437 protein-coding genes, 12 pseudogenes and 1 other annotated feature (2 of these 450 cut by a window edge) are annotated in these 456371 nt (G+C 55.3%); of the genes and pseudogenes, 207 read left to right on the forward strand and 242 right to left on the reverse strand.

Annotated elements, in window-relative coordinates:
- The 3 genes from ACEPLT_RS10645 to ACEPLT_RS10655 form a co-directional block, all read left to right on the forward strand.
- On the forward strand, positions 1-10884 hold the 3' portion of the coding sequence (locus ACEPLT_RS10645; RefSeq protein WP_447088379.1) for an Ig-like domain-containing protein. It extends 4593 nt beyond the left edge of the window; 10884 of the gene's 15477 nt are visible here — the last part of the coding sequence; its start codon lies off the left edge, out of view; its stop codon occupies positions 10882-10884.
- Positions 10885-10956: 72 nt separating this feature from the next.
- Positions 10957-13137, forward strand: a complete 2181-nt coding sequence (locus tag ACEPLT_RS10650; protein WP_232928942.1) for a type I secretion system permease/ATPase — start codon at positions 10957-10959, stop codon at positions 13135-13137.
- A complete protein-coding gene (locus ACEPLT_RS10655; protein WP_032674751.1) occupies positions 13134-14309 on the forward strand; it encodes an HlyD family type I secretion periplasmic adaptor subunit in 1176 nt (391 codons plus the stop codon). Before ACEPLT_RS10650 ends, ACEPLT_RS10655 begins: the two co-directional genes overlap by 4 nt.
- A gap of 35 nt (positions 14310-14344) precedes the next feature.
- On the opposite strand, the gene ACEPLT_RS10660 is transcribed toward ACEPLT_RS10655, so the two are convergent.
- Positions 14345-15229, reverse strand: a complete 885-nt coding sequence (locus tag ACEPLT_RS10660; protein ID WP_032663545.1) for a hypothetical protein — start codon at positions 15227-15229, stop codon at positions 14345-14347.
- 276 nt (positions 15230-15505) lie between these two features.
- On the opposite strand from ACEPLT_RS10660, the gene ACEPLT_RS10665 reads away from it, so the two are divergent.
- Positions 15506-16969, forward strand: a complete 1464-nt coding sequence (locus ACEPLT_RS10665) for an EAL domain-containing protein (RefSeq protein ID WP_032663544.1) — start codon at positions 15506-15508, stop codon at positions 16967-16969.
- 29 nt (positions 16970-16998) lie between these two features.
- Here ACEPLT_RS10665 and ACEPLT_RS10670 read toward each other — a convergent pair whose 3' ends face one another.
- The 3 genes from ACEPLT_RS10670 to ACEPLT_RS10680 form a co-directional block, all read right to left on the reverse strand.
- Positions 16999-17271, reverse strand: a complete 273-nt coding sequence (locus tag ACEPLT_RS10670; RefSeq protein ID WP_008502294.1) for a DUF883 family protein — start codon at positions 17269-17271, stop codon at positions 16999-17001.
- Positions 17272-17390: 119 nt separating this feature from the next.
- Positions 17391-18059 (reverse strand): epoxyqueuosine reductase QueH, encoded by a 669-nt coding sequence (locus ACEPLT_RS10675; protein WP_008502293.1) that lies wholly within the window; start codon positions 18057-18059, stop codon positions 17391-17393.
- Positions 18060-18183: 124 nt separating this feature from the next.
- Positions 18184-18660 (reverse strand): GNAT family N-acetyltransferase, encoded by a 477-nt coding sequence (locus ACEPLT_RS10680; RefSeq protein WP_008502292.1) that lies wholly within the window; start codon positions 18658-18660, stop codon positions 18184-18186.
- Positions 18661-18750: 90 nt separating this feature from the next.
- On the opposite strand from ACEPLT_RS10680, the gene ACEPLT_RS10685 reads away from it, so the two are divergent.
- Positions 18751-19680, forward strand: a complete 930-nt coding sequence (locus ACEPLT_RS10685) for a LysR family transcriptional regulator (protein ID WP_032674756.1) — start codon at positions 18751-18753, stop codon at positions 19678-19680.
- A gap of 83 nt (positions 19681-19763) precedes the next feature.
- Here the strand turns inward: ACEPLT_RS10685 and ACEPLT_RS10690 are convergent, their stop codons facing one another.
- Positions 19764-20261: a surface-adhesin E family protein gene (locus ACEPLT_RS10690; protein WP_240515166.1), complete on the reverse strand. Its 498-nt coding sequence runs from the start codon at positions 20259-20261 to the stop codon at positions 19764-19766.
- On the reverse strand, positions 20258-20881 hold the full coding sequence (locus tag ACEPLT_RS10695) for a hypothetical protein (RefSeq protein WP_232928949.1): 624 nt from the start codon (positions 20879-20881) through the stop codon (positions 20258-20260). Before ACEPLT_RS10695 ends, ACEPLT_RS10690 begins: the two co-directional genes overlap by 4 nt.
- A gap of 199 nt (positions 20882-21080) precedes the next feature.
- On the opposite strand from ACEPLT_RS10695, the gene ACEPLT_RS10700 reads away from it, so the two are divergent.
- The 3 genes from ACEPLT_RS10700 to ACEPLT_RS10710 all read left to right on the forward strand — a co-directional run bounded on the left by ACEPLT_RS10700 (position 21081) and on the right by ACEPLT_RS10710 (position 24357).
- A complete protein-coding gene (locus ACEPLT_RS10700; protein WP_008502288.1) occupies positions 21081-21356 on the forward strand; it encodes a metal/formaldehyde-sensitive transcriptional repressor in 276 nt (91 codons plus the stop codon).
- A 30-nt stretch (positions 21357-21386) separates the two neighbouring features.
- Positions 21387-22505, forward strand: a complete 1119-nt coding sequence (locus tag ACEPLT_RS10705; protein ID WP_039266376.1) for an S-(hydroxymethyl)glutathione dehydrogenase/class III alcohol dehydrogenase — start codon at positions 21387-21389, stop codon at positions 22503-22505.
- 160 nt (positions 22506-22665) lie between these two features.
- Positions 22666-24357, forward strand: coding sequence for a methyl-accepting chemotaxis protein (locus ACEPLT_RS10710; protein WP_232928951.1), 1692 nt, complete (start codon positions 22666-22668; stop codon positions 24355-24357).
- A 119-nt stretch (positions 24358-24476) separates the two neighbouring features.
- On the opposite strand, the gene ACEPLT_RS10715 is transcribed toward ACEPLT_RS10710, so the two are convergent.
- The 4 genes from ACEPLT_RS10715 to ACEPLT_RS10730 form a co-directional block, all read right to left on the reverse strand.
- A complete protein-coding gene (locus ACEPLT_RS10715) occupies positions 24477-26858 on the reverse strand; it encodes a glucose/quinate/shikimate family membrane-bound PQQ-dependent dehydrogenase (RefSeq protein ID WP_248213849.1) in 2382 nt (793 codons plus the stop codon).
- A 250-nt stretch (positions 26859-27108) separates the two neighbouring features.
- On the reverse strand, positions 27109-28032 hold the full coding sequence (locus tag ACEPLT_RS10720; RefSeq protein ID WP_021242540.1) for a LysR substrate-binding domain-containing protein: 924 nt from the start codon (positions 28030-28032) through the stop codon (positions 27109-27111).
- 180 nt (positions 28033-28212) lie between these two features.
- Entirely contained in the window at positions 28213-29097 is an 885-nt protein-coding gene (locus ACEPLT_RS10725; protein ID WP_021242539.1) for an SDR family oxidoreductase, read from the reverse strand.
- 64 nt (positions 29098-29161) lie between these two features.
- On the reverse strand, positions 29162-29551 hold the full coding sequence (locus ACEPLT_RS10730; RefSeq protein WP_008502282.1) for a YdeI family stress tolerance OB fold protein: 390 nt from the start codon (positions 29549-29551) through the stop codon (positions 29162-29164).
- Positions 29552-29689: 138 nt separating this feature from the next.
- On the opposite strand from ACEPLT_RS10730, the gene ACEPLT_RS10735 reads away from it, so the two are divergent.
- The 4 genes from ACEPLT_RS10735 to ACEPLT_RS10750 are packed head-to-tail and all read left to right on the forward strand — an operon-like array spanning position 29690 to position 32183.
- Complete coding sequence (locus tag ACEPLT_RS10735; protein ID WP_032664116.1) at positions 29690-30193, forward strand: hypothetical protein; 504 nt, start codon at positions 29690-29692, stop codon at positions 30191-30193.
- A 9-nt stretch (positions 30194-30202) separates the two neighbouring features.
- Positions 30203-30649, forward strand: coding sequence for a DUF421 domain-containing protein (locus tag ACEPLT_RS10740; protein ID WP_008502280.1), 447 nt, complete (start codon positions 30203-30205; stop codon positions 30647-30649).
- 11 nt (positions 30650-30660) lie between these two features.
- Complete coding sequence (locus tag ACEPLT_RS10745; protein ID WP_008502279.1) at positions 30661-31179, forward strand: 2-oxo-tetronate isomerase; 519 nt, start codon at positions 30661-30663, stop codon at positions 31177-31179.
- 17 nt (positions 31180-31196) lie between these two features.
- Positions 31197-32183: an SDR family oxidoreductase gene (locus ACEPLT_RS10750; protein ID WP_447088377.1), complete on the forward strand. Its 987-nt coding sequence runs from the start codon at positions 31197-31199 to the stop codon at positions 32181-32183.
- On the opposite strand, the gene ACEPLT_RS10755 is transcribed toward ACEPLT_RS10750, so the two are convergent.
- From ACEPLT_RS10755 to ACEPLT_RS10790, 8 genes are all read right to left on the reverse strand, one after another.
- Complete coding sequence (locus ACEPLT_RS10755) at positions 32184-33809, reverse strand: alpha-amylase family protein (protein WP_232928960.1); 1626 nt, start codon at positions 33807-33809, stop codon at positions 32184-32186.
- Positions 33810-33817: 8 nt separating this feature from the next.
- The gene (gene cydB / locus ACEPLT_RS10760) at positions 33818-34828 is read right to left on the reverse strand and encodes a cytochrome d ubiquinol oxidase subunit II (RefSeq protein ID WP_008502276.1); all 1011 of its coding nucleotides are present in this window, start codon (positions 34826-34828) and stop codon (positions 33818-33820) included.
- Complete coding sequence (locus ACEPLT_RS10765; protein WP_232928962.1) at positions 34828-36231, reverse strand: cytochrome ubiquinol oxidase subunit I; 1404 nt, start codon at positions 36229-36231, stop codon at positions 34828-34830. Before ACEPLT_RS10765 ends, cydB (ACEPLT_RS10760) begins: the two co-directional genes overlap by 1 nt.
- Positions 36232-36298: 67 nt before the next feature.
- A complete protein-coding gene (locus tag ACEPLT_RS10770) occupies positions 36299-37171 on the reverse strand; it encodes a manganese catalase family protein (protein ID WP_008502274.1) in 873 nt (290 codons plus the stop codon).
- A gap of 17 nt (positions 37172-37188) precedes the next feature.
- Positions 37189-37695: a ferritin-like domain-containing protein gene (locus tag ACEPLT_RS10775; RefSeq protein ID WP_014883791.1), complete on the reverse strand. Its 507-nt coding sequence runs from the start codon at positions 37693-37695 to the stop codon at positions 37189-37191.
- 25 nt (positions 37696-37720) lie between these two features.
- Entirely contained in the window at positions 37721-37924 is a 204-nt protein-coding gene (locus ACEPLT_RS10780; protein ID WP_008502273.1) for a hypothetical protein, read from the reverse strand.
- A gap of 23 nt (positions 37925-37947) precedes the next feature.
- Positions 37948-38442, reverse strand: coding sequence for a YciE/YciF ferroxidase family protein (locus ACEPLT_RS10785; protein ID WP_008502272.1), 495 nt, complete (start codon positions 38440-38442; stop codon positions 37948-37950).
- A 94-nt stretch (positions 38443-38536) separates the two neighbouring features.
- The gene (locus ACEPLT_RS10790; protein ID WP_004150795.1) at positions 38537-38722 is read right to left on the reverse strand and encodes a con-10 family general stress protein; all 186 of its coding nucleotides are present in this window, start codon (positions 38720-38722) and stop codon (positions 38537-38539) included.
- Positions 38723-39250: 528 nt separating this feature from the next.
- Here ACEPLT_RS10790 and hglS point away from each other — a divergent pair.
- Together hglS and ACEPLT_RS10800 are read left to right on the forward strand one after the other, a co-directional pair.
- Positions 39251-40594, forward strand: coding sequence for a 2-oxoadipate dioxygenase/decarboxylase HglS (gene hglS, locus ACEPLT_RS10795; protein ID WP_008502270.1), 1344 nt, complete (start codon positions 39251-39253; stop codon positions 40592-40594).
- Positions 40595-40637: 43 nt separating this feature from the next.
- A complete protein-coding gene (locus ACEPLT_RS10800) occupies positions 40638-42143 on the forward strand; it encodes a carboxylesterase/lipase family protein (RefSeq protein WP_063435480.1) in 1506 nt (501 codons plus the stop codon).
- Here the strand turns inward: ACEPLT_RS10800 and ACEPLT_RS10805 are convergent.
- Complete coding sequence (locus ACEPLT_RS10805) at positions 42130-42972, reverse strand: LysR family transcriptional regulator (protein WP_023327445.1); 843 nt, start codon at positions 42970-42972, stop codon at positions 42130-42132. The two genes, ACEPLT_RS10800 and ACEPLT_RS10805, sit on opposite strands and share 14 nt — an antisense overlap.
- A gap of 114 nt (positions 42973-43086) precedes the next feature.
- Between ACEPLT_RS10805 and ACEPLT_RS10810 the strand changes: the two genes are divergently transcribed.
- The 4 genes from ACEPLT_RS10810 (at position 43087) to rimL (ending at position 47581) form a co-directional block, all read left to right on the forward strand.
- Complete coding sequence (locus ACEPLT_RS10810) at positions 43087-44256, forward strand: pyridoxal phosphate-dependent aminotransferase (protein ID WP_023327446.1); 1170 nt, start codon at positions 43087-43089, stop codon at positions 44254-44256.
- Between the two features lie 10 nt (positions 44257-44266).
- Positions 44267-45040 carry a transporter substrate-binding domain-containing protein gene (locus ACEPLT_RS10815; RefSeq protein ID WP_021242531.1) on the forward strand — a complete coding sequence of 258 codons (774 nt, stop codon included), beginning with the start codon at positions 44267-44269 and terminating at the stop codon, positions 45038-45040.
- A gap of 242 nt (positions 45041-45282) precedes the next feature.
- Positions 45283-46938 (forward strand): glucan biosynthesis protein D, encoded by a 1656-nt coding sequence (locus ACEPLT_RS10820; RefSeq protein WP_023292446.1) that lies wholly within the window; start codon positions 45283-45285, stop codon positions 46936-46938.
- Between the two features lie 103 nt (positions 46939-47041).
- Positions 47042-47581 carry a 50S ribosomal protein L7/L12-serine acetyltransferase gene (gene rimL / locus ACEPLT_RS10825; protein ID WP_023327447.1) on the forward strand — a complete coding sequence of 180 codons (540 nt, stop codon included), beginning with the start codon at positions 47042-47044 and terminating at the stop codon, positions 47579-47581.
- Here rimL and ydcK read toward each other — a convergent pair.
- Entirely contained in the window at positions 47576-48556 is a 981-nt protein-coding gene (ydcK, locus tag ACEPLT_RS10830; RefSeq protein WP_232928964.1) for a YdcK family protein, read from the reverse strand. The two genes, rimL and ydcK, sit on opposite strands and share 6 nt — an antisense overlap.
- Before the next feature lie 135 nt (positions 48557-48691).
- On the opposite strand from ydcK, the gene tehB reads away from it, so the two are divergent.
- Positions 48692-49285 (forward strand): tellurite resistance methyltransferase TehB, encoded by a 594-nt coding sequence (gene tehB / locus ACEPLT_RS10835; RefSeq protein ID WP_032674766.1) that lies wholly within the window; start codon positions 48692-48694, stop codon positions 49283-49285.
- Here the strand turns inward: tehB and pepT are convergent.
- Positions 49282-50511, reverse strand: coding sequence for a peptidase T (gene pepT, locus ACEPLT_RS10840; RefSeq protein WP_232928966.1), 1230 nt, complete (start codon positions 50509-50511; stop codon positions 49282-49284). The genes tehB and pepT overlap by 4 nt on opposite strands.
- A 111-nt stretch (positions 50512-50622) precedes the next feature.
- Between pepT and ACEPLT_RS10845 the strand changes: the two genes are divergently transcribed.
- From ACEPLT_RS10845 to tnpA, 3 genes are all read left to right on the forward strand, one after another.
- On the forward strand, positions 50623-52218 hold the full coding sequence (locus ACEPLT_RS10845; protein ID WP_106105917.1) for an ABC transporter substrate-binding protein: 1596 nt from the start codon (positions 50623-50625) through the stop codon (positions 52216-52218).
- A 135-nt stretch (positions 52219-52353) separates the two neighbouring features.
- Positions 52354-53028 (forward strand): DUF3313 domain-containing protein, encoded by a 675-nt coding sequence (locus tag ACEPLT_RS10850; protein ID WP_008502258.1) that lies wholly within the window; start codon positions 52354-52356, stop codon positions 53026-53028.
- Between the two features lie 154 nt (positions 53029-53182).
- Positions 53183-53617, forward strand: coding sequence for an IS200/IS605 family transposase (gene tnpA, locus ACEPLT_RS10855; protein ID WP_032651224.1), 435 nt, complete (start codon positions 53183-53185; stop codon positions 53615-53617).
- A gap of 75 nt (positions 53618-53692) precedes the next feature.
- Here the strand turns inward: tnpA and ACEPLT_RS10860 are convergent, their stop codons facing one another.
- On the reverse strand, positions 53693-54589 hold the full coding sequence (locus ACEPLT_RS10860) for a DMT family transporter (RefSeq protein WP_008502257.1): 897 nt from the start codon (positions 54587-54589) through the stop codon (positions 53693-53695).
- 173 nt (positions 54590-54762) lie between these two features.
- Here ACEPLT_RS10860 and ACEPLT_RS10865 point away from each other — a divergent pair, with 173 nt between their 5' ends.
- On the forward strand, positions 54763-55635 hold the full coding sequence (locus ACEPLT_RS10865; protein WP_023292442.1) for a helix-turn-helix transcriptional regulator: 873 nt from the start codon (positions 54763-54765) through the stop codon (positions 55633-55635).
- Here the strand turns inward: ACEPLT_RS10865 and ACEPLT_RS10870 are convergent.
- A complete protein-coding gene (locus ACEPLT_RS10870; RefSeq protein WP_447088378.1) occupies positions 55615-56781 on the reverse strand; it encodes a benzoate/H(+) symporter BenE family transporter in 1167 nt (388 codons plus the stop codon). The two genes, ACEPLT_RS10865 and ACEPLT_RS10870, sit on opposite strands and share 21 nt — an antisense overlap.
- A gap of 89 nt (positions 56782-56870) precedes the next feature.
- On the opposite strand from ACEPLT_RS10870, the gene ACEPLT_RS10875 reads away from it, so the two are divergent.
- Together ACEPLT_RS10875 and ACEPLT_RS10880 are read left to right on the forward strand one after the other, a co-directional pair.
- The gene (locus tag ACEPLT_RS10875; RefSeq protein WP_008502254.1) at positions 56871-57398 is read left to right on the forward strand and encodes a helix-turn-helix domain-containing protein; all 528 of its coding nucleotides are present in this window, start codon (positions 56871-56873) and stop codon (positions 57396-57398) included.
- An 80-nt stretch (positions 57399-57478) separates the two neighbouring features.
- A complete protein-coding gene (locus ACEPLT_RS10880; protein ID WP_021242519.1) occupies positions 57479-59443 on the forward strand; it encodes a peptidase U32 family protein in 1965 nt (654 codons plus the stop codon).
- Here the strand turns inward: ACEPLT_RS10880 and ACEPLT_RS10885 are convergent, their stop codons facing one another.
- Positions 59444-59674, reverse strand: coding sequence for a DUF2554 family protein (locus tag ACEPLT_RS10885; RefSeq protein ID WP_008502251.1), 231 nt, complete (start codon positions 59672-59674; stop codon positions 59444-59446).
- Positions 59675-59919: 245 nt separating this feature from the next.
- On the opposite strand from ACEPLT_RS10885, the gene ACEPLT_RS10890 reads away from it, so the two are divergent.
- Positions 59920-60282, forward strand: a complete 363-nt coding sequence (locus ACEPLT_RS10890; protein WP_039025083.1) for a hypothetical protein — start codon at positions 59920-59922, stop codon at positions 60280-60282.
- A gap of 172 nt (positions 60283-60454) precedes the next feature.
- Here ACEPLT_RS10890 and ACEPLT_RS10895 read toward each other — a convergent pair whose 3' ends face one another.
- Positions 60455-60991 carry a dihydrofolate reductase family protein gene (locus ACEPLT_RS10895; RefSeq protein ID WP_023344127.1) on the reverse strand — a complete coding sequence of 179 codons (537 nt, stop codon included), beginning with the start codon at positions 60989-60991 and terminating at the stop codon, positions 60455-60457.
- Between the two features lie 40 nt (positions 60992-61031).
- On the reverse strand, positions 61032-62039 hold the full coding sequence (gene ftrA / locus ACEPLT_RS10900) for a transcriptional regulator FtrA (protein WP_023292437.1): 1008 nt from the start codon (positions 62037-62039) through the stop codon (positions 61032-61034).
- Positions 62040-62112: 73 nt separating this feature from the next.
- On the opposite strand from ftrA, the gene ACEPLT_RS10905 reads away from it, so the two are divergent.
- The 8 genes from ACEPLT_RS10905 (at position 62113) to zinT (ending at position 70129) form a co-directional block, all read left to right on the forward strand.
- Entirely contained in the window at positions 62113-62526 is a 414-nt protein-coding gene (locus tag ACEPLT_RS10905; RefSeq protein WP_008502248.1) for a rhodanese-like domain-containing protein, read from the forward strand.
- Positions 62527-62682: 156 nt separating this feature from the next.
- Entirely contained in the window at positions 62683-63786 is a 1104-nt protein-coding gene (locus tag ACEPLT_RS10910; protein ID WP_032663532.1) for a cobalamin-independent methionine synthase II family protein, read from the forward strand.
- Between the two features lie 200 nt (positions 63787-63986).
- Positions 63987-65258: an urea ABC transporter substrate-binding protein gene (urtA, locus tag ACEPLT_RS10915; RefSeq protein WP_008502246.1), complete on the forward strand. Its 1272-nt coding sequence runs from the start codon at positions 63987-63989 to the stop codon at positions 65256-65258.
- Between the two features lie 24 nt (positions 65259-65282).
- Positions 65283-66857 carry an urea ABC transporter permease subunit UrtB gene (gene urtB, locus ACEPLT_RS10920; RefSeq protein ID WP_059364014.1) on the forward strand — a complete coding sequence of 525 codons (1575 nt, stop codon included), beginning with the start codon at positions 65283-65285 and terminating at the stop codon, positions 66855-66857.
- Positions 66857-67930, forward strand: a complete 1074-nt coding sequence (urtC, locus tag ACEPLT_RS10925; protein ID WP_032674774.1) for an urea ABC transporter permease subunit UrtC — start codon at positions 66857-66859, stop codon at positions 67928-67930. Before urtB ends, urtC begins: the two co-directional genes overlap by 1 nt.
- A complete protein-coding gene (urtD, locus tag ACEPLT_RS10930; RefSeq protein ID WP_032676016.1) occupies positions 67930-68727 on the forward strand; it encodes an urea ABC transporter ATP-binding protein UrtD in 798 nt (265 codons plus the stop codon). The genes urtC and urtD overlap by 1 nt, the downstream gene beginning before the upstream one ends.
- A gap of 9 nt (positions 68728-68736) precedes the next feature.
- Positions 68737-69435: an urea ABC transporter ATP-binding subunit UrtE gene (gene urtE, locus ACEPLT_RS10935; protein WP_023327459.1), complete on the forward strand. Its 699-nt coding sequence runs from the start codon at positions 68737-68739 to the stop codon at positions 69433-69435.
- A gap of 52 nt (positions 69436-69487) precedes the next feature.
- Positions 69488-70129 carry a metal-binding protein ZinT gene (gene zinT / locus ACEPLT_RS10940; RefSeq protein WP_008502241.1) on the forward strand — a complete coding sequence of 214 codons (642 nt, stop codon included), beginning with the start codon at positions 69488-69490 and terminating at the stop codon, positions 70127-70129.
- A 48-nt stretch (positions 70130-70177) separates the two neighbouring features.
- Here zinT and ydeE read toward each other — a convergent pair whose 3' ends face one another.
- Entirely contained in the window at positions 70178-71371 is a 1194-nt protein-coding gene (gene ydeE, locus ACEPLT_RS10945; RefSeq protein WP_021242509.1) for an efflux MFS transporter YdeE, read from the reverse strand.
- Between the two features lie 194 nt (positions 71372-71565).
- Here ydeE and eamA point away from each other — a divergent pair, with 194 nt between their 5' ends.
- On the forward strand, positions 71566-72471 hold the full coding sequence (gene eamA / locus ACEPLT_RS10950) for an O-acetylserine/cysteine exporter (RefSeq protein WP_023327461.1): 906 nt from the start codon (positions 71566-71568) through the stop codon (positions 72469-72471).
- Positions 72472-72502: 31 nt separating this feature from the next.
- Here eamA and marB read toward each other — a convergent pair whose 3' ends face one another.
- Genes marB through marR form a run of 3 tightly spaced genes read right to left on the reverse strand, consistent with a single transcriptional unit; the run spans position 72503 to position 73591 of the window.
- Positions 72503-72721, reverse strand: a complete 219-nt coding sequence (gene marB / locus ACEPLT_RS10955; RefSeq protein ID WP_008502238.1) for a multiple antibiotic resistance protein MarB — start codon at positions 72719-72721, stop codon at positions 72503-72505.
- Positions 72722-72754: 33 nt separating this feature from the next.
- On the reverse strand, positions 72755-73135 hold the full coding sequence (gene marA, locus ACEPLT_RS10960; RefSeq protein ID WP_008502237.1) for an MDR efflux pump AcrAB transcriptional activator MarA: 381 nt from the start codon (positions 73133-73135) through the stop codon (positions 72755-72757).
- Between the two features lie 21 nt (positions 73136-73156).
- Positions 73157-73591: a multiple antibiotic resistance transcriptional regulator MarR gene (gene marR, locus ACEPLT_RS10965; protein WP_008502236.1), complete on the reverse strand. Its 435-nt coding sequence runs from the start codon at positions 73589-73591 to the stop codon at positions 73157-73159.
- A gap of 255 nt (positions 73592-73846) precedes the next feature.
- On the opposite strand from marR, the gene ACEPLT_RS10970 reads away from it, so the two are divergent.
- On the forward strand, positions 73847-74512 hold the full coding sequence (locus ACEPLT_RS10970) for a MarC family NAAT transporter (protein ID WP_008502235.1): 666 nt from the start codon (positions 73847-73849) through the stop codon (positions 74510-74512).
- 93 nt (positions 74513-74605) lie between these two features.
- Here ACEPLT_RS10970 and ACEPLT_RS10975 read toward each other — a convergent pair whose 3' ends face one another.
- The gene (locus ACEPLT_RS10975; protein ID WP_032674775.1) at positions 74606-75802 is read right to left on the reverse strand and encodes a sugar transporter; all 1197 of its coding nucleotides are present in this window, start codon (positions 75800-75802) and stop codon (positions 74606-74608) included.
- Positions 75803-75979: 177 nt separating this feature from the next.
- Between ACEPLT_RS10975 and ACEPLT_RS10980 the strand changes: the two genes are divergently transcribed.
- The 3 genes from ACEPLT_RS10980 to ACEPLT_RS10990 all read left to right on the forward strand — a co-directional run bounded on the left by ACEPLT_RS10980 (position 75980) and on the right by ACEPLT_RS10990 (position 78162).
- The gene (locus ACEPLT_RS10980; RefSeq protein ID WP_032663529.1) at positions 75980-76768 is read left to right on the forward strand and encodes a PhzF family phenazine biosynthesis protein; all 789 of its coding nucleotides are present in this window, start codon (positions 75980-75982) and stop codon (positions 76766-76768) included.
- Positions 76769-76795: 27 nt separating this feature from the next.
- Entirely contained in the window at positions 76796-77587 is a 792-nt protein-coding gene (locus ACEPLT_RS10985; RefSeq protein WP_021242504.1) for a PhzF family phenazine biosynthesis protein, read from the forward strand.
- Between the two features lie 92 nt (positions 77588-77679).
- A complete protein-coding gene (locus ACEPLT_RS10990) occupies positions 77680-78162 on the forward strand; it encodes a GNAT family N-acetyltransferase (RefSeq protein WP_023292427.1) in 483 nt (160 codons plus the stop codon).
- Here the strand turns inward: ACEPLT_RS10990 and ptrR are convergent.
- The gene (ptrR, locus tag ACEPLT_RS10995; protein WP_021242502.1) at positions 78116-78994 is read right to left on the reverse strand and encodes a putrescine utilization regulator PtrR; all 879 of its coding nucleotides are present in this window, start codon (positions 78992-78994) and stop codon (positions 78116-78118) included. The genes ACEPLT_RS10990 and ptrR overlap by 47 nt on opposite strands.
- A 98-nt stretch (positions 78995-79092) precedes the next feature.
- Between ptrR and sad the strand changes: the two genes are divergently transcribed.
- The 9 genes from sad to ACEPLT_RS11040 all read left to right on the forward strand — a co-directional run bounded on the left by sad (position 79093) and on the right by ACEPLT_RS11040 (position 89462).
- Complete coding sequence (gene sad / locus ACEPLT_RS11000) at positions 79093-80481, forward strand: succinate-semialdehyde dehydrogenase (RefSeq protein ID WP_232927803.1); 1389 nt, start codon at positions 79093-79095, stop codon at positions 80479-80481.
- A 112-nt stretch (positions 80482-80593) separates the two neighbouring features.
- A complete protein-coding gene (locus tag ACEPLT_RS11005) occupies positions 80594-82183 on the forward strand; it encodes a methyl-accepting chemotaxis protein (RefSeq protein ID WP_232927800.1) in 1590 nt (529 codons plus the stop codon).
- Between the two features lie 86 nt (positions 82184-82269).
- A complete protein-coding gene (gene glsB / locus ACEPLT_RS11010) occupies positions 82270-83172 on the forward strand; it encodes a glutaminase B (RefSeq protein ID WP_039266920.1) in 903 nt (300 codons plus the stop codon).
- Positions 83172-83528 carry a DUF4186 domain-containing protein gene (locus tag ACEPLT_RS11015; protein ID WP_021242499.1) on the forward strand — a complete coding sequence of 119 codons (357 nt, stop codon included), beginning with the start codon at positions 83172-83174 and terminating at the stop codon, positions 83526-83528. The genes glsB and ACEPLT_RS11015 overlap by 1 nt, the downstream gene beginning before the upstream one ends.
- 113 nt (positions 83529-83641) lie before the next feature.
- Positions 83642-85090, forward strand: a complete 1449-nt coding sequence (locus tag ACEPLT_RS11020; RefSeq protein ID WP_021242498.1) for a GGDEF domain-containing protein — start codon at positions 83642-83644, stop codon at positions 85088-85090.
- 110 nt (positions 85091-85200) lie between these two features.
- Complete coding sequence (locus ACEPLT_RS11025; protein WP_023344142.1) at positions 85201-86166, forward strand: sensor domain-containing diguanylate cyclase; 966 nt, start codon at positions 85201-85203, stop codon at positions 86164-86166.
- Positions 86167-86248: 82 nt separating this feature from the next.
- Positions 86249-86776, forward strand: a complete 528-nt coding sequence (locus ACEPLT_RS11030) for a GNAT family N-acetyltransferase (protein ID WP_023327468.1) — start codon at positions 86249-86251, stop codon at positions 86774-86776.
- Positions 86777-86894: 118 nt separating this feature from the next.
- On the forward strand, positions 86895-88346 hold the full coding sequence (locus ACEPLT_RS11035) for a tagaturonate reductase (protein WP_032674781.1): 1452 nt from the start codon (positions 86895-86897) through the stop codon (positions 88344-88346).
- A 201-nt stretch (positions 88347-88547) separates the two neighbouring features.
- Positions 88548-89462 (forward strand): bestrophin family protein, encoded by a 915-nt coding sequence (locus tag ACEPLT_RS11040; RefSeq protein ID WP_023292420.1) that lies wholly within the window; start codon positions 88548-88550, stop codon positions 89460-89462.
- Here the strand turns inward: ACEPLT_RS11040 and ACEPLT_RS11045 are convergent.
- Positions 89450-89998, reverse strand: a complete 549-nt coding sequence (locus tag ACEPLT_RS11045) for a GNAT family N-acetyltransferase (protein ID WP_232927797.1) — start codon at positions 89996-89998, stop codon at positions 89450-89452. The two genes, ACEPLT_RS11040 and ACEPLT_RS11045, sit on opposite strands and share 13 nt — an antisense overlap.
- Before the next feature lie 165 nt (positions 89999-90163).
- Between ACEPLT_RS11045 and ACEPLT_RS11050 the strand changes: the two genes are divergently transcribed.
- From ACEPLT_RS11050 to ACEPLT_RS11085, 8 genes are all read left to right on the forward strand, one after another.
- Positions 90164-91126: a hypothetical protein gene (locus ACEPLT_RS11050; RefSeq protein ID WP_032674783.1), complete on the forward strand. Its 963-nt coding sequence runs from the start codon at positions 90164-90166 to the stop codon at positions 91124-91126.
- Complete coding sequence (locus ACEPLT_RS11055) at positions 91126-91713, forward strand: hypothetical protein (RefSeq protein WP_032651787.1); 588 nt, start codon at positions 91126-91128, stop codon at positions 91711-91713. The genes ACEPLT_RS11050 and ACEPLT_RS11055 overlap by 1 nt, the downstream gene beginning before the upstream one ends.
- An 11-nt stretch (positions 91714-91724) precedes the next feature.
- Positions 91725-92195, forward strand: a complete 471-nt coding sequence (locus ACEPLT_RS11060; RefSeq protein ID WP_032651786.1) for a GNAT family N-acetyltransferase — start codon at positions 91725-91727, stop codon at positions 92193-92195.
- A 12-nt stretch (positions 92196-92207) separates the two neighbouring features.
- Positions 92208-92648 (forward strand): GNAT family N-acetyltransferase, encoded by a 441-nt coding sequence (locus ACEPLT_RS11065; protein ID WP_232927794.1) that lies wholly within the window; start codon positions 92208-92210, stop codon positions 92646-92648.
- 145 nt (positions 92649-92793) lie between these two features.
- A complete protein-coding gene (locus ACEPLT_RS11070; RefSeq protein ID WP_023344146.1) occupies positions 92794-93789 on the forward strand; it encodes an alpha/beta fold hydrolase in 996 nt (331 codons plus the stop codon).
- 44 nt (positions 93790-93833) lie between these two features.
- Entirely contained in the window at positions 93834-94574 is a 741-nt protein-coding gene (locus tag ACEPLT_RS11075) for a response regulator (protein WP_045415927.1), read from the forward strand.
- On the forward strand, positions 94571-95872 hold the full coding sequence (locus ACEPLT_RS11080) for an ATP-binding protein (protein WP_126325344.1): 1302 nt from the start codon (positions 94571-94573) through the stop codon (positions 95870-95872). The genes ACEPLT_RS11075 and ACEPLT_RS11080 overlap by 4 nt, the downstream gene beginning before the upstream one ends.
- Positions 95873-96009: 137 nt before the next feature.
- Positions 96010-97200, forward strand: a complete 1191-nt coding sequence (locus ACEPLT_RS11085) for a cytochrome c biogenesis protein/redoxin (RefSeq protein ID WP_232927792.1) — start codon at positions 96010-96012, stop codon at positions 97198-97200.
- A 5-nt stretch (positions 97201-97205) separates the two neighbouring features.
- Here the strand turns inward: ACEPLT_RS11085 and tam are convergent, their stop codons facing one another.
- Positions 97206-97964: a trans-aconitate 2-methyltransferase gene (gene tam / locus ACEPLT_RS11090; protein WP_047748916.1), complete on the reverse strand. Its 759-nt coding sequence runs from the start codon at positions 97962-97964 to the stop codon at positions 97206-97208.
- A gap of 439 nt (positions 97965-98403) precedes the next feature.
- Here tam and ACEPLT_RS11095 point away from each other — a divergent pair, with 439 nt between their 5' ends.
- Positions 98404-99042: an acyl-homoserine-lactone synthase gene (locus ACEPLT_RS11095; RefSeq protein WP_232927790.1), complete on the forward strand. Its 639-nt coding sequence runs from the start codon at positions 98404-98406 to the stop codon at positions 99040-99042.
- 14 nt (positions 99043-99056) lie between these two features.
- On the opposite strand, the gene ACEPLT_RS11100 is transcribed toward ACEPLT_RS11095, so the two are convergent.
- On the reverse strand, positions 99057-99749 hold the full coding sequence (locus ACEPLT_RS11100) for a helix-turn-helix transcriptional regulator (protein ID WP_008503218.1): 693 nt from the start codon (positions 99747-99749) through the stop codon (positions 99057-99059).
- Between the two features lie 286 nt (positions 99750-100035).
- Positions 100036-100620 carry an NUDIX domain-containing protein gene (locus ACEPLT_RS11105; protein ID WP_232927788.1) on the reverse strand — a complete coding sequence of 195 codons (585 nt, stop codon included), beginning with the start codon at positions 100618-100620 and terminating at the stop codon, positions 100036-100038.
- An 86-nt stretch (positions 100621-100706) separates the two neighbouring features.
- Between ACEPLT_RS11105 and ACEPLT_RS11110 the strand changes: the two genes are divergently transcribed.
- On the forward strand, positions 100707-101480 hold the full coding sequence (locus ACEPLT_RS11110) for a DeoR/GlpR family DNA-binding transcription regulator (RefSeq protein ID WP_046092203.1): 774 nt from the start codon (positions 100707-100709) through the stop codon (positions 101478-101480).
- A 60-nt stretch (positions 101481-101540) separates the two neighbouring features.
- Here ACEPLT_RS11110 and ACEPLT_RS11115 read toward each other — a convergent pair whose 3' ends face one another.
- Both ACEPLT_RS11115 and ACEPLT_RS11120 read right to left on the reverse strand, forming a co-directional pair.
- Entirely contained in the window at positions 101541-101912 is a 372-nt protein-coding gene (locus tag ACEPLT_RS11115) for a VOC family protein (RefSeq protein ID WP_023344151.1), read from the reverse strand.
- Positions 101913-102006: 94 nt separating this feature from the next.
- Positions 102007-102450, reverse strand: a complete 444-nt coding sequence (locus tag ACEPLT_RS11120) for a PACE efflux transporter (RefSeq protein ID WP_008503221.1) — start codon at positions 102448-102450, stop codon at positions 102007-102009.
- Between the two features lie 414 nt (positions 102451-102864).
- On the opposite strand from ACEPLT_RS11120, the pseudogene ACEPLT_RS11125 reads away from it, so the two are divergent.
- Positions 102865-103425: pseudogene (locus ACEPLT_RS11125) on the forward strand (aldo/keto reductase); the annotation flags it as partial.
- On the opposite strand, the pseudogene ACEPLT_RS11130 reads toward ACEPLT_RS11125, so the two are convergent.
- A pseudogene (locus ACEPLT_RS11130) lies at positions 103390-104199 on the reverse strand (aldo/keto reductase); the annotation flags it as partial. The pseudogenes ACEPLT_RS11125 and ACEPLT_RS11130 sit on opposite strands and share 36 nt — an antisense overlap.
- 212 nt (positions 104200-104411) lie before the next feature.
- On the opposite strand from ACEPLT_RS11130, the gene ACEPLT_RS11135 reads away from it, so the two are divergent.
- Both ACEPLT_RS11135 and ACEPLT_RS11140 read left to right on the forward strand, forming a co-directional pair.
- A complete protein-coding gene (locus tag ACEPLT_RS11135) occupies positions 104412-105320 on the forward strand; it encodes a LysR family transcriptional regulator (RefSeq protein WP_232927785.1) in 909 nt (302 codons plus the stop codon).
- 104 nt (positions 105321-105424) lie between these two features.
- Positions 105425-106009: a hypothetical protein gene (locus ACEPLT_RS11140; RefSeq protein ID WP_232927782.1), complete on the forward strand. Its 585-nt coding sequence runs from the start codon at positions 105425-105427 to the stop codon at positions 106007-106009.
- Here the strand turns inward: ACEPLT_RS11140 and yjjJ are convergent.
- From yjjJ to ACEPLT_RS11165, 5 genes are read right to left on the reverse strand one after another with little or no spacing between them, the layout of a single operon-like run.
- The gene (gene yjjJ / locus ACEPLT_RS11145) at positions 105898-107202 is read right to left on the reverse strand and encodes a type II toxin-antitoxin system HipA family toxin YjjJ (protein WP_232927779.1); all 1305 of its coding nucleotides are present in this window, start codon (positions 107200-107202) and stop codon (positions 105898-105900) included. The genes ACEPLT_RS11140 and yjjJ overlap by 112 nt on opposite strands.
- A 44-nt stretch (positions 107203-107246) precedes the next feature.
- Positions 107247-110423, reverse strand: a complete 3177-nt coding sequence (silA, locus tag ACEPLT_RS11150; protein ID WP_232927776.1) for a Cu(+)/Ag(+) efflux RND transporter permease subunit SilA — start codon at positions 110421-110423, stop codon at positions 107247-107249.
- A 10-nt stretch (positions 110424-110433) separates the two neighbouring features.
- Positions 110434-111681 (reverse strand): efflux RND transporter periplasmic adaptor subunit, encoded by a 1248-nt coding sequence (locus ACEPLT_RS11155; RefSeq protein WP_232927774.1) that lies wholly within the window; start codon positions 111679-111681, stop codon positions 110434-110436.
- Positions 111682-111692: 11 nt separating this feature from the next.
- Positions 111693-112031: a cation efflux system protein CusF gene (gene cusF, locus ACEPLT_RS11160; protein ID WP_008503519.1), complete on the reverse strand. Its 339-nt coding sequence runs from the start codon at positions 112029-112031 to the stop codon at positions 111693-111695.
- A gap of 28 nt (positions 112032-112059) precedes the next feature.
- Complete coding sequence (locus ACEPLT_RS11165) at positions 112060-113445, reverse strand: efflux transporter outer membrane subunit (protein ID WP_232927772.1); 1386 nt, start codon at positions 113443-113445, stop codon at positions 112060-112062.
- Between the two features lie 162 nt (positions 113446-113607).
- On the opposite strand from ACEPLT_RS11165, the gene ACEPLT_RS11170 reads away from it, so the two are divergent.
- Entirely contained in the window at positions 113608-114291 is a 684-nt protein-coding gene (locus ACEPLT_RS11170) for a copper/silver response regulator transcription factor (RefSeq protein ID WP_008503517.1), read from the forward strand.
- Positions 114281-115735 carry a Cu(+)/Ag(+) sensor histidine kinase gene (locus ACEPLT_RS11175; protein WP_232927770.1) on the forward strand — a complete coding sequence of 485 codons (1455 nt, stop codon included), beginning with the start codon at positions 114281-114283 and terminating at the stop codon, positions 115733-115735. The genes ACEPLT_RS11170 and ACEPLT_RS11175 overlap by 11 nt, the downstream gene beginning before the upstream one ends.
- Positions 115736-115738: 3 nt before the next feature.
- Here ACEPLT_RS11175 and ACEPLT_RS11180 read toward each other — a convergent pair whose 3' ends face one another.
- Positions 115739-116644 (reverse strand): LysR family transcriptional regulator, encoded by a 906-nt coding sequence (locus ACEPLT_RS11180; protein WP_232927768.1) that lies wholly within the window; start codon positions 116642-116644, stop codon positions 115739-115741.
- Positions 116645-116761: 117 nt separating this feature from the next.
- On the opposite strand from ACEPLT_RS11180, the gene ACEPLT_RS11185 reads away from it, so the two are divergent.
- Entirely contained in the window at positions 116762-118165 is a 1404-nt protein-coding gene (locus ACEPLT_RS11185; RefSeq protein ID WP_232927767.1) for an MFS transporter, read from the forward strand.
- Between the two features lie 38 nt (positions 118166-118203).
- Here ACEPLT_RS11185 and ACEPLT_RS11190 read toward each other — a convergent pair whose 3' ends face one another.
- The 6 genes from ACEPLT_RS11190 to ACEPLT_RS11215 all read right to left on the reverse strand — a co-directional run bounded on the left by ACEPLT_RS11190 (position 118204) and on the right by ACEPLT_RS11215 (position 122454).
- Entirely contained in the window at positions 118204-118689 is a 486-nt protein-coding gene (locus ACEPLT_RS11190) for an Hcp family type VI secretion system effector (RefSeq protein WP_045354100.1), read from the reverse strand.
- A gap of 21 nt (positions 118690-118710) precedes the next feature.
- Positions 118711-119145, reverse strand: a complete 435-nt coding sequence (locus ACEPLT_RS11195) for a hypothetical protein (protein WP_032623151.1) — start codon at positions 119143-119145, stop codon at positions 118711-118713.
- Complete coding sequence (locus tag ACEPLT_RS11200) at positions 119123-119668, reverse strand: polymorphic toxin type 44 domain-containing protein (RefSeq protein ID WP_232927765.1); 546 nt, start codon at positions 119666-119668, stop codon at positions 119123-119125. Before ACEPLT_RS11200 ends, ACEPLT_RS11195 begins: the two co-directional genes overlap by 23 nt.
- A 75-nt stretch (positions 119669-119743) precedes the next feature.
- Positions 119744-120739, reverse strand: coding sequence for a DUF2891 domain-containing protein (locus ACEPLT_RS11205; protein WP_248214472.1), 996 nt, complete (start codon positions 120737-120739; stop codon positions 119744-119746).
- 9 nt (positions 120740-120748) lie between these two features.
- Positions 120749-121735, reverse strand: a complete 987-nt coding sequence (locus tag ACEPLT_RS11210) for a DUF979 domain-containing protein (protein WP_021240144.1) — start codon at positions 121733-121735, stop codon at positions 120749-120751.
- On the reverse strand, positions 121732-122454 hold the full coding sequence (locus tag ACEPLT_RS11215) for a DUF969 domain-containing protein (RefSeq protein ID WP_032674813.1): 723 nt from the start codon (positions 122452-122454) through the stop codon (positions 121732-121734). The genes ACEPLT_RS11210 and ACEPLT_RS11215 overlap by 4 nt, the downstream gene beginning before the upstream one ends.
- A 200-nt stretch (positions 122455-122654) precedes the next feature.
- On the opposite strand from ACEPLT_RS11215, the gene ACEPLT_RS11220 reads away from it, so the two are divergent.
- Positions 122655-123200: a winged helix DNA-binding protein gene (locus ACEPLT_RS11220; RefSeq protein ID WP_021240146.1), complete on the forward strand. Its 546-nt coding sequence runs from the start codon at positions 122655-122657 to the stop codon at positions 123198-123200.
- Here the strand turns inward: ACEPLT_RS11220 and glgX are convergent, their stop codons facing one another.
- The 3 genes from glgX to treZ are packed head-to-tail and all read right to left on the reverse strand — an operon-like array spanning position 123201 to position 129544.
- Entirely contained in the window at positions 123201-125276 is a 2076-nt protein-coding gene (glgX, locus tag ACEPLT_RS11225; RefSeq protein ID WP_025911082.1) for a glycogen debranching protein GlgX, read from the reverse strand. It lies immediately after the preceding gene.
- 15 nt (positions 125277-125291) lie between these two features.
- The gene (gene treY / locus ACEPLT_RS11230) at positions 125292-127760 is read right to left on the reverse strand and encodes a malto-oligosyltrehalose synthase (protein ID WP_232927761.1); all 2469 of its coding nucleotides are present in this window, start codon (positions 127758-127760) and stop codon (positions 125292-125294) included.
- A complete protein-coding gene (gene treZ, locus ACEPLT_RS11235; protein WP_032674815.1) occupies positions 127757-129544 on the reverse strand; it encodes a malto-oligosyltrehalose trehalohydrolase in 1788 nt (595 codons plus the stop codon). Before treZ ends, treY begins: the two co-directional genes overlap by 4 nt.
- Positions 129545-129676: 132 nt before the next feature.
- Between treZ and ACEPLT_RS11240 the strand changes: the two genes are divergently transcribed.
- The 4 genes from ACEPLT_RS11240 (at position 129677) to ACEPLT_RS11255 (ending at position 133094) form a co-directional block, all read left to right on the forward strand.
- Positions 129677-130204 (forward strand): GNAT family N-acetyltransferase, encoded by a 528-nt coding sequence (locus tag ACEPLT_RS11240; RefSeq protein ID WP_008501660.1) that lies wholly within the window; start codon positions 129677-129679, stop codon positions 130202-130204.
- 99 nt (positions 130205-130303) lie between these two features.
- Positions 130304-131053, forward strand: a complete 750-nt coding sequence (locus ACEPLT_RS11245; RefSeq protein ID WP_249429293.1) for a 5'-nucleotidase, lipoprotein e(P4) family — start codon at positions 130304-130306, stop codon at positions 131051-131053.
- A 141-nt stretch (positions 131054-131194) separates the two neighbouring features.
- Positions 131195-132181 (forward strand): MBL fold metallo-hydrolase, encoded by a 987-nt coding sequence (locus ACEPLT_RS11250; RefSeq protein ID WP_008501663.1) that lies wholly within the window; start codon positions 131195-131197, stop codon positions 132179-132181.
- A gap of 1 nt (position 132182) precedes the next feature.
- Positions 132183-133094 (forward strand): LysR family transcriptional regulator, encoded by a 912-nt coding sequence (locus tag ACEPLT_RS11255; RefSeq protein WP_032674817.1) that lies wholly within the window; start codon positions 132183-132185, stop codon positions 133092-133094.
- Here ACEPLT_RS11255 and ACEPLT_RS11260 read toward each other — a convergent pair.
- Positions 133085-133969: a LysR substrate-binding domain-containing protein gene (locus ACEPLT_RS11260; RefSeq protein ID WP_008501665.1), complete on the reverse strand. Its 885-nt coding sequence runs from the start codon at positions 133967-133969 to the stop codon at positions 133085-133087. The two genes, ACEPLT_RS11255 and ACEPLT_RS11260, sit on opposite strands and share 10 nt — an antisense overlap.
- Positions 133970-134082: 113 nt before the next feature.
- Here ACEPLT_RS11260 and ACEPLT_RS11265 point away from each other — a divergent pair, with 113 nt between their 5' ends.
- A complete protein-coding gene (locus ACEPLT_RS11265) occupies positions 134083-135573 on the forward strand; it encodes a UbiD family decarboxylase (RefSeq protein ID WP_032674818.1) in 1491 nt (496 codons plus the stop codon).
- 25 nt (positions 135574-135598) lie between these two features.
- Here ACEPLT_RS11265 and ACEPLT_RS11270 read toward each other — a convergent pair whose 3' ends face one another.
- The 5 genes from ACEPLT_RS11270 to opgC are packed head-to-tail and all read right to left on the reverse strand — an operon-like array spanning position 135599 to position 139705.
- Positions 135599-136024 (reverse strand): ATP-binding protein, encoded by a 426-nt coding sequence (locus tag ACEPLT_RS11270; protein WP_021240154.1) that lies wholly within the window; start codon positions 136022-136024, stop codon positions 135599-135601.
- Positions 136025-136363 (reverse strand): STAS domain-containing protein, encoded by a 339-nt coding sequence (locus ACEPLT_RS11275; protein WP_023292380.1) that lies wholly within the window; start codon positions 136361-136363, stop codon positions 136025-136027.
- On the reverse strand, positions 136353-137567 hold the full coding sequence (locus ACEPLT_RS11280; RefSeq protein WP_032651873.1) for a PP2C family protein-serine/threonine phosphatase: 1215 nt from the start codon (positions 137565-137567) through the stop codon (positions 136353-136355). The genes ACEPLT_RS11275 and ACEPLT_RS11280 overlap by 11 nt, the downstream gene beginning before the upstream one ends.
- Positions 137568-137576: 9 nt before the next feature.
- A complete protein-coding gene (locus ACEPLT_RS11285) occupies positions 137577-138476 on the reverse strand; it encodes a hypothetical protein (protein ID WP_008501670.1) in 900 nt (299 codons plus the stop codon).
- A gap of 11 nt (positions 138477-138487) precedes the next feature.
- Entirely contained in the window at positions 138488-139705 is a 1218-nt protein-coding gene (gene opgC / locus ACEPLT_RS11290; RefSeq protein ID WP_023327506.1) for an OpgC domain-containing protein, read from the reverse strand.
- A gap of 281 nt (positions 139706-139986) precedes the next feature.
- On the opposite strand from opgC, the gene ACEPLT_RS11295 reads away from it, so the two are divergent.
- The 9 genes from ACEPLT_RS11295 (at position 139987) to ACEPLT_RS11335 (ending at position 152996) form a co-directional block, all read left to right on the forward strand.
- Positions 139987-141804, forward strand: coding sequence for a glycosyltransferase family 2 protein (locus tag ACEPLT_RS11295; RefSeq protein WP_021240158.1), 1818 nt, complete (start codon positions 139987-139989; stop codon positions 141802-141804).
- Entirely contained in the window at positions 141801-143120 is a 1320-nt protein-coding gene (locus ACEPLT_RS11300) for a DUF3131 domain-containing protein (protein WP_032674820.1), read from the forward strand. The genes ACEPLT_RS11295 and ACEPLT_RS11300 overlap by 4 nt, the downstream gene beginning before the upstream one ends.
- Positions 143117-144664: a DUF3131 domain-containing protein gene (locus tag ACEPLT_RS11305; protein ID WP_023292376.1), complete on the forward strand. Its 1548-nt coding sequence runs from the start codon at positions 143117-143119 to the stop codon at positions 144662-144664. Before ACEPLT_RS11300 ends, ACEPLT_RS11305 begins: the two co-directional genes overlap by 4 nt.
- Positions 144649-146043, forward strand: coding sequence for a DUF3131 domain-containing protein (locus ACEPLT_RS11310; RefSeq protein WP_032674822.1), 1395 nt, complete (start codon positions 144649-144651; stop codon positions 146041-146043). The genes ACEPLT_RS11305 and ACEPLT_RS11310 overlap by 16 nt, the downstream gene beginning before the upstream one ends.
- Complete coding sequence (locus ACEPLT_RS11315) at positions 146040-146465, forward strand: globin (RefSeq protein WP_032674823.1); 426 nt, start codon at positions 146040-146042, stop codon at positions 146463-146465. Before ACEPLT_RS11310 ends, ACEPLT_RS11315 begins: the two co-directional genes overlap by 4 nt.
- Positions 146466-146476: 11 nt before the next feature.
- A complete protein-coding gene (locus ACEPLT_RS11320; protein WP_032674824.1) occupies positions 146477-149143 on the forward strand; it encodes a hybrid sensor histidine kinase/response regulator in 2667 nt (888 codons plus the stop codon).
- Complete coding sequence (locus ACEPLT_RS11325; RefSeq protein ID WP_032674825.1) at positions 149140-151314, forward strand: glycoside hydrolase family 2 protein; 2175 nt, start codon at positions 149140-149142, stop codon at positions 151312-151314. The genes ACEPLT_RS11320 and ACEPLT_RS11325 overlap by 4 nt, the downstream gene beginning before the upstream one ends.
- A 94-nt stretch (positions 151315-151408) precedes the next feature.
- Positions 151409-151696, forward strand: coding sequence for a VF530 family protein (locus ACEPLT_RS11330; protein WP_008501679.1), 288 nt, complete (start codon positions 151409-151411; stop codon positions 151694-151696).
- Between the two features lie 7 nt (positions 151697-151703).
- Complete coding sequence (locus tag ACEPLT_RS11335) at positions 151704-152996, forward strand: glycoside hydrolase family 10 protein (RefSeq protein ID WP_032674826.1); 1293 nt, start codon at positions 151704-151706, stop codon at positions 152994-152996.
- A 38-nt stretch (positions 152997-153034) separates the two neighbouring features.
- Here the strand turns inward: ACEPLT_RS11335 and dsbG are convergent, their stop codons facing one another.
- The 16 genes from dsbG to ACEPLT_RS11415 all read right to left on the reverse strand — a co-directional run bounded on the left by dsbG (position 153035) and on the right by ACEPLT_RS11415 (position 170715).
- Complete coding sequence (dsbG, locus tag ACEPLT_RS11340; protein WP_032674827.1) at positions 153035-153793, reverse strand: thiol:disulfide interchange protein DsbG; 759 nt, start codon at positions 153791-153793, stop codon at positions 153035-153037.
- Positions 153794-153834: 41 nt separating this feature from the next.
- Positions 153835-154446, reverse strand: a complete 612-nt coding sequence (locus ACEPLT_RS11345) for a DsbA family protein (protein ID WP_023292370.1) — start codon at positions 154444-154446, stop codon at positions 153835-153837.
- Positions 154447-154453: 7 nt separating this feature from the next.
- Positions 154454-156478: a protein-disulfide reductase DsbD family protein gene (locus tag ACEPLT_RS11350; RefSeq protein ID WP_232927753.1), complete on the reverse strand. Its 2025-nt coding sequence runs from the start codon at positions 156476-156478 to the stop codon at positions 154454-154456.
- A gap of 48 nt (positions 156479-156526) precedes the next feature.
- Entirely contained in the window at positions 156527-156898 is a 372-nt protein-coding gene (locus ACEPLT_RS11355) for a hypothetical protein (protein WP_045354138.1), read from the reverse strand.
- Between the two features lie 87 nt (positions 156899-156985).
- Complete coding sequence (locus ACEPLT_RS11360) at positions 156986-157546, reverse strand: RNA polymerase sigma factor (protein WP_045354144.1); 561 nt, start codon at positions 157544-157546, stop codon at positions 156986-156988.
- Positions 157547-157551: 5 nt separating this feature from the next.
- The gene (locus ACEPLT_RS11365; RefSeq protein ID WP_021240169.1) at positions 157552-157971 is read right to left on the reverse strand and encodes a hypothetical protein; all 420 of its coding nucleotides are present in this window, start codon (positions 157969-157971) and stop codon (positions 157552-157554) included.
- A gap of 158 nt (positions 157972-158129) precedes the next feature.
- The gene (locus tag ACEPLT_RS11370) at positions 158130-158369 is read right to left on the reverse strand and encodes a hypothetical protein (protein WP_063615778.1); all 240 of its coding nucleotides are present in this window, start codon (positions 158367-158369) and stop codon (positions 158130-158132) included.
- Positions 158370-158797: 428 nt separating this feature from the next.
- Entirely contained in the window at positions 158798-159532 is a 735-nt protein-coding gene (locus ACEPLT_RS11375; protein WP_227157089.1) for a hypothetical protein, read from the reverse strand.
- Positions 159533-159729: 197 nt separating this feature from the next.
- Entirely contained in the window at positions 159730-161280 is a 1551-nt protein-coding gene (locus tag ACEPLT_RS11380) for a methyl-accepting chemotaxis protein (RefSeq protein WP_063615776.1), read from the reverse strand.
- Between the two features lie 98 nt (positions 161281-161378).
- Entirely contained in the window at positions 161379-162386 is a 1008-nt protein-coding gene (locus ACEPLT_RS11385; RefSeq protein WP_063417819.1) for a LacI family DNA-binding transcriptional regulator, read from the reverse strand.
- Positions 162387-162414: 28 nt separating this feature from the next.
- Positions 162415-163821 (reverse strand): sucrose-6-phosphate hydrolase, encoded by a 1407-nt coding sequence (locus tag ACEPLT_RS11390; protein WP_163342016.1) that lies wholly within the window; start codon positions 163819-163821, stop codon positions 162415-162417.
- Positions 163821-165191: a sucrose-specific PTS transporter subunit IIBC gene (locus ACEPLT_RS11395; protein WP_008501693.1), complete on the reverse strand. Its 1371-nt coding sequence runs from the start codon at positions 165189-165191 to the stop codon at positions 163821-163823. The genes ACEPLT_RS11390 and ACEPLT_RS11395 overlap by 1 nt, the downstream gene beginning before the upstream one ends.
- 66 nt (positions 165192-165257) lie before the next feature.
- Positions 165258-166775, reverse strand: coding sequence for a carbohydrate porin (locus ACEPLT_RS11400; protein WP_447088247.1), 1518 nt, complete (start codon positions 166773-166775; stop codon positions 165258-165260).
- A gap of 172 nt (positions 166776-166947) precedes the next feature.
- Positions 166948-167838 carry an aminoimidazole riboside kinase gene (locus ACEPLT_RS11405; RefSeq protein ID WP_021240176.1) on the reverse strand — a complete coding sequence of 297 codons (891 nt, stop codon included), beginning with the start codon at positions 167836-167838 and terminating at the stop codon, positions 166948-166950.
- 88 nt (positions 167839-167926) lie between these two features.
- The gene (locus tag ACEPLT_RS11410) at positions 167927-169138 is read right to left on the reverse strand and encodes a diguanylate phosphodiesterase (protein ID WP_163342015.1); all 1212 of its coding nucleotides are present in this window, start codon (positions 169136-169138) and stop codon (positions 167927-167929) included.
- Positions 169139-169233: 95 nt separating this feature from the next.
- A complete protein-coding gene (locus ACEPLT_RS11415) occupies positions 169234-170715 on the reverse strand; it encodes an alpha/beta hydrolase (RefSeq protein WP_047748885.1) in 1482 nt (493 codons plus the stop codon).
- A gap of 266 nt (positions 170716-170981) precedes the next feature.
- Between ACEPLT_RS11415 and ACEPLT_RS11420 the strand changes: the two genes are divergently transcribed.
- From ACEPLT_RS11420 to ACEPLT_RS11450, 7 genes are read left to right on the forward strand one after another with little or no spacing between them, the layout of a single operon-like run.
- Complete coding sequence (locus ACEPLT_RS11420; protein ID WP_023327526.1) at positions 170982-171836, forward strand: MurR/RpiR family transcriptional regulator; 855 nt, start codon at positions 170982-170984, stop codon at positions 171834-171836.
- A 12-nt stretch (positions 171837-171848) separates the two neighbouring features.
- Complete coding sequence (ddpX, locus tag ACEPLT_RS11425) at positions 171849-172424, forward strand: D-alanyl-D-alanine dipeptidase (RefSeq protein WP_032674840.1); 576 nt, start codon at positions 171849-171851, stop codon at positions 172422-172424.
- Between the two features lie 15 nt (positions 172425-172439).
- Positions 172440-173972, forward strand: coding sequence for an ABC transporter substrate-binding protein (locus tag ACEPLT_RS11430; RefSeq protein ID WP_032674842.1), 1533 nt, complete (start codon positions 172440-172442; stop codon positions 173970-173972).
- Positions 173973-173994: 22 nt separating this feature from the next.
- Positions 173995-175017, forward strand: coding sequence for an ABC transporter permease (locus tag ACEPLT_RS11435; RefSeq protein WP_032651902.1), 1023 nt, complete (start codon positions 173995-173997; stop codon positions 175015-175017).
- On the forward strand, positions 175014-175907 hold the full coding sequence (ddpC, locus tag ACEPLT_RS11440) for a D,D-dipeptide ABC transporter permease (RefSeq protein WP_025911018.1): 894 nt from the start codon (positions 175014-175016) through the stop codon (positions 175905-175907). The genes ACEPLT_RS11435 and ddpC overlap by 4 nt, the downstream gene beginning before the upstream one ends.
- Positions 175907-176893 (forward strand): ABC transporter ATP-binding protein, encoded by a 987-nt coding sequence (locus ACEPLT_RS11445; protein WP_032674843.1) that lies wholly within the window; start codon positions 175907-175909, stop codon positions 176891-176893. The genes ddpC and ACEPLT_RS11445 overlap by 1 nt, the downstream gene beginning before the upstream one ends.
- Positions 176886-177815, forward strand: a complete 930-nt coding sequence (locus ACEPLT_RS11450) for an oligopeptide/dipeptide ABC transporter ATP-binding protein (protein ID WP_032674844.1) — start codon at positions 176886-176888, stop codon at positions 177813-177815. Before ACEPLT_RS11445 ends, ACEPLT_RS11450 begins: the two co-directional genes overlap by 8 nt.
- Here the strand turns inward: ACEPLT_RS11450 and ACEPLT_RS11455 are convergent.
- Positions 177812-178548 (reverse strand): annotated as a pseudogene (locus ACEPLT_RS11455) (SDR family NAD(P)-dependent oxidoreductase). The gene ACEPLT_RS11450 and the pseudogene ACEPLT_RS11455 overlap by 4 nt on opposite strands.
- Positions 178549-178664: 116 nt before the next feature.
- Between ACEPLT_RS11455 and ACEPLT_RS11460 the strand changes: the two are divergent.
- Complete coding sequence (locus ACEPLT_RS11460) at positions 178665-179570, forward strand: LysR family transcriptional regulator (RefSeq protein WP_032674845.1); 906 nt, start codon at positions 178665-178667, stop codon at positions 179568-179570.
- A gap of 23 nt (positions 179571-179593) precedes the next feature.
- On the opposite strand, the gene ACEPLT_RS11465 is transcribed toward ACEPLT_RS11460, so the two are convergent.
- Positions 179594-180022 (reverse strand): OsmC family protein, encoded by a 429-nt coding sequence (locus ACEPLT_RS11465; RefSeq protein ID WP_008501708.1) that lies wholly within the window; start codon positions 180020-180022, stop codon positions 179594-179596.
- A 115-nt stretch (positions 180023-180137) separates the two neighbouring features.
- Between ACEPLT_RS11465 and ACEPLT_RS11470 the strand changes: the two genes are divergently transcribed.
- Complete coding sequence (locus tag ACEPLT_RS11470) at positions 180138-181097, forward strand: hypothetical protein (RefSeq protein ID WP_032674846.1); 960 nt, start codon at positions 180138-180140, stop codon at positions 181095-181097.
- A 19-nt stretch (positions 181098-181116) separates the two neighbouring features.
- On the opposite strand, the gene ACEPLT_RS11475 is transcribed toward ACEPLT_RS11470, so the two are convergent.
- Positions 181117-181992, reverse strand: a complete 876-nt coding sequence (locus tag ACEPLT_RS11475) for a LysR family transcriptional regulator (protein ID WP_032674847.1) — start codon at positions 181990-181992, stop codon at positions 181117-181119.
- A gap of 110 nt (positions 181993-182102) precedes the next feature.
- Between ACEPLT_RS11475 and ACEPLT_RS11480 the strand changes: the two genes are divergently transcribed.
- From ACEPLT_RS11480 to ACEPLT_RS11495, 4 genes are all read left to right on the forward strand, one after another.
- A complete protein-coding gene (locus tag ACEPLT_RS11480; RefSeq protein ID WP_025911005.1) occupies positions 182103-182954 on the forward strand; it encodes a Vmh family MBL fold metallo-hydrolase in 852 nt (283 codons plus the stop codon).
- Positions 182955-183186: 232 nt separating this feature from the next.
- Positions 183187-183402 (forward strand): biofilm-dependent modulation protein, encoded by a 216-nt coding sequence (gene bdm / locus ACEPLT_RS11485; RefSeq protein WP_013096534.1) that lies wholly within the window; start codon positions 183187-183189, stop codon positions 183400-183402.
- 95 nt (positions 183403-183497) lie between these two features.
- Entirely contained in the window at positions 183498-183635 is a 138-nt protein-coding gene (sra, locus tag ACEPLT_RS11490; protein ID WP_008501714.1) for a stationary-phase-induced ribosome-associated protein, read from the forward strand.
- Positions 183636-183811: 176 nt separating this feature from the next.
- Positions 183812-185509, forward strand: a complete 1698-nt coding sequence (locus tag ACEPLT_RS11495) for an NAD-dependent malic enzyme (protein ID WP_032674848.1) — start codon at positions 183812-183814, stop codon at positions 185507-185509.
- Positions 185510-185533: 24 nt separating this feature from the next.
- Here the strand turns inward: ACEPLT_RS11495 and ACEPLT_RS11500 are convergent, their stop codons facing one another.
- Entirely contained in the window at positions 185534-186361 is an 828-nt protein-coding gene (locus ACEPLT_RS11500) for an HNH endonuclease (RefSeq protein WP_050595298.1), read from the reverse strand.
- Positions 186362-186691: 330 nt separating this feature from the next.
- Between ACEPLT_RS11500 and ACEPLT_RS11505 the strand changes: the two genes are divergently transcribed.
- The 8 genes from ACEPLT_RS11505 (at position 186692) to ACEPLT_RS11540 (ending at position 196872) form a co-directional block, all read left to right on the forward strand.
- A complete protein-coding gene (locus ACEPLT_RS11505; protein ID WP_032674849.1) occupies positions 186692-188401 on the forward strand; it encodes an ABC-F family ATP-binding cassette domain-containing protein in 1710 nt (569 codons plus the stop codon).
- 196 nt (positions 188402-188597) lie between these two features.
- The gene (gene adhP, locus ACEPLT_RS11510) at positions 188598-189608 is read left to right on the forward strand and encodes an alcohol dehydrogenase AdhP (protein WP_008501719.1); all 1011 of its coding nucleotides are present in this window, start codon (positions 188598-188600) and stop codon (positions 189606-189608) included.
- A gap of 149 nt (positions 189609-189757) precedes the next feature.
- Positions 189758-191377 carry a TIGR04028 family ABC transporter substrate-binding protein gene (locus ACEPLT_RS11515; RefSeq protein ID WP_232927749.1) on the forward strand — a complete coding sequence of 540 codons (1620 nt, stop codon included), beginning with the start codon at positions 189758-189760 and terminating at the stop codon, positions 191375-191377.
- 10 nt (positions 191378-191387) lie between these two features.
- Positions 191388-192332 carry an ABC transporter permease gene (locus ACEPLT_RS11520; protein WP_023327539.1) on the forward strand — a complete coding sequence of 315 codons (945 nt, stop codon included), beginning with the start codon at positions 191388-191390 and terminating at the stop codon, positions 192330-192332.
- Entirely contained in the window at positions 192329-193180 is an 852-nt protein-coding gene (locus ACEPLT_RS11525; protein ID WP_023327540.1) for an ABC transporter permease, read from the forward strand. Before ACEPLT_RS11520 ends, ACEPLT_RS11525 begins: the two co-directional genes overlap by 4 nt.
- On the forward strand, positions 193177-194784 hold the full coding sequence (locus ACEPLT_RS11530) for a dipeptide ABC transporter ATP-binding protein (protein WP_032674853.1): 1608 nt from the start codon (positions 193177-193179) through the stop codon (positions 194782-194784). Before ACEPLT_RS11525 ends, ACEPLT_RS11530 begins: the two co-directional genes overlap by 4 nt.
- A complete protein-coding gene (locus ACEPLT_RS11535) occupies positions 194781-195770 on the forward strand; it encodes a putative FMN-dependent luciferase-like monooxygenase (RefSeq protein ID WP_032674854.1) in 990 nt (329 codons plus the stop codon). Before ACEPLT_RS11530 ends, ACEPLT_RS11535 begins: the two co-directional genes overlap by 4 nt.
- Positions 195771-195780: 10 nt before the next feature.
- Positions 195781-196872, forward strand: a complete 1092-nt coding sequence (locus tag ACEPLT_RS11540; RefSeq protein ID WP_032674855.1) for an alkylhydroperoxidase domain protein — start codon at positions 195781-195783, stop codon at positions 196870-196872.
- A 6-nt stretch (positions 196873-196878) separates the two neighbouring features.
- On the opposite strand, the gene araJ is transcribed toward ACEPLT_RS11540, so the two are convergent.
- Positions 196879-198054, reverse strand: coding sequence for an MFS transporter AraJ (araJ, locus tag ACEPLT_RS11545; RefSeq protein ID WP_023344205.1), 1176 nt, complete (start codon positions 198052-198054; stop codon positions 196879-196881).
- A 165-nt stretch (positions 198055-198219) separates the two neighbouring features.
- Between araJ and ppk2 the strand changes: the two genes are divergently transcribed.
- Entirely contained in the window at positions 198220-199038 is an 819-nt protein-coding gene (ppk2, locus tag ACEPLT_RS11550; protein WP_008501727.1) for a polyphosphate kinase 2, read from the forward strand.
- Positions 199039-199096: 58 nt separating this feature from the next.
- Here ppk2 and fdnI read toward each other — a convergent pair whose 3' ends face one another.
- The 3 genes from fdnI to fdnG are packed head-to-tail and all read right to left on the reverse strand — an operon-like array spanning position 199097 to position 203689.
- Positions 199097-199753 carry a formate dehydrogenase-N subunit gamma gene (gene fdnI, locus ACEPLT_RS11555; RefSeq protein ID WP_023292338.1) on the reverse strand — a complete coding sequence of 219 codons (657 nt, stop codon included), beginning with the start codon at positions 199751-199753 and terminating at the stop codon, positions 199097-199099.
- A complete protein-coding gene (gene fdxH, locus ACEPLT_RS11560) occupies positions 199746-200630 on the reverse strand; it encodes a formate dehydrogenase subunit beta (RefSeq protein WP_232927745.1) in 885 nt (294 codons plus the stop codon). Before fdxH ends, fdnI begins: the two co-directional genes overlap by 8 nt.
- An 11-nt stretch (positions 200631-200641) precedes the next feature.
- Positions 200642-203689: a formate dehydrogenase-N subunit alpha gene (gene fdnG / locus ACEPLT_RS11565; protein ID WP_232927743.1), complete on the reverse strand. Its 3048-nt coding sequence runs from the start codon at positions 203687-203689 to the stop codon at positions 200642-200644.
- 220 nt (positions 203690-203909) lie between these two features.
- Here fdnG and yddG point away from each other — a divergent pair, with 220 nt between their 5' ends.
- The gene (gene yddG, locus ACEPLT_RS11570) at positions 203910-204788 is read left to right on the forward strand and encodes an aromatic amino acid DMT transporter YddG (RefSeq protein WP_023292335.1); all 879 of its coding nucleotides are present in this window, start codon (positions 203910-203912) and stop codon (positions 204786-204788) included.
- Positions 204789-205418: 630 nt separating this feature from the next.
- Positions 205419-206492 carry a porin OmpC gene (ompC, locus tag ACEPLT_RS11575; protein WP_032651939.1) on the forward strand — a complete coding sequence of 358 codons (1074 nt, stop codon included), beginning with the start codon at positions 205419-205421 and terminating at the stop codon, positions 206490-206492.
- Positions 206493-206548: 56 nt separating this feature from the next.
- On the opposite strand, the gene ACEPLT_RS11580 is transcribed toward ompC (ACEPLT_RS11575), so the two are convergent.
- Positions 206549-207481, reverse strand: coding sequence for a LysR substrate-binding domain-containing protein (locus ACEPLT_RS11580; protein ID WP_032651941.1), 933 nt, complete (start codon positions 207479-207481; stop codon positions 206549-206551).
- A 170-nt stretch (positions 207482-207651) separates the two neighbouring features.
- On the opposite strand from ACEPLT_RS11580, the gene ACEPLT_RS11585 reads away from it, so the two are divergent.
- Genes ACEPLT_RS11585 through ACEPLT_RS11615 form a run of 7 tightly spaced genes read left to right on the forward strand, consistent with a single transcriptional unit; the run spans position 207652 to position 214102 of the window.
- Entirely contained in the window at positions 207652-208602 is a 951-nt protein-coding gene (locus ACEPLT_RS11585) for a branched-chain amino acid ABC transporter permease (protein ID WP_232927741.1), read from the forward strand.
- Between the two features lie 8 nt (positions 208603-208610).
- Positions 208611-209717 (forward strand): branched-chain amino acid ABC transporter permease, encoded by a 1107-nt coding sequence (locus tag ACEPLT_RS11590; protein ID WP_232927739.1) that lies wholly within the window; start codon positions 208611-208613, stop codon positions 209715-209717.
- Complete coding sequence (locus tag ACEPLT_RS11595) at positions 209714-210481, forward strand: ABC transporter ATP-binding protein (protein ID WP_232927738.1); 768 nt, start codon at positions 209714-209716, stop codon at positions 210479-210481. Before ACEPLT_RS11590 ends, ACEPLT_RS11595 begins: the two co-directional genes overlap by 4 nt.
- On the forward strand, positions 210474-211193 hold the full coding sequence (locus tag ACEPLT_RS11600) for an ABC transporter ATP-binding protein (protein ID WP_232927735.1): 720 nt from the start codon (positions 210474-210476) through the stop codon (positions 211191-211193). The genes ACEPLT_RS11595 and ACEPLT_RS11600 overlap by 8 nt, the downstream gene beginning before the upstream one ends.
- 28 nt (positions 211194-211221) lie before the next feature.
- Positions 211222-212379 carry a branched-chain amino acid ABC transporter substrate-binding protein gene (locus ACEPLT_RS11605; RefSeq protein WP_039025279.1) on the forward strand — a complete coding sequence of 386 codons (1158 nt, stop codon included), beginning with the start codon at positions 211222-211224 and terminating at the stop codon, positions 212377-212379.
- Positions 212380-212396: 17 nt separating this feature from the next.
- Positions 212397-212879 (forward strand): L-2-amino-thiazoline-4-carboxylic acid hydrolase, encoded by a 483-nt coding sequence (locus tag ACEPLT_RS11610; RefSeq protein WP_023344216.1) that lies wholly within the window; start codon positions 212397-212399, stop codon positions 212877-212879.
- The gene (locus tag ACEPLT_RS11615) at positions 212876-214102 is read left to right on the forward strand and encodes a Zn-dependent hydrolase (RefSeq protein WP_232927732.1); all 1227 of its coding nucleotides are present in this window, start codon (positions 212876-212878) and stop codon (positions 214100-214102) included. The genes ACEPLT_RS11610 and ACEPLT_RS11615 overlap by 4 nt, the downstream gene beginning before the upstream one ends.
- A 66-nt stretch (positions 214103-214168) precedes the next feature.
- Here ACEPLT_RS11615 and ACEPLT_RS11620 read toward each other — a convergent pair whose 3' ends face one another.
- The gene (locus ACEPLT_RS11620) at positions 214169-215656 is read right to left on the reverse strand and encodes an MFS transporter (RefSeq protein WP_021240210.1); all 1488 of its coding nucleotides are present in this window, start codon (positions 215654-215656) and stop codon (positions 214169-214171) included.
- 117 nt (positions 215657-215773) lie between these two features.
- On the opposite strand from ACEPLT_RS11620, the gene ACEPLT_RS11625 reads away from it, so the two are divergent.
- The 6 genes from ACEPLT_RS11625 (at position 215774) to narI (ending at position 224626) form a co-directional block, all read left to right on the forward strand.
- Entirely contained in the window at positions 215774-216349 is a 576-nt protein-coding gene (locus ACEPLT_RS11625; protein WP_021240211.1) for a TetR family transcriptional regulator, read from the forward strand.
- A 207-nt stretch (positions 216350-216556) separates the two neighbouring features.
- Positions 216557-217945, forward strand: coding sequence for a NarK family nitrate/nitrite MFS transporter (locus tag ACEPLT_RS11630; RefSeq protein WP_032651958.1), 1389 nt, complete (start codon positions 216557-216559; stop codon positions 217943-217945).
- 27 nt (positions 217946-217972) lie between these two features.
- A complete protein-coding gene (locus ACEPLT_RS11635) occupies positions 217973-221713 on the forward strand; it encodes a nitrate reductase subunit alpha (RefSeq protein ID WP_447088248.1) in 3741 nt (1246 codons plus the stop codon).
- A complete protein-coding gene (narH, locus tag ACEPLT_RS11640) occupies positions 221710-223254 on the forward strand; it encodes a nitrate reductase subunit beta (RefSeq protein ID WP_447088249.1) in 1545 nt (514 codons plus the stop codon). The genes ACEPLT_RS11635 and narH overlap by 4 nt, the downstream gene beginning before the upstream one ends.
- Positions 223254-223949 carry a nitrate reductase molybdenum cofactor assembly chaperone gene (narW, locus tag ACEPLT_RS11645; protein WP_032674866.1) on the forward strand — a complete coding sequence of 232 codons (696 nt, stop codon included), beginning with the start codon at positions 223254-223256 and terminating at the stop codon, positions 223947-223949. The genes narH and narW overlap by 1 nt, the downstream gene beginning before the upstream one ends.
- Positions 223946-224626, forward strand: coding sequence for a respiratory nitrate reductase subunit gamma (narI, locus tag ACEPLT_RS11650; protein ID WP_023292322.1), 681 nt, complete (start codon positions 223946-223948; stop codon positions 224624-224626). The genes narW and narI overlap by 4 nt, the downstream gene beginning before the upstream one ends.
- A gap of 78 nt (positions 224627-224704) precedes the next feature.
- Here the strand turns inward: narI and nhoA are convergent, their stop codons facing one another.
- Positions 224705-225550 carry an N-hydroxyarylamine O-acetyltransferase gene (nhoA, locus tag ACEPLT_RS11655; protein ID WP_232927728.1) on the reverse strand — a complete coding sequence of 282 codons (846 nt, stop codon included), beginning with the start codon at positions 225548-225550 and terminating at the stop codon, positions 224705-224707.
- A 108-nt stretch (positions 225551-225658) separates the two neighbouring features.
- On the opposite strand from nhoA, the gene ACEPLT_RS11660 reads away from it, so the two are divergent.
- Positions 225659-226231 carry a flavin reductase family protein gene (locus tag ACEPLT_RS11660; RefSeq protein WP_032674869.1) on the forward strand — a complete coding sequence of 191 codons (573 nt, stop codon included), beginning with the start codon at positions 225659-225661 and terminating at the stop codon, positions 226229-226231.
- Positions 226232-226266: 35 nt separating this feature from the next.
- On the opposite strand, the gene fusA is transcribed toward ACEPLT_RS11660, so the two are convergent.
- Positions 226267-228366, reverse strand: coding sequence for an elongation factor G (gene fusA / locus ACEPLT_RS11665; protein WP_023327565.1), 2100 nt, complete (start codon positions 228364-228366; stop codon positions 226267-226269).
- A gap of 160 nt (positions 228367-228526) precedes the next feature.
- Between fusA and ACEPLT_RS11670 the strand changes: the two genes are divergently transcribed.
- Positions 228527-228826 (forward strand): ArsR/SmtB family transcription factor, encoded by a 300-nt coding sequence (locus ACEPLT_RS11670; protein ID WP_008501755.1) that lies wholly within the window; start codon positions 228527-228529, stop codon positions 228824-228826.
- Here ACEPLT_RS11670 and ACEPLT_RS11675 read toward each other — a convergent pair.
- Both ACEPLT_RS11675 and ACEPLT_RS11680 read right to left on the reverse strand, forming a co-directional pair.
- Complete coding sequence (locus tag ACEPLT_RS11675) at positions 228819-229460, reverse strand: helix-turn-helix domain-containing protein (protein ID WP_021240222.1); 642 nt, start codon at positions 229458-229460, stop codon at positions 228819-228821. The two genes, ACEPLT_RS11670 and ACEPLT_RS11675, sit on opposite strands and share 8 nt — an antisense overlap.
- 121 nt (positions 229461-229581) lie before the next feature.
- Positions 229582-230913, reverse strand: coding sequence for a 2-hydroxycarboxylate transporter family protein (locus ACEPLT_RS11680; RefSeq protein WP_023344225.1), 1332 nt, complete (start codon positions 230911-230913; stop codon positions 229582-229584).
- A 415-nt stretch (positions 230914-231328) separates the two neighbouring features.
- Here ACEPLT_RS11680 and ACEPLT_RS11685 point away from each other — a divergent pair, with 415 nt between their 5' ends.
- Positions 231329-233014 carry an NAD-dependent malic enzyme gene (locus tag ACEPLT_RS11685; RefSeq protein ID WP_023327568.1) on the forward strand — a complete coding sequence of 562 codons (1686 nt, stop codon included), beginning with the start codon at positions 231329-231331 and terminating at the stop codon, positions 233012-233014.
- A 44-nt stretch (positions 233015-233058) separates the two neighbouring features.
- On the opposite strand, the gene ACEPLT_RS11690 is transcribed toward ACEPLT_RS11685, so the two are convergent.
- The 11 genes and pseudogenes from ACEPLT_RS11690 to ACEPLT_RS11740 form a co-directional block, all read right to left on the reverse strand.
- Positions 233059-234060: a Kdo(2)-lipid IV(A) acyltransferase gene (locus tag ACEPLT_RS11690; protein WP_023344227.1), complete on the reverse strand. Its 1002-nt coding sequence runs from the start codon at positions 234058-234060 to the stop codon at positions 233059-233061.
- A gap of 184 nt (positions 234061-234244) precedes the next feature.
- Positions 234245-234475 (reverse strand): tautomerase PptA, encoded by a 231-nt coding sequence (gene pptA, locus ACEPLT_RS11695; RefSeq protein WP_008501760.1) that lies wholly within the window; start codon positions 234473-234475, stop codon positions 234245-234247.
- 37 nt (positions 234476-234512) lie between these two features.
- Positions 234513-235130, reverse strand: a complete 618-nt coding sequence (locus ACEPLT_RS11700) for a glutathione S-transferase family protein (protein ID WP_232927726.1) — start codon at positions 235128-235130, stop codon at positions 234513-234515.
- 41 nt (positions 235131-235171) lie between these two features.
- Positions 235172-236059 (reverse strand): ABC transporter substrate-binding protein, encoded by an 888-nt coding sequence (locus tag ACEPLT_RS11705; RefSeq protein ID WP_232927724.1) that lies wholly within the window; start codon positions 236057-236059, stop codon positions 235172-235174.
- Positions 236060-236068: 9 nt separating this feature from the next.
- Positions 236069-236842 (reverse strand): amino acid ABC transporter ATP-binding protein, encoded by a 774-nt coding sequence (locus ACEPLT_RS11710; protein WP_008501763.1) that lies wholly within the window; start codon positions 236840-236842, stop codon positions 236069-236071.
- Positions 236826-237752, reverse strand: coding sequence for an amino acid ABC transporter permease (locus ACEPLT_RS11715; RefSeq protein WP_008501764.1), 927 nt, complete (start codon positions 237750-237752; stop codon positions 236826-236828). Before ACEPLT_RS11715 ends, ACEPLT_RS11710 begins: the two co-directional genes overlap by 17 nt.
- Before the next feature lie 9 nt (positions 237753-237761).
- A complete protein-coding gene (locus ACEPLT_RS11720; protein WP_008501765.1) occupies positions 237762-238271 on the reverse strand; it encodes a GNAT family N-acetyltransferase in 510 nt (169 codons plus the stop codon).
- 9 nt (positions 238272-238280) lie between these two features.
- Positions 238281-240544, reverse strand: a pseudogene (locus ACEPLT_RS11725) (NtaA/DmoA family FMN-dependent monooxygenase).
- A 16-nt stretch (positions 240545-240560) separates the two neighbouring features.
- Positions 240561-241682, reverse strand: a complete 1122-nt coding sequence (locus ACEPLT_RS11730) for an amidohydrolase (protein ID WP_032674874.1) — start codon at positions 241680-241682, stop codon at positions 240561-240563.
- Positions 241679-242680, reverse strand: coding sequence for an LLM class flavin-dependent oxidoreductase (locus ACEPLT_RS11735; protein ID WP_023344233.1), 1002 nt, complete (start codon positions 242678-242680; stop codon positions 241679-241681). The genes ACEPLT_RS11730 and ACEPLT_RS11735 overlap by 4 nt, the downstream gene beginning before the upstream one ends.
- A 110-nt stretch (positions 242681-242790) precedes the next feature.
- The gene (locus ACEPLT_RS11740; protein WP_232927723.1) at positions 242791-243330 is read right to left on the reverse strand and encodes an AAA family ATPase; all 540 of its coding nucleotides are present in this window, start codon (positions 243328-243330) and stop codon (positions 242791-242793) included.
- A 340-nt stretch (positions 243331-243670) separates the two neighbouring features.
- Here ACEPLT_RS11740 and ACEPLT_RS11745 point away from each other — a divergent pair, with 340 nt between their 5' ends.
- Complete coding sequence (locus tag ACEPLT_RS11745; RefSeq protein WP_232927720.1) at positions 243671-245206, forward strand: methyl-accepting chemotaxis protein; 1536 nt, start codon at positions 243671-243673, stop codon at positions 245204-245206.
- Here the strand turns inward: ACEPLT_RS11745 and ACEPLT_RS11750 are convergent.
- A complete protein-coding gene (locus ACEPLT_RS11750; protein WP_021240234.1) occupies positions 245203-245601 on the reverse strand; it encodes a (R)-mandelonitrile lyase in 399 nt (132 codons plus the stop codon). The two genes, ACEPLT_RS11745 and ACEPLT_RS11750, sit on opposite strands and share 4 nt — an antisense overlap.
- A gap of 108 nt (positions 245602-245709) precedes the next feature.
- Between ACEPLT_RS11750 and ACEPLT_RS11755 the strand changes: the two genes are divergently transcribed.
- Both ACEPLT_RS11755 and ansP read left to right on the forward strand, forming a co-directional pair.
- Positions 245710-246624, forward strand: coding sequence for a LysR family transcriptional regulator (locus ACEPLT_RS11755; protein ID WP_232927718.1), 915 nt, complete (start codon positions 245710-245712; stop codon positions 246622-246624).
- A gap of 304 nt (positions 246625-246928) precedes the next feature.
- Positions 246929-248425 (forward strand): L-asparagine permease, encoded by a 1497-nt coding sequence (gene ansP, locus ACEPLT_RS11760; protein ID WP_008501774.1) that lies wholly within the window; start codon positions 246929-246931, stop codon positions 248423-248425.
- A gap of 92 nt (positions 248426-248517) precedes the next feature.
- Here ansP and yncE read toward each other — a convergent pair whose 3' ends face one another.
- Positions 248518-249579, reverse strand: coding sequence for a 7-bladed beta-propeller protein YncE (gene yncE / locus ACEPLT_RS11765; protein WP_232927715.1), 1062 nt, complete (start codon positions 249577-249579; stop codon positions 248518-248520).
- Between the two features lie 241 nt (positions 249580-249820).
- On the opposite strand from yncE, the gene pqqU reads away from it, so the two are divergent.
- Positions 249821-251935 (forward strand): TonB-dependent receptor PqqU, encoded by a 2115-nt coding sequence (gene pqqU, locus ACEPLT_RS11770; protein WP_232927712.1) that lies wholly within the window; start codon positions 249821-249823, stop codon positions 251933-251935.
- A 119-nt stretch (positions 251936-252054) separates the two neighbouring features.
- Here the strand turns inward: pqqU and ACEPLT_RS11775 are convergent, their stop codons facing one another.
- From ACEPLT_RS11775 to ACEPLT_RS11785, 3 genes are all read right to left on the reverse strand, one after another.
- On the reverse strand, positions 252055-252723 hold the full coding sequence (locus ACEPLT_RS11775; protein WP_021240238.1) for a GntR family transcriptional regulator: 669 nt from the start codon (positions 252721-252723) through the stop codon (positions 252055-252057).
- 255 nt (positions 252724-252978) lie between these two features.
- Positions 252979-254019, reverse strand: coding sequence for an NADP-dependent oxidoreductase (locus tag ACEPLT_RS11780; RefSeq protein WP_232927710.1), 1041 nt, complete (start codon positions 254017-254019; stop codon positions 252979-252981).
- A gap of 65 nt (positions 254020-254084) precedes the next feature.
- Positions 254085-254660, reverse strand: coding sequence for a helix-turn-helix domain-containing protein (locus tag ACEPLT_RS11785; protein ID WP_008501301.1), 576 nt, complete (start codon positions 254658-254660; stop codon positions 254085-254087).
- Between the two features lie 148 nt (positions 254661-254808).
- Between ACEPLT_RS11785 and ACEPLT_RS11790 the strand changes: the two genes are divergently transcribed.
- Both ACEPLT_RS11790 and ACEPLT_RS11795 read left to right on the forward strand, forming a co-directional pair.
- Positions 254809-255327: a GNAT family N-acetyltransferase gene (locus ACEPLT_RS11790; RefSeq protein WP_032652038.1), complete on the forward strand. Its 519-nt coding sequence runs from the start codon at positions 254809-254811 to the stop codon at positions 255325-255327.
- A complete protein-coding gene (locus ACEPLT_RS11795; protein WP_032652040.1) occupies positions 255324-255773 on the forward strand; it encodes a DMT family transporter in 450 nt (149 codons plus the stop codon). Before ACEPLT_RS11790 ends, ACEPLT_RS11795 begins: the two co-directional genes overlap by 4 nt.
- Positions 255774-255776: 3 nt before the next feature.
- Here the strand turns inward: ACEPLT_RS11795 and ACEPLT_RS11800 are convergent, their stop codons facing one another.
- Positions 255777-256010: a YdcY family protein gene (locus ACEPLT_RS11800; RefSeq protein WP_023292296.1), complete on the reverse strand. Its 234-nt coding sequence runs from the start codon at positions 256008-256010 to the stop codon at positions 255777-255779.
- Positions 256011-256110: 100 nt separating this feature from the next.
- Complete coding sequence (locus tag ACEPLT_RS11805) at positions 256111-257709, reverse strand: ABC transporter substrate-binding protein (protein WP_023327585.1); 1599 nt, start codon at positions 257707-257709, stop codon at positions 256111-256113.
- A gap of 283 nt (positions 257710-257992) precedes the next feature.
- Between ACEPLT_RS11805 and ACEPLT_RS11810 the strand changes: the two genes are divergently transcribed.
- The 3 genes from ACEPLT_RS11810 to ACEPLT_RS11820 are packed head-to-tail and all read left to right on the forward strand — an operon-like array spanning position 257993 to position 264502.
- Complete coding sequence (locus ACEPLT_RS11810; protein WP_046092123.1) at positions 257993-259342, forward strand: SrfA family protein; 1350 nt, start codon at positions 257993-257995, stop codon at positions 259340-259342.
- Between the two features lie 4 nt (positions 259343-259346).
- The gene (locus ACEPLT_RS11815) at positions 259347-262328 is read left to right on the forward strand and encodes a virulence factor SrfB (RefSeq protein ID WP_232927705.1); all 2982 of its coding nucleotides are present in this window, start codon (positions 259347-259349) and stop codon (positions 262326-262328) included.
- Positions 262325-264502 carry a virulence factor SrfC family protein gene (locus tag ACEPLT_RS11820; RefSeq protein ID WP_055321423.1) on the forward strand — a complete coding sequence of 726 codons (2178 nt, stop codon included), beginning with the start codon at positions 262325-262327 and terminating at the stop codon, positions 264500-264502. The genes ACEPLT_RS11815 and ACEPLT_RS11820 overlap by 4 nt, the downstream gene beginning before the upstream one ends.
- A 70-nt stretch (positions 264503-264572) precedes the next feature.
- Here the strand turns inward: ACEPLT_RS11820 and ACEPLT_RS11825 are convergent, their stop codons facing one another.
- The 9 genes from ACEPLT_RS11825 to ymcF all read right to left on the reverse strand — a co-directional run bounded on the left by ACEPLT_RS11825 (position 264573) and on the right by ymcF (position 273091).
- Positions 264573-265328 carry an alpha/beta fold hydrolase gene (locus tag ACEPLT_RS11825; protein ID WP_023327589.1) on the reverse strand — a complete coding sequence of 252 codons (756 nt, stop codon included), beginning with the start codon at positions 265326-265328 and terminating at the stop codon, positions 264573-264575.
- An 86-nt stretch (positions 265329-265414) separates the two neighbouring features.
- A complete protein-coding gene (locus ACEPLT_RS11830; RefSeq protein ID WP_013096478.1) occupies positions 265415-265588 on the reverse strand; it encodes a GhoT/OrtT family toxin in 174 nt (57 codons plus the stop codon).
- Between the two features lie 183 nt (positions 265589-265771).
- Entirely contained in the window at positions 265772-267196 is a 1425-nt protein-coding gene (gene patD / locus ACEPLT_RS11835; protein ID WP_126287815.1) for an aminobutyraldehyde dehydrogenase, read from the reverse strand.
- Between the two features lie 24 nt (positions 267197-267220).
- Positions 267221-268027 (reverse strand): ABC transporter permease, encoded by an 807-nt coding sequence (locus ACEPLT_RS11840; protein ID WP_023292290.1) that lies wholly within the window; start codon positions 268025-268027, stop codon positions 267221-267223.
- On the reverse strand, positions 268017-268961 hold the full coding sequence (locus ACEPLT_RS11845; RefSeq protein WP_008501290.1) for an ABC transporter permease: 945 nt from the start codon (positions 268959-268961) through the stop codon (positions 268017-268019). The genes ACEPLT_RS11840 and ACEPLT_RS11845 overlap by 11 nt, the downstream gene beginning before the upstream one ends.
- A 1-nt stretch (position 268962) precedes the next feature.
- Positions 268963-269976, reverse strand: coding sequence for an ABC transporter ATP-binding protein (locus ACEPLT_RS11850; protein WP_023344245.1), 1014 nt, complete (start codon positions 269974-269976; stop codon positions 268963-268965).
- Positions 269977-269993: 17 nt separating this feature from the next.
- Positions 269994-271139 (reverse strand): putative ABC transporter substrate-binding protein YdcS, encoded by a 1146-nt coding sequence (gene ydcS, locus ACEPLT_RS11855; RefSeq protein WP_047748831.1) that lies wholly within the window; start codon positions 271137-271139, stop codon positions 269994-269996.
- A gap of 271 nt (positions 271140-271410) precedes the next feature.
- Positions 271411-272820: an aminotransferase-like domain-containing protein gene (locus tag ACEPLT_RS11860; protein ID WP_021240253.1), complete on the reverse strand. Its 1410-nt coding sequence runs from the start codon at positions 272818-272820 to the stop codon at positions 271411-271413.
- An 82-nt stretch (positions 272821-272902) separates the two neighbouring features.
- Positions 272903-273091, reverse strand: a complete 189-nt coding sequence (gene ymcF / locus ACEPLT_RS11865) for a cold shock small protein YmcF (protein ID WP_032645155.1) — start codon at positions 273089-273091, stop codon at positions 272903-272905.
- A 459-nt stretch (positions 273092-273550) separates the two neighbouring features.
- On the opposite strand from ymcF, the gene ACEPLT_RS11870 reads away from it, so the two are divergent.
- The 6 genes from ACEPLT_RS11870 (at position 273551) to hslJ (ending at position 277637) form a co-directional block, all read left to right on the forward strand.
- The gene (locus ACEPLT_RS11870; protein ID WP_023292286.1) at positions 273551-273922 is read left to right on the forward strand and encodes a hypothetical protein; all 372 of its coding nucleotides are present in this window, start codon (positions 273551-273553) and stop codon (positions 273920-273922) included.
- Positions 273919-274413, forward strand: a complete 495-nt coding sequence (locus tag ACEPLT_RS11875; RefSeq protein ID WP_232927699.1) for a DUF3828 domain-containing protein — start codon at positions 273919-273921, stop codon at positions 274411-274413. Before ACEPLT_RS11870 ends, ACEPLT_RS11875 begins: the two co-directional genes overlap by 4 nt.
- A gap of 121 nt (positions 274414-274534) precedes the next feature.
- Positions 274535-275935: a cytochrome ubiquinol oxidase subunit I gene (locus ACEPLT_RS11880; protein WP_021240254.1), complete on the forward strand. Its 1401-nt coding sequence runs from the start codon at positions 274535-274537 to the stop codon at positions 275933-275935.
- Positions 275935-276945, forward strand: a complete 1011-nt coding sequence (gene cydB, locus ACEPLT_RS11885; RefSeq protein ID WP_232927696.1) for a cytochrome d ubiquinol oxidase subunit II — start codon at positions 275935-275937, stop codon at positions 276943-276945. Before ACEPLT_RS11880 ends, cydB (ACEPLT_RS11885) begins: the two co-directional genes overlap by 1 nt.
- Complete coding sequence (locus tag ACEPLT_RS11890; protein WP_008501283.1) at positions 276945-277073, forward strand: DUF2474 domain-containing protein; 129 nt, start codon at positions 276945-276947, stop codon at positions 277071-277073. Before cydB (ACEPLT_RS11885) ends, ACEPLT_RS11890 begins: the two co-directional genes overlap by 1 nt.
- A 126-nt stretch (positions 277074-277199) precedes the next feature.
- Positions 277200-277637: a heat shock protein HslJ gene (hslJ, locus tag ACEPLT_RS11895; RefSeq protein ID WP_055321427.1), complete on the forward strand. Its 438-nt coding sequence runs from the start codon at positions 277200-277202 to the stop codon at positions 277635-277637.
- Here the strand turns inward: hslJ and ACEPLT_RS11900 are convergent, their stop codons facing one another.
- Complete coding sequence (locus ACEPLT_RS11900) at positions 277638-277904, reverse strand: putative hemolysin (RefSeq protein ID WP_447088250.1); 267 nt, start codon at positions 277902-277904, stop codon at positions 277638-277640.
- Positions 277905-278176: 272 nt separating this feature from the next.
- Between ACEPLT_RS11900 and nifJ the strand changes: the two genes are divergently transcribed.
- Positions 278177-281701, forward strand: a complete 3525-nt coding sequence (gene nifJ / locus ACEPLT_RS11905; RefSeq protein ID WP_232927694.1) for a pyruvate:ferredoxin (flavodoxin) oxidoreductase — start codon at positions 278177-278179, stop codon at positions 281699-281701.
- Positions 281702-282089: 388 nt separating this feature from the next.
- Positions 282090-283250, forward strand: coding sequence for a porin OmpC (gene ompC / locus ACEPLT_RS11910; RefSeq protein ID WP_008501279.1), 1161 nt, complete (start codon positions 282090-282092; stop codon positions 283248-283250).
- A 338-nt stretch (positions 283251-283588) separates the two neighbouring features.
- Here the strand turns inward: ompC (ACEPLT_RS11910) and ACEPLT_RS11915 are convergent, their stop codons facing one another.
- The 7 genes from ACEPLT_RS11915 to ACEPLT_RS11945 form a co-directional block, all read right to left on the reverse strand.
- Complete coding sequence (locus tag ACEPLT_RS11915; protein WP_223239581.1) at positions 283589-283666, reverse strand: hypothetical protein; 78 nt, start codon at positions 283664-283666, stop codon at positions 283589-283591.
- A gap of 68 nt (positions 283667-283734) precedes the next feature.
- The gene (locus tag ACEPLT_RS11920; protein ID WP_008501278.1) at positions 283735-284157 is read right to left on the reverse strand and encodes a GFA family protein; all 423 of its coding nucleotides are present in this window, start codon (positions 284155-284157) and stop codon (positions 283735-283737) included.
- A gap of 2 nt (positions 284158-284159) precedes the next feature.
- Positions 284160-284357, reverse strand: coding sequence for a hypothetical protein (locus ACEPLT_RS11925; protein WP_008501277.1), 198 nt, complete (start codon positions 284355-284357; stop codon positions 284160-284162).
- 39 nt (positions 284358-284396) lie between these two features.
- Positions 284397-284846: a hypothetical protein gene (locus ACEPLT_RS11930; protein WP_021240258.1), complete on the reverse strand. Its 450-nt coding sequence runs from the start codon at positions 284844-284846 to the stop codon at positions 284397-284399.
- Between the two features lie 178 nt (positions 284847-285024).
- A complete protein-coding gene (locus tag ACEPLT_RS11935) occupies positions 285025-285378 on the reverse strand; it encodes a DUF1294 domain-containing protein (protein ID WP_032667215.1) in 354 nt (117 codons plus the stop codon).
- 94 nt (positions 285379-285472) lie between these two features.
- A complete protein-coding gene (locus tag ACEPLT_RS11940; RefSeq protein WP_248248836.1) occupies positions 285473-286996 on the reverse strand; it encodes an EAL domain-containing protein in 1524 nt (507 codons plus the stop codon).
- 202 nt (positions 286997-287198) lie between these two features.
- Entirely contained in the window at positions 287199-287408 is a 210-nt protein-coding gene (locus ACEPLT_RS11945) for a hypothetical protein (RefSeq protein WP_131797652.1), read from the reverse strand.
- Positions 287409-287696: 288 nt separating this feature from the next.
- Between ACEPLT_RS11945 and ACEPLT_RS11950 the strand changes: the two genes are divergently transcribed.
- Positions 287697-288107 carry an ASCH domain-containing protein gene (locus ACEPLT_RS11950; protein ID WP_232927690.1) on the forward strand — a complete coding sequence of 137 codons (411 nt, stop codon included), beginning with the start codon at positions 287697-287699 and terminating at the stop codon, positions 288105-288107.
- Positions 288108-288140: 33 nt separating this feature from the next.
- Here the strand turns inward: ACEPLT_RS11950 and ACEPLT_RS11955 are convergent, their stop codons facing one another.
- On the reverse strand, positions 288141-288656 hold the full coding sequence (locus ACEPLT_RS11955) for a GNAT family N-acetyltransferase (RefSeq protein ID WP_023344256.1): 516 nt from the start codon (positions 288654-288656) through the stop codon (positions 288141-288143).
- 286 nt (positions 288657-288942) lie between these two features.
- Between ACEPLT_RS11955 and ACEPLT_RS11960 the strand changes: the two genes are divergently transcribed.
- Positions 288943-289311, forward strand: a complete 369-nt coding sequence (locus tag ACEPLT_RS11960) for a hypothetical protein (RefSeq protein ID WP_008501270.1) — start codon at positions 288943-288945, stop codon at positions 289309-289311.
- A gap of 54 nt (positions 289312-289365) precedes the next feature.
- Positions 289366-289608, forward strand: a pseudogene (locus tag ACEPLT_RS11965) (integrase core domain-containing protein); the annotation flags it as partial.
- Here ACEPLT_RS11965 and ACEPLT_RS11970 read toward each other — a convergent pair.
- Positions 289573-290289: a YnfC family lipoprotein gene (locus ACEPLT_RS11970; protein WP_074168394.1), complete on the reverse strand. Its 717-nt coding sequence runs from the start codon at positions 290287-290289 to the stop codon at positions 289573-289575. The pseudogene ACEPLT_RS11965 and the gene ACEPLT_RS11970 sit on opposite strands and share 36 nt — an antisense overlap.
- Before the next feature lie 151 nt (positions 290290-290440).
- Here ACEPLT_RS11970 and ACEPLT_RS11975 point away from each other — a divergent pair.
- Both ACEPLT_RS11975 and ACEPLT_RS11980 read left to right on the forward strand, forming a co-directional pair.
- Positions 290441-290530: pseudogene (locus ACEPLT_RS11975) on the forward strand (hypothetical protein); the annotation flags it as partial.
- A gap of 313 nt (positions 290531-290843) precedes the next feature.
- Positions 290844-291518 (forward strand): SOS response-associated peptidase, encoded by a 675-nt coding sequence (locus tag ACEPLT_RS11980; RefSeq protein ID WP_023344259.1) that lies wholly within the window; start codon positions 290844-290846, stop codon positions 291516-291518.
- A gap of 51 nt (positions 291519-291569) precedes the next feature.
- On the opposite strand, the gene cspF is transcribed toward ACEPLT_RS11980, so the two are convergent.
- Positions 291570-291782, reverse strand: coding sequence for a cold shock-like protein CspF (gene cspF / locus ACEPLT_RS11985; protein ID WP_071787680.1), 213 nt, complete (start codon positions 291780-291782; stop codon positions 291570-291572).
- A 287-nt stretch (positions 291783-292069) separates the two neighbouring features.
- Between cspF and ACEPLT_RS11990 the strand changes: the two genes are divergently transcribed.
- Complete coding sequence (locus tag ACEPLT_RS11990) at positions 292070-292288, forward strand: cold shock domain-containing protein (RefSeq protein ID WP_045370991.1); 219 nt, start codon at positions 292070-292072, stop codon at positions 292286-292288.
- Between the two features lie 248 nt (positions 292289-292536).
- Here the strand turns inward: ACEPLT_RS11990 and ACEPLT_RS11995 are convergent, their stop codons facing one another.
- Complete coding sequence (locus tag ACEPLT_RS11995) at positions 292537-292701, reverse strand: YnfU family zinc-binding protein (protein WP_214581253.1); 165 nt, start codon at positions 292699-292701, stop codon at positions 292537-292539.
- A 148-nt stretch (positions 292702-292849) separates the two neighbouring features.
- On the opposite strand from ACEPLT_RS11995, the gene ACEPLT_RS12000 reads away from it, so the two are divergent.
- Both ACEPLT_RS12000 and ACEPLT_RS12005 read left to right on the forward strand, forming a co-directional pair.
- A complete protein-coding gene (locus ACEPLT_RS12000) occupies positions 292850-293077 on the forward strand; it encodes a hypothetical protein (RefSeq protein ID WP_025910815.1) in 228 nt (75 codons plus the stop codon).
- A 173-nt stretch (positions 293078-293250) separates the two neighbouring features.
- Positions 293251-293589, forward strand: a complete 339-nt coding sequence (locus ACEPLT_RS12005) for a hypothetical protein (protein WP_126296580.1) — start codon at positions 293251-293253, stop codon at positions 293587-293589.
- 376 nt (positions 293590-293965) lie between these two features.
- On the opposite strand, the gene ACEPLT_RS12010 is transcribed toward ACEPLT_RS12005, so the two are convergent.
- From ACEPLT_RS12010 to ACEPLT_RS12165, 32 genes and pseudogenes are all read right to left on the reverse strand, one after another.
- On the reverse strand, positions 293966-295234 hold the full coding sequence (locus ACEPLT_RS12010; protein WP_248248838.1) for a Y-family DNA polymerase: 1269 nt from the start codon (positions 295232-295234) through the stop codon (positions 293966-293968).
- Positions 295235-295236: 2 nt separating this feature from the next.
- Positions 295237-295656: a translesion error-prone DNA polymerase V autoproteolytic subunit gene (locus ACEPLT_RS12015; protein ID WP_020884462.1), complete on the reverse strand. Its 420-nt coding sequence runs from the start codon at positions 295654-295656 to the stop codon at positions 295237-295239.
- Between the two features lie 215 nt (positions 295657-295871).
- Entirely contained in the window at positions 295872-297089 is a 1218-nt protein-coding gene (locus tag ACEPLT_RS12020) for a tail fiber domain-containing protein (protein WP_248248839.1), read from the reverse strand.
- 63 nt (positions 297090-297152) lie between these two features.
- The gene (gene cor / locus ACEPLT_RS12025) at positions 297153-297386 is read right to left on the reverse strand and encodes a phage exclusion lipoprotein Cor (RefSeq protein ID WP_248248840.1); all 234 of its coding nucleotides are present in this window, start codon (positions 297384-297386) and stop codon (positions 297153-297155) included.
- A gap of 107 nt (positions 297387-297493) precedes the next feature.
- Positions 297494-298165: a hypothetical protein gene (locus ACEPLT_RS12030; RefSeq protein WP_248248841.1), complete on the reverse strand. Its 672-nt coding sequence runs from the start codon at positions 298163-298165 to the stop codon at positions 297494-297496.
- Positions 298166-298480: a hypothetical protein gene (locus ACEPLT_RS12035; protein ID WP_232927679.1), complete on the reverse strand. Its 315-nt coding sequence runs from the start codon at positions 298478-298480 to the stop codon at positions 298166-298168.
- Between the two features lie 41 nt (positions 298481-298521).
- Positions 298522-301710: a host specificity protein J gene (locus ACEPLT_RS12040; protein WP_447088251.1), complete on the reverse strand. Its 3189-nt coding sequence runs from the start codon at positions 301708-301710 to the stop codon at positions 298522-298524.
- A 53-nt stretch (positions 301711-301763) separates the two neighbouring features.
- Positions 301764-302498 carry a YnfC family lipoprotein gene (locus ACEPLT_RS12045; protein ID WP_227879205.1) on the reverse strand — a complete coding sequence of 245 codons (735 nt, stop codon included), beginning with the start codon at positions 302496-302498 and terminating at the stop codon, positions 301764-301766.
- Between the two features lie 35 nt (positions 302499-302533).
- Positions 302534-303124 carry a tail assembly protein gene (locus tag ACEPLT_RS12050; protein ID WP_046092069.1) on the reverse strand — a complete coding sequence of 197 codons (591 nt, stop codon included), beginning with the start codon at positions 303122-303124 and terminating at the stop codon, positions 302534-302536.
- Positions 303124-303846 carry a C40 family peptidase gene (locus ACEPLT_RS12055; RefSeq protein ID WP_447088252.1) on the reverse strand — a complete coding sequence of 241 codons (723 nt, stop codon included), beginning with the start codon at positions 303844-303846 and terminating at the stop codon, positions 303124-303126. Before ACEPLT_RS12055 ends, ACEPLT_RS12050 begins: the two co-directional genes overlap by 1 nt.
- 1 nt (position 303847) lies before the next feature.
- Complete coding sequence (locus ACEPLT_RS12060; protein ID WP_063617055.1) at positions 303848-304603, reverse strand: phage minor tail protein L; 756 nt, start codon at positions 304601-304603, stop codon at positions 303848-303850.
- The gene (locus ACEPLT_RS12065; RefSeq protein WP_063617056.1) at positions 304600-304947 is read right to left on the reverse strand and encodes a phage tail protein; all 348 of its coding nucleotides are present in this window, start codon (positions 304945-304947) and stop codon (positions 304600-304602) included. The genes ACEPLT_RS12060 and ACEPLT_RS12065 overlap by 4 nt, the downstream gene beginning before the upstream one ends.
- 98 nt (positions 304948-305045) lie before the next feature.
- Positions 305046-305432 (reverse strand): hypothetical protein, encoded by a 387-nt coding sequence (locus tag ACEPLT_RS12070; RefSeq protein ID WP_063617057.1) that lies wholly within the window; start codon positions 305430-305432, stop codon positions 305046-305048.
- A complete protein-coding gene (locus ACEPLT_RS12075; protein ID WP_063617058.1) occupies positions 305425-306027 on the reverse strand; it encodes a DUF6036 family nucleotidyltransferase in 603 nt (200 codons plus the stop codon). The genes ACEPLT_RS12070 and ACEPLT_RS12075 overlap by 8 nt, the downstream gene beginning before the upstream one ends.
- A gap of 84 nt (positions 306028-306111) precedes the next feature.
- Positions 306112-309024, reverse strand: coding sequence for a phage tail tape measure protein (locus ACEPLT_RS12080; protein WP_248214207.1), 2913 nt, complete (start codon positions 309022-309024; stop codon positions 306112-306114).
- The gene (locus ACEPLT_RS12085) at positions 309021-309335 is read right to left on the reverse strand and encodes a DUF1799 domain-containing protein (RefSeq protein ID WP_084832933.1); all 315 of its coding nucleotides are present in this window, start codon (positions 309333-309335) and stop codon (positions 309021-309023) included. The genes ACEPLT_RS12080 and ACEPLT_RS12085 overlap by 4 nt, the downstream gene beginning before the upstream one ends.
- On the reverse strand, positions 309332-309643 hold the full coding sequence (locus ACEPLT_RS12090; RefSeq protein ID WP_063617061.1) for a phage tail assembly chaperone: 312 nt from the start codon (positions 309641-309643) through the stop codon (positions 309332-309334). Before ACEPLT_RS12090 ends, ACEPLT_RS12085 begins: the two co-directional genes overlap by 4 nt.
- Positions 309644-309708: 65 nt before the next feature.
- Entirely contained in the window at positions 309709-310380 is a 672-nt protein-coding gene (locus tag ACEPLT_RS12095; RefSeq protein WP_063617062.1) for a phage tail protein, read from the reverse strand.
- A 66-nt stretch (positions 310381-310446) separates the two neighbouring features.
- A complete protein-coding gene (locus ACEPLT_RS12100) occupies positions 310447-310857 on the reverse strand; it encodes a DUF4128 domain-containing protein (protein WP_063617063.1) in 411 nt (136 codons plus the stop codon).
- Complete coding sequence (locus tag ACEPLT_RS12105) at positions 310854-311438, reverse strand: hypothetical protein (protein ID WP_063617064.1); 585 nt, start codon at positions 311436-311438, stop codon at positions 310854-310856. Before ACEPLT_RS12105 ends, ACEPLT_RS12100 begins: the two co-directional genes overlap by 4 nt.
- Before the next feature lies 1 nt (position 311439).
- Positions 311440-311790, reverse strand: coding sequence for a hypothetical protein (locus ACEPLT_RS12110; protein ID WP_063617065.1), 351 nt, complete (start codon positions 311788-311790; stop codon positions 311440-311442).
- On the reverse strand, positions 311790-312272 hold the full coding sequence (locus tag ACEPLT_RS12115) for a DnaT-like ssDNA-binding protein (protein WP_248214212.1): 483 nt from the start codon (positions 312270-312272) through the stop codon (positions 311790-311792). The genes ACEPLT_RS12110 and ACEPLT_RS12115 overlap by 1 nt, the downstream gene beginning before the upstream one ends.
- Before the next feature lie 36 nt (positions 312273-312308).
- Positions 312309-312608 carry an Ig-like domain-containing protein gene (locus ACEPLT_RS12120; protein ID WP_183269160.1) on the reverse strand — a complete coding sequence of 100 codons (300 nt, stop codon included), beginning with the start codon at positions 312606-312608 and terminating at the stop codon, positions 312309-312311.
- Positions 312590-313543, reverse strand: a complete 954-nt coding sequence (locus tag ACEPLT_RS12125; RefSeq protein WP_248214214.1) for a major capsid protein — start codon at positions 313541-313543, stop codon at positions 312590-312592. Before ACEPLT_RS12125 ends, ACEPLT_RS12120 begins: the two co-directional genes overlap by 19 nt.
- 11 nt (positions 313544-313554) lie before the next feature.
- The gene (locus tag ACEPLT_RS12130; protein ID WP_022651278.1) at positions 313555-314325 is read right to left on the reverse strand and encodes a hypothetical protein; all 771 of its coding nucleotides are present in this window, start codon (positions 314323-314325) and stop codon (positions 313555-313557) included.
- An 80-nt stretch (positions 314326-314405) separates the two neighbouring features.
- Positions 314406-315503 (reverse strand): phage minor head protein, encoded by a 1098-nt coding sequence (locus tag ACEPLT_RS12135; protein ID WP_248214215.1) that lies wholly within the window; start codon positions 315501-315503, stop codon positions 314406-314408.
- Between the two features lies 1 nt (position 315504).
- Positions 315505-316893 carry a DUF4055 domain-containing protein gene (locus tag ACEPLT_RS12140; RefSeq protein WP_447088253.1) on the reverse strand — a complete coding sequence of 463 codons (1389 nt, stop codon included), beginning with the start codon at positions 316891-316893 and terminating at the stop codon, positions 315505-315507.
- A gap of 1 nt (position 316894) precedes the next feature.
- A complete protein-coding gene (locus tag ACEPLT_RS12145) occupies positions 316895-318202 on the reverse strand; it encodes a terminase large subunit domain-containing protein (RefSeq protein ID WP_248248848.1) in 1308 nt (435 codons plus the stop codon).
- The gene (locus ACEPLT_RS12150; RefSeq protein ID WP_248248849.1) at positions 318180-319169 is read right to left on the reverse strand and encodes a terminase small subunit; all 990 of its coding nucleotides are present in this window, start codon (positions 319167-319169) and stop codon (positions 318180-318182) included. Before ACEPLT_RS12150 ends, ACEPLT_RS12145 begins: the two co-directional genes overlap by 23 nt.
- A gap of 68 nt (positions 319170-319237) precedes the next feature.
- On the reverse strand, positions 319238-319441 hold the full coding sequence (locus tag ACEPLT_RS12155; protein WP_248248850.1) for a hypothetical protein: 204 nt from the start codon (positions 319439-319441) through the stop codon (positions 319238-319240).
- 58 nt (positions 319442-319499) lie between these two features.
- A complete protein-coding gene (locus ACEPLT_RS12160) occupies positions 319500-319745 on the reverse strand; it encodes a hypothetical protein (RefSeq protein ID WP_248248851.1) in 246 nt (81 codons plus the stop codon).
- A 317-nt stretch (positions 319746-320062) separates the two neighbouring features.
- Positions 320063-320296, reverse strand: a pseudogene (locus ACEPLT_RS12165) (terminase small subunit); the annotation flags it as partial.
- 30 nt (positions 320297-320326) lie between these two features.
- Here ACEPLT_RS12165 and ACEPLT_RS12170 point away from each other — a divergent pair.
- Complete coding sequence (locus ACEPLT_RS12170; protein ID WP_014070806.1) at positions 320327-320533, forward strand: hypothetical protein; 207 nt, start codon at positions 320327-320329, stop codon at positions 320531-320533.
- 158 nt (positions 320534-320691) lie between these two features.
- Here ACEPLT_RS12170 and ACEPLT_RS12175 read toward each other — a convergent pair whose 3' ends face one another.
- The 16 genes and pseudogenes from ACEPLT_RS12175 to ACEPLT_RS12250 form a co-directional block, all read right to left on the reverse strand.
- Entirely contained in the window at positions 320692-320910 is a 219-nt protein-coding gene (locus ACEPLT_RS12175) for a hypothetical protein (RefSeq protein WP_447088254.1), read from the reverse strand.
- 80 nt (positions 320911-320990) lie between these two features.
- On the reverse strand, positions 320991-321569 hold the full coding sequence (locus tag ACEPLT_RS12180) for a hypothetical protein (RefSeq protein ID WP_248248854.1): 579 nt from the start codon (positions 321567-321569) through the stop codon (positions 320991-320993).
- Positions 321570-321637: 68 nt separating this feature from the next.
- Positions 321638-322045 (reverse strand): lysis protein, encoded by a 408-nt coding sequence (locus ACEPLT_RS12185; RefSeq protein ID WP_341275631.1) that lies wholly within the window; start codon positions 322043-322045, stop codon positions 321638-321640.
- Positions 322046-322146: 101 nt separating this feature from the next.
- Positions 322147-322218 (reverse strand): annotated as a pseudogene (locus ACEPLT_RS12190) (lysozyme); the annotation flags it as partial.
- A gap of 2 nt (positions 322219-322220) precedes the next feature.
- Positions 322221-322434: pseudogene (locus tag ACEPLT_RS12195) on the reverse strand (terminase small subunit); the annotation flags it as partial.
- Positions 322435-322885: 451 nt separating this feature from the next.
- Positions 322886-323299: an Ivy family c-type lysozyme inhibitor gene (locus tag ACEPLT_RS12200; RefSeq protein WP_252073205.1), complete on the reverse strand. Its 414-nt coding sequence runs from the start codon at positions 323297-323299 to the stop codon at positions 322886-322888.
- A gap of 388 nt (positions 323300-323687) precedes the next feature.
- Positions 323688-324206, reverse strand: a complete 519-nt coding sequence (locus ACEPLT_RS12205) for a hypothetical protein (RefSeq protein WP_202771293.1) — start codon at positions 324204-324206, stop codon at positions 323688-323690.
- The gene (locus ACEPLT_RS12210; protein ID WP_248248859.1) at positions 324203-324739 is read right to left on the reverse strand and encodes a lysozyme; all 537 of its coding nucleotides are present in this window, start codon (positions 324737-324739) and stop codon (positions 324203-324205) included. The genes ACEPLT_RS12205 and ACEPLT_RS12210 overlap by 4 nt, the downstream gene beginning before the upstream one ends.
- Positions 324739-325041: a hypothetical protein gene (locus ACEPLT_RS12215; protein WP_048223534.1), complete on the reverse strand. Its 303-nt coding sequence runs from the start codon at positions 325039-325041 to the stop codon at positions 324739-324741. The genes ACEPLT_RS12210 and ACEPLT_RS12215 overlap by 1 nt, the downstream gene beginning before the upstream one ends.
- A gap of 1009 nt (positions 325042-326050) precedes the next feature.
- Positions 326051-326242, reverse strand: coding sequence for a hypothetical protein (locus tag ACEPLT_RS12220; RefSeq protein ID WP_126328676.1), 192 nt, complete (start codon positions 326240-326242; stop codon positions 326051-326053).
- Between the two features lie 192 nt (positions 326243-326434).
- Entirely contained in the window at positions 326435-327250 is an 816-nt protein-coding gene (locus tag ACEPLT_RS12225; RefSeq protein ID WP_248248860.1) for an antitermination protein, read from the reverse strand.
- The gene (gene rusA / locus ACEPLT_RS12230) at positions 327247-327609 is read right to left on the reverse strand and encodes a crossover junction endodeoxyribonuclease RusA (RefSeq protein WP_045336422.1); all 363 of its coding nucleotides are present in this window, start codon (positions 327607-327609) and stop codon (positions 327247-327249) included. Before rusA ends, ACEPLT_RS12225 begins: the two co-directional genes overlap by 4 nt.
- Before the next feature lie 2 nt (positions 327610-327611).
- Complete coding sequence (locus ACEPLT_RS12235; RefSeq protein ID WP_248212272.1) at positions 327612-327812, reverse strand: hypothetical protein; 201 nt, start codon at positions 327810-327812, stop codon at positions 327612-327614.
- 4 nt (positions 327813-327816) lie between these two features.
- Entirely contained in the window at positions 327817-328419 is a 603-nt protein-coding gene (locus ACEPLT_RS12240; protein ID WP_248212274.1) for a DUF1367 family protein, read from the reverse strand.
- Positions 328420-328807: 388 nt separating this feature from the next.
- On the reverse strand, positions 328808-329032 hold the full coding sequence (locus ACEPLT_RS12245; protein WP_248212276.1) for a DinI family protein: 225 nt from the start codon (positions 329030-329032) through the stop codon (positions 328808-328810).
- Positions 329033-329400: 368 nt separating this feature from the next.
- Positions 329401-329850 carry a VOC family protein gene (locus tag ACEPLT_RS12250; RefSeq protein WP_248212278.1) on the reverse strand — a complete coding sequence of 150 codons (450 nt, stop codon included), beginning with the start codon at positions 329848-329850 and terminating at the stop codon, positions 329401-329403.
- A gap of 487 nt (positions 329851-330337) precedes the next feature.
- Here ACEPLT_RS12250 and ACEPLT_RS12255 point away from each other — a divergent pair, with 487 nt between their 5' ends.
- Positions 330338-331519, forward strand: a complete 1182-nt coding sequence (locus ACEPLT_RS12255) for a diguanylate phosphodiesterase (RefSeq protein ID WP_248212280.1) — start codon at positions 330338-330340, stop codon at positions 331517-331519.
- 341 nt (positions 331520-331860) lie between these two features.
- Here the strand turns inward: ACEPLT_RS12255 and ACEPLT_RS12260 are convergent, their stop codons facing one another.
- The 6 genes from ACEPLT_RS12260 to ACEPLT_RS12285 all read right to left on the reverse strand — a co-directional run bounded on the left by ACEPLT_RS12260 (position 331861) and on the right by ACEPLT_RS12285 (position 335577).
- Positions 331861-332079, reverse strand: a complete 219-nt coding sequence (locus ACEPLT_RS12260) for a hypothetical protein (protein ID WP_014832178.1) — start codon at positions 332077-332079, stop codon at positions 331861-331863.
- 303 nt (positions 332080-332382) lie between these two features.
- A complete protein-coding gene (locus ACEPLT_RS12265; protein WP_014832179.1) occupies positions 332383-332832 on the reverse strand; it encodes a carboxymuconolactone decarboxylase family protein in 450 nt (149 codons plus the stop codon).
- 276 nt (positions 332833-333108) lie between these two features.
- On the reverse strand, positions 333109-333795 hold the full coding sequence (locus ACEPLT_RS12270; RefSeq protein ID WP_447088255.1) for a replication protein P: 687 nt from the start codon (positions 333793-333795) through the stop codon (positions 333109-333111).
- Entirely contained in the window at positions 333792-334709 is a 918-nt protein-coding gene (locus ACEPLT_RS12275) for a replication protein (RefSeq protein ID WP_181368153.1), read from the reverse strand. Before ACEPLT_RS12275 ends, ACEPLT_RS12270 begins: the two co-directional genes overlap by 4 nt.
- 84 nt (positions 334710-334793) lie before the next feature.
- Positions 334794-335345, reverse strand: a complete 552-nt coding sequence (locus ACEPLT_RS12280) for a toxin YdaT family protein (protein WP_045903090.1) — start codon at positions 335343-335345, stop codon at positions 334794-334796.
- Between the two features lie 4 nt (positions 335346-335349).
- The gene (locus ACEPLT_RS12285) at positions 335350-335577 is read right to left on the reverse strand and encodes a transcriptional regulator (protein ID WP_022651300.1); all 228 of its coding nucleotides are present in this window, start codon (positions 335575-335577) and stop codon (positions 335350-335352) included.
- Between the two features lie 99 nt (positions 335578-335676).
- Here ACEPLT_RS12285 and ACEPLT_RS12290 point away from each other — a divergent pair, with 99 nt between their 5' ends.
- The 9 genes and pseudogenes from ACEPLT_RS12290 to ttcA all read left to right on the forward strand — a co-directional run bounded on the left by ACEPLT_RS12290 (position 335677) and on the right by ttcA (position 343903).
- Positions 335677-336069 (forward strand): helix-turn-helix domain-containing protein, encoded by a 393-nt coding sequence (locus ACEPLT_RS12290; protein ID WP_022651301.1) that lies wholly within the window; start codon positions 335677-335679, stop codon positions 336067-336069.
- A 365-nt stretch (positions 336070-336434) separates the two neighbouring features.
- Positions 336435-336590 (forward strand): annotated as a pseudogene (locus ACEPLT_RS12295) (hypothetical protein); the annotation flags it as partial.
- Complete coding sequence (locus ACEPLT_RS12300; RefSeq protein WP_014832193.1) at positions 336583-336747, forward strand: YdaE family protein; 165 nt, start codon at positions 336583-336585, stop codon at positions 336745-336747. The pseudogene ACEPLT_RS12295 and the gene ACEPLT_RS12300, both read left to right, overlap by 8 nt.
- 140 nt (positions 336748-336887) lie before the next feature.
- Complete coding sequence (locus tag ACEPLT_RS12305) at positions 336888-340025, forward strand: RecE family exodeoxyribonuclease (RefSeq protein WP_447088256.1); 3138 nt, start codon at positions 336888-336890, stop codon at positions 340023-340025.
- A gap of 9 nt (positions 340026-340034) precedes the next feature.
- Positions 340035-341120: a RecT family recombinase gene (locus ACEPLT_RS12310; RefSeq protein ID WP_234098967.1), complete on the forward strand. Its 1086-nt coding sequence runs from the start codon at positions 340035-340037 to the stop codon at positions 341118-341120.
- 38 nt (positions 341121-341158) lie between these two features.
- Positions 341159-341401 carry a DUF4060 family protein gene (locus ACEPLT_RS12315; RefSeq protein WP_020882485.1) on the forward strand — a complete coding sequence of 81 codons (243 nt, stop codon included), beginning with the start codon at positions 341159-341161 and terminating at the stop codon, positions 341399-341401.
- Positions 341402-341465: 64 nt separating this feature from the next.
- Complete coding sequence (gene xisR, locus ACEPLT_RS12320) at positions 341466-341678, forward strand: excisionase family protein (protein WP_014884030.1); 213 nt, start codon at positions 341466-341468, stop codon at positions 341676-341678.
- Between the two features lies 1 nt (position 341679).
- The gene (locus ACEPLT_RS12325) at positions 341680-342918 is read left to right on the forward strand and encodes a site-specific integrase (RefSeq protein WP_136431216.1); all 1239 of its coding nucleotides are present in this window, start codon (positions 341680-341682) and stop codon (positions 342916-342918) included.
- A gap of 49 nt (positions 342919-342967) precedes the next feature.
- Positions 342968-343903 (forward strand): tRNA 2-thiocytidine(32) synthetase TtcA, encoded by a 936-nt coding sequence (gene ttcA, locus ACEPLT_RS12330; RefSeq protein WP_248248870.1) that lies wholly within the window; start codon positions 342968-342970, stop codon positions 343901-343903.
- A gap of 42 nt (positions 343904-343945) precedes the next feature.
- Here the strand turns inward: ttcA and dbpA are convergent, their stop codons facing one another.
- The 4 genes from dbpA to ACEPLT_RS12350 all read right to left on the reverse strand — a co-directional run bounded on the left by dbpA (position 343946) and on the right by ACEPLT_RS12350 (position 348084).
- Positions 343946-345319, reverse strand: a complete 1374-nt coding sequence (gene dbpA / locus ACEPLT_RS12335) for an ATP-dependent RNA helicase DbpA (protein ID WP_447088257.1) — start codon at positions 345317-345319, stop codon at positions 343946-343948.
- Positions 345320-345346: 27 nt separating this feature from the next.
- Positions 345347-345529, reverse strand: coding sequence for a proline-rich small protein YnaL (gene ynaL, locus ACEPLT_RS12340; RefSeq protein WP_071530964.1), 183 nt, complete (start codon positions 345527-345529; stop codon positions 345347-345349).
- A gap of 273 nt (positions 345530-345802) precedes the next feature.
- A complete protein-coding gene (zntB, locus tag ACEPLT_RS12345) occupies positions 345803-346786 on the reverse strand; it encodes a zinc transporter ZntB (RefSeq protein WP_046092028.1) in 984 nt (327 codons plus the stop codon).
- 155 nt (positions 346787-346941) lie between these two features.
- Entirely contained in the window at positions 346942-348084 is a 1143-nt protein-coding gene (locus ACEPLT_RS12350) for a methyl-accepting chemotaxis protein (RefSeq protein WP_023292274.1), read from the reverse strand.
- 457 nt (positions 348085-348541) lie between these two features.
- On the opposite strand from ACEPLT_RS12350, the gene ACEPLT_RS12355 reads away from it, so the two are divergent.
- The 4 genes from ACEPLT_RS12355 to ACEPLT_RS12370 all read left to right on the forward strand — a co-directional run bounded on the left by ACEPLT_RS12355 (position 348542) and on the right by ACEPLT_RS12370 (position 352989).
- Positions 348542-350665 (forward strand): putative bifunctional diguanylate cyclase/phosphodiesterase, encoded by a 2124-nt coding sequence (locus ACEPLT_RS12355; RefSeq protein ID WP_008501262.1) that lies wholly within the window; start codon positions 348542-348544, stop codon positions 350663-350665.
- Positions 350666-350757: 92 nt separating this feature from the next.
- On the forward strand, positions 350758-351993 hold the full coding sequence (locus ACEPLT_RS12360; protein WP_008501261.1) for a sensor domain-containing diguanylate cyclase: 1236 nt from the start codon (positions 350758-350760) through the stop codon (positions 351991-351993).
- A 74-nt stretch (positions 351994-352067) separates the two neighbouring features.
- Positions 352068-352208 carry an Ecr family regulatory small membrane protein gene (locus ACEPLT_RS12365; RefSeq protein WP_021240268.1) on the forward strand — a complete coding sequence of 47 codons (141 nt, stop codon included), beginning with the start codon at positions 352068-352070 and terminating at the stop codon, positions 352206-352208.
- Between the two features lie 217 nt (positions 352209-352425).
- Complete coding sequence (locus ACEPLT_RS12370; protein WP_008501260.1) at positions 352426-352989, forward strand: DJ-1/PfpI family protein; 564 nt, start codon at positions 352426-352428, stop codon at positions 352987-352989.
- A gap of 89 nt (positions 352990-353078) precedes the next feature.
- Here ACEPLT_RS12370 and ACEPLT_RS12375 read toward each other — a convergent pair whose 3' ends face one another.
- Complete coding sequence (locus ACEPLT_RS12375; RefSeq protein ID WP_222664480.1) at positions 353079-354695, reverse strand: peptide ABC transporter substrate-binding protein; 1617 nt, start codon at positions 354693-354695, stop codon at positions 353079-353081.
- 185 nt (positions 354696-354880) lie between these two features.
- Here ACEPLT_RS12375 and mpaA point away from each other — a divergent pair, with 185 nt between their 5' ends.
- Entirely contained in the window at positions 354881-355594 is a 714-nt protein-coding gene (mpaA, locus tag ACEPLT_RS12380) for a murein tripeptide amidase MpaA (RefSeq protein ID WP_227879176.1), read from the forward strand.
- On the opposite strand, the gene ycjG is transcribed toward mpaA, so the two are convergent.
- Positions 355585-356550: an L-Ala-D/L-Glu epimerase gene (gene ycjG, locus ACEPLT_RS12385; protein ID WP_232927607.1), complete on the reverse strand. Its 966-nt coding sequence runs from the start codon at positions 356548-356550 to the stop codon at positions 355585-355587. The genes mpaA and ycjG overlap by 10 nt on opposite strands.
- 107 nt (positions 356551-356657) lie before the next feature.
- Here ycjG and tpx point away from each other — a divergent pair, with 107 nt between their 5' ends.
- Positions 356658-357164, forward strand: coding sequence for a thiol peroxidase (gene tpx, locus ACEPLT_RS12390; RefSeq protein ID WP_008501256.1), 507 nt, complete (start codon positions 356658-356660; stop codon positions 357162-357164).
- 275 nt (positions 357165-357439) lie between these two features.
- Positions 357440-358648 carry an aldose 1-epimerase family protein gene (locus tag ACEPLT_RS12395; RefSeq protein WP_232927605.1) on the forward strand — a complete coding sequence of 403 codons (1209 nt, stop codon included), beginning with the start codon at positions 357440-357442 and terminating at the stop codon, positions 358646-358648.
- Positions 358649-358692: 44 nt separating this feature from the next.
- On the opposite strand, the gene tyrR is transcribed toward ACEPLT_RS12395, so the two are convergent.
- From tyrR to ACEPLT_RS12410, 3 genes are all read right to left on the reverse strand, one after another.
- A complete protein-coding gene (gene tyrR / locus ACEPLT_RS12400; RefSeq protein WP_008501254.1) occupies positions 358693-360234 on the reverse strand; it encodes a transcriptional regulator TyrR in 1542 nt (513 codons plus the stop codon).
- A 112-nt stretch (positions 360235-360346) separates the two neighbouring features.
- Positions 360347-361399: a YcjF family protein gene (locus tag ACEPLT_RS12405; protein ID WP_232927604.1), complete on the reverse strand. Its 1053-nt coding sequence runs from the start codon at positions 361397-361399 to the stop codon at positions 360347-360349.
- Positions 361396-362793 carry a YcjX family GTP-binding protein gene (locus tag ACEPLT_RS12410; RefSeq protein ID WP_045415711.1) on the reverse strand — a complete coding sequence of 466 codons (1398 nt, stop codon included), beginning with the start codon at positions 362791-362793 and terminating at the stop codon, positions 361396-361398. The genes ACEPLT_RS12405 and ACEPLT_RS12410 overlap by 4 nt, the downstream gene beginning before the upstream one ends.
- Before the next feature lie 155 nt (positions 362794-362948).
- On the opposite strand from ACEPLT_RS12410, the gene ACEPLT_RS12415 reads away from it, so the two are divergent.
- Positions 362949-363959, forward strand: a complete 1011-nt coding sequence (locus ACEPLT_RS12415; protein ID WP_232927603.1) for a LacI family DNA-binding transcriptional regulator — start codon at positions 362949-362951, stop codon at positions 363957-363959.
- A 34-nt stretch (positions 363960-363993) separates the two neighbouring features.
- On the opposite strand, the gene ACEPLT_RS12420 is transcribed toward ACEPLT_RS12415, so the two are convergent.
- From ACEPLT_RS12420 to pspA, 15 genes are all read right to left on the reverse strand, one after another.
- On the reverse strand, positions 363994-364908 hold the full coding sequence (locus ACEPLT_RS12420) for an OmpG family monomeric porin (RefSeq protein WP_008501250.1): 915 nt from the start codon (positions 364906-364908) through the stop codon (positions 363994-363996).
- A 65-nt stretch (positions 364909-364973) separates the two neighbouring features.
- On the reverse strand, positions 364974-366056 hold the full coding sequence (locus tag ACEPLT_RS12425) for an ABC transporter ATP-binding protein (protein WP_232927602.1): 1083 nt from the start codon (positions 366054-366056) through the stop codon (positions 364974-364976).
- A gap of 13 nt (positions 366057-366069) precedes the next feature.
- Positions 366070-366735 (reverse strand): beta-phosphoglucomutase, encoded by a 666-nt coding sequence (pgmB, locus tag ACEPLT_RS12430; protein ID WP_232927601.1) that lies wholly within the window; start codon positions 366733-366735, stop codon positions 366070-366072.
- The gene (locus tag ACEPLT_RS12435) at positions 366725-369004 is read right to left on the reverse strand and encodes a glycoside hydrolase family 65 protein (RefSeq protein ID WP_232927599.1); all 2280 of its coding nucleotides are present in this window, start codon (positions 369002-369004) and stop codon (positions 366725-366727) included. Before ACEPLT_RS12435 ends, pgmB begins: the two co-directional genes overlap by 11 nt.
- The gene (locus ACEPLT_RS12440; protein WP_110973704.1) at positions 368998-370056 is read right to left on the reverse strand and encodes a Gfo/Idh/MocA family protein; all 1059 of its coding nucleotides are present in this window, start codon (positions 370054-370056) and stop codon (positions 368998-369000) included. The genes ACEPLT_RS12435 and ACEPLT_RS12440 overlap by 7 nt, the downstream gene beginning before the upstream one ends.
- 11 nt (positions 370057-370067) lie before the next feature.
- Entirely contained in the window at positions 370068-370856 is a 789-nt protein-coding gene (locus ACEPLT_RS12445) for a sugar phosphate isomerase/epimerase family protein (protein ID WP_232927598.1), read from the reverse strand.
- A gap of 17 nt (positions 370857-370873) precedes the next feature.
- Entirely contained in the window at positions 370874-371926 is a 1053-nt protein-coding gene (locus tag ACEPLT_RS12450; RefSeq protein ID WP_023327617.1) for a zinc-dependent alcohol dehydrogenase, read from the reverse strand.
- 28 nt (positions 371927-371954) lie between these two features.
- On the reverse strand, positions 371955-372797 hold the full coding sequence (locus tag ACEPLT_RS12455; protein ID WP_232927596.1) for a carbohydrate ABC transporter permease: 843 nt from the start codon (positions 372795-372797) through the stop codon (positions 371955-371957).
- Positions 372784-373665: a carbohydrate ABC transporter permease gene (locus ACEPLT_RS12460; protein ID WP_008501242.1), complete on the reverse strand. Its 882-nt coding sequence runs from the start codon at positions 373663-373665 to the stop codon at positions 372784-372786. The genes ACEPLT_RS12455 and ACEPLT_RS12460 overlap by 14 nt, the downstream gene beginning before the upstream one ends.
- A 22-nt stretch (positions 373666-373687) precedes the next feature.
- Positions 373688-374980, reverse strand: coding sequence for an ABC transporter substrate-binding protein (locus ACEPLT_RS12465; protein ID WP_232927594.1), 1293 nt, complete (start codon positions 374978-374980; stop codon positions 373688-373690).
- A 14-nt stretch (positions 374981-374994) separates the two neighbouring features.
- Positions 374995-376692 carry a sugar phosphorylase gene (locus tag ACEPLT_RS12470; protein WP_447088258.1) on the reverse strand — a complete coding sequence of 566 codons (1698 nt, stop codon included), beginning with the start codon at positions 376690-376692 and terminating at the stop codon, positions 374995-374997.
- Positions 376693-376888: 196 nt separating this feature from the next.
- A complete protein-coding gene (gene pspD, locus ACEPLT_RS12475; RefSeq protein ID WP_219984098.1) occupies positions 376889-377113 on the reverse strand; it encodes a phage shock protein PspD in 225 nt (74 codons plus the stop codon).
- Positions 377114-377125: 12 nt separating this feature from the next.
- Positions 377126-377485: an envelope stress response membrane protein PspC gene (pspC, locus tag ACEPLT_RS12480; protein WP_008501237.1), complete on the reverse strand. Its 360-nt coding sequence runs from the start codon at positions 377483-377485 to the stop codon at positions 377126-377128.
- Complete coding sequence (gene pspB, locus ACEPLT_RS12485) at positions 377485-377709, reverse strand: envelope stress response membrane protein PspB (protein WP_008501236.1); 225 nt, start codon at positions 377707-377709, stop codon at positions 377485-377487. Before pspB ends, pspC begins: the two co-directional genes overlap by 1 nt.
- Before the next feature lie 49 nt (positions 377710-377758).
- On the reverse strand, positions 377759-378427 hold the full coding sequence (pspA, locus tag ACEPLT_RS12490; protein ID WP_023292259.1) for a phage shock protein PspA: 669 nt from the start codon (positions 378425-378427) through the stop codon (positions 377759-377761).
- A gap of 150 nt (positions 378428-378577) precedes the next feature.
- Here pspA and pspF point away from each other — a divergent pair, with 150 nt between their 5' ends.
- The 9 genes from pspF to ACEPLT_RS12535 all read left to right on the forward strand — a co-directional run bounded on the left by pspF (position 378578) and on the right by ACEPLT_RS12535 (position 387664).
- Complete coding sequence (gene pspF / locus ACEPLT_RS12495) at positions 378578-379570, forward strand: phage shock protein operon transcriptional activator (protein ID WP_232927593.1); 993 nt, start codon at positions 378578-378580, stop codon at positions 379568-379570.
- A 76-nt stretch (positions 379571-379646) separates the two neighbouring features.
- Complete coding sequence (locus tag ACEPLT_RS12500; protein ID WP_232927591.1) at positions 379647-380528, forward strand: hypothetical protein; 882 nt, start codon at positions 379647-379649, stop codon at positions 380526-380528.
- Between the two features lie 91 nt (positions 380529-380619).
- Positions 380620-380835, forward strand: a complete 216-nt coding sequence (locus ACEPLT_RS12505) for a hypothetical protein (protein ID WP_021240286.1) — start codon at positions 380620-380622, stop codon at positions 380833-380835.
- A gap of 459 nt (positions 380836-381294) precedes the next feature.
- On the forward strand, positions 381295-382935 hold the full coding sequence (gene sapA / locus ACEPLT_RS12510) for an ABC transporter substrate-binding protein SapA (RefSeq protein WP_008501231.1): 1641 nt from the start codon (positions 381295-381297) through the stop codon (positions 382933-382935).
- Complete coding sequence (gene sapB / locus ACEPLT_RS12515; protein ID WP_008501230.1) at positions 382932-383897, forward strand: putrescine export ABC transporter permease SapB; 966 nt, start codon at positions 382932-382934, stop codon at positions 383895-383897. The genes sapA and sapB overlap by 4 nt, the downstream gene beginning before the upstream one ends.
- A complete protein-coding gene (sapC, locus tag ACEPLT_RS12520) occupies positions 383884-384774 on the forward strand; it encodes a putrescine export ABC transporter permease SapC (protein ID WP_447088259.1) in 891 nt (296 codons plus the stop codon). The genes sapB and sapC overlap by 14 nt, the downstream gene beginning before the upstream one ends.
- Complete coding sequence (gene sapD, locus ACEPLT_RS12525; protein WP_232927586.1) at positions 384774-385766, forward strand: putrescine export ABC transporter ATP-binding protein SapD; 993 nt, start codon at positions 384774-384776, stop codon at positions 385764-385766. The genes sapC and sapD overlap by 1 nt, the downstream gene beginning before the upstream one ends.
- A 1-nt stretch (position 385767) precedes the next feature.
- Positions 385768-386574, forward strand: coding sequence for a putrescine export ABC transporter ATP-binding protein SapF (gene sapF / locus ACEPLT_RS12530; RefSeq protein ID WP_008501227.1), 807 nt, complete (start codon positions 385768-385770; stop codon positions 386572-386574).
- Between the two features lie 148 nt (positions 386575-386722).
- Positions 386723-387664 (forward strand): ATP-grasp fold amidoligase family protein, encoded by a 942-nt coding sequence (locus ACEPLT_RS12535; protein WP_232927584.1) that lies wholly within the window; start codon positions 386723-386725, stop codon positions 387662-387664.
- On the opposite strand, the gene ACEPLT_RS12540 is transcribed toward ACEPLT_RS12535, so the two are convergent.
- Together ACEPLT_RS12540 and ACEPLT_RS12545 are read right to left on the reverse strand one after the other, a co-directional pair.
- Positions 387645-388709: an ATP-binding protein gene (locus tag ACEPLT_RS12540; RefSeq protein ID WP_232927583.1), complete on the reverse strand. Its 1065-nt coding sequence runs from the start codon at positions 388707-388709 to the stop codon at positions 387645-387647. The genes ACEPLT_RS12535 and ACEPLT_RS12540 overlap by 20 nt on opposite strands.
- Positions 388706-389410: a response regulator gene (locus tag ACEPLT_RS12545; protein WP_008501224.1), complete on the reverse strand. Its 705-nt coding sequence runs from the start codon at positions 389408-389410 to the stop codon at positions 388706-388708. Before ACEPLT_RS12545 ends, ACEPLT_RS12540 begins: the two co-directional genes overlap by 4 nt.
- A 247-nt stretch (positions 389411-389657) precedes the next feature.
- Here ACEPLT_RS12545 and crrC point away from each other — a divergent pair, with 247 nt between their 5' ends.
- From crrC to pdeR, 6 genes are all read left to right on the forward strand, one after another.
- Positions 389658-390068 (forward strand): colistin resistant protein CrrC, encoded by a 411-nt coding sequence (gene crrC / locus ACEPLT_RS12550; RefSeq protein WP_128301725.1) that lies wholly within the window; start codon positions 389658-389660, stop codon positions 390066-390068.
- 93 nt (positions 390069-390161) lie between these two features.
- Entirely contained in the window at positions 390162-393257 is a 3096-nt protein-coding gene (locus ACEPLT_RS12555; RefSeq protein ID WP_447088260.1) for a multidrug efflux RND transporter permease subunit, read from the forward strand.
- A gap of 270 nt (positions 393258-393527) precedes the next feature.
- The gene (gene fabI / locus ACEPLT_RS12560) at positions 393528-394316 is read left to right on the forward strand and encodes an enoyl-ACP reductase FabI (RefSeq protein WP_003856831.1); all 789 of its coding nucleotides are present in this window, start codon (positions 393528-393530) and stop codon (positions 394314-394316) included.
- Between the two features lie 155 nt (positions 394317-394471).
- Positions 394472-395458: a CMD domain-containing protein gene (locus ACEPLT_RS12565; RefSeq protein WP_232927579.1), complete on the forward strand. Its 987-nt coding sequence runs from the start codon at positions 394472-394474 to the stop codon at positions 395456-395458.
- Between the two features lie 88 nt (positions 395459-395546).
- Positions 395547-397481, forward strand: coding sequence for an exoribonuclease II (locus ACEPLT_RS12570; RefSeq protein WP_232927577.1), 1935 nt, complete (start codon positions 395547-395549; stop codon positions 397479-397481).
- 323 nt (positions 397482-397804) lie between these two features.
- Entirely contained in the window at positions 397805-399796 is a 1992-nt protein-coding gene (gene pdeR / locus ACEPLT_RS12575) for a cyclic di-GMP phosphodiesterase (protein WP_232927575.1), read from the forward strand.
- Here the strand turns inward: pdeR and ACEPLT_RS12580 are convergent.
- Positions 399793-400662, reverse strand: coding sequence for a crotonase/enoyl-CoA hydratase family protein (locus ACEPLT_RS12580; protein WP_447088261.1), 870 nt, complete (start codon positions 400660-400662; stop codon positions 399793-399795). The two genes, pdeR and ACEPLT_RS12580, sit on opposite strands and share 4 nt — an antisense overlap.
- Before the next feature lie 193 nt (positions 400663-400855).
- Here ACEPLT_RS12580 and ACEPLT_RS12585 point away from each other — a divergent pair, with 193 nt between their 5' ends.
- The 3 genes from ACEPLT_RS12585 to osmB all read left to right on the forward strand — a co-directional run bounded on the left by ACEPLT_RS12585 (position 400856) and on the right by osmB (position 402313).
- Positions 400856-401038: a YciZ family protein gene (locus tag ACEPLT_RS12585; RefSeq protein WP_021240294.1), complete on the forward strand. Its 183-nt coding sequence runs from the start codon at positions 400856-400858 to the stop codon at positions 401036-401038.
- A 44-nt stretch (positions 401039-401082) separates the two neighbouring features.
- The gene (gene yciT / locus ACEPLT_RS12590; RefSeq protein WP_021240295.1) at positions 401083-401835 is read left to right on the forward strand and encodes a DNA-binding transcriptional regulator YciT; all 753 of its coding nucleotides are present in this window, start codon (positions 401083-401085) and stop codon (positions 401833-401835) included.
- Between the two features lie 259 nt (positions 401836-402094).
- Entirely contained in the window at positions 402095-402313 is a 219-nt protein-coding gene (osmB, locus tag ACEPLT_RS12595) for an osmotically-inducible lipoprotein OsmB (RefSeq protein ID WP_008501216.1), read from the forward strand.
- 105 nt (positions 402314-402418) lie between these two features.
- Here the strand turns inward: osmB and yciH are convergent, their stop codons facing one another.
- The 5 genes from yciH to pgpB form a co-directional block, all read right to left on the reverse strand.
- The gene (gene yciH / locus ACEPLT_RS12600) at positions 402419-402745 is read right to left on the reverse strand and encodes a stress response translation initiation inhibitor YciH (protein WP_232927573.1); all 327 of its coding nucleotides are present in this window, start codon (positions 402743-402745) and stop codon (positions 402419-402421) included.
- A complete protein-coding gene (pyrF, locus tag ACEPLT_RS12605; RefSeq protein WP_232927572.1) occupies positions 402745-403482 on the reverse strand; it encodes an orotidine-5'-phosphate decarboxylase in 738 nt (245 codons plus the stop codon). The genes yciH and pyrF overlap by 1 nt, the downstream gene beginning before the upstream one ends.
- A 186-nt stretch (positions 403483-403668) precedes the next feature.
- Positions 403669-404838, reverse strand: a complete 1170-nt coding sequence (gene lapB / locus ACEPLT_RS12610; protein WP_021240297.1) for a lipopolysaccharide assembly protein LapB — start codon at positions 404836-404838, stop codon at positions 403669-403671.
- 6 nt (positions 404839-404844) lie between these two features.
- Positions 404845-405153, reverse strand: coding sequence for a LapA family protein (locus ACEPLT_RS12615; RefSeq protein ID WP_008501212.1), 309 nt, complete (start codon positions 405151-405153; stop codon positions 404845-404847).
- 148 nt (positions 405154-405301) lie between these two features.
- The gene (gene pgpB / locus ACEPLT_RS12620) at positions 405302-406069 is read right to left on the reverse strand and encodes a phosphatidylglycerophosphatase B (RefSeq protein WP_232927571.1); all 768 of its coding nucleotides are present in this window, start codon (positions 406067-406069) and stop codon (positions 405302-405304) included.
- A gap of 196 nt (positions 406070-406265) precedes the next feature.
- Between pgpB and ribA the strand changes: the two genes are divergently transcribed.
- A complete protein-coding gene (gene ribA / locus ACEPLT_RS12625) occupies positions 406266-406856 on the forward strand; it encodes a GTP cyclohydrolase II (protein WP_008501210.1) in 591 nt (196 codons plus the stop codon).
- Between the two features lie 36 nt (positions 406857-406892).
- Here the strand turns inward: ribA and acnA are convergent, their stop codons facing one another.
- The 6 genes from acnA to topA form a co-directional block, all read right to left on the reverse strand.
- Positions 406893-409568: an aconitate hydratase AcnA gene (gene acnA, locus ACEPLT_RS12630; protein ID WP_232927569.1), complete on the reverse strand. Its 2676-nt coding sequence runs from the start codon at positions 409566-409568 to the stop codon at positions 406893-406895.
- 161 nt (positions 409569-409729) lie between these two features.
- Entirely contained in the window at positions 409730-409828 is a 99-nt protein-coding gene (gene ymiC / locus ACEPLT_RS12635; protein ID WP_032623144.1) for a small membrane protein YmiC, read from the reverse strand.
- A gap of 137 nt (positions 409829-409965) precedes the next feature.
- A complete protein-coding gene (locus ACEPLT_RS12640; protein ID WP_021240301.1) occupies positions 409966-410136 on the reverse strand; it encodes a hypothetical protein in 171 nt (56 codons plus the stop codon).
- A gap of 2 nt (positions 410137-410138) precedes the next feature.
- Positions 410139-410279, reverse strand: a complete 141-nt coding sequence (locus tag ACEPLT_RS12645) for a YmiA family putative membrane protein (protein WP_213374860.1) — start codon at positions 410277-410279, stop codon at positions 410139-410141.
- Between the two features lie 336 nt (positions 410280-410615).
- On the reverse strand, positions 410616-411590 hold the full coding sequence (cysB, locus tag ACEPLT_RS12650; RefSeq protein WP_008502814.1) for an HTH-type transcriptional regulator CysB: 975 nt from the start codon (positions 411588-411590) through the stop codon (positions 410616-410618).
- Between the two features lie 187 nt (positions 411591-411777).
- Entirely contained in the window at positions 411778-414375 is a 2598-nt protein-coding gene (topA, locus tag ACEPLT_RS12655) for a type I DNA topoisomerase (protein WP_023292242.1), read from the reverse strand.
- 399 nt (positions 414376-414774) lie between these two features.
- Between topA and ACEPLT_RS12660 the strand changes: the two genes are divergently transcribed.
- Positions 414775-415026, forward strand: a complete 252-nt coding sequence (locus ACEPLT_RS12660) for a YciN family protein (protein WP_003856804.1) — start codon at positions 414775-414777, stop codon at positions 415024-415026.
- Between the two features lie 34 nt (positions 415027-415060).
- On the opposite strand, the gene sohB is transcribed toward ACEPLT_RS12660, so the two are convergent.
- Positions 415061-416107 (reverse strand): protease SohB, encoded by a 1047-nt coding sequence (sohB, locus tag ACEPLT_RS12665; protein ID WP_008502812.1) that lies wholly within the window; start codon positions 416105-416107, stop codon positions 415061-415063.
- A 252-nt stretch (positions 416108-416359) separates the two neighbouring features.
- On the opposite strand from sohB, the gene ACEPLT_RS12670 reads away from it, so the two are divergent.
- On the forward strand, positions 416360-417121 hold the full coding sequence (locus ACEPLT_RS12670) for a YciK family oxidoreductase (RefSeq protein ID WP_008502811.1): 762 nt from the start codon (positions 416360-416362) through the stop codon (positions 417119-417121).
- On the forward strand, positions 417118-417708 hold the full coding sequence (gene cobO / locus ACEPLT_RS12675; RefSeq protein ID WP_044596561.1) for a cob(I)yrinic acid a,c-diamide adenosyltransferase: 591 nt from the start codon (positions 417118-417120) through the stop codon (positions 417706-417708). The genes ACEPLT_RS12670 and cobO overlap by 4 nt, the downstream gene beginning before the upstream one ends.
- A gap of 35 nt (positions 417709-417743) precedes the next feature.
- On the opposite strand, the gene rluB is transcribed toward cobO, so the two are convergent.
- The 3 genes from rluB to rnm form a co-directional block, all read right to left on the reverse strand.
- On the reverse strand, positions 417744-418619 hold the full coding sequence (gene rluB, locus ACEPLT_RS12680) for a 23S rRNA pseudouridine(2605) synthase RluB (RefSeq protein ID WP_008502809.1): 876 nt from the start codon (positions 418617-418619) through the stop codon (positions 417744-417746).
- 96 nt (positions 418620-418715) lie between these two features.
- A complete protein-coding gene (locus tag ACEPLT_RS12685) occupies positions 418716-419336 on the reverse strand; it encodes an L-threonylcarbamoyladenylate synthase (RefSeq protein WP_003856793.1) in 621 nt (206 codons plus the stop codon).
- Positions 419333-420214: an RNase RNM gene (rnm, locus tag ACEPLT_RS12690; protein ID WP_039266532.1), complete on the reverse strand. Its 882-nt coding sequence runs from the start codon at positions 420212-420214 to the stop codon at positions 419333-419335. Before rnm ends, ACEPLT_RS12685 begins: the two co-directional genes overlap by 4 nt.
- Positions 420215-420353: 139 nt before the next feature.
- Here rnm and trpL point away from each other — a divergent pair, with 139 nt between their 5' ends.
- The 12 genes from trpL (at position 420354) to ACEPLT_RS12750 (ending at position 434777) form a co-directional block, all read left to right on the forward strand.
- Positions 420354-420398 (forward strand): trp operon leader peptide, encoded by a 45-nt coding sequence (trpL, locus tag ACEPLT_RS12695; protein ID WP_106993556.1) that lies wholly within the window; start codon positions 420354-420356, stop codon positions 420396-420398.
- Positions 420375-420468 (forward strand) — a sequence feature (Trp leader region). It overlaps the preceding gene by 24 nt.
- A gap of 25 nt (positions 420469-420493) precedes the next feature.
- A complete protein-coding gene (locus ACEPLT_RS12700; protein ID WP_063616110.1) occupies positions 420494-422056 on the forward strand; it encodes an anthranilate synthase component 1 in 1563 nt (520 codons plus the stop codon).
- Positions 422056-423651 carry a bifunctional anthranilate synthase glutamate amidotransferase component TrpG/anthranilate phosphoribosyltransferase TrpD gene (trpD, locus tag ACEPLT_RS12705; protein ID WP_232927566.1) on the forward strand — a complete coding sequence of 532 codons (1596 nt, stop codon included), beginning with the start codon at positions 422056-422058 and terminating at the stop codon, positions 423649-423651. Before ACEPLT_RS12700 ends, trpD begins: the two co-directional genes overlap by 1 nt.
- 3 nt (positions 423652-423654) lie before the next feature.
- Positions 423655-425013 (forward strand): bifunctional indole-3-glycerol-phosphate synthase TrpC/phosphoribosylanthranilate isomerase TrpF, encoded by a 1359-nt coding sequence (trpCF, locus tag ACEPLT_RS12710; protein ID WP_008502805.1) that lies wholly within the window; start codon positions 423655-423657, stop codon positions 425011-425013.
- Between the two features lie 10 nt (positions 425014-425023).
- Positions 425024-426217, forward strand: coding sequence for a tryptophan synthase subunit beta (gene trpB / locus ACEPLT_RS12715; protein WP_008502804.1), 1194 nt, complete (start codon positions 425024-425026; stop codon positions 426215-426217).
- Positions 426217-427026, forward strand: a complete 810-nt coding sequence (gene trpA / locus ACEPLT_RS12720; RefSeq protein ID WP_045352391.1) for a tryptophan synthase subunit alpha — start codon at positions 426217-426219, stop codon at positions 427024-427026. Before trpB ends, trpA begins: the two co-directional genes overlap by 1 nt.
- A 449-nt stretch (positions 427027-427475) precedes the next feature.
- Positions 427476-428303 (forward strand): winged helix-turn-helix domain-containing protein, encoded by an 828-nt coding sequence (locus ACEPLT_RS12725; protein WP_232927807.1) that lies wholly within the window; start codon positions 427476-427478, stop codon positions 428301-428303.
- Entirely contained in the window at positions 428300-428794 is a 495-nt protein-coding gene (locus tag ACEPLT_RS12730) for a hypothetical protein (protein ID WP_146751431.1), read from the forward strand. Before ACEPLT_RS12725 ends, ACEPLT_RS12730 begins: the two co-directional genes overlap by 4 nt.
- A gap of 453 nt (positions 428795-429247) precedes the next feature.
- Complete coding sequence (locus tag ACEPLT_RS12735) at positions 429248-432289, forward strand: autotransporter outer membrane beta-barrel domain-containing protein (protein WP_232927565.1); 3042 nt, start codon at positions 429248-429250, stop codon at positions 432287-432289.
- Positions 432290-432870: 581 nt separating this feature from the next.
- Positions 432871-434082: a selenium metabolism membrane protein YedE/FdhT gene (gene yedE, locus ACEPLT_RS12740; RefSeq protein WP_232927564.1), complete on the forward strand. Its 1212-nt coding sequence runs from the start codon at positions 432871-432873 to the stop codon at positions 434080-434082.
- Positions 434079-434312: a sulfurtransferase-like selenium metabolism protein YedF gene (gene yedF / locus ACEPLT_RS12745; RefSeq protein WP_003856774.1), complete on the forward strand. Its 234-nt coding sequence runs from the start codon at positions 434079-434081 to the stop codon at positions 434310-434312. Before yedE ends, yedF begins: the two co-directional genes overlap by 4 nt.
- Positions 434313-434438: 126 nt before the next feature.
- Complete coding sequence (locus ACEPLT_RS12750; RefSeq protein WP_071530987.1) at positions 434439-434777, forward strand: hypothetical protein; 339 nt, start codon at positions 434439-434441, stop codon at positions 434775-434777.
- A 46-nt stretch (positions 434778-434823) separates the two neighbouring features.
- Here ACEPLT_RS12750 and ompW read toward each other — a convergent pair whose 3' ends face one another.
- Together ompW and ACEPLT_RS12760 are read right to left on the reverse strand one after the other, a co-directional pair.
- Complete coding sequence (ompW, locus tag ACEPLT_RS12755) at positions 434824-435456, reverse strand: outer membrane protein OmpW (RefSeq protein WP_008502800.1); 633 nt, start codon at positions 435454-435456, stop codon at positions 434824-434826.
- Positions 435457-435570: 114 nt separating this feature from the next.
- A complete protein-coding gene (locus ACEPLT_RS12760) occupies positions 435571-435846 on the reverse strand; it encodes a hypothetical protein (protein WP_447088383.1) in 276 nt (91 codons plus the stop codon).
- On the opposite strand from ACEPLT_RS12760, the gene ACEPLT_RS12765 reads away from it, so the two are divergent.
- From ACEPLT_RS12765 to yciA, 4 genes are all read left to right on the forward strand, one after another.
- Complete coding sequence (locus ACEPLT_RS12765) at positions 435739-436143, forward strand: YkgJ family cysteine cluster protein (protein ID WP_447088262.1); 405 nt, start codon at positions 435739-435741, stop codon at positions 436141-436143. The genes ACEPLT_RS12760 and ACEPLT_RS12765 overlap by 108 nt on opposite strands.
- Positions 436144-436168: 25 nt before the next feature.
- Positions 436169-436912: a YciC family protein gene (locus ACEPLT_RS12770; protein ID WP_023292236.1), complete on the forward strand. Its 744-nt coding sequence runs from the start codon at positions 436169-436171 to the stop codon at positions 436910-436912.
- 56 nt (positions 436913-436968) lie between these two features.
- Positions 436969-437508, forward strand: a complete 540-nt coding sequence (locus ACEPLT_RS12775; RefSeq protein WP_008502797.1) for a septation protein A — start codon at positions 436969-436971, stop codon at positions 437506-437508.
- Between the two features lie 104 nt (positions 437509-437612).
- On the forward strand, positions 437613-438008 hold the full coding sequence (gene yciA, locus ACEPLT_RS12780; RefSeq protein ID WP_232927563.1) for an acyl-CoA thioester hydrolase YciA: 396 nt from the start codon (positions 437613-437615) through the stop codon (positions 438006-438008).
- Between the two features lie 38 nt (positions 438009-438046).
- On the opposite strand, the gene tonB is transcribed toward yciA, so the two are convergent.
- Positions 438047-438769, reverse strand: a complete 723-nt coding sequence (gene tonB, locus ACEPLT_RS12785) for a TonB system transport protein TonB (RefSeq protein WP_232927805.1) — start codon at positions 438767-438769, stop codon at positions 438047-438049.
- A 220-nt stretch (positions 438770-438989) separates the two neighbouring features.
- Between tonB and ACEPLT_RS12790 the strand changes: the two genes are divergently transcribed.
- The gene (locus ACEPLT_RS12790) at positions 438990-439286 is read left to right on the forward strand and encodes a YciI family protein (protein WP_008502794.1); all 297 of its coding nucleotides are present in this window, start codon (positions 438990-438992) and stop codon (positions 439284-439286) included.
- Positions 439287-439327: 41 nt separating this feature from the next.
- Here the strand turns inward: ACEPLT_RS12790 and ACEPLT_RS12795 are convergent, their stop codons facing one another.
- From ACEPLT_RS12795 to ACEPLT_RS12815, 5 genes and pseudogenes are all read right to left on the reverse strand, one after another.
- Positions 439328-440281: a bifunctional helix-turn-helix transcriptional regulator/GNAT family N-acetyltransferase gene (locus ACEPLT_RS12795; RefSeq protein ID WP_039266537.1), complete on the reverse strand. Its 954-nt coding sequence runs from the start codon at positions 440279-440281 to the stop codon at positions 439328-439330.
- A 228-nt stretch (positions 440282-440509) separates the two neighbouring features.
- The gene (locus ACEPLT_RS12800; RefSeq protein ID WP_139154404.1) at positions 440510-441217 is read right to left on the reverse strand and encodes a hypothetical protein; all 708 of its coding nucleotides are present in this window, start codon (positions 441215-441217) and stop codon (positions 440510-440512) included.
- A gap of 192 nt (positions 441218-441409) precedes the next feature.
- Complete coding sequence (locus ACEPLT_RS12805) at positions 441410-441631, reverse strand: DNA-binding transcriptional regulator (RefSeq protein WP_074168328.1); 222 nt, start codon at positions 441629-441631, stop codon at positions 441410-441412.
- Between the two features lie 77 nt (positions 441632-441708).
- A complete protein-coding gene (locus tag ACEPLT_RS12810) occupies positions 441709-442878 on the reverse strand; it encodes a phage late control D family protein (RefSeq protein WP_447088263.1) in 1170 nt (389 codons plus the stop codon).
- Positions 442875-442985 (reverse strand): annotated as a pseudogene (locus ACEPLT_RS12815) (phage tail protein); the annotation flags it as partial. The pseudogene ACEPLT_RS12815 and the gene ACEPLT_RS12810, both read right to left, overlap by 4 nt.
- Before the next feature lie 375 nt (positions 442986-443360).
- Here ACEPLT_RS12815 and ACEPLT_RS12820 point away from each other — a divergent pair.
- Positions 443361-444092 carry a hypothetical protein gene (locus tag ACEPLT_RS12820; RefSeq protein ID WP_447088264.1) on the forward strand — a complete coding sequence of 244 codons (732 nt, stop codon included), beginning with the start codon at positions 443361-443363 and terminating at the stop codon, positions 444090-444092.
- Positions 444093-444526: 434 nt separating this feature from the next.
- Positions 444527-444810: pseudogene (locus tag ACEPLT_RS12825) on the forward strand (tyrosine-type recombinase/integrase); the annotation flags it as partial.
- A gap of 109 nt (positions 444811-444919) precedes the next feature.
- Here ACEPLT_RS12825 and leuE read toward each other — a convergent pair.
- Positions 444920-445555 (reverse strand): leucine efflux protein LeuE, encoded by a 636-nt coding sequence (gene leuE, locus ACEPLT_RS12830; protein ID WP_232927531.1) that lies wholly within the window; start codon positions 445553-445555, stop codon positions 444920-444922.
- A gap of 111 nt (positions 445556-445666) precedes the next feature.
- Positions 445667-445840 (reverse strand): YciY family protein, encoded by a 174-nt coding sequence (locus ACEPLT_RS12835; protein ID WP_021240326.1) that lies wholly within the window; start codon positions 445838-445840, stop codon positions 445667-445669.
- A gap of 144 nt (positions 445841-445984) precedes the next feature.
- On the opposite strand from ACEPLT_RS12835, the gene cls reads away from it, so the two are divergent.
- Together cls and ACEPLT_RS12845 are read left to right on the forward strand one after the other, a co-directional pair.
- Positions 445985-447445 (forward strand): cardiolipin synthase, encoded by a 1461-nt coding sequence (gene cls, locus ACEPLT_RS12840; RefSeq protein ID WP_008502791.1) that lies wholly within the window; start codon positions 445985-445987, stop codon positions 447443-447445.
- Positions 447446-447478: 33 nt separating this feature from the next.
- Complete coding sequence (locus ACEPLT_RS12845; RefSeq protein WP_006810881.1) at positions 447479-447808, forward strand: HI1450 family dsDNA-mimic protein; 330 nt, start codon at positions 447479-447481, stop codon at positions 447806-447808.
- 31 nt (positions 447809-447839) lie between these two features.
- Here the strand turns inward: ACEPLT_RS12845 and ACEPLT_RS12850 are convergent, their stop codons facing one another.
- From ACEPLT_RS12850 to ACEPLT_RS12880, 7 genes are all read right to left on the reverse strand, one after another.
- A complete protein-coding gene (locus ACEPLT_RS12850; protein ID WP_008502790.1) occupies positions 447840-448709 on the reverse strand; it encodes an ion transporter in 870 nt (289 codons plus the stop codon).
- Positions 448710-448723: 14 nt separating this feature from the next.
- The gene (gene oppF / locus ACEPLT_RS12855) at positions 448724-449728 is read right to left on the reverse strand and encodes a murein tripeptide/oligopeptide ABC transporter ATP-binding protein OppF (protein WP_008502789.1); all 1005 of its coding nucleotides are present in this window, start codon (positions 449726-449728) and stop codon (positions 448724-448726) included.
- Positions 449725-450738 (reverse strand): ABC transporter ATP-binding protein, encoded by a 1014-nt coding sequence (oppD, locus tag ACEPLT_RS12860; RefSeq protein WP_232927530.1) that lies wholly within the window; start codon positions 450736-450738, stop codon positions 449725-449727. Before oppD ends, oppF begins: the two co-directional genes overlap by 4 nt.
- Before the next feature lie 11 nt (positions 450739-450749).
- Positions 450750-451658 (reverse strand): oligopeptide ABC transporter permease OppC, encoded by a 909-nt coding sequence (gene oppC / locus ACEPLT_RS12865; protein ID WP_008502787.1) that lies wholly within the window; start codon positions 451656-451658, stop codon positions 450750-450752.
- 12 nt (positions 451659-451670) lie between these two features.
- Complete coding sequence (gene oppB, locus ACEPLT_RS12870) at positions 451671-452591, reverse strand: oligopeptide ABC transporter permease OppB (protein WP_008502786.1); 921 nt, start codon at positions 452589-452591, stop codon at positions 451671-451673.
- A gap of 84 nt (positions 452592-452675) precedes the next feature.
- Positions 452676-454307: an oligopeptide ABC transporter substrate-binding protein OppA gene (gene oppA, locus ACEPLT_RS12875; protein ID WP_008502785.1), complete on the reverse strand. Its 1632-nt coding sequence runs from the start codon at positions 454305-454307 to the stop codon at positions 452676-452678.
- A gap of 771 nt (positions 454308-455078) precedes the next feature.
- Entirely contained in the window at positions 455079-455726 is a 648-nt protein-coding gene (locus tag ACEPLT_RS12880) for a YchE family NAAT transporter (protein WP_021240330.1), read from the reverse strand.
- A gap of 478 nt (positions 455727-456204) precedes the next feature.
- On the opposite strand from ACEPLT_RS12880, the gene adhE reads away from it, so the two are divergent.
- Positions 456205-456371 carry the 5' end (the start) of a bifunctional acetaldehyde-CoA/alcohol dehydrogenase gene (gene adhE / locus ACEPLT_RS12885; protein WP_021240331.1) on the forward strand. Its footprint extends 2512 nt past the window's final position, so only the first 167 of its 2679 coding nucleotides appear in the window; it begins with the start codon at positions 456205-456207; the stop codon falls past the right edge of the window.

Genomic DNA, 456371 nt, shown 5'->3' on the forward strand with positions numbered 1-456371 from the left:
TCCGGTGACGATGTGATCAACAGCACCGAGAAAACCCAGGATCTGACCCTCTCCGGTACGGCGTCCGGCCTGGCGGCAGGCGCGGTAGTGACCGTGATGCTCAACGGCAAAGCGTACAGTGCGCAGGTGGACGATAACGGAAAATGGACCACCACCGTTCCGGCGAGCGAGGTCGGTCAGCTGGGCGAGGCGCTTTATACCGTCACCGCGTCAGCCACGGACAGCGTCGGCAACAGCACCAGCGCGTCGCACACGGTAAACGTGGAGTCCGTTCTGCCGGGCGTGATTATCAACACCATTGCGGGCGACGACGTGATTAACGCCGCCGAGCTGGCTGCCGGCCAGACCATCAGCGGTAAGGTGGTGAATGCCGAGGCGGGCAACACCGTGACCGTGACCATTGGCGGCAACCGCTACACCGCAACGGTGCAGAGCGATCTGACCTGGTCCGTTAACGTGCCGGAATCCGTTCTGACCGCGCTGGGCAACGGCGATTTGACGGTGACCGCCAGCGTGACCAACGGTGTCGGCAACAGCGGATCCGCTGAGCGCGATATCACGATCGACGCTAACCTGCCGGGCCTGCGCGTGGATACCGTGGCGGGCGACGACGTGATCAACAGCATCGAGCACGGGCAGAATCTGATTGTGACCGGATCCAGCGATGGCCTGGCCGCAGGTACCAACTTGACCGTCACCGTAAACGGCAAAACCTACCCGGCCACCGTGCTGGCCGACGGCACCTGGCGTGCGGCCATCCCGGCTGCGGATGTGGGTGCCCTGGCAGCAGGTACGGTCACCGTGACCGTTGCAGGCCAGAGCAGCGCCGGTAACCCGGTTTCCATCAGCCACGATGTGACGGTAGATCTGGCGACCGTTGCCATCAGCATCGATGCGATTGCTTCAGACGACGTGATTAACGCCGCCGAGAAGGGCGCGGATCTGGTGCTCTCCGGGGCGACCTCGAACGTTGAGGAAAACCAGACCGTTACCATCACCTTCGGCGGCAAGAGCTACACCGCGACCGTCGGCGCCGACGGCAAATGGACGGCCACGGTGCCAGCCGCCGACCTGGCGGGTCTGAAAGACGGCAACGCCAGCGTGCAGGTGAGCGTCACCAACGTGAACGGCAACAGCGCCTCGGCGGGACGTGAGTACAGCGTGGATGCCACCGCGCCGACCGTCACGATTAACACCCTGGCGACGGATGATATTCTGAACGCCGCCGAAGCGAAGAGCGATCTGACGGTTTCCGGTACCAGCACCGCCGAAGCGGGCCAGACGGTCACCGTGTCGCTGAACGGCAAAGACTACACCACCACCGTCAGCGCAGACGGCAGCTGGACGCTGAACGTTCCGGCGGCCGATCTGGCAGGATTAACCGACGGCAGCGTCACCGTGACCGCATCGGTCAGCGACAAGGCGGGTAACCCGGCGTCCGTGGACCACAACCTGACGGTGGATGTGACCGTTCCTGCGGTCACTATCAACACCATCGCGGGTGATGATGTGATTAACGTGGCTGAACACAGTCAGGCACACGTTATCAGCGGCACCGCCACCGGCGCGGCCGCGGGCGATAAGGTGACCGTCACCATCGGCGGTCAGACCTACACCACCGTGCTGGACGCGGCGGGGAACTGGAGCGTGGGCGTACCGGCCAGCGTCATTTCCGGCCTCAGCGACGGCACCGTGACCGTCACGGCGTCCGTCACCGACGCGGCGGGCAACACCGGCACCGGCAGCCATAACGTGACCGTCGATACCGGTCTGCCATCGGTCAGCTTCAACGCCATCAGCGACGATAACGTGCTGAACGCGGTGGAAAAAGGTCAGGATCTGCGCGTGAGCGGCACCAGCGCCAACCTGGCGGAAGGCACCGTGGTGACCGTGACCCTGAACGGCAAAAACTACACGGCGACGACCGCGGCAGACGGCACCTGGAGCCTGACGGTTCCGGCGGCGGATCTGGCCGGTCTGGGTCAGGCCAACTACACCCTGAACGCGACCGCCACCAACGGCGTGGGCAACAGCGTGAGCAACACCGCGAACCTGCTGGTGGACACCGCGCTGCCAACGGTCATCATCAACACCGTGGCGGGCGATAACGTCATTAACGCGGCGGAAGTAGCCGCAGGCCAGACCCTGAGCGGCACCGTGGCGAATGCCGAAGCGGGCAATACCGTGACTGTGACCATTGGCGGCAACCGCTACACCGCAACGGTGCAGAACGATCTGACCTGGTCCGTCAACGTGCCGTCTGACGTGCTGACGGCGCTGGGTAACGGCAGCCTGAGCGTGACGGCGACCGTTACCAACGGCCACGGTAACACCGGGACCGGCGAGCGCGAGATCGCTATCGACGCTAACCTGCCGGGGCTGCGCGTCGATACCGTGGCGGGCGACAACGTGGTCAACAGCATTGAGCATGCGCAGAACCTCATTGTCACCGGCTCCAGCGACGGGCTGGCACCGGGTACGGCCCTGACCGTCACCGTAAACGGTAAAGACTATGCGGCCACGGTGCTGGCGGACGGCAGCTGGAGCGCGGCTGTTCCGTCTGCGGACGTGAGCGCGTGGCCGGAAGGTACCGTCAAAATCAGCGTTACCGGCGACAGCTCTTCGGGCAATCCGATTACCATCAGCCACGATGTGACGGTAGATCTGGCGACCGTTGCCATCAGCATCAATCCGATTGCGACCGACGACGTGATTAACGCGGCGGAGAAGGGCGCGGATCTGGTGCTGTCCGGTGCGACCTTCAACGTGGAAGCCGGGCAGACCGTGACCATCAGCCTGAACGGCAAAATCTATAGTGCGACAGTAGACGACAGCGGCAACTGGACCTGGACCGTACCGTCTGCGGATCTGGCTGGCCTGAAAGACGGCGACGCCAGCGTGCAGGTGAGCGTCACCAACGTGAACGGCAACAGCGCCTCGGCGGGACGTGAGTACAGCGTGGATGCCACCGCGCCGACCGTCACGATTAACACCCTGGCGACGGACGACATTCTGAATGCCGCCGAAGCGAAGAGCGAACTGACCGTGTCCGGTACCAGCACCGCCGAAGCGGGCCAGACGGTCACCGTGTCGCTGAACGGCAAAGACTACACCACCACCGTCAGCGCGGACGGCAGCTGGACGCTGAACGTTCCGGCGTCCGATGTTGCGGCCCTGACGGACGGCAGCGTGACCGTTACCGCATCGGTCAGCGACAAGGCGGGCAACCCGGCGTCGGTTGATCACACTCTGACGGTGGATGTGACCGTTCCGGCGGTGACCATCAATACCGTGGCGGGCGACGATGTCATTAACCTCGCAGAACACAGCCAGGCGCACATCATCAGCGGCACCGCCACCGGCGCGGCAGCGGGCGATAAGGTGACCGTCACCATCGGCGGTCAGACGTACACCACCGTGCTGGACGCGGCGGGCAACTGGAGCGTGGGCGTCCCGGCGAGCGTGATTTCCGGCCTCAGCGACGGCAGCGTGACCGTTACGGCATCGGTTACCGACGCGGCGGGCAATACCGGCACCGGCACGCATAGCGTGACCGTCGATACCGGCCTGCCGTCCGTAGCCTTCAACGCCATCAGCGGTGACAACGTGCTGAATGCGGTGGAGAAAGGTCAGGATCTGCGCGTGAGCGGCACCAGCGCCAACCTGGCGGAAGGCACAGTGGTGACCGTGACCCTGAACGGCAAAAACTACACGGCGACGACCGCGGCAGACGGCACCTGGAGCATGACGGTCCCGGCGGCGGATCTGGCGAGCCTGGGCGAAGCCAACTACACCCTGAGCGCGGCCGCGACCAACGGCGTGGGCAACAGCGTGAGCAACACCGCGAACCTGCTGGTGGATACCGCGCTGCCAACCGTCACCATCAACACCGTGGCGGGCGATAACGTCATCAACGCGGCGGAAGTGGCCGCGGGCCAGACCCTCAGCGGCAAGGTCGCGAACGCGGAGGCGGGCAATACCGTCACTGTGACCATTGGCGGCAACACGTACACCGCAACAGTGCAGAGCGATCTGACCTGGTCCGTGAACGTACCGGAATCCGTCCTGACGGCGCTGGGCAACGGCGACCTGACGGTGTCTGCGACTGTGACCAACGGCCACGGCAACACGGGAACGGGCGAGCGTGAAATCGTTATAGACGCCAGCCTGCCGGGCCTGCGCGTCGATACGGTAGCGGGCGACGATGTGATCAACAGCATCGAACATACTCAAAACCTGATCGTCTCCGGCACCAGCGACGGGCTGGCGGCAGGCACAACGCTCACCGTGATCGTCAATGGCAAAACCTATGCGGCCTCCGTGCTGGCAGACGGTTCCTGGAGCGCGGCGATCCCGGCGGCAGACGTCGCGGCCTTCGCAGCAGGTACGGTCACCGTGACCGTTGCAGGCCAGAGCGCGGCGGGCAACCCGGTGACCATCAGCCATGACGTGACCGTCGATCTGGCGGCGGTGGCTATCAGCATCGATGCGATTGCCACCGACGACGTGATTAACGCGGCGGAGAAGGGCGCGGATCTGGTGCTCTCCGGCAGCACCTCGAACGTGGAGGAAAACCAGACCGTTACCGTTACCTTTGGCGGCAAGACGTACACCGCGAAGGTGGATGCCGACGGTAACTGGACGGCCACCGTGCCTTCCGCCGATCTCGCGGGCCTGAAGGACGGTGACGCCAGCGTGCAGGTGAGCGTCACCAACGCGCACGGCAACAGCGCCTCGGCGGGCCGCGAATACAGCGTGGACGCGACTGCGCCAACCGTGACCATTGATACGGTCGCAGGCGATAACGTGATTAACGCCAGCGAAGCGGCTGCGGGCGTGGCTATCTCCGGCACCACCACGGCGGAAGCCGGGCAGACGGTCACCGTGACGCTGGGCGGTAAGAGCTATACCGCGCAGGTGCAGCAGGGCGGCGTCTGGAGCGTGAACGTGCCGGGCAGCGATCTGACCGCACTGGCGGATAGCGGCTACACCGTGCAGGTGAGCGTGAGCGACGCCGCGGGTAACCCGGGCAGCGCGGGTAAGACGATTACGCTTGATACCACGCCGCCGACCGTCAGCTTTAACGTGGTGGCGGGCGATGACGTGATTAACAGCGTGGAGCACGGCCAGGCGCAGATCGTCAGCGGGTCGGCAACCGGCGCGAACGTCGGTGATAAAGTGGTTATCACCCTCGGTTCGCACCAGTACACCACCACCGTTGACGCCAGCGGCAACTGGAGCGTGGGCGTTCCGGCCAGCGTGATTTCCGCGCTGACCGACGGCACCGTGACCCTCAGCGCGACCATTACCGACAGCGCGGGTAACAGCAGCACCCAGACCCATGACGTGGTGGTCAACACCGCCTCCGTGGCGCTGACGGTGAACACCGTTAGCGGTGACGACGTCATCAACGCGGCTGAAGCCGGTTCGTCACTGGTGATTAACGGTTCCAGCGCGCAGTTCGCCAGCGGGACCCAGGTCACCGTGACCCTGAACGGCAAGACCTATACGGCTACGATCCAGAGCGACGGCACCTGGACGACCACCGTACCGGCCGCTGACGTGGGCGCTCTGGCCGATGGCGCACGCTATCAGGTGTCGGTGTCGGCACAGGACAGCGCGGGCAACAGCGCGTCTGCAACGCACGGCATCAGCGTGGATACCACTGCGCCGGTGGTGAGCATTGGGACGCTGTCGGTTGACGACATGCTGAACGCCGCGGAAGCGCAGCAGCCGCTGATCGTGCACGGATCTTCCAGCGCGGAGGCGGGTCAGACCGTTACCGTGACGCTGGGAGGAAAAACCTACACTGCGCTTGTCGGCAGCGACGGCACCTGGACGCTCGACGTGCCGGCAGCCGACCTGGCCACCCTGAGCCAGGGCGCGCTGACGGTCACCGCCTCGGTCAACGACAAAGCCGGTAACAGCGGCCAGACCACGCACACCTTAACGGTGGATACCGTCGCGCCAACCGTGACCATCAGCACCGTGGCCGATGACGATATCGTCAACAACGCGGAGCAGCTGGCGGGCCAGACCATCCGCGGCACCACCACGGCGGAACAGGGCCAGACGGTGACCGTCTCCTTCAACGGGCACAGCTATCAGGCGACCGTCGGGGCGGACGGATCGTGGTCGGTCTTCGTACCGGGCCGTGATTTCCTCGGCCTGAGCGACGGGGAGTACACCATCACCGCGTCGGTAAGCGACAGGGCGGGCAACCCGGGCAGCGCAACGCACGACGTGACGCTGAACGGCGATGTTCCAACCATCACCATTAACACCTTTGCGCAGGACGACATCGTCAACGCCGCCGAGCACGGCACGCCGCTGGTCGTCAGCGGTACCACCAACGCGCCTGCAGGCCAGACGGTGACCCTCACGCTGAACGGCAAAACCTATGCGGCAACCGTCCAGAAGGACGGCACCTGGAGCTACACGGTCAGCAGCGCTGACGTGGCCGCGCTGGCAGACGGCGGCTCGTACGTGATTAACGCGCAGGTCAGCAATACCATCGGCAACAGCGCCAGCGATAACCATACCGTCACGGTGGACCTCACCGCGCCGTCGATGGGGATCAGCATTGATTCGCTGCAAAACGATACCGGCCTGAGCGCAACGGATTTCATCACTAACGACAGCCAGGTCGTCGTCAACGGCTCGCTGACCGCGCAGCTCGGCAATAACGAGAAGGCGCAGATCAGCCTCGACGGCGGCGTCACCTGGATCGACCTGACCGTGACCGGCACCACCTGGCGCTACGCCGATGGCCGCACCCTGACGGACGGGACGTATCAGTACCAGGTCCGCGTGATTGATAACGCGGGCAACGTGGGGGCCACGGACAGCCAGGACGTGGTGATTGACCTGACGAAGCCTGCGGCAACCACCATTACCGTGGATTCCATTACGCAGGATACCGGCCTGTCCGGCAGCGACTTTATCACCAGCGACAACCAGATCAGCCTTAAAGGCACGCTCGGCGCGGCGCTGGGCAGCGGCGACCACGCGCAGATCAGCCTGGACGGCGGCGTCACCTGGATCGACGTCAGCGTCAGCGGCCTGAGCTGGACGTATGTCGATGGGCGCACGCTGGCCGACGGGGATTACAACTACCAGCTGCGCGTGATTGACGATGCGGGCAACATCAGCGCCACCGCCTCTCAGGTGGTGACCATTGATACGGTTGCACCGGACGCCAGCAAAACGATCGCCATCGACAGCATCAGCGACGATACCGGCCTGAGCAGCAGCGACTTTATCACTCGCGACACGTCCCTGACGCTGCACGGCTCGCTCGGCGCGACGCTGGCCGACGGCGAATATGCCCAGATCAGCATCGACGGCGGCGTCACCTGGCAGAACGTGATTGTCACCGGCAACAGCTGGTACTACGTCGATAGCCGCACGCTGGGTAACCAGACCTATGACTATTACGTCCGCGTGGTGGATGCCGCCGGTAACGTGGGAGCCAGCGCCCATCAGCAGGTGACCGTCGATACGATTGCTCCGGATGCGGCGATCACGGTGTCGGTGGATAACATCACCGTGGATACCGGCTTCGACAATAACGACTTCCTGACCAGTTCGACCTCGTACACCCTGCACGGAACGCTCGGCGCTGAACTCGGCGCGGGCGAGTACGTGCAGGTGAGCATGGACGGCGGCACGACCTGGGTGTACGCCACCGTCAGCGGCACCCAGTGGAGCTACAGCGATACGCGTACCCTGACCGACGGCAGCCATAACTATCAGGTGCGGGTTGTCGACCAGGCGGGGAACGTCGGGGCCACCACCTCGCAGGCGGTGACGGTGGATACCCAGGCGCCGCAGTACGGCATCACCATCGACAGCATCAGCGACGATACCGGCCAGTCCGGGAGTGATTTCATCACCATGGACACCACGCTGACCATCAACGGTTCGCTGGGCAGCGCGCTGGCAAGCGACGAGCGCGTACAGATCAGCCTCGACGGCGGGAATACCTGGCTTGATACCACGGTCACCAACCAGCGCTGGAGCTACACCGATACCCGCGATCTGCCTGACGGAGACTACACCTACCAGGTGCGGATTATCGACCAGGCGGGCAACGTGGGTTCCACCGCGTCTCAGGTCGTCACGGTAGACACCACGCCGCCGACCACGGTCGGTACGGTCGTGAGCTATACCGACGGCGAAGGCGAGCGTCAGGGCACCTTTGGCAGCGCGGTGGCAACGGACGATAACTCGCCGCTGATCAACGGGACGCTGAACCGCGCCCCGGACGACGGCGAGATCGTGCAGCTTTACCGTGACGGGGTTCTGCTCGGCCAGGTGACCATGAACGGCAGCGCAAGCTGGTCCTTCCAGGACAACGGCCTGAGCGACGGGAATCACACCTACATCGTGCGCGTCACCGACAGGGCCGGAAACTACACGGAATCCGACGGCTTTGTGCTGAACGTCGATACCAGCATCCCGACCACCACGGCGGCGATTACCGCGCAGACCACGTCGGATACCACGCCGATCGTCACCGGTACCGTCTCCGCTGACCTGGTGAACGGTGAATACCTGGTGGTGACGGTGAACGGCAAAACTTACACCTCCCAGACGGGCGGTGCGGTGGTGGTCGACCCGGATCACAACACCTGGTATCTGCAGATCCCGGACGGCGATGCGCTGAGCGTGGCGAGCTACAGCGTGACCGCGCAGGTGAAGAGCAGCGCGGGTAACGGCAATACCACCGGTACGGCGACCGGCAGCCTGGTGATTGATACCACCTCGGTGAACACCGACTGGGCAACCACGACGGGGAACAGCAACAACTCCACCATGACCCTCGGCATGAACAGCAGCGGTCTGTGGAATATCATCGCTAACGGCCAGTCATACTCCAGCAGCGATAGCTCGACCTATGCCGGCAATACGCTGACTAACACCCGTAACTACTACGTGGTGAGCCAGACCGCCGCCGACTTTGACCGTAACGGCACGCAGGACATTTTCGCGACGGAAAATACCTACGCCGGGTCAACGCAGGTGATGTGGACCTACGATGGCAGCACCTATAACGCCAGCCAGTTGGCAATGGGCACCACCATCTGGTACGGCGGCGTGATTGCCTACGATAAAACCGGGGATGGGTATCTGGATCTGGCGTACGGTGACTCCGGCGCGGACTCCATTACCTATCTGATCAACAACAACGGGGTACTCTCGCCTGACGGCACCTACGGCGGCGCGGGATTCTGGGGACAGTTCACCACCATGCGTGAAATCTCCGGCGTCGATATTAACAATGACGGCACCGTGGATGTGGTTCAGCACACCAACCGCAGCGGCGCGTACTCGTTAACCGTGATCAACAACAACGGCAACGGCACGCTCTCCATCGGTCAGAACCTGACGAACGTGTTTGTGCCCAACGCCTCGAATACCACCACGGCGGCGTCCATGACGTGGGCAGACTTCAACGGCGATGGCTACATGGATCTGTACCTGGGCAGCAGCTACAACAACAACGGCGGGGTGATCTACTACAACGACGGTACCGGGAAGCTCTCGGCCACCAAGAGCGCGGTCGAGGCCTCTAACGCAGCGGCGGGCTATCTGTCGGTGGCGGTGGACTGGAACGGCGACGGGCAGATGGACATCGTCAAGCTCAGCACCTACGGCGGCTCGCAGACGGCGACGCTGTTCACCAACAACGGCTACGGCTCCACCTGGACCGCCAGCCAGCTGGCGTCCGGCATTGCTTACGCCACCGGCGTGGCGGCAGTGGACTACAACTGGGACGGCGCGCAGGATCTGCTGGTCTCTCAGCAGAACGGCAAGGTGGTGCTGGTGCAAAACAGCAAAACCATTGCTGACGGCACCGCGATGCATCTGCACATTGTCGACAGCGAGGGCATCAACGCCTACTACGGCAATACGGTCAACCTGTACAACGCCGCGGGCGTGCTGGTGGCCTCGCAGATCATTAACGCCCAGTCCGGTATCGGGTCGAACGACACCTCCGCGCTGGTGAGCTTCTACGGGCTGGATCCGAATGAAACCTATTCGGCCGAGATCCTGAAGATCACCAACGGCGTGTCGGATAACGTCACCTGGAGCGGCCTGGAGGCGGGCAACGGCAAAGAGGGCTACGTCCTGACGGCCGAAGCGGCCACCGGCGGCCACAGCGGAACCATTACCGGAACCGGGTATAACGACACCTTTATCGCCGAAAATGGCACGTATACCTACAACGGTTCCGGCGGCTGGACTACCCATTCCGACCATGACACCTGGAGCAACACCGGCGGGATGGACGTGGTGGATTACCGCAATGCGACCTCTGGCGTGACCGTTGACCTGCGCCTCTCAACCGCGCAGGACACCGGCTTCGGCACCACGCGTCTGCTGAACATTGAAGGGATTAACGGCTCGGATTACGACGACGTCATCACCGGCAACAGCGGTGATAACCGGTTCGAAGGCCGTGGCGGAAACGACACCTTCAACATCGGCAGCGGCGGTCACGATACGCTGCTCTACAAGCTGATCAACGCCTCGGATGCCACGGGCGGTAACGGTCACGACGTGGTGAACGGCTTTACGGTCGGCACCTGGGAAGGGACGGCGGACACGGATCGTATTGACCTGCGCGATCTGCTCTCCGGCAGCGGCTATACCGGCACGGGCTCGGCGAGCTATGTGAACGGCGTGGCCACGCTGGACAGCGGCGCGGGCAATATCAGCGATTACATCCGCGTGGTGCAGAACGGCAGCAATACCGAGATCCAGGTTGACCTGGACGGTACCGGCGGTCAGTTCTCGCCAACCACCCTGGTGACGCTGAACGGCGTGCAGACGGATCTGGCAACGCTGCTGGCGAACCATCAACTGTTAATTGCGTAAAACAACGCCGCGGGGAGCAATCCCCGCGGCCTTTTGGCGTTTCTTTAGACGAATTGCGTTACCCCGGAGATTATGAAGACACATCCACAGTACGAACCCTGGCTACAGGGCATGCTCATCATCGCGAAGCACTACCGCCTGGACTTTTCGGTGGAGCACGTTCGGGTCACGATTAATCATGAAAGCCAGTCGCCGCGCCAGCTGGTGCTGGAGGAGATGGCGCGCCAGCTTGGGCTGGGGATGCGCGTGGTGGTGGCAGAAGCGGCATCCCTCGATCCGTGGCGCCTGCCGCTGCTGGCAGAATTCACCGGCGGGCAGATTGCGGCGATCAACCGCATGGACAACGAAGGCAACGTCAGCCTGCAGTTCAGCGGCGACGGCGGCCTGGAGACGACGCTGACGCGCGAGGCGCTCGGGTCGCGATTAAAGGGCCTGATGGTGCTGCGCCCGCTCGAGTCCACGCCGGATGCCCGCGTGGATGACTACATCAAACCGTATGAAAAAAACTGGTTCTGGCAGCTGGCGCTGAAGGACTGGCGACGCTACGGCGACATTATGCTGGTGGCGCTGGTCGCCAACGTGCTGGCGCTTTCCGGCATGGTCTTCTCCATGCAGGTCTACGACAGGGTGGTACCGTCGCAGTCAGAAGCCACGCTGTGGGTGCTGTTCGGCGGCGTGATGATTGCCATCGTGTTCGAATTCATCATGCGCATGCTGCGCGTGCACATTTCTGACGTGGTGGGGAAGCGCGCCGATCTGCGCATCTCTGAACGCGTCTTTGCCCACGCGCTACGGATTAAAAACGGCGCACGCTCGAAATCAACCGGATCGTTTATCGCGCAGATCCGCGAGCTGGAGTCGGTGCGCGAGCTGATCACCTCGACGACCATTGCGGCCCTCTCCGATCTGCCGTTCTTCCTGCTGTTCGTCTTCATTCTGTGGATGATTGGCGGTCCGCTGGTGCTGGTGGTCCTGCTCGCCGTGCCGCTGTTGCTTATTCCGGGCCTGCTGGTGCAGCGCCCGCTGGGGAAACTCTCCAGCGAAGGGATGCGTGAATCCGCCATTCGTAACGCCACGCTGGTGGAAGCGGTGCAGGGCATTGAAGACATCAAGCTGATGCGCGCCGAGCAGCGTTTCCAGAACCAGTGGAATAACACCAACGACGTCGCCGCCAGCGTCGGCATGAAGCAGCGCTGGTTGACGGGCCTGCTGCTCACCTGGACCCAGGAGGTGCAGTCCATTGTTTACGCGGTGGTGCTGCTGGTGGGCTGCTATCTGGTCATCAGCGGCGACATGACCACCGGTGCGCTGGTGGGCACCTCGATTCTGGCGTCGCGGACCATTGCGCCGCTGTCGCAGATCTCAGGCGTGCTCTCGCGCTGGCAGTCGGCAAAAGTGGCCCGCAAGGGGCTGGACGACCTGATGCAGCGGCCGATTGACGATCCGCAGCACGGCAAGAAGGTGCACAAAGCCCACCTGCGCGGCGACTATGCGCTTGAGGACGTCGGGTTTTATTACGACGAGGAAGAGAAACTCACCGTGCTCAACATCAGCAAGCTGCAGATCCGCGCCGGAGAACGCGTGGCGGTGCTCGGGCGCAATGGCTCCGGCAAAAGCACGCTCCTACAGCTTCTGGCGGGCATGCAGGAGCCGCAGCAGGGCAGCATTCTGCTGGACGATATTGCCCTTAATCATCTCGACCCGGCCGACGTGCGTCGCGACATGCAGCTGCTGAGCCAGCAGGCCCGTCTGTTCTTTGGCTCCGTGCGGGACAACATCCTGATGGGCAACCCGCTGGCGACCGACGATGAGATTCACCAGGCGCTGGTCAACAGCGGCGCGCTGGAGTTTGTGCGCAAACAGAAAATGGGGTTGAACACCATCATCAACGAGGGCGGAACGGGCCTCTCCGGCGGTCAGCGACAGGCGCTTTTGCTGGCGCGCGCCCTGATTACCTCGCCGACTATCCTGCTGCTGGACGAGCCTACCGCCTGGCTGGACGAAATGAGCGAGAAGCAGTTTATTCAGCATCTTCACACATGGTTGGGTAAACGCCGGACGCTGGTGGTGGCCACGCATCGCCTGCCGATTCTGGACCTGGTCGACCGCATCATCGTGCTGGAAAACGGCAAGGTGGTGATGGACGGCCCGCGCGACGCCATCCTTCACCAGCACGGTATGGCGCCGCAAAAGACACCACAGCGCACCGTGACCATGAAACCGGCGGCGGTTGCAGAGGAGGGCGCGGCATGAATGATTTCTCCCGTTTTAATAGCCGACTGAAAGAGCCGCGCCTTCCGCGCACCACGCTGGTGGCATGGTCGCTGTTCGCCCTGCTGGCGGCGTTTATCGCCTGGGCGAGCCTGTTCCATCTTGATGAGGTGACGACCGGCAGCGGTAAGGTGATACCGTCTTCTCATGAGCAGGTCATCCAGTCACTGGAAGGCGGCATTATCCACAGCCTGATGGTGCGCGAAGGCGACATCGTCGAGCGCGGCCAGCAGCTCGCGCAGCTTGATCGGACAAAAACCGAGTCGAGCGTGCTGGAGAGCGAGTCGCGTCTGAATGCGGCGCTGGCCACGGCGGCACGCCTGAAGGCCGAAGTTAACGACACGGAGCTGACGTTTCCCGAGGAGCTGGATGACGACGTTGAGCTGGTTAAGCAGGAAACGGCGCTCTATCAGTCCCGTCGCGAGAGCCTTGAAAAGGGGCTGGCTGGTTTACGTCAGGGTGCCGAGCTGGTGCAACGCGAGCTGTCGTTGACCCGTCCGCTGGTGACCCAGGGGGCGGCCAGCAAGGTGGAGGTGCTGCGTCTTGAGCGTCAAAAAAATGAGCTTGAGAATAAAATCACCGAGATGAAAAATCAGTATTACGTTCGCGCCCGTGAAGAGCTGGCGAAAGCCAATGCGGAGATTGAAGCCCAGCGTTCGGTGATGAAGGGTCGGGAAGACTCCCTGACCCGACTGACCTTCAATGCGCCGGTTCGCGGGATCGTAAAGGATATTGACGTCACGACCGTGGGCGGCGTCATCCCGCCGAACGGCAAGCTGATGAGTCTGGTTCCGCTTGACGATCAGATGGTGATTGAGGCGAAAATTTCGCCGCGCGATGTGGCGTTTATCCATCCTGGCCAGAAGGCGCTGGTGAAAGTGACGGCCTATGACTACTCCATTTACGGCGGGCTGGAAGGGGAAGTGACCATGATTTCGCCGGACACCCTGCAGGATGAGGTGAAAAGAGATGTTTATTACTATCGCGTCTATATTCGTACCGACAGTAACCATCTGACCAATAAGCAGGGTCAGGAATTCCCGGTCTTTCCGGGCATGATTGCCACCGTTGATATTAAAACCGGCAGCAAAACCATTCTGGATTATCTGTTGAAACCGCTGAATAAGGCAAAAGAGGCGCTGCGGGAACGATAGGTGAAGGGCGTTCGGAACACCGAACGCCTGGTGAATTATACGGTTGACGTCACGTTGTGAGCGTGGCGTCGCTCTTTAGGAACCACGTTGATGTAATGCGTGACATACGCAAAATATAATCCGGCATAATTTTCGACGAGTTCGATAAACGCCGGATAGACCGATAGCCGACCATCACCCCGATCTTTCAGATAGCCCGCCTCCTGAGCTGATTTGATAATCCGGTTGACGTGGATGCGCGATACAAAAAATTCTTTTGCGAGCGTGCTGGCTGAATAGTCAATAACGGCACCATGGGCGGATTTGTTTTTCATAGCCTGCAGGTAAAGATAAAGCATAATCATACGGCCACCATCTTTATCAATAAATAATCCTACTTCAGGCAAAACCTTTCTGAACGTTAATCCCCGAAAAAGATATTCTGCCGCGCGGCGGAAGAAGTTACTTCTCAAAATGTCATTGTCCAGCAGGTTTACATTAATATTAAATGTCGGATAAAGAATGCTGACGGGCAAAAAAGCGCCGGACATATAACGCTTTAGTTCATTCAGGCCTTTTTCGGTTGGCGCGATTCTCGTCTTTCGTCTGTCTTCTGTACAGCGCCAGGTCCTGATGCGCCCGGTGGTTCTGAGTATCGTAATGATCGCAATAACGCTGTTGGGGCTGGCTATCTTATAGCGAGAACATAACTCTTTAATTTCAGAAACTGACTCGGCCTGATTGCCAAAAATAAAACAACACATGGAGAGGATGATGTTGAACCGGGATTCCTGTAGCATTGTCTTGTAGAACAAAGGTTGTTTTTTGTAGATGGTGTCATTAATTGTGTAGTGCTCTAATATTGCCTCACCGAATCGTGGATTGCTCTTTATGACATCCCTTCGATGTAGCAAGGCCCTGGATGAGATATGATTATCCATAGCATTTTTCTCGTATTTGAATGAGCCGATAGATGAAGTGTCCAGTCTTCTTTTTCGGAATTTTCATTATACCCTGAGAATAAAACATTTGCCGTGGTTATTTGAAAAGAAAAGTATAGTTAAACGTTTGTGATTAACGCAAAGATGTTCCGGTGAATTAGACTGATAACAGTTTCTTAACCCTGGGTGCTACTGTAAAATTATACTACGCAACAGATGCAATAGATTTTACGCATACTCAAACAGAAATGGCGCTTTGGTGCCCAGGAGCAGGTTATGACCCAAAAAATGTCTCTCAAAAATGGGGTTTGCGATGAACATAAATTTGTCATCTCAGCCTGCGGCTTCACATTTCAGGGGTATTGTTCGATCCTCAATAAGTACGGGATCCACGCTTCCCAAATTCACTTTAACGGAGATGAGGCATCCCAACAGGATGTTGAAAATATCCTTAAAAATCAGGATGCCCATATCGTGGTGTTCCTCGGGAAAGGTGTCGTCAATCTCCTGGAAAGCCTGAAGCGACTGGCCTCGGTACTCAATGCACTCCCCGTTATTCGGCATGTCACCCTGTATGGTGATATTCCTGACGGCTGGCTGTACCGCACGCTGGGCAGTCTTTTAAATAACAGTTATCAATTATCATTGATTCGCGTTGCCAGTGTTTCGGATGTAGTAGGCTGTTTTAATACCCATTACAAAAGCTTTAAGGATCGTTCCCGTGTATTACGCGAACGCTACATGGATATTGGCTCGGAAGAAAATCTAAAGTGGTTAACAAGAAGAGAGATTGACGTTTTATTAAATTTCTATCGTGGTATGTCCGTAAAGGAAATGTGCGATAGAATGGGGTTGTCGAATAAAACGGTTTATACCCACCGAAAGGAAGGAGTGCTTAAATTACGTTTAATTAAGCGCTGGTTACACGATCCGCACAATTTTAAAGCAGATAAACCTGATAAACACCCGCGTCAAAAAGTGGGGTTCACGGAAAAAGAAGCCGAAATTTTTAATGCGTTACGTAATCGGGAAATATTTCCGGCATATCAGATTATTACCGATCGAGATAAAAAAGGGGTTGGGTTTGAAATCCTGATTCGCTGGAATAAAAACGGTAAAATTGTCAAGCCTGCCAGTTTTTTAACGGATGTTTCCAATCATGAAATCTGGCTGAAAATTACGGCGTTGGTCATCCATGCCGCCGTTTCAGGTATTAATAAGTATAACGGGAAATACTATTTTTCAGTGAATATTCCGCCTCGTCTGGCGTCCGGGAATGCTTTGCCTGATATGGCACGGAAAGCCATCGGCATGCTGCTCAAACCGCAGTGGGCCGAAAAGCTGGTTTTTGAATTTGCAGAAGATATTGACGTTACGAAGGACAAAAGGATCCCTGAAACCATGCGGCATTTACGCAATACGGGGTGTCGATTGTTCCTGGATGACTGCTTCTCTAACCATCAAACCATGTTCCCGGTGCGCCAGGTGCATTTCGATGGGCTTAAGCTGGATCGGGACATCGTTGAGCATTTTGTGGCAAACGACAATGACTATAATTTGATTAAAGCGATACAGGTTTACAGCGACATGACCGGAACGGACTGTATTGCAGAGGGGGTTGATAGTGAAGAAAAGTTTGAGAAATTAGTCGAGCTGGGCATCAAGAACTTTCAGGGATATTATTTATCGCGCGCCGTGAAAGAGGAGGAGTTAGACCGCATGGTCAGGTTGTTTAGTTAAGAAAAAATAAAGCCCCGAAGGGCCCTGGGTTATTTCCGGCCCAGCAACAAGCCGAGAACTATACCGATTGCACCCGCGGCAACGAGGCCGGTGAGCGGATTATTTCTGACGGCTTCAGTGACATCGGAAACGGCATCGCTGGCCTGAGCGGCATATTTTTTAGCAGCACCTTTAACCTGATGTTTTGGTGAATCAACGAATTCACCAAACTGCTGCTGCGCTGAACCTGCAAGTTCATCAAATTTATTTTTTGCTTTATCTTCAGCAAACTGGGTGTTTTTATCAGTACCGAAATCAGACATTTTTGCCTCCTTTTGTTGATAATTAAAGGATAGCCGCTCTTTGTGGATACGGCAGGCGAAAGGCTAAATTCGGCACCTGAAAGGGCGGTTTTCGGATATATCTCTATACCCGGAACCCGTTATTTCTCATTGTCATCCTGACCGTAAAACAGTTTCCCAATGCGGATCAGCGGGCGGCCCTGTGACTTACGGTGCAGGTTACTGTCCCTGAGCGAATAAACGCAGCCGCAGTATTCCTGCTGGTAAAACTGTTCCCGCTTGCTGATCTCAATCATGCGTGAGGATCCGCCCTGTTTGCGCCAGTTATAGTCCCAGTACACCATACCCGGATAGCGCGCCGCCGCACGCTGGCCGCAGTCATTTATCTGCTGCATGTTCTTCCAGCGGGAGATCCCCAGCGAGCTGCTGATGACGCTGAATCCATTTTCTGCCGCATAGAGCGCCGTACGCTCGAAACGCATATCGAAGCACATGGTGCAGCGGACGCCGCGCTCGGGTTCCCATTCCATACCTTTTGCGCGCTCAAACCAGTTATCGGTGTCGTAATCGGCATCAACAAACGGCACGCCGTGCTTTTCCGCAAAGCGAATATTCTCCTCCTTACGAATGAGGTATTCCTTTTGCGGATGGATATTGGGGTTATAGAAGAAAATGGTGTACTCAATGCCCGACGCCTGGATAGCCTCCATCACTTCACCGGAGCAGGGGGCGCAGCAGGAGTGCAGCAGCAGTTTGTCAGCGCCGTTTGGCAGGGTGAGTTGAGGGCGGATAAAAGGGGCTGTCGTCATGGCGTTCTGCACTATGTTTATGAAATTTATGGAAGGGTAGCATAAATTCATAATCTGTTGAGACGGGATCGACGCAGGAAAGCGCGATCCCGCGGGGCGGGATCTTCTCGGGTATGACGTGCCGCTATTCGGCAAATTTGAGCAACGCTTCTCCGTCAAGACGGTAGCGCACCCATTCGGACTGCGGCAGCGCGCCAATGCTCAGATAAAAATCGATGGCGGGCTGGTTCCAGTCCAGCACGCTCCATTCAAGGCGACCGCACTGCCGTTGTACGGCGAGCTGGGCGATATGTTTCAGCAGTGCTTTTCCCGCCCCCAGGCCGCGATAAGCTGGGGAAACATACAGATCTTCCATATAAATCCCGTTGCGGCCAAGCCAGGTTGAATAGCTAGTGAAGAACACGGCATAGCCGGCGATCTTGCCTTCACACTCCGCGATCAGCGCTTCGGTTTTTGTGCCTGCGCCAAAGAGCGTTTCCCGGATCTCCTCCGGCGTGGTAACCACTTCTTCCGGGGCTTTTTCATACACCGCCAGCTCATAAATCATGGCGTAAATGGCTGCCGCATCTTCGGGGCGTGCCTGACGAAGGGTGATGCTCATTGTTTTTCCTGCTTTTTAGCGTGCGTCTTGATTGAGGGCGTTAAGCATACGGCGTATTGTCTGAAGAATTAAGTGCAATGAAATCAACAAATGATGAATATTATGCATCCGGCCCTGAGACGTCTTGATTTAAACCTGCTGCCCGTTTTCGACGCGATTTACCGCCACCGCTCCGTTCGCCTGGCCGCTGACGAGCTGGCGATGAGCACATCCGCGCTCAGCCATGCGCTGTCGCGTCTGCGTGCCACCCTGAATGACCCGCTGTTTTTCCGCGAAGGGCACCGCATGTCCCCCAGCGTGTATGCCTCTCAGCTTGCGCCTTCCATTGCTTCCGCACTGTCGTTCCTGAATCATGAGCTGACTCCGCAGCCCGAGTTTGATGCAGCCAGCAGTTCGGAGTGCTTACAAATTGCGATAACGGACTTTACCGCGCTGTGCATTTTCCCGGCGCTGATGCACAGGCTGCAGCTTACTGCCCCGGGTTTACGCTTTGAATTGCGCTATCTGCCTCACAGCCCGGCGCTGACGGAACTGCTGGCGGGCGAGGTGGATCTGGCGCTGGGCTTCAGCACTCAGGATGATATCCGGCACCCGGAGCTGGAAGAGATCGACTGGTTTGAAGATGAGTATGTGGCCATTAGCAACGCGCGCCGGACGCGGCTGACGCTGGAGGATTATCTCGCTGCCCGACACCTGGTGGTGACGCCATGGAATGAGAAGCAGGGCGTTCTTGACGTACGGCTTGAGCAGCTGGGCTATACCCGACAAATCGCGATCAAAACGCCGTCGATGCTCAGCGCACCGTTTATCGTAGCGGAAAGTGACCTGCTGATGGCGATCCCCCGCTATGCCGCGGAGAAGCTGATTAAGACAGCGGATCTCAGGATTTTTGCGTTACCGTTTCCGATACGCACGTTTGAAGTGAAAATTTACTCGCATAAACGCAGCGGCCAGCGGGGCGCGACCCGCTGGCTGAAGGAGGAACTGCAGATGCTGGCGCAGGCTGTCAGGGGACGGTAGGCTATTTGTTAGCGGACAGCCCAGCCCGCGCTTTAATATAGAGCAGAGTGAGTCTGTCCATAGAAGCTTAGCTCCTGAAGATTTTATTCATCCAGTAACGGTTTTCGATTATCTTTCGCTGGCTCTGGCTTGAGTTTTTCAACGGGAATACTGCACATGCTTTCCGCTATTATCCCAAAAAGAGAGTCTTTCGGGTAACTTTCCCATTGTCCCACATCCTGTGTCACATGTACGACATCACCTTCCGCGAACGGTTTGGAAAAATAGGTTCGCGCCATAATAGCACGCTGGTTTTTGTCGCAATTAATCACGTCGATTGCCCGGGAACTCGCTATGTAGACGGGAGGATTTTTTATAATGAGTGTCTTCTCGGCGTAGTTATTGATGAAATAAAAGCGGCGTAAGCGGTCGTTACCCTGATAAGTTGAAATCACCCGAAGATCGATATACGAAGCAATTTTCTTATCTTCAAGGATTTTTATGACGCCTGCCGGTGGCTTGGGGGTAGACTGGGGCTGGGGTTTACTTGTCCCGGTACAACCTGTCAGCATAACTAATACCAGCCATGTTAGCTTTTTCATTTCGCATCCCCTGCGGATAAATCAGGTCGTAATGTCGTCAGCATGTCAGGCGTTACATTTCCCTGAACGGTACAGAGCAATAATGTCCCGTCTTTGCTTTTGCTGAGCATTAACAGCTTTTCGGTACTTTCTTTTGCCGGAGCAATACCTGACACCGCCTGCGCGTTGTCTTCCCACTCACTCGTTGGATTGATTTTAATCATCGTCTGAGAAACATAATCATCTCCCGCCTTTTTCCAGGACAAATGATCAAGTCTGGACATCACTTCTTCTTGTGACTCTTTGAAAATGAGTCCCCAGTAATAGTACTTACCGTAATTGATTTCATCGAGATTGCTGGTTTGCAGGTAATATCCCGATACCGTCAGATTTAATTCATGCAGCGGTTGAGCAAACCAGATGGTGCGATTGCCGTCTTCAGGGGCTTTGAACCAGGCCTGCGAATGCTTGTTGAGCGTTAAGGGGGCTACGCGGCTGAGTTTGGCTCGCTGATGATAAATCTCGTTGAAAAAGGTTGAGTCGCAGCGGGTCAACGTTTGTGTCAACGTGCTGGCGTGAACCGTGGGTGTGGTTACAGCCATACCTGCTATGAGCCCAATGGAGGAGATGAGTTTACGCATGTAATATCCCTATATTAAAAAAAGACCCTATTTTTATCGGCTTATCAGAATGAGACTTTACGCTTTTTATTTTGCTTTGTTATCTGGCGTATTCAATGCCTCCCCCGAGTTTTGTACAAAACCTCAACCCTCTCATCTTTAGGTTTACACAGCGGTAACAAAATAGGTACCATACCCCCCTATAGTATCAGGAGGGCGTATGCCACATTCACCCGAAGATAAAAAACGTATTCTTACCCGCGTCCGCCGCATTCGGGGCCAGGTTGATGCCCTGGAACGCGCGCTGGAGTCGGGCGACCCCTGTCTGGCCATCCTGCAGCAAATTGCCGCCGTGCGCGGGGCTGCCAATGGCCTGATGGGCGAAATGGTTGAAATTCACCTCAAAGATGAGCTGGTAGCGGGGGACACCACGCCGGATCAGCGTGCCGTTCGCATGGCGGAAGTCGGCCATTTACTGCGCTCTTATCTAAAATAAATCCACATACCTGACAAGAAGGGAAGACATATGAAATCTCGCGCTGCAGTTGCATTTGCCCCCGGCCAGCCGCTCAAAATCGTTGAAATTGACGTGGCACCGCCGAAGAAAGGCGAAGTGCTGATCAAAATCACCCATACCGGCGTATGTCATACCGATGCGTTTACGCTCTCGGGCGACGACCCGGAAGGCGTCTTCCCGGCGGTGCTCGGCCATGAAGGCGGCGGGATTGTAGTAGAAGTGGGCGAGGGCGTGACCAGCCTGAAGCCGGGCGATCACGTGATCCCGTTGTACACCGCGGAATGCGGCGAGTGTAAGTTCTGTAAATCCGGCAAAACTAACCTCTGCCAGGCCGTTCGCGCCACCCAGGGGAAAGGGCTGATGCCCGACGGGACGACCCGTTTCTCCTACAACGGCGAGCCGGTTTATCACTACATGGGCACCAGCACCTTCAGCGAATACACCGTTTGCGCGGAGATCTCGCTGGCGAAGGTGAACCCTCAGGCGCCGCTGGATAAAGTCTGTCTGCTGGGCTGCGGCGTGACCACCGGTATTGGCGCGGTGCATAACACCGCAAAAGTCAAAGAGGGCGATACCGTGGCGGTGTTCGGTCTCGGCGGCATTGGTCTGGCGGTGATTCAGGGCGCGGTGCAGGCGAAGGCCGGTCGTATCATTGCGGTCGACACCAACCCGGAGAAATTCAGGCTGGCGGGTGAAATGGGCGCGACCGATTTCGTGAACCCTAAAGATCACGAGAAGCCGATTCAGGACGTCATCGTTGAGATGACCGACGGCGGCGTGGACTTCAGCTTCGAGTGTATCGGCAACGTCAACGTGATGCGTTCCGCGCTGGAGTGCTGCCACAAAGGCTGGGGCGAGAGCATCATCATTGGCGTGGCCGGTGCGGGCCAGGAGATTAAAACCCGTCCATTCCAGCTGGTCACCGGGCGCGTATGGCGCGGTTCCGCGTTTGGCGGCGTGAAGGGCCGTACCCAGCTTCCGGGGATGGTTGAAGATGCGATGGTCGGCAAGATTCAGCTCGATCCGTTCATTACCCACCGCTTACCGCTGGAGCAGATCAACGAGGCGTTTGATCTGATGCACGAAGGAAAATCCATCCGTACCGTTATCCATTTCGGCGACAAGTAACTCTTCTGCCAGCGGTTTTTCGCCGCTGGCATTTCTTTAATAATCTTCTCTAAAGTGTGACCAGTGCGGCGTTTTTAGCCGTAATCTAAATCTCTGCCGTGCCGATGACTATTTAACAGGCGTGTTTTTACGCATCTTACCTACAAGAGAGTCGACGGTCATGGACAACACTACTTCGATGCTGGCGCAGCGCAAGCTGGGCTTCTTGCATCACATCAGGCTGGTTCCGCTGTTTTCCTCCATTCTCGGTGGCATTATTCTTCTGTTTGCCTTGAGCTCGGGTCTGGCAGGGTATTTCCTGCTGCAGGCCGATAACGATCAGCAGGATGTCACAGCTGAAATTCAGGTGCGTATGGGGCTGTCGAACAGCTCAAACCATCTGCGAACCGCGCGTATCAATCTGATCCACGCCGGTGCGGCAAGCCGTATCGCAGAGATGGATGCGATGAAGCAGAACATCAGCGAGGCGGAAACGCGTATTAAGCAGTCCCAGGAGAGCTTTACCGCCTACATGAATCGCGCCGTGCGTACCGCCGAGGGCGCAGCGCTGGATGCGGAGCTTAAGACCCGGTATGACGCCTATATCGCGGGCATGCAGCCGATGGTCAAATTCGCCAAAAACGGCATGTTCGAAGCGATTATCAACCATGAAAACGAAACGGCGCGTCCGCTGGACGACGCGTACAACGCCGTACTGCTGAAGGCGATTAAGATCCGTACCGACCGTGCCAATGCGCTAACGGCGCAGGCGCACAGCCGTACGCAGCTGGGTCTGATGTTTATGGTGGGCGCGTTTGCGCTGGCGCTGGTGCTGACGGCGATGACCTTTGTCGTGCTGCGCCGCACGGTAATCAATCCGCTGCAGCGGGCAGCGAAACGTATCGAGAATATCGCTAAGGGCGACCTGACGATGCCGGACGACGTGGCCGGGCGCAGCGAAATTGGCCGCCTGACGCGGGATCTGCAAACCATGCAGCACTCGCTTGAAAAAACGGTCGGCACCGTGCGTCAGGGGGCGGAAGAGATTTACCGCGGCACCAGCGAGATCTCTGCCGGTAACACCGATCTCTCTTCCCGCACCGAGCAGCAGGCTGCCGCCATCGAGCAGACCGCCGCCAGCATGGAACAGCTTACTGCGACGGTGAAGCAGAACGCGGATAACGCCCATCATGCCAGCAAGCTGGCGGAAGATGCTTCCGGTAAAGCCACCCGCGGCGGCCAGATGGTCTCCGGCGTGGTGAAAACCATGGGCAATATCTCCAGCAGCTCGAAGAAGATCTCTGAAATCACCGCCGTGATTAACAGCATTGCCTTCCAGACCAATATCCTGGCGCTTAACGCGGCGGTAGAAGCGGCGCGGGCGGGTGAACAGGGGCGCGGATTTGCCGTGGTGGCCAGTGAAGTGCGCACTCTGGCAAGCCGCAGTGCGAATGCCGCAAAAGAGATCGAAAGCCTGATCAACGAATCGGTTTCGCTGATCGACCAGGGGTCCGGTGAAGTTGTTGCCGCCGGTAACACCATGAATGAGATCGTCGAAGCGGTGAAGCGCGTCACCGACATCATGCTGGAGATTGCCGCGGCGTCCGATGAGCAGAGTCGCGGTATCGTCCAGGTGAGCCAGGCGATTTCGGAGATGGATAAAGTGACCCAGCAGAACGCCTCGCTGGTGGAAGAAGCCTCCGCGGCGGCGGCGTCTCTGGAAGAACAGGGCGCGCGTCTGACCGAGGCGGTTGGGGCGTTTCGTCTGAGCGGTGCGAAGCCGAACCGCGCGGTGGCGTCAGCGCCGGTGGCGCAGAACGTACCGTTGCGCCCGGCGGCGACGGTTTCCGGGGATAACTGGGAGACGTTCTGAGTCGCGTGTTTTGTCGGGTGGCGGCTTCGCCTTACCCGACCTACTTGTATTTGTAGGCCCGCGTAAGCGAAGCGCCACCGGGCAAAAAAAAGGGACCAAAAGGTCCCTTTTTTCATCGGTTATTTCTTATCAGGTAACGCGTACGCGATAACGTAATCACCGCGATCCGGCGACTGGCGGGCGCCACCGGCGTTAATGATGATGTACTGCTTACCGGTTTTCGGCGACACGTAGGTCATCGGGCCGGACTGGCTGCCGACCGGCAGGCGGTCTTTCCAGATCTCTTTCCCGGTGGCGGTATCAAACGCGCGCAGGTAGAAATCCTGGGTGCCGGCAAAGAACAGCAGGCCGGACTGGGTCGAGAGCGATGCCCCAAGCGTCGGCATGCCGATCGGGATTGGCATGTGCATGCGGATGCCCAGCGGGCCGGTATCTTCCACCGTACCAACAGGAACCTGCCACACCAGCTTGCCGGTTTTCAGGTCAACGGCCGACATGGTGCCAAACGGCGGCTTCTGGCACGGAATGCCCAGCGGCGACAGGAAGCGCTCGCGCATTGCGCCGAACGGCGTGCCGTCCATCGGGACAATCCCCATCTCGATGCCGCTGGCATCTTTCGCCACGTTCGCGCGCGGCACCATGTAGTTTGCCAGACCCAGACGCATATCGTTGACGAACATCAGGCTGTTGTTCGGGTCAACGGAGACGCTGCCCCAGTTCATCCCGCCGAGTGAGCCAGGGAATTGCAGGGAACGGTCGAGACCAGGCGGGGTGAAGACACCCTGATGACGCATCTCTTTAAACTGAATGCGGCACAGCAGCAGGTCGACAGGCGTCGCGCCCCACATGTCGGACTCGGTCAGCGTCTGGTTGCCAATCATCGGCATGCCAACGGAGTACGGCTGGGTTGGGGAGTAGCGTTCACCTTCAACGTTGCCCGCCGGGACAGGGCGTTCCTCTACCTTCGCCACCGGCTTGCCGGTTTCGCGGTTAAGCATGAAGATCATGCCCTGCTTGCTGGTCTGCACCAGCACAGGCGTGGTGCCGCCCTTGCCGTCAGGCAGGTCGTACAGCAGCGGCTGGGAAGGCAGGTCAAAGTCCCACAGGTCATGGTGGGTGGTCTGGAAATGCCAGCGGACCTGGCCGGTGGCCGCGTCGACGGCGACGATGGAGGAACTGTACTTATCGTCCAGCGCGGTACGCTCGCCCGCCCAGAAGTCTGGCGTGGCGTTGCCGGTTGGCAGGTAGATCAGGTTCAGTTTGGCGTCGTAGGACATCGCAGACCAGACGTTCGGCGTACCGCGGGTGTAGGTCTGGCCTTCCGGCGGCAGGCCGGTCAGGTTCGGATTACCCGGATCCCACGCCCAGGCCAGTTTACCGGTGTGAACGTCGTAGGCGCGGACCACGCCCGGCGGCTCGCCGGTCGAGTAGTTATCCGCGACGCGACCGCCGACGACAACGACGTTCCCGGCCACCAGCGGCGTCGAGGTTTGCTGATAATACCCGGGCTTAATCTCACCCATCCCGACGCTCAGATCCACGGTGCCATGGTCGCCAAAGTCGTCGCAGACCTTGCCGTTATCCGCGTTAATGGCAATCAGACGGGCATCGGTGGTGGGCAGGAACAGACGACGAGGACATGCCGCTGGCTGTGTTTCTGCCTGTGACATTGTCACGGTGGAGTGGTCTTCAAAATAGCCCAGACCGCGACAGCGCTGCCAGTTCGGCGCGGTGGCTTTCGAATCATAAAGCCATTTTTCTTTACCGGAATCCACGTCCAGCGCCAGCACTTTACTGTACGGCGTACAGACATACAGCGTGTCGCCAACCTGCAGCGGCGTGTTCTGATCTTCCGCACCCGAGCCGTTGCTCTGCGGAATATCGCCGGTGTGCGCAACCCACGCGATTTTCAGCGAGCTGACGTTTTGCTTGTTAATCTGATCCAGCGCGGCGAAGCGGTCGCCGTGGGTGGTGTTGCCCCAGTGTTCCCAGTTCTTTTGCTGCTCGCCGGGTGCAACGGGTTTCACCGGCACGGGCTCGTTCGCTGCCACAAGGGTTTGCGGCTTAAACATCCAACCGAGGCTGACCAGCATGGCCACCGCGAGCAGCGCCGCGACGCCAAAAGCGGGGGCTTTGTTTGGTGCAGTGTGGTTTGCCGCACGCAGGAAGGGCCAGACGATGGCGCACAGGAACGCCAGCACGGCAAAGGTAAACAGGCGGGAGAAGAGCGGCCAGAAATCCCAGCCCGCATCGCTTACCGCCCAGAACAGCGAGGCAATAAACGCGATGCCGTAAAGCAGGATCCCGCTGGTGCGGTTGAGGAAAATCAGGATCGCGGCAATCACCATTGCCACGCCCATTATCATGAAGTAACTACTCCCGCCTACGGTGGCGAGCTTAAAGCCCAACCCGCCGACCGCCAGACCGATGAGCATCATCAGTCCGGCAAGAAGCCACTGCAGAATACGCGGTATTCCACGTGGCGCGGTGCCAAATGCCATTTCTCTCTCCTTTAGATCCCGCCGCCGTGTCGGGTATGTACCAGTTGGGTAATAAATGCGGTGGGATTGATGATTAGTACGGGTGAATTCGTTTTTATCAAACCGTTTGTGAACCATTTGGTGAATTCACGGCTATGATAAAACTGTTAAATTGTTTTACGCAATTGTTAATGAATAATTTCGCATTATTTGATTAACGCGCAGGTCTGTTCCCTCGCCCCCTTAGGGGAGAGGGTTAGGGTGAGGGGTATTAAACCGGCATCGATTTACGGATGGCGCTCAGCAGCGTCTGCGCGCCCGTGGAAAGCGGGGTATCTACACGGGTCAAAATGCCGATAGGTTCACCGGCGCCGGGGGCCGTTACGGGGAGAGCGGTCAGCGTGCCCTGGCGCAAATCATCTTTTACCGCGCCGGAGGGAACGAACCAGACGTAGTCATAGTCGAGGGTGAGCTGGCGTGAAAGCGAGGCTGACAGCGTTTCGATACACCCTGAGGGCAGCGTACACCCCTGCATTTGCAGCAAGGTTTCGGCGGTCTGACGTGGGACGGTCCCTTTCGGGCACACCACCACCGGCCACTCCATGACGCGGCTTAACGTCACCGTGTCCTGCAGCAGCGGATGATCGGGACGAACCACCAGCTTCAGGGACTCCAGGAACAGCAGCTCGTAATTGAGACCGCCCATCAGTTCAGGGTCGGACATGCGGCCAATCCCGATATCCAGCTCGCCCGATTTCAGCCCCGCGAGCAGCATGGTGTTATTCATGGTGGCAACCTGGATCGTGGTATGCCGTTGCTGCTTGTGGAACTGGCCAATCACCGGCGGAAGAATGCCCAGCGCGGCGGTGGGCAGGGCCCCGACGCGGACGACCTCGCTGGTGTGTTCTTCTTTTCGATGCAGCGACTGGCCTGCGGTATTGAGCGCATCCAGCACTTTGACGGCGTGCGTAAGGAACTGTTCGCCCACGATGGTAAGCTGCGCCCCCAGCCGACCCCGGTCAAAAAGACGGGCGCCGGTCAGCTGTTCAAGCTCGTTGAGGGTTTTCGAGAGCGCAGGCTGGCTCAGGTTAAGAGTTTCAGCCGCACGCCCCAGCGTTCCCTGTTGAGCGACGGCCACAAATGTATGCAAATGGCGCAAGCGTATGCGCTGACTGAACAGACCATTTTTTTCCATAGGCGATGTTAAAAACAGAGCGATGCGGGTGACAAGCTAAGTTGTTTAATTTTGATAACCTGATAGCAAAATATTTTTAACATTTGATCTGTTTGAGTTACAACATGTTTTTCGGCAGGGGAAGAAAAGTGAACATCCTTGTTCATTTATTGCTCACTGCAGAGAGGGAGGGTTAAGGGGTCAGATCACGCCGTCACCGCCGTCAGAACACCATACCTGGCCGGAGGTAAATGAACATTCATCCGAGGCCAGCGTGACGTACAGCGGGGCAATCTCGACGGGCTGACCCGGACGTCCGAGCGGGGTATCGCCGCCAAACTCCTTCACTTTTTCCATCGGCTGGCCACCGCTGGATTGCAGCACCGTCCAGTAAGGGCCAGGGGCGACCGCGTTGACGCGAATGCCTTTCGGACCCAGCTGCTTGGCTAAGGATTTGGTAAATACCGCCAGGCAGGCTTTGGTCTGGGCGTAGTCCAGCAGCACCGGGCTCGGCTTCACGGCCTGAACGGAGGAGGTATTAATGATAACGGACGAGGCTTTCAGGTGGCGCAGCGCCGCCTTCGTGATCCAGAAGGGGGCATAGACGTTGGTTTTAAACGTCGCGTCAAAATCTTCGGTGGTCAGCTCTTCAAGGGATTCACGGAACTGCTGACGACCGGCGTTATTGACCAGAATATCCAGCCCGCCCAGCTTCGAGACGGCTTCTTCGACCAGATTCTGGCAGAAGGTTTCGTCCCGAACGTCCCCCGGCAGCGCGACGGCATTCCGGCCTTCGGCTTTGATCAGGTCGATGACCTCCGCGGCGTCTTTTTCCTCTTCAGGCAGGTAGTTAATGGCCACGTCTGCGCCTTCGCGGGCATAGGCGATGGCCACTGCGCGACCGATACCCGAGTCACCGCCGGTGATCAGCGCTTTTTTACCGGCCAGGCGGCCATGCCCTTTGTAGCTAGTTTCCCCGTGGTCGGGTACAGGTTGCATTTCGGATGCCAGTCCCGGTGGCGTCTGTGGCTGTTCCGGGAACGGGGGTTGCGGGTAAGCGTTCGTACGTTGTTGGGTATCACTCATAGCTGACTCCTTAAGCCAAGGGGTGAGATTTGATGGATAACTGCAGCGTTAACGCTTCGCTGAATTATTTCTGCAAACGATCGACACGGACGACGGCAGGAGATGATTTTTTATCAAGCGAACCGTTGATGCTGATCATCTGGTCGGGTTTTACCGTTCTGCCATCGAAGACTGCCTGGGGAATAATAACGTCGATTTTTCCGGTTTTATCCTGAAATACAAACTTATCGCCGCTACCGTCAATAAGATTACCGCGTAATGAAATGGTCGCACCGTCGTGCAGTTGTTTTGCCTGATCGATGGTCATAATACGCGCGTCATCGGTTCCGCGATATCCGCTATCCAGCGCGTGGGGCGGCGGCGGTGCTTCACCTTTTTGTAACCCGCCGTTATTATCTGCCCATGCGGCCGGAACCAGAAATATCAAAAAAGCGGAAATAAGCGATAATTTCATCGGATATCCTTCATTTTGGGTGTCTTGACTTATTAAGTATTGTTGCTATTCCTTTATGTGGCAAATGTGATAAGTCCTAAAAACATTCGCGTTAGAAATCAAAATTATCGGATAATAAGCGAAACGGTGACGATGGCCATGAAGCGTGAAAATGAAAAGTTACCCGGGATTGAGGAAAGATATCGCTTGCTGACGTTTGAATACGCGTTTCGTCAGGTGGGGTTTATCGTTCTGTTAGGTATTATCGTTGCCGCCATTGCCGGTCTGTTTTCAAGCGGAATAGTCAGCGATACGGTAAAAACAAATTCCGCCAAGTCGCTGACCATAAACTATGAGCGCTTCGGGCGGCGGGAGACGGAGACACGGATGCAGCTTGCGTTTCCGGTGAAAACGGAGGGGGCCTATACCCTCAGCGTCACCAGCGAGAGTAGCGATGCGTATGATCCAGGCAGCGTCTGGCCCCAGCCGGACGCCATGTTCAGCCACGGAAAAAGCCTCTATTTTGTTTATCACAACCTGAAAAAGACGGACAACTTTTCGGTATTACTCTTTACCACACCGTCCCGGGCCGGTAAATGGAACTCGGTCATCCGCGTAAACAACGAGCCGGAGATCACCCTCTGGCAATTTATTTACCCGTAGGAGGCTGATATGGATATGGTCTTTCGTGCGCTGGCTATTTATTTGTTCCTCGTGGTGGTATTTAAAGTGGCCGGGCGACGCGCGCTGCTGCAGATGACCAGCTTTGATCTCATTCTTCTCCTGATAATTAGTGAAGCCACGCAGCAGGCGCTTCTGGGGCAGGATTTTTCCGTCACCGGCGCGATGATTACGATTACCACCCTGGTGGTAGTGGATATTATTTTTGGCCTTATGAAAAAGTATTTTTCCCCGGTAGAGAATATTCTGGACGGCACGCCCGTGATTCTGGTGGAAAACGGCGTTCCCCTGGCGGATAAACTCAAAAAGGTCGATGTCTCTTGCGATGATATTCTGGTTTCCGCGCGTCAGAATAATGGCATTACCGAAATAAGCCAAATTAAATATGCCATACTTGAGCGCAATGGACATATTTCAATCATTCCTTTCGAGAAATAAGAGGCGGCAAGATGAGCAATCTTTTGCACGATAACCATTACACCGTCGGTGAGCTGACAAAAAAACTGGCGAGCAAGTTAACCGATGCCGGTCTGCGCTTAACCACGGCGGAATCCTGCACCGGGGGAAAGCTCTCGGTGGCGCTCTGCGCTGAAGAGAACACGGCCGATTTTTATGATGTCGGGCTGGTAGTGTTCAGCGATGCCGCGAAAGCGCGGATCCTCGGCGTGCGTCCTGAAACGCTGGCGCGCTATACCGCCGTCAGCGAACAGACGGTGACCGAGATGGCCGCCAGCATCCGCGACATTGCCCAGGCGGATATCAGCATCGCCATCAGCGGATACGCTGGCCCGGAAGGGGGCGACGACGGCACGGCGGCGGGGACGGTCTGTTTTGCGTGGAACATACGTGGCGAGACGAAAACCCGTACCGTGCTTTTCTCCGGAGACTGTCAGGACGTGGTGGAAAAAGCGGTGCATTTTTCGCTGGCAGAGCTGGTAACAACATTGTCGGACGGAAATAACGGTTGAGTTCACGTGGAGGTTCTATGGCTGTCATAGTGATTACCGGTGGGACGGCGGGCGTGGGAAAAGCCACGGCGCTGCGCTTCGCAAAAGCAGGTTACGATGTGGGCCTCATCGCCCGTGATGAAGCCAGCCTGCACTCCACCCAGGAAGAGCTGCGCCGCTTCGGCGTGAATGCGCACGCCGTGCAGGCGGACGTCGCCGACAGTCAGGCGGTGGTGGATGCGGCTAACGAGATTGAGTATCGTCTCGGTGCGATTGATGTCTGGGTCAACAACGCCATGGGGGCCGTGCTGGCACCGTTTCGTACCCTTACGCCGGACGAGTTTCGGCGCGTGACCGAGGTGACATACCTCGGCTACGTGAACGGCACCCGCGCGGCGCTTGAGCTTATGGTTTCGCGCGACAGGGGCGTGATTATTCAGGTAGGGTCCGCGCTGGCCTACCGTTCCATTCCCCTGCAGTCCGCCTACTGCGGGGCCAAAGCGGCGATTCGCGGGTTTACCGATGCGGTGCGCACTGAGCTGATGCATGAGAACAGCCGGGTTCAGCTTGCGATGGTGCAGATGCCGGGGCTCAATACGCCGCAGTTCGAATGGGCAAGGAACAAGTTCGCGTGGGCAATGCGGCCGGTACCGCCGGTGTTCGAGCCTGAAGTCGCCGCCAGCGCCATCTTCAGGGTGGCGCAAAAGCCGGTGCGCGAGCTGTGGGTTGGCAGCAGCACCATTCAGTCGATTGTCGGGCAGTTCCTCTTCCCGGGTTTTCTGGACAGGCTGATGGTGAAGAAAGCCTGGGAAGGTCAGATGACCGACGATCTGAACGCGCCGGACCGCCGGGATTATCTCGACCAGCCGGTTAACGACCTGCACAAAATCCATGGCCGTTTCACTGACGAAGCGAAAACCCGCGCGTCGTCCGTGACCTCCGGTATGCCGGGCAAAGTGGCGTTAGGGGCCCTTGCGGTGGCGGGTATTGTGTTGACGCGTTTGATAATCCGCCGGAAACCGTAATCAGCGCAGCGCGCTGCGGTGCGTCCAGAACCAGCGATAGCCGTAGCCGCCAAGGCTGAGCTCGACGGTTTTACCGCAAACCAGCGCGTCATCGTAGCGTTTGTCCGCGAGACAGGCGGTCCAGGTCGTGTTGCGGATCCCCTTCACGGTGAACTGCACCGGCTGGTCACTGAAGTTAACAAAGGTCAGGATGCTGCGTTCTTCGGTCTCGTAATAGATCCCCAGCACCGCGTCACTATCGATCGTGAGGAGCCGAAAGGGCGCAACGGCAATTTCGGGGAACTCCGAGCGGGTATTGGCGATATCAATGATGCGGTGCAGGAGCGAGTTGCGGTGGAGCAGCGAATCAGCGACGTTGATTTTTTGATAGAGGTAAGGGCCGCGGTCGATAATCGGCGCGATAAATTTTTCCGGGTCGGCTGCCGAAAAACCGCCGCCTTGCGATCCCGCCCACTGCATGGGGGTGCGCACAGCGTAGCGCTCCTCCAGATCGAGGTCATCCCCCATGCCGATCTCATCGCCATAGCGCATCACCGGAACGCCGGGCAGGGAAAAGAGTACCGCGTGGCAGAACGCCAGCCGCTTCAGATCGCCGTTGAGCATCGGTGCCAGGCGGCGGCGGATCCCGCGCTGGTAGACGTTCATCTCCTCATCAGGGGCGAAGGTATCGAGGACAAACTGTTTGTCTTTCTGGCTGATGCCCTCCAGATCCAGCTCGTCGTGATTGCGCAGCCAGTTGGCAAAACAGCATGAATCGGGCGGGACGATCATTTTCTTCACCGCGTTGCGCAGCGGACGGGCGCTTTTGCGGGCCAGGCTGACGTAAAAATACTTGTTGAGCCAGAAATTGAGCACCAGATTCAGGCGGTCATTATTGCCAAAGTAGTCCTGATAGGCCTCCACCTCGACGTCCACTTCACCCAGCAGGATCGCGTCCGGATTATGTTCCTCAATAAGACGTCGCATATGCTCGAGGATCCACAGACCCTTTTTTTCATCACCATTTCCCGCCTGCGTGGTCAGGTGGGAGGCGGCATCCAGGCGGAACCCCGACACGCCCAGTTTGAGCCAGAAGAGGATGATGTTCTCAATCTCTTTCAGCACCGCGGGTGAGGTCAGGTTCAGGTCCGGTTCGTGGCGATAGAACATGTGCCGGTAGTATTGTCCCGCCTCGTCGTCCCAGCTCCAGATGCTCTCCTCCACGCCAGGAAACATGGGGGGCGTATCGTCCTCGTCAGTATCTGACCAGAGGTAGTAATCCCGGTAGGGTGACGCCGGGTTACGGCGGGCCTGCTGGAACCAGGGGTGCGCGTCGGAGGTGTGCTGGATCAGCAGCTCAATAATGACCTGCATGCCCAGCTCGCGGGCCTGTTCGATCAGGGCAATAATATCGGCCAGCTTTCCGAAGCGGGGATCCACCTGAAGATGGTCGCTGACGTCATAGCCTTCATCGAGAAAGGGCGTGAGGTAAAACGGGGTGATCCAGATAACCGTCGCCCCCATGCGGCGAATGTACCGCAGCTTGGCCGCTATCCCGGCGATGTCCCCGCAGCCATCGCCGTTCAAATCATAAAAGAGTGCGGTATCAATCTGGTAAATAATGGCCCGTGTATGCCAGTCCGTCATAGCGTGCCTCAGTGATAGCCTTCAGTATCCGAAACCTTGCCCCGGAACACGTAGTAGCTCCAGGCGGTGTACACCAGGATCACCGGAATAATCAGTAACGTCCCGACCAGCATAAACAGCTGGCTGGCAGGCGGGGCCGCGGCCTCCCACAGAGTGATACGCGGCGGAATAATGTTCGGCCAGAGGCTGATACCCAGCCCGCTGAACCCGAGGAAGATCAGCCCCAGCGTCAGCAGGAAAGGGCGCGCGTGGCTGGCCGGATTGCGGGTCAGGCGCCAGATCAGCACGCTGAAGATCCCGACCAGCAGCGGAACCGGCAGGAACCAGAAGAAGTTGGGCAGGGTAAACCAGCGGTCGGCGACGTACTGCCAGCCGAGCGGCGTCCAGACGCTGACCACCGCGATAACCACCATCAGCGCCAGCAGCACGTGGCGGGTCAGTTCGCGCATGCGTTGTTGCAGCGCGCCTTCGCTTTTCATGATGAGCCAGGTGGTGCCCAGCAGCGTGTAGGCGACGACCAGACCGATGCCGCAGAAGAGGTTGAAAGGCGTGAGCCAGTCCAGCGAAGAGCCGACAAAACGTCGGCCCTCCACGTCAAAGCCGTTGATCACGGCGCCCACCACCACGCCCTGGCTGAAGGTGGCGAGCAGGGAGCCGCCGGCAAAGGAGTAGTCCCAGAATTTGCGGTGTGAAGGGGTGGCTTTGAAGCGGAACTCAAAGGCAACGCCGCGAAAGATGAGGCCGATCAGCATCGCGGTGAGGGGGATGGTCAGCGCATCAATGATCACCGCATAGGCCAGCGGAAACGCGCCGAACAGCCCCGCGCCGCCGAGCACCAGCCAGGTCTCGTTGCCGTCCCAGACGGGCGCCACGCTGTTAACCATCACATCGCGCTCTTTGGCATCGCCCACGAAGTTAAACAGCAGGCCAATCCCCAGATCGAAGCCGTCCATAATGATATACATCAGCGTGGCAAACACGATGATGGCAAACCAAATCACTGAGATATCGACGCCCATCAGATTCTCTCCTCTTCCGGAACAGACTCCGCGGCTGACAGCGGACGGGCAGGCGTGCCCGAGGTGTTTGACGTCAGCGTATTAACGGGCTGAGGACCTTTCTTAATCAGCCGGATGAGATAAACATAGCCCACGCCAAATACGGATGAGTAGACGACGAAGAACGCCAGCAGGCTAATGCTCATCTGCAGGGTGCTGTGCAGCGATACCGCGTCGATGGTGCGCAGGTAGCCATAGACAACCCACGGCTGACGGCCTACTTCGGTGGTCACCCAGCCGGCAAGCAGCGCGACCAGCCCCGCAGGCCCCATGCAGAGGGCAAACCACTGGAACGGACGCGAGTGGTAAAGTCGATGGCGATAGCGTAGCCAGAGGCTGAGCAGACCGAGGGTAATCATCAGCAGACCCATCCCCACCATAATGCGGAACGACCAGAAAACGATGGTCGAGTTGGGTCGATCCTCTTTCGGGAAGTCTTTCAGGGCCGGGACCTGTTTATCCAGGCTGTGCGTCAGAATCAGGCTGCCGAGCGCGGGGATCTCCAGACCGTATTTGGTGCGTTCTTCCTCCATATCCGGCAGGCCAAACAGCAGCAGCGGGGTGGCCTCGCCGGGCGGATTTTCCCAGTGACCCTCAATAGCGGCGATTTTGGCTGGCTGATGCTCAAGCGTGTTCAGGCCGTGCATATCGCCCACCACCGCCTGGATAGGGGCGACCAGCAGCGCCATCCACATCGCCATCGAAAACATGGTGCGAACGGCGGGCGTATCGTTACCGCGGAGCAAGTGCCAGGCGGCCGACGCGCCGACAAACAGCGCGCTGCTCAGGAACGCGGCGATAGCCATATGAATAAGACGGTACGGGAAGGAGGGGTTAAAGACGATCGCCAGCCAGTCCTGCGGGATAACCTGCCCGTTTTCGATAGTGAAACCCTGCGGCGTATGCATCCAGCTGTTGGAGGCGAGGATCCAGAAGGTTGACATCAGCGTGCCGAGCGCCACCATGTAGGTCGAAAAGAAGTGCAGCCCCGGGCCGACCTTGTTCCAGCCGAACATCATGACGCCGAGGAATCCGGCCTCCAGGAAGAAAGCGGTTAACACCTCATAAGTCAGAAGCGGGCCGGTAATGCTGCCCGCGAACTGGGAGAACCCGCTCCAGTTGGTGCCAAACTGGTACGCCATCACCAGCCCGGAAACGACGCCCATGCCGAAGTTAACGGCAAATATCTTTAGCCAGAAGTGGTACAACGATCGCCAGACGTCGTTTTTGGTGCGCAGCCACATGCCCTCCAGCACCACCAGGTAGCTGGCGAGACCGATGGTGATCGCAGGAAACAGGATGTGGAACGAGACGGTAAAAGCGAACTGAATTCTGGCCAGATGAAACGCATCGAGTTCGAACATGGTCCGTACCTCTGAGACGATGGGGCACGCGAATTGCCGGGCAGGTCAGGCCTGCCCGGCAAACCGATTACGGTTTAGTCTTACCGGCACCCAGCTCGGCACCGGTCAGCGGGTCGGAATGTGGATCGGACTTCGTGCGGGCAGACATCGCCTTAACCAGGGTTGCCTGCTCGGTTGTGAGCGTCACGCTGGCACTGCCATCGCCGCCATCCACCGCAGGCTGGGGGGACTCAACGTAATCGAAATGTTTATCGCTGTTCCAGCTTCCGCGAACCTCTCCACCTTCAGACATATTGTAGTACTTGTTGGTGAATTCCTCGATTGGCGGCAGTTTTCCCGGCGGGAAATTATTACGGATGGACTGCAGCGCCTTCTCAAAGGAGAGCTGATGCGCCGCCTCACGCGTCATCAGAAACGCCAGGGCATCTTTAACGCCGGGATCGTCAGTCACGTTGATCAGCCGTTCATAGATAATTTTGGCTCTGGCCTCGGCCGCCACGTTCGAACGCAGATCCGCCGTCGGCTCGCCAATGGTGTCGACGTAGGCCGCCGTCCAGGGTACGCCCGCTGAGTTGGTTAGGGGGGTTCCGCCGCCGTAGAGCAGGGAGGTGATGTGGCTGTCATTCCCGTTTTCGGTCATGGAGCGATACAGCTCGGCCTCATTTTCCACCCCTTCCGCCAGCGCGCCCTTGGCACCTTTATTCAGCATACCGACCAGGGTACCGATGATTTCGAGGTGGCTTAACTCCTCGGTCGCGATATCCATCAGCATGTCTTTACGGCCCGGATCGTCATCGCTCAACCCTTGCGTAAAGTAACGGCAGGCGGCGGCCAGTTCACCCTGCGGTCCGCCAAATTGTTCCAGTAAAAGGTTGGCCAGGCCGGGATTCGGTTCGGCGACGCGAACCGTGTATTGCAGCTGTTTGACGTGTCGAAACATGCTCACTCTCCTGTGGGTTATTTTTTCGCTTCGACACCCGACGCGTCTGAACGCAGCAGGAACTGTTCCGTCGTTTGCGGGATATGACGAATCAGCCAGTCGGCCATTTCGCGCTCTTCGGCGAGGATCGTCTCAATAGCGGGTATCGAGGCGGTGTCACCCGCTTTTTTGGCCGCCGCCAGCAGGGAGGTATAGCAGGCGATTTCGAACTGTTCGAAAACATAGCCGCTGATCGAGCCCTTCACGATTTCGTCAGAAGGGAACATGCCGCCGATGGATTGTCCCAGCGCCGCCATTTTGCTCATCGAGTCTTTTAAGACCGAACGAGAAATATCATTACGGTCGAGGATTTCCTCCAGCAATGTGATTTGCCGTTTTGTCTCATTAATATGTTGCTCAATTCTGGCGCGAACATCAGGATAATTATCGATACGGCTGGCCATGGATTCCAGCATAGATTCGGCTTGCTTTTCCATTGCATGGGCATCGCGTAGCCAGTCATGGTAGTGTTCTACGTGATTCATCATTGTATCCTCATTAGGGGTTCGCTTATTTGGTCTCACTTTCAGCAGCCTGATCGGCACGTGCGGCACTGTAGCCAGATAAATGGCCGACAATATTGGCATAAATACTGATGATAATGACCCATAGCACGCTGTTCTTCCACCAGATGACGGAAGGGATAGCGAGAATGAACCATATTATCGCTGCCGCTAAATGGCACCGTTTAATTGTCCTGGGACTGATGCTCATTTTATTTAACCTGTATTATCGCGTCATTTCTGCGCTTTTTGGTTAATATTGCCAACGGCCAGGTCGGTGAGTTTAAGGTCGGTCTCTTTCTCTTCTTCCAGCGTTTCGGCAAGAAGCTTAACGGCTTTTTTATAGCCGAGCTGTTCTGCCAGGGTGGCAAGGGTACCGTAGCTGGCTATTTCGTAATGCTCCACTTTTTGCGCAGCAGCAATTAATGCGGCATCACGGACTTCATTTTTTTCCGTGCTTTCGATGACTTCATTAGCTTCTTCAATTAAGCCTTCCATTGCGACGCATTTCATGCGCTTGAGCTTGATGCCGTCTTCCTGTTCCACGATCTGGTCGATACGTTCGATCTGACCTTGCGTCTCTTCAAGGTGTGCGGTAAAGGCGGCGCTCAGCTTCTCGCTGGAGGCGGCGCGGGCAAGCTTGCTTAACGCTCGGGTAAGCTGCTTTTCTGCGCTGTAGGTATCCGACAGAAGATGAATAAATACATCCTCTACACTTTTCATATTCATAATTATTACGCTCCGGTAAAATAAAGAAAGGGTACTGCGAGCTTTTCAGCCCGCAGCATGCTCTCTGGTTTAATTAAAAGATTACTAAATAAGATCAGGAGTTATCAGATTTACGGCCTCCGCCGTGACTGTTCTGTCCCCCTTTCTTACCCGCTTCAGATGCGCGTTGCGGATCGTTTTTAAAATTACCACCGCTGTGCTGGCCACCTTTACGTCCAGCTTCTGATGCTTTTTCACGGTCTTCAGCGAAATTACCGGAACCACCACGATGCTCTGCCATATTAAACCTCATAGTCATATATTGGTTATGTCAGTACGATACGAAAATATTCCGTATCACTCGTCGTTCGAGTAATAACTCTAGTCGCTGTGTGCGATCCGTCAAATGCGTTTTGCTATTTGCGGTTGCGTTATTTTTAAATATTTGTAAATTTGCGCTTCGCTTGCGTTGGAAATATGGATAGACAGGAAGGACTTGTAAACAACTGTTCAGATTATTCCTAACTTTGAGCTAAAAATTTGAAAGCTGAGGATAAAAATAATGACGCCCTCAAATTGGTTGATTTGCAGTCAGGGGAAAATAAAAAATACTCCTTTATGGCTAGAAAGCGAAACCATAAATAATTATAAAGAAAAACCTGGATAAAAAGCGCCAGGCGCGAAAGGGCGGTTTCGTTAAGGCTTGTTCAGAGGCCAGTCGCACACGGTTTGACCACTGTCGTCTTAAGATCACAAATCAGAAATCTTTCCCCCCGGAAGGAACGGGTTTCTCTACACTCCAGGTAATATTCACTGGAGGCATGACATCATGGCGAACACCATCACGGCTGATGACATTCGGGAACACTTTTCGCAGGCTATGTCGGCGATGTACCAGCAGGAAGTTCCGCAGTACGGCACCTTGCTTGAACTGGTAGCGGACGTAAACCTGGCGGTGCTGGAAAATGATCCACTATTACATGAACAACTGGCAAACGCCGATGAGCTTGCGCGTCTGAACGTCGAGCGTCACGGGGCCATCCGCGTCGGCAGTGCGCAAGAACTTTCAACCCTGCGCCGTATGTTTGCCATTATGGGGATGTACCCGGTCAGCTATTACGATCTCTCCCAGGCGGGGGTGCCGGTCCACTCAACGGCATTTCGGCCGATTGATGATGCGGCGCTGTGCCGTAATCCGTTCCGCATCTTTACTTCGCTGCTGCGCCTTGAGCTGATTGAAAACGTCGCGCTGCGCGAACGTGCGGCGGAAATTCTGTCTCACCGAAACATCTTCACCCCGCGCTGTCTGGCGCTTCTCGATCTGTATGAATCGGAAGGGCAGTTTACCGTCGAGCAGGCGCAGGAGTTTGTGCAGGAAGCGCTGGAAACCTTCCGCTGGCACCGCCATGCGACGGTCGATCAGGAGACCTATCTCGCGCTGCATAACGAGCACCGGCTGATCGCCGATGTGGTCTGCTTCCCGGGTTGCCACATTAACCACCTGACCCCGCGTACGCTGGATATTGACCGGGTGCAGGAGCTGATGCCGAAGTACGGTATTGAGCCGAAAATTTTGATTGAAGGGCCGCCGCGTCGCGAGGTGCCCGTCCTGCTGCGTCAAACCAGTTTCAAGGCGCTGGAAGAGCCGGTGCTGTTTGCCGGTGAACACAAAGGCACCCACACCGCGCGCTTCGGTGAGATTGAGCAGCGCGGCGTGGCGCTGACCCCGAAAGGCCGGGAACTGTACGATAGCCTCCTTGCCCAGGCCGGTACCGGCAAAGATAACCTGACGCACCAGCTGCATCTGCAGGAGATCTTTAGCGCCTTCCCTGACAGCGAACTGTTAATGCGCCGTCAGGAGCTGGCGTATTTCCGCTACCGTCTGACGCCAGCGGGTGAAGCGCATCGGCATGCGTTCCGGCCGGGCGACGATCCGCAGCCGCTGATCGAGCGCGGATGGGTCGTCGCACAGCCGATCACCTACGAAGATTTCCTCCCGGTCAGCGCCGCGGGGATTTTCCAGTCCAATCTCGGGAATGAAACCCAGGCCCGCAGCCACGGTAACGCCAGCCGCGATGCGTTTGAAGCGGCCCTCGGCTGCCCGGTGTATGACGAATTTACCCTCTATGAGGAGGCTGAAACGCGCAGCAAACAGCGTTGCGGTTTGCTCTGAAATCGTTACTCTGCTGGGGTGTGATGGAAAAAATAAGGTCGTTATGCAAAATCCTTCCGCCCCTGTGGTTGAAACGCGCCAGGGCGCACTCTCTGGTTTAACCGATGAAAATGTCCACGTCTGGTGCGGTATTCCTTATGCCGCACCGCCCGTTGGCGAATGGCGCTGGCGCTCCCCGCGGCATCCTGAGCCGTGGGATGGCGTTCGCGAGGCTACCGCCTTTTCGGCCTCAAGCTGGCAAAGCAGCGAATATTGCCAGGAGCTGGGCGGGGGCGATCCCGGTCAGTTCTCGGAAGACTGCCTCTATCTGAACGTCTGGTCTCCCACAGAGCGCGCCGGGCCGCTTCCGGTTATGGTCTGGCTGCACGGCGGCGGCTTTACCATCGGTGCGGGTGGCTTACCGCCCTATAACGGCAAAGCGCTGGCCACGCGCGGCGTGGTTGTGGTGACGATCAACTACCGTCTCGGTCATCTTGGCTTTTTTGCCCATCCCGCGCTGGAAGGCGAGGAAGATCGCGTGGTGCATAATTTTGCCCTGCTGGATCAGATCGCCGCCCTCGAATGGGTAAGGGACAATATCGCCGCATTTGGTGGCGACCCCGCTAACGTGACCCTGTTTGGCGAATCCGCGGGCGCGCGCAGCGTGCTCTCTCTGCTGGCCTCTCCGCTTGCAGAAGGATTGTTCCATAAGGCGATTGTGCAAAGCGGGTACACCTTGCCGGACACGCCGCGAGAGCAGGCGTTGCAAAAAGGGGAGGCGCTGGCCGCCCATTTTGGCCTGGAACAGGCGACAGCCGAACAACTGCGCGCCATTCCGCCGGAGGCGTTCTGGCCGCTCACCGCGCCGCTGAACATTGCTCCGGCCCCCATCGTCGGGGATTGCGTTCTGCCTGAAGCGATGCTGGACGTCTTTTTCGCCGCTCGCCAGCACCCCGTGCCGGTAATGATCGGCTCGAACAGCGATGAGGCCAGCGTGATGGCGGTGTTTGGCATCGATCTCGCCGGGCAAATCCAGAAGCTTCGCCGGGAGCGCCGCTTCGGGCTGGGGCTGATTAAGCTGCTCTATCCGGGCGTCAAAGGCGATGAGGAGCTGGGCAGGCAGGTGTGCCGCGACATGGCGTTCACCACGATGGGCTACGTCGTGATGCAGGCGCAGCAGCGCGTCGGCGGATTGTGCTGGCGTTACTGGTTTGACTATGTCGCGGAAGCGGAACATGCCACCTATATCAACGGCGCGTGGCACGGCAATGAAGTGCCTTACGTCTTTGATACCCTCGGCCAGGTGGAGCCTTCACGCCAGTATGTCAACGAACGGGATGTGCAGTTTGCTGCTCAGGTGGCCGATTACTGGGTGAGCTTTGCGCGAGACGCAGGACCTCGCGAGATCCTGCCCGGGCCGACGCACTGGCCCGCATGCCGTAAAGGGCGGGACGTTTTATTACGCATTGGCGTGAATAAACATGCAGGTTTCAGGCTTGAAAACCGCTTTATGCGCGCCCGGATGAGCCTCTTCAAACGGGTGATGAAGCACCACGTCAGCCTCGATTAAGCAAACAGGCGCGAAACGCCGCCAGCCCATTTTCCTCCCCTGGCGTTTCGCGCAGCACCAGCCGGTAGCTCGCGCCGGTTTTTATGCTGGTTTCATAAGGCCGCATCAGTCTTCCCGCGCGGACATCTTCGGCCACCAGCGTTTCGTCGGCAATGGCGACGCCCAGCCCCTGAATGGCGGCCGTGATGGCGAGATCCATCGTGTCGAAGTGTTGATTTTTGTGCATGGCAAAGCCCGGACCTTCCTGTTTCGTCAGCCACAGCGACCAGTCTGTTTTATCCCTTGTCGGATGCAGGAACGTCAGCGATCCCAGCGTTGCTCCCGCCCGCACCGGGCTTATCACCGGGGTGAGCGCCTCTTCGAACAGCAGGTCGCCTGCGCTCATGTGCGTACCGAACACGATGGCCGCGTCGTAAGATTCGGTTTTGAAATTGACGTTATGATCGGTGGTGGTGGTCAGGGCGATCTGCAGATCCGGCTGCTCACGCTCCACCTCCAGCAGGCGCGGCACCAGCCAGCGCATGGCGCAGGTGGGCGCCTTGAGCCGGATCACGGTTTGCTGACTGCGGGCCTGGTCGGCCACGGTCAGCAAGTGTTCGAACGCAGACTGCAGTTCCGGGAGCAGGGCGCAGCCCTGTGAAGAGAGGCGCAGGCCGCGCGCGTGGCGTTCAAAAAGCGGAAAGCCAAACCAGGCCTCAAGGGAGGCTATCTTGCGGCTCACGGCCCCCTGCGTCAGACAAAGCTCTGCGGCAGCATGGGTCAGATTCAGGTGACGCGCGGTGACTAAAAATGCGTCGATGGCATTGAGCGGGAGCGAACGGCGCGACATGAAAACACCTCAGCTATGCATTTTTCTCATGGCTATTATGACAACAATTCGATTGTCCCGACAACAGAGATGTTGTTTGAATAGTTATGCAATGTCCATGAGAAGGGAAAGAGGATGACTTTACAAACGCCTGTGCAAACGCGCTCCAAACTGCCCGATGTGGGCACCACGATCTTTACCGTTATCGGCCAGCTCTCGGCGCAGCATAACGCGATAAACCTTTCTCAGGGCGCACCGAATTTTTCCTGCGACCCGAAGCTTGTTGCGGGCGTCACCCGCGCGATGGAGGCAGGGCAAAACCAGTATGCGTCGATGACCGGCCTGCCGACGCTCAAAGAGCGCATTGCCGATAAAATTGCCACGCTTTACGGCACGCAGTATGACCCGGGCCGCGAGGTGCTGGTGACCGCCAGCGCCAGCGAAGGGCTCTACTCGGCAATCAGCGGGCTGGTGCATCCGGGCGATGAGGTGATCTACTTTGAGCCGTCATTTGACAGCTACGCGCCGATTGTCCGCCTGCAGGGGGCAACGCCGGTTGCCATCAGGCTCACCGTGCCGGATTTTGCCGTGAACTGGGACGAGGTTCGCGCCGCGATCACCCCGCGCACGCGCATGATTATCATCAATACGCCGCACAACCCGAGCGGTCAGGTCTTCTCCGCCGACGATCTGCAGCAGCTGGCGGCGCTGACCCGCAATACTGACATCATTATTTTGTCTGACGAAGTGTACGAACACGTGGTGTTTGACGGTGAGCCGCACCACGGGATGGCTACGCACCCGCAGCTGGCGGAGCGAAGCGTGATTATTTCTTCTTTCGGAAAAACGTATCACGTCACCGGCTGGCGCGTGGGTTACTGTGTTGCACCGGCGGTACTGATGGACGAGATTTGTAAAGTCCATCAATTTTTAATGTTCTCTGCCGATACGCCAATGCAGCACGCGTTTGCTGAACATATGGTCGACCCGCAAACCTGGCTGTCGCTGTCGGCGTTTTACCAGCGCAAGCGCGATCTGCTGCACAGTCTGCTGGCCGATTCGCCGTTTACGCTGCTGCCAAGCGCCGGCTCGTTCTTCATGCTGGCGGACTACAGCCAGTTCAGCGACGAGCGCGACAGCGAGCTGGTGAAACGGCTGATCGTTGAGTACGGTGTAGCCACCATTCCGCTGTCGGCGTTTTATGCGGACGGTACGGATAATAAATTAATTCGTCTCTCTTTTGCGAAAGATGAGGCGACGTTACGGGCAGGTGCCCAGGCCCTGTGTCGGGTTAAACCACGCTAAGGAGTTTGAGATGAAATTACGCGCGCTAGTTGTCGGCATGGGATTGCTGTGTACCTTTTCCTCCTTCGCAGCGTCCGAGCTGCGTTACGGTCTGGAAGCCGAATATCCGCCGTTTGAAAGCCGCAATGCGGCAGGCGAACTGGAAGGGTTTGACGTTGAGCTGGGGAATGCCATCTGCAAAGCGGCAGCGCTGAAGTGCAGCTGGGTGGAAACCTCGTTTGATGCGCTGATCCCGGGGCTGGTGGCGAAGAAATTCGACGCCATCAACTCGGCGATGAATATCACCGAGCAGCGCCGCAAGAGCATTGATTTTACCCAGCCGATCTACCGTATTCCGTCGCAGCTGGTCGGCAAGGCCGGGACGGCGGTCGAGGCGACGCCTGAAGGGCTGAAGGGGAAAACCATCGGCGTGCTGCAGGGCTCCATTCAGGAAACCTATGCCAAAGAGCACTGGGAAAAGCAGGGTGTCACCGTGGTGTCGTATAAAGATCAGAATATGGCCTGGGGCGATCTGCTGAATGGCCGTATCGACGCCTCGCTGGTCATGTCCGCGGCCGGGCAGGCAGGTTTCCTCAGCAAGCCGCAGGGAAAAGGGTTTGGCTTCATCGGCAAACCGGTGTCTGACGACACCATCCTCGGCAGTGGGATCGGTTTTGGGTTGCGCAAAGGTGATGAGGCCACCAAAAAGCAGCTTGATGCCGCAATTGATAAGGTACGTGCCGACGGCACGATCGCCAAACTCGCTGATAAGTACTTCCCGGGTATCGATGTCAGCGTAAAATAACCGCCTCATTGGCCCTGTCAGCTGATGTCCTGACGGGGCATTTTTATACACATTTTCCAGGCTTTCTTTACACCACTTTCGGGCCGTTCTGGTCGACAGAAAATATTTCTCACTTTGTTCATATAATCACCGGCCAACAATTGGATTCTTAACCATTTTTGTTTAGGCTGTGCGTTCTTTCTTGCCGTCATTTCGCCGAGCGCGGAACACATTCACACGACCATAAGGACGTTTTTCCAGGCATGAATCGCAGACGTTTTCTAAAAGGCTCGCTGGCAGTGGCAGCCCTGAGCGGCACATCCGGCCTTGCTTCCCTGTTTTCCAAAGCGGCATACGCTGCCGACTCTGACATTGCTGACGGCCAGAGCCGTCGTTTTGACTTCTCCGTACTGCAATCCATGGCGCATGACCTGGCGAAAACCCCGTGGGGTGGCGCGCCGCGTCCGCTGCCGGAGACGCTGGCAACCATGACGCCGCAGGCGTACAACGCCATTCGCTACGACGAAAAGCAGTCTCTGTGGAACAACATTGAAGGACGTCAGCTGGACGTGCAGTTCTTCCACATGGGAATGGGGTTCCGCCGCCGCGTGCGGATGTTCTCGCTGGACCAGTCAACCGCTATGGCGCGCGAGATCCACTTCCGTCCTGAGCTGTTCAGCTACGGTGAAACGGGCGTGGATACCAAACAGCTGGAAGGGCAAAGCGATCTCGGCTTTGCGGGCTTCCGCGCGTTTAAGGCGCCGGAGCTGGCGCGTCGCGATATCGTCTCTTTCCTGGGGGCCAGCTATTTCCGCGCGGTGGACGACACCTACCAGTACGGCCTTTCCGCCCGCGGTCTGGCGGTAGACACCTTTACCGACACGCCGGAAGAGTTCCCGGACTTTACCGCCTTCTGGTTTGAAACCGTCAAGCCCGGCGACACCACCTTTACCGTCTATACGCTGCTGGATAGCCCGAGCATCACCGGCGCCTATAAGTTCGTGATCCACTGCGAGAAGAGCCAGGTGATCATGGAGGTGGAAAACCACCTCTATGCGCGTAAGGACATCAAGCAGCTCGGCATCGCGCCGATGACCAGCATGTTCAGCTGCGGCAATAACGAACGCCGCATGTGCGACACCATTCACCCGCAAATTCACGACTCCGACCGCCTGGCGATGTGGCGCGGCAACGGGGAGTGGATTTGTCGTCCGCTGAACAACCCGCAGAAGCTGCAGTTCAACGCCTATATGGATAAAAACCCGAAAGGGTTCGGGCTGCTGCAGCTCGATCGCGATTTCTCGCACTATCAGGACGTGATGGGGTGGTACAACAAGCGCCCAAGCCTGTGGGTGGAACCGCGTAACGACTGGGGTAAAGGCGCGGTTGGCCTGATGGAGATCCCGACCACCGGTGAAACGCTGGATAACGTGGTCTGCTTCTGGCAGCCGGAAAAAGCGGTAAAAGCGGGCGACGAGCTGGACTTCAAATATCGTCTCTACTGGAGCGCGATGCCGCCGGTGCGCTCCCCGCTGGCGAACGTTTATGCGACCCGCACCGGCATGGGCGGCTTCCCGGAAGGCTGGGCTCCAGGGGAAAACTACCCGAAAGTGTGGGCCCGTCGCTTTGCGATTGACTTCGTCGGTGGCGACCTGAAGGCCGCTGCGCCAAAAGGCATCGAGCCGGTGATTACGCTCTCCAGCGGTGAAGCGAAGCAGGTAGAGATCCTCTACGTTGAGCCGTTTGACGGCTATCGCATTCTGTTTGACTGGTACCCGACGTCGGATTCGACGGAGCCGGTGGATATGCGCCTGTTCCTGCGCTGTCAGGGCGACGCCATCAGTGAAACCTGGCTGTACCAGTATTTCCCACCGGCGCCGGATAAACGTCAGTACGTTGACGACAGGGTAATGCGTTAACCCTTGTGGGATTGTGCCGGGTGGCGGCTTCGCCTTACCCGGCCTACAGTTTCGAAACGTAGGCCGGGTAAGCGCTAGCGCCACCCGGCAATTGAGAGGCACCATGTCTTCAGAAATCATCCCCGTCACCCAGGATATCGAACTTCGCGCCGTCGAAGAGCGCTACACCGCCGACCTGCACAATCTCGTCGTTAAAAACAGAGCCTTTCTGCAAACCGCCTTTGACTGGGCGCAGCACGCGGTCAGCGAAGAGGACACCCGCCGTAACGTGCAGAGCAACCAGATGTTGCATCAGCGCGGCTACGCCAAAATGTTTTTGATTTTCAAGGATGATGCGTTAGTTGGCGTCCTGTCGTTCAACACTATTGAACCGACGAACAAAGCCGGCTACATCGGCTACTGGCTGGATGAAGCCCACCAGGGGCAGGGCATTCTCTCTCAGTCACTGCAGGCGTTTATGCGCTACTACGCTGAACGCGGTGAGATCCGCCGTTTTGTGATCAAGTGTCGGGTGGCGAATCAGCACAGCAACAGCGTTGCCGTGCGCAATGGTTTTACGCTGGAAGGGTGCCTGCGGGAAGCGGAATACCTGAATGGCCGCTTTGACGACGTGAATATCTACGGCAGGATTTATACCCTATAACGCACCCAGCAGCGGCGTGCGGGTGATGCGCTGGTCGCCGTTTATCACTTTTTCGCCGCGCAGGTGAATGCTCTCGCCAGCAAACGCTTCTATGACCGCATCGTCGGTGATTTCAACCCGATGCTCGATAAGCACATCCCCGCTGATTCGCGCGCGCCCCTGGATCACCACTTTATCATCCAGCATGATCGGCCCGCCGCGCAGCCATGCCTGACCGCCAATCAGGACGTGATGCTTGATGACGCAGTTGCCTTCAACCACGGCATTCTCCGCAATCTGCGAGCTGTAGCGCACCGTCGGGATGGCATCGTCGTCGAAACCGGCTATCACGCGGGCGTTGCCGTAGACTTTCGCGCAGTCGCATACCCAGACGTTGTTGAGTTCGTTACCCTCCAGGATCGCGTTGTCGAAGACTTCGGCCCGGTGTTCAACGAAGGCAAAATTAACCATCGCCGAGCCGTAGATTTGCGCCTGGTGCACAATGCGCGACTGGCTCACCGTCGCCTTATCGTAGATTTGGAGGATCTGTTCATGATCCGGCGTCAGCCCTTTGGCGGCAATGACCACGCTGTGATGCAGCACGCGCGCGTCGCCGTAGATATGGCACTCGCCCCGTACGCAGGATTGCTGAATGGTGACGTTGTCACTTATTCGCGCCCCGTGGCTGACCTCCGCACCGTCCAGCCAGCAGCTGTCGCCGATATGCGCGTCATGGCTAATGATGCATGGAAGGGTAAGCCGCGCGTTGCCGGATACGGTTGCCCCGGCGAACACCACGCTGTTTTCATCGTAGATCCAGCAGTCGCCGTCCTGTGCGAGGGCGCGCTCATCGTCAATCCAGCCGCCTCTCGTGCCGACCGTCACGTCGTTAAAGTCCGCCGTGGCGATGATCTGCCGCAGCGTGGTGGCGTGGGTGGTTTCGCCGTTTTTCCATTGCCAGAGGCGGGTCTCGTCGCTAAGGCGATATTTGTTCATCTTCATATCTCTGATAAGCGTCTTCACTAAACGTAGCAAAGTTTTCGCATTTCGAGCGGCTTGGCAACCAGACGGTAAACGCCTTAAAATGGCATGTAAAATGCACTTTCACTTTATGCGAACGCAGGAAAAACAATGACCGTCGATGAGAATTACTTCACTGAGAAATATGGCTTAACGCGTACCCATTCAGAAGTGCTGTACAGCGCGGAGATCGTGAAGCCCGGTAAAACGCTGGATCTGGGCTGCGGCAACGGCCGTAACAGCCTTTATCTTGCAGCCAACGGCTACGATGTCACCGCGTGGGACAAGAACCCGATGAGCATCGACAATATCGAGCGCATCAAGGCGGAAGAAGGGATCGCTAATCTGCATACCGCGATTAAGGATCTGAACAACCTGAGCTTTGACGGCCAGTACGATTTTATTCTCTCCACCGTGGTGCTGATGTTCCTGGAGGCAAAAACCATCCCGGGCCTTATCGCCAATATGCAGCGCTGCACGACGCCGGGCGGTTACAATCTGATTGTTGCCGCCATGGATACGGCAGACTACCCCTGCACGGTCGGCTTCCCGTTTGCGTTCAGGAGCGGTGAGCTGAGCAACTACTACGAAGGCTGGGAGTTGCTCAAATACAACGAGGACGTTGGCGAACTGCACCGCACTGATGAAAACGGCAACCGCATCAAGCTGCGCTTTGCCACGATGCTGGCACGAAAGCCCGCTTAACGGGCGGCGAGCAGGCAGATCTGCAGGGCAGTCTTATAAGACGCCTCAAACGACGACAGCGGCAGGAATTCAAACTTCGAGTGAAAGTTATGCGCTCCGGTGAAGAAGTTCGGGGTGAGTAGCCCTTTAGCCGAGAGCGCCGCGCCGTCGGTGCCGCCGCGCATCGGCGTCGGTTTCGGCGTGATGCCGAGCGATTCCATCGCCTCGAACATCAGATCGATGGCGCGTCTGTCTTCGCCAATCGCATTGCTGATATTGCTGTAGGTATCTTCAATGCGATAGTCCACGCTGGCCGTCGGATATTGGGCGGCAATCAGCGCGGCCACGTCGGCAATCTGCTGCTTGCGCGCGGCAAAGCGCTCCTTGTCAAAGTCGCGGATATTGGCCTTAAGAACGGCCTCGTTCTGTCCGGCCTGAATGCCGTTAAACCAGATATAGCCTTCACGTCCCTCGGTGCACTCGGGCGTTTGCTGGCGGTCAAAATGGCTGATGTAGTCAGTCGCCATCAGCAGGGGATTCACCAGCACGCCTTTCGCGGACATCGGGTGCGCCGTCACGCCGGTAAAGCGTATTTCCGCGGCTGCCGCATTAAAGTTTTCGTAGACAATTTCCCCCAGCTCGCAGCAGTCGATAGTCCAGGCGAAGTCGACGTCAAAGCGCTTTAGATCGAGCGCCTTGGCACCGTTCAGGCCGATCTCTTCGTCAGGCACAAACGCCACGACGATATCCCCATGCCGATGCTCCGCCGTCAGGTTTTCCAGCACCGTCATGACCACCGTGACCGCCGATTTATTATCGGCGCCCAATACGCTGGTTCCGTCGCTGAAAATAATCTCCTCGTTCGGATAAGCCAGAATTTCTGGGTGCTCCTCTACCCGCAGCCAGATGTCTTTCTCTTTATTCAGACAGAGATCTTCACCGGTAAACGTTAATATTTGTGGATGAATATCCGGTGAAAGTCCCACGTCGACGGTATCAATATGGGTAATAAAGCCAATGCGCGGCGCACCGGGCACGTTGCCTTTTTTTACCGCCGTTACCGTGGCAAATTCATCAATCACAATGTCGTCTAACCCCAGCTGTGCCAGCTCCTGCGCCAGCTCGCGCGCCATGTCGTGCTGGCCCGGCGTTGAGGGCAGAGTTTTGACTTTGGGATCGCTCTGGCTGGTGATCGCGAGATAGCGGAAAAAACGGTGCGTTAATTGTCTGGAAAGCGGCGAGCCCATAGTGATTTGTTCCTTATTTATTTTTCGGGTGTTTGCCACTTCACTTTAATGTTATTTATGAAATGGCAAAAGAATTAATTAGCCGTCGAATTAAAAAGACAGGAATAAATGATGACAAGCAAACTCACAACTTTCACATTGGCGCTCGCGGCACTCACGGTCAGTTCCGCCGTCGCCGCGAAAACGCTGGTGTATTGCTCCGAAGGATCGCCGGAAAACTTTAACCCTCAGCTTTACACCTCGGGAACCAGCGTCGACGCCAGCGCCGTGCCGGTCTATAACCGTCTGGTCGATTTCAAACCCGGCACCACGGAGCTGGTGCCGAGCCTGGCGGAGCGCTGGGAGGTGAGCGACGACGGCAAGGTTTACACCTTCCATCTGCGTCAGGGCGTGAAGTTCCAGAGCAATAAATCCTTCACGCCGACCCGCGACTTTAACGCCGACGACGTGATCTTCTCGTTTATGCGCCAGAAAGACGTGAATCATCCCTACCACAACGTCTCTAACGGCAGCTACTCCAACTTCGAAAGCCTGGAGTTCGGCAGCCTGATAACCGCCATTGATAAAGTCGATGACCACACCGTGCGCTTTACCCTGGCGCACCCGGAAGCGCCGTTTGTCGCCGATCTGGCCTGGTATTTTGCCTCAATCCTTTCGGCGGAGTATGCCGACGCGATGCTGAAAGCGGGCACGCCGGAGAAGGTGGATATGGAGCCCATCGGCACCGGGCCGTTTAAGCTGGCGCAGTATCAGAAGGATTCCCGGATCCTGTTCACGGCGTTTGCCGACTACTGGCAGGGGAAATCGAAGCTGGACAGGCTGGTGTTTAGCATCACCCCGGATGCCTCCGTGCGTTTTGCCAAAATTGAGAAGAACGAATGTCAGGTGATGCCGTTCCCGAACCCGGCCGATCTGCCGCGCATGAAGGCCAATAAAGATATCAACCTGATGAGCAAAGCCGGACTGAACACCGGTTTTCTGGCGTTCAATACCCAAAAACCACCGCTGAATAACGTAAAAGTCCGTCAGGCGCTGGCGATGGCCATCAACAAACCGGCCATTATTGACGCGGTGTTCCACGGTACCGGAACGGCGGCAAAGAACCTGCTGCCGCCGGGCGTCTGGAGCGCCGACAGCGAGCTTAAGGATTACGACTACGATCCTGAAAAAGCCACAGCGCTGCTGAAAGAGGCCGGTTTTGCCAGCGGCGTCAGCATCGATTTATGGGCGATGCCGGTCCAGCGGCCCTATAACCCGAATGCGAAACGCATGGCGGAGATGATTCAGGCGGACTGGGCGAAAATTGGCGTACAGACCAAAATCGTTACCTACGAGTGGGGCGAATACCTTAAGCGTGTGAAGGGCGGGGAACATCAGGCTGCGCTGATGGGCTGGACGACCGCAACGGGCGATCCTGACAACTTCTTTGGTCCGCTGTTTACCTGCACCTCGGCGAACGGTGGCTCAAATTCGGCGAAATGGTGCTATAAGCCGTTTGATAAGATCGTTGCTGAAGCCAAATCGATAACCGATCATGATAAACGGGTGGCGCTGTATAAACAGGCTCAACAGATGATGCATGACCAGATGCCTGCGGTGATGATTGCGCATTCAACGATTTTCGAACCGGTGCGCAAGGAGGTGAAGGGCTATGAAATCGACCCGTTTGGCAAACATCTGTTCTGGCAAGTGGATATAAATCAGTAATTTTTCACTGCCCGGCATGCGTCCGGGCAATCTTTTTGCAATTTGTGCTCCCGGCATCATTTTTTGTCACAACAAACCCGCCAGACTTTTGCTATAACTTCAAATGCATACTTGCAGATAACATGGAAAACTATCATGCGTACTCAAACTTTTTTTAAAGTTGCAGTGCTTACTGGTCTGTTGGCGTTGGCGGGCTGTTCTTCAAAAGTCGCCGCTCCGGAACAATACTCCGGCTTTTTAAAAGATTATTCAGGCTTACAGCAAACGACCTCGGCGACGGGAAAACCAACGCTGCGTTGGGTCGATCCTTCGTATAACGAAGCCAATTACGACAGCATTCTCTGGACGCCAATTACCTATTATCCAACGCCAAAACCCACCACGCAAATTGGGCAAAAAACGCTTGATGAGTTGTTGAATTACACCAATAACAAAATGAAAACGGCGATTGGTACGCGTAAGCCAGTTGTCACCACGCCGGGTAAACACAGCCTGATTTTCCGTGGCGCGATTACCGGGGTGAGTTCGCAGAAAGAGGGGCTGCAGTTCTATGAAGTGGTGCCTGTTGCGCTGGTGGTTGCCGGGACGCAGATGGCAACCGGACACCGCACCATGGATACGCATCTCTTCTTTGAAGGCGAGCTGATCGATGCGGCCACTAATAAACCGGTCATGAAGGTGGTACGTAAAGGCGAAGGTAAAGAGCTGAATAACGAAAACACACCAATGACCTTTGCGACGCTGAAGCAGGTTGTTGATGACATGGCGACGGACGCCACCATGTTTGATGTGAAAAAGACCGCGAAATAAAATAAAACGGCCTGCGTAATGCAGGCCTTTTTATTGTCATCCCTAAACCACCTCCTGGGGAGGTGGTGATTGATCCTGTAAGGCTATAGCCTGAAGAATGCCCATGCCGGAATATCTCTTCTTACTCACCACAAGTAAAAGGAGACAGACTGACATGGGGCTTTACAGGAGTTCATCACATGTATATTGGCGTTGCAAATACCACATAGTTTGGACGCCAAAATATCGATTCAGGATCCTCAAAGATAAGCTGGGCAAGGAACTTTACAGGACAATCTACATCCTCTGCGGAATAAAAGGTTGTGAAGTTCTGGAGTTAAATGTTCAACCAGATCATGTACATCTGGTGGTTATCGTGCCGCCTAAAATTTCCATATCAACGTTGATGGGGCATCTTAAAGGTCGCAGTGCCATCAGACTCTACAATCGTTTTCCACATATCAGGAAGAAGTTATGGGGAAACCATTTTTGGTCACGCGGCTACTTTGTCGATACGGTAGGGGTAAACGAAGAGATCATCAGACGATATGTGCGGCATCAGGAGAAAACGGAACAAACGCACGAACAGCAGATGGAATTGCTAGAGTAGAAACAGGAAGGAAACAATAGCCCCCCTTACAGGGGGCATTCTAGAAAGCCACCTTCTAAGAAGGTGGTCTTTTACTTATGCCATTCGTAAGCGTCTGAACCAGGTTTCCGGTTTGGTAAACATCACCATATTTCCTCCCAGAATCAGCACTAATCCCACGATACCGTTGACATGCCAGACGTAGCCTTCATACACCGTGGAGATGGAGAGCGCCACCAGCGGGAAGAGCAGCGTGCTGTAGGCCGCTTTGCCCGGGCCAATACGTCCCACCAGCGTGAAGTAGGCGCCAAACGCAATCACCGAGCCAAACAGGGCCAGATACACCAGCGCGCCGAGATAGCTCACCGTCCATTCCGGCACAAAGCTATCGCCTCTGAACAGCGCAATGCAGCCCATCACCAGCGTGCCATAGAGCATCGCCCAGGCGTTGGTGGTCATGGTTTCCAGGCCTCTGCGCTGATGGCGCATGCTGATCATATTACCCAGCGAGAACCCATACGTGCCGAGTGCGGAAAGCCCAATGCCCGTCAGGAGTGACGCGCTCCAGCCGCTGGCCAGCAGATCGTCCCAGAAGAGGGTGACAATCCCGACCAGCCCCAGCGCCGCCGCCGTCCAGAATCGCGCGGGCGGGCGCTGTCCGAAGAAAATAAAGCTGTTAATGGCGTTATAGAGTACCGCCATGGAGAAGATCACCGACTCCAGCCCGGTATTGATATGTGCCGCTGCCGTGTAAAAACACCAGAAGTTAAAGCAGAAAACACAGCATCCCTGAAGCAGGCAAAAAAGATGATCCCGCAGCGCCAGCGTGCGCAGGCGACGCAGGGCAAGTAACACCACCATCATGGTGAGGCTGGCGACGGCGAAGCGCCAGAAAATCGACACCGGCGCCGCGACGGGGCCCTGCTGCAGGAAAATCGCAATCCAGGTGGTTCCCCAGATAATGACCACGAGTCCGTATAATAATGCGTTCATAGTTGTCTCTTCTTAAACCGCGGAAGCCCGCAGTATGACGCTGAGATGCGTAACGGGCTTTCACCCGCTTGCGGCAGACTTGCAAAATCTTGCGCTTTTTTCTTCTGGAGGGACTGGCAACGGGCGGCAACTCTTTTTAGACTGATATTCCGATTCTTCACGCGCTAACGGTTATGTCTCACGCTTACGATACCTTTGAAACGCTTTGCCAACAGAATGCAGTCCTGCGGGAAACCGTCTCGCTGAATTCGGGTATCCAGCTGGCCGCGTGGTACAACAAGCACGACACGATCACCGTAAAGAGCAATCATCATACCCTCAGCCTGTACGTGGCGGACGGCTACGAAAGCTATCAAAAAACGCCGGGCGGCTGGAAGAACGGCGGGGGGCCGGACCGTTTCTGCCTGATGCCCAAAGAGAGCGAATCGACGTGGGATATCCGCGATGACCTGTCGTTTGTGCATCTCTACTGCACCGATGAACACCTGCGCGACGTGGGAGAAAAAATCTGGGATAAGCGGCCGCTTTCGCTGACCCTGGACGAGCGTATTTTTGGCAGCGACCCGAAGATCACCACGCTGTATCGCCAGTTTTTACTGGGCTGTGACTGGCAGCAGCACGCCAACCAGCTCACCCTGAGCACGGCCTCCACGCTGCTGCTGACCCATCTGCTGCAAAACTACTCAAACGTGCAGTGGAAGCTCCCGGTCGTTACGGGAGGGTTGTCCCCGTTCGTGCTGCGCAACGTCCTCGCCTTTATCGAAGAGAACCTGGGGCAGCCCCTGACGCTGGCCGAGCTGGCGGCGCAGGCTGCCCTCAGCGAATACCATTTTGCCCGCATGTTCCGCCAGTCGACGGGGCTGGCACCGCATCAGTACGTGATGCACAGGCGAATGGTCAAAGCGAAAGAGCTGGTGCAGCATACCTCCATGCCACTGACGGACATTGCGCTGGCCTGCGGGTTTAACTCCGCCAGCCACTTCAGCAACCGCTTTCGCAGCGCGACGGGCATGACGCCGTCGCAGCTACGCGCGGCGAGCGCGTGAAAACAGGGCGTAACATACCCCGCCCAGCACCAGCCCCCAGAACGCCGAACCGATGCCCAGGATCGTGACGCCGCTTGCGGTCGTCAGAAACGTGACGATGGCCGCGTCGCGCTCCGCTTCGTGACTCAGCGCCTGGTATAAACTCCCGCTGATGGTGCCCAGCAGCGCCAGACCGGCGAGCGTCTGGATCCAGCTGAGCGGCAGCGCGGCCATCAGCCCGGTAATGGAGCCACCGAAAATTCCCGCCAGCAGATAAAACCCGCCGGCTGCGATGGCTGCCAGCCAGCGTTTTTCCGCGTCCGGATGTGCATCCGGGCTTTGACAAATGGCGGCGGTAATGGCCGCAATGCAGATAGAAAAGACGCCAAACGGAGAAAACAGCAGCGCCAGTCCACCCGTCACGATGATGAGCGGTGAGGCCGCCAGCGGGTAGCCGGAGGCTTTCATGGTGGCGAAACCCGGTGCATTTTGCGAGGCCATGGTCACGAGGAAGAAGGGCAAGCCAATACTCACCAGGCTGGTGAAGGTGAAGTCAGGCGCAATAAAGTCGGGCATCACCAGAGAAAGGGTGAGCTTATCCGTGACAACGTCACCACCGGCCCAGGCCACGATACCGCCCACCAGCAGCGTGACCACGATGGCATAGCGCGGCGACAGCGCTTTTGCGATCAGCCATGCCGCAATCATGCTGCCGCACAGCAGAAAGTGCCCCTCAAGATGCGCAAACGCGTGCAGGCCAAACTGCAGCAGTACCCCGGCCAGCATGGCGGCAGCAAGCGAATGGGGGATCAGCGTCATCAGACGGGCGAAAAGCCCGGTGATGCCGCAGAGCAAAATTAGCGCGTTGGCAAAGATGAACACGCCGATGGTTTCCGCCAGCGTGACGCCGTGCAGGCTGGTGGCGAGCAGCGCCGCGCCGGGCGTTGACCAGGCGGTCAGCACGGGCGCTTTGTACCACCAGGAAAGCACCAGCGTGCTGACGCCCATCCCAATCCCTAGCGCGGTCATCCAGCCTGCAATCTGCTGCGCGCTGGCGCCAGCCGCGGCGGCGGCCTGCCAGATGATGGCGGCCGAGCTGGCGTAACCCACCAGAACGGCGACATATCCAGCCAGTACGACCGGAACAAGATGAGAGGAAGGGCGCATGAAAACTCCGTTGTGCGTTATAACGTCCGGAGTAAGGTAACACTGTGCGTTATAGCGTACAAGTGGTATGCTCGTCGTCAGGAGGAAATATGGACATCACACAACACCTTGCAGCAACACTGAAAACATTACGCCAGGCACGGGGCTGGAGCCTGTCGAAGCTGGCGGACGAAACCGGCGTATCAAAGGCCATGCTCGGGCAAATTGAGCGAAATGAATCCAGCCCCACGGTGTCGACGCTGTGGAAAATTGCCACGGGACTGAACGTGCCGTTTTCCGCCTTCATCACACCGGAGGCGGACCGGCAGGCGGTGTTTGACCCGCAGCAGCAGGCGATGGTCGTCAAGCCGCTCTTTCCGTGGGACGAGGCGCTCCGGTTTGATTATTTCTCCATTACCCTGGCCCCCGGCGCCCTGAGTGAATCCACGCCGCATGAGGCGGGGGTGATTGAACATGTGGTGGTGGTCAGCGGCGAGCTGGAGATGAAGCTCGAGGGCAAGTGGCAGACGATTTCAGCCGATTCCGGCGTCCGTTTTGCCGGCGATAAACCGCACGCCTACCGCAACAGCAGCGACCGGACGGTGCATTTTCACTCCCTCATTCATTATCCCCGCTGAGGCTACGCAAAACTGTTTCGCTGACGCAGACTTCTGACTACAATAGCCGCCATTTTGACCATAACGGATAACGACGAAGTATGCGCCTGCAATCCCATCATCTTGAACTTTTAAGCCCGGCCCGTGACGCCGCCATTGCCCGTGAAGCGATCCTTCATGGCGCAGACGCCGTCTACATTGGCGGCCCGGGCTTCGGTGCCCGCCATAACGCCAGCAACAGCCTGAGCGATATTGCTGAACTGGTGCCGTTCGCCCACCGTTTCGGGGCGAAGGTGTTCGTCACCCTGAACACCATTCTTCATGATGATGAGCTGGAGCCTGCGCAACGTCTGATTACCGATCTCTATCAGGCCGGGGTGGATGCCCTGATCGTTCAGGATATGGGCGTGCTGGAACTGGATATTCCGCCCATTGAGCTGCACGCCAGTACCCAGTGTGATATCCGCACGGTAGAGAAGGCGAAGTTCCTCTCCGACGTCGGCTTTTCGCAGATCGTTCTGGCGCGCGAGCTGAACCTGAATCAAATCCGCGATATTCACCAGGCGACAGACGCGACGATTGAATTCTTCATCCACGGCGCGCTGTGCGTGGCCTATTCCGGCCAGTGCAATATTTCCCACGCGCAGACGGGCCGCAGCGCCAACCGCGGCGACTGCTCTCAGGCCTGCCGTCTGCCGTATACCCTGAAAGACGATCAGGGCCGCGTGGTGGCATTTGAAAAACACCTGCTCTCGATGAAGGATAACGACCAGACCGCCAACCTGGGCGCGCTGATCGACGCGGGCGTGCGTTCCTTCAAGATTGAAGGGCGCTATAAAGATATGAGCTACGTGAAGAATATCACCGCGCACTATCGCCAGATGCTGGACGCCATCATCGAAGATCGCGGTGACCTGGCGCGCGCGTCGGCCGGTCGTACCGAGCATTTCTTTATTCCGTCGACGGACAAAACGTTCCACCGCGGCAGCACGGACTATTTCGTGAATGCCCGTAAAGGGGATATCGGCGCGTTTGACTCACCGAAGTTTATCGGTTTGCCGGTGGGTGAAGTGCTGAAAGTGGCGAAAGATCACCTTGATGTTGCGGTGACGGAACCGCTGGCGAACGGCGATGGCCTTAACGTGATGATTAAGCGTGAGGTCGTGGGCTTCCGCGCCAACACGGTGGAGAAAACCGGTGAGAACCGCTACCGCGTGTGGCCGAATGAAATGCCGGCCGATCTCTACAAGGCGCGGCCGAACGCGGCGCTTAACCGTAACCTCGATCATAACTGGCAGCAGGCGCTGCTGAAAACCTCCAGCGAGCGTCGTATCGCGGTGGATATTGAACTGGGCGGCTGGGAAGAGCAGCTGATTCTGACCATGACCTGTGAAGACGGCATCAGCGTAACGCATACGCTTGATGGCCTGTTCGAGGTGGCAAACAACGCGGAGAAAGCGCTCAACAGCCTGAAGGATGGCGTCGCAAAGCTGGGGCAGACGATTTACTACGCCCGCAACGTTGAGGTCAATCTGCCGGATGCCCTGTTTGTGCCGAACAGTTTGCTCAACCAGTTCCGCCGTGAAACCGCCGAGATGCTGGATGACGCGCGCCTGGCGAACTACCCGCGCGCTAGCCGTAAAGCGGAAACCGTTCCTGCGCCCGTCTACCCGGATACGCATTTATCCTTCCTCGCCAACGTCTACAACCATAAAGCGCGTGAATTCTATCATCGCCACGGCGTGCAGTTGATCGACGCGGCTTATGAGGCGCATGAAGAGAAGGGCGATGTGCCGGTGATGATCACCAAACACTGCCTTCGTTTCGCGTTTAACCTGTGTCCTAAGCAGGCGAAAGGCAACATCAAAAGCTGGAAGGCCACGCCTATGCAGCTCGTAAACGGTGACGAAGTGCTGACCCTCAAATTTGACTGCCGTCCGTGCGAAATGCATGTGATTGGCAAGATGAAAAACCACATCTTCAAAATGCCGCAGCCCGGCAGTATTGTGGCGTCCGTCAGCCCGGACGATCTGATGAAAACCCTGCCAAAACGCAAGGGCAGCTAACTACCGAACGTGCGTGTCCGGTTTGCGCGATTTCTGCCACAGGTGGTGTTCGCGCAAACCCTCCGCCGACTCCTCCGCCGCGCTTCGCAATTCATCGCTATCGGCTTCATGACGCAGCTGATGATCCACATTCTTTACCCACAGATATTCATGTCCTTTGTGCCCGGCCATAAGCTGGCCTGAAAAGAGGGCACAGATAAGCATCACGAGAGATAAACCTTTTTTAACCATGAAGTCACCGCCGAATAACGTTGCGGTTTAATGATGACGATTATTTATTATTGTTATTATTCAAATATTCAAACTAGCGCAAAGAGAATGTCAAATAATGTACGTTCAGAATAAGGGTTAAGACTTTTCCTAAAGTACATATACGTATGGTAAACGTCCCATTTCTGGTCCAAAGTTGGATATTTGCATTAAGGACAAATCCTATATAATAGAGAACCTCTGGCTAAGGAATGGGTCATTACTAAATGAAAAAAATAATAGCGCTTGCGCTTCTGGCGGTTGCGATCGGGGCTGTTGTGGGAATTCGTTATGCAGCTAATGACGAACCAGAATATATTCAATCAGCAGAAATTCGCGTTGGTTCTTATTTAACCAGCGACTATGGCCTTGTTGCCTGCGGCAGCAAAAAAGTTAACGATCTGCGCTGGGAATTAGATTGTACTCATCAAGAGGGAGGAAAAACATTCCAGTTTGCGGTGTTTCCTTCTGAAAAGGCACCTTATGGCGTAGCGCGATCCTTTTATCTTGAAGCCATTAATGATGATGCAAAACAGAGCGCTGAACAGGGGCTTATGCGTTATTTGCAGATCAATACCCATGCAGGTTAATAAAACTGTTTAACCTTCGTTAAGACAACGAGTGTTAGGTTGTATGGGATCCGCAGCCCGGCCATGGAGTGTCGGGACGTAGAGACCAAAATACAAATCTATCCATGCAAGCATTTACCGCCATTTTTTGGCGGTTTTTTTTGCGCATAACGTAGCGGTGTTGGCCGTGGGGTTATGGCGTCACCCGATAGTGCGACTGCACCAGACCCGAAGGAAAGCTGCGGCTGGAGACCAGCGTCAAATCGATATCCCCGGGAAGGGCGCCAAACAGCGATTTTCCCGAACCGAGCAGGACAGGAACGGTTGTGATCACCATATCGGCCACCAGTCCTTCTCGCAGGAACGACTGTATGACTTGCCCACCATCGAGATAGACGCGACGGGCGTTCTGCCTCGCCAGATCGTCGAGCACCTCCTTTGGCGTGCGGCCGGAAAACTGTACTTTGCCCCTCAGCGCGTCGGGTACGGGCGTGTCGACCAGCTGACGGGAGAGCACCAGTACGGGCCGGTCATAAGGCCATGTCTCAAAGGTCCGCACCTTCTCATAGCTCCCACGGCCCATCACGATCCAGTCTTTGTCCGCGATGAAAGCCGTGTAGCCATGATCCTCATTCGGGTCATCGCGCTGCAGCAGCCAGTCGATATCATCATTGTGTCGGGCGATGTAGCCATCAAGACTGGTTGCGATAAAAACGTGTGTAGTGACCATCAGGTTCTCCGTATTCCAGCGAAACCAAAAGACTGACGCCTCAGCGGGCAGTACCGGCATGAGAAAATTGTTTACGGTACTGGGCCGGGGAAATCGCGAACTGCTGGCGAAAATGATGACGCAGCGTCGATGCCTGACCAAACCCGGTCTGTTCCGCGATGCTGTCGATGCTTAAACGACTGCTTTCCAGATAATCTTTCGCCCGCAGCAGGCGCTCATTGAGTAACCAGCGGGCAGGCGTCGTTCCCGTTGCCGCTTCGAAGCGACGCAGAAACGTGCGCTGACTCATACCGACACGACGCGCCAGCGAGTCGACGCTGTGCGGCTCGGTAAGATGCGTGTGCAGAAAATCAAACAGCTGACCAAGGCGCTGGCTTTCCCGCAGCTGCGCCACCGGGCGGCTCAGCTGTTGCGGCTGAGATCCATCCCGGTGAGGGGGAATGACAAGCCGCCTCGCCACACTGTTGGCGGTTTCCATCCCGAAATCCCGACGCACGACGTGCAGACAAAGATCGATCCCCGCCGCGCTGCCTGCGGAAGTCAGGATCTCGCCTTCGTCCTGGTAGAGCACATCCTCGACCACGTCGATGTCAGGGTAGCGGGCTTTAAGCGTCTCAATGTAGCGCCAGTGCGTCGTGGCTTTGCGTCCGTTGAGCAGCCCCGAGGCGGCCAGCACAAATACGCCCGAGCAGATGGAGAGTAGCTGACAGCCCCGCGCGCTGGCCTGACGTAATGCGTTGCAGAGCGCGTCCGGAACCGGCGAGTCCACCCCCCGCCAGCCCGGCACCACGATCAGATCGGCAGACGCAAGCAGGGAGAGATCGCCATCGGTAATGATGCGGATCCCGCCTGTCGCCCGAAGCTCACCGTCATCAACGCTTGCCACGGCAAAACGATACCAGTCGTCGCCCAGCTCGGGCCGCGGCAGGCCGAAGATTTCCACCGCCACGCCAAACTCAAAGGTACACAGACCGTCATACGCCAGCACCACCACCTTCGGGCGGGCAATCTGTCTTAACGTTGTCATCTTTTTGCTGTTTTCTGGCATAAGCGAGCGCATTCATGAGCTGAATTTGTGGATAGAGTAGTGTTAACACAAACGCCAAAGATGAGGAAGGATCATGAGCTATGTTACTGAATTTCCGGCTGCCGAACCGCAGGAAGCCGTTACCCATTTTCTGCGTCGCCTGAGCGTCGAAACCGACTGCGCCGATGTGCATCATGCCATCACGCATAATGAGCAGGACTTTGTTTTGCTGCACGTGGTGGGGAGCCCGGAGCAGTTTGCCCGTCGCCATGTGCCGGGCGCTCTGCATATGCCGTGGAGCCAGATGACCGCTGAGCGCATGGCCCAATGGCCTGAAGGGACGCTGTTTGTCGTCTACTGCGCAGGGCCGCACTGTAACGGCGCGGACAGGGCGGCGCTGAAGCTGGCGCGTCTCGGGCTGCCGGTCAAAATCATGCTCGGTGGGATCACCGGCTGGGAAGATGAACGCTACGCGTTTGCCAGCGAGGCGTCCGTCGCCGCGCTGTGAAGATGAATTTTTTTCAACATACGTGAAATTTTCTCGTTTGCCGGCACCGGTGAGGTATGACATTGTTTTTGGACATTTAGACATCCAGAAGTCTAAAGATTCAAATAATGAATTATCACTGCGGGCAATTATCGCCGGCAGACTGAGGAGATTGCCATGCAACGACACCACGCCCCGTACCGCGCCGACGTAGTCGGCAGTTTTTTACGCCCGGATGCCATCAAGCAGGCTCGCCTGAAATTTGCCAGCGGCGAGATTGATGCCGGGCAGCTTCGTGCGGTGGAGGACGAGGCCATTCGCCACGTCGTCGAGCAGCAGTGTGCGTGCGGCCTGCATGTGGTGACCGACGGTGAGTTTCGCCGTGCCTGGTGGCACTTCGACTTCTTCGACGGTCTTCAGGGCGTTGAGCGTTACGATTCCGAGCAGGGCATCCAGTTTAACGGCGTGCAAACCAAAGCCCACGGCGTGCGCGTCACCGGCAAGCTGGGCTTTGGCGAGCACCCGATGCTGGACGATTTCCGCTATCTGAAAAGCATCAGCGGTAACGCCCAGCCAAAAATGACCATTCCGAGCCCAAGCGTGCTGCACTTCCGCGGCGGTCGCAAAGATATTGATGCGACCGTGTATCCGGACCTTGACGTCTATTTTGATGACCTGGCGACCACGTGGCGCGATGCCATCCGGGCCTTCTACGACGCGGGCTGCCGTTATCTGCAGCTGGATGATACCGTCTGGGCCTATCTCTGTTCGGACGACCAGCGCCGTCAGATCCGCGAGCGCGGCGACGACGCCGATGAGCTGGCGCGCATCTATGCCCGCGTGCTGAACAAGGCGCTGGAGGGCAAGCCGGACGATCTGACCATCGGACTGCACGTCTGTCGCGGCAATTTCCGTTCCACCTGGATTTCCGAAGGCGGCTACGAGCCGGTAGCGGAAGTGCTGTTCGGAACGGTCAACGTTGACGCCTTCTTCCTCGAATATGATAACGACCGCAGCGGGGATTTCGCGCCCCTGCGCTTTGTTCGCCCGGGCAAACAGCAGGTGGTGTTGGGTCTTATCACTACAAAAAACGGCGAGCTGGAGAATCCGGAGGGAATTAAAGCCCGTCTTGAGGAGGCGGCGAAATACGTGGCGAAAGAGCAGATTTGCCTCAGCCCGCAGTGCGGTTTTGCCTCGACCGAAGAGGGCAACAGCCTGAGCGAAGCCCAGCAGTGGGACAAAGTCCGGCTGGTCACGCAGATCGCCAGCGAAGTCTGGTAACCCCGTTATACGGCGCTGCATTATAAAAGTGCAGCGCTGTACCATTCTGAGTCGTTCTCTTTACATCCGGCGTTCCCCTCCCAGAAATAGCGCTATCTCCATTCTGGCACTCTTTTTGCTCCTGCTTCGCTGACACTTTTTTTCTGCGTCCACGCCGTACCGGACGTTTTCGCACAGCGTTCTTTTTCAGGAGTGAAAATATGCAGCGTCGTACCTTATTAAAAGCTTTTGCGTTATCCGCGTCCGTCGTGGCGATGGGGATGAGTTTTGGCGCGCAGGCGGCCGATACCATCAAGGTGGGGATCATGCATTCGCTGTCCGGCACCATGGCCATCTCCGAAACCCCGCTGAAAGACGTCGCGCTGATGACCATCGATGAGATCAACGCCAAAGGCGGCGTGCTGGGCAAGAAGCTGGAGCCGGTGGTGGTGGATCCGGCCTCAAACTGGCCGCTGTTTGCCGAGAAGGCGCGTCAGCTGCTGAGCCAGGATAAAGTGGCGGTGGTATTCGGCTGCTGGACGTCGGTGTCGCGCAAATCCGTACTGCCGGTCTTTGAGGAGCTGAACGGCCTGCTGTTCTATCCGGTGCAGTATGAAGGCGAAGAGATGTCGCCAAACGTCTTCTATACCGGCGCGGCGCCGAACCAGCAGGCCATCCCGGCGGTGGAATACCTGATGAGCGAAGACGGTGGCGCGGCGAAACGCTTCTTCCTGCTGGGCACTGACTACGTTTATCCGCGCACCACCAACAAGATCCTGCGCGCGTTCCTGCATTCGAAAGGGGTGGAGGATAAGGATATCGAAGAGGTTTACACCCCGTTTGGCCATAGCGACTACCAGACCATCGTTGCCAACATCAAAAAATTCTCCGCGGGGGGCAAAACTGCCGTGGTGTCGACCATCAACGGCGACTCCAACGTGCCGTTCTACAAAGAGCTGGCTAACCAGGGGCTGAAGGCGACGGACGTGCCGGTGGTGGCGTTCTCCGTGGGTGAAGAAGAGCTGCGCGGGATCGACACCAAACCGCTGGTGGGTAACCTGGCAGCCTGGAACTACTTTGAGTCCGTGGATAACCCGACTAACCAGGCGTTTGTAGCGGATTACAAAGCCTATGCGAAGGCGCACAAGCTGCCGAACGCCGATACCGTCGTAACTAACGATCCGATGGAAGCCACCTACGTAGGTATTCACATGTGGGCGCAGGCGGTGGAGAAAGCAGGCACTACCGATGTGGACAAAGTGCGTGCGGCGATGGCCGGTCAGTCCTTTAAGGCGCCGTCAGGCTTTACGCTCACCATGGATGCCACCAACCATCATCTGCACAAGCCGGTCATGATCGGCGAAATCGAAGGCAACGGTCAGTTTAACGTGGTGTGGCAGACCGAACAGCCGGTACGCGCCCAGCCGTGGAGCCCGTTCATCGCCGGGAATGACAAAAAGCCCGACCAGCCGATGAAAACCGCCAGCAACTAAGCCATCACCGCAGGGAGAAACGTCATGAACGCCATGCGCCTGTTCATCGCTCTTGTATGGCTTTCCGGACTGCTGCCAGGGATGGTGCAGGCATCGGATGCCGATCGTTTTGTTGCCGCCAGCCGCAGCCAGCAGGCGGATTTGTTGACGCAGTGGGCCGCCGCGCCGGATGCGTCACGACTGCCGCTCCTTGAGGCGCTGCAAAAGGAAAATCTCTACGTCGATACGCAAAAGCACGCCTTTGCACAACGCGATGGCAACGTCATCCCGCTGGGGGATAGTCAGACGGCAGAGGGCCCAACCAAAGCCGTGCGCCTGACGAACCGGCTGCGCGTGCTGGCAGCAACCGCTATCGCCACGCATCAGCTGGTGAGTGACAGTGTCACCGAAAGGCGGGCGGCGGCGCGTCAGCTGCAGCGCGATGCCCAGCCCGGGATGCTCGCTTTTCTGGAAAAGCGTGTGAACGATGAGACGGACGCCGTGGCGCGTCAGGCGCTGCTGCTGGCGGTCGCGAATCTCCAGCTGGCCAGCCCGCAGCCGGAAGTGCGCCGCAAGGCCGTCGAATTGTTAGGCCAGTCAGACGATCCGGACGTGCAGTCCAGGCTTACCCCGTTTACCCTGCCACAGACGGAGCCGGATAGCGCGGTGCGCGCGGCCGCAGAAGAGAGTCTTAGCCAGATCCAACACCGCCTGATGTGGGGCGACCTGCTGGGCCAGGCGTTTATGGGGCTGTCCCTTGGGTCGGTGCTGCTGCTGGCCGCGCTGGGGCTGGCTATCACCTACGGCCTGCTGGGCGTGATTAACATGGCCCACGGCGAGATGCTGATGCTGGGGGCATATGCGACCTGGATGGTGCAGCAGGCGATGGCCGGGCTTGCGCCCCAGTGGCTGGCGCTCTATCCCGTTATCGCCTTGCCGGTCGCGTTCTGCCTGACGGCGGGCATTGGAATGGTGCTGGAGCGCACGGTGATCCGTCATCTGTACGGTCGTCCGCTGGAAACGCTGCTGGCGACGTGGGGCATCAGCCTGATGCTTATCCAGCTGGTGCGCATGACCTTTGGCGCCCAGAACCTGGAGGTGGCGAACCCGGCATGGCTCTCCGGCGGGGTGCAGGTTTTTGCCAACCTGACGCTGCCGTGGAACCGCATCGTGGTGCTGGGCTTCGTGCTGCTGGTGCTGTTCTTTACCTGGCTCATTCTGAATAAAACCCGTCTGGGGCTTAACGTGCGGGCGGTGACGCAAAACCGCAGCATGGCCGCCTGCTGCGGGGTACCGACAGGGCGCGTCGATATGCTGGCGTTCGGGCTTGGCTCCGGGATTGCGGGGTTAGGCGGCGTGGCGCTATCGCAGCTCGGTAACGTCGGGCCGGAGCTGGGCCAGGGCTATATCATCGACTCCTTCCTTGTGGTGGTGCTCGGAGGCGTAGGCCAGCTGGCAGGCAGCGTGGCCGCGGCGTTTGGGCTGGGGATCTTTAATAAAATCCTTGAACCCCAGATGGGGGCGGTGCTGGGCAAGATCGTGATTCTGGTGGCGATCGTGCTGTTTATTCAGAAACGCCCGCAGGGGTTGTTTGCGCTGAAAGGGAGGGTGATTGACTGATGAGCCAGCCGCTGACCTTAACGCTGGCGCGCAAAGCGCCACGCACCACGCAGATAGCGGGCAGCCTGCTGGTGGTGTGTCTGCTGATATTGCCGTTTTTCGCCTTACTGCCTGCGACGCATCCGCTGGCGCTGTCGACCTGGATGCTGACGCTGATTGGCAAGATCCTCTGCTATGCCATCGTTGCGGTGGCGCTGGATCTGGTGTGGGGCTATGCCGGCATGCTGTCCCTTGGGCACGGGATCTTCTTCGCGCTGGGCGGCTACGCGATGGGCATGTACCTGATGCGCCAGGCTGCAGGTGACGGTCTGCCCGCGTTTATGTCGTTTCTCTCCTGGAGCGAACTGCCCTGGTTCTGGTGGGGCACCCAGCATTTTGCCTGGGCGCTGGTGCTGATTGTGCTGGTGCCGGGCCTGCTGGCGCTGGTATTTGGCTGGTTTGCCTTCCGCTCGAAGATCAAAGGGGTCTATTTCTCGATTATGACCCAGGCGCTGACCTATGCCGGGATGCTGCTGTTCTTTCGCAACGAAACCGGGTTTGGCGGCAATAACGGCTTTACCGGTTTTACCACGCTGCTCGGGTTTTCGGTAACGGAAACGACCACCCGCATCGCGCTGTTCCTGGCGACCGTGCTGTTGCTGCTTCTGGCCCTGGGCACCGGGTTTGCGCTGGCGAAGAGCAAGTTTGGCCGCATCCTGACCGCCGTGCGCGACGCCGAAAACCGCCTGACCTTTTGCGGCTACGATCCGCGCGGGTTCAAGCTGCTGGTGTGGACGCTTTCTGCCGTGCTGTGCGGTCTGGCGGGGGCGCTGTACGTCCCACAGGTCGGCATTATTAACCCCGGTGAAATGTCGCCGACGAACTCGATAGAGGCCGCCATCTGGGTGGCGCTGGGCGGGCGCGGCACGCTGGTGGGGCCGGTGATTGGCGCGGCGCTGGTGAACGGGGCGAAAAGTTTCTTCACCGTCGCGATGCCGGAGTACTGGCAGCTGTTTCTGGGGCTGATTTTTATCGCCGTCACGCTGTTCTTACCGCGCGGCGTCTACGGTCTGTTGCGTAAGGGAGAGAAATGATGCAGCCAACGGAAGGATTATTTACCCGCCAGCTGCCCGGCGATCGCTACCGGGACCAGACTGACCCGGTGCTTCAGCTTGAATCCATTAACGTCAATTTTGATGGTTTTCAGGCCCTGACCGATCTCTCGCTGAATATCGGCGTGGGCGAGCTGCGCTGCGTGATTGGCCCCAACGGTGCGGGTAAAACCACGCTGATGGACGTCATCACCGGCAAAACGCGGCCAAAGAGCGGCAGGGCGATTTACGATCAGTCCATCGACCTGACCGCGCTGGAGCCTGCGGCCATCGCCCGCCAGGGCATCGGGCGTAAATTCCAGAAGCCCACGGTTTTTGAAGCGCTGACGGTGTGGGAAAACCTGGAGATCGCGATGAAAAGCGATAAATCGGTCTGGGCGAGCCTGCGGGCAAAACTCAACGGCGAGCAGCGTGACCGGATCGACGAGATGCTGGTTTTGCTGCGCCTTAGCGCGGAGCGCGACCGACGGGCCGGGCTGCTTTCCCACGGACAGAAACAGTTCCTGGAAATCGGCATGCTGCTAGTGCAGGACCCGCATCTGCTGCTGCTGGATGAACCCGCCGCCGGAATGACCGACGCGGAAACGGAATACACCGCAGAGCTGTTCAGAACGCTGGCGGGCAAACACTCCCTGATGGTGGTGGAGCACGATATGGGCTTTGTTGAAACGATTGCCGACCACGTGACGGTGCTGCATCAGGGGCGGGTGTTGGCGGAAGGGTCGCTTCGCGACGTGCAGGCCAACGAGCAGGTGATTGAGGTCTATCTGGGACGTTAAGGAGAGGGAATGCTACAGGTCAACGAACTGAATCAGTATTACGGCGGCAGCCATATCCTGCGCGGCGTGAGCTTTGAGGCCGTCACCGGCGAAGTCACCTGCCTGCTGGGGCGCAACGGCGTGGGGAAAACCACGCTGCTGAAGTGTCTGATGGGGCTGATCCCGGCGAAAACCGGGGAGGTCATCTGGCAGGGGAAAACGATTACCCACAGTAAACCGCACCAGCGGGTGCAGTCTGGCGTGGCGTATGTCCCGCAGGGACGCGAGATTTTTCCGCGCCTGACCGTGGAGGAGAATCTCCTGCTGGGACTATCGCGGTTTTCCGCCCGCGAGGCGAAGCAGGTGCCGGAGGAGATCTGGCAGCTGTTCCCGGTGCTCAAAGAGATGAAGCACCGTCGCGGGGGCGATCTCTCGGGTGGTCAGCAGCAGCAGCTGGCGATTGGTCGCGCGCTGGCGAGTCGTCCGCGGCTGCTTATCCTGGATGAACCGACCGAAGGCATACAGCCTTCCGTCATTAAAGAGATCGGCCACGTGATCCGCACCCTGGCAAACAGAGGCGACATGGCGATCCTGCTTGTTGAGCAGTTTTACGACTTTGCCGCCGAGCTGGCCGACAGCTATCTGCTGATGTCGCGCGGCACGATTATTCAGCGCGGGCGGGGTGAAAACATGGAGCAGGAGGGCGTTCGCGGCCTGGTTGCGATCTGAAATGTTATAATATAACATCTTCATTCTTATAAAACGGAATGAGGGCGTTACTTTGGCTGCACATATTGGGAAATTTGCCATGACTCTGGGGGCGCTGCTGGTCAGCGGCCAGCTGTTTGCTCACTCGCACGGCCACCAGATGACCGAAGCAGAACAGAAAGCGGCGAACGGCGTGTTTGAGGATAAAGACGTGAAGGACAGAGCGCTGTCTGACTGGGACGGCACCTGGCAGTCGGTCTATCCGTTCCTGCTCGATGGTTCGCTGGATCCGGTCTTTAAGCAGAAAGCGCAGAAGGATAAAAGCAAATCCTTTGATGAGGTGAAAGCCTACTACCGCACGGGTTATGCGACGGACGTGGATGCCATCGGTATCGAAAATAACGTGATGGAGTTCCATCAGGGGAAAGCGGTCAGCCGCTGCCAGTATGATTACAGCGGCTACAAAATTCTGACCTACGCGTCAGGCAAGAAAGGCGTGCGCTATCTCTTTGAGTGCAAGGACGCCAGCAGCAAGGCGCCGAAGTTCGTCCAGTTCAGCGACCATACCATCGGCCCGAAGGCCTCTTCGCACTTCCATATTTTCATGGGCAATACCTCCCACGAGGCGCTGCTGAAAGAGATGGATAACTGGCCGACCTATTATCCGAACGAGATGTATAAAGAGCAGGTGGTGGAGGAGATGTTGCACCACTAGGTTTTTGGTTTGCCGGGTGGCGGCTTCGCCTTGCCCGGCCTACATTTGCTACGCCGCTTTGGGTGACTCGCACCATGCCTTCACGCTCATCCCGCGCAAAATCATCAGCCACGCCACAATAATCGCGGCCATCATAATCACAAACAGCGACCAGTGCGGCAGGTTGGTCAGGATGATGCCGGTGATCATCGGGTTTGCCGCCGCGCCGAGCCAGCCCAGCGCCTGCGCGGAGAAATAGCTCGCCTTCATTCCCGGTGGCGCAATGTTGTCAATCAGCATGTATTCACCCGGGGCATAGATAATCTCACCCAGCGTGAAAATGGCGGCAGCGATGCCCCAGTAAACCAGGTTTTCCCCGGAGAGCATAAAGCCGCCCAGCCCCACGATAAAAAACAGGGTGGCGAGGGACATCAGCGGGCGGATATTGCTGGCTGAGATCTTTCGGCCCAGCGCATATTGCAGCGTTACCACCACGGCGGCGTTGACGGGCAGCACCACGGCGACCACCTTTTCGGCGAAATCACTGTCCGCATGTGCGGCCAGAACGTATTGCGAAATACAGCTCGCGAACGACCCGCCCACGTACGACGCCAGCAGGCCAGAGAGCGTGTACCAGAACAGCGCGCGGTCTTTCAGCAAGACCGACGGCTGCCACGGCGTCTTCTCCTCGGCGGTATCTAACGCCACGCTTTTCTGCACAAAGAAGTGGATAAAACCCAGCGGCAGGGCGGCACAGAAGGCTGCCAGCCAGAACGGCAGCTGCAGGCTGTACATCACCAGCAGGGTGCCAATCGGCGGGCCGACCGTCCAGCCAATGTTCAGGAAGCTGTAGTTCAGCGAGAAGACCCGCGCCTTCTGGCTGGAGGTGAGCACGTCGGAGAACCAGGCTTTCAGCACCGTCGAAAAGACGGAGTAGGCGCAGTTGATCAGCGCAAAGAACAGCACCACCAGCGTGACGTTATTGACCAGCGGGATCGCCACAAATCCGGCGATAAACGCCACAATCGCGATCAGCATGTAGCGTTTTTTATCAAACTTATCGGCCATAATGCCAAATCCCAGGCTGAACACCACGCCAATGGTCAGCGCCACGGTCAGGGCATAACCAATATTCTCGACGCTCATGCTGTAGACGCGCGTGAGATAGATGGTCATGAACGGCAGCGTTGCCCCTCGACCGATGGTTAACAACAATGACGATGCCAGCAGCGCTGCGGTTGAGCGCCTGAGAGATGGTTTCATATTCCTGCCCGACAGTTGCTTATGCTTTTATTGGATGTGTGTTAACAGGATTACCATGACATAAGGGGCTTGTATAGCACCCGATTTATCCCTAAGTGCTTCAGCTGCCTGCCAGAAATAATGATCTTCTCGTGACGCACTTTTTTCTGTTACCTTGAAGTGTTAACAAATTATTAATAATTCAGGGGCGGGATATGACGCGGAAAGACGGGCTGCTGGCACTGCTGGTGGTCGTAGTATGGGGGCTCAATTTTGTGGTCATCAAGCTGGGGCTGCACAACATGCCGCCGCTGATGCTGGCCGGCTTACGTTTTATGCTGGTCGCTTTCCCGGCCATCTTCTTTGTGGCGCGTCCAAAGATCCCCTTTAAACTGCTGCTGGGCTACGGTCTGACCATCAGCTTTGGCCAGTTCGCGTTTCTCTTTTGCGCCATCAAGTTCGGTATGCCGGCCGGTCTGGCCTCGCTGGTGTTACAGGCGCAGGCGTTCTTTACCATTATTCTCGGGGCGTTTGTGTTTGGCGAGCGCCTGCAGGGCAAACAGCTGGCGGGGATCACGCTGGCGGTGTTTGGCGTACTGGTGCTGATCGAGGCCAGCCTGAACGGACAGCACGTGGCGCTGCTCGGGTTTATGCTGACGCTGGCGGCGGGGCTGAGCTGGGCCTGCGGAAATATCTTCAACAAGCTGATCATGCAGCACGAGGCGCGCCCGGCGGTGATGTCGCTGGTGGTGTGGAGCGCACTGATCCCGGTTATCCCGTTTCTGCTGGCGTCGAGTATTCTGGACGGTCCGGCGGTGATGCTGAACAGTCTGGTCGACATCGATATGACCACGATCCTGTCTCTCGTCTATCTGGCCTTTGTCGCCACCATTGTGGGCTACGGGATCTGGGGATCGCTGCTGGGGCGTTATGAGACCTGGCGCGTCGCGCCGTTATCTCTGCTGGTGCCGGTGGTAGGGCTTGCCAGTGCGGCGATATTGCTGGATGAAACGCTAAGCGCGCTGCAGCTGTTCGGTGCCGTGCTGATCATGGCCGGGCTGTACATTAACGTGTTTGGTCTGCGGGTTCGTCGGACGACGCGGGTAAGCGAAAAGGCATAAAAAAGCCCCGCGTCTGCGGGGCAAAAACGAATCAGAAGCCGTGCTGATTATAATAAGGCACGCCTAATTCGTCGGATTTGTCGCTACCAGCACCCATGTGGTTGAAATCATAGGGCGACTGGTCATGTGCGGACGGCAAAATCATCGTATCAGGATTATTTTGCTGCGTTGCACGAGGGGTTTGCTCCGCGAAGGTCTGGCTGGAGAACAGCACCAGCAAGGCGAGGGCGGCGGAGGCGATAACTTTCATGATTTCCTCGGTTACGTCTGTGACAGGCGATGATTAACTACAGTGTTTTAACGGATACAGGTATCGGGATTCGCCCGGCACGCTGGTGATTCGGTACTTATGAGGCGGCACGTCAAAATAGTTCTTGAACGTACGCGTCAGGGTTTGCTGCGATTCAAAACCGTAACGCTCCGCCAGATAAAGGATCGGCTCATTGCTTTCTTTCAGTTTCTGGGCAATCTCCGTCAGCTTGCGGCTGCGAATATATTGACCTAATGAATGGCCGGTCTCTTTTTTGAACATCCGTTGCAGGTGCCATTTGGAGTAACCTGAACGCTCTGACACTTTTTCAAGGGAGAGCGGCGATTCCAGGTTATCCTCGATCCAGTCCAAAATGCTATGAATGGTGATAGCGTCAGTATTGCGTCTGGACATCGTCATACCTCTTTTTTCTGTTTACGGCAGGATTTTCTTCAGCAAAAGCTCAAGGGTTGCCACTTCATCTGCCGTTAAGTTTTTTGTTAGTTCCTGATGCAGTGTTTGTCCTACTAATTGATGACATTGCTCGCACATGGCCGCGCCATCGCTGGTCAGCTTCACCAGTACGCCGCGTTTGTCATTCGGGTTAGGGCTTCGTTCTATCCATCCTTTGCAGACGAGACGATCGAGCATGCGGGTTAACGCACCCAGATCGACAGAGAGCACCTTTTTCAGCTCAACCGGCGTGATACACACTTCGCAGCGAATGGAACACAGCACTTTGAACTGTGTTGCGGTGATATCCAGCGGTGACAGATAGTCATTGAGCAGGCGATCTTTTTTCTGATTGACCATATGAATAAGACGACCCAGCGGAACAACGTCGTTAAAGATATCACTGGTGCTTTTCACAATGGTTGCCCTGGCAAGTAATTAGTCACGGCAGATATTATTGCTCAGGCAAGTATAAGTCAACTGAATGAATCAGCCGATGCCACGAATTGCTAAAACGTTTCATGAACTTTTTTTAAGGTGTTTCAAATCATAGGGATAACTTCCTGTTATCTTTTCAGAAGGAAAATAATCGTTACGTTGCGCCCATGGCTGAATGTCACACTTTCCCCCTATAATTGCTGTGTTAAATATGGATAAGGACGACAACGCACTATGTTGGATTTGATTAAAGCAATCAGCCTTGGGCTGGTGGTCTTGCTGCCGTTGGCTAACCCGTTAACGACGGTGGCGCTTTTCCTCGGGCTGGCAGGGAATATGAACAGCGCCGAGCGCAATCATCAGTCGATGATGGCCTCGGTGTATGTGTTTGCCATCATGATGGTGGCTTACTACGCCGGGCAACTGGTGATGAATACCTTCGGGATTTCCATCCCTGGCCTGCGCATCGCCGGGGGGCTGATCGTGGCCTTTATCGGATTCCGTATGCTGTTCCCGGCGCAAAAAGCGCATGAGTCGCCGGAAGCGACCAGCAAATCGGAAGAACTGGAAACCGAACCAAGCGCGAATATCGCCTTCGTGCCGATTGCCATGCCGAGCACGGCGGGGCCGGGGACCATCGCGATGATCATCAGCTCCGCGTCGACGGTGCGTGACAGCGCAACCTTCCCGGACTGGGTGCTGACGGTGGCACCGCCGCTGATTTTTGCGATTATCGGGATTATCGTGTGGGCATCGCTGCGCAGCTCCGGCGCCATCATGCGCTGGGTAGGCAAGGGCGGTATCGAGGCGATTTCCCGTCTGATGGGCTTCTTACTGGTCTGTATGGGCGTGCAGTTTATTATTAACGGCGTGCTGGAAATTATTAAGACCTATCATTAAGTTCATTGCCGGGTGGCGCTGCGCTTACCCGGCCTACGAAATCCGTCTTTTTGTAGGCCGGGTAAGCGCAGCGCCACCCGGCACCAACAAACCTCACCCGTGCTGCCCCTGTTCCTCCAGCGCCACCGGCCACTTACGGAAGATAAGCACGGACCAGATCAGCGCCATCAGGGCCGGAATGGCACCCAGATAGCCAATCGCCGACATCGACACGTGCAGGATGACCTGGTTACCCACCAGCGCACCCGCGCCAATCCCCAGATTGAAAATTCCCGAGAACAGCGACATGGCGACGTCCGTCGCATCCGGCGCCAGGGCCAGCACCTTCACCTGCATGCCCAGGCCAATAATCATGATCGCCACGCCCCAGAACAGGCTGAGGATCGCCAGATGGCTTTCACTGCCCGCGGCGGACATCAGCAACAGCAGACAGGCCAGCAGCAGGCCGATAGCGCTGCTTACCAGCGAGGAGGCGTGCCGGTTACCCAGCTTGCCGAACAGCACGCTGCCAATAATCCCCGCGCCGCCGAGGATCAGAAGTAAGACGGTGGCAAAGTTGGCGCTAAAGCCTGCTACCACCTGCACAAACGGCTCAATGTAGCTGTACGCCGTGTAATGGGCCGTTACCACGATGGCGGTCAGCAGGTAGATGCTCAGCAGCGCAGGGCGACGCATCAGCAGCGGCAGGCTTTTCAGCGAGCCGGAATGCTCACTCGGCAGCGCGGGCAGCAGCTTAATCAGACACACCAGCGTCACCAGCGCGCCCATGCCGATGGCGAAGAAGGTGGTACGCCAGCCGAAATATTGCCCCACGATGCGGCCAATCGGCAGGCCCAGCACCATCGCCAGTGCGGTACCGGTAGCAATCAGGCTTAGCGCCTGCGCGCGTTTACCCGCCGGTGCCAGGCGAATCGCCAGCGACGCGGTGATCGACCAGAACACCGCATGGGCAAAGGCGATACCGACGCGGCTGATGACCAGCACCGTAAAATTCCACGCCATAAACGACAGCACGTGGCTCGCGATGAACAAGACAAACAGACCGATCAGCAGCCTGCGCCGCTCAATCTGGCTGGTCAGCAGCATAAACGGCAATGACATCAGCGCCACTACCCAGGCGTAGATGGTCAACATAATGCCCACCTGCGCCGTTTCCATCTGGAAACTGTCAGCGATGTCAGACAACAGCCCAACCGGCACAAATTCTGTGGTGTTAAAAATAAACGCGGCAACTGCCAGCGTGACCACGCGTAGCCACGCAACCCTGCGGGAAACTGTGTTCGTTGTCATAGGGATGTCGGAGATTCGTTGCTGAAAAGAAAAGGAGACGATCTTAAAACGTTGAATGGCGAAAACTCAACCATTATGTGACGCAGATCTCAATATTTACCTTATGAAAGCGGTAGCCGGGAGCGCTGTTTTCATTGAATATAAAAGAACAACACAATAAAAACAGGCGGTAAGACAATGCAGGAGATAGATTTTTATCTGGTCGATGCGTTCAGCAATACCACGTTTGGCGGCAACCCGGCCGCCGTTTGTCCGCTCAAGGAATGGTTACCCGATGAGACCTTGCTGAAAATGGCACAGCAGCATAATCAGTCGGAAACGGCCTTTTTCGTCTGCACTAAAGGAGGCATTGAGCTACGCTGGTTTACCACGCTTACCGAAGTCAATCTCTGCGGCCACGCCACCCTTGCCGCCGCGTACGTTCTGTTTAATGAACTGGATTATCCCGACTCGCGGATCCACTTTGATACCGCCTCTGGCCGCCTGACGGTCAGCCGGGAGGGGGAGTGGATGACGCTGGACTTCCCGGCATGTCCAACCCAAGAAGAGACGCCGCCGCCGGAGATGCTCTCGGCGCTCGGTATCCGTCATTACGTTGCAGCCCGCAAAGGGCGCGCCTGGCTGATCGTGCTTGACAATCGCCAGCAGGTTGAAGCACTCGCGCCACGCTTTTCGGCGATGACGCCGGGCGAGCATAAGGTGAGCGTGACGGCACGGGGTGAGGGGGAATACGATTTTGTCAGCCGCTTTTTCTCCCCCGGGGTATCCGTTCCGGAAGACCCGGTCACCGGCTCCGCGCACACCATGCTGATCCCATACTGGGGTGAACGGTTGGGGAAAACAGCCATGCTTGCCCGTCAGGTTTCCGCGCGCGGCGGCGACGTGCGCTGTGAGCTGAAAGGCTCGCGCGTGCTGATGAGCGGACAGGCTTCACTTTATCTGAAAGGCACAGTTTTTCTGCGCTAAATACCCATAACAAGAGAGGAAGAGACAATGCAGGAAATTGATTTTTATCTGGTGGATGCCTTCAGCGACAAAACCTTTGGCGGCAACGCGGCAGCGGTATGTCCTCTGGAAGCGTGGCTGCCGGACGAGACGCTGCTCAAAATGGCGCAGCAGCATAACCAGTCTGAGACCGCCTTTTTTGTACGCACCGACGGTGGGTTTGAACTGCGCTGGTTTACCACGCTCGATGAAATTAACCTGTGCGGCCATGCTACGCTTGCCGCATCGCACGTTATTTTCGAATACCTTGACTATCCTCACACTGAAATTACCTTCACCACGCGCTTCGTGGGCGAGCTGACGGTCAAACGCAGCGGCGACTGGCTGACGCTGAACTTCCCCGCGTGGTCAACCGAGGTGGTCGAGAACCCACCTGCGCTGCTGTTTAGCGCCCTGGGCATCCCAGACGCAAAAGAGGTGCGCGTCGGACGTGATTACCTGGTGGTGCTGGAGAGCCAGCAGCAGGTGGAAGCGTTAACGCCGGATATTGGGGCGATGATCCCGCTGGATAAAATGGTCTGCGTGACGGCGCCGGGCGAAAAATATGACTTCGTCAGCCGCTTCTTCTGCCCGGGGGAAGGGGTGCCGGAAGATCCGGTTACCGGATCCGCCCACAGCATGCTGATCCCATACTGGAGCGAAAAGCTGGGTAAAACGTCACTTTATGCCCACCAGGGGGCGCACCGTGGCGGGGATCTGCGCTGCGAAATGAAGGGCGACCGCGTGCTGATTGGCGGTCAGGCCACCCTGTATCTGAAAGGGAAAATCTTTTTGCGCTAACGGAGCGGTACGATAAGTTAATTGTATGAAGCACCCTGGCAGGCCTGCGCTATGTTGACATTTAGCCTCACAAAAAAAGCAAGGAGCCTGCCATGTATTCCATTACCTCTGAATCTGCACGTCACCCGGACATTCTCAGCCTGATCGCGGCGCTGGACCGCTATCAGAGCGAACTCTATCCCGCCGAAAGCAATCATCTGATCGATCTGGCTGCGCTGCCGGAAACGTCGCTGATCCTGATGGTCATTCGCGACCAGCAGCTTCAGGCCGTTGGCTGTGGCGCCATCGTGCTCAACGGCGACGGTACGGGGGAGATGAAGCGGGTCTATATCGATCCGGCCCATCGTGGGCAGCACCTTGGGGAGACGCTATTGGCCGCCCTGGAAGATGAGGCCCTGAGCCGTCATTGCCATACGGTACGGCTGGAGACGGGCATCAAGCAGCGCGCCGCGGTGCGTCTTTATGAACAGTGCGGATACGATTTGCGTCCGGCGTTTCCCCCGTACGTTGACGATCCGCTCAGCCTGTTTATGGAGAAGGCGCTGGTTGAAGACGTTCGTTTAGCAGCGCTATAAAGGCCTCCAGCTGGCGGGTCATTGCCCCGCGTCGCCACACCAGCCAGGTGGTGAGCCAGCGCCAGTTTTCTGCCAGCGGCCAGGCTTCAACCTGATGATGCCCGGGCATACTCTCCAGCATCGAGCGCGGCATCAGCGCGATGCCTGCGCCCGCAATAACACAGGCGAGCATGCCGTGATAGGACTCCATCTCGTGAATGCGGCCGGGCGCGGCGCGGTCAGCGTGAAACCAGCTCTCCAGGTGCCGGCGATAAGAGCAGTTGGCGCGAAAGGCATAAACGTCGCTGCCGCTCACCTGCGCGGCGCGTGAGATTTCCGCCTGCCCGGCAGGCGTGACCAGCATCATCTCTTCCCGGTAGACCGGCATTCCTTCCAGCTCCGGGTGCGACAGTGGCCCGTCGACAAAGGCGGCGCTCAGGGTTCCCTCCAGTACGCCATCAATCATCGTCCCGGACGGCCCGGTAGAAAGGGCAAACTGAATGCGCGGATAGCGCTGGTTAAACTGTGCCAGCGTTTCAGGAATGCGCACGGCGGCGGTACTTTCCAGCGCGCCGAGGGCAAATAACCCCTGCGGCTCATCCCCCGCGACGACCATGCGCGCTTCATCCACCAGGGCGAGGATCTGCTTGCTGTAGCGCAGGAAGTTATGGCCAGCCGGGGATAAACGCAAACGCTGGTTCTCACGAATAAACAGCTCAACGCCCAGATCGGCTTCCAGCTGGCGGATGCGGGTCGTCAGGTTTGACGGCACGCGATGCACCTTCTGCGCCGCCTGGGTGATACTGCCCGTCAGCGCGACGGCGTTAAACATTTCAAGCTGGGTTAAATCCATAGCGTTCTCGTTTCGTGAATAAGGTGGTTAGTATTATTCATTTTTAAGAAATAGCAGAGTGGGCCACAATGAATCAACCGAAAAACGTGGAGAACACCATGACTTATTCCTCTGCAACACATGCCTTCTCTGTCAACCCGGCAACGGGTGAAACCCTCGCCGCGTATCCGTGGGCGACGTCGGAACAGGTTGACCGCGCGATTTCTCTGTCCGATGCGGGCTATCGCCTGTGGCGTCGCGAAAGCATCTCCCACCGGGCGCAAAAGCTGCGCGATCTTGGCGCCGCGCTGCGTCATCGCGCTGAAGAGATGGCGCAGACGATCTCCCGTGAAATGGGCAAACCCATTCAGCAGGCGCGGGCCGAAGTGGCGAAATCCGCCGGCCTGTGCGACTGGTACGCCGAGCACGGCCCGGCGATGCTGCAGGCGGAACCGACGCTGGTCGAAAACCAGAATGCGGTCATTGAATACCGTCCGCTGGGGCCGATCCTCGCGGTCATGCCGTGGAACTTCCCGCTCTGGCAGGTGCTGCGCGGCGCGGTGCCGATTCTGCTGGCAGGTAACAGCTATCTGCTTAAACACGCGCCCAACGTCCTCGGCTCGGCGGAGCTTCTCGCGCAGATCTTTGCGGATGCCGGTTTTCCTGAAGGCGTGTTCGGCTGGGTAAACGCCACCAATGACGGCGTCAGCCAGGCGATTAACGATCGTCGTATTGCGGCGGTGACCGTCACCGGCAGCGTGCGTGCCGGGGCTGCCATTGGTGCTCAGGCGGGGGCCGCGCTGAAAAAATGTGTTCTCGAGCTGGGCGGCTCTGACCCGTTCATCGTCCTCAACGATGCCGACCTGGATCTTGCCGTGAAGGCGGCGGTAGCAGGCCGCTACCAGAATACCGGGCAGGTGTGCGCGGCGGCCAAACGCTTCATTGTGGAAGAGGGTATTGCGAAGACCTTTACCCAGCGCTTTGTCGATGCGGTTGCTGCGCTGAAGCTGGGCGCGCCGGACCAGGAAGAAAACTATATTGGCCCGATGGCGCGTTTTGACCTGCGCGATGAACTCCATCAGCAGGTGCAGGCGACGCTGGCGGAAGGTGCAACGCTGCTGCTGGGCGGTGAGAAAATCAGCGGTGAGGGGAATTATTACGCCCCAACCGTGCTGGCGAACGTCACCCCGGCGATGACGGCCTTCCGGCAGGAGCTGTTTGGTCCGGTCGCGGCCATTACTATCGCGAAAGACGCGGAGCATGCCCTGATGCTGGCCAACGACAGCGATTTTGGCCTGTCTGCCACGGTCTTTACGGCCAGTGATGCGCTGGCAGAGACCTTCTCCCGCGAGCTGGAGTGCGGCGGGGTGTTTATCAACGGCTTTAGCGCCAGCGATGCGCGCGTGGCCTTTGGCGGCGTGAAGAAAAGTGGCTTTGGCCGCGAACTTTCCCACTTTGGGTTGCATGAGTTCTGCAACGTGCAGACGGTGTGGAAGGATCGCGTGTAATCCCGCGATGTCGGCCCTCATCGCGAGGGCCGTTGTCATTAATCTGCAATGGTTCTGTCATTTTCATTTCGTAGACTCGCTCGCGTCTAACGCCTTGTAAATGAAGCTAATTATGAACCTAACGCAAATTTTTCGCCGTATTGCGCAGCGTCTCACTCCCCGTCACTTTGGCCTGCTGACAGGGATCTTTTGCATTATTGGGCTTTTCTCCGCGCTGCAGCTCTCCTCGTCATTCCTGCTTAACGCCTCCCTGAACGAAGCCCAGCGCAACGAGCAGCAAAACCTGCTGGCGTGGCAGCAGCAGAGCAAGCTGGATCTGGCCCGCGTCTCTCTGCTGGCGGCAAGCGATCTCCTTAACCGCTCCGGGGTGTGGTTTATGCAGGATAAAGAGACCGGATCCGACGGAAGCTGGCACAGCCTGATGGATGACGCGCAAAAGGCGCTGACGGTGTCTCAGCAGGCGTGGAAGGCCTGGCTGGCGCTGAATCCGCCGAAAGACGACGCGCTGGTGAACAGCTATCAGCTCTTCTACGGCGCGATCAACGAGCAGGCGGAAGGTCTGGTCAAAACCAATACCATCGACGCTTTTTTTGCCGTCCCGGCGCAGGCTTTTCAGACTGATTTTAACGACAACTATGCGCGCTACCAGCAGGCAAGCGAGAAGCAGGCCATGCAGGGGCGTCAGAGCCTCATGGCGCAGCTTTCTGACCTGCAAACGTTATTCCTGTTTGCCCCGTTGCTGTTAGTCGCCATTGCCGCTGTCGTCTGGTTCGGTATGTCCCGATGGGTGATTACGCCGCTGCGTCGGCTCATCGCGCATATCAACCGGCTGGCAGCAGGGGATCTCTCCGGCACGCCGCCGAACGTCATGCGCTTCAACCGGGAGATAGGGCAGCTTAGCGACAGCATTGCCACGATGCAGCACGGCCTGCAGCAGCTGGTGACGCAGGTCAGCCACGCCACGGCTACCATGGTGGAGAACATTGATTCTCTGGCGCAGGGTAACCAGAAGCTCTATCAGCAGTCGGCACGTCAGGCGAAAGAGCTTGAGGATGTGACGGCGCATATTGCGGCGCTGGAAAGCCACGTGGAAGGGAATACCGGCTATGCCAGACTCGCCAGCTCCCGGGCCGATGAAGCGCGCCAGGCAGCCCTGGGCGGCGACCAGATGATGTCGACCGTAAACGCGTCTATGCAGGCGATCGTTGACCGATCGTCTGAGATGCGCGGGATCGTGGCGATGATCGACAGCGTGGCGTTTCAGACGAACATCCTGGCGCTGAATGCCGCCATTGAGGCCGCCCATGCCGGAAATCAGGGGCGCGGGTTTGCCGTCGTCGCCCGGGAGGTTGGACTGCTGGCCAGAAAGAGCAGCCACTCGACGCAGACCATTCAGGAGCTTATCAACCGTTCACTGCAGGGTATCGAAGACGGTTCCCGCGCCGTCACCCTGATGGAAGAGAATTTGCAGCAGGTCACCGGTCTGGTGGGCAATTTGAGCAGTTTGCTGAATGAGATCTCCACCGCCACGCTCAGTCAGGGAGAGCGTATTCACCTGATGACGCGTCAGCTTCAGGCGCTGAACCAGGTCTCCCGTCAGACGGACCTGCTGGTCTCTGACGCCTCGGAGGCCTCTGAGCGGCTGCAAAAGCAATCCGATTTTTTATTGCAGGCCGTTTCGCGTTTTCGTCTTAGCGCCTGACGCAATACATAAGCCTCTGTTATACTCGCAGCCCGTTTTAGCCTGAGGGCAAGGAGCAAAGTGTGGCTGCGGTCATCCATAATGAGATGTTGGACGAGATTCTGGCGCAGGTTCGTCCGTTAATTGGAAAGGGGAAGGTTGCCGACTATATTCCGGCCCTTGCCTCGGTCAGCGGGAATAAGCTGGGTATTGCTATCTGCACCATCGACGGACAGCGATTCCAGGCAGGGGATGCAACAGAACGTTTTTCCATTCAGTCCATTTCGAAAGTGCTCAGTCTGGTTGCGGCGATGCGCCAGTATGAAGAAGACGAAATCTGGCAGCGCGTGGGTAAAGATCCGTCCGGCCAGCCTTTTAACTCGCTGCTTCAGCTTGAAATCGAGCAGGGTAAACCGCGAAATCCCTTTATCAACGCCGGGGCGCTGGTGGTCTGCGATATGCTGCAGAGCCGCCTCAGCGCGCCGCGTCAGCGAATGCTGGAGATAGTACGCCAGCTCTCGGGGGTTGACGACATTGCCTACGATCCTGTGGTGGCCCGCTCGGAGTTCGAACACTCTGCCCGTAACGCGGCCATCGCGTGGCTGATGAAATCCTTCGGCAACTTCCATAACGACGTGGCGACCGTCCTGCAAAACTATTTCCACTACTGTGCCCTGAAAATGAGCTGCGTTGAGCTGGCTCAGACGTTCCTGTTCCTTGCGCATCAGGGGCACGCGCCGCACCTCGATCAGGAGGTGGTTTCTCCTCTGCAGGCGCGCCAGGTCAACGCGCTGATGGCAACCAGCGGGATGTATCAAAACGCCGGCGAGTTTGCCTGGCGCGTTGGTCTCCCGGCCAAGTCGGGCGTGGGCGGCGGAGTGGTGGCGATTGTACCGCATGAAATGGCGATTGCGGTCTGGAGCCCGGAGCTGGATGAAACCGGAAATTCGCTTGCCGGTGTCGCGGTTCTGGAGAAACTGACCCAGCGTATGGGACGTTCCGTTTACTGATGTCTGACCTGGATCCCCTTTTTTCCCGTCTGGCGCGATCGACGTTTCGCTCGCGCTTCCGCTTAGGCGATAAGGAACGGCAGTATTGCTGGGACAAAGGCCCCGATACCATTGATCAGCATGCCGCTGATTTTGTCGAAAAGCGCCTTGCCCCTGCACAACCCGCGAATGACGGCAAACAGACGCCCATGCGCGGTCACCCGGTATTTATCGCCCAGCATGCCACCGCCACCTGTTGTCGGGGCTGTCTGGCGAAATGGCATAATATTCCTCACGGTGTTCAGCTCACCGCGCAGCAGCAGCAGTATATCGTCAGCGTGATTCACCACTGGCTGGTGCTCCAGATGAACGCCTAAATTTGACGAGTTATGATCCCGTTATATTTGTGTTATAGATTCATCCTAAGTGAGCGCCGATCGTGCTGACGACCGCAATAACTGCCGTAAGCTTTCATATGGAATGAAATTTAATGCGTTCTGCTCTTACCGCTTTCAGGCCGTTCCAGCCTGACACGCCGCTGCGAAATGCATCGACGATCTTTATCCTCACCACTTTGTTCTATTTTGTGGGTGCGGAATTACGTCTCGTGGAGGCCTTGTCGCTGTTCTGGCCCCTCAACGGCGTGATGGCAGGGATCTTTGCCCGCTATGTTTTTCTGAATCGCCTGCATTACTACGCGGTATCCTATGTCGCCATGCTGATGTACGACGCGGTGACGACCAACTGGGGGATAGCCTCCGTGGTGATCAACCTGTCTAACATGGTCTTTATCGTCGTGGTCGCCGTGCTGATTCAGCGTGACAGGCGGCTGATGAAGAAAACCCCGGATCCGCTTAACGCATTACGCCTGTTCAACTACTGCCTGATTGCCGCATTGCTGTGCGCACTGCTCGGCGCGGTGGGGTCGGTCGGGATTGACAGCCACACCTTCTGGCCGCTCTTTGCCGACTGGTTTAGCGAGCAGTTCTCAACCGGCGTGCTTGTTGTGCCGTGTATGCTCACGATAGGCATGCCCGTGCGCGAATTCAGGTTACGTCTGGAGCAGCTATTACCGGTTATTGCGCTGATCGTCTCGGTGGTCGCGTCAGTCGTGATTGGCGGCGCGGGGAGCCTCTCTTTTCCACTGCCTGCGCTTATCTGGTGTGCGGTACGCTACCCATTGCCTGTGACCTGCTTGCTGACGTTTGTCACGGGCGCCATTGAAATTATTCTGGTCGCCAACTCGGTGATTAATATTGCCGTGGCGACACCGCTGACCACCCCAATGATGTTTTCTGCCCGGCTGGGTATTGCCACGATGGCGATCTGTCCGGTGCTGGTCTCCGTCAGCATGGCAGCCATTAATTCCCTGATCCGTCAGGTTTCCCTGCGGGCGGATTATGACTTTTTAACGCAGGTTTATTCGCGTTCCGGGCTTTATGAGGCGTTAAAACACGAAGAGACGCACCGCCATTCGCGTTTCCTGACCGTTATGCTGCTGGATATCGATTACTTCAAAAGCATCAACGATAACTACGGCCACGAGTGTGGCGACCGCGTGCTGGCGTCATTCGCCCGGCAGGTTCAGCAGGTGGTCGGTGAAGACGGGATGGTCGCGCGTATGGGCGGGGAAGAGTTCGCGGTGGTGGTCAACTCTGGCGACGCTCGACACGGTTATGAACTGGCGGAACGTATCAGAACTACCGTCGCTAACCATCCTTTTACATGGCGTCAGCAAACGCTCTCTCTGACGGTCAGTATTGGCCTTGGAAGCGGGAAGGCGGAGGCATGGCAGTTGACCGAGGTCTTCAACAAACTCATGACCGAAGCGGACGATCACCTCTATCGTTCAAAAAAAGCGGGTCGAAATCGTACCAGCGCCCGGGTCGCGGACGAGCATATTACTGCCGCCACCGGGCATGAAACAGAGCTGCGTTAATCGTCATAAGGCATTGACGTGAATAGCAAGTGGCTTAACAGACTGTCAGAACACTGACAATGTCACTGTTTAAGCTACGCTTTTAGTAACGCTTTACGTCAGGAGACATTATGAAAGCACCTGCAACCCCTGAAAATGAAACAGACAGACTGAACTCGCTGCGCGAATCAGGTCTGCTTGAGATCGACAATTCCCCGGCGTTTGACCGGCTTACGCGTCTGGCGAAGCGCTTCTTCCAGGTGCCGCTGGCAATGGTCAACCTCATTGATGAGCACTCGCTGATCGTGAAGTCGGCCGATGGCAAGGCGCCTGACACCGTTCCGCGTAATATCTCGTTTTGTGGCCATACGATCCTCACCGAAGCACCGCTGGTGGTAGGAGATATGCTGCAGGACGATCGTTTTGCGGATAATCCGCTGGTGGCGGGTGAACCTCGTGTGCGTTTTTATGCGGGCTTCCCGCTGCGCCTGCGTGACGGCGCCAGCGTGGGCTCGCTGTGTCTGATTGATTACGCCCCCCGTGAGTTCTCGGCGGCCGATCTTGCCGTGCTGGGAGACCTGGGCGCGCTGGCAGAAGATGAGTTTGCCGCCATCAGCGCGGCGACCACGGATGAGTTAACCGGCTTATTCAACCGCCGGGGCTTTAATCAGCTGGTGCGGTTTACGCTTTCGGTTGCCCGACGCCGGGCGGAGCCGCTGACGCTCGGCTGGCTGGATTTGGATCGCTTTAAGGAGATTAACGATCGCTACGGGCATGAAGAGGGCGATAAGGCGCTTAAAGTTATGGCGCAGCTGATGCGCAGCGCTTTCCGTGAGGCCGATATGCTGGTGCGTTTTGGCGGGGATGAGTTCGCGGTGCTGTTCGCGGATACCGACGAGCAGGGCGCCTGGATAGCCATGCAGTATCTCGCCGAGCAGGTGGAAAGCTATAACGCCCGCAAGCTTCACCCGTGGTCGCTACACTTCTCATGGGGGCTCAGTGAATTCGATCATAACGGCAACGACCTGCAGCAGTGGTTAAAAGATGCCGATGAAAAGATGTATGCCATGAAGCAGCAGCGCCAGCGCGCCCGGTGACATAATAAAAGCCTATGTCCGAACCGCTTGCGTTAATAAGTTGTTAAACCCAAAGTGAGCGTATTCAACGTAAGGAAAAACAATGAATACCTCACTGCAAATCAAAACCCTCACCCGGGAAGAGATCCTCATCCATCTTGATGCGCTGGCCGGGATCCTCGAAAACTGCGTAAACGGCGGGGCATCCGTCAGCTTTATGCTCCCTTTTAGCCTCGACAAGGCCCGTACTTTCTGGCGCGGTATTGCCGAAAGCGTCGCGCGAGGCGAGCGGCTGGTGCTTGCCTGCGTCGATGCGCAGGACGGGGTCATTGGAACGGTGCAGCTGATCGCAGACCAGCCGGAAAACCAGCCGCACCGGGCGGATGTGGCGAAGCTGCTGGTGCATGAAAAAGCGCGTCGAAAAGGGGCCGCAATGGCGTTAATGGAAGCGCTGGAAGCTGAGGCCCGGGCCAGAGACATTTCTGTGCTGGTGCTCGATACTTCCACCGGCAGCGGGGCCGAAACCTTCTACCTGCGTGCCGGCTGGCAAAAGGTTGGTGAGATCCCGCGCTACGCGCTGATGCCTGACGGCGCCCTGACCGCCACCTCTGTGTTTTATAAGTTCTTATAATTATTTTGCACAACCGCACCGCGGATTGATCAAAACAGGGTTTCTGGTCGTTAAGTTTTGATAAGTTATCGTACCAATCTTATCAGGCTGTATGACTAATCATAAAAGGAACCCCCTTGTGAACACGCTCAACCGTCGTGATTTTCCCGGTGCGCACTATCCAGAACGCATCATTCAGTTTGGTGAAGGCAATTTCCTGCGTGCGTTTGTCGACTGGCAAATTGACCTGTTAAACGAACATACCGATCTTGACGCTGGCGTGGTAATCGTTCGCCCGATTCAGAGCGACTTCCCGCCGTCGTTAAGCACCCAGGATGGGTTGTACACCACGATCGTTCGTGGCCTGAATGAGCAGGGCGAGGCGGTGAGCGAGGCCCGGCTGATCCGCTCCGTTAACCGGGAAATCAGCGTCTATGACGACTATGGCGCATTTCTGAAACTGGCTCACAATCCCGATATGCGGTTTGTATTCTCGAACACCACCGAAGCGGGTATCAGCTACCACGCGGGTGACAGCGTCGACGATGCCCCTGCGGTGAGCTATCCGGCGAAGCTGACGCGTCTGCTGTTTGAGCGCTTTAGCCACTTCAACGGTGCGGCTGACAAGGGCTGGATCATCATTCCCTGCGAGCTGATTGACTACAACGGTGACGCACTGCGTGAACTCGTCTTGCGCTATGCGCAGGAGTGGGCGCTGCCTGCCGCCTTTATGCAGTGGCTCAACGACGCCAACAGCTTCTGCTCGACGCTGGTTGACCGTATCGTGACAGGCTATCCCCGCGATGAAGCGGCCGCACTGGAGGCTAAACTGGGTTATCACGATGGGTTCCTCGACACGGCCGAACATTTTTATCTGTTTGTGATTCAGGGGCCGGCATCTCTTTCGCACGAACTTCGTCTGGATAAGTACCCGTTAAACGTGTTGATTGTCGATGACATCAGGCCCTACAAAGAACGCAAGGTGGCCATTCTGAACGGCGCGCACACGGCGCTGGTGCCGGTCGCCTTCCAGGCCGGGCTGGATACGGTAGGCGAGGCGATGAATGATGCCGAGGTCTGCGCGTTCGTCGAAAAAGCGATTTATCAGGAGATCATTCCGGTCCTCGATTTGCCGCGTGAAGAGCTGGAATCGTTCGCCAGTGCGGTGACAGGACGTTTTCGTAATCCCTACATCAGACACCAGCTGCTCTCCATCGCGCTTAACGGTATGACCAAATACCGCACCCGCATCCTGCCGCAGCTGCTGGCAGGGCAGACGGCGACGGGGCAATTACCGGCTCGCCTGACGTTTGCTCTGGCCGCATTGATCGCGTTTTATCGCGCGGAGCGTAACGGGGAGAGCTATCCGGTGCAGGATGATGCACGCTGGCTGGATCGTTATCAGCAGCTGTGGGCGCAGCACCGCGATCGGCAGCTTAGCACCCGTGAACTGGTGCAGTCGGTGCTCAGCGCACGCGACCACTGGGAGCAGGACTTGACGCAGGTAAGCGGTCTTGTCGACCAGGTGACGCTGGATCTGGATGCCATTCTGCTTAAGGGCATGCGCGCCGCGGTTAAACCGCTTTGCTAATGCATTCACCCGGCTTCGGCCGGGTTTGAATAGGCCCTATTTAGTTACAACATACTATGTGCTTTGTTTTTAAAAAAGCACATGCAGCACCGTGCGAATTTCGCTAATCAGGGGAGAAAATGCAATGTCCCGTTAACAAGCTTGCAACGGTGACGGGGATCACGTTTAATAGCCTCGCTCTTTTCTTGCCTGAAACTCACTATGATCGTTCGTCCTAAACAGCACTGGCTACAACTGATTTTTGTCTGGCACGGTTCGGTACTTCCCAAGATCTATACCCGATTGCTGCTCAACTTCCTGCTCTCTATCGCCGTTATCCTGATGTTACCGTGGTATACCTCGCTCGGTATCAAATTTACCGTGGCGCCATTCAGCATTCTCGGCGTGGCGATCGCTATCTTTCTGGGTTTCAGAAACAACGCCTGTTATTCACGCTACGTTGAGGCGAGGCTGCTCTGGGGGCAGTTGATGATAGCGGCACGCTCGCTGTTTCGCGAGGTAAAAAACACCTTGCCCGACGATAAGCACCTCGGCGAATTTGTCCGCCTGCAGATTGCTTTCGCCAACTGTCTGCGCATGACCCTGCGCCGGGAACTGAATGCTGAGCAGCTCTCTCGTTATCTTGCTGCGGAGGATTTACGTAAAGTCATGGACGCCAACTCACCGGCGAATCGTATTTTGCTGATCATGGGGGAGTGGCTGGCCGTGCGGCGGCGAAACGGGCAACTCTCAGACATTCTGTTCCATAGCCTGAACAACCGTCTGAACGACATGTCTATCGTCCTTTCCGGCTGCGAGCGCATTGCGACCACGCCGGTGCCGTTTGCCTACACGCTGATTTTGCACCGCACGGTATATCTGTTCTGCATTATGCTGCCGTTCGCACTGGTTGTGGACCTGCACTACATGACGCCCTTTGTCTCTGCGCTGATTTCTTATACCTTTATTTCGCTGGACACCCTGGCGGAAGAGCTGGAAGACCCGTTTGGCACGGAAGATAACGACCTGCCGCTGGACGCCATCTGCAACATGATGGAACGCGATCTGCTGCAGATGAATGATGAGGAGAACATTCCGGACAGGCTGATGCCGGATAAGCACTATCAGCTGACCTGACGGGCGTTCCACTCGTTGCGGGTAATCTCCCACAGCTCGGAGTCCAGCATCCCGCTGACGTAGGCTTTCTTCTCCGTTCTGATAAGCCGCATGCCGCTACTGTCCGAAATACGACGGGAGCGGCTGTTGGCGGCGGCCTTCGGGGCCCGCAAAACGGATTTGTTTAGCGTGTTGAACCAGTAATCCGTCGCCGCAATGCTGGCTTCGCGCATATATCCGTGCCCCTGAAATTCCGGCGCGAGCCAGAACCCGCGGTTGTTATCCTCGACGTCGTACAGGCAAATAATGCCCATCAATTCATCCGGCACCTCACGTCGCCGGATGCTCCAGAACCAGGCAATCCCTTTTGCCATATCCGGCAGCGCCACATTGTTGACATAGTTTTCCGCGCCGTTATCCGGGTAGGGCCAGGGCACGGAAGAGACCATATAGCGGACAATCTCCCAGCGCGGATACAGCGTTTGTATCTGGACGGCATCTTCGGCAACCAGCGGTTTCAGCAGTAAACGTTCTGTCGTGAGCGTCGGTATCGTCATGCGCGGATCTCCCTTTTTAGGCGTTATGCTTTTGTTTGCGTTCTGGTATTTTCGTTCTGTTTAGTTGCGTTGTAACGTATTTACTACCAAAATTTTGCTCTGCTGAGCGTTCGACTACCATCAGATTAGTTGGGCTAACTTACCTACCCACATAAGGAATAATGTATGGTTTTGCCTGGAATGAATCCTGAGACCAATCTCCCCGGTTATGATTATGCGCGAATGGCAGGTTTAGGGGCTGCAGATTTCGATTTCAAAGCACTGGGTTCCGCCATGGACTGTAATCGCGAATTTGCTCAGGCCGGTATCATTTATTCTGATGGTACTCAACGCTACCTGGTTCGCTCTGGTCAGCGTCATCCTAATGGCCAAAGTGGTATTGTGACCCACGTAATTGTAACGAAAGCGAACTCGCAGCCATCCACATCCAGCGTAGGTAAATCATTGACTGACGCTGTGACATCGACATCCATGGGTACTGAGCTTGCGTCGACTGTACTATCCTGTGGCGCGATGATCATTACTGGAGGTGTAATGCTTGCAGGCACGGCAGCAACACCTCTTACCGCAGGAGGCAGTGGTGTTTTAGTGGCTATCGGCTACGCTGGTACTCTCGCTACCGGATTACAATGTGTTAACGGTCTTTATCGAATTTATGATCTGGTTGAAAACGGTGGCGGAAATGTTGCATGGCTCGATACGCAAGAATGGTACGTCGCCACCTCCACATCACTGGATGTAATTTCGTTAGCAAGTGCAGGTGGGGCATTAAAAGAAGCCGTTACCACCTGGCGTGCAATGAAATCCATATCTTCCTTGAAAGCCACTGAATGGTTAAAAAGCTATCCTCGTCAGGATCGTGCTCGTTTGACCGAATTGATAATTCGCGCGCAAAACCCCGGTATAAGCAACAAAGAAATCAAGGCTCTTATCCGCGCGGGTCTTTATCCGAAACGCTTTCCAACCGGGCCGGTTCAGGTAGAACTCACTCGACAACTTGGGCAAGTGGTAACAAGTGCCGCAGCATTAGCAGGAAGTGCGGTGAGCGGCGTTATTGCAGCGCCCAGTAACTTACCACGGACCGGTAAATACATTATCGGTACCATTCAGTCACTGGCGGTATTCTGATGAAGTTTTTGAGTTTGTTAACCGGACGTGTTTTCCAGGATCTCCTGCAACATGGTAAAGATATAGAGGAGGCTATTGCTCGTCGTGATGCCCGCCTTCTGGATAATTCCACTCCCGAGCTGGAACGGTATTTTTCGCGCCCCCTCAGCGAGCTTCCGCGTCAAAATCCTTACCCGGTAGCTATGCTGTTACCTCTGTTTTTAGTGGCGTTTGCGCTAAACCTTTTGCCTTTTCTCAGCACGTTGCAGGGTTTGTCACCTTTACATCATGCATTGAGCTTTTTCTTACCATCATTGACGATGACAGGCGCGCTCATTGTGACAAGCGTACTACTGGCTCGTGGAAAGACGTCGGGATTGTCGGGCTTTATGGCGTTGTTCATCATCCTGCTGATAACGACCCTCGTTCAGGTTCTACATGTCATGCTTTCTCATGATGGAAGCCTCTGGCCACACGTCATTGCATCTTTCGCGCTGTTACTTTGTCGGGTGGTAATGAACGGCAGCGGCTTTGTTCTGTTTACGCTCTATTGTCGTACTCAGCGTCTTGCCAGATTGGCACGGGAAATGCGGCTAAAAAGCCGTTAAAGGGGGAGGTTATGACATTACGAAAAGCCACGCCACAGGAAGCCGAAACACTCTGGAATATACGCAATCAGGCGATTCGTCACGGCTGTAAAACCAGTTACGACGCTGAGGTCATTGCGCGCTGGACGCCCGATCTGATGCCCGAACGCTATCGGCAAATGGTCATTGAATACCCTTTTTACGTGGTTGAAGATGAAAAGGGCGATGTTGCGGCAACCGGCTACCTCGATCTGGATACCCATTGCCTGGAGGCGATTTTCACCTTGCCCGCAGCCTCCGGCAAAGGCATGGCGACCCGGATTATCGAGGCCCTCAAACATGAGGCCCGTAGCCGGGGGATAACCCGCCTGACGCTTGATGCAACGCCTAACGCCCAGTCGTTTTATCAGAAGCTGGGGTTTGTGACGCTGCGCGAAAACTATCATCACTCGCGTATGGCCGGGGCTGATTTACGCTGTTTTGAAATGGCGATTACTCTGTAATGTGAGGAAAACATGGCTGTTACGGTACGACCGCTATACAAAGACGATTATTCCGAATGGCGACCGCTGTGGGACGGCTATACCCATTTTTATGATTGCTACCTTGAGGAATCCGTCACCGCAGCGACGTGGGAAAGGGCGCTCTCAGCGCATTCATCGATGTTCTGCCGGGTCGTGGAGAAGGACGAAAAGATCATCGGTTTCGCAATGTGTGTTCTGCACGAAGGCACCTGGTCAACCGCACCCATCTGCTACCTGGAAGATCTGTTTGTTGATGCTGCCGAACGCGGGGCGGGGGCCGGTAAGGCGCTCATTGACGCTCTGATTGAGGAAGGCAAGCGCGAAGGGTGGTCGAAACTGTACTGGGTCACCCGGGAGAACAATCCGGCGCGTAAACTTTATGACAAATATGGTGAAGCTGACGACTACGTCCGCTACCGTCTCTCCCTCTAAGACTTCAAGGCCTGTGTTTGTATCACACTGTATCAGCGTCCCGGATACATACACAGGCTTGCAATAAACCCGCTTTCGCACATATCCGCTATACATTGAGGTGTTGTGATATCCCCGTGAATTGTACTCAACCGGAGATACCAACATGTTCAGCAAACTTGCTTACTCAACCCTCGCACTGACCGTTTCGCTTGGCACCGTGATGTCCTGTCAGGCGGAAGCCACCGGCACGAATTTCGCGACCGCCTTTGATCATCCCCAGCAAATTAACGCTGGCGATCTGAACGTCGGTTATGTCGACATTGGTCCGAAGGACGGTCAGCCGGTTATTTTATTGCACGGCTGGCCCTACGATATTCACAGCTACGCCGAGGTCGCACCCGCTCTGGCGGCAAAAGGCTACCGGGTCATTGTGCCGTCTCTGCGCGGCTACGGTACCACGCGCTTCCTGTCAGCAAACACACCGCGCAACGGCCAGCCCTCGGCGATGGCGAAAGATATCGTTAATCTGATGGATGCCCTTAATATCAGGCAGGCGGTATTTGCAGGCTATGACTGGGGCGCCCGGACGGCGGATATCGTCGCGGCGCTGTGGCCAGAGCGCGTAAAATCACTGGTGTCGGTGAGCGGGTATCTCATCAGCAGCCAGCAGATTGGCAAACAGCCGCTGCCGCCAAAAGCAGAGCAGCAGTGGTGGTATCAATTCTATTTTGCGACAGAGCGCGGTGCGGAAGGCTATGCCAAAAACACGCATGACTTTGCGCGCTTAATCTGGTCGCAGGCCTCGCCTGACTGGAAATTCAGCGACGCGGTCTTTAACGCCAGCGCCAAATCCCTCGATAACCCGGACCACGTCGCGGTGACGCTCAGTAACTATCGTTGGCGTTTAGGGCTGGAAAAAGGCGAGCGCAAATACGACCGCTACGAGCAAAAACTGGCCACGCTGCCGAATATCACCGTACCAACGATCACCATCGAAGGCGGTAACAACGGCGCGCCGCATCCGGCACCGCAGGCATATGCAGCTAAATTTACCGGCAAATATGAGCACCGCACCTTCGGCGCAACCGTGGGGCACAATCCGCCTCAGGAAGATCCGCAGGATTTCGTTAAGGCGGTTATCGACGCGGATAAGCTGTGAAATGTGCTATTTTCAGTACGTTACCCTTCGGTCTGGAGAGTTCGGTGGAACATATTGACCACATCCTTGTCGTCGATGACGACAGGGATATTCGTGAACTGATTGTCGACTATCTCGTTAAGTCCGGTTATCGCGCCTCCGGCGCGGCGAACGGCAAAGAGATGCGTGCCGTGCTGGATAAACAGCATATCGACCTGGTAGTGCTGGATATCATGATGCCCGGTGACGACGGCCTTACGCTGTGTCGAGAGCTGCGCGTCGGGAAGTATAAAGATTTGCCCATTCTGATGCTGACCGCGCGTAACGAGGAGACGGACAGGATCCTGGGGCTGGAGATGGGGGCGGATGATTACGTCGTGAAGCCGTTTGTCGCACGTGAGCTACTGGCACGCATTAAAGCGATTTTACGGCGTTTTCGCGCGATGCCGCCCAATTTACAGGTAACGGAAGCAGGGCGGCTGGTGATGTTCGGTGAATGGCAGCTCGATACCATCGCTCGCCACTTAATCGACCCGGAAGGGGTGATCGTCGCGCTCAGCGGAGCGGAGTATCGTCTGCTGCGCGTTTTCCTTGACCATCCGCAGCGCGTGCTGACCCGAGACCAATTGCTCAACCTGACGCAGGGGCGAGACGCCGAGCTGTTTGAACGCTCAATCGACCTGCTGGTTAGCCGGGTTCGCCAGCGTCTCAATGAAGATGCCCGCACGCCCGCCTATATCAAAACCGTGCGCAGCGAAGGCTACGTCTTTACGATGCCGGTGACCATCAAAGAGGTTAACGAATGACGATCTGGCCGCGCTCGCTGCTGGCCCGTTTGCTGCTCGTCGTGCTGGCCGGCCTGCTGCTGGCTAACGCCCTGAGCCTGACGCTGGTCATGGTTGAACGCATGCACAGCGCCCGCACGGTGATGCTCGGTAATCTGGAAAACGATGTCGCAACCAGCGTCGCCATTTTAGACCGCTTACCGGCCAGCGAACGCGCCGCCTGGCTGCCGCGGCTTGAACGAGGAAACTATCGTTATATCCTGGGCACAGGGGAACCCGGCGCAGCGCCGACGGATAAGCGTTCGCAGGACGCCATCAGAACCTTAAAAGCGACGCTGGCCGCGCATTACCCGCTTAGCTTTACCGCCGTTCCTGGCGCCATTTCACATATTCAGGCCCACCTTACGTTACGTGATGGCGCACCGCTGACCATTGACCTGATCCCACGCATGCCGCCCGTCGCCAGCTGGCTCCCGGTCGTCCTCATCCTGCAGCTGCTCGTGCTGGCCGTCTGCGCCTGGATCGCCGTGCGGCAGGTGGTACGGCCTTTTTCACACTTTACCCGCGCGGTGGATGCGCTGGATCCGGCGGCCAGCACGCCTATGACGGAAAAAGGGCCGCTTGAGGTGCAGCGGGCAGCGCATGCCTTCAACGCCATGCAGGCGCGCATTCAGTCTTATCTCCGGGAACGCGCGCAGATCCTGGCCTCGATTTCTCACGATCTCCAGACGCCCATTACCCGCATGAAGCTGCGCGTCGAAATGGCCGGAGAGCCTGAACTTCGCGACAAGCTCCTGAACGACCTTGATAATATGTCTCGTCTGGTGCGGGAGGGCATTGCGTATGCCCGGTCATCGGAATCACTGGAGGAGACGTCACTGAAGCTGGAGCTGAACGCCTGGATCAACAGCATCGCCTGCGATTATCAGGACATCGGTAAAAACGTGCACTTTCAGGCAAGCGAAACCCGCTTGCCCATCGTCACGCGGCCGCAGGCGCTTCGCCGGGTGATGACCAACCTGCTGGATAACGCCCTCAAATTCGGCGAGCGTGCTGCGATTGCGATAGACGTTTCGTCGGACAGCGAGGTCATTATTCACATTATGGACGACGGACCGGGAATACCCGAAGCCGAGCTGGAGGCGGTTCTGCAGCCGTTTTATCGGGTTGAAACCTCGCGTAACCGCGATACCGGCGGAACAGGACTCGGCCTGGCGATTGCCGCGCAGCTGACCGCACAGCTGGAAGGAAAACTCAGGCTGGCGAACCGCGCCGGGGGCGGACTGGATGTCGCCATTACGCTACCGCGTCGTTCGTAGAATTGTACGGCTTTGTATCTCCCGGCCTGGGCGATACAGAGCCAGACAAAACCCACGCGTTTACACATACCCTGAACACATCCGCACGATGAAATAGCCTCACTGCAGTGTCGCAGGACATGTCATGTGAGGTCACTATGTTTCTGGTAATCGCTTTTCTGGGCGGGATGATAAGCCTGCTCAGCCCATGTACGCTCCCGGTTATTCCACTCATGTTCGCCGGTTTCCAGGGGCAGCGTCGGCATATTCTGGCCCTGCTTGCGGGGATGATCGTGATGTTCACCCTGGTGGCAATGGTCGTCACCGTCGCCAGCGAGTGGATAACAGAGGCAACCATTGTCGGGCGCTGGATCGCGCTCGTCATTCTGGCCACCGCCGCGCTGGCCTTGATTTTCCCGTCTTTCGCCCAGCGTATTGCGGGACCGGCCGTCAGCGCGGGAAATGTTCTCAACAGCCGCAGCGGGCAAACGCGCGGAATGGCATCGGCTTTTCTGGCCGGGCTAGCGGTTGGGCTGCTCTGGTCTCCCTGCGCCGGGCCTATTCTGGGCGCGATTTTCAGCATTAATATTGCGGGGCATTCGGCCATCGCCACAGGCGCACTGCTTGCCGCCTATGGCAGCGGATGCGCGCTGATGCTGGGTCTACTCGTGTTCGGCGGACGCTCGCTGATGGCACCACTGAGAGCAAAATCGGCGCTAATGGCGAAGCTGCGTCAGGGGACGGGGGTGGCGATGTTAGCCGCAGTCATCCTGAACGCGACGGGGATGACTTCGCTACTGAAAGGGGCAAACGGCGTCGCGGACCGTCTTGAGACGGTGCTCTTGAATCTGGCGAAACCTGCCACCGCGCCGGTGAAGCTCCAGCCGGTAGTCATGACAGAGCCCAGCAGCCAGCTGCCTTCGCTAAGCGGTGGAACAGGGTGGATAAACGGTGACCCTGTCACGTCTGAATCGTTACGGGGAAAGGTTGTACTGATTGATTTCTGGACGTGGGACTGCATTAATTGCCAGCATACGCTCCCCCATGTGCGGGAGTGGGCCACAAAGTACCAGCCGCAGGGTCTGGTGGTGATTGGTGTTCACACCCCGGAATATCCCTGGGAGAAACCGCTGTCGTCGGTTAAAAATGCGGTGAAGAAATGGCAACTGCCGTATCGGGTGGTGACGGATAACAACTATCAAATCTGGAATGCGTTCGGCAATCAGTACTGGCCAGCACATTACTATTTTGATGCCAAAGGGCAGCTGCGCTATACCGCCTTTGGCGAAGGTGACTATGAGCAACAGGAAAAGGTTATCCAGCAGTTGCTCAAAGAAGCCCGCTCATAATCGGATCAGGGCTGGCGTTGAGCCACGATAAACAACCTTGGAAAAGCCAGCAGTATCTGCCCGTTTTCCTGGAGCGGATACTGCTCTTCCAGCAGTTCATGGTAGCGTTTCAGGAACCGTTTCTGCTCGCTCTCGTTCAGTTCCTGAAGCCAGGGGCGAAGGCCGGTGGCGCTTACCCAGTCAATAATCGCCTGATGAGAGCTCATTTTGTGATAATAGGTTGTCCGCCAGATATCCACGTCACAGCCAGCTTCAGACAGAATATCGTAATAAGCGTGTACGCCCGGCAGCGGTTCGCGGCCACGATCTGGGTAGTCTTGCTCCAGCGCCACTTCACGCATCGCCACATGGGTGGGTTCCAGCCAGTTATCAGGCATCTGGATCGCCAGCACGCCATTTAGCTTAAGCAGGGAGACTAGATGCGGCAGGAGATCGTAATGGTCCGGAATCCATTGCAGCGACGCGTTGGCATAAATCAGGCTCAGCGGCTGGCCGGGCGTGTACTGACGAATATCGGCCTCAACAAAATGGCAATCGGGTAAGGCGGCGCGTGCTTCCTCAAGCATGGCAGGGGAGTTATCGACCCCGGTGATGTGAGCAGAAGGCCAGCGATGCTTCAACAGCGCGGTGCTGTTTCCCGGTCCGCAGCCCAAATCCGCGATGGTAGCGGCCTCATCCAGAGGAACTCTGGCGAGCAGTTCTGCGGCCGGACGCGTTCTTTCTGCGCCAAATTGCAGGTAAAGAGAAGGGTTCCAGTCGGCCATTATCAATTCTCCGTTTTGCATGTTTCTGCAAGAATAGCACAGGCAGATGCCTGCAAAGCGGTATTGGCGAGGGTGTTTGGCCAGATGAAGCCAGCAGAGTCTGAAAATGAAGAGAGGTGCAAAAAAATAATAAAACGGAAATATTACCCCTTAAAGGATTAAGGGGCAATACATTTATTGTAATTATTTTATGATTATTGTTTTTTAATATTTTATCGGCAAAGTGCTTCTTATGCTCTGTACCCGAAACTTTAAATATTAGATAATCATCGATGGGTATATCCCTGGTGTTTCGTAGGTCTTTGACCTCCTGGCCGCTTAGTTTTGCGAGAACTTCGTGGTCAGGTACTTTTTAAGTATAGGGAATATGCGGCACAATGAAAGCTGTCCTAAAAGACAGGTGATAATAGTTTCAGGTGTTATTATCAGGAACAAGAGCATGAATTCTGTCATTGAATTTTTTTTACACGACTACGATGATTTACCCCCAGCATTAGCGCGCGAACTTTACCGACTCCGGAGAAAAACGTTTCGGGACCGACTCGACTGGAAAGTGGAATGCGTCGAAGATATGGAGAAGGATCAATTTGATTCCCATAACACGACATATTTACTGGGTATGTATGATGGACAACTGTTATGCGGCGCACGATTTATTAACGCAACGCAGCCCACAATGATAAGCGAAATTTTTCATAATTATTTCGACAACCCCATTATTTTTCCCGCAGATGTTCTTTGTTGTGAAGTGAGCCGTTTATTTTTAGATAAAGAAATACGAGATTCCGCAAGTCTGCATGGCGTGCCCGCCAGTAAGGCATTGTTTCTTGCAATGAATATTTATTGCATGAAGAACAAATATCATGGAATGTATGCTGTAGCCAGTCGTGGAATGTACGCCATATTTCGCCATGCGAACTGGAAAGTTGAAGTTATACAGCGTGGTGTTTCTGAAAAAGGCGAGATTATTTACTATATTTATATGCCCGCCAGCACCAGCATTATTGAAGACATTATTAGCAAAGACAAATCCAGTCACTGGCTTCGCGAAATGCTCGAGCACTTACGCCATTTATAACCAGTGGCTGAGGCTCAGTCCTCCAGTAACCGGAGTTCCGTTCCAAGTTTTATTGCGTGCCTTGCATTATTCACGCCGAGCTTTTTCATGATGTTGCCCATATGGAATTTAACGGTGCGCTCAGCAATAGACAATATAACAGAAATTTCTGCGTACGTTTTTCCGGCGCTGACCCATTTAAGGATTTGGCGCTCACGTGGCGACAGGAAAACATTCTTTTTCTGCTGATGCTGACTATACAGATTGAGTGTCTTTTGGTGTAACTGAACAAGGAAGCGTAGAAAATGCGGCCGATATTTTTCAATGTCAATCCCAGAATGCTTAGGACTGATGACGGATAAGACAACAAGATTATTCAAATAGTCATGCAGAGGAAACGTCTGTCCCTGATAAATATCATACTGGACACTTTCGTCGAAAATACGCGTCAGGTTATAACCATCTGACAGGACAACATCACTTTCCCAGAAAAAATCTTCCACACAGCGCAAAGCCCGAATGATAACAGGGTCAATGAACTGATATTTTTTTTCAAGGTAGATAGTAAACCACTCTGGACTGTTATTGATTATCCTCATCTGTGAGGGATCTTTCTTGTTCATAATGGCGTAGGCGAAGACGATCCCTTTGAAGTCCTCAAAAAACGCGTCCAGCTCACTCTGAATTTGCGTATTGATCGTTAAGTCGTTGTAATATGTATCCTTCACGTGAGTTGCTGCCTCCTGTACGAGTGGAGGAGCAAGTATAATATGCTTCGTTATCTGTAGCGAGTCGCATTTTAATCCAGTCAACAGATAAGACAGGCTGCCTCAACTGGCAGCCTCGTGAACGTTTGGGATTTTTGAATGGTAAATGCAGATGACTTAGGGAATTGTTGATGTTTTTATCGAATTTCGAAATCGTTCACTAGATATAGTAGGCTGCAAAATTTAGGAGGTTTTACGCTTTTCCCCCAGGTTCATACAAATTGAAATCAGGATTTAAACCAGTGGGTTACAGAATGCCTTTCAGGGCAATATGATAAATCAGCATGATGGTTTTACCGTCGACAATCTTGCCGGTTTCAATGCGGCGTAATGCCTCTTCAAGCGTCATTTCCAGCACGTCGATATCTTCTCCCTCAGCCTTGATCCCGCCGCCGGCGCCGGTTCTGTCTTTCGGCTGATACTCGGCAAGATAAAAATAGAGTTTTTCCGTGACAGAGCCCGGGCTCATATAGGCTTCAAAGATTTTCTCTACGCGCGTAACGTGGAATCCGGTCTCTTCTTCCGCTTCTGCTTTGATGCGGCTTTCAGGATCCATGTTGTCCAGCAATCCCGCCGCCGCTTCAATTAAATCGTCCTCATGGCCGTTGATAAAAACAGGGAAGCGGAACTGGCGCGTCAGGATGACCGTCTTTTTCTCACGGTTGTAGAGAAGAATCGTCGCGCCGTTACCACGGTCATAGACTTCCCGCTGTTGCCGCTGCCATTCGCCATCACGGCGCTGCAGGTCAAAGGTGTATTTTTTTAGGATGTACCAGTTATCTGACAGGGTTTCACTGTTAATGATGCGCACATCTGCACGTTTTGATTGCACGATTGTTCCTCCTTACGTAGAGTAATACTCATAAACAGCAACATCATGCACTTTCAAGGTGAAACATGCAACATCAGGAAAACAGGATGCTCACTCGTCAGCGAAAACAATTGATCCTTGAAAAGCTGGGTGCCGAAGGTCAGGTCCAGTCAAAAGCGCTGAGCATTCTTTTCGACGTCTCTGAAGACACTATCCGGCGCGATCTCCGCGAGCTGGCGGCAGAAGGGCGTTTGCAGCGTGTTCACGGCGGCGCACTACCGTCATCTTCCGCAATTGCTCCGTTTGCCGAACGGCAATCCGTGAAGATGGATGCAAAAAAAAGGGTGGCCCGGAAAGGGGCACAGCTGATTTCATCAGGCCAGGTAGTGATTATCGACGGTGGCACGACAACCTCGGAGCTGATTACCTTTTTCCCGCCTGACTTGCGCATCACCGTGGTGACGCACAGCCCGAGTATTGCTCTGGGGCTTGTTGATCATCCTGCCATTGAGGTGATTTTGATCGGCGGACGGTTGTATAAACACTCGATTGTTGCGGTCGGCGCGGCGGCCATCGAAGGCATAGAGAATATTCATGCAGATCTGTTCTTTATGGGCGTGACCGGTATTCATCCGGATGCGGGGCTGACAACCGGCGATTTCGAAGAGGCATGCATCAAACGTGCATTTTCCGGCAGAGCCGCGGAAACGGTCGTTCTGGCGTCTCCGGAAAAGATCAACACCGCGTCGTCGTTTGTGATTGGCGATGTATCTTCAGTGAATACCATCATCGTTGAAGACGGTACAGATAAGGAGTGGATCCGCGCGGTATCGGAAAAGGGGGTATCCGTCGCGCTGGCCTCAGATCGTGACAGCCTCTGACAGCCAGCGACTGGCTGTCAGGATTTAGCTTCTAAAATGTTCTCAAGCGAAATATTTGGGCTACCGACTTTCCGGCGCATGGCATACGGCTTCAATGTTATGACCATCAGGCGAGATGACAAAAGCGGCATAGTAATTTTCACCATAGGAACGTAGCCCCGGCTCACCGTTATCACGTCCGCCAGCGCCCAGCGCGGCATGGTAAAAATCATCTACCTGCTGACGGGTCTTGGCCACAAACGCCAGATGCAGAGGCGCCGGTTTGTCATTTGTCTGGAAAAGGCAAAGCGAAACGTCGCCAGAGCTCATCTCAACACCATAATCCGGCGCGCCTTCATCGACGAGTTCAACACCAAGCGGACGAAGCGCCTCGAGGAAGAAGGTTTTACTTTTTTCATAATCGCTGACGCCAAATTTCACATGATCAAACATTATCGACTCCTTGAAAGCGATAGAGAAATGAAGAGTATAGAAGGTGACAGGAGTCGAATATGAGCACAGGTGCGTCTATGTGACAGATATCTCGTTACATAGCAGACCGTTTCCGTCCAACAAATGTCCAGCGCAGGTAATCGTAAACCCAGTTAAACAGCATCGTGTACGGCAGGAAAAACAGTACCAAACCAATCTCAACAAAAAATGCCTCCGTCATCGTTAAATGCAGCATCACCATGGCCACAGGAATTAACGTGATGATAAGTCCGGCTTCGAAACAGGCCGCATGGAGCGCGCGGACGAGGAACGTTCTTTCAAACTGGTATTTTTTCTGAAGAGCGTCAAAGAATTTGTTAAACACAAAATTCCAGGCCGTGGCGGTAAGCGCGGATATCACGGACAGCGAGCCAGACTGGAGTACCGACACGTTCATCAGCCAGGCAAGCGACAGCGCGATGATAATGTTGGCCGTGACTTCAAAAATGACCGCGTGGAAAATCCTTTCTCTAAAGCTTTTATCTAATTCAATTTCCATAAGTTTACGGCAGCAGTGGGCAAAGGCTGAAGTATATCAAACGTCTTTCAACCATGTGTAAACGTAGACGTTGGGTCGTGCGGGGCCTCGACACAAATCATGCCTGAAAAGGTGGCTTCACATGATTCAATGGACCAGGTCAATCATGACCGCAGAAATGCAGATTTTGCCTCTCCTTATTTAAGTGCGTATAATGTATATTATGTTAAATGACATCTGATAGCTAATCACGAGCCGATACATCAATCTGTTATTAATTCTGACCACCCTCTCGCTTCTCGTCTTTAACTGTCGATAACGACGATTTGTGAAAAAAACTCATAACACCATTCGATGGCGCATGCTGGTTCCCTTCATGTCAGTGCAATACCCTGTCACATACAGAATTGCTGGCAATAAAAGAAGGAACACAGAATGAAGTATGTGAATCTGGGTCGTAGCGGTTTGCAAGTCTCCCGCCTTTGTCTCGGTTGTATGAGCTATGGTGACCCCGAACGTTTGCCTCAACCCTGGTCCCTGGATGAAAAAGCGTCACGACCGCTCATTCGTCAGGCGCTTGAAGCAGGCATTAATTTTTTTGATACCGCGAATATCTACTCGGGCGGAAGTTCTGAAGAGATCACTGGAAAAGCGCTGAGAGAAATGGCCAGACGCGATGAGATCGTTGTGGCGACAAAGACCTTCTTTCCGTGGCGCAACTCACCCAATACCGGGTTTCTTTCCCGCAAGGCCATTTTTCAGTCTATTGACGATAGCCTGATGCGCTTAGGTATGGATTATGTGGATCTCTTTCAGATTCACCGCTTTGACCACTCTACGCCTGTTGAAGAGACCATGGAGGCTCTGCATGACCTCGTTAAATCAGGAAAAGTACGTTACATCGGCGCATCATCTATGGAAGCCTGGCGCTTTGCAAAAATGCAGCATACTGCAGAGCGTAACGGCTGGACCCGATTTATCACGATGCAACCGCAATAATAATCCTTCGTAGGCTTCCAGCTGTGGACGATACTGTTCGATTAGACGGGAAAACGCGGGCCTTGCACGGCGCCCGCTTTCCATCTTTTTCAGTACGCCGCCAAGCAACCCTCCGGCAAGTGGACTCCAGGGAATCAGTCCCAGGCCAAAATGACGGCATGCGGGAATGACCTCCAGCTCAACAGTCCGGGCAGTCAGATTGTAGAGACTTTGCTCAGCAACCAGGCCCAGAGAATGACGAGCCGTGGCAACTGACTGCGCAGTCGCAATGTCCCAGCCCGCGAAATTGCTGCTACCGATATAAAGCACTTTTCCCTGCTGAACAAGGAGTTCCATGGCCTGCCAGACCTCTTCCCATGGCGTATAGCGATCGATGTGATGCATCAGATAGACGTCAATATGGTCCGTCTTAAGCCGTCGCAAACTGTCCTCGCAGGCCTTACGAATATGATAAGCAGAAAGACGGCGATCGTTCGGACCTGGCCCCATAGGCTGATAGACTTTCGTCGCCAAAACAATACGGTCACGGCGGCCACCCTGCTGGAGCCAGCGACCAATAATTTCCTCGGACAGCCCCGAACCTTGCTGGATATCGGGTGATTGCTCAGTGCCATACACGTCTGCTGTATCAATGAAATTTATACCCGCCTCAAGCGCTTCATCCAGAATGCGGGCGCTGGTTTTCTCGTCGGTGACGTCACCAAAATTCATGGTTCCGAGACAAAGGCGGCTGACTTTCAGGCCGGTGCGGCCAAGATGCGTATAGTTCATACACGGCTCCGTTAGGTGAATGTTCCGCCCTGACCGACGGCCAGAGCGCATAATTTTCAAGAATAACGAAGCACAACGTGTTCAGTGAGAGGCGATGAGAGGATGGACTTGTGAAATAAATTCAGCAACGGATTAGCGCTAATCGGTCTATGGTGTATATCATTTCCGTATCAATACATTCGGGCCTTAACGCACAAGGAAAACGATTCTGTATGCAAATAAGCAGAGCTGATGTCGCCGATCTCATTTATTTCATGGCTATTGCACGTCATCGCAGTTTCAGCCGTGCTGCCATTGAATTAGGTGTCAGTGCATCAGCGCTTAGTCATGCCCTGAAGGGACTGGAAACCCGGCTCGGGGTTCGCCTGCTTAATCGCACGACCAAGAGCGTCACCCCTACGGCAGCAGGTGAAGAACTGGTTCAGTCTGTCCTTCAGCCTTTCGACAAGATAGAAGGCGCACTTGAATCGCTTAACAAGTATCGTAATACCCCTGGCGGACGTATCCGCATCAATGCTGCCGTTGAAGCGGCCAATCTTTTGCTTGCGCCGGTTATGCCCGCGTTTATGGATCGCTATCCCGATATTGAAATCGATATTGTGGCCAGCAACCGTATGGTTGACGTCACTGATGCGGGCTTCGATGCCGGTATCCGCTATGGTGGCACCGTCCCGGAAGACATGGTTGCCCGGCGTTTATCTGCCGATATTCGCTGGGTTATCGCAGCATCCCCCGACTACCTTGAACGTTACGGAACGCCTGAACATCCTGATGATTTATTACACCATCGCTGTATAAGCAATCGTCTCGGCGACGATCGGATTTATCGCTGGGAACTTGAGCGAGACGGCGAAACGTACAAAATCACTGTGCCAGGCTCTGTGACGGTCAATCAGGCTGAAACGGGCCTTGTGGCCGTCTTAGGCGGAGCTGGTCTGATGTATTTTCCGAAGCCTCTTGTTGCACCCTATGTGAAGGATGGACGGCTCCGCCTGGTGCTTACGGAATGGTCCCCGCTGGAGGAAGGTTTTTATATCTATTATTCAAGCCGCCGGCAACTGCCGACCGGGCTTCGCCTTCTGATTGATTTCATACAGGAGGCCAGGCCGCTGGGTTTGTGAAATAGCGCTTCCATGCGGGACGATGCAATGTCGTCTTTATCGCCCCGTAGCGGATATCATAAAATCAATCAGGGCCTTCACTCTTTTAAAAGCCGTATAATCAAATGATTAAAATTTTATCCCTTCGCCTGAAACACTGTAACGCGCTGGCCAACAGCATGTGCAATGCCTCCCCGACACAGCTGCAGCAGTTTAAGACGCAATTGTCCGAACAGATGGGTAAGCCTGTGGGACTACATACCATGGGTATTCCTGCAGCGATCAGTACGCTCGGGGTGATTGTCAGTTTCGCCATTCCGCAGCTGTGGTTGGGCTATGGCGTACTCGCCGCACTCAGCCAGCCAACTGAACGCGTATTCGTGTGGGTTGTGCTGGTCGCCCTGCTTTTCGCTGGCATCAACGGCGTGACGATGTTCATGATTGGCAAAGGCAGCATGCGCGCCGTACGGATACTCTCCACAGCCTTTTATAAGATGCTGCTATTTACTCTGCATAATCGCGCCTGGCGCAAGCTGATCAGACAGGCTCGCGATGCACATATGCCACGCAGCCTGCCCCTCGTAAACATCCCGCCCCATTATCCCAGACGCGATATCCTTGACCTCGCCTCGTCCAGATGGTTGCGCAATGCGGCAAGACATGGTGCAAAATTGGCAGAAAAGCGGCCGCAACTACTGGCCAGCGTATAAAAGCGCTCGGCCAGTGCCAGTGCTTCATGCCAGGTTTCTCCCGCGATCGCGTCAATAAGCGTAGCCGGACGCAGCGTATTCACCAGTGCGCCTCCTGATTTCGGGGCAAATCCCATGGGCAGCATGTCATAGGCAGGAGCAAGATCGTAAGGCCGTCCATGGGAACTGATAAACGACAGATTACCGTGGTGCATGTCGGTATTACCGATCAGCATACCAAACGCCCAAAGCCTTGACGTGCTGGCGACCGCATCCTGGTGAACACAGCCCTGCTTTGCCAGCTCATTCACCAGTACAGGCCAGGATTCTCTTGCCCTGCCGACAAACTCCGCCTCGAGCGCACGTAAAGAAAAGAGTCCCTTACGACCAAGGGGTCCCGTACGGTCGAACCGCGGGATCTCAAGGAAGCGCTGTCCGCCAAAATCAAACACCTCGGTTTCGACGCCAAGCACGCTTAACGCAAGATGTTCTGCCAACAAAAGGTCTCGCCAGCGTTCGCTTACAGGGTTATCGTCCGGTGCCGTGAATTTCACAATGACGTGGCCACGTTCTGTATAAGTACAGAACTTCGGCTGTTCACCCCCAGCAGAGGAGCCCGGTATTTCGCCCGCGCTCACGGCCTGCGCCAGCGACGGGTATGCGGTTGCGCGGTCCACCGCAACAGGTGACGGCATCTCTACAAAATGATTCCTCGCCTGTTCTCCGATTAACAGGTTCCCCACCGCATCGTGTCCATGAGCGAGCAAAGCCCTGATAACGTCAGTATCACTCCAGTTCTCTGGATTCGGCGGCAGGCCCAGCTCGGATGAAAATCGCGAGGCGTACGCGCGGCCAAGGTATCCCTGAGGCCGCATGTCAAACAACCACCACGGCAACCCATCACTATGGAGGCACACATTGTCCGTTTGCGCCATTACAAAACCGTCTGGATAAACCGGAATGAGTTTACCCAGCGATTTAACCTGACCCTCTTCCGTGATGCGGTAGACAGGAGCCGAGCTGAATCCTCGATGTGTATCCCGCAGCACATAGTGAATAGATGGACCGGAGCCAATGCGAACAACCTCATCGCCAAGCGCTTTAATCGATCGTGAAACGGTAGGCTGACTAATGCCCATAATATCAGTCAGTTGCCTTACCGATACCGGGCCTTTTCTCAGCAATTGTCGTAGTGTTTCGGATCGATTAATCATGGTTTTGAATAGCTTTGTGAATAGGTTATTGAATAGCTAATTTATCAGGTATTGACTCCCCTGTCATCTTCACCAACGGCTGTCTCTGGTTTATGCCTGCGCAACCAAATTAACTTATACGCCGCAGGAATAATAAACAGTGACAGCAGCGGTGCCGTAATCATCCCGCCGATCATGGGCGCCGCTATCCGGCTCATGACTTCTGAGCCTGCCCCGGTCCCCCAGAGAATGGGCAGCAGACCGGCAATAATCACCGCGACGGTCATCGCCTTTGGCCGCACGCGCAGCACGGCGCCCTGATAAAGGGCGTCATCAAGCCCCTGTTCTGTGAACGTTTCGCGCTGGGACAGCGCCGGATGTGCTTCAACGGCATGACGCAAATACATCAGCATGACCACTCCAAACTCTGCTGCCACCCCAGCCAGCGCGATAAACCCGGTGCCGGTTGCCACGGACATATGGAAGCCCTGCCAGTACAGGAACCATATCCCGCCGACCAGCGCAAACGGCAGGCTCATCAGGATCAACAGGGCCTCATCCACGCGACGGAACGCCAGATAGAGCAGAATGAAAATGATCATCAGCGTCATCGGCACCATCAGCTTCAGTTTCTTGTTGGCGTGCTCAAGCAGTTCAAACTGCCCGGAGAATGACACGCTGGTACCCGGCCTGAGCTTCACGTTCTGGCTGATGGCCGTCTTAATGTCGTTCACCACCGACACCATATCCCTGCCGCGGGCATCGATATAAATCCAGCTCGCAGGCCGGGCATTCTCCGTTTTCAGCATCGTGGGGCCTGAAACAACGTTGATATCTGCCACATCACCCAGCGTAATCTGCTGTTTCATAGGCGTCAGGATCGGCATCTGCTTCAACGCGCTCGGGCTATTCCGGTAGTCCTGAGGGTAACGAATATTAATCGGATAGCGGGCCACGCCTTCCACCGTTTCACCCACCGTCGCACCGCCGATGGCCGAGGAGACGAACAGCTGCACGTCGCCCACCGTCATTCCATAGCGGGAGGCTTTCTCCCGGTTGATATCGACATCAATGTAGCGCCCGCCTTCCAGACGTTCTGCCAGGGCAGACACCACGCCCGGCACCGTTTTGGCTACTGCTTCAATGCTTTGCGCCGTGGCGTCGATATCAGCCAGAACGGTACCAGACACCTTGATGCCAATCGGGCTTTTAATCCCGGTCGACAGCATATCAATGCGGTTGCGAATGGGCGGAACCCAGAGATTCGCCAGACCGGGCAAACGAACGGTCTTATCAAGCTCCTCAACGATCTTGTCAATCGTCATCCCGGGACGCCACCGATCCTCAGGCTTAAGCTGAATGGTGGTTTCCACCATTTCGAGCGGCGCGGAATCCGTTGCCGTTTCGGCTTTGCCGGTCTTGCCGAAGACAGAGGCCACTTCAGGGACGGTTTTTATTAACTTGTCCGTGGTCTGTAACAATGCCGCCGCTTCTGCCGGAGAGACGCCGGGCAACGTTGACGGCATATACAGCAGATCACCCTCATTAATCTTCGGCAGGAACTCGCCGCCTACCTGGCTCAGGGGCCAGATCACCGTGAAGATGGATAAGGCCGCAACCAGCAGGGTTGTTTTGGGCCAGTTGAGCACCCGAATCAGCAGCGGATGATAGGCGTTAATCAGCAGCCTGTTCAGCGGGTTACGGCTCTCGGCGGGGATTTTACCCCGGATCCAGAATCCCATCAGAATGGGGATCACGATGATGGCCAGCGCGGCCGCTCCTGCCATGGCGTACGTTTTGGTGAAGGCCAGCGGACCAAACAGCCGCCCTTCCTGCCCCTCAAGGGTAAAGATGGGAATGAAGGATAAAGTGATGATCAGCAAGCTGATAAACAGCGCCGGTCCAACCTCTACAGAGGCGTTGGTAATCACCTTCCAGCGGGTGGCGTTATCAATCTGCTCTCCCGGGTGCTGGTGATCCCACTCTTCCAGCCGCTTATGCGCGTTCTCAATCATCACGATGGCGGCATCCACCATCGCGCCGACGGCGATGGCAATGCCTCCCAGCGACATAATATTGGCGTTCAGCCCCTGGAAATGCATGACGATAAAGGCAATACACAGGCCAAGCGGCAGAGAGATAATCGCCACCAGCGCCGAGCGAATGTGCCAGAGGAATAGCGCGCAGACGATGGCCACCACGATAAACTCTTCGAGAAGTTTGCTGCTCAGGTTATCAATGGCCCGGTCGATGAGCTGGCTGCGATCGTAGGTGGTCACAATCTCAACGCCTTCCGGCAGGCTGGCCTTCAGCGTCTCCAGCTTGTCTTTTACCGCCGTAATGACCTCGCGCGCGTTTTTACCCGAACGCAGGATCACCACGCCGCCCGCCACTTCACCCTGCCCGTTCAGTTCGGCAATACCACGGCGCATTTCCGGCCCCGTTTGTACGCGGGCAACATCACGCAGGTAAATCGGCACACCGTTCTCACCGGTTTTCAGGACGATGTGATTGAAATCATCGATGGTCTGCAGATAGCCGCTGGCCCGCACCATATATTCCGCCTCCGCGATTTCTACGGACGATCCCCCTGCTTCCTGATTAGACGATTCAAGGGCCTGCTTAACTTCCGGCAGGCTGACGCCGAACTGCGCCAGCTTTAACGGGTCAACCTGAATCTGATACTGCTTCACCACGCCGCCAACGGAGGCCACCTCGGCCACGTTCGGGATTGTTTTTAGCTCAAATTTAAGGAACCAGTCCTGCAATGATCGCAGCTCGGCGAGATCGTGTTTTCCGCTACGGTCCACCAGCGCATATTCAAATATCCAGCCTACGCCCGTGGCGTCTGGGCCGATTTCGGAACTCACCCCGGCGGGGAGTTTGCCCTGAACCTGATTCAAGTACTCCAGCACGCGCGAGCGGGCCCAGTACAGATCGGTCCCGTCTTCAAAAATAACGTACACATACGAATCACCAAACTGTGAAAAACCGCGCACGGTCTTCGCGCCAGGAACCGACAGCATGGTGGTGGTGAGTGGATAGGTCACCTGGTTTTCAACAATCTGCGGGGCCTGTCCGGGATAGCTTGTTTTGATAATCACCTGAACGTCAGACAGATCGGGCAAGGCATCGACCGGGGTGTGGATGATGGTCCATGTCCCCCAGACGCTGAGAAACAGCGCACCCATCATCACCAGGAAACGGTTGGCAACCGAACGCCGGATAATCCATTCAATCATCATCGTCTCCTTAATGGCCTGAATGCGCGTCGTCAGCGGCTTCAGCGTGGCGCATGCGCTCCAGCGCGCCGGTAATATTGGCCTCCGAGTCAATCAGAAACAGACCGCTGACCACCACCGACTCCCCCTCTTCCAGTCCGGTACCAATGCCGGACTGCTGCTGAGATTCATGCAGAACGTGGATCCTTTTCGGTACAAACTTCCCGTTCGCATCAACGGTAATAACGCGCTGTTCTTTCCCGGTATCGATAACGGCCTGAGACGGAATGAGCAACATTTCCTGACTTTGGGTATTCAGCTTCAGGTAGGCATTCATGCCCGGTTTCAGCAGTTCATCCTTGTTGGAGACCTGCAGGCGCACCTGCAGCGTACGGGTGGTTTGATCCACGCTCGGCAGAAGACGCCATTTTTCAACCGGGAAGAATTTATCCGGATAAGCCGGTACCGAAACAGTAAACTGCGAGGTATCTTTCAGCAGATAAGCAATGGATTCAGGGACCGCCGCGCCGATCCAGACCGGATCCATCCCCTGAATCTGCGCCACCACCTTCTCTTTGGAAATATTCATCCCGGTGCGCAGGTCAAAGGCCGTGATCACCCCGTCAATGGGCGCCTTGATGGTAAACCGGGTCTGGATAGTGCGGGTCGCACGCAGCCGCTGAATATCGTCATCCGGCATACCCGCCAGGCGCAGACGCTCCAGAACGCCTTTTATCTGCGTGGGCGTTCCGCCGGTGCCGGAAAGCAGGAGGAACTCGCTCTGCGCTTCGACCCAGTCCGGAATGGTGATATCAACCAGCGGCGTGCCTTTTTTCACCTTATCGCCAATCGTCAGCGGGTACACTTTCTCAACGAACCCTTCCGCACGCGCCTGCACAATGACAAACTGATAGTCGTTATAGCTGACGTTGGCCGGGATCGTCTGGGCATAATTCAGCTTTCCGCGCGTCACTTTTTGCGTTTTTAATCCCAGGTTCTGAACCTGGGTCGGATCGATACGGATACCGTCACTGCTTTTACCATCCTCATCGGCAAATTTCGGCACCAGATCCATATCCATAAACGGTGATTTACCGGGCTTATCGAATTTAATGTCGGGTTTCATCGGGTCATACCAGAAAAGCACCGTTCTTTCAGAAACGCTATTTTCTGTTTTTTCAGATGAATGAAGAGCCTGCCAGGCCGTCACCGATATCAGCCCTCCCGCAATAAGGCTGCCGACTATCACAGCAGCATATTTTATTTTTAATGAGGCCATGCCGTTTCTCGCTATTTAATGCTCTTGAGTAAAGAGAGATTGCCCTGCTGAACAAACGAGAAATTCACGTGGCTGCCGACTTTTAAGGCAGTAATACTCGCGTCGGCCTGCATAAAAGTAAAACGCATGGTCATCGCGGGCCAGCCAATTTCCGGGATGGCTTCGTGAGAAATCGTCACTTTTTTATTCGTAAGATCAATATCCTTCACAATGCCGGTCCCGGTGATAACCTGCTCTGAGGCACCTTCGCTGGCGGCGCTCATCTCCGCGTGCTGATGAACCTCAGCCTGAAGACCGGCAGAAAACATAATGATTGCACCAAATACGACGGCGTTAAGTGAATTGCGCATGTTTAATATCCTTTTTAATTAAGTGAGGTTATTCGGCCCAACCGCCGCCCAGCGCGGTGAAGAGGTTAATTTCATTAACCTGCCGGGCATAAATAAGGTCGAGAATATTTTGCTGCGTGGAAAACAGCGACCGTTCCGCGTCTAATACTTCGATATAGCTCACCGCGCCGCTGGTATATAATCCTCTGGCCCGCTGCAGGGTAATGTTTAGCGAATCAAGATACCGTTCTTGCGCAGCAAGCTGCTGGTTGAGGCTGTCCCGCAGCGCGAGCGCGTCGGCAACCTGCCTGAAGGCAGCCTGTATTTTTTGTTCGTAATTCACAACCGACTGCTGCTGACGAATTTCAGCCAGCTTCAGGTTGGCCTTATTCCTGCCCGCATTAAAAATCGGAAGCTCAATTTTGGGGATGAAATTCCACATCCCACTGCCCGCGGTAAACAGGCTGGATAATTCCGTACTGCCTGTTGAAAGCCCGCTGGTCAGGGAAATAGACGGGAAAAAAGCGGCACGTGCGGCGCCGATATTCGCATCGGCCGCGTTAAGCTGATACTCCGCCTCCATAATATCCGGGCGCTGCAGCAGTATCGCTGAAGAAAGATGGGGCGGGAGTTTTACCGGCGCAACATCGCGGGCGTTCATTCCGCTGTCGCCCGGCAATCCGCGATAGGTGCCGAGGAGCAACTGCAGAGCATTGTTGGCCTGCGCCAGCTCCCCCTCTCGTTTGGCAATCTCTGCCTGCGTGCTTTCGATCTGTCCCCGGGCCTGTTCCAGCGCCAGCACGTTGGTGCTCCCCGTCGCCAGCTGTTGCTCAACGAACGCATAAGACTGCCGGTAATTTTTCAGCGTTTCCCGCGCGATGCGCAGCTGTTTATACGCCAGCTGCTGGTTGAAATAGCTCTGCGACACGTTAGAGACAAGCAGAATATGCACTGCGCGACGGGCCTCTTCGCTGGCGAAATAGTTTTGACGGTCGGCCTCGCTCAGGTTCTTCAGCTTGCCGAAAAAGTCGAGTTCGTAGCTAAGCGCAAGACCGGCGTCGTACTGCCGTGAGGTCGGGTTGTCACTTTTTAGCCCACCGCTGTACGTGATACCCGCGGATCCATTCAACTGCGGATAACGATCCGCCTCCGTCACGTTGAACTGCGCCCGGGCCTCTTCAATCTTCAGGGCGGCCATTTTGATATCGCGGTTGTTTTTCAGGGCTTCTGTAATCAATCCAGCTACCTGAGGGTCGACGAAGAAGTTGCGCCAGCCGGTGTCCTGATACCCGGCCGCTGCGGGCGTAAGGCCGTTGCGCGAGAGCGAAAACTGCCGGGGTACCGGTGATGCCGGGCGCGGGTAGTCAGGCGCCAGCGAGACGCAGCCTGCCAGGATAAATACCGTAGTGATGCTGAGTCGTTTTAACAGGAACATAGCGGTTCAAATCAAGTCCAGAGGATTTTTAGGGCTACTCTACTGAACGCATCCTGTTTGACCGGTGACAGGATAATGACAATGTTGTCATTTATGGCGTAAGTCATTGTTAACGATCGCGGGCTCACTACAATGTCATCAGCAGCCAATCTGGGGAGCAAGATGAAAATACTGATCGTTGAAGACGAAATGAAAACCGGGGAATACCTCAGCAAAGGGCTGACGGAAGCGGGGTTTGTCGTGGACCATGCGGATAATGGCCTCACCGGGTACCACCTCGCCATGACCGCGGAATATGACCTGCTGATTCTGGATATCATGCTGCCCGACGTGAACGGCTGGGATATTGTCCGCATGCTTCGCTCTGCCGGTAAAGGGATGCCCATACTGCTTCTGACGGCTCTCGGTACGATAGAGCACCGGGTTAAAGGGCTTGAGCTGGGCGCGGATGATTATCTGATTAAGCCTTTCGCCTTTGCGGAACTGCTCGCCCGGGTCAGGACGCTGCTAAGACGCGGAAATACGGTGATCGCGGAAAGCCAGCTTCAGGCGGCTGACCTGACGGTTGACCTTGTGTCGAGGAAGGTCAGCCGGGCGGGCAATCGCATCCTGTTAACCAGCAAGGAGTTCAGCCTGCTGGAGTTTTTCATGCGTCATCAGGGCGAGGTGCTGCCCCGCTCCCTGATTGCTTCCCAGGTGTGGGATATGAACTTTGACAGCGACACGAACGCAATAGATGTGGCGGTAAAGCGCCTGCGCGCAAAGATCGATAACGATTTTGAACCCAAGCTGATCCAGACGGTACGCGGCGTAGGCTATATGCTGGAGGTGCCGGATGCCCGTTAGGCCCCTCCGACGCCCGTTCTCGCTTGCGCTGCGGCTGACCTTTTTTATCAGCCTCTCCACCATACTGGCCTTCTTCGCCTTTACCTGGTTTATGCTGCACTCCGTTGAGAAGCACTTTGCCGAGCAGGATATCAGCGACTTACAGCAGATTAGCAGCGCAATGCATCGCATCCTCCAGTCTCCGGCCGATCCCGACCAAAAGAAAATCAGCAAGCTCAAAGAGTCGGTCGCCAGCTACCGCAACGTGGCCGTCCTGCTTCTGGATCCGCAGGGCAATACCCTGTTCAGCTCGGCGCAAGGCACGGCATTGCGCCCGGCGATGAACACAGCGAACTTTAGCAAACACCGTCAGGCACAGGATGTGTTTCTCTGGACGGTAGAAGACCCGGTCAACCCTATGCATGCCGGGTCCGACATGAAAATGGAAACGTACCGGATTATCGCCTCTTCAGGCAGGACAACGCTGCAGGGCAAAACCCAGGACTACGTCATGCTGATCGGGCTCTCAATTAATTTTCATCTCCACTACCTTGAGGCGCTGAAGAAGAATCTTTTTGCCATTGCCGCGGCAATCAGCCTGCTGATTGTGTTGGTGATTCGTATCGCGGTGCGTCAGGGACACTTGCCCCTGCGTAACGTCAGCACCGCCATTAAAAATATCACCTCCGAAAATCTGGATGCGCGACTGGAGCCGTCCCGCGTGCCCGTTGAGCTGGAACAGCTGGTGATCTCCTTCAACCATATGATTGGGAAAATTGAAGATGTCTTTACCCGACAGGCGAATTTTTCCGCCGACATCGCCCACGAAATCAGGACGCCCATCACCAACCTGGTGACGCAAACGGAAATCGCGTTAAGTCAGAACCGCTCCCAGAAAGAGCTGGAAGATGTCCTCTACTCCAGCCTGGAAGAGTACAACCGGATGACCCGCATGGTCAGCGACATGCTGTTCCTGGCGCAGGCGGATAATAATCAGCTCATCCCGGATCGGGTGATGTTTGATTTACGCGCCGAGGTGATGAAAGTCTTCGATTTCTTCGAAGCCTGGGCGGAAGAACGCCACGTCTCGCTGAAATTTAACGGGATGCCCTGCCTGATAGAAGGCGATCCGCAGATGTTCAGAAGAGCAATCAATAATCTGCTCTCCAACGCCCTGCGCTATACGCCGGAAGGGAAAACGGTAACGGTCTCCATCAGAAAACGGGATAACGACGTTGAGCTGGTAACAGAAAACCCCGGCACGCCGATCCCACAGGCGCATCTGCCAAAGCTATTTGACCGTTTTTATCGCGTCGATCCGTCCAGGCAGCGTAAGGGCGAAGGCAGCGGGATTGGGCTTGCCATCGTGAAGTCCATCGTCACCGCGCACCACGGAAAAGTCCGCGTGGAATCGGATGCGGTGTCGACGCGCTTCATCCTCACGGTGCAGGGGAAAGTGCTCTGAGCGTCAGCAAACCGCGCGGCACACTTCAAGGACCTTTTCCCTGAGCCAGCGATGCGCCGGATCCCGCTCCATGCGCGGATGCCACATCTGGGATACCGTAATAGTGCGGGTCTTAAAGGGCAGTTCAAAGACGTGCACGCGCTCGGTCATTGCCTGATTGAGCAGGTACAACGCCGGTACCATAGCAATCAGGTCGGAGGCCAGCGCTACGGATAACGCCGTCGGGAATCCAGGCACCACGCTGGCGATCTTTCGTTTCATCCCCCGCTCCGCCAGCGCGTCGTCCACAGACCCGTGTAACGCCCCATCAGGCGACGCCACCACATGGCCCCAGCCAACATAATCGTCAAGGCTGACCTCAGGCTGTGAAGACAGCGGATGTCCCTTGCGCACCGTGCCAACAAACCGATCCTGAAAGAGCCTTTGCAGCCGTATTTCAGGCCCCATGTTGCTCTGCACGCCGATCTCCAGGTCGACAAGCCCCTCCCGTAAATAGCGCGACGTTTTTTCAGGTTTGGGAGCGAAGCGGATGCAGACCCCGGGCGCAACGCTCGCCACCGCGGCTATGAGCATAGGTCCAAACGCCACCACAAAACCGTCGTTGGCCCGAATAGTGAACAGCCGCTCAAGGCTTTCCACCTTCAGCGTGTCGGTGGAGGGCTGCAGCACCGCCCTCGCCTCATGCACGGCGCTTCTGGCGCGATCCCGGGTGGCTTCGGCCCAGGGCGTCAGCACCATATGACGTCCGGCCCGCACCAGAATAGGATCGCCGGTTACCTCCCGCAGCCGGCTCAGGGTACGGCTCATGGCGGAGGGGCTCAGGTTTAAACGTCGCGCCGCGCCCGCCACGCTGGCTTCGGCCAGCAAAACGTCGAGCGCAACCAGAAGGTTAAAGTCAGGATCGGACACGATGGCTCCTCAGATAAGGCGTTATATGCAACGATTAAGTGCAAATGCTGCGTCTTCCGCCCTGTATAGCGCATGATTATAGTTTCGTCATCACTATTCTTATCCGGAGTAACGACGATGATGCTATTTACCAACCAGCCCGGCGATGAAGGTTTACCCGGGCATGAACGCGCCCGGGTCCTGGCCGCCGTCATGACCACCACGCTGATGGGCGTCTTTGACGGCACCATGATCAACATCGCGCTCCCCTCCATGGCTAGAGCGATGCAGGTCCCCGCGAACATTGCGGTCTGGTTCGCTAACGGTTATCTGCTGTCAGCGGCGATGACGCTGGCTATTTTCGCCGCGCTGGCGGCACGCGTGGGCTATCGCCCGGTCTTTCTGAGCGGGCTTGCCACCTTTACGCTCACCTCGCTCGGCTGCGCGCTGGCAACAACGCCGGAAATGTTAACCGGGATGCGAATTCTGCAGGGCATCGGCGGGGCGGCGACCCTGAGTATTGCTCCGGCGATCCTGCGGTCCGTTTTTCCGGGCCGACTGCTGGGCCGTATTCTGGGGCTGCACGCCCTGCTTATCGCCTCCAGCACGGCGATTGCCCCGGTACTCGGTGGAACAATACTGGACGCCCTGAGCTGGCAATGGCTGTTCGCCATTAACCTTATTCCGGGCAGCATCGCCCTGCTGCTGGCGTGGCGGGCCTTGCCGCGGGAATCGGTTGCTGACAGACCGCCCTTTGATGCACCGGGCGCCGTGCTCTCCGCCGTCCTGTTAGGTTCCGCGATCATGCTGGCCGACAGCCTTCAGCACGTGACGCAACACATTAGTCTGCAGGCCGTCTGCTGGAGCGTTCTCGCGCTGGTCAGTGCCCTCGCCTTTACCTGGCGGATTTGGCGCGCGCAATATCCTTTACTGCCGCCGGTGATGTTCAGAAACGGGCGCTTCACCCTCGCCGCGCTGACCTCGTTGGCCTCGTTTGTGAGCCAGGGGATCACGTTTGTCGCGCTGCCGTTCCTGTTTCAGAGCGTGTATGGCTACAGCCCGGTGGTGTCGGCGCTGCTGTTTACCCCATGGCCGATTGGCATCGTGCTGATCGCGCCGCACGCGGGTCGCTGGGCGGATACGATCTCCGCGCCGCTCATCTCGACCCTCGGGCTGATGGTCTTTGTCGGAGGGTTGGTCCTGCTGGCCACGTTGCCGGAGAATCCTTCCGTGTGGAATATCTGTCTGCGCAGTCTGGTATGCGGTATTGGATTTGGCTGCTTCCAGAGTCCCAATAACCGGGAAATGCTCGCTAACGTGGCGCGGGAACATGCCAGCTATGCCTCCGGCGTGTTGTCGATCGTCAGAACATTCGGCCAGTGTCTCGGCGCCGCCGTGGTGGGCGTTCTGCTGGGAGCGGCGTCAGGATGGGGCCATCAACATGCTATCCAGGTTGCACTGTGGTTAGCCGTCATCGCCTCGACGGGTTCGGTGGTATTTAGCCTGAGCAGGCTGCGCCCTGCGGTTCGGGCATCCGCGTAAATTGTTGCAGCGCCTCTCGGCGCTGCTCGTTTTTACGCCTACGCTGCAGGGCGTTCGTTCCACGCATCAGTGTACTGAATATTTCCGTCCAGAATTTTCCATGTGATTTTTGCATATCGCAAAGATACATTTTCCATGTGACCAGTACCGGGACAATCTCTTGTATCATGCATTATTGGAGTTATTGAAATGACCTTCACCCCTTCCATAAGGATATTGAAGTATTCCACTTCCTGACCAGCATCATTGATGTGGTAGAACTTTAATTCAGCACTATGAAGCGTTTGACCTGTAGCCACAGCTTTGTATAGATAGGGTGAAGATGAATCAATTGCTTTTGTTAGACTGAAAGCAGAGTGTTGCCTTGTACCTGTAAGTTTACCCGTTGCATCATCTGTTGGAATGCTCAGGTTATGAATCAGATCTCTGAGCTCTATACTTCCTTCACGGTCTGCAACATCAGAACCGCCACGGATCATTGCTCCGCCATCGTCTTTCAAAAAGAGGTGTACTGGTACAGCCATTTCTATAACTCCTTATGTTAATTAATCTCTTATTCCATTGGCTATGAGGTTAATTACAGGCATGATCGCTACACCATCTGCATAGAACAGATCAGAATTAGTGAATGAATAAACCTTGCCGGTGATTTTTACATTTACCGTGTTCCCATAAGCCGAAGCAGTAACATTGCTTGTATTGGCTTCAAGGAATGGTGATCGATCTTCAAGGGCTTTCATAATGTTCCCGCTGTTGTCTTTATCTAAATAGAAGCGGTAAACATCCGACACCGTAGCGCCTCCATCATCATACTTAGTTATGTACAGTGTGACGGAATCAGAGAGTTTCTGTTTGCTGACAAAACTATCGTGAGAAGGTGCGTTAAAAGAGTATTGATATGTCAGAAACCCACAAACAACGAGCAATAGAATCGTTGTGAGTAAGCAATGAAGCCGTTTAATAACCGTATTTCTTTGCATATTCTATACCTTGCCTTATCCAAAACTGATCGTGAGGATCATCCCCATAAGGCGGTTTTTGATACCAGTGCCCCCATTTCTTTTTGGAGGTTTTAGCTCTTTCCTGCGCCCATCCAGCACCCATCAATAGCGTTTCTGAGGGTATCCCGGCAGCATAGCCAGCCGAACCATAATTGAAGTTCCCAAAATTTGCTAACTCCGGGTGTCCTTGCTTGTAATCCCACGGCCCCTTATTTCTTACTTTTTGATAAAACCAAAGATAGGTCGTAGGGATAGCCATGTTTCTACTCATACCATGCGCTCTTGCAATCCTCATGTTTGCCAACACAAGTGCGATTCCTTCTTTAGGCAACAAAGGTATAACAGCCATATTAACCATCCATCCACTGTGGGTATGTGGCCGCGTATCGTACACTTTTGCGATGGTAAAAAAGATATCTGTTTCCAGAGAAATGACGAAAAAATATCCGACTAAGGTATTAATCGCATTAAAAATCAAAGAAATGTAGGCTGCGCCCGGCAAGGCCTCCAGGCAAGCGTTGCACAATGTAGGCCGGGTAAGCGCAGCGCCACCCGGCAAGAAAGACGGCGCGTTTGTTTACTCCAGCGCCAGCAGCGCAAAGCTCGCCAGCCAGTGCCCGCCGCTGTAGTGGCTGCCAACCACATGCTCGACGCTGGCGGCCAGATGTTTCGTCACCGCCTCGCGCAATGCCGGTTGCGCCGGGTGGCTGGCAGGAAGCGCTTTCGCTATGTGCTTCATACACCATGCGCGGCTAAGGTTTAACCCGTCCAGATGGGCAATTTTCGGGTCGGTACGATCGCTCACTTCCGCCGGGTTCATGAGTGTCGTAACGGCGCCCACCTCCGGCAGAAACGCGTCAAACCAGGCCGGGAAGCCCTCCGACACCTTGCTCATCAGCAGTGCCTCCGTCAGCGCGCCGGAAATATACTCGTCTCCGCCGGGCTCATAATGAGCCGGATAGCGCGTGTCGGCGAGATAAAACCGCTCAGCCGCCGCCAGAATTGCCTGCTCAAGCGCCTTGTCGCCCACTGCGCGACCATAATCCAGCGCCAGCGCGAGGGCAAACGCGGTGTTGTAGTGCGTCCCGACGCGGATCGGATAGGTGAGCTTGCCGAGGTAATCCACCAGCCGGTTGCGAATGTCCTGGGTGAGCGGCTCCAGCGTCTGGTACCAGCCTGCGGCCTGCGGCAGCGACGACTGTTTCAGCTCCTGGGCCAGCGCCAGCAGCCAGCCGTAGCCATACGGCCGCTCAAACGAGGCGCGGAACGGCGCGGTAAAATAGGCCAGCTCCTTCGCCACGTTCTCTTCGGTCAGGTGCTCGTCAAAAAGCGCGACGATCGCGTCCCGGCACGGTAATTCTGGATAGAGGCGCACGCAGCGCAGCAGCAGCCAGTAACCGTGCACCGCCGAGTGCCAGTCAAAACAGCCGTAGAAAATGGGATGCAGCTCGCGCGGCGGCAGCACGTCACCATCATCATTCAGCAGGTGCATGATGTGGTTCGGGTATTCCTGGCGCAAATAGGTCAAAGGCATGCGGGCAAACGCGTCGGCCTGATGTTGCGTTAATTCCATGACAGCTCCTTAGCGAAACACGAGGAAATACATTAAGAACACGTTCACCACCAGCAGGGTTAACGCGGTCGGGATCTGTATCTTGATCACCTGATATTTGTCTTTCAGCTCCAGCAGCGCGGCGGGAACGATATTGAAGTTCGCGGCCATCGGCGTCATCAGCGTGCCGCAGTAGCCTGCGTACATGCCAATCGCCAGCAGCGGCGCCGGGTTGCCGTGATGCACGTTGATCAGAAACGGCAAGGCGATCCCCGCGCTCAGCACTGGGAAGGCCGCAAAGGCGTTACCCATAATCATGGTAAACAGCGCCATACCCACGCAATAAATCACCACCAGCATGAAGCGGTTATCCGGGTTCACAAACAGGCTCACCACCTTCTGCACCGAGTCACCCGTGTTGGCCACCACGAACACGCCGCCAAGCATGGCCAGCATCTGCGGCAGGATCACCGCCCAGCCGATGGTATCGACAAGACGACGAGACTGACGAACGGCATGGAGCGGCGTGCCTTTGGTCAGCCACCAGCCGGTGAGGATCGCCGCGACGCAGGCCACGCACAGCGCCGCCAGGGTGAGCTGTTTCTGATCGAGCAGAAACACGCCGCCGACCGAAACGCCCTTCAGGAATAACGTGCCCAGCACCGTCACCACCGGGATCATCAGCGCCGGCAGGAACAGCCAGTTTTTAAGCCGGTTTGACGACGCGACGCGCTCCTCCTCGGTGGACATTTTATAGTGCCCTTTCCCGACGAGACCAAAACCCGCCAGCAGCGCGATAACGATAACGCCGCCGCCAATGATCCGGTACGCCAGCGATTTCCCCAGCTCCTGAACCATCAGATCGCCAAACAGGAAGATCCCGCCAAACAAGAACCAGAACAGCGCGGTAGTAAAGCGCTTCGGGTTGGCGCGATCGCGCAGGGTCATGACAACCAGCAGCATTACGACAAAGCCGATCAGGTAGTACACGCGGTTAATGGTGATAAGCGTCATCATTGCGCGGCCTCCTGCGTACCCTGCTCTGCCCACCAGGCCATCACGTCGCGACGGATGCTCGCATCGAGGCGTAGCAGGCGCGTCATATGAATAATTAATGCCGCAATGGCGGTCGGAATAGCCCACAGGCCAATATGCAGCGGTTCAATGCCAGGAATACCGTTCTCTTTCAGGAACGCGTCGATCAGCAGCACCGCCCCGAAGGCAATAAAGATATCTTCCCCAAAGAAGACCGCGATGTTGTCGCACGCGGCGGCGTGGGCTTTGATTTTGTCGCGGATGTGCTGCGGCAGCTCGCCATATTCGTTCAGCGCCGCCCCTTCGGCCATCGGCGCCAGCAGTGGGCGCACCGTCTGCGCATGGCCGCCCAGCGACATCAGTCCCAGCGCGGCGGTGCCTTCACGGGCGACAAAGTAAAGCATCAGAATACGCGCCGAGGTGGCGCTGGCGATCTTCGCCACCCAGGCCTGGGCGCGCTCCTTAAGCCCGTAATATTCCAGTAGACCAATCACGGGCAGGATCAGGATGAAGGTGGCCAGCGATCGGCTATTGACGAACTTCTCGCCAAAGGTCTCCAGCAGCATCCCGAAATCCATGCCGACCAGCAGACCCGTCGCCAGCCCCGCCACCACGACCACCAGCAGCGGGTTGAAGCGCAGTGCAAAACCAATAACCACGATCGGTATCCCGATCAGCGGCAGCAGCGTAGTACCGTCCATAACGTTTACCCTATCGAAAGTGAGCGTTGCGCGCCGACGGCTATTTTTTTAATTTGCGGCGAGCGATGTTGTGTTTTGTTGGCAGGCTTCGCAAAACCTGCGCTAAAAAGCTATATCTGAACCTCAAAAACATGTAAACAAATTATCAATAAAATGTTCTTATTTTATCGATGAGTTTACATTTCTGGCTAAGGAACGTTATGACCTCAGAAAAGAGTGCTTCACCCGATCGCGACGATATCAACGAGGGCCGGATCGTCTCTTCCCGCCATCTGGTATCCGAGCGCTGCGCGGAGTTATCAGAGCTGGAATATGCGCTGATCATGACCGGCAACGCCTTTAACAAATGGATGGTGCGCTGCATGACGGCTGCCGGCGAGCCCGATATGGGCGCCTTTGACGTTTCGCTGCTGCATCACGTGAACCACCGCGACCGCAAGAAAAAGCTGGCCGATATCTGCTTCGTCCTCAACGTGGAAGACACCCACGTGGTGACCTATGCGCTGAAAAAGCTGGTCAAAGCAGGCTACGTGACGAGCGAGAAAGCGGGGAAAGAGCTCTTTTTCTCTACAACGGAGGAAGGGAAAGCGCTGTGCATGAAATACCGGGACGTGCGGGAGGCGTGTCTGATAGCGATCCACGCGGAGAGCGGCATTGCCGGGAAGTCGATTGGCGAGACCGCGCAGCTGTTACGCACGATCTCCTCCCTGTATGACACCGCCGCACGGGCGGCGGCGTCACTGTAACTAAGGACGGCGGAACAGCGTAATGCTCCGTCCGGCCAGCGCGTACTCAACGGTTTCGGTGATCGCTGTCCCGGTGGCGGCATCATCCGCCGTAGACAGCTCCAGCACCCATCCCCCTTCGCCAAACTGCGGGATCTGGAACGGCACGGTGCCTTCAAACGGATTGAACAGCATCAGCACGTCGTGCCAGATGCCGTCCTCCTGCTGAAGATCCGGCCTGCTGATGGAGACCCCGAGCGTTGAGCCTTCATCCCACTGCTCGGCCTGCTGCGGACCGCCTCCGGCATTGAACCAGCGGATCTCGAGCCCGTCGCGCCAGCTTTCACGGCGCAGCAGCGGCTGTTGCGCGCGAAGGGCAATGAGACGACGGGTAAACTCGCGCAGCGCGGCATCGTTTTCGGAGAGCCCCTTCCAGTCGATCCACGAGATCTCACTGTCCTGGCAGTAGCCGTTATTGTTCCCCTTCTGCGTGCGGCCAAACTCGTCCCCCGCCAGCAGCATCGGCGTGCCGTGGGAAAACAGCAGCGTGGTCAGGAAATTACGCTTTTGCCGCTCCCGGGTAGCGATGATGTCCGGGTTCTCGGTTGGCCCTTCCTCGCCGTAGTTGTACGAGCGGTTATCGTTATGCCCGTCGTTATTGTCCTCGCCGTTGTCGGCGTTGTGCTTCTCGTTGTAAGACACCAGGTCATTCAGCGTAAAGCCGTCGTGGGCGGTGATAAAGTTGACGCTGGCCCACGGGCGACGCCCACGCAGATCGTACAGATCGCCGGAGCCGAGAAGCCGCGCGGCAAAGTCCGTGGAGACGTTGTCCCCCTTCCAGTACTCGCGAACGGTGTCGCGGTATTTGTCGTTCCACTCCCCCCAGCCCGGCGGGAATCCGCCCACCTGATAGCCGCCGGGGCCAATATCCCAGGGTTCACCAATCAGCTTCAGTCGGGATAAGACCGGATCCTGGGTCATGGCGTCGAAGAAACCGCCGCGCGGGTCAAATCCTTCGGGCTCGCGGCCCAGGATTGTGCCGAGGTCGAAACGAAAACCGTCTATGTGCATTGATTCCGCCCAGTAGCGCAGGGAATCCATCACCATCTGCAACACGCGCGGGTGCGAGGTATTCACTGTATTCCCGGTACCGGTGTCGTTGATGTAGTACCGGTGCTGGTCGGGCAGCGTGCGGTAATAGCTGTAGTTATCAATCCCCTTAAACGAGAGCGTCGGGCCAAGCTCGTTCCCTTCCGCCGTGTGGTTGTACACCACGTCCAGAATGACCTCGATGCCCGCGTCATGATAGGCGCGCACCATATCGCGAAAGCCCTGGATCCCCGCCGGGCCGTAGTAGCGCGACGCCGGAGCAAAAAAGCCCAGCGTGTTATAGCCCCAGAAGTTCTTCAGCCCGCGGTCGAGCAGATGCTGGTCGTCCGGGAACCAGTGAACCGGCAGCAGCTCCACCGAGGTAATGCCCAGGCTTTTGATGTAGTCGACCGAGGCTTTGTGCCCCATCCCCTCAAACGTGCCCCGCAGCTCGGGCGGGATGGCCGGGTTCATCTGGGTAAACCCCTTCACGTGGCTCTCATAGACAACGGTATGCGGCCAGGGGACGTTCGGCCGGTTGTTGTCCTGCCAGTCAAAGGCGTTCGGGTCGATAACCCTGCATTTCGGCGTAAACGGCGCGCTGTCGCGGGTATCAAAGCTCAAATCCAGCTCGTCATGCCCCAGCTCATAGCCGAAATGGGCGTCGTTCCAGTCGATGTCACCCACCAGTTCGCGAGCATACGGGTCGATGAGCAGCTTATGCGGGTTAAAGCGATGACCATTTTCCGGGTCGTAGGGGCCGTAGACGCGATAGCCGTACAGCGCGCCCGGCTTCAGGTCAGGCACATAGCCGTGCCAGATCTCATGGGTATACTCCGGCAGCTCCAGCCGGGCGATTTCCGTTTTCCCGGACGGGTCAAACAGACAGAGCTCCACTCGTTCAGCGTGCGCGGAGAACAGCGCGAAGTTAACGCCCTTCCCGTCATAATTCGCCCCCAACTGCTGGCCATGACCGGCCCGAATTTCAAACGTTGTATCCTTTGCCATTTTCGTTCTCCACGATTATTCGCAGGTAAGCAGAATCAGTACACATCCCTTTTCTGACGTTAAATCCAGCGTCTTTTGCAGAATGCGGCTCTCACCGCTGAACAGATCCCGATAGCGCTTCCCGGCCAGTTCGTCGGGTATCGCCACCGTGGTATTGACCCACAGCTGATGATTATCGGTGATGCCAAAAACCAGACGCGGCACGGCGACAATCAGCGCCTCCTCGTCCTTAACGCGCGCATAAACAATCAGGTTCTCCTCCCGCTCGCCGGTGACCTTAAGCGGCAGCCAGTCGCCGTAGCGGAAAAGCGCGTCGTAGTGCGGTCGAAGCCGCAGCAGCGTGGCGGTAACAAACTGTTTGACCCGTCCGTCCCGCCAGCAGGCCGGGTTGTCAAACACCCCGGCATCCGCCGCGCTGAGGTGTTGCACCAGGGCCGGAAAGTCCGGCTCGCGTCGGTTATCCGGGTCGACCAGGCTGAAGTTAAGCGCCTCGCTGCCCTGATAAATATCCGGCACGCCGGGCGCCGTCAGCTTGATCGCCGTCTGGCTGAGGCTGTTCATCAGCCCGGCGCGAATAAAGGGCTGCATCGCCTCGCTGAAATCGTGCAGGAACAGGGTGTTGTCCGGCGAAAGCAGGTGCCGCGCGTAGCTCAACACCACGCTCTCATAGCTCTCGTTGCTGTCGATCCAGTCGGTGCGCTGTTTCGCCTCGCGCAGCGCTTTTTCGAGGAAGCCGAGGAACCGCGTTTCGAGTGCTTTAAGCCCTTCAGCGTCGTCCGGTGACAGCGTGGCGGGCCAGACGCCCGCCAGCGCCTGGTAGATCATCCACGTATCGGCGGCGTTCGGCGCGGTACCGTCATTGAGAAAACGCACCTGGGTCTGGTTCATCTGCCGCCAGCGGGTAAGGTTCTCGCCCCAGCGTTCCGGGGCTTCCGTGAGGGTGTAAAGGCGCGCCCGGGCGTCTTCCCCGCGCTTGGTATCGTGCGTGGAGGTACCCAGCAGCGCGTCGGGCTGACGGGCCAGACGAATGCGCATCTCCTGGTGGAAGCGGGATAAGGAAAACGCGCGCGGGGTCGGGTCGGCCCCCACTTCATTGAGCGCAAGCTCAAGGTTGTGGCGAAAGAACAGCGTGTCTTCAACGGACTTCGCCATCAGCGGCCCGGTCAGCTGCTGGAAGCGGGTCCTGAACAGCGCGACGCTCTCGCGGCAATCTTCCGGCAGGTCGCCGGTAAGAATGCGCACGATCAGGCTGAGCGCGGCTTCAGACGTCTCCACGCTGGCAATCACGCGGTTGAGCAGCGCCACGTCCGGCGGGGTTAACCCCTCGCGAGTGCCGTAGGTGCGGTACACCGGAAACGCAATAAGCAGCTCGCGCAGCGCGTGGCGGATCTCCTCGCGCGGCAGCGCAACCTCATTGCGGCGGGCCAGATCCTCAGCAAGGTTTAGCAGCGTGGTGAATTCACCCTCAAAATTGCGATCGGTCATCAGGCCTTTGGCATCGCGCAGCTCCGCGTGGCGATCGACCGTCACGCCGAGCGTTTCGTCGTGGATTGTCTCCAGGCGCGAGAGGTTATCGTCGTCGACCAGCACCTCCGCCAGCGAGGCGATAAACTCGTAGCCGGTGGTGCCGGATACCGGCCAGTCAGCGGGGAGCTGTTCCCCTTTGGCGAGAATCTTTTCGACCGTGATGTAGCAGTCGGGCCCGACGGCCTGCCGCAGCTTCTGCAAATAACCCAGCGGATCCGCCAGGCCGTCGACATGGTCAATGCGCAGACCATCCACCACGCCCGCGTGGACCAGCTCAAGGATCAGCCGGTGCGTATCGTCGAAGACCGCATCATCTTCAACCCGGATGCCGACCAGCCCGGTGATCTCAAAGAAGCGACGCCAGGAGAGCTGCTTCGGCGCCTCCCGCCAGGACATCAGCCGCCAGCTTTGCGCCTCGTGCAGCTCGGCAATGCTTTTCTCCTCGCTGTACGTGCCCGGGTTAAGCGGATACTCGGCGTCGTAGTAAACCAGCGCGGCCTTTTCCGTGACAGGGTCACGTTTTAGCGTAATGGCTCCCTTCTCCAGCTCCGCCTCAAAGGTATCGCCAAGAAACGGCAGCGTCAGCGGCCTCGACCAGTCAATGTCAAAATAGTGCGCGTAGCGGCTTTGCTGGCCATAGTCAATCACGTCCCGCCACCAGAGGTTTTCCAGCGAGGTGGACATATGGTTAGGGACGATATCCAGAATCAGCCCCATACCGGCCTGCTTAAGCGCCGCGGCCATGCGGTCAAAGCCTTCTCGTCCGCCAATCGCGGGGTCGATTTCATTCGGGTTGGTCACGTCATAGCCGTGGGTAGACCCCGTCGTGGCAGTGAACACGGGCGACGCGTAAAGGTGGCTGATGCCGAGGTCCTTCATATACGGCACCAGCGCCACAACGCGGTCGAAGGTCATGCCGTTACGGAACTGAATACGGTACGTGGCGGAAGGGATCATAACGATGCTTCTCCATCAGCAAAGCGAACGACAATACCGTTCGGGGGTAAAACGTCGTTGAGCTCCGGCCAGGCGAAGCGCGTCTCCCCCGCGAGCGCGGGCATGTCGACGGGCTTCGTTCCAATGTTCAGCGCCAGAGAAAGCGTGCCTGACGGGAAGCGCCAGCTCACCGTCACCATGCCGGGCGCGGTCTTGAGCACATGGCCCTCAACGGCACCGCCCGGATGCAGAAGCGGAACGATATAGCGATGGCGCAGCGTCAACAGATGGCGCGTATAGCGCAGCCACGTTTTGCCCTCGTCGGTGGCGATTTTGTTCCAGTCGAGCTTTGAGCGGATAAACGTGTTCACGTCGTTCGGGTCCGGGACAGTTTCATCGTGCCCGGCATGGCCGGTGAACTCTTTCGCGCGCCCTTCCCGCACCGCCTTTGCCAGTTCGCCGTGAAAGTCGGTGAAGAACAGGAAAGGATGTGTTTCACCAAACTCCTCGCCCATAAACAGCAGCGGGATATGGGGGGAAAGCAGCAGCGCGGCAAGCAGCACCCTCGTTTTATCAGCCCCCGCGAGGGAGATAAGCCGCTCGCCCTGGGCGCGATTGCCGGTCTGATCGTGGTTTTGGATGAAATCGACGAAGAACTGCGGCGGCTGCGTGCGGCACTCCACGCCGCGGGATTCGCCGGTTTGCAGCGAAATCTCGCCCTGGTAGACAAAGCCTTCCGCCAGCGCCCGGGCGAACTTTTTCTCCGGCTCAAAGGCAAAGTCCTGGTAATAGGCGTGCGTCTCACCGGTGGCAAACACGTGGGCAGCGTTGTGAAAATCATCGTTCCACTCGCCGGTAAACAGCGGCGTGTGGCCCTGTTCATCGCGCGGATGCAAAAAAATCACGTTGCGGCTGTCTTCCGTGGTCAGGTGAACGTGCCGGTGCGGGATCGCCTCGCGAATTTTTGCGGCAATCTCCTCGAGAATGTGCGTCCCGGAGCTGTCTTTAATCTGGTCGATGGCATCAAAGCGCAGGCCGTCCAGACGGTACTCCGTCAGCCAGTAGAGCGGTGCGTCGGTGATGTACTGCCTCACCGGCTCGCGCTCGTAAGCGATGCCGTTGCCCCACGGCGTCATTCGATGCTCATCAAAAAACGCGGGCGACAGCAGAGGCAGATAGTTCCCCTCCGGGCCGAAGTGGTTGAGCACGATATCCAGCACCACGGAAAGCCCCAGCCCGTGCGCGGCGTCGATAAACGCGTGGAAATCCTCCGGCGTGCCGTATGCAGAGTGCGGGGCATACAGCAGCACCCCGTCGTACCCCCAGCCGCGGGAACCGCCAAACTGGGAGACGGGCATGACTTCAAGCTGGGTAATCCCCAGCTCCGCCAGATACGGCAGCTTGTCGATCGCCGCCCGGAAGGTGCCCTCCGGGGTAAACGTGCCGATGTGCAGTTCGTAAATGATCGTCTCTTCCCACGGCCGCCCTGCCCAGTCGCGGTTGACCGGCTGGTAACGTCGGGGATCGATCACGACTGAGGGGCCGTTAACGTCACCCTTTTGCGCCCGCGAGGCGGGATCGGGCACCGCCGTGCCGTCCTGAAGAACAAACTGATATTCTGCACCGTGCCTGACGCCGGGGACGTCCGCCTGAAACCAGCCGTCGCCGGTTGCCGTCATCGGCACGTCGGTGGCGGCAAGACGTAGCGTAAGTTCTTTCTGTCCTTCTGCCCAGACGCGAAAACGTACAACGTCATCGGAAATAAACTCAGCACCCCACTGCTTTTGAAATGTCCTGAATTCCATTCATTGTCCTCGAATGACCCACATTTTACGCGGAACGAAGTACAAGCTTAGTTCAGGATTAAAAGTGCGTGAGCTCAGCGGATTTAACCGCTTCGTCTATTCTTTATGAAATAACTCACTAACGGGAATACTATGCAGATTCGAAAAGGACTCAATACCGACTTCGCACGCCTTGAATGCTGTGACTTTTCTTTCACCATTAGCCACATTGCCCGGGAGCCGTTTATCCACTGTGATTTGCATATTGAAGCCGTGGCAGAGCCGTGGATAAAAACCTACGAACTCGACATTCAAACGCTTGAAAATCACTGCGTTAATCCGGACGCCATATTTCTTGTCGCGGAAACGGACGACGGTGAAATAGCCGGATTTATTACCGCGTCAGTCGGCTGGAATAAATTTATTTCAGTGGATTATATTGCCGTTGAGCGCACCAAACGCAGAACCGGCGCCGCGCATAAATTAATGGCCGCCGCGCACGTGTGGGCCCGCAGCGTAAACGCGCCGGGATTACGGCTTGAAACACAAAATGTGAACGTCTCTGCCTGCCTGTTTTACCGTCACTACGGATTTACCCTGGGCGGATACGATCGTTATCTCTACAACGCCCTACCGGAAAAAGACGAGGTCGCTCTGTTCTGGTATTACATGCTGGTCTAGCGGAAACACATTGCCACATCACGGTCATATTTCTGTCACTGAATTTCATTACGCTTTCGGGATTTTAACTACGGTGTTGAGGAAAGAAGTGTGAATTCAATGGCTAAGGCATTACTGCTGGCATTACCGGTTTTGAGTGCAGCGGCAGCGGCGACGGCCGCGGAGCACGACCTGTGTGAACCGAAAGCGTACGAAATGGCGCTGCGCTATCAGCAGAAATCGGCAGAGATTATGGCCCTTCAGCTGCAAACCTATCGGTTTGCCACCGAGCGTTTCAACGAAAAGTTAAAGGATCTGAAAACGCCCGAAAATTACGCCGTGGTAATGGACCTGGATGAAACGGTACTGGATAACACCCCTCTGCTGGTGCGCGACATGGAGCAGTGTCACGACTATACGAAATGGGACACCTGGAGCGACTGGGAGAAACAGGGAAAACCCGGCTTAATTCCGGGGGCGAAAGCGTTTCTTGACCGCGTGAATCAAAGCAAGGTCCGCATCTACTATGTCTCGGATCGTATGCAGGAAAACAAAGCCGACACGCTGAAGACGTTAAACGCTCTCGGCCTGCCGCAGATATCTGACGAAAGCGTGCTGTTGGATACCGTCAGCAAGGAAGAGCGCCGTCAGAGCATCCTCAAAAAGCAGCAGATCGTGATGCTGTTCGGCGACAGCCTGCCGGATTTCGCCGTGCAGTTTAAAAACAAAAAGCCGAGCGAGCAGCAGCGTGATCTGGTTGAGGCCAGCGCGGACCACTTCGGCAACGACTGGATTGTGCTGCCTAATGCCGCTTATGGCTCATGGTCCAAAGCCACGCCGGACAGCTGGAACGCACCGCTGAAAAAATAATGTCTACGGGCCGGGAAAGCTATCGCGCGCCTTCCCGGCCCTTCGGTTTCCTATCCATCCCGTTTATAGGTCCTATCATTTCTGGGCAGGTTCTTATAATTTTACGGAGCAGTAAGATGAGCACTTTCAAAGGAGACTCGTATGCTTACCGTGAAAAAACTTGCTCTTTCCACGCTGATTTCCAGCTCACTGCTTTTCTACCCTGCGCTCCAGGCCTCTGCAGAAACGCCGCAGCACGTCGTTAAACAACCGGCGGGCGGTTACAGCGTGCAGGTCGGCGACGTGCTTGTCACCTCGTTTACCGACGGGACCGTCGCGCAGGATCTGCACAAGCTGCTGCGCCGGACAACGCCGCAAAACATTGATGCGCTGCTCGCGAAAAACTTTCAGACCAACCCGGCTGAGGTCTCCATCAACGCGTTTCTGATTGCGATACCCGGACATAAAATCCTGGTGGATACGGGCTCGGGCCAGCTCTTTGGTCCTGATACCGGCGGACGTCTGGTTGAGAGCCTCGCCACGCAGGGAATAAAACCCGAGGACATCACTGAAGTCCTGCTGACCCACGCCCACTCCGATCATGCGGGTGGCCTGGTGAAAGACGGCAAGGTGGTGTTCAGCAACGCGCGCGTTTTCGTTGGCAAACCGGACATCGACTTTTTCTTTAACGACGACAATCAGAAGAAAACCGGCTACGGCAAGAACTACTTCGACGTCGCGCAGAAGACCTTAAAACCCTACCTTGACGCGGGGAAAGTGGTGCCGTTTAGCGGCACATCGGAGATTCTTCCGGGGCTTACCGGCACGGTTCATCCCGGACACACGCCGGGTTCAGCCTTCTACACCCTGACAAGCAAAGGCGAGAAGATCACCTTTGTCGGCGACATCATTCACGCCGCGGCGGTCCAGTTTCCGCAGCCTGCGGTGACCATCACCTACGATGAAGATGAGAACAAAGCGGCAAGCGTACGCGAGCATGCGTTCGCTGACTTTGTGAAAAATAAGGACCTCATTGCCGCGCCCCATCTGCCTTTCCCGGGCATCGGCTATGTGACGAAAGGCGAGAAAGGCGGCTATGCCTGGGTCCCTGTGACCTATACCAACCGGGACGCCAGCAGCGCGAAATAAGATGACGCGGATATCTGACATGGACATAGACCTGCTCCTGACGCTGGACGCCCTGCTTCAGGACAGGAACATCACCCATGCGGCCGCGCGGCTGGGCATCAGCCAGCCCGCGTTGTCCGCTCGTCTCGCGCGTCTGCGCACGCTGTTTGGCGAACCGCTATTTATTCCCTCCCCGCATGGACGCGGGGTGTTACCCACGCCGCGCGCGGAAGCGCTCAGGCCGCAGGTGACAGGCGTGCTGCGCGGCATCAGCGCGATGTTTGCGCCCACCGCGTTTGACGCGCAAACCAGCAGCCGGACATTTGTCATCGCGCTGCATGAAAACCCGGCGCTGATGCTCGGCACCGCGCTGCTTAACCAGGTGGGTACCGATGCTCCCGGTATTCGCCTGCGCTTCGCCCTGCCCGAGATGGCCGAACTGCCGCAGCAGCTGGAAAACGGCGATGTGGATCTCTACATCGGCGTGAGCGCGGGCGCCCATGACGGGTGGGTAAGGCGCAAACTCCTCGACGACGCGTTTGCCACCGCCCAGCGAAAAGGCCATCCGCGCGGAACGGGTGCGTTAGATCTGGAGGTCTACTGCGCGCTTTCCCATCTGGTGGTGTCGTCGGCGGGCGATCCGTTTACCGGATTTGTCGACCAAACCCTCGCCGGGCTGGGCTGTCAGCGACACGTTGCCATGTCCACCCAGAGCTACGCTATGGCGCCTGCGCTGGTTGCCGGTACCGACCTGGTGTGCACCCTGCCGGAACGGATGCTGAAGCAGTTCGCCAGCACGCTGGATCTCTTTGCACCACCGCTGCCGCTCCAGCCCATTACCATCAACATGTACTGGCACCCGAAAAACAGCCAGGATCCGGCGAACGCCTGGCTGCGCGAGCAGCTCCTGCGGGCAGCAGGACGTCAGGTGTGATCGAGCGTAACCAGAAACTTTTTTAGCACTTCTGAACGAATAATCCGGTGGCAAACAAGGGTGAGTTCGCTCTCCCGCAGCCGGTCAAGGATGTCCACGTAGACGACGTTCTCGACGCTCACCGCCTTTGCCGACGCGGGCAGCAGCGCCAGACCAAACCCTGCCGAAACCAGGCTGATGACCGTGGGCACGTCGGTCGCGTTTTGTACCACGTCCGGCTGAAAGCCCGCCCCGCTGCAGGCGTCATAGAAGTACTGCTCCAGCCCCATTCCCTCCGGGTCGCGCAGGGAGATCCATTTTTCGTCTTTCACCGACGAAAGCGTCAGCGCGGCGGACCCGGCCAGCGGATGCTGACGATACAGCGCCAGCACCGTTTTCTCCGAGGCGAACGGGCGGCTTTGCAGATCGTCCGGCAGCGACGGCAGCGGCGCGCGGATGATGGCCACATCCAGCTGGTTGCTCTGCACGGCGGCGTAGAGCGTCTGCACGTTTCCCGTCATCAGCGACATGGTAATGGCGGGCCAGCGGCTGTGCATCTGGCGCAGCGCGGCGGGCAGCCTGCCGTCAAACATCGCGCTCGACACGCACCCGAGGTTTAACACACCCTGCTCGCCCCGTGCCGTTTGTCTGGCGTCCAGCACCGCCTGTTCGGTCAGCGAGATGGCAAGCCGGGCTTTCACGAGAAATGCTTCGCCCGCGGGCGTCAGGGTCAAGCGGCGGTTCGCCCGGCTGAAAAGCGTGACGCCTAAACGTTCTTCCAGGGCCTTTATCTGCTGGCTCAGCGCCGGCTGCGCCATGTTCAGACGCTCCGCGGCCCGGTGCATATGGAGCTCTTCGGCCACGACGATGAAGTGGCGCATCTGGCGAAACTGCACGAGACGACCTCCTGAATTGATATGAATTTACTTATCAATTTAACAGTAATGATGCAATTGATGCTATTGGTCATTGCCATAAAAATGGAGGTATTCAACCGAGGGAGGAAAATATGGAAAACCAGATTAACGATCTCCGCAGCGCCATCGCCTTACTGCAGCGCCACGAAGGGCAGTACATTGAAACCGATCGTCCGGTCGACCCCAACGCGGAGCTGGCGGGCGTCTACCGCCATATTGGCGCAGGCGGCACGGTCAAACGTCCGACCCGCACGGGCCCGGCCATGATGTTCAACAGCGTGAAGGGCTATCCGCACTCCCGCATCCTGGTGGGCATGCACGCCAGCCGCGAGCGCGCGGCGCTGCTGTTGGGCTGTGAGCCTTCGGAACTGGCAAAGCACGTCGGCCAGGCGGTGAAAAAGCCGGTTGCGCCGGTTGTCGTTCCGGCCTCGCAGGCCCCCTGCCAGGAGCAGGTCTTTTACGCTGACGATCCTGACTTCGACCTGCGCAAGCTGCTTCCGGCCCCAACCAACACGCCGATTGATGCGGGTCCGTTCTTCTGTCTGGGGCTGGTGCTGGCAAGCGATCCGGAAGACAGCTCGCTGACGGATGTCACCATCCACCGCCTCTGCGTTCAGGAGCGCGACGAGCTTTCCATGTTCCTTGCCGCCGGGCGCCATATCGAAGTCTTCCGCAAAAAAGCGGAGGAGGCAGGAAAACCGCTGCCGGTGACGATCAACATGGGTCTCGACCCCGCCATCTACATCGGCGCGTGCTTTGAGGCCCCTACCACGCCGTTTGGCTACAACGAGCTGGGCGTCGCCGGGGCGCTGCGCCAGCAGCCGGTCGAGCTGGTGCAGGGCGTAGCGGTCAAAGAGAAAGCCATCGCGCGGGCGGAAATCATCATCGAAGGTGAACTGCTGCCGGGCGTGCGCGTGAGAGAGGATCAGCACACCAGCACCGGCCACGCGATGCCGGAGTTCCCGGGCTACTGCGGCGAGGCGAACCCCTCCCTGCCGGTGATCAAAGTGAAAGCCGTGACCATGCGCAACCACGCGATCCTGCAGACGCTGGTGGGACCGGGGGAAGAACATACCACGCTGGCCGGACTGCCGACCGAGGCCAGCATCCGCAATGCCGTTGAGGAGGCTATTCCGGGCTTCCTGCAAAATGTCTATGCCCATACCGCGGGCGGCGGCAAGTTCCTCGGGATATTGCAGGTGAAAAAACGCCAGCCGTCAGACGAAGGACGTCAGGGCCAGGCGGCACTCATCGCCTTAGCCACCTATTCGGAGCTGAAGAACATTATTCTGGTCGACGAGGACGTGGATATTTTCGACAGCGACGACATCCTGTGGGCGATGACCACCCGCATGCAGGGCGATGTCAGCATCACCAATATTCCGGGGATCCGCGGCCACCAGCTGGATCCGTCCCAGTCGCCGGATTACAGCACCTCGATTCGCGGCAACGGCATTTCCTGCAAGACGATCTTCGACTGCACGGTGCCGTGGGCGCTGAAGGATCGCTTCGAACGGGCGCCGTTTATGGAGGTTGACCCACGACCGTGGGCGCCAGAGCTGTTTGCTGACAACACGAAATAGAAACAGCACGCGTATGGCCCGCAGGTCATACGCTGATTTTCTTTTCAAGCGTGGCAATATTTTCACCCGCCGCTCGCTCCACCGAGAAACGATCGACGCTCAGCAAAATGAGCATCAGCCCCCTGCCGCTCTCCAGCAGCGGCGAGATTTCACAAAAACGGTCTCGCCTGGCGGCCTCAAGCCGCGCCAGCGGGAACGCGTCGCCCGCGTCGGTAAAAACAATGCAGACGTCGCTGTCGCGGATATCGAAGCGTACGCTGAATGTGCGCGAGGCATCCTCATGCAGCGCGTGCCGGATGATATTCGTCGCCACCTCACAGACGGCGAGATCGAGCGCGAAACGCCACTCATCATCTACGGGAAGCGCGCTCAGCCGCGCTTCCAGCCAGCCGGCCAGCGGCGTCAGGGAACCGAGCACCGCCGGAAATTCTGCCTGCACCGGCGTCTGCATCTACTGCCCCAGCTGCGCAAGCGCGCTGCTTTTGTCCGGATAGATGCGGAATATGCGGTCCATGCGGGTCAGGGTGAACATGTTCATGATCCCGGGGTTCAGGGAGCACAGCGCCATGTCGCCTTTCCCGTTCATCAGCTTAAACAACGACACCAGCATTCCCAGCCCGCTGCTGTCGATAAAATCCACTTTGCTGAAGTCGACAATCAAAGCCTTGCGATCGTCGCCAATTTCTTCCGTCACGGACGCTTTAAACGTCGCGGCAACGGAGGCATCCAGCCGCCGGACTGCGGGCGTGAGGATGTTGGCATGCGGTAGTCGTTCAGTGTTAATAATCATTCTGTTCTCCCTGACGCTCGATCACGAGCAGTGAAACGTCATCGGTTAAGGCGGTCGGTTCATCACGATTTGCGTTGCGCCAGCCGGTCAGGTGGTCACCGAACCGCGCCAGGAGCTGGTCAACCGGAAGTCGGGCATGGTCATGAAGCCAGCGTTCGAGACGCTGCGGGCCAAACTGCTCGCCGCTGACGTTCTCACACTCCGTAATACCGTCACTGAATAAGCATAAGCGATCCCCCGGATTGAGGGTAAACGCGACGTCCTCCCAGCTGAGGTCAGGCATCAGCCCCACCGGCGGGCCGCCATTGCCCACGGACGTGACGGCGCTGTCTGCGTTCACAATGACGGGAGTAGGATGCCCGGCCTGACACAACACCCCTCGTCCGCTCTCGGGGTCGATCACCCCGTAGATAATGGTGAAATAGCTGGTAATGTCGCTCTCTTCACTGCAAAAGCGGCTGTTCAGGATCCTGATCACCTCCGCAGGCGACTGAATGCCGCCCTGATCGGTAAACAAAAAACGGTCTACCACCCGGCCATGTAAGAACTGACGCGCCACCGCGAGGGACATCATCGCGGCCCCCACGCCGTGACCGGACACATCCACGCAATAGAACCCAATGTGAGAATCGAGTGGAAAAATATTGAACACATCGCCTGAGACCCATGCAGACGGCATGAAAAGCCAGTCGGAAAAGTAGTTCCCAAAGCGTAAGCGGTGCGAAGGCAGCACGGAGTGCTGAACGCGCGCCGCGAGTTCAAGATCCTGTTCAATCTGATGCAACGCTTCACTCAGGCGCTTGTTGTGCGCCGCGAGGGTCGCTTCCAGCGTTAAAATACGGACCCCGGCGTGCAGACGCGCCCGCAGTTCATCCTGTTCGACCGGCTTGCTTAAAAAATCATCGGCTCCGGCATCAAAGCCCTGCGTTAAATCCCCGGCATTTTCGCGTGCCGTGAGCAGAATGACATAGACGTAGTGGCCAAACTGACGGTTGCGGATGGTCTGACAGAGCGTGAGTCCGTCCATTTCCGGCATGTCCCAGTCGCTTATCACCATGCTGATCGGCTGGCTGGACAGTATTTCCAGCGCGGCGACGCCATTTTCCGCCTCGCTCACGATATACCCCCACTGGGTGAGCATTCGGGAGAGTAACCGACGATAAATCAGCGAATCTTCAACGATTAACACGTGCAGCGCCGACATACATCCCTCCTAAAGCGGTAAGAACCAGATGAGGCTCACGGTCCCTTCCCTGAATTTTGCATTCCCGTTGCCGTGCCCCGGATAGCGCGTTCCCGCATAGTTCGCGTACTGGATGGAGAACGAACCCGGCGTATAGCCGGCATAACCGAAGCTGTAGCTGTAATCGCCGTTCCAGGGCTGCTGCTGGCTGCTGTCCGGGAACCAGAATGCCGTCGCGCGAACGAAGAAATGTTGTTTGAAGGTGTAGCCGCAGCCGCCGAGCATGACGTTTTTATTTTTGCGGATGTCATCGCTGCTGAGGTCGTAGTAGCGCGGCACCCAGCTGTACCCGACCTGGCAAATGATGGAATCCCCTTTATTAATCAGGAGCGTGTTTTCGACCGGTTTCGGTAGCGAAAACTTGTAGGCCAGCGTGAAGGCGCCCTGTTCGAAATAGGTGTGTCGTCGGCTGCCCGATGTCCAGAAATGGTTATCGCCGTAGTTGCTGTAAACCAGACTGACGGTGTTGGCGTGCCAGTCATCGTAGCCGAAGCTGTAGCGAAAATCGGCGGTGTAGCGGCTGGTGTCTCTGACCGGCAGTCGGGACGTAATGTTGGCAAACCAGAAGCTGTAGGGGGAATACTGAAGGCTGAGATTCAGCGTCTGGTTAATCTTTTTCTTTTCCGTGGCGGTGTCTGAACTGTTAGGAATGCTCATCCACTGCTCTTTCAGTCCCGAGCTAAAGCTCAGCGCACCTGAGAATTTCTTGTCGTTACCCGAGAACAGGCGCCCCCAGCGGCTGGTAAAGACGCCAGCCTGAACAGGTTCACCGTTCTTATCGCGCAGGGATTCATTTTCACTGCTTTTCGCCGCCTCTGCGGCGGGGATCGCGGCGAGCAGCACGCCCGCCAGAAGCCATTTTTCGCGCATAACCGCCATCCTTAGTTAGGTATCCAGCGTGCGCCGACGTCGTATTTTGCCATCAGCCACAAAATACCCAGTGCCGCCGCATGCACTAACGTGTTCTCTATCCAGGCATGTCGCCATAAGTCGAAGGTGATGAACTGGCTCACCAGCAGCACCACGTACACATGCAAAATAAAGGTATAAAGCGAGTGCTGGCCGAGCGGGATCAGGAACCATCCCAGCAGGCGATTGAGCGGCGTCCAGCAATACGTCAGCACCAGGTAGACGGTGACCATCAGGGCGATATCGTTTAACACCCTCACCGGGCCCAGCCCGTTCTTCGCAGCCCAGGTGTGATAAAACGAATTGAAGCTGTCAGGCGGGATGACGTGCATCAGCAGCGCGGGCGGCATAAACGGGTTGGTATGGTTCTGGGCGACAAATCCCAGCACCAGCGACACCATGACCAGCGCCACTACCACCCCTTTCCCCGGAGGCGTCCGGGCGAAAGAGAGCAGTTCGGCTTTATACCAGCCGCTGGCCATGCCCAGCACAAAGATGAACTGCCAGGCGAGCAGCGGGAAGGCAAATTCGAATTCCGACGGCGTCAGCCTAAGCGGCCAGCGCTGCCACAGGCTGTACACCAGCAGCGACAGCCCCAGCAGCCACCAGACTTTTCCTTTCTGCAGCATCCCCAAAAATAGCGGGCTGAGTAGCAGTAAAAAGATATACAGCCCCAGAATTTGCGTCTGATGAGGGCCAATCTGCAAATAGAGGATAATGTTGAACCAGGTCTCTTTAATTTGCGGCGTAACCGGATAAAGCGACCAGCTTTCACCCGAAAAACGGTCGGTAAAATGGGTGACCTCGAAAACATTAATATGTGGGATATAGGCCAGAAGAATAAACGACACTATGATAATGATATTTACACGATATATTTTCCATGCCCTGAGATAAAGTCCCCAGGAAACCGTGAGCAAAACCACTTTTTGCAGACGCGCGCGGTTCAGCATGCCAAGCATAAACCCCGAGAGAATAACAAAACCTTCTGCACCGGTTGTTAACCCAAAACGCTCCCAGGAGAATATATTAAATACCGACATCACCTCCGTATGCGCCACGACCATCATGACGAGGGCAATGCCGCGCATAAAGTCGATTCTCAGGTCCCTGGCACCTGCAACGGCATACCGCCATGCTGTTGATTTAGCGTCATCTTCTTGCGCTACCGACGGCGCAACATGGCTCATAGGGTGTCCTTTGCCTGAAAACGAAAATTAAGGTCTAAATAAAGTAGATAGCCTAAAGGAATAGTAACCGCAATTTATCGACGGCCGATGAAACATCATTAAGCAGAATTTAAGCTGAATTAACCAGCGCTAAATATTAATAAAAACGTGGCTGGACACTTTTATTCGGCGTTCTACACTTATCTTAAATCTTGTTTAATCGCTATTTTCTTTCGCTTTTGGGCAACTGTCTGCGCAGCAGAATGGGTCTGCATTTTCACGGAATCAGGAACGCCGGAACTATGGATTTTTATTTTTCCCGTTTTGAACATCGTCGTCCTCCGGAACCGTTAACAACACCGCGCTGGGTCATGTTCACCTGGCAGGTGTTAGCGGTCGCGGCGCTTATTCTGGGTGCCAATTATATTTACTGGCGCTGGACCGCCTCCCTGAATACTGACGCATTATGGTACGCCATTCCGCTGGTCCTCGCCGAAACCCTGGCGTGGATTGGCACCGTGCTGTTTACCATCAATTTGTGGAAAGAACAGGATCCGCCTCAGAGTCCGCCGCCCGGCGAAATTAACGAATGCCTGTCGCCTGAGGAGGCCGTAGAGCCCCGTCCCGTCAAGGTGGATCTGTTCATTGCCACCTACTCGGAAGACACCGAGCTGGTCAGGCTGTCCATTCGCGACGCCCTGAAGATGGCGTACCCGTTCCCGATTGACTACCGCATCCACGTGCTTGATGACGGCCGCCGCCCGGAGATGAAAGCCGTTTGCGAAGAGGAAGGCGTTAACTATATCACTCGCCAGACCAACATCGGCTTTAAGGCCGGCAACCTGCGCAACGGCCTTGAGCAAACCGACGGCGATTTTATTGTTATCTGCGACGCCGACACCCGGGTATTTCCCACCCTGCTCAGCCATACGCTGGGCTATTTTCGCGATCCGGACGTGGCCTGGGTACAGACGCCGCAGTGGTTCTTCGATCTTCCGGAAGGAGAAAACCTGTCGCGCTGGGGCCAGCGAAAAGCCGGAAAAGTGGGCTACGGTCTGGGCTGGCTGATTCAAAAGTGTGTTGGCCCGATCACGATTGGCCGCGACCCGTTTTTTAACGATCCGCGCATGTTCTATGACGTGATCCTGCGGCGGCGCAACTGGGCGAACGCGGCTTTCTGCTGCGGCGCGGCGTCCATTCACCGTCGCGAGGCGGTCATGCAGGCCGCGCTGAGAAGCTATGTCTGGTCCGTCGAAGAGGAGATCCATCGTCATACGCGCGACATTCGCGATGAGGAGACCCGGGACGCGCTGCAGAATGCAATGCGTCCGCACGTGGCGTTTGACACCGAGCTTACCCCCTACAAATTCCACGTCTCGGAAGATATTTACACCTCGGTGCTGCTGCACGGTGACGCCGCACGACGCTGGCGCTCGGTTATGCATCCGCGGGTTGAGTCGAAGATGCTCTCTCCGCAGGATATGCTCACCTGGATGATCCAGCGCTTTAAGTACGCCGCCGGTTCGCTGGATATTTTGTTTCATGACAACATCTTCAGCCGTCGCCGCTTCAGGCTCTCTCTGCCCCAGACGCTGATGTATGCCACCACCTTCTGGTCTTACATGGCCTGCGTGTGGAACACGGTGTTTTTGATTTCGCCCATTATCTATCTGTTCACCGGCATTCCGCCGGTGTCCGCCTGGTCGACGCCGTTCTATCTCCACTTTCTCCCCTTTTTTATCTTCTCTGAACTGGCGTTTATGTTCGGCACCTGGGGGATCTCGGCCTGGGACGGCAGGGCCTCTTACCTCTCCTTCTTTTCCATGAACCTGCGCGCGCTCAATACGGTGCTGCGGGGCGAACAGATCAAATTTCACGTCACGCCAAAAGAGCGGCAGACGGGCCGTTTTCTCTACCTGGTGAAGCCGCAGATTGCCATCGTGGTGCTGACCCTCGCGGGGCTTATCTGGGGCGGTATCCAGGTGGCGCGTGGACAGGTGGACGATCCCTCCGGCTACGTCATCAATATTTTCTGGGGAGGGGTGAACATCGCCGCCATGCTGCCGCTGATTTTCGCGGCCATGTGGACGCCCGCTGAAGAGGATGAGGTCACCCAATGAGGATACGTGATGCCCTGCTGCCCGCGCGCAGCTACCTCACCATTTTGCTCGGCTTCCTGATCGGCTTTGCCATTGTGGTCTGGGTGGAGAAACAGATGCCCACGCGCGTGGAAAGCAGCGGCGGCATCGCGCTCAGCAAAGACTTCCCGCCGCTGCCCACAAAACGGGCGCTGACCTATGACGAAGCCATCTGGGCGCGGGTCGCCTGGCAATACTACGTGAATAATACCCAGCCAAACGGCCTGGCGAACGCCAGCGACGGTGAACCCTGGCTGAGCCTCTGGAGCGTGGGAAGCTACCTCTTTGCGACCGCTGCCGCAGAGCAGCTCAATATCATATCCGCCGATGAGTTTGACGAGAGGGTCAGCACCGCCGTGTTCACGCTGGGGCAACTGCCGCTCAATGACAAAGGTCTCCCCGCCGCCTATTACCATGCGGATACGCTCAAGATCCTCGGCAAACCTGACGCCTCCGCAATCGGTCTGAGCCGGCTGCTGACGGCATTACAGACCCTGTTGTGGCGCTATCCCCAGCACGCGGCGGCCATCCGCGATTTGTTGAGCGTGTGGCGCACCGCGGCGCTGATTGAAAATAACACCCAAAGCCAGGCTGCGGTGCCGCTCCACCACTGGACGCTGGCCGACGATGAACAGCGGGACACTTTTGGCTACCGTCTCTATGCCAGCCATACGCTGCGCCTGATTGACAGCGCGGCAGGACTCGCGGTGACCAACCCGCCGGAAGGGCAAAAGATGATCGATCTGGATGGCGTAATGGTGCCCGATGAAGGGCTTCGCACGCCCTGGGGCAAGCAAACCTCGCTGATCAGTCTCCCCTATCTGTTAACCGGTCTTGAGCTGGGCTTTGATGCGCAGAGCGCTGAAATTGCGTGGCGGATTATGCAGATCCAGCAGCGGCGCCACGGCCTGCGCGCGCCAAAACCCCCCGTCAGTACGGATTATGCCGAACCCGCGCCGGATTACGTTAACGATCTGCCGGACAGGCAGCCGGTACAGGCGCGTAACCTGCGCGACGAGGTGCCGGAGAAAGTGGCGATGACCTCCACCCGCACCGCGTTTGCCTGGTATGCCCTGTTCCGCAACAGCTGGAGCGAAGCGCTGCGCCAGCAGGTTCTGCCGCTTCAGGTGCCGGGTAAAGGCTGGCAGCGCGGGTTAAATCTCAACAACAGCGTCAATGCCGTCGTGGACGCCGATACCAATGCCATTGTGCTGGAAAGTCTGTCTTACATCGCGCATGGCCAGATGCTCTGTCTGGCCTGCCTCTACACATCCCCCTCAGCAGGAGCAACGCCATGAAGCCACGATCCCCGATCCTTTTCCACCTGCTCACGGGAATAACGATCTGCTGGCTGGCGCTATCGACCGTGCGTGCGGACACCGAGCTGCCTGCATCAGGTTACTCCCCGCGCAGCGGCGAGCTGACGGCCCGGGAGATGACCATCGCCAAAAACGCCTGGCAGTATTTCGTCACCAACTATCAGCCCTCGACGGGCCTGGTGAATGCGGTCAACAAATATCCCTCCACCACCATGTGGGACAGCGCCTCCTATCTGGCCGCCCTGACGGCGGCGCGCGAGCTGGGGATCATTGATAAAGCGGAATTTGACCGCCGGATGCTGAAGTTTCTCGCCACGTTAAACACCCTGGTACTGTTCCGCAACGAGCTGCCCAACAAGGCCTATAACACCATCAGCGGCCAGAAGGTGGACTACACCAACAAGCCCGGCGAAATTGGCTTCTCGGCGCTGGATATCGGGCGAATGCTGGTCTGGCTGAAAATCATCAAGGAGCGTTACCCGGAATACGGCAACAGCATTGATAACGTGGTGCTCGGCTGGGATTTCAGCCACGCGATCGACCCCTGCGGCACGCTGTACGGGGCCTATCTGGAGAACGGCCAGCCGAAGTACGTTCAGGAAGGTCGACTGGGCTATGAAGAGTACGGCGCGGCCGGTTTCCAGCTGTGGGGGTTCAATACCTGCAAAGCCAGCCGTCCGCAGCCTTACGAGCTGGCCGAGATCTACTGCGTGCTGGTCCCGTACGATACGCGCGACCCGCGCAACACGTCGCAGCATAACTACGTGGTGACGGAATCCTACCTGCTCTACGGGCTGGAGTTCGGCTTTGATAAACCGACCGACCGGGATAACGCCCCGCGCGACTACTCCCTGACGTGGATGAAAAACTTTGCCGACCGCGTTTATCAGGCTCAGGAGAACCGCTATACCATTACCGGCGTCCTGACCGCGCGCTCCGAGCACCAGCTCGATAAGGCCCCTTACTTCGTCTATGACACCGTCTTCAGCGACGGGTACAACTGGAACACCATTACCGATAAAGGCCAGTTCGTCCCTAACGCTGCCGCGATTTCGCTGAAGGCGGCGCTGGGCATGTGGGTGCTGTGGAACTCCCCCTATACCGACCGCCTGCTGAACACCATTGAGAATGCCAACGAAGAGGGAAAAGGCTACTACGAAGGGCTGTATGAAAACGGCGACGGGCCGATCAAAGAGTTCACCGCGAACAATAACGGCATCATGCTGGAGGCCCTGTTGTTCAAAAAAGAGGGGAAACTGCTGGCCTTCAACACCGACAACCCGAAGAGCAAGGATTTTGCCCCGTCTCTGTGGGATCGAAAGCTGCTCGATCAGTTTGAAGAGAATAACGCGCTGCGCAGCCGCCCGTTCCTTGCCAGCACCCCGGCCGTAAAAAGCTGGTGCGACCGGACCGGCGTCACGCAGCGCACCAAACCCGCCTGCCAGGCCTGTCAGTGCGCGTCATGCAGCGTGGACGAGCCCGTTAAACTGCCTCCGGTGACTGCGCAATGCTTAAAACCATAGCCAGAGGGCTTGCGGGATTACTCCTTGCAGGCGCGATCGTCTTTGCGCTGTTTGCCCATCAGGGCGCAGGCTGGCGCTGGCTCATCAGTGGCGGCTGGCACTCCAGCGCGCGCATTGCCGCCCTGACGCCGGAAGAGCAGACGTGGGCGGCGATCGCCTGGCGCTATTTCGTCAATAATACCCAGCCGCAAACCGGGCTGGTCAACGGCAGCGACAAACAGCCCCGCGTCACGCTCTGGCAAATGGGCGATACGCTTATCGCCCTGCTGGCGGCCAAAGAGCTGGGGCTGATTGAGGAGGCCGAGTATGACGCTCGCCTGACGCGGCTGATGGGCACCCTCAACCGCATGATGCTGACCGAGGCCCGGACGCCCGGTCGACTCTATTCCAGCCAGACGGCGACGCCGATCGACTTTAGCGGCAAGCCCGTTAAAAATGGCTGGTCAGCGCGCGACATGGCGCGTCTGATGCTCGCCCTGCGCCTCACCGCAGAGCGGGAACCGCAGTACAGCGAATACCTCGATAAAATCATCCTGCGCTGGAATTTCTGTCCGGTCATCGATCGTGAAGGCGAACTGTGGTCATCTTCCCTGCAAAACGGCCAGCCGGTGGTGCGCGAGGAGCTGCGCCTGGGCGAGAGCGAATATGCCGCAACGGCGTTTCAGCTGTGGGGGTTTTCCCCGGAGAAAGCGTTTACGCCCCCGGCGCACCACGTCATCATCGCCCAACGGCGTCTGGCCGTCGATGTCCGGGATCCGCGCACCACGTGGCAGCCCTCTCTGATTACCACCCTTCCCTATATGCTGCCGGGCCTGGAGTTTGGCTGGGAGCCCGAAGGCGTTGCGGCCGATCGGCAAAAGCACCTGCGCAAGCAGGCCGAAAACGTCTGGCTGAGCCAGAAGAGCCGCTGGGAGACCGATAAGATCCTGACGGCCAGGGCAGATTTCTCGCTCCCGCAGGCGCCCTGGCATATCCAGGATACGGTCTGGGGAAATGGCTATGCCTGGAACTCTGTCGGCGACGATGGCCGGGACTACACCCGTTTCGCGCAGGTGTCGACCAAAGCGGTCTTTGCCCTGTGGGCCCTGTGGGACACCCCGTACACCGACGTGCTGATGGCGGTGACAAAGCATCTTAACGATCCGCAAAAAGGCTGGTACGAAGGCCGCCAGGAAGCCACGGGCGATACTAACGCTGCGCTCACCCTTTCCACCAATGCCACGGTGCTGGAAGCCCTGTTCTTTAAACACAACGCGGGCCCCCTGTTTGACGCCCGCCGGGCTAAAAAAGAGAGCTACTTTACGCGCCGTGTGGCAGATGACTATACGCCCGTCGGGCACTGTCTACCGGGCGAAAATGCCGTAAGGAGGACGCCGTGAAATTTTACCGCGATCTGTTTGAATCCAGTCTGAACCGCGTCTTTCCGGATAATGATAAAACGGCGTTTTTTCAGACGTTCTATGACGCCTTCGTCCATATGTCACCCGAGACGGAAGCGCATTTTTCTCGTCTGCCGGATCGGGAGGGTCAGCAGACCCTGTTTAAAAGTTTCTTCGCCATGCTTGCGGTAGACGGCGCCCTGATTGTCCCTGATTTCCTCGAGCGCCTGGCACGGGAGCAAAGCGACGACGGTCTCCACCTCCCCCCGCGATTTTTTGCCCTGTGGCGCGAAGCGATGTTGAACGCGGTGAGCGAGCGCGATCCGCAGTGCGACGATGAGATCCTGACGGCCTGGGCCATGGCGATCGCCCCCGGGCTGGAATATCTGCGCCGACAGGCAGAACTGCACTACCGCGCGTAGGGAGGATCACGATGAGTTCGTTCACGTACGATCTTAACGCACTGCCAGCCGCCGTCATGATTTATGACCGCGAGGAACGCCTTCAGGCCTGGAATCACAACGTGGCCCTGTTTTATCCGGTCATAACCCCGTGGCTGAAGGTGGGGACGACACTTGAGGCACTGGCGGAACGCTTTATCGATGCCGTTTACAACGTCGACCCCGGCCTGCGCCAGACACTGCGCGAGTCGATCGCACGTAACTGTCGGCAGGATAAACACTGCGAAGTGCGGCAGGCGGGCCAGCGGCGGATCTTCGTCCAGCATCAGCGGCTTGCGGACGGCGGCATTGTCAGCCTGCACAGCGATATCACGGAGCTGGATGAAGCGCAGCGGGCGCGCCACCAGCTGCATGACGACTTTCTGCTGACGGCGGAATCCATCCATATCGGGATCTGGGACTGGCAGGTTTCTGGCGACACGCTCCAGGTCAACGATACCCTGCTTGCCATGCTGGGCCAGTCGCGCACACAGTGGCGATATCCGGTACGTTTTCTCCTCAATCAGGTCCACGAGGACGATCGCGCAGCGCTACGCAAAGCGCTGCACGCTTCGAAGCAGGATCATCGTCCGGTCTTTGAATGTGAAATTCGCGTGCATCACCCTACCGAAGGTCTGCGCTGGATGCTGCTCTCCGGCCAGGTGGTCACCCTCTCCATTGAGGGAAACGCCGAGCGCGTGATTGGCACGCTGCAGGATATTACGCGGCGCAAAGAGGCTGAAATTCAGGCGTTCGCCTCGGCCATTGAGGCACAAAAAGCCAATGAGGCGAAAAGCGCGTTCCTGGCGAATATGAGCCATGAAATTCGTACCCCGATGAACGGCATTATTGGCATGACCCAGCTGTGCCTGGATACGTCTCTCAGTGCCGATCAGCGCGATTATCTGACCCTGGTGATGAGCTCTGCCCAGTCTCTGCTGCATATCATCAACGACATTCTCGATTTTTCCCGAATTGAAGCCGGCAAAGTGGAGCTGGAGGCGGACCCCGTGCCTGTGCGCACCTTTATTCAGTCGCTTATTCGCCCACACATGCCGGGGGCGAGCGAAAAAGGCATTGAGCTGCTGGTTGATATTGCGCCCGGCGTCCCCGACGTGCTGCTGGTCGACGGCGCGCGTCTGCGCCAGATCCTGACCAATCTGCTGGGTAACGCGCTGAAGTTTACCCATCAGGGAGAAGTGATCCTGATTGTTGAGCCCGACGATAGCGCGGACAGATGGCGTTTTCGCGTGCGCGACAGCGGCATTGGCATACCGGCAGATAAGCAGAAGGCTATTTTTGAAGCCTTCAGCCAGGCGGACAACTCAACCACCCGCCGCTATGGCGGTACGGGGCTCGGGCTAACCATCTCTGCGAGACTGGTTGCTGCGATGGGGGGCGAATTAACGGTCTCCAGCGAGCCGGGAAAAGGCAGCGAATTTTCGTTCTCGCTGCCGCTGGCGGCGCAGACCCTTGCGCCCGGAGAGCGCCCACATAGCCAGCGCTTTAACGGGGAACCCGTGCTGGTGGTTGATGATAACGCGACCAACCTGCGGCTGCTCGCAGCGATGCTCAGCCAGATGGGGCTGAAACCCACCTGTGTTAACAACGCCAGCGAGGCCATCAACCGGGTTAAAACGGGAACGGCTTGGCCGCTGATCCTGCTGGACGCGCAGATGCCGGATATGGACGGCGTGTCGCTGGCCCTTGAGCTTTCGGTTCTGCCGCAGGTTGCTGAGAGCCATATCATCATGCTGAGCTCCATGAGCCGACATTTTGATATCAATATGCTGAAGCGGATCGGTATCCAGAACTACCTGCACAAACCTATCGCCCAGAATGAATTGCATCAGGCGATTGCCGCGGCGTTTGAACGTGCACCAAAGACGGTGAGTGAAAGCGCGCCCGCGCCCACCGTCGCGCCGGACACGGCCGGGCTCAGGGTCCTGCTTGCGGAAGATAATCTGGTCAACCAGAAGGTCGCCGCGCGCCTGCTTGAGCGGCTCGGGCACACCTGTCAGATCGTCGATAATGGCGTCGCACTGCTGGAACGCTGGCGCGCGGGCGTGTGGGACGTTTTGCTGATCGATCTTCAGATGCCAGAGATGGACGGTGAAACCGCCATTCGCCTGCTGCGTGAAGAAGAACGCGCCCGGCCCGGACCGGCGCAGCCCACCGTCGCCATGACGGCACACGCCATGCAGGGGGATAAAGAGCGCTGTCTTCAGATGGGTTTCGACGGCTACATTGCCAAACCCATCAGCCAGGAGCGTCTCGCTGAGGAGATTGCTCGCGTGCTCCCGCGCCACGATGACCCTTCCGCCTTCCCGGATGAAGCACGTCTGCTGAAGCAGTGTGCTGACGACCCTGCTCTGGTTCAGGAGCTGTTGGCCCTGTTTGGCGAAGGGCTGGAGGAGGCCATGAAGGCCATTACCCTGGCTATCGACAGCGACGATCGTGAAGCGCTGCGCCGCGCCGCCCACAAGCTGCGAGGAGAAGCCGTCACGCTGGATTTCGGGCGACTCGCCCGTCAGCTGCAGGCGCTCGAGAGCGAGGCGCACACGCTGGAGGGGCAACAGCTTGCGGCGCTAAACCAGCAGCTTCAAAAGGAATCGCTGCGCCTGATGGCGTGGCTCAACGCGCGCGGGGTAAACGCATGATCGCTCGCAACTGCGCGCTGCTCGTTGCCCTGTTGACCACCCATACGGTGGCGAACGCTGCGCCGGTCAGCTGGTCTCTGGCCGGAGAATGGCAGGTTCAGGATGCCAATGATAGCGCGCGTCCTGCCGCATCAGGCTGGCGCCCGCTTCAGGTCCCCGCCAACTGGTACAGCGCTGGGTACGATCATCAGGGCGCGCTGTGGTACAAGCACGCGTTTTCCCTGCCCGTGCAGCCGCCCGACGTAATGAGCACCCTGGTGTTTGACGGCGTCGACTACCTGGCCGAGGTCACCCTGAACGGCCAGCCGCTCGGCCAGCATGAGGGCTATTTTCAGCGCTTTTCGCTGGATGCCGGTCAAGCGTTACAACGTCACAACCAGCTCGTGGTCAGGGTGGACAGCCCTTACGAAGATCCCACTAAGGTCTGGCCGCTGCATAAAACGGTCATGAAGGGGATCCTTAACCAGCATGACACGCGTCCCGGCGGGGCCTGGTCGCCGCAAGGACAGGACGCCAACTCGGGCGGCATCTGGGCGCCGGTGAGGCTGCATCTTAGCCGGGGCGCTACCCTTGATGAGACCATCCTGCGGCCAGACTGGTCACAGGGGCTGACGCACCCCGCGCTGAAAGCAGACATTCGCTATCGCGCACTCGGTCAGGGCCCGGCGACCGTGCGGCTCACCGCCACGCCCGCCAACTTCAGCGGCAGGCGCTATCAGGCTGACTTTCCGGTTACCCTCGAAAGCGGCGCCCATTCCGTGCAGCTGACGCTGCCCATGCCGAAGGCAAAACTGTGGTGGCCCGTCGGTACCGGAAAACCCCACCTGTATACCATTCGCGTGGCATTGCGGGATGAAAACGGCCTGATGGATACGGCGGTCACCCGCACCGGGCTGCGTAAGATCGTCGAGCAGCCCGACAATAAGGGCTGGCTCATTAACGACAAACGCCTTTTCATTAAGGGCAGTAATTACATCGGTTCCCCCTGGCTCAGCACCATGACGCGAGAAAAATACCGTCGCGATCTTCGTCTGGTGGAAGCCATGAACGCCAACGCCATACGCGTGCACGGACACGTTGCAGGACGTGCGTTGTATGACGTGGCCGATGAGATGGGCATGATGATCTGGCAGGATGTTCCGTTGCAGTGGGGCTACAATAACAGTGCGGCTTTCACGGAAAATGCGGTTCGACAGACGCGGGAGATGATCGAACAGTTCGGTAATTCCCCCGCCATCATCGTCTGGGGCGGGCATAACGAACCGCCGTGGAACTCGCCGTGGATGGAAAAACGCTTCCCGGACTGGAATAAAGATCTGAATCGCGAGCTCACGCAAAAGGTGGCGGATACGCTTGCCGAAGATACCTCGCGCATCGTGCACCGCTTCTCCGCCGTTGAGGAGCATTACTGGGCGGGCTGGTACTTTGGTACCGTACGCGACCTGCTTGCTCCGGCCAAAACGGGGATCATCACCGAGTTCGGCGCGCAGGCGCTTCCCCGCTTGTCGACGCTAAAAAGCATCATCCCGGCGGCGTCACTCTGGCCCAAAACGACCGCCGCTGACGATCCCGGCTGGACCGTCTGGAAATACCATAATTTTCAGCCCTTCCAGACCTTTAAGTTTGCCGGTATTTCGCGTGGGGACAACATTCAGGCGATGATCCGCAATACTCAGGCGTACCAGTCGCAGCTGGTGGCCACGGCGGCAGAGAGCTACCGTCGACAGCGCTACCAGCCGGTGACGGCCCTGTTCCACTTCATGTTTGTAGAAACCTGGCCCTCCATCAACTGGGGCGTGGTGGACTACCTGCGTAAGCCTAAAGCCGGGTTTTACGCCTTAAAACGCGCCTACCAGCCTGTTTTGCCGTCCATTGAACCGGTCACCGCGCAGTGGCAATCCGGGGCGGCGGCGACCGTGCGTCTGTGGGCCATTAACGACACCTGGAAACCGTGCCGCGAATGCCGTCTGAGCTGGCGCATCACCCAGCGCAACAAGCTGCTGGCAAAAGGCACGACGACGATGACGATCGCAGCAGACTCGGGAACGATGGTAAAAGCGGTCACGGCCACGCCCGCGGGCCAGGACGACGTGTCGATTCGGTTTACGATTGAAAACAGCGCGGGAAAAATTGTCGGCGAAAATCAGCGCACGGAGTCCGTCATAAAGTGAGCGAGGGGAAAAGGAAAATTGCCGCTTCCCCTGCTTTCTTGTACCCTTTCAGCGTTTACCCCAATCCCCTAAAAATCGAGACATCCGGACGCCTATGACTGCACATATTTCCAAAGATCCTTTGCATGGCGTAACGCTGGAGATGATGGTCAACGCCCTGGTGGCGAAATACGGCTGGAGCGAGTTGGGTGACCGCATCAAAATTAACTGTTTCAGAAAAGACCCCAGCGTTAAATCGAGCCTGAAATTTCTGCGCCGCACCCCGTGGGCGCGCGCGGAGGTTGAAGCCCTGTATCTGGACTCTCTCAGCGATGAGGGAAATACAGCGCAGGCGGCGCCCGCCTTTAATCCCTGGGCCAACAGCAGGATTATCAAGAGCTAATACGCAAATGACGCGACACGTAAAACGGATTGGTGCGCTGGCTGCCTGCGCACTTTTACTTGTAAGCTGCTCCTCAAAACCACCCAAATCGCTGGTTACCCCTCTTCCCACCGTCAGTAAACCGACGCCGCAGGCAAACGCCCCGATGCGCGGCATCTGGCTGGCGACCGTCTCGCGTCTCGACTGGCCGCCGGTGGCCTCGGTGAATGGCCGCAGCGCGGTCCAGCGCATCGCGATGCAAAAGCAGGCGCTGATCGCAAAGCTCGACAACCTTAAGCAGCTCGGCATCAACACGGTTTTTTTCCAGGTGAAGCCGGACAGCACGGCGCTCTGGTCATCCAAAATTTTACCGTGGTCAGATATGCTGACCGGCAACATCGGTGAGTATCCGGGGTACGATCCGCTGCAGTTTATGCTCGATGAAGCGCACAAGCGCGGCATGAAGGTCCATGCCTGGTTTAACCCCTATCGCGTATCGACCAACACCAAACCGTCCACCATCGCCGCCCTGAACCGGACGTCATACCAGACGCCGTCCAGCGTTTATGTCCAGCACCCGGAATGGGTCCGCATCTCGGGTGACCGCTTTGTGCTCGACCCGGGCATTCCGGAGGTGCGCGACTGGATAACCAAAGTGGTCACCGAAGTGGTGGCGAACTACCCGGTAGACGGCGTGCAGTTTGATGATTACTTCTATGCCGAATCGCCGGGATCCGCGCTCAATGACGCGCAGAGCTGGCGGCAGTACGGCCAGGGGTTTGCCTCAAAAGCCGACTGGCGAAGACACAACACGCAGCAGCTGATTGTCCAGGTCTCCCGCGCGATCAAGCAGACAAAACCCAACGTGGAGTTTGGCGTCAGCCCGGCGGGCGTGTGGCGCAACCACTCCTTTGACCCGGCAGGCTCCGACACCCGCGGCGCCGCGGCCTATGATGAATCCTACGCCGATACGCGTCAGTGGGTGCAGCAGGGCCTGCTGGACTACATCGCGCCGCAGATTTACTGGCCCTTCTCCCGGGATGCCGCACGCTACGACGTGCTGACCAGATGGTGGGCCGACGTGGTGAAGCCGACCCACACTCGCCTGTATATCGGCATTGCGTTCTACAAGGTTGGCGAGCCGTCGAAAAAAGAGCCGGACTGGACGGTTCAGGGCGGCGTGCCGGAGCTGAAAAAGCAGCTCGATCTCAACGATTCGCTGCCCAACGTCAACGGCACCATCCTGTTCCGTGAAGATTACCTGAACCAGCCGCAGACCCAGCAGGCGGTAAACTATCTCCGTGGACGCTGGGGTAGCTAAGTCACGATCAGGCAGAAACGCCCGTTTCTGCCTGTTTTTTACGGCTTCGGCCCGAACATCGCCTCGAGCTGCTGCGCATCCGGCATACCCACCACCTGCTGCAGCTCGTTTTCCGCATTCAGATAGTAAATGGCCGGCGTGGCGTTAGCGCCGAGGCTGTCCATCAGCGCCTGATGTTTCTGCAGTATCGCTACCGTTTCGCGGGAAGCCTCGCCTTCAGGCTTGGGCAGTTTTTTGCCGCCGGAAAGCTCATACTCGCGCCAGGCCGAAACCGGATCTTTCGCATTCAGAATGGCGGCGGCGTTGCGTCCGCTGTTGGGGTTGAGGAACGCCACCAGCAGCGTGTTGAGCTGCACCTTACCGGCCTTCACCCACGGCTGCGCCTCGGACCAGAACTGCTTGCAGTACGGACAGAACGGATCGGCAAAGACAAAGACCTTGCGCGGGGCGCTATCCGCCCCTTCCTTCAGGGGATGCGCCGCGTTGAGGTTTTTCCACATCTCGCGTCCCATCGGGGCGTAGATCTCTTTCTGGAAGTAGCCCTCGCTGAGGTTCTTCCCTTTGTCATCATAAAGATAACCTGAGATCACGTGCTTGCCGTCCGGCGTGAGAAAGAGCGTCACGCCCATATCCTGATACTGCCCCAGCCAGGCTGGCGCCCCGCCCGGCGCATCCAGCTTCTTGATGATGTTGATCTGCTGCTGCTCGCTGAACTGCTTCACCACATCCGGTATGGCTTCAGCCGCCTGTACCAGCCCTGACGTCGCCAGCGCCGAAAGTAACAGTAATTTTCTCATTTCCCTCTCCGGTTTATCGGGGGCATTTCGCCCCCTTCAGGTTAGCGGTTTTTCAGTGCTTCACTGACCATTTCGTCGAATTGTTCGAACGGCACCCAGCCGGGAAGCAGCCCCTCGCCGATAAGCGTGGCGGGCGTGCCCTGGATCCCCATTTTTTCCGCCACAATGAGGCTGCGCCTGATCGTCAGAAAACTCTCCTCGTCCGGCGTCGTCACGCTCACGCCCGCCCGCTTTTGCGCCTCCTGAATGCTGGCGTCATCGTGGTACCCCTTTTTCGCCATCAGGGTGTGGTTCAGCTTCATAAACTGCTCAGGATGCGCACGCCAGACGGTTAACGCGTCTCGTGCGGCAGTCAGCGAACTTTCCGAGCGGAAAGGTAAAAACTTAAAGACCACCGCCACGTCAGGATGTTTTTCGACAATCTTCTCCAGGTACGGATCGAATTTTTTACAGTACGGGCAGTTGTAGTCGGTAAACACCACCAGGGTGAGCTTTGGGTTTTTCGCGCCGATGCGCGGGGAGTTTGGATCGTTAAACAGGAAATCAGCGATCGTCTTCTGCGCGCGCTGCTCCTGGTCCGGCGTCAGCGGCTGCGCGGCGAATACCTGAAGCGGGGCCAGCAGGAGCAGAAGCGTAATAAGGAATTTTTTCATGACACAGTTAGCCTTTTGCGTTGTTCAGGGTGGTGACCAGGGTGCGCTTGTCCAGCAGCGGCGAGAGGATCTCGCCATCAGGCAGGCCGGGGCCATACACCGCGTTAAACGGAATGGCGTAGCGGTTTCGCTTCGCCAGAAAATCCGCGATAAACGCGGACGGCTGGCTCCAGTCCCCGCGCAGGGCCACCACGTCCGGCTGGCGCAGCGCGGCAATCACGTCCGGCTGACTGAGTACGCGGTGCTCGTTAACTTTGCACGTCACGCACCAGTCCGCGGAGATATCCACAAACACCCGTTTCCCCTGCGCCAGCGCGTTCTCGATAGCCTCTTCACTGAGCGGCTGCCACGGGATAGTCTGCGCAACGCTTTGTGCAGGAGCGTCAGGCGGCGCGTTAAGCAGACCGCGCAGCTGATACCCGCCGAACGCCGACAGCGCGATGACCACCAGCCAGAACAAGAGCGAAGATTTTTGCCCCTTCAGCGCGAACAGCACCAGCGCAGCGGCAGTCAGCGCCAGCATCACGATTTGGCTGACCGCCTCGCCCAGATGCACGCTCAACAGCGTTGCCAGCCAGAGGCAGGAGGCCAGCATCATCAGGCCAAGGATGACCCTGAGCGTGTTCATCCAGCGGCCGGGTTTCGGCAGCAGCATGGCCGTTTTCGGTACCAGGGCAACGAACAGCCACGGCAGACTCATGCCCACGCCGAGCATCAGGAAGATCAGCCACAGGGCGTGCAGCGGTGCGCCAAGGGCAAAGGCGACAGCCGTACCGAGGAACGGCGCGGAGCACGGCGTTGCCAGCAGCGTGGCGAACATCCCTTCGCAGAAGCTGCCGCCGATCCCCGCTCCCCCTGCCGTCGCCAGCCGTCCGGCGGCAGAAGAAGGCAGCAGCATTTCAAACGTTCCAAACAGATTCAGCGCAAACAGGAAGGTCACGGCGACCATCAGGCCGATAAACCACGGGTTCTGGAACTGAATGCCCCACCCCAGCGACGCTCCGGCCAGCTTCAGCGCGGTGACCATCCCGGCCAGCAGCATGAAGGAGGAGAGGATCCCGGCGCTGGTGGCCAGAAAGCGCAGCCGGATGGCACGCCTGTCCGAGCCCGCCTGCAGGATGCTGTTAAGCTTCATGCCCATTACCGGCAGCACGCAGGGCATCAGGTTGAGGATCAGCCCGCCTAATAACGCAAAGAGCACCATTTTTCCCGTCCCGTCCGATGCGGAGGTCTCTTCGGGCGTTGCCCCAACGGTCATGGTGGTTTGCTGCGCCCGATCGCCGTTAGTCAGCACAAACGACAGCCTCTTGCCTGCCAGCGAGGCGGGTTTGTCTCCCCATTCGTCGGTCACGGGCACCGTCACCCGAAGCGCAGTGCCGTCATGTTTAATAACCGGCTCGCCGGGCAGAATGTCACCCTCCAGCGGGTCAAAGTAGATCCCCGGATTATCCCATTTCCCGTCCGTGGTGCCGGTAATCACCAGCTTGTCGCCAGAGAGCCAGGCGGAAAGATCCGACGACACGCCTGATGAGCCCGGCACGGCGCGCATCGCTTGCTCGAAGGCGGCCTGGAATCCCTCATCCACCGGCTGGGTAAAATCAAGATGCAGCGGGTAGTCCGTCAGCAGACACACGTTGCTGCACGTGGAGAGCGTGAGCGTCCCGTCGAGCGTGTCGCCCTTCACCCCGTCGAGAACGATCGGGATAGTGACCTTATCGTGATAGCCCTGCGTCGTCATGCCGGAGATATCGAAACGCGACGGTACCGGCCAGGACCAGCTGTCCGTTACGCCGTCCGGCCAGCTGATTTTCGGGGCCACGCCGCCCTCGCCCGGCGATCGCCAGTAGGTTTTCCAGCCGGGCTTTAGCTCAACGGTGAGCAGGCCTTTAACGTGCGTTTGTTCCCTCTCCGCCTGAAAGCGGATGCGGGCGTGATCGTTTTGTGGGGAGACCAGCCAGCCGGTGTCCGCCGCATGGACAATGCCGATGCAGGACAGCCACAGGAAGACGAATCCCCTGAAGAGGTTAACCATGTTGTACTCCGTGAACAGTGAAAAATTATCGTGTGAGGACGATGTTTTTCATTCACGGAAAACGCAGTTTTTCAGGTGTATTCGGGGAGGCGGTGCCTGAACGGGCTGTTCCGCGGGAGCCAGTGCCCGCCCTTGCGTCAACAGCTGCAGCAGCGCGAAGAAGATAATAATGGCCGGTAATGCACCGTCGAAGAACAGCGGCTGGGCGCAAAGCAGCGAGTGCGCGCCGAGCTGACACGGCGACGGGCCGGGTTGTTCAGTGTTGCTGGTTTGAACCGGGGCATCTGCACTCAGCGAAATCTGCGGATCCAGTCCCTGTAAAAAATGGTTGAGCATCACCGCACGCTGCACGAGGCAAAGCGCCATCGCGAGACAGGTGATAATCAAAAGCCATTTTCCGAGGAGCTGACGGTTGCGCATAACATTCCAGAGTGACAAGACGCCCCGATCATAAACGATAGTGATGAATCTACAAGTGCCGGAAGTGTAAGGTTTTGTCTGCCGCCGCTATTCGCCCGTCAGCGCGTCATAGACGTCCCGCAGCCGCGTGCGCAGAAACAGCACCGCCTTGTGCTTGCGGGATAACAGCGCCTGTTCGCTGGCGCCGGTCTCCTCTGCCAGCATTTTAATGCTGTAGCCGTGGAGCTCGGTCTTTTCAAATACCTCCCGCTGCGGCGGCGGGAGTTCTGACAGCGCCTGGCCCAGCTCTTCCCACAGCAGCGTCTTGAGGTACTCCTCCTCCGGCGTGTGCGGTACGCCGAACAGGGTTTCGGCCAGCTCGTCTTCCGGGAAACCGTCGTCGTCTTCGCCCGTAAAATAGCCGGAGAGCGACACCTCGCGCTTCTTACGTGCCCGGTCGGTCATTTCGTTACGCGCCGCGCGGAACAGCCAGGCGGCAACGTTTTCGACCGGCTGCTCCACTTTCATCAGCTGATACGTCACTTCCTGCAAAATGTCGTCGGCATCATCGCGCACGGACGTCCGTCCGCGAATAAAGGCTTTCAGCCGGGCGCGGCAGGCATTGAGCGCCGACATCAGCATGGATCCGCCCGCCTCCCCGGCTTTCATCTCGCTCACTCCGCGTCCGGCGCTTTTGGCGTAGCGTCATCGCGCTTATCGTCACGATGGCCGTGCCAGCCGCAGTGACCGCGTCCGTGGCGACCAAACCCTTCGCGACGCTGCTGAATAAACGCCTCACGCTGTTCGGGCGTCATGTTCATCCAGCGCTCGTGCATCCGGCGGTGCGCGCCAAACATCCCGGGGCGGAAACCTAAGCCGCCAAACAGAATGCGGCTCAGCACCAGAATCCCCAGCGCCTGCCAGAATCCGATGGCCTTCACGCCCAGGATCGCCGGGAGCAAGGCATTCCACAGGGACATCACCAGAAGGCCGAGCACGATGAAAATCACCGCGCCGATGATTAAACCTTTGCCCATACGGTGGCGACCAAATCCGCGCCCGTGACCTCTGCCGTGCAGTTCAAAATCTCTCATGGTGTTTACCTCGTTTACAGTAACTGATTATGGCGTGTGATGAGGTAGACGGATGAGGGAGGGAAATATTGCTGGGGTGAATGAAAATTTTTTGTGCTGACGGTTTTGGACTCATAGCGGTAACGGCTGGCGGGTGCTATGAGTCGCTCGAAAGCAAATCATCTCGTACGAAGAATTCGCTTAAGCAATGCAATAGCAATGACGGCCAGTATGATTGACAACAGTGCCAGGAAGATGAGCAAGGATAATAGTGGATTTAACAAGCCACCTAAACTAGTGAAGTCGCTGAGACGGCCAAGTTGCTCGGACGTGCATACACGCAGAATGATCTCAGGGATAATAAGCAAAAAAATAATGACGGTCAGGACATAAACCAGAGCACTCTTGCGCTTTGCCATTTTCGATGTTGCCCCTTTCTCAATCATGATTAATAATAAGGCAATGATACTACAAGGTTATATAAAATAGAAAAAATCAAAATGTAGTCGAATAAACAGTTAGCTGTTGCTCTAACAAACTCACTTCGAGATATGCATGAAGACCATATAGCAACACTGGAAAAGATAATGCATGAAATGGGAAGCCGGATTGCTTTAAGAGCGTGCTACTAAGTAAATTACCCTCGAGAGATGTATTTCATAACAAGTATAAAATGTTGATTGTTTTACACGATACTCTTAGAGTGTTTTTTATTCAGGACTATAAACCAGAATGAGAAATATTAAGAAGATTGTAAACCTTACAAAAAGGGTTTAAAGAAAATGATCTATTAGGAGTTGAATCAATAAAATCAACCCCTATTCTTTGTGAAATGATTTACAGGGGATTATCTAACCACTTTTTTACTTATATTTTCCAAGTATGAGGAAATTATTTGATGTGCTTTATTAATAACTGTCACCTCTTCATCATCTGACATATAAGCTGCACGACCATGCCTTATATCTCTCGACCATTTAGTAAAGAAATTAATATCCTCCGTTGAAATCAAAGCTGTATTTCGGAAATATTCCCATTGTATAGACCTGGGCTCATCATTAATATCATTTTGCTCCGAACAGTGATTTCTCAAGGATTCAATGGCCCTGTAACAATAAAATGGGGCATCTTCAATATGAGTAAGTGCTGATTTAAAATCATTTAGACAGCGATCAATAAGAAGACCATCCATTCCGACTGATAGCATCCTTAGCCAGTTCATTCGCTCATTAATTTCTTTAAGAGTATGAACGCCGCTCTCCAATGGATAATCAATTCCATAAACCCAATCCTCTGTCAAATCTTCTTTTAAACATCTATCAATAACAACCGTATAATCAAACCCTCTAATAAATGCAAGCTTAGCCATTTCCTTATCTAGTAAAGAACTCACAATTCTTTTTAGAGTTAGTATATTCACCTCTTTATCAATCTTCAAAGTCACCAAAACTTGATTAAGGATAATGCTTATAAATGCATCACCTTTTAAGTCTAATTTATCAGCTATGAAATTAACTTTGAAGTTCATATCTAACTGCGCACGCTCTGGCAAGACCTTACCCCAAAACATATAAGTAAACATTTATCCATCCTGAATTTAAAAAATAGAGCACAAAACCATAAAGGGAATAGTTGAAAGATATTATTTCGTCAATATCTAATCACTATTACTATTTTATCATAAGCCGCAGTGAAGCGAACAAATAAGCAAAAAAATGCTGTCAGCATATTTGCGCGCCGTGCTATCAAAAGGCCCCCTAAGGAGCCTCTCTCCATCAATCAAGCCTGCACCGGCAACCTAAAACTCGAAATACTCCGTGAAAGCTGCTGCGCCTGCTCTTCCAGCGAGGCCGCTGCCGCCGCGGACTGCTGCACCAGCGCGGCGTTCTGCTGGGTCACGCCGTCCATCTCGGTCACCGCCTGGCCGACCTGGCTAATCCCGCGGCTTTGCTCTTCGGAGGCGACGGAGATCTGCTCCATCAGCGTATTCACTTTATTCACCGACGAAATAATTGAGTCAATCACTTCGCCCGAGCGGCTCACCAGCTCCGCACCGTTTTTCACGCTGGAAACCGACTGCGCGATCAGGCTTTCGATATCTTTCGCCGCCACCGCGCTTTTCTGCGCCAGAGTGCGCACTTCGCTGGCCACCACCGCAAAGCCGCGGCCCTGGGTACCGGCGCGCGCCGCTTCAACCGCCGCGTTCAGCGCCAGGATGTTGGTCTGGAAGGCGATGCTGTTAATCACGCTGGTGATGTCTTCAATGCGCTTCGAGTTCGCCGCGATGGTATTCATCGTGTCGATGACTTCACGGGTTACCGCTTCACCGGTGTGGGCATTTTTCACCGCGTCCTGCACCAGCTTCCCGGCCTGATACACATTATCGGTATTGTTCGCCACCGTCGCGCTCAGCTCTTCCATGCTGGCCGCCGTCTGGGTTAACGCCGAAGCCTGCTGCTCGGTGCGTGACGCCAGGTCGATATTCCCGGAGGCAATCTCCTGGGCGGCGTGCGTCACGGTATGACTCGCATCGCGCACCTGGGCGATGGTCGCCAGCAGCGCCTGACGCATCTGCTCCATCGAGCCCATCAGATGATCGATTTCGTTATGTGCGCTCCCCTTCACCGGCACCGGAATGTCCAGCTTACCTGCCGCAATCTGGCTGCAGTGCTCGCGCGCCAGGTTGATCGGCGCAAAGACAAAGCGCTTCATCAGCAGGCTAACGGCGATAATCACCACCACAAACAGGCTGGCGATAGCAGCAACGATCGCCAGGCCGGAGACGAAGCTACTGCTCGCATCTTCGTTCAGGCTTTTGGCGTATTTCTGGTGGACGGAAAGGACCTGGTCGAGAACGATCTCGTACTGGCGGTCGAGGCGGGAGACCTCCGGGATGAGCGCGTTAAATTTGGCGACATCGTGCGCCTCGGCGGCGTCGATCAGCGGCGCCAGCCCCTGGTTGCGGTAGTTTTGCCAGGCGTCCTGATAGGCAGTCACCAGCGGCGCTTCATCGCTCAGGCGCGGCGACGCCATAAAGGCCGCAAAGGCGTGGTCCGCTTTGGTCAGCGCCTCCTTCACGGCGGTTAGCTTTGCAGCGCCGTCCGCCGCGTTGCCCGCTTCCACCATCTTCACATACTCCATCACCCGCACGCGCAGCGTACGGCTGTGGTTGATGGGGTCAATAATGGACAGCACAACCTGGATCTCTTTGTTGACGTTATCCAGGGAATTATTACTTTTAATGATGATGCCAACGCTGGTGACGGTGCTGATAACAAAGAAGAAAAGCAGCGAGAACAGGACAATCAGAGACGACTTTTTCAACGACATAAACCAATACCTCAAGGAGAATTATTCCTTATGGTTATCGGCCATTCCAAAACTTAAATTAATTAAAGTTATTGATGTATCGGTCCGGGCTATATTGCTCACTTATAGCGCCGCTGCAGGGTGGCCGCCAGCTTGCGTTGCAACGGTTCCGGGGTCTCGCCCTCGATCAGTTTGCTAATCAAATCAAAGCAGTGCCACGCCAGCTGGCGGTTATCCTGGCGAATGGTATCCACCGGGATCGTCAGCGAATCGTAGAGATAGTGATCGTCAAAACTGGCTAACCTGATATCGCTTTGCAGCAGGTTATGCTGGCCCATATAGCGCAGCACCCCTTCCAGCAGCCCGCAGGCGGCGGCGAAGAGCGCTTTCGGCGGACGCCCCAGGCGGGCGCAGAGTTCAGCAAACATCTCGTAACCGGAGCTCGGGTGATAGTTGCCGTGAATGATCCACTCGGGGCGCAGCGCCACGCCGGCCTCACGCAGCCCTTGCTTAAACCCTTCCAGGCGGTCGCGCGTCGGAGAAAGGCGCGGCTGGCCGCCGAGGAAGTAGAATTCATCCGGATGCTGGCGCGCAATGTCCGCCACCAGTTCGGTCGTCGGGGTGATGGAATCGGTGATCACCAGCGGCAGCGCGCTGTCGTTGATGTGGCGGTCAAACAGAACCACCGGCAGCTGCTCGCTCAGCTTATGGTAGTCCGCGTCGTTGAGCATGCTGGAGGCCACAATCAGCCCGTCCACCTGACGTGCCACCATGTTGTTCACCACCACCGTCTCCTGCCCCGGGTTTTCATCGCTGCAGGAAATCAGCAGCTGCACGCCCGCCTCGCGGCACAGCGTTTCCAGCTCGTGCGAAAAGACGGCAAAACCGTAGTTGGTGATCTCCGGGACCACCAGACCAATGGTGTGGCTGCGGTTATCGCGCAGCGACCGGGCGTGAATGCTGGGCTGATAGTGGTGCTCTTTTGCAATTGCCAGCACGCGCTCGCGCGTCTCTTCCGCCACGCGAAGCTCTTTGCTGCGGCCGTTCAGGACCAGGCTGGCGGTGGCTTTTGACACACCCGCTAGCTCCGCGATGTCTTTAATGGTGACGCGTTTTGTTTTTCTCACAACGACTTAGATCCGGCTGCCAAAACCCTCATTCTATCATGCAGGCGCGCAGCGACCAGTAGCGTAATGTGATATCGGACGCACCTTCGAATCGCACCCGGGCCGGATGGTCAGGAAAATAGCGGCTGCTCATCACCCCTTCGCCATGGTTAATGAAGATTTCGACGCTGGAGCGGTCGCACAGAACGCGTAAGTGACGGACGTCGCCTAGCCAGTAGCGGGTCAGCGTTTCACCGGTTTTCATGCTCGCGCGCTCCAGACACACGCCCTGCTCATTGACCGTGAGGCGCAGCGCACCGGCAAAATCGACGTTCACCTGCGATGCGCCCAGCTCAAACTCCAGGCGCGTCGCGTCCAGTTCGGGCGCGTCGCTGGCGCGCCCCTGCCAGTGCTGCTCATCTTCACGCAGCGTCGCCAACTCGCGCGCCGGGGTCTGCCAGAGCCTGCCGTCGCGATAGCGCAATTCTCGCGGACAGGTCATCTGGTGCATCCAGCCGTGCGCCCGGGTGGGCTGAAGCATCTCTTCCCCGTCCGGTACGCCCATCCAGCCAATCAGAATGCGGCGTCCATCTTCCGCCAGCGTGGTTTGTGGGGCGTAGAATTCAAAGCCCGCGTCCAGCTCGTGAAGCTCGCCGTGATCGAATGCAGCGCTGGCGTAATCAAACGCCCCGCTCATCCAGGTGGCCGGATAGGTATTGAGGTAGCGATGCGGCTCGCGCGCCAGCCCCTGCGGGCAGCAGATCAGGACGTGCGTCCCGTCGAGGGCAAACAGGTCCGGACACTCCCACATATAGCCCGCGTCCGACAGGCCGTTAACCCCGTGACCGGCGATCTCCCCGCAGGATGTCCAGGCGTGCAAATCGGCTGATTTAAAGAGCAGCACCTTGCCGCGCTTTTGCACATCCTGCGCGCCGAGCACCATGTACCAGTCCCCGTCGTGCCGCCACACCTTCGGGTCGCGCACGTGGCCGGTGTAGCCTTCCGGCAGCGCCAGCACCGGCCCCAGCTTCGTAAAGGTCCCGTCCGGCTGCTCCACGGCCAGGCACTGCCAGGCGGTGCGGCTGCCGTCATCGAACTTGACGTTGCCGGTGTAGCACAGGGTCAGTACGCCCTCGTTATCCACGGCGCTACCGGAGTAGCAGCCGTTGCGGTCATACGCCTCGTCGGGCATCAGCGCCAGCGGCTCATGCTGCCAGTGCACCAGGTCCGCCGAACTCCAGTGCCCCCAGCACTTAAAGCGGTGCTCGCAGTCCAGCGGGTTCCACTGATAGAACAGGTGATAGCGGCCAGCGAACCAGATAAACCCGTTCGGGTCGTTCATCAGCCCCGTCACCGGCGCGGCGTGCCATTGCGGATAATGGCTGTCCGCCAGCGCCCGCGGCTGACCTGTCATAACGGCCTGCAGGATCGCAGGCCAGCGGGAAGGTAACGTCATTATTCAGAATCCGTTTTATATTTCAGCAGCAGTGAGACGGTAAACGCCACGCCGAAGGCAATCACCATGCCGATAATATAGTTCAGCAGCGAGCTGGCCTGCACGATGGCCATGCCCGGAATCGCGGTCAGCCCGACAGCGGTCATGTACACGTGCACGGAGACCACCCAGGCCCCGCCCACCGCACCGCCAATCAGCGCGGCGATAAACGGCTTAACGAAGCGCAGGTTGATACCAAAAATGGCCGCTTCGGTGATGCCCAGCATTGCAGAGAACGCCGACGGCAGGGTAATGGCTTTGATTTTGGCATCTTTGGTTTTGAACCACACCGCCAGACAGGCGCCGCCCTGCGCCACGTTCGCCATGGCCCAGATCGGCAGCAGGAAGTTAACGCCAATCGACGGATTCCCCAGCAGCCCGGCTTCAATCGCGTGGAAGCTGTGGTGAATACCGGTGATCACAATCACCGAGTAAAGTCCGCCGAAGAGCAGCCCGGCGAGCCAGCCCGCGTGGGCGATCAGCGTGCTCAGAATAAAGGAGATACCGTCCCCCAGAGCGCGCCCCGCCGGGCCGATAATCAGCAAGGCGATAAAGCCGGAGATAACCACGGTGAGGAACGGCGTCAGGATCAGGTCTAACGCATCTGGGATCGCGCGGCGCAGGTTTTTTTCCACGATGCTCATAAACCAGACGGCCAGCAGCACCGGGAATACCGTGCCCTGATAGCCAATCATCGCAATCTCAAGGCCGAAGAAGTTCATGGTGTGGAAGCCCGACGCCACGCCCCAGGCGTTGGTCAGCGCCGGGTGGGTCAGAATCCCGCCCAGCGTCGCGCCGAGGTACGGGTTACCGCCAAATTCGCGCGCGGCGGTGAAGCCAATCAGAATAGGCAGAATGATAAACGCCGCCGAGCTGCACATGTCCAGCATGATGTAGAGGGCGTTATCCGCATTGACCCAGCCGTAGGTTTTCACCATGCCGAGCAGGCCCATCAGCAGACCGGACGCCACAATCGCGGGAATGATCGGCACAAAGATGTTGGAGAGTAAGCGGGCAATGCGCTGGAACGGATTCAGCTTCCGTGCCGCCAGATCCGCGGCTTCCGATTTGCTGGATTCGCTAATCCCCGCCGCCTGAATAAAGGCGGCGTACACCTTGTTGACCACGCCCGTGCCAAAAATCACCTGCATCTGCCCGGCGTTACGGAAGCAGCCTTTTACGCCGTCAACCTTGCCGATGGCCTGCTGATCCGCCAGCGCGTCATCAACCAGCACCAGACGAAGACGCGTTGCGCAGTGCGCCGCGCTGGCGATGTTTTCCTTGCCACCGAGCAGCGGAATAAGCTCGCGGGCGATTTGATTAAAATCCATAAATACCTCTGCCTGACTTCTTTTTATGATGTGCGAAACGCTCCCGCCAGGCGGGAGCGTGATGGGTTAAAACCAGGTTTCCATCTGGACCCCAAAGTTCCATTCCCCGCCGGCGTTGAAGCCGCTGCTGCCAAAGGCATCATCGCTGGCGTAATTATCCAGTTTGCTGCTCCAGTCCATCCAGGTGGCAAACAGGCGCAGTTCAGGACGGCTGAAGAAATCGCCGATTTTGCTCGCTTTTAACGTCGGCGCAAAGGTCAGCTTGTAGAAACTGCCGTTCACGGCGTTGCGGTCCTTATAGCCCTCCGGGTTTAAATCCATGTACTGGTAGCTTCCCTCAAACGCCAGCGCGAAATTCTGGGTGACCTCTTTGATCAGGCGGGTATTGAGCGTTACCCACTCATAGCTATCGCCCTTGACGTAGCGATCTTTACTGCTCTGTGCCAGAACGGCGGGCGCAACGCTCCAGCCACCGCCGATCGGCGTGACACCGTAACTTGCGAAGCGCCAGGTATCCGCCTCAGACAGCAGCGCGCCGTCGGAGCCGATGCTTTTCACCTCCGCACCCAGCCCGTGACCATACAGCAGCGCCGTTTGGGCGGTCCCTTCGCGCAGGCCGTAGAAGCTCTCATTATGCAAGCCCACCAGGGCATGAACGCCGGTATTGGCGGCGTCAGTTTTGATGAGATCGCCGTTAGTGTCTTTACGGTCGTCGTTATCCTTCGCCCGCAGGCCGCTCACCATCAGCTGGAACGGGCCGGCGAAGTGGTTCATGCTGAGGATATAGTTCTGAACGTTGTTGTCGGTCTGCTCCACGCTGCCAAAGTTGCGGCCGTAAATGGAGAAGTTGCTGCGCAGTGAATCGTTCCACTTCACGTCGTAAACGCCGCCGCCGGTACCGGCCAGGAACACCACGTCGGAATCCAGCCAGTGGATGTCAAAGTTGTCGCGGTCGAAGCGTTTACCCGCCCAGAAGGTGCTGCCCTTCAGCGCGCCGGTAAAATCAGGCAGGTTGCCCAGCTCCGCGAAGGCCTGACGAATATTGAGGTCGCTGGTATCGGCTGACCAGTCGTTATAGGTTCTCTGACCGTCGGCCAGCATCGCCTTGAAGCGCGTGGTCGCCCCGTTATCCAGGGTTTGCTTGTGCTCCAGGTTCAGCTCGACGTAGGTGTCGGCTTCGTTACCCAGACGCCCCACCGCACCGCCGGTTTCACCGGCTGGGGTCAGGTAAGGGCCGCTTTTGCTGCTGGAGGCCGCATCGTTCATCAGCAGGCCAGAGCGGGCATAGCCGTGGAACTCAAACCCACCGGTCTGATCCGCCTTCTTCTCCAGCGCGGTGGTGCGCTGCGCCACCTCCTGGGTTGTCGTTTGCGCCTGCTGCTGAGCGGCAACCAGCTGCTGCGTTTTTTGTTCTGCTGCCGCAGCGCGCTTCTCAGCCACCTGCGCGCGCGTTTCCGCGTCCTGAAGGCGCTGCTCCATCGCGGCAAGACGCGCTTCAATACTGGACATATCCGTCTGGGCAAAAACAGAGGTACTTCCGGCCAGCATGCCTATCATCACGGCAAGTCTGCGTTTTTTATACATTTTGTCGCATCCCTAAAAGAAGTCATTAAACGTGCTAAATTGCTAAACCGGTTTAGGTTGCTGATACTAAACCTGTGAATTTTGGATCGGCAATCTTTTTTGCTAAACCGATTTAGTAAGTGTGATCGAGGCGACAATTCAGGCCGCCGGATGGCGGCCAGGAGAGGAGAAATTACAGGTCGTGCTGCCAGGGCAACGCGGTCATCGCCCCTTTGGCGGTGGTGGCCAGCGCGCCGCAGCGCTGGGCGAGCGCAATAACCGGCGTCAGGTCCTGTCCGGCGGCCAGCCCGTAGAGCAGCCCCGCCACAAAGGCATCGCCCGCACCGGTCGTATCGACGCACTGCACAGGCGTTGCCGGGTAGTGTTTTACGGTACCTTCATGCCACGCGGTTACGCCCGCTTTTCCCTGAGTGACCAGCACCAGACGCGCCGGGCAGCGCTGCATCAGCACCTCCAGACCAACGTTGACTTCCGCGCTGCCGGTGAAAAAGGCCAGCTCTTCTACCGAAAGTTTCACCACGTCGGCGCTTTGCAGGGCCTGCTCCAGGCAGCCATGCAGTGCGTTCTCATCCGGCCAGAGGTCCGGGCGAATATTGGGGTCGAAGCTGACGTAACCGCCTGCCTCACGAATGGCGGCCATCGCCTGAAACGTCGCAGTCCGGCTCGGCTCGGCGCTTAAGGCGATGGAGCAGACGTGCAGCCACTCCCCGGCGCTGAACGTCGGCAGGTCGTCGGGTTCGAGAAACAGATCGGCGCTCGGGCGCACCATGAAGGTAAACGAGCGCTCGCCGTGGTCGTCGAGATCGACCACCACCGTTGAGGTGCGGTGCGCCGGGTCAAGGCGCATCCACGTCACGTCAACCCGCTCGTCAGCGAGCGTTTTCGCCATAAAGCGCCCGAAAGGATCGTCGCCAACCCTGCCGATAAAGGCGCTCTGGCCGCCCAGCCGGGCAATACCGACCGCGACGTTCGCCGGCGCGCCGCCGGGACACTGCAGTAATCGACCTTCTCCATCCGGCAGCAAATCCACTACCGCATCGCCAAGTACCCAGATTTTCTTCATGTGATCCTCGTAGCTAAACCATGTTAAACCGTTTTAGCTATTTAAGCACAGGCCGGGCAAAGGGGAAATAACGGGAGGGAAAATTGGCTTACCGCACCAGATGCGGCCAGTGGATATCGCCGACGCCATTAAGCTGCGGCCGGGCAAACAGGAATCCCTGAAAGCGGCGGATCCCGGCCGATTCGAGCCAGCACCACTCCTCAATTTTCTCGATGCCTTCGGCCACCAGGGTGATTTCAAGATCGGAGCAGCAGCTGATGATGGAGCGCACAATCGCCTGTTTTGGGCCGCTCAGGTGGATGTTGCTGACAATCTCACGGTCGATTTTAATTTTATCCGGCTGGAAGCGGGTAAGCAGCGAAAGCCCGGCATAGCCCGAGCCAAAATCATCGATCGCCAGGCCAATCCCCTCACCGCGAAGCTGCTTGATAGCGCTGTTAAACTGGTTGAGCCCGGAGATCATCTCGTTTTCAGTGACTTCAATGACCACCTGCTCCGGCTGAAGGCCATGTTTTTTAATCTGTTCGACCAGAAATTCCACCGCGCCAGGGACATTCACCAGCGACATGGGCAGCAGGTTTACCGCGATTTTATGGCTACCAATGCCCAGCTTTTCCGCCAGCGCAAAGGCATAGGCTTTTGTCTGGAGATCGACTTCGTAGACGTTGTCCGGGTCGACGGTGCTGAAGAAATGCTCCGGGCTGCCGCCGTCGTTGCCGCGGATAAGCGCCTCAAGGGAGCTGATCTTCCCTTCCGAGGGCTCGACAATAGGCTGCAGCGCAAACTGACAGGTTTGCCCGGCAATCAGGCCCAGATGTTCGCCAAAGGGTAGCGCTTCGGTCGAGAGCGTCCATTTGTCCGCGGTGTAGCGTGCCCCCGACGGGGCCGGACGTTTACCGGTTATAAAGGTCTGAATAAATTTGAACACCCGATCGTCGGAGGTCAGATAGCTGTCCAGCTTGCTGTAGCGCAGCACCGACTGCAGCACCTCTTTCGGCGACTGCGTTTGCAGGTCGAACAGCAGCATACCGACGTTTTCGAAGCGTCTGCGCGGACCATAGTCCCGCAGCAGTTCTACTACCCCGCTGTGCCGCTTGTCCTCGCGGATTTTATGGAACAGTTTGACCACACTCTCTTCCGACCCTTCGAGGATCTGCAGAACGTCGTTGCCTTTAGCAAGGAGGACGCCGGTAATGTCCAGTTTTACGTTGCGGCCCCGGGCGCGCTCCACCAGCTCCCGCAGTTCGGTGAACGGGCGGGATAAATTCAAGTGGCTTCGGTAGATCAGCGTCGTCAGCACAAAAAGGGGTTCCAGTGATAAAGAGAGGTGCCTTGAAGCTACTATGTAACATACTTAATCAATGCGACCTAACATATTCACGCCACAAGGGAACATTACTTTTTCTGGTCCCCGATCCGGCTGTTAATCCTCTCCTGCATATAGTCGTAGAACGGGTTCGAGGTGACCCGCATAAGCGCCTCTTTCCCGACGCTCAACACGGACGTCTCTCCCCACAGCGCAATCGTCCCCAGGCTGATGCCATATCGGTTTTTCACGCGTGGTTCACGACCATAGAGATCGTCATCTGGCGGGAACGGCACCGCAACGTGCGACAGGGAATAAACATCCTGCGGCCAGGACTGGGCAAGCGGCACGACCGTCTCCTGCGTGCTGCCTGCCGGCGTGATTTTCGCCACCGTCGAGAAACTGTGCTCGCCGGCATTGGTGATAATAGTGACACTGTAACGCCTCTGCGCGACCGGCAGCAGCGCCGTGGTGGCCGTCCAGGACGACGGTTTAAAGAGCGGACGGAAGCTCGCCGCCTGGTTGATATCAAACACTACCAGCTCGCTGCCGTTTGCCGGAAGCTGGTCAAACAGGCCGCTGACCACCGCGCGGGTACTGACCGTAGAGTCCATCACCGACTGGAACGCCAGCACAGGCGGCAAATTCGCCAGCCTGTTTTCCCGCGCCTCGCGGCCAATCTGCTCCTGCAGGGCCTTTGTCAGCAGCCACGACTGGCGGGCGGCGTTCACCGGGAACGAGTTATATTTATACGGATTATATTCCGGGGAGATATTCAGCCAGGCCGCTTTGGCAAACGGCGGCAACAGCGCCGGTAGCCCGGCGAATCCGGCGAACCGCGCAAAGGCCGTCACGCCGATCATCGGTGAGAGCAGGATCATCTGCTGAGGCTTACGCAGCGCAGGGTCTTCCAGCGCATCGAGGGCATACTTCATCGCCAGCGCCCCGCCGTTGGAGTAGCCCACCAGATGCAGCGGCACGTTATTCCCCGTCAGGCGCGTGGCTTCCCGCACCGCAAGCCGCGTCGCTGCCAGCCACATTTCCCAGTCCACGTCCGTCAGCGCGCCGGGCGCGGTGCCGTGTCCGGGAAGACGCGGGACCACGGCCACAAAGCCGTGCTGCTGATAGTTCACGGCAAGGTGCCTGACGCTGTAAGGCGAGTCGGTTAGGCCGTGCAGCAGCACCACCGCGCCGCGGGGCTTCCCGGCTGGCATCAGCACAAAGGAGCGGTTGGCATCGGGGGCAAACTGGCCGGGCCACACCAGGCTCTGGCGGTAGTAGCGGTTTAACGGAGTTTGATCCTCGCCCGCTGTTTTCGCCGTCACCGCGTTATCCAGATCGGTGAAAATCGCCTTTTCACGGGCGAGGTACCCGGCGAAATCGGCGTTATCCAGCTCGCGTACGGACATCTCATCTCCCCGCCAGGTGTGCCACGGGTGCAGTTCCGGCCCCTGCTGCGAGAGATAGACCCGCACCGCCAGCAGGACGACCAGGACGATCCCCACGACCATCCCTGTTTTCTTTGCAAGCGCCACCAGGCGCACGCTGACTCGCCAGGGCCAATTCGCCATGCCGGGATCCCTTTTATGTTCACTGTCTTTCTATCTTATCAAAAATGTGAACGGGCTGACGTATTCACCAAATTCATCCCTGCCAGGTCAGCCAGTGCACCAAAAGTGAACTACGCTGCACAAATGTTGATCATTGGTTAACGAAATATTGCATGAAGTTTACTGCGCAGCGGGTTTTCGCCCTTCTGTGAACATGGCACGCGTCATGCATTGTTAACCCGGTAACACATATTCAGCTTTTGACAGCCTGTTAACAGCGAGGCGGTATGACGACGAAACCCGAGATGTTAAGCCGTATCGAGGCGACCTTCAGCCAGCTCACGCCCAGCGAAAAGCGGGTCGGAAGCTGGCTGCTGGCGCACGCCGCGCAAATCCCGTTTGAAACGGCGGAGAGCGTCGGGCTGGCGAGCGGGACCAGCGGGATCACCGTCGGACGCTTCCTGCGCAAGCTGGGATATCGCAACCTGGAGGATGCCAAAAAGAGCCTGCGCGATCCGTATCAGCCCTGGGGCATGAACGAGCGCCTCGACTCCTGGCAGCAGCAGCGCCCCCTGCCCAACCGCCTTCAGCACGCCCTGTCGCTGGAAGTGGATGCCATCACGCAGGTGTATCAGCTGGCGCAAACGGACGCCTTCCGCCAGGTAGTGCACCATCTGGCCCACGCGGACGCGGTCTTTGTGCTGGGGATCCAGTCCACGCGCGGGATCGCCAACGCCTTCTTCAGCCACCTTGAATACCTCCGCCCGCGGGTGAGCTATGCCGAAGGCGCTTCCGGCAGCTGGGTGGAATCCCTTAACTCCGGGTTTGCGCACCCTTATGTCGTGCTGACCGATACGCGCACCTACTCCACGATGGCCCGCCAGTACTGCCGCGTCGCGAGCGAGAAAGGCATTCCGCTGGCCTTAATCACCGACATCTGGTGCCCGTGGGCGCGGGATTACCCGATGGATTTACTGCAGGTGAAAACCGATACCGGTCATTTCTGGGATTCACTTGCCCCCGTGAGCTGTCTGTTCAACCTGCTGCTGTCGGGCGTGGTGGAAGCGCTGGGCGATGCGCTCCCGGCGCGCCTGGCGGTAAACCGACAATTACAACAAGAGTTTGGTCAATTCGAACGCTAAAGGAGCGGAGCTATGCCCGTAGAAAGTGAACTGATTGATGTGGCGAAGACGTTCCCCACGCTGCATATCGATCTGAAGTACGCCACCGCCGACAACATCACAGGCCGCCCGATCTATCAGGAGACGCTGTGCCTGCTGCACACCGATGCCGCTACCGCGCTGGCTAAAGCCATCAGCATTGCCACGCTGGCCGGGCTGAAGCTGGTGGTCTACGACGCCTATCGGCCGCAGCAGGCGCAGGCCCAGCTGTGGGAGGCCTGCCCGAACCCGGAATATGTGGTCGACGTGGCGATTGGCTCTAACCACAGCCGCGGCACGGCCATCGACGTCACGCTGATGGACGAGCATAACGTCGTGCTGGATATGGGCGCCGGTTTTGACGAAATGCATGACCGCTCGCATCCGTATCACCCTTCCGTGCCGCCGCACGCCCAGCGCAACCGTCTGCTGTTGAACGCCATCATGTTCGGCGGCGGTTTTGTCGGGATCGGCAGCGAATGGTGGCACTTCGAACTGCCGAACGCCGCCAGCTACCCGCTGCTGGAAGACCGTTTTGCCTGTTTTCCCCTGACGCACACCTCTCTTTGAACCTGGAGCACTGCCATGAAAACATCGCTTCTCACGACCGTCATTGCCGCCACGCTGGCCCTGAGTGCACCGCTGGCGCTGGCTGCCGTCCCGAAAGACATGCTGGTCATCGGTAAAGCCGCCGACCCGCAAACGCTCGACCCGGCCATCACCATTGATAACAACGACTGGACCGTCACCTATCCGTCCTACCAGCGTCTGGTCAAGTACAAGCCAGGCTCTACCGAGGTGGAGGGCGATCTGTCGACGGGCTGGAAAGCTTCCGACGACCAGAAAGAGTGGACCTTCACCCTGGCGGATAACGCCAAATTCTCCGACGGCACGCCGGTCACCGCCGAGGCGGTCAAACTCTCCTTTGAGCGCCTGCTGAAGCTCAGCCAGGGGCCGTCTGAGGCCTTCCCGAAAGATCTGAAAGTGGAGGCCGTTGATGAGCACACGGTGAAATTCACCCTCAGCCAGCCGTTCGCGCCTTTCCTCTACACCCTGGCGAACGACGGCGCCTCCATCATTAACCCGACGGTGCTGAAGGCCAATGCCGCGGACGACGCGCGCGGCTTTCTGGCGCAAAACACCGCCGGCTCCGGGCCGTTTATGTTGAAAAGCTGGCAGAAAGGCCAGCAGCTGGTGCTGGTGCCAAACCCGCACTGGTCGGGCGACAAGCCGCACTTCAAGCGCGTCTCGGTGAAAATTATCGGTGAGAGCGCGTCGCGCCGTCTGCAGCTTTCCCGCGGCGATCTGGACATTGCCGACTCCCTGCCGGTCGATCAGCTGGCGGCCCTGAAGCAGGAAGGCAATGTCGCCGTCGCCGAATACCCGTCTCTGCGCGTGACCTACCTCTACCTCAACAACAGCAAAGCGCCGCTCAATCAGGTGGATTTACGCCGCGCGGTCTCCTGGGCGACGGACTATGAGGGGATGGTGAAAGGCATTCTGAGCGGCAACGGCAAGCAGATGCGCGGCCCGATCCCGGAAGGCATGTGGGGCTTTGACGCCACGGCCATGCAGTACAGCTTCGACGAAGCCAAAGCTAAAGCAGCCCTGGAGAAGGTCAAAGACAAGCCCGCCAGCCTGACCTTCCTCTACTCGGACAACGATCCAAACTGGGAGCCTATCGCCCTTTCGACTCAGGCCAGCCTCGGCAAGATCGGCATTAACGTCAAGCTGGAGAAACTGGCCAACGCCACCATGCGCGACCGCGTCGGCAAAGGCGATTACGACATCGCCATCGGCAACTGGAGCCCGGATTTTGCCGACCCGTACATGTTTATGAACTACTGGTTCGAATCGGACAAGAAAGGTCTGCCGGGCAACCGTTCGTTCTATGAGAACAAAGAGGTCGATTCCCTGCTGCAGGCCGCGCTGAAAACCACGGACCAGGCGGAACGCACCAAAGATTACCAGCAGGCGCAAAAGGTGGTCATCGACGAGGCGGCCTACGTTTATCTGTTCCAGAAGAACTACCAGCTGGCGATGAACAAAGAGGTCAAAGGCTTCACCTTTAATCCGATGCTCGAGCAGGTGTTTAACATCGCCACCATGAGCAAGTAACCGTTTCGCCGGGGGAAAGTGTATGACGTTCTGGAGCATCGTGCGCCAGCGCTGCTGGGGGTTACTCCTGGTGGTGGCCGGTGTCTGTATTATCACTTTTATTATTTCGCACCTGATCCCCGGCGATCCGGCCCGTCTGCTGGCCGGCGACCGCGCCAGCGACGACATCGTGCAGAACATTCGCCAGCAGCTGGGGCTGGATCAGCCGCTCTACGTTCAGTTTGGCCGCTACGTGGACGCCCTGATCCACGGTGATTTAGGCACCTCTATCCGTACCGGACGCCCGGTTGCGGAAGACCTGAAGGCCTTTTTCCCCGCCACGCTGGAGCTGGCCTTTTGTTCCCTCCTGCTGGCGCTGGTCATCGGCGTGCCGCTGGGGGTTTTATCGGCGGTGTACCGCAACCGCTGGCTGGATCACCTGGTGCGTTTAATGGCGATGACCGGGATCTCCACCCCGGCCTTCTGGCTTGGGCTGGGCGTCATTGTGCTGTTCTACGGGCACCTGCAAATCCTGCCGGGCGGCGGCAGGCTGGACGACTGGCTCGATCCGCCGACGCACGTCACCGGCTTTTATCTGCTTGACGCGCTGCTGGAAGGCAACGGCGAGGTCTTTTTCAATGCGCTGCAGCACCTAATTTTACCCTCGCTGACGCTGGCATTTGTGCATCTCGGCATCGTGGCGCGTCAGGTCCGTTCCGCGATGCTGGAGCAGCTTAGCGAAGACTACATCCGCACGGCACGCGCCAGCGGCCTGCCCGGCTGGTATATCGTCCTGCGCTACGCCCTGCCGAATGCGATGATCCCGTCGATTACCGTGCTCGGGCTGGCGCTGGGGGATCTGCTTTACGGGGCCGTGCTGACCGAAACCGTCTTTGCCTGGCCGGGCATGGGCGCCTGGGTGGTGACGTCCATTCAGGCGCTCGATTTCCCCGCCGTGATGGGCTTTGCCGTCGTTGTTTCGCTGGCCTACGTGCTGGTTAATCTGGTGGTCGATCTGCTTTACCTGTGGATTGACCCGCGAATCGGGCGCGGAGGTGCCGAATGATGTTAACGCAGGAAACGCCCGTCCCGGTGAAAACCGCCAGACAACGCATCAACTGGGCAAAGCTGTTCTGGATGCTGCGCCAAAGTCCGCTCACGATCGTTGGCGGCGTCATAATGCTGGTGATGCTTTTCATTATGGTGGCCGCACCGTGGATCGTGCCGCACGACCCGAACGCGCTGGATCTGACCGCGCGCCTGCAGGCGCCGTCCGCGCAGCACTGGTTTGGTACCGACGAGGTGGGCCGCGATCTGTTCAGCCGCGTGCTGGCGGGCAGCCAGCAGTCCATTACCGCCGGGCTGGCGGTGGTGGTAATTGCGGGCGGCATCGGTTCGCTGCTGGGCTGTCTGTCCGGCGTGCTGGGCGGGCGCGGCGACGCCGTCATCATGCGGGTGATGGACATTATGCTCTCGATACCTTCCCTGGTGCTGACCATGGCGCTGGCCGCCGCGCTCGGGCCAAGCCTGTTTAACGCCATGCTGGCGATTGCGATTGTCCGCATTCCGTTTTACGTCCGCCTGGCGCGCGGCCAAACCCTGGTGGTGCGCCAGTTTACCTACGTGCAGGCGGCCCGCACCTTTGGCGCATCCCGCTGGCATGTGATCAGCTGGCACATCCTGCGCAACGCCCTGCCGCCGCTGATCGTGCAGGCGTCGCTGGACATCGGCAGCGCCATCCTGATGGCCGCCACGCTGGGGTTTATTGGCCTGGGCGCGCAGCAGCCGACCGCCGAATGGGGCGCGATGGTGGCCGTTGGCCGTAACTACGTTCTGGACCAGTGGTGGTACTGCGCGTTTCCCGGAGCGGCGATTTTGATAACCGCCGTGGGCTTTAACCTGTTTGGGGATGGCATCCGCGATCTGCTGGATCCGAAGTCAGGAGGTAAACAGTGATGACCGACATGGTTCTCAAGATTGAAGACCTGCATCTGAGCTTCCCGATTTTCCGCGGCGAGGTCCACGCGCTGAACCACGTCTCGCTGGAGATCGGCAGGGGTGAAATTGTCGGCGTGGTGGGCGAATCCGGTTCGGGTAAATCCGTGACCGCCATGCTCGCCATGCGTCTTCTGCCGGAAGGCAGCTACCGCATTCATCATGGTCAGGTGAAATTACTCGGCGAAAATGTCCTGACGGCGTCCGAGAAACAGCTTCGCCAGTGGCGCGGCGCAAAGGTCGCGATGATTTTTCAGGAGCCCATGACCGCCCTCAACCCGACGCGGCGGATTGGCAAACAGATGGTCGAGGTGATCCGCCAGCATCAACCGCTTTCCCGGCGTGAGGCGCAGCAGAAGGCGATTACCCTGCTGGAAGAGATGCAAATCCCGGACGCGAAAGCGGTCATGGCGCGCTATCCGTTTGAACTCTCCGGCGGCATGCGCCAGCGGGTGATGATCGCCCTTGCCTTCTCCTGCGAGCCGGAGCTGATCGTCGCCGACGAACCAACCACGGCGCTGGACGTCACCGTTCAGCTGCAGGTGCTGCGCCTGCTGAAGCACAAGGCGCGGGCCAGCGGCACCTCGGTGCTGTTTATCAGCCACGATATGGCCGTGGTGTCACAGCTCTGCGACAGAGTGTATGTAATGTATGCGGGCAGCGTGATCGAGAGCGGCACCACGCAAACGCTGATCCACCAGCCCGTGCATCCCTACTCTATTGGTCTGCTGCAGTGCGCGCCGGAAAACGGCCAGCCGCGCGCCCCGCTTCCCGCCATCCCCGGCACGGTGCCCAACCTCAGCCAGCTTCCGCAGGGATGCGCATTCCGCGAGCGCTGCTTTGCCGCCGGGGCGAAATGCAGCGAAACGCCGCGCTTAGCGCCCACTGGCGCAGAGGGCCAACAGGCCGCCTGCTGGTATCCACAACGGGAGAAAGCCCATGTCTGATGTACTGCTGGAACTGGATAGCGTGCACGTGAACTTTACGGCGCGCAAAAACTGGCTGGGTCGCGTGACGGAACGGGTCCATGCGCTCAACGGGCTCGACCTTGAGATCCGTCGGGGAGAAACGCTTGGCATTGTCGGGGAATCCGGCTGTGGGAAAAGCACGCTCGCCCAGCTGCTGATGGGCATGCTTAAGCCCAGCACCGGCGCCTGCCAGCGGGCGCATCACGCGGGCGGCATGCAGATGGTGTTTCAGGATCCGCTCTCCTCGCTTGACCCGCGCCTGCCGGTCTGGCGAATCATCACCGAGCCGGTGTGGGTGCAAAAGCGCAGCAGCGAGCGCGACCGCCGCCAGCTGGCTGAAAACCTGGCGCTGCAGGTGGGTATTCGCCCGGAATATCTCGACCGGCTTCCGCACGCCTTCTCCGGCGGGCAGCGCCAGCGCATTGCCATCGCCCGGGCGCTCTCGTCCGATCCGGATATCATCGTGCTCGATGAACCCACCAGCGCGCTGGATATTTCCGTGCAGGCGCAGATCCTCAACCTGCTGGTGACCCTTCAACAGCAGCGTAATCTGACCTACGTGTTGATCTCGCATAACGTCTCGGTGGTCCGGCACATGAGCGACCGCGTGGCGGTGATGTACCTTGGGCAGATTGTGGAGCTGGGCAGCGCCGCGCAGGTGCTTGGCGAGCCGCGCCATCCTTACACCCGCCTGCTGCTCGATTCGGTTCCGCGCACCGGTGAACCGCTGGATGAGACGCTGACCTTACGCAAAACGGAGCTTCCCGGCAACCGCCGTCTGCCCGAAGGCTGTTTTTTCCGCGACCGATGCCCGATGGCCGCGCAGGGGTGCGAACGTCCTCAGCCGTTACAGCCCTCTCGCGAGGGCCGTGACGTCCGCTGCTGGCGCAGTCTGGGTTAGATTTGCGCCATCCCGCCGTCCACGAACAGCTCGGTGGCGTTAATAAAGCTGGCCGCATCGGAGGCCAGAAACGCCACCGCTTTACCCACCTCACCCGGCGCGCCTAAACGGCCGAGCGGTACCTGAGCGGCCAGCGCGTCGTACAGCCCCTGGCGGTGTTCTTCCGGCACGAGGTCGCCGAGGCCAGGCGTTTTGATCGGGCCCGGGCTCACCACGTTGACGCGGATCCCACGACCCTGCAAATCCAGCGCCCAGGAGCGGGCAAAGTTACGCACGGCGGCCTTGCTGGCGCTATAGACGCTAAAGTTTGCCGTCCCCTTAATGGACACCGTCGAGCCGGTCAGAATAATCGAGGATCCGGCGGACAGCAGCGGCAGCGCCTTCTGTACCGTAAACAGCACCCCGCGGACGTTAGTGCCGAAAATCCGGTCAAACTGCTCTTCGGTTATCGCGCCCAGCGGCAGCATATCGCCGCCACCCGCATTGGCGAACAGAATATCGAGGCGGCCTTCTTCTTTGGCTATCCGGGCATAGACCTCGTCCAGGTCCGCCAGTTTTGACACGTCAGCGCGAATGCCCACTGCCGTTGAAGCGATTTCAGCCACCGCCGCTGACGACGTCCGGTGATGTACACCTTCGCGCCCTGTGCAGCCAGCTCCTGCGCCGTGGCAAGACCGATGCCGGTGCTGCCGCCGGTGACCAGTGCGATTTTTCCTGAGAGAGTCGTGTTCATGTCATTTACCTTTTGTTGGGTTTGCGTTGGACAAACTTTAGCCCTTGCGGGATTAGTGAAAAACCAGCAAAAATGAAAATGACTATTCACATACAGAAATAATCAGAGGGAGTCTCATGGATCAGCTCATGGCGATGCGCGCCTTTACCCGGGTGGTGGAAACCGGCAGCTTTACCCGCGCGGCGGACTCGCTGAACATGCCGATCGCCACGCTGAGCAAGCTGGTGAAATCGCTTGAGACGCATCTGGAGATACGCCTCCTGCACCGGACGACTCGCCGGGTGGTCGCGACGCCGGAAGGGATGGAATACTATGAAAAAGCGCTCAGGGTCTTGATAGATATCGAAGACATCGACACCGCGTTTCGCGTTTCCCGCGCGACGCCCAAAGGGCATTTGCGGGTTGACGTGGGCGGCTCCACCGCCCGGGACGTGCTCATCCCCCTGCTGCCGGATTATATGCAGCGCTATCCGGAAATCCGCATCGATCTTGGCGTGGCCGATCGTCCGGTGGATCTGATCAGCGGTAACGTAGACTGCGTGATCCGCGGCGGCCCGCTGGACGATTCGACCCTTATCGCTCGCCATATTGGCAACGCCGAAATGGTCACCTGCGCGACGCCGGGCTACCTGAAAAACCATGGCGTTCCAGCCTATCCACAGGAGCTGTGCAACGGCCACAAGCTCATTAGCTACCTCTCGCCCGTCACCGGGCGGGCGTTTCCCTTTCGCTTCAGAGAGAACGGCGAGACGCTGGAAATCAATATCCCCCATTATCTCGGCATAAATGAAAGTAATACCCACCTAGCGGCGGCCGTGGCAGGATTGGGGATCGTGCAGACATTTGAGTATTCGGCAAAGCCGTATTTACAGGCGGGAAAGCTGGCGCCGATCCTGGGCGACTGGCGCCCTGCCGCGTACCCGTTTCACGTGGTATACCCGCAGAACCGCCATCTGACGCACCGTCTAAAGGTGTTTATTGCCTGGCTGGCGGAGGTGTTTCCCGCCGCGCTGAAGGGATAGCCGGGCACCAGCCCGGCTGAGGCTTAGTTAAGCGTATAGTCCAGCGTAATTTCGGCTTTCAGTAGCTGCGAAACCGGGCAGCCCGCTTTGGCTTTCTGAATAATACCGTCAAACTGCTGAGGGGCGATGCCGGGAACGGTCACCTTGCTCTTCAGGGCAACCTTGGTGATGGCAAAACCACCGTCCGTTTTATCGAGGGAGACATCCGCGGTGGTATCAATGGCGTCGGCGGTATAGCCCGCTTCGCCGAGCATCAGCGACAGCGCCATCGAGAAGCAGGCCGCATGTGCCGCGCCGATCAGCTCTTCGGGGTTGGTCCCCTTTTCACCCTCAAAACGGGTATTAAAGCCATAAGGCTGTTGATTGAGAACGCCGCTCTCGGTGGAAACCGTTCCTTTACCGCGCTTAATGTCGCCAGACCAGTGTGCCGAACCGTGCTTATGAATAGTCATTCTTGCTCTCCTTTTGGCTTACAAAGGGTTAAGTATAGACTACGCATCTGACTGCCCCTGAAACACAGACAATTCCGGGACTTACACCTGCTGTACCGACAAAAAGGATAAACCTATGGCGCTAAAAATCAGGATGGCCGTTGCGATCGCTACCCTCGCTCTATCGTTGTCTTTGCAGGCGAAAACGCCCGAGAACTTTATCTATACCAGCTCCGGCGAGCTCGACGCGGCGTTCCCGCTCGTTGTGCGAAGCGATATCGGCGGCGTACAGATCGTCTACAACTGGCGCGCGCTTGAGCCTGAGAAGGATCGCTACGATTTCTCGCGCATTGAACGGGATCTCGCGCGTCTTAAGGCTGCCAGGAAAAAGCTTTTTATCCAGATTCAGGACCGTTTCTTTGAGGCGGACGCGCGCTACGTGCCGGATTATCTGATGCACGATAAGCAATACGGAGGCGGGATTGCGCCGCAGTTCGATAACCCCGGCGAAGGCAAGCCGGTCGGTTCAGGCTGGGTGGCGCGTCAGTGGGATCCCGAGGTGCGCCAGCGCTACCAGGCGCTGCTGGCCGCCCTCGCGAAACGCTTTGATGGCGAGGTATATGGCGTAAACCTGCCTGAAACCGCCATCGATCTTGACGAAAAAAATCTGCCCGCCGGATTTACCTGCGACAGCTATTTTGCGGGAGAAATGGAAAACCTGGCCTTTGCGCGCAAGGCTTTTCAGAAATCACACGTGGTGCAATACGTGAACTTCTGGCCGTGCGAATGGGATAATGACCACAACTACATGGGGCGTCTTTTTGCGTATGCCAGCGCCAACAGTGTCGGCCTCGGTGGGCCGGACATTGTTCCCAACCGCAAGGCGCATATGAAGAATGCCTATCCTTTCTTCCATAAAAATAAACAGACGCTGCCGCTTATCGCCATGGCGGTTCAGGAACCGACCCTGACCTATAAGAACCCTGAGACCGGCAAGCCCTTCACCAAAGCAGAATTTGATCGGTTCGCGGAAAATTATCTCGGGGCGGATATTATTTTCTGGAGCACGGCCTCCCCCTGGCTAAAGGCTAAGTAAACGACGGCAAACGCCGCGCTCATGCCAGATAGCGGGCCAGCTCATCAAGGAACGCCCGCAGCGCGGCAGGCTGGTATTCCCGGGACTGATAAATGCCATGGATGGCCAGCGGTTTCGGCTCCAGCGTCTCCAGTACCGGCACCAGTATTCCCTGCGCCAGCGCGGTTCGCGCCTCACGCTCCGGCAGCATGGCGATACCGCAGTGCTTAATCGCCGCGTCCATCAGCAGCGAAGAGATGCTGGCGCTCAGGTTGCCGCTGACGGCCACGCTCAGGCTCTCGCCTTCCGGCGTCAGGAAGTGCCAGGACTGCCCGGCAAAAAAGCTGTAGTGCAGGCAGTTATGCCGGGCTAGTTCTTCGGGGCTGCCGGGCGTGCCGTGCTGCGCCAGATAGTCCGGCGAGGCGCAAAGGACCGAGCGACACTCCCCCAGCCGACGGGCAATCATGCCGGGTTCAGGGTTATCCGTAATGCGTACGGCAACATCAATGCGCTCTCCCACCAGGCTGACCGGATGGTTGTTCACGTCCAGTTCGATGCGCAGCTGCGGGTAGCGCGAGAGCAGACCGGGCAGGACCGGCGCAATCAGGTGCATGGCGGTAAAGTGCGCGCAGGCCACCCGCAGGGTGCCAGACGGGAGATCTTTTTCCGACTGGCCTTCAATTTCCTGCGAGATCTGCGAGAGCGTCCGCGTTTTTTGCAGCACCTTTTCGCCTGCCGCGGTCAGCGTCAGCTTGCGCGTGGAGCGGTTTACCAGCCGCGTGCCCGCCCATTTCTCCATCTGTTCAAGGTAGCGGCTCACCATTGGGCGGGAAATACCCAGCGCCCGGGCCGCCGCGCTCAAACTTCCCAGCTCGCATATTCGGTTGTAAACCTGAGCGGCAATCACGCGATCCATATCAACTCCATCTGCTCGATTTATGAAACTAAGCATGTCTTGTTTCAGGAATTCTGGCAAATGCGAATTTCCGTACAATAGAGACATTCCTGAACAACAGAGACAACAGCATGAAATTCACTCACCTTGCCCTGCTTTCCACCCTTTTCACGCCGGCTGCTTTTGCCGCGCCGTTAAGCATTGATACCTATAACCCGCAGGAGAAAGGCATTTTCGCGGTCTCCTCCACGCTGGTTTCCGGCCCGAAAGAGGCGGTGCTGTTTGACGCGCAGTTCAGCGTGAAGGATGGCGAAGCGCTGGTAGAGAAAATTCGTCAAAGCGGTAAGACCCTGAACAAGATTGTGATCACCTCCGGCGATCCGGATTTCTATTTTGGCCTGCAGCCGCTGGTCAAAGCCTTCCCGAACGCCAAAGTGGTGGCCACGCAGCACGTGGTTGATCACATCAAGGCTACCAAAGACGCCAAGCTCGCCTTCTGGGGTCCGCAGATGAAAGACGGCGCGCCAACGGAGCTGGTCGTCCCGCAGGTGCTCGCCTCCACCACGTTTATGGTTGACGGGGAGAAGATCGACATCGAACAGCCTGACAGCTATGCGGCCTATGTATGGATCCCGTCCGCAAAGACCATCCTCGGCGGCACTGGCGTAGCCTGGGGGATTCACGTCTGGACGGCGGACACCCAGACAGCGGAAAGCCGTAAGCAGTGGCAGGAAACGCTGGTGAACATGGCGGCGCACAAACCCGAGCGCGTGATCCCGGGTCACTATCTGGGTACCCCGCCAGCCGGGACGGGTGCGATTGATTTTACCCGTGACTATCTCCAGCGCTTTGAAAAGGCCTTGTCCGTTCATAAAGATTCTGCGGGCGTCATCAGCACCCTGAAAAAACAGTATCCGAATCTGGCTGAAGAGAGCTCACTGGAATTAAGCGCTAAGGTGAATACCGGCGAAATGAAGTGGTAATTTAAACGCTGCTCCTGCTATTTTTTCGAGATAGCAGGAGCACCGTCATAATATTCTCTCAGCGCCACGTCGATTTACCCCCGCATTTCAAAAGCACACAAAAGCATACACTTATGTCATTTTTATTTCTAAGATGAATCTGAGCCACAACCGTGAAAATATTTGCCATTCTGTTTGTGAATTAAATTTTTTGCGAGCCGTACCATTAAACAGACAACGACACGGAGGCAGCATGTTTACTTATTACCCGGCAAATACCGCAGCAGCACAACCTGAACTCGTTAACGCGATTGCACAGGGTCTTCACGCCGAACACGGTGCTGTGACTGAAGATGACATTTTGATGGAACTCACTAAGTGGGTGGAATCCACAGATAATGACATCCTCAGTGACATCTACCAGCAGACCATTAACTACGTCGTCAGCGGGCAAAACGCACCCTTGTAAAAACCTGCTAAGCTGGATCTGCAACCTAAGGGGTTACATTTCGTTTGCGTAAGCAAACTGGTCCTTAAAACTATCAACAGGATTGAGGAGTTAATATGAAATCGAACCGTCAGGCACGCCATATTCTGGGACTGAACTACAAGCTTTCTAATCAGCGCAAAGTGGTGATTGAAGGCGACCACGAAACCCAAGTCACTCACGCCACCGGCAGAAAACGCCACGCGGGCAAGTAAGTTCCAGACTGAGATCCAGAACACCATCGGTAATCCCGGTGGTGTTTTTGTTTATGTGTTGCGGTAATTAATATTTAGCTCCTTTATAATACCGCCGGACCGCACCCCATCGCACAGGCCAGAAAGATGACAAACAGCAGTGTCAGGGACGGATCTTCATAAAAAGAGTGAGTGACATGGACAACAAACTGAAAAAACATCGTTCCTTATACATCCCATACGCCGGACCGGTTTTACTCGAATTCCCCCTGCTCAACAAAGGCAGCGCCTTCAGCATGGAAGAGCGCAGCAGCTTTAACCTGCTGGGTTTACTGCCCGAAGTGGTTGAAACCATTGAAGAACAGGCAGAGCGCGCGTGGATCCAGTATCAGGGTTTCAAAACGGAAATCGACAAACACATCTACCTGCGCAACATTCAGGACACCAACGAAACCCTCTTCTATCGCCTGGTGCAAAACCATCTCGAAGAGATGATGCCGGTGATCTACACCCCGACGGTGGGTGCCGCCTGCGAGCGTTTCTCCGAGATCTACCGCCGCTCCCGCGGGGTATTCATCTCTTATCAGAACCGTCACAACATGGACGATATTCTGCAGAACGTGCCGAACCACAATATCAAAGTGATTGTGGTGACCGACGGCGAACGTATTCTTGGCCTCGGCGACCAGGGCATTGGCGGGATGGGGATCCCTATCGGTAAACTCTCTCTGTATACCGCCTGCGGCGGCATCAGCCCGGCGTATACCCTGCCGGTGGTGCTGGACGTCGGCACCAACAACCAGCAGCTGCTCAACGACCCGCTCTATATGGGCTGGCGCCATCCGCGTATTACCGACGACGAGTACTATCAGTTTGTCGACGACTTCATCCAGGCCGTGAAGCACCGCTGGCCGGACGTGCTGCTGCAGTTTGAAGACTTTGCGCAGAAAAACGCGATGCCGCTGCTGAACCGCTATCGCGATGAGATCTGCTCCTTTAACGACGATATCCAGGGCACCGCAGCCGTCACGGTGGGTACGCTTATCGCCGCCAGCCGTGCAGCGGGAAGCCAGCTGAGCTACCAGAAAATCGTCTTCCTTGGCGCAGGCTCCGCGGGCTGCGGTATTGCCGAGCAGATTATCGCCCAGACGCAGCGCGAAGGCTTAAGCGAAGAACTGGCCCGCTCCCGCGTCTTTATGGTGGACCGTTTCGGCCTGCTGACCGACGGCATGCCGAACCTGCTGCCGTTCCAGACGAAGCTGGTGCAGAAACGCGACAACCTGAAAAACTGGGATACCGACAACGAAGTCCTTTCCCTGCTGGACGTGGTGCGCAACGTGAAGCCGGATATTCTGATCGGCGTTTCCGGGCAAACTGGTCTCTTCACTGAAGAGATTATTCGCGAGATGCACAAGCACTGCGAGCGCCCTATCGTGATGCCGCTGTCTAACCCGACGTCCCGCGTGGAGGCGACGCCGCAGGACATCATCGCCTGGACCGAAGGTAATGCGCTGGTGGCCACCGGCAGCCCGTTCGATCCGGTGGTGTGGAAGGATAAAACCTATCCGATTGCCCAGTGCAACAACTCTTATATCTTCCCGGGAATTGGTCTGGGCGTGATTGCGTCCGGCGCGTCCCGCATCACCGACGAAATGCTGATGTCGGCGAGCGAGACCCTGGCGGGCCACTCGCCGCTGGTCAACGACGGCGAAGGTCTGGTTCTGCCTGAGCTGAAGGACATTCACAAGGTGTCGCGCGCTATCGCGTTTGCAGTGGGTAAAATGGCGCAGCAGCAGGGCGTGGCGGTGAAAACCTCTGCCGACGCGCTGCAGCAGGCCATCGACGACAACTTCTGGAAGCCTGAATACCGCAGCTATCGCCGTACGTCGATTTAAAATGTGAGTGGGCCACTGGCCCACTTATTTTTTGCCAGGTTGCCAGCTTTTATCTATCCGCGGTTCACCGTAATGCTCCTGCCGATGACAGTTAGGGCAAAGGGCAATAGCATTGTCTACGTTGTCTTCCCCATTTTCTGATAGCGGAATAATGTGATGAACTTCTAAATAATATCTCCCATCCTTCGTACGCTGAAATGGCGCGGGGGCATCACAACATTCACATTTATTTTGAGCTCTGAGGAGTACTTCGGCCACCACATCGGGATTACGATCGTAACGCCAGACGGAAACCTGTTTTTTCGCCGGATGAACAGACGCATTTTGCAGCCGCTTTCGTCTTTCCTCAGATTGTAGTTTTAACGCCTTGCTGACTTTGTCGTAAAAGTCGTTTTCATCGCGGCCTGGAATATCTTCGCAGTCCACTCGCTGTTGGTTAAGTTGTTCCTTGAGGATGGCAATAACCGTCGCGTCCAGAGGCTTCTGGAATGTTCTTCCTGTTTGAGCGAAGTGATTCATGAAGCGATCCCAACGGGATTCTTTGCCCGCTGGAGGCAGAACTTTGCTTAGTTCGTGGCGATCAAGCGTAATAAAATCATCTAGCTTAGACACATCGCTCAACTGCACACGATGGGGGTAAACGTTTCCCTCCTCGAAATCGATCCCTTCAATACGGTAAAGTCCGCAAAGCTGGTATCCCACAGATTTATGAACATTTTGGATGACAAAGACAAAGTCGCCTGTTTTTACATTACTCAGCTTTTTCTCACTACCTGGACTAACACCATAGCCCTTGTTGTAATCAAAATTGCTGGAATTAGATGCACTGTGATAGGCGTAATAATAGGCCATACGCTCAACCTCCTTTTGGTTTCATAATGAAGGGTATCGGCATAATGACAAAAATCTTAACGTGCATTCATGTGACATTCGATTATACTTTCGACACACATTAACCCACTGAATATATAAGGAGGCCAATTATGCTGTATCGTGAAATTTTCAATGTTTCACATACATTTGGTGATCGCACCCGCTCAAGTGTTATCGGTATCGTGCTGCGATAACTTCGGCTTGAGCGAAGACACCAACCCCTAAAATCCCTTCTCTCGGGCTTACTGAGTTATCGTCAGCGATGTTTGACGAGGCATAAACATGCCTGTAACTCTTGGGTAAGCAACAATGAGCACTTTACTCACTGCACAATCTTTACGCGTTGATACGGCGTTTGGCACGCTCTTCGACTCACTCTCCTTTACGCTGAAAAAAGGCGACCGCATTGGCCTGCTGGGCGATAACGGCTGCGGTAAAAGTACGCTGCTGAAGGTGCTGGACGGCACGGATTCCCCCGCCGCCGGAACGGTCTCGCTGGCCGGGCATTGCCTGATGGCGCGCGTGGAGCAACATCTCCCGGACGCTATTTTACCGCTCACCATGCTGGATGCCGTCCTCGCACAGCTACCTTTTGCTGAGCGCGATAGCCTGCGCTGGAAAGCCGAAACGCTGCTGGCAGGCATGGGCTTTACGCCGCAGGATATGATGCTGCACTCCGCCACGCTGAGCGGCGGGCAGCACACCCGCCTGCTGCTGGCCCGGGCGCTGATTCACGAGCCGGACCTGCTCCTGCTGGATGAACCCAGCAACCACCTGGACCTGCCGACCATGCTCTGGCTGGAGCACTTTTTACAGACCTGGTCGGGCAGCTTTGTGCTGGTCTCGCATGACAGACAGCTGCTGGATGCCGTCACCAACGGCAGCTGGATCCTGCGCGATAAAACGCTGCACTACTTTGCCCTTCCCTGCACGGCGGCACGTCAGGCGCTGGAAGCCAAAGATGAGACCGACGCGCAGCGCCACAAGGCGGAGCAAAAGGAGATCGACCGCGTGACCGCCAGCGCCAAACGTCTGGCGACCTGGGGCAAGGTTTACGACAACGAAGACCTGGCCCGCAAAGCCAAACAGATGGAAAAACAGGTCGAACGGCTCAAAGAGAGCCAGACCGCGCTCACGGCGGGCAGCCCGTGGACGTTAACCCTGCGCGGCGACGCGCTGCGGGCTGACCGTCTGCTGGAGATGGAAAACCTCGGCGTCCCGCCCGCGCCTGGGCTACCGCCGCTGTTTAGCATCGAAACGGCGCGGCTGAAAAGCGGCGATCGCGTGGCGATTGTCGGTCGTAACGGCTGCGGTAAATCGTCGTTGATGAAGCTTATCTGGCGACATTTTACGGATGAACCGGCGGACTGCGGGCTGAAAATCCATCCGCGCGTCTCGCCGGGCTACTACGACCAAACGCTGCATCAGCTGCCGGATGACGCCACGCTGCTCGACGCGCTGGAGCCTTTTGCACCGGATCCGCAGAACCGCAAAATGGCGCTCATCAGCGCCGGGTTCCCGTGGTCCCGCCATGGGCAGAAAGTCAGCACGCTCAGCGGCGGCGAACGCTCGCGCCTGCTGTTCGTGGGCCTGACGCTTGCCCGCTACAGCCTGCTGATGCTGGATGAGCCCACCAACCACCTGGACATGGAAGGCAAAGAGGCGCTGGCGCAAACCCTTCAGCAGTTCGAAGGCGGCGTGCTGCTGGTCAGCCATGACCGTCAGTTAATTAGCCAAAGCTGCAACCGTTTTTGGCTGATTGAAGAGGGAAAACTGAGCGAGTGGCACGATGCAGAAGCGGTGTTTGAGCGGCTGCGTGAACGCGCGGGGCTGGTGACAGCCACTGCGCCCGCTGTCGCCGCGACGGTTCACCCCTCGCCGCATGACGATCTGCTTGAGCGGCTGATCGCGCTGGAAACGCTGCTGGAAGACGATCTGGCGCGCAAGCCGAAGCATCAAAAGCCGCAGCTCCAGGCACAATGGCGTAAAGAGATTGAGGAGATAGAAGCCCAGCTGTAAGTCTGCGCCCGGCGAGCGCCTCGCCGGGCCAGCATTTTCCCCCTTAATTATTAGAGGATCGCCGTATTCTTAATCTGAAATCGAATCAAATGATGACATTATGTTGCCGCAGCCTTGCATTACCAGGCTAATGTATTAATCCTTAAGGGGTATTACACCTGCTATGCAGATTCTTATCATGAACAAGGAGATACACATGAAGGCTGCTGTTGTCACTCAGGACCACCAGGTCAACGTCACCGAAAAAACCTTACGCCCGCTTAAGCATGGGGAAGCCCTGCTTAAGATGGAGTGCTGTGGCGTATGCCATACCGATCTTCACGTGAAGAACGGTGATTTTGGCGACAAGACCGGGGTTATCCTGGGCCATGAAGGAATTGGTATCGTGAAAGAAGTCGGCCCTGGCGTGAAGTCGCTGAAAGTCGGCGACCGCGCAAGCGTGGCCTGGTTCTTTGAAGGCTGCGGCCACTGCGAATACTGTAATTCCGGCAACGAAACCCTGTGCCGTGACGTGAAAAACGCCGGTTACTCTGTTGACGGCGGCATGGCGGAAGAGTGCATCGTCACCGCGGATTACGCGGTAAAAGTGCCGGACGGTCTGGATTCGGCGGCGGCCAGCAGCATTACCTGCGCTGGCGTGACCACCTACAAAGCGGTGAAGGTGTCGGGTATTAAGCCGGGCCAGTGGATTGCGATTTACGGTCTGGGCGGGCTGGGCAACCTCGCGCTGCAGTACGCCAAAAACGTCTTTAACGCCAAAGTCATCGCCCTTGACGTGAACGACGAACAGCTGAAGCTGGCGGCCAGCATGGGCGCGGACCTCACCATCAACTCCCGCAGCGAAGATGCCGCTAAAATTGTGCAGGAAAAAACCGGCGGCGCGCATGCCGCAGTCGTCACTGCCGTCGCAAAAGCGGCCTTCAACTCGGCGGTAGATGCCGTGCGTGCCGGTGGCCGCGTGGTCGCGGTTGGCCTGCCGCCGGAAGCGATGAGCCTCGATATTCCGCGTCTGGTGCTGGACGGCATTCAGGTGGTGGGTTCGCTGGTCGGTACCCGTCAGGATCTGCAGGAGGCCTTCCAGTTTGCGGCCGAGGGCAAAGTGGTACCTAAGGTCACGATGCGTCCGATCGAGGACATCAACGCCATCTTCAAAGAGATGGAACAGGGCCAGATCCGTGGCCGTATGGTGATCGACTTACGTTCATAATCGTCCACCGTTCATCACCGCTCCTCTCCGGAGCGGTTTTTTTATAGCCATTTTCCGGCAATCCTTATCTTAATTCCTTTGTTCCCTTGTTTTCCCCCGCGCCCGATGATGAATCCGACGCTAACAAGAAGATAACAAAGGAATTCACCATGCAAACCCCATTTCGTCTGCCGCTGCTGACGGCGCTGATTCTGACGACCACCGCAGCCTGGTCCGCCGATGCGCCGGTCAAAGGCGGCACGCTGATTTATCTGGAGCAACAGGCGCACACCAACCTCTATCCGCCCGCCGGCGGCTTCTACCCGAACGGCGGCATTCTGAACCAGATCACCGACAAACTGACGTGGCAAAACCCAAAGACGCTGCAGGTCGAACCGTGGGTGGCCGAAAGCTGGACCACCAACGCCGATAAAACCGAATACACCTTTAAAATTCGCCCGGGGATCACCTTCTCCGACGGCACGCCGCTGGACGCCAACGCCGTAGCGAAAAACTTTGATACCTACGGCTTAGGTAACAAGGCGCAGCGCCTGCCGGTGTCAGAAGTGATCAATAACTACGATCGCAGCGAAGTGGTCGACCCGCTGACCGTGAAGTTCTACTTCAAAAAACCGTCGCCGGGGTTCCTGCAGGGCACCGCCACGATTGGCTCGGGTCTGGTCTCGCTCAGCACGCTGAAGCGCAACTTTGAAGAGCTGGGTGACGCCCGGCATATCATCGGCTCTGGCCCGTTTGTGGTGAAAGACGAGAAGCTGGGGCGCGAAGTGACGCTGGAAGCGCGAAAGGACTACCAGTGGGGGCCCAAAAATCTGGCGCAGCAGGGGCCAGCCAATCTTGATGGCATCAAGTTTATCGTGACTCAGGAAGACAGCGTGCGCATCGGCGCTCTGCTGGCCGGTCAGGCGGATTTTATTCGTCAGGTCCAGGCGTATGACGAAAAGCAGGCGACAGACCAGGGCTATAAAATCTACGCTGCCCCAACGCGCGGGGTGAACGACAGCATCAGCTTCCGCCCGGATAACCCGCTGGTCTCCGATATTCGCGTGCGCCAGGCGCTGCTGCATGCCACCAATGCAAAACAGGTGGTTGAGACCCTCTTCTCGGCCAACTATCCGCAGGCGAAGTCGGTGATTGCCGATTCCGCCGCTGGCTTTGTCGATCTCAGCGACAAATTGTCCTTTGACCCGGCAAAAGCTAACCAGCTGCTGGACGAGGCGGGCTGGAAAGCAGGCAGCGACGGGATCCGCGCCAAAGACGGCCAGCGGCTGGCGCTGACGGTATATGAATCCCTGCCGCAGCCGCAAAACAAAGAGGTGCTGCAGCTGGTTGCCCAGCAGTGGCGTCAGGTGGGCGTGGCGCTGAGCGTGAAAGCCGGTGACGCAGGCAGCCGCACGCTGGATAACCTTGACCCGCTGAAAACCCCGTTAACCGTCTCCGAAGTGGGCCGCGCCGATCCGGACGTGGTGAAGAGCATGTTCTACCCCGCTAACCGCGACGCCCTGCTGCAAAAAGGCGGCTCCAGCGACAAGGTCAAAAGCTTCCGTGACGACAAGCTGAATGCGCTGCTGGTGAATATCTCCTCAGAGGTTGATCCGCAAAAACGCCTGCAGCTGACCGGCGATGCCCAGCGCTATCTGCTGGATAACGCCTACGTCATTCCGATTTTCGAGGAGCCGCAGGTCTTTGCCGGTGCGCCGTGGCTGAAAGGCGTGAATTTTGAAGCGGTCGGCCGCCCGTCGTTCTACGGCGCGTGGCTTGAGAAACACTGAGGAGCTGACGATGCGCCACGCACTTCTTCAACGCTTTGGGCACGGGCTGCTGGTGCTGTGGGCCGCCTTTACCCTCTCGTTCGTGTTGCTCCAGGTGCTGCCGGGCGACGCGGTGCTGATTAAATTTCAGAACCCCGACCTGGGCTTAAGCCCGGCGCAAATCGAGGAGATGCGCGTGGCCTACGGTGCGGACAGCCCGCTGTGGCAGCAGTACGGCCACACGCTGCTGGCGATGCTGCGAGGAGATTTCGGCTACTCGTTACAGGCAGGCGTGCCGGTCAGCGAGCTGATTGCCAGCAATCTGCCGGATACCCTGAGCCTCGCCCTGCCCGCCTTTTTACTCGCGGTTCTGCTGGCGTTTGCGCTGGCCTTTGCGTCGCGCCTGCCGGGTCTGCGCTGGCTAAGTAATACCCTCCAGTCTCTACCGGTCCTGTTTATCTCCTTACCGACGTTCTGGCTGGGGATTGCCCTCATCCAGCTCTTTTCTTTCCAGCTGCGGCTGATCCCGGTGATTAACCCGACGCCGCTGCAGGGGTTGATCCTGCCGATCGTGACCGTCGCGATCCCGATCTCCGCCCCGCTGGCGCAAATCCTGATGCGCAGCCTGGACCAGGTGGCGACGCAGCCGTTTGTCGCCGTGGCCCGCGCCAAAGGGCTGAGTGAAACCGCCGTCCTGTGGCGTCACGTCACCGGCAACGCCCTGCTGCCGGTACTCAATATTGCCGGGCTGCTGCTGGGCGAGCTGATTGCCGGAGCGCTAATCACCGAAACCGTATTTGGCCGCAGCGGGCTCGGGCAGCTGACCCAGCAGGCGGTAAATAACCAGGACATCGCCGTGCTTCAGGCGGTGGTGATGATTTCCGCCCTCGGCTTTGTCCTGATCAATCTGCTGGTGGACCTGCTGATGCCGCTGCTGGATCCCCGTCTGCAAACCGTTACCGGAGGTGCATCATGAGCCTGGTCGATTATGCTGCCGCGGCGCGAAAACGCGTTCCCGGCTGGCAGGGCGTCGCGTGGCAGCCGGGACTGTGGCTGGCGTGGGCGGTGATTATTCTCGCGATTTTTGCCGCCGTAGCCCCCGGCCTGTTAACCCACTACAGCCCGATTGAGGGCATCGCCGGAGCGCAACGTCTGGCGCCGCAGGCGGGCCACTGGCTCGGCACCGATCAGCTTGGCCGCGATGTTTACACCCGTATTGTGTACGGTGCGTCCCACTCCCTGAGCGCGGCGCTCGCTGCCGTCACGATGGGGCTGGTGGTGGGCACCGGTCTCGGGGTGATCGCCGGGGCGTTCGCCGGACGCGTCGAGTCTTTCCTGATGCGTTTTGTCGACGTGCTGTTGTCCATTCCGTCTCTGCTGCTCTCGCTGACGGTCATTATTCTGCTCGGGTTTGGCACCGTTAATGCTGCGATTGCCGTCGGCGTGGCCTCCATTGCCAGCTTCGCCCGCCTCGCGCGCGGTGAAGTGGTGCGCATCCGCCATACGGATTATGTCGAGGCAGCGTTCGGCAGCGGCGGGACGTTCCTGGCGGTGCTGTGGCGACACATCCTGCCCAATGCCTTAACCGCCGTCCTCGCCTTTGCCACGCTGCAGTTTGGTCAGGCCATTCTGGCCCTCTCCACGCTGAGCTTTCTCGGCTACGGTACCCCGCCGCCCGTACCAGAATGGGGTTTATTGATCGCCGAAGGCCGTAACTATCTCTCTACCGCATGGTGGCTAACCACCTTCCCCGGCGTGGTCGTCATCGCCGTGGTGCTTGCCACCAACCGTATCAGCCAGCAGTTCAGCGGAGGCCTGAAATGACCGTACTCTCGGTAGAAAACCTGACCATCAGCTACCGTACCGCGCGCCGGTGGCGCGAGGTGGTACATAACGTCAGCTTTACCCTCAGGCGAGGGGAAATGCTGGCCTTTGTCGGCGAATCCGGATCCGGCAAAACGACCACGGCACAGGCAATCATCGGTCTGCTGGCGGATAACGCCCGGCGCGATGCGGGGAAAATCATTCTCAACGGCGAGGAGATTAGCCAGTGGTCAGCGAAGCGTCTCGATACCCTTCGCGGGGCGCGAATCAGCCTGGTTCCGCAGGATCCGGGTAATTCACTCAATCCGGTGAAGACGATCGGCGTGCAGGTCGGGGAAATTATTCAGCTGCACCAAAAGGTAACGGCTCTCCAGCGTGACGAGCAGGTGCTCGCCCTGCTGAGAAAGGTCGGCCTGAGCCACCCCGAACAGCGCATGACGCAGTATCCGCATCAGCTCTCCGGCGGGATGAAACAGCGCGTGCTGATTGCCATCGCCATTGCCCTGCGCCCGGACGTGATCGTTGCCGATGAGCCCACCAGCGCGCTGGACGTGACGGTGCAAAAACGCATTCTCGATCTGCTGGATATCCTGCGCCGGGAATCGGGTACTGCGGTTCTGTTTGTCACCCACGATCTGGCCCTGGCCGCTCAGCGCGCGGACAGGCTGCTGGTGTTTCGCAACGGTGAAGTTCAGGAGCACGGCGACACCGCCGACATCGTTCGCACGCCGCAGCACGCCTACACCCGTCAGCTGCTGAGCGATCTTCAGGGCCAGCGCCTGACCATCGCCCCGGTAGCGGGCCTTCCGCTGGCGTCACCGGCCATTCGCGCCCGCGCCATCAGCAAACGGTTCTCGCTGGGTAAAGGTCATCAGCTTCAGGCGCTGGATCGGGTGACGTTTGACGTCAGGCGCGGCAGCACGCATGCGCTGGTCGGTGAATCCGGCTCCGGGAAAACCACCCTCGCCCGTATTTTGCTGGGTTTTGAACAGGCGGATAACGGGCAGGTCATTATTGATGACATTGATGCCACCGCGCTCAGCCGCGAGGCCCGCCGTCAGCTGCGCCAGAAGATCCAGTTTGTTTACCAGAATCCGTTCGCCTCTCTCGACCCGCGTCAGACGCTGTTCGAGATCATCGAAGAGCCCCTGAAGAACTTTTCTCGCCTCGCCAAGGCGGAGCGAAAGGCCCGGGTGGAGACCGTGGCGCAGCGGGTTGCCCTGCCCGTCGAACTCCTGACCCGCACCGCCAGAGAGCTTTCAGGCGGGCAGCGCCAGCGCGTAGCCATCGCCCGGGCGCTGATCCTGGAGCCGACCATTCTGGTGCTGGACGAAGCCACCTCCGCGCTGGACGTCACCGTCCAGGCGCAGATCCTGGCGCTGCTTCAGCAGCTGCAGCAGCAGTTGGGATTAACCTACCTGTTCATCACGCACGATCTCTCTACCGTTCGCCGGATCGCCCACAGCGTCACGGTGCTGCGCAGCGGTCAGGTGGTCGAACACGGTGACGTCGAGACCTTATTCACGTCACCGCAGAACGACTATACCCGCGAGCTGATTGCCGCCATTCCCCATTTTTCACCCGCTACGGAGGAGTTCGCATGACGCGAAAACGCCTGGGATTTTTCACCCGCCTGCTTGACGACGCCACGCCGAAAGAGCGCTATCGACTGGCTACAGAACAGATCCGCCACGCTGAACGCCACGGTTTTGACAGCGCCTGGATTGCCCAGCACCACTTCCACGAAAGTGAAGGCGGCCTGCCGTCGCCGCTGCTGTTTCTGGCCCACGTTGCGGCGCACACCGAAACCATCCGCCTGGGCACGGCCATCATCACCCTTCCGATGGAAAACCCGCTGCGCGTGGCGGAAGATGCGGCGGTGCTGGATTTACTCGCCGATGGACGTCTCGAAGTCGGCTTTGGTTCGGGCGGCACGCCGACCTCTTTCCTGCCGTTCGGACTGACGTTTGAACAGCGCGGCACGGCCTTTGCCGACCATTTACATGTGATCCAGAGCGCCTGGCGCGGGGATTCGCTTACCCATCCGGATAACCACCTCTACCCGCCAGCGCCACAGCTGGCTGACAGGATCTGGATTGCCACCTTTTCCGTCGACGGCGCCGCTCGCGCCGCGCGGGCCGGACACGGTTTGATGCTCTCCCGCACGCAGCCGCGTCCGGCAGACCAGTTGGATCTCACGCTCGACGCGATCCAGAACCCGATTGTGGATGCCTACCTTGAGGCCCTGCCTGCCGGTATCACACCACGTATTCTGGCCTCCCGTACGGCATTCGTCGCCGACAGCGATGACTATGCGCTGAAGGTTGCGACGCCGGGTCTCACCAGACAGGCCCAGCAGCATCGCGCTGCCGGACACGCGGTTAAAGGTGACACCGTCACTGATTTTCGTCGCCAGTTCGACGCCCACATCGGTTCGCCCGAGACGGTGCTGCGTTCGCTGCAGGCCGATTCCGTTCTCCGGCGCGCCACGGACATCTCATTCCAGGTCCATTCGGTCGAGCCCACCCATCGCGACACCCTGCGCTCTATCGAACTGATCGCCGAACATATTGCCCCCCACATCCTTTGAGGAGACACCTATGTCATTAAGTCAGGACATTCTCGCCGAGCTGGCGGAAATCAAACCCGGTTCCCCTCTGGCAGAGGCGCGCGCCACGCGGGACGCCGCCACGCGCCACGCCCAGGGCAGCTACGAAATCTTATTTACTCAGCAGGATAGCGATTTTGCGCTGGACGAGCGCTTTGCCGTCGCGGCAAAAGTTGCGAGGTGGCACAACGCGGAGGCGCTGGCCGCGCACTATGCGGGGTTTGGCCTGGCAGACCCGACCTCAGACCGTCTGACCCCGGCGCTCAATTTCGCGCGCCTGCTGACCTTCTCCCCCGTCGAAGCCACGCCGACATCGTTAAGGGCGCTGACCCAGGCGGGTTGGAGCAAGAAAGGCATCGTGACGCTGGCGCAGCTTATCGCCTTTGTCAGCTTCCAGAGCCGACTGATTGCCGGGCTGCGGCTGCTGAACGACAGGCCCGTCGCCACAAGCGATGCGCCGTTGGCGGCAGCCGTCTGGCACACGACCGCCACCACGGCCACCGGGAAGGCGGCTCCCGTCGCCTTCACCCAGCAGGAGCTGGGCTGGGAGCCGTGGATCGCCGCCAAACCGCTGGCGGATTTTCGTGATGACGAGGTTGCTATACTGGCGAAGTTTGGCCACACCGATTCCGACTATTTCCGCCTGCTGGGGCGCAACCTGCCGGTGCTTGAACAGCGCACGCTAACGGATAAAGGGATTTTTTATACGCCTGGGGGGTTGCCGCGCGCCGAGCGCGAGCTGGCCGCAACGGTCGCCAGTAAAATTAACGGCTGCATCTACTGCGCATCTGTCCATGCGCGGAAAGCCAGCCAGCTGTCAAAGGATGACGCGGCGGTAGAGGCCCTGCTGGCCGTGCGTCCGGGACAGTCCCTGAGCGAGGGGCAGTCTGCGCGCTGGCAGGCGGAGATTAATTTTGCGGCAGCGCTGTCGGTTACGCCGCCGGCCGCCACGCCGCTGCACCTTGCCGCGCTGGAAAAAGAGGGGCTGGACACCTTAGCCCAGCTTGATCTGGTGCAGTCCGCCGCGTTCTTCGCCTGGGCCAACCGCCTGATGCTGACCCTGGGCGAGCCCTGGCTTGCCTGACTTCCATCAGGCTAGCGCGCGAGCGTTAGCCTGAGCCTGCCTGGCCCGCAGGTAACCGTAGATCAGTAATGCACTCATGGCCGAGAACGAGAGTAACGCCGCAGGCAGCGTGACGTAGCGCCAGCTAAAGCCGAGGGTAATCATCATCCCGCCAAAGTACGCCCCGATCGCACTGCCGAGATTAAACGCCATCTGCCCTCCGGCCGCCCCCAGCATCTCGCCGCCCTTCGCATTTTGCAGAAGCAAAATTTGCAGCGGTGCAGAGAGCGCGAACAGCCCGGCGCAGCAGATAAAGCCCATCACCAGCGAGGCCGTTTTCAGTTCGCCCAGGGCGAAAAGCAGCAGCAGCGAGGCGACAATCACCATGTCGGTAGTCGCCGCAATGCGCAGCGGGCTAAAGCGCCCCGAGAGCTTGCCGCTCAACAGATTGCCCAACACCATGCCAAGGCCCATCAGCATCATGATGATCGTCATCATGCCTTCGGAAAAGCCAGAAACGTTGACCATAAACGGCTTAACGAAGCTGAACCACGCGAACACACCGGCGTTACCAAACATGGTGGCGGCAAAAATCAGCCAGGGCTCCGGTTTCTTCAGGAACTGGAACTGCTCGGTCAGTTTAATTTCTGATTTATCATGAATGTCCGGCACCCAGATCAGCACCGAGAGGATCACCAGCGCATCGAACAGGGCTATCAGGAAAAAGGTATAACGCCAGCTGAACTGGTGCCCCAGCCAGGTGCCGAGCGGCACACCCACCAGGTTGGCGACGGTCATTCCGGCGATCATCCCGGCCACCGCGACCGTCACCTTCCCCGGCGGCGCAATTTTAGACAGAATAATCGCCCCGACGCCGAAAATCGCGCCGTGCGGGAAACCAGAAATCAGCCGCCCCAGCGCCAGCCAGAAATAAGACGTAGAAAACGTAAACAGGGCGTTGCCAACAGCGCACATCGCCACCAGAAACAGCAGCGTGGTTTTTAACGAGAACTTGCCGGAGAAGAGCGCCACAATCGGGGCGCCAATCACCACGCCGAAGGCATAAAACGAGATCATATTCCCGGCGGAGGGAATCGAAATACCGGTGTCATGCGCCAGCTCGGTTAACACGCCCATGATGCCAAATTCAGCCATGCCCAGGCCAAATGTGCCAAGCGCCAACGAAAATATTGTCTTTTTCATACCTCAACCACGGGTTAATCACTCGCAGCGGGCATTATTGAATAATCTTGTATGGTGAGCCAGTTCAAATCAGATGGCTGACAGGTTAATCCATTAATTCAGGTGGATTACACTTCATAGTGCGGCCTCGCTTTTTCCACGCCGGACAACCTGAGGATGACAATCATGGGAAGCAAAAAGAAAACCCCTGTCGCTGTTGATGTCGTATCGAATGCACCGCTTAAGACCAAAGAGTATGAAAAAGAGCTCCGCCGCCTGCACGTCGAACTGGTTAAGCTCCAGCAGTGGGTCGTCGCCAAAGGGTTAAAAGTGTGTATTGTTTTTGAAGGACGCGATGGTGCTGGCAAAGGCGGCACCATTAAAGCGATCACCGAGCGCGTCAGCCCGCGCGTGTTTCGCGTTGTTGCGCTCCCTGCCCCAACGGAAAAAGAAAAAAGCCAGCTCTACTTCCAGCGCTATGTGCCCCACCTGCCTTCGGCGGGTGAAATCGTGATCTTCGATCGCAGCTGGTATAACCGCGCGGGCGTGGAACGAGTGATGGGGTTCTGCACGGAAGAACAGGCGGAGAAATTTTTAGACGGCGCGCCGGTCATGGAAAAAGCGATGGTCGATGCCGGGATTATCCTGCTGAAGTACTGGCTGGAGGTGACGCCGAAAGAGCAGGAGCGCCGCCTGCGCGACCGTATTAACGATGGGCGTAAGATCTGGAAGCTGTCGCCGATGGATATTAAATCCTTTAACCTCTGGGATGAGTATACCCTTGCGCGCGACGCCATGTTTGAAGCCACCGATACCGCCTGGGCGCCGTGGTTTGTGGCGCGTTCAGAGGATAAAAAACGCGTGCGCCTGAATATTATTTCGCATCTGCTTTCGCAGATCCCGTATAAAGAAATTCACGTCGACAAGGTGGATTTACCGAAGCGCAAAATCGGCAAGGTCAAACCCACAAAATACCCGTTCCGGTATGTGGAAGAGCGGTTCTGATTTGAAGAGTAGGCCCGCGCAAGCGCAGCGCCGCCGGGCAAAGCCGACGGCGCAGGTTTTACTTCATCCCTTCCGTACTTTCCTGTTTCGCTTCCAGCCGTTCCACGTCACGGTACCAGCGCGGGTGGTGTTTCTGCGCCCAGCGGCGGCTCACCTTCCCTTCAATCATGCCTTTAATCGATCCTTTCACCCAGAACGCCATATACATATGGATCAGGATGGCGTGAATCAGGATGATGGCCGACGTCGCGTGGATCAGCAGCGCGTAGCGAATCACCTGTATCGGGAAGTAGTGTGCAAAATACGGACGCCAGATCATCACCCCGGTCACCAGCAGCACAAAAATCATGCTCATGATGGTCCAGAACATCATCTTCTGCCCGGCGTTGTATTTCCCCACCTTCGCGACTTTGTGCTCGTTACCCTTCAGGACTTCAACAATCCCTCTCACCCACGGGATATCCTGCTTGTCGGGAATATTGTGATGGACGAAGCGCACGAACATAAACATCAGCACCACGAAAATCAGCACGCCGAAGAACGGGTGCAGAATGCGCCCCATCTGCGGCGTACCGAAGGTTTCGGTCAGCCACTGCAGCGTCGGGAAGAAGAACGAAATTCCCGATACCGCCACCAGGAAGAAGCAGATCACCACCGTCCAGTGACAGGCGCGATCGACAAATTTGGTGCGCACTATCATTTTCGACTTACTCATGATGCTCCTCCTCGTCGTCATCCACCTCTTTGTTTGGCCCGATACCGATGTAGTGATAAATCAGCCCGGCAAAGGTAGCGATAAAGCCCGCCGCGGAGAGCGGCTTGAGCGCCCCTTTCCACAGGTTGATGGCGGTATCGATCGCCGGATCCTTCGGCAGATTGTGGTACAGCTCCGGCTGGTCGCTATGGTGCAGCACATACATCACGTGCGTACCGCCCACGCCCTGCGGGTTGTAAATGCCCGCCTTGTCGTAGCCGCGCGCTTTCAGCTTATCCACGCGCTCTTGCGCCACGTCGAGCATCTCTTTTTTGGTGCCGAAGTGGATCGCACCGGTCGGACAGGTCTTCACGCACGCAGGCTCCTGCCCGACGCTGACGCGATCGACGCACAGGGTGCATTTGTATACCCGGTTATCCTCTTTATTGAGGCGCGGGATATTAAACGGGCAGCCCGCGATGCAGTACCCGCAGCCGATGCAGTTGTCCTGCTGGAAATCGACGATCCCGTTGGCATACTGAATAATTGCCCCGGCAGACGGGCACGCCTTCAGGCAGCCCGGATCTTCACAGTGCATGCAGCCGTCCTTGCGGATCAGCCACTCCAGCCTGCCGTTCTGGTCGGTTTCGCTAAAGCGCATCACCGTCCAGGATTTGGCACTCAGATCCGCCGGATTGTCGTAGACCCCAACGCAGTGCCCCACCTCGTCGCGAATATCGTTCCACTCCGAACAGGCCACCTGACAGGCCTTACAGCCCACGCAGGAGGAGACGTCGATAAGCTTGGCGACCTCTGCCTTGTAGTCCCGCGCGCGGGGCGCGGGCGTTATGGGGTTGGTCGCGGAGCGTTTAATAATGTCTTGTGTTTCCATCGCCATTTAATCGCTCCTTACGCTTTCTCGATGTTGACCAGAAACGCTTTATACTCCGGCGTTTGCGAGTTGGAATCGCCGACGTTTGGCGTCAGGGTATTGGCGATGTAGCCTTTCTGCGCCACCCCTTCAAAGCCCCAGTGCAACGGGATACCGACGGTTTCCACCTGCTGGCCGTGAACGTTCAGCGACTGCAGGCGGCGGGTGACCACCGCCACCGCGCGGATAAAGCCGCGCTTGCTGCTCACCTTCACGCGGTCGCCGTTGGCGATGCCTTTCGCCTTCGCCAGCGTTTCGCTTATCTCCACAAACTGTTCCGGCTGCGCGATGGCGTTAAGCCGCGCGTGCTTGGTCCAGGTATGGAAATGCTCGGTCAGGCGGTAGGTCGTCCCTACGTACGGGAACTTGTCCTTTTTGCCCAGGCGCAGCACGTCGTCTTCGTAGATCCGCACCACCGGGCTGGAGACCACGTTCGGGTGCAGCGGGTTGGTGCCGAGCGGCGTTTCCATCGGCTCGTAGTGTTCCGGGAACGGCCCTTCCGCCAGCTTGTTGAGGGCGAACAGGCGCCCCAGCCCTTCCGGCTGCATGATAAACGGCCCGGTGTTGCTGCCCGGCGCGGCGGTGCTGTAGTCCGGGATGTCGTTCCCCGTCCACTTCGTCCCGTTCCACTGGATCAGCATCCGTTTCGGATCCCACGGCTTGCCTTTCACGTCGGCGGACGCACGGTTGTACAGCACGCGACGGTTCAGCGGCCATGCCCAAGCCCAGCCCAGCGTGTTGCCCAGGCCTGACGGGTCAGCGTTGTCGCGGTTCGCCATCTGGTTACCCTGCTCCGTCCAGCTGCCGGTATAGATCCAGCAGGATGATGCCGTGGTACCGTCGTCACGCAGCAGTGCGAAGCTGTTCAGCAGCTGGCCTTTCTTCGCCACCAGGTTGCCGTTGGCGTCGTAGAGATCCGCCAGCGCCACGCCGTTGTTCTCTTTCGCGACTTCCTCAGACTCAGGACGATCCGGCTGCTTGTAGTGCCAGCTCATCTTCAGCAGCGGCTCAGCGCCTTTGCCGCCTTCGGTGCGGTACATTTCGCGCAGGCGGTGGTAAATCCCGGCCAGGATCTCGCCGTCGTTTCGCGCTTCGCCCGGGGCGTCCTGGCCTTTCCAGTGCCACTGCAGCCAGCGGCCAGAGTTGGCAATGGAGCCGTCCTCTTCCGCAAAGCAGGTGGACGGCAGGCGGAACACTTCGGTCTGAATCGAGGCCGGATCGACATCGTTCGATTCCCCGTGGTTCTGCCAGAAGGTGGAGGTCTCGGTCACCAGCGGATCGATAACGACCATGTACTTCAGCTTGCTCAGGCTGCGAACGACTTTGTTCTTGTCCGGGAAGGAGGCCACCGGGTTGAAGCCCTGGCAGATATATCCCGTGACGTCGCCCTTATCCATCATGTTGAAATACTTGATGACGTCATAAGCCTGATCCCACTTCGGCAGCCACTCAAAGCCCCAGTCGTTCTCTTTCTGCGCCGCATCGCCGTAGAAGGATTTCATCAGGCTGACGTAGAACTTCGGATAGTTGGTCCAGTAGTTCACCTGATCCGGCAGCGTCGCTTTTGGCGTATTGGCCTCAAGATATGCTTGCAGATCGGCCTGCTTTTCAGACGGCAGCGTCAGGTAGCCCGGCAGGCTGGTGGAGAGCAGACCGAGATCGGTCAGGCCCTGAATGTTTGAGTGGCCGCGCAGCGCGTTCACGCCGCCCCCCGCCATGCCCATGTTGCCGAGCAGCAGCTGGATCATCGCCATGGTGCGGATGTTCTGCGCGCCCACGGTGTGCTGCGTCCAGCCCAGCGCGTACAGGAACGTGGTGGTTCTGTCGGCGGCGCTGGTGGAAGCCAGCACTTCACACACCTTCAGGAAGTCCGCTTTCGGCGTGCCGCAGATGTTCTCCACGACGTCCGGCGTATAGCGGGAAACATGCTTTTTCAGCAGGTTCCACACGCAGCGCGGATGCGTGAGCGTTTCATCGCGCATCGCATAGCCGTTTTCATCGAACTGATAGTTCCAGGACGTTTTATCGTACTGGCGTTTTTCGGCGTCATAGCCGCTAAACAGCCCGTCATCGAAGGCAAAATCATCCCGCACCAGCAGGTTCGCGTTGGTGTAGTGCTTAACGTATTCCGCGTTAATTTTGTTGTTTTCGATCAGGTACAGCAGCACGCCGGACAGGAACGTAATGTCCGTACCGGAGCGGATCGGCGCATAGATATCGGCCACCGATGCCGTACGCGTAAAGCGCGGATCGACGACGATAAGCGTCGCATCGTTGTTGTTTTTCGCTTCCATCGCCCAGCGGAACCCCACCGGATGGGCTTCAGCGGCGTTACCGCCCATCACCACGACGACGTTCGCGTTTTTGATATCAACCCAGTGGTTGGTCATCGCACCGCGACCAAATGTTGGAGCAAGACTTGCTACCGTTGGTCCGTGTCAGACGCGCGCCTGGTTGTCTACCGCCAGCATGCCGAGCGAGCGCACAAATTTTTGCGTCAGCATGCCGGTTTCATTACTGGCCGCCGAGGCGCATAGCATGCCGGTGGAAAGCCAGCGGTTGACCGTCACGCCCTGCGCGTTCTTTTCAATAAAGTTGGCGTCGCGGTCGGCTTTCATCAATTTCGCAATACGGGAGAAGGCCTCACCCCAGGAGATACGCTGCCATTTGTCGGAGCCCGGCGCGCGGTATTCGGGGTAGCGCAGGCGGTTTTCGCTGTGGACGTAGTCCAGCAGCCCCGCCCCTTTCGGGCATAACGCCCCGCGGCTCACCGGATGATCCGGATCCCCTTCAATGTGATAAATCGCTTCTCTGGCGTTCTTCGCGCCATCGCCCAGGCTATACATTAAAAGCCCACAACCCACGGAGCAGTATGTGCAGGTGTTACGGATCTCTTTGGCGCGCAGCAGTTTATAGTTGCGCGCCTGAGCCAGCGCCATTTTGGGAGCAAATCCCAGCATTGCGGCTGTTGTTCCGGCCATACCGCCCGCGCAGATTTTAAAAAATTGTCTGCGGCTGACGTCCATTGCTGTCCTCGTTATCTGAAAAGACTTCGCGCCGCAAACTAACAGCAAAGCCCCTGATTTTTTTGCGTCAAATCAAGGTCATCAGCCTTCCCCCCCTTAATAGTCACCTCCGCAACGTTTCATTACCCCTTTTTGATTAACGGCTTAAGAGAATAATTCACGACAGCGACAGGCGTAATGCGCTACATTTTTCCTTTAATTTTTATTGTGATGGCGAGTAATGGACAGAAAGAGAGCAACGCTTATTGGGCTGGCGGCAATACTGTTATGGAGCACCATGGTCGGCCTTATTCGCAGCGTGAGTGAGGGATTGGGCCCTGTTGGCGGTGCCGCGATGATTTACACCCTCAGCGGATTACTGTGTCTGGTGACGGTAGGATTTCCTGATATCCGACGGTTTTCTCCCCGCTATCTTATTGCCGGCAGCGTTTTATTTGTCAGCTACGAAATATGTCTGGCGCTGTCGCTGGGCTATGCCGCAACGCGATCGCAGGCGATTGAAGTGGGCATGGTCAATTACCTTTGGCCGAGCCTGACGATCGTATTTGCGATTTTGTTCAACGGGCAAAAGTCTACCCTGTGGGTGATCCCAGGCTTGCTCATTTCGCTGCTGGGCGTGTGCTGGGTATTGGGCGGCGAAGAAGGATTACACCTTGAGGAAATAACCCGGAATGTCGTTTCCAGCCCTCTGAGCTATGCGCTGGCGTTTGCCGGGGCCTTTATCTGGGCCGCCTATTGCACCGTCACCAGCAAATTTGCGAAAGGGCAAAACGGCATCACCCTGTTTGTTTTGCTGACCGCGCTGAGTCTGTGGGTGAAATATGCCCTGAGCGATCAGCCCGACATGGTGTTCACGCTTCCGGTAGTCGTGAAGCTGGTTATGTGCGGTATCGCGCTTGGGTTTGGTTACGCCGCCTGGAATATTGGCATCCTGCACGGTAACGTCACGGTTCTGGCTGCCGTATCCTATTTTACCCCCGTGCTTTCTGCCGCGCTTGCCGCCGCGGTGCTAAGCTCCCCCCTGTCATTCTCGTTCTGGCAAGGCGCGCTGATGGTCTGCGCCGGGTCGTTGCTCTGCTGGTACGCCACACGAAAATAACGCTGCTCGACTGGCCGGGGGAATTTCAACCCGGCAACATAATTAACATAAATTTAAAATGTGATCAGACATCAGAATATTTATCATGATAATAGAGCATCTGTTTAAGTTCGGTTTATATTGAACGCCTTCTGTAAAGCCACCTGAAGCGAGTTGACACAAACTGACACCCCAATGAAATTAGTGAGTAATGAATATTAACGCTCAGGATAGCATGGCGTGCAATAATTCAGCTCTGACAGTTTTATGATATTATGCGGAATAGACGCCTAAAAATTAAAACAACCCATTGTTTTTAAAGAAAAGTAGCAATACCACCCTCATTAAACCCTCGGAAATTGCGAAATTTAACGCGATAAACAAAAACCATCAGAAATTATAGTAAAAGCAATAATCCCACTGACTAAATAACTATTAATCGTATAAATTCCGACCACATTGTTTGAATGATCGCCATCTCACACGATCGAGATCACACTAATTGAAATTATCTCTAATATTTTGAAACTTATTATTGAAATAAGACTACGAGATTTTTAAGAATAGCATGCCATTGACGAACAGCCTCGTTTAGAAATCGTTCAAAGTGGTTCAGGAAATACTCAAAAAAAATTATAAGGAACATTTAAGATGAAACTTAAATTAGTTGCAGTGGCAGTCACTTCCATGCTGGCAGCAGGCGTTGTTAACGCTGCCGAAATTTACAACAAAGACGGTAACAAACTGGATCTGTACGGTAAAGTGACAGGTCTGCACTATTTCTCTGATGATGCAAACAACGACGGCGACAAAACCTACGTTCGTCTGGGCTTCAAAGGCGAAACGCAAATCAACGACCAAATGACCGGTTACGGCCAGTGGGAATATGAGTTCAAGGGCAACCGCTCTGAAGCTCAGGGTTCTGACGGTAACAAAACGCGTCTGGCGTTTGCAGGTCTGAAATTCAATGAGTTCGGTTCTTTCGACTACGGTCGTAACTACGGTGTTGCTTACGACGTCGGCGCATGGACTGACGTTCTGCCAGAGTTCGGTGGCGATACCTGGACCCAGACCGATGGCTTTATGACTGGCCGTACCACCGGCGTGGCAACCTACCGTAACACCGACTTCTTTGGCCTGGTTGATGGTCTGAACTTTGCAGCGCAGTACCAGGGTAAAAACGACCGTACCGATATCACCGAATCCAACGGTGACGGCTGGGGTCTGTCTTCCAGCTATGAGTTCGACGGATTTGCTGCGAGTGCGGCCTACGCGAAATCTGACCGTACTGACCGTCAGGTTCGTGCTGCAAGCAACCTGAATGCAGGTGGCGAAAATGCAGAAGTATGGGCCGCAGGCCTGAAGTACGATGCGAACAACATCTACCTGGCAACCACTTACTCTGAAACCCGCAACATGACAGCATTCGGTAACGGTCACGTGGCGAACAAAGCACAGAACTTCGAAGTTGTGGCTCAGTACCAGTTCGACTTCGGTCTGCGTCCATCCATCGCTTACCTGAAATCCAAAGGTAAAGACATCGGTTCTTACGGCGACCAGGATCTGGTTGAATACGTTGACGTTGGGGCGAGCTACTACTTCAACAAAAACATGTCCACCTACGTTGATTATAAAATCAACCTTGTTGATGACAGCAAGTTCACCAAAGATGCTAAAGTGGCTACCGACAACATCGTTGCTGTAGGTCTGACCTACCAGTTCTAAGATCTGTCAGGGCAAAAGGCCGGCGATTATCGCTGGCCTTTTTCTATTTAGGGCGCTTATTCATGGCCCGCTGCCCGCCGCAGCCAGTTTTGCAGCAGCTTGCCGTCCTCGGTCATCTCTGAATCTGAGCGCACGCAGAGGTAGTAGTCGCGTCCGTCATCAATAGGTAGGTCAAAGATCTTCACCAGCTCGCCGCTCTCAAGATACGGCGCAATCAGCGGCTCCCGCATCAGCGCACACCCCAGACCCGCCTGTACGCCCGCCAGCGTCAGCAGACCGTCCTCAAACATTGGACCGCTGCGGCGAACGGGACGCTTCACCCCCTGCTGTACAAACCACTGCGCCCACGTCGTGCGCTCCTCATCGTGCAGCAGCGGCATCTGCAGCAGTTGCTCAGGCGTGTCGATATGGCCGTGAATGCGCAAAAACGCGCGGCTGCACACCGGCACCATCTGTCCGGAAATCAGCTTTTCACTCTGATAGCCCGCCCACTGGCCGTTGCCAAAACGAATCGACATGTCCGACGCGTCGCTCAGATAGTTACGGTGGTTGGCATACACCACGTTGATCTCGGTTTGCGGGTTGGCGCGCATGAACGCAGGCAAGCGCGGGATAAACCACCCCATACCAAAAAGCGGGATCAGGCTGATGGTGACCTGACGCGTTTGCGCCTGCTCCGCCAGGTGCTCCGTCGCCTGGCGCAGCACGTTAAACGCCGCACGGATCGAGCGGTAGTATTCCCGCCCGTGCTGGCTCAGCACCAGCCTGCGCCCCTGACGCTCCGTCAGCGGCATTTGCAGGTACCCTTCGAGCACCCTGAGCTGATGGCTGACGGCCGACGGAGAAATGTCCAGCTCCTGCGCGGCCTGCGTGACGCTGCCCAGCCGGGCGATGGCCTCAAAGGCACGCACAGCCCGAAGCGGCGGATCGTTTGCAAGGCGACTTTCTGCATACGCAGGCAGGCCAACCAATTGTTCTGTTTTATTCATATGTTGATTTCTTTAGGCTTTTCACCCAAAAACAGGTCTTCATTATATTTATATAAATCATAAAGATAGAAAAATATCTATTTATCATAAGAAATAATAGATGCGTATTTTACAATTTTATTCATTTATTGGATGGTAGCCGCAGAACGAGCACTTTGCGGGTACAGACGTTGGATACACTCATACAACAACTGATCAACGGTGTGATGCTGGGAAGCATCTACGCGCTGATCGCGCTGGGCTATACCATGGTGTATGGCATTTTGCGCATTATTAACTTTGCTCACGGCGATATTCTGATGGTCGGCGCGCTCACCACGCTCTCCGCCAGTAACGCCCTGAATACCACTTTTCCGCATATGCCGCAGCTGTTGCAGCTCGGCGTTGCCCTGATGATTGCCATGGCCGTCTGCGCCCTGCTGGCGATGGCCGTGGAACGCTTTGCCTACCGTCGACTGCGCAACGCCCCGCGCCTCGCGCCGCTGATCTCGGGTATCGGCGTTTCGGTCCTGCTGCAAACCGTGGCGATGATTATCTGGACGCGCAACCCGCTGATGTTCCCGCAGATCCTGCCCATGGATCCGATTACCGTGACGTCAGGCAGCGAAGCGCATCCTCCTGCCATCGTCACCGTCACCGGTATCGTCACCGTTGTCCTGGCGCTGGCGGTGATGACCGGGCTGTGGCTGCTGGTGGAATACACCCGTCTGGGGCGCGGCATGCGCGCCGTGGCGGAAAACCCGCGCGTGGCCACGCTGATGGGGGTTAACCCAAACGCCATCATCACCCTGACGTTTGCGATTGGCGGGGCGTTTGCCGCGCTGGCAGGCGTGATGATGGCCAGCAACTACGGTAACGCCAGCTTCTCGATGGGCTTTTTGCCCGGGATAAAAGCCTTTACCGCCGCCGTGCTGGGGGGCATTGGCAACATTCGGGGCGCCATGATTGGCGGCATCCTGCTCGGCATTATCGAAGCGCTGGGCGCAGGCTACCTGGGTGAACTGACCCACGGCGTATTTGGCAGCAACTATCAGGATGTCTTTGCCTTTATGGTGCTGATCCTGGTGCTGGTCTTCCGTCCGGCTGGCCTGCTGGGCGAGCGCGTGGCGAACAGGGCGTAAGGAATTCCATGACAACACTTCAACTCCAGACCCCGGCGACGACGCGCAAATTCTGGTCAGGCATGAGCCTGTTCTGCCTCGCGCTGCTGATTGCGCCCGTGGTGGCCACGCAGCTTGGCGGCAACTACTGGGTGCGCGTCATCGACTTCGCCCTGCTCTACATCATGCTGGCGCTCGGGCTTAACATTGTGGTGGGCTATACCGGCCTGCTGGACATGGGCTTTATCGCCTTTTACGCGGTCGGCGCCTACCTCGCGGCACTGATGGCTTCCCCGCACCTGCTGGAGGTGTTCCCGATCCTCGGCGTCTGGTTCCCGGAGGGGCTGCATACCTCGTATCTGCTCATTATTCCGCTGGCCGCCCTCGTCGCGGCCGTCTGCGGGATGTTACTCGGTGCTCCTACGCTCAAGCTGCGCGGGGACTACCTGGCGATAGTGACCCTCGGCTTTGGCGAAATTATCCGCATCCTGATGCGTAACCTCGACCGTCCGGTGAACATCACCAACGGCGCAAAGGGCATTACCGGGGTGGATACGCTGAACCTGTTCGGCCTGAAGTTCAGCGGCGTATACCACTGGTTTGGTTTCAAAGTACCCGCGCTGTGGCTGTGGTACTACCTGCTGATGCTGGTGATTATCACGATCGTCTTCGTCTGCCTGCGCCTGCAGCATTCCCGTATTGGCCGCGCCTGGCACGCCATCCGCGAGGATGAAGATGTGGCGCGCGCGATGGGCATCAACGTGCGTAACTATAAGCTGCTCGCCTTTGCGATGGGCGCCTCCTTTGGCGGCGTAGCGGGTGCGCTTTTCGGCGCGTTTCAGGGCTTTGTCTCCCCGGAATCCTTCACCTTACAGGAATCGATTGCCGTACTGGCGATGGTGGTGCTGGGCGGTATGGGGCACATTCCGGGCGTGATCCTCGGCGCGGTATTGCTTACCGCCCTGCCGGAACTGCTGCGCAGCCAGGCAGCGCCGGTGCAGCAGGCGCTGTTCGGTACGGTGCTGATTGATCCTGAAGTGTTGCGACAGCTGTTTTACGGTCTGGCACTGGTGCTGGTGATGCTGGTGCGCCCGTCCGGCATCTGGCCGGTACGCCACAAGGAGGTGAAGGCATGAGTCTGTTAACCGTACGCAACATGTCAAAACGCTTCGGCGGGCTGACTGCCGTGGATGACGTTTCGATTACCGTGAACAGAGGCGAGATCTACGGGCTGATCGGCCCCAACGGCGCGGGAAAAACCACCTGCTTTAACCTGATCACCGGGCTTTATCCGGCGGACAGCGGCGAATTTTCGATTGCCGATAAGCCCTACTTCCCGAAGCAGATAGAGAAAGTGACCGCCGCCGGGATTGCCCGCACCTTCCAGAACGTGCGCCTCTTCAACGAGATGTCGGTGCTGGAAAACGTGATGGTGGGCCGCCACGTGCGCACCCGTAACGGCCTGTGGGCCGCGCTGAGCCGCCACAAACGCGCCCGCGAGGAAGAGAAGCAGACCCGCGAGCTGGCCTGGCACTGGCTGGACTATACCGGCATTGCGCAGTTCGCCCACTATCGCGCCTGCGACCTGGCCTATGGCCATCAGCGTCGGCTTGAAATCGCCCGCGCGCTGGCAACGGATCCGCTGCTGCTGGCGCTGGATGAACCCGTTGCCGGGATGAACGCGGCGGAAAAAGTGGCGCTCGGCGAGCTGCTCATCCGCATCCGCGATGACGGCAAAACCCTGCTGATGATTGAGCATGACGTCAAGCTGGTGATGGGCATCTGCGATCGCCTGACGGTGCTTGATTACGGCAAAACGCTCGCCACCGGCACGCCGGAAAGCGTGCGGCGCGACCCGGCAGTGATCGCCGCCTGGCTTGGAGGCAACGCTCATGTCTGAATTACTGAAGGTGGAACGTCTGGACGTGCATTACGGCGGCATTCAGGCCGTACGCGATGTCTCCTTTACCCTGCGCGAGGGCGAACAGGCTACGCTGATCGGCGCGAACGGCGCGGGTAAAAGCTCCACCGTGCGCGCCATTAACGGGCTGGAAAGCTTTAGCGGCAGCATTGACTTCAACGGTAAAGCGGTACGTAAACAGAGCCCGGAGACCCTGCTTCGCGACGGGCTGGTGATGGTCCCGGAGGGCCGCGGGATCTTCTCCCGCATGACGGTGCTGGAAAACCTGCAGATGGGCGCCTGGCTCAGGCGTGACACTGTCACCGTCAGACGCGAGATGAACGAAATTTTCGAGCGCTTCCCGCGTCTGGGCGAACGCCAGCATCAGCTTGCCGGGCTGCTGTCCGGCGGTGAGCAACAGCTGCTGGCCCTTAACCGCGCCCTGCTCAGCCGCCCGCGCCTGCTGATCCTCGACGAGCCGTCAATGGGCCTTGCCCCGAAGATGGTCGAGAACATTTTTGCCGTTATTGCCGGGCTGCGCGAGCGCGGCGTCGCCCTGCTGCTTATCGAACAAAACGCTCGTCTCGCGCTGGAAGTCACCGACAGCGCGTGGGTCATGGACAGCGGCAGCATTGTTCATCATGGCAAATCGAAAGCGCTGCTCAACGACGACCAGATTGCACAGATTTATTTGGGCGAAATGCCCGTTTAACCACACCAGCCAACATCAGGGAAATACAATGAAAACAGTAAAAATCAGTGCGCTCAGCGCCGCTATTCTGCTCGGTGGTTTTGCCTCAACGTCCGCGTGGGCCGCTGACGGTGAAACCGTGGTCATCGGTCTGGCAGGCCCGCTGACCGGCCCGTCTGCCCGTATCGGGAAAGATCTGGAGAACGGCGCGCAGCTGGCCATTGACGACATTAACAAGCAGCACCCGACCATCGGCGGCAAAGCGGTGACCTTCAAACTGCAGTCCGAAGACGATCAGTCCGACCCGCGCACCGCCGTAGCCGTCGCGCAGCGTCTGGTGGATAGCGGCGTGGCAGGCGTGGTCGGTCACTGGAATACCGGCACCAGCATTCCGGCGGCCCGCATTTATCACGATGCGGGTATCGCCCAGGTGGCGCCGGTCGCAACCGGTCATGCCTATACCCAACAGGGTTTTGACACCAGCTTCCGCGTGATGGGCCACGACGATGACGGCGGCCAGCTCGCCGGTCAGTACGCGGTTAACACCCTGAAAGCCAAACGCATTGCGGTGATCGACGACCGTACCGCATTTGGTCAGGGGCTTGCAGACCAGTTTATTAAATCGCTGGAAGCCCAGGGCGTGAAAATTGTCGATCGTCAGTACGTGGATGACAAAACGGTCGATTTCAGCGCCGTACTGACCGCCATCCGCAGTAAAAACGCCGATCTGATCTTCTTCGGCGGCGTCGACAGCCAGGCCGCACCGCTGGCGCGCCGCATCAAACAGCTGGGCATGAACGCCACGCTGATGGGCGCAGGCGGATTCGTCAGCCAGACGTTCCTCAAGCTGGCGCAGAAAGAAGGCGAAGGCGTTGTGGCGCTGGAGCCGGGTCTGCCCGTTGACCAGATGCCGGGTGGTAAAGCGTTCGAGCAGGCGTACCAGTCCCGCTACCACACCCATATCGAACTGCACGCCCCGTTCGCCTATGACGCCACCCGCGTGCTGGTGGCGGCGATGGAAAAAGCAGACTCCGTTGAGCCGTCCGACTATCTGCCCGCCCTGCGCGCCATCAGCTACTCCGGCGTGACCGGACAGATCGCGTTTGATAAAGAGGGCAACCTGAAATCGCCGTCGTTCACGGTCTATAAGGTTGTCGACGGCAAATGGCAGCCGCAGACCGTGCTGGGCGGCGCAAAAGCGAAGTAACGCAGCGAGGCAATGTGATGAGTGATAATAACGAGCTGGGCATTCTCGCCCGCCGCAAAATTGAAGCCGAAATTATTAAGCCAATTTATGAAATCCTGGTGCGCGAGATAGGGAAAGACCGCGCCCAGGCGGTGATTGGTGAGGCCATTGAGCAGGCCGCGATTGACGCTGGCAAAGGGTTTGCCAGCAAAGAACCCAACGGCGCAAACATCAAGAGCTTTATCGCCCTGCAGTATCTGTGGGAGAAAGATAACGCCCTGGAGGTGAAGGTGATCGACGCCGACGACCAGCAGTACAACTACAACGTGACCCGCTGTCGTTACGCGGAGATGTACCACGAGATGGGGCTGGGCGAAATTGGTCACCTGCTCTCCTGCGCGCGCGATGAAAAATTCATCGTGGGCTATGCGCCCGACGTAGAGCTAACCCGCACCACCACCATTATGCAGGGCGGCGCGTGCTGTGATTTCCGCTACCGCTGCAGTAAGGACAAGCCATGATCCGCGTCAACGCCGAACGGCTGTGGTCAACGCTTGAGATGATGGCGCAGATCGGCGGCACGCCCGCCGGTGGCGTCACCCGTCTGGCATTAAGCGAGGAAGATCGTATTGCGCGTGACCTGCTGCGCGACTGGGCGCTGGACGCCGGTTTTACCTGTGACGTCGACAGCATGGGCAACATGTTTATCCGTCGTGCGGGGAAAAATCCGCAGCTTGCCCCGGTCATGACCGGTTCGCACGTGGATACGCAGCCGCTGGGGGGGAACTACGACGGGGTTTACGGCGTGCTGGCCGGGCTGGAGCTGCTGCGAACGCTCAACGACCATCACATTGAGACGGAACGTGACGTTGTGCTGGTCAACTGGACCAACGAAGAAGGCGCGCGCTTCGCGCCAGCCATGCTCTCTTCAGGGGTCTGGACGGGGCAATTTAGCGAAGCGTACGCCCATGCCCGCGCGGATAGCAACGGTATCACCGTGGGTGAAGCCCTGGATAACATCGGCTACCGGGGTGAAGCCCCTGCCCGCGCGTTTCCGGTTCACGCCTGCTACGAGCTGCACATCGAGCAGGGCCCGATTCTGGAGGACGAAGGTCTGGATATCGGGCTCGTCCGCGCGGCAATGGGCCAGCGCTGGTTCACCCTGACGCTGGACGGATTTGCCGCTCATGCAGGAACGACGCCGATGCACAGCCGCCGCGACGCGCTGACCGCCTTCGCGGAGCTGGCGCTGAAGGTGGAGGAGATTGGCTATCGGCATGCGCCGGACGGACGGGCGACGATCGGTATGGCGCAGGTTACGCCAAACTCGCGCAACGTCGTGCCGTCTCGGGTGGTCTGCAGCGTGGAGTTTCGCCATCCGGCGCTGACGGCGCTGGAAGCCATGGAGGCAGCGCTGCATAAGGTGGCTGAAAGCCTGAGCCTGCGCGGGGTGGCGGCTGTCGTTGAGCGCATCTTTGACTACGCGCCCATCGCGTTTGATGCCGAATGTCTGGCCCGCACGGAGAAGGCCGTGGCGGAACTGGGCTACTCGGCGAAACCGATGGTCTCCGGCGCGGGACACGACGCCTGCTATGTGAGCAAAATTGCCCCTGCCAGCATGATTTTTATCCCCTGCGTGAAGGGCATCAGCCATAACGAAGCGGAAAGGATCCTGCCGGAGTGGTCAGAGAAAGGGGCAAACGTGCTGTTGCACAGCGTGTTGGCCGCGGCCCAGGAAAAATAAACCGGGTGGCGCGGCTCGGACAACCGCGCCCGTAGGCCCGGTAAGCGCAGCGCCACCGGGCGTGTTTTACCCCTTCGGCACCTTCGCCAGGCTGAACCAGATCCCCACTGCCAGCAACAGCAGCATTCCGCCCGCACTCCCCAGCGCCACGCTGTGAGAGGTGATAAAGGCGCTTTTCGCCGCCTCAATCACCGGCTCCGCGAGGGACGGCGTCAGTTCCTGCGCCACCTTCATCGCTTCACCAATCGATGACGAGGCTTTATCGACGAGCGAGGCATGCAGCCCCTGCGGCAGCGCAATCGACGCCGAGAAGCTGCGGGTCAACAGCAGACCAAAAATGGCGATCCCCAGCCCGGCCCCCAGCTCATAGGACATGGTTTCAATGGCTCCGGCGGCAGCCGCCTTCTCTTTCGGCGCGGCCGCCATAATGGCCGAGGTCGAGGCCAGCAGCGCGCTGGCGGCACTGAAGCCGAGCAGCACCATCAGCCCCCACGCCTGCCACTGCTGCGTGCTGAAGTCGAGCGTCGACAGGCCGATAAAGCTGACCGCGCTCAGCCCCATGCCACCCGCAGCGACAATGCGTAGCCCCAGACGGCCCACCAGCACACCGGCAATCGGTCCGCTGAACCCGCTGGCCACCATTACCGGGAGCATAAACATGCCCGCCTCGAACGGCGTAAAGCCATGGACAAACTGCAGTTCCTGCGCCATCAGCAGCTCAAACCCGACCAGGGCAATCATGGCGGTCATCGCCATGACCACGCCGCTCAGAATGATGCGGTGACAGAACAGGCGCATGTCGATCATCGGCACGCGGGCGCGCAGCTGGATGCGCACAAAAATAAACAGCATCACGGCACCCGTCAGCAGGGTACACGCCACCAGCCACGGCGCCAGAGCGCCCTTAAGCGCGGTTTTGGCGCTGTAGACCAGCAGCAAAATCGCCACAATCAGCATGATGGCATGGCTGATATTCAGCGGCTGCTCCGGTCGGCCCTGCTGACGGGGGACAAAACGCGCGGCCAGCGACACCACCACCAGCACAATCGGTACGTTGATCAAAAACACCGATCCCCAGTAAAAATGCTCCAGCAGCATACCGCCAATCAGCGGGCCAAACGCTGCCCCGCCGGAACCGACCGCCGCCCAGACGCCGAGCGCGATGTTGCGATCTTTCGCGTCGGTAAAGAGCGTGCGGATCCCCGCCAGAGTGGCAGGAATGATCATGGCCGCACCAATCGCCAGCGAGGCGCGCGCCGCGATCAGCCACCCTGCTGAGGGAGCAAACGCTGCCGCCAGGGATGACAGGCCAAACAGCGTGCTGCCGATCATCAACAACCGTTTAAAACCGATGCGGTCACCCAGGGCGCCCATCGGCAGCACCATTCCCGCCATCACCAGCGAGTAAATATCGATGATCCACAATAGTTCATTGCCGCTGGCGCCCAGCGTCATGCTCAATGTCGGCGCCGCTACGTGCAGCACCGTCGCGTCAATCGCCACCGGGATATACACCAGCACGATAATCACTAACGCTAACCACTGACGAAACATAAATTTCCTTTTCATCTCAAACCTGGACACATGTCCAGATTGCGATCCTACGTAAAGTTGAACGCGTGTCCAGCTTTTTGTTACACTCGTTTCATTCCTATTGAGAGTAGTGAAAAAATGCAATATTTGAGCAAGGAAGAGAGACGGGAAGCGATCCTGCAGGCCGCGATGCGCGTGGCGCTGGCCGAGGGGCTGGCAGCCATGACGGTACGGCGAATTGCCGCAGAAGCGGGCGTCGCGACCGGACAGGTCCACCACCACTTCGCCTCCGGCGGCGAGCTAAAATCGCTGGCCTTTGTGCGCGTGATCCGCGAGCTGCTGGATGCCGACGTGGTGGGTGAAAACGCCAGCTGGCGGGAACGGCTGCACAGCATGCTCGGCAGTGACGACGGCGGGCTTGAGCCTTACATTCGCCTCTGGCGGGAAGCTCAAATTCTCGCCAGCCGGGATCCTGAAATCAACGCGGCTTACGCCCTGACCATGGAGATGTGGCATCAGGAGACCGTGGCGATTATCCGCGCCGGGGCGGAGGCCAACGCCTTTACGCTTACCGATCGCGCGGAAAATATTGCCTGGCGATTGATCGGGCTGGTTTGTGGGCTTGATGGGATCACGATTTTAAATATGCCCGAAATGGACGATGCGGCGTTTAATAAGCATCTTGATAAACTTATCTCCCTCGAATTGGGTTAATACTCCCAACGGAGTATTATTTACCGCGAGTTTTACAATTAGTAACACATTAAGCGAACCCATATTTCCTTTCGAATCTCAGGGGTTCGCTTTTTTATCTATCCTTTCAGTTGTATCCAAAAACATCCAATAAACCAACCAGCGCACTCACATCTATCTAACTGTTTTCATTTGTTTTCTCTTCATTCTGGCGAGCAAGAGGGTGATATGTCACAACAAAGTGAGAAGAGTAATCCGCATCTGTTAAGTAACTGGAAACCGGAAAATGTGCAATTTTGGGAAAACAAAGGAAAACATATCGCGCGAAGAAACCTGTGGATTTCTGTCGCCTGTTTGCTGTTAGCGTTTTGCGTCTGGATGTTATTTAGCGCCATTGCCGTCAATCTGAATAAAGTCGGATTTAATTTCACCACCGATCAACTTTTTATGTTAACGGCATTACCTTCTCTCTCCGGCGCGATATTGCGCGTCCCCTATTCGTTTATGGTGCCCATATTTGGCGGACGATACTGGACGGTATTGAGTACCGTCATCCTGATCATTCCCTGCGTCTGGCTGGGGATGGCCATTCAGAACACCGCGACGCCTTACTGGATCTTTATCGTGATTGCCCTGCTCTGCGGCTTTGCAGGCGCCAACTTTGCCTCCAGCATGGGCAACATCAGCTTCTTCTTCCCCAAGGCAAAACAGGGTAGCGCGCTCGGTATTAACGGCGGGCTCGGCAACCTGGGCGTCAGCGTGATGCAGCTGTTTGCTCCGCTGGTAATTTTCCTGCCAATGTTTACCTTCCTCGGCGTGCACGGCGTACCGCAGGAGGACGGCTCAACGATGTGGCTGGCCAATGCGGCCTGGGTCTGGGCGCCGCTGCTGCTGCTGGCCACCCTTGCGGCGTTTTTTGGCATGAACGATATCGCCAGCTCCAAGGCCTCTATCGCCAGCCAGCTGCCGGTACTGAAGCGCTTTCACCTCTGGCTGCTGAGCCTGCTTTATCTTGCTACCTTCGGCTCGTTTATCGGCTTCTCGGCGGGCTTTGCCATGCTGTCAAAAACCCAGTTTCCGCACGTCAACATTCTGCACCTCGCCTTCTTTGGCCCCCTAATCGGTGCGCTGGCGCGATCAGCGGGCGGGATGATCTCTGACAAACTGGGCGGCGTCCGGGTCACGCTGATTAACTTCGTTTTTATGGCCCTCTTCAGCGCCCTGATCTTCCTGACGCTGCCCGGCTCTGGCTCCGGCAGCTTCGTCGCGTTCTATCTGGTCTTTATGGGGCTGTTCCTCACCGCCGGGCTCGGCAGCGGATCCACCTTCCAGATGATCGCGATTATTTTCCGCCAAATCACGCTCGACCGCGTCAAAAAGCAGGGCGGCACGGACGAGCAGGCGCAGCACGAAGCGGTGACAGAAACCGCCGCCGCGCTGGGCTTTATCTCCGCTATCGGCGCCGTTGGCGGGTTCTTCATTCCCAAAGCCTTTGGCACCTCGCTGGCAATGACCGGATCGCCGGTCGGCGCCATGAAGGTGTTCCTCGTGTTTTACATCGTCTGCGTGCTCGTTACCTGGCTGGTGTATGGCCGCAAATCCGCAAAACAAGAATAACTACACGTCCGAAGCAGGAGAAATGTCATGAGCAAACTGTTGGATCGCTTTCGTTATTTCAAAACAAAGGGGGACAGCTTCGCCAACGGGCACGGGCAGGTATATAACACCAACCGCGGCTGGGAGGACGGCTACCGTCAGCGCTGGCAGTTCGACAAGATCGTGCGCTCCACCCACGGCGTGAACTGTACCGGCTCCTGCAGCTGGAAGATTTACGTTAAAAACGGCCTGGTGACCTGGGAAACCCAGCAGACAGATTACCCACGCACCCGCCCTGACCTGCCCAACCACGAACCGCGCGGCTGCCCGCGTGGCGCAAGCTACTCGTGGTATATCTACAGCGCCAACCGTCTTAAATACCCACTGGTGCGCCGCAGGCTGATTGAGCTGTGGCGCGAGGCGCTGGCGCAGCATACCGATCCGGTGCTGGCCTGGGACGCCATCCAGAGCGATCCGCAAAAGGCGCAAAGCTACAGGAAGGCGCGGGGTAAAGGCGGGTTTATCCGCTCAAACTGGAAAGAGCTGAACCAGCTGATCGCCGCCGCCAACGTCTGGACCATCAAAAACTATGGTCCGGACCGCGTGGCCGGTTTTTCCCCTATTCCGGCGATGTCGATGGTCTCCTACGCCGCCGGCACGCGCTATCTTTCCCTGCTGGGCGGTACCTGCCTGAGCTTCTACGACTGGTACTGCGACCTGCCGCCTGCGTCGCCGATGACCTGGGGCGAGCAGACCGACGTGCCGGAGTCCGCCGACTGGTACAACTCCAGCTACATCATTGCCTGGGGCTCGAACGTGCCGCAGACGCGTACTCCGGACGCCCATTTCTTCACCGAAGTGCGCTACAAGGGCACCAAAACCGTCGCCATCACGCCGGACTTCTCGGAAGTCGCGAAGCTGAGCGACCAGTGGCTGTCCCCCAAACAGGGCACCGACAGCGCCCTCGCCATGGCGATGGGCCACATGATCCTCAAAGAATTTCACCTCGATAACCCGAGCGACTACTTCCTTAACTACTGCCGCCGCTATACCGATATGCCGATGCTGGTGCTGTTGGACGAGCAGGAAGACGGTCGCGTCGTGCCTGGGCGTATGCTGCGCGCCTCGGACCTTGTCGACGGGCTGGGGGAAGCCAATAACCCGGAGTGGAAGACCGTCGCCTTTGATATTGCCGGAAACCTGGTGGTGCCAAACGGCTCCATCGGCTTCCGCTGGGGAGAAAAAGGCAAATGGAACCTGGAGCCACAGGCTGCGGGCCACGACACCGAACTGACGCTGTCGCTGCTCATTACCCACGACAGCGTGGCCGATGTCGCCTTCCCCTACTTTGGCGGCAACGAGAACCCGCATTTCCGCAGCGTGAAGCAGGAGCCGGTGCTGACGCGCCGCGTGCCGAGCAAAACCCTGACCCTCGCCGACGGCAGCGAGAAACGGGTAGTCAGCGTTTACGATCTGGTGCTGGCGAACTACGGTCTCGATCGCGGTCTGGAGGACAGCAACGCCGCAGAGAGCTATGACCAGGTCAAAGCCTATACCCCCGCCTGGGGCGAGCAGATCACCGGCGTGCCCGCCCGGCTGATTGAAAAAATCGCCCGCGAGTTTGCCGACACGGCGCACAAAACCCACGGCCGGTCGATGATCATTCTCGGTGCAGGGGTGAACCACTGGTACCACATGGACATGAACTACCGCGGGATGATCAACATGCTGGTCTTCTGCGGCTGCGTCGGGCAGAGCGGCGGCGGCTGGTCGCACTATGTCGGCCAGGAGAAGCTGCGCCCGCAAACCGGCTGGCTGCCGCTGGCCTTCGCGCTGGACTGGAACCGTCCGCCGCGCCAGATGAACAGCACCTCCTTCTTCTACAACCACGCCAGCCAGTGGCGCTACGAGAAGCTGACCGCGCAGGAGCTGCTCTCCCCGCTGGCGGACGCCTCGAGGTTCACCGGCCACCTGATTGATTTCAACGTCCGCGCCGAGCGCATGGGCTGGCTGCCGTCGGCGCCGCAGCTCAACCTCAACCCGCTGCACATAAAGGCCCGCGCGGACGCGGCGGGCATGACGCCGCAGGAGTACACCGTTCAGGCGTTAAAATCGGGCGAGATCCGCTTCGCCTGCGAGCAGCCGGACAACGGCAAGAACCATCCGCGCAACCTGTTCGTCTGGCGCTCTAACCTGCTCGGCTCGTCCGGGAAAGGCCACGAGTACATGCTGAAATACCTGCTCGGCACCGAGAGCGGGATTCAGGGCGAGGATTTGGGCTCAACCGACGACGTGAAGCCTGAGGAAGTGGAGTGGCAGACCGCCGCCATTGAGGGCAAGCTCGACCTGCTGGTGACGCTCGACTTCCGCATGTCCAGCACCTGCCTGTTCTCGGATATCGTCCTGCCGACCGCCACCTGGTATGAAAAAGACGATATGAATACCTCGGACATGCATCCGTTTATTCACCCGCTCTCGGCCGCCGTCGACCCGGCGTGGGAATCGCGCAGCGACTGGGAGATCTACAAGGGCATTGCCAGAGTATTCTCCGAGGTCTGCGTTGGCCATCTGGGCACCGAAACCGACGTGGTGCTACAGCCGCTACAGCATGACTCCCCGGCGGAGCTGTCGCAGCCGTTTGATATTCAGGACTGGCGCAAAGGGGAATGCGATCTGATCCCCGGTAAAACGGCGCCGAACATTGCGGTGGTCGAGCGTAACTACCCGGAAACGTACGAACGCTTCACCGCCCTCGGTCCGCTGATGGACACGCTCGGCAACGGCGGGAAAGGCATATCGTGGAACACGCAGAACGAGGTCGATTTCCTGGGCAAGCTCAACTACGTCAAGCTCGACGGCCCGGCGAAAGGCCGTCCGCGCATTGAAACCGCTATTGACGCCTCGGAGGTGATCCTCGCCCTCGCGCCGGAAACCAACGGCCAGGTGGCGGTGAAGGCCTGGGAAGCGCTCGGCGAGCTGACCGGGCGCAATCACACCCATCTGGCGCTGAACAAGGAAGACGAGAAGATCCGCTTCCGCGATATCCAGGCGCAGCCGCGTAAAATCATCTCCAGCCCGACCTGGTCCGGCCTGGAGAGCGAGCACGTCTCCTATAACGCGGGCTATACCAACGTTCACGAGCTGATCCCGTGGCGCACGCTGTCTGGCCGCCAGCAGCTGTATCAGGATCATCCCTGGATGCGCGCCTTCGGCGAAAGTCTGGTGGCCTATCGTCCACCGATTGACACCCGCAGCGTCACCCATATGCGCGAGATCCCGCCGAACGGCTTCCCGGAAAAAGCGCTCAATTTCCTGACGCCGCACCAGAAATGGGGCATTCACTCCACCTACAGCGAAAACCTGCTGATGCAGACCCTCTCGCGCGGCGGGCCGATTGTCTGGATCAGCGAAACCGACGCCCGCGAGCTGGGCATTGAGGACAACGACTGGATCGAGGCCTTCAACGCCAACGGCGCCCTCACCGCCCGCGCGGTGGTCAGCCAGCGCGTGCCGCCGGGCATGACCATGATGTACCACGCTCAGGAGCGCATCCTGAACATTCCGGGTTCCGAGGTGACCGGACGGCGCGGCGGGATCCACAACTCTGTCACCCGCGTCTGCCCGAAACCGACGCACATGATCGGCGGCTACGCCCAGCTGGCGTACAGCTTCAACTACTACGGCACCGTCGGCTCCAACCGCGACGAGTTCATCATGATCCGCAAAATGAAAAACATTAACTGGCTGGACGGCGAAGGTCGGGATCAGGTCCAGGAGGCGAAAAAATGAAAATACGCTCACAGGTTGGCATGGTTCTGAATCTCGATAAATGCATCGGCTGCCACACCTGCTCGGTCACCTGTAAGAACGTCTGGACCGGGCGTGAAGGGATGGAATATGCGTGGTTTAACAACGTCGAAACCAAACCGGGCATCGGCTACCCGAAAAACTGGGAAGATCAGGAGGAGTGGCAAGGCGGCTGGATCCGTGGCATTCACGGCAAGCTGACGCCGCGTCTCGGCGGCAAGATGGGCGTGCTGTCGAAGATTTTCGCTAACCCCGTCCTGCCGCAGATTGACGATTACTATGAGCCCTTTACCTTTGACTATCAGGATCTGCACCGCGCGCCGGAGGGCGATCATCTCCCTACCGCCCGCCCGCGCTCGCTGATTGACGGCAAGCGGATGGATAAAATCGTCTGGGGGCCAAACTGGGAGGAGCTGCTGGGGGGCGAGTTCGAAAAACGCGCCCGCGACTGCAACTTCCAGAAGATCCAGAAGGAGATGTACGGCCAGTTCGAAAACACCTTCATGATGTACCTGCCGCGCCTGTGCGAGCACTGTCTCAACCCGAGCTGCGTCGCCACCTGCCCGAGCGGCGCGATCTACAAGCGCGAAGAGGACGGCATTGTGCTGATCGACCAGGACAAATGCCGCGGCTGGCGCCTGTGCATCAGCGGCTGTCCGTACAAGAAAATCTACTTCAACTGGAAGAGCGGCAAGTCAGAGAAGTGCATCTTCTGCTACCCGCGCATTGAGTCCGGCCAGCCGACCGTCTGCTCGGAAACCTGCGTCGGGCGCATCCGCTACCTCGGCGTGCTGCTGTATGACGCGGACCGTATTGAAGAGGCGGCCAGCACCGAGCATGAAACCGATCTGTACGAGCGCCAGTGCGACGTGTTCCTCAACCCGAACGATCCGGCGGTGATTGAGGAAGCGCTGAAGCAGGGTATTCCGCAGAACGTGATTGACGCCGCCCAGCGTTCCCCGGTCTACAAAATGGCGATGGACTGGAAACTGGCTCTGCCGCTGCACCCGGAATACCGCACCCTGCCGATGGTCTGGTACGTGCCGCCGCTGTCGCCGATTCAGTCCTACGCGGACGCCGGCGGCCTGCCGCAGAGCGACGGCGTTCTTCCCGCAGTCGAAAGCCTGCGCATTCCGGTGCAGTATCTGGCGAACATGCTCAGCGCGGGCGATACCGGCCCGGTGCTGCGCGCCCTGAAGCGCATGATGGCAATGCGTCACTACAAGCGTTCCCAGACCGTGGAAGGCGTGACCGATACCCGCGCCATTGAAGAGGTCGGCCTGACCGAAGCGCAGGTTGAGGAGATGTACCGCTATCTGGCGATTGCCAACTACGAAGACCGCTTCGTGATCCCGACCAGCCACCGCGAAATGGCGCGCGACGCCTTCCCGGAGAAAAACGGCTGCGGCTTCACCTTCGGCGACGGCTGCCACGGCTCCGATACGAAATTCAACCTCTTCAACAGCAGCCGCATTGATGCAATTAACATCACCGAGGTGCGCGAACACGGGGAGGGAGAGTAATGCAGATCCTCAAAATCATCGCGCTGCTGATCGAGTATCCCGATGAGACCCTGTGGGAAAACCGTGATGAAGCGCTTTCGTTAATTGCGCAGGACGCGCCCATGCTGCTGCCGTTTGCCAGCCAGCACCTGAGCGCCCCGCTGCTGGATAAACAGGCCGAATGGTGCGAAGTGTTTGAGCGCGGTCGCGCGACGTCGCTGCTGCTGTTCGAGCACGTTCACGCCGAGTCCCGCGATCGCGGCCAGGCGATGGTCGACCTGATGAGCCAGTATGAGAAAGCGGGTCTTGAGCTGGACTGCCGCGAGCTGCCGGACTACCTGCCGCTCTACCTGGAATATCTCAGCATCGTCACCGACGACGAAGCGCGTGACGGGCTGCAAAACGTCGCACCGATCCTGGCACTGATCGGCGGCCGCCTGAAGCAGCGCGGCGTGGCGCACTATCAGCTGTTTGACGCTCTGCTGGCGCTGGCGGGAACGCGGCTTTCCAGCGACAGCGTGGCGAAACAGGTGTCCGGTGAAAAACGGGATGATACCCGTCAGGCGCTGGACGCCGTGTGGGAAGAGGAACAGGTGAAGTTTATCGAAGACAACGCCACATCGTGCGACAGCTCGCCGATGCAGCAATATCAACGACGCTTTAGCCAGGACGTCGCGCCGCAGTACGTGGACGTCAGCGCCGGAGGCCCAAAATGACACACTACCTGAACGTGTTTTTCTATGACATTTATCCGTACATCTGCGCCACCGTGTTTTTCCTCGGCAGCTGGTTGCGCTACGACTACGGGCAGTACACCTGGCGCGCCTCGTCAAGCCAGATGCTCAGCAAGCGCGGGATGAACTGGGGTTCTAACCTGTTTCATATCGGGATCCTGGGGATTTTCTTCGGGCACCTGTTCGGCATGTTAACCCCGCACTGGATGTACGCCTGGTTTTTACCCGTCGCGGTTAAACAGCAGCTGGCCATGATTGCGGGCGGAATTTGCGGCGTGCTGACGCTGATTGGCGGGTCGATGCTGCTGATTCGCCGCTTGTTCAACCAGCGGGTGCGTGCCACCTCCACCACGCCGGATATCATCATTATGAGTATCCTGCTGATACAGTGCATTCTGGGGCTATCGACCATTCCTTTCTCCGCGCAATATCCTGACGGAAGCGAGATGATGAAGTTGGTGGGCTGGGCGCAGGGGATCGTGACGTTTAAGGGCGGTTCATCAGAAATGCTGAGCGGCGTGGCGCCGATCTTCCGCGTGCATCTGGTGTTGGGGATGACGATCTTCCTCATCTTCCCCTTCACCCGCCTGGTGCACGTGTGGAGCGCGCCGTTTGAGTACTTTACGCGGCGGTATCAGGTGGTGAGATCGCGCCGTTGATTTGTCGGGTGGCGGCTACGCCTTACCCGACCTACGTTCACACGCCCGTTGGCCCGGTAAGGCGTAGCCGCCACCGGGCTATTTCCCGGCCTGCGGATGCGTATCAAACCCCGCCATCACCGCCGTCAGCTCGGCCAGGGTAAAGCCGTGCTTCGGGTCATCAACGCCCAGGCCAAACCGCTCCTGCAGCAGCTTATACAGCGCCTCCGCATCCGGCAAATGGTTCTGCTCCTCCACATGACCGTTCTGCCAGTGGGTAAAGTTGAAGTTGGTCAGCGTCAGCTTGCCGCCGTCCGGCAGATGGCGGCACATCAGCAGATGATGGCGGAAATGCGACTGCGGCCAGTGCGCCGACCAGAAATTCCCCATCACGTAATCGCTGAAATACTGCGTCGTCAGGTCAAAGTGGTACATCGACTGCCAGTGCTCGTGGTGGCGGAACTGCAGCACCCAGTCGTTGCCCTCGCTCAGCAGACGATACAGACCGTGCGGCGTTTCCTGCTCCTCGTTAGCGAGTAAACGAATCGGCGCCGTCAGCGTCTGGCCGCCAAACCCCACGTCCGCAATCCAGCGCTCACCGTTAAGCTCAACCAGCAGCAGGCGGTGCGTGCGCGGCGGCATTTGCGGCGGGCTCGCTAATACCACGCGCCCCAATACGCTGCGCACGGTAAACCCGACGTCACGCAATACCCGCTCAAACAGGCCGTTTTGCTCAAAGCAGTATCCCCCACGACGGGCGGTCAGCAATTTGTCGACCAGACACTGGTCTTCGAGATGAATTTCGCGCGGCAGGACGACATCGATATTCTCAAACGGGATCGCGCAGTTGTGATGTAAATGCAGTGCGCGCAGGGTGTCTATATCAGCAGAAGCCGGTTGCTTCCAGCCGATGCGGGCGAAATAGGCGGTCAGAAAGGGGGACATGCATCAGATTCCTTTGATTGTGATGTTCTGTTTATAAACTAATTCTACGCGCTCACTTTGATTTACGTGCTTTTTCGTCATACTCATCGTTACAGATGAGGAGATCCTATGAGCCACTTTCACCCTGTTGAATTACGTCATGCCAGCCGTCTGCTCAACCACGGTCCTACCGTACTGATTACCAGTCGTGATGAAACGATCGACAGACGTAACGTTATGGCCGCCGCATGGTCCATGCCCGTTGAGTTTGAACCGCCACGCATCGCGATAGTCGTGGATAAAAGTACCTGGTCACGCGAGCTGATCGAACGCAGCGGAAAATTTGGCATCGTCATTCCCGGCGTGGCGGCGGCCAACTGGACTTACGCGGTGGGCAGCGTCAGCGGGCGCGACGAGGACAAATTCAACTGTTACGGGATCCCGGTCGTGAATGGCCCGGAACTCGGCCTGCCGGTCATTGAAGAGAAATGCCTGGCGTGGATGGAATGCCGGTTATTACCCGTGACCGCCGCGGCAGAGAAATACGACACGCTGTTTGGTGAAGTGGTTTCAGCGGCAGCGGATGAGCGGGCGTTTATTGCCGGACGCTGGCAGTTTGACGGGGATAAGCTCAATACCCTGCATCATCTTGGGGCCGGGACGTTTGTGGCGAGCGGGAAGATGGTGAAGGCGCTGGATTGAGAAAACCCTCCCCCTATTGGGAGAGGGTGACCGTACTACTTCGCACGCCGTGCAATAATCTCATCCGCAACATTCCGCGGGGCTTCCGCAAAATGGTGGAACTCCATCGTATACGTCGCGCGTCCCTGGGACATCGAGCGCAATGTCGTGGCATAACCAAACATCTCCGCCAGCGGCACGTCAGCGCGAATAATCTGGCTTCCGTACTGCTCTGCCATCCCCTGCACCATGCCGCGGCGGGAAGAGAGATCGCCCATGATGTTACCGGCGTACTCTTCCGGTGTTTCCACCTCCACGTGCATGATCGGCTCAAGGATCGCCGGATCCGCCCTGCGGGCGCCCTCTTTAAAGCCGAGGATCGCCGCCATGCGGAACGCCATCTCCGAGGAGTCGACGTCGTGATACGAGCCAAACGTCAGCGTCGCTTTAACATCGACGACCGGATAGCCCGCCAGCACGCCGCTGTTCATCGCTTCCCGCAGTCCTTTCTCAACGGAGGGGATATACTCGCGCGGCACCACGCCGCCCTTGGTGGCATCTTCAAATTTAAAACCACTTCCGGGCTCCAGAGGCTCCAGACTCAGGACCACATGGCCGTACTGCCCTTTACCGCCGGACTGTCGGACAAATTTGCCCTCGATGTCCTTCACCGTTTTACGCAGAGTTTCACGGTAGGTCACCTGCGGACGACCGATATTTGCCTCGACGCCAAACTCACGCTTCATGCGGTCGACGATAATCTCGAGGTGTAGCTCACCCATCCCGGAGATAATGGTCTGACCGGACTCTTCGTCAGTGTGCAGGCGGAAAGACGGATCTTCCGCCGCCAGACGCTGCAGCGCGATGCCCATTTTCTCCTGATCGCCTTTGGTTTTCGGCTCAATCGCCAGCGAGATCACCGGGTCCGGGAACTCCATGCGCTCAAGCGTAATGACGGCGTTCGGATCGGTGAGCGTGTCGCCGGTGGTTACGTCTTTTAACCCGACACAGGCCGCGATATCCCCGGCGCGCAGTTCATCCACCTCGTGGCGATCGTTGGCATGCATCAGTACGATTCGCCCGATGCGCTCTTTCTTCCCTTTCACCGGGTTATACACCGCGTCGCCTTTACGCAGCACGCCAGAATAGACGCGGATAAAGGTCAGCTGCCCGACGTACGGATCGCTCATCAGCTTGAACGCCAGCGCCGAGAACGGCTCATCATCGCTCGGGTGACGCTCCGCGTGCTGCCCTTTTTCATCCACGCCATCAATGGCCGGCACGTCCAGCGGCGACGGCATCAGCTCGATCACCGCATCGAGCATGCGCTGCACGCCTTTGTTTTTGAAGGCGCTGCCGCACAGCATCGGTTGGATTTCCCCGGCAATGGTGCGAATACGCAGCCCTTTGATGATTTCAGCTTCATCAAGATTGCCCGTTTCCAGGTACTTATCCATCAGTTCATCGCTTGCTTCCGCCGCCGCAGAGACCATTTTTTCGCGCCACTCTTGCGCGGTACTGAGCAGATCGTCAGGTACTGGCGCATAGTTAAACGCCATGCCCTGAGTGGCATCGTCCCACAGAATGGTGCGCATTTTGATCAGATCCACCACGCCGGTGAAATGATCTTCGGCACCCACCGGGATGACAATCGGCACCGGATTGGCCTTCAGGCGTTCCTGCATCATCCGCACGACGCGGAAGAAGTCGGCACCCGGACGGTCCATTTTGTTGACGAAGGCCAGACGCGGTACGTGATATTTATTGGCCTGACGCCAGACGGTTTCCGACTGCGGCTGCACGCCGCCCACGGAGTCATACACCATCACGGCACCGTCGAGTACGCGCATGGAACGTTCCACCTCAATGGTGAAATCCACGTGCCCCGGGGTGTCGATGATGTTAATCCGGTGCGGCTCATAGCCTCTGTCCATGCCTGGCCAGAAGCAGCTGACCGCCGCGGACGTAATGGTGATCCCGCGCTCTTGCTCCTGCGCCATCCAGTCAGTGGTTGCCGCGCCATCGTGTACTTCACCCAGCTTGTGGCTCATCCCGGTATAAAACAGGATGCGCTCGGTGGTGGTGGTTTTACCGGCATCGATATGCGCGGAGATACCGATGTTGCGATAACGTTCGAGAGGGATGGGTCGGGGCATGATATTTCCTTAGTCAGTATGACGTGTTTGTGACGACCAGGATGGTCGTGCATTCGTTCGTTTGCTATAATAGTCCTATTGTACGAGTATTATCGAACTATTTTTTAAGGGTTGACCTATTGTTGATATAGCTCAATCTGACGCCATACGCAGGAAAACGATGATCCCTAACCACCCTGAAACTGAACAAATACTGCTGGAAAATGTGCTCTTTGCCCTCGGCAACCCGCTCCGGCTATCGATTATTCGCCGGCTCGCCGACGGCAGCGAACTGAGCTGTAACGCGCTGCGCCCGGAGGACGTGGTGAAGTCCACGATGACCCATCACTGGCGCGTATTGCGCGACAGCGGGGTCATCTGGCAGCGTCCGCAGGGACGCGAAAACATGATTTCATTGCGACGAGACGATCTGGATACCCGTTTTCCAGGGTTGATGGCGATCCTGCTGCAGGTTAAGTAATTTCAGTCCCTTCCAGGCGATAGACCGGGACCTGCCGGGTTGTTTTGGTAAGCGTATCGAACACCTCGGCGTTGGACGTCACGATCCGCATCCCTGTTTTGCGTAACCGTTGTACATCAGCCGCGATGCGCTGAATGCCAAACCAGAAAAGCCCGTCAAGCGCGGTTACAGACAGCCCGTTGTCCAGCGCCAGTTTGAGGCGTTCCTTTGGCGCTTTCACCTGCTGGGCAATTTGTCGGTAGGACGCTTCCGTCGCGCCCGTGGCGTCACTGCGCTGGATCCGCGTCTTCAGGTGATAGGTAAACTCGTCAGGTATGCCGTCCAGATCCCGTTTAAGGCTGTAGACGCAGCCAAAGCGCTTGCCATTGAAAAGAACATTTTTCTGACTGAGCTGAAGCTCTTTCCTGACGGCATCAATCAACTGGGGCGCACGGGTGAGAAGCAGCCTGAAGGGCAGCTCGAAGCTGGTGACGTAATCCACATTAAGCAACGCGAGGCGCAGCCGCTCCTCTGCACCGGCCTTTTGCTCACGACACTCCTCCAGAACCTCTGCCCACTGGCGCGTCAGGCGCTCCGGTTCGGCAGCTTCGGTCAGGAGATATTTTTCAATCTGATAATCAACTCTTCCGGTCATCGTGTGGTATCCCGTCGCTGTGGCTGCGGTAATTCTATACAGCGCGGTGAGTTTTATAAAGGACTGAACCGCAGCGACACGCTGTAAATGTCGTTGCGATTCAGTATCCTGCCGATTCGAATCAGTGCGCCATAATCCAGCCCATCAACAGCGTGGCGAAAATCACCGTTGAGGCACCGCCAATACGCGTCGCGATCTGCGCGAACGGCATAAGCGACATGCGGTTGGAGGCGGACAGAATGGCCACATCTCCCGTACCGCCCAGCCCACTGTGGCAGCAGGTCACAATCGCCGCTTCCACCGGGTACATATTCAGACGCGACGCAATCACGTAGCCGCTCAGCGCCATCGCAATCACCACCGATCCGCATACCACTACATAGCCCACCGAGAAGACCGACACCACGCTTTCGAGCGGCACGTATAGCATCCCGAGGCCGATCATCAGCGGCCAGACCAGCGCAGCCGAAACGAATTTATAGCAGCTGTGCGCCCCCTGCTCCATTGAGGCCGGGATCACCCTGAAGTATTTACACAGGACGGCAATCAGGATCATCAGCACCGGGCCGGGAATATGGACCAGTTTTTCAAACAAGCCTCCGACGATGAAAAACGCGCACACCATCAGCAATCCGCCGCCCATCAAATGAAAATCCGTCTGCTGAGCGCCAGGCGCCCCGGCGAACAGGCTGGCGTCGTCTTTACTCCGCGTGAGCATGCCATTTCCCGAAAGCGAAGGACGTTTCGTCCCAAGACGCGCCAGCGAGCCGGCACAAATAATGGCGAAGATATTTCCGACGACCGCAGCGGGAGCCAGCTGCGCCACGTAGACGTCCGGCGTCTGCCCCAGGATTGCCGAATAGGCCAGAGACAGGGGCAAAATCCCCTCGCCAATTCCGCCGCCAATGATAGGGACAATGATAAAGAAGAAGGTGTGGTAAGGCGTATACCCAAACAGCGTTCCCACAATAAGCCCGCTCAGCACGGCCATCAGTGTCCCCGCCACCAGCGGAACAAACATGCGCATCATGCCCTGGATCAGCAGCACCCGGTTCATCCCCAGAATGCTGCCGACCACCAGGCAGGCGATGACGAAATAGAGCAGATTCGCCTCCTTCATCAGCAGATGCACCGTATCAAGGGTTTGTTTCCCGAATGCGCCAAAATAGACCAGCACGGAAGGCACCATCAGACACAGGATCGCCGGGCCGCCGATGTCCTTCAGCACGGGGATTTGACGCCCCACTTTGGCAAACGCAAAGCCAAGGGTCATGATGACCGCCAGTCCGCCTATCATATTTTTCGGCAGCAGCCCTGCCCAGGCGGACGTCGCCACAATCGCGGCAATCCCGACGAACAGCATCAGCGGAACCGCGCCCACCTCGGTCGTGTTCAGCCCAAAAGCAAAACGCGAGGTCGACAGCGCGGAAGTCGGTACAGGATTATCTTTCATATAATCACCTGAAATTTGTGTTCGGATATACAGAGTAAGGAATAAGCGGAAAACTATTCCTGATTCGAATAAATGTTCTTAAATAGAAAATAATGACTTTGGTGGCCTTTTCTCAAAAACAGGCTCAGCGTGAAATTAACATGGGCTTTCGAAGAGAAATGTGAACACAACAGCCCTTTCCTTTTAAATAATTTAATTCATTATTATGTAACTAAAGTTATTCATGACATTCAATGCAATTCTTTTGAAATTAATAAAACCAGAAATAATGTGACCCTTATCACTCCTGCTACGTTAGCTAAGCGCTAAATTAGCTCCCCAACAAAACACAGAAAACTCCGTGTCTTTATCATCCTTAAAGTCACTGTTTTTGCTCGTCTTATTTCTGTTTCGTTTAAATATTCAGGAGTTAACCATGTCTCGTAAAGACGTTCTGTACACGCCTTATAATGGCGCCGTACTGCTGGAAAATCCGTTATTAAATAAAGGCCTCGCCTTTATTAAGGAAGAGCGGGATAATTTTAATCTGCATGGATTATTGCCGCATAACGTTGAAACCATTGAGGAGCAAACGGAGCGTGCCTGGGTGCAGTTCTGCCATTTTAAAAGCGACATTTCCCGCCATGTTTATTTGCGCAATATTCAGGACACCAATGAAACCCTCTTTTACAACCTCTTGCGTTCGCATCTGAAAGAGACGTTACCGATTATCTATACCCCGACGGTGGGTGAAGCCTGCGAGCATTTCTCCACGATTTATCGCCGCGCGCGCGGCTTGTTTATTTCATGGCCTAACCGCCACCGCATTGATGAGATGCTGCAAAGTTTCTCACGCAACGACGTTCGGGTGATTGTGGTAACGGACGGAGAACGCATTTTAGGCCTCGGCGACCAGGGTATCGGCGGTATGGGCATTCCGATTGGCAAGCTGTCGCTGTATACCGCCTGCGGAGGGATCCATCCGGCCTCCACCCTGCCGATTATGCTGGATGTCGGCACCAATAATCAGCAACACCTCGACGACCCGATGTACATGGGCTGGCGTCACCCGCGCATCAGCGACGACCAGTACGCTGAATTTATGGATATGTTTATCAGCACGGTTAAGGCGCGCTGGCCCAACGTCCTCCTGCAGTTTGAAGACTTTGCGCAGAAAAACGCCACCCGACTTCTGCAGCGCTACCGCGACCAGCTGTGCTGCTTCAATGATGATATCCAGGGCACGGCAGCCGTCACCGCCGGTACGCTGATGGCGGCGGCGCACGCGGCGGGGACGCGCATTCGCGATCAGCGCGTGGTGTTCCTGGGCAGCGGCTCTGCCGGATGCGGGATTGCTGAAAAAATTGTCGCGCTGATGGTCGATGACGGCCTGAGCGAGTCGGAAGCCCGCAGCCGGATCTTTATGGTCGATCGCTTCGGCCTGCTGACCGACGATATGACTAACCTGCTCGATTTCCAGAAAAACCTGCTTACCGCGCGCGACGCCGTTAGTCGCTGGCAGGTAGACTCGCAAAATATTTCCCTGCTGGACGTGGTGAAGAACGCGCATCCCACGGTGATGATCGGCGTTTCAGGCCAGCCGGGGCTGTTCAGCGAAGAGATCGTCAAAGAGATGCATCGCCACTGTCCGCGCCCGATTATCATGCCGCTCTCGAACCCAACGTCGCGGGCGGAGGCCCAGCCTCAGGATCTTATCGCCTGGACCCAGGGTGCCGCGCTGGTGGCCACCGGCAGCCCGTTCGCCCCGGTATTCTGGGAGAATGCGCACTATGAGATTGCCCAGTGCAACAACGCCTATATCTTCCCGGGCCTGGGGCTTGGCGTGCTGGCCTGTAACGCGCGCCGGGTGACGGAAGAGATGCTGATGGCAGCAAGCCGCAGCCTGGCCGCGCAGTCTCCGCTCGTGACCACGGAAAGAGGAGGATTACTGCCGCCGATAGATCAGATTGAAACGGTCTCACGCCAGATTGCCGTTGCCGTCGCCCGGGCCGCCATTGAACAAGGCGTGGCGCCAGCGTTAGATGATGAAACCCTGATGGCGCGTATCGAGAAAACCTGGTGGCAGGCGGACTATGCGCCGTACCGCCGATCCGCGCTGTAGCGTCGGTCATGCCCTCACCGCAGGGTGAGGGCATCGCTGTGGTGTCAGTGCTGTATGCCTGAACGGTCAGAAAAATCGCTGGCGGTGAGACTTTCACCCCGAGTTGCCGCCTGTTTCAGACGGGCATACCGGTCAGGTACCCCTTCAGGACGGGTTTTGAAGCGACGGTGCAGCCACATATATTGTTCAGGCGCCATGCGTACGGCCTGCTCAATTGCCCTGTTCATCTGCGTCGCCACGGCTTCTTTATCGCCGCCCTGCAGCGCCTCGCTGATATCCTCCAGAATAATCAGCTCGTAACCGGTGCCATCCGCCCTGCGGCGCGGCACAAAGGGGATAACGGCAGGGTTAGCGCTTTTGACCAGCATATAGCTGCCCGCCGTCGTCGCGGCATCCGGCACCGCAAAGAACGGCACAAACACGCTGTTGGTTTTGCCATAGTCGTGATCCGGGGCGTACCACAAAATTTCATTCTGCTTCAGCGCGCGGATCATGCCCTTTAAATCATGGCGATCGAGCATGGTTTTGTTGGCGCGCAGGCGCCCTCGCGTCTGAAGCCAGTCCAGCAGAGCATTGTTATTAGGGCGATAGACCCCGATACCGGGGTTAAGCATGCCAAATATCCGCGCGCCCAGCTCAAGGGTCAGAAAATGTATCCCTACCAGCACCACGCCTTTTCCCTGCGCCCTCGCCTTTTCCATGTGCTCATAACCCTGCACGGTAAAGCATTTCTTTACCCGCCACGCAGGCCAGAACCATGCCATTCCGGTTTCGATTACCCCCATTCCTACCGATTCAAAATTACGCTGCAGCAATGACTCGCGTTCATCTTTTTTCATCTCCGGGAAACAAAGCTCCAGGTTGCGGCGGGCAATCTCGACGCGGCGAGGCAGTAAGCGCATCGCCAGTCGACCCAGGCCATGACCGATTCTGAACAGAAGCGGATAAGGGAGCAGCATGATGAGCCACAGAGCCGCAATGCCGGCCCAGCTTAGCCAGTAACGGGGATGAAGAAAGGCGAATGAAAAACGGGGTAATTTTGTCATCAGAAAATTATCCTTTAACGTGTCTGTCCTTAATTGATTCTGTTGGAGATCTTTCCTAAGGATGAATAATATGCCAGTCAGAAACGTTAATTGTAGCGGATAAGACAAAACGCATTTTTATCGATTTTTGCGAAAAACGGGAAGTCGAGCCGGGAAGGATTTATCCGCTCCCCGGCAGAAGATCTTACATCGAATACCCGGGCTTCTTAATAAGCTCCTCCAGCTTCGGTCCAATTTCGGTATCCCAGACCTGCGCCTTCCAGTCTTCAGGCGCGATCTGCTTCAGCGCCACCGACACGGAACTGTCTTTGCTGTTGAAATGGCGAATAATCACGTCGGCAATATCCGCCGCCAGGGCAGCTTTCTGTTCGTCGTTTAAATCACGGGGAAAACATTTGATATCTACGTGTGGCATGTGCAGGCTTCCGGTTGTGAATGTGGGTTCCACGTTATCAGATAATTTTGTTTGCCTTTAACACCTTGTGCAGTTCCGGTCGCTGGCATACGGCGTCCGCAATCGCCGTGAATTTAGGGGTATTTTCGGCAAACCAGGCGTAACGGGGCCCCCAGGTGCGCGCGACCGCAATATACACATCCAGCAGCGTCAGCCGTTCCCCCAGCGCAAACGGGGCAGCCTTAAGCTGGCTTTCGAACCACAAATAGAGGGATTTCCGGTATTCGATGCAGTTTTTCTGCAGCTGTTCCGGCGCATCCGGCACCCAGCGTTCGGGATAGTCTGCATAGGTAAACGTGGGATAGACGTTGGCTACGAACCAGATGAGCAAACGCTGAAACGGCTGACGTTCAGCCTGCCCTACGGGCGGGGCGAGATCGGGACACCGGTCGAGCACCATCAGGGCAATCGCCGCCGTTTCGGTCATGATGGCGTCATTTTCCAGCTCCAGCGTCGGCACCTGGCACAGCGGATTGAGCTTGTGCAGCAATTCACGCTGCGGACCGGGCTGGTCAAACCCGTCCACGTTGATGAATTGATAAGGGATATCAGCCAGGGTCAGCATCACCTCACTGATTGCCGAGCCCCAGCCGGGTACGCCATAAAGTTTAATCATGTTGCCCCCTCAGGAGTGAAAATCCTAAGTGTAGAGCACCCTTAGTAGGTTATCCCAGGCGGGTTGACCTCCGATTGCGTCACCGCTTCGCCCTGCTCGCCCCAGCGCGCCAGCACCTTCTGGTACTCTCCGCGCTCAATCGCACCGTTCAGCGCGGCCTGCAGGGCATAAACCAGTTGATTGCCTTTTTTGGTCGTGGTGGCGACATAAGCTTTCTTCGGCCCTAAACCGACCACGCGGGTTTTGCCGGTGAGCGCCGCTTTGTAAGCTGAAACCGACTGGGGGCCGAAGAACACATCCGCCCTGCCGGACTGGATATAGAGATTGCCCGAGGCATCGTCGTGAAGATAGACCGGCAGCGCAGGCGCCCGCCCCGCCTTTTTATTCTCTTCGTTCCAGCCCAGCAGGATGCGCTCCTGATTGGTACCCGAGCCGACAATCACCTTTTTCCCGGCCAGATCTTCCGCGCTTTTGATTGACTGAATCTCGCTGGTGGATTTCACCGAAAATGCCAGCGAATCGACGCGGTAGGTCGCAAAATCAAACTTCTCTTTACGCTGTTCGGTCACCGCAATGTTCACCAGCGCCACGTCGTAGCGCCCGGAAGCGATCCCCAGCGGCCAGTCTTCCCACGCCGTCGGCACCAGCTTTAGCTTCAGCCCCAGGCTGCCCGCCAGCAGGCGGGCAATATCCGGGTCGCTGCCGATCCGCGTGCGGTTATCGCTGGCCAGCAGCGCCAGCGGCGGGGAGTTCAGCATCGAGACGGCGACCGTCAGCGTACCTGGCTCAACGAATTTATACCCGGCGGGGATCTTCGCCACGGCCTGCCGATCCACCGTCACCGGCAGCGGCTGCTCGTTGGCTTTCAGAACGATGCTGGCGTGGCTCGCCGTCGTGAAGACCAGCCCCGCCAGAAGTCCATATTTCATTTGCGCTCCTTACAGCACTTTTGACAGGAACTGGCGCGTTCGCGCATGTGACGGACGGTTTAATACCTCGTCACTGCTGCCCTGCTCGACGATTTTTCCGTCGACCATAAACACCACCTGATCCGCCACCTCGCGGGCAAAGCCGATCTCGTGGGTCACTACCACAAGGGTAGTGCCGGACCGGGCCAGTTTTTTGATTACGTCCAGCACTTCCCCTACCAGCTCCGGGTCCAGCGCCGAGGTGGGTTCATCAAACAGCATCACGCGGGGACGTAACGCCAGCGCGCGGGCAATGGCAATGCGCTGCTGCTGGCCGCCGGAGAGATGGCGGGACCAGGCGTCGGCTTTATCCCGCAGCCCGACCACGTCCAGCAGGCTGTACGCGCTTTCCACCGCCTCTTTTTTGCTGAGCTTTTTATGCGCGATGGGCGCCTCAATCAGGTTTTCCAGCACCGTGAGATGGGGAAAGAGATTGAAGTTCTGGAACACATAGCCCACGTTGACGCGCTGTTTGAGGATCTCTTTCTCCTTCAGCTCGTAGAGCTTGTCGCCCTGACGACGGTAGCCAATGTAGTCCCCGTCGATCTGAATAAAGCCTTCGTCGACGCGCTCCAGGTGGTTTATGGTGCGCAGCAGCGTCGATTTTCCCGACCCGGACGGCCCGAGGATGACCGTCACGGATCCCGGCGGGATCTCAAGCGACACGTTGTCGAGCGCCTTATGGCGTCCAAAATATTTGCTGACGCCGGTAATCGAGATATGTCCTTCAGGAGAGGCTTGCATGGATAGGCTCCTGTGCTGGCGTGGTGGTGACGGAACGGGTACGACGGGCGGCACGGTTCTGATTAACCGCAGAGCGGCGTTCGCTGCGGGCAAGTGCGCGTTCAACACCGTACTGGATAGCGGACAGGACGGTGGTGATCGCCAGGTACCAGGCGGCACCAACCATCAGCAGCGGGATCACCTCCTGCGTGCGGTTGTAGATCATCTGGATGGTATAAAACAGCTCCGGCATCGCCAGGACGTACACCATCGCCGTGCCCTTGGCGAGGCTGATGATTTCATTGAATCCCGACGGCAGAATGGTGCGCAGCGCCTGAGGCAAAATGATGCGCACCGTGCGGCGCCAGGCCGGCAGGCCGAGCGCGGCGGCGGCCTCATACTGCCCGTGATCGACCCCGAGGAAACCACCGCGAATGATCTCGGCGGTATAGGCGCTCTGCACCAGCGTTAGCCCCACCACGGCGGTAGAAAATTGCCCCAGCACGTTGATGGTTTCAAAGCTGCCCCAGGTGATGCCGGTGAACGGCACGCCGAGCGAGAGCGTGTCGTAGAGATAGGAAAAGTTGTACAGGATAATCAGCACGACGATCAGCGGCAGCGACCGAAACAGCCAGATGTACGCCCACGCCAGGCTGCTCAGCAGCCAGGATGACGAGAGTCTCGCCAGCGCCAGCATGCCGCCAAACACCACGCTCAGCACGGTACCGATCAGCGTCAGCAGCAGGGTCTGCCCGACGCCTTCGAGGATCACCGGGTCGAAGAACCAGCGGGCGAACACCGCCCACTCCCAGCGCGGGTTAAAGGCGACTGACTGAATCACGACCGCCAGGACAAACAGCGCCACCGCGGCGCCGACGGCCCGCAGCGGATAACGCGCCGGGACCACCTTAATGGTTTCAACGTTGCTCATCGTCGTTCCTCATGCGGTTTTGCTGAACGCTTCACGTACCAGCGTTTTGGTGAAACGCAGCCGACCGTCAAACGGCGGCTGGCTATACTCTTCCGGATCGCGGTTCAGATCGAACTGCGGCTGATAGCCCTGGCTGAGATAGAGCCTGACCGCCTCCGGCTGGCGAAAGCCGGTTGTCAGGTAGATCTGACTGTACCCTGCCAGCACCGCCCTGCGCTCAAGCTCCTGCACCACGCGCCCGGCAAGCCCCTGCTGACGCAGGGTTTTGTCCGTCCAGATGCGTTTGATTTCCGCGGTGCGTTCGTCGAACGGTTTGTACGCGCCGGTGGCGATAATCTTCCCGTCGCGCTCCAGGACGATAAACAGCCCCTGCGGCGCCAGATACCACTCGGTGAGCTCCACTTCCGCGTCTTTAGAAAAGTAGTCCCCGTAGCGGGCCGCATATTCCCCGAACAGACCCTCGATAATGGGCTGAAGTTCGGCATCTTCCGGTGAAACATCACGAAATCGTTCGCTCATCACGCCTCCTTAATCGCCCAGGCCCGCCGGGTTCACTTCGGACTGCGGAATGCGCTCAACCCCTTCACCCCAGCGGTTCAGCACTTTGTCGTAATCGCCGTTTTTGATGACGCCGTTCAGTGCGGTTTGCACCGGCTCAACCAGCCCGCTGCCTTTTTTCAGCGTCACCGCGATGTGCGCCGCCTTCGGCCAGCCGCCGTCGACGCTGCCCACCAGTTTGGTTTTCCCGTTCAGCGCCGCTTTCCATGCGCCAATCACGTTCGGGCCAAAGTAGGCATCCGCGCGCCCGGACTGCAGCGCCAGGGTTTGGGCCGCATCGTCTTTGGTGTAGATCGGGGTAAAGGGCTTCAGTCCCTTCTTCAGGTTTTCGGCATTCCACGCCAGCAGGATGGCCTCCTGGTTGGTGCCGGAGCCCACGATAATCTTCAGCCCGGCGATGTCTTCCGCCTTCTGAAGCGATTTGATCGGGCTGGTCGATTTCACGTAGAAACCGAGGGAATCCTTACGGTAGGTGGCAAAATCAAACTTCTGTTTGCGCTCTTTAGTGACGGTGATGTTGCTGATGGCGGCATCGTATTTCCCGGACGCGACGCCCAGCGGCCAGTCTTCCCAGGAGGTGGGCACCACGTTCAGCTCCAGCCCGAGGCTGTCGGCGACCAGACGCGCGACGTCAACTTCGCTTCCCAGCAGCGTTTTGTTGTCGTCGGAGAAGACCGTCAGCGGCGGCTGATTGAGTCCCGCCACCGCCACGGTAAATTTCCCCGGCACGGCAAAGCGATAGTCTTTCGGCAGCTGCGCCACTGCCTCGCTATTTTTCGCGGTGTTAATCGGCGTTTTATTGGCCTCGATGCTCACGCCGGTGCCGTTAATATTGACGTTCTCTGCCCAGACGGCAGGGGTAAAGGCCAGCGCGAGCGCCAGAACAAGCGATGTTTTCTGCATAGCGGGGTTCTCTTTTATTGTTGTGTGTACTGGTTTTTCGGTTGATCTAAGCCAAGGCTTTCGCGCAGCGTGGTGCCCGGGTAGTCGGTACGGAACAGGCCGCGAGACTGCAGTATCGGTACCACCTGGTCAACAAAGCGCGGGAAGGTGTCCGGCGTACCGCCCTGAATGATGAAGCCGTCTGCGGCATAACCTTCAAACCAGGCCTGAAGACCGTCAGCCACCTCCTCCGGCGTGCCGGAAAAGCGCGGGCGCGGCGAAGCGGCTTCAAGCGCCACCTGACGCAGGGTTAAGCTGCGTTCGCGGGCATTACGCTTGATTTCATCCGTGGTGCTGCGGAAGCTGTTTTTGCCTAAGTCGCCGATATCCGGGAACGGCTCGTCGAGCGGATACTGGCTGAAATCGTGATGTTCGAAATAACGCCCGAGGTAATTGAGGGCGTCATTAATCGACACCAGCGCCGCCGTGGTCTGGTACTGGTGTTCCACGTCATCGGCATCTTTCCCCACAATCACGCTAACGCCCTGGAAAATATGGAGATCCGACGCGCGGCGGCCGTTTGTTTCCAGCTGCTGTTTTACGTCCTGATAAAAGGCTTTTGCCTCGTCGAAGGTCTCGTGGTGGGTAAAAATGGCGTCGGCATGTTTCGCCGCCAGCTTTTTCCCGTCGTCCGACGCCCCGGCCTGAAAGACAATTGGTCGCCCCTGCGGCGTGCGGCCAATATTCAGCGGACCGGCGACCTGGAAGAAGTCACCGTGGTGATCGAGCGTATGCAGTTTGGCCGGGTCAAAAAACTGGCCGCTCTCTTTGTTGCGGATAAACGCGTCCCCTTCCCAGGAATCCCACAGCCCTTTCACCACGTCGAGATACTCATCCGCAATCCGGTAGCGCAGCGCATGCTCGGGGTGTTTTTCGCGGGAAAAGTTCTTCGCCGACCCCTCCAGCGGTGAGGTCACCACGTTCCAGCCCGCGCGGCCATTGCTCAGGTGATCGAGGCTGGCGAACTGGCGCGCCGTGGTAAAGGGCTCGCTGTAGGAGGTGGATAAGGTTCCCACCAGCCCCAGGCGCGAGGTGATGCTGGCCAGAGCGGAAAGCACGGTTAACGGTTCAAACCGATTCAGAAAATGGGGGATCGATTTCTCGTTGATATAGAGACCATCGGCCACGAAGAGGAAATCGAGCTTCCCTTCCTCAGCCTTTAACGCCGTCGCTTTCACAAAGTCGAAATTAATACTGGCGTCGGCAATCGCCGCAGGATGGCGCCAGGCGGACATATTCCCGGATGCACCATGCAGAATGGTGCCCAGCCGCAGTTGTCGGGTTGCAGACATCTTTACCTCTCCTGAATTAAACGTGTTGCAGGGCTTTTTCCGCAAGCTGTGCAAAATAGCGGGCGGCGGGCTCAATTAAGGCTTCATCGGGATTAAACGACGGATGATGTAAACCATACGGGCTGTTGCTGCCGATGCTGACAAACGCCCCCGGGATCTGCTGCAGATAGACCGCAAAATCCTCCCCGCCCATATGCAATTCCGCGTGCCGGGTTTCATATCCGGCCTCACGCGCGACCGAGGTGGCAAAATCAGCCCAGCGCTCGTCATTCACCAGCGCGGTAGGCCCGGCATACCAGGTGATATCAATCTGCGCGCTGAAGGCGCTGGCAAACCCGGCGGCAATTTCACCCACGCGGGCTTTCACATTCTGCTGCACTTCCGTGCGATGGGTACGCAGCGTGCCTTCCAGCTCGACGCTTTCCGGCAGCACGTTCCAGGTGTTGCCGCCCGCAATGCGGGTTACGCTCAGCACCACCGAATCCAGCGTGTTGACGTTACGGCTGGCGACGCTTTGCAGCGCCGTTACCAGCTGGCTCGCCAGCACAATGGCGTCGTTACCTTCATGAGGACGTGCGGCGTGCGCGCCTTTGCCGGTAATGCGGATCACAAAGCGGTCGACGTTGGCGTAGAACGGCCCGCCGCGGGTGGCGAACTCACCAACCGGCAGGCCAGGCTCGTTGTGCATACCGAAAATCGCGCTGACATCGCGCAGGGCACCGGCCCGCACCATGCTCTTCGCACCGCCAAAGTTCTCTTCAGCAGGCTGAAACAGGATGCGCACCCGGCCGTTAAGCGAGGCCTCCCGCTCTTTCAGCTTTAACGCGGCGCCGAGGATGACGCTGGTGTGGATATCGTGTCCGCAGGCGTGCATCACCCCGGCATGCTGTGAGCTAAACGGTACGCCGCTGCGCTCCTCGATCGGCAGCGCGTCAATGTCGGCGCGCAGCGCAACCAGCCTGCTGCCCGTCCCGATTTCCGCCACCAGCCCGGTCGACAGGTCGTAAGGCTGCGGGGCGATCCCGGCATTCGTCAGCCACTGGCGCAGGCGCGCGGTGGTTTCGACCTCCTGGCCGGACAGCTCCGGGTTCTGGTGCAGTTCGCGGCGCCAGGCAATCAGTTGTTCGCCAAAACTCATACGGTGACCTCCTTGTTAAGACGCGCCCCGGCAAGCAGACGCAGCGACGCGACGCGCGTAGCCCCCTCCGCCACCGGCGTGTCGATGATAAATTCGTCAATGCCCCACTGCTGGTGCAGCGCGTTGAGCTGTTCCACTACCGACTCAGCGGTGCCCGCCAGCAGCGACTGCGCCCGGCGTGCAATGCGCACCGGCTCACTGCCCGCCTGGCGCGCAAACGCGTAGGCCTGCTCTTCGCTGGCCACGGTGACACGCTGCCCGTTTGCCAGCTCAACGCCCCACACTTCGACCTTCTGCGCCAGCGCGTCTGCCTCAGCCTGCGTCGGCGCGACAATCGCCTGCACCGCCACTATCACGTCACGCGCGCTGTTCTCGCGCCAGGTCGATACCACCTCGCGCAGCAGGTCCGGGTCACCGTTCAGGTGTGCGGCAAACACAAAGTGCCAGTCGAGCCTGGCGGCGAGCAGCGCGCTGTCGGTACTCGCGCCCAGCAGAAAACCCTCAGCAGGCAACGGCGGCAGCGGCGTGGCGCGGACGGCCTCTTCAATAGCGTGATGCTCAGGACGGATCCAGCGGTCGAGCTGGGCCAGTTGTTCGGCAAAGCTGCCCTTTTCCTGTTGATTCAGGCCCTGCTGCAGCGCGCGGGTTGAGAGCGGTAATCCGCCGGGGGCTTTCCCGACGCCGAGATCGACGCGGCCAGGCGCCAGCGCGGCCAGCACGTTGAAGTTCTCGGCGACTTTATAAGGGCTGTAGTGCTGAAGCATTACGCCGCCAGACCCGACGCGAATGCGCGTGGTTTGCCCGAGGATCCAGGCAATCAGCAGCTCCGGCGAAGGGCTGGCAAGCTGTGGGGTGTTGTGGTGTTCGGCAATCCAGAAGCGGTGATAGCCCAGATTTTCTGCCTGCTGCGCCAGCGCCAGGGTACGCGCCAGTGCATCGGCAGCCGTTTCGTTTTCAGCGATGGGGCTTTTATCCAGAATGCTGATTCGCCATGACATGTTGCGTTCTCGTTTGACTTAACATGTCGACATTATTAAAGGCGCATTTCACCTCTGAGAAACAATTAATTTACATTTAGTTTGCCGGAAAACAGATATATAAAACCCTGCTAAGAATAAGATTTTAAGGAGGCAATCAGCGATTCCACCTGCTCCCGACGGGTAATGCGGACGAAGCGAATATAGCTATATTGCGGGTTTTGCAGGTCGGCTTCATAGCGCGTGCGGTTATTACGCCAGGTTTTCATCGTCCAGATGATAATGGATTCTCTGCTGAAGAACGCGCGCCGGAAACTCTCTTTGTTTCCCGTTCCCGGCCAAAGCTCGTGTTTATGCCAGGCCCGCTTTATTGCTCGGGTGACGGCCTGCCAGAGGGTGCGGGTAAACCCATAATCCACCCAGACCACCACATCGACATCGCGCCATTTCAGCGGTCGCGTGCGGTTGTAGTTACCGTCGAGCACCCAGTCTGACGAAGCCTGTAGCGCCTGCGCCAGCTTTGCCTGAAACTCGTCGTCCGGCGTTCCCTGCCAGTCAGAGCGCCAGTAGAGTCTGTCCATCTCGATACAGGGAATAGACAGCGCGGTCGCAATCTGCTTCGCCAGCGTGCTTTTTCCGCTCCCGCTGGTACCGATGACGTTAATTTTCACCTCAGCCTCCCTGTATTTACGAAAATGTGACCAAATGATAGCGTTTTCATCCTGTTAACGAAACGCTATTTCAGCATGACAATTTTTCCAGAGAGACGATCTCCCTCTTGCAGTTTGGCTTATGTCATTTATTTAAGCCGATTCAAAATAACACCCACTAAAATATTTTCAATTTTATTACATTCGACAACATTAACATATTAAAAATAATGGATGCCGGGTATTTCGGAGGTTCTCAATTTCAGCGAGAATATGCACAGATCGTTATTAAAATAATCACTTTTATCTTGCCGGAGCGCTTTCCGGGTTTTTATTCTTGCACATCATCATGGAGTTACTCATGAGGCGTAACACCCCCGTTACACAAAACGAGTATTTACTTAACGCTGGTTCGACGTTAATGTCCACCACCGATACAAAAAGTCATATAACTTATGCCAACTCCGCTTTTATAGAAGCCAGCGGATATAAAGAAGAGCATCTTCTGGGTGAGCCGCATAACCTCATCCGCCATCCCGACATGCCTGCCGAAGCGTTTGGCGACATGTGGTTTACCCTCCAGCAGGGTGAGACCTGGACAGGGCTGGTGAAGAATCGTCGTCATAATGGCGATCACTACTGGGTGCGTGCCAACGTGACGCCGGTCTGGCAAGGGGAATCCCTGACCGGCTATATTTCGGTGCGTAATATCCCCTCACGGGAGGAGATCGCGGCCAGTGAAAAACTGTATGCAAAAGTACGTAATAATGAATTAAAACAGTATCGTTTTTATAAAGGTCTGTTCGTTCGGCGCGGTTTATTTTCCTTTTTATCGCTCTTTAAATGTCTCAGTACCGGAAAACGAATTCAGCTTGGTATTACTGCGACAGCGTTACTTTCCTGCCTGGCGGTATATTTATTCCGCGATCGTCTCGTTCAGGCCACCACTCTGGTGCTGCTTTTTTCTGCGCTGTCCTGTTATCTTCATGCGCAGATCGCCCGGCCGGTAAAATCCATTGTTCAACAGATGCAGCGCGTGGTTTCAGGACGTAAAACGGACTATTACCATTTTGACAGGATCGATGATATCGGGCTGATGATGCGCCTGGTGAATCAGTCTGGTTTAAACCTGAACTCGCTGGTTGACGATGTCGGGGAGCAAATCAGCGGTATTGGCACCATCAGCCAGCAGGTCGCGAAAGAAGGTGCGGCGCTGCAGACGCGCTCTGAAGAAACCGCAGATTTCTTGCAGCAAACCGCATCTGCGGTGGAAGAGATCGCCAGCGCCGTGAAGCAGACGGCCGAAACCGCGAACGAGGCGATTCAGATGGCGGATCGCACCCGCGACAGCGCCCACTGCGGGGAAGCGATGATGAAAGAGACCATCGGTATGATGCAGTCCGTTTCGCAGGATAACGGCCAGATCGTCGATATTATCAGCGTTATCGATCGTATTGCCTTCCAGACCAATATTCTTGCGCTGAATGCCGCCGTGGAAGCGGCGCGCGCGGGTGAAGCCGGCCGCGGCTTTGCCGTGGTCGCAGCTGAGGTGCGCAATCTTGCGCAGCACTCCGCGACGGCGGCGAAAGAGATCAAAGCGCTGATCGAGAAAAACGTCGCCAGCGTCAACGCTGGCGTGGAGAAGGTGGGACAAACCGAATCACAGCTGACGGTTATGATCGACCATGTTCTGCAGGTTTCCACCCTGATTAAGGAGATTGGCCTCGCCACGCAGGAGCAAACCCAGGCGCTGACGCTCATCAACGCCTCCCTCTCCCGTATCGGCGTAATGACCCAGAGCAATACGGGGATGGTGGATAACGTCACTCACGCCGCGAATCACCTGACGCAGCGGACGACGCGCCTGCAGCAGGCGATTGCCGTTTTTGGCGGTTAGCCGTTCGGGTACTGCTCGTCGGTCACTTTTTCCAGCCATGTTACCGGGCTGCCGTTTACCGCTTCGGCGATGGCAAGATGCGTCATCGCCGTTTGCGCACTTGCGCCGTGCCAGTGCTTCACGCCGGGTGGGATCCAGGCGATATCGCCCTGATTCAGGATTTCCGCCTCTTCGCCCCACGCCTGTAACCAGCCGCGACCCTGCGTCACAATCAGCGTTTGTCCCAGGGGATGCGTATGCCAGGCCGTGCGCGCGCCCGGCTCAAAGGTCACGGTTGCCCCGCCGACGCTGGCAGGTTCGGTCGCCTGAAAGGGCGCGTCAATGCGAACAGCCCCGGTAAACCAGGCTTCCGGTCCTCGTACTGAAGGTAATGAACCGCTGCGGATAATTTTCATCTTATGCTCCTCGTTGACTGTTGCGTTAACAGTAGCGCAAAGCACTCCGCAGCATTAGGGTGCATAATCAGATAGGACACATGACTGAAACTCATAAATAGAACCGCGATGCTAAAAGATAATTTCAACGATCTGCTCTCCTTTATGGTGGTGGCCCGCGAGCGCAGCTTTACGCGCGCAGCGGCGCAGCTGGGCGTCTCGCAATCGGCACTGAGCCATGCGATGCGCAAGCTTGAAGCGCGATTAGACGTTCGCCTGTTAACCCGCACAACCCGCAGCGTGGTTCCGACACCCGCGGGTGAGCAGCTTTTTTCGCGCCTCAGCCCGCATCTGCTGGAGATCGAACAGGAACTCACGGCGCTTCGCAGCAGCCGCGACAAACCCGCAGGCGCTATCCGCATCGTCGCCGGCGAGCACGCGATGGACGCCGTCCTCTGGCCGGTACTGAAGGCTTTTATGCTGCAGTATCCTGACATTAACGTCGAAGTGACGGTCGACAATGGCCTGACAGATATCGTCGATGGCCGCTTCGACGCGGGGGTTCGCCTGGGTGAACAGGTGGCAAAAGACATGATTGCGGTGCGGATTGCGCCGGACATGCACATGGCGGTCGTCGGCTCCCCGGATTACCTGGCTCGTTTTGGCGTGCCCCTCGTGCCGGAGCAGCTGGGTGAACACCGCTGTATCAATCTCCGCCTGCCCACCCGAGGGGGATTGTATGACTGGGAATTTGAGCGCGACGGGCGCGAGCTTCGCGTGCGGGTTGACGGACAGCTTACGCTCAATAACCTGTCGCAGCGCATCGACGCCGCGGAGAATGGTCTCGGATTAGCCTACGTGCCCGAGTCCTCGGTTCTGGACGCTCTGAATCAGGGACGGCTGGTCAGGGTCCTTGAATCGTGGTGCCCCACGTTTGAAGGATACCACCTCTATTATCCGAGCCGTCGGCAGCACACAACCGCGTTCAGGTTACTTCTCGATGCCCTGCAGCAGCAAAAATTTATACCATCTGGTAATAATTAAGAGAATCTGATGATTAAATAATCAACCCCGCCATTGTTTTGACTAAAAACTCATCACGTTTCAGCGTGTTGTGATCCCCGTCTGCTCTGACCACACGATTTCCTTCGACGTGCATCACTTTCGGCACGGTTATATTTTGCGTCGCTTATGAATTGCAGGTAGGATGCCTCGCCATGTTTCGCCTTATCCATACGCAGAATGACTGGGAAGGCGACATGTGTTTGCGCAGAAGCAATCGTTTGTATTGCGCTCTGCCAGGCAGGACTATCACGATAATGGTTCAGACAGGCAAACAGGTAACTCAATGAAAACAAGCAATAAAAGCGCAGCCGATCATCATGCTGCTAAACGTCGCTGGTTGAACTCCCACGAAGAGGGCTACCACAAAGCGATGGGCAACCGTCAGGTTCAAATGATCGCCATCGGCGGCGCTATCGGAACGGGTCTGTTTTTAGGTGCGGGTGCACGTCTGCAGATGGCTGGCCCGGCTCTCGCCCTGGTCTATCTGGTGTGCGGGATCTTCTCTTTCTTCATTCTCCGCGCGCTGGGCGAACTGGTACTGCATCGCCCTTCCAGCGGCAGCTTCGTCTCTTACGCCCGTGAATTCCTCGGTGAAAAAGCCGCTTACGTCGCGGGCTGGATGTACTTCGTCAACTGGGCGATGACCGGTATCGTCGACATCACCGCCGTTGCGCTGTATATGCACTACTGGGGCGCGTTTGGCGATGTGCCGCAGTGGGTCTTTGCGCTTGGCGCGCTGGCGATTGTCGGCACCATGAACATGATCGGCGTGAAGTGGTTCGCGGAGATGGAGTTCTGGTTTGCGCTGGTTAAAGTGCTGGCCATCGTGGTGTTCCTGGTCGTGGGTACCGTCTTCCTCGGCAGCGGTAAGCCGCTGGATGGCAATGCCACCGGCTTCCACCTGATAACCGATAACGGCGGATTCTTCCCGCACGGTCTGCTGCCTGCGCTGGTGCTGGTTCAGGGCGTCGTGTTCGCCTTCGCCTCCATCGAGCTGGTGGGCACCGCAGCAGGTGAATGTAAAGATCCGCAGACGATGGTACCAAAAGCCATTAACAGCGTGATCTGGCGTATTGGTCTGTTCTACGTCGGTTCCGTGGTGCTGCTGGTGCTGCTGCTGCCGTGGAACGCCTATCAGGCGGGCCAGAGTCCATTCGTGACCTTCTTTTCGAAGCTGGGCGTGCCGTACGTGGGCAGCATCATGAACATCGTGGTCCTGACCGCAGCGCTCTCCAGCCTGAACTCCGGCCTCTACTCGACCGGTCGTATCCTGCGCTCCATGTCCATGGGCGGTTCTGCGCCGAAGTTCATGTCCAAGATGAGCAAGCAGCACGTGCCGTACGCCGGTATTCTGGCGACGCTGGTGGTCTATGTCTTCGGCGTGTTCCTGAACTATCTGGTGCCGTCTCAGGTATTCGAAATCGTTCTGAACGTGGCGGCACTGGGGATTATCGCGTCTTGGGGCTTTATCGTGGTCTGCCAGATGCGTCTGCGCAAAGCGATTAAAGAAGGAAAAGCTGCTGACGTCAGCTTTAAGCTGCCTGGCGCGCCGGTGACATCCTGGCTCACCCTGCTCTTCCTGTTCAGCGTGCTGGTGCTAATGGCGTTCGACTACCCGAACGGCACCTACACCATCGCGACCATTCCGCTGCTGGCCGTGCTGCTGATTGCGGGCTGGTTCGGCGTGCGTAAACGCGTTCATGAAATTCACAGCACCGCGCCGGTTCATCCTGACGATGAAAAACACGACGCCCCGCTGGTAGAAGAGACCTCGCGTTAATAAAAAAGCCGGGTGGCGGCTTCGCCTTACCCGGCCTACATTTCATGGTTTTGTAGGCCCGGTAAGCGGCAGCGCCACCGGGCAATCCCATCTTACAGCGCGATACGCATCACGTCGTCAGGCTGGGTAGCTTCCTGCTGGCGGGTAGATTTCTGTTTCACCGTCACGTACAGGGTTTTGCCATCCGCTGAAAGCGCCAGGCTGTTCGGGTAGACCGGCGTGTCGAAGGTTTTAGTGACCTTATACGATTTCGCGTCAATCACGCTCACCTTGCCGGCTTCACGGTGCGTCACGTAGGCTTCATTGCGGGTCGGGTTAAACAGGACCGCCAGAGATTCCGGCGCGGCGATTTTCTCGATCACGCTACCGTCTTTCAGGCTCACCACCAGCACTTCCGGCTGTTTTGAATCGGTCAGGAACGCGCGCTGACCGGCAGTGTCGAGGCTCAGGTTCAGGTAGAAGTGCTCTTTACCGTCATCCTGCACCTTTTTACGGGCAATAATTTTATTGCTGGCCGTATCAATCGTCACCAGTTCGCCGTCCGCATTCGTGGTGTACAGACGTTTCGCCTGCGCATCCAGCGCCAGGCCGGTGCTGTAGGTGCCCGTATTGGCAATGGTTTCTTTCAGCTTCAGCGTGGCGCCATCCACGACCCAAATCACGCTCTCTTTACCGACACCGGTAATGTAAATCGTGTTGCTCGCGTCATCTGCCACCAGCTGGCGCGGCTGCAGCGGTTTGACGGTTTCGCTGCGCTGACGCCCGTCCAGCACCAGCCGCCCTTTTACGTCACCCGTTTTTGCATCAATCGCGGTTACCGCGCCGTTGATCGTATTGCCGAACCACAGCGTTTGAGTCGCCTTGTCAAAGGTGGCACCAAAGGGTTTCAGATCGCTATGGATTGCCTGCGTCACGTCCAGCGTGACCGGATCAAGACGGTAGACAACCCCGCCCTTGTCGGTTTTACGGCTTTGCGAGGTTGCCACCCACAGCGCATTCTCCTGCTGGCTCACGGCCATTTCATACGCCCCTTTGCCCACCGCTTTACGCAGTACCTCTTCGGCGGCATGCACCTGGAACGTCCCGGCAAGCAGTAAAGTGGCAGACAGCAGCGACAGGCTCAGACGCGGCGAGCACAGATGACGTAAAGACATATCAATTCCTTTTCTGAAAAGTGGGGTTGGGCTGACATCACTTCCGGCAGACAACGTCATGGCATTGTCTTTTGATAATGAGAATAGTAATCATTAATGTGTAAAATGTGGAGTTTTTCTTTCCCGCTTCGCCTTCCATTAACGCAATGTGCGGTTATAGTTTTCAAAACTTTTACAAAACCTTTAACATATATGGACATGTTCCATTTGGTTCGTTTATACACCACAACCGGTTTTATTCATGAAAATCATTTCTGCCCGTAAGGCTTCTCTCCCGCTGCTGCTGGTTCCTGTTATTTTTGCGCCGCTCACCGCCGTGAGCGCAGAGGAACAGACCATGATCGTCAGCGCCACGCCGCAAACCGTATCGGAGCTCGATACTCCGGCCGCGGTCAGCGTCGTCAATGGCGACGATATGCGCCAGGCCGCGCCCCGCATTAACCTGTCTGAATCCCTTGGCAGCGTACCCGGGCTGCAAATTCAGAACCGTCAAAACTACGCCCAGGATCTCCAGCTTTCGATGCGCGGATTTGGCGCCCGCTCAACCTTCGGGGTGCGCGGTATCCGTATGTACGTCGATGGTATTCCAGCCACGATGCCGGACGGACAGGGTCAGACCTCCAACATCGACCTTTCCAGCGTGGAGAGCGTTGAAGTGCTGCGCGGTCCCTTCTCTGCCCTGTACGGCAACGCCTCTGGCGGCGTAATCAACATCAACACCCAGACCGGGCAGCAGCCGCCGACCATTGAAGCCAGCAGCTATTACGGCAGTTACGGGACCTGGCGCTATGGCATGAAAGCCACCGGCGCGATGGGTGACGGCACCCACGCCGGGGACGTGGATTACACCGTCTCCACCACCCGCTTCACCACCAAAGGCTACCGCGACCACAGCGGCGCGCGGAAAAATCTCGCTAACGCCAAACTGGGTGTACGCATTGACGACGCCAGCAAGCTGACGCTGATTTTCAACAGCGTGGACATGAAGGCCAACGATCCGGGTGGACTGAATTACCAGGAGTGGCGGGACAACCCGCGTCAGTCGCCGCGCGGCGAACAGTACAACACCCGTAAGACCATCAAGCAGACCCAGGCCGGCCTGCGCTACGATCGCCAGCTCAGCGCTCAGGACGACCTGAGCGTGATGATGTACGCCGGCGAGCGTGAAATGACGCAGTACCAGTCGATTCCGTATCAGCCGCAGCTAAAAGCCACTCACTCCGGCGGGGTGATTGATATGCAGCGCCACTATCAGGGCGTGGACACTCGCTGGACACACCGCGGCGAGCTGCTGGTTCCGGTGACCTTCACCACCGGTCTGAACTACGAAAACATGAGCGAAGACCGTCGCGGATACGAGAACTTCGTGATGCGCAACGGCGTGCCGGACTACGGCGTCAAAGGCGATAAACGTCGTGACGAACGCAACCTGATGTGGAACGTCGATCCTTATCTGCAAACGAGCTGGCAGCTGACGCAGAAACTCTCTGTCGACGCGGGTGTCCGCTACAGTTCGGTCTGGTTTGATTCCAACGACCACTACGTTACGCCGCGCAACGGCGATGACAGCGGTGACGCGAGCTACCACAAGTGGCTCCCGGCGGGCGCCGTGAAGTATGCGGTGACGGATGCGTGGAACCTCTACGCTGCCGCAGGGCGTGGCTTTGAAACGCCAACCATCAACGAGCTCTCCTATCGCGCCGATAACCAGGGCGGTCTGAATATTGGCCTGAAGCCGTCCACGAATAATACGTATGAAGTGGGCAGCAAAACCCGAATCGGCAACGGCCTGCTGACGGCGGCGCTGTTCCGCACCGATACGGATGACGAGATCGTGGTGGACTCCAGTTCCGGCGGCCGTACAACCTATAAAAATGCCGGGAAAACCCGTCGTCAGGGTGTCGAAGTTTCCCTGGATCAGCAGTTCGCTGAGAGCTGGAAGCTGAAGATGGCCTGGACGTACCTGGATGCCACCTACCGGACTAACGTCTGCAGCGACGCAGACTGTAACGGTAACCGTATGCCGGGGATTGCGCGCAACATGGGCTTCGCCTCGTTTGGCTGGCAGCCAGAGGAAGGCTGGTATGCGGGGACAGACGTGCGCTACATGAGCGATATCATGGCCGACGACGAAAACACCGCGAAAGCGCCGTCCTATACGGTAGTCGGGCTGAATACCGGGTATAAATTTAACTACGGCAACTGGGGAATGGACGTCTTTGGCCGCGTCGATAACCTGTTCGATAAAGAGTACGCGGGCTCGGTAATTGTCAACGAGTCCAACGGTCGTTATTACGAGCCTGCACCAGGCCGTAACTATGGCGTCGGACTGTCGGTCTCTTATCGCTTCGAGTAAGCAAAAAGAAAAGTTTATTTTATAAATGAAATAACCCTCCTGATGGCATTAAGCCATCAGGAGTTATTCACCAGATAAATAATTAGCGGCGGTATATAGTCGCTCTAATAAATAATCTCTCAGTTAAAATATTGTCGCTGTAAAAGAGAATCTGCTTCATCAATCAACTTATCAATCGCCTTCTGGCTCGCATCAACATCTCTCCGCTCAAGGGCCGAAAGCAGCTCGTCATAGTGATACGTTGCCGTTTTGATGTCGTTAAGTTCGTGATGCAGGTAGTTCATGCAGGGCCCGATGCGGACCCATAGCTGTTCAATTAAGGCATTAAGCGTAGGCATTTCCGCATACTGATAAAGCGTAAACCTGAAGATACGATTCGCATGCAATGCCTGCTGAACGTTTCCATTGCGCATGGCCTCATGGAAAGCCTCTGACATTTTGCGCAACGCCTCCAGCTTGCCGTCTGACATCTTCTGGCATGCTGCGGCGACCGCCATTGGCTCAAGCTGTTTTCTGATGGCGTTAATCTCGTTATAACGCTCCAGCGTCACTTCAGGGACCAGAAATGCCTGTGCGGGCGTGGCGTGAAGCGCGCCTGAGGAGACCAGGCGCAACAGCGCTTCGCGGACCGGCGTAATACTGGTGCCTAATTTATCAGCAATCTCTTTCGTAATCAGTCGTGCTCCTGGTTTGAGAGAGCCTGTAATTAACGCCCCTTTCAAACTGTGTTCAACCTGCATGGTAAGGCTAACCCTTTGGGCTTTTTCTAAGTGATCCAAATCAAGCATGTGGAATTCCTGTAGCTAAAACTTAATGCTATTTTTAAACGCCAGTTTTAATAAAACGGCGCCGGTACGATATATCCTGTATCGTCATGCCTGGTGGTGGGAAGTACAAAAAACAGCAAAAAAAGCAAACGTCATTTTTTTTATCGTTTTCGGGCTCATCGGGGATGATGGCGCGAAAAGTCATGTCCAGTAATTAAAGACAATATATCGTATCTTCACAAATAAATATGGCGGGAAACCCCGCCATATTGCGCTTTATTTATTGTCACTCGCGACGCGAATCACGACTTTGCCGAAGTTTCGTCCTTCCAGCAGGCCAATGAGCGCCTCGGGGGCGTTTTCCAGCCCGTCCGTGACCTGTTCGCGATAGTGGATTTTTCCCTCCTGCACCCAGCGCCCCATCTCTTCCTGGAACTCATGGATGCGATGTCCATAGTCCTGGCCGATGATAAAGCCCTGCATCCGAATGCGTTTCTTGAGAAGGATCGCCATCAGAAGCGGCAGGCGGTCCGGCCCGTCAGGCAAACCCGTCGCGTTGTAGCCGCTCACCAGGCCACACACCGGCACGCGCGCGGAGGTGTTCAGCAGGGGCAGCACGGCGTCAAACACTTTCCCGCCGACGTTTTCATAGTAGACATCAATGCCGTTCGGGCAGGCCTGCTTGAGCTGGTCGGCAAAATCCGCCGCGTGGTGATCCAGACACTCGTCAAACCCTAGCACCTCAACGGCATGACGGCATTTCTCTGCGCCACCGGCGACGCCGACCACCCGGCAACCTTTGATTTTGCCGATCTGCCCAACCGTCGCGCCAACCGGGCCGGTCGCCGCCGCCACCACCAGCGTTTCACCCGCTTTCGGTTGCCCGATATCCAGCAGCCCCATATAGGCGGTAAAGCCCGGCATACCCAGTACGCCCAGCGACCAGGAAGGATGAGACGGATTTTCGCCCAGCTTCACCAGGCCGCTGCCGTCCGAGAGTTCATACTCCTGCCAGCCGCTGTAGCCCAGCACCCATTCACCGGCTTTGTAGTCGGGATGGTTTGACTGTTCAACGCGGCTGACCGTTCCCCCCACCATCACCGCACCGAGCTCAACCGGCGGTGAATAGGATGGCGCGTCGCTCATGCGACCCCGCATATAAGGATCCAGCGACAGCCAGACGGTACGAAGCAAAAGCTGCCCCGCCCCTGGTTCCGGAACAGGCTGCGTTTCCAGACGAAAATTTTCCGCGACCGGTGCGCCCTGTGGACGAGAGGCCAGCACCCAGCGGCGGTTATGCGAAACAGAGTGATTCATCAGGATCTCCTTCTGGTACAAATGTCATTACAGCCTGGCTCACGTTCGGCGTTATCGCATTAGCATTACGAGCCGGACTGGTTAAGCCGTACAACCAGATAGATGCAGGTTTCGTTCGTCTCGTTGATGAACCGGCAGTCATTAGGCGGCCCCAGCTCCAGACAGTCTCCGGCGTGCATCTCGTGGCGGGTGTCGCCCTCCTGAAACACCAGCTCACCGGACTGCAGCCAGATAAGCTGACGCGCCAGCGCGTAAGAAGAGGCCGGCATCGGAACATCGCTGCCCGCAGGCAGTTCCACCTGAACAAGGTCGATGGGCAGATCGGTACGGGGAGAAACATGGCGGCGGAGGTAGTGCGTCTGCGGGTCGCGCCAGACGGGCTGATTTGCCAGGCGCAGCAGCTTGCCCTCCTGCATTTCGGCCCGGGCAATCAGCGTTGACATGCTGATGCCAAACGCGCCCGACAGGCGGGCAAGCAAGGTGGCTGTCGGGCTACTGTCCCCGCGCTCGATTTTATGGATCATGGCGCGGGAGACGCCTGCCCGGTCCGCCAGCTCGCTCAGGGACCACCCGCGAGACTCGCGTTCAAGGCGAATTCTTGCGCTAATCCGTTGATTCATTGTGTCTGTTATGGTGTTCATGACGTCATACTATAGTGTATGAACGGCAATTCAATGGGCTTTTGATAACAAAAAAATATGGCTTATGCCGTAGCGATCGGGCGATACAGTTGTGTAATATCGTAGCGATAACGTAATACTATAGTGAACAACACACAGAGGCTTCATCATGATCGTTCGTCATGCCTGCAAAGAAGACTGCGCTGCGATAGGCGAGATTTACAACCACGCGGTGCTGCACACTGCCGCGATCTGGAACGATAAAACCGTCGATACCGATAACCGAATCGCCTGGTTTGAGGCGCGCTCGCTTGCGGGCTACCCGGTTCTGGTGAGCGAGGAAGACGGCGTAATCACCGGCTACGCCTCTTTCGGCGACTGGCGCGCCTTTGACGGCTTCCGTCATACGGTTGAGCACTCGGTCTACGTCCACCCGGCCCATCAGGGCAAGGGGATTGGCCGCAGGCTGATGAAGGCGCTGATTAACGAGGCCCGCGCCATCGGGAAACACGTGATGGTGGCCGGGATTGAAGCGCAAAACCATGCCTCGATTCATCTCCATGAAACGCTCGGCTTTGTGACGACCGGACAAATGCCGCAGGTGGGAACCAAGTTTGGCCGCTGGCTGGACTTAACCTTTATGCAGCTGCAGCTGGACGAGCGCAGCGACCCGGACGCGATCCCATGAATCAGTCACTGACGCTGGCGTTTCTGGTGGCGGCGGGCATTGGCCTGGTGGTGCAAAACACCCTGATGGTGCGTATCACCCAGTCCTCCTCCACCATTCTTATCGCGATGCTGCTGAATTCGCTGGTCGGCATCGTGCTGTTTGTCGGCATTCTGCTGCTGAAACAGGGCGTCGCCGGGTTCAGCGAGCTCGCCGCAACGGTGCGCTGGTGGACGCTTATCCCGGGGCTGCTGGGGTCGTTTTTTGTGTTTGCCAGCATCAGCGGCTATCAGAACGTTGGCGCGGCGACGACCATCGCCGTACTGGTGGCAAGCCAGCTGATTGGCGGGCTGGTGCTGGACGTGCTGAGGAGCCAGGGCATCCCGCTGCGCGCCCTGATCGGCCCGGTGTGCGGCGCGGTGATGCTGGTGGTCGGGGCCTGGCTGGTGGCGCGACGCCAGTTTTGATGGTTACAGTATGGTGCCGCCTTTCGTCAGCTGTTCCTCACGCGCGTCCATCTCCTCTTTATGCTGCTTACCGTGGTGCGAAATCGCGGTGCGCAGACGCTGCTGCTGAGTGTAGCGCTCTTCACGGCTCAGCTCCGCATCATCGCTTAATTCAATCAGCAGTTCGTTCATGTGGGTAATCACGCTCTCTTCGATGGCTGCATCGACGCGGGCGATAACTTCGTTTAAATGTGACATTGTCACTCCTCGTTATGTGCCCGGTGGCGCTACGCTTACCGGGCCTACAGGTGCCAAATGTAGGCCGGGTAAGGCGGAGCCGCCACCCGGCTAAAAAGGCTTAGTTCAGCTTCGCTTTTGAGAAATCGCTGCCCATCAGGCTTACGCTGTACCCGCTCACGTTACTGCGGGTCGCGTAGAACGTTTTCCCGTTTGCGAGCGCAATCCACGGCGCCTGCTGATAGAAAATCTCCTGCGCCTGGCCATAAAGCTTCGCGCGCTCGGCCGGGCTGCTGGTCAGCTTCGCTTTTTGTACCAGGGCATCATACCCCTTATCGCACCAACGCGCGGCGTTTGAACCGGTTTTAATGCTGTTGCAGCCGAGCAGCACATCGGCAAAGTTGTCCGGGTCGCCGTTGTCGGACATCCAGCCAAACAGCGCGGAGTCATGCTCGCCTTTACGCATTCCGGAGAGATATTCGCCCCACTCGTAGGAGACAATTTTGGCCTTCACGCCGACTTTTGCCCAGTCGCTCTGGATCATCTCCGCGATACGACGCGAATTCGGGTTATACGGACGCTGCACCGGCATTGACCACAGCGTGACTTCCGCGCCCTTCTCCAGACCCGCCTGCTTCAGCAGGGCTTTCGCTTTTTCAGGATCGTAGCTGTAGTCCTTCAGGTCTTTATTAAAGCCCAGCATATTTGGCGGGATCGGCGATTTTGCCACCGTGCCCGATCCCATAAAGACCGCATTAACGATGGCCTTCTTGTCGGTCGCGTAGTTGAGCGCCTGACGCACCAGCACGTTATCAAACGGTTTTTTCTCGGTGTTAAACGCCAGATAACCGACGTTCAGCGCATCGACGGCGTGCAGCGTCAGGTCTTTGTTGTTCTTGATGGCGTCAAACTGAACCGGGGATGGCGCAGGAATGATCTGGCACTCGTTGGTCTGCAGCTTCGCCAGGCGGGTTTCCACGTTTGGCGTGATGGAGAAGATGAGATGCTTCGTCGGCACTTCGCCTTCCCAGTAGTTCGGGTTCGCGACGTAGCGGATCAGCGAATCCACTTTGTACTGCTGCAGCACGTAAGGCCCGGTACCAATCGGCCAGGTGTCCACGTTCTCAGGCGTGCCTTTTTTCAGCATCGCGTCGGCGTATTCCGCGGAGAGAATCGAGGCGAAATCCATCCCCCAGTCGGCCAGAAACGCGGCGTTGGGTTCGCTGAGTGTGAACTGGACGTGGTAATCATCGACCTTTTTCACGTCCTGGATCAGCTTATCGAGACCCACATCGTTAAAGTATTCGTAATTGCCCTGCGACACGTTGTGGTACGGGTGTTTAGGGTCTTTCTGGCGCATGACCGAGAAAATAACGTCATCGGCATTAAAATCGCGCGTCGGTTTGAAGTATTTGTTGCTGTTGAACTTCACCCCTTTACGCAGGGTAAAGGTATAGGTCTTGCCGTCCGGCGAAATCGTCCAGGACTCCGCCAGCGACGGCACCGGGGTGTTTTTCACCGGGTCGAAATTGATCAGACGGTTATACAGCACCTGAGAGCTGGCCACAAAAGACGGGCCAGAGCTGGCGATTTGTGGGTTGAAGGACTCGGGGGAGGCTTCTGAACAGTAAATAAGGGTGTCGTTATTTGCCGCCCATGCGGCACCGGCTGGTAACAGCGCGCTCAGCGCAAGGGCGAGCAGTGTTTTCCCTGTAGACATGGTTATAACCCTGACAGTTTTATTATATAGGACAGTAATAACAGCACAGGCGTTTTGACCTGGCAAATAACGAAACACTATCAGGTTATTCTAAAGCCGCGGTTTTTGCTGTTTTAACCGCCAGCACCCAGAAAGACGATTTGTCTTAAGTGCCATTATTCGTCAAGCACAACCGTCACTTTCTATGCCGCAAGAAATCGGCGCTTTTAGCGTCTCTTCCTCCGTTTGGTTGCGTCCTCGGTTCGTTAAAGTAATGGTGTGAAGAAGTATATGGGATCAAATCGTGGCAAAAACTCTTTTACGCAGCGGTAATCTGGATGATTTTCAGGCCGTTGGCGGCGGCGGACAAGCCGTTTTCGAATCAGCGTTGCAAATCCGTGAAGCGCTCCGGTTGCGCAAACAACAGGCCATCGTCGACTGTCTGGCGATTCCTCAGGTCAACGACAGCGGCGACCGCGTGGACTGGTATTCCCCGGTTGAAGGGAGCGTAACCAGCTGGAAAGCGGCCGATGAAGATGATCGCTATCGCGCCCTGCGCTATCTGGAAAACACGCTCGCCAGCGTCGAGTCATTAAGCAAGAAATGCCTGCAGTCGCCCAAAACCGCGCAACAGCTCTTTGGCTCTCTGCTGTCGAAGGCATTTCAGTTCCCGGGCGAAAACTTCCTCTTCCTGGTGGACGGAAAGCCGGTCATCAGCTTCTGGGGATTTGTAAACCTCAACGAGAACGCGCGCGACGATGTCCTCGACTGCCTGCGTGAGTCCCTGATCCCTGAGCCAGCCCCCGTTGTGATTGACGATCCTGAACCCGAGCCTGAGCCAGAGCCGGTGATGACCTTTGAGCACGCTGACGAGCCGCTGGTCGCCCCGTCCACCGTAGTGCGTATTACGCCGGAGGAGCTGTATGAGCCCGAACCGGCCCCCGTCGTTGCGCAACCAGTCCAGGAACCTGCTCCGGCGAACGTCGTGAAAAAGCGCCGCGTTCCCCTGTGGACCCTGCCGGTTGCCGCCGTGATCGTTGCCGCCGTTGCCGCCCCGCTGCTGTGGCCAAAACAGGCGCCTTCCGCTGAGCCCGCCCCGGCGCCCGCACCTGAACCCGTGGAGATTGCGCCAAAGCCGATCAAGGCGGTTGAACCGCTGGCGATGAAGTTACCGCTGCATCAGGCAGAGGTCGTGGCCAGCAAAGAAAAAGAAGCGGCTCCGGCTGAAGCTGCGTCACAACCCGCTCCGGTGGTGATTGTCGCCATTCCGAAAGACGCCATGGTGATGGAAGCGAATCAGGTGAAAGCGGGATCGACGCGCTTCCTGAACGGCACCTGGCGCGCCATCCTCGACGTAAAGGATCCGGTGACCGGCAAGCCGCCGTCGCTGCGCTATCAGATCCAGAACAACAAAGGTTTCGCCCGCGTTGTCCACGGCGACAACATTGTCTGCCGCGCGGAGGTCTTCTCCGGGCTGCACAGCAATGGCGAGCTGATGATTAAGAGTCGCGGTACTGCCCGCTGCACCGACGGTTCCCGCTACCCGATGCCGGAAGTGGCCTGTAAAGCAGGCACCAGCGATATCGCAGAATGTCGCGCCCGTTATGATGCCAACACCGTCGTCCCACTGACGTTCAAGAAAGCAGGTGCCTGATCCTATGCTGGTAAATCTTTGCGACTATAAACAAAGCGTCACGCTTATTGCCAACAGCGGTGTGCAGTTCCTCGATTTCGGTCTGACGCCGCAGGACTCCGCCAGCAACGGGCGCTTCGTACGTAAAACCGCGAACGGCCCGCTGTTGCGCCTCGATTTCGATCTGGTCAACGGTCGCTATACCCTCCCCGGCATGAACGGCGGGCAGCCTGAAGTGGTCAAGCCGGAAACCACTATCCCGCTGCATCAGTCGCTGACGGTACTGGATGGCGTCTGGCTTCCGGTTCCTTTCCTGCGCTTCAACCCGCCGCGGACCTTTGTTGAAGGGCCGGATAACTGGGCGCGCGTTCAGGTGCGCAAGCTTGACACCCCGGACACGGCAGGCAATACCCACCGCGTGACCCTCGCGCTTGACAGCCAGATTGCCGAGCATGCCACGTCCGCGCTCTCTCCGGTGGAAAACGATATTCTGAACGGCACCCGCTTCGCGCTGGCGTGGCGCGATAACGAGGTAGACAGCTTCCTCGATCAGACCTGGATTGACGGCTGGCTGCGCGAGGCGTTTACCCAGTATGCCGACGGCGTTGAGAACCGCTCTGAACGCGACCTGCAGCAGGCGATGCGCAGCTTTGAGTATCAGGCCCACTGGCTCAACCTGCTGACCATGCTCGGTGAACAGCTCACCGTGCCGGAAGTGAAATTTGTCACCCATACGCTCAGCACGCCTGCCATTCCGGTCGATCTGATCCTCGACGTGGGCAATACCCACACCTGCGGCGTCATTATTGAAGACCACGGCGATGCCAACGATGGGCTGCGCCAGACCGCCGAGCTGCAGGTCCGCTCGCTCAGCGAGCCGCAGTTCCTGAACGAACCGCTGTTCACCAGCCGTCTCGAGTTTTCGGAAGCGCGTTTTGGCAAGCAGCACTTCTCGGTGGAAAGCGGTCGCGAAGATGCCTTCGTCTGGCCGTCGATTGTCCGCGTAGGTGATGAAGCCCGCAAGCTGGCGATGCAGCGTCTGGGCACCGAGGGCAACAGCGGTATCTCCAGCCCGCGTCGCTACCTGTGGGATGAAACCCCGGTCGTGCAGGACTGGCGCTTTAGCCAGATGAACAGCAAGACCCAGCGTGAACCGCTTGCCACCGCGTTCCCGCTGATGAACCTGATGAACGATGACGGCGAGCCGCTCTTCACGCTGCCGCAGGACGAGCGCCTGCCGGTCTTCTCGCCGCAATACAGCCGCAGCACCCTGATGACCCATATGCTGTGCGAGCTGCTGGCACAGGCGCTGGGGCAGATCAACAGCGTCGCCACGCGCCTGCGCCTGGGCTTCCCTGCCTCGCCGCGCCAGCTGCGCACGCTGATCCTGACGCTGCCCTCCGCGATGCCAAAGCAGGAGCGTGAGATCTTCCGTCGCCGCATGTTTGAAGCCATCGCCATTGTCTGGAAAGCGATGGGCTGGCACCCGCAGGATGAGGATTTTGTCACCCGCAAACAGCAGGAAAAAAGCGTGGTGCCGGTACCGGAAATCCAGATGGAGTGGGATGAAGCCAGCTGCGGTCAGTTGGTCTGGCTGTATAACGAAGCCATCTCCCGCTTTGGCGGCCAGACCGAGGCCTTCTTCGCCTCCCTTGCCCGTCCGGACCGTGAGCCTGAGCCGGGCAGCCAGCCGGGACGCGCGCTGCGCGTCGCGTCCATCGACATCGGCGGCGGCACAACGGATATGGCGATCACCCATTACCAGCTGGACGACGGCTCCGGCAATAACGTCAAAATCACCCCGCAGCTGCTGTTCCGGGAAGGGTTTAAGGTCGCGGGCGACGATACGCTTCTGGACGTGATTCAGCGCTACGTATTGCCCGCCCTGCAAACGCAGCTGCAAAAATCCGGTATCGCAGACGCCTCGCTGCTGATGGCTTCACTGTTCGGCGACTCCGGGCGCATTGATACCCAGGCCGTACTGCGCCAGCAGACGGCGCTGCAGCTGTTTATGCCGCTTGGCCATGCGATTCTTGCCGGGTGGGAGTCCAGCGATGTTGACGATCCGCTGGCTGGTCTGCACGCCACCTTTGGCGATATCCTGCCACAGAAGCCGACCCGCAACGTGATGAACTATCTGCAGCAGGCGATCGACCATGCCCTGCCTGCGGGTTCTGACGCTTTTGACCTCTTCGCCGTGCCGCTGCACGTCAATTTCCGCGAAATGCAGGATGCGATGCTGGCCGGGCAGTTTACGCTGGCCTCCCCGCTCCACGCGGTGTGTGAGGCGATCTCCCATTATAGCTGCGACATTCTGCTGATCACCGGACGCCCGGGCTGCCTGCCTGGCGTTCAGGCGCTGATTCGCCACCTGCAGCCAGTGCCGGTCAACCGCATCGTCTGGCTGGATAAATACCAGGTGCATGAGTGGTATCCGTTCAGCCAGCAGGGGCGCATTGGCAACCCGAAATCGACCGCTGCCGTGGGGGCCATGCTCTGCAGCCTTGCGCTTGACCTGCGTCTGCCGCGCTTCAACTTTAAAGCCGCGGACATTGGCGCGTATTCCACCGTGCGCTATCTGGGCGTGCTGGATAACACCGTCAATACCCTGCGCGAGGAAAACGTCTGGTATCAGGATATCGATCTTGATAAACCCGGTGCGAAGCTTGACGCGCGTCTGCACTTCCCGCTGCGCGGTAACGTCACCCTCGGCTTCCGCCAGCTGGCGAACGCGCGCTGGCCTGCCACGCCGCTCTACACGCTCAGCATTAACTCGGCCGAACTGGCAAAAGCGATTGCTGGCGACGGCGTGCTGAACGTGCGGCTCAAACTCTGCGGCGGCAGCAAGCATGAAGGCCCGGAGGCCTTCGAGCTGAGCGATGCCTGGCTGCAGGACGGCACGCCGGTGGCGCCTGACGCCTTAACCTTCAAACTGAATACCCTGGCCGACCGCCGACACAGCGGCAGCCACTACTGGATCGACAGCGGGAGCGTATACCTGAAATGACAGCGACGACCACCACCACTCAGGCCTTAATCGGGTGGATCAACGAGACGCGCCTGAACGCCCCCGTGCTGGATAACGATGCCGACGCCCTGCTTGCCCGCATCAACGCGGCGCAGGCGCGCGAGCAGGCCATTGAACGCGCCATGACCCGCCAGAGCAGCATCGGGCTTTACGGCCATTCGCAGAGCGCGAAAGCGCACCTGCTGTTGTCGCTGTGCGGCAGCGGCAATGGACGCCTGAACGTGACGCCAGGCCAGCGCACCTTTGACTATTTTTCGCATATCAATCCAGGACATGCCCTGACCAACATGGCCGTCCGCTTCACCCGGGAAACCCCGGCGGCGCTTGACGAGGCGTTTCCGCTGCGCCTGAGCCTGGTCACCGAGGCCGAGCTGGTGCAGCTGTTTATTGCCCGCACGACGCTGCATCCGCAGATGCGCGCGGTGGATAAGGCGGTCATCGAGACCCGTCTGGAGAAATGGCGCGGGCTGCGCCAGCCGCAGAGCGTGCCCGGCATCACGGCGCAGGACGTGGGAGCGATTGCCCGCTTCTGGCAGAGCACGGTACCCGCCGCGAAACAGCAAATTGATGATGCCCTGTGGCACGAGTTCGCCCAACTGGTGCCTTCGCTCGATCTCAGCACCCGCGCCAGCGTATGGTCGCTGCTGTGGGGCGAGCAGCAGGAACTGACCCAGCAGTGGTTAAATCTGGCCCATGTGCTGCACCAGACCAGCCATGCCAGCGAGATTGCGGCCCCCCTTAGCCTGCTGGTGGACAGCTTCGGGCTGCCTGGCGAAGGGTTCCTGACGCACGACGGCTCGGTAGCGCTGCAGAATACGCAAGAGACGCTTCTCCATCCGCTGAACAACGGTGAGATGCTGAACGCCATCAGCCTCCCCGTCGATGTGCTGGCCTTCCTGACCCGTGAACTGGTGCTTCCGGTTGAGAACGGCGCGCTGGATAATGTCGATATCATTGATATCCCTGTGTTTGAAGACCGCCATGCCGATCCGCTACGCCAGGCAAAATCCCAGTGGCTGCTTGAGCACTACCGTCAACAGCTCCAGCCGGATGTGCTGGTCATCTGCAACGCGACGGCGCAGCACGAACAGACGGCCAAAAAAGCAAAAGTGTTAATGAACTGGGTCAGGGAGACGCAGCCTGCTGAAGAATCTGCCCTGCCGGGTCTGGTATGGGCGATCACCCCGCACGACGCGCGCTTTACCACCCGGCAGAATCTCGATGAAGCCGTACAGCATCTGCTTGGAAAGCCGGGCTTGCGCTGGGGCACGCTACAGGCTCTGGACAGCCACAGCATGCAGCGCGTCATTGAGTGGCTGTCTCAGGCCACGCTGCCCGCGCAGCGACAGAAGCGTCTCGGCACGCTCAAAAACGCGCTGCGTCTGGAGCTCTCGGCGATGATGCAAAGCTACCTGGCACCGCTGGTTGAGGAGCCAGGTATCCGACGCACTCAGGCAGAAAACATGGTGCGCACGCTGCAAAGCAGTGCCGCCCGCCACGGCGAGCTGCTTGAAGGCCTGCTGCCGCCGCTGAAGGCCTTTGAAACACTGTTGGCCGTTCAGCAGCCGCGCGAGGAGCAGGTTAACGGGCTATTTACGGATACCATTGACCTGTTTGCCGAGAACGCCCAGGAAAGCGCCGGTCTGTACCAGACCAAAGACAAAGCGCGCCTGGCGCACAAAGTCTGGATAAATCATCTGCGCCAGTGGAGCCGCAACGAGGCGACAGCCGCCCGTCTTGGGCTGGATCCTGCGGTGTTACAGCAAATTGCGGATGTGCTGGTGGTCACCAGCTACCGGCTGGATCTGCCTCAGCAGCTGCAGCGAATTGTCGAAGCGGATAAGAGTAGCGCTGCGCAACTGCATGCCGTGATGGGCAATTTCGTTGGCTGGCTGGGTTACGACAAGACGCCCGTGGCGACGCGCCCGGCAAGCCGCATCCGCAAGGGGCAGGCCATCTTCGTCACCCCGGTGGTGAGCAGCGCCGAGCCCCGCCTGACGCGTCTGGGTGAACAGCCGGTCCATGCCGCTACCGCGTACGTTTACGACTGGCTGGTCGCGCTCTATAGCCGCGCGATCGAGAATATTGATTACCAGCACCCGCATGATGTTCAGCCTGACGCTCGTCAGGCACTACGGGCTTTAATAATGTAGCCGCCTTCTTGCCGGGTGGCGCTGCGCTTACCCGGCCTACATTTCGCCACGATGATACATTGCACAATAATCACATCGTCATACACCCGGCTAATGCCTGCGCCAGCGCAGAGGGGTTTTCCCACGACATAGAGTGCCCCGCCGCAGGGATAATTTTTACCTCAACGCCTTTCTGTTGCAGATTTTCCACATCGTCATCCGGCAGAGAGAGCTCGCCAAAAATCAACGTTACCGGGCAAGGAAGTGACAGGAACTGCGCTTCCCATTCCGGTTCAACGCCGGCCACCAGGCTGGATGCACCGCGCCAGACGGCATAAGCCGCATTGCTCTGCAGGCACCCTGCCCACGCCGTTTTTTCTGCGCTGAGCATGGCGTCGTAACCCTGCTCCAGAAACTGTTGCTCGCTTTGCGCCGCGATTGACCGGCTGAACATGCCCCCACCCGCATGAAAATTGGGTTCTGACACCATCAGCCCCTTCACGCGCGTAGCCAAAAGCCCCGCCGTTTCGATAGCAATACTGCCGCCCATGCTGTGGCCGTATAACCAGAAGGAATCCAGTTTAAGATGGTCAATCAGCTCCGCCACAACGTGCGCCTGGTCGGTGGTTTTGTAGCTGTAGTGCTCAGGCTTATCGCTGTAGCCGCTGCCGGGCAAGTCGATGAGAATGGCTCTGCGTGCGCCAAACAGCGGGTCACGAACGACGCGGGGATATTCATAGGAAGAGGCGCAGCCCAGCCCGTGAATGAACACCACGGGATCGCCGGAGCCGGGCAAGTCGTGCCAGCGCACGGTGCAACCGGCCTGCTGCGAGTAAAAACTGTTCATAAGCACTCCTTTTATGATGCACTGTGTATTTATACAGTTATCACATCAGGAATGCTATGTTCATCTTTTAAAACTGGAAGCGTGCTTCAGAAAAGCGAGACCAGCAGCGCAACGGGAAAGCTCATTGGCCAGGTTGACCCCACCAGGAAAGCGCTCAGCAGGCGGATACGTTTGCGGTCTTTTGAGAGGAACCAGGTGATTAACGCGCAGATGGAAGCCATGATTGCGTAAAAAACCAACATCTTTTGATACAACGTCATTCTGTATACCAGAGCCGAAAAAATAACCGCACGCAATATGCGTCATATGTTGACACAGATCAAGTTTTTTCGTTACAGAATAACCACTTAAAAATTACGGCTAATAACAATTGAGTATCTTACGTAACACATCTGGCGGGCAAAGAGAACGCCTGACCGCGCAAGCGGCCAGGCTGGACGGGCTTAGTGTTTGATCATGACATGCCGGACAACCGTATAATCCTCAAGCCCGTAGACCGACATATCTTTCCCGTAGCCCGATAATTTCATGCCGCCGTGCGGCATTTCGCTCACCAGCATAAAATGGGTGTTCACCCAGGCGCAGCCGTACTGCAGGCGCGCGCTCAGGCGATGGGCACGCCCCACGTCTTTGGTCCAGACCGATGACGCCAGGCCGTATTGCGAGTCGTTTGCCCAGGCCAGCACCTGCGCCTCGTCATCAAACTCGGTGACGCTCACCACCGGGCCAAACACCTCGCGCTGAACGATGGCGTCGTCCTGTTTTGCTCCCGCCAGCAGTGTTGGCTGGAAGTAGTAGCCCGCCCCCTCTTTTTTGCTCCCGCCGGTGACAACCCGGATATGGCCGAGCGCTTTCGCCTCATCGACGGCCTGGCTGACGCGTGACAGATGGGCGGCCGAGCTGAGCGGACCGAGTTCGGTAGCCTCGTCCTCCGGGGCACCCATTTTAAGACTGGCAACCGCGGCGCCCAGTTTTTCAACCAGTTGGGCATAGATTCCCTTCTGGGCATAAATGCGGCAGGCTGCCGTACAGTCCTGCCCGGCATTGTAGAAGCCAAACGTCCGCACCCCTTCGACCACCGCATCCAGATCGGCATCATCAAACACGATCACCGGCGCTTTGCCGCCCAGCTCCATATGGGTGCGTTTAATCGAGGACGCCGTATGGCCGATGATATGTTCCCCGGTCGCAATCGAACCGGTCAGCGAAACCATGCGGACCTTCTCGTGCCCGGTGAGCGGGTCGCCGACCGTTTTCCCGCGACCAAACAGCACGTTCAGAACGCCCGCCGGGAAGATATCTTTTGCCAGCTCTGCCAGCTTCAGCGCGGTCAGGGGCGTGATCTCAGAGGGCTTTATCACCACGCAGTTCCCTGCCGCCAGCGCGGGGGCCAGCTTCCAGGCTGCCATCATCAGCGGGTAGTTCCACGGCGCGATAGAGGCCACCACGCCCACCGGATCGCGGCGAATCATCGACGTGTGACCGTCAAGGTACTCGCCCGCTGCCAGACCGTTCAGGCAGCGGGCGGCCCCGGCAAAGAAACGGAAAACGTCGACCACCGCCGGAATTTCATCCCCCAGCGCGCAGTGCAGCGGCTTGCCACAGTTGAGGGACTCGAGCCGGGCAAACGCCTCACCGTGCGCTTCAATCGCGTCCGCCAGCTTCAGCAGGCACTCGGCGCGGGTTTTCGGCGTCGTTTGTCCCCACGCCGCAAAAGCACGGTCAGCCGCCAGCACCGCCGCGTCGACCTGGGCCGCTGACGCCTCAGCAATCTCCAGCAGCACCTCTCCGGTGGCCGGGTTATAAACCGGCTGTTTTTCACCCTCTCCGACAACCAGCTCACCGTTTATCAGCAGATGTTTTTGCATAGCATTTTCCTGTTGAATTCACTGTTATTTCCCGCTGCCGGCAATGTTTTCGCCGTCGCGGGTTAGCCACCAGGCTCCCAGAATGGGGATAGTTGTCACCAGCATCACCAGCAGAGCCACGACGTTGGTGACCGGCACGTCACGCGGACGCCCGAGCTGGTTGAGCAACCACAGCGGTAACGTGCGCTCGTGTCCCGCCGTAAACGTTGTGACGATGATCTCGTCAAACGACAGGGCAAACGCCAGCATTCCCCCGGCCAGCAGCGCGGAACCCAGATTGGGCAGCACCACATAGCGAAAGGTTTGCCACCCGTCAGCCCCGAGATCCATCGACGCTTCCACCAGGCTCCAGGAGGTGCGTCTGAACCGGGCAATCACGTTGTTAAACACCACCACCACGCAGAAGGTGGCGTGTCCGACCACGATGGTGAAAAACCCCGGCTCCAGGTTAATCGTTTTGAAAGCCGTCAGCAGCGCCAGGCCGGTGATGATCCCCGGTAACGCAATCGGTAACAGCAGCAGCAGAGAGATCGCATTCTTGCCAAAAAACGCGCTTCGCCACAGCGCTGCTGCAGCAAGCGTGCCAAGCACAAGGGCTATCGCGGTAGAAAGCGCGGCAATTTGAAGTGACAACGTCACGGATTCGATGATATCGCCGCGCCCCGCCGCCACGCTAAACCACTTCAGCGTCAGCCCCTGCGGCGGAAAGCTGAAGGCGGCGTCCTCGGTGTTGAAGGCATAGGTCGCGATAATCAGCAGCGGGAAGTGCAGGAAGATGACGCCTCCCCACGCTGCCACTTTCAGGAACAGCGGTGCGCGTTCAGAGTGCATCGAATGCTCCCAGACGTTTCACGAACGCCAGATAAAGAGAAATCAGCACGATGGGAACCAGCGTGAACGCGGCGGCCATCGGCATATTGCCGATGGCGCCCTGCTGGGAGTAGACCATGTTACCAATGAAGTAGCCCGGCGGGCCGACCAGCTGAGGAACGATGAAATCCCCAAGCGTCAGGGAAAACGTAAAGATTGAACCCGCCGCAATGCCCGGGATGGCCAGCGGCAGAACGACATAGCGGAACGTCTGCCGGGGACGCGCGCCGAGGTCGGCTGAGGCCTGCAGCAGCGAGGCCGGAAGACGTTCCAGCGCCGCCTGGACGGGCAGGATCATAAACGGCAGCCAGATGTAAACGAAGACCAGAAACCGTCCCAGCCCGGAGGTGGACAAGGTGTTGCCGCCAACTGCCGGGAGCGTCAGGATTGAGGTCAGAATCGGCTCCAGGCCGAGATGGCTGAGAAACCACTGGGCCACGCCGTCCTTCGCCAGCAGCAGCGTCCAGGCGTAGGCTTTAACGATATAGCTCGCCCACATTGGCAGCATCACGGCGATATAGAAAAACGCTTTCCACTTGCCGCTGGTGTATCGCGCCATGTACCAGGCCATCGGGAACGCAAGGATGGCGCTGGCAATGGTCACCGCAATCGCCATCGTTAACGTGCGCAGGATGATGTCGTAGTTTGCCGGGTTGAAGAGCGCCTGAATGTTCGCCAGCGTGAGATCCGGCGTGACCGCCATGGTGAAATCGTCAAAGGTGTAAAACCCCTGCCACAGCAGCGTCAGCAGCGACCCTAAATAGACGATGCCAAACCACATCAGCGGCGCAAGCAGAAGCAGGAACAGACCGAGCGACGGCTTTCGCCAGAACAGGGCCGTCATGCGGCTCAGACGGCCGCGCGGGGCGGGAGGATGCGCAACGCTCATATCCATTTCACCTCTCCTCGTGAAGGCGGATCATCGCCTCGCGCGACCATGACGCCATGACCGCCTGCCCCGGCGCAATGCCGCTCAGCGGCGAGGCGTCACTGAAGTTAGCCTGGCTCACCAGCAGTTTGGCGCCATCGGCGAGCTTCAGCTCCAGACGCGTGGCAGCCCCCTGATACTGTACGGCCTGCACGACGCCCTGAACCTGAACGTCACCCTGTTCATTAAGGCGAATATGCTCCGGGCGCAGGGAAAAGGTGCCCTCCATGCCGCAAAGCGTCTGCGCAAGGCCCGCATCAAAAACGTTGGAGGTGCCGACAAAACCGGCGACAAACGGCGTGCGCGGACGCATGTAGAGATCGCGTGGGGTATCCACCTGCTCGATGCGCCCGTTATTGAACACCGCCACCCGGTCCGACATGGAAAGGGCCTCGCCCTGATCGTGGGTGACAAAAATAAAGGTGATGCCGAGTTCCTGCTGAAGTTTCTTCAGCTCGAACTGCATCTGTTCCCGCAGCTTGAGATCGAGTGCCCCTAAAGGCTCGTCCAGCAGCAGGACGCGCGGTTCATTCACCAGCGCGCGGGCGATGGCGACACGCTGACGCTGGCCGCCGGAAAGTTGCGAAGGTTTGCGGGCGATGGCAAAGCTCAGGCCCACTTTTTCCAGAGCATCGCGGGCCTGGGCATGGCGTTTTTTCTTGTCGACGCCTTTGACCATCAGCCCGTAGGCAACATTGTCGAGGATCGACATATGCGGGAACAGCGCGTAGTCCTGAAACACGGTGTTCACGTCCCGCTCCCAGGGGGGCAGTTCGCTCGCCTCTTTGCCGAAGATGGAAATCGTCCCACCTGACAGCTGTTCAAAACCGGCGATCAGACGCAGGCAGGTGGTTTTGCCGGAGCCAGAAGGCCCCAGCATGGAGAAAAACTCTCCGTCGCGGATCGCAATGGTGACCCCATCCACCGCCCGGACGTCGCCGTACAGACGGGAAACATTGTTAAACTCGACTGCGTACGTCATGTTCTGCTCCCGGGCAATTAACGACCGCCCATGATGGCGATGTAATCCTGCGTCCAGCGGCTGTAAGGGACAAATTTGCCGCCTTCTGCGATGGGGGTTTTCCAGAACATGATTTTGTCGAACTCATTATAACCGTTTGTTTCGCAGCCTTTATCGCCCAGCAGCGTGCTGGCTTTACACCCTTCCGGCACCACGGGCAGGGAGCCAAACCATGCGGCCAGATCGCCCTGCACTTTCGGCGTCAGCGACCAGTTCATCCATTTGTAGGCGCACATCGGGTGTTTAGCCTGCGCGTGCAGCATGGTGGTGTCCGCCCAGCCTGTCACCCCCTCTTTCGGGAAGACGGTGGCAATGGGCTGGTTCTCGGCCTTCAGGGCATTCGCCTGATACGGCCAGGCGCTGGAGGCCACCACGCCCTCGTTTTTGAAATCGCTCATCTGGACGGTGGTGTCATGCCAGTAGCGGTGGATCAGCGCATGCTGGTCGCGCAGCACTTTCAGCACGGCGGCATACTGTGCTTCGGTGAGCTGGTAAGGGTCTTTGATACCCAACTGCGGCTGGGTCGCTTTGACGAACAGCGCCGCATCGGCGATGTAAATCGGGCCGTCATAGGCCTGCACGCGTCCCTGATTGGTTTTACCGTCCGGCAGATCCTGTTTGGTAAAGACGACGCTCCAGCTGTCCGGCGGCGTCGGGAAGGTTTTGGTGTTGTACATCAGCAGGTTTGGCCCCCACTGGTACGGCGTGCCGTAGACTTTACCGCCGACGTTAAACCATTCCCCTTTCACAATCCGCTCGTCGAGGGTTTTCCAGTTGGGGATAAGATCGGGGTTAATCGGCTGGACGCGTTTGCCCATGATCAGCCGCAGGGAGGCATCACCTGAGGCGGTCACCAGGTCATATCCCCCTTTCGCCATCAGGCTGACCATTTCATCCGACGTGGCTGCCGTTTTGACGTTGACCGCACACCCGGTCTCTTTTTCAAACTGGGTGACCCAGTCGTAGTTTTTATCCGTCTGCCCCCGCTCGATGTATCCCGGCCAGGCGATAATATCCAGTCGGCCTTCCCCGTCGCCAATGGACTTGGGGGGTTCTGCGGCTTGCGCTGTCATGATGGTCATGCCGAGCGCACACAGGCTGCTGCGGGCAAATTTTTTGCTCATAAGAGTTACTCCTGTCGCAATGAAATTTAGCGGCAGCCGTGCCGTAAAAATATCTCCCTTATTAAACGTAGACCGCGCAAATGCGCCGCACCGTTCGGCTTCAGGAAATTTCATCAAGGTGTGACCGAGGGCGCATTCCCCGTTAACTGGATTATAGACAAGGGGTTAGGCGCGAGAGACGGTATGCAGATTTCCTATGACGGGTCACCGCGAAATAGTCGCAGTGCCGTCATCAGGATAAGAATTGATTATTTAAATAACGGAGAAAGGATTATTCCAGCATCGTGCTAATTAATTTTCCTAACTGAATGACCGCCTGCTCTTCCCGCTCTCCCCAGGCCCAGGAGGTATTAAAACGAAAGAACGGCGTCCACGCGTCAGAGGTGGAAAACATTTTTCCGGGAGCAATGCTGATGTGGTGCGTTAAGGCCTTTTCGCTCAGCAGCCCCGCGTCCAGCTGTGCCGGCAGTTCCAGCCATAAAAAGTAGCCGCTGTCGTTATGGTGAATTTTAACGCCCGCAGGCATATGGCGAAGAAGTGACTGCCAGGCCTGCTGCTTTCGCTCGGCCAGCGTACGCCGCAGGCGGCGCAGGTGGGCGTCGTAGCGTTTGGTCGCCAGGTAATCCACCAGCGCCAGCTGCATGGGAGAACTGGTTGAAAGCGTGCTCATCAGCTGCAGCTGCTGAATGCGTCGCGCGTGTTTTCCTGCCGCCACCCAGCCGATGCGAAAACCGGCCACCAGACATTTTGAAAAGGACGAGCAGTGTAGCGTCATGTCCTGACGATCCCACGCTTTCGCCGGGAGCGGCTTTTCACGTCCAAAATAGAGCTCGCTGTAGACGTCATCTTCAATCAGCGGGACGTTGTGCTGGGTTAACAGGGCGACAAGCTGGGCTTTTTTCTCCGCGCTCAGCGTGAAGCCGAGCGGGTTTTGGCTGTTAGTCATGATCCAGCAGGCTTTAACCGGGTATTCATTCAGCGCCTGCTCTAAGGCATTGAGATCGATCCCCTCGCGAACGTCCGTCGCAATCGACAACGCTTTGAGCTTCAGGCGTTCCAGCGCCTGCAGCGCACCGTAAAAACAGGGGTTTTCGACAATCACCCAGTCACCCGGCTCGGTTACCGCCTGAAGGCTAAGATTCAGCGCTTCGAGCGCGCCTGCGGTGATCACGATCTCTTCCGGGGAGATGTTCATCCCCTGCTGCGCGTAGCGGCGGGCAATGGCGTGGCGGAGATCGACGTTTCCCGGCGGCAGGTTCTCAATCACGCTCATCGCCGTCGCGGTTTTGCTGACGTTTGCCAGCGAACGGTTGAGCTGCTGAAGCGGGAAAAGTCTGGGGTCGGGAAACGCGGAAGCAAAGGGAACAACGGAGGGGTCGCGGCTGGCCTGTAAGACGTCGAAGATGTAGGTATTGATATCCACCGCTTCGTCACGCATCACCTGAGCGGGTGGCGCAGGCTGTTGTGCGGTCGGGCGCGAGGCAACGTAATAGCCCGACTGCGGTCTGGCGACAATGCGCCCCTGACTTTCCAGCATCTGATACGCGTGGCCAACGGTCATAAAACTCATGCCGCTGCTTGCCACCTGCTCTCGCAGGGAAGGCAGCTTATCGCCCGGCAGCCATACGCCAAGCTCAATCTGCGAGATAATTTGTTGCGCCAGACGCTGGTATTTTTTCATCAGATTCTCCTTACGACCGACAGTGTATATCAGCAGGAGAAAAAGAGAAGATTTAGCGAACTGTTATAGTCTGGAAGATGAATTACTTACGGTATTCGGTCACGTGGCTCTGAGCGGAATGCGCGGCAGCCAGGTGGTCGAGCGTGATCATCGGCGATTTGCAAAAAATGCATTTCGCGCCAAACGGGTTTTTCTCAGACACGTCAAAGGCTGAGGTACGGTACTGCGAACCATGGCAGCATGGGCAGCGAAAATGGATATAAGAAGTCATAGGATTCTCCTGAAACGTTAAAACGTAAATTACTAATGGGCCGATTGGGCATAATGGTTTTAAACAAAACGAATCGGAATGTAGATAAAGACCCAAGAGAGGCTGCGGAGAGGCACAACGTGATGAGAACTGCTTTATAAAACTACGTCAGATATTTATTTGGACTCAAAACCAGAAGGCCATTAACGCACGACGCTGACGACAAAGCAAGCGGTTTAATGCGAAAAAATCATAAAAAGAATGTTTTTATTCCCTGATACTCGTCCATGTTATTAAATATTGATGTTTACAGTCCCCGGCCATACATACATAACCACATGAAATATAAATATAATATATAACATTTTTTGCCTACTCATATCATCAACCACAGAGTATTAACAACAGGCTAATGAACACTCTGCTACTTGTCTTGCTCAAGCAGGAATTTCGCTCTTACCTTACAGAAAGGAACTATCAATGAGTTGGAATAAAGACGCGGCTGTTTCTTACCTCCGCTCGCATGCGCTTGGACACTCTCATAACGAATGCGCGAAGTTTACACGTCGTGCCATAATCGCTGGCGGCATTACGCTTGAACGTACACATGATGCAAAGGATTATGGACCAAAACTTTTGCGTGCAGGATTTAAAGAGGTTCCTCCTGGTTCAACGTTGCTTAGCGGAGATGTGGCTGTAATTCAGCCCTATCCCGGGGGAAACTCAAGCGGCCATATGACAATGTTCGACGGCACTCGGTGGATCTCAGATTTTACCCAGCTCAGTATGTACCCCGGGCCGGGTTACCGCCGCGCACAACCAACCTATAAGATTTACAGGATGAGTCGATGATGAAGGGGATTATAATTACTCTGGCGTTATTATTATCAGCTTGTACGTGCGTACCTCAGCAGAGTGCTGCCGAACGGGCGGAAGAATTTTACTCCAACTATCTGACATTTTTTGCGGAAAGCGATGGGGAATACCCTCAGCTTAGAGAGTACGTTGCGGCAGATACGCTATCCCGACTTAACGAGATAGAGTCTATTCCTGAACAGGAAATCCTGGGGTCAGATTATTTCGCTTATGTTCAGGATTATGATCCCTCTTGGGTGAAGCGGCTCGAGATTGGTGCGCCGCATCAATTCATCAATGGCGAAGTTCTTCCTGTCCGGATTGGTATTGAGAACGGCGGGTTTCTTAATCTTGAAGTCTATATGCGTCGTGAAGACGGAAAGTGGAAAATTTACCGCGTGAGTGACGTAACCGATCGCTACGAGCACCGCATATTTAATGCCGGAGCAATTACTCGGGCAAAGTCATTAGCGAAAAGCGGACTTTAAGCACATCTATAAATAATACACTGGGCAAACTGTTATAGGTAAATATGCCGGGTCTGTTTCTGCAACCCAGAGCTGGCGCGGCTTAGAATGGCATCGACATAATTACATCGCGGAGTTTTGCATGTTTGGTTTGGATGCTTTTCACCTTGCGCGGATACAGTTTGCCTTTACCGTATCCTTCCACATTATTTTCCCGGCCATCACCATTGGTCTCGCAAGCTACCTTGCCGTACTCGAAGGGCTGTGGCTGAAAACAAAAAATCCGGTCTGGCGCTCGCTATACCATTTCTGGTCGAAGATTTTTGCCGTCAACTTTGGCATGGGCGTGGTCTCCGGGCTGGTGATGGCGTACCAGTTTGGCACCAACTGGAGCGGCTTTTCGCAGTTTGCGGGCAGTATTACCGGCCCGCTTCTGACCTATGAAGTGCTTACCGCCTTCTTCCTCGAAGCTGGGTTCCTCGGCGTGATGCTGTTCGGCTGGAATAAAGTCGGGCCGAGGCTGCACTTCTTTTCCACCTGCATGGTGGCACTGGGGACCATTATCTCCACCTTCTGGATCCTCTCCTCCAACAGCTGGATGCAAACCCCGCAGGGCTATGAGATCGTCAACGGTCAGGTGGTGCCGGTAGACTGGTTCGCGGTGGTGTTTAACCCCTCCTTCCCTTACCGCCTGCTGCACATGTCGATAGCCGCGTTCCTGAGCAGCGCCCTGTTTGTTGGCGCATCCGCGGCATGGCATCTGCTGCGCGGGAATAATACCCCCGCCATCCGGGCAATGTTTTCAATGGCGCTGTGGATGACGCTGATTGTCGCGCCCCTCCAGGCCATGGTGGGCGATATGCACGGGCTGAACACCTTAAAGCACCAGCCCGCGAAAATTGCCGCCATTGAAGGTCACTGGGAAAATCCACCGGGCGAGCCTACCCCGCTACTGCTGTTTGGCTGGCCGGATATGGAACAGGAGCGCACCCGCTTTGGGCTGGAGATCCCGGCGCTGGGAAGCCTTATTCTGACGCACAGTCTGGATAAACAGGTACCGGCGCTCAAAGAGTTTCCAAAGGAAGACCGCCCGAATTCCACCATCGTCTTCTGGTCGTTCCGCATTATGGCGGGCCTGGGCATGCTGATGCTGCTGCTTGGGGTAACGGCACTCTGGCTGCGCTATAAAAAGCGCGTTTATTCATCGCGCCCTTTCCTGTGGTTTGCGCTGCTGATGGGGCCATCCGGGCTGATTGCCATTCTGGCCGGGTGGATCACCACCGAAGTGGGCCGCCAGCCGTGGGTGGTCTATGGGCTCCAGCGCACGAAGGATGCGGTTTCTGCCCATGGCGATTTGCATATGAGCGTGAGCCTGCTGGCCTTCTTCGTCGTTTACACCTCGGTATTTGGCGTGGGTTACAGCTATATGGTGCGCCTCATCCGAAAAGGCCCGCAGCCGCATGAATCTTTCGCCACCGAGTCCGACGGACGTCCGGCGCGCCCGCTTTCTGCCGTCACAACTGAACATAAGGAGCAGCCATAATGGGTATCGATCTTTCCATTATCTGGTTTGTGATCATCGTCTTTGCCACGCTGATGTATATCGTGATGGACGGTTTTGATCTGGGGATTGGCATTCTGTTCCCGGCCACGCAGAACGCCGACGATCGCGATGTGATGGTTAACAGCGTCGCGCCGGTCTGGGACGGGAATGAAACCTGGCTGGTGCTTGGCGGGGCCGCCCTGTTCGGCGCCTTTCCGCTGGCCTACGCCGTGATTATCGATGCCCTCACCATTCCGCTCACATTAATGCTGATCGGTCTTATTTTTCGTGGCGTAGCGTTTGAGTTTCGCTTTAAAGCCACGCCAGCACACCGTCCTTTCTGGGATAAGGCGTTTATAGGCGGTTCCATTCTGGCGACGTTTACCCAGGGCGTGACGGTGGGCGCCGTCATTAACGGCTTTGCCGTCACCGGCCGGGCCTATACCGGCGGCCCCTTTGACTGGTTTACCGCGTTTAATCTGTTTTGCGGCGCGGGCCTGGTGGTGGCCTACGCGCTGTTAGGCTCGACCTGGCTGGTAATGAAAAGCGAAAATGCATTGCAACAGCGGATGCGTCAGGTATCGAAAACCCTGTTACTCGTGCTGCTGGCGTTTATTGCGGCGATCAGCCTCTGGACACCGCTGGCGCAGCCGGCCATCGCGGCGCGCTGGTTTACGCTGCCGAACCTGTTCTATCTGCTGCCCGTCCCGGCCCTGGTGGTGATTTTTAGTTTGTATCAGTGGCGCTGCCTGAATAATCCCGACAGCCATAGCCGACCGTTTATCCTGACGCTGGGGCTGATCTTCCTCGGCTTTAGCGGGCTTGGGATCAGCATCTGGCCGCACATCATTCCACCCTCAATCACCCTGTGGCAGGCCGCCGCACCGACGCAAAGCCAGGGCTTTATGCTGGTCGGCGCGCTGTTGATCATTCCCGTTATTCTGGTCTACACCTTCTGGAGTTACTACGTTTTTCGCGGCAAAGTTCAGCATGGGGAGAGTTATCACTGATGCAACAACCGGTCTGGAAAAGATTGCTTTGGCTGGCCATTATCTGGGGCGGCAGCGTACTGGCGCTGGCTGCGGTCAGTATGCTCTTCCGTATGCTGATGACGGCGGCAGGGTTTAAATCACATTAACGTCATCCCGGGCAACCGCTGCGTTGCCCGGCTCCTCCCCGCACTTTCAGATAAACCCCATTAACGCATGGCAGAGTATCGTTACACTGGAAAAAGATTCACAGTGTTTATAGTTTGAGAAGAAAAATGAAAAAGCTCATTGCGTTAAGTGTTATCAGTCTTGTCCTTACCGGCTGCGTTAATCCGGGTAAAGCCTCCGTTCAGCCGGAGCAACTTAAGAACCACCGCTTTGTGCTGGAAAGTGTGGACGGTAAGGCCGTGAAGACCGCGACAACGCAACCTGAGATCGGTTTTAGCGCGTTGCCAGATATCAGCCTGGTGAATAACATCAGCGTTTCTGGCCAGATGTGTAACCGCTTCAACGGACAGGGGAAATTGTCCGAAGGCGAGCTGAAGGTGAAAACGCTGGCCATGACGCGCAAGCTCTGTAATGAGCCGCAGCTTAACGAGCTGGATCAGGCCATCGGCGACATGCTGCGCAAAGGCGCGCAGGTCGACCTGACTGAAGACCAGTTAACGCTGGCGACAGCCGATAAAACGCTGATGTTTAAGCGTGCAGAATAATCAGTAGTTACCGCAGGTTCCAACGGCAAGCGACTGTTCACTGCAGCGTTTGCCGTTTGGCAAGGCGCACATCCCAATAGCTGAACCATCAAGCTGGCGAGCTACCGACAGCGAACCGCCAATCATCCCGCAGTTGGCCTGACCGGAGCTGGACATCGCGGCTTTCATACCCGGCACCACGTGCGCGGCAGTTGCCTGCTGGACAGGTTCACTGCTGCATGCCGACAACAATAATGCGGCACACCCTACCAAAAATGCTGAGCGCATGCTCTCTCCCCCATGAATAATGCGAAACCTATGCATAATAGGCATCCCATCCCGTGTCGTCGAGAGCGGAAGTGCGTATTTATGCGCTCCTGAAACAATTTCTCGCAATTTTTCTGCCAAAAGTTTGATCTACTCATTGATGGCAGGAATAACGAGGACACAAAAGCGAAAATCGAAAAATCCCCCGTTTGCTAGAATACACAGATAATATTCAGGGTTTGTTGCCGTAATACAGACCCCTATTTTTTTGCGCAATGTAAGGGTGTTGTCCTATGCAAACTATTGACGGTAATGGTGCAGTTGCCTCAGTCGCGTTTCGCACCAGTGAAGTTATCGCCATCTACCCGATTACGCCAAGTTCTACCATGGCTGAGCAGGCGGACGCCTGGGCGGGTAACGGGTTAAAAAACGTCTGGGGCGATGTCCCGCGAGTGGTTGAGATGCAGTCTGAAGCCGGTGCAATTGCCACGGTCCACGGCGCACTTCAGACCGGCGCGCTTTCCACGTCGTTTACCTCTTCCCAGGGATTGTTATTAATGATCCCGACGCTGTACAAACTTGCCGGACAACTGACTCCCTTCGTTCTGCACGTCGCTGCGCGTACCGTTGCCACCCACGCGCTCTCTATCTTTGGCGATCATTCTGACGTGATGGCCGTTCGCCAGACCGGCTGCGCGATGCTGTGCGCCAGTAGCGTTCAGGAAGCCCAGGACTTTGCCCTGATTTCGCATATCGCCACGCTCAAAAGCCGGGTGCCGTTTATTCATTTCTTTGATGGTTTCCGTACGTCCCACGAAATTAACAAAATCGTCCCGCTGGCTGACGAGACAATTCTGAATCTGCTTCCGCAGGCGGACATCGACGCGCATCGCGCCCGCGCCCTGAATCCGGAGCACCCGGTGATTCGCGGCACGTCGGCGAACCCGGATACCTATTTCCAGTCACGCGAGGCCACCAACCCGTGGTACAACGCGGTTTACGACCATGTTGAACAGGCGATGAATGACTTTGCTGCCGCAACGGGTCGGGAATACAAACCCTTTGAGTATTACGGCCATCCGCAGGCGGAACGGGTCATTGTGCTGATGGGATCGGCCATTGGCACCTGCGAGGAAGTTGTTGATGAGCTGCTGACGCGCGGCGAAAAAGTTGGCGTGCTGAAAGTGCGTCTTTATCGGCCGTTCTCGGCGAAACATCTCCTCTCTGCGCTGCCGGAAAGCGCGCGTACCGTTGCGGTGCTCGATCGCACCAAAGAGCCGGGCGCGCAGGCGGAACCGCTGTATCTGGATGTGATGACCGCCCTGGCCGAGGCCTTTAATCATGGCGAACGTGAAACGCTGCCGCGCGCGATCGGGGGGCGTTACGGTTTGTCCTCCAAAGAGTTCGGACCGGACTGCGTGCTGGCGGTCTTCAACGAGCTCAGCGAAGCGAAGCCCAAGCCGCGCTTTACCGTCGGCATTTATGATGATGTGACGAATCTGTCCCTGACGTTGCCGGAAAACACCCTGCCCTCGACCGCCAAACTCGAGGCGCTGTTCTATGGTCTGGGCAGTGACGGCAGCGTCTCCGCGACCAAAAACAACATCAAAATCATCGGGAACTCCACGCCGTGGTACGCCCAGGGGTACTTCGTCTATGACTCCAAGAAAGCCGGCGGCCTGACCGTTTCCCACCTGCGGGTGAGCGAACAGCCCATCCGCTCTGCGTATCTAATTTCTCAGGCTGATTTTGTTGGCTGTCACCAGCTGCAGTTCATTGATAAGTACCAGATGGCCGAGCGCCTGAAGCCTGGCGGTATTTTCCTCCTGAATACGCCATACAGCGCGGATGAAGTCTGGTCTCGCCTGCCGCAGGAAGTGCAGGCGGTGCTGAACCAGAAAAAAGCCCGTTTCTATGTGGTTAACGCGGCGAAAATTGCCCGCGAATGTGGCCTTGCCGCGCGTATCAATACCGTTATGCAGATGGCCTTCTTCCATCTGACGAATATCCTGCCAGGCGACAGCGCGCTGGCGGAACTGCAGGGCGCGATTGCCAAAAGCTACAGCAGCAAGGGCCAGGAGCTGGTCGAGCGTAACTGGCAAGCGCTGGCCCTGGCGCGCGAGTCGCTGTTTGAGGTCCCGCTGCAGCCGGTCAACGCCGCAAGCCCGAACCGCCCTCCGGTGGTGTCTGATGCGGCACCTGATTTCGTGAAGACCGTGACGGCGGCGATGCTGGCCGGGCTGGGTGATGCCCTGCCCGTCTCTGCCCTACCGCCGGATGGCACCTGGCCGATGGGCACCACCCGCTGGGAAAAACGCAACATCGCCGAAGCGATCCCCATCTGGAAAGAAGATCTGTGTACTCAGTGCAACCACTGCGTGGCGGCCTGCCCGCACTCTGCCATTCGTGCCAAAGTGGTGTCGTCGGAAGAGATGGAGGCCGCCCCGGCCAGCCTGCATTCCCTGGATGTAAAATCCCGCGATATGCGCGGACAGAAATACGTTCTGCAGGTCGCGCCGGAAGACTGCACCGGCTGTAACCTGTGCGTCGAGGTTTGCCCGGCGAAAGACAGGCAGAACCCGGAGATTAAAGCCATCAATATGATGTCGCGTCTGGAGCACGTCGAAGAAGAGAAAGTGAATTATGACTTCTTCCTGAATCTGCCCGAAATCGATCGCAGCAAACTGGAACGCATTGATATTCGCACTTCGCAGCTGATCACGCCGCTGTTTGAATACTCCGGCGCCTGCTCGGGCTGCGGTGAAACACCGTATATCAAGCTGCTTACCCAGCTGTACGGTGACAGGATGCTGATTGCCAACGCCACCGGCTGTTCGTCTATCTATGGCGGCAACCTGCCCTCCACGCCGTATACCACTGACACCAACGGTCGCGGTCCCGCGTGGGCCAACTCGCTGTTCGAGGATAACGCCGAATTTGGTCTGGGCTTCCGCCTGACCGTTGACCAGCACCGCGCGCGCGTGATGCGCCTGCTGGAGCAGTTTGCCGGGCAGATCCCCGCCGGGCTCAATGACGCGCTTCACGCCGACGCGACGCCAGAGGTACGTCGTGAGCAGGTTGCAGAGCTGCGTCAGGCGCTTCAGGGCGTGGCGGGCGCTGAACAGCTGCTGACCGACGCGGACGCCCTGGTCGAAAAATCGATCTGGCTGATTGGCGGCGACGGCTGGGCTTATGACATCGGCTTTGGCGGACTGGACCACGTGCTAAGCCTGACGGAAAACGTCAATATCCTGGTGCTGGATACGCAGTGTTATTCCAACACCGGTGGTCAGGCGTCGAAAGCCACGCCGCTGGGTGCCGTCACGAAATTCGGTGAGCACGGGAAACGCAAGGCACGCAAAGATCTCGGGGTGAGCATGATGATGTACGGTCACGTTTACGTCGCGCAAATCTCGCTGGGGGCACAGCTTAACCAGACGGTGAAGGCGATCCAGGAGGCGGAAGCGTATCCCGGCCCGTCGCTGATCATTGCCTACAGCCCGTGTGAAGAGCATGGCTACGACCTGGCACTCAGCCACGATCAGATGCGACAGCTAACCGCGACCGGCTTCTGGCCGCTGTACCGATTCGATCCGCGCCGTGCGGACGAGGGTAAATTACCGCTGGCGCTGGATTCGCGTACGCCGTCAGATGCTCTGGCCGAGACGTTAATGCAGGAACAGCGCTTCCGTCGCCTTAACGCGCAGCAGCCGGAAGTGGCCGAACAGCTATGGAAAGACGCTGCGGCGGATCTGCAAAAACGGTATGACTTCCTGGCGCAGCTGGCGGGTAAAGCCGAAAAATCGACCAGCGACTAGTCTCTCTGCCCGGCGCGTCCGGGCATTTTTTTGCCATAAAAAAACCCGGTGTATTCACACCGGGCGAATCCAGATAATCATTAAATATCTATTTAGTTCCCTAAATATTATTCATGCGAATTATGGATAAATAATCTTAAAGGCATATAACGCCATCAAGAATAGCTTAACTCACACCTGATTAATAATTTTAATTTATTATGTTTAGCCTTAAAGCATTCACCAAACCAATGACCATTACCGTTGATGTATTCAGTTTAGATTTTACTTAGTTCGTAACAATTATAATTTATTACTCTTACACCGGCGTGATTTAGCATGAGACAACTTTCGTATTCGGAAAGTTCAACAGGTAATTAAATAAAAACAACCGCAAAGGAATATCAAAATGCAAAGAAAAGTACTGGCCCTGATGATTCCGGCTCTGTTAATGGCTGGCGCAACTCATGCAGCAGAGATTTATAATAAAGACGGTAACAAATTAGATCTGTACGGAAAAGTAGATGGTCTGCACTATTTCTCCGATGATAAAGGCGCTGACGGGGATCAAACCTACATGCGTTTGGGCTTTAAAGGCGAAACCCAGATCAACGACATGATGACTGGCTACGCACAGTGGGAATACAACATTCAGGCCAATAACACCGAAGGGTCTGATAACCAGTCCTGGACGCGTCTGGCCTTCGCCGGTATCAAAGTGGGCGACTACGGCTCCTTCGATTACGGTCGTAACTATGGCGTACTGTACGACGTGGAAGGCTGGACCGATATGCTGCCTGAGTTCGGCGGCGACTCCTACACCAAAGCCGACAACTTCATGACCGGCCGCGCCAATGGCGTAGCAACCTACCGTAACACCGACTTCTATGGTCTGGTGCAGGGTCTGAACTTTGCGCTGCAGTATCAGGGCAAAAATGAAGGCAGCAACTGTGACGAAAATGGTTGTTCTCAGGAAGGAACGAACAACCGTTCTGATAACAACATTCGTAACCAAAACGGTGACGGTTTCGGTATCTCCACAACCTATGACTTTGGCATGGGGATTACTGCGGGTGCAGCGTATACCTCTTCAGATCGTACTAATGACCAGGTGATCGCAGGCACCGGTGCAGCATCTCAATATGCTGGCGGCGATAAAGCGGACGCATGGACCGCGGGTCTGAAATATGACGCTAACAATATCTACCTGGCGGCAATGTACTCTGAAACCCGCAATATGACGCCATATGGTTCCAGTGACAGCACTTCAGGCGGCGGTATTGCCAACAAAACCCAGAACTTCGAAGTGACCGCACAGTACCAGTTCGACTTCGGCCTGCGTCCGTCCCTTTCCTACCTGCAGTCTAAAGGCAAGGACCTTGGCAACGGCCAGGGCGACCAGGATCTGGTTAAGTACGCTGACGTCGGCGCAACCTATTACTTCAACAAAAACATGTCCACCTACGTTGATTACAAAATCAACCTGCTGGATGAAGATGACAGCTTCTACAAAAACAACGGCATCGGCACGGATGATGTCGTGGCACTGGGTCTGGTTTACCAGTTCTGATTGCCAGAGCCCGCATCAGTATGCGGGCTCACCCATCTTTTGACGTTCGTCACAAAAAGCAGGTTCTGAAATCACGTGGTTGAGGGTAAGTTGAGGTAAAGCTGTTTAAACTCAGGTGATAGCCTTTCCATCACTAAGGATAACAGCGTTGTTTGGTCGTGTATCTGTTGTCGTACTAACTCTTTTAGCGCTCATCTGGATGGCGTTAATTTTTGATTTTGCTGATATTGTCGGGCATCTCAGTGCTGTGTTGAACCACCTGGATGGCGGTCAACAGTATTCCCTGAGAAATGAAAAGCCACCAGCAGTGCCGGTGGCGGGAAAACGCACAGGTTGCGTTATTTTTTTACGGGTTGAGGCTTTTTATCACCTGATTCAGGGGCCTCACGCGGATCGTCTTTTTCAACACAAAGCATAGTTTCTCCTGTTTCAGATAACCACACTCCACTATAGCCAGGCTGATTACAGAGTGGCCAGGCGGCAATTACGCCTGACCTGTTCCTTTCTTGCGAAAAGAGAGGTAGCCAAACACCCCGCTATCTCCATCCGAGGGATGGTTAACCCCGTCCATCACCGTCACTTCAGGGAAATCGAACGGTGAGACGTTATCAAAGCAGGCCACATTCACGCCGTATTCGTTTGGATTAGAACGCCGCTGATGGAACGTGTAAATTCCGCACACCGAGCAGAAAAAGTGCCGTGCCGTTCCCGTATTGAAGCGGTACTCCGTGAGCTTATCCTCACCTTTGGTCACGGTAATCCCTGACAGCGGCGCAGAGACGACGACCGCACCCCGCATGCGACAAAAGGAACAACTGCAGCGCCGCGCGGTATTCAGGCCATCCGTTAGCGCAACGGTAAAGGCCACCGCGCCACAATGGCACTGCGCATGACGAATATCAGCCATGGCTAGATCCCCTTCCTCACCAGGTCAGCAGCCTTGACGAAAACCTCATCCTCTACACCATCGCCTTTCTGCCTGCCGAGCCTGACCAGCTCATCAACAATGCTGTCGCGATCGATTGGTTTCTGGGCAGAAACCAGCCCAATAACGGCCGCCCCAATCGCCAGCCCCACTAATCCTGTTTGTTCGTCTTTGTTCTTCATACTCATGCTCCTGATACAACAAACAAGCGTAGCATGATTTTAAAAGCGCGGGGTTAGCCCGTATTTTGGCGCTTTGATATTTGCTGCCCAAATTTTGATATCGTTTTGCAGGAGAATAGTGAAATCAGATTTCAGATGCGTCACCATGCCATTAACGCTGTCTGCATCCACCACTGAAAAATGTTCAATTCTGTTCTTTCCTATTTGAACACAATTATATTTGGCGGGCAGCACTTTACCATTCACATTAAGCGGTAGATTATTCTCACCACAGCGGCCTTCCGTAATATATGACACCAGCAAATTAGCGGATTTTCTCCCAGGCTGGGATACGCTCACCATGACGGGAAAACCTTCCGAGGTCTGCGTCATATCATAAAGCACCGCATTTTTCATATACCAGGTATTATATTCCCGCTCCTGAAAAGCGGACCAGGCAGGTGCAGAATAAAGCACCAGCGCTGCCAGCGTAATAGAGACTATTTTCATGGGATGTTGTCGTCCGTGTTGTTGCACGTATTATTCAGATTGTGCAAAAAACAGCAACCCCTTAAGAATAGTCCTACTACTATTGGCAGTGATGGAGGATTTATTCACGACGCGCTATCCGAATGACCGTTCTTATCAACGTAGTGCTGGCATCTGAAAAACTCAGATTAACTTGATGTCAAAACGACCATAAAGAAGAAACAGGCGAGAAATGGTAAACCGCCGCCATCACGGCGATGCTGACGACAATGCTTAAGAAAAAGTAGGTTTTAAACGGCTGCTTTTGTGTTTTATGGCGAAAGAGCTGTTGGCCCACAATCGCGCCAGGCCAGCCGCCCGTTACGCCAAATACCAGCAGCGTGGCTTCCGGCACCCTGCGCATGCCTTTCCGCGCCGCTATTTTATCGGCACCATACATGACCAACGTCAGCATATTGATCAGCAGAAACCACATAGCCAAAGGGCTCGAGGTAAAAAGACTGCCGATCGCAGCAAAGAGCAGGAGTAAATAACAAACGCGATTGAGGGTCATAGTACTGGCCAGAGAAGTGTTGAGCGGTTTTCGACGCCGCATTATACGCTACTTATGAATGTATCGGGCGGGAATTGCTGACAACGGGACAAAGTCACTCCACCCTCACTTTAACCTTTGGCTTCGATAACAGAATTTTTATCAACTCCTTAAAAGGAACGGGTTTGTAGAAGAAGTAGCCCTGTAAAAACGTGATGTTATTGCGCATGAGGTAATCAAGCTGTTCCTGGGTTTCAACCCCTTCCGCCACAATACGGATTGACAGTTTTTTTGCCAGTTCCAGTACTGAATCCAGAATCAGGGTGGAATCCTCATTCTCATTAACCCTGGCAACAAAGCTTTGGTCGATTTTGATGTAATCAATATGCAGGTCCTGCAGGTAGGACAGGCCAGAATATCCCGTTCCAAAATCATCCAGGGCAATGGCAAACCCTATTTCATGTAGCGCATTCAGGGTCTTAACGAGATGTTCATCTACGTGGAGAGGTTCACGCTCGGTCACCTCCACAACGAGATTAAGATCCTGTTGAACAAAGCTGCGCTTGTAATTCAGACACTCTTCAAAAAAGGTAGAGGCAACGATATGAGACGCGCTGAAGTTAATCCCGACATGAAATCCTTCCGGCAGCAGCGTAAAAATTGCATTCATCTGCGTTGCAACCTGACGCATTAAGCTTTGGGTTAGTGGAATTATTAGCCCTGTTTTTTCAGCAAGAGGAATAAATGACGAGGGAGAAATAAACCCGGATTGCGGATGCTTCCATCTGGCCAGCACCTCTACACCGCGCAAGGTGCCCTCTTTTCCGCTCACGACGGGCTGGTAATAGGGAATAATTTCATTTCTGTAGATGGCGGTACGCAGCGATTCTTCCGGCGAAATATCCTTAGACAGATATCGCTGCAGAAGATAAGCAGAAAGAGAGGAAACGAGCAGCAGAAATAACACCACTCCACCGGCCTGGTCGAATAATCGCGTCAGGCTAAAAAGAGGCGGAGCGTTAAATTGAATCGCGAAGGCATAATCAACGTCTTTTAACGTCAGAACATCGTTGTTTGAATGGGCTGCCGTCAAGACATCGCCTGATTGGCCTAAACGACGATTGCCGACCAGCAGCGAATACGCCACGCCACGTAGTGGCATATTCAGCGCATCCCGGATATGGCTGTCGCTGATGCTCACCATGATTCGGCTTCCGGCATGGTTTGTCTGGTATAAGAGAACCGGCAGGCCGTTGACCGTACTTTTCGATGGAACAAGTAACAATGGCGCTTCAGGCAGCGCTGAGCCGTTAACCAACAACACGCGGTTTCCCGGCAAGGAGGAGCACCATACCGCATCTTTTTTCAGAATAACGATCGTTCTCAAATGGGGTTGTAATGCCGCTTCGGTGCCGAGCCGATACTGTCCTTCAGCATCACACTCATTCTCAGCAAGCCGCATTGCAACCTGGGTCGCATGATGCGCTTCTGTAAGAATAACGTGCATATTCCTGACGACGTAGTGCGCCCCGGCAAGGCTGTCAGCCCGCGCCGAGTACCAGACCTGGATATTGATGATAAAAACGCCCAGCACAAAAATTGCCGTGGCTGCAGCTATGGAGATAGGTGCGTGGCGCATTCAGGGTTCTCGACTCGAGTGACGTTGCCGCTTCGGTGATGCTGAAGTGATTGAATTATCTTCGCCTTAAGCATGGTTGATAAAGAAAGAAATACCATGTCCGCCGTCAGAAATTTTCCCCAAACCAGGCTCCATCTTTGCACCTTCTCAAATGGGTAAATAAAAAGGCCGCCGAACGGCAGCCCTGGTTGTTACGTGCTTATTAGTATTGCTTTATTGTCTTGACCGGCGTTCTTTCTGACCAGTCAGGCCGCTCGCCAGCCATGATTGAACGCTGTTGTGATGGCGTCACAGACTGCGTTATTTCAGGCATCGACTTGTATTCAGGTTGCTTAGGTGGGTTGAGAACCAGATCGGAGCTACAGCCTGACAGCAGCAAAACCGCCAGTAGAGATGTATTAAGCTTGAACACGCTAACCCCTTCCAATGGGATAAAAGTTACAAAAAATGCGTGGTGCCGATAGCATCCCGATGACTCGTTACTGATTATAACGTCACGCGCCGGGCTGAAGGCAGCAGATACACCACACAGATACCCCCATAAGAATATATTTACACAACCAATGCATGCAACCCTTTGTATTCCAGCCAGCCTGTGTACAAAAGTAGAAGGAAAGCCGATTACGCTTCAAATATCGAGGGAGTTTATGCTAAAACCGCTATTATGTTTCTTATGGTCAAGGGTTGAGAAGGGATTTCAATGGTTAAGGTTGAGGAATTAAAAATGAAGTACCCAGGCGCAGCGGCCTGGCAAATGGGTGACAGCCCGGAACTGGCGAACGCGCTTGCGGACCTGATTAAAAAAGGGCTCAAAACGGCCACCTGCGGATCTTTTGCCTCGTACTCGCAGGATGTATCTGCTCCACGGATAGGAAGCCACAACATAATCCTTGATGGTCAGAATGTCCCGGTCTGTGTGATCCGGCTGGTTTCCATGCGGCTGGTGCGTTTTTGCGATGTTAATGAGGAATTCGCTCGCAAAGAGGGTGAAGGTGATTTAAGCCTTGAATACTGGCAGAAAGAGCATCAGCGATTTTTCTTCCGCGAAGGCCATTTTTCTGAAGATATGGAACTGATCGCAGAAGAATTTGAATTGGTTGAGGTGCTGTAAGCTGAGATAAAGTGGCAGTGATGTGTCGCTTAATTAAGCAGGCTTACTCATGTTAAGCTCGTACACAACGCATTCCGTATCGTAATGCCGCTCTATGGCTTTATAAGACATACCTAACCTTTTCATTACACGCTGCGATGCGATATTTTCTGGATCGGCCACGGCCACCAGATAAGATGCTCCCACCCGTTCTACAGCGTAATCAACGATCGCTTTCGCTGCCTCTGTAGCATAGCCTTTGCCATTGTGTTCAGGAACGAGGCGCCAGCCAATCTCTAATGGTGCCCCCTCCACGTTCGCCAGGTGCTGGAGGCATGCTGCACCAACGATCGCACCAGAAGATTTCTCTCTGATAGCCCACCACGAGAAATGATACTTATCCCAGCGAGCCTGCACCCTTCTGATGCCCTCCCAGGTTTCTTCAGGCGTTTTAACGATACCCTTATTGATATAGCGCATCACCTCAGCATCACTATCCATTACCCTTAAGCCTTCATAATGTGAATCATTAAAGGGTTCCAGGATTAAGCGGACCGTTTCTATATTCATCTTAAATTCCTCTTGCATTCAGCCAGTACCTTCGTTGAACTCGTCCCGATAAAACACCCTAGCACAATGTAAGTTACTTCCGCTTTGGCACACAGGGATCATGGGTGGCGCTGGGCTTGTGCTTTGGTTTACGTCTTGTCGAAGATTTTATATCAAATAATGACTGCTTTCTCCCATGGAAGGAAAATCAATGGCGTTATGCGCTAGCGGTGATATTAACCATTGAATGGATCTAATCTCGCTAATTGCCCTACAATGCCTAACTTACAAGCTAAAGGAAAATGACATGTTCCCCTTTCTGAACACATTTAAGCGATTAATAAGCAAACAGCAAGAAACACATACCGCTCCTCAGAAATATTCAAATGAACAGCTTATCCAGTGGGCTACCGGTTGCATGCTGGAAGGGCTCCCGGATGACTTCTACCAGGCCAGACTGCTATGCACTCGCCAATCCGATCCTGAAAACCCCGATGGATGGATAGTCAACGTTAATCATGATGTGATGCTTAACCCTGACTCCGAATATGAGCGGTTCCAGCCAGCCGATGACCTCTACCCTACCCAGTGTGTGGAAATGTTACTTGATGGCAAGGAATGGAGTAATGCATCAATAACATTCAATAAAAAAAACGCATCGTTTAAATGGAGTTAGCCATTACCAAGCCCAACCGCAGATGAACATTGTAATGGTTTATCCGATAAGCAAGTCAAGCAGGGTAAGCCGACGCAGAATGCGTTTATCGAACGGTTCAACCGGACGTACCGGACAGAAATCCTGGATTTTTACCTGTTCTGAACGCTGAATGAAGCCCGGGAAATCACTGAACGCTGGCTGAATGAATACAACAGCGAGCGTCCTCATGAATGCCTGAATAACCTGACGCCGGAGGTAGCTTATTGGAATCGTTTAAGTCTAGTAGAATTCAACTTTCGTATGCGCTGTCATTGAAACTGGTTTCGGCGCCGGATTACCTGCGTTCTGTACTGTGGCATTACATATTTCAGGCACAAGCATTTCGTTATAATGACAAGAACTGGTTGCTGTATACCCCTCCGAGAAAACTGATGAGTTTATTAGTTTATAATCAAGAGGCTTTCTTTTTTTATCAACATAAGATATTTCATTTTTAGACATAACGCTTTCTGAACTATAAAATTCAGAGCGCGTCAAATTATCGTCTTCATCATAAAAATGTTCAGATATTTTTTTGCCTAAAAAATAGGTGTCTTTAATTAATCCATTCGGGTAAAGAGTGTAACGCAACTCGTCACCATTTTCATTTTCACTCATAATGTGACATTTTTCATCAAGTTGTATTGAGAAAGGCTTGCCATCTCTATGGCCAATAAGACTTCCATTTGTATATTTTAGAATGGTTTCATGCCCAGAAGAAACATTATCAAGGTTTAAGCTATCAACACAACCATTTTTATTCAGTCTGATGGAGATTTTATAAGTGATTTTTCCATTCTCCTCAACATCAGTATCTAAGGATTTAACAGCCCCCTTAACTGGATTGAAATCAAACCTAGTCGATAAGTTATAAAGTAGAGGTATGTAGTAATTTTCTGCAAAAGCCATACTTGAAAATAAGGAAGTACAAAGGAAAAGAGTAGAAGTTTTTATCATTTTTAAATCTTAGCTCAAGTTACCCTCAAATTAAGTAAGCTCATTACAGCATGCTTACTGCTAATCTTCAACATTGATACTGGCGGAGATGATTGCGCCACAACTGCGCCGTTTGCCGTAAAGTCGCTATCGTATCCAAACGTCTGAACGCTACCCTTTATCACGTATCGGCGCCAGATTTCACGCAGCAGTAAAACGTGCTGGCATTCGCCGCCGGAATCCGTACCATACGCGGCATACAATTTTTGCCCCTGCTGGCTCCGAAGGTAGTACTCAATGCAACAGAATCAAGAGATTAACAAAAAAGAGCAATACAACCTGAATAAGCTACGCTGATTTTGCCAACTCATTGATATCATTTACTTTACCATTGAATTCAATTAGTTATAGCATAATAACTTCTCCCTAAAGCTACCCAGAACTACATTTTTAATGCCCTTTTTTTGTCCCTATTTCGCATTTTTGCCCCTAAATTTGCCCCTAACACTAGCCAGTGCGCCACCCTTCTTCTCCCTGCCCTATACTTTAAGTCTGACATCTGGGTGGAGGTTTCTATGTGTGGGCGTTTTGCACAAGCTCAAACGCGTGAAGAATACCTGGCTTACCTGTCCGATGAAGCTGATCGCGACATCGCATACGACCCTGAACCTATTGGCCGATACAACGTCGCGCCCGGCACCAAAGTGCTGCTGTTGAGCGAACGCGACGAGCAGCTGCATCTTGATCCGGTTTTTTGGGGTTATGCGCCCGGATGGTGGGATAAGCCGCCACTGATTAACGCTCGCGTCGAAACCGCGGCCGCAAGCAGAATGTTTAAACCTCTGTGGCAACATGGCCGGGCGATCTGCTTTGCAGATGGATGGTTCGAATGGAAGAAAGAAGGTGACAAGAAACAACCTTATTTTATCCATCGGGCAGACGGTCAGCCGATTTTTATGGCGGCTATCGGCAGCACACCGTTTGAGCGAGGCGATGAGGCAGAAGGTTTTCTGATAGTAACGTCTGCCGCTGACAAAGGCCTAGTGGATATTCACGACCGCCGGCCCCTGGTCCTATCGCCAGAAGCGGCCCGGGAATGGATGCGCCAGGACGTTGGAGGGAAAGAAGCGGAAGAGATTGTATCTGACGGCTCTGTACCAGCTGAGATGTTTATCTGGCATGCTGTGACCCGTGAAGTAGGAAATGTAAAAAATCAGGGGAGAAAATTGATAGAACAAATAGATATATAATCTGATGTACTTTTGATGTGTACTTTATATTTGGTTCAATATTATCTCACTTTAAGAAAGAAATATATTTGCAGCCATCGGACCACTAAGCCCATTTATACGATAAAATTCAACACGAACGCCAGGTTTTAACGTTTGGCTTTCATTATTTCTTAATGCAGAAATATGTAAAAAAACATCTTTTCTGCCATCTGATGGGATAATCAATCCCTTTCCGCTCTTGAAGTCAAAACTTTTGACAATTCCTGTCATTTTACGAGACAAATATTTTCCTAATGGCAATCCAGATTTGACTATACAGGATTGGTTAATAATAGCTAATCCTATCTTATTGGCCTTCCGGAAGGCTAAAATAAAATTTGCTTAATCTTTCAACACGTGCCTTAATGGTTTGACTGATTCGTTGTGATGATGAATCTAACTTTTCCAAAAGCCGTTCTCATAACCAGGTGTTATCTCTGATACCTCCTCCTCTTGAGTCCATACATATACCAGCATACGTTTCTTATCATGAGCTTGCTTGTCAGTTGAAATGTTCAAACGGAGTTTGTATGTCATCTAAAATCATAGGTCTTGTTAAGTGGTTTAACGAAGATAAGGGGTTTGGTTTTATCTCCCCACTCGATGGAAGTAAAGATGTTGTTGTTCACACTTCTTCCCTGCTGGGAGAAACATTTAATACTCTATTTGAAGGACAAAAAGTCAAATTCGCTATCATAGCTGGAACTAAAGGTCCAATCGCTGCCAATGTAACACTTTGCGATAGATAATTTTTAGATGGTTGACTTAACTTAAGCCAGCATGACTTTATCAGTGGAAGGTGATTGTTCGGTTACGCACATCATTACAACAGGCCAGCATGTTTACTTACCATCAAGTTTGCTGACCGATGTGATGAAATGCAGGACTGCTGCATGAACAGTCTCAAAGCAGAAGCTAACTGCTTATAAAATATTAAAGTGCGTAAGAGGTTAGGCAGCCTCTAAAAGCATCACTTCTTATTTTTTTATTAATTTTTTTAGAAGCGCTGGGGAGATTTGAATAAAGCACAGCAGTATGGGCACACCAATTGAGCCCCCTTTTGTACACGATTGTAACTATGTTCGGAATCTTTTGAGCAGTTTGGACAAGGGCATTTTACTAAATAATTTCGGCGGAATTGAGTGTTTTTATGTGCTGACATAGACTTCTCCAGTTCAAATGGACCGTTACAGTACACGTTAAGTCAGTATAATGCTTATTTTAATTTCGAAAGAGGCAAAAAAAATGAACAAACAGCCCCCTTTCGAACACCTGCAGGGGCTAAAAGCCTTCAAAATACATGGTGATATATGAAAAAAGTAATCATTTTTTTTAATGGTAAGCCAAGTAAAGTTATCACTGTGCTTAAAGGTGTGACATCAATACGCGAAGAATATCCTAATGGAGAAGTGATAAACCTTCAGATAATGTCAGCAGGTTTTCCTTCTTTAACAGGTGACCATGAAGTGGTCTATGTGGCTTCAGATCGAGAGCTTACCTCTCAGGAAATATTAGATGCGGCGCAGAAGTATCTTTGACGCTTGGGATTCAACGCCAACATTCATGAAATCATTATTATAACTACGTTTAATTATTATAGCCTGCTTAACGCAGGCCTTTTTTTACCCCCACACAAACATTTATAATTAAGACTTGTACATCCAACGCCATGGCAATATGACTTTATTGCTGAAGCAACCATAAGGCTTCCATGAAAATCCTACATTACACAGTATTAATAGTTATTGAAGCCCCATTCTCAGATAATAATATCAACCCTCTTATCTTAGGTCTCTTGCATGACCGAAACTATTCAAGTAAGTCAAACCGAGGCGTTAAACTACCATCCCATGCATTCATTGGTTCAGAGGGTCAGGCAGTTTTAGAGTGGGAGTCTGAAAAAGATGGAGCAGAAAAACTAAAAAAAAGACTCTACCAGATGCTGCATGGAATTACACGTTTAGAAGAGTCTCCTACAGCAATTTTTCTAATGATTTGCCCAGAAGATAAAACCTTAACCTTTGTTTCAAGACTTAAAGTAAAAAAATGAACATCGATATTTTAACCTTCACCATCTGAAAATACCGTGACCGTGAAAACTGCGAAAGAAAATCATGAGGCACATCAGTAAATTTTGTATCATTTGCTAAGCATTGCTGTTACATTCGGCTTTATGATGAATCCTCCTCAGCGGCAGGGCTAACTAACCTGATGATTTGTATATCAAGCGGCTCATCGTGAATTTCTGAAGCAGCGAGTCACGAGTGGTTAGCTCAATGACTCACCGGGAGGCACCCGGCATCATATCCATAAGCCCCTGTATAATTGCAGGGGCTTATTTACATTACAAAAACATAGTAGTAGACATATTACTCTTAATACTCATAGCCGATAATTAGGTTCGAATGAATATACCGTTTAAAGAATCATCTGACTTTTATTAGGTCTGAATACCTCGTAGTATATCGTGGAGATAACATATCCCGTTTCATCTGCCATTGCTGCTGTATGCCCTGCCCGGCAAAATAAAGTGTTCCCTTTCCATCTTTCGCGTTCAGATAATCCAGAACTTTCATCAACCTATCGCTACCAGCGCGCGGCGCGTTCTCGTCGAACAAGTTGAGCTGGGCCACACCATGGCTAAAGAAGTCACCCAGCATAATGCCGGCTTTCTGGTAACGGTGTCCGTCTTTCCAGATTTTGTCCAGGCACTTTACCGTGGCGTTAATGATGTCGCGTGAATCCTGAGTGGGGGTAAGAAGCTTGATGGACGCACTGTTACCATAATACGGCTCGTTAAGCGCAAAGGGAGAGGTTTTCACGAACGCAGAGATAAACCGGCAATACTGGTGCTCACCACGAAGCTTTTCAGCACCACGGGCCGCATAGCTGCAGATGGCCTGACGCATCTGCTCATATTCTGTGACGCGTTCACCAAAAGACCGGCTGCAGACGATTTCCTGCTTAGCTGGTGCAAACTCCTCTAGCTCGAGGCATGGCTCGCCGCGCAGCTCCCTGACCGTTCGCTCAAGTACCACGTTAAAGTGCTTGCGGATAATCCAGGTGCTTTGTTCTGAGAGATCCAAAGCCGTTTTGATGCCCATGGCGTTAAGCTTCTTGCTGATACGCCTTCCGACGCCCCATACGTCTTCTACTGGTACCAGAGCCAACAATCTGCGCTGACGGTCGATATTGGACAGGTCCACTACCCCGCCCGTCTGCCGCTGCCATTTCTTTGCGGCGTGGTTGGCGAGTTTAGCGAGTGTTTTTGTCTGGGCAATGCCAACGCCAACGGTAAGGTGCGTACGCTTCAGAACCGTAGCGCGGATCTCTTTGCCAAAGTCAGTCAGATCCCGGCAGTTCCTAACACCCGTCAGGTCACAAAAAGCTTCATCGATACTGTAAATTTCGACGCGAGGACTCATTTCCTCCAGCGTTGTCATTACCCGGTTCGACATGTCTGCGTACAGCTCGTAGTTACTGCTGAAGCAAACAACCCCAGCGCGCCGGAAAAGCTCCTTTTGCTTGAAAAATGGCTCCCCCATGGTGATTCCAGCCGCCTTGGCCTCGGCGCTGCGCGCGATTACGCAGCCGTCGTTATTTGAGAGAACGACAACCGGCCGCCCTCTCAGGTCCGGCCTGAATACAGTCTCGCATGATGCATAGAACGAATTCACATCACAGAGAGCAAACATATTCAGCTCGCAGATTTAACGATGAAAGTCACGACGCCGAAAACGTCAAGCGTGTCTTCGCTGCCAACAACAATCGGGCTGTAGGCGCTGTTCATAGGGTTGAGTTGCACGGTCGGGCGCAGCTGCAGGCGTTTAACAGTGAACTCCCCTTCCACCGCGGCGATCACAATGTCACCGTGCTCAGCCGTGCGCGAGCTGTCCACCACCAGCAGATCACCGTCGCTTATCCCGGCTTCGATCATTGAATCACCCGCGGCTTTGACGAAATAGGTGGAGCTCGGATGAGCGACAAGTAACTCGTTGAGATCGATACGCTGTTCAACGTAATCAGCTGCGGGGCTTGGGAAACCACACTGTACTAAGTCACTGAAAAGCGGAAGAGCGATAATTTCTCGCAGTTCTGTTGGCCTGATGAATTCCATTGCATACACCTCAAATACTGTTTTTATATACAGTAGATTCGTTTTGGTATGCCCGCAAGATAGAGGATCTATCATGGCTGTTCAAAGCTTCGCCGTTTCGTTTCTAAGTTTCTATGTCGCTTCGAATTATGAATTTTGTAAATTTTATGCCAACAGCTCTTTGTGAGCAGATTTTAGCCGCCGACCATTCTTGCATATGATGAGTGGCGGATCCATCAACTTCCTGATTGTAAGGCTTCAATTTTTTTCGTCAAAATCTCAATTTTATCCATCAACACTAGGATAGCTTCGTGATGCAGCGCGGCTGACACACCAACTGTATCCGGGAAAAGAACGTCTTCCACCACTTCACCATCAGGCATGGTAAGGCTGAAGCCGTTAGTTTTTATAGCTTCAGGGAATACTTCCTGAATCTCCTGAGCGATCATGCCAATACCAAATTCACCACTATCTTTGCGATACCACGTCACTCCTCTGATTTTCCGCATTTTTTCGAATGGGTTCTCAATACGGTTAACATCGCGCTTTATACGAACATCAGAAGCACTGGTCCATGTGCCATTGTTAGCGAATGCCGAACCTTCATAGTTGAATGAGAAAGATGCGGTTAAATTTCCGGAAGATGATAAATGTCCAATCTGGTATGAAATATCCGAGGTAAGCCCGCTATAAAAACACCCTGCAGATACACCTGGATAAACATACCTGTGTATAGTGTGTACTGCGAACTGACCGTTACCATTGAAGTTACAGTTGAATGCAAGCGCCTTTTTATCCCAGTCATTAAAAAGGCTTCCGTATCCTGACAGGCCTGTATCGTCAAAGATAATACCTACGCTGCCGCCTGAAGCATTAAATCGGTATCTCGCTTTTAGTCCAGAAGCCCCAGCTACAGGCAGTGCTCCTAATTTATTAAGGGCATCAGCGCTTGTTGTCGAACCAGTACCACCCTGCTCCAGAGACAGCGCTGTAGTGAGTCCGCTTAGCGAGGTAATGTCATCGTTTGCACCTTTTGCCGCCTTGCCTGATAGAGTAGTGGTAATGCTATTCCATGCTGGTCCTGTCCATTTCGTCCCATCCGGCAAAGTTACTGTTACATTGCCCTTTCCAGAAAAAATACTTTGCCAGTTCTGTTTGTCGTAATTCAGTCCACGCAGCGCTTCTGCACTCTGGGCAACCAGCGCCGCTGTGACCATATTCAGGGCCACGCGCTGGACTGCTGACCAGACCGCACCGGATTGCGATGGCCCGGTGAAGTTACTGACAAGCGTGAGCTGCGTACCACTGTCAACCGTTTTCACTGGGAGCGTATAGGGCACACCGCCCACAGTTGAGACAATGAAGTCACCTGCGGCAAGTTCGGTAGTAAAAGAGGTTCCGGAACCGCCAACAATAGCGGATCCGTTTGTGAGGGTGATAGTTCCTGCAGACATCTGTACTCCTTACGGGCAATAAAAAACCCCGCCGGAGCGAGGTTTGTTTTGAAACAGAATGAGCTATTGGCAGGTGGTGCTGATGAACGTGTTGGCACTAACCCAATTCCAGTTAAATGGGTAACCGGCGCGGTACTGGGTCTGATTACTTTGCTTCCGCACTCCGTAAATCTGGACGATGTTCTCCTGTCCGCCGATCAGGGCCGTTCCGGTACATATGGGATGCTGCTTCTGAAGAACGCCAGCGCAACCAGAGAGCAATGCAGCCACCGCCAGGCAAAGAATCATGTATTTCATAGTGGTTATATCCCAGAAGATTCAAGAGGTTAAACAATAACAAGATGAATCAAAGGGATATAATTGATTCTGTAGATCAATTTCATAAGATTGATCGCTGAAAACGATCAATCGTAGTTGGAGCAGTTGATGGCCATAATCACGTTTCTAAGATTTGAATACGCGACGTTCTGAAGGTTTCCGCTGGGCGTTGTTTGTGGTCTGGCGAATATTCGCGTATTGCCCCCCTCAAGTTTTGCCATGCTCTTGTAAATCGCCGAGTAGGGCTGCGGCTGGCCGCCGGCCGATATAACTCCAGTAATTAGACCCAGCATGGCAGGCATACAGGCCCATTTCCCCGCCAGCGTGGTATTGATGTTATAACCTGAACTTGCATCTACTCCTGTAGTACCGAGGGTTACCACATCACTGAGTGTGCGCGTTTCGTTTGTCAAAATAAGCGTCCCTGACGCATCCCAGACGGCAAGCCCGTAGTCTGGCTTTGTCTGTGGGAAAATAGAGAAAAAATAAACGTACGCTGTGCCGGTTGCATTTGGTCTGAGGAAATCAACCGTGATAGTGTTCCCGCTTATCGTCTGGGTGATTTCCGCCTCAACCGTGCAATGAACGAAGGCGGCAACGGGCTGACCTAAGGGAAATGTGTGCGTCACTTTGGTATTGAAACCCGATGTCCCGTGTAGTTCTGCTGTCTTCCGTGCCTGCAACGAAATAGGCGAACTGTTAGCGGTGACCCATACTTCTCCGGCCGTAGTCGTCAGTAAAACGCCATACTGCGCCATTTATGCCCTCTCTATCTGGAAAATGAGATACGCCGCAGCCGCAGGCTCAGTCCCTGCGGAGTAGTCGGTATCGCCCACTGCCGATACCGTAGCGGTGCCACCTGAAATAGTGATCTTCCTCCGGCTCGTTCCCCACTGATCACCGCTCATGATCTGAAAGTAAGAAAGCTTGCACCCCGGTGGAAGCACGACTGAGTAAGAGCCTGTTTTCTGGTTCTGAGCCAACTGAAGATATCCACTTACACTGACTGGCTTAATCCCATAGTTGTTCACCCTGCCTGAGGCGTCCCAGGTTTCAACACCGTACTGAGCCATAGCTGTTCATCCTAAAAAAGGGCCCCACCTGAGGTCCATGTTTACCATGTTCCCGTGATTCTCCCGATCTGCACCCTCAACACATTGTTGGCGTCACGCACACTGATTGTCTGGTTTGTCTGTTTCATGGCTCCCTCTCCAACTGTCGAACCGTAGTTCTCGAATGTTCCTGATTTATCCAGCCTCCATCCGACAGACCCAGCAACGTAGTTATTGGACTGGATGAAGTCGCCGATTTTGGCATTGGTGATCGTGCCATCCTGAATAAATGCGGAGCTCATAAAGACCTGACCATTGATGACAGCGAATGGAGAGTACTGGGTATCACCGCTGCCACTCATCAGCACAAACTGGTTAGCGTTGAAACCAACTCGGGTGACTACCGGCTTCCCCGCCTCTGCAAGCACGGCAATAGACATCCCAGCGTTGTACATCACCCCGTTTATTCTCACACCTGTTTTGAGGGTGTAGATTGCCGAAGCACCGGAGGCATCTACGACGGCTGTAAGCTTGTCTTCCAGGGAAGCGGTGACGTCCTCTATCTGCGCCTGTACCTGCGTCGAAAGTTCGGCCATTGCCTTATCAACTTCAGCAATCGTCGTTTTTACAACCAGGATATCGGCACGCACTTCCCCGTATTGTGCCCACTGGTGCTCCACAGTTCCGTGGTTCGCAAGGGCGTTCTGTAGTATTCCCTCAATGTTTGTATCTATGTCACCAGTGAGGCGCTCCCCATCAGCAGAGGTAAGAAAATCGTTAGCGATATCGCCCAGATAATCATCGGCGTTATCGTTAGACATTCCCCGGATCCAGTCGGTATACCCGGACTCGTTACCCGTTCTGTCGACAAGCTGTGCGCGGTACCAGAATTCCTGCCCTGCTTTAAGGCCGAGCTGGGTGTATTCCGCAGATGGATAAGGCACGTCTGAGAGCAAGAATGGATCTGAAAAGTCACTGTTTGCTGTGTACTGAATTTCCGTTTTTAGCGTATCGCCGGTGTTTGCCGGGAAACCCCAGTTAAGACGAATCCCCCAGTTAATGCCCGTGGCGGTGAATCCTACTGGCTTAGGTGGATTGCCCACTTTGCCGGTCAACGTCTTCTCTTCTGAATATCCCCATCCGGAAGAAATTTCCGCTGCGTTGATAGCACGCACGCGCACCAGGTACCGCCCGGAATAAATCCCCGTAACGTCGAATGACGTGGTGGAGCTGCGCGGCACGTTAACCCAGTTCCCCTCGTTGCGGCGCCATTGCGCTTCATAGGCGATAGCGTTCTGCGCCTGGTCCCAGCTCACGCGCATCGTTTCGACGCTGATATTTTGCTGCACCACGGAAAACGAGCTGATCACGATGTTTGCAGGCGGCGACTGGTTGCCCGGCGGGATCACGCTCACCGGCCGCTGGTCAATCATGGCTCCGGTATCAATGCGATCGAATTTATCCGGATCGTGATTTGCCCCCGTGATGGTATAAGTCCCGTCATTGTTATCGGTGACACTAATTACCCTGTACTGCTGCGCATAGAGTTCATCAGATTCAATAACCCATACAGCCTCGGCCTGTGGAAGCTCGCTAAAAGCGGTGGTCACGGTGACCATTTCACCGGACAGGGACTGAATCGTTCGGGATTGAGTGATACCCGATGGCAGGTTTACCATTATCCTGTCACCGGCCTTAGCACTTGGTACCCGGTCAAGTTTGAGAACACGCCCATTAACCGCGGATAATCGACCGCCTAAATCTCTTCCTGAAAGATTTCGATCAGAAACAGCAATTATGTAGCCCGGCTGAGGAATATTACCGTCCAGACCAACGTCAAACGTTACAATCCTATCTTTATTGTTGGTCAGGATCCCCCAGCGCCCTTTCCTGTTAGCCTCAGACTGCCGGGTGCAACCGATGGCGGTGATCTCGAGCTGGTTGAAACCATAGCGCGCCACCAGCTCCTGTTCGAAGACTGGCTCCATTGCATCAGCATAGCCATTTGCCGGATCAGACCAGGATACAAGAGCGTTTGTGTAGCGACTTTTAGTTGTGCTACTGGAATACACAAATTTGCCGTCGACTACGTTAGCGTGCGTGTAGGTAAAATCGACATCTCTGGGCATGTCTGCAAGGGCAACAATCTGGTCGTCTCCCCAGTAGGTCATGCCTCGAAAAATGGCGGCAAAATCTCGCAGGACGGTGTAAGCGTCATTTCGATCTTGAATGTATACGTTGCAGGTGTAACGTGGTTCAGTTCCGCTGCCGCCCTTACCATCCGGTACCGATTGATCACAATATTGAGCGACCTGATAAAGAGTCCATTTGTCGATGTTGGCTGCCGTTAGCCGATTACCAAGGCCGAAGCGGTCAGTGACCACCAGATCGTAAAATATCCACGCAGGGTTATCCGTCCATGCCCACTTAAATGCGCCCGTCCAGGTGCCGCTGTACGTTCGTGTTTCCGGGTCATAGGTATCGGGCACACGAATAACACGTCCGCGAGGCTCGCAGGAAATTTGCGGAATTGAGCCATTGAACTGGCTCGAATCAAATTCGATGTACAGTAGCGCGGTGTTCGGATAGCGAAGTTTGGCGTCGATTACTTCTGTGAAGCTTTGCAGCGTCATCGTGTCGCCAATCTTCGCGCTATTGGCATCGGCTGTAATTTTGCGCAGCCTGATGGTCCAGGTGCTGCCCGCCTGAGGTAAATCAATACGGTGGCTGCGTTCATAACCAGAGGTGGTTTTCCCGGTCACGCTGGTATTTAGCACCGTCTGCCAGGTGCCACCATCTGTCTGCATGTCAATTGCGTAGTTGACCGAATAGCCAACCAGATCGCCATCGTCCTCCTGTTTGAAGAGAGAAGGCCATTTTAGACGCAGGCGAACAGCTGAAAGCTGCGTATTGGTGAACGTGCGCGTCCATGCAGTGGTGCTGGAAACTTCGGAACCTACATTGATTTCATTTTCGGTACCCGGGATCCCTTGAATGTATTTTTGCGCCTGAGTTCCAGAACGAAACTCCCACGCCACACCGCTGAAGTTCTGCGAACCATCTGCGTTCTCAAGTGCAGTGCCATCGAGATAAATATCGCGCGCAGTCAGGCCACCAGCAAACTCCCCCTCTCCCAGCGCGAGAAGGATTTTTGCCTTGGCTACTGACTGCAGAGCGTCTGGCTGTTCCGTAGGAGTTCTTGAGCTTGAACTGCCGCCCTTGCGGCCTTTAATAGCGGTTGCTATAGCCATATTGCGCCCATAAAAAAAGCCACCCGGAGGTGGCTTATTGAAATGTATTTAACCTAGTAGAATTCAACTTTCGTATTCGCTGTCATTAATACTGGCTTCGGCACAGGATTCCCTGCGCTCTGCATTGTTACTTTACATATTTCAGGGACAAGCTTTTCGCTATAATGACAAGTATTCGTTGCTGTATAACCTTCCGAGTAAACTGATGTGTTTATAATTTTATAATCAAGAGGCTTCCTGTCTTTATCAACATAAGATATTTCGTTTTTAGAGAGGACCTTACCAGAACCATAAAACTCAGAACGTATCAAATTAGAATTATCATCATAAAAATGCTCAGATATTTTCTTACCCAAATAATAGGTGTCTTTAATTAAGCCATTCGAGTAAAGACTATATCGCAACTCGTCACCATTTTCATTTTGAGTCAAAATATTACATTTTTCATCGAGCTGTATAGAGAAAGGCTTACCATCTCTTTGGCCAACAAGACTTCCATTGCTATTTTTTAGATTTGTTTCATGACCAGACGAAACGTTATCAAGATCTAAGCTTTCGACACAACCATTCTTAGCTAGTCTGATGGAGATTTTATAAGTGACCTTACCATTTTCTTCAAGATTAGTATCTAATGATTTGACAGCTCCTTTAACTGGATTGAAATCAAAAATAGTAGATAAATTATAGAGGAGAGGTATGTAATGGTTATCAGCTAAAGCCATGCCTGAAAATAAGGAAGTACAAAGGAAAAGAGTAGATATTTTTTTCATTTTTGAATCTAAGCTCAAGTTACCCCATATTAAGTAAGCCCATTACAGCATGCTTACTGCTGATCTTCAACATAGATACCGGCGGAGATGATCGCGCCACCTATACGGCGCCGTCCGTACAAGAGCGGTACCGGATTGCCCTGAGCTGTCGTATTTGTTACTCCACCAAAGGCATAACTAGCCTTGTTGTCTGCCGATTGCTTGCTGGCAAGTCCGGTTGTCTGTGGAGAAAGCATTTGAACGACACCGCCAAGGGCCATCGCAGCGCCAAATTGCATTAGAGGAACGCCGACAGCACCACCGCCAAAATATGACGCCACAGCACCAACTGCGACCAAAGCCACGCCTAAGATGGTCTGGAATACTCCACCACGTTTACTCCCGAGGATAACCGGAGCAATACGGATATCAGCACTACTCTGATCCATAGAGAGTTCGTCATCGTTCAGATTACGCTTTCCACTGAATACAGCGTAAGTAAGCCCACGCTGCTTGCTGGTATTCAAAAACCGCTCGAAGCCTGGCACGATAACGCACAATGCGCGGATGGCTTCTTTTGGTGAAGCTACCGAAAGTTGGAATTCGCGGCCAAACGTAGTACCCAAAACACCATATAGGCGAACAGTACGGACGGATTCGCACATTATCCCTCCTGCATGATTAGGCTTTTATGCCTGACAATTTTCATGGTTCTCTCCATCCAGTAACCTCCATATGGCACACGTTGACTGAGGTGACCATAAAGATGGTGGAGAAGCATGTTCCCCTCCAGCAAGATCCCTGAATGGTTCCACTTATTCGATTCCACCTGCATGATGATCAAATCGCCCGGCATTGGTGATCCACTAAATTCGCGGAAACCACATTCGTACCAGCAATCCTGATAGAAATTTTCCGGATACTCCTTTTCCCACCAGTGGTAATCCACCCGATAATCGTTCAAGTCAACGCCGTGTTCCTGCCTGAAATAGCTCATCACCAGCCCCCAACAGTCGTAGTGTCCGAGCACAAACGGGCGCCCGAGTAGAGGCAATTCGCCGCGGGGAGTAATGGTACGAAAGTCTCCTTCCGGCCAACTGACGATATGCCAGGGCAGCAACGTTGCATCGCATTGAGCCTTGTCCAGTTCACTTGGTTGGGTCGTCGCATCAGGGTGACTATGTACTATTCCCGTTATCGTCCCCCAGTCTTCAGCAGCAGCGTAATCCTCTGGCGCAAGGTGAAACTGTTCAGTTGGTTCGACAGCCAGATTACGGCATGGGAAATAGCGTTCCACCCGGCTTTTCTGCGCTATCACGCCGCAGCATTCGTGGGGATAGTCTTTCGCAGCATGCGCCAGGATGTCCTGAATTGTTTTCTGACGCATGTTAACTCCTGATCAAAGATGTTCCTGGAAAACCACCGAAAGGAAGTTCATTGTGTTCACCAAACCGAAGCTTGCAGGCGGTGAGCGTGCCGTTGCATTCATCCAATGAGGGATCGCTTACCGGATTGTTGTTTCTGTCGAAGTAAAGCGTGCCGGCATAATCGCACCCATCGCCGGTGCGGTACCTATTCCGGATGCACCATGTGCAAAGGGAATGCAACTGTCTGGTCGGAATCATCAATCCCTGCAGATCCATCGGGCTTGTAAGAACAAACTCGATACTTTCACCGGGAAGCTCGCTATTTTTACCGTCGATATAGAAAACCCGCTTTCTCACCTGCAAGGGATCTGCTGTTGGATTTCCATCCGGGAAATTGCGCGCATCCAGGTAATGCGCAAAAGTGTCATGAATCGTAACTTTGGCCTGCAGCATATCGTCATAGGCCAGACAGAGCGCAGTGATAGAGCTGTCAATGTTGGCAACGGTGAGCGTCGGCTGGGCGCTACTGCCATCGGATGACGCTTCCAGTCCCTCGAGCTTATATGGCCAGGCACCATACTCTTCGCCCTGCCACCAGATACTCTTCGCCTTTAACTTTGATTCGTCGCCACCAGCAGCCGCAATCTCTTCTGCAGTATGCGGGAGGTTATAAGCGTGAAAGCGCAGAACGTCGTCCAGACCAAACGCAGAACCGTCTACCTCAAGAAGACGTATTTTTTTACCCGGTTCGAGGCGTTGATAATCTTCAGTAATCATGGTGCGTATGCCTGTTTGAAGGTTGCTTTTATGGTCATCACTTTGCTGGATAGCGGCTGGGCTTTAATGGAATCAGCTTCAATCCGGTATAAACCGGTTTCGCCAACAGGAGACGTCCAAATAAAGGATTTTGTGATGTGCTTGCGGCAAAAACTCAGCGCATCGAGCATCTCTGCCTTTTTTCCCGTTAAGGTCATCGGCCATGACTGTTTTTCAGGGTTGATGCCTTCACCGGCGATCTGTTCGAATCCGTCTCCAAAGGATGCGGAGCGTGTTGCGTAAGCAAACTCCACTTCCATGCCCGCCTGAATCTGGGTTCGCCAGGTAAATGTTTCGATCGCCACCTTTCCTCCGGGCATAAAAAAACCCGCCGTAGCGGGTTTTAATTATAAAATAAATTATTGAAGCAATAGCTTTCGTAACCTACAAAAAACTTCTGTTTTTAACAGAAAGCATGTCTGGTTTGTAGTGGCATAAGCTCCTGCATAAACTCGCGTAAGTCAGCTTTACAACCCCACTTAGCAGCTAATTTATCTAACTTAGCAGAATAATATTCCTTGTTAGCTAAAACAGAAACTTTTTCTCTTAATTCGTTAAGGTATTTGAATATTTTATTTTTAAATTCTAATGAAACACATGCAAATCTTGCTAGTCTATCAAGAACGAAAGCACCAACTTTCATAGCTTCATAAGACAAACCATTCATTTCTGGAACTTGATTATGATGCCAAAGAGCAGTAGCAACAGTGACTACATCTTCCTTCGATGCATTTTCTAATCCAGCATTACACATGCGGGAGAAAGCTACATTTAGTGTCGCATTAGTCATGTTGAGTACCTCTTCTATCGTTGTAGGTACTTATAGCATGCTCCATTTTTGAACACAAGCCAGTTTGACCCACAGCGTAACTATTAAGCTCTGTTACTAACTGACGAAAATCTTCAACTGATAAGCCTGCATCAAAGAGCGCTTGGATATCGCTTTGATCAACATCGCCATACCGACCAAGCTTACTTATGGCAAGATCTACTTTGCTAATGAGGTAAACCCATACCGGAGAATCATTGTCAACTTCCAGTGGGATGGCTCTATGATCATAATCTTCATGCATTGGAGCAAGTGCATAGTTGAATGTCTCATCGAAAATTAAGACAATTGGCCCTTTTGTTTCATCATCAAAATCAACTGGAACAACGTGACGTATGAGTTCTAATGCTTGCCTTTGTACATCTGGCGCTCCTGACAACTGGGCATCTAAATCGCTACTAGTGCGGATGTTTGTATGCAAATGCATAGCACATCCCCCAAAGATAAAAGCCTTGCAGCAACCAGGGGAATTATAGCCATGCTCTGTTAATTGTTCAGAAAGTCCACTAAAAAGCTCAAAAATCGCTTTTGAAAACGGTGTCTTAGTGTAAAGCATAAAGCTTCTCAATCATGATCATCGTGATTAGTTGTATTGATTATAAATCATCATCACTTAGCAATTAAATGATCTCAAGTGCTTTTAGCGATGTTTTGTCGCATTCCAGATCAGCCCACCTGGTTGGAGCTGTTTGGCAATCCCAGCACGAACAGACTGATCGATGGTCTGCTTGTAAGCCCGAGAAATAGCTTCGTTGTTACCATAAGTCTGCTGGTGAGTGTTCTGGTTTTGAACGACCACGGAAGTTTGAACGGTTAAGCCACCAGTTGCATTCGATTGCAGCCCATACAATGGGGCAGTGCCAACATAACCGCCGTTTGCATACCCCTGAGCTCCACGCATAAGCGCATACAGATTGCCGACACCCAGTGCACGGGTCGCTTCCTTCGTAAACACAAACTCACCGCCGTGTACAACGCCTTTCGGTTGGTATTTACCGCCATCTCCCGTATAGCCGCCTCCATCAAAACCGGGGACCAAACCACCACCTGAGAAACCAAAGAACGCGCCGATACCGGTTCCACCAAACGCTGACTTCATTCCATTAACCAGAGCCAGTTGGGTCAGCATCTGGGCGATGCCCTTGAGGAAAGTGGAAAGGAAATCTGAGAAGTTAGATTTACCTGTTGTGAAGAAATCAGTCAGGGTGCTGGCCATCCCGGTGAACGCGTTACTAGTAACCGTCTGCACCTGGGAGTACACATTGGTCGCGCTGTCTTCGAAATCAGCCCATCCCTTTTTCGCGCCGGTCAGCCAGTCACCGCGTAGCTGATCCTCAGCATCATAGTAATCGTTAGCTGCCTTAAGCTGTTTCTGATATCCCTCTTCATCAAGCGAACCACCAGTATTTTTCCAGCCGGCGGCGAGCTGACTTTTTGCCAGCTCTCGCTGCGCCTGGCGGTCACTCATCCCCGCGCCACCCAGTAATGCGGCCTGTTTCTCAGCCATCTGCGTGACGTATTTCTGCGAGGTATCCATGCGCTTGTTCAGCAGTTCCTGGGCGGAAATCTGATCACCTAACAGGGCTTTCTGCCGCGCTAACTGCAGCACCTGGTCTTTACTCGCGAGCAGAGATTGCTCCTGCTTTGTCAGAGAGCGAGATCGGGAGGCCTCTTCCAGCACCTGAAATTTCGCTTCCGTAGTCCAAAGGTCTTTGCGCTGTTGGCTGATAGTGTCGTTCAGCCCTTTATGCTGTTGCAGCGCGCGTAACTGTGCCTGAAGCGCCAGTAGCTCGGCATGGGCAGCATCCATGCTGCGATCGCCAGCCGATACAGTGCCCTGTTTTCCGGGTTTCGTCTTTTTGCCAAAAGCAGCGACCCCTTCTCGATCTTTCTGAGTGGTCGCGGTTTTTACCTTGCGGGTGGTATCAAGGTATTTACTTGCACTAATGTCTGCGGCATCCCAGTCTTTTTTCAGTTGAGATACGCTGTCTCCATAAGCACCGGCCATTTGTTCGTTATAGTCCTGCCATCCCTGCAAAGTATCCGTTTTCGCCCAGTCAGGAATGAGATTAATCGCAGCAGCGATAGAGGAAGAAATGATCTGGTTCAGTTTCTGGAAAACTATCGCAACGCTGTAATAAATTGCGTTGAATTCCTTCAGTGTGTTTGATGCCAGCTCACCAACCCACTGACCGATATTCTGCATGGCCTCAGACGCCCAGTCTTTGATATCCAGCCACAGGCGACCAAACGGTGTCAGCGATTCATAAGCCTGCTCTCCGCGTTCTGCCATCGTATCACCAAACAGGTCCATAGCCTGTGTAACGGCCGCGGTCTGGTCCTTCTGTTTCACCAGCTCATCAATATGCTTAAGCTGCGAAACAGTCAGGAAGTTGTATTGTTCGTTTAGACTCTGAAGGGCTTTAACCGGATCCTTTTCAATATCCTGATAGGCCTTGATGATGTCCTGCGCCGAAACAATACCGGTTTGAACTGCAAGTGCAGTAGAGCTCGCCGCTTTTTCAAGCTGCTGCTGTGTGAGCGAACCCATGCTAATCAGTTCAGTCATCAGACTCTGAATGGTTTCTACAGTAGCGCCAGTAGAGGCAGCAATCGACTGAGAGGAAGCCATAACCTGGAGCGCTGAAGTGCCAGCAATATTGCCTGTTCTGATAATGGCCTTGTTGATTTCGTCGTAGGCGGTGAAGTAGTCCGATCCCGCTTTGGCCGCAATCAGTACAGCACCGGCCAGGCCACCAATGGCCACTCGGGCAGGAGTCACCATCGACAACATCGCTTTCAGAGCATTGTTTACACCGCCAAACGAATCGCGCAGCTGGCCGCCCTGCTGAATGGCCACCATATAAACCGGCATACCGGACGCCAGTGAGGTCACAATGTCGGTCATTTGCATCGGGAGATAACGCATCGCGTTGCGGTATTGCCCCGCGCTGATCGCTCCTGACTTCCACGCTTCCTCCTGCTCTTTCAGTCGGGCGATCATCGGTGCAGCACGATCGGACACGCCAAGTTGGGCTGCTTTTAGCTCTAACAGTTCTGCGCGCGTTTTTCCGATTGCTGTGACCTGCTCTTCCAGCGAATCGATAAAGGTTTTGCCCGCAGCAGCTGCACGCTGCGCTGCCTGAGCCTGCTCAATGCGAGCCCGCCCCTCTGCGGTTTCAGACTCCATTACCTGTGCCAGTTTTGCCCGCGTCGTCTCAAGCACGCTGTTGTAACGAGAAAAATCCTCGTCTCCCACCAGCCCTTTACCGCGAAATTTCGCCAGGCTCTCCTGGATAGTGTCCAGTTCATCCAGCGCCTTGTTTACCGGGCTGATTTTATTCAGCAGGTTCTGCAGCTCCTGACGCTGTTGCTTCAGGCTTTCGCTATTTTTCTTTTGGTTATCGATACCGGTACGGAACGTACTGTTCAGGTCATCCGCTTTACCTGCCGCGGCGGACGCGGTCTCCTGAAAGCGATCCAGTGCCTGGTTACCACGCTCCAGCTCATTGGTATTTACACGCAGGGAAATCGTGGCGATATCGTTACTCATTCCGCCCTCTCTTTATGCATAACTTTTAGTGCGGCGCTCTCCATGATTCGGATGTCCGAAAGCGCGGTTGCCTCGTCGTCGACGTGGTGCAGGCGCATTACCCAGGGCAAAACGTTATAGTCGAGCCCGGACGCGCCGCCCATTCCCGTTCGCCATTGCGTGCTGACAGCCTGAAACACCAGGAATGAAGGCCAGATATCGGGCCAGACATCGACGAAATTATCGTCATAGTCATCCGGCGTAAGCCCGTAAGGCGCCAGGTCTGCCGCTGTGGGTTCAGGCGTATAGAACGCAGAGGCAACCGCTATCAGTTTTTTTCACGCTGCCCCATCAGCTCGCGGTAGTAGATTTCCGGGATGGCCTTCATCGCCGCCGGATAGTTTTCCAGCAGCACCGACAGGTTTTCCGCGTTGAATGCATCGGGAAGTGCCCAGCCAGCAATGATTTCCATCAGAAAATCTGTGGCGGTTTTACCTTCGAGTTTTTCGAGGTCAGCCAGTTCTTTAAGTGGCTTGTGGTTGAAAGTGAACGTCAGCACGCCATCCTCATCGCCAGGGCGGGGGATCGAGACATTGGCCTTGAATGTAGGTTTGGGCTGAAGGGTGAATTTGGTCGCCATCGATACCTCTTAACGAAAAAAAGCCTCCGTGATGGGAGGCATGGAATGGTGAAAGCTCTGACGGGTCAGGCGGCAGCGTCAGTCACCTTGTAGAACGTCATCGCCGGTGACTGCAGGTTCAGCACCACACTCACAGTCTCTACCTCGTTAACTGCAGTAGTTGGCGTATCGTCAAAGGACGCCGTGGCCGCCCAGTAACGGTTTTCCTTCGCCTTCGGTACGTACATGTAAGCCGCAACCGTCTCTTCATCTTCATCCAACTGGCGAAGCAGCGGATATACGGGGAGAGTGGAGTCATGCGCGATCGAGTAGGTCTGGGAGACTGCGGATTTATAGGTATTCAGGTTGCGCTGGCGATCATCGCTGAGGAACTGAATCTGTGTGGTGTTCTGATCGCCACCAGATTTCGACACCTCAGTTATTTGCGGCAGTTCGGTCCATTCAAGCACCTTTCGGATCGAACCGGCACCGCCACCAGCGGCATATTTGTTTTTGTTGGTGGTATTGATATTGCGAAGGGTTACGGCGCTTTCTGTAATCGCATCAATTTTTGCAATGACGTTATCAACACCGGACCAATTGCAGTTCACATGAACAATATCACCCACCTTGAGTGCGTCCGCTTCACTCACGGTGATTACCATGTTTTCGGCATTCGTCGCCCCGGTGAAAGAAATGGCTGGGCCATAGCCCGATGCCAGATAAACGTGAGCGCCGTTAGGCAATGCAAAGCCCATATTGGTTACTCCTTTAGAAACGGGAAAACCGGCAAAGAGCCGGTCAGGTTTAGAAGGTTGCAAGGATTAGCTGGAGATATCAGCTCGATAATTGAGATTAACGGGAACGGTATAAGAGACAGATGTAGTGATACAGCGGAAAACACCAGGCGTTTGGTCTATCCAGCATGTAAAACCCCTGCCTTCAATCTCCTGCCCCTCGGGGAACAACTCAGCCACGCGGTCAGCCAGAGCCACAACATCGGTACGGCCTGTGCCGGCTGGGGCCACAACGTTAATCTGGTATACACCTGAATAAATGCGGCAGCGCAAACCAAGGTCCAGCGTACGCGGTGTGGCGGGCATGTCATGGACAGCAAGATAGAGTCCATCAGATGGCGGTGTGAAAGGCACGTTTTCCCAGGCAACTGGGATCCCTTCAGCATCAGCCCACTCGCCGAGCCTGGCGGCCAGTGCCGCCGCGATATCGGGAATCATTTAGTCACCTCCCTTACTGCATCCTCAAAAAATCGCTGAAACTCAGCAGCAGTAATGCGTACCATCCCTCCAGGAGCCTGTGAAGAGTGCCCCATCTCCAGTCGATACGCGTAAGGGACGTTGTTGCAGAAATAAATAGCCTTCATTCCGACTTTGAACAGCGACAGGGTGTAATTCCCTGCGGCTTTTGTCAGATTTCCGGTTTTATCGACACGGCCTGTTTCATCTGTAGTCGGTGCATCAAAAGACACCTGCCAGTTGCCCCGAAACCGTCCACCGGTATATCCGGGCGGCGCTTTGATATCCATCCCATCCACCAGTCGAGCTTTCTTCTTAAGTCGTCCGGTTTTAGTCAGGTTTGCAGGGTCCGATTTTTGCGCTTCGTTATGGTCGTATACCGCCTGATTGTAAGAAACTGCCGTCTGGTTGATGCCCCAGAGTTCGGGGTTCCCGACAGGTGACATCATTACCAGTTGATTAAGGATCCGAATGCCGACAGCACGTACGACCGCTTCCTGATTCGCTTTGGCTTGGTCCACGAACGCGGTGATGGCAGCCGTGAACGCCTTATTATCGTCCATGTTATGCCCTCAACTGAGCTTTGTAGCAGAGCACCACTGCGCCTGGTTTCACGGGGTTTGGTTTAACTACGCGATGCCTTACGCCGTCCACGTCGATCAGATCGCCGGTTTGAATTTCCTGCTCTGAGGTGAAGGCAATCCGAACATCGCCGTTTTCAATGACGGTTCCGTCAATTTCGCCTGGCGCGTAATCCGTCTTAACTCCTGTGGCCGTGAACTGGATATCATCGGAACGATGCTCCACGCCACCGATGACAATTAACGTGCCCTTACGCGTGACGTTGTATGCAATGCCGTTCTGCTTGAGCATACGAGTCGTTGTCGCCTGCATTCGCTGATAGTTGATGGCCATTACGCGCGCTCCGCGAAAGTATTGATTGCATATCCACGCCCACCAGCCAGGTCGCCGAGAATAGCCATTACCGCCGGGTAAGTTGGTGTAAACACCTCACCGTCGGCAACCGCATAAGTCATGGTTACGGCGCCTTCGACACGTTCGGTTTTCAGAGCGGCTTCGCGCACGCTGGAGAGTAAATCGCCGTCGATTGCCTCTACCGCCAGCATGCACTGCGCGGTTATAACCTGCCGCGGCACCTGGTCGGGTGGGAAGTCGTGTCCATCCAGAATGACATTTGCGCGTGGCCAGGCCAGCGGCTGTCTCGGGCCAGCTTTTGAGCCTACCCAGTCCAGCCCCTCCAGGTAATCCATTGCCTTAATCAACAAAGGTGTGAGCTTGTCAGGCAGTTCAATGCCGCGTATTTCCGCAAATGAGGCAAGATCCTCTTCACTGGCGTAGCTGTTGGCATCAGGAGAGGTGATATCGGTATTTATCATCGAATCATCCTGTTTATGGGGCTTTCGCCCCATTCGTTATTCTCCGGCAGGCGCAATAAAAGTGATCTCATCCGTGGTTTTCGCCACTCCTTCAACCGTGCCGGTTACCGTGAAGGTGCCAGCAACGTCTGATGTGAGTTTCACCGTCGCCCCACCAGCAGAGCCGGTTTGAGAACTGGCAGTGCTGAGCGTGCCGCCGGTTGAATTCCAGGCAACGGTTTTGCCGGAAACACCTGCGCCGTTTAGCATGTACTTCAGGGAAATGGTGACCGCATCGGTGCTGTCAGCGGTTGCGGAGGTTTTATCCGCTGACAGCGTTACTCCCCCGCTGCGGATCCCAGCTTAATCAGTACACCAGCCGTCGATTTGTTGCTGGTGAAGTGCTTCTTCCAGTTACCTGCAGTGCCGATTTTGGTCAGGTCCGGGTTATCACCTTTGGAGATATCCCAGCTGTAACCCAGCAAATCGACATTCACCACGCCTTCAGCACGGTAGCCGATTGCCAGGTTTTCCTGATCGTTGATGTCGTATGAACGGAACCCCGGAGCCTGAGACTCAGTTACAGTCACTGCCCCGGCCACCAGCCCAAGGATCGCATCAGCGTCCATGGTATCGGTAACCAGCACCGGTTTACCCAGGGTGCCCGGCTGTCCGCCGTAAACCACTACGCCCGCTTCTTCGTAGATTTTGTTGGCGATCGCCTCATCCACGATGTCGAAGTAGGTAGCGGAGTGCATAACGAAGAGCACGACACGGTTGAACTTGTCGCCGTACTTACGCAGGCCACGTGTCAGGGTCTTCTTACCGTCGGTCTCAATGTCTGCAGTGACCACCATATCCGCGTTGGCGCCAATTGCTGCCGTCAGGGCCTTCAAGCCGTATTTCACGTAGCCTTCCAGCGTAGCGTCAGCCACATCAGTGCCGATCACTTCTGAGAACTCATCAACCGAGCGGCCGCGGCGTTTGAACGCTTCTTCAGTAGTTTCGTATGGACCGTATTTCCACGGTGCTTTGACGGATACGGCTTCACCGGCGCCAATCTTCTTACCCGTCACTTTATCGGTGGAGTTAACGTCACGCGATTCGATTGAGCCGCCCACTTTGTAGAAGGCTCGCTTGCGGAAATCGCCTTCAATCAGCTCGTTATCCAGCAGGATCGCACCGTTGGAGGACGCGTTGAAAATAGCCAGGTTGTCCTGACGGCGCTCGAGAAAAGCGGTCTGCGCCAGGTCGTCATAAATGATCAGGTCACTATTAACAGTGGTAGACATGGGTTAATCCCTTATTTCGGAAGTTTGAGGAAGGCCTGCTGGCCATGCTTGCGGATGTAGTCCGCTTTGTCGCTGGCGCTCATTTCGGAACGTTTCAGGCTGCCACCGCCGTTTGGTTTGTGTCCGCCCGCGCCGGTGCCTTCTGCGCGTGGGAAAAGATGCGGAGCCGTCTCCTTAAGAGACTCCGCCCACTCAAGCGGGCTTAGTGGAGTTTTGCCGTCTTTACCGAACAGAACATCGCCATTTGCATCAACTGCTACGGCCTCGCCTTCGTCGTTGAGCTGGAATGTGCCTTTGGCACGCAGAATCAGATCGTCGGATGCTTCCGGCAGCGCGCCAGCTTTTGAGGCTGCTGCACGGATTGCATCCCCCAGAACTCGATCCCGGAATTTGTTGGAGAACGCTTCGGCTTTGTCCGCGCGTTCATTTGCGGCTTTAATCTGCTTATCAACGTCAGCACGCAGACGCTCGGTGCGCTTATCGAGCACCTCATCGATTTTTCCGGCGGCAATCAGCTTTGCCTCTTCGTCGTCGGAAAAACGCTGGAGAATGCCGCGCACAGCATCAGGATCGATACCATCGAAGCGTGACAAGGTTTCTTTTTGCTGCTTGATGGTACCCAGCAGTTCTGAGTTTTTTGATTTCAGGCCAGTGACTTCGCTGGTCACACGCTCATCAATAAGTTTCTGGATTTCTGGGGTGATTTCGATACCACCGCCACCGCTGCCCTCGCCGCCACTTTCTGGTGCGTAAAATTTCAAGAGCATGTTTCGAATTAACATATTTTCCCCTCGGGATTTTGCCGGGCCTCGCCCATAAAAAAGCCCCGGCGGATGCCAGGGCGTGAAGTAAGAAGTGGTTGTTAGTTGTCAGTGCCTGAGAGTTGCTTCAGACGTTCCAGGGATATCCATTCGCCTTTGTCAGTGAACATATCAGCCAGGTTGATTTCACCGGCTCGGAACAGACGGCCACGCTCGGCACCCAGAACCTGATCCTGCCGTTGAGCTGGCTGACGCTCGAGCCATTCCAGATACGTGGTTTTAGCTGGCACCTGGCCATCCATGCTGGCACGAGTGCCCTCGTCCATCTCATCAATATCAATCCCGAGTTCGCGCCAAGACTTGAGAATCAGAGTTTCAGTAGAACGACAGCAGAAATGAATCTTCCCGGGTCCCTGCAGGTAAGGCACCTTATGCCCGACCGGTTTGTTATCCAGGGTGTAACGCAGCAGGTCACGAATAATGCAGTCGTGGCTGGTTTTATTGTCCAGCGTAGACAGCCACTGTTTGCCTTTCACGATATCGCTGTTGGCACTGGTGACGCTGTTGCGCGCTGTGGCAGCCAGATGATTCACAGCTGTTTTAGCGATGCTGGCGGCGTTTGCCCTGCTCATCTGCAGCGCCCCGTCGCGATAGTCTTTGTTGGCATGGCCACGAATATTGCGCGCGATAGTTTCTACCGTGTCGCCAGCAAGATAACCCCTGCGGACGGCGTTCACGATACGCGCCAGCCTGTCCGATTCCAGATTCTCCGCCCACTCACTCAGCAGCCGCCCCTGAAAGGGTTGCGCCATCGCCGCGGCATACACCATATCGGCGGTGATGCCCTGCAGCGGATAGTGAGACAGGACCTGTGAAGGCAGAAGGGAATCGAACAGGCTCAGCTGGTAACTGGCTTCGTTCTTTGCCAACGCCACCAGCTCACTCTCGAGCCCGGCCTGCATGGTGGCTACGGCCTGATGGTTAAGCTCACGCACGCTGCCCAGTAAACTCTCCAGACGGCTAACGGTGAAGCTCTCAGGAGGCAATCTCTCCAGCGCATCCAGTAGACGTGCCGACAGGTCCGCGTCCGTCTCGTTAAGCAACTTCACCATCCGGTTTGCCACTCCAGTGGCGTAGCGGCTCAACCAGACGGAATGTGCGATCGACTCATCGCGCAGGCTTTCGTTAATGGTGGGCATATCAGCCTCCCGTCAATGTTGGTGCCTGATTGCGAAGGGCATCAATAACCTCGTCCGGGCTGTCGGCCGGGTCAATGAGATCGAGCTTCTGCAGCGCGCGAATCATATCGCTATCGCGCAGCGCACCGGACTGCCAGGCATTGACGATTGCCGTCACCATGCCCGACTCGGCAACCTTAGCTATGAATTCCTGATTGATGGTGTAACTCGTCGTTTCGCCCTTGATGCCGAGGTATTTCGCACACCAGCCAAGCGCCAGCGTATAGGCTTCAGAAACGTTTGAAACGCAGATACCGAGCACCGATGTTGAGGATGTTTGCTCACCGCTCGCTTGGGTTGCCGTCTTCGCCGTGGCGTTCTGCTCAATCAGCCGGGCGCCAAGTTGCACCATGTAATCTCGCTTGCTGTCCATGGCCTCTTTAGCAAGCATGTTCGGCTGCGCCTGGGCATAACCAAACGAGCCCTCCTTGGGAAGCAAAAGCGGTGATCGGGAACCAATTTTCACGCCCTTCTTCTCGAGGTGATCGCGCCAGCCGGTATCGAGCCCAGTCATGTACGGCTGCACCTGGCCACAGAACCACACGCTGTCCTCATAGTCAGCGCTGTTTCGGTAATGACCGTGGTTTATCTCCACCAGCGCAGCCAGCGGTGAATCATCAATGGTAGGATCGTTGTTCTGGGCCCCGACGAATGTGAACGGAATTTTATCCCAGTAGTCCTTTCCTTTAGGCTTAGGCTGGTACTCACTGTCAACGGTGTAGGTTCCGCTTGCAGTGCCACCAGCCCGGCGCCATACCCGGCAGATGAACCGCCCTTCTTCCAGCGCCAGCTCGCGGTACTGGATTTCATCCTTGTAAGCGTATCCATCCGGCTCTTCTACGCATTCGCGCAGTACCACCAGCACCAGCTGATCGCGCCCGTTAATTCGCTTTGTTCGCCAGTTGATAATGTTCTCTGCCGGATAGCGGAGGATGATCGCCTCATCGGAGGCTTCTGCGTAATCGACATAAAGCCCCTCTCGCGCAACTTCCAGCACGTTCTCGGTCACCAGTTGCGACTGCTGATAGATGCTGGTACCGGCCCCGTCAGCATTGTCCAACAGGTATTTCAGCTTTTCAGGACCATTAAACGTGGGGTCTTTGCGATACGCCATCCCAAGCATGCCGATCTTCGTATTGCCGGCAATGGCGTAGAACACCGCTCGGCTCAGATAATCTTCGTTGCGTTTGCGGTTACGCGTGGATTTATCGGCTGGGTCGAGATAAGGCAGATACTTATTACCCGCCGCTTTTACGGCCTCAGCTCCTTTGCAGAAGTCCCTGTATTTCCTCCAGGCAGCAGAAGCCGCCCGGTGTTCTGGTCGAACCCAGGTGATATCGTCGTTTGCCATATCAGAAAGTAGTGTCCATTGTGATTGAGTATGCCGGTTTCACGATCGGATAATCCTTCACGATGAAGTACCCACCAGCATCATTGGGGTGATCGTTATCTGCTGATTTGTCCGGTTCGCCATTTGCCGCCCAGATTTGCTGCTCAAGGCTCTCGGTATAAACCGGGCAGTTCTGGACGTTCACCAGATAGCGGCGCTCGCCGTTGGCGTTACAGAACATAGCATTCATCGAGTTGATGCGGTCTTTAACCGGCGGGTTGGCATCATCTACAATGACGCTGAATCCGGCATCGTTGAGCTGAGCAATATCGGTCTTGCTGGCGTTCTGCGATTTGCGTGAGTCACCAGAGGCATCCGGATAGATGTAAATCTCACGGCTTTTAACGTATCGGCCATCTTCATAGCGCCAGAACTCTTCCTGTATGCGCTTAATCATCGCCGGAGTATCGTAGACCTTCACGAGCTCACGAACCGCACGCGGCAGGCCATTACGCTTAACGTGAACAATCGCGGCCATTTTTCCCACGTTGAAGTCCATGCCGATAAACAGCGGATCCCCATCCTGAACCTCATCAGCACAGTTATTCAGCTTACGGTTGAACGTGTGGTAAATAGTCCCGCTGTTAAGGTTGGTGAACTTCCCGCGCAGATAGGCCTGAATCAGTTCATCAGGATAAGAGCTCAGCAGCGATGGGATGTAATCAGGCGGAAGGTTCTTCGCATTGTCGAACGTGCTGGCCTGAATCAGTCCATACAGGGTCGCCAGTTGGGGCTTCTCCCGTACTGCCTTCACGAACTGCTGGTAGACGAACTTGAACCCTTCTGGCGTTGTGGTGACATCGATGCCGTTACGCAACCCATCAACCTTGTAACGCATACGGGCTATGATTTTTCGCCATGCCTGTTGCGCTTTGGCTGCCGCCATGACGTCCAGCTCATCAACCATCGCGTTACCGATTTTGAAACCGACTATCGATCCGGGCTTCTCCATTGAACGGCAGATTGTGGTCCCGCGGTATCGTCGCCCCTCGTAGAAGTGAACCTCTTTGTTCCCCTCATTGATTATGACGCTCAGCCCCCAGTCAAAGGCGACCTCTTCAATCGTCGGGTAGAAGATGTCACGGATCTGCGGGTACGTCGGCGCGAAATAACCCTGGTTGATTTTAGGATGCTCCCACATCCCCTTACAGATGCCGCCACAACCCACCCATGTTTTACCGGAACCGAACCCGGCAACGTAGGCCTTGAACTTGTGTTGCATTGCGAGGAAGCGCGCCTGAGGAATGTTAAGTGTCGGGCTGATCCCCATCGTCCGCCCTCGCGTCCACTACGTTGATATTGATCTGCACTGGAGTTGGTTCATCGTTCTCACCATCACCCGCCAGCTCTTTACGGAGTTTCTCGACCTCAAGCTGCCGGCGCTCGATTTCAATCTGCTGCAGACGTTGTGCGAACTCGCTATCAGCAAGGCCAAGTCGTTTCATCACTGCTTCGAACATGCGCTCACGGCTGATTGCAGTTATCTCGACGCCATTCTTGCCAACCTTCACGCCGGAGTATGCGAGCCGGGAAACTGCGGGAAGCTTACGTGTATCAGGGAAGTAAGGCTGGCCAATGCCGTCACCATTGCAGCGTGGGCATTCTGGATTTGGTTCTCGGTTGTGGTCGTAGCCGTAACCACCGGAATCTTCGGGTTCACGTCTGTCACGCTCAACAGCCTCGAGCCTTTTCTCTTCGAATTCAACTGCATCGCGCCACTGGTAGTGATGACCGAAGCCCCAGCAGTAACGACACGCGCCGCGACGATACTGCGAAAGCTGGTTTGCATCGAAGGTGGCGAGCTGCCACATCTGGGCCAAGACCTCATCGGCACTGCCAAGCGTGCGCACAATGGAGGCTTTCTGCTGCTGCGCAATGGCCTGCGCAACGTTAGGATTCGCTATGAGCTGACGACCGTAGTTTGGGTCACTATAACCAGCACGTGCAGCGGCAGCGGTGGCGTTGTTGTCCTTCAGGTACTCCGCGACAAATAAGCGCTGCTGAGCAGTAAGTCCATCATCATCCACCAGCTCATTCACGCATTTATCTTTCTGCGCAGTGCGCATTTTTTTCTGCGCAGGTTTTTGCGCTGTTTGCGCAGAAGGTCTTTTGATATATCGACGGGCGGTAGCGTAGTTCAGTCCCTGCGCTTCACACCATTCTTTTGGTGATACGCCGGTTGCGGCATGTTCGGACAGGAACCGTTGCTGAAGCTCGCCCCAGTCCGGTTTTGCCATTGCTTACTCCAATAAAAAAGCCACCAGCGGATGCCAGTGGCTCAAAGTATTATGCTTACCGATGCGGGCTAGGAGATAAAGTCGTCGCTCCCAAGCCTGTGGGAGCCGTAGCGAGCCTCATAACCATCACCCAACATCCCTGCTTTTGTCTCTGCAACATCCTTCGTCGCATAAACACCTGCAAGGTGCCATGGAGCATTTCGAATTACCCCCCAGCCTTTAACCCAGCCGTCATTATCAGTATCAGCCTTCAATCCTTCTGCAACAAACATATATGTCTCCTTTGGGTACCCAGAGGCATACTATTAAAAGCAGGCGATGAAATAAATGTTAGCCGTCAAGACTTGCAGTAATACTCAGATGGTGAAGGTCCGGTCGGTTGTGCTCAACAACAATATCACCAGCCCCAGCTTCAACATCATAGCTGCGGCAGTAAGGGGCAGTACACTTACCCGATACGTTGTCTTCAATCAGCACAACCCCTGATTGAATAGCCTTAAAAGTTACATCCGTCCCGTAAACCATCCCGTCTTTCCACTCTTCGAGACGCGTCAACGTAACAGTTAGCTTTGCCATAATCCCTCCTATGTTGAGCATTATCACAGGCACTCAGTGAATGCCTGCTGTAATGCCTGCCACACTCTCTCAGTGGACCCGCTCATGCCCTTGAGTTGCTGTCGCTTCATAGCCGCTTATAACCGGTGCGGGTCTGGCGTTCGCGCTGCTTTACCGGAGCATGTTCCCTTATTTACCCTCACATCGGTATGCTATACCTGCTCGCCATTACGCGACTCGGGGCAGCATCATGACTGCTACGCTGCCTTTCGGCGGCGGTCCAAACGCTTTACTACTTCAAATTGATTCCCCCTTCCGGCAGTGCGCCTGCCACGTTTTTGGTCTATCTCAACAAGACGATTTAGGACGTATATCGCATTTATGCCTACCAGATCATTGTGTTGCGCTTTAAGTTCGGCAATTCTGGATTGGATGTCAGGTTTTGATAGGTTTTCGGACACAGTGCGGTTAGCTGTCTTTGGGCTGTGCCCCGCCCGAATAGCCGCTTGCGTGGCGTTAATATCGATTAGGTACTCGCGGCAGAACATTTCTTGTTTGTCGGCGAGCGCCATATTTTTCCCCAAAAAAAAATGGAGATTCTTATGGAAAATGCTGTAGTTACTCGACTAATTGAATTAACCAGGAAAACAGATAATAAAGTTGCTGTGAGCGCGATTTATGCCCTTGGTGAAGGGGGCCCTACTTCGCGCGAGGTGATCAGTCGCCTTCTTGAGTTAACAAATAAAGTTGACTCCGAAATTGCTGCTGCAAGCGCTGCTGCCCTTGGACGAATATTCCGGCGCAGATAATTTTCATCGAGCAGATATCGTCAGGCGCACCGTAAAAGCGCCTGATGATAGTCTTTTGGATGTAAATGAAAATTTCATCAGATATCTTAACAAGCATTACCCGTTTCGATGTGTGCCAGAAAGAAAGCCTCTTGCTTAATTGTCAGACCTGCAATTCGTTACTCCGTTGCTTGTTCTGCTGGCTGTTTGGTCTGCTCTGCTGGGACTGGCGTGAACTGCACGCGCTTCACATCTGCCGGAGCGAAAAACAGCCACTCGCCCGTATCCGTCGCTAGCGGCACAAAGCCGTTAACCAACTCGGACTGACGTCGTGACATTTTCGCCGTGAAGGTTTCGCCTGTTTGGTTGGTTAAGGTGATTTGGTAGATGTCGGACATGAAGAACCTCATAATCCACTGGTGTATGTAATGCCATCAGCATGGTGATGGCATTACAATTCAGTAATATGGCCGGGTTATTATGCAGTTTTGTAATCTATAAACCCGTCAAAAATCAGACTATCAATGGTCATCATTTTCGTAAGTTTTTCCATTACCTCAGGATTTTCTTGCATGTCGAAAAGCCATCTCCTTACGCCATTAGCTATATCATTACATAACTCAATGACATCTAATTGCAGAACACCATTGAATTCATTCATATGGGTATGAAGATTTTCTCGCGCAGGGGTCGTTATCTTAAACTTCCTTAGTTTCGTTTCATCAACGCCTTCATGCAAACATGCATTCCTTAAACTCCAACAGTCTTCCGCAGTGAATGAGACCGGGGGTATTTGAGTCCTTAAGCTTTGCTTTAGTCCTTCAGGCATACTCTGAATCATTGCAGCACTGGTGAGACTTAAATAGTCATACATGTTATCAGCATTATATCTTGGCTTAAGATAGCGATTAAACCAGTCCTTGTATCTCGCGCCATTCCCTTTGACTTTATCCTCTGTCGCGCCACAGATATCAGGAAGGGATATTGCTATGAATAAAGCACCAAACCAGTTCTGTTTAGACAAGCATTCATCTATTCCGCTAAGCAACTGTTGCATTTATCAGCACCTTGTTTTGTTGTAGGCCGAACCTACAATACAACCAGATGCAACTATTAAGAAAAACTTTATTTTAAGCACTGAGTGCTTATGTAGTTCTGCAGATAGCCGACCTGCTTCGTCACTGTGACGATTCGCTTTCTGAGGATGAAATAATCCCGTTCAGCGGAGTCAGTAAGTCTGGGGCCGGAAGCATCGCCCATGCCGCCGGTGCCGGTCGCTCCGTTCGCGGGACAGTTTGCGTTGAGCTGCAGCCGCTTACGGCCAGCAATGACATCGCTATGCAGACGCTCAATGATATCTTTCGCATCAGCCGGTTCTCCAGTGTATTTGGCATCCAGCGCAGCGGCATCACGCTGGCGGGTCTGCATGTCTTTGATGGTGGCGTTGGCCTGGCTGAGTTTCTCAGTGGCTTTATCGCGCTGCTCTTTGTAGGTGATGGCGTTGTCGCGATAGTGGTTAATCGCCCAAGCCATAAAGACCAGCAGGCAGATAACGACAGCGCAGATGATCGCGGTTAATCAGCTCATTTATGGTCCCACATGCAGAATTCGCGCTCATTCTCCCGGCGCGTTACTCACCCTTTCCACTGTTTGCCTCCAGCATGAGTCCAGCGCCGCAGCAGATCGCATGCGCCTTTCTGGTTCCCATGTCCACCAGATCTTCTGCGCTTATATCTTTCTGCGCAGTGCGCACTATCTTTCGCGGGTAAATTTTTGTATTTTGCGCAGTAGTTTTCTTGATATAGCGGCGAGCAGTTACATAATTAGATAATGTGCCTCGCACCATTCCTTAGGGGATATGCCAGTAGCAGCGTGATCAGACAGGACCGCTTCTGCAGCTCGCCCCAGTCCGGCTTAGCCATTGTTACCTCTAAACTGAATGAACTTTAGACGTCACTCACAGCTTCAGTATTTGAAGCAATGAAGTATTTTTCTCAAAGAAATCTTGAAATGAGGATTTAAGCTTATGAAATATGTATAACTACGATGACGTACAGAAAATCAAGGCCAATCTCGAGTGGATAGTGCATCAAGCCTCTGCCCGGTCTCATTTGCGCACGGAGCATGACCAATTAGTGATTTCCGATCTAATGGAACTCATCCAGACATATGAAACGCTTCTGGACCTTGTAAGCCAATTTGGAGCTTCCGTCTTAAATTCGGAAATCATAGCGGGTCTATCAATCACAGAGGAATTCATTGCTAAAGTTAAGCGGAATGAGGGTGCGATGTGAGCGACCAACACACTAAGTGGCGATTGATTTGTGTTTTGAAGCTTCAAACTGGTGGGTTACAGTTTGAAGCATGGGTTATTTAATTGCCGTACAGCCGGTTGAAAAGCGCATTTTTCATCGCATCAGAATCAATCGGATCCAGGTTTAACCAAGTCAATGTCTCACGATTCTTTTCTGCATTGAAATCAGAAAACACACCATGGATATCACCGTTATCAGGTGAGTAGAGAACAGCAATATTCTGTTCTGGACAGCTGTGTGGTTTACATCCTGACAGCGCAATATACTTTTTGCCCGCAACTGTTACTTCGGTTGATGGCGTGCTCGTACCACCACTTTTCACCCATGCAGGAAGTTTGCTTTTACTAATCAGCTGGGAGTAGCTTTTAGACGTGCTTTTTGCACTGGCGAAATCAGAAAGATACTTCCCCTCGTCGGCAAGAGCACTGAAAGATACAAAAGCCATAGCAGCGATAAACAATTTGCCTTTCATATTAATCCTCATTCCATAAAGACATCACAACTCTATACCTTAGCGGCTACTATGTCAGCCCTACAGTTAGCTAGAGGATTCCATATTACTGGCTATCCCAAGTGATTAACTCAGAATCATCCTAATAGCTACCGCTTATGCTTGTTGATTACGGACTGCTTGCCAGACTATTCAAGACTCTGATGAGGAGTTTGCCAACTCCAGGGAAACATCCATAAAAAGAGCAAGTGAAACTGAGACTCTGGTAGCCCTCCATGTGAGGGCATTTTTTTACATTGCTGCGCTTCGCTTGTTAAATATCGAGTCTTTTCTACAATTTAATAGTGCTTTGCTATGTCAGGTAAAGCCGTCGTTCAGAAATACCCGTGTGCTCAAGGATGAGCCATCCCTAGTTTTTCCTTTCCAGCTCTATCTGCCTTATACCAGCCAGTTTATTGTTGCCCTTCTCAATCACTGCCAGCAGCGGCTTAATCCAGAGCACGGCCTGGCAGTATGTTATTGAGCCGGCGGCAGCGGTACTATCATCGGCTGCGTCAGGTCTGTTGGTATCGGTACGCAAGGCGCTGGCACGTAAACGGTGCGCGTATTCGAGCAACCCACCAGCAATGTCAGCAGGAATAAGCAGATCACAGGTTTTTTCACGGCGGAGAATCTCCCGGTATTCGATTACGGTTTCTTCTGTGCTGGTGTCGATTAGGGAATTCAGCCTGTTGGTTTGTTCCGCCACCTTATTGAACCGATTGAAGTTGAATGCTTGGGTGGCGATTATCTGCTCCTGAAGAGCATTGTCACTGCGAAGAACCTCATTATCACTCTGCAGGCCGTTGGCATCTGAGCAACTTTTAACGAGTGCGACTGAGAGACCAGCAATAACCACAACCGCGATTGGTAAAAGATTAAAGTTCACTGGTCTATCCCCCAGCACGCCAAAGCACTTTCCTGGTCTCGCCGTTCTACCTGACCGTAGCAGCCGTTCTTCTGGCCTTTAGTCAGGCGGCAGTCGCGGCCAGCGTCTCTAATCCACCAGCGAATTGCCTCGCATGCCCCGGGGCGGTCACCGGCATTGATGCGCTTATAGAACGTTGACGGGAAGCACTTACCCGGCCCGATGTTGTACGGACAGAAAGATGCGATTCCAGCTTTCTGCGGTTCGGTAAGCGGTACCGAAATATTGCGGTCAACCCATGCCAGAGCCTTATTGCGTTCGATAGCATTCACCAGATTGCATTTGGCCTGTGTCAATTTCATGCCCTGCACAACCGGTTTACGATCAACCATCGTTGCGCCGCGGCAAATAGTCCAAATACCACCACCATCTTTGTAGGCCGTGAGGCTGTTACCCTCTTTTTCATTCAGAAACTGATCGAGAATTACGGATGCAGGAGCACCAGCCAATACCAGCCCCAGAACTGCAGTACTCAGCTTTGCTCTGGATCCCATCACTCACCTTCCTTTTGTAATGCCTCAACGACCACGCTTGCAGCAGCAGGACGCTCGTGAAGGGGTTTATCACCAACGCCTTTCAGGTAGTCATTGACCATTTTTGTTCGAATCTCATCCTCTCTACGCCTACGGTTTGCATCCACTCGCCCGTTAATGTAGGAGGCAAGCGAGATAAGCAGACCAGCAGCGCCAAAGAACATGAACACCAGATCCTGAGTGGTAAATCCAATTGCTGACGCCAGAGCTGCTACCCACGCGAAAAACTGCGTGAAGATGTTCCCTGAATCATTCATTTTCATGGTCTCTCACCTCGCTTTGTGCGGGTGCTATTGCAAGAAATAAAAAAGGCCGCCAAACGGCAGCCTTGTGAGGGTTAAAACCTGCTGGAGCTTCCTTCTTCTGAGGAATGCAAAAAATTAAATAATCCTTAAGAAGAACTATTTAAAGCTTTAAAACAATTAACTATTCACATAGTTTTTAAATGTTATCATTTGCGTTAAGTTAAAAACTTATCCTCATAGGGATATAAGAGATACAAGCGGGTAGCACTGGCATTATTAATGCGGAGAAGATTGATGTCGTTCTCCGCACTTTTTAGTGCACTGAGCTAGCTATCAAATATCTACCTGCCACCACATTAGTACCAGACACATGCTCAGACATTTAGCCCCCTCTTGCTCTGACTCCTCCATTCAGAAAATTTGAGTGGATAGATAAAAAAAGCCCGCTCTTTTGAAGCAGGCCAATCAGTTGACTATTTGTAAGGTAGGTGTGAGTGAAACCAATGACTCAGTAGTGAAGCTGAGTAGTTTTCCAAGTCATAAAAAAAGGCCTGCGTTTTATGGCAGGCTCTCAAGGAATTTGAAACTTGTGTTGTTGTTTTCATGGTGCCGGGTGCCTCCCGGTGACTCTACCCCAGTCAGCAAAGACGCGCGCATACCTGCAGATAGCAGTTGACTGGAACGCCCTTTCGCTTAGAAAGGATTCACCACGTGAATAAATTACGATTAATTCATTCACCCGGTCAATACTGTTCACCATTCACAAAAAAAAGCCTGCTCGGACAAGCAGGCATAAATAGCTAGTTGGCAATAACTGAGGGAGTGGTGCCGGGTGCCTCCCGGTGGAAATGACCACAGCATTCATTTCCGCGCGCTGGTTGGACACTCTGGAGAAATGTCCTGCTGAACCGCCCCTCCGCTTAGGGGGATCCACCACAAAAACGCTTTCAGAAACATCCATTCCGCAGGATGCTTATGAAGCATATGTGCAGTATGGAGAATCTGCCACGTAATCAGGTGAATATATTCATTTAAATGGTACAGGCAGAGGGCCTTCAATCACCTCGGCCTCTCCGTTGTCGCAGATGTCGTCACCCTGTGTCAGGTGCCAAATGCCATTACAAGTTAGTCCCGTCTCAAGGTCTTCTGTAACACCATTGCTAAAGTAAGCAACCTGAATCCTGCCGTTGTGCTGTATCCAGTAGAAGCCTTCTTCCATTTTCCCTCCTGCGTGATTGGGAAAATTATAGGTGACCGCGGGCTTGTGCGGTTTTAGAAATTCTTAAATCTCTATTAAGCAAAAAGCCCCACGGGGTTAACCGCAGGGCTTTAAACGAAGGCAATAACCCATCGTTAGAGCAAAATTACCACAGATTCGGGAAATGTAAATAGCTCACGATAAAATAACGTCCTATTTTGTTATCTGCTTAAGCTGCGCATCAGCCCATGCTTCTTCGATGTCAAACTTGGTGATTAGCTGATCGTAAAATGGCTTAACAGACTTCTTCCAGGTATCGAGGCTGATTGCATCAGTTATCTGGCACACCGCAGCGTAAGCCTCAGTTGAGGGGATACGCTCATATCCACGTCCGCCGCAGCGCTTACAGTCGGCAATAACCGGCACGCCCTGCTTTTCAGTGAGGTCTTGATTCACTGCTTTACCTCGCCCGTGGCAGTCTTTGCAGGCGCAACTGACCACTTTTTTCCCCTTGCAGGTCGAGCAAAGTACCTTAGCGACTTCTTTCACCTGGCGCTTAACCTCGAAATCACTCGGAGATTGCTTAAGGTCTTTTGCCCACTGTGGAAGCTTCATGGTGTAGTGCGATTTCATCGTGAAAACATCAGCCTCAATGAATCCTTGACCCGAGCAGCAATCACACTGTTTCACGCTGGCGGCGCTGCGGGAATAGTCTTCGAAAGCGAAGCTGGCCAACTGATGCATTACCAGTGGTTTAATCTCTGCATTAAGCTTCCGTAATGCCGCAACCCGATCGCACTTAGTCAGCGCATACTGAGCCTGCAACTCAATCGCCCTCTCCCGGTCATTGTTGCTGATCCCCATCTTCCCGAGAAAAGCGCTGTAACCCATGGCGGCCCGTTCCTGCGTCATGCCCATAGCAGCCATGATATCCGTTCCGGTTAATGCATCTGATGCCGTTGTCCGGGGAGAGTCGCTAATCATTGTCGATTTGGCGAAGTGATATTTGAGAGTATTTTCAAGATTCATGCGGTCTCCAGCTCGGTAATGGTGAGTTCTAATTTTCCGCCCTTAACGACAGGCATTTTCACAACGCGATAGTCGACAACCTGGCAGTCATCCAGCCAGAATCCCGCCTTGGTTAAAGCGTCGAATGCAGCTTTTTGCAGGTTATCCAGATCGCGGCGCCGGCGGTCGGGCATGTGACATTCAATTCGGATTTTGAGTGGTGCGGTCGTCCGGATATTAAGACGAGCGCTTCGAATGACACTGGCCACCGCATAGCGATACGCGACGCCATCAGCACTAATGTGTGTACGCCCGCGGTTGTGCCGGTAATACCGGTTGTTGCTCGGCGGCCAGGGCAAAGTGATTTGATATGTCTTCACGCTCACCCCCACATCCGGTTTCGCCAGCGGCTGTCCGGGCGCGCTGGTTTATTTGAGGTCGGAAGGAATGCACTGACAGTCCAGGTCACGTAATCCGGGTTAAGGCTGCGCTCAACCCGAACGCCGCGCGCTTTGTAACGCTTAACCAGTTCGTCGGCCTGTTCGGTGCTGCAATCGGTGTGGTGGAACCAGGTCTTCTTCATTCCATCACCCCGCAAAGTCAAGTAGCTGCGCGGCGACATTTTCTGCCTCATCACGACTACGGAATGAACGCGACAGGACCCAGCGCCAGAGAACATCGAGCGCAGCTTTATAGAGCTGCTGGAACTCGAGCTCGTCCATGTTGGCGAATGAGATGCTACGTGGATGCTTTTTGAGTGTTCCGTCAGGTAGCTGAATGGCATCAAAGTGCCCTGCCTCAACGATCACCCATGAGCGGTAAGCATCGAAGGATTTGCACAGGCTAATGCCATTCGTGACACGCCGATAAGCAACCTGTTCCAGGTACTGTTCGGCAGCATCGATCAGAGCCCCCTCGTTCCCGCCATATGAAGCCAGGAACTTGGCGTAGCCGGTAATCAGCTTCCGCTCGTTGCTAGAAATAGCCCCGCCGGTTGGTTCCCAGTATTCAAAACCGAGATTGAGAAGCGCAAAAAAGCGCCGGTGGAATGCCGGGTTTCGTACCCGCCTGAACTCGGCAACAAGAACATCGCCGAGCCGGGTTTTAGATTGCAGGATATCGCTGGTCTCGGGCGTAGCCGGGATCAGTATTCCTGAGTGGTGTTTTATAAGTTGTAATTCTAGCGCCATGGTTATCTCCGTGGCGCATCAGGTATAGGTTGTTCAGGCCTATGAAAGAATAATATCAGACGGTGGTGTAACTCGGTACCCCAGTCGTTTTGCAAATTGCATAAACCCATTGAAAGTGAAGATTTCTTCCTCTTCGAGTAACGGTCGTAATGAAACTATTCCATTTACTCGATAAACCAGATATCTCCCTTCCGCCGGGAAGCTATAGATAACTGCTTTATCGGCCCTTCTGACCACGTCGTACCATTGATCATCTGCATTAAAGGCATCTGCACTACACACTATTTCCCCCAGAGCGACTTATTGACGCGGTAAACAGTAATCGGGAACAGCCAGGGGAACGCAAACAGCGATACTCTTTGAAACTGCTCCAGTGAAATTCACGCGATTAATAAAACCACTCGTCCGCGCTTTCCCAAGTCTCCTGCACGATATGTTCGACCTCTTTCTTGTCGCCACCGAAAACAGTCAAACCGTCATTACTGGCACGCTTAATTGTAAGCTGGCAATTGTCGAACTGTGTGCTGAGCCTTTTGAGCAGTTCTGACTCGAGCGCAGGTATAGCTCCATCAGGAAGTTTCTTCATGCGATCAATGGTTAACTCGATTTTCATTATTTCCCTCCGTGACAAACCACTGTATGCATATACAGTATACTTATAAACGTATCTCACGGATTTTGCAACGATTAAAGAGTGTTAGCACTATGGAGCTCTTGCAGGCTTGCAGGTATCTGTATTAAGGACGCTATGGGAGGGAACTCAGATTTGGTCGTCAACAATCAACAGTTATGTTGAATAGCTTTCACCAGAATTTTGTGCAGTTTCGCTACTAAATTTTGATTTTGAAATGAAATTAATAAGATGAAAATTTGCAAAGGCTATTATGGAGCTTGCTGTTACTAAGAAAAAATTAGTCAGCAAGCTCTAAAACGACATGAAACATTACCAAAGCGTAATGTAATCCAACCGGTTATCGAAATTTACTGAGATGCAGGCACTCTATCATCTTGACGGAAAGCCTCGATCCCGACTTTCTGACCATAAGAAAGTTCGAGTGTGTTGCCATCAGGATCAGCGAAGAAGACATAATAACCTACCGGTTCGCCTGCCTGAGCCGGTTCTTTTCGCAAGATGCCTTCCATTCTGGCCATCGCTACTTTATTGTCGATTTCTTCAATGCTTGAACAAGCTACTCCCAAGTGACCAAAATTACCTAAAGGGGTGTCAGTCACAGCATCAACCTGGACAAGGACAAGCGCAAAAGGGCGAGTTAGGTCACTTAACCACGCGACTTTACGTGCCTCCGGAAGGTCAGGCTCTCGCCTGTGTACGACTTCCATGCCAGCATAACGGCCGTAAAAATCAATACTTTTATCCAAATCTCTAACAACAAACGCAACGTGCGTAAAACCGACATCAATCTCTTTCATTAGGCTAATCCTTTGACTATCTCCAGAATCGCCATCTTAAAAGCTCAAGTTAACTTGAGGTCAAGAGCCTTTCAATCAATGATTTGCTGGATTTCTTGCACGTATTGTTCAATGTCGTTCAGGGTTGCAGCCTATGCTAACTAACTCCAGCAAAATGAAGATAAGGCCCGCTACGCACAGAAGAAAAGATAAAGTTAAAGCCGCAATAAAAACCATTAGAAACTCCATGTAATCATTTTTACTACCACAATCTTAGAATTAATTTTTACTTTGTCACGTGTGCAAACCAGGCGATTTGATGTTGCAGAGCCAAACATATCTCGCGGGCTTTAACCACGTTTATAGAATGGTTTTTTTGTGAAGCATTTTACTCTTCATAGACAATTTTAAGGTCACAGAACTCTTTTTTGTAAATTTTTTCAGTAAAATAGCACTAACTGTCCTTTCTCATGCTACTTTAGAAGAAAATCCTTAAAAGTGTGCAACTATGCTTACTACTCTCATCTACCGAAGCCACCTGCGAGCTGATGCACCAATTCAATCCATTATTGACATGGTCAGTGAAGCCAATTCTCGAAATGAACGTGCGGGAGTAACTGGTGTTTTACTTTTCAATGGGATTCATTTCTTACAGCTTCTTGAAGGTGATGAAGTAGCTGTTATGCAAATCTATAAAAAGATTTGTCGGGATACACTTCACTTTAACATTGTAGAACTCTTATCCGATTATGCCCCCTATCGACGATTTGGTCGCTCCGGCATGGAATTAATTGATATAAGACTATTCAGTAAAGACGAGTGTCTGGACAGGGTTCTTCAACATGGAACAACCCAACATAAATTGCTTTACAACGACAGAGCTTTAAGGTTTTTCCGTACATTTATAGATTCGGCTGAGACAGATAGCTATTATGTACTTCCTGATAGATTCAGTTGGTTTTTTTCATCCGAGCAAATAGATGTATCATCGGTCGATCCCGCTATAATCCAAGACATGCATGCAGTTATAGATCCTCTCGCTAGCCAGATTCATTCTTTTGTCTTGAGTGCAAAATCAGACAAAGACGATATAAAAGCTAATAATTTATTTTTTGATTTGGAATCGAAGAAAGATTTGTTAAAAATCGCAGGGAAGTTCATTAACTCCTCACAACGAGTATCAATAACACTCCTGCCTTTAACCTTACTGAGGGTGCCTGATGCGATTGAAATATTGCTCGATTATATCAGAGAAAGTAACTTATACCCAGAACAAGTTATAGTTGAGTTTTCAGAGAGCGAAATAATCCCTGAAATTGATGAGTTCGCGCATTCAGTGCAGATACTCAAAAGTTGCGGATTAAGCGTTGCTATTAATGACTTTGGTATGGGTAATGCAGGTTTATTGTTTCTTTCGAAATTCCAGCCTGAGAAGCTCAAAATACACCCGCAACTGATACACAATATACATAAAGAAGGTTCCAAGCAGGCTATACTCCTAAGCTTAATCCGCTGCTGTGAACTTATGGAAATAAGAATCTGTGCTACAGGAGTCGAGCAGACAGAAGAATGGATGTGGCTCGAATCCGCTGGGATATTTTGCTTCCAGGGCAATCTTTTTTCAAAATATGATAAAAATGGATATTTGAAGATCTTCTGGCCAGAATCTAATGAATTCAGCGAATGTTAAAAAGAACTTGTAGACTTATTACTTTTTCATAGGATTAACGCAGTCATACTCGGTGGGTGTCAAGCTGGAAGCGGGTGAACTAATACATAGGGAAAAGTCAGCGGGCCCGGCGGGTGCAAAGGCAATGCTTCAGTACTCAGTAAGATGCGGTAAACCGAGCAGGCTTAGATTGTTGGCCTCATTTTCGCTCACAGGAACCAGTTCATCTCTATCCCCTCCCACCAGCATTGATCCAATTAAATTTGGCTCTAAAAGCTCAGCTGGTATCGAACGGTCAGCGATACTTGCGCAGCAAACGTGCCGCGCATATACAGTGCTGGCTTACCTTTTATCAAACGTGCTCACGCCTGCATACCCTTCCCCCTTGCGATGTTAATTCTGTCAATGCATTCCCTTAATGCTTTGACTTGCTCAGGGGTAAGTTCAGATTCATCGATTGTGGCCAGAAGAGCGTTGAGGGAGCGCTCAATATCGTTTTTAGTCAACCGTAAACAGATAACCTTAACCCAACGTGGCGAGAACTTGCTGAGGCCGATTGCTCTTGTGATACGTAGTTTCATGAGATGCCTCTTAACCGCCAGTGGTGGCGATTTCAAACTCGCTTATAACACACGTGGAGAAGACTTATGTGATTATTTCGCCATAGAAATTTCTAAGGGTCGTTTCACTTGAGGACAACCAGGCTTTCAGTAAACGCCTAAATTGGTTTTCCAGCATGTCACACAAGCGCCTCGTCATAACCCGAAGCGGCTTATCAAGTGAAGGTAGTTTTTACGGTCATGCACAGGCTGGGATGTCATTTGTGTGCCAGAAGCAGACTTTAATATAGCTCCAGAGTCCCTTATGGGAGCTATTTACATCTGTCAAGCTTTAGCAAGCGGCTTCATTCGAAAACTAATACCCATACGATTAATGGCATTCATGGTGGCAATAACAATGGTAAGTTCAACCAAATCTTTTTCACCGAATACAGAAAGCGCTGCGGAATATGCTTCATCGGAAGCATGTGTTTCACTAACACGGGTAACTTCTTCCGCCCATGAGAGGGCAGCTTGCTCTATATCCGAGAATAAATAGGTAGCTTCTCGCCAGACAGGCACCAATACAATCTTTTCGACGGACATGCCACTCTTGATAAGATCGCGAGTATGTATATCTATGCAGTGTGCACAACCATTGATCTGGGAAACTCTTAAAAAAATTAAATGGATCAGCTCGGCAGGTAAACCTGTACCAGTAGTGGCGTAATGATGGAGCGCTGCTATAGCCTTGCCACCTTTATCGGAAACTTGAAACCAGTTTGGACGCTTCATCGTTATTTCCACCTTTTTGAGTTGTTTAAAATAAAAAGATGCCTCACAGAATCGCTACGACTGAATGACAGAATTTAAATTAGTACGTCTGCTCAGACGTTGTAATCTTAACCATTGATGTCATAGATAAAAGAGACAAAAAATGAGTAAAACGGTAGGACAATTATGGGATACCTCATGCAGTAAAACTGGATAACAATTTTTAAAAGCAAACCCTGAGTGTTGATAAAATCCACGGTAGAGTCCGCTTCTCGCTCATAACAGACCATTTCCTCACTATGCCCTGCCATCTGCTTTCATCCGTTGATATTTAGCTTTCAAAAGCTCCGCCGGTGTCGGCCCTTTCGGAGCAACTGGCGCAGCCAACGCCCGACGAATAGGCGGAATCGGCTTCCCGGCTAGCACCCGCCTTTCCCACATATTCATAATCTCGCCAGCTTCACGCTCAAGCTCTTTGTGGCTCAGTTGGCCATCGGTTCCGCGGCGCCGCAACTCCAGACAGATGTGATAATAAACCGGCTTCGGCCACGGATACTGCTCGCTACTCGGGTAACGAAACACCAGCTTACGCCACTTCCAGTACTCAGCCATGACGTCAGCGGTGGTGATCCCCAGCACGCAGCGCCCTTCCCTGCACCACTTGATGAACTGGCCCGGCGACGGCAGGAATGGACGCTCCTGGCGCCGCACCATACGCATGCCGGCTTCAACCTGTTCCAGGGTGGTGATCCCGTTTTCTTTGAAGGCCAGCACCCACTGACGGCGGATCTCGTTCACGTCTTCCTGGCTGCGATTAACCAGGCTTGCCGGGAACGCGGCCGCCAGCTGTACGAACAGCCCGTTGATAATCTGCGCCACCTTCTGCGTTTGCTCGCGCTCGGTATACTGCTCAGGCATGTTGTGCGCCACGCGGCGAGCCTGTTCCCGGTCAAAATTGCGAATGTTCTCTGCGAGGTTTTTCATTCCAGCACCCCGTCAATCCAGTCGGTGTTATGCAGGTCGATGCCGCCCCGGGATGGCTTTGCCGTTCCGGTTGAACGCAGCCGCTTCGTAGTGAGCTGATCCCACTGCTTGCGCAGACTCGAGGGACTCAGGATGTTGTCTTTCCAGAACTCGTCCCGGTTGGCCCACTGGAACAAATCACAAATTTCGTAGTGAGTGCGCTTGTCCTGGACACGCATCAGCCTGATGGTATTTGCCCATTCAGCCCAGTTGGGTTCGGATAGCGATGCGTTGACGGTGAGAAGCCTGTCGTAAATCCAGCGAGCGGCCTTGAGGTCTTCAGCTGATCCCCATGATTTACCTGCCGGGGTGTATATCCCGGCGGCAGCTTCTGGATGACGTGAGAGAAACTTTTGAGTTTTCTGGTTTCGGGATTCGTCAGAATTCCGAGACGAGGATATTTTATTATTGTTCTTGTTATAGTCTTGGGTGTCTACCGTTTCCGGGAAGGTTTTTCCCGTTTTCGGTAACACTTTTCCCGATTTCGGGAAGACTTTTCCCGTTTTCGGTTTGTCTAAAATCCAGGCAGAAAGGTCAGTATTTATACCGACAGTTTTCATTACGCCCTGCTTTTGACTGAAGATGATTTTGCGTTCTGCAAGTGATTTGAGCACATCAGAAACATGCGAATCACTCAACCCTGTAAGCTCGGCGATCACCGTGTTCGTAACGCGGTCCTGTTTCTTGTTCCAGCCGTAGGTAAGCCAGATCACCGCCTCAAAACACTGCCACTCCCGGCCTGACATTCTCAGACGAGGTTTGAGCTGTTGGATCTCGTTAGCGACCTTGGTATACCCGTTCGACAGGTCGGCCATACGACCTCCCGGTTGTTCGGTTCTGTGGGGGAAATTGATAATTTCAGCTGTGTTTGACATACTTAGCTCCGCAATTACACTCCGTTTTTGCACCTGAAAGTCGGTTCTGTTAGCGCAGACCGGCTTTCGCCTTTTCTGAAGTCTTCACATTGCCCCCAGCATGGTTGTGACCATCGCCAGCAGTGGCGCCGTAAGGTCCGGATCGATCCTGAACATTTCGAAAATCCCCTCTCCTAACTCCTTCAGCTTTTCCTTTTTCGGTGCATCGAGCATCAAAGCTTGCTTCGCCTCACTCACCTCTTTTTCCAGCCGGGCCATCCGGTAGGCAAACGAGTCGTTCTTAACGACACGGTCGCGGTATCGAAGCGGTAATACGGACATGATCGCGGGCACCAGCTGTTCGATGTTCTTTCGGTACGATGCGGAGTCTTCTTTGTTGTCGAGCCAGCGGAACAGCTTCACGTTCCAGACATCGGCCTGGCCTGAGAAATCCACGCCATCAAGTTGAAGTTCTTCCGCCGCTTCTTGGATTTGAAGTGCTACAGCTACGCGCCCTTCTGCCGCCGCCCAAGCTCGTACCGCTGAGCAGATATCGCGATGATCGATATCCTTCACTGCCGATTCGCTTTGATGACACTGGAATATCAGTGAATTAGAGGAAGCTCTGTTACTCTGTTGGAATGAAACAGTCTGCATTTTGTTAAGGCTCCTGTTTGGGTAAACCGTCTGTTGGGTTTGGGTAGAGATCTGGGCGCAACTCGTGCGGAGTTACGCCGGTAACCCCATAAATTTGCAAAACTCGATCTGCCGGGACGACGCCCTGATATCGATTTCGCCAATGACTAACAGTCATGGCGCTTACGGTTAGCAGTTGGGCTAAGCGCGTAGCAGTTCCTGCTTTAGTAATTGCTTTATCAATTGCTTTCATAAATAGCTCCTGTAACAACAACGCAATTAAACATTTTGTTTATGTTTATGTCAACATTTTGAATATTGAGCTAATAAACATTTGGTTTAGAATTCGTCCATGAAAGAAAAAACTCATCAGATTAACCACCCACAAGTTCAGCGGCTTAACGAGGTTCTTGAGCTCAAGAAGTTGACCAAATCAGACATGGCCCGTATTTGTGGCGTCAGTGCTCAATCGGTCAATAACTGGTTCGTACGTGGGACGATTGGTAAAAGCTCAGCGATTAAGCTGGCGGATGCGCTTGGGGTGAGCCTTGAGTGGCTGCTTGGCCAAGATGTTGGCGAGAAAGATGGACTGAAGCCGGACGAACAACGCCTGTTGGAACTTTACCGTCAGCTTCCCGAAGAAGAGCAACAGAACATGCTTCGCATCTTCGCGCTTCGCCTGAAAGAGCTGGACGAACTATATGATAAGTATATGAAAGGCCGGATTCGTTCGCAGGATGATTGAGTAATCCTTTCAGCAATGATTCGTAAAGATCTACTATAAGAAATGGCCATAAAGTGGCCTTTTTTTATGCGCCTCGAATAACTAGCACATCCCTTGTACTAAGCGTCCATTCCCCGGACTTCCTGCCTGTACCATTTCGTCGAATTTTTTGCCTCCAAAGAACAAAATTTCACTCTCCATAAGCATCATATAAACATTTTGTTTATTTAAAATTACTCATTTTGTTGACTGCAACTTAAACTTTGTGTTTAATCTAACTCAACAAGACGCATCACGTTCCACCAAGGCAGGACGCCCACGAAGTAGCCGCCGATGGCATACGAATATTCGGATGAGGTGGAGAGATTAACGCGCATCAGGTGTAAACGTTCCGCTGGCCGGCGATAAGGCAAACGAGGGTGAGAATGATTGATTTCGCACGCAAACCAGGACGGCAGCAGGCTGTAAAGCTGAACTTCTTCGAGGTGATTCTTCGCCGCCTGTGCTACCTGCTGGCGCAAAAGGGGAATCCAGATGTGTAACTCAACGAAATGCGGGTACTGCGGCAAGCCGGTTGAACCGGCGAAAGTAGTCAAAAGTACCCTTCTCTATTGCAACGGCGCACAGCTGGCGCGCAAAGAAAAAGAATACTGCTCTGAACGTTGTGCTTCGTACGACCAGATGGCCCACGAGGCATAACGTAAAAGCCGCGCAAGGCGGCCCGTACGTCCGGTGCTCCCGACCAAAGTTACACCGGAAAACTACTTAAAAAACCAAAGTTCACCCAATGGGCGCTTTCTCTGGCCCGGGGATCTTACATCCAAAAAAGAGGATCTCACATGGAATTTTTCTATGTAGTTAAGGCTACGCAGAAATCCGGCAAAGAAGACGCAGTGATTTGGTTCACTGCGAAATCAGAAGCCCGTGCCAACCTGCAGCTCGATGTTGAGCTCGAAGATGCCGGTATTGAAACCGGACGCGGTAAGGATTACGCCAAACCGGTTCGCACCGATTTCCCTGTTTACAACGATCTGCCTGAAGAAAGCACCGTGGATTACACATGGTGCAAGCGCTACGCACTCCAGGACGATGGACGCACCTGGCTGCCAAAGGCTGGTGCTGAGTCGGCTGGCCCCGTGGACAGAACTGCCGCACCGGAAACGACCGTTGAAGTCGAAACTACCGTCGAAAGTATCCCGCTCGAAAACCGCACTCCAGCGGTCCGTTTTGCCGTCCACCTGACCAGCGACAAATACCAGTCACATATCACTAAAGAGCAGCAGCTGGCTGCCAGCGAAATGTCACTGGATGAAGGCAACACATATCTCCAGAACCTGCTGGTGGCGAAGAACGACATCCCTGAAGTTGCCGAACTCAGCCTGAACGCTGAGTGGAAATTGGTTCAGGCTATTAAGCAGGTATTCGCGTCAGATGAAGAGCACGAAGTTAAGCTGCTTGCTGCTTTCATGGCCGACTGGTTGAGAGTAGATACCGGCGACCGCAATCAGTTAGTGGCAGAGTGGAGAGACGGTAAGCTTTCTCTGCTCAAATCAGAAAGCACCAGCAACACCGGCGTAACAACCGGTCATGATCCAGAACCTGATAACGGTATCCAGATTGACGAGAATGATGACGAAGCCACACGTTATCCAGTCGTTCGTATGCCCTTCCGCAAGCAGCTACTCGCCCAGTTCACCGGTGAAGAATTGCGCCACCACTTAACCCGCAAAGAATACGAAGGTATCAGCGCGCTGGAGATGGACACTGACAACAGCTATGTCCAGAACCTGCTGCTGGCGGCAGAAAACTGCGAAGAGGTGAAGGGTTACGATACCAAAGACCTGTGGCGCTATACCGACGCCATTCGCAAAGTGTTCAGCCAGGAGAAGCGTCACGAACTCGCTTTGGTTCTCCGATTCACCAGAATCTGGGCGGCGACTGATTATATCGATCGCGGCATTCTCGTTCGCGAGTGGGCAGCCGGTAATCGCATCAGTAATGTTCAGCGCACCGATTCTGGCACTAATGCCGACGGTGGTTATGTAACGGATCGCGGCGAAGGCGCTCATCACACTCTGGACACTCTCGATCTTGAGATCGCATGTGCCCTGCTGCCTATGGATTTCCATCACTTTGAAATCCCCTCAAGCGTGTTACGACGTGCCAAAGAAATCGTGGCGAAGAAAGAAGAACCATGGAAGTCATGGAGCTCAATCTTACGCAATCAACCAGGCATATTGGCGGTGAACCGTGCGGCAATCTTCAATCTGATCCGTATCGCACCAGAGAATATCCACCACACGCCAGCGGCTCATCTTGAGTTTGTGAATAAAACCATGACGGTTGAATTTAACTCTGCTGTTGAATTACTGCCGTTGCCTACTCCTGTAGTTGAGACTGAAGCCCCAGTTGAACAACCGCAGGTTGAAAATCTCGGCAGTGGCGTGTTCTCCATCGATGGCCTGATTGGTGGAAATAACAATCCGGGCATCAATACCACCTCAAATGAAGTCGAAAAAACGGAAAAAGCAGCGGAGACCACCAGTGATGTCCAGATGGAAACGGCTAAGCCAGAGAAAGTCGAAAATACTGATCCGGTACAACCAGGCGAAGGCGCTGATGCAGCTAATACGCAAGCAGTTACCGTAGCGCCGGAAGAGCAGCAGTCAGAGCCAGTAATCGAATACCCGGCTTACTTCGAGCCTGGCCGCTACGAAGGTCTGCCGAATGAGGTTTATCACGCAGCAAACGGTATTAGCTCAACCCAAGTAAAAGATGCCCGCGTCAGCCTGATGTACTTCAACGCGCGCCATGTGGCTAAAACTATACCGCGCACAGCATCCAAAGTTCTGGACATGGGGAACCTGGTGCACGCCCTTGCACTGCAGCCGGAAACCCTCGATGCAGAGTTCAGCGTGGAGCCTGAGATCCCAGAGGGTGCTTTCACTACCACCGCAACCCTGCGCGAGTTCATTGACCCGTACAACGCCAGCCTGCCGGCACTGCTGAGCGCAGACGAGATTAAAGCGTTGCTTGAAGAACACAACGCAGCCCTTCCCGCTCAAGTGCCGCTTGGCGCCAGCCTGGAAGAAACGGCTCAAAGCTATATGGCTCTCCCTGCTGAGTACCAGCGTATTGAAGAAGGCCAGAAGCAGACAGCAACGGCGATGAAGGCCTGCATCAAAGAGTACAACGCCACCCTGCCCGTACCGGTTAAAACCAGCGGCAGCCGTGATGCGTTACTCGAGCAATTAGCGATCATCAATCCTGATTTGGTCGCACAGGAAGCGCAGAAACCGACGCCGCTGAAAGTGTCCGGCACCAAAACGGACATGCTCCAGGCTGTTAAGTCGGTTAAGCCCGATGCCATATTCGCCGACGAACTTTTGGATGCCTGGCGCGACAACCCTGGCGACAAGATTCTGGTTACCCGCCAGCAACTGGCCACAGCGCGGGCAATTCAGTCTGCACTCCTGGCGCACCCTACCGCTGGCATGCTGCTGACACATCCAAGCCGCGCTGTTGAAGTGAGTTACTTCGGCTTTGACGACGAAACAGGTTTAGAAGTGCGTGTACGCCCTGACCTCGAGATTGAACTGGACGGCGTGCGTATCGGTGCTGACCTGAAAACCATCAGCATGTGGAATGTGAAGCAAGAAAGCCTGCGCGCCAGGCTGCATCGGGAAATCATTGACCGGGACTACCACCTCAGTGCGGCTATGTATTGCGAGACCGCGGCGCTGGACCAGTTCTTCTGGATTTTCGTCAACAAAGACGAGAACTACCACTGGATTGCCATCATTGAGGCATCCTCTGAACTGCTGGAGCTGGGCATGCTCGAGTACCGCAAAACAATGCGCGCCATAGCAACCGGATTCGACACGGGCGAATGGCCAGCGCCGATCACTACCGATTACACCGATGAACTGAATGACTTCGACCTGCGCCGCCTCGAAGCGCTGCGCGCTCAGGCTTAAGGGGGATTTATGCATAACACTAACGTTACCGTTGCTGACCAGAACACCGTTATTAACTCCAACGTGGCTTTGTTCGATTCCCAATATCTGAACGCCATCAGCACGTTCGCACAGATTATGGCGCAGGGCACCGCCACCGTTCCTAAACACCTGCAGGGCAATCAGGCCGACTGCATGGCTGTAGCGATGCAAGCGGCACAGTGGCAGATGAATCCCTTTGCCGTGGCGCAGAAGACGCACCTGATTAACGGTGTGCTCGGGTATGAAGCGCAGCTGGTTAATGCCGTCATTTCACGCAGCGGCGTGCTGGCCAGTCGTTTTGAATATGAGTGGTTTGGGCCATGGGAAAAGGTCGTTGGAAAATTCCACATCCGTAAAAGCGATAAAGGCGAGTACCGCGTCCCGGGCTGGACCCTCGCTGACGAAGCCGGGATTGGCATCATTATCAGCGCAACCCTGAAAGGCGAGGATAAACCGAGAGAACTCGATTTACTGCTGGCTCAGGCCCGGACCCGAAACTCTACCCTTTGGGCTGATGACCCTCGCCAGCAGCTGGCGTACCTGGCCGTCAAACGCTGGGCGAGACTGTTCTGCCCGGATGTGATTCTGGGGGTTTACACCCCGGATGAGCTCGATGATCGCCGTGAAGAACGAGAGATAAATCCCGCACCGGCGCAGCACGTAAGCCTTGCAGACATTTCAGGTGACAACGTCACTACGACTCAAACGGCTCAGGAATCAGCTCAAAACATCGATGCACTTGCTGATGATTTCCGTGATCGCATCGAGGCGGCTCAGGATGTGGATAGCGCTAAAGCTCTGCGCGCAGATATTGAAACCGTGAAATCAACGCTGGGTTCTGCCCTGTTCACTGAGCTGAAAAACAAGGCCGTGAAGCGTTATTACCTGGTTGATGCACGGAACAAAGTCGAAGCAGCCATCAATTCCTTGCCACCTTCAGATGAGCCCGATGCAGCTGCGCGGTTCGCAGAAGTAGAGCGCGTTCTTGCATCGTCGAAACGCCATCTGGGCGACGAACTGCATGGTCAGTTCAGCATCACCCTGGCGGATATGAAACCGGAATACGTGGACTAACGAGATCGGGAGGGGAAACCCTCCCTCAAGGAGAAGAAATGCGACTGATTAATCGAGGCAGTAAGCAATCCCCTTTGGCTCGCCAGGCATGTGAAATCGCACTCGCAGCCCACCAGCAAAGATACGGCGACTATGGGCGCAGCAAGATGAAAGAGACCTATACGGTGAGAGTGGAAGGCGTGAAGGTCTGGGTTGAAGTGGTCAACTGCAAGGCAAGCTACGTGGCCACAGCAATGACCGGCATGCGCCGACTGCGTTCCCTGCCCGGCCAGGCAAACTGAAACTGAAATATCAACGACTACAGACCGGCATATCTATACTCATGCCGGTTACCTGAGGTGAACCATGTCGCAGGTAATTTTTAACGAAGAATGGGTTGTTGGCGCAAGACTCACAGAAAAAACAGGCCTGACCGAACGACAGATTGAGAAGTATCGTCAGGGCTGTTGGGTGGAAGGTGTCCATTTTAAACGGGTATCCCCATCTGGAGAAAAAACCTTGCGTGGCACAACCTGGTATAACTATCCGAGAATTAATCAGTTAATAAGGGATGCGTAAGATGGCAGCTTTGCCTACAGGTGTCGAAATCAGAAACAATAAGATTTGTATCTGGTTTATGTACCGGGGAAAGCGTTGCCGCGAAATTCTCAAAGGTTGGATTAACACCCCGGCGAACATCAAAAAAGCCGGGAATCTTCGGGCTGTGATCGTTAGTGAGATCAACCTTGGAGAGTTTGATTACCACCAGCGCTTTCCTTCATCGTCCAGAGCAAAAAAAACCGTAACCACTGTTTCAGTTCAAACCTTTTCAGAACTGTGTGAACTATGGACGAGCATTAAAGAAACCGAAATTAGCGCGAACACGATGCGTAAGACTCGCTCACAACTCGGTACGTTAATGCACATCATTAACGGAGATACGCCTGTTTCAACTATACGCCACAGCGACATTCTTAAATACAGAAAGGAGCTGTTGAACGGTGAGACACTTTACCTGGCAAATCCGAGAAGTAACAAACAGGGACGCACTGTGCGTACCGTGAATAACTATATATCGCTTCTGTGCTCCCTTCTTCGGTTTGCACACAAATCTGGCTTTATCAGTGGCAAACCCTTTGAAGGGATCAAGAAACTACACAAAGGGAAAGTAAAACCGGATCCTTTAACGAAGCAGGAGTTTAGTTTGCTTGCGGAATCCGAGCGTGGCCAAAGCCTCAATATGTGGACGTTCGCAGTTTATACTGGTGTCCGTCATGGAGAGCTTGCAGCTCTTGCCTGGGAAGATATCGACTGGGAAAAAGGTACGGCTCATATACAGCGCAACCTTAATGCGCTAGGAATGTTCGTCCCACCAAAAACCGATGCAGGTGATCGAGTTATCACGCTATTAGAGCCAGCACTAGAGGCCTTAAAGGCACAGCGTACGCTGACTTCGTTACAGCCCAAAACCGAGATTGTTTTTCATCACCGCGAGTATGGTGCGATGGAATATCAAAACCTGCGATTTGTTTTCATGCCCAGGATGCGCAAGGGCAAACAGAAAGCCTACTACTCTTTATCGAGTATCGGCTCCAGATTTAACGCAGCTGTAAAACGTGCTGGTATTCGCCGCCGGAATCCGTACCATACGCGGCATACTTTTGCCTGCTGGCTTTTATCTGCCGGCGCTAACCCGTCTTTCATAGCCAGCCAGATGGGGCATGAAAACGCGCAAATGGTTTATGAAGTCTACGGTGCGTGGATTGAAGAAATGAATGGCGAACAGGTGCTGATGCTTAACGATAAGCTCGCACGCTGAAAAATTTTTGCCCCTATTATGCCCCTATCGGCTCCGAAGGTAGTAATAAATGCAAGAAAATCAAGCAAATACAAAGAAAGAGCAATACAACCTGAATAAACTGCAAAAGCGACTGCGCCGTAACGTGGGCGAAGCCATTGCAGACTTCAACATGATTGAAGAAGGCGACCGCATCATGGTTTGCCTGTCAGGGGGTAAAGACAGCTACACCATGCTGGAGATCCTGCGTAATCTTCAGCAAAGCGCGCCGGTGAATTTTTCCCTGGTGGCGGTCAACCTTGACCAGAAACAGCCGGGCTTCCCGGAGCACATTCTGCCGGAATACCTCGAAAATCTGGGCGTTGAGTACAAAATCGTCGAAGAAAATACCTACGGTATTGTGAAAGAGAAAATTCCTGAAGGGAAAACCACCTGCTCTCTGTGCTCTCGTCTGCGCCGCGGTATTCTGTATCGCACCGCGACCGAGCTGGGCGCGACCAAAATTGCCCTGGGCCATCACCGCGACGATATCCTGCAAACGCTGTTCCTCAATATGTTCTACGGCGGCAAGATGAAAGGTATGCCGCCTAAGCTGATGAGTGATGACGGTAAACATATTGTGATCCGCCCGCTTGCCTACTGCCGTGAAAAAGACATCGAGCGTTTTTCTCAGGCGAAAGGGTTCCCGATCATTCCATGTAACCTCTGCGGCTCTCAGCCGAACCTGCAGCGTCAGGTGATTGGCGACATGCTGCGCGACTGGGATAAGCGCTATCCGGGACGTATCGAAACCATGTTCAGCGCCATGCAGAACGTCGTCCCTTCCCATCTCGCGGATGTGGAACTGTTCGACTTTAAAGGCATCAATCACGAGTCAGAAGTCGTGAACGGCGGCGATCTGGCGTTTGACCGGGAAGAGATCCCGATGCAGCCAGCAGGCTGGCAGCCGGAAGATGATGACAATCAGTTTGAAGAGTTGCGTCTGAACGTGCTTGAAGTGAAGTAAGCGATTAGCGTCTCAGAAACACCTTCTGAGACGCTTCATGCTCTATTTCAGCAGACGTACGCGGCAGGTTTTACCCTTAATTTTCCCGTTTTGCAGCTGCTTCCATGCCTTATGGGCAACCGCCTGGCGAACCGCGACGTAGACATGCGCCGGATGGACAGCAATCTTACCGATATCCGCCCCGTCCAGACCCACATCCCCGGTCAGTGCACCGAGAACATCACCAGGACGCATCTTGGCTTTTTTACCGCCATCAATGCACAGGGTCGCCATTTCGGCCTCGAGCGGCACAAGGCTGACGCCGGCTGGGGGATTCATCCAGTTCAGCTTAATCTGCAGCATCTCAGAGAGAATATTGGCGCGCTGCGCCTCTTCAGGTGCGCAGAAGCTGATCGCCAGACCGCTGTTTCCTGCGCGCGCGGTACGGCCAATACGGTGCACGTGTACTTCTGGATCCCACGCCAGCTCAAAGTTCACCACCAGCTCAAGCGATTTAATATCCAGACCGCGCGCAGCAACGTCGGTCGCAACCAGCACGCGGGCGCTGCCGTTCGCGAAACGGACCAGCGTCTGATCGCGATCGCGCTGTTCCAGATCGCCATGCAGCGACAGCGCGCTCTGCCCGGCGGCATTCAGGGCATCACAAACCGACTGACAGTCTTTTTTGGTATTACAGAACACCACGCAGGAGGCAGGCAGATGCTGGCTCAGCAATTTCTGCAGGAGCGGTATCTTCCCCTGCTGCGAGGTTTCAAAGAACTGCTGTTCGATAGCGGGCAGCGCATCTACGCTGTCAATTTCAATGGTAAGGGGATTTTTCTGCACGCGGCCGCTGATGGCGGCAATGGCTTCCGGCCAGGTTGCGGAGAACAGCAGCGTCTGGCGATCGGCCGGTGCAAAACGGATCACCTCGTCAATGGCATCGCTGAAACCCATGTCCAGCATGCGATCGGCCTCATCCATGACCAGCGTTTGTAGCGCATCCAGCGAGACGGTGCCCTTCTGCAGATGATCGAGCAGACGGCCAGGCGTCGCGACAATAATGTGCGGGGCATGCTGGAGCGAATCACGCTGGGTGCCGAACGGCTGCCCGCCGCAGAGGGTTAAGATCTTGGTATTGGGCAGGAAACGCGCCAGGCGACGCAGTTCACCCGCAACCTGGTCTGCCAGCTCGCGGGTCGGACACAGCACCAAAGACTGGGTCTGAAAAAGCGCCGCATCGATATGCTGCAACAGGCCAAGGCCAAAGGCCGCCGTTTTCCCACTGCCCGTTTTCGCCTGCACGCGCACGTCACGGCCCTCAAGAATGGCGGGTAAGGCGGCCGCCTGAACAGGCGTCATCGTGAGGTATCCCAACTCGTTGAGGTTAGCGAGTTGGGCATCGGGCAGAACATTCAGGGTAGAAAAAGCGGTCACAATTGTCTCTCGTGGTGATCTTTGCGGTCAGATGGCGCGTATCCTCGCAGATCTCGCGGTCCGATGCGACAATTTAATCGGTTCTTCATCGGGCGGCGGGTCGGGCATCGGCTGGGGACGCGGGATGGGATCGGGCATAGGTACCGGATCGCTGGGGATAGGATCGGATTGACGCGATTGTGGCAGTAGCAGAGCGTTAAGGATGCTCATCATTCCCTCCATAATTTGCTGTCATCCCTTTTAGGGTAGACGCTCAGAATCAGGAGGCAAAAAAAAGCCGACTATGAAGTCGGCGTCGTACGAATCAATTGTGCTATGCAGTAATTCAAAAAAGGAAGTAAGACAATATGGAGCGCAACGCCCATCGCTTGACGTTGCATTCACCTGCGGGAGTAATATTGCACCTTACGGGGTAGATGTTTATTGACTTCGCTCAATTAAAAGAGCGTTTTAATCCCGGAAAAAGATGAAAAAAGCGTAAATTTACAGCCATTTACTACGATGCAACCACCATGCAACACCCCCAATCAAAACAACTAACATCACGCAAAACGCCGTAAAACCGTAGCGATAAGCGCCACCCGGAATTCCGCCCAGGTTGACGCCAAACAACCCGGTCAGAAACGTGCTCGGTAAAAACACCATCGCCATCAGGGACATCGTATAGGTTCTTCGCGCCAGCGACTCCTGCATCACCTGAGCGATTTCGTCCGCCATCACCGCCGTTCTGGCAATACAGGAATCAATTTCATCCAGCCCGCGGCCCAGCCTGTCGGCAATATCCTGCATTCTGCGCCGATGGTCGTCGTTCATCCAGGCGAGCCTTTCGCTGGCCAGCCGCGCATACACGTCGCGCTGCGGCGTCATGTAGCGGCGCATAACAATCAGCTGCTTGCGCAATAAGGCCAGAAAACCGCGCGGCGGGATCTGCTGATCGAGCAGGTTATCTTCCAGGTCGATGATTTTGTCGTGCAGCTCTTCAATAAACTCACTGGCGTGATCGGTAAGCGCGTCACAGACGTCCACCAGCCAGCTGCCGCAGTCGATCGGCCCTGTGCCCTCTTTCAGATCGTTGACGATGTCATCCAGCGCCAGGACCTTACGCTGTCGGGTGGAGACAATCAGCCCATCGTCCATATAGACCCGCATCGCCACCAGCTGATCCGGACGTTCATCCGTGCTGCCGTTAATACAGCGGAGGGTAATCAGCGTCCCGTCACCCATGCGGCTTACGCGGGGCCGCAGGCTTTCACCCGCCAGCGCATCGCGCACGTTATTGGGCAAGAGCGGGGTCGACGCCAGCCAGTCAGCGCTTTCCGGATGGGTATAGTTCAGATGCAGCCAGCAGGGATGCGCACTGTCGATCACATCATTATCTTCCAGCGGTCGGGCACCGCCGCGGCCGTCCAGCACCCACGCAAAAACTGCGTCAGGAACGTTAAGTTCAGATCCTTTAATGCTTTCCACAGCACCTCCACCTTTTTAACTCTTTCGGTGTCAGTCTAGCTTTCATGAGGGGTTAAGCAACAACTATGTATTCCATCGCGCTGAAATCGCTCGGGAAATGAGCTGGGTGGGCAGATGTATGCAAAAAGCCTGGCATGCCAGGCTTTGTGTCGCTTTCAGAGAGAGTGCTCTGGCTGCTGGAGGAAGGAGGGTGAGCCGGTCGGTAATGGGGACGAAGACCCGTGATCCAATCTAAAATTCCGCGTGCGGGCCTGGAGTTCAATCACCTGATTGCGCAGTACATCCGAGGAGCCGTTGAGTTCCTCCGCCATCGCCACGTTGCTTTGCGTGACCCGCTCCAGCTCCGATAGCGCCAGCGTGATCTGGGAAATACCTTTCTCCTGCTCAGACGTCGACGCGGAGATTTCATCCATTAAGCGACTGACGTTTCCCGAGCCCGTCACGATTTCATGCATATTCTTCTCTGCCTGCGACACCACGGTCGCGCCCTGCGTGACGTTACTGCTGGTGACTTCAATCAGCGCTTTGATATTCTTCGCGGCCTCTGCGCTGCGGTGCGCCAGGTTTCTGACCTCTTCCGCAACGACAGAAAAACCTTTTCCATGGTCGCCCGCTCTTGCCGCCTCAACGGCCGCGTTGAGCGCCAGAATATTGGTCTGGAACGCAATGCCGTCAATCAGCGATATAATCTCCGTCATCTGCTGGGCGCATTCGGTAATGGACTGCATATTGTTGGCAACCTGCCCCATCAGCTCCCCGCCCTTACGCGCCTGCAGCGTCGCCATATTCGCCTGTTCACTCGCCAGGCGGGTGTTATCGGCGTTATTTTTAGTGCTCGCCGCCATTTGCTCCATGCTGGCTGCGGTTTGCACTAAAGACGCGGACTGCTGTTCGGTTTTGACCGAGAGCTGAGCGCTACGTGTCGAGAGCTGATCCGATAAGGTCATGGCGGTTTGCGATGACGCCCTGATCTCACGCACCAGCGTCGCAATGTTGCCGGACAGGCTGTTGATCCCGGGAATGAGTCGCCCCGCACAGTTATTGCCAAACTCCGGGATAGAAACCCCCAGGTTGCCGGCAGTCACCTCTTCAATACTTTTCTTCACCGTATTGATCGGCGTCACAAGATACCGGGTCATATAGACCCAAAGCAAAAATAGCGCAACGAAATTGATAGCGTTAAGGGAAATAAAGAGAGAGGGCTTGCTGGAAATTAGAACAACGACACCTGCGTTTACCAAAAATAGCGATAAAAGGAACCCGATAATAAAGGTTCGGACACTAATATTTCTTAGCATGATGATACCCACATTTTATATTTTGGTCGGCATCTAGACTTATAGCATTGGCACAAACGTTTTTCCTCGGAAACTTCACGGGTTTGTTGTTTCGCCGTTAGCAGCCTGGGATTTAGCTTAAGTCAGATGAAAAAAGCGTATTAGTGAAAATGTTCTTCGCAGCATGCTGTGATACTGGTCTGCCGCCACGTTAAGCGATACCATCCGCTGCGGCGAACCGATACAATCGCCGTTATATTTAAGGAGCTTTGCTACTTTTATTCGCTCTTGTTTAGCAATGCTTAATACGTTAACAACGAGAATATATTTTATATTCTTAATGCGATGTAGAGTATTAATATGACTGGTCATGCTTCACGATAAATAACTAATATTGTTTGAATGCGCATGTTCGTTGCCAGATTAAGATGTGCCCGGCAGGCGAAATCGGTAACCCTCTCAGGCGTGGGATTGCATAATGCTCAATATATCGTGGGACCCTGTGTTAATCGCTATCTCTTATCTGGTGGCATTTATCGCCTCCTTTGTGGCGCTGGACAGTGCCGGAAAGATCCCCCTTTCCAGCCGAAAGGCTGCCCTGTTCTGGCGCATTGCCGGGGGTATGACGCTGGGGATCGGCATCTGGTCGATGCACTTTATCGGCATGCTGTCGATGCAGATGCCGATGATGATGCGCTATGACCTCTGGTTAACCCTTGCGTCTCTGGGCGTCGCGATTATTGCGTCGACCACGGCCCTTGATATTGCCGTCGCGGGGAAAAAACGTTCTTCGTTTCGACCGATCGTTGCCACGGCTATCCTGAGCGCAGGCGTGGTATCTATGCACTATATCGGTATGGCTGCCCTGATGCTGGATGGCAGCATTATCTGGGATCGCCGTATTGTGGGGTTGTCGGTGGTCATTGCCGTGGTGGCGTCAGGTACGGCGCTGTGGCTGGCTTTCCGCCTGCGAGACAAAGGGGTTTTTATCGAGCGCCTTCTTGCCGCCCTGGTCATGGGCGCCGCCATTTGTGCGATGCACTATACCGGCATGAGCGCCGCGCATTACCCGGAAATGTCGCATACCCTCCCCGGGGGGATCGGCGAGCTGGGGTTATCCATCTGGGTTTCTGTCACCACGCTCTGCCTGCTTGGTGTGATGCTAATTATTTCCCTTATCGATTCTCACCGGCGCACCGGCCGGCTGACGGATAATCTTCGACAACTCAATCGGCAGCTTGAGCTCCAGGCGCGCTTTGATGCGCTCACCGGACTCGCGAATCGCCATCAGATGGATCTCCGCATGCAGGACTGCCTGCGCAGCGCGTTGCTGAGCAACAGGCAATTTGCCGTTATTTTCCTGAACGTCGATCACTTCAAACGCGTCAACGATACCTGGGGTCACAGCGTCGGCGATGAGTTATTGATCACCGTCGCACAACGCATCACTTCCCGGCTCTCGCGTGAAATGACCCTGGCAAGGCTGGGAGGAGACGCTTTTATCCTGCTGGTGCCGGAATGTGACGACGACAAACTCAACGCCCTGCTCGCGTCGCTGCTCGAGGATGTGCGACGTCCTCTTTCGATCTGTGGTCATACGCTTAACACGACAATGAGTGCGGGCGTCAGCCTCTATCCTCAGGATGGCGAAACGCTGCATGAACTGAAACTCAAAGCAGATGCAGCCCTGCATCACGTCAAAGACGACGGCCGCAACGGCTGGGCGCGTTACAGAACCGAGATGTCGACAGCAATCCCGGCAAAACCCGGTTTTCTTCAGGAACTCTCACAGGCGCTTGAGCGCGATCAGTTTGAACTGTGGTACCAGCCAACCTGGTATGCGCAAGAGAAGACTATCCATGGTTTTGAAGCCCTGCTGCGCTGGCGGCACCCTGAGCAAGGCGTTGTTCTGCCGGGTCTGTTTATCCCCTCGCTGGAGCAAACCGGCTTAATTATTCCGGTAGGCAACTGGGCCATTGAAGCGGCATGTCGACAGCTGCATTTCTGGACTGAACAAGGGTTCAGCCAGTGGACGTTATCGCTCAACTTATCCCCCGTCCAGTTCGAGCAGCCGGACATTTTCCACATCGTATCGTCGATGCTGGAAAAATATAACTTGTCCCCGTCCAGGCTGATCCTTGAGGTCACGGAGAGCACCGCGCTGAAAAATCTCGACCGCAGCATTGAGTTGCTCAACGCTTTTAATCATGCGGGGATCACCGTCTCGATTGATGATTTTGGTACGGGCTACTCCAACCTGCTGATGCTGAGCGTGCTGCCGGCAAAAGAGCTCAAGATTGACAAAAGCTTTGTAACGTCGATGCTAGAAAATGAAAAAACCTACAAGCTGGTTGAAACCATTATGAGTATCGCCCGCACCATGGAGATGAACGTGGTGGCAGAAGGGATTGAAACGGAAGAACAGCAGGCGGTTCTCACCCGTCTCGGCTGCGACTACCTGCAGGGTTACCTCTTCTCCCGCCCCTTACCTGCCGAACAGGTGCCGTGGTTGCTTCTGCAGATAAACTCAGAAAGGCAAATTATCCCCCTTAATAAAATTCAAACGGACGCCGCATTTATTTCACAAAAAAACCATGCCTGACGGGGTTTAGTAGAGTATGTTTCAAAGCAGAACACACGAGTCACGTCTGTCATGATTGTCAGGCGTATTAAGCCGATGAACAGGAAATGCCTATGTCGCAAAACGGTTTTGAAGCGCTGAACGTTATTAAAACACCCGTGTGGCTTATTTCACCCGTTTCGGAAGAGATCGTTTTTGCTAACGTGGTCGCAATGCAGCTTATGGGAGATAAGACGCTCGATCAGCTGCGTAAAGGCATCTATTCCGCGAATGCACAAGCTCTCCTGTCGATGTATGTACCTGAACTGAAAACCGAGCAGGAGATCGTCGAAATCTGGACAATAAGAAGCCGGGATGGGCTGGATACGCCGTTAAGCTGTCGTCTCTCGCTTGCCCGTTACGCCCCCTGGGGAGATGTGATTGTCTTCGAGGGGATCGCCCAACATATCCTCTCAGGACTGAAGGCCAGCCGCTCCGCAACCTACCGGCGAAAAAAACAGGGGTTTTACGCCCGTTTTTTTCAGACCAACAGCGCGCCGATGCTGTTAATCGATCCTGCCCGCGATGGTCAGATTGTTGATGCCAACCTGGCTGCGCTCAATTTTTACGGTTACTCGCATGATGGTATGTGCAGCAAGCATACCTGGGAAATCAATACCCTGGGGCGAGACGTGATGCCCATTATGACCGCGATTGCCGCGCTGCCCGGCGGCCATAAGCCGCTCAACTTTGTTCACCGCCTTGCCGATGGTTCCACCCGCCATGTTCAGACGTATGCCGGACCCATTGAGATCTACGGTGACAAGCTGATGCTGTGCATCATCCACGATATCACCGAGCAAAAAAGACTGGAGCAAGAGCTGGAACATGCCGCGTTACGTGACTCCATGACCGGGTTACTCAACCGACGCCAGTTCTACGCGATTACCGACCCCAACAATCTGAATAATCGACCTGCCCAACAGCAGTTTAGCCTGCTGCTGGTGGACACCGATCACTTCAAAAACATCAACGACCTGTTTGGCCATTTGAAGGGCGATGAGGTGCTTATTGCCCTCTCCCGAACGCTGGAAGCCTGTAGTCGGGAGAACGACATGGTGTTCCGCTGGGGGGGCGAAGAGTTCGTCATCCTGCTGCCGCATACCTCACTCGACACCGCGTTGCAGATTGCCGAGTCGATCCGTGCAGCCGTTGCCCGCATTACGATTCCGGGCTTACCACGGTTTACCGTCAGCATTGGCGTGGCGCGACATAACCCGGGGGAGACGATTGATGAGCTGTTTAAGCGTGTAGACGATGCGCTGTATCGCGCTAAAAATGATGGGCGCAATAAAGTCCTTGCAGCATGAAACTGGAGTATACCGGAAAGCCCCGCTACAATGCCTGCCTCGAATAAATTAACGTCAGGTGGGTAAAATCTGCAATGGGCAAAACAGAAATAATACTCACCTTAATTATTTTGCTCCTTATTATATTTGGCTTCTGGTTTATTTTTAGCGGGGAAATCTGGTATCTCGTCGAGTTTCTCGAAAATAGTCTTTACCCGACCTTCGACGCCCCTTAACGCACGTTTAATATCGTGTTTCACCTACCGGATTTTTCAGGTATCTGCCAGCCTGACGGCCGCGTAAGATACGCGTCGTTATCCTCCAACTACGTTGATAACGAATCATTTATTCACTTGCTTATGTTGCCCGTGCTCTGACGGGCTTTTTTATTTCCGGCATTTCAGCCACGCCAGGCTATATCTTAATCATCTTTAATGACAAGGGAGAGGAATGATGAGCAAGAAGATCCTGATGCTGGTTGGCGATTACGCCGAAGATTACGAAACCATGGTGCCTTTTCAGGCGTTACAGATGGTTGGTCATCAGGTGGATGCCGTCTGCCCCGACAAACCGAAGGGCGACTACATCATAACGGCAATCCATGATTTCGACGGCGCCCAGACCTATAGCGAAAAACCCGGTCACCGCTTTACCCTCAACGCCGACTTTTCCGCCGTAAAGGAGCAGGACTACGACGCGCTGCTCATCCCCGGCGGGAGAGCGCCCGAGTATCTGCGGCTAAATGAGGACGTGTTAAAGCTGGTACAGGCGTTTGACGCCGCGCGCAAACCGATTGCAGCGGTGTGCCATGGCCCGCAGCTGCTCGCTGCCGCGGGCATCCTGAAAGGCCGTACCTGTAGCGCCTACCCGGCGTGTGCACCTGAGGTCCGTCTCGCGGGGGGACACTACGCCACGATCGGCATCGATCAGGCACATGTCGACGGCAACCTGGTGACGGCTCCCGCGTGGCCCGCCCATCCGCAGTGGCTGGCGAAGTTTAATGCGTTGTTAGAATAATACGTCCCGGTCTCATCGCTGCCGGAAAGCACAGCGAGGTATCATCCATGGCAAAACTGGCGCTCACGTGCGCCAGTTCGCATTAACCATCAGTGCTTCTCAATATACATCGTCCGGCTATACGCCACGTCTTCCGGGTTATTAATCGGATACCCTTTCACCCACGGCTTAATCAGACGACCGTTGGTGTACTGGTAAATAGGCGCGATCGGCGCTTTCTCCATGAGGATTTTCTCCGCCATGTTGTAGTCCGTATTACGCGCTTTCGCCGTGGTTTCGAGCGTCGCCTGGTGGATAATTTTATCGTAAGCCGGGTCGTTGAAACGCGAGATATTGCCGCTGTGGGTTGAGGTCAGCAGGGACAGGAAGGTCGAGGGCTCGTTGTAATCCCCCACCCATGACGCGCGGATCACATCAAAATTGCCGGTGTTGCGGCTGTCGATGTAGGTTTTCCACTCCTGATTTTGCAGCTTGACATCCACACCGAGGTTTTTCTTCCACATGGACGCCACCGCAATGGCGATTTTCTGGTGGTTTTCCGACGTGTTGTACAGCAGGTTCAGCTTCAGCGGACGCTGAGGGCCGTAGCCTGCGGCCTGGAGCAAGGTTTTGGCCTGAGCGTTCAGCTCCTGCTGGGACATCTGCTCAAACGGCGAAGGTTCAGGCGTGAAGCCCGCCGTCACGTCAGGGGTGAAATGCCAGGCCGGTTTTTCGCCGGTACCCAGTACCTTTTCCGCCATAATGCGGCGATCGATAGTCATGCTCAGCGCAAGACGAACCCGGGCATCGGCCGTCGGCCCCTTTTGCGTGTTAAACGCGTAGTAATAGGTCCCGAGCTGAGGCGGCGTATACACCTGGCCAGGAATATCCTTCAGGAGCTTCTGATACATGTTTTTCGGGAACGATTCGGTAATATCGATATCCCCTGCCAGATAGCGTTTCGTGGCGGACGATTCCTGATTAATCGGAATAAAGGTCACTTTTTGCAGGACAGTTTTCGCATTGTCCCAGTAGTGGGTGTTCGGCACGACAACCAGTTTTTCATTCACCACGCGCGCGTTCAGAACGTAGGCCCCGTTACCGATCAGCGCTCCCGGACGCGTCCACTCTTTCCCGCTTTCAACATTGGCTTTTTGCACCGGATAGAAGGCGAAGTTTGCCGTCAGGTTGCTAAACCACGGTAGCGGTTTATCCAGCTGGACGCGCAACGTTCTGGCATCCACCGCCGTCACGCCCAGGGTATCTGGCGCCGCTTTACCATCAATAATGGCCTGCGCGTTGCTGATGCCTGCCAGCGCCGCAAACCAGGCAAACGGAGACGTGGTTTTCGGGTCAACCAGACGCTGCCAGCTGTAGACAAAATCCTGCGCGGTAACCGGCGTACCGTCAGACCATTTTGCGTTATCGCGCAGGGTGAACGTCCAGATTCGGTTATCGTTGCTCTGCCAGCGCGTCGCCACGCCCGGAGTCAGTTCCCCTTTCTCATTCTGATTTACCAGCCCTTCGAAAAGATCGCGAATCACCTGAATCTCGGGCAACCCCACCGCTTTTGCGGGATCGAGCGAAGCCGGCTCGTCTTTAATGTGTCTGACCAGCTCCTGTTTTTGCGCCAGCACCGTGCCCTGTGGCACATCAGCAGCGTATGAGAGTGAAGAGAGTCCGCACAGGCACAGTGCGGCAAAAAGACGCGAAACAGGATGCTTCATAAGATCCCCTTTAAAAAATTCAGGTAAAAAGCAGATGCGTAATTATTTGTTTCGACAGTAAGAAATGCAAACAACTTACGCCTGAATAGTGATTTAAGGCAATTCTCAGCCGTTAAGGAAACTATTTGATTAACAGCGGCTTTTGCACAACACTGCCTGTAGAGACTTCGTTATCAGGAAATCGTATGGCAACCACCCGACCCCGCGCGGAACGCGGCGCCTTCCCTCCGGGCGCTGAACAATATGGCCGCTCATTTTTAGGCGCATCGCTGATCTGGTTCCCGGCCCCCGATGCCGATCGCGACAGCGGTTTGGTTATTGCCGGCACGCACGGAGATGAGAACTCGTCTGTCGTCACGCTCTCGTGCGCGCTGCGGACGCTGACCCCGGCATTGCGACGTCACCACGTGATTCTTGCCGTGAATCCGGACGGCTGTCAGCTTGGATTACGGGCGAATGCGCGAGGAATCGACCTGAACCGTAATTTCCCTGCGGCAAACTGGCGCGCAGGGGAAACGGTATATCGCTGGAACAGCTCCGCCGAGGAGCGGGACGTGGTGCTGCTCACGGGCGATAACCCCGGCTCGGAGCCGGAAACGCAGGCGCTGTGCCAGCTTATCCATAAGATCCACCCCGCCTGGGTTGTCTCCTTCCACGATCCGCTGGCCTGTATTGAAGATCCGCGCCACTCTGTCCTGGGCGCGTGGCTGGCCCAGGCGTTCGCCCTCCCGCTCGTCACCAGCGTGGGCTATGAGACACCCGGTTCATTCGGCAGCTGGTGCGCCGACTTGAGCCTGCCCTGCATCACCGCTGAGTTCCCGGCGATCTCCTCCGACGAAGCCAGCGAAAAATACTTAAAGGCAATGATGGATCTGTTGCGCTGGGAGCCTCAGAGGTGAAGTACGCCGCTGGTAAAATTAAGCGCCGGTGAAACGTCAACGGCCAGCCACGTCGGGCCATCCAGATCGGCGAAACGGACCTGATTGACCAGCGGCAGCGCCGCACCGATCGCCCGCGAGGTGCAAAGCATGCATCCCAGCATCAGGGCGAACCCCTGCGCCCGGGCGTCCGCCGCCAGGGCCAGGGCTTCAGTCAGTCCGCCAGTCTTGTCGAGTTTGATATTGACCATGTCATAGCGGCCCTTAAGCGCGCTCAAATTCTCACGGGTATGACAGCTTTCATCCGCACAGACGGGCAACGGATGGATAAAATTCTTCAGCGCCGCATCCTCTTTTGCCGGCAGAGGCTGCTCCAGCATCGCCACGCCCAGATCGGCCAGCAGCTGGCATCGCGCGGCCAGCCCTTCGGGATGCCACGACTCGTTGGCGTCAACAATGAGCGTGGCTGACGGCACCGCCGAGCGAATGGCGACCATCCGCTCGCTGATCAGACGATCGTCGAGCTTCACTTTTAACAGCGTGGCCCCGGCGTCATAGAGCGCTTTCGCACTGGCGGCCATCTGCTCGGGCTCCCCAATCACGACCGTTTGCGCGGTCACGACGGACTCCGGCACGACCACGCCCAGCAATGACGTCAGCGATTTTTGCTGCTTAGCGGCTTCAAGGCTCCAGAGCGCACAGTCGATGGCGTTGCGCGCCGCCCCGGCGGATAAGCGCTGCTGTAACGCCTCGCGCGTGAGGCCTTTTTGCAGGTCAGGTACCAGGGTCATGATCTGCGCCATCACGGATGGCAGACTTTCCCCATAGCGCGGGTAAGGCGTACATTCCCCGACGCCTTTAAACCCCTCTTCTTCGATTTCGACCACAACCACGCAGGCTTCACTTCGGCTGCCGCGAGAGATCACAAACGGGGTATGCAATGGCCAGGCTTCTTCATAGACCTTAACGCTTCTCATCACTGACTCCTTGCGGCCCGGAAAGGCGAAAAATTTGGTTTGCCGTGTTATCTGCTGATGGCATACACTAGCCACGACGTTAACTATATGTAAACAGGAAGATATCTATGTCACAACTCGTTCATTTCCAGGGCAACCCGGTTGCTGTAGCAGGTTCCATTCCGCAGGCTGGCAGCAAAGCGCAGGCTTTTACTCTGGTGGCTAAAGATCTGTCTGACGTCACACTGGCTCAGTTTGCGGGCAAACGCAAAGTACTGAACATTTTCCCAAGCATTGATACCGGCGTTTGTGCCGCATCCGTGCGTAAATTCAACCAGCTGGCGACTGAAATGGACAACACCGTGGTGCTGTGCATTTCCGCTGACCTGCCGTTTGCCCAGTCCCGTTTCTGCGGTGCCGAAGGCCTGAGCAACGTTATCACCCTTTCCACCCTGCGCAGCGCTGATTTCCTCGAGAACTACGGCGTCAGCATCGCGGAAGGCCCACTGAAAGGTCTGGCAGCACGTGCTGTACTGGTTCTGGACGAAAACGACACTGTCGTTTTCAGCGAACTGGTTAACGAAATCACCACCGAGCCGGACTACACTGCCGCGCTGGATGTGCTGAAAGCATAATAAGTCCTTAGCATTCTATACAACTTATTCTCAACCTCGCCACGGCGGGGTTTTTTATTAGAAAATAGCTGAATCGTTAAAGCTAAAATATTCATCGATCACAAAAATCATGCAATAAAGACAGCAACATGTAACTTCCGCGTGATCATTAACGCATTCTAATTGTTATAATCACCTAATTTTAACCTCAGTGAAGCCCATCACATTTCCCTTTTTGTCTAAACATTAGATTTGCTTACGAAAGTAAATAATCGTTTCAGCAAAAAGGATAAAATATGAAGATCAAATTCGCTTTTACGCTCCTGGCGGTCCTGGTTTCTGGCCATGCCGCGGCTAAAACCTGGGTGCTGACAAGTGCTGAAAACAGCGTAGAGAAAGGAAACTGGAAGATTTCCAGTAATGAGCTGAAAGTTAAAGATCAGACGTTCAGCATTGAGCAAAAAGTCTTGCACGGCGGCAAGCAGGAAGGCAGTAAAGTCATCATTATTAGCAGTAAAGATGGCCTGACAATTACGCTGAGCCCGACCCGCGGCATGAACCTTCTACACGTTGAAGGGTTTGGCACCCGATTGGGGTGGGATTCCCCCGTCAAAGAGGTCGTGAATCCGGCTTATATCAATCTTGAGAGCCGAAACGGTCTCGGCTGGCTGGATGGTTTCAACGAGATGATGGTGCGCTGTGGCTACGAGTGGACAGGTCACCCTGTCACGGCGGACGGGCAAATTTACACCCTGCACGGCAGAGCCGGGAATACCCCGGTATCGCAGGTGGAAGTTGAGGTGGCGGATGCCGCCCCGCATGAGATCCGCGTTCGGGGTTTGATCAAAGAGAGCACGTTCAAAAAAGCGGATCTGCAGACCATGACCGAACTGCGCTACGTTCCCGGAACCAACCAGTTCAGCCTGCATGATGTTCTCACTAACCATGCCGATTACCCTCACGATTACCAAATCATCTATCACAGCAACTTCGGCACGCCGATCCTTGAAGAAGGCGCACGTTTCCTTGCGCCAGCGGCGAGCGTAAGCCCATTCAATGACTACGCCAAAGCGGGCGTAAACGACTGGCAAACCTACGCCGGGCCGACAAAAGGCTTTGATGAGATGGTCTTTAATATTCAGCCGCTCGCCGACAACAACCACGAAACGCTCGCGGCAGTGGTCAATAAAGCCGGCGATAAAGGCGCGTCAATCCAGTTTGATACGCGCCAGCTGCCCGTGCTGACCTTATGGAAAAACACCGACACGCTGAAGCAGGGTTATGTCACGGGCATTGAACCGGGCACCAGCTATGCCTACCCCGTCACGATTGAACGCGAACAGAAGCGGGTTAAGCAGCTGCAGCCTGGCGCCAGCGCGCAGTTTGATCTGACCTATACCCTGCTCCACAGCCCGCAGCAGGTGAAAGAGGTTGAAAGCAGGATTGCGTCGATTCAGGGCGAGACAAAAACAGACATCGTTAACACGCCGCTGGCGAAGGAATAAATCTAAAGTGAAAAGTAAAAAGCCTCTTTGCAGAGGCTTTTTTGTTATTCGTCACCTTTCTTATGATTCAAACCATACTCACGTAGCTTATTGGCGATCGCGGTGTGCGAGACGCCCAGGCGTTTTGCCAGTTTGCGGGTGCTGGGATAGCTGCGGTACAGCTGCGTCAGCACAGAACGCTCGAAACGGCTGGTGATGTCATCAAGCGACCCTTCCATCGCCTCTTCCCCTACCGATACCGTTCCGGCGTCGTAATCCGGCAACAGGATATCCTGCGGGCGCAGCTCATACCCTTCAAGCTGGGTCAGCGCACGATATACGGCGTTTTTGAGCTGACGAATGTTCCCCGGCCAGCCGTAGCGCATAAGCACCGTGCCAAGATCGGCAGACAGCTTCGGACGAGGAACCCCCTGCTCATCGGCAAAGCGGGCGACGAACAGCTCCGTAAGCGGCATGATGTCCTGCGGACAATCGCGCAGCGGCGGAATATTCAGCGTCAGGACGTTAAGGCGGTAATAGAGATCTTCGCGGAAGATCCCCTTTTGCACCAGTTCCACCAGGTTCTTCTGGGTGGCGCAAATGACGCGCACGTCCACATGCACCTCGTGATCCTCACCGACGCGGCGGAACGTGCCGTCGTTCAGGAAACGCAGCAGCTTAGCCTGCATACGCGGCGACATTTCGCCGATCTCGTCCAGCAGTACGGAACCGCCGTTAGCCTGCTCGAAGAACCCTTTCTTGCCCTCCGGCGCGTGACCAAACAGCTCGCTTTCAACGGCATCTTCCGGGATAGAGGCACAGTTAAGTGCCAGATAAGGCTTAGCCGCACGCGGGCTCGCCAGATGCACGGCGTGAGCCAGCAGGTCTTTCCCGGTGCCGGTATCGCCGGTAATCAGCAGCGGCGCGGTCAGGCTTGCGAGCTTACGCGCCTGATCAACCACATGACGCATTTTCGGGCTGACGGCAATAATCTGGCTGAACGCGCCAACGTCCTGACTGGAGAGGTTTTGCAGCTGACGACCCATGCGTAGCGTCGAGCGCAGCATGATCACCGCCCCGGTCAACACGCGGGTATTCCCTTCCCCTTTCAGATAGACCGGCGTGATCTCCATCAGGAAATTCTGCCCGTTAATCACCACATGCTCGCTGTGCGTGTTCTGCGGGTTGCTGTCCAGCCAGCGCTGGAAGTTAAAACCGGGGATCAGCTGCGCGGCGTGATGATTGCTCAGCTTCTCCTGGCTCTGCGCGAAAAGCTGGCAGCTCGCGTGGTTAACGCGCTCAACTTTGCTTTTCAAATCCAGAGAGAGGAACGGTTCAGGCATGGCTTCCAGCAGCGCGCTCAGCGCCAGGTGCTCACGCTCGGACGGCATCCAGGGAATCGTGCGTACATCCGTAACGCCAGCGATACGGCGGATTTCCGCCATCAGGCTGCTGAAGGTATTAAATTCAATTTCGGCAAAATTGAGGTAAATTCGCCCGACAGGATCGATCTCAATGCCACGTAAATCAATGCTACGTAAAACAAGAAGATCGAGTAATTCGCGGGTCAGACCGAGACGGTCTTCACAGAAGACTTCAAGACGCATGGGAAATTCACCGTTTTAAGCCAATAACAGTAAAATGATATGTCAGAACACGGTGATCGGGAAGATGGCTGTCAACAAATATTGACAGCCAGCACGATTAGTGAACAAAACCTCACGGCGAAGGTTTTTTATTAAGCGTCTCTTTGAGCTGGCCGATCAGTTCACGCCTGAAATCCCCCAGCCGGGGCTTATCGCCGTCAATCCAGGGCAGCGGACGGCAGACTTCCATCGCTTTAATCCCCAGGCGTGCGGTTAATAATCCCGCACCGATGCCCTGAGCCGCACGGGCAGAAAGACGCGCCGCCAGATCCTGCGACATCCAGTCCATGCCCACTTCGCGCACCAGCTCACTCGCCCCGGCAAACGCGATATTGAGCAGGACCAGCTTAAACAGTCTGATCCGACTGTAGTAACCCAGCTCTATGCCGTAAAGGTTCGCAATACGGTTGATCAGGCGCAGGTTACGCCAGGCGATAAAGGCCATATCGACCAGCGCCAGCGGGCTGACGGCAATCATCAATGTAGATTCCGCCGCAGAACGGCTGATTTCGCGCCGCGCCTGAGCATCCAGCACCGGCTGTACCATGTGGGAATAGAGCGTCACCACTTCCCGATCATTCTGAGTTTCATGGATGGCGGCATACCAGCGCTGAAGCGCCGGATGCGACTGATCGATTCCGACCTGGCTGGCCAGCTTTTCACAGAACGCGCGCCCTTTCCCGGTGCCGTGACTGTGGAGCAGATCCCGCGCTTCATCACGCTCGTGCGCGCGCTGTCGCAGACGCCAGAGTCGACGCCATTCGGTGGCAACCGACCCGACGCCAGCCCCCACAATCAGCGCGCCTGCGGCACATCCGCCCAGCGCCACCCAGTCCTGCGTGTGCCAGGCATTCATCGTCCACTGCACGCCCTGACCCACCACGCTTACACCAAACAGCGCCAGACCGGCGGTGACCATCCTGCGCCACAGGCTGCGTTTTGGACGCAGCGCGGCGTCCACGACCGCCTCCGCCGGACCATCCTCAACAACCGGCTCGTCCTGCAGCGCCGGGGCAAAGTTATCGGCCTGGGTACCGCTGAACGTCTGCGCCGTTTTGAACGCCTCCTGAGGGTTCTGCTCAAGCGTTCCGGTAAAGTCAATGCGCGGTTTTAACGGTTCCGTCATCGCAACTTATCTCCAATCAAAAACTCCAGTGCCGCATCCAGACGGATGTGCGGTAAAGGCCTGTCGACGCTCATGGCCTGCGGGCGGAAGGCTTCAAACTGGAAGCCCTGATTCTGCCAGAAGGCCTGACCCGGCAGACGCGCAGGCACTTCGCCTGGGTAGACAGTAAGCGGTTCACCGTCGCTGAGCCGGTTCCCGCGTAATGCCGGTATTTTCTCGCCGTTAAGGTCAATTAGCCCGCTTTGCGTCGCCTGCACGGACGCGAGCCCAAGGCAATCCATGCTGATCCCTTCGAAGGCGGCGTTTTGCCAGGCGTCCTGTACCAGCTGCTGTAGCAGCGACACCATATTGGCATGCTGGTCGACGGTGACGTGATCGGCTTTTGTGGCCGCAAAGAGCAGTTTATCGATCACCGGTGAGAAAAGACGGCGGAACAGCGTACGCTGCCCGTAGTGAAAACTTTGCATCAGCTGCGTCAGGGCAAGGCGCATGTCGTTGAATGCCTGTGGCCCGCTGTTGAGTGGCTGCAGACAATCCACCAGCACAATCTGGCGGTCAAATCGTAAAAAGTGGTTCTTATAGAATCCCTTGACCACCTTCTCACAGTAGTAATGGTAACGCTCGCGCAGCATACCGGCGTTAGTGTGCTTATCAGCCTGCGCCAGCGTCGACTCGCCAACCCCATCCACATCCGGCCAGGGGAAAAACTGAAGCGCAGGCGCGCCCGCTAAATCACCCGGCAGAACAAAGCGCCCCGGCTGAATGAAGTGTAACCCTTCCTGTTTACACTGGTGTAAATACGCCGTCCAGGCGTCGGCAATGGCCGCCAGACGGTTTTCATCTGCTGGCGCAAGCGGGTCCAGCCCTTCGCACAGCTGTCGCCATTTGGCCGACCACCCGGCGCGTTGCCCCTGCAGCAATCCCGTCATCTGGCGTGACCAGCTGAGGTAATCCTGCGCCAGCATCGGCAGGTCGAGCAGCCATTCGCCGGGGTAATCGACGATTTCAAGATATAGCGTGGAGGTATCCTTGAAATGGCGCATCAGGGATTCATTCGAGCGGAAACGCAGCGCAAGACGAATTTCACTGACCCCTCGCGTCGGCGTCGGCCACGCGGGCGGGTCGCCATAAAGCTGTGCCAGCCCTTCGTCATAGGTAAAACGGGGAATGCCAAAATCACGCTGTGGAACGCGCTTAACGCCCAGCAGACGCTCTTCCCGCACCGCGCCAAGCAACGGCAGACGCGCCCCGGCGTGCAGGTTCAGGAGCTGGTTCACCATCGCGGTGATAAACGCCGTCTTACCGCTTCGGCTCAACCCCGTCACCGCCAGTCGAAGATGACGGTCAACGCCGCGGTTTACCAGTGAATTGATTTCGTTTTTAAGTCGCTTCATCGCCGTCCTTCGTTGCCTGGAAGCCTTGAATGCATGGCTTCAGAATACAATAAATGGGGGCAGATCGTTGATTATCAATTCTTATTTATTGCTATTGCCGTTTTTTCTCCAGTAAGATGAACGCCATTGCTGTCAGTCCTGAGTGAGTAAGGTGTATGTCACCCACCATTTATGATATCGCACGGGTTGCGGGCGTATCGAAATCAACCGTTTCCCGCGTTCTGAATAAACAAACGAATATTTCTCCTGAAGCGCGTGACAAAGTGCTGAAGGCGATTGACGAATTAAATTATCAGCCCAACAAACTGGCCCGTGCCCTGACCTCTTCAGGATTCGATGCCATTATGGTTATTTCGACCCGTTCAACCAAAACCACTGCCGGCAATCCTTTTTTCTCCGATGTCCTTCATGCCATTACGGCAAAAGCGGAAGAAGAAGGATTCGATGTTATTTTACAAACCTCAAAAAGCAGTGAAGACGATCTCCTGAAATGCGTGAGTAAAATAAAACAGAAGATGATCAAAGGGATCATCATGCTGAGTTCACCCGCAAATGAATCCTTTTTCACCACGCTGGACGCGTATGGCGTACCGGTAGTGGTTATCGGCAAAGTGGAAGGTGAGTATCAGAATATTTATTCCGTCGACACGGATAATTTTCATGACAGCGCCACGCTGACGGAAACCTTTATCAAAAACGGCCGCCGGAAAATTGCCTGCCTGCATGCGCCGCTTGAATATCATGTTTCGATCGATCGCCTGGCGGGTTATAAAGCCAGTCTGGAAAAGCGCCATATTGCGATTAACCCGGACTGGATCATGGATGGTGGTTATACCCATGAGAGTGCGCTTAAGGCGGCTCTGGAACTGCTCTCTTCACCCACGCCGCCTGATGCCGTATTTGCTACCGACAGCATGAAGTTACTCGGCCTTTATCGCGCGGCGGACGAGTTAAATCTGATGATACCGGAACAGGTAGTGATAGCCGGATACAGTGACCCGATGCTGTCTCTCATTTTAACGCCCGCACCAGGCGGCTTTGATATCCCCACCCGCAAACTGGGGGAAGAGAGCTGCGATCTTCTCTTCAGGCGTATTGCGGGTCACCCCGCCCCGCAAAAAGTGCTGGTTGATACCCATTTTTTACTGGCGGCCTCGCTGCGCTAAAACCAGGGGCGGTTAGCCCCTGGAGGACCCACGGTCAGAATGCGTAATTTACCCCAACGCCCGCATAGTGGAAGCGGTCGTTTTTACCCTCGTCATGGTTTTCCCATTCGTAGGCGTATTCAAGCGTCATGGATAAACCGTTGTTGAAGTCATAGGCGTACTGCATACCCAGACGGTTGAAATCATGTCCTTCACGCTCAGGATCGTCCTGCCAGTCCCAGTTCGACCAGCGATCGAGCCCCAGTCGGGTGTAAGGCGTTAAGGTCGTCTGACCCAATGAAATAGGCAGGTAGGCGCGAATTTCCTGAGTGGAGAACTCGCCGTTATTACGTGAACCGTCCATATTGAAACCGCGCTCTAAATAGTAATTCACTTTAGCGGCAAAGGTGTCGTTAATGGTCCAGGTAAAGCCCGTTTCGGTTTCGACGCGGCTGTCTGAGTAGCCTGTTTTTTCCAGATCGTTAGCAAACTGATACATGGCAAACCAGCCGCCGAAACGCCAGTCGTCGGTTAATTTAATATCCCAGTCCGGCTGAATTTTGTAGCGCTGCATATTTGCGCTGCCGTCTCTGGCGCCGTGTTCATCCTTAAAGTGATAGCCATAATTACGGAAACCACCGGTCAGACCGAACGTGAAATCATCGGTACCAATAAATCGATAGCGTAATTCAAATTCCGGGCGATCGAAATAGGTCCCACGGGTCATGCTGCTATAATCAACCGGCCCTTCCTGATACATCGCCAGCGAAATAGTCCAGGCATCCCAGGTCGCATTGAACCACACGGAGGGTTCATATAATCCGTCTTTATCTTCTCCCTGGCCTTCGACGTTTTCAATTTCATACATCGCGCCAATATTAAATTCCCATTGTTTAGCCGTTTCTGTTGCATGTGCGCAGCTCACCCCTGCGCACAGCACGAGCGCAGCACTTTTTAGTAGAGTACTCATAAAATATTCCCTTTATAATTAACAAACAAAAAACCGGAAATTTGCATTTCTGGCAAACACCTTTCTTATCTAATAGCCGCTTCGGTATCGGCGTCGAAGAAATGGCACTTATTCATATCGAACTGGATGCCGATATTATCCCCTGCGGCATAATCATTCGCTGCTCCCGCGCGAACCACCAGCTCATGGCCGCCAACGGTGGCGTAGAGCATGAACTCCGCACCGGTCAGTTCGGCCACGCTGACTTTCGCCGCGATGTTTTCACCCTTATCCTGCTGGGTAAGAATATCTTCCGGGCGGATCCCAAAGACCACGGCTTTACGCTGATACCCTGCGGCATGCAGTGCAGCGAGCTTGTCTTCCGGGATCGCCAGGCGCAGCGTTTCCGTGACGAAATAGCGGTCGTCGATGGCACCACGAACAAAGTTCATGGCTGGCGAGCCAATGAACCCCGCAACAAACATGTTTGCCGGCTCGTTGTATACCTGCTTCGGTGCACCGACCTGCTGAATAATGCCGTCTTTTAAGATCACAATGCGGGTCGCCATCGTCATGGCTTCCGTCTGATCGTGGGTCACGTAAATCATCGTGGTATTGAGCTTCTGGTGAAGCTTGCTGATTTCAGCCCGCATCTGCACGCGAAGCTTGGCATCGAGGTTGGAGAGCGGTTCATCCATCAGAAACACGCCCGCTTCCCGAACTATCGCCCTGCCCAACGCCACGCGCTGACGCTGACCACCGGACAGCGCGCCGGGTTTACGCTTGAGGTACTCCCGTAAGCCGAGGATTTGTGCGGCCCAGTTGACGCGCTCTTCGATAACCGCCGGAGCGATTTTCTGCATCTTCAGGCCAAACGCCATGTTGTCGTAGACCGTCATATGCGGGTAAAGCGCATAGTTCTGGAATACCATGGCGATATCGCGTGACTTAGCGGGCACATCGTTCATACAAACGCCGTCGATCACCAGTTCACCGGCGGAAATCTCCTCCAGCCCGGCAATCATGCGCAGCGTCGTCGATTTACCGCAGCCAGACGGGCCGACAAAAACGATAAACTCCTTGTCCTCGATTTCGAGGTTAAAATCCTTCACCACGTGGACCTGGTTATCGTAAATTTTCTGAATATGTTTCAGTGACAGTTGTGCCATTTTTAATTCCTTATCAATACGCCCGGGAGGCCCAGAAATCGGTCAGGCATTTCCAGGTCAGTTCCTGCGTTGAATGAAGCTGTAGTCCCGCATGGGTCAGGCCTGAGCCAATCCCGACCGACAGCATGCCCGCCGCGTTGATCGCTTCCACGCCCGCGGGCGCATCTTCGACCCCAATGGCCGCCTCGGGGCGGACGTTCAGGCCAGCACACGCGGCGAGGAAGATCTCCGGGTCCGGTTTTGAACAGACGATACGGGAGGCATCGGCGCAAAAATCAAAGGCGTCATGAATACCCAGGGCATGCAGTATTCCAGGTGCATTGAGGGAAACGGAGGCGAGCCCAATTTTCACCTCTGCCGCCCGAATGTCCGCCAGCACCTCCCGGATGCCCGGCAGCAGCGACGCCTCGGTCAATGACGACAGCGATGCGACGTAGAGCGCATTTTTCTTCCCCGCCAGCGCCAGGCATTGTTTGTCGTCAAACGCCCCCTCTTTCCCACCGTGTCGCAGGATCCGCTGCAGGGATTCCATGCGGCTAATTCCCTTCAGCTCCTCGTTAAACACCTCATCGATAGTGATGCCGATCTCCTGCGCGACCGAACGCCAGGCGAGAAAGTGCAGATGTGCGGTATCGGTGATGACCCCATCAAGATCGAATACAACAGCTTCAGGCTTCATGGCTGGCCTCCGTGGTAGCGGTCCCATTAAAAGACGTAAGAAATTCCCTACGGGACAGTGCCTGCCGCTCCGATACGCATACCGTTTTTCCCCACAGGGTTAACGTGACGGGCGCGGTGGTCTCGATGGTTAAAACGTCATTTTCAAACGTGAAGCGCAGGCGAGCGTTCTGCCAGCGCAGCGGGAAGGCAAGTTTTCGCCAGTGAGCGGGTAGCTTCGGCGCAAGGTGCAGCTCGCCCTCAACAATCTGCATGCCGGCAAACCCCTGAATAACGCCGGACCAGATAGCCCCCGTGGCAGCGGCATGAATGCCGTCATCGCTGCTGTGCGGATCGTCGCCCAGATCGATAGCCACGCCAGCGCGCCAGAAGGCGTAGGCCCCTTCCGTATCGCCACAGCGGGCGGCCACAATGCCGTGAATGGCCTTGCTCAGCGAAGAGTCATGGATCGTACGTGGCTCGTAAAACGCCAGGTTGGCCGCGCACTGGGCGGGGGTAAATTTCTCCGGCAACAGATAGTTAAGCATCACCACGTCAGCCTGCTTGAGGATCTGCATCTCGTTAACTTCCGCGCGAGAGTAATCCAGCAGGATGGTCTGCTTACCCGCTTTGGCTTTATAGCGGCTTAAATCGATCGCCGGTTTCGCCATGAACGAATCGTCCTGCGGGATAACGCCCCCGGCGTCGGCTTCCGGCAGCCACAAGCGGGCCAGGAAGGTGGTCGCCTTCTCCATGAAGCAGGCATCTTCACGCTCAAACATCGACATAAACCGACATGCGCTGGCCACGTTGTACCAGGCCAGATAGTTGGTGTAGGCGTTGTTATTCACATGTTCGGTGTATTCGTCCGGCCCAATCACATCATGAATTTCCAGGCGCCCGTTAATCTCCGTAGCGCGGCCCATCCAGAACGTTGCCGTCTCTACCAGCAGGGTCAGCCCTTCATTGCGCATAAATGCGTCATCACGCGTGGCCTGCCAGTAGGCCACAACGGCCCAGGCAATGTCCGCCACGATGTGGTGTTCGGCCAGGGCGGAGGCCACTTTCTGCCGCATGCCCGTACGGATGTTGATGGCTGCAAACTCCGGCGTCTCCTCTTTGCCGCTTGCGGCGCTCTCCCACGGGAACAGCGCGCCCGGCCAGCCGTTGCGGCGGGCTTTTTCCCGTGCCCCGGCCAGGTTCAGCCAGCGATAGCGCAGCAGACTGCGGGCCACCTGCGGACGGGTGAAAAGATGGAAAGGCAGCATGAATATTTCGGTGTCCCAGAAGACGTGGCCTTTATACCCCTCGCCGGTCAAGCCCTTAGCGGCAATGCTGCTCCGCTCATCATGGGCTGGCGTCATGGTGGTCAGATGCCAGACGGCATAGTCCAGCGCCATCTGATCGTCAGGAGCTGCAGAAGCCACTTCCACCCGGGCGTCACGCCATACGTCTTCCCATGCGCAGGCTGAACTCTCCAGCAGCGAGGCATATCCCCTTGCCGCACAAACCTTGAGATCCGCCAGCACGCTGCGCGCGAAAGATTCCTGCGACAGGGCTTTATCGCTGCGATGGGCCACCCAGACCAACTTATCCAGCGTGACAGTGTCACCCTGCGGTATCGTCAGGGAATAGTGAGCAGAGAGCCGACGATTTTTAGCGGTAAAGCAGCTTTCGCTGTCGGCTGATAGCTGACAAAAAGCCGAGATAACAACGTCAGAGTCCCGGTCCTGTGTTTCATACACACCCTGCATATAGTGCTGGTCGAATACCCTGACTGAAATTTCATCCAGATGCTGACGGCCGGTATTGGTTTGTGTGGCATCAATACCGGTTTTCATCACCACCTGCGAGGCTGCGTCAAGCGGGGTGATCGCAAGCTGCATGGCCACAAGCGGCAGCTGATCGAGAGAGACAAAACGACGACTCTCCAGGCGATAGCGCTTTCCGTTGGGCGAGCGCCAGACAACGCGGCGATGCAGCTCGCCGTTGGCAAATGCCAGCTCGCGCTGCCACTCAAGAATGTCCCCGGACAGAAGGGTAAAATTCACCCCGTCCAGCTCAACCTCGATACCGGTGATATCGGGCAAATTGATCAGCTCAGTGGTCTCGTTACGTCCCGCCTGGTGATACAAGCCCGCAAGATACATCCCTCGGGTTTGCTGGGTGTAATCTTCTTCATGCGCAGCGCGAATGCCCATGTAGCCGTTACCGCATGCCATAGTGGATGCGTACTTATTCAGACTGTGCGGACAAAAGCCCGGATCGGTTAATACAGACACGCTCAGCATAATGTTACGCTTTCTCCTGTTTCTGCCGACTGATAAAGCGCCGCGACAAGCTGCTGAATCACCAGCCCCTGTTCAGCATCTGCAATCATTACGGGCTCTCCCTGCACGTGGCGGACAAAGGCCTCCATGCTGCGTAAATGGCGCTGATCGTCAGCCTCTTCACGCTGAATCAGGGTCTGTAACGCCCCGGCGTCATCCTGATAAATATGTGCCGGAAAAAGCGTCGCCCCCGCTTTTTCACCGCAAAACGCGACATTCATGATCGACTGCTCGCGGATATTCAGCGCAAACGAGGTGTCCAGACGCAAAATGCCGCCGCTGCAGAATTCGATGGTGCCAAACAGGGCATCTTCCACCGTAAACTGAGCAGGATCCCACTCGCCAAACTGGCCGCTGCTTTTCCGGGTTCCCAGCCTCTGGAAACCGTGCGCCGTGACCCTTTTGACCGCCGGGAAACCCAGCACGTACATCGCGGCATCCAGCATGTGAATACCAATGTCAATCAGCGGCCCACCGCCCTGCAGCGCTTTATTGGTGAAGACGCCCCAGCCCGGCACGCCGCAGCGCCGCAGCGCCTGCGCCGAGGTGAAGTAGATTTCGCCCAGCGTTCCGTTCATCACGGCCTCGCGCAGCAGCTGCGTATCGAGCGCAAAGCGGTGATGGAAGTCATATGCCAGCACTTTGCCCGCCTTGCGGGCAGCGATCCGCATCTCGTCGGCCTCTTGCGGCGTCATGGCAGGCGGTTTTTCGCACATCACATGACAGCCGGCCTCCAGCGCTGCCATCACATGCTCAAAATGGAATCGGTTTGGCGAACAAACGCTCACCACGTCCGGCTTAACCGCCTCCAGCATGGCGCACGCGTCCTGCCACGCCGACGGTATGGCATGGCGCTCCGCAAAAGCCTGTGCCTGTTCGAGGCGGCTGTCCATGACAGCCACCATCTGAACATCACTGCGCGTGGCGTAATACGAGGCATGCACTTTGTCCGCAACCTGCCCGGCGCCAATGATGGCGACGCGCAGTGGCGACGTTGTTGAAGCACTCATCACGCTCGTGATCCTTAGCATTCGCGTAAATAAGTGAGTGAATCCCGGTAAGCCTGAGCGGGATCCTCAGCGCGCACGCGACACTCGTATACCACATAGCCCTGGTAATTATCCGCACGCAACTGATTGAACAGACTGGCAAAATCGAGGCTACCGCTTCCCGGCTGGTAACGGTGATTATCGGCGATATGCACATGGCCCAGCAGATCGCGATGCTGATGCAGCGCCTCCGTCAGCGAATCTTCTTCAATGTTCATATGATAGAAATCGCCGATGATCTGCACATGCTTGAGGCCATTCTCTTCGATATAGCGTCGTGCGTCAGCCAGAGTGTTGATCATGTGATCCTGATAGCGGTTCAGCGGCTCCAGGTAGACGGTGGTTCCGGTGCGCGCGGCCACCTCTTCCAGCCAGCGCAGCGACGCACTCACCGCTTTGCGGTCGCCTTCCAGGCTGCGTGGAGAGGTCATCGGCGGCAAACGGAAGGTAAACATTCCCCAGGCTGCAGGCACGATAATGCCCTTGCCGCCCACTTCGGCCAGGGCTTCCAGAATGCGTTCAATCTGGGCTAAACCGTTCAGACGACGCTCTTCGATAAAGTCACCAATCCAGCCATCGTATCCGCCGCAGGCGGTCGTGACCGGCAGGCCGGTGGCCTTAATCGCCGCTTTCACCTCGGCGAGATTTTCCACCAGCAGCTTGCCGTCAATCTCATAGCCATCAAAACCCATCGCCTTGATGTACTCGAATTTCTCCATGATAGTGACCGGGAAAAAGGCCTGATTTTGTGTTGCGATTTTCATGAGTTGCTTTCCTTAGCTTAAAAAGTGACGCCCATTTTGATGCTCAGTTCCGGATGCTGATCCACATATTTCATGTAGCTTTCAGCGCTGGTGGTGAAGGTCACAACCGGGTCGATCAGATCTTCACAATTCAGATAACCGTTCATCAGCAGTTCCCAGCAGGTCTCTTCGATACGCTTGCGGCTCCAGCGCGGGTAATCCGGGTTTGGCTCACTGCAGGCGCGGGAGAAGACAATCTTCGCGTTGTTGAAATGCGCTTCACGCCCCAGGTTAAAGCCTGCTGAGAACGGTTTAGCGAACGCAACGTAGGAGATAGTGCCGCCGTAGGCGAGGCCGCGCAGCGCGGACTGCAGCGCATCGGCAAAGCCGCTGGTCTCGATGATCACGTCTGCGCCCTGCTTTCCGGTCAGCTTTTTAATTTCCAGACCAACGTCTGTGCCGATTGGGTTCAGGCAGTGGTCCGCACCGTGACGACGGGCGATCTCGCAGCGGTGTTCGATCGGATCAACGCCGATAACAACTGACGCGCCCGCTTTTTTCGCCAGCTGAATCGCAATCTGTCCGATGGCTCCCAGGCCGACCACGACAACAAAGTCGCCCACGCGGACGTTGGCATCACGCACGCCGCTCATGGCAAACTGTGCCGGATCGTAGCAGACGGCGTTCTTCCACGAGGCGCCCTGCGGCATTTTGCGCAGCTTGTAGTTGTTGACGGCATTCACGATAACCGTCTCCTGCAGCGGACCGTAGCAGCAAACGCGATCGCCAGTCTGGTATTCCGTGACGTCCGCACCGCATTCGATAATGTCGCCAACAATCATGTTGCCCAGCTGGAACTTACCGAACTCGATACCGCGCGCTGCGCCCTCTTCACGCGGCGTGAACATCTGCCACTCCGCGTTGAATTCTTCATCGATAAACGGGCTTGCGGCGCGGAAATCGACCACTTCAGTGCCGTGCTTCGGGGCACCAAAGCGGGCACGAATTTTCACTTCATGTGCTTCCACAGCACGATCTTCATATTCCACCAGCGCCGCCACGCGTGGCGCTGTCGCAACTAATTTTTTCATGATTGACTCCTTGTTAAAATTGGCCGCCTCAGCCCTTCACGCCACCGGCGGTCAAACCACTTTTAATAAAACGTTCAGACATGGCGTACATGATGACCACCGGAAGTGCCGTCACCAGCGATGCCGCCATCATGCGACCCCAGATATAATCGGGTGTGCTAAAGAGCGTGTTCAGCCCGACCGGCAAGGTGAAGTTGCTGGCGCTGGACAGGAAAATGGACGCAAACAGATAGTCGTTCCACGCCACCATGAAGCAGTAAACAAACACCGATACGAGCCCGGATATCGCCAGCGGTACGGTAATACGGAAGATGATTTGCAGGCGGTTAAGGCCGTCCATCATCGCGGCCTCTTCTATTTCGTCCGGAATGGTGTCGAAGTAGCTGCGCAGCATGAACACCGCCGTCGGTAACGTCTGCGTCACCATGGTGATAATCAGCGCCAGCTCGGTGTCGTAGATCCCCAGCGCGGTGATGATTTTGAACAACGGCACCACCAGCAAGATGCCGGAGAACATGTAGACGGTGTAAAAACTCGCGTTGATCGTCGTGCGGCCCTTAAAGCGCAGCTTGGACAAGGCGTAAGCGCCCAGCGTACCGAGAAACACGGCAATCACCGATGAGGTCAGCGACACCACCATGCTGTTTCGGAAGTAATCCACAAACGGGAAGATCAGCGGGTTAAAGATGTCGATGTAATGCTGAAGCGTCCACGCCTGCGGCAGAATGGTCGGGTGGAGCGAGATCGCCTCTTTGGCGCTCTTGAATGACGTCATCAGCATCACGAAGAACGGGAAGAGCGTGATGATCAGAAATACCGCCAACCCGAGATAAAAACCAATACGGCTCAGTACGCGTTTATTTGTTGCCATTGAGGTTCACCCTTTTTCTGGTCAGCAGAATCACAGCGAAGATGATCACGAACAGCACCACAGAAATGGCCGCTGCTTTACCCAAGTCGTTGAAAGCGAAAGCGGTTTTGTAAAGATAGACGCCCAGAATATCGACCTTCGTGGTCAGCAGGTAGACGTCAGCAAACATGTAGAACATCCAGATGGTGCGAAGCGTGACCACCGTGGCCAGCACCGGCATAATCGCGGGCAGCGTGACGATCCGAAAACGTTGCCAGGCATTCGCGCCGTCCATTTCCGCCGCTTCATACAGGGATTTATCAATGGTCTGTAAAATCGCCAGGAATGAGATAAATGCGTACGGGAAGTAACGCCAGATCGCGAACAGCACCACCAGTACGAAGCTGCTGTTCGGGTTGTCGAACCATAGCGGCGCCTGGTCATACAGATGCAACAGGTCTACGCCCAGATAGTTCACGATGCCGTAGCCGTTGTTGAACATGTATTTCCAGGCAAACACCAGCGAAATAGACGGCGTGACGTAGGATAAAATCACCAGTGAACGTGCCGTCTTACGCAGGCGAAACTCGCGATTAAAGAAGATGGCCACGGCCAGCCCCAGCACCGTGCTGCCAATCACCACCAGCGCGGTGTACCAGAAGGTCATCCACAGCGAGTGCCAGAAAGCGGCATCGCCGAGGATGCGAATGTAATTGTCCAGGCCGACAAACACGGCGCTAATGCGCGGATTGAGCGGCAAGCGTAAAAAACTGATTTCAATATTGGAAATCATTGGCCAGGCCACCAGGCCCCCCAGCAGAATCAGGCTGGGGGCCAACAGCAGCATGGCGAAAGGCATATCTGAACGACCAGAAAACAACGTCTTCATAATTTCCTTCCGCAGAGCGCTCCTATCGTTGTGTAATGAGATCAGTCAGTCGCTTCTGGCTGCTGCTTAACGTTGTGTTAAGGTCCTTCTGCCCCACCGTGACGTTATGCACCATGGAGCTGATAATGCCGGAGCCCGTCACGTCGCCCATGCGGGTGAAGTTTTTATCCCCAACCGCGCCAAACACCTGCACGTTCGGGAACTGTGCGATCAGCTCATAAGGCAACTGCCCAAACGCTTTAATCACGTCGTTGTTTTTCCAGGTATCCGTGCCCACCACCCCTTTGTTTACCGGCAGCGCCGCGCCCGGCGACATCATGACCCAGTCCGTCGCGTTTTGAGCCCGTTCCATCCAGGTAACAAACTTCTCGGCCGCTTTGGTCTCCTCTTCGGTTTGTCCGGTGGTGATCGTCAGCGAGGTGATCATGCCGTACACCGCCGATGAGTTTTCAGTCGGGACAACGAAGCCCAGGTTGGCAGGGTTTCCGTCCTTGTAGACGGCGGGCAGGATGTAGGTGGAGTAAACCGCCATCGGCGCAGAACCGTTCATGAAGGCGTCTTTGATCTCCATAACATCGTTCGAACCCGGCATGGTGGTCGCAGCCAGCGCTTTATAAAACGCCAGCGCTTTGGCCATTTCCGGGGTATCGATGTCGACATTCCCTTTTGCATCAAACACGTTCGCGCCACCGGAAAGGGCAAACTGAGAGAACGACTGTTCGGTCATCACGCTTTCCGCAGTCGGTAACGCGATGCCGTAATGTTTTTTAGCCGGGTCGTTCAGGCGCTGGCTGGCTTGCAGAAGCTGTTCCCAGTTATGCGGCTCCTCAATGCCCGCCGCGGCCAGCACATCTTTGTGGTACCACACGCCGGAGAGCCAGGCGCTGATCGGCACGCCCGTCCAGGCTGCGCCGTCTTCCGTGCGGACAACGCGCAAGATGCCGTCATAGAAGGTGTTTTCCCCCACCGCCTTAATTGCTTCAGCGATTGCGTTACGATCAAGAAGCTGTTCTTTATCCATCACTTTTGCATAGTCATGACTGACCTCAATCACTTCAGGCAGCGCGCCGGTTCGCGCCAGCGTAATCACCTTAGTGTTGTAGGCATCCTCTTCTACCGGTACCTGTTTTATCGTGATGCCCGGGTTCTCTTTCTCGAATTTTTCGATCAGTTTCGTAATAACGGCCTGACGCTCCTGCTCTACCGACGAGTGCATAAACTCAATGGTGACAGAGGACGCTTTGTCATCCTTACAGCCTGATAACAGGGCGCACGAAACCAGTGCTGATATCAGCACAATTCTGGGTATTTTCATGTTTAAGGTCCTTTTTAGTTTTCTTTAATCCACAATACCTGCCATGGATTTAGGATCAGAGTCGTGTCGGTAATATCTTTTCCGCTAATCAATTCCCTTCCCGAGTGAATATCGGACTCAACCGTTTGAGAATTATCACTGAAATTAAACAACGCTGTTATTTTATCACCACAATCCGCCACGCGGACAATTTTTAAAACATGCTTTCCTGACGTACTGAAATAAGCCTCACTGTCAGGATGGAATGCTTTTTCCGCCCGGCGCAATACGATTAACTGACTTAACGCACTGTAAACCTGATAACGGAGACTATTTTTATCTTCAAGCGCGCAATCAATTTGACCCGCGGCATATTTCTCACGATTTATCGCACGGTTATATCCAAGACGCTCTACGCCATCATAATCATTACGGGAGCCGAGAATACTTTGAATATAAACCGCAGGCACACCGGGGAAGCTTAACAGGACAGCATGGGCCAGAATAAACCGGGCAATGCGTTCGCTATCATGACTTTCTCGCGTACTTAAGGCATCCAGATAGGTCACGTTAATTTCATACGGGCTTCGTGTGCCATCCGGGTTATTTTTCCAGTTAACCAACGCACCTTCGGTCTGGAGCTTTTCTACAAGCGAGAGGATCTCCGACTCAGGTAATATTCCGCGTAATGGGTTAAGACCAATGCCATCATGCGAGGCCAGGAAGTTGAACCAGGTCGTTTTTGTGGAAGGCAACGCCAGCGACGCCGCCCACTCGCTCAGCGTGCGCACATCCTGACAATGCACCGCATGCAGCACCAGCGGGGGCAACGAGAACTGATAAACCATCTGCGCTTCATTTTCGCCGTCACCGAAGTAAGAGACGTTATCTTTATGCGGAACGTTCGTCTCGGTGATAATCACCGTGCCGGGGGCAACCGCCTCGGTAATGGCGCGGAAAAGCTGGATGAGCTGGTGGGTTTGCTCAAGGTGAATGCAGCTCGTTCCCGGTATTTTCCACATGAATCCTACGGCATCCAGTCGAATATACCGCGCCCCTTCAATAAGGTAATGCAGCAGCACGTCGACCATCGCAATCAGCACCTGCGGAGAGGCGAAGTTGAGATCAACCTGGTCCTCACTGAAGGTGGTCCACAAATGTCGTACGCTGCCATCATGAAGCGTGAAAGGCGTAAGAAGCGGTAAGGCACGCGGACGCGTCACCGCGGATAAATCTGTTTCAGGATCGACAGAAATAAAGAAATCATCATACCCCGGCATTTGCTTCAGGTAATTAGCAAACCAGGCACTTTTGGCCGACATATGATTGCAGACGAAATCAAACATCAAACTGGTTGATTGCTTTAATTCAGAAACGTCTCGCCATGTTCCCGTTTCAGGCGCAACTTCATGATAATCAATTACAGAAAATCCATCGTCCGAAGACCACGGATAAAAAGGCAAAAGATGGGCATGAGAAAAAGAATGCGAAAGCCATTTGTTATAAAAACGTGTAAAAACAGGGAGTGCTTTCTCCCCTTTCGCGGAAAACTGATCGGCATAGGTTATCAGAACGATATCTTTTTCATCCCAGCCCATTTTACGCCTTTCCGTAATAACAGAGGCGGCCTTTTCAATATTTTCCAGCAGCATATGAAGATGTGCTTCAGAAAACGTTTTTCCATAAACAAGGTTAATGAGTGCTTTAATTTTTTCGTTCACTTGATTTTCCATGGTAGCGGTCCCACGGAATGGCAATCTACTCCCATGAAAAATATCTGTCAACGGACCGGGCAGGAGAAAAATGCGATTGCAAAGCAGCTCAGCGCAATATTGTGAGCTGCCGCAAAGAAAGCAGGTGAAATGAGGAAGTGCGGGTCATCATCGCCAGCCCCTCTCCAGGAAGAGAAAGAGCTGCTGCGAGCGGAAACTACTGGGATAAGTAGCGGCGCGACAGCCGTTTCGCCACCTTTTGCAACAGCGGTTCGAGCGCCACGGCCAGTACCATTCTGACCGGCTTGCGGGCAACCGATTTAATCGCCCACCCCGCTACCCCAGCCGGACCGTAACGTAACGCGGTCATCAGGACCAGCTTACCTGCGATTTTCAGGCCGGGTTTTACCTTCTGACCGGCCTGATGCCAGTGTTGTTTCATCTCTTTTCTCTCTTAAAGCTGACGGAAACGACTTCTCAGCGTAAAGGTATCGGATGTGACATAACGTTCCATTTCCCGTAACCGCTTCTCACCTGCGGCGAGTTGCGCATCCACAGCATTGAGGAGATCGCTGCTGGTGGGAGCGCCTTCCGCCGCCAGTTCTCCCTCCGGCATCGGGTCAAGCACAAACGACAACACGATGTACGCAACCAGGGTAATAAATGCCAGACCAAAGAAGATCGACAGCACCGTCACCACGCGAACCAGCTTAACCGGGACGTCAAGATAGTGAGCCAGCCCGGCGCAGACGCCGCGCACCATGCCCTGCTGTGGAATTCGCCACAGCTTTTTGTTCAAATTCAGTCCAGACATTAACGGTCCCTCCAGTTTGGATGTTCAGCATCCAGGATGGCTTCCAGCGCCTGAATGCGTTCACGCATTTTGTTCGCCTCATCGGAGAGCTGTATCAGACGCTGTTGTTCACTCTGGGAAAGTTCGCCCCGTGAGGAACGGTTGCTGTAGTGCAGCCATAACCAAATCGGCAAAACGAACAGCACGAAAATCGTCAGGGGAATAGCCAGAAAAAGCGCGCTCATGTGTACTCCTTGTCTTACGATGCGGCACGTTCAGGTGCCGCAGGCATTATTATTGGTTGTCTTGCTTCATTTTGGCTTTCAGTGCCGCCAGCTGCTCGCTGATTTCATCATCGGCCTTGAGATCAGCGAACTGTTGATCCAGTGACTTCTGCTTACCGATGCCGTGGCTTTCGGCTTCCGCTTCCATCTGGTCGATACGACGCTCAAACGATTCAAAACGGGCCATCGCTTCATCCAGCTTACCGCTGTCGAGCTGGCGACGCACGTCGCGGGAAGAGCTTGCCGCCTGGTGACGCAGAGTCAGCGCCTGCTGACGCGCGCGGGTTTCGCTCAGCTTGTTTTCCAGCTCGCCAATCTCTTTCTTCATGCGGGTGAGCGTGTCATCCACCAGGGTCACTTCATGCTCGAGCGTCGCGACCATGTCTGCCAGCTTCTGTTTTTCGATCAGCGCCGCACGGGCCAGATCCTCTTTGTCTTTGCGCAGCGCGAGTTCTGCTTTTTCCTGCCATTCGTTCAGTTGAACGGTGGCCTGTTCAATACGACGCGTAAGCTGTTTTTTCTCAGCCAGCGCGCGGGCGGAGGTAGAGCGGACTTCAACCAGCGTGTCTTCCATCTCCTGAATCATCAGACGCACCAGCTTCTGCGGATCTTCCGCTTTCTCCAGCAGTGAGTTGATGTTGGCGTTCACGATGTCGGCAAAACGAGAAAAAATACCCATAATTGACTCCTCATAGTTCTGTTATCGGGCGATGCCCTGCTGTACAAATAATACAAATCTCATGCCAACTTTTATCTTATTGATTTAACAGGCCATGATTGATTTTCATGCAGTGAAGAACTATTCTTACCTGGTGAATATCGCTAAGGAGTGGTTAATTTCATCATGCCCGGATACAAAGACAATTTACTCGGCGAAGCAAACAGTTTTCTTGAGGTGCTGGAACAGGTTTCTCGCCTGGCGCCGCTCAATAAACCGGTGCTGATTATCGGCGAGCGCGGTACGGGTAAGGAACTCATCGCCAACCGTCTGCACTACTTATCCGGGCGCTGGGACGGCCCCTTCATTTCCCTTAACTGCGCGGCGCTGAATGAAAACCTGCTCGATACCGAGCTCTTCGGCCATGAGGCGGGCGCGTTTACCGGCGCCCAGAAACGCCATCCTGGACGCTTTGAGCGCGCCGACGGCGGTACGCTGTTTCTTGATGAGCTTGCCACCGCGCCCATGCTGGTGCAGGAGAAACTGCTGCGCGTGATTGAGTACGGCGAGCTGGAGCGCGTCGGCGGTAGCCAGCCGCTGCAGGTGAACGTGCGCCTGGTGTGCGCCACTAACGCCAACCTGCCGGAGAGGGTGGCAGAGGAAAAATTCCGTGCCGACCTGCTCGACCGCCTGGCCTTTGACGTCGTGCAGCTTCCTCCGCTGCGCGAGCGAAGAAGCGACATTATGCTGCTGGCAGACCAGTTTGCGATTCAGATGTGCCGCGAGCTCGGACTGCCGCTGTTCCCCGGCTTCAGCGATTATGCACGGGAGACGATGCTCGCGTACCACTGGCCAGGCAATATCCGCGAGCTGAAAAACGTCGTGGAGCGTTCCGTCTATCGCCACGGCAGCAGCGAGACGGAGCTGGACAACATCATTATCGATCCTTTTCAGCGCAGCGCCCCGACCTTGCCCGCACCAGCATCTCCAGGCGACGCCCCTGCTCTTCCCCTTGATCTGCGCCAGTTCCAGCACGACCAGGAGAAACAGCTGCTGGAGCAAAGCCTGAAGATGGCGAAATACAACCAGAAACGGGCGGCTGAACTGCTGGGTTTGACCTACCATCAGTTAAGGGCATTGCTTAAAAAACATCAAATGCGCTAACAATATCAGCATTTAACAGCAGACATTTTACAAAACCAAGCCTGGATAACTGCTCCACTCCTTAGGACAACATACAATGCCATTCAATAATAAAAACATACTTATTACTTTCCTATCCCTCTGCTCATTTCAGACTTATGCCGCACAATGCACAGCGGAAACTTTCGCTAAAAACAAATTGAACAACCTCATCCTCCTGAACCAGCAGACAAGAACCGAAATCCCTAAGTCAGTCGAAATCACTGTTGATAGCCCTGATGGGTATATCCGCGCATCGGCTCAAAGCAACTTTGATCAATGCGGTGAACTCACTGGCAGCAGTGTTAAAGAGGTCAAAACCTCACCGGGACCGAAAAATGTTTTCACGACTATCAATGAAATTCAGTTAAACAGAACGGAATTTGGCTGGCGCATTCAGTTGGATGCGAACGGCGTAATAGTCGATAATAACAGTCAGAAGGCCACACAATTATATCGGCAGACGCTGGAGGGGATGTACCAGCTGAACAACAATGGACTTATCAGCCACGTGGTTAATCGTTCGATTATTGCGGCCACAAAACCAGGAGATAAAGATAAAACCACAGTGGGCGCAATAGACTACGTATTCAATTCATCAGGGTTGCTGGCAAGGGTGGTAAGCAAAGGAAGTTTGGCGATAGATAACTATACAACTGTATACAGCTATGATGACAATGATCGCCTGATCAAAACCGAGTCCCCCTCAACCATAGAAGAGTATACCTACGATAACGAGGGCCGTGATCTGTCCCTGAGCAAGACCCAGACGTATTTCACCATTGAAAAAAAACTGACAACGTGTGAGGAGTGGAACTCGCATGGAGAATGCACACGCGCCAATATGGATACCACGATTGTCCCAGCCGATCGGACGGGTAAACAGTATGTGGAAAAACATAAGGCCGTGATGACGACGAAATATGAATACTGGAACTGACCATTCAACCCGCCAAATAGGGTAGCCAAAATGGTATTGGAATCGAAATTGATGTTCGTGGTGTACCTGACTTCAGTAAATGTGGTGTGAGATGAAAATCATAATATTCGTTGTTTTACTTATTGCCAGTTTTATCCTCGTCCCGGACAGCTGGATTAATGATGTTTTCATGCAACATATCCAGATATCAGGCGATGGTGAAGAAGCCATGAATAACTATGATTTCACAGCAATTCTGATCAATTTTGGTCTGTCTGCAATGATAGCGTTTGTACTGATGATGCTTATGAAAGTGCTGAAAAAATGAACCAGGGTGGCAGGTACGCACGTAACAACAAAGTGAGCATTTTTACTCTATGCTATTTAGACTGTTCGTATGCCATTGCCTTACCCGTACTTGATCTGCTCTCAGATCTGGTGATAAACGGCCGCATTTTACCGGCTATTTTTCTTCAGAAAGTATGATCCCAGATCTGATAGCGACAACATGTCTTCCTGTCATTCACGGCATACATTCACAAGCTTGATGCTATCCGCCGAAGCGAATCCTTCGTTTATAGCGAGTCAGATACGCCACGAAAATGCTAAGATAGTCCATGAGGTATATTCAAAGTGGATTGCAGGTATGAACGTGCATCGGGTTGTGACGCTGAGTGACCGACTGCAAACGTTACTGCCCCCATTATGCCCTCAGGCTTAAACGATACTGGATAATGTCGTTTAAAATTAGTAGGATAGCCACTTCATATTTAATACCTTAAAAATTATGCGTCTGGTTTTATCGTCCTTTTTTGCACTTGGTCTGTTTAGCAGCCAGGCCTTTGCCGCGCCCGGGCAAACGCCGCAGCCTGACATTCGTGACAGCGGCTTCGTCTATTGCGTAAGCGGCCAGGTGGATACCTTCAACCCGCAAAAAGCGGGCAGCGGCCTGATTGTGGATACCCTTGCCGCGCAGCTTTACGATCGTCTGCTGGATGTAGACCCGTACACTTACCGTCTCGTGCCCGAGCTTGCGGAAAGCTGGGAAGTGCTGGATAACGGCGCAACCTACCGTTTTCACCTGCGCGATGATGTTGCGTTTCAGCGCACGCCGTGGTTTACCCCCTCGCGCAAGCTGAATGCGGATGACGTGGTCTTCACCTTCCAGCGTATCTTCAACCGCAATCACCCGTGGCATAACGTTAACGGCAGCAATTTCCCCTATTTCGACAGCCTGCAGTTTGCCGACACAGTGAAAAGCGTGCGCAAGCTGGACAACCGCACGGTTGAATTCACGCTGACGCGCCCGGATGCCTCATTCCTGTGGCATCTGGCAACCCACTATGCGTCCGTCATGTCGGCCGAATACGCGGCGAAGCTGACGAAAAAAGATCGTCAGGAACTGCTCGATCGTCAGCCGGTCGGCACCGGTCCGTTCCAGCTGGCCGAATACCGCGCCGGGCAATATATTCGTCTGCAGCGCCACGAACATTTCTGGCGGGGTACGCCGCTGATGCCGCAGGTGGTGGTCGATCTGGGTTCCGGCGGGACGGGACGTCTGTCAAAACTGCTCACCGGGGAATGTGACGTGCTTGCCTGGCCTGCCGCCAGCCAGCTCACGATTTTGCGCGACGATCCGCGCCTGCGTCTGACGCTACGCCCGGGGATGAACATCGCGTATCTGGCCTTTAACACCGATAAGCCGCCGTTGAATAACCCTGCCGTTCGTCACGCCCTTGCGTTGGCTATCAACAACCAGCGCCTGATGCAGTCGATTTATTACGGTACGGCGGAAACCGCCGCCTCAATTTTACCGCGCGCCTCGTGGGCCTACGACGGTGAGGCTAAAATTACGGAATACAATCCGGCAAAAGCGCGTGAACAGCTGAAAGCGCTGGGCGCAGAAAACCTTACGCTGCAGCTTTGGGTGCCGACCAGTTCCCAGGCGTGGAACCCGAGCCCGCTCAAGACCGCCGAACTGCTGCAGGCGGATATGGCACAGGTGGGCGTGAAAGTGATCATCGTACCGGTAGAGGGCCGTTTCCAGGAGGCGCGCCTGATGGACATGAATCATGATTTAACCCTGACCGGCTGGGCCACTGACAGTAACGATCCGGACAGCTTCTTCCGGCCGCTGCTGAGCTGTGCGGCGATAAACTCGCAGACCAACTACGCCCACTGGTGTAACCGGGAGTTTGACGCCGTGCTGCAAAAAGCGCTGGCTTCCCAACAGCTGGCCTCGCGCATCGACGCCTATGATGAAGCGCAGAAGATCTTAGCCCAGGAACTCCCGGTGCTGCCGCTGGCCTCTTCCCTGCGCCTTCAGGCGTATCGCTATGATATTAAAGGCCTGGTGCTGAGCCCGTTTGGCAACGCCTCGTTCGCCGGCGTGTCGCGTGAAAAAGAACAAGAGGTGAAAAAACCATGATTATTTTTACCTTGCGCCGGCTCCTTTTGCTGCTGGTGACGCTCTTTTTCCTGAACTTTGTCGGCTTTAGCCTGAGCTATTTCACGCCCCACGCCCCGCTCCAGGGATCGTCGCTGTGGGATGCCTGGCTCTTCTGGTTTAACGGCCTGCTGCACTGGGATTTCGGCGTGTCCAGCATTAACGGGCAGCTGATTTCCGAGCAGTTGAAAGAGGTTTTCCCGGCCACGATGGAGCTGTGCATTCTGGCCTTCGGGTTTGCCCTGATGGTCGGGATCCCCGTGGGCATGCTGGCCGGGATATATCGCAACAAATGGCAGGATAAGTTTATCAGCGCCCTCGCCCTGCTCGGCTTCTCCATCCCGGTCTTCTGGCTGGCGCTTCTGCTGACGCTTTTCTTCTCGCTGACAATGGGCTGGCTACCGGTTTCTGGCCGTTTTGACCTGCTCTACACGGTTAAATCGGTGACGGGCTTTGCCATCATCGACGCGTGGCTGTCTGATTCGGTGTGGCGTCACGAGATGATCGTCAGCGCCCTGCGCCATATGGTATTGCCGGTGCTGACGCTGGCGGTTGCGCCAACAACCGAAGTGATCCGCCTGATGCGCCTGAGCACCATCGAGGTGTTTGACCAGAACTATGTCAAAGCCGCCGCCACGCGCGGACTGTCGCGTCTGACCATCCTGCGCCGCAACGTCCTGCACAACGCGCTGCCGCCGGTTATTCCGCGTCTGGGATTACAGTTTTCCACCATGCTCACGCTGGCCATGATCACCGAGATGGTCTTTAGCTGGCCTGGCCTCGGACGGTGGCTGATTAACGCTATCCGCCAGCAGGACTACGCCGCGATTTCCGCAGGCGTGATGGTGATTGGTTCGCTGGTGATTATTGTCAACGTGTTGTCCGATATTTTGGGTGCCATGGCCAACCCATTGAAGCATAAGGAATGGTATGCCTTACGATAGCGTATACAGTGAAAAGCGCACGCCCGGTGTGCTGCGTACCGTGTGGCGTAAATTCTATGGCGATACCACGGCAATGATCGGCCTTTATGGCTGTGCCGGTCTGGTGTTGCTGTGCGTCTTTGGCTCCTGGTTTGCGCCGTACGGCATTGACCAGCAATTCCTTGGCTATCAGCTGCTGCCGCCGTCCTGGTCCCGCTACGGGGAAGTCTCCTTCTTCCTGGGAACGGACGACCTCGGACGTGACGTGTTGAGCCGCCTGCTGAGCGGTGCGGCCCCGACGGTGGGCGGCGCGTTTGTGGTGACGCTCGCGGCCACGATCTGCGGGCTGGCGCTGGGTATTTTTGCGGGATCCACGCATGGCCTGCGCTCGGCGGTGCTTAACCACATTCTGGATACGCTGCTGTCGATTCCGTCACTGCTGCTGGCGATCGTTGTGGTTGCCTTTGCCGGTCCGCACCTGTCGCATGCCATGTTCGCCGTCTGGCTGGCTATCCTGCCCCGCATCGTGCGCTCGGTTTACAGCATGGTGCATGACGAGCTGGAAAAAGAGTATGTCGTCGCTGCGCGTCTGGACGGCGCGACCACCTTCAACATCCTGTGGTTTGCCGTGCTGCCTAACATCGCGTCCGGGATGGTCACCGAGATCACCCGCGCCCTGTCGATGGCGATTCTGGACATCGCGGCGCTCGGCTTTCTCGACCTCGGCGCGCAGCTGCCGTCGCCTGAATGGGGTGCGATGCTCGGTGACGCGCTGGAGTTAATTTACGTGGCGCCGTGGACGGTTATGCTGCCGGGTGCGGCCATTATGGTGAGCGTGCTGCTGATCAACCTGCTGGGCGACGGTATTCGCCGTGCAATTAACGCGGGGGTGCAATAATGCCGCTTCTTGATATTCGCAACCTCACCATTGAATTCAAAACCGGTGAAGGCTGGGTTAAAGCCGTCGATCGCATCAGTATTACCCTCGCGGAAGGTGAAATCCGCGGGCTGGTGGGGGAATCCGGCTCAGGCAAAAGCCTGATCGCCAAAGCCATCTGCGGCGTGGCGAAAGAAAACTGGCGCGTGACCGCCGACCGTATGCGGTTTGATGATATCGACCTGCTGCGCCTCTCTCCCCGCGAACGGCGTAAGCTGGTCGGTCATAACGTCTCGATGATTTTCCAGGAGCCGCAGTCCTGTCTCGACCCGTCCGAACGCGTGGGCAAACAGCTGATGCAGAACATCCCCGGCTGGACCTATAAAGGCCGCTGGTGGCAGCGCGTTGGCTGGCGCAAGCGTCGTGCCATTGAGCTTTTACACCGCGTCGGGATCAAAGATCACAAAGATGCGATGCGCAGCTTCCCGTACGAGTTGACCGACGGTGAATGTCAGAAAGTGATGATTGCCATCGCGCTGGCAAATCAGCCGCGTTTGCTGATTGCGGATGAACCGACGAACGCGATGGAACCCACCACGCAGGCGCAAATCTTCCGCCTGCTGTCGCGTCTCAACCAGAACAACAACACCACCATTTTGCTGATCAGCCATGACCTGCAAATGCTCAGCAAATGGGCGGATAAAATTGACGTGATGTACTGCGGACAAACGGTCGAAACCGCGCCGAGTGAAGACCTGATCACCGCGCCGCACCACCCGTATACGCAGGCGCTAATCCGCGCTATTCCCGATTTTGGCAGCGCCATGCCGCATAAGAGCCGCCTGAATACCCTGCCCGGGGCGATTCCGCTGCTGGAATCATTGCCGATAGGCTGTCGTCTGGGGCCGCGATGCCCGTATGCTCAGCGTAAATGTATCGAGACGCCACGCCTGACCGGGGCCAAAAATCATCTTTACGCCTGTCATTTCCCGCTGAACATGGAGAGAGAGTGAAATGGTCGAAACCTTGCTGGAAGTCCGCAACCTGAGTAAGACCTTTCGCTACCGCACGGGGCTGTTTCATCGTCAAACTGTCGACGCGGTAAAACCGCTCAGCTTTACCCTGCGTGAAAAACAGACCCTGGCGATCATCGGCGAGAACGGTTCCGGGAAATCGACCCTGGCGAAAATGCTTGCCGGCATGGTTGAGCCCACGGCTGGCGAAGTATTGATTGACGATCACCCTCTGACGTTCGGGGATTACTCTTTCCGCAGCCAGCGCATCCGCATGATCTTCCAGGATCCGTCGACCTCGCTCAACCCACGCCAGCGCATTTCGCAGATCCTCGATTTTCCGCTGCGTCTGAACACCGACCTGGAGCCCGAGGCGCGCCGCAAGCGTATCTTCGAAACCCTGCGCATGGTTGGGCTATTACCGGACCACGAAAGCTACTACCCACACATGCTGGCCCCCGGCCAGAAACAGCGTCTGGGTCTGGCGCGTGCGTTGATTTTGCGCCCGAAAGTGATTATTGCTGACGAAGCGCTTGCCTCGCTGGATATGTCGATGCGTTCGCAGCTGATTAACCTGATGCTGGAGCTGCAGGAAAAACAGGGCATCTCGTATATCTACGTCACCCAGCATCTGGGGATGATGAAGCACATCAGCGATCAGGTGATGGTTATGCACCAGGGTGAAGTGGTCGAACGCGGCAGCACGGCGGATGTGATGGCCTCCCCGCTTCACGAGCTGACAAAACGGCTGATAGCCGGGCATTTCGGTGAAGCATTGACGGCCGATGCGTGGCGCAAAGACCGGTAAAGAAACGTTGCACCGCTTAATAAGGATTAAATAGCCTTAATACGCTGTTTAATCCTTAACTTTTTCATCTCCATAGCTGCTCCATATTCTCAGCAAAATACATCAACAGTTCTTCTCCAGAATAACCGGACATTACGGAGGAGAAGAAATGAACAACGCCACTTACGTTCTCAAATATACCGAGTACCTCATCAGAAAATGTCGTTCATTTTTAATGACGGACCTGTATTTTCATACTGTTAGGCTCAAGAAAACATCGGGGAAGCACCCTGACATTAAATCACCCACGACGTTGAGTGAAAAAATATGTCATCGTCTGGTCTATGACCACAATAACATCTATACCCTGCTTGCCGATAAACTCGCCGTTCGGGAATACGTAATCTCCAGAACAACGCGTGCGAAAACGGTGCCATTACTTGGCGTGTACAGCAAGGTGTCCCAGATTGATTTTTCGACGCTCCCTGAAAAATTCGTCCTTAAGTGCAACCATGACAGTGGCAGCACAATAATATGTACGAACAAAGCGCAATTTAACGTCAGGGAGGCGTGTAAAAAACTCAGTCTCGCGTTAAAGAAAAATATGTACTACACCACGCGCGAATGGCAGTACAAAAACATTACGCCAAAAATACTTTGCGAACCGTATGTCGATCTATTCGATGATGCAGACAGGAACACAGCGCCCGAAATGCTGAGGATCCATTGCTTTCATGGCGTTGCCCACTATGTTGAAGCGGATTTTACGGATGACAGCGGCAAAGGTTTCATCAACGTTTACGACAGGTACTGGAACTTACAACCCTTTCAGATGGAATATCCGAATACACCGTTGGCGCCAGGCGAACCGGCCATGTTCCGGCAAGCGTTGCTGGCATCCCAGGAGCTGGCGGATGGCATTGACTACTGCCGCGTTGACCTCATGCTAAAAAAAGATGAAATCTATTTCAGTGAAATAACCTTAAGCCCGAGACGCGGTAAACTGTCGATTACCCCGCAGGAATGGGATGCTAAGCTAGGAAAAATATGGCATTTACCGCCGGCAGACACATTTGACCTGCCGCTGACGCTCACGAGTCGGGCCAGGTGAGTTTAAATATCGAATGGTTTTGCGTTGATAAGGTATAGGTAACATCGCCACCATGCGCCAGCATGATGGCTTTTACCACCGACAAGCCCAAACCACAGCCTTCCGGGTTCAACTGTCTGGCGCCGTTATCGCGCTGAAAGGGCTGAAACAGGAAGTCATGAAACTCCCTGGGGATACCCGGTCCCCCATCCTGAATCAGGATAAAATTGCCTTTATCCGAAACACCATTTTTTACCGTGAGCTTGCGCGAGGTGGAATAGTGTAAGGCATTGTCAAATAAAACGGTCAGACACTGATTGATGCGTAAGGGATCGAATACGCACTGCTGCTCCCTCAGTTCAGTATGGACGGTAAATGCCTTACGGTTGAACTCGGGCATGAAGGTATCAAGCGCGTCCTGTATTGTCCCTTTCAGATCCGTTCTGGCCTGGTATAACGTGTATCCTGCCCCGCCATCCGAACTGATAACCCGGAGATCTTCAATCAGACGGTTTAATCCTTCCGTCTGTTTGAGGAGGTTAGTAAACAGCACCGGGTCCGGGGTAAACACCCCGTCAACCAGCCCCTGAAGCCTTCCGCGTAAAATGGTGACCGGGGTCCTGAGTTCATGCGCAATCGCAGCATTCCAGGATTTCCGCTGGATATCCAGCGTTTGCAGCTTTTCTGCCATTTCATTGAAATCCGTAACCAGGTGATTGATCTCTCCCAGCCGGGAGCTGGCACAGAATGCCCTGGCGTCCAGATCGCCCTGAGAAATTTTTTTCAGGCTGGACGCGACCGCGTTTAGCGGGGTGAGTATTCGCGATGAAAGTTTGACCGTAAAGAATACGGCAATGATCAGGCTGATCGTTGTCGCGGTCCCAATCCATACCCAGTCCCACATCGTCATCTGCTCGTCATCGCCCGCAGCAGGGCCGCCGGGAAGATGATCCAGAATAAAGGAGTAAAAAAACCAGGAGCCCAGTATGGCGATGGCAATTATCGTAAACGTCAGCAACAGCATGTACGTTAAGATTTGACGACTCAGGACAGACTCTTTATTCATTTCTTTTCCCCAAGCCGGTAACCCATGCCCCTGATGCTCTCGGGAACGCCATAAAGACCGGCCAGCTCCAGTTTTTTTCGCAGCTTGCTCATATGGCTGTCGACGGTTCTGTCGAGCGTATCGCCTTCCGGCAAACACGCGTTGAGCAACTCTTCACGGGAACAGACCTTGCGCGGATACCGCACCAGGTAAGAAAGCAACTTAAATTCGGTCGTCGTTAAGACCGGGGAGATAACCTCGGGCCCCGCAGTAACCTCCACGTAGAAATCATCCGGATAGACCGTAATGAATGGCGTTCTGAGCGGCAGGGCCCCCGCCTGCTGAAGCGCAGGCTTTGTTCTACGCAGCACCGCCTCAACCCGTGCGACAACTTCCGAAGGGTTGAAGGGTTTGATGACGTAATCATCCGCGCCGAGCCTCAGACCCATAAGTTTATCGACGTCCTGATCGAGAGCGGAAACCATAATGACGGGGACAGCGCTTTCATGGCGAAGCGTGGTAAGCACGCTCCAGCCGTCACATACGGGCAGGTGAATGTCCAGCAAGATGAGATCCGGTTTATGGAGGCGATTGAGCGTTATCGCCTGCTCGCCCTGCCTGGCCCTGAGCGTTTTCATTCCCGAACGCTCTAAGTAGCTCATCAGTATATCGGCGATTTCGTCTTCATCTTCAACAACAAGGATCAGCGTATTTTTGTTCATATTATCTCCGCGGGTGAAATCCCTTTAAGCACGCTATCAGATATCTTGAGCACAATAAGACACAGCCTCCGGGAAAAAGTGCCGTAGTCACGAAAATTTCCCGGTTGATTTAAATGCCCGGTTATTTCTCCACACAGCCTACACATTCAGTCAATAAAGACTCGACAATGTCCGTTCAAAATCGCTAATGAGGCATAACGCGTTGTGCATTGCGGGCTGCAAATTACCACTGTTTCTTAAAGATTTTATGAAGTTGGCTGAAATAATGAACATGGAACTTTCTAAATATTTTTCTCCTAAAAAACTGGGCATATATTCCCTGTTTCTGCTGCTGTCGTGGGGATTACTTTATACCTGGCTGATGCTGGTACACAGAGTGGATGAGAAAGTCGCCTCGACGCTGCTCTCTTCACCCCTTATTTATGGCTGCATCACATTGTCAGTGGTTTCTCTGGTCATACAAAATAAAGCCGGCGCGTTCATTGAGCTTCTTATCATCGCCTTCTGGCTGATGGTGATTTTTGTTTATCTCATTATTACGTTCACCGTGCTGTTAAACGCGATGCCCGATATTGAGGATCTGATCTTTTACTATGAATGTTATTTGATCATTTTTTTTGGCGGAGCGCCGCTGTACCTCATTATGAGAATGATCTGAGCCCTTGCTCCACACATCCTCCATAAACCGCCCACTTCCGCTAAACAGGTGCGCGGTAGACTTTCTACCTCACTCTTTTGCACAAAAAAACCAATGCCTCATTTTTTTATTGACCGCCCTATTTTCGCCTGGGTCGTGGCGCTGTTTATCGTCCTGACGGGTCTCCTGTCTATTCCTCGTTTGCCGGTTGCGCAGTATCCGGCGGTGGCACCGCCGGGCATCATTATTTCCGTCAGTTACCCGGGGGCCAGCCCCGATATCATGAATACGTCGGTAGTGTCGTTAATCGAACGCGAAATCTCTGGCGTAGATAATTTGCTCTACTTCGAATCATCCAGCGACACAACCGGTTCGGCGTCCATTACCGTCACGTTTAAACCCGGCACGGACATCAAGCTGGCACAGATGGATCTGCAGAACCAGATTAAGATCGTCGAGCCTCGTCTTCCTCAGGCGGTAAGACAAAACGGCATTAACGTCGAGGCCGCTAATTCTGGATTTTTAATGATGGTGGGGTTGAAGTCCACCAGCGGTCAATTCGAGGAAGCCGACTTAAGCGACTATTTTGCCCGAAACGTCAGTGACGAGCTTCGTCGCGTGCCCGGCGTAGGGAAAATTCAGCTGTTTGGCGGCGAAAAAGCGCTGCGTATCTGGCTGGATCCGATGAAGCTCCACAGCTACGGCCTCTCGGTGAGCGATGTACTTGCTGCTGTTGGCCAGCAAAATGCCCTGGTTTCGCCCGGCAAAACGGGAGATGAACCGGCATCTGCGGGACAAGGCGTAACGTATCCCATCACCGTGAAGGGGCAACTCACTTCGGTAGAGGCGTTCAGAAACATTACCCTGAAATCAGATGCATCGGGCGCGAGGCTGAAACTGTCCGACGTCGCGCGCGTTGAGTCCGGCCTGCAAAGTTACGCTTTCGGTATCCGCGAAAATGGCGTGCCCGCAACGGCGGCGGCAATCCAGCTGTCGCCGGATGCCAACGCAATGAGTACAGCTTCAGGCGTACGCGCGCGCATCGACGAGCTTTCCCAGGTGTTACCGGAAGGAATGGCGTTTACGGTTCCCTTCGATACCGCGCCGTTTGTGAAACTTTCTATCATGAAGGTGGTTCAGACATTTGTAGAAGCGATGGTGCTGGTCTTCCTGGTGATGCTTCTGTTTCTGCACAAGATACGCTGTACGCTTATCCCGGCGATTGTTGCTCCCGTCGCACTTCTTGGCACCTTCACGGTGATGTTATTGAGCGGATACTCCATCAATATTCTGACGATGTTCGGCATGGTGCTGGCGATAGGGATTATCGTTGATGATGCCATTGTGGTTGTGGAGAACGTCGAACGATTGATGGCGGAAAAAAGCCTCTCCCCACGGGACGCTACCCGGCAGGCCATGCAGGAGATCGCCCCGGCGATTATCGGGATCACGCTGGTGCTCACAGCCGTCTTTATCCCCATGGGGTTTGCTGAGGGTTCGGTCGGGATTATCTATCGACAATTTTGTATTTCTATGGCGGTCTCCATACTGCTGTCCGCGTTTCTAGCCCTGACGCTGACGCCTGCCCTGTGCGCAACGTTACTCAAGCCGCACAAGGCAGGAAAGAGCGGAAGTGGAAGGTTCGCGGCCAGGTTTAACGCGCGCTTCCGTTTGCTCACCGTCTGTTACGAAGCCGGGCTGGGTGCCGTTCTGAAGCGAACCGGGCGTATGCTGCTCCTGTACGTTGCGCTCTGCACGGCGCTGTTTGTTGGATTGTCTTCGTTACCGTCGTCCTTTCTGCCGGATGAAGATCAGGGCTACTTTATGTCCTCTATCCAGCTGCCTTCTGATGCCACGATGCAGCGCACCCTCGACGTGGTCAAAAAATTTGAAGCGGAAATTGCGGCCCGGCAGGACATTGAAAGCAACATTATGATCCTGGGGTTTGGCTTTTCAGGTTCAGGACCGAATTCGGCTATGGCCTTCACCACGCTGAAGGACTGGAAAAATCGGCAGGGCTCGACGGCTCAGGGTGAAGCCGACCACATACAGGCCAGCATGACGAACGTCACTGATGCCGTCACAATGAGCCTGCTCCCGCCGGCCATTTCGGATATGGGCACCTCCTCGGGCTTCACATGGTACGTTCAGGACAGAGCGGGAGCGGGCTATGACGCTCTGAAGAGGGCCGCCGACGCGCTGGTTCTGCAGGCTAATCAACGCCCTGAACTCAGTGATGTCTATATAGACGGTCTGCCGGAAGGAACCAGCCTTGCGCTCCTGGTTGACCGGGAAAAGGCGGAAGCGATGGGCGTCTCATTCGATGAAATCAACCAGACGCTCTCCGTCACCCTGGGCTCAAATTACGTCAACGACTATACCAACAACGGCCGCGTTCAACAGGTGATTATGCAGGCCGATGCCCCCTACCGAATGCAGCCCGAGCAGATACTGAAACTATCAGTGAAAAACCGGATGGGTGAGATGGTGCCGGTATCAACGTTTGCGACGATCTCCTGGAACGTTGCACCGCAGCAGTTGACGCGCTACCAGGGTTATTCTGCTATACGGATTACCGGAAGTGCGGCGTCAGGCGTATCCAGCGGCACCGCTATGAAGGCCATGGAGGGCTTGTCCAGGAGCCTGCCTCAGGGCATGGCGGGTGAGTGGGCCGGGAGTTCGCTACAGGAGATAAAATCGGAATCGCAGCTTCCGGGCCTGATCGCCCTGTCGATACTGGTCGTGTTTATGGTGCTCGCCGCCCTGTATGAGAGCTGGTCTATTCCTTTTGCGGTCATGCTGGTCGTTCCTCTGGGCCTTATCGGCGCGGTGATAGCGGTGTTTGTTGCCGGCATGACCAATGACGTGTTCTTTAAGGTCGGTCTGATTACGCTCATCGGCCTGTCGGCCAAGAACGCCATTCTGATTGTGGAGTTTGCCAGGCAGCTGCATCGCGAAGGGCAACCCCTGCTGGCGGCGACCATTCATGCCGCCAGTCAGCGTCTGCGCCCCATTCTGATGACATCGTTAGCCTTTACCTTAGGAGTTGTTCCTCTGATGCTGGCCACCGGTGCGAGCGACAGTACGCAGCATGCCATCGGTACCGGCGTATTTGGCGGCATGATTAGCGGTACGCTTCTCGCGATCTTCTTCGTACCGGTTTTCTTTATCGTTATTGCGCGCTTCATCGGCAACATCAGGAAAGCATGAACACCCTTGCGGGATCGCGCCTCCTCGCTGGTTGGATGAGGCGAAGCTGTTGCCGGGTGATATACTGGACGAATGCTGAAATTTCGCGCCCCCGCGAGTCCGCGGCGCATTCTTCGGGGCATGCGACTTCGGAGAAGTGCGAGAAATATCGTGACACAAAGGGCCGTGAGTGGGCTATAATTTCGAGCTAATTTCGAATGATTTTGAAATACTGCCTGTAACGCTATGAATTACAAGGCAAAATAAGCAATGAATATAAGGATTAAAGCTATGGGTTTTCTTTCCGGTAAGCGCATTCTGGTGACTGGCGTTGCCAGCAAACTGTCCATCGCATACGGCATCGCACAGGCAATGCATCGCGAAGGCGCTGAGCTGGCGTTCACCTACCAGAACGACAAGCTGAAAGGCCGTGTTGAAGAGTTTGCCGCGCAGCTGGGTTCCAGCATTGTTCTGGAATGTGACGTTGCACAAGACGAAAGCATCGACGGCATGTTTGCTGAACTGGCAAAAGCATGGCCGAAATTCGACGGTTTCGTTCACTCCATCGGCTTCGCGCCTGGCGACCAGCTGGACGGCGACTACGTGAACGCGGTAACCCGTGATGGCTTCAAAATCGCACACGACATCAGCTCCTACAGCTTCGTTGCGATGGCTAAGTCCTGCCGCGCGATGCTGAACCCGGGCGCAGCCCTGCTGACCCTGTCCTACCTGGGCGCAGAACGTGCGATCCCTAACTACAACGTAATGGGTCTGGCTAAGGCGTCTCTGGAAGCCAACGTACGCTACATGGCGAACGCAATGGGTCCTGAAGGCGTGCGCGTTAACGCCATTTCTGCGGGTCCAATTCGCACCCTGGCCGCTTCCGGTATTAAAGATTTCCGTAAAATGCTGGCACACTGCGAAGCGGTTACCCCGATTCGTCGTACTGTTACCATTGAAGATGTGGGTAACTCTGCAGCATTCCTGTGCTCTGACCTTTCCGCGGGTATCTCCGGCGAAGTGGTTCACGTTGACGGCGGCTTCAACATCGCTGCAATGAACGAGCTGGAAATTAAATAAGCTGTGACTCTCTTCCCGCCCGGGAAGAGAGTATTTCCCCCCCGCGTCACCCCTTCGTTATTCCGTTCTGCTATTTGTTATCACCTAACAATATTTTTCCCTTTATCTGCCTTACGCCAGGATATTGATCGCCATTTTGAGATCAAGGAACGCACATGGAACAACGCCGTTTTTCCGGCAAAGGCCACTGGTATCATGAAACCCAGTCAAACCACGCGCAGACGGATGTTCTGCCCCTGGTGCCCGAAGCCGCTAACGTCGACGATCGTTTTTTGCTCGATTTAGCCCTGCCTGATGAGATTGTCGCCGCCTGTTCTGGCTGGCTTACCCCTGCCAGAGCCTTATGCCACCAGCTGTTTCCGCTCTCAATTCCCGTGAACCGCCTGCATACGCTCAGCGCTTACGATCGGCTCAGTACCGCGTTAACGGTCGCACAGGCCTGCGGCGTTCAGCGGCTCTGTAACCACTACGCCGCCCTCCTCGCCCCGCTTCCCGGCCCGGACTCCTCGCGCGAAAGCAACCGCCGCCTGGCACAGATCACCCAGTATGCCCGCCAGCTCGCCAGCTCGCCTGATGTCATTGATGATAAAGCCCGGAACCAGCTTGATGAGGTGGGCTTGTCCACGTACGACATCGTGGTGATTAACCAGATTATCGGCTTTATCGGTTTTCAGGCGCGCGTGGTCGCGATTTTTCAGGCGCTGTTGGGACACCCTGTTCGCTGGTTGCCGGGGCACCATATTCAGCCGCACACGCTTCCCGCGAGCCACGATGCGTGGACGCCGCTTTTACCCGTCGTTGAGCTGCGCTACGCGCATGCGCATCAGCTGGAGTCCCTCTCCCGCTGGCAGGCCGAACCCGCGCTCGAGGCGTTGACGCCGGTGCTTTGTCATGAGCCGACGCTGCTCGACCTGACCGGAGAAATCCTGTTAAACAGCCGCGCGGAGCTCCCGCAGACGTCACCCGCACTTTCGGCAGCGGTCGAACTGCTGACCCGCTCGCCGGACCGCTTCAGCGCCGCGCAGTTTACCCCGCTCACGGATCAAGGATTCCAGGGCGAATATGCCATCACGCTGCTTACTCAAAGTGCGTTTGATGGCTGGCTTAATCGTCTGAAAGTGGCGTTTGGTAAAGAGGAATAACCACACTCATTACCCAAAGACCGCTTGCTGAGACAGTGAGAATCGCGTAAAACTGTCAGCCGCTCAATGGCTACGAAAATAGAACATTATGTTTCAGGACAACCCGCTGCTAGCGCAGCTTAAACAGCAACTGCATTCCCAGACGCCGCGTGCAGAAGGGGTCGTAAAAGCCACGGAAAAGGGCTTTGGCTTCCTTGAAGTTGACGCGCAGAAAAGCTACTTCATTCCGCCACCGCAGATGAAGAAAGTGATGCATGGCGACCGCGTCATGGCCGTCATTCATACCGAAAAGGAACGTGAGTCCGCCGAGCCGGAAGAACTGATCGAACCGTTCCTGACCCGCTTTGTGGGCAAGGTGCAGCGAAAAGACGATCGTCTTTCTATCGTGCCGGATCATCCTCTGCTGAAAGATGCCATTCCCTGCCGCGCCGCCCGTGGCGTTGAGCAAGATTTTAAAGAAGGTGACTGGGCCGTAGCAGAAATGCGCCGTCATCCTCTGAAAGGCGATCGCGGTTTTTATGCGGAACTGACCCAGTTCATTACCTTTGGCGCCGATCATTTCGTGCCATGGTGGGTTACGCTGGCACGCCACAATCTTGAAAAAGAAGCGCCGAACGGCGTGGCAACCGAGATGCAGGACGAAGGTCTGACGCGTCGCGATCTCACCGCGCTGGAGTTTGTCACCATCGACAGCGCCAGCACCGAAGATATGGACGATGCGCTGTACGCTGAAGAGAGTGCCGACGGCAAACTGCACCTGACCGTTGCCATTGCCGATCCCACCGCCTGGATTGTTGAAGGCAGCAAGCTTGACGAAACGGCGAAAATCCGTGCGTTCACGAACTACCTGCCGGGCTTCAACATCCCAATGCTGCCGCGTGAACTGTCAGACGATCTCTGCTCTCTGCGCCCAAATGAAGTGCGCCCGGTTCTCGCCTGCCGCATGACCATTGCCGCGGATGGCGCGATTGAAGACGATATCGAGTTCTTTGCTGCCACCATCGAGTCGAAAGCCAAGCTGGCCTACGATAACGTCTCCGACTGGCTGGAAAATACCGGTAGCTGGAAACCAGAATCAGACGCCATTGCCGCGCAGATCCGTCTGCTGCATCGCATCTGTCTGAACCGCGGCGAGTGGCGTCAAACCCATGCGCTGGTGTTCAAAGATCGCCCGGATTATCGCTTTGTTCTGGGTGAGAAAGGCGAAGTGCTGGATATCGTGGCCGAGCCGCGACGCATTGCGAACCGCATCGTTGAAGAAGCGATGATTTCCGCCAACATCTGTGCCGCACGCGTGCTGCGCGACAAGCTGGGCTTTGGTATTTACAACGTCCATACCGGCTTCGATCCGGCGAATACCGAAGCGCTGGCGGCCCTGCTGAAGAATCACGACGTGCACGTCGATCCGGAAGAAGTGCTGACCCTGCCGGGCTTCTGCAAGCTTCGCCGCGAACTGGACGCGCAGCCATCGGGCTTCCTGGACAGCCGCATTCGTCGCTTCCAGTCCTTCGCTGAAATCAGCACCGAGCCTGGCCCACACTTTGGTCTCGGCCTCGAAGCCTACGCGACCTGGACGTCACCGATCCGTAAGTATGGCGATATGGTTAACCACCGTCTGCTGAAAGCGATTATCAAAGGCGAAACCGTTGCCCGCCCTCAGGAGGAGACCACGCTGCAAATGGCCGATCGTCGCCGTCTGAACCGCATGGCAGAACGTGACGTTGGCGACTGGCTTTACGCGCGCTTCCTGCAGGATAAAGCCGGTACGGATACCCGTTTCGCCGCCGAGATCATTGATATCAGCCGCGGAGGAATGCGCGTCCGTCTGGTCGATAACGGTGCTGTCGCGTTTATTCCGGCGCCATTCCTGCATGCTGTTCGTGATGAAATGGTCTGTAGTCAGGAAAACGGTACGGTGCAAATTAAAGGTGAAACAGTTTACAAAGTCACCGACGTGATTGACGTCACTATCGCTGAAGTCCGTATGGAAACCCGCAGTATTATCGCGCGTCCTGTCGCCTGATAACCTGTTCAATTGTCGGTCATTTCCTTTCCGGAAAGGCCGACAATTTTTCTTTTTATCCCCGCCACAAAATCATTATTTTTTCTTACTATTTTCAGCCTCCCCTCGCCCAAATTCGCCATAATTATCTACAGTAAAAGAGTGTTGTTATATTCGGTTACGTGAATTTTTATACGCTCAGTATCCTTTTAAATCTGACTCGTTTTATTATAAGAATTCAGGGAAAAACAATAAGTTCACTTCGGTTTTGCCGCTGCTTCTCAACGGAAAAGTCGGCTGCAAATGAATAATTGGTGCGCGACTGAACAGCTGCGGGAGAAAACATGATGTACGATCTGGAGCAGAATTTGCTGTTTCGCTACATGGGAACCCACAGCCCATGGTGGCGCTTGTCAGCTGACAGCAACGCTCTGCACCTTGCCGCCAGTGAAAATGCCGATGTCACTCAGGTGATTGCGCTGGACGACGATCAGGCCGATCTTATCCGTCATTTAACCGTTATTACCTCCAGCATTTCCATGACGCTCTCGTTATTCGGGGAAGATGTCCCGGTTCACCTTGTGGGCCGTAAAATTACCCGTAACGAGTGGGCCGGTACGGCTTCCGCCTGGAACGATACGCCCTCCGTGGCGCGCGACCTGGCTCAGGGACTCTCTTTTGCGGAACAGGTGGTGTCAGAGGCTAACTCCGTGATTGTTATTCTCGATCAGAACGGCAATATTCAGCGTTTTAACCGGCTGAGCGAAGAGTATACCGGCCTCAAAGAGCAAGAAGTGATTGGCCAAAACGTGTTTAAGCTCTTTATGAGCCGCAGCGAAGCGGCTGCCTCAAAGCGCAATATTACCGGTTTCTTCCGCAACGGCAGCTCCTACGAAGTCGAACGCTGGATCAAAACGCGTAAAGGGCAACGACTGTTTCTGTTCAGAAACAAATTCGTTCACAGCGGCAGCGGTAAAAATGAAATTTTCCTTATCTGTTCCGGTACCGATATTACCGAGGAACGCCGCGCTCAGGAACGGCTGCGCGTGCTGGCCAATACCGATACCATCACCGGCTTACCAAACCGCAATGCGATCCACGACCTGATCTCTGACGCCATCAGTCACCGCGGCGACACGCAGGTTGGCGTGGTGTATCTCGACCTGGATAACTTTAAAAAGGTCAACGACGCTTACGGGCATATGTTTGGCGATCAGCTGTTACAGGCTGTGGCGCTCGCCATTTTGAGCTGTCTGGATGAGGGACAGGTGCTGGCACGACTTGGCGGAGATGAGTTTATCGTCATGGCCACCCATACCTCTCAGGGCTCTCTGGAAGCGATGGCGTCGCGCATTTTAACCCGCCTGCGCCAGCCGTTCCGAATCGGCCTGATCGAAATTTACACCGGCTGTTCCCTGGGCATCGCCCTCGCCCCGCAGCACGGTAACGACCGGGAAAGCGTCATTCGTAACGCCGATACCGCCATGTACACCGCTAAAGAGAACGGCCGGGGCAAGTTCTGCGTCTTCTCGCCCGAGATGAACCAGCGCGTGTTTGAGTATCTCTGGCTGGATACCAACCTGCGTAAGGCGCTGGATAACGACCAGCTCCTGATCCACTACCAGCCTAAAATAACCTGGCGCGGAGAGGTCAGAAGTCTTGAAGCGTTGGTCCGCTGGCAATCGCCCGAACGCGGGTTGATCCCGCCGCTGGAGTTTATCTCTTATGCCGAGGAGTCAGGGTTGATTGTGCCGCTGGGCCGCTGGGTGATGCTGGATGTGGTTCGCCAGGTGGCAAAATGGCGCGATAAGGGAATTAACCTGCGCGTGGCCGTGAACGTCTCTGCGCGTCAGCTGGCCGACCAGACTATCTTTAGTGACTTAAAGCAGGCGCTGAAGGATCTTAACTTTGAATACTGCCCGGTGGACGTCGAATTAACCGAAAGCTGTCTTATCGAGAACGAAGAGCTGGCGCTCTCCGTGATCCAGCAGTTCAGCAGGCTGGGGGCGCAAATTCATCTCGACGATTTTGGTACCGGCTACTCCTCCCTTTCGCAGCTGGCCCGCTTCCCTATTGACGCCATAAAACTCGATCAATCGTTTGTCAGGGATATTCATAAGCAGTCCATCTCCCAGTCACTGGTGCGCGCCATCGTCGCGGTGGCGCAGGCGTTAAACCTGCAGGTGATTGCTGAAGGGGTCGAAAATGCAAAAGAAGACGCCTTTCTGACCAAGAACGGCGTCAACGAACGGCAGGGTTTTCTGTTTGCTAAGCCGATGCCCGCTGCCGCATTCGAGCGATGGCTAAAACGATATCAGGCGCGAAAGCAGCATTAACTGGCTTTACGCAAGCCCGCCGCGTGATGGCGGTTTTGCAGCATCACCAGACGCTCCATATAGGCGATATCTTTCGGTTCAAGGCAGAAAGCCGCGTCTACCCAGTCCTCCGTGATGTCCATCAGTTCACTGCGCGGCAATTGCAGAACGCGCGTCCGGGCGCGCAGCATCGCTCTTACGCCATTCAGTTTTGGCCGTAGCGTGTCGATGAAGGTTCGTGTGGAGACATAGCTTTGTCCGGGTTCAAACAGGAGATCCACCAGGCCATGTTGTTCGTACCATTCCGCCGTATGGTATTCCCCCTTGTAGATGAGTTCCTCCGCCAGCTTCATTCCTGAACGGCGAGCTACCAGGGAATATCCCCCCATGCCCGGGAACAGGTTGAAAGCAATCTCGGGAAAACCTAAACGTGCATCGCGCTGCGCCAGAACGAAATGGTGCGCAAGAGCGGCCTCAAACCCGCCCCCTAACGCGCTGCCTTCGACCATGGCCAGCGAGATGGCCCCCGTATCAAACCCCCGGGAGGCCGCATGCACGCAATCGACACAGGCGCGCGCATAGGCCCGTAACGCTTCACGTCGACCGTGCTGAATGCACTCGACGAAAAACTGCAGGTCACCGCCCACATTGTACATCTCAGGCACCAGCGATCCGGTCACCCAAAAATCGACCGCAAAACCAGACTGGCGGACGAGCCATGAAAGATTCATGATCTCCTCTATTAACGCATGGTTGAAGCAAGGACGTGGCTGAGCCCGCAACATCATCCAGACTGTATGTCGCTCTGCCTCGTAATAGCCTGACAGTTGGGTGAACCGTTCAGTATCGGTAAACAGTGTGCAGGTAGGCTGATTGATAACTGTCATAGTCTAATTCCTCTTATAAAAAAGCGCGTTGCGCGCAGTTTTAGACTAATCCACTCAATAAGCCCGCAGCATGAGGGGGAATAATTTTATCACTTCCGTTTATGTAATTTGGTTATTGCATTTTTTCCCTTCTCTTTTGAAGCCAATTTCTGCATCATTGAAAATATTAACTTTTCGCGCCTGGGGTGAGATTATGTCAACTATTGACGCACAAGCTGTAGCACAACGAATTGATACCGTGCTGGATATCCTGGTGGCGGGCGATTATCACTCTGCTATCCGTAATCTTGAGATCCTGAAGTCTGAACTTCTTGCTCAGAATGGCGCTGACGATGCGCCCGAAAACAGACAGCCAAAAGCGCCGTGGGAAGTTTAACCCCCACCGTTTCCGATCTCATTTCGCTTTATTAAATGGATGCTATGAATTCCCGACAACAACTCATTTTGCAGATGGTCATCGATCAGGGACGCGTAAGCGTAGTCGATCTCGCTAAAACCACTGGCGTTTCTGAAGTCACCATCCGTCAGGATCTTAATCTGCTGGAAAAACAAAGCTACCTGCGTCGCGCGCACGGCTATGCGGTCCCGCTGGACAGTGATGACGTTGAGACGCGCATGATGAACAACTACGCGCTCAAACGTGAACTGGCGGAATTTGCTGCGTCCCTGGTGAACAACGGCGAGACCGTCTTTATTGAAAACGGCAGCAGTAATGCCCTTCTGGCGCGAACGCTTGCCGATCAAAAAGACGTCACCATTATCACCGTCAGCAGCTATATCGCGCATTTACTTAAAGAGACGCGCTGCGAGGTGATTCTGCTGGGCGGCATCTATCAGAAAAAAAGTGAAAGCATGGTTGGCCCGCTGACCCGTCAGTACGTCCAGCAGGTTCATTTCAGTAAGGCCTTTATCGGGATTGACGGCTGGCAGCCGGAGACAGGCTTTACCGGCCGGGATATGATGCGCTCTGACGTGGTGAATGCCGTACTGGAAAAAGAGTGCGAAGCCATTGTTCTCACCGACAGCTCTAAATTTGGTGCCGTTCACCCTTACACGATGGGTCCCGCTTCACGCTTTAGCCGCGTGATTACCGATGACCGTTTGAGCGAAGCGCATCGCAATAAACTCGAAGAGAGCGGTTTGATCGTCAATATTATTAAAGCCAGCGCCTGATTTCCCTCCGCGCCCGTATTTCGGGCGCACACGTCTTTCTCTGAGATGATTCTTAACCCTGCTTTAAGAGTTTTTACCTGTTTAACCTGCCCTAAAGTCGTAAAATTACTATTAGCGATATAACAGGAAGTGACTATCACCTGCGTGATGAAGTAACGCCTGCGCGACCAGCTTTCACGGGGAAAAGAATTAAGTATTCGATTAGTCTATACTTAACGTGTACATCTTTCCGTGAATCGATAATTCAGGAGAAAGTATTATGACCTTAACCAGCAAAAAATTAGCCGCCGCTGTTCTGGCAATCACTGTCGCTATGTCCCTGAGCGCATGCTCTAACTGGTCTAAACGTGACCGTAACACCGCGATTGGTGCCGGTGCCGGTGCTCTCGGTGGTGCAGTATTAACGGATGGTAGTACGCTGGGTACATTAGGTGGCGCTGCTGTCGGTGGTATTATCGGTCACCAGGTTGGCAAATAACTATTATCTAAGCCTTCCTCGATATTGCGATATTTAAACGCATTTCAGGTCTGACATACGCACGTATATAACACGAGCCACGGCAATTGCCGTGGCTCATTTATTTTAGCCGCCTGCCAGTTTGACTTTCATGCCTTTGGCTTCGAGCAGTGATTTAATTAATTCACGTTTATCACCCTGGATTTCGATAATGCCGTCCTTCACGGCCCCGCCGCATCCACATTTCTTTTTCAGCTCGGCAGCCAGCTTTGTCAGTTCAGCATCATCCAGATCAATACCGGAAATAAGGCAGACCCCTTTCCCCTTACGTCCGCTGGTCTGACGCTGAATGCGCACGATACCGTCCCCCTTAGGACGTTCCACTTTCGTTTTCGGTTCATCGATACGCCCGCTCTCGGTTGAGTAGACCAGACGGCTGTTGGAATCGGTCATTACGCCCCCTTTTTCAGCGATGCGTTGATAGCCTTAAGCGTCTCTGCCGGGTTTGCAGACTGCGTAACCGGACGTCCAATGACCATATAGTCAACGCCCGCAGCCAGCGCCTGCTCAGGCGTCATGATGCGGCGCTGATCGCCCACGTCGCTGCCCGCAGGACGGATCCCCGGCGTAACGAGTTTAAAATCCTGGCCCAGCGCTGATTTGAAACGTACCGCTTCCTGCGCGGAGCAGACTACGCCATCCAGGCCGCACTGCTGCGTCAGACGCGCGAGACGTTCGGCATGTTCCGCAGGTGACAACGTCACGCCAAGGTCGCGTAAATCATTTTCGTCCATACTGGTCAGCACTGTGACGGCGATAAGCAGCGGCGCGTCGTTACCGAACGGCAGGAGCGCCTCACGGGCAGCGGTCATCATTCTTGCCCCACCCGACGCATGGACGTTGACCATCCATACGCCCAGCTCGGCGGCTGCAGCAACGGCGTGGGCCGTGGTGTTCGGAATATCATGGAATTTGAGGTCGAGGAAAACGTCAAAGCCGCGCTGTTGCAGATCGCGAACGATTTGCGGTCCAAACAGCGTGAACATCTCTTTGCCAACTTTCAGGCGGCAATCGCGAGGGTCGATACCGTCGACAAACGACAGTGCAGCGTCACGCTTATTGTAATCAAGCGCAACAACAACAGGAGAATCCGTAATTACGCGGGAAGTGGAGGATGTAACAGACGTCATGACCAGCCCTTTTCGTCTATGGGCGCGCAGCGGCGCGGAACAGATAAACGGCCAGCATTCTACCTGCCGACGCCGCAAATTGACAGAATCCATTTATCTGCCTGCCAGGCCGGCAAACCGCACGGTGCTCAGAAAGTGTTAAATACCATCAGTATGTTGTAACTAAAATGAAGGCTTTTAAAAAAATTACTGCCCGTCCAGGCCGCGGATGGGCTTGATGGTGGACCAGGCCCGGCAGGACGGACAATGCCAGTAGAGCGTGTAGGCGGTAAAACCACACTTCTGGCAACGGTAGCGCGGTTTGCTGCGCACCTGCTCGCCAACCATGTCGCGAAGCACCATCAGGCTCTCTTTCGCGCGCCCTTCTTCCGCGTCGTTCAGGTGGTAATCCATCAGCTTATGGAAGACCCGCATGGTCGGATGACGCTGAAGCTGTCGGGTGATATAGACCTGCGCGGTGTCGCCCCCCTCATACTGCTCAACAACGTCAGCAAGCATCAGTTCCGCGGTTGCGCCGGTATTCTCTTCCACGCAGCGACGCAGAAATGCCACCCACTCTTCCCGCTTGTCCAGCTGTTGATAGCAGGTTTGCAGCATTTCCAGCGTTTCACTGACCAGCTCTTTGTCCTGGTCGATAACCCGCAGCAGGCTTTCAACGGCTTTGGCGTAGTCGCCATTCGCCATAAAAACGCGCCCCATCATGATGGAGATACGGGCGCTGTTGCGGTCCGCGGCGGCACCTTTCTTCAGCAACGCCATGGCTTTGTCCATGTCGTCATTGCCCATCTGCTGAAGGGCAAGCTCACAGTAGAAATGGGCGATCTCAACGCGCTGCTTATCTTTACCCAGCTTCACCAGACGTTCAGCCGTATCAATGGCTTTCTGCCAGTCGCTGGTGGCCTGGTAAATCTGCAGCAACTGCTGCAGCGCGCCAATGCGGAAATCCGTTTCATCCACCAGCTGGGTGAACATATCTTCAGCGCGATCGTACAGCCCCGCGGCCATATAGTCTCGGCCCAGCTGTTGTACCGCCAGGAGACGCTGTTCGTAAGTCAGAGACGCGCTTTCCATCAGGGTCTGGTGGATACGGATGGCGCGGTCAACCTCGCCGCGCGAGCGGAACAGGTTCCCCAGGGTAAGATGGGCTTCAACGGTCCCCGTATCCTCTTTCAGCATGTCGAGGAACAGGTCTACCGCTTTGTCCTGCTGATTGCTCAGGAGGAAGTTCACCCCCGCAACGTAGTCGCGGGAGAGCCGGTTGGCCTCATCCTGTTTTGTTTGTTGCGCACTTCTGCGGCCCATATACCAGCCATAGGCTGCGGCGACAGGCAAAAGCAGAAACAACAACTCCAGCATCGTCGATTATTCCTTCACGACCGGCACGCCAGAGCTTTCCGGCATGTCGGACGCAGGCGCAATGTGATGTTCGAGTCGTTTGATTTTACGTTCAGCGCGCGCAAGCGAAACACGGACTTTTAACCAGAACAAACCGCAAACCAGCCAGCCAATAGCAAAGCCTGCAGCAAATAAGACCGCGAGCAGGCTCGACACGCGATACTCGCCCTGAGCCAGCAGATAGTTAAACGTCACCTGCTGATCGTTTTGTGCACCCAATGTGACTGAAATGACAAAAATCGCCAATACCAGTAAGAAAATGAGTAAATATTTCACATTACTTCCCGTTATGTGGTTCAAGCGAATAAAGTATGTTCAACTTACCGCAATCAGCCTTATAAACTACCATTTTAGTGACGGGCGCGAAATGGAAAAAGTGACGCGCCAGTCATGGATCTATGGGCAAAATGCGCAATATCAACCTTCAGGCGTCCGTTTGGTCCCTTTCGGCTATTTCTTCTTTCTCTTCCGGCGGTGGCGTTAGCGGGCCGCAGAATCGTTCAGCCAGCCAGGTCGCCAGCATCACCAGCATCCACGAGATGAGCGTGGCGACGACCAGGTCCCGTGGCCAGTGCATCCCCAGCAGTAAGCGGCTGCCCATCACTCCCGTCGCCCAGACCAGTAAAATCACGATGGTGACCGTTCGACGTCTAGGCCAAAGCAGCCCAACCCCCAGCAGCGCCCAACTGGCCGCAAACATGGTGTGGCCGGAGGGAAACGCGAACCCGGTCTCTTTCTGCCAGTGTTTACGCAAGAATTTCGGGATATCCTTCTGTTCCGCAAGCTGTTCTTTCACCAGTGCGCCACGATCTTTACGCTTTAAAGTGTAGAACTCATCCACCGGAACATGGTGCGTTTTTTCCAGCCAGACGACAAAAGGACGCGGCTCCTGAACGCGATCTTTCACCCAGGATTTTACGCCCTGACCGATAAGGATAGCGCCGCCGAGGATCGCAAAGAGCATTAGCGCCGCGCGCAGACGAAAGCGCAGGCACCACAGAAACCAGGCGCACAGGAGGACGTGGGTGATAACTCCCCAGGGCTGGGTGACCGTTTCCGTAATCCAGTATAACGTTTTCAGCCACGTGGCGTTCTGCCCGGGCTGCCACATCCACCCTGAAAGCCATACGGCCAAAGGCATAATCAGTAAAATGGCCGCACCTGCTGCCGTACGTCTGGCGATTGAATGCATGTCTTCTCCTTTTTGCTAAGCGTCACAATCATAACTGAAATTTGTTCGCTGGGTGGAGATGTCGGATCGTGCTTTTAACGGTCATATCGCATGGTGCCCATTAGGCGAACCTGCTGAGCTTGTGGCAAAATAAACTGATACAGAAAGCAAAACAGGGCACAGGCACGAAACGTGTCAGCCTACTCTGGAGAATCACATGCAGCTTAAACGTGTGGCAGAAGCCAAACTGCCAACCCCATGGGGCGATTTCCTGATGGTGGGTTTTGAAGAACTGGCAACCGGACAGGATCATGTCGCACTGGTGTATGGCGACATTTCAGGGCAGACGCCGGTGCTGTCCCGCGTCCATTCAGAGTGTCTCACCGGCGACGCGCTGTTCAGCCTGCGCTGTGATTGCGGTTTCCAGCTGGAAGCGGCCCTTTCTCATATTGCTGAAGAAGGCCGCGGCGTGCTGCTTTATCACCGTCAGGAAGGGCGTAACATTGGTTTGCTGAATAAAATTCGCGCCTACGCGCTTCAGGACCAGGGCTACGATACGGTTGAAGCCAACCATCAGCTCGGTTTTGCCGCTGACGAACGTGATTTCACCTTATGCGCCGATATGTTCAAGCTGCTGGGCGTAGACGAAGTTCGTCTGCTGACCAATAACCCGAAAAAAGTGGAAATCCTGACCGAAGCCGGGATCAACATCGTTGAACGCGTACCGCTGATTGTCGGCCGTAACCCGAAAAACGCCCACTACCTTGATACCAAAGCCGCCAAAATGGGCCATCTGCTGAAAGAGTGATATAAAAAGCCCGGCACGCGTGCCGGGCTCGTTTCATCAATCCAGCATCTTACGAATCACATAATGTAAAATGCCGTCGTTCTGGTAGTAGGTCAGCTCGGTTGCCGTATCAATACGGCACCGACAATCCAGCACCTCGGTTTTCCCGTCTGCCCGCGTTAACGTTACCGGCACCGTTTTACCCGGCTGCAGGTTTTGCAGGCCGCTAATATCAATCTGCTCTTCCCCGGTCAGGCCCAGCGTTTTACGCGTCACGCCCTGCGGGAACTCAAGCGGCAGGATCCCCATGCCGATCAGATTCGAACGGTGAATACGTTCGAACGATTCGGCGATGACCACCCGAACGCCAAGCAGGCGCGGGCCTTTCGCCGCCCAGTCGCGGCTGGAGCCGGAACCGTACTCTTTCCCGGCAATCACCGCCAGCGGCGTCCCTTCCTGTTGGTATTTGACCGCCGCATCATAAATCGACACGACTTCCGTCCCCGGCAGATGGCGCGTCATGCCCCCTTCCACGCCCGGCACCATTTCGTTACGAATGCGGATGTTAGCGAAGGTCCCGCGCATCATGACTTCATGGTTACCACGGCGCGAACCGTAGGAGTTAAAATCGCGGCGTTCCACCCCCCGGCTTTGCAGATAGCGACCTGCCGGGCTATCGGCTTTGATGCTCCCCGCCGGAGAGATATGGTCCGTCGTGACAGAATCCCCCAGCATGGCCAGGATGCGCGCGCCGTGAATATCCTTAAGCGGCGCCGGCTCGGCCAGCATCTCATCAAAGAACGGCGACAGACGAATATAGGTCGAGTCATCCTGCCAGCCATAGGTATCCGAACCTGCAACGTTGATGGCTTTCCATTCCGGCGTGCCTTCAAAGACCTCCGCGTACTCTTTGCGGAACATCTCGGTAGAAACCTTCTCAACGGCCAGCGAGATTTCACGTGAAGAAGGCCAGATATCTTTCAGATAGACAGGATCATTCTTACGATCGTGACCAATCGGATCGGTTACCAGGTTGATATTCATGTTCCCGGCCAGGGCATAAGCCACCACCAGCGGCGGCGAAGCAAGCCAGTTGGTTTTCACCAGCGGGTGAATGCGCCCTTCAAAGTTTCGGTTACCTGACAGGACGGCGCCGACCGTCAGGTCACCCTGCTTGATCGCCGTTTCGATAGGTTCAGGCAGAGGCCCGGAATTACCAATACAGGTCGTACAGCCGTAGCCCACGAGGTTAAAGCCCAGCTCGTCCAGGTACGGCGTCAGTTTGGCCTGAGCCAGGTAATCCGACACCACTTTGGAGCCCGGTGCCAGCGAGGCCTTAACCCACGGTTGAGGTTTTAGCCCAAGCTCTACCGCTTTCTTAGCCAGCAGACCGGCCGCCATTAATACGCTGGGGTTGGACGTGTTGGTGCAGGAAGTAATCGCGGCAATCACAACCGCGCCGTCCGGAAGCTGATACTGATGTCCGTTCAGAACATAGTCGACGGGACGATGGTCTTTCTGCGCCACGTTCACTTCAAGGGCATTGCTGTCGGCAAACGCTTTCGGCACGTCGGTCAGCGCAACCCTGTCCTGCGGGCGTTTCGGCCCCGCGAGGCTCGCTTCGACGCTTCCCATATCGAGTTCAAGCGTGCTGGTGAAAACAGGCTCATCGCCCGGATTGCGCCACATGCCCTGCGCTTTGGTGTACGCTTCCACCAGCGCGACCTGCTCTTCGCTGCGGCCGCTTAGGCGCATGTACTCCAGCGTGACGTCGTCAATGGGGAAAAAGCCGCAGGTGGCACCGTATTCCGGCGCCATATTGGCAATGGTGGCGCGGTCGGCCAGCGGCAGTGAATCCAGTCCGTCACCGTAGAATTCGACAAACTTGCCTACCACACCATGCTTGCGCAGCATCTGGGTGACGGTCAGCACCAGGTCGGTGGCGGTAATGCCTTCAGACAGTTTTCCGGTGAGCTTGAAGCCCACCACATCCGGAATAAGCATGGATACCGGCTGGCCGAGCATGGCGGCTTCCGCTTCAATACCGCCGACGCCCCACCCCAGTACCCCCAGACCGTTGATCATGGTTGTATGGGAGTCCGTACCCACCAGCGTGTCCGGATAGGCGACCCACTCTTTATCCTGCAATTCGCTCCAGACGGCTTTACCCAGATATTCAAGGTTTACCTGGTGACAAATGCCGGTGCCTGGCGGGACCACGCTAAACCGGCTGAACGCCTGCTGTCCCCACTTCAGGAAGACGTAGCGCTCGTGGTTACGCTCCATCTCGAGACGAACGTTTTCACCAAAGGCATCGTCATCACCGAAGTGGTCAACGGTCACGGAGTGGTCAATGACGAGGTCAACGGGGGAAAGCGGGTTAACCTTTGCCGTATCTCCGCCGAGACGCTTCACGGCTTCGCGCATCGCGGCTAAATCAACCACGGCCGGAACACCGGTAAAGTCCTGCATCAGCACCCTTGCCGGGCGGTAGGCGATTTCTCTGTCGGCATGGGCCTTCTCAAGCCACCCTGCCAGCGCCTGGATATCATCGAGCGTGACGGATTCACCGTCCTGCCAGCGCAAGAGATTTTCAAGTAAAACTTTCAAGGACTTGGGTAAACGCGAAATGTCCCCAAGCGTTCTGGCAGCCAGCGGCAGGCTGTAGTAGTGCCAGGTTTTATTTTCTGCCTGTAACGTGTCCTTACTGGCTTCGCGTAGGGTTAACGACATAAGCTCCTCCTTAATCACAGAGATGTCCCGACAATCATCAGGGCTGTAATTAAAGATAACACAAAGATGTCGTAACGTTTTGATAACAACCCAAATTGATAAATTTCGGATTGGTCCACAAGGGGGAAACAAAAAACCCCGCCGTAGCGAGGTTTTACAATTTAGTGGAGCGCCAGCCAGATGAGCTGACTCCAGAACAGAATCGACACGGTAAAAACGCCGATCCACGACCAGTATTTGTGAGACGTCATGTTATTCATCATAGGGACACCAGGCATTATTTATAAAAATTCCGAGGTTGTTCCTCAGTGCTATATTGCTGATGTGTATTTATTAAAGAGTACAAAAGTGCAGAGTCGATATTCAGACTATTTGCATCATTACGCAATAAACTAAATTATTGTTTTTTGGGTTCGTCTTCTGCGAACACATCAATAAACGCTTGCTGCTGCGGCGTCAGTTTCCAGGACGCAGGTACAACAGTTGCAGGTGCTTTACGCCCTCTGTGGCCGTTGTCACGATGCTGACACATCTGTTTTACCGAAGCGGTACGTACCGTCACTGCCATATTTAACCCCAATATCTCCAGGCCAGGAGAGCAACAGCCACCCAAAACAAGGCGGAGACGAGAAAGACCGCCAGCCAGGCTTTACGCTTGAGCGCAGGATCCCTTTGCGGTTCTTCACTTCCTGAAGGCATTGCTAACCTCATACAATCGACATCGCTTATCATTTAGGACCAAACAATTGGTACAATTAATCATCTGTTGAGATAAATCCTAAAGAAACTTTAGCCGAAAAGCCAGTGAATTTACGCACCGGGAGGTATGAAATATTCAATCTTTTGACCAGAAATAAATTATTGAAAAGAAAAATTTGCGGAGGCGTAAATTAGTTTCTACTTTTGTCGCCGATTCACGACATTAAAACCTTACAAAGCAAATGGCTAATGACATTATATGGCAGGGAAAGCAGATGATGATAATTCTAATTTAGCTTTGAGGCGTTATTTCGGTATCTTTCCCTGGGGGAAAGATACCGGGTGTGATTATTTTTCGGGGAGTTTGATGTCTTTAAACATCTCTTCAATATCTTCATTTGAGCGTAATGCCACGGCGGTATCCACCACGTCACGCGTTAAATGAGGGGCAAAGCGCTGAATAAAATCATACATATAGCTGCGCAGGAAGGTGCTGCGGCGGAACCCAATTTTTGTGGTGCTATGGCTGAAAACGTCGTGCGCATCAAGACGCACCAGGTCAGGGTCTGACACCGGATCGACCGCCATGCTGGCGATGACGCCCACACCCAATCCAAGCCGGACATAGGTCTTAATCACGTCCGCATCGGTCGCGGTAAAGACAATGCGCGGCGTTAACCCTGCCCGGTTAAATGCCGTATCAAGCTCGGACCGGCCGGTAAAGCCAAACGTATAGGTCACCAGAGGATACTGGGCCAACTCTTCGATAGTGACCGACCCTTTACCCGCCAGGGGGTGATCGGGGGTCACCACAATAGAACGGTTCCAGTGGTAGCACGGGAGCATCACCAGATCGTCATACAGGTGAAGCGCTTCGGTGGCGATGGCAAAGTCTGCATTCCCCTTAGAGACGGCTTCAGCGATTTGCGTTGGCGAGCCCTGGTGCATATGCAACGAGACGCGAGGATAACGCTCGATAAAGCCTTTGATCACGCCGGGTAGCGCATAGCGCGCCTGAGTATGCGTCGTGGCAATATACAGCGAGCCTTTATCCGGCCAGGTATGCTCCCCCGCCACAGACTTAATCGCATCGACTTTAGAGAGGACTTCACGCGCAATGCGGATGATTTCCTGCCCTGCAGGCGTCACCTGAGTAAGATGCTTACCGCTGCGGGCGAAGATCTGAATGCCTAACTCATCCTCCAGCATACGAACTTGTTTGCTGATGCCCGGTTGCGAGGTATATAGCCCCTCGGCGGTAGAAGAGACGTTAAGGTTATGATTCACCACCTCAACAATATAACGAAGCTGCTGTAATTTCATGCCAGACCATCCGATTTAGCGCATGCGGTCATTCGCTTAAGACGATTTAATAATAAGAAACGGGTTAACTATAACCACTATATCATTTATAGCCTGACTGTATAGTACGGAACAAAAAATAATAACAAGGTAATAAAAAAGGGCCGGAAATCCGGCCCTTTTACAGGTAAGTTACGGTTAGGAAAGATTATTTCTTGCCTTCAACCCATTTGCCATCGACAAAGAAGGCTGACCATCCGGTCGCTTTACCCTCTTTCTCTGCCGCAACATACTGCTGCTTTGTTTTACGGCTAAAACGCACCACGGTTTTGTTGCCTTCCGGATCCTGCTGCGGCGCATCGGCCAGATAACGCAGTTTCTCCGGCAGACGATCGCGGAAGCGATATAGCTCTTCCACCAGCGGCGCGCGGGTTTCACGCGATTTCGGGAAGGTGTTGGCGGCCAGGAAGACACCTGCCGCGCCGTCACGCAGCACGAAGTACGCGTCGGATTTCTCACACGGCAATTCTGGCAGCGGAACCGGATCTTCCTTCGGCGGGGCCACTTCACCGTTACGCAGAATTTTGCGCGTGTTTTTACATTCGTCGTTGGTACAGGCCATATACTTACCGAAACGTCCCATTTTCAGGTGCATTTCAGAACCACACTTCTCGCACTCCACAATCGGGCCGTCATAGCCTTTAATGCGGAACTCGCCCTCTTCGATCTCATACCCGTCACACGTTGGGTTATTACCACACACGTGCAGCTTGCGTTTTGGATCGATCAGGTAGCTGTCCATTGCCGTGCCGCATTTTTTGCAGCGGCGCTTGGCACGCAGAGCGTTCGTTTCCGCATCGTCACCTTCCAGCACGTTGAGAACTTCGTTCTCCGGCACCAGGTTGATGGTGGTTTTGCAGCGCTCTTTTGGCGACAGCGCATAGCCGGAGCAGCCCAGGAACACGCCCGTGGTGGCAGTACGGATCCCCATCTTGCGGCCACAGGTTGGGCAGTCGATGCTGGTCAGTACCATCTGGTTAGGCAGCATGCCGCCCTCTTCAGGGTCTTTCTCCGCCTTTTCAAGCTGGTCGGTGAAGTCGCTGAAGAAGCTGTCGAGGACCTTTTTCCATTCCGCCTGGTGGCTGGCAACCTGGTCGAGACTGTCTTCCATTTGCGCGGTGAAATCGTAGTTCATCAGCTCGCGGAAGTTGGCTTCCAGACGATCGGTGACGATCTCACCCATTTTTTCCGCATAGAAACGACGGTTTTCAACACGGACGTAACCGCGATCCTGAATCGTCGAGATAATTGACGCGTAGGTCGACGGACGGCCAATACCGCGTTTTTCCAGCTCTTTTACCAGGGAGGCTTCACTGAAGCGTGCCGGTGGCTTGGTGAAGTGCTGAGCCGGGATCAGCTCAACCAGAGACAGTTCATCACCTTTGTTCACCGCAGGCAGCGTTCGGTCTTCATCACCTTTACGCAGCGCAGGCATCACTTTCGTCCAGCCGTCGAAACGCAGAATACGACCGCGCGCCTTGAGACGGAAATCACCCGCGCCAACGGTCAGCGTGGTGGAGTCGTACTGGGCCGGGGTCATCTGGCACGCCACGAACTGACGCCAGATCAGCTGATACAGCTTCTGCGCGTCGGCTTCCATATCTTTCAGCGATTCAGCCAGCACGGAGACGTCAGAAGGACGAATCGCTTCGTGCGCTTCCTGAGAATTCTCTTTGCTGGCGAACTGGTTAGCGCTTTCCGGCAGGTATTTCTTACCGAAGTTGTCGCTGATGTAGCCACGCACCATGTTGACCGCGTCCTGACTCAGGTTGGTTGAGTCGGTACGCATGTAGGTGATGTAACCTGCTTCATACAAGCGCTGGGCCATCATCATGGTCTTCTTCACGCCGTAACCCAGACGGGTGCTCGCCGCCTGTTGCAGGGTGGAGGTGATAAACGGCGCACCAGGCTTGCTGCTGGTCGGCTTGTCTTCACGTTCCAGCACCTGATAGCGTGCCTTTTCCAGCAGCGCCACGGCGGCCATGGTCTGGTCGCGGTTTTCCGGGCGGAAAGGCTTATCGTTCTGGTGGCTTACCTGCAGCGGCAGAGCGTCACCGCCCGGCGTGGTCACACTGGCATCGACTTCCCAGAACTCTTCCGGCACGAAGGCTTTAATTTCGCGCTCGCGCTCAACGACCAGACGCACGGCGACGGATTGCACACGACCTGCGGACAGGCCACGGGCAATCTTTTTCCACAGCAGTGGAGAAACCATGTAGCCCACAACGCGGTCCATAAAGCGACGCGCCTGCTGGGCGTTAACACGGTCGATGTTTAGCTCGCCCGGCTTCTCAAACGCCTGACGAATCGCATTCTTCGTAATTTCGTTAAACACTACGCGGCTGTAGCGTTTGTCATCACCCCCGATCACTTCCCGCAGGTGCCACGCAATGGCTTCCCCTTCGCGGTCAAGGTCGGTTGCGAGATAGATGTGGTCTGCTTTTTCAGCCAGCTGCTTCAGCTCGTTAACGACTTTTTCTTTCCCTGGAAGCACTTCATATTGTGCATCCCAGTTATGCCATGGGTTAACACCCATGCGGTTGACAAGCGCGCTACGTTCATCCTTTTTAGGCTTTTTAGCCCCTTTGGTGGAGGTAGAGTCTGCGCTCTTTTTGCTGGCTGAGCCACTGGTCGGCAAATCGCGGATATGACCAACGCTGGACTTAACCACGTAGTCATTACCCAGATACTTATTGATCGTTTTGGCTTTTGCCGGGGACTCAACGATGACGAGAGCTTTACCCATATTCACCTTTACCTAATTTAATTCTTCCAGGAATACGCCGCACGTTGATTTCCCTTCCGCTGACGACGAGCCAATGATATTGCGACTGCGTCAGGAGATATCAACCCCTTTGTCTTACCGGGCGTTAAAGAAAAGACGCCCAGGTGATTGAGTTCTCGGGTATTTTTCTCACATCTCGTGTAATTCGTGACGAATTCCCGGTTGAATGTCAAGCAATTCTGTTGCCAGAATGACGAAAGCGCACACTCTACCTGATAAAATTCGTTACGCAACTTTATTAGCATGCAAAAGCAAATCCTGCCAGCCAGGCCCCTGCACCTTATCCCCTCACATTACAGGGAAAATTTGCCCCCAAAGCGCCCTCGGCGTAGACTATTGTCACTGTTTAAGGAGTGGATTATGCAGAATACGACCCAACCTATTGACCGAGCCTCTCTGCTTATCGAAGCAAACAAGCTTATTCGTGACCATGAAGATACGCTGGCAGGCATTGAAGCCACCGGCGTAGAGCAGCGAAATGGCGTGCTGGTTTTCAGCGGTGAATACTTCCTTGATGAACAGGGCTTACCGACCCCGAAAAGCACCGCCGTGTTTAACATGTTTAAATACCTGGCACATACGCTTTCCGAGAAATATCACCTGGTCGATTAACGCAAAACGCGAGGCATAAGCCTCGCGTTTTTGTTTACAGCAGCGGTTTTTGTCCACGCTGTAGCCAGCGGAGCAGCAGGCGGTCCGCGCTTTCTGCCGCACTGTTGGTAAAGCGGTCAAGGAGTCGCTTGCGCTGGGCAAAGCGGACGCCCACCAGTTCCCGGCCTTCCATCAGGTTGAGCAGCAGATCGTCGCTGGTTCCGACTTCATCTACAAGCCCTTTCTCCTGCGCCTGAACGCCGTACCAGTGCTCACCCGTTGCGACCTGCTCAATGTCCAGCGTCGGGCGCATACGGTGCACAAAGTCTTTAAAGAGATGATGCGTTTCGTTGAGATCCTCACGGAATTTTTGGCGCCCTTCTTCCGTGTTTTCCCCCAGCAGCGTCAGGGTGCGTTTGTACTGACCCGCAGTGTGAAGCTCGATATCAATCTCTTTATTTTTCAGGAAGCGGTTAAAGTTCGGGATCTGTGCGACCACGCCGATCGAGCCGATAATCGAGAACGGTGCGGCCACAATTTTGTCCGCCACGCAGGCCATCATGTAGCCACCACTCGCCGCTACTTTATCTACGGCCACGGTCAGCGGGATCTGTTTTTCACGCAGGCGCTGCAGCTGAGAGGCCGCCAGGCCGTAGCCGTGCACCACGCCTCCCGGGCTTTCAAGACGAACAACGACCTGATCCTGCGGCGTCGCCACGGCCAGCACGGCAGTGACCTCTTCGCGCAAAGACGCGACTTCATGCGCATCCATGCTGCCTTTAAAATCGAGCACGTAAACCCGTGGTGTGACCTTATCCTGTGGCGTATTGAGCTTCGCCTTTGCCTTTGCCGCTTTGGCTTCCTGTTTATGCTTTTTCTTCTGCGCTTTGAGCCACAGTTTCTGTTGATGACTGTCAAGCAGCGCCAGAGACATCTCTTCCTGCATCTCTTTATACTGCTCGCTCAGGCGGGTGATGCGTAACTCCCCACGCTGACGCTTGCGCTGCGTCAGGTTGACAATCAGAACGGCAACCACCGCAATGGCAATCACCACCGTCGCGATTTTCGCCAAAAACAACCCATATTGAGAAAGTAATTCCACGCGTTCCACCTTGATTTAACCACGAATCTTTCACGGCAGTGTACAACACCCCCTGCCCATGCGTCTCGCTCGTGACACTACCTCTGCGAGGCGCCTTCAGGAATCCCCGGTCTGGCGTTTAAATATTTGCAAATTGTTAATTTTACAGCAATGCGTCCTGTAGACTGATTGAATTATCAGGCGAATTCGGGCATAAAGCCGAAAAGTCACAAAAGAAGGCGTGTTTAAGTCACCGTGCGCCGAGGAGTCACCTTGCATTATCAACCGCAAAAAAATCTGCTGCAGAACCGCATCATTCTCGTCACTGGGGCCAGCGACGGGATTGGCCGTGAAGCGGCGCTGACCTACGCTGAGTATGGCGCGAGCGTCATTCTGACCGGCCGCAACGAAGAAAAACTTAAAGGGGTGGCGCAGGAGATTGAAGCCGCAGGTGGGATTCCTGCTCGCTGGTACACGCTCGATCTGCTCACCTGCACGCCCGCGTCATGTCAGGAGCTTGCTCACCGCATCAGCACCCATTACCCGCGCCTGGACGGCGTACTGCATAATGCCGGCTTGCTTGGCGAAGTTCGCCCGATGGATGAACAGGATCCCGAGATCTGGCAGGAGGTCATGCAGGTCAACGTCAACGGGACGTTTTTCCTGACCCAGGCACTCCTTCCTTTATTACTCAAATCGGATTCGGGTTCACTGGTGTTCACCTCCTCCAGCGTAGGCCGTGAGGGGCGCGCAAACTGGGGTGCCTATGCCGTATCAAAATTCGCAACCGAGGGCATGATGCAGGTGTTGGCAGAGGAGTACCAGAGTCGCCATCTGCGCGTAAACTGCATTAACCCGGGCGGTACGCGCACCAAAATGCGCGCCAGCGCCTTCCCGACGGAAGACCCGCAGAAGCTGAAAACGCCGGCAGACATTATGCCGCTCTATCTCTGGCTGATGGGCGACGACAGCCGCCGCAAAACCGGGATGACCTTTGACGCCCAGCCGGGCCGTAAACCAGGAATCTCGCAATGAGTGAAGAACGTCATCAGCAGCGCCAGCAGCGGCTGAAGGAACAGGTCGATGCGCGCGTCGCGGCCGCTCAGGACGAGCGCGGGATCGTCATCGTCTTTACCGGCAACGGCAAAGGGAAAACCACGGCCGCATTCGGCACGGCGACACGCGCCGTCGGCCACGGGCAGAAGGTCGGCGTTATCCAGTTTATTAAAGGTGAGTGGCCTAACGGCGAGCGTAATCTGCTTGAGCCTCACGGCGTTGAGTTCCAGGTGATGGCGACCGGATTTACGTGGGACACCCAGAACCGCGAAACCGATACCGCAGCCTGTCTGGCCGTCTGGGAGCACGCTAAAAGAATGCTGGCCGATCCTTCACTCAATATGGTTCTGCTGGATGAAATCACGTATATGGTCGCCTACGACTATTTGCCGCTGGAAGAGGTGCTTAATGCACTGAAAAACCGTCCCGCCCATCAGACGGTCATCATCACGGGGCGCGGGTGTCATCGGGATATTCTGGAGCTGGCAGATACCGTCAGCGAGCTGCGTCCGGTTAAACATGCGTTTGATGCGGGCATCAAAGCGCAAATAGGGATTGATTACTAAAGAAAAAAGCCCGGTGTCTTCACCGGGCTTTTACATTAACCGTTGTTATTACGGCTGCCAGAGCGGCGGTTGCTGCTCACCTGGCTGTGACGCTTCACCGCACGGCGAATCTGGTTCGCCTTCATGCGGCGACGATCTTTTTCCACCGCCACTTTAGAGGTGGTTTCCGGCGTCAGGCCGACCAGCTCGCGCAGGTAGTTGGTCTGGGTCAGATCCAGTTCGGTATAACCCCCACGCGGCAGGCCTTTTGGCAGCAGGATGTCGCCGTAACGGACACGGATCAGGCGGCTAACCTGCACGCCTACCGCTTCCCAGAGACGACGCACCTCGCGGTTGCGGCCTTCGGTCAGGGTCACGTTGTACCACTGGTTGATGCCTTCCCCACCGGTAAATTTGATGGTTTTGAACGCCGCAGGACCGTCTTCCAGCTGAACGCCACGCGACAGGTCGCGCAGTTTATTCTCATCAACCTGGCCGAACACGCGCACCGCGTATTCACGTTCCACTTCACGGCTTGGATGCATCAGACGGTTTGCCAGTTCACCATCGGTGGTAAACAGCAGCAGACCGCAGGTGTTCACGTCCAGACGACCAACGGCAATCCAGCGAGCGCCACGCAGTTTAGGCAGACGGTCAAACACCGTCGGGCGACCTTCCGGGTCATTGCGGGTACACAGCTCGCCTTCCGGCTTGTAGTAAGCCAGCACGCGGCAGATCTGCTCAGCGGACTCTTTCACAGAGATAAGATGACCGTCGATACGGATCTTCAGCCCCGGTACGATTTCTACGCGGTCACCCAGCGTGGCGATTTTACCGTCCACACTCACGCGGCCCGCTTCAATAATGGCTTCGATTTCACGGCGTGAACCGTGGCCGGCACGCGCCAGCACTTTCTGTAACTTCTCGCTCATTGAGCTTCCTCAGGTGTCGCCTTCACAGGCGTCGAATCAGGTCAAAAGAGGGCCGAGCCCTGCTTTGATGGCCGCGTAGTATATCTGCTTATACCATTACAAGAAAGGCTTTACGTCACCCACGCCTTCTCGAATCACTTCCGGTGCATCTTCGGTTAAGTCGACCACGGTGGTCGGCTGCTGGCCGAGATAACCGCCGTGAATAATCAGCTCGACCACCTTCTCCAGACGATCTTTGATCTCTTCCGGATCGGACTCGGTAAACTCGCTGCCGGGCAGCATCAGCGAGGTAGACAGCATTGGTTCACCGAGGGTTTCCAGCAGCGCCTGCGCAATCGGGTTCGACGGCACGCGCATGCCGATGGTTTTACGTTTTTCCTGCAACAGACGACGCGGCACTTCTTTGGTCCCTTTCAGGATGAAGGTGTAGTTGCCCGGCGTGTTGTTCTTAATCAGGCGAAACGCCACGTTATCGACATAAGCATAGGTCGACAGCTCAGAGAGATCGCGGCACATCAGGGTAAAGTTATGGCCGTCCGGCAGCTGGCGAATACGGCAAATGCGTTCCATCGCCCCTTTATCTTCAATTTTGCAGCCCAGCGCGTAGCCGGAATCGGTCGGGTAGACAATCACGCCGCCTTTGCGGACGATCTCCACGGCCTGGTTAATCAGGCGTGGCTGCGGGTTATCCGGATGGATATAGAAAAACTGACTCATACTTCCCTCTCTTCAAATTGCTGCGGCTGTTCCCAGAGCTGCCAGACCGGCTCAACGCCAGCGGGCAGCCAGAGCTTGCGCCCCAGTTCGATCCAGGCGCAGGGCTGATGGAAATCAGAACCCTGTGAGCCAAGCAGGCCGTACTGTCGGGCATAGGTCGCGAGCTGCGCGCGCTCGTTGGGTGCCTGCTGACACTGGGCGACTTCCATCGCCTCTCCACCGTTTTCGGCAAAGTGCGCCAGCAGCCTTTTCAGCCATTTAGCAGAAAGATTATACCGCCCCGGATGGGCCAGCACGGCCTTACCGCCAGAATGATGAATCACATCAATAGCTTGTTTTATTGTACACCACTGTGGCGGAACGTATCCGGTTTTCCCGCGCGCCAGATACTTTTTAAAGACATCCGCCATCGTCGTGGCTTTCCCCGCCTCTACCAGAAAACGGGCGAAATGACCGCGCGTAACTGCCCCGCCGTTCGCCAGCTTTTGCGCACCTTCCAGCGCGCCAGGAATATGTGCCTTTTCCAGACGCTCGCCGATCATCTCTGCGCGCTGGTTGCGGCGCGTTTTTTGTTCTTGCAAAAACTCAATAAGTGCCGGATGGTCTATATCGATGTTCAGGCCAACGATATGAATCTCATGGTTTTCCCAGACGGTCGAAATCTCGACGCCGGACACCAGATTGAGTGCCAGCCCGCAGCGGGCAATCTCGGCGCGCGCTGCCGGAATGGCATCCGTCGTATCGTGATCGGTTATCGCCAGCGTGCCGATGCGCATTTCAACGGCACGATGAACCAGGGCTTCGGGTGTCAGCAGGCCATCAGAGGCCTGAGTATGGCTGTGTAAATCATAAATAATCGCGTAGGTGGTATCGCTCAAAGCACTTCCCATAACAGGTTGAAGACATCCGAAACCGCCATGATACCGACTTAACGTGAAATTCTGAAATCAAGGGTTGACAACACGCCATCGAACTAGTTAACTAGTACGCAAGTTCACACGAGAAAGGTATCTGAAAATGACAGCACATTTCACTCTGCACGGTTGGTGGCGTACTTCCTGATCATCGGGCAGTGTCACGCGTCTGCGAAATGCAAACAGATACCCGCCCGCTACTCAGCGGGCTTTTTTTTGAACAGAATAAATGAGAACACCAACATGCAAACAGCCAAACCCCATCTCGAATTGCTGACCTGCGAGGCGGCCTATCGCCACAACCCGACCGCGCTGTTTCATCAGGTGTGCGGGGCACGCCCGGCAACGCTGCTGCTGGAATCTGCGGACATCGACAGCAAGGACGATCTGAAAAGCCTGCTGCTGGTCGACAGCGCGTTGCGCATTACCGCCTTAGGTGACACTGTCACTATTAAGGCTTTGTCAGACAACGGCGCATCGCTGCTGCCGCTGCTGGATGCCGCCCTGCCTTCAGGCATCGAAAATGAACGTCATCCGGAAATGCGCATTCTGCATTTCCCGCCGGTTAGCCAACTGTTAGATGAAGACGCGCGCCTCTGTTCCCTGTCCGTCTTTGATGCCTTCCGCCTGCTGCAAAACCTGGTCACCGTTCCGCACGATGAGCGTGAAGCGATGTTCTTTGGCGGGCTGTTTGCTTACGACCTGGTCGCGGGATTTGAAGATTTGCCGGAAACCGAGCAGGGCAATCGCTGCCCGGACTATTGCTTCTATCTGGCCGAAACCCTGCTGGTGATCGACCATCAGAAACAGTACACCCGTATCCAGGCCAGCCTGTTCACGCCTTCGACCGCTGAGAAAAACCGTCTTGTGCACCGCATCGCGCAGCTTCAGCAGCAGATGACGGAAGCGCCACCTGCACTGCCGGTACAGCGCGTGGAAAAAATGACCTGCGATGTGAACCAGACCGACGATCAGTACGGTGCCGTGGTTCGCCAGATGCAAAAAGCGATTCGCGCCGGGGAAATTTTCCAGGTTGTACCGTCTCGTCGCTTCTCTCTGCCCTGCCCGTCTCCGCTGGCCGCTTACGACGTGCTGAAAAAGAGCAACCCAAGCCCGTACATGTTCTTTATGCAGGACAACGACTTCACGCTGTTCGGCGCCTCGCCGGAAAGCTCACTGAAATATGACGCCACCAGCCGTCAGATTGAGATCTACCCGATCGCCGGAACCCGTCCACGTGGACGTCGCCCAGACGGCTCGCTGGATCGCGATCTCGACAGCCGCATCGAGCTGGAAATGCGCACCGACCATAAAGAGCTCTCTGAGCACCTGATGCTGGTTGACCTGGCGCGTAACGATCTGGCTCGTATTTGCACCCCAGGCAGCCGCTACGTGGCGGACCTGACTAAAGTCGACCGCTATTCATTCGTGATGCACCTGGTCTCCCGCGTGGTCGGTGAGCTGCGCCACGACCTCGACGTGCTGCACGCCTACCGCGCCTGCATGAACATGGGCACCCTGAGCGGTGCGCCGAAAGTGCGCGCTATGCAGCTGATTGCCGCCGCCGAAGGGCGTCGTCGCGGCAGCTACGGCGGTGCGGTGGGCTATTTTACGGCCCACGGTGACCTCGATACCTGCATCGTCATCCGCTCCGCCTATGTTGAAGACGGTATTGCCACCGTCCAGGCGGGTGCCGGGATTGTTCTTGATTCTGTTCCGCAGTCTGAAGCTGACGAAACGCGCAGCAAAGCCCGTGCGGTCCTTCGCGCCATTGCTACCGCACACCACGCACAGGAGATTTTCTGATGGCTGACATTCTGCTGCTCGATAATATCGACTCCTTTACCTACAACCTGGCAGATCAGCTGCGTGCGAATGGCCATAACGTCGTTATCTATCGTAACCATGTACCGGCGCAGACCCTGATTGACCGTCTGGCCACCATGCAAAACCCGGTGCTGATGCTCTCTCCGGGGCCAGGCGCGCCGAACGAAGCGGGCTGTATGCCGGAGCTGCTGACCCGTATGCGCGGCAAGCTGCCGATTATCGGCATCTGCCTCGGTCATCAGGCGATTGTTGAAGCCTATGGCGGCTACGTTGGCCAGGCGGGTGAAATCCTGCACGGTAAAGCGTCCAGCATCGAACATGACGGCCAGGCGATGTTTGCCGGGCTGCCGAATCCGCTCCCGGTCGCGCGATACCACTCGCTGGTCGGCAGCAACATTCCCGCCGGGCTGACGATCAACGCCTCGTTTGAAGGGATGGTGATGGCGGTACGTCACGACACTGATCGCGTCTGTGGGATGCAGTTCCATCCGGAATCCATCCTGACCTCCCACGGTGCCCGCCTTCTGGAGCAGACCCTCGACTGGGCGTTACAGAAGCTGGAGCAGACCAACACCCTGCAGCCGATTCTGGAAAAACTGTATCAGGCGCAAACCCTGAGCCAGCAGGAGAGCCACCAGCTCTTCTCCGCCGTGGTTCGCGGTGAGCTGAAGCCGGAACAGCTGGCGGCCGCGCTGGTGAGCATGAAGGTCCGCGGTGAAAGCCCGCAGGAGATCGCCGGTGCCGCCACGGCCCTGCTGGAAAATGCCGCCCCGTTCCCGCGTCCGGACTATCCGTTTGCCGATATCGTCGGCACAGGCGGTGACGGCAGCAACAGTATCAATATTTCAACCGCCAGCGCCTTTGTGGCCGCAGCGTGTGGCCTGAAAGTGGCGAAACACGGTAACCGCAGCGTGTCCAGCCGGTCGGGCTCGTCTGATTTACTCGCGGCATTCGGCATTAATCTCGATATGAACGCCGAACGTTCTCGTGAAGCGCTGGATGACCTGGGCGTCTGCTTCCTGTTTGCGCCGAAGTATCACACCGGTTTCCGCCACGCAATGCCGGTTCGTCAGCAGCTTAAAACCCGCACGCTGTTTAACGTGCTCGGCCCCCTGATCAACCCGGCCCATCCGCCGCTGGCGCTGATCGGTGTCTACAGTCCGGAACTGGTCCTGCCGATTGCTGAGACGCTGCGCGTGCTGGGTTACCAGCGTGCCGCCGTGGTGCACAGCGGCGGAATGGATGAAGTGTCACTGCACGCGCCGACGCTGGTAGCCGAACTGCGCGACGGTGAAATCCTGAGCTACCAGTTGGAAGCCGCTGACTTTGGTTTAACCCCGTATCACCAGGAAGCGCTGGCCGGCGGTACCCCGGAAGAAAACCGTGACATTCTGACGCGCTTATTACAAGGTAAGGGAGAGGTTGCCCATGAGGCCGCCGTTGCTGCCAACGTCGCCATGCTGATGCGTTTGCACGGCGAGGAAGACCTTAAGGCCAACGTTCAAAAAGTTCTGGATGTACTGCGCTCCGGTGCAGCTTACGATCGCGTTACCGCACTTGCGGCAAGAGGGTAAAGAATGCAGACCGTTTTAGCGAAAATCGTTGCCGATAAGGCCATCTGGGTGGAAGCCCGCAAGCAACAGCAGCCACTTGCCAGTTTCCAGAACGACGTCGTCCCGAGCAGCCGTCGTTTCTATGACGCCCTGCAGGGTGCGCGCACCGCGTTTATTCTTGAGTGCAAAAAAGCGTCCCCGTCCAAAGGCGTTATCCGTGACGATTTCGACCCGGCGCGCATTGCCGGTATTTATAAGCATCATGCCTCAGCCATCTCCGTGCTGACGGATGAGAAATATTTTCAGGGCAGCTTCGATTTTCTGCCGATCGTCAGCGGCATCGCGCCGCAGCCGATCCTGTGCAAAGACTTTATTATCGACCCGTATCAGATCTGGCTGGCGCGCTTTTACCAGGCTGACGCCTGCCTGCTGATGCTCTCGGTGCTTGACGACGAGCAGTACCGCCAGCTCTCTGCCGTCGCGCACAGCCTGAAAATGGGCGTGCTGACCGAAGTGAGTAATGAAGAGGAGCTGGAGCGCGCGATTGCGCTGGAAGCCAAAGTGGTCGGCATTAACAACCGCGATCTGCGTGACCTGTCCATTGACCTGAACCGCACGCGCCAGCTGGCGCCGCGTCTGGGCTCTGGCGTCACGGTGATCAGCGAATCCGGCATTAACAGCTACGCCCAGGTGCGCGAGCTGAGCCACTTCGCCAACGGTTTCCTGATTGGCTCCGCCATGATGGAACATGACGATCTCAATGCGGCAGTACGTCGCGTGCTGCTGGGTGAAAACAAAGTCTGCGGCTTAACCCGCGAACAGGACGCCCAGGCCGCGTATGAAGCCGGAGCGATTTATGGCGGGCTGATTTTTGTGGATTCCTCTCCTCGCGCGGTCAGCGAAGAGCAGGCGCGTAAGGTCATCGCCGCGGCACCACTCAGCTATGTTGGCGTGTTCCGCAATGCGGATATCGCCGAGGTGGTTGAAAAAGCCGACGCGTTATCCCTGAGCGCAGTGCAGCTTCACGGCGATGAAGATCAGGCCTATATCGATGCCCTGCGCGCCACGCTGGCACCGCAGGTACAGATCTGGAAAGCGCAACGCGTTGACGATACGTTGCCCCCGCGTAACCTGAACCACGTGGATAAATACGTCCTCGATAACGGTCAGGGCGGAACAGGCCAGCGTTTTGACTGGTCTCTGCTGAACGGCGAAAAGCTGGACAACGTCCTGCTGGCGGGCGGATTAAGCCCGGACAACTGTGTAGAAGCCGCGAAAACCGGCTGCGCAGGCCTCGATTTCAATTCAGGCGTAGAGTCCCAGCCGGGTAGTAAAGATGCCAGCAAACTGGCCTCGGTTTTTAAAACTCTGCGTGCATATTAAGGAAGAGAAGATGACGACATTACTTAACCCGTATTTTGGTGAGTTCGGCGGGATGTACGTCCCGCAAATCCTGATGCCCGCGCTGCGCCAGCTGGAAGAAGCGTTTGTGAGCGCGCAGAAGGATCCGGCATTTCAGGCGGAATTTACCGACCTGCTGAAAAACTATGCAGGCCGCCCAACGGCCCTGACCAAATGCCGCAATCTGACGGAAGGCACGAAAACCACGCTGTATCTTAAGCGTGAAGACCTGCTGCACGGCGGCGCGCACAAGACTAACCAGGTGCTGGGCCAGGCCCTCCTTGCGAAGCGTATGGGCAAAACCGAAATCATCGCCGAAACCGGCGCAGGCCAGCACGGCGTGGCCTCGGCGCTCGCCAGCGCCCTGCTCGGCCTGAAATGCCGCATCTATATGGGGGCGAAAGACGTTGAGCGTCAGTCTCCGAACGTCTTCCGTATGCGTCTGATGGGTGCGGAAGTGATCCCGGTGCACAGCGGCTCCGCGACGCTGAAGGATGCCTGTAACGAAGCGCTGCGCGACTGGTCTGGCAGCTACGAAACCGCGCACTATATGCTCGGTACCGCGGCGGGCCCGCACCCGTTCCCAACCATCGTGCGTGAGTTCCAGCGCATGATCGGGGAAGAGACCAAAGCGCAGATCCTCGAAAAAGAGGGTCGCCTGCCGGATGCAGTCATCGCCTGCGTCGGCGGCGGGTCAAACGCCATCGGCATGTTCGCAGACTTTATCGACGACACCCGCGTGGGTCTGATTGGCGTCGAGCCTGCGGGTCATGGTATTGAATCGGGTGAACACGGCGCGCCGCTGAAGCATGGCCGCGTGGGGATCTACTTCGGCATGAAATCCCCGATGATGCAGACCGATGAAGGCCAGATTGAAGAGTCTTACTCTATCTCCGCTGGCCTCGACTTCCCATCCGTCGGACCGCAGCACGCCTATCTGAACAGCACCGGTCGTGCGGACTATGTCTCCATTACCGATGACGAAGCGCTGGAAGCGTTCAAAACGCTGTGCCGCAGCGAAGGGATCATCCCGGCGCTGGAATCTTCACACGCTCTGGCCCATGCGCTGAAAATGATGAAAGACAATCCGGAAAAAGAGCAGCTGCTGGTGGTCAACCTTTCCGGACGCGGTGACAAAGATATCTTCACCGTTCACGATATTCTGAAAGCACGAGGGGAAATCTGATGGAACGCTACGATAACGTATTTGCAGAACTGAAATCCCGCCAGGAAGGCGCGTTCGTTCCCTTCGTCACCCTGGGCGATCCGGGCCCTGAACAGTCGCTGAAGATCATCGACACCCTGATTGAATCCGGTGCCGATGCGCTGGAGCTGGGGATCCCGTTCTCTGACCCGCTGGCGGATGGCCCGACTATCCAGAATGCGACGCTGCGCGCGTTTGCTTCGGGCGTGACGCCAACCCAGTGCTTCGAAATGCTGGCGGCGATCCGTCAGAAGCACCCCACTATCCCGATTGGCCTGCTGATGTACGCCAACCTCGTGTTCAACCGCGGTATCGATGAATTTTACGCCGAGTGCGCACGCGTGGGCGTCGACTCTGTTCTGGTCGCCGACGTGCCGGTCGAGGAGTCCGCGCCGTTCCGCCAGGCGGCGATGCGTCACAACGTCGCCCCGATTTTCATCTGCCCGCCGAACGCCGATGACACACTGCTGCGCCAGATAGCCTCTTACGGGCGCGGTTACACGTACCTGCTCTCCCGCGCAGGCGTGACCGGTGCCGAGAATAAAGCGGCCCTGCCGCTGCATCATCTGGTGGAAAAGCTGGCCGAGTACCATGCCGCGCCGCCGCTGCAGGGCTTCGGGATCTCTTCTCCGGATCAGGTCACCGCGGCGATTGACGCGAAGGCTGCGGGTGCCATTTCCGGCTCTGCGATTGTGAAGATCATCGAGAAGAACGTGGACAAGCCCGAGCAGATGCTGGCCGAGCTGAAGGCGTTTGTGACCGCCATGAAGGCGGCGACGCGTAAAGTCTGACCCCTCCACCGTCTGGCACCCTTGCCAGACGGTTAGCCTTTCTTCCCTTCTTTTACGCCACCATAAACACTGAACCTACCTAAGCCAGTAAAGCAACGTAACAGAACATTAACTTTTGACGATAAAGATGAGTACTTTCTATGCACCAAGTACATAACCACATAAAATATATGGTTTAAGCCATTGATCAAATTTGAAGTTCTTATATTCTACCTTCGTAATGCTAACACCTTGGATAGCGGCTAAAAGAAGTAATCAAAATGCGTAGCGCATAGGGATTTTTTCCTTAAAAAATAATGCGTTGCATTTATGATTTTGTGAAAAGAAAAAACAAATATGAAACATTTTGGCGGCACGTGTCTTATACTTTACAACTCAACGATTAACAAATGTTGTACAATTAAGCTATTGCCGTATTTTTCATCTAAATGAGTTATGGTAAAGTTAATATGCTCTGGATAATAAACGATAATATACAATTTAACCCAGAAACAAAAAAACTGGAGTCATTAAGAAACCCCGATTTAGCTATAACTCTGACTACTCCTGCATCCCGTTGTTTGACTTTGTTACTGGAATCTTATCCTGAGGTAGTTACACAGAAATCTTTCTTCTCTTTTGTCTGGGCTGAAGAAGGGATGCTGGTACCAGCCAATACACTATATCAAAACATTTCTATCGTTCGCCGCGGTCTGAGAGCGGCCGGTGAAACTGACGAATTACTCATACTTACCGTACCCCGTAAAGGTTTTCAGATTGAAAACCGAGTCAAGATCCAAAAGTTAACAAAGGGAATAGATATTTCTGAAAGTCAAAAGAATGATGCATTTCATAGTGTTCCCCCCTCTCCTTCGTTGAGCCTTCCCTTAAATAAGGATATTAAAAAGGCTAATTCAAAGAGAAACGAAAAATATCCTATTCAAATCTATACTTATTTATTGATGGCCATGTCATTCATTCTTGGGATAATGTTGTTACAGTTCCCATGGTTTTACGACACAAGTAAAATGGATTATTTTGATAGCTACACCATGTCAAAAGTCGAAAATGGGTGCCATTATTTCTCTAAAGATGACAATATTGAAAATATTGATATTTTCTCAAAATATAAATCTATGATTATGCAAACGGGTCTGGATTGCAAAAAATATCCCTGGATATACTTTGCTTCGTTCAGTGCCGCTCCTGCATTTTCAGCGTTTGTGTGCAAGAAGCCTTATGGCTCCTCCTCTCAAAGTGATTGTATCACCCTTTATTTCAGAGGTTATGATCAGTGAGCGTTAAATTTAAATACTTAATATGCACCTTGCTATTTGCGGCTGGTGCATTAGTGTCATTTTTTTATACAATTCATAAGAAAAATGCACTTAACAATAATACTTGCTCCACAAAAGCAATACTTTACCATAATGAGATCAGAGCAAACATAAGTCTGGATTACATGTATACATTAAAAAATAAAACAGGCATAGTTACTGTAAGTGGAACATACTACAAGAGCAATAAGTATCTAGGTTCAATCAGGCAGGATGTATCCTACACCTGGACTGAAAACAAGAACAATTTTAACTTCGTATCCACCAGGATAGATAAAATCATTACTAGCAATCCAGTCACGGATAAAGAACTGAGCTATGTTTTACCAGATTTCTACATATATCCAGGGAAACAAATCGCATTCACAATCGTGAATCAAGGCCCTAAAGGATATATATTTACTATTGGAAAGCGCCCATTATTTTTATGTACCATAATCTCCCATAAATAAAATTCCAGCTACTATTCCCTCCCGCGTTACAGTCAGGCGTTGTAAAAATCTTTACGGCGCTTACTTTCTAGAATTTCACTTATATAAACACAAAATCCATAACCATTTAACTCTCTGATTTTAAAAGAATAAAATATAAACAAAAAGTTCTTAAATGTATAGTTAAGAGGATTTAAGGCTATTTAAAATTTCTTTGCTATGAATCCACGAGCCCATATAAGAAAATCTGACCCATGATTTTTATGTCGCTCCGAAAATCATATGAGGATATTGACCTTAGATTGCTTATACATGACCGATCATGGATACCGTAAAGTAGAAACAAACAGAGACTGTGCGAGCATAAATTTCAATGACGCCCGCATGCTGCTTAATGCTTGCCTTCCTAATGAAGTGGCAACGTTTCATGCGTATTTGAGCTTGTAATCATTACTAATATAGCTGGATTTTTAAATGAGAACCTTTAAACTGAATGCAATTGCATTTTCTATAAGTAGCCTTTTAACGACTGGATATGCTTACTCAGCAATTCATAACACAGATGGCCTTTTCGATGTCGGAAGTGGCGGCGTCATTTCGGGCAGTGGTGTAATCGAAGAAGATAAGACTTATAACATTATTAGCACAACGGGCGAGAAAAATAATATTTCCATTGCTAATAATGGGAGCATTACCGTAAATCATGACGGTGGCTCTCCTATTGTCCCAGCTTGGGGTGAATTTGAGCAAGGTGATTTTGCCCTGACAAATGGCTCTGTGATTGTTTTTAATAGCGGAACGATAAACCTTGGCTCAGGCTCAACTGTAAATACGAAATACACAGACTTGATTGAAGGAGTATTCCCTTCACGTCCGGATCTACCTCTTGATATGGATTATAACTTCGTTTTTGGTGTCGGCATCAGTGTTCCTGGTGGGACAAGCGAAGAAAAGCAGTTAGAGCAAGGGAAAATAATTGCTGATGACCTTACTATAAATATGAGCCATCAGCGTGATAATAAAAGAGTGATGGGTCTCCACGCAAGCAAAGATGCCGCGACACTTGAATTAACTGGATTGACCACAATAAATACTACGGCTTTCGGAAATAACAGTAACGCATGGGGTATATATGTGCGTAAGGGAGCTCTGGTGGATGCTGAAGATTTTAATATCTTGAGTAAAGGCCAGAGCAGCGCTATCGGTATACTAGCCAATTCGACGTCTAATCAGGCCCAAACTCAAGTAAAATATAACAATGCTTCAATCAAATCTTATGCGGATGAGTTTGCAGCAGGTTTAGTTATTGGAAGTGGAGATGTTACCGCTCTGGGAGACACTAATTTAGATATTAACGTTACTAATGCGGGAGGGGTTGGTGAAGGTATTGAATTAAATTATGGCGGAGATGCAAATGACAGTAGCTTGCGCTCCACTTTTAATGCTACTGGAGATACCAATATCTCCTTAAAATCGGGTGCTGATGATATTGTTCTGTTTGGCGCAATGTCAACTGGTGCATCAGAACTTACAGCCAATAACCTTTCCATCGCGTTCGATACCCAAGGACAGGAGAAAATTGAAGGAACGGGCTTATTTGCTTCCACGGATAGTACTGGCAAACAAGAAGGTGCCGGAAAAATAACGATAAAAGGAGATCTTGATATCGACTCATCAGATGTTAACCATAACGGCTCATGGCGATATGTCGTTGCAGAAAATGGCGGGGATATTACCTTAGATGGAAAAATTCGCTTAGGTGTTAAGAACAATGCCCCTGATGCAATCGCTCTTCTGGCTGAAAAAGAAGGTTCTCAAATCACGACTACTGGAAAAAACTTGCATGTAGTTGGAACAATAGTCAGTCGAGAGTCTGGTTTGGTTAACATTGACGCATCTGATAAATCTCGTTTTATCGGAGGATTTATAACGAGTTCAGACGGGGTTAGCAATCTTGCACTATCTGATCATTCAGAATGGAGCATGACAAAGGATTCTCAACTCACAAACTTGACACTCAATAATTCATCTTTGAACTTTATGCACCCGGGTTTACAACCTAAAAATGCATCTACCAACGTAGCTGGGTTTAAGACGCTTTTAGTTAATTCTGATTTCGTTGGAAGCAACGGTTATTTGGTAATGAATACTGCGCTTGGTGATGATAGCTCTTTGACGGATCGGCTGATTGTAAATGGTGATACCAGCGGTACCACTAACGTTAAAGTGATAAATGCCGGCGGAAAAGGTGAATTAACTTCTAACGGTATTGAATTAATTACAGTTAAAGGTCGTTCCGAGGGTGAATTCATTCAGAACGGTCGTATTGTGGCCGGTTCCTATGACTATGTGTTACAAAGAGGGACTGGAACGAATTCTGTTAACTGGTATCTCAATAGTGCACTATCACCTCTAACACCAGAGGTGACGAATCCGCCATTGCCAGTAATTCCTGAAGAGCCAGATTCAGAGACGGATGGAGAGCCGGTTGTTCCTTGGCCAGAGTCACCAGACGGTACAAAGCCAAATCCAGAAACAAAGCATGCAGTGCGTCCCGAAGCAGGATTATATGGTATGAACCTGGCAGCAGCTAATACCCTTTTCAATACTCGACTGCATGACCGTATGGGTGAGACGTACTATGTCGATAGTTTTACAGGAAAAGAAGCTTCAACAACTTTATGGATGAGAAATATCGGCGGGCATACCCGACAGCGTGATAGCAGTGGCCAATTGAAGTTGCAAAGCAACCGTTATGTTATGCAACTTGGTGGTGACGTTGCTCAGTGGAGTAGTGATAACGATGATCGCTTCCACTTAGGCGTTATGGGTGGTTATGCTAACCAGAAAAGCAGTTCTGTAAATAAGTATACTAATTACCGAGCATCAAGCAGTATTAATGGATATAGTCTCGGTGTATATGGCACCTGGCTACAGTATAGTGAAAGTAAAGAAGGCGCTTACATTGATACCTGGGCTCAATATAACTGGTTTGAAAACACTATTTCTGGTGAGGACATCGCAGCTGAAAAGTACAAATCACAAGGCCTTACAGCGTCTGTTGAGTCGGGTTACACGTTGAAACTGTCTGATATAAGTGAGCGTAGCGCTCTGTTTATTCAACCTAAGATGCAGCTAACCTGGATGGGCGTCAAATCGGACTCTCATACAGAGGCAAATGGCACAAAGGTTGAAGGAAAAGGTGATGGCAATATTCAAACACGAGTAGGTTTGCGTTTGTATAGTAAAGGCCATAATAAGCTAGATGACGGTAAAGATCGTGAGTTTCAACCTTTCGTAGAGGCTAATTGGATCAATAATTCTAAGTCCTTTGGGGCATCTCTTAACGGTGACAGTGTGAATTTAGCAGGTAATAAAAACACAGGAGAAATAAAAGCAGGAGTCGAAGGTCAGATTAATAACAGTTTATCGGTATGGGGAAATATTTCCCAGCAAATTGGAGATAAAGGCTATAGCGATACTCAGGGCATGTTAGGCGTGCGGTATAGCTGGTAACATCAACAGACAAGTATAGAAAATCCACGCAGCAGCGTGGATTTTCTATTGTTAATTTTAAGCCGACACAGAAATTGTTAACAACATTTAGCAATACTGGCAATTCCCACAGTATTACAAGTAAAGCCAAATATTTAGGAATGTACAACATAAGCGCCTATCCTCTTGACGGGAAAGAAACAAAACAGTTAAACGAGCCTCACTTACGGTTCTCACTCATGGGTTTGCAGCCGCTCGAGATGCAGCGGGTGTCATACCTCCAAAGGAAAAAAACGATTTGATTTCACAAACAGTTTTCTTCATCTGAGCGTCTTTTTTTGTGCCCAGGCATTAATAACAAAATTCTGTTAGGGCATAACACTCAGTCAACCACTGAGAAATGTAACGATGATCGATGAAAGGGATCGATCAAACATACTATCTGAATTTCGGGACCCGCTGTAACTTGAGGATCAGCACGGGTTAATGATTGGGATCATAAAAACAGTAGGTATTTTGTTGAAAGGTATTTAAGAAAGAAAAAAAGTACTATATTCCAGCCCGTTAAATCACTTACACCTTCTGAGTTCAGAGGCTTATTCATGTCATGGCAATCCTTCAAACAGGCTTACCTGGTTAAGTTCTGGTCACCCGTTCCGGCCGTTATCGCGGCAGGCATTCTCTCTACTTATTATTTTGGCATTACCGGCACCTTCTGGGCCGTGACCGGCGAGTTCACCCGCTGGGGTGGTCAATTGCTGCAACTCGCTGGCGTGCATGCCGAAAAGTGGGGTTACTTTAAACTCATTCATCTGGACGGCACCCCGCTTACCCGCATCGACGGGATGATGATTATCGGCATGTTCGGCGGCTGTTTCGCGGCCGCGCTGTGGGCAAATAACGTTAAGTTGCGTATGCCCAAAAGCCGGATCCGCATTTTGCAGGCGGTTGTCGGCGGGATAATTGCCGGATTCGGCGCGCGTCTGGCGATGGGGTGTAACCTTGCCGCCTTCTTTACCGGGATCCCGCAGTTTTCGCTTCACGCCTGGTTCTTTGCCGTCGCCACGGCCATCGGCTCTTACTTTGGCGCAAAATTCACCCTGCTGCCGCTGTTTCGTATTCCAGTGAAAATGACAAAAGTCAGCGCAGCGTCTCCGTTAACCCAGAAGCCCTCTCAGGCCCGCCGCCGTTTCCGCCTCGGAATGCTGGTCTTTTTCGCCATGGTGGCATGGGCGCTCTGCACCGCCCTGAACCAGCCTAAGCTCGGTCTGGCGATGCTGTTTGGTGTGGGTTTTGGTCTGCTCATTGAACGCGCGCAGATCTGCTTTACCTCTGCGTTTCGCGATATGTGGATCACCGGGCGCACGATGATGGCGAAAGCGATTATCGCCGGGATGGCGGTCAGCGCCATCGGCATCTTCAGCTATGTCCAACTGGGCGTCGAACCGAAAATCATGTGGGCCGGTCCTAACGCGGTCATTGGCGGCCTGTTGTTCGGCTTCGGGATCGTGCTGGCTGGCGGGTGTGAAACCGGCTGGATGTATCGCGCCGTGGAAGGCCAGGTGCACTACTGGTGGGTGGGGCTGGGCAATGTGATTGGCTCGACGATCCTGGCGTACTGCTGGGATGACGTGTCACCCGTCCTGGCTACCCGGTGGGATAAGGTTAATCTGCTGAATACCTTCGGACCTCTCGGCGGCCTGCTCGTCACCTACGCCCTGCTGTTGGTCGCTTTTTTACTGGTCGTCGCACAGGAGAGACGTTTCTTCCGCCGTGCGGGGGTTAAAACAGAAACGCAGGAGAATGCAGCATGAAAGAGATCGTGCCTGATTATCGTCTGGATATGGTTGGCGAGCCCTGTCCATATCCGGCGGTGGCTACGCTTGAAGCGCTGCCGCAGCTTAAGAAAGGTGAAATTCTGGAGGTGGTCAGCGACTGCCCGCAGTCCATCAACAACATACCGCTGGATGCGAAAAACCACGGGTATACGGTGCTGGATATCCAGCAGGATGGCCCAACCATTCGCTATCTGATTCAAAAATGATCGCTAAGGGCCTCGTCAGGGGCCTTTATCGTATTGAATTATAAGACATCTTGATCCACGGCAAAAACGTTATTTATGACTTAAGTAAAATCTCATTTCCCTTTTGAAAGAGGTTTTCGCGGTTTGATGTATTTACGAGCTTTACTGGTCTTCGCCTTATTGATTCCCTTCCACGCGCTGTCCCTGAATTTCTCTTCTACTTTCCTGCGTCTTAATTGTCCGCAAAGAGGACTTGTCGAGGTTATTCTGCACGTTTATGACCACACTCAGGAACGGTGGCGCGGCCATTTTGAAACCGGTGCGGGGCATAAACGTGCGGGTGATACCGAAATGATCCCGTTTGCCAACGGCGATATTCTCTTCCATTCCGTATCCAGCGACGCTTTCAGCTATTTATATGATGGGGAAACGATCCTGAGGCACTGCGTAAAGCTCGATGAGCGGCCGGTTTATCCGTCGTTTTGACGTGAGCAAAGCAAACTGGCCACCCTGTGGCCAGTTTGACGGGGAATCAGAAACGATAACCCGCAGAGAACATAAACACCCACGGATCCAGACGAGTGCTGATACTTTGCTGCTGGCCGCCCGCCTTGAAGCGTACGTCCGTATCAATATCCATATACCAGACCGAGGCGTTGATCAGCCAGTCGCGGTTAATCAGATAATCCAGGCCAACCTGCCCCGCCATGCCCCACGAATCTTTCAGGCTGAGATCCGTCAGACCCGCCTCTTTACCGGTATCGTTGAATTTCTCATCAAAGAAGGTGGTGTAGTTCACACCGGCGCCAATATATGGACGCACCTTGCTGCTTGAGTCGCCGAAGTACCACTGCGCCATCAGCGTTGGCGGTAAATGGTGAACCGTGGCGATATCACCGGTTGGCCCGAGGCCCACGCGATGACGGAACGGCGTTGCGGCCAGAAGCTCAACGCCCACGTTATCCGTCGCCATATAGGTGAAAGTTAAACCTAACTGGGTGTTATTACTGACGTTAAAACCGCCCATTCCCAGCACGTTATCCGAACCTTCAGTTGGGCGAGCCGTAGCCGAACCGGCACGAATAAAGAATTCGCCTGCTTCATGCGCATACGCGCCGCCAGAGAGACTGCTTAATACAAGGGCTGCCACCGCTAATTTTTTCATATCCGCTCCATCGTTGTGGTTTTAATCGCGGATGAGAATATACTCACAAAAGAGTAATAAGTGATCTGCCACAGATCACATTAAAACCAGTAACTTAACATTCATTGATCTGGATTAATTTTTTGTTACGCACTCAAAACCAATAAGTTGTTTCCATGTCAATTTTTGGCATTTCACGGTTACAAAATTTTCCCTTTTCCCCCTCTTGCTCTTCCTCTGGCGGCTGGATAATTTATCGCTCTCACAAATTGATTTGATGCGTTCTTCTTTTGCAGGTGTGCCATGAGTGATATCAACCCGTGCATGACGTGCGGAGCCTGTTGTGCGTATTTTCGAGTCTCTTTCTACTGGGCCGAAGCCAGCGATGGCGGTGGTACCGTTCTGGTTCATCTTACCGAGCCGTTAACCCCCTTTTTGCGCTGCATGAGCGGCACGAACCAAAAGCAGGCCCGCTGTGTGGCGCTACAGGGTGAGCCTGGGGTCTCGACCCGATGTTCCATCTATGAGGATCGCCCCAGCCCGTGCCGGGAATTTGCCATGTCGGGGGAAGATGGCCAGGTCAACGAAGCCTGTAACCGCGCCCGCGCGCGGGTTGGATTACCGCCGCTTTACAAAGATATGCTTTTCCATACAAGCCTTGATGCTGCCACAGCAGGTGCATCCGGTGTACAATTGCCGGCTAATTAACACCTGCAATACTCAAGGAGAGTGCATGTCTATCACGGCGAAGTCTGTCTACCGTGACACGGGAAACTTTTTCCGCAATCAGTTCATTACCTTTTTACTGATCGCGTTGCTTTGCGCCTTTATCACGGTGGTGCTGGGCCATGCCTTCTCACCGAGTGAAGAACAGATTGCCAGCCTGAGCCAGGGCGACCATCTTGCGGGTAGCGTGGGGTTGTTTGAGCTGGTGCAAAATATGACGCCGGAGCAGCAGCAAATCCTGCTGCGCGCCTCTGCCGCGTCCACGTTCTCAGGCCTGATTGGTAATGCAATTCTGGCGGGCGGCGTTTTGCTGATGATTCAGCTGGTATCGGCGGGTCACCGCGTCAGCGCCTTACGCGCGATTGGTGCGAGTGCACCGGTCTTACCTAAGCTGTTTATCCTGATTTTTTTAACCACGATGCTGGTGCAAATGGGGATTATGCTGGTCGTGGTGCCGGGCGTTTTACTGGCTATCGTGCTCGCATTTGCGCCTGTGATGGTTGTGCAGGATAAGATGGGAATTTTTACCGCGATGCGCAGCAGCATCAGACTGGCATGGGCTAATATGCGTCTGGTGGCGCCCGCCGTGATCGGCTGGCTGCTGGCCAAAACGCTGCTGTTATTGTTTGCGCCGAATTTTGCGGTATTAACGCCTAACGTCGGCGCCGTGGTGGCGAATACGCTGAGCAATCTCATTTCAGCGGTACTGCTCGTCTATCTGTTCCGCCTGTATATGTTAATTCGTCAGTAATCCCGAGGCGGGGGGTATCTCTGTCTCCCGCCCCGCTCAGAAGATGGAATCACAGAATGAAGCAGTTTCTTGATTTTTTACCGCTCGCGGTGTTTTTCGCTGTCTATAAGTTGTACGACATTTTTGCTGCAACAAAAGCGTTAATCGTTGTGACCGCCGTTGTGCTGATCTACAGCTGGATTCGCTATCGCAAAGTCGAAAAAATGGCGCTTATCACGTTCGTTTTAGTAGCGGTGTTCGGTGGATTGACCATTGCCTTGCATGATGTTGAATTTATTAAGTGGAAGGTGACTGTTATTTATGCGTTGTTTGCAGCAGCGCTATTGTTCAGTCAATGGTTCATGAAAAAGCCCCTTATCCAGAGCATGTTAGGTAAAGAACTAACGCTGCCGCAGGTGGTCTGGTCGCGTCTGAATACTGCCTGGGCAATCTTCTTTATTCTCTGTGGTCTCGCTAATATCTATATCGCCTTCTGGCTGCCGCAGGATATCTGGGTCAACTTTAAGGTCTTTGGCCTGACTGCGCTGACGCTTATCTTCACGCTATTAAGCGGCGTATACATCTATCGTCATATGCCGCAGGACGACAACCACTGATTACTGACTGACCAGAACGTCAACGACGGGCGTTCTGGTCTATTCTCTCCGCACGCGAATCATAGTAGCATCCCGCCTGAAGTCTTCCGTTACGAGTTAAAACAATGACAACAACTAACGCCCCTCAGGGCGAACTGGTTTTACGCACACTGGCAATGCCCGCTGACACCAATGCCAATGGCGATATTTTTGGCGGCTGGCTGATGTCGCAGATGGATATGGGCGGCGCAATTCTGGCAAAAGAGATTGCCCACGGGCGCGTGGTCACCGTGAGGGTGGACGGCATGACCTTCCTGCGCCCGGTTGCGGTGGGTGATGTGGTTTGCTGCTACGCGCGCTGCGTGAAGCGCGGTAATACCTCCATTTCCATCAACATCGAAGTCTGGGTGAAGAAAGTCTCTTCTGAGCCGATTGGGCAACGCTATAAGGCCACTGAAGCGCTGTTTATTTATGTTGCCGTGGACAGCGACGGTAAACCTCGTCAACTTCCACAGGCCTGATCGACAGGCAAAAAAAAGCCTCCTTTCGGAGGCTTTTTTTATTCCATCTGCGCCCCGCCGTTCAGGCGGAAAACAATATTGACGATCAATCCGCTGCCCGGCTTGCCTGGCTCATAGCGCCATCTGCGCATAGCAGATTTCACTTCGCGCTCAAACATATTAGAAGGTTGCGCAGACAAGATTTCCACGTTATCCACGCGGCCATCCGCAGTGACGTCAAATTTCACCCGTACGCGGCCTTCAATACGCAAGGCCTGAGCTCGCGCCGGATACTGAGGCTGATTGCGGCTTACGGCGCGCGGGCCCGCTGGTGCGGTTACGGTTGGCTTTGACGTCGTTGCCGTATTGTTTATCACCGGACGTGAAGGCGCTGCATTTTCGACCGGCTGGGTCGCGCGTGGTTCAGCCGGACGTTCCTCGCGTTTCGGACGCTCCTCAACCTTCTTCACTGGCTTTGGCTTCGGCTTAGGTTTTGGCTTCGGTTCAGGTTTGTGGATCACCACCGGGGCTTCCTTCGATGGCTCCGGAACGGGCTCGGGTTCTGGCTCCGGTTCAGCCACCGGCTGTGGCGGCGGAGGGGCAACCTGCGGCGGTTCAAGATCCGCTGGCGAGACCATCGTCACCGAGATCGGCTGCGCGGGCGCGGGCATTTCAATAACCTGATGAACCGAGGTATACAGCAGACCCGCCACAACGGCACCGTGAATCACGACAGAAAGCAGCGTCGGCCAGGGAAAGCGGCGAGGTAAATCAAGGGTCATCGAAGTCATAGTCATCAACGTTAAAAAACCGAACCCTGATTTTAAATGCAAATAGCAATCATATTCAATAAGACACTTTGCTCTGACGCAATTTTAGCGCCCAAGAGGCCAAAAAAGGCGCATACAGATCAGGGTATTAACATTGTTTTTATTTTACATTGCAGTCGTTTGCCCTTTCACATAACGTAACTGACACTTTTACCGGTTAAGGAGCTTCGCCGTGTTTTACGTGATTTACTCTGAAGATGTTGCTGATTCGCTCGAAAAACGCCAGTCTGTGCGCCCTGCGCATCTGGCACGTTTGCAGTTGCTTCAGGATGAAGGCCGATTACTGACCGCTGGCCCCATGCCCGCAGTAGACAGCAACGATCCGGGTGCTGCCGGTTTCTCCGGCTCCACGGTCATTGCTGAGTTTGAATCCCAAGAAGCCGCTCAGGCCTGGGCTGACGCAGACCCGTACGTTGCAGCGGGCGTGTATGCAAAAGTGACGGTGAGACCGTATAAAAAAGTGTTCTGATACCAAAGCGGCTCCGAAAGGAGCCTTTTTTAGGATGGCGATTACGCGCCGCTGTGCCGGGTAAACTGCTGCTCTGTAATAAGGCTTCCCCACTGATCGCCTTCCCACTCTTTTACCAGCGTAAACCCATACGACTCGTACAGACGCCTGGCGGCGGTCAGCTTATTGAACGTCCAGAGGTGCACAGCTGAAAAACCGGCGCTGTCGCAAAACCGCATGGCTTCATTCAGCAGTTTTTTCCCCACGCCGTGCCCCCGGCAGCCATCATCAAGAATAAACCAGCGAAGATGGGCTTCACCCGGCGCCAGATCCTCGCCATCGATCGCCACCGAGCCGACAATTTTGTCGTTGAGCACTGCCAGCCAAATCTGGTTACAGGGCTTCTCCAGTCTTTCACTAAACTCAGCCAGCCCCGAAGCCACTTTGGCCTCGAAGAAGCGACCAAAATTATGCTCCCGCGAATAATAACTGCCATGCATCTCCGCGATACGGCCAATCATGCCCGGGATATACCCCTGCACTATCTTCAGCTCATCGGGCTGCATATCGTTGCCCGCCTCCCGACACGCCAGCAGCGCGTTGGCATAAAGGGAGAGACCCTCAGAAATGGTCAGCTGCTGGGCAGGAGCAAGACGCTTTATTGCTGTGACCACGCGCTCATTGCTGAAGGTATTAATTTTACTGACCGTCTCGTGACCCTTCGCGGTCAGCCTGAGGCTCTTTGCTCTCGCATCCTCAGTAGAAATGACCTCCTCGAGTTCGCCTGCGGCAATCAGGCGAGCCAGCATCCGACTGACGCTGGACTTTTCCAGGCCCAGCAGCTGTACCAGCTGACTCGCCGTCATCTCTTTTCGTAGGGCAATTTCGACCAGAGTATGGACGGCCGAAGGCGAATAATTCGTTGAGGCCAGGGTAGAACCCATAAAACCTAACTCTCGCACCATCAGGCGCGAGGAACGTCGAATAACACTGACTACCGGGGTTTCGCTGTGCATGTTCTGTCCTCATCATTTAGTTGTACTATACAACTAAATGATGAGGGATTGTCAAACAGAATGAAAAAGGCTCCCGCAGGAGCTTTTTAAAACGATTCAACACAATGAAATAAAAGGATTTATTTCAGGTCTCGTCCACATATTGGCCACATCGATAGAAGAAGCCCCGCAAATGCGGGGCTTCTTCTTGCAGTTTCCGTAACGGAAAGCTTTAAGTGATATCCAAATTTAACGCATTTTAGGGCCTTTAGACATAACAGCTTCAGGGCTTGGATCAGGAGTTGGCAGGTTGGTATCAATAGTAAATATCCGTTGATATTGAAGCCATCCTGAATGATGAGAAGAAATCATATATGAAATGATATCAGGGTTTGTTTCACCATGATAGCAAGGCAACACATATTCAAGTAGATATTTATCGAATCGTATACCTTTTTCTGAATAAGTTTTATTTCGTTGATCACCTATGTATACAAGAGGAATAGTACCATCCGTAGATGGTCTGAACATAACAACATAGTTAGAGGTAACCTCAGCCATTGCACTACACTGTTCAGATAAGCGCGTTTTCTCTTGCTTAATCCCTTCCACAAATTTACGCGGGTTGTTTTTCGCTTGACCAATTATTGCCTTACTAAACGTTCCACTGCTTCCCCCGTGGAAATCTACACGCAAGCCAAAATCACATCCAAATATTTTTTCTGGGCCATCCACACCATATGGTGAAGTTTTAGAATCCTGAAAATTTAAATAATAATGATCTCCAAAGTAAATTATGCCCAAGCTGGCCATGAAAGCTACAAAGTAACCATCTTCAGTATGGTGAGTTAATCGAGTAAACCTATTGGCCGAGGCCGTCATCGTAAGCGACAACTTCCAACTTAGATCATCGAAATCATGCTGACTAATGCCCATCCTTTCCCATAATTCTGCCACTTTGAATACTCCTTTGAATTAATAAAGTAAATTATTGCCTGTAGATATTAAGCTTCGAAATTTGCTAAAACCTTCCATATATATTTATCGGCAATCTAGTGAAAAATTTGAATCGACAGCGAGCTTTTCGACTTAGTTTAAGCCGAAAAGCATTTTTGTATAAGTCCATAAATTATGGAGCTTTATCTTTGGTCACATCCAGTGTATCTGTTGCTGGCCGGATGATGTCGGATGCGGAACGGCTGGTACCACTACCCCCGGCGATACGATAAAACGCTCGACCGTCTCAGTGGTCACAAACGTCGCGCTGCAGTTGATGTTTGTACACTGGTGATACCGCTCTTTGGTCGTGTCAGTAAAATAGCGACTTGTGCGGGCGTGAGCGGCGAAATGGCATTTTGGACAGTGAAACATGGCGAGCACCTCATTTATTTTCCGATGCGCTAACTTTACTCAATTTATCCTTATATAACAAACACATAAAAAACAAATCACTGCGTTAATTCTTCGCTTTCATACTCCACATCCGAAACCTTAACCTCAAGCTCTAAGCCCGTCGTGTAGCCGCTCCCGTTGAGGTTATGCACCACCCGGCTGATTATCCAAGCCTGCTCGTCTATGACGCGCTTAAAGCCTTTCACCGCGACTGGTGTTTCAGGAAATAAATCGGCGCGGCCAATCGCCAGCGAGATTGAAAACTCCGCGACGCCGCGCTGCAGCTTGTCCCACTTCGCCTGAGCGGCGCGCATGGCCTGCGCCTTTGTCGCGTAAATGGTCGTCAGCTCCAGCACGTTGTCAGCCTCACCGGCCATGTACTCACCCTTGCGCGCTTCCTGCTCTTTTTTGGCTTTGGCCTTTGCCGGGGCTTTGGTCGCTTTCGGGTGCTGCAGCGCTCGGAGGTGCTTCTCTTTGGGCTTACGCTTAAGCTTCACCTTTTGCTTTTGCGGCTTCGGGTCTTTGGTGTGCAGCCATTTTGCCGTCACGCCTGTGTAGGCTTCCCGGTCAGCAATGGCAAACTGATGACGATCGCCGTCGCCGCGCTCAAGCGTCATCTGCGGAATAGGCTTACCGCTGGCCGTCTTACCGCTCCCCGCTTTCAGGAATAACAGTTTCCCCGCTTTTACCGAAACCGCCGCCCCGTTCCGGTCAGCCAGGCGGGGCAGAAACACCGCGTCGGATTCCTGCGACTGGTCAATGTGAGGCACTGCGACGGCTTTCAGCGTGTCGGCCACGCTGGCCGTCAGCTTATTGCGTGCCGCAATCGTCTCCACAATTTGCCCGAGCGTGGTGTCATGCCATGACTGTTCCCGGCGCGAGTTCAGCGTCCCGCGAAAATCGGCGCTGCGCCCCCGGATGGTCAGCGAATCAGGCGCGCCCCTGTGCTCGATTTCGTCGACCGTGAACGTCCCTTTTTTTATCAGCACGGAATCCTGCCAGCCTAACCACAGCGTCAACGTAGCGCCGCGCGGTGGCAAAGCTATCTGGCCGTCAGTGTCATCGAGCTCGATATCGAGCTGGTCGGCCTCGAATCCGCGATTGTCGGTCATGGTCAGACTGATAAGGCGATCACTAAAATCCTGCGTGATATCCTCGTTATCCAGCTTGAGCATAAACGCCGGGGCTATTTTCGCCCCGGCCTGAATATCCATTCCCGTAATCATCCTGCCAGCCCTCCTAGCCAGTCACCGGCTGACGTGACCAGATTGTCGGCCTGCGTTTTCAGGTCGCCATACATGGCCGCCAGCGATTTGTCGATCCGCTTTAAGGATTACAACATCGAGGCCGAGTAATCCCCGTTAAAATGCCATCTTCGGGCGGCACTTCCTCAGAGCTCACCAGACGCCACGTAACCGCGCCGCCGGCACGATTCAACCTCACCGCTCAGCACGCCGCCACGACGCGCACAGACGCGCAAAATAAATCCTGTCACCAAGTCTGGCGCTCAGTGTTATCCCCGCCTCGCCTGCCCGCTTCATGGGGGGTTTTAATGCAGATGCACGAATAGGCTTAGACCGCATAAGCCCTGATACTATATGAAGTGTGAGAGGACCTAATAAAATGCATTTTAATGCAGCATACACATGCACAGATGATTGACCCCAATAATCAAGTTTATTAGCATCTTATGTTTTAGGATTTTTTCATGTACATGGACAACTCAGCACTGACATTACGAAATTTTTTCATCAGCCTCAAAGACCAAAATACTAACCTAATAGTAAAAAATGCCTTATTGCTAGCGTTTGAGTTAGAACATACTAAAGATAATCAAATTTTATTATGGGATAAGATCTCTAAACTTATGAGCTTGCCTAAAAAAATAGAGGATGCATTACAAGATTATTTCCCTGATTATGAAATTACCGCACCAAACTGGAGACCCTGTGTTGATAAGTTCTTTGCACAATTAAGCCTTGTCGAACCTCTTCCAAATGCCACACAAAGAATATCTGACGCTGCATTAAATGATTTAGGCATGATCTCTTTATTATTCAAAACTAAGGGGGAAATTGGAAAAATCAAAGATGAGCAATTAATTGATATAAAGCAACAATTGTTAGAATTGAAGGATTCGATAATCAATTCTGATTTCTCAATAGAGCTTAAAAAAGAAATATTACATTATGTTAATAATATGATAAGGGCTTTTGACGATTATGAAATAACAGGTATTGAACCAATAATTTCTGCAACAGAGGCAACTATGGGACATGCTTGCATGTCTGAGTCATTTAATCTAGTCGTGACCACGACAGAAGAAGGCTCTAAACTTAAGAACATTTTGAAAAAGACAATCTCATCAATTAATAGTGTTGAAGGTCTTGTCAGTCTTGGAGCTAACGGCGTTACCCTCCTGGAGTTCTTTGATAAATAACATAAATTAACTCCTCGCGGTGCGAACTGTTCAACCCCGCCAGTACTGAAAACGAGCTTCAGCACCGGCGGTGTTTCCTATGGTCGATTTGGCAACGGGATTATCGGACCTCTCGCTGGTGTGAGCGACTTAATTTTCTAACTGTTGTTTTCATGCAGCCGCCCGTAATTACCCATTACAATTTCGGCACAACCTACCAGCTCGACGGACATCAGGTTTTAATTAATTATTTATCGCTGAGATAGGTATATTAGCGCCATAGGCCTTATATTTTCGCTCTTATGCTGCGGGATTTTTCGGAGTATTTTGTACATTTAGCAGCCATCCTTACGAATATAATCAACATTGTTCTATTTTATACCCACCTTATCCATTGCTTCTTCATAAATCCCCGCCACTTTCGAACCGGAATAGTGTTTCAATATGCTAGGAAGTTTCCTGAGGCCAGTTATGCTGAATTCAGGCGAACCCTCAAAGGGTTAAGCCCGATTTACCGGCCGGACAAGCAACACATGCGCTACGACACTCTTTCGCCACGCACTTTATGATTAACGGAGGCAACATCATCACACTGCAGAGGATCTTAGGTCATACAAAAATTGCTCAGACAATGGTCTATGCGCACTTCGCTCCTCAGTACTTGCAGGACGCGATTTCGCTTAACCCGTTGAAGGGTGCTAATGGTGGTCAGAGTGTCCACAATGTGTCCACACCCTAGCCGCTTTTTATGGCTTTTGACTGCTAGTAGTAAAACGTGAAGCCTTGTCTGGCGCGGCTTTCAAGTTACGCCAGACATTAAAAAGGCTCCCGCAGGAGCCTTTCATCAATCAATGCAGCGACGCTAACCTCGCCGCAAACCCGACAAACAGCAGCCCTATCAGCCCGTTCCCCAGCTTTGCCAGTTTCTTTTTCGTTTTGAGATAGCGCGTGACAAATGCACCGGAGAAGATCAGGAAGCTCATGTACATGAAGCTTATCAACTCAAGCGTCGTCGCGAGGATAAGGAAAGAGGTACCGGTGTTCTGCGCATTCACGTCGATGAACTGAACAAAGAACGATACGTAGAACAGAATCGCTTTTGGATTCGTCATGCTCAGCACCAGCGAACGTTTCATGATCGTGCTGGCAGGCTCGGTGCCGCTTTCCTGAGCGTGATTCTGGCGGGTAATGACCGACCAGAGCATTTTGCCGCCCAGCCACAGCAGGTAGAAGGCGCCGAGATAACGCACGATATTAAACAGTACCGGCGTGGTCTGGATTAATGCCGCGACGCCCGCCCAGGCAAGAAACATCAGCACCGCATCGCCGATAAATACACCCGTGGCGGCCAGGTACCCTTTTTTAACGCCGTGTCCAATTCCAGTTTTAAGCACAAACAGGGTATTTGGCCCCGGTACCAGCACGATAAAAAACGCGCCAACAACATACGTCCAGAAATTCAGTACGCCAAACTCCGCAAACACTTCTTCTCCCTCCTTTTGCTCAACACAACCGGAATAGCGCTGCAACCACGCTACTCCCAAAAATCAGACCTTATAAAATCAGCGGGCACCATTACGGTGCCCTCATGGTACTCAGATATCCTGGACGGCGAACAACAACGCGTTGCGGTGCCGGGTCATTCCACATTTTCTGATGGCGTGAATACGCATATTGCGGCGGGATTGTGCTTCCAGCCAACGAGCCTTGCGACGACTCACCTGTCGCAACATGCGCCAGCGCCCTACTTCTGTTCTACTGCGCTTCATGTCTACAACTCTTTCTCAAACAGTGACGCCATTATAAACCCAACCCGGCTGCAAACCAGCGCTTTTACCTGGCGTTTTTATTTGCCAGATGAATCCTGATGCGTACACTCATAACAATACGCTTTCAAAAGGATTTTTTTAACTATGACAACCTTCTACACCGTGGTGAGTTGGCTGGTCATTTTGGGATACTGGCTGTTAATCGCGGGTGTGACGTTACGCATCCTGATGAAGCGCAGAGCCGTACCCTCTGCCATGGCCTGGCTTCTGATCATCTACATCCTGCCGCTGGTGGGAATTATCGCCTATCTCTCTTTCGGTGAGCTTCATCTCGGTAAACGCCGCGCCGAGCGGGCCCGCGCCATGTGGCCCTCCACCGCGAAGTGGCTGAACGACCTTAAAGCCTGCAAGCATATCTTTGCCGAGGAGAACAGCAGCGTCGCCTCGTCACTGTTTAAGCTGTGCGAGCGCCGTCAGGGGATTGGCGGCGTTAAGGGTAATCAGCTCCAGCTGCTGACCTCGTCCGACGACGTTATGCAGGCGTTAATCCGCGATATCCAGCTGGCGCGTCATAATATCGAGATGGTTTTCTATATCTGGCAGCCCGGCGGGATGGCTGACCAGGTCGCGGAATCTCTGATGGCCGCGGCGCGACGCGGCATTCACTGCCGTCTGATGCTTGACTCTGCGGGCAGCGTGGCATTTTTCCGCAGTCCCTGGGCAGGGATGATGCGCAATGCCGGTATCGAAGTGGTCGAGGCGCTGAAGGTTAACCTCCTGCGCGTGTTTCTGCGCCGGATGGACCTTCGTCAGCACCGTAAAATGATCATGATCGATAACTATATTGCCTACACCGGCAGCATGAACATGGTTGACCCGCGCTTCTTTAAACAGGACTCGGGCGTGGGTCAGTGGGTGGATTTGATGGCGCGCATGGAGGGGCCGATTGCCACCTCGATGGGCATCGTCTACTCCTGCGACTGGGAGATAGAGACCGGCAAACGCATCCTGCCGCCACCGCCGGACGGCAATATTATGCCGTTTGAAGAGGCCAGCGGTCACACTATTCATACCATTGCTTCCGGCCCGGGCTTCCCGGAGGATTTGATTCATCAGGCGCTGCTGACGGCGACCTACTCGGCGCGTGAATATCTGATCATGACGACGCCCTACTTTGTTCCCAGCGATGACCTCCTGCACGCGATCTGTACCGCGGCGCAGCGCGGCGTGGATGTGAGCATTATTTTGCCGCGCAAAAATGACTCCCTTCTGGTGGGCTGGGCCAGCCGGGCATTCTTTAGCGAACTGCTGGCCGCAGGGGTGAAGATCTACCAGTTCGAAGGCGGACTGCTCCATACCAAGAGCGTGCTTGTCGACGGCGAGTTAAGCCTGGTGGGAACGGTGAACCTGGATATGCGCAGCCTGTGGCTTAACTTTGAAATCACGCTGGTTATTGATGATGCCGGCTTTGGCGGCGATCTCGCGGCGGTGCAGGATGATTATATCTCCCGCTCCCGCCTGCTGGATGCCAGACTGTGGGTAAAACGTCCGCTGTGGCAGAGAATTGCCGAACGACTGTTTTACTTCTTTAGTCCGTTGCTGTAAAACGTGCCCAACGATGTTAAACAGGTAGTCATCATGGAAATGGATCTGAACAATCGCCTGACCGAAGACGAAACGCTCGAGCAGGCCTATGACATTTTTCTCGAACTGGCGGTTGATAACCTCGATCCCGCAGACGTGATCCTCTTTAATCTGCAGTTCGAAGAGCGCGGCGGTGCCGAACTGTTCGACCCTTCAGAAGACTGGGCTGAGCATGTGGATTTCGACCTGAACCCTGACTTCTTCGCCGAAGTAGTGATCGGGCTGGCCGATGAAGACGGTGGCGAAATTAATGATATCTTCGCTCGCGTCCTGCTCTGCCGTGAGAAAGACCACAAGCTGTGCCATATTCTCTGGCGCGAATAATAAAAAAGGCTGCGATTGCAGCCTTTTTTATTTACTCCGGCAACGGATTTCCGCAGCGGTGACAATAACGCGCGTTGAGTTCATGTTCCCCCTGATGACATCGCGGACATTTGCGCTGCTGCTTGCGGCTCTGAAATGCGCTACTCATGTGCGTGGTAATCAGCCCGGTCGGAATGGCAATGACCGAATAGCCAATCAAAATCAGCACTGAGGCCACAATTCGCCCCAGCGGCGTATGGGGCGTGATATCCCCGTACCCCACGGTCGTTACGGTCACGATCGCCCAGTAGACGGACGCATTGAGCGTCGTAAAGCCATATTTCGGCCCCTCAATCAGATACATCAGTGCGCCAAAAACAATCATGACAATGGCAATAAACGAATAGAACAGAATAAGCTGATGACGGGCGCTGACGATTGCGCTCCAGAATATGCGCAGTGAGGGCATAAAGCGCAGTAATTTCAGAATACGTAATACGCGAATAACGCGCATCGCTCGCCAGGCAAAGACATAGCTCAGGCTGATTTCCGGCCACAGCCACATGACGTAGAGCGGCAGAATGGTGGCTAAATCGATAAATCCCCAGAAGCTGAAAACATATCGGGCCGGGTTAGGCCAGGCAATCACTCGGAGGAGATATTCAGCGGTAAACACCAGGGTAATCGCCAGCTCAAGCCAGACAAAGACATGCCATTCGTCAAACGTCAGGTGGTATTGCGTCCCGGCACCCGATTCAATAAAGATGATAACCACGCTGAGGAGCGCAAATAAACCACAAAGACCCTCGAAGCGCCGTCCGGATACCGTTTCAGGATCGAATAAAACATGATAAAGCCGCCGACGGGCTGACGTGAATAAACGCGACACAGTGACCTCGCAAAAAATAAGGGCTGACATCATGTCAGCCCTTGCGATTATAACGGGTCTACTTTCAGGCAGGAAACCGCATGTCGGAAACTGCCTTCCAGAACCGGCCGCGTTTTCGCACATTCCGGCCCGGCCATAGGGCAGCGCGTGCGGAAGACGCAGCCCGACGGCGGGTTAATCGGTGAAGGCAATTCCCCTTCCAGAAGCTGGATGGTCTTATTCTTTTCCAGATCGGGATCGGGGATCGGCACCGCCGACATCAGCGCTTTGGTGTAAGGGTGCAGCGGATTGTGGTACACCTCGTCATAGGTGCCCAGCTCCACGGCGTGCCCCAGATACATCACCAGCACGCGGTCAGAAATGTGTTTCACCACGGCCAGGTCATGCGCGATGAAGATCAGCGACAGCCCCATTTCGCGCTGCAGCTTCTGCAGCAGGTTAACCACCTGCGCCTGAATGGAGACGTCGAGCGCGGAAACTGGCTCATCACAGATAATCAGCTTCGGTTCGAGGATCAGGGCGCGCGCAATACCAATACGCTGACACTGACCGCCGGAGAACTCGTGAGGATAGCGGTTGATGAGGTTAGGCAACAGCCCGACTTTCAGCATCATCGCCTTAACGCGATCGCGCACTTCCTGGCGAGACATCTTCGGATGATAGGTCCGCAGCGGCTCGGCAATAATCTCACCGATGGTCATACGCGGGTTTAATGACGCCAGTGGATCCTGGAAAATCATCTGGATATCGCTGCGCACGTCGCGCCACTCGTCGGGCTTCATGCCCAGCAGATCTTTACCCAGCCAGGCCACTTTGCCGTCGGTGGCTTTTACCAGACCGATAATGGCGCGCGCAAAGGTCGATTTACCGCAGCCGGACTCGCCCACCACGCCCAGGGTTTCCCCTTCGTACAGGCGCAGCGTGACGCCGTCCACCGCTTTCAGGGTCTTCGACGGCTGCCAGAACCACTGTTTGCCGTCCTTGATGTCGAAATGCACTTTAAGGTCAGCAATTTCGAGCAGTACATTGCGTTTTTCATCTAATGCGTTCATACCAGCTCCTCCTGCGGCTTAAAGCAGGCGCGCAGACGGCCTGGTGCAAACTCTTCCAGCGGCGGTGCGCTGTTGCAGATTTCCATCGCGTGCGGGCAGCGCGGCTGGAACGGACAGCCTTTCGGCAGGCGCAGCAGGTTTGGCGGGTTGCCCGGAATAGTCAGCAGGGATTCCCCTTCCGCATCGAGACGCGGCACCGCGTTCAGCAGGCCAATCGAGTAAGGATGCGCTGGATGATAGAACACGTCACGCGCTTTGCCGTATTCCATGGTACGACCGGCATACATGACCAGCACTTTGTCACAGATGCCCGCCACCACGCCCAGGTCGTGGGTGATCATGATAATCGCGGTGTTGAACTCACGCTTGAGCTCGTTCAGCAGGGTCATGATTTGCGCCTGAACGGTAACGTCCAGCGCGGTGGTCGGTTCGTCGGCAATCAGCAGCTTTGGCCGGCACAGCAGCGCCATCGCAATCATCACGCGCTGACGCATACCGCCGGAGAACTCGTGCGGGAACATGCGCATACGCTTGCGCGCTTCCGGCATTTTCACCGCATCGAGCATTTTGACCGACTCTTCAAAGGCTTCGGCTTTGCCCAGACCTTTGTGCAGCATCAGCACTTCCATCAGCTGCTCACCGACGCGCATGTACGGGTTCAGCGAGGTCATCGGATCCTGGAAAATCATCGAGATCTGCTCGGCGCGCAGCTTGTTCAGCTCGTGCTCCGGCAGGTTGAGGATTTCACGACCGTTGAATTTCGCGGAACCGCCAATCACACCGTTAGCGGCCAGCAGGCCCATTAACGCAAAGGCGGTCTGGGATTTACCGGAACCAGATTCCCCCACGATACCGAGCGTTTCACCCGCGCGCAGGTTGAAGTTAAGATCGTTCACGGCGGTCACATCCCCGTCCGGGGTCTTAAAGGTGACGCGAAGATCTTTTACGTCCAGCAGAAGGTCGCTCCGCTGCTGCGCCTGTGGCGCGGTTGCCGTTTCAATCATTGTCATGACGGCGCTCCTTAACGGTCTTTCGGGTCGAGGGCATCACGCAGGCCATCGCCGATAAAGTTAAAACAAAACAGGGTAACGACCAGGAAACCCGCCGGGTATAACAGCAGCCACGGTGACACTTCCATTGAGTTTGCACCGTCACTCAGCAGCGCGCCCCAGCTGCTCAGCGGCTCTTGCGTACCCAGACCGAGGAAGCTCAGGAAGGATTCAAACAGGATCATGCTTGGCACCAGCAGTGAGGCATAGACCACCACCACGCCCAGCACGTTAGGAACGATATGGCGAACCACGATATTCCCGGTAGAGACACCGCCGACCTGCGCGGCTTCGATAAACTCTTTGCGTTTGAGGCTCAGCGTCTGGCCGCGAACAATACGCGCCATATCCAGCCATGACACCATCCCGATGGCCACGAAGATCAACAGGATATTCTGACCAAAGAAGGTCACCAGCAGGATGACGAAGAACATAAACGGGAAGGAGTTCAGGATTTCCAGCAGACGCATCATCACCGAGTCCACTTTGCCGCCAAGGTAGCCGGACAGTGAGCCATAGAGCGTCCCGACGATCACCGCCACCAGCGCGGCAGCAATCCCGACCATCAGCGAGATACGCCCGCCGATAGCGACACGCACCAGCAGGTCACGTCCGGAGGAGTCCGTGCCAAAATAGTGGCCAGACTCCATATCCGGCGCGCTGGACATCATGCCCCAGTCGGTGTCGAAATAGGTAAATTGCGACAGCATCGGGGCAAGGGTCACAAACAGCGCGATGATTACCAGAACCACCAGACTCGCCACCGCCGCGCGGTTGTGCATAAAGCGACGACGCGCGTCCTGCCAGAGGCTACGACCTTCCACTTCCAGTTTTTCACTGAAGTTTTCCAGCGCCTCGCTGTTTTTCTTACTCAACATCATGGCGTGCTCCAGTTAGTAACGGATTTTCGGGTCGATGACGGCATACAGCACATCGACGATAGCGTTAAAGAGAATGGTCAGCGCACCGACGAGAATGGTCAGGCTCAGTACCAGCGAATAGTCGCGGTTAAGCGCGCCGTTGACAAACAGCTGGCCAATGCCCGGCAGGCCGTAAATGGTTTCGATAACCATCGAGCCGGTGATGATCCCGACGAATGCTGGTCCCATGTAGGAGAGCACGGGCAACAGCGCCGGTTTGAGCGCGTGGCGGAAGATAATCCGACGCATCGGCAGCCCTTTCGCGCGCGCGGTACGAATGAAGTTCGAGTGCAGCACTTCGATCATTGAACCACGGGTGATACGCGCAATACTGGCGATGTACGCCAGGGATAATGCCACCATCGGCAAAATCATGAACTTTAATGCCCCGCCGTTCCAGCCGCCGCCAGGCAGCCACTTCAGCGTAATGGCAAATATCATCACCAGTAATGGCGCGACAACGAAGCTGGGTATGACTACCCCGGTCATTGCCACCCCCATTACGGCATAATCCCATTTGGTATTTTGTCTGAGCGCGGCGATGACGCCTGCGGTGACCCCGAAAACGATCGCCAGAATGAATGCCGCAGCACCCAATTTCGCCGAAACCGGGAAGCTGGACGCCACCAGGTCGTTAACGGAATAGTCTTTATATTTAAATGACGGTCCAAAATCACCGTGGGCCAGCTGCTTCAGGTAATTGAAGTACTGGGTAGAGATAGGATCGTTTAAGTGGTATTTCGCTTCGATATTCGCCATCACTTCTGGCGGCAGCGTACGCTCACCGGTAAATGGACTTCCCGGCGCAAGGCGCATCATGAAGAAGGAAATCGTGATGAGAATAAATAGCGTTGGAATCGCTTCAAGACAGCGACGTAGGATAAATTTCAACATTGCCCGTACCTTCTGGCGTGTGCCTATATAATGTGACGTTGGTTAGACACCGTGGGGCGAGCACGCCCGCCCCACTCATTGCCATTAATGCTTGATAATATACAAGTTTTTAACGTAGATATTATCCATCGGGTCTTTACCGGTGTACCCACCTACCCACGGTTTCACCAGACGGGCGTTAACGTAGTAGTAAACCGGAACGATCGCGGAATCTTTATCCAGCTGCTGCTCAGCTTTAGAGTACAGTTCAGTACGCTGTGCTTCGTCAGTGGTTTTCAGCGTGTCGGCAATCAGCTTGTCAAACGCCGGGCTCTTATAGTGCGCGGTGTTGTTTGAGCTGTCGCTCAGCATGGTGTTCAGGAAGGAGGTCGGTTCGTTATAGTCCGCACACCAGCCAGCACGCGCCACGTCAAAGGTGCCCTGATGACGGCTGTCGAGGAAGGTCTTCCACTCCTGGTTCTCCAGCTTCACGTTCGCGCCCAGGTTCTTTTTCCAGATCGAGGCGACGGCGATAGCCAGTTTTTTGTGCAGATCGGAGGTGTTGTACAACAGGCTGAAGGTCAGCGGCTTATCGGCGGTATAGCCCGCTTCGGCCAGCAGTTTCTTCGCTTCTGCGTTACGCTGTTCCTGCGTCTGTTTGAACCAGTCTGGCTCGGTCAGTTTTGCGCCATCGGTGTATGGAGGGGTATAGCTGTATGCCGGCAGATCGCCCTGGTTTTTCACTTTGTTCACGATGATATCGCGATCCAGTGCCAGCTTCAGCGCAGTACGAACACGTACGTCGGTGAACGGTGCTTTCTGGTTGTTGATTTCATAGTAGTAGGTGCACAGGTACGGGTCGACGTGAACTTCTTTCGGGATCTCTTTCTTCAGCTTCTGGAACAGTTCAATCGGCATGTTGTTATAGGTCATGTCGATTTCGCCGCTGCGGTAGCGGTTGACGTCAGTCACTTCGGAAGAAATTGGCAGGTAGGTCACCTGATTAATCACGGTTTTAGCGTTGTCCCAGTATTGCGGGTTACGCTCAAGCACCATACGCTCGTTGACCACCCAGTCTTTCAGCTTATAGGCGCCGTTGGTCACGATATTGGCAGGCTGGGTCCATTTTTCACCAAATTTTTCCACGGCGGATTTTGGTACCGGGGAGACGGACGGGTGAACCAGCAGCTTATAGAAGTACGGAACAGGTTCGCTCAACGTGACTTCGAAGGTATTGGCATCGATCGCTTTAACGCCCAGATCGGTGATCGGTTTTTTGCCCGCGATGATGTCATCAATATTGGCAATATGGCCATATTGCAGGTAGCTCGCATACGGAGAGGCGGTCGTTGGATTCGCCAGACGCTGCCAGCTATAAACGAAATCTTCAGCCGTGACCGGCGTACCGTCGGACCATTTCGCATCTTTACGCAGATGGAAGGTCCAGACTTTGAAATCTTTGTTTTCCCATTTTTCTGCCACGCCCGGTGCCGGGTGGCCGTCTACGTCAGTGACCAGCAGGCCTTCGAACAGGTCGCGGTTAACGTTAGACTCAGGAACACCTTCAATTTTGTGCGGGTCAAGAGACTGAACTTCCGCACCGTTGTTACGCACCAGCGTCTGCTTCTCCGCCAGCTGAACACCTGCAGGAACGTCCGCAGCCATTGCAGCGTTTCCCGCGATTAGCGCAGTTAAAATCCCCGCCGCTACCAGATTTTTTTTTGTGATGATGGACATTGTGTTGATACTCCACTCATTATAATGACTGGCCTTCGCCAGCTGTGTAATCCCCTGTTGGGGCCTGTACAGCGCAGGAGTTTTTTTTGCTGCTGTCAGGTTCTTCTTTTACTGCTTGCTATCACCGACTTTTTTATTACTGACCGCTCGTATGGCAGTCTTGCGTCGATTCTTTACAGGCCTCCCCTGTTTGAGACCTGTTCTGGATATCCGAGATGAGAACCATATGAAAATAATTCTCATCTGATTGTTTTATGCTGCAAAATATTAGGCCGGAAAGTATCAAATGGCGTAATCGTGCGCCAATACATTTTGCAAATTTGTTAAGCAATTCTCTTTTACGGTGAGTACCGTATCGTTGAGGGCAGCCCTGCCGGACATCGAACATCACTATAAAGACATGATATTCAATAGGATAGAGAAAATTTTCTCTACAAGCGCGTCGCTGCGCTATCATCGCGTGATTTTGTACAAAAATTTAACAACTGGTTATTATTTAGCACATTCATCTAGGGGAATGTTGAAATTACTAATATCATTTCGGTTATCTCTCAGCAAGCCCCAGAGTATCATGTGAGTAAAATAACAGAGCGATCGAAGATTTTCTGCGCAGGCGGGGTAAGGCGGAATTAATAACCTATTGAAATACAAGAAATGAACATTATTAGTAGAATTTATTATGATATGTGAGCATTTCAACTTTAGTTATATGATTTGCTGATAATCACGTAAAAAAAACGGAGCCGTCGCTCCGTTCTTTCATATGAAGTATTAATGCAATAATCCGGGGAAAATGCTTTTAATACCCGTTACGATGAATTCGATCCCTAACGCCATCAGCAACAGGCCCATGATACGCGTAATGACGTTGATGCCCGTCTGACCCAGCAAGCGCACCAGCCAGGGTGCCATGCGGAACACGCCCCAACAGCAGAGCGCAAAAATGGCAATAGCCACGGAAAAGCCAATCAGGTGCATCAGGCTATGATAACGCGTGCCCCAGACAATGGTTGAACTGATGGCCCCAGGACCGGCCATCAGCGGTAAGGCCAGCGGCACCACGCCAATGCTTTCGCGGATGGCGGTTTCTGACTTCTCTTGTTTATTCTGCTTATCCTCGCCCAGCTTACCGCTGATCATGGACATGGCGATGGTCACCACCAGGATCCCACCTGCAATGCGGAAAGAATCTATCGAAATCCCGAAAAGCTGGAGAATGGCGTCACCCAGAAAAAGAGAGGTGAGCAATATGATCGCCACCGACAGGTTAGCGGTGAGGTTGGTCTTATTCCTGGCCGCCGCTGTCTGGTAACTCGTCATACTAATGAAGACAGGAATGATCCCCACCGGGTTGACCAGGGCAAACAAACCAATAAAAAATTTAAAATACGTTGGAAAATCAAAGAGCGTTTGGATCACGTTTTGCTCCGCTTATACATATGCCCTGGACTGACAATTTGTCATGAGAAATCGCGCTGAAGATACCCTTTTTATCAGCATACTTCACTTGAAATCTGTACCAAAACGTTATCATTTCAGGATGTTAAACATTTGTATAATCAATGATAGTGCCGCTTCCAATACTTACGTAATTATTTAACACTGGAAAAATCAGCACGAAATAACCCTGCTGAAAGGTATCAGCTTAGGGGAAAATTGACGCAGATCATGATTTTCGTACTCAGAAGTGAGTAATCTTGGTTACACCCCCAGGGAGGCCACCTGCCAAAAAGGGATGATGCTAAGGTAAGGCTCTTTTAGTAAATTAGTGTGCTGGTGTACAAAGTAACTCTTTGTTTTATTTTGTGTTACGCAAGTGCTATCGGCTCTGTCTATACTGTGTGACGTATCGAGCGCTGGTTTACTAAAAGAGTTTAAACATTATCAGGAGAGCATTATGGCTGTTACTAATATCGCTGAACTGAACGCCCTCGTCGAGCGCGTGAAAAAAGCCCAGCGTGAATATGCCAATTTCACCCAAGAACAGGTTGATAAAATCTTCCGCGCGGCCGCACTGGCTGCTGCAGATGCTCGAATCCCTCTCGCTAAAATGGCCGTTGCCGA

It is taken from the genome of Enterobacter sp. fkY84-1 (assembly GCF_052974705.1).

Bases quoted from the DNA above. Each gene is read 5' to 3' on its own strand.
- eamA (WP_023327461.1), top strand. From the start codon at position 71,566: ATGACGCGGAAAGACGGGCTGCTGGCACTGCTGGTGGTCGTAGTATGG.
- ACEPLT_RS11715 (WP_008501764.1), bottom strand. From the start codon at position 237,752: ATGAGCAACGTTGAAACCATTAAGGTGGTCCCGGCGCGTTATCCGCTG.
- ACEPLT_RS12580 (WP_447088261.1), bottom strand. From the start codon at position 400,662: ATGACAGTTATCAATCAGCCTACCTGCACACTGTTTACCGATACTGAA.
- ACEPLT_RS11620 (WP_021240210.1), bottom strand. From the start codon at position 215,656: ATGTTTCGTCAGTGGTTAGCGTTAGTGATTATCGTGCTGGTGTATATC.
- ACEPLT_RS11360 (WP_045354144.1), bottom strand. From the start codon at position 157,546: ATGAAAGCCGGGGAGGCGGGCGGATCCATGCTGATGTCGGCGCTCAAT.
- ACEPLT_RS12425 (WP_232927602.1), bottom strand. From the start codon at position 366,056: ATGGCACAACTGTCACTGAAACATATTCAGAAAATTTACGATAACCAG.
- ACEPLT_RS11205 (WP_248214472.1), bottom strand. From the start codon at position 120,739: ATGGAATTAACGCAACATCAGGCCGACGCGTTTGCCCGCATGCCTTTG.
- ACEPLT_RS12805 (WP_074168328.1), bottom strand. From the start codon at position 441,631: ATGTTTCACTGTCCAAAATGCCATTTCGCCGCTCACGCCCGCACAAGT.
- ACEPLT_RS10755 (WP_232928960.1), bottom strand. From the start codon at position 33,809: ATGACGGACTGGCATACACGGGCCATTATTTACCAGATTGATACCGCA.
- ACEPLT_RS12305 (WP_447088256.1), top strand. From the start codon at position 336,888: ATGGAATTTTTCTATGTAGTTAAGGCTACGCAGAAATCCGGCAAAGAA.
- ACEPLT_RS11750 (WP_021240234.1), bottom strand. From the start codon at position 245,601: ATGAAAATTATCCGCAGCGGTTCATTACCTTCAGTACGAGGACCGGAA.
- ACEPLT_RS11600 (WP_232927735.1), top strand. From the start codon at position 210,474: ATGTCTGAATTACTGAAGGTGGAACGTCTGGACGTGCATTACGGCGGC.
- ACEPLT_RS10650 (WP_232928942.1), top strand. From the start codon at position 10,957: ATGAAGACACATCCACAGTACGAACCCTGGCTACAGGGCATGCTCATC.
- ACEPLT_RS11185 (WP_232927767.1), top strand. From the start codon at position 116,762: ATGATGCTATTTACCAACCAGCCCGGCGATGAAGGTTTACCCGGGCAT.
- ACEPLT_RS10785 (WP_008502272.1), bottom strand. From the start codon at position 38,442: ATGAATATGAAAAGTGTAGAGGATGTATTTATTCATCTTCTGTCGGAT.
- ACEPLT_RS11040 (WP_023292420.1), top strand. From the start codon at position 88,548: ATGATCGTTCGTCCTAAACAGCACTGGCTACAACTGATTTTTGTCTGG.
- adhP (WP_008501719.1), top strand. From the start codon at position 188,598: ATGAAGGCTGCTGTTGTCACTCAGGACCACCAGGTCAACGTCACCGAA.
- pptA (WP_008501760.1), bottom strand. From the start codon at position 234,475: ATGCCACACGTAGATATCAAATGTTTTCCCCGTGATTTAAACGACGAA.
- sad (WP_232927803.1), top strand. From the start codon at position 79,093: ATGACTTATTCCTCTGCAACACATGCCTTCTCTGTCAACCCGGCAACG.
- ACEPLT_RS11195 (WP_032623151.1), bottom strand. From the start codon at position 119,145: ATGCAAAGAAATACGGTTATTAAACGGCTTCATTGCTTACTCACAACG.
- ACEPLT_RS11420 (WP_023327526.1), top strand. From the start codon at position 170,982: ATGACGACGAAACCCGAGATGTTAAGCCGTATCGAGGCGACCTTCAGC.
- ACEPLT_RS12775 (WP_008502797.1), top strand. From the start codon at position 436,969: ATGAAGCAGTTTCTTGATTTTTTACCGCTCGCGGTGTTTTTCGCTGTC.
- ACEPLT_RS11745 (WP_232927720.1), top strand. From the start codon at position 243,671: ATGAGGCGTAACACCCCCGTTACACAAAACGAGTATTTACTTAACGCT.
- ACEPLT_RS11875 (WP_232927699.1), top strand. From the start codon at position 273,919: ATGATGAAGGGGATTATAATTACTCTGGCGTTATTATTATCAGCTTGT.
- ACEPLT_RS12075 (WP_063617058.1), bottom strand. From the start codon at position 306,027: ATGCTTTACACTAAGACACCGTTTTCAAAAGCGATTTTTGAGCTTTTT.
- trpD (WP_232927566.1), top strand. From the start codon at position 422,056: ATGGCTGACATTCTGCTGCTCGATAATATCGACTCCTTTACCTACAAC.
- ACEPLT_RS11345 (WP_023292370.1), bottom strand. From the start codon at position 154,446: ATGAAAAAATTCCTTATTACGCTTCTGCTCCTGCTGGCCCCGCTTCAG.
- sapF (WP_008501227.1), top strand. From the start codon at position 385,768: ATGGTCGAAACCTTGCTGGAAGTCCGCAACCTGAGTAAGACCTTTCGC.
- ACEPLT_RS10980 (WP_032663529.1), top strand. From the start codon at position 75,980: ATGCAGGAGATAGATTTTTATCTGGTCGATGCGTTCAGCAATACCACG.
- ACEPLT_RS12115 (WP_248214212.1), bottom strand. From the start codon at position 312,272: ATGATAAATACCGATATCACCTCTCCTGATGCCAACAGCTACGCCAGT.
- pspC (WP_008501237.1), bottom strand. From the start codon at position 377,485: ATGTCTGGACTGAATTTGAACAAAAAGCTGTGGCGAATTCCACAGCAG.
- ACEPLT_RS10865 (WP_023292442.1), top strand. From the start codon at position 54,763: ATGTCTCACGCTTACGATACCTTTGAAACGCTTTGCCAACAGAATGCA.
- cusF (WP_008503519.1), bottom strand. From the start codon at position 112,031: ATGCGCAATTCACTTAACGCCGTCGTATTTGGTGCAATCATTATGTTT.
- pqqU (WP_232927712.1), top strand. From the start codon at position 249,821: ATGAAAATCATTTCTGCCCGTAAGGCTTCTCTCCCGCTGCTGCTGGTT.
- pepT (WP_232928966.1), bottom strand. From the start codon at position 50,511: ATGGGCTCGCCGCTTTCCAGACAATTAACGCACCGTTTTTTCCGCTAT.
- ACEPLT_RS12685 (WP_003856793.1), bottom strand. From the start codon at position 419,336: ATGAGTCAGTTTTTCTATATCCATCCGGATAACCCGCAGCCACGCCTG.
- oppF (WP_008502789.1), bottom strand. From the start codon at position 449,728: ATGAACGCATTAGATGAAAAACGCAATGTACTGCTCGAAATTGCTGAC.
- ACEPLT_RS12005 (WP_126296580.1), top strand. From the start codon at position 293,251: ATGAAAATCCTACATTACACAGTATTAATAGTTATTGAAGCCCCATTC.
- ACEPLT_RS10655 (WP_032674751.1), top strand. From the start codon at position 13,134: ATGAATGATTTCTCCCGTTTTAATAGCCGACTGAAAGAGCCGCGCCTT.
- ACEPLT_RS11210 (WP_021240144.1), bottom strand. From the start codon at position 121,735: ATGATGACGCTTATCACCATTAACCGCGTGTACTACCTGATCGGCTTT.
- ACEPLT_RS12060 (WP_063617055.1), bottom strand. From the start codon at position 304,603: ATGATTACTGAAGATTATCAACGCCTCGAACCGGGTAAAAAAATACGT.
- tpx (WP_008501256.1), top strand. From the start codon at position 356,658: ATGTCACAACTCGTTCATTTCCAGGGCAACCCGGTTGCTGTAGCAGGT.
- ribA (WP_008501210.1), top strand. From the start codon at position 406,266: ATGCAGCTTAAACGTGTGGCAGAAGCCAAACTGCCAACCCCATGGGGC.
- ACEPLT_RS11395 (WP_008501693.1), bottom strand. From the start codon at position 165,191: ATGGATTTTAATCAAATCGCCCGCGAGCTTATTCCGCTGCTCGGTGGC.
- pyrF (WP_232927572.1), bottom strand. From the start codon at position 403,482: ATGACGTCTGTTACATCCTCCACTTCCCGCGTAATTACGGATTCTCCT.
- ACEPLT_RS12640 (WP_021240301.1), bottom strand. From the start codon at position 410,136: ATGGCAGTGACGGTACGTACCGCTTCGGTAAAACAGATGTGTCAGCAT.
- ACEPLT_RS10820 (WP_023292446.1), top strand. From the start codon at position 45,283: ATGAATCGCAGACGTTTTCTAAAAGGCTCGCTGGCAGTGGCAGCCCTG.
- ACEPLT_RS11355 (WP_045354138.1), bottom strand. From the start codon at position 156,898: ATGCGCAACCGTCAGCTCCTCGGAAAATGGCTTTTGATTATCACCTGT.
- ACEPLT_RS11465 (WP_008501708.1), bottom strand. From the start codon at position 180,022: ATGACTATTCATAAGCACGGTTCGGCACACTGGTCTGGCGACATTAAG.
- ACEPLT_RS11840 (WP_023292290.1), bottom strand. From the start codon at position 268,027: ATGCACTCTGAACGCGCACCGCTGTTCCTGAAAGTGGCAGCGTGGGGA.
- ACEPLT_RS10890 (WP_039025083.1), top strand. From the start codon at position 59,920: ATGAAAAAAATAATAGCGCTTGCGCTTCTGGCGGTTGCGATCGGGGCT.
- nhoA (WP_232927728.1), bottom strand. From the start codon at position 225,550: ATGTCCCCCTTTCTGACCGCCTATTTCGCCCGCATCGGCTGGAAGCAA.
- oppA (WP_008502785.1), bottom strand. From the start codon at position 454,307: ATGTCCATCATCACAAAAAAAAATCTGGTAGCGGCGGGGATTTTAACT.
- ACEPLT_RS11500 (WP_050595298.1), bottom strand. From the start codon at position 186,361: ATGGCCTATTATTACGCCTATCACAGTGCATCTAATTCCAGCAATTTT.
- ACEPLT_RS12795 (WP_039266537.1), bottom strand. From the start codon at position 440,281: ATGCACAGCGAAACCCCGGTAGTCAGTGTTATTCGACGTTCCTCGCGC.
- pspB (WP_008501236.1), bottom strand. From the start codon at position 377,709: ATGAGCGCGCTTTTTCTGGCTATTCCCCTGACGATTTTCGTGCTGTTC.
- ACEPLT_RS12100 (WP_063617063.1), bottom strand. From the start codon at position 310,857: ATGATTCCCGATATCGCGGCGGCACTGGCCGCCAGGCTCGGCGAGTGG.
- ACEPLT_RS12020 (WP_248248839.1), bottom strand. From the start codon at position 297,089: ATGTCTGCAGGAACTATCACCCTCACAAACGGATCCGCTATTGTTGGC.
- mpaA (WP_227879176.1), top strand. From the start codon at position 354,881: ATGGCAACCACCCGACCCCGCGCGGAACGCGGCGCCTTCCCTCCGGGC.
- ACEPLT_RS12725 (WP_232927807.1), top strand. From the start codon at position 427,476: ATGCTCTGGATAATAAACGATAATATACAATTTAACCCAGAAACAAAA.
- ACEPLT_RS12750 (WP_071530987.1), top strand. From the start codon at position 434,439: ATGTATTTACGAGCTTTACTGGTCTTCGCCTTATTGATTCCCTTCCAC.
- ACEPLT_RS11335 (WP_032674826.1), top strand. From the start codon at position 151,704: ATGACGCGACACGTAAAACGGATTGGTGCGCTGGCTGCCTGCGCACTT.
- cor (WP_248248840.1), bottom strand. From the start codon at position 297,386: ATGAAATACATGATTCTTTGCCTGGCGGTGGCTGCATTGCTCTCTGGT.
- ACEPLT_RS11825 (WP_023327589.1), bottom strand. From the start codon at position 265,328: ATGAACAGTTTTTACTCGCAGCAGGCCGGTTGCACCGTGCGCTGGCAC.
- ACEPLT_RS11735 (WP_023344233.1), bottom strand. From the start codon at position 242,680: ATGTCATGGCGAATCAGCATTCTGGATAAAAGCCCCATCGCTGAAAAC.
- ACEPLT_RS10800 (WP_063435480.1), top strand. From the start codon at position 40,638: ATGCAAAATCCTTCCGCCCCTGTGGTTGAAACGCGCCAGGGCGCACTC.
- ACEPLT_RS11460 (WP_032674845.1), top strand. From the start codon at position 178,665: ATGGATCAGCTCATGGCGATGCGCGCCTTTACCCGGGTGGTGGAAACC.
- ACEPLT_RS12355 (WP_008501262.1), top strand. From the start codon at position 348,542: ATGCTCAATATATCGTGGGACCCTGTGTTAATCGCTATCTCTTATCTG.
- ACEPLT_RS11115 (WP_023344151.1), bottom strand. From the start codon at position 101,912: ATGTTTGATCATGTGAAATTTGGCGTCAGCGATTATGAAAAAAGTAAA.
- ACEPLT_RS11270 (WP_021240154.1), bottom strand. From the start codon at position 136,024: ATGCAGACGCCGGTGCAGGCAGAATTTCCGGCGGTGCTCGGTTCCCTG.
- ACEPLT_RS11950 (WP_232927690.1), top strand. From the start codon at position 287,697: ATGGTTAAGGTTGAGGAATTAAAAATGAAGTACCCAGGCGCAGCGGCC.
- ACEPLT_RS12350 (WP_023292274.1), bottom strand. From the start codon at position 348,084: ATGCTAAGAAATATTAGTGTCCGAACCTTTATTATCGGGTTCCTTTTA.
- ACEPLT_RS12505 (WP_021240286.1), top strand. From the start codon at position 380,620: ATGAAAATCATAATATTCGTTGTTTTACTTATTGCCAGTTTTATCCTC.
- ACEPLT_RS10810 (WP_023327446.1), top strand. From the start codon at position 43,087: ATGACTTTACAAACGCCTGTGCAAACGCGCTCCAAACTGCCCGATGTG.
- rimL (WP_023327447.1), top strand. From the start codon at position 47,042: ATGTCTTCAGAAATCATCCCCGTCACCCAGGATATCGAACTTCGCGCC.
- ACEPLT_RS12180 (WP_248248854.1), bottom strand. From the start codon at position 321,569: ATGCAACAGTTGCTTAGCGGAATAGATGAATGCTTGTCTAAACAGAAC.
- sapB (WP_008501230.1), top strand. From the start codon at position 382,932: ATGATTATTTTTACCTTGCGCCGGCTCCTTTTGCTGCTGGTGACGCTC.
- glsB (WP_039266920.1), top strand. From the start codon at position 82,270: ATGTTGGACGAGATTCTGGCGCAGGTTCGTCCGTTAATTGGAAAGGGG.
- ACEPLT_RS12555 (WP_447088260.1), top strand. From the start codon at position 390,162: ATGCCTCATTTTTTTATTGACCGCCCTATTTTCGCCTGGGTCGTGGCG.
- tam (WP_047748916.1), bottom strand. From the start codon at position 97,964: ATGGCCGACTGGAACCCTTCTCTTTACCTGCAATTTGGCGCAGAAAGA.
- ttcA (WP_248248870.1), top strand. From the start codon at position 342,968: ATGCAAGAAAATCAAGCAAATACAAAGAAAGAGCAATACAACCTGAAT.
- ACEPLT_RS11515 (WP_232927749.1), top strand. From the start codon at position 189,758: ATGCAAACCCCATTTCGTCTGCCGCTGCTGACGGCGCTGATTCTGACG.
- ACEPLT_RS12370 (WP_008501260.1), top strand. From the start codon at position 352,426: ATGAGCAAGAAGATCCTGATGCTGGTTGGCGATTACGCCGAAGATTAC.
- ACEPLT_RS11755 (WP_232927718.1), top strand. From the start codon at position 245,710: ATGCTAAAAGATAATTTCAACGATCTGCTCTCCTTTATGGTGGTGGCC.
- ACEPLT_RS10685 (WP_032674756.1), top strand. From the start codon at position 18,751: ATGATGAATATTATGCATCCGGCCCTGAGACGTCTTGATTTAAACCTG.
- ACEPLT_RS10975 (WP_032674775.1), bottom strand. From the start codon at position 75,802: ATGACAACGAACACAGTTTCCCGCAGGGTTGCGTGGCTACGCGTGGTC.
- ACEPLT_RS12255 (WP_248212280.1), top strand. From the start codon at position 330,338: ATGCTTACTACTCTCATCTACCGAAGCCACCTGCGAGCTGATGCACCA.
- ACEPLT_RS10905 (WP_008502248.1), top strand. From the start codon at position 62,113: ATGAGCTATGTTACTGAATTTCCGGCTGCCGAACCGCAGGAAGCCGTT.
- ACEPLT_RS10870 (WP_447088378.1), bottom strand. From the start codon at position 56,781: ATGCGCCCTTCCTCTCATCTTGTTCCGGTCGTACTGGCTGGATATGTC.
- ACEPLT_RS10670 (WP_008502294.1), bottom strand. From the start codon at position 17,271: ATGTCTGATTTCGGTACTGATAAAAACACCCAGTTTGCTGAAGATAAA.
- ACEPLT_RS11800 (WP_023292296.1), bottom strand. From the start codon at position 256,010: ATGTCACATTTAAACGAAGTTATCGCCCGCGTCGATGCAGCCATCGAA.
- ACEPLT_RS10675 (WP_008502293.1), bottom strand. From the start codon at position 18,059: ATGACGACAGCCCCTTTTATCCGCCCTCAACTCACCCTGCCAAACGGC.
- ACEPLT_RS10880 (WP_021242519.1), top strand. From the start codon at position 57,479: ATGCGCCTGCAATCCCATCATCTTGAACTTTTAAGCCCGGCCCGTGAC.
- ACEPLT_RS12000 (WP_025910815.1), top strand. From the start codon at position 292,850: ATGAAAAAAGTAATCATTTTTTTTAATGGTAAGCCAAGTAAAGTTATC.
- ACEPLT_RS11215 (WP_032674813.1), bottom strand. From the start codon at position 122,454: ATGGACGGTACTACGCTGCTGCCGCTGATCGGGATACCGATCGTGGTT.
- ACEPLT_RS11250 (WP_008501663.1), top strand. From the start codon at position 131,195: ATGCTTACCGTGAAAAAACTTGCTCTTTCCACGCTGATTTCCAGCTCA.
- ddpX (WP_032674840.1), top strand. From the start codon at position 171,849: ATGCCCGTAGAAAGTGAACTGATTGATGTGGCGAAGACGTTCCCCACG.
- ACEPLT_RS11535 (WP_032674854.1), top strand. From the start codon at position 194,781: ATGACGCGAAAACGCCTGGGATTTTTCACCCGCCTGCTTGACGACGCC.
- ACEPLT_RS12220 (WP_126328676.1), bottom strand. From the start codon at position 326,242: ATGGAAGAAGGCTTCTACTGGATACAGCACAACGGCAGGATTCAGGTT.
- ACEPLT_RS11780 (WP_232927710.1), bottom strand. From the start codon at position 254,019: ATGAATCACTCTGTTTCGCATAACCGCCGCTGGGTGCTGGCCTCTCGT.
- ACEPLT_RS11085 (WP_232927792.1), top strand. From the start codon at position 96,010: ATGTTTCTGGTAATCGCTTTTCTGGGCGGGATGATAAGCCTGCTCAGC.
- ACEPLT_RS11070 (WP_023344146.1), top strand. From the start codon at position 92,794: ATGTTCAGCAAACTTGCTTACTCAACCCTCGCACTGACCGTTTCGCTT.
- ACEPLT_RS10720 (WP_021242540.1), bottom strand. From the start codon at position 28,032: ATGGAAAAAAATGGTCTGTTCAGTCAGCGCATACGCTTGCGCCATTTG.
- ACEPLT_RS11705 (WP_232927724.1), bottom strand. From the start codon at position 236,059: ATGAAATATGGACTTCTGGCGGGGCTGGTCTTCACGACGGCGAGCCAC.
- ydeE (WP_021242509.1), bottom strand. From the start codon at position 71,371: ATGAAACCATCTCTCAGGCGCTCAACCGCAGCGCTGCTGGCATCGTCA.
- ACEPLT_RS12290 (WP_022651301.1), top strand. From the start codon at position 335,677: ATGAAAGAAAAAACTCATCAGATTAACCACCCACAAGTTCAGCGGCTT.
- ACEPLT_RS11120 (WP_008503221.1), bottom strand. From the start codon at position 102,450: ATGGAAATTGAATTAGATAAAAGCTTTAGAGAAAGGATTTTCCACGCG.
- ACEPLT_RS11405 (WP_021240176.1), bottom strand. From the start codon at position 167,838: ATGAAGAAAATCTGGGTACTTGGCGATGCGGTAGTGGATTTGCTGCCG.
- ompC (WP_032651939.1), top strand. From the start codon at position 205,419: ATGAAACTTAAATTAGTTGCAGTGGCAGTCACTTCCATGCTGGCAGCA.
- ACEPLT_RS11730 (WP_032674874.1), bottom strand. From the start codon at position 241,682: ATGAGTTTTGGCGAACAACTGATTGCCTGGCGCCGCGAACTGCACCAG.
- ddpC (WP_025911018.1), top strand. From the start codon at position 175,014: ATGATGTTAACGCAGGAAACGCCCGTCCCGGTGAAAACCGCCAGACAA.
- ACEPLT_RS11155 (WP_232927774.1), bottom strand. From the start codon at position 111,681: ATGGCCTCATTAAAAATAAAATATGCTGCTGTGATAGTCGGCAGCCTT.
- ACEPLT_RS12050 (WP_046092069.1), bottom strand. From the start codon at position 303,124: ATGTGCGAATCCGTCCGTACTGTTCGCCTATATGGTGTTTTGGGTACT.
- ACEPLT_RS12470 (WP_447088258.1), bottom strand. From the start codon at position 376,692: ATGGAAAATCAAGTGAACGAAAAAATTAAAGCACTCATTAACCTTGTT.
- ACEPLT_RS11380 (WP_063615776.1), bottom strand. From the start codon at position 161,280: ATGTCGTTGAAAAAGTCGTCTCTGATTGTCCTGTTCTCGCTGCTTTTC.
- ACEPLT_RS12185 (WP_341275631.1), bottom strand. From the start codon at position 322,045: ATGGCTTGGGCGATTAACCACTATCGCGACAACGCCATCACCTACAAA.
- ACEPLT_RS11955 (WP_023344256.1), bottom strand. From the start codon at position 288,656: ATGAATATAGAAACGGTCCGCTTAATCCTGGAACCCTTTAATGATTCA.
- yddG (WP_023292335.1), top strand. From the start codon at position 203,910: ATGGACAGAAAGAGAGCAACGCTTATTGGGCTGGCGGCAATACTGTTA.
- ACEPLT_RS12460 (WP_008501242.1), bottom strand. From the start codon at position 373,665: ATGAAGACGTTGTTTTCTGGTCGTTCAGATATGCCTTTCGCCATGCTG.
- pspA (WP_023292259.1), bottom strand. From the start codon at position 378,427: ATGGGTATTTTTTCTCGTTTTGCCGACATCGTGAACGCCAACATCAAC.
- ydcK (WP_232928964.1), bottom strand. From the start codon at position 48,556: ATGAACAAATATCGCCTTAGCGACGAGACCCGCCTCTGGCAATGGAAA.
- urtB (WP_059364014.1), top strand. From the start codon at position 65,283: ATGAACGCCATGCGCCTGTTCATCGCTCTTGTATGGCTTTCCGGACTG.
- ACEPLT_RS11135 (WP_232927785.1), top strand. From the start codon at position 104,412: ATGCAAATAAGCAGAGCTGATGTCGCCGATCTCATTTATTTCATGGCT.
- ACEPLT_RS10815 (WP_021242531.1), top strand. From the start codon at position 44,267: ATGAAATTACGCGCGCTAGTTGTCGGCATGGGATTGCTGTGTACCTTT.
- opgC (WP_023327506.1), bottom strand. From the start codon at position 139,705: ATGAGCCATGTTGCGCCGTCGGTAGCGCAAGAAGATGACGCTAAATCA.
- topA (WP_023292242.1), bottom strand. From the start codon at position 414,375: ATGGGTAAAGCTCTCGTCATCGTTGAGTCCCCGGCAAAAGCCAAAACG.
- ACEPLT_RS10860 (WP_008502257.1), bottom strand. From the start codon at position 54,589: ATGAACGCATTATTATACGGACTCGTGGTCATTATCTGGGGAACCACC.
- ACEPLT_RS12465 (WP_232927594.1), bottom strand. From the start codon at position 374,980: ATGAAAATACCCAGAATTGTGCTGATATCAGCACTGGTTTCGTGCGCC.
- ACEPLT_RS12210 (WP_248248859.1), bottom strand. From the start codon at position 324,739: ATGGGATCCAGAGCAAAGCTGAGTACTGCAGTTCTGGGGCTGGTATTG.
- ACEPLT_RS11255 (WP_032674817.1), top strand. From the start codon at position 132,183: ATGACGCGGATATCTGACATGGACATAGACCTGCTCCTGACGCTGGAC.
- yncE (WP_232927715.1), bottom strand. From the start codon at position 249,579: ATGTCTTTACGTCATCTGTGCTCGCCGCGTCTGAGCCTGTCGCTGCTG.
- osmB (WP_008501216.1), top strand. From the start codon at position 402,095: ATGACCTTAACCAGCAAAAAATTAGCCGCCGCTGTTCTGGCAATCACT.
- ACEPLT_RS12395 (WP_232927605.1), top strand. From the start codon at position 357,440: ATGAAGATCAAATTCGCTTTTACGCTCCTGGCGGTCCTGGTTTCTGGC.
- ACEPLT_RS11940 (WP_248248836.1), bottom strand. From the start codon at position 286,996: ATGCGCCACGCACCTATCTCCATAGCTGCAGCCACGGCAATTTTTGTG.
- ACEPLT_RS11525 (WP_023327540.1), top strand. From the start codon at position 192,329: ATGAGCCTGGTCGATTATGCTGCCGCGGCGCGAAAACGCGTTCCCGGC.
- ACEPLT_RS11870 (WP_023292286.1), top strand. From the start codon at position 273,551: ATGAGTTGGAATAAAGACGCGGCTGTTTCTTACCTCCGCTCGCATGCG.
- ACEPLT_RS11470 (WP_032674846.1), top strand. From the start codon at position 180,138: ATGGCGCTAAAAATCAGGATGGCCGTTGCGATCGCTACCCTCGCTCTA.
- ACEPLT_RS10740 (WP_008502280.1), top strand. From the start codon at position 30,203: ATGGATATGGTCTTTCGTGCGCTGGCTATTTATTTGTTCCTCGTGGTG.
- ACEPLT_RS12375 (WP_222664480.1), bottom strand. From the start codon at position 354,695: ATGAAGCATCCTGTTTCGCGTCTTTTTGCCGCACTGTGCCTGTGCGGA.
- ACEPLT_RS11060 (WP_032651786.1), top strand. From the start codon at position 91,725: ATGACATTACGAAAAGCCACGCCACAGGAAGCCGAAACACTCTGGAAT.
- ACEPLT_RS10680 (WP_008502292.1), bottom strand. From the start codon at position 18,660: ATGAGCATCACCCTTCGTCAGGCACGCCCCGAAGATGCGGCAGCCATT.
- glgX (WP_025911082.1), bottom strand. From the start codon at position 125,276: ATGGCAAAGGATACAACGTTTGAAATTCGGGCCGGTCATGGCCAGCAG.
- ACEPLT_RS11520 (WP_023327539.1), top strand. From the start codon at position 191,388: ATGCGCCACGCACTTCTTCAACGCTTTGGGCACGGGCTGCTGGTGCTG.
- ACEPLT_RS10660 (WP_032663545.1), bottom strand. From the start codon at position 15,229: ATGGATAATCATATCTCATCCAGGGCCTTGCTACATCGAAGGGATGTC.
- ACEPLT_RS11400 (WP_447088247.1), bottom strand. From the start codon at position 166,775: ATGTATAAAAAACGCAGACTTGCCGTGATGATAGGCATGCTGGCCGGA.
- ACEPLT_RS11050 (WP_032674783.1), top strand. From the start codon at position 90,164: ATGGTTTTGCCTGGAATGAATCCTGAGACCAATCTCCCCGGTTATGAT.
- ACEPLT_RS10775 (WP_014883791.1), bottom strand. From the start codon at position 37,695: ATGAATCACGTAGAACACTACCATGACTGGCTACGCGATGCCCATGCA.
- ACEPLT_RS12135 (WP_248214215.1), bottom strand. From the start codon at position 315,503: ATGCCCACCATTAACGAAAGCCTGCGCGATGAGTCGATCGCACATTCC.
- ACEPLT_RS12500 (WP_232927591.1), top strand. From the start codon at position 379,647: ATGCCATTCAATAATAAAAACATACTTATTACTTTCCTATCCCTCTGC.
- ACEPLT_RS11615 (WP_232927732.1), top strand. From the start codon at position 212,876: ATGATCCGCGTCAACGCCGAACGGCTGTGGTCAACGCTTGAGATGATG.
- ACEPLT_RS10990 (WP_023292427.1), top strand. From the start codon at position 77,680: ATGTATTCCATTACCTCTGAATCTGCACGTCACCCGGACATTCTCAGC.
- cydB (WP_008502276.1), bottom strand. From the start codon at position 34,828: ATGGGCGTCGATATCTCAGTGATTTGGTTTGCCATCATCGTGTTTGCC.
- ACEPLT_RS12645 (WP_213374860.1), bottom strand. From the start codon at position 410,279: ATGAGGTTAGCAATGCCTTCAGGAAGTGAAGAACCGCAAAGGGATCCT.
- ACEPLT_RS10725 (WP_021242539.1), bottom strand. From the start codon at position 29,097: ATGAGTGATACCCAACAACGTACGAACGCTTACCCGCAACCCCCGTTC.
- yciT (WP_021240295.1), top strand. From the start codon at position 401,083: ATGAATTCCCGACAACAACTCATTTTGCAGATGGTCATCGATCAGGGA.
- pspD (WP_219984098.1), bottom strand. From the start codon at position 377,113: ATGAAACAACACTGGCATCAGGCCGGTCAGAAGGTAAAACCCGGCCTG.
- ACEPLT_RS12835 (WP_021240326.1), bottom strand. From the start codon at position 445,840: ATGAAGCGCAGTAGAACAGAAGTAGGGCGCTGGCGCATGTTGCGACAG.
- ACEPLT_RS10850 (WP_008502258.1), top strand. From the start codon at position 52,354: ATGCGTACTCAAACTTTTTTTAAAGTTGCAGTGCTTACTGGTCTGTTG.
- dsbG (WP_032674827.1), bottom strand. From the start codon at position 153,793: ATGAGAAAATTACTGTTACTTTCGGCGCTGGCGACGTCAGGGCTGGTA.
- ompW (WP_008502800.1), bottom strand. From the start codon at position 435,456: ATGAAAAAATTAGCGGTGGCAGCCCTTGTATTAAGCAGTCTCTCTGGC.
- fdxH (WP_232927745.1), bottom strand. From the start codon at position 200,630: ATGGCGATGGAAACACAAGACATTATTAAACGCTCCGCGACCAACCCC.
- tnpA (WP_032651224.1), top strand. From the start codon at position 53,183: ATGGGGCTTTACAGGAGTTCATCACATGTATATTGGCGTTGCAAATAC.
- ACEPLT_RS11370 (WP_063615778.1), bottom strand. From the start codon at position 158,369: ATGGCAAAGCGCAAGAGTGCTCTGGTTTATGTCCTGACCGTCATTATT.
- ACEPLT_RS10750 (WP_447088377.1), top strand. From the start codon at position 31,197: ATGGCTGTCATAGTGATTACCGGTGGGACGGCGGGCGTGGGAAAAGCC.
- ACEPLT_RS12585 (WP_021240294.1), top strand. From the start codon at position 400,856: ATGTCAACTATTGACGCACAAGCTGTAGCACAACGAATTGATACCGTG.
- ACEPLT_RS12700 (WP_063616110.1), top strand. From the start codon at position 420,494: ATGCAAACAGCCAAACCCCATCTCGAATTGCTGACCTGCGAGGCGGCC.
- ACEPLT_RS10665 (WP_032663544.1), top strand. From the start codon at position 15,506: ATGACCCAAAAAATGTCTCTCAAAAATGGGGTTTGCGATGAACATAAA.
- patD (WP_126287815.1), bottom strand. From the start codon at position 267,196: ATGCAAAAACATCTGCTGATAAACGGTGAGCTGGTTGTCGGAGAGGGT.
- acnA (WP_232927569.1), bottom strand. From the start codon at position 409,568: ATGTCGTTAACCCTACGCGAAGCCAGTAAGGACACGTTACAGGCAGAA.
- ACEPLT_RS12260 (WP_014832178.1), bottom strand. From the start codon at position 332,079: ATGAAACTACGTATCACAAGAGCAATCGGCCTCAGCAAGTTCTCGCCA.
- tehB (WP_032674766.1), top strand. From the start codon at position 48,692: ATGACCGTCGATGAGAATTACTTCACTGAGAAATATGGCTTAACGCGT.
- ACEPLT_RS11710 (WP_008501763.1), bottom strand. From the start codon at position 236,842: ATGCAAGCCTCTCCTGAAGGACATATCTCGATTACCGGCGTCAGCAAA.
- ACEPLT_RS11240 (WP_008501660.1), top strand. From the start codon at position 129,677: ATGCAGATTCGAAAAGGACTCAATACCGACTTCGCACGCCTTGAATGC.
- sra (WP_008501714.1), top strand. From the start codon at position 183,498: ATGAAATCGAACCGTCAGGCACGCCATATTCTGGGACTGAACTACAAG.
- ACEPLT_RS12215 (WP_048223534.1), bottom strand. From the start codon at position 325,041: ATGAAAATGAATGATTCAGGGAACATCTTCACGCAGTTTTTCGCGTGG.
- ACEPLT_RS10730 (WP_008502282.1), bottom strand. From the start codon at position 29,551: ATGAAATTATCGCTTATTTCCGCTTTTTTGATATTTCTGGTTCCGGCC.
- ACEPLT_RS11980 (WP_023344259.1), top strand. From the start codon at position 290,844: ATGTGTGGGCGTTTTGCACAAGCTCAAACGCGTGAAGAATACCTGGCT.
- ACEPLT_RS11095 (WP_232927790.1), top strand. From the start codon at position 98,404: ATGAATTCTGTCATTGAATTTTTTTTACACGACTACGATGATTTACCC.
- ACEPLT_RS12845 (WP_006810881.1), top strand. From the start codon at position 447,479: ATGGAAATGGATCTGAACAATCGCCTGACCGAAGACGAAACGCTCGAG.
- cydB (WP_232927696.1), top strand. From the start codon at position 275,935: ATGGGTATCGATCTTTCCATTATCTGGTTTGTGATCATCGTCTTTGCC.
- ACEPLT_RS11935 (WP_032667215.1), bottom strand. From the start codon at position 285,378: ATGACCCTCAATCGCGTTTGTTATTTACTCCTGCTCTTTGCTGCGATC.
- ACEPLT_RS12155 (WP_248248850.1), bottom strand. From the start codon at position 319,441: ATGTTTGTTGCAGAAGGATTGAAGGCTGATACTGATAATGACGGCTGG.
- ACEPLT_RS10765 (WP_232928962.1), bottom strand. From the start codon at position 36,231: ATGTTCGAACTCGATGCGTTTCATCTGGCCAGAATTCAGTTCGCTTTT.
- ACEPLT_RS10715 (WP_248213849.1), bottom strand. From the start codon at position 26,858: ATGGCATTTGGCACCGCGCCACGTGGAATACCGCGTATTCTGCAGTGG.
- ACEPLT_RS10885 (WP_008502251.1), bottom strand. From the start codon at position 59,674: ATGGTTAAAAAAGGTTTATCTCTCGTGATGCTTATCTGTGCCCTCTTT.
- lapB (WP_021240297.1), bottom strand. From the start codon at position 404,838: ATGCTGGAGTTGTTGTTTCTGCTTTTGCCTGTCGCCGCAGCCTATGGC.
- ACEPLT_RS12055 (WP_447088252.1), bottom strand. From the start codon at position 303,846: ATGCGTCAGAAAACAATTCAGGACATCCTGGCGCATGCTGCGAAAGAC.
- ymiC (WP_032623144.1), bottom strand. From the start codon at position 409,828: ATGAATAACATGACGTCTCACAAATACTGGTCGTGGATCGGCGTTTTT.
- ynaL (WP_071530964.1), bottom strand. From the start codon at position 345,529: ATGAGCATCCTTAACGCTCTGCTACTGCCACAATCGCGTCAATCCGAT.
- ACEPLT_RS12445 (WP_232927598.1), bottom strand. From the start codon at position 370,856: ATGAAAATCGCAACACAAAATCAGGCCTTTTTCCCGGTCACTATCATG.
- ACEPLT_RS11960 (WP_008501270.1), top strand. From the start codon at position 288,943: ATGTTCCCCTTTCTGAACACATTTAAGCGATTAATAAGCAAACAGCAA.
- ACEPLT_RS11595 (WP_232927738.1), top strand. From the start codon at position 209,714: ATGAGTCTGTTAACCGTACGCAACATGTCAAAACGCTTCGGCGGGCTG.
- ACEPLT_RS11915 (WP_223239581.1), bottom strand. From the start codon at position 283,666: ATGCTTTGTGTTGAAAAAGACGATCCGCGTGAGGCCCCTGAATCAGGT.
- ptrR (WP_021242502.1), bottom strand. From the start codon at position 78,994: ATGGATTTAACCCAGCTTGAAATGTTTAACGCCGTCGCGCTGACGGGC.
- ACEPLT_RS10690 (WP_240515166.1), bottom strand. From the start codon at position 20,261: ATGAAAAAGCTAACATGGCTGGTATTAGTTATGCTGACAGGTTGTACC.
- ACEPLT_RS11625 (WP_021240211.1), top strand. From the start codon at position 215,774: ATGCAATATTTGAGCAAGGAAGAGAGACGGGAAGCGATCCTGCAGGCC.
- ACEPLT_RS10895 (WP_023344127.1), bottom strand. From the start codon at position 60,991: ATGGTCACTACACACGTTTTTATCGCAACCAGTCTTGATGGCTACATC.
- ACEPLT_RS11775 (WP_021240238.1), bottom strand. From the start codon at position 252,723: ATGCTTGATTTGGATCACTTAGAAAAAGCCCAAAGGGTTAGCCTTACC.
- ACEPLT_RS10985 (WP_021242504.1), top strand. From the start codon at position 76,796: ATGCAGGAAATTGATTTTTATCTGGTGGATGCCTTCAGCGACAAAACC.
- ACEPLT_RS11820 (WP_055321423.1), top strand. From the start codon at position 262,325: ATGACAGCGACGACCACCACCACTCAGGCCTTAATCGGGTGGATCAAC.
- ACEPLT_RS12225 (WP_248248860.1), bottom strand. From the start codon at position 327,250: ATGAATCTTGAAAATACTCTCAAATATCACTTCGCCAAATCGACAATG.
- ACEPLT_RS11450 (WP_032674844.1), top strand. From the start codon at position 176,886: ATGTCTGATGTACTGCTGGAACTGGATAGCGTGCACGTGAACTTTACG.
- ACEPLT_RS10780 (WP_008502273.1), bottom strand. From the start codon at position 37,924: ATGAGCATCAGTCCCAGGACAATTAAACGGTGCCATTTAGCGGCAGCG.
- ACEPLT_RS12325 (WP_136431216.1), top strand. From the start codon at position 341,680: ATGGCAGCTTTGCCTACAGGTGTCGAAATCAGAAACAATAAGATTTGT.
- marA (WP_008502237.1), bottom strand. From the start codon at position 73,135: ATGTCCAGACGCAATACTGACGCTATCACCATTCATAGCATTTTGGAC.
- ACEPLT_RS10710 (WP_232928951.1), top strand. From the start codon at position 22,666: ATGGACAACACTACTTCGATGCTGGCGCAGCGCAAGCTGGGCTTCTTG.
- ACEPLT_RS12315 (WP_020882485.1), top strand. From the start codon at position 341,159: ATGCGACTGATTAATCGAGGCAGTAAGCAATCCCCTTTGGCTCGCCAG.
- ACEPLT_RS11055 (WP_032651787.1), top strand. From the start codon at position 91,126: ATGAAGTTTTTGAGTTTGTTAACCGGACGTGTTTTCCAGGATCTCCTG.
- araJ (WP_023344205.1), bottom strand. From the start codon at position 198,054: ATGAAAAAGACAATATTTTCGTTGGCGCTTGGCACATTTGGCCTGGGC.
- ACEPLT_RS11110 (WP_046092203.1), top strand. From the start codon at position 100,707: ATGCTCACTCGTCAGCGAAAACAATTGATCCTTGAAAAGCTGGGTGCC.
- ACEPLT_RS12300 (WP_014832193.1), top strand. From the start codon at position 336,583: ATGTGTAACTCAACGAAATGCGGGTACTGCGGCAAGCCGGTTGAACCG.
- ACEPLT_RS11005 (WP_232927800.1), top strand. From the start codon at position 80,594: ATGAACCTAACGCAAATTTTTCGCCGTATTGCGCAGCGTCTCACTCCC.
- ACEPLT_RS10735 (WP_032664116.1), top strand. From the start codon at position 29,690: ATGAAGCGTGAAAATGAAAAGTTACCCGGGATTGAGGAAAGATATCGC.
- ACEPLT_RS12080 (WP_248214207.1), bottom strand. From the start codon at position 309,024: ATGAGTAACGATATCGCCACGATTTCCCTGCGTGTAAATACCAATGAG.
- ACEPLT_RS11540 (WP_032674855.1), top strand. From the start codon at position 195,781: ATGTCATTAAGTCAGGACATTCTCGCCGAGCTGGCGGAAATCAAACCC.
- ACEPLT_RS10770 (WP_008502274.1), bottom strand. From the start codon at position 37,171: ATGTTTCGACACGTCAAACAGCTGCAATACACGGTTCGCGTCGCCGAA.
- ACEPLT_RS11685 (WP_023327568.1), top strand. From the start codon at position 231,329: ATGTCTCGTAAAGACGTTCTGTACACGCCTTATAATGGCGCCGTACTG.
- ACEPLT_RS11505 (WP_032674849.1), top strand. From the start codon at position 186,692: ATGAGCACTTTACTCACTGCACAATCTTTACGCGTTGATACGGCGTTT.
- cls (WP_008502791.1), top strand. From the start codon at position 445,985: ATGACAACCTTCTACACCGTGGTGAGTTGGCTGGTCATTTTGGGATAC.
- ACEPLT_RS11990 (WP_045370991.1), top strand. From the start codon at position 292,070: ATGTCATCTAAAATCATAGGTCTTGTTAAGTGGTTTAACGAAGATAAG.
- ACEPLT_RS11020 (WP_021242498.1), top strand. From the start codon at position 83,642: ATGCGTTCTGCTCTTACCGCTTTCAGGCCGTTCCAGCCTGACACGCCG.
- ymcF (WP_032645155.1), bottom strand. From the start codon at position 273,091: ATGACTTCTTATATCCATTTTCGCTGCCCATGCTGCCATGGTTCGCAG.
- ACEPLT_RS11325 (WP_032674825.1), top strand. From the start codon at position 149,140: ATGATCGCTCGCAACTGCGCGCTGCTCGTTGCCCTGTTGACCACCCAT.
- ACEPLT_RS12140 (WP_447088253.1), bottom strand. From the start codon at position 316,893: ATGGCAAACGACGATATCACCTGGGTTCGACCAGAACACCGGGCGGCT.
- treY (WP_232927761.1), bottom strand. From the start codon at position 127,760: ATGATCCCTTCCGCCACGTACCGTATTCAGTTCCGTAACGGCATGACC.
- xisR (WP_014884030.1), top strand. From the start codon at position 341,466: ATGTCGCAGGTAATTTTTAACGAAGAATGGGTTGTTGGCGCAAGACTC.
- ACEPLT_RS11795 (WP_032652040.1), top strand. From the start codon at position 255,324: ATGAATCAGTCACTGACGCTGGCGTTTCTGGTGGCGGCGGGCATTGGC.
- ACEPLT_RS10910 (WP_032663532.1), top strand. From the start codon at position 62,683: ATGCAACGACACCACGCCCCGTACCGCGCCGACGTAGTCGGCAGTTTT.
- ACEPLT_RS12770 (WP_023292236.1), top strand. From the start codon at position 436,169: ATGTCTATCACGGCGAAGTCTGTCTACCGTGACACGGGAAACTTTTTC.
- trpA (WP_045352391.1), top strand. From the start codon at position 426,217: ATGGAACGCTACGATAACGTATTTGCAGAACTGAAATCCCGCCAGGAA.
- ACEPLT_RS11495 (WP_032674848.1), top strand. From the start codon at position 183,812: ATGGACAACAAACTGAAAAAACATCGTTCCTTATACATCCCATACGCC.
- ACEPLT_RS12765 (WP_447088262.1), top strand. From the start codon at position 435,739: ATGAGTGATATCAACCCGTGCATGACGTGCGGAGCCTGTTGTGCGTAT.
- fusA (WP_023327565.1), bottom strand. From the start codon at position 228,366: ATGCCCCGACCCATCCCTCTCGAACGTTATCGCAACATCGGTATCTCC.
- ACEPLT_RS11805 (WP_023327585.1), bottom strand. From the start codon at position 257,709: ATGTCTACAGGGAAAACACTGCTCGCCCTTGCGCTGAGCGCGCTGTTA.
- trpB (WP_008502804.1), top strand. From the start codon at position 425,024: ATGACGACATTACTTAACCCGTATTTTGGTGAGTTCGGCGGGATGTAC.
- ACEPLT_RS11065 (WP_232927794.1), top strand. From the start codon at position 92,208: ATGGCTGTTACGGTACGACCGCTATACAAAGACGATTATTCCGAATGG.
- ACEPLT_RS11880 (WP_021240254.1), top strand. From the start codon at position 274,535: ATGTTTGGTTTGGATGCTTTTCACCTTGCGCGGATACAGTTTGCCTTT.
- ycjG (WP_232927607.1), bottom strand. From the start codon at position 356,550: ATGAGAAGCGTTAAGGTCTATGAAGAAGCCTGGCCATTGCATACCCCG.
- ACEPLT_RS12570 (WP_232927577.1), top strand. From the start codon at position 395,547: ATGTTTCAGGACAACCCGCTGCTAGCGCAGCTTAAACAGCAACTGCAT.
- ppk2 (WP_008501727.1), top strand. From the start codon at position 198,220: ATGGGAAGCAAAAAGAAAACCCCTGTCGCTGTTGATGTCGTATCGAAT.
- ACEPLT_RS11030 (WP_023327468.1), top strand. From the start codon at position 86,249: ATGAATACCTCACTGCAAATCAAAACCCTCACCCGGGAAGAGATCCTC.
- ACEPLT_RS12450 (WP_023327617.1), bottom strand. From the start codon at position 371,926: ATGAAAAAATTAGTTGCGACAGCGCCACGCGTGGCGGCGCTGGTGGAA.
- ACEPLT_RS10700 (WP_008502288.1), top strand. From the start codon at position 21,081: ATGCCACATTCACCCGAAGATAAAAAACGTATTCTTACCCGCGTCCGC.
- ACEPLT_RS11860 (WP_021240253.1), bottom strand. From the start codon at position 272,820: ATGAAAAAATACCAGCGTCTGGCGCAACAAATTATCTCGCAGATTGAG.
- pdeR (WP_232927575.1), top strand. From the start codon at position 397,805: ATGATGTACGATCTGGAGCAGAATTTGCTGTTTCGCTACATGGGAACC.
- ACEPLT_RS12265 (WP_014832179.1), bottom strand. From the start codon at position 332,832: ATGAAGCGTCCAAACTGGTTTCAAGTTTCCGATAAAGGTGGCAAGGCT.
- ACEPLT_RS12420 (WP_008501250.1), bottom strand. From the start codon at position 364,908: ATGAGTACTCTACTAAAAAGTGCTGCGCTCGTGCTGTGCGCAGGGGTG.
- ACEPLT_RS10875 (WP_008502254.1), top strand. From the start codon at position 56,871: ATGGACATCACACAACACCTTGCAGCAACACTGAAAACATTACGCCAG.
- pgpB (WP_232927571.1), bottom strand. From the start codon at position 406,069: ATGCATTCAATCGCCAGACGTACGGCAGCAGGTGCGGCCATTTTACTG.
- ydcS (WP_047748831.1), bottom strand. From the start codon at position 271,139: ATGAGCAAAAAATTTGCCCGCAGCAGCCTGTGTGCGCTCGGCATGACC.
- silA (WP_232927776.1), bottom strand. From the start codon at position 110,423: ATGATTGAATGGATTATCCGGCGTTCGGTTGCCAACCGTTTCCTGGTG.
- ACEPLT_RS11900 (WP_447088250.1), bottom strand. From the start codon at position 277,904: ATGCGCTCAGCATTTTTGGTAGGGTGTGCCGCATTATTGTTGTCGGCA.
- sapD (WP_232927586.1), top strand. From the start codon at position 384,774: ATGCCGCTTCTTGATATTCGCAACCTCACCATTGAATTCAAAACCGGT.
- yedE (WP_232927564.1), top strand. From the start codon at position 432,871: ATGTCATGGCAATCCTTCAAACAGGCTTACCTGGTTAAGTTCTGGTCA.
- ACEPLT_RS12160 (WP_248248851.1), bottom strand. From the start codon at position 319,745: ATGGCAAAGCTAACTGTTACGTTGACGCGTCTCGAAGAGTGGAAAGAC.
- ACEPLT_RS11165 (WP_232927772.1), bottom strand. From the start codon at position 113,445: ATGTTCCTGTTAAAACGACTCAGCATCACTACGGTATTTATCCTGGCA.
- ACEPLT_RS11310 (WP_032674822.1), top strand. From the start codon at position 144,649: ATGCTTAAAACCATAGCCAGAGGGCTTGCGGGATTACTCCTTGCAGGC.
- yciH (WP_232927573.1), bottom strand. From the start codon at position 402,745: ATGACCGATTCCAACAGCCGTCTGGTCTACTCAACCGAGAGCGGGCGT.
- ACEPLT_RS12760 (WP_447088383.1), bottom strand. From the start codon at position 435,846: ATGAACCAGAACGGTACCACCGCCATCGCTGGCTTCGGCCCAGTAGAA.
- ACEPLT_RS11375 (WP_227157089.1), bottom strand. From the start codon at position 159,532: ATGTTTACTTATATGTTTTGGGGTAAGGTCTTGCCAGAGCGTGCGCAG.
- ACEPLT_RS11925 (WP_008501277.1), bottom strand. From the start codon at position 284,357: ATGAAGAACAAAGACGAACAAACAGGATTAGTGGGGCTGGCGATTGGG.
- ACEPLT_RS12035 (WP_232927679.1), bottom strand. From the start codon at position 298,480: ATGGCTCAGTACGGTGTTGAAACCTGGGACGCCTCAGGCAGGGTGAAC.
- ACEPLT_RS11680 (WP_023344225.1), bottom strand. From the start codon at position 230,913: ATGAAAGATAATCCTGTACCGACTTCCGCGCTGTCGACCTCGCGTTTT.
- ACEPLT_RS12235 (WP_248212272.1), bottom strand. From the start codon at position 327,812: ATGAAGAAGACCTGGTTCCACCACACCGATTGCAGCACCGAACAGGCC.
- ACEPLT_RS12310 (WP_234098967.1), top strand. From the start codon at position 340,035: ATGCATAACACTAACGTTACCGTTGCTGACCAGAACACCGTTATTAAC.
- narI (WP_023292322.1), top strand. From the start codon at position 223,946: ATGACACACTACCTGAACGTGTTTTTCTATGACATTTATCCGTACATC.
- ACEPLT_RS10695 (WP_232928949.1), bottom strand. From the start codon at position 20,881: ATGCGTAAACTCATCTCCTCCATTGGGCTCATAGCAGGTATGGCTGTA.
- narH (WP_447088249.1), top strand. From the start codon at position 221,710: ATGAAAATACGCTCACAGGTTGGCATGGTTCTGAATCTCGATAAATGC.
- marB (WP_008502238.1), bottom strand. From the start codon at position 72,721: ATGAAAGTTATCGCCTCCGCCGCCCTCGCCTTGCTGGTGCTGTTCTCC.
- ACEPLT_RS12250 (WP_248212278.1), bottom strand. From the start codon at position 329,850: ATGAAAGAGATTGATGTCGGTTTTACGCACGTTGCGTTTGTTGTTAGA.
- ACEPLT_RS11530 (WP_032674853.1), top strand. From the start codon at position 193,177: ATGACCGTACTCTCGGTAGAAAACCTGACCATCAGCTACCGTACCGCG.
- oppD (WP_232927530.1), bottom strand. From the start codon at position 450,738: ATGACAATGATTGAAACGGCAACCGCGCCACAGGCGCAGCAGCGGAGC.
- ACEPLT_RS12070 (WP_063617057.1), bottom strand. From the start codon at position 305,432: ATGACTAATGCGACACTAAATGTAGCTTTCTCCCGCATGTGTAATGCT.
- ACEPLT_RS11265 (WP_032674818.1), top strand. From the start codon at position 134,083: ATGGAAAACCAGATTAACGATCTCCGCAGCGCCATCGCCTTACTGCAG.
- ACEPLT_RS12275 (WP_181368153.1), bottom strand. From the start codon at position 334,709: ATGTCAAACACAGCTGAAATTATCAATTTCCCCCACAGAACCGAACAA.
- ACEPLT_RS11480 (WP_025911005.1), top strand. From the start codon at position 182,103: ATGAAATTCACTCACCTTGCCCTGCTTTCCACCCTTTTCACGCCGGCT.
- ACEPLT_RS11045 (WP_232927797.1), bottom strand. From the start codon at position 89,998: ATGACGATACCGACGCTCACGACAGAACGTTTACTGCTGAAACCGCTG.
- trpCF (WP_008502805.1), top strand. From the start codon at position 423,655: ATGCAGACCGTTTTAGCGAAAATCGTTGCCGATAAGGCCATCTGGGTG.
- ACEPLT_RS12810 (WP_447088263.1), bottom strand. From the start codon at position 442,878: ATGATTACGGGAATGGATATTCAGGCCGGGGCGAAAATAGCCCCGGCG.
- ACEPLT_RS11970 (WP_074168394.1), bottom strand. From the start codon at position 290,289: ATGATAAAAACTTCTACTCTTTTCCTTTGTACTTCCTTATTTTCAAGT.
- ansP (WP_008501774.1), top strand. From the start codon at position 246,929: ATGAAAACAAGCAATAAAAGCGCAGCCGATCATCATGCTGCTAAACGT.
- ACEPLT_RS11330 (WP_008501679.1), top strand. From the start codon at position 151,409: ATGACTGCACATATTTCCAAAGATCCTTTGCATGGCGTAACGCTGGAG.
- hglS (WP_008502270.1), top strand. From the start codon at position 39,251: ATGGCGAACACCATCACGGCTGATGACATTCGGGAACACTTTTCGCAG.
- ACEPLT_RS11605 (WP_039025279.1), top strand. From the start codon at position 211,222: ATGAAAACAGTAAAAATCAGTGCGCTCAGCGCCGCTATTCTGCTCGGT.
- ACEPLT_RS11295 (WP_021240158.1), top strand. From the start codon at position 139,987: ATGGATTTTTATTTTTCCCGTTTTGAACATCGTCGTCCTCCGGAACCG.
- ACEPLT_RS12240 (WP_248212274.1), bottom strand. From the start codon at position 328,419: ATGGCGCTAGAATTACAACTTATAAAACACCACTCAGGAATACTGATC.
- ACEPLT_RS11350 (WP_232927753.1), bottom strand. From the start codon at position 156,478: ATGGTTAACCTCTTCAGGGGATTCGTCTTCCTGTGGCTGTCCTGCATC.
- urtA (WP_008502246.1), top strand. From the start codon at position 63,987: ATGCAGCGTCGTACCTTATTAAAAGCTTTTGCGTTATCCGCGTCCGTC.
- ACEPLT_RS11430 (WP_032674842.1), top strand. From the start codon at position 172,440: ATGAAAACATCGCTTCTCACGACCGTCATTGCCGCCACGCTGGCCCTG.
- ACEPLT_RS11170 (WP_008503517.1), top strand. From the start codon at position 113,608: ATGAAAATACTGATCGTTGAAGACGAAATGAAAACCGGGGAATACCTC.
- ACEPLT_RS10970 (WP_008502235.1), top strand. From the start codon at position 73,847: ATGTTGGATTTGATTAAAGCAATCAGCCTTGGGCTGGTGGTCTTGCTG.
- ACEPLT_RS12125 (WP_248214214.1), bottom strand. From the start codon at position 313,543: ATGTCTACCACTGTTAATAGTGACCTGATCATTTATGACGACCTGGCG.
- ACEPLT_RS11475 (WP_032674847.1), bottom strand. From the start codon at position 181,992: ATGGATCGCGTGATTGCCGCTCAGGTTTACAACCGAATATGCGAGCTG.
- ACEPLT_RS11305 (WP_023292376.1), top strand. From the start codon at position 143,117: ATGAAGCCACGATCCCCGATCCTTTTCCACCTGCTCACGGGAATAACG.
- urtE (WP_023327459.1), top strand. From the start codon at position 68,737: ATGCTACAGGTCAACGAACTGAATCAGTATTACGGCGGCAGCCATATC.
- ACEPLT_RS11390 (WP_163342016.1), bottom strand. From the start codon at position 163,821: ATGACGTTACCTTCCCGCTGGCCTGCGATCCTGCAGGCCGTTATGACA.
- ACEPLT_RS12365 (WP_021240268.1), top strand. From the start codon at position 352,068: ATGGGCAAAACAGAAATAATACTCACCTTAATTATTTTGCTCCTTATT.
- ACEPLT_RS11025 (WP_023344142.1), top strand. From the start codon at position 85,201: ATGAAAGCACCTGCAACCCCTGAAAATGAAACAGACAGACTGAACTCG.
- bdm (WP_013096534.1), top strand. From the start codon at position 183,187: ATGTTTACTTATTACCCGGCAAATACCGCAGCAGCACAACCTGAACTC.
- ACEPLT_RS12170 (WP_014070806.1), top strand. From the start codon at position 320,327: ATGGAAAATGCTGTAGTTACTCGACTAATTGAATTAACCAGGAAAACA.
- ACEPLT_RS12040 (WP_447088251.1), bottom strand. From the start codon at position 301,710: ATGGCTATAGCAACCGCTATTAAAGGCCGCAAGGGCGGCAGTTCAAGC.
- crrC (WP_128301725.1), top strand. From the start codon at position 389,658: ATGAAGTTGGCTGAAATAATGAACATGGAACTTTCTAAATATTTTTCT.
- ACEPLT_RS10705 (WP_039266376.1), top strand. From the start codon at position 21,387: ATGAAATCTCGCGCTGCAGTTGCATTTGCCCCCGGCCAGCCGCTCAAA.
- ACEPLT_RS11630 (WP_032651958.1), top strand. From the start codon at position 216,557: ATGTCACAACAAAGTGAGAAGAGTAATCCGCATCTGTTAAGTAACTGG.
- ACEPLT_RS12850 (WP_008502790.1), bottom strand. From the start codon at position 448,709: ATGATGTCAGCCCTTATTTTTTGCGAGGTCACTGTGTCGCGTTTATTC.
- ACEPLT_RS12015 (WP_020884462.1), bottom strand. From the start codon at position 295,656: ATGGAATTCATCAGGCCAACAGAACTGCGAGAAATTATCGCTCTTCCG.
- ACEPLT_RS11700 (WP_232927726.1), bottom strand. From the start codon at position 235,130: ATGATTAAACTTTATGGCGTACCCGGCTGGGGCTCGGCAATCAGTGAG.
- ACEPLT_RS12410 (WP_045415711.1), bottom strand. From the start codon at position 362,793: ATGAAGCGACTTAAAAACGAAATCAATTCACTGGTAAACCGCGGCGTT.
- ACEPLT_RS12245 (WP_248212276.1), bottom strand. From the start codon at position 329,032: ATGAAAATCGAGTTAACCATTGATCGCATGAAGAAACTTCCTGATGGA.
- ACEPLT_RS11300 (WP_032674820.1), top strand. From the start codon at position 141,801: ATGAGGATACGTGATGCCCTGCTGCCCGCGCGCAGCTACCTCACCATT.
- ACEPLT_RS12105 (WP_063617064.1), bottom strand. From the start codon at position 311,438: ATGGACGATAATAAGGCGTTCACGGCTGCCATCACCGCGTTCGTGGAC.
- fabI (WP_003856831.1), top strand. From the start codon at position 393,528: ATGGGTTTTCTTTCCGGTAAGCGCATTCTGGTGACTGGCGTTGCCAGC.
- ACEPLT_RS11610 (WP_023344216.1), top strand. From the start codon at position 212,397: ATGAGTGATAATAACGAGCTGGGCATTCTCGCCCGCCGCAAAATTGAA.
- ACEPLT_RS11445 (WP_032674843.1), top strand. From the start codon at position 175,907: ATGACCGACATGGTTCTCAAGATTGAAGACCTGCATCTGAGCTTCCCG.
- ACEPLT_RS11690 (WP_023344227.1), bottom strand. From the start codon at position 234,060: ATGACAAAATTACCCCGTTTTTCATTCGCCTTTCTTCATCCCCGTTAC.
- ACEPLT_RS12110 (WP_063617065.1), bottom strand. From the start codon at position 311,790: ATGGCCATCAACTATCAGCGAATGCAGGCGACAACGACTCGTATGCTC.
- ACEPLT_RS11320 (WP_032674824.1), top strand. From the start codon at position 146,477: ATGAGTTCGTTCACGTACGATCTTAACGCACTGCCAGCCGCCGTCATG.
- ACEPLT_RS12405 (WP_232927604.1), bottom strand. From the start codon at position 361,399: ATGACGGAACCGTTAAAACCGCGCATTGACTTTACCGGAACGCTTGAG.
- nifJ (WP_232927694.1), top strand. From the start codon at position 278,177: ATGCAAACTATTGACGGTAATGGTGCAGTTGCCTCAGTCGCGTTTCGC.
- ACEPLT_RS12565 (WP_232927579.1), top strand. From the start codon at position 394,472: ATGGAACAACGCCGTTTTTCCGGCAAAGGCCACTGGTATCATGAAACC.
- ACEPLT_RS12200 (WP_252073205.1), bottom strand. From the start codon at position 323,299: ATGAAAGGCAAATTGTTTATCGCTGCTATGGCTTTTGTATCTTTCAGT.
- ACEPLT_RS11280 (WP_032651873.1), bottom strand. From the start codon at position 137,567: ATGTCGGCGCTGCACGTGTTAATCGTTGAAGATTCGCTGATTTATCGT.
- ACEPLT_RS12415 (WP_232927603.1), top strand. From the start codon at position 362,949: ATGTCACCCACCATTTATGATATCGCACGGGTTGCGGGCGTATCGAAA.
- ACEPLT_RS12820 (WP_447088264.1), top strand. From the start codon at position 443,361: ATGTACATGGACAACTCAGCACTGACATTACGAAATTTTTTCATCAGC.
- ompC (WP_008501279.1), top strand. From the start codon at position 282,090: ATGCAAAGAAAAGTACTGGCCCTGATGATTCCGGCTCTGTTAATGGCT.
- fdnI (WP_023292338.1), bottom strand. From the start codon at position 199,753: ATGAGTAAGTCGAAAATGATAGTGCGCACCAAATTTGTCGATCGCGCC.
- ACEPLT_RS11920 (WP_008501278.1), bottom strand. From the start codon at position 284,157: ATGGCTGATATTCGTCATGCGCAGTGCCATTGTGGCGCGGTGGCCTTT.
- ACEPLT_RS12280 (WP_045903090.1), bottom strand. From the start codon at position 335,345: ATGCAGACTGTTTCATTCCAACAGAGTAACAGAGCTTCCTCTAATTCA.
- ACEPLT_RS12285 (WP_022651300.1), bottom strand. From the start codon at position 335,577: ATGAAAGCAATTGATAAAGCAATTACTAAAGCAGGAACTGCTACGCGC.
- ACEPLT_RS11635 (WP_447088248.1), top strand. From the start codon at position 217,973: ATGAGCAAACTGTTGGATCGCTTTCGTTATTTCAAAACAAAGGGGGAC.
- ACEPLT_RS11275 (WP_023292380.1), bottom strand. From the start codon at position 136,363: ATGATTATTAACACTGAACGACTACCGCATGCCAACATCCTCACGCCC.
- ACEPLT_RS11675 (WP_021240222.1), bottom strand. From the start codon at position 229,460: ATGACCGGAAGAGTTGATTATCAGATTGAAAAATATCTCCTGACCGAA.
- ACEPLT_RS11285 (WP_008501670.1), bottom strand. From the start codon at position 138,476: ATGCGCGAAAAATGGCTTCTGGCGGGCGTGCTGCTCGCCGCGATCCCC.
- ACEPLT_RS10745 (WP_008502279.1), top strand. From the start codon at position 30,661: ATGAGCAATCTTTTGCACGATAACCATTACACCGTCGGTGAGCTGACA.
- ACEPLT_RS11140 (WP_232927782.1), top strand. From the start codon at position 105,425: ATGATTAAAATTTTATCCCTTCGCCTGAAACACTGTAACGCGCTGGCC.
- oppC (WP_008502787.1), bottom strand. From the start codon at position 451,658: ATGATGTTGAGTAAGAAAAACAGCGAGGCGCTGGAAAACTTCAGTGAA.
- ACEPLT_RS11845 (WP_008501290.1), bottom strand. From the start codon at position 268,961: ATGGATATGAGCGTTGCGCATCCTCCCGCCCCGCGCGGCCGTCTGAGC.
- ACEPLT_RS12130 (WP_022651278.1), bottom strand. From the start codon at position 314,325: ATGTTAATTCGAAACATGCTCTTGAAATTTTACGCACCAGAAAGTGGC.
- ACEPLT_RS11220 (WP_021240146.1), top strand. From the start codon at position 122,655: ATGACCTCAGAAAAGAGTGCTTCACCCGATCGCGACGATATCAACGAG.
- ACEPLT_RS11435 (WP_032651902.1), top strand. From the start codon at position 173,995: ATGACGTTCTGGAGCATCGTGCGCCAGCGCTGCTGGGGGTTACTCCTG.
- ACEPLT_RS11365 (WP_021240169.1), bottom strand. From the start codon at position 157,971: ATGAGAGATTTTGAACTGCACGGCAGAGGTCACGGGCGCGGATTTGGT.
- ACEPLT_RS11830 (WP_013096478.1), bottom strand. From the start codon at position 265,588: ATGACGTTGTATCAAAAGATGTTGGTTTTTTACGCAATCATGGCTTCC.
- ACEPLT_RS12535 (WP_232927584.1), top strand. From the start codon at position 386,723: ATGAACAACGCCACTTACGTTCTCAAATATACCGAGTACCTCATCAGA.
- ACEPLT_RS11890 (WP_008501283.1), top strand. From the start codon at position 276,945: ATGCAACAACCGGTCTGGAAAAGATTGCTTTGGCTGGCCATTATCTGG.
- ACEPLT_RS11245 (WP_249429293.1), top strand. From the start codon at position 130,304: ATGGCTAAGGCATTACTGCTGGCATTACCGGTTTTGAGTGCAGCGGCA.
- ACEPLT_RS11175 (WP_232927770.1), top strand. From the start codon at position 114,281: ATGCCCGTTAGGCCCCTCCGACGCCCGTTCTCGCTTGCGCTGCGGCTG.
- sapC (WP_447088259.1), top strand. From the start codon at position 383,884: ATGCCTTACGATAGCGTATACAGTGAAAAGCGCACGCCCGGTGTGCTG.
- rluB (WP_008502809.1), bottom strand. From the start codon at position 418,619: ATGAGCGAGAAGTTACAGAAAGTGCTGGCGCGTGCCGGCCACGGTTCA.
- cysB (WP_008502814.1), bottom strand. From the start codon at position 411,590: ATGAAATTACAGCAGCTTCGTTATATTGTTGAGGTGGTGAATCATAAC.
- sapA (WP_008501231.1), top strand. From the start codon at position 381,295: ATGCGTCTGGTTTTATCGTCCTTTTTTGCACTTGGTCTGTTTAGCAGC.
- ACEPLT_RS11790 (WP_032652038.1), top strand. From the start codon at position 254,809: ATGATCGTTCGTCATGCCTGCAAAGAAGACTGCGCTGCGATAGGCGAG.
- ACEPLT_RS12545 (WP_008501224.1), bottom strand. From the start codon at position 389,410: ATGAACAAAAATACGCTGATCCTTGTTGTTGAAGATGAAGACGAAATC.
- narW (WP_032674866.1), top strand. From the start codon at position 223,254: ATGCAGATCCTCAAAATCATCGCGCTGCTGATCGAGTATCCCGATGAG.
- ACEPLT_RS12540 (WP_232927583.1), bottom strand. From the start codon at position 388,709: ATGAATAAAGAGTCTGTCCTGAGTCGTCAAATCTTAACGTACATGCTG.
- hslJ (WP_055321427.1), top strand. From the start codon at position 277,200: ATGAAAAAGCTCATTGCGTTAAGTGTTATCAGTCTTGTCCTTACCGGC.
- ACEPLT_RS11995 (WP_214581253.1), bottom strand. From the start codon at position 292,701: ATGTCAGCACATAAAAACACTCAATTCCGCCGAAATTATTTAGTAAAA.
- ACEPLT_RS12145 (WP_248248848.1), bottom strand. From the start codon at position 318,202: ATGGGGATCAGCCCGACACTTAACATTCCTCAGGCGCGCTTCCTCGCA.
- ACEPLT_RS12175 (WP_447088254.1), bottom strand. From the start codon at position 320,910: ATGTCCGACATCTACCAAATCACCTTAACCAACCAAACAGGCGAAACC.
- tonB (WP_232927805.1), bottom strand. From the start codon at position 438,769: ATGACCCTTGATTTACCTCGCCGCTTTCCCTGGCCGACGCTGCTTTCT.
- ACEPLT_RS12660 (WP_003856804.1), top strand. From the start codon at position 414,775: ATGCAGAATACGACCCAACCTATTGACCGAGCCTCTCTGCTTATCGAA.
- ACEPLT_RS11080 (WP_126325344.1), top strand. From the start codon at position 94,571: ATGACGATCTGGCCGCGCTCGCTGCTGGCCCGTTTGCTGCTCGTCGTG.
- ACEPLT_RS11190 (WP_045354100.1), bottom strand. From the start codon at position 118,689: ATGGCTGTACCAGTACACCTCTTTTTGAAAGACGATGGCGGAGCAATG.
- ACEPLT_RS11815 (WP_232927705.1), top strand. From the start codon at position 259,347: ATGCTGGTAAATCTTTGCGACTATAAACAAAGCGTCACGCTTATTGCC.
- ACEPLT_RS10790 (WP_004150795.1), bottom strand. From the start codon at position 38,722: ATGGCAGAGCATCGTGGTGGTTCCGGTAATTTCGCTGAAGACCGTGAA.
- yedF (WP_003856774.1), top strand. From the start codon at position 434,079: ATGAAAGAGATCGTGCCTGATTATCGTCTGGATATGGTTGGCGAGCCC.
- treZ (WP_032674815.1), bottom strand. From the start codon at position 129,544: ATGGAATTCAGGACATTTCAAAAGCAGTGGGGTGCTGAGTTTATTTCC.
- ACEPLT_RS12090 (WP_063617061.1), bottom strand. From the start codon at position 309,643: ATGGCGACCAAATTCACCCTTCAGCCCAAACCTACATTCAAGGCCAAT.
- ACEPLT_RS11670 (WP_008501755.1), top strand. From the start codon at position 228,527: ATGATCCCTAACCACCCTGAAACTGAACAAATACTGCTGGAAAATGTG.
- pgmB (WP_232927601.1), bottom strand. From the start codon at position 366,735: ATGAAGCCTGAAGCTGTTGTATTCGATCTTGATGGGGTCATCACCGAT.
- ACEPLT_RS11660 (WP_032674869.1), top strand. From the start codon at position 225,659: ATGAGCCACTTTCACCCTGTTGAATTACGTCATGCCAGCCGTCTGCTC.
- ACEPLT_RS10805 (WP_023327445.1), bottom strand. From the start codon at position 42,972: ATGTCGCGCCGTTCGCTCCCGCTCAATGCCATCGACGCATTTTTAGTC.
- cobO (WP_044596561.1), top strand. From the start codon at position 417,118: ATGAGTGAAGAACGTCATCAGCAGCGCCAGCAGCGGCTGAAGGAACAG.
- ACEPLT_RS10845 (WP_106105917.1), top strand. From the start codon at position 50,623: ATGACAAGCAAACTCACAACTTTCACATTGGCGCTCGCGGCACTCACG.
- ACEPLT_RS11720 (WP_008501765.1), bottom strand. From the start codon at position 238,271: ATGAGCGAACGATTTCGTGATGTTTCACCGGAAGATGCCGAACTTCAG.
- oppB (WP_008502786.1), bottom strand. From the start codon at position 452,591: ATGTTGAAATTTATCCTACGTCGCTGTCTTGAAGCGATTCCAACGCTA.
- ACEPLT_RS12030 (WP_248248841.1), bottom strand. From the start codon at position 298,165: ATGGCGCAGTATGGCGTTTTACTGACGACTACGGCCGGAGAAGTATGG.
- urtD (WP_032676016.1), top strand. From the start codon at position 67,930: ATGCAGCCAACGGAAGGATTATTTACCCGCCAGCTGCCCGGCGATCGC.
- ACEPLT_RS11785 (WP_008501301.1), bottom strand. From the start codon at position 254,660: ATGAACACCATAACAGACACAATGAATCAACGGATTAGCGCAAGAATT.
- ACEPLT_RS12095 (WP_063617062.1), bottom strand. From the start codon at position 310,380: ATGGGCTTTGCATTGCCTAACGGCGCTCACGTTTATCTGGCATCGGGC.
- ACEPLT_RS12455 (WP_232927596.1), bottom strand. From the start codon at position 372,797: ATGGCAACAAATAAACGCGTACTGAGCCGTATTGGTTTTTATCTCGGG.
- ACEPLT_RS12435 (WP_232927599.1), bottom strand. From the start codon at position 369,004: ATGCTGAGCGTGTCTGTATTAACCGATCCGGGCTTTTGTCCGCACAGT.
- yciA (WP_232927563.1), top strand. From the start codon at position 437,613: ATGACAACAACTAACGCCCCTCAGGGCGAACTGGTTTTACGCACACTG.
- ftrA (WP_023292437.1), bottom strand. From the start codon at position 62,039: ATGCCAGAAAACAGCAAAAAGATGACAACGTTAAGACAGATTGCCCGC.
- ACEPLT_RS12360 (WP_008501261.1), top strand. From the start codon at position 350,758: ATGTCGCAAAACGGTTTTGAAGCGCTGAACGTTATTAAAACACCCGTG.
- ACEPLT_RS12010 (WP_248248838.1), bottom strand. From the start codon at position 295,234: ATGTTTGCTCTCTGTGATGTGAATTCGTTCTATGCATCATGCGAGACT.
- yjjJ (WP_232927779.1), bottom strand. From the start codon at position 107,202: ATGATTAATCGATCCGAAACACTACGACAATTGCTGAGAAAAGGCCCG.
- tyrR (WP_008501254.1), bottom strand. From the start codon at position 360,234: ATGCGTCTTGAAGTCTTCTGTGAAGACCGTCTCGGTCTGACCCGCGAA.
- ACEPLT_RS11590 (WP_232927739.1), top strand. From the start codon at position 208,611: ATGACAACACTTCAACTCCAGACCCCGGCGACGACGCGCAAATTCTGG.
- ACEPLT_RS12150 (WP_248248849.1), bottom strand. From the start codon at position 319,169: ATGGCAAAACCGGACTGGGGCGAGCTTCAGCAACGGTTCCTGTCCGAA.
- ACEPLT_RS11850 (WP_023344245.1), bottom strand. From the start codon at position 269,976: ATGACGTACGCAGTCGAGTTTAACAATGTTTCCCGTCTGTACGGCGAC.
- ACEPLT_RS12735 (WP_232927565.1), top strand. From the start codon at position 429,248: ATGAGAACCTTTAAACTGAATGCAATTGCATTTTCTATAAGTAGCCTT.
- urtC (WP_032674774.1), top strand. From the start codon at position 66,857: ATGAGCCAGCCGCTGACCTTAACGCTGGCGCGCAAAGCGCCACGCACC.
- ACEPLT_RS11015 (WP_021242499.1), top strand. From the start codon at position 83,172: ATGTCTGACCTGGATCCCCTTTTTTCCCGTCTGGCGCGATCGACGTTT.
- ACEPLT_RS11580 (WP_032651941.1), bottom strand. From the start codon at position 207,481: ATGAATAAAACAGAACAATTGGTTGGCCTGCCTGCGTATGCAGAAAGT.
- ACEPLT_RS12270 (WP_447088255.1), bottom strand. From the start codon at position 333,795: ATGAAAAACCTCGCAGAGAACATTCGCAATTTTGACCGGGAACAGGCT.
- ACEPLT_RS11930 (WP_021240258.1), bottom strand. From the start codon at position 284,846: ATGAAAATAGTCTCTATTACGCTGGCAGCGCTGGTGCTTTATTCTGCA.
- ACEPLT_RS11415 (WP_047748885.1), bottom strand. From the start codon at position 170,715: ATGGCGAATTGGCCCTGGCGAGTCAGCGTGCGCCTGGTGGCGCTTGCA.